The following is a 461,373-nucleotide window of genomic DNA, read 5'->3' on the forward strand; positions in this document are numbered from 1 at the left end:
AGGCTGCAAAAAAGTGGATAGTTAATAATCCTAAAAGATTCATGGAGCTTGGCTTTAAAAGATTATATAATACATACTTTTTAGGGGATGACATTGGATACAGTATCTATGGATCAAGTCTTAGCAGTGCAGCAAGCCATAAATTATTTATCATTACAAATATTATAAGGAATTTAATATTTATTCCGGGAACTATAGGAATCTTAGCATATTCGATTTATATAATTGTAATGATATTTAAAAATAAAACTCAGAATTTAAATAAATGCAGTTTATTTTTCTTAATTTTATATTACATGTTTTCTTGTGTTTATTTTATCACTGAGGGACAGTCCAGGTACTCATTTCCTATTATTTTTGTAATGATATATTTCTTTTATTTTACATTTAAAAATGTCTTTAGTTATTTTACAAATAAGGAGAATCTGCTATGAACATGCTAGGTTTAATATTAACATCTGTTTTTTTAGGAGCTATGGGCCAGGTACTGGTAAAACTTGGTGCCACAAATTTAACTTTGGATTTTTCATCTAAATATATACTTTCAAGCATTTTGTCCATACTGAAAAATGTACCTGTTATGTGCGGCATAATATCTTATGGAATAAGCTTTTTACTTTGGATAAAAGTTTTAAGTAAGGTTGAGCTTAGTTATGCATATCCTATGGTAAGCTTAGGATATGTAATTGTTATGATATTTTCGTATTTCTTATTTAAAGAAAATATTTCACTTTTAAGGGTCATAGGGGTTATATTTATTATTATTGGTGTTGTACTCATATCAAGAAGCTAATTGCATAGATTTAATAAATGAATTTATATAGTTTAAATGTTTACAAATTGAAAGATAAATGTTATATTTATATCAATTGAATAATAACTTTCATTTTTTAGAAAAGATGAAAAGTTTAAGTTGTGGGGGTAATTAATATGATATTGTCAAAAAAAGCACTTCAAATTGAACCATCATTAACACTATCAATAACTGCAGCAGCAAAAAAAATGAAACTTGAAGGAATTGATGTGGTTGGATTTGGGGCCGGGGAACCTGATTTTAATACACCTTTAAATATTCAGCAGGCTGCAATAACTGCAATAAAAAAGGGGTTTACAAAATATACAGCAGCATCGGGAATAATAGAACTAAAAGAAGCTATAATAAAGAAGCTTAGAAATGACAATAATATAAAGTATAATGCATCACAAATTATTATATCAACTGGTGCAAAACAGTGTTTGTCAAATGTATTTCAAGCTATATTGAATCCAGGTGATCAGGTTTTAATTCCAATACCATACTGGGTAAGTTATCCTGAACTGGTGAAATTGGCAGACGGTATACCCGTATTTGTAAAAACATCTGACAGTAACAATTTTAAGTACACTATTGATGAACTGGAGAAAAATGTAACAGAAAAAACAAAAGCCATTTTAATTAATAGTCCAAACAATCCTGCTGGATTTGTTTATTCAAAGGAAGAATTAATTTCACTTGCTGAGTTTGCAAAGAAACATGATATATTTATAATATCAGATGAAATATATGAAAAACTTATATATGGAGATGAAAAGCATATCAGCATAGCAAGCCTTTCTAAGGATGCTTACAACAGGACTGTAGTAATAAATGGAGTTTCAAAGACATATGCCATGACAGGATGGAGAATTGGATATGCTGCAGGCCCTGAGGAAGTAATTAAGCTTATGTCAAATATTCAAAGCCATACTACATCAAATGCAAATTCTATAGCTCAATATGCATCGGTAGAGGCATTAAATGGAGATAAGAGTGAAGTTGAAAAAATGATACAGGAATTTGCAAAAAGAAGAAATTATATGGTAGAAAGACTTGATGAGATTAAAGGATTAAGCTGTATTAAACCTAAGGGAGCTTTTTATGTAATGGTTAATCTGGATAGTGCTATAGGTAAAAAGGCAGATAATACAGTTATTGAGGATTCAATAGTATTTTCAAAGTTACTTTTAGAAAAGGAAAAAGTGGCGGTAATTCCTGGAGCAGCCTTTGGAATGAATAATTATATAAGGCTTTCATATGCAACTTCAATGGAGAATATTAAAAAAGGACTGGATAGAATTAATAGATTTATGCTGTACATTAAATAACTATTAATTTTATTTGAGATATTTTATGACTTTTTAAGTTTTTTTTAAATTAAATTGTGCAAAATGTAATTTATTCTAAACTTCAGGTTGAACTTTTGGTCAAAAATGATATAATTATGTAAGTGGTGTTTTACACAATAGTATATAATACAAATTAATAGGGGTGAAATGAATGGTATCTAAAGAAGTTATAGTAAAAAGCTCAACAGGCTTACATGCTAGACCAGCTACTTTGTTAGTAAAAAAGGCTTCTTCTTTTAAATCAGATATATCTGTAGAATTTAATGGAAAGAAAGCAAATGTTAAAAGTTTAATTGGTGTATTATCTCTTGGAGTAACTAAAGATTCCAAGATTAAAGTTATTGCATCAGGCGATGACGAAGCTTTAGCAGCTGAAGAAATCGTTAAACTTATTGAATCTATAGAAGAATAATATTGATGTATAAATAAAAGGCTCCAAGGAGCCTTTTATTTATTATGCTTTTATGGAGCTTTTCATTTTAATAAGAATTAATATCATATTAAGACCAGCAATACCTAATAAAATATAAATTATTCTTGCAATCATAGGAGCAGGCTCACCAAATATTGCTGCTATTATATTAAAATTGAACAGCCCTAATAATCCCCAATTTATGGCCCCTAAAATAACAAGTATAGAAGAAATTTTGTCCATTAAATTAAATTTATACATTAAAGTCCTCCAAACATATTATTTCCTAATAGATTATATTTAAAAATATGAAAAATAGAACATATTTTATAAATAAAAATAGAAATTGACGAACATAATATATACAATAATAAATAACATATGCTATAATATGAATGAATTGTATAAAATATATATTATTATGCGTAAGGAGAATTTAATTATGAGAAATACATATAATACTCCATTAAACTCCAGGTATGCTTCTAAGGAAATGAGCTATTTATTCTCAGAAGAAATGAAATTCAAAACCTGGAGAAAATTATGGATAGCTTTAGCTGAAGGAGAGAAGGAATTGGGATTACCCATCACTGAGGAACAAATAAATGAGCTTAAAGCTTACAAAGATAATATAAATTATGATGTTGCAGAGGAAAGAGAAAAGGTTGTCAGACACGATGTAATGAGCCATGTATATGCCTACGGAGTTCAATGCCCTAATGCAAAGGGCATAATTCATCTTGGAGCAACCAGCTGTTATGTTGGAGATAATACAGATTTAATAATAATGAGAGAAGCAATGCTTTTAATTAAGAAAAAGATTATAAATATTATAAATGCTTTATCAAAGTTTGCTGTAAAATATAAAGAAATGCCTACTTTAGGTTTTACTCATCTTCAGCCAGCGCAATTAACCACTGTTGGAAAAAGAGCAACATTATGGATTCAGGATTTGATTCTGGATATAGAAAATTTAGATTATGTTATTGAAAACTTAAGATTCAGAGGAGTTAAAGGTACAACAGGTACACAGGCAAGTTTTATGGAATTGTTTAATGGTAATGAAGAACTTGTAAAAAAACTGGATAGGATAGTTACAAATAAAATGGGATTTACTAAAGAATTTATGGTCACAGGGCAGACATATCCTAGAAAAGTTGACTCAATAATATTAAATACCATTTCTGAAATTGCACAAAGCGGGTATAAATTCAGCAACGATATCAGACTTCTTCAAAGTATGAAGGAAATTGAAGAGCCTTTTGAAAAAAATCAAATAGGATCATCTGCCATGGCATATAAGAGAAACCCAATGAGAAGTGAACGTTTGGGTGCTTTAGCAAGATATATAATCGTAAATTCATTGAATCCTGCAATAACAGCAGCTACTCAATGTTTTGAAAGGACGCTTGACGATTCTGCTAACAAGAGAATAGCAATACCAGAAGCTTTTCTTGCATTAGATGGAGTTCTTAACCTGTATTTAAACATAAGCAGCAATTTAGTTGTTTATGATAAAGTTATCAAATCCCATGTGAATAATGAGCTGCCATTTATGGCTACAGAAAATATTCTAATGGAATGCGTAAAAAGAGGAGGAGACAGACAGGATCTTCATGAAAAAATCAGAATTCATTCTATGGAAGCTGGAAAAAGAGTTAAGGAATTAGGATTAAATAACGACTTAATTGAAAGAATAATAAATGATAAAGCCTTTGGACTTTCAAAAGATGAAATATTGTCTTTAATTGATCCAAAAAAGTTTACTGGAAGAGCTGCAGGGCAGGTTGATGATTTTATAGCAGAACAGGTAAAACCTATTTTGGAATCAAATAAAGAAAGTCTTGGTGTTGAATCAGAAATAAATGTATAAATAAAAGCATGAAGCAGGTTAGCTTCATGCTTTTATTTTTACTTAAACAAATGAGGATTAAAGTTAACATAATAAGTATTATTAATGTTTTTAATGCAGGTATACCATTTGCTCTGATTTATAAATATAAATAATAATAAAATTTAAAGGTACAAAAAGCTAGTTGATACACATTCTAAAAATATAATAAACATATAAAACGGTGCTATGTCAAAAATTGTAACTATATATAAAAATGAATCAACATAATTATGCCCAGGCTGTGAACTGTTATGATTGTGGTAATAATGCCCATAATTAATAACATGTGTTAATAACTTATTATTAAATTATTTTTGTATAACTGTATCAATAATATTAAATGTAAGGTATAACAGATATTATCAGCAACCCTCTTTTACAGTTATACCATTCTCAATTGAAATTAACATATTGAAAGGTGATATATTATTATAAAATGACAAATATATACAACATATTTACTGAGCATTCAAATTGCTGACTATAGTATAGAAAAATAGATAAAATTTTAATAATTCTAAGTTATATATAAAATATTTTAAAAACATTATTGCAGTAAATAAAAAATTTATTGAAAAAAGAAGGATTTTCACTCCCCTGCGTAGAATATTATATTCGCTAAATAACCATTTAGCGAAGTTGTAACTTATTTTTATTGTAAAAAGAAGGCGGAATAATGAAATATGATTTGAAAAATGTTTTTGACCCGGATTTGCCCAAAAGCGTTAATGACTTTTTTAATTATTTAGATACCATCAAGGGAAAATCAAAAAATACTATAGATGGCTATAAAGTTGATCTAACAATGTTTTTTAGATTTTTAAAATTATATAAAGGTATTACAAGTAAGACGGATGCATTTGAGCAGATAAAGATAAATGACATTGATAATAAATTTATAAGAGATATCAGTCTCCAGGATCTATATGCTTTTATTGCCTTTGCTGAGAGCTATAGAAATAACGGAAATTATGCCAGAGCCAGAAAAGTAGCTACTTTGAAATCCTATTTTAAATATCTTCAAGGCAAAGCAAAGATAATAGATGAAAATCCTGCTATGGAGCTGGAATCTCCAAAGATAAATAAGAGAAACCCTATTTATCTTACATTGGATGAAAGCAAAAAGCTTCTAAAATCTATTGATGGCAGATATAAAGAACGGGATTACTGCATTATTACCATTTTTTTAAATTGTGGATTAAGACTTTCAGAGCTTTGCGGAATAAATATTTCTAATTTAAAGGAAGATACTCTTACTGTAATTGGCAAAGGAAATAAGGAAAGAACAGTGTATCTAAATAATGCATGCATTAAGGCCATTAATAATTATTTGCAGGTAAGGAACCTGGATTTTGATAAAATTAAGGACAAGGATGCCCTTTTTATTAGTAAGAATTATACAAGAATTAATAAAAGATCTGTTGAATTAATGTTAAAGAAGTATCTGAAACAATCTAATTTAGATGTGGAAAAATATACTCCTCATAAGCTTCGTCATACTGCTGCCACTTTGATGTACAAGTATGGTAATGTGGATATCAGAAGTCTGCAAAAGATACTTGGGCATGAGAATATTTCAACTACTCAGATATATACACATGTTGACGATGAAAAACTTAGAGAAGCTGTAAATTCCAATCCTCTAAGTGATGAGGAAGAGTAAAGCAAAAGCATGGAAGGATTCAGCCCCATGCTTTTTACCATTAATTTTTGTATTTTGATGGCTTGAGTTTTATTAAACCTGGAAATTGTTCTTCAAATAAACTATCTAATTTGGTGTTGTCTTCTAATACTTCACCTAATCCATTAACATCATCAATAAATTCCACATTCATGTCCATTACGTCAACATAATCATCATTATTGTAATTTGAATCATGTTCTTCCGTTGAGTAATCATCATCTAAATATTCATCATCGGAGCAGTCATCCTCTGAATATTCATCATCAGAACAATCCTCATCATGGTGTTCTTCTATATTAGTTTCTTCATGCTGGATTTTATCAGCATATTTTTCATCTTCAATAATTTCATCTATTTTAATTGCCTTTGTGTCTATCCACTGCTCTTCCAGGCATTTACCGCAGTTATTGCATATTTTATTTGGGTCTAAATCACAAATATCGCATTTCCCGCAATCATCACAGGATTTATTATCGTCAAATATACATTTTTTTTCTTTCATCATTTTATCCCTCTAATTTATATAATTTCGTTTATTTTCTTGTACATTATATCAAAGTAATAATATTTTATCAAATATATATATTGTGTTTTTTGGGCATAATAAGAACATAAGTTTGATGTTTCACATTTTATATGATATAATTACTTTAAAGATTGTGAGGTGTTGATGAATGACCGAACCTAAAAGTTCAAAGCAAAAAGAAATATATGATTACATAAAAAGTCAAATACATTTAAAAGGTTATCCCCCTTCTGTTAGGGAAATATGCAGCGCTGTAGGTCTGAGTTCTACATCTACTGTGCATGGCCATTTAGCAAGACTTGAGAAAAAAGGCCTGATAAGAAGGGATCCTACTAAACCAAGGGCTATTGAAGTTTTAGAAGAAACTTCTATGAGAAAAGAATTAGTGGATATTCCAATCATTGGAACTGTAACTGCCGGAAAGCCAATTTTGGCAATAGAAAATATAGAGGATTCTTTTCCTATACCTATCAGTTATATTAAAAGTAATAATCAGCATTTCATGTTGAAGGTTAAAGGCGAAAGTATGATTGATGCAGGTATATACAGTGGAGATTTAGCAATTATTGAGCAGGTTAGCACTGCAGAAAATGGCGAAATTGTTGTTGCGCTAATAGGAAATGAAGCTACTATAAAAAGGTTTTATAAGGAAGAAGGCCATATACGTCTTCAGCCTGAAAATAAAACTATGAGTCCAATTATAGTTGATGACTGTCAAATCCTTGGCAGACTTGTTGGATTATTTAGAGATTATAAATAAAAAATATAAGCTGCTTATGTTAAAGCAGCTTATATTTTTATCTATTTTGAATTTTTTAAAACCTCTGTAAGTGCAATTAATATTCCTATTTTAGCATGGTCAAAATTCAAACCGCCTTGAAGATAACCTATGTAAGGTTCCCTTATTGGTGCATCTGCAGAAAGTTCTATGGATGATCCCTGAATAAATGATCCTGCTGCCATTATTACCTTATCTTCATATCCTGGCATATCCCATGGCTCGCATTGAACAAAGGAATCAACTGGGGACCCCTTTTGAATTCCCTTACAAAAACTTATCAATTTATTTTTATCATTAAATTTAATGGATTGAATTATATCACTTCTTTTATCTGTGTACTTAGGAAGCACTTCAAAACCTGCAAGTTCCATGATCCTGGCACAGAATATTGCCCCTTTTAAAGCTTCAATAGAAACATGAGGAGCAAAGAATAAGCCTTGAAACAAAAGCCTCATTACACCAAAGGTAGAGCCGCACTCTCCCCCTATTCCAGGGACAGTCAGCCTGTATGAAGCTTGCAGCACATATTCCTCTTTGCCTGCAATATATCCTCCTGTTGGAGCTATTCCTCCACCAATATTTTTTATCAAAGAACCAGCAATTAAATCAGCTCCTACTTCAGTAGGTTCTTTTGTGTCAATAAACTCACCATAGCAATTATCTACAAAGCAGATAACATTTGGATTAATATTTTTTACAAAATCAATTATTTCCTTTATTTCAGAAATAAGTAATGATTTTCTCCATCCATAACCTGTAGAACGCTGAATATGAACTATTTTAATACTTGCATCAGTTGTTAATGCTTGTCTGATTCCATCAAAATCTACTTTTCCCTGGCTGGTTAAATCTATTTGTTTGTATTTAACGCCAAAATCTTTTAAAGAACCAATATTCTTATTACCGCTGATTCCAATAATGCTATGTAAAGTATCATATGGTTCTCCACATACAGAAAGCAGAGTATCACCGGGTCTTAAATTGCCAAAAAGTGCTGCACCTAAGGCATGTGTTCCATTGACGAAATGAGGTCTTACCAAAGCAGATTCAGTATTAAAAATCCTGGCATATACTTTATCAAGGGAGTCTCTTCCTATATCTCCATATCCGTAACCAGTAGAATTTGTAAAATGTGAATCGCTTATTCTTTCATCCTGAAAAGCCTTTAGTACTTTTATCTGATTAAATTCCCTAATCTCATCATATGCATTAAACTGAGAACTTATATCCTTCATAGTCTGTTCATATAAATCTATCACGGCATCACTTATGCCATATGTATTTTTTAAATTATCCTTTGTTGCGTCAAGCATTTACTACTTAACCTCCTTCTAAAAAAGTCACTATAAAATATAATCTAAAGTAAATATCCATAGAGTAACAAAATATATAATAGCATATAAAAAAAGAATAGGCAAACTGGAAGCCTATTCTTAAATTTCATCTTCTTCGTTACTTGTAAATAATACAGGTTTAAATGGAGTTATTGTGGATATAGCATGCTTATATATCATCATTTGTCTTCCATCACAATCTAATACTACGGTAAAGCTGTCAAAACCTTTAACAATACCTTTTAACTGAAATCCATTTGTCAAATAAACAGTTACTGTTATTTTATTTTTTCGAGTGCTATTTAAAAATATATCCTGAAGATTGTTTGTAGTTTTATTCATATATTTCACCCTCCATACATAAGTTTATCTTTGTTTAATTCTATATTAATGTAGTAAAATCCTTTATTTTTAATAAAATAATTGCTCCTTTATTCTGCCTTTTATGTACTTAACAATATCATCTTCACTGGAAAAGGAATCCTTATCCACCCACTGAACTCTGTTATCTTTTCTAAACCATGTTAACTGCCTTTTTGCATAGTTTCTGCTGCCCTTTTTAATTAAATATACGGCTTCATCAAAAGAAATTTTACCTTCTAAATAATAGAGCATTTCTTTATACCCTATTCCTTTCATGGATTGCATGTTTTCATTTAACCCCATGTGTTTCAGCATTTTTACTTCATTGACAAGACCACTTTCAATCATTTTATCTACTCTTTGATTTATTCTGTCATATAGTTTTTTTCTGTCCATAGTCAAAACGAAATAAGTAATGTTATATGGAATATCATGAACCTTTTTTTCTGAATTAAACCTACTAATTGGAGTGCCAGTTAATTTATATACCTCTAATGCTCTTATTACCCTTTTTAAATCATTTGGAAACAATTTATGGTATGATGCAGGGTCAATATCTTTAAGCATTTCATGAACATAAATTTTACCCTTTAAGCTGGCCTGCTCCTGAAGATATTTTCTATATTCCATATCGCAGTCAGCAGCTGTAAAATCATAATTGTTAATCAACGAGTTAATATATAATCCTGTGCCCCCCACCAGCATAGGAATTTTGTTATTTAAAAGAACACTGTCAATTGCCTCTTCTGCCATGCTTTTATAATCAGAAACAGTAAAATTTTCTTTTGGATCTAAAAAGTCAATTAAATGATGTACAATGCCATTCATTTCTTCTTTTGTTACCTTAGCTGAACCTATATCCATGTATTTATATATCTGCATTGAGTCTGAGGATATAATCTCTCCATTTAATTCTTTTGCAAGTTTTATGGAGATATGAGTTTTTCCTACTCCCGTTGGGCCTGCCAGGATGACTAAGTTTTTCATTATTTTCCTCCTTAGTATGTAGATATTTATTTTTCTACTGTTTATTGAATTCTTTTGAACTTTTTTTCAATATCATATAAATCCATTTTAATAATTGTAGGCCTCCCATGAGGACAGGTAAATGGATCTTCAATATAACGCAGTTCTTCAATTAAAGATTTCATTTCAATATCACTAAGAGGGTCATTTGCCTTAATTGCTGCCTTACAAGCCTGGGTTGCAATGGAATTGTATTTAACAGCATCTTTTTCCCCTGTTCCCATATTCTTTAAATTATCTAAAATATCCATAAAAAGATTTTTTAAATTAGGCTTGCCTAGTATAACAGGAACTTCTCTGATTGTTATGGTATTATCCCCAAATATCTCTATTTTAAAACCTGTGTTTTCGAATATTTCCTTAAAGTCGTTATAGTATGCAAAATCCTCTGGAGTCAGCTCTACAACTAATGGTGATAAAAGTAACTGGCTCACTACATGTTTTTCTAAAATACTTTTTTTAAATTTTTCAAATAATATCTTTTCATGAGCTGCATGCTGATCAATCATATAAAGAGTATCATTATATTCTGCAATTATATAGGTTTTATGAAATTGGCCTATTATATTTAATGAAGGAAATTTTGGAACTCCTTCAGTTTTGCTGATTTCATAATTAGCGGTTTTATTTGTTTTTTCAGTGACTAAATAGTTTTCTTTATTTAAATTAACGTTATTAGCAGTATATTCAGCTTTTGGATGTATATTTGTATTTTCCTTATTATTTTCTGAAATATAATGACTATAATTATTGTTGGAACTTATTTCATTTATATTACCATTAGATTCACTTTTCAGATCAATTGGTATCTGCACTATGGTTTTAGGCATGCTTTCAGATGAGGTATCTTCCTTATTAAATGATTTAAATAAATATTGTCTTAACGCTTCATGAACAGCATCGAATACCAATTTATAAATATATCTGTCATCTCTGAATTTTAATTCTGATTTAGTTGGATGAACATTAACATCAATAAATTCGGGGTAAATATCCAAGCAAAGTATAAAAAAAGGAAATTTATTTATAGTTAAAAATGATTTAAATGCATTTTCTACAGCTGCAGTAATGGATTTATTTTTTATATACCTTTTATTAACAAAGATACTTTGATTATTTCTGCTTCCCCTGCTTATTTCAGAATTTCCAATAAACCCATACACAGAAGCAATATCAGAAACTTTTTCAAATGGTATTATATTTTCATATATACTTCTGCCATAAATGCTTCTAATGGTTTCTTTCATGCTTCCAGTACCATAAGTTGTCATAACAGTTTTACCATTGTTTATATACTTAAAACTAATATCAGAGTTTACTAATGCCAGTCTGCTAATAATATCTGAAATAGATGCTGTTTCTCTTTGGGGAGATTTTAAAAACTTCTGCCTTGCAGGTACATTATAAAATATATCAGATACACATATAGAAGTTCCCACATTGGATGCAGCTTCAGATATTTTTTCTACTTTGCCTCCTGAAATTTTTATTTCTTTTCCAAAATTAAAATCTCTTGTTCTGCTTTTTAGAGTTAATTTTGATACTGCAGCTACACTTGCCAAAGCCTCTCCCCTAAACCCCATGGTTTTTATAGAATATATGTCTTCTATTTTTGAGATTTTACTGGTAGCATGAGGAGAAAATGCTTTCTCAATATCATCTGGGTGGATTCCGCTGCCATCATCAATGATATTTATAAATTTTTCTCCACCCTCACCTATTTCTATTATAATGTTTTTAGCCTCAGCATCTATGCTGTTTTCAACAAGTTCCTTAACTACAGAGGAAGGTCTTTCTACAACCTCACCTGCAGCAATTTTATTAGAAGTACTACTATCTAATATATTAATTCTACCCAATTAGAGCACCTTCTTATATTGTTATTGAATGTCTTTAGCTTTATTTATTAATTCATAAAGCTTATTAAATCCTTCCATTGGATTCATATCCAGAATATTAAGATCAGATAATTCCTTTATAAGGGCATTTTTCTTAAGGTCCATAAAATCAATTTGTTTTACAGCCGTATCTTTCTTTTTAGTCTTATTTTTTTTAGCTGCATTATTATCTGCAGCAATTTCATTTATATCTAAATGTCCGCTTTTTTCAAGCTCAATATTTTTTAATATTTCTTTAGCCCTGGATATAACAGCATGGGGAAGACCAGCTAATTTAGCAACCTCAATACCATAAGACTGATCAGCACCTCCGCTTACTATTTTTCTAAGGAATATTATTTCATCTCCCATCTCTTTAACTGAAACGGAATAATTTTTAACTCCAGGCACTGTATTCTCTAACTGTGTAAGTTCATGGTAGTGAGTTGCAAAAAGTGTTTTGCATTTTAGGTTTTTGTTATTGCAGATGTACTCAATAACTGCCCATGCTATACTTAAACCATCGTAAGTACTGGTTCCTCTTCCAACTTCATCAAGTAAAATCAAACTCTTTTTTGTTGCATTTTTTAGTATATTTGAAACTTCCCACATTTCCACCATAAATGTACTTTTACCAGCTGATAAATCATCTGAAGCTCCTATTCTGGTAAATATTTTATCACAAATGGATATCTTTGCATAACTTGCAGGTACGAAGCTTCCTATTTGAGCCATTAAGGTAATTAAAGCAACCTGTCTCATATAAGTGGATTTACCTGCCATGTTAGGGCCTGTAATAAGCAGCATCTGCTCTTTTTTAGTATTGATTAAAGTATCATTAGTAACAAAGTTTCCATTAGAAATTACTTTTTCAACCACAGGATGCCTGCCATCTTTTATTTCAGTTTCGTCACCTTCTGTAATAACAGGCTTACAATAGTTGTTCTCAAGTGCCGATGTGCTTAAAGAGCTTAAGCAGTCAATTTCAGATACAATTTTAGCACATAATTTCATTCTATTCAGCTGAGTTTCAATTTTCTCTCTTACCTCTGTAAAAAGATTATATTCCAAAACTGTTAACTTTTCTTCTGCACCAAGTATTTTATCTTCCATTTCCTTCAGTTCAGGAGTTATATATCTTTCAGCATTTGCAAGGGTCTGCTTTCTTATGTATCTTCCTTCAGGTACAGAGCTGAGATTAGACTTTGTAATTTCTATATAATAACCAAAAACCCTATTATATCCTACTTTTAAAGATTTAATCCCTGTAAACTCTCTTTCTTTATTTTCTAAGGAAGCAATCCATTCCTTACCATGAGATTTAGCATCTCTAAGCTCATCTACCTCCTCATTGTATCCATCCTTTATTATGTTACCCTCTTTAACTGAAATAGAAGGATTTTCAATAATGGATTTATTAAGAAGGTCATAAATATCTTCCAGGGTATCTAATTTATTATACATCTTTAAAAATAAGTTGCTTTTTAAACCAGATAAAATATTTTTTATCTGAGGAAGTTTACTTATGGAAAGCTTTAATGAAATCAGTTCCTTAGCATTAACATTTTTTGATGCAATTTTTCCTACTATACGTTCAATATCATAAATATCTTTTAAAGAATCCTTTAAATCCTCATGACATGTATAATTATTAATTAACTCTTCAACTGCATTTAGTCTATCTTCAATTAATGTTTTATTTACCAGTGGCTCCTCTATCCATTTTCTAAGAGCCCTGCCTCCCATAGCAGTATTTGTCTTATCTAAAATCCAAAGAAGAGAACCTTTTTTAGACTTTTCTCTGATGTTTTCAGTTATTTCAAGATTTCTCCTTGTATTTATATCCATACTGAGGAAGTCATCAACACTGTAGTAATCAAATAAATTTATATGACTTACATCATTTTTCTGAGTTTCATGAATATATAGAAGTAAAGACGAAGAAGCCTTTAAAGCTGATTCATTATAAAGGCTTATATCAAAATCTTTAAACTGATGTTTAAGTTTTTCTATAGAACTATTATCATAATATGAACTATTTAAAACTGTAAAATAACAGTTAACTCTTTCTTTTAGAACATTTTCATTCTTTTTATCTATATCCTGCTGAATCAAAATTTCCTTAGGTGAAAACTTGGAGATTTCATCAAGTACCAGATTTATATTTTGACTGCAGTTAGTCACATTAAATTCACCTGTAGAAACATCTGAAGTGGCAATGCCAATAGTGTCTGAGGATTTGTCTATATAAATACTCATTACATAGTTATTTCTTGTTTCATCAAGATAATCTGACTCAGTATATGTTCCTGGAGTAATTATTTTAATTAAATCTCTTTTAACTATACCTTTTGCCAGTGCAGGATCTTCCATCTGTTCACAAATTGCAATTTTATAACCTTTGTTTACAAGTCTGCCAACATATGTATTGGCTGCATGATAAGGTATACCGCACATAGGAGCTCTTTTATCCATACCGCAGTCCCTGCCTGTAAGAACCAATTCAAGTTCTTTTGATGCAATTTCTGCATCTTCAAAAAACATCTCATAAAAATCTCCAAGTCTAAAAAAAAGAATGCAGTCCTTAACACTTTCCTTAATTTCTAAATACTGCTGCATCATAGGAGTTAATGACATATTAAGTTCCCCCTTGTCTCTTGTAAAAAAAGCTCTATTAAAGAGCTTTTATATTTCTTCTCCGTTTAATGAAAATGTGGTTACTTTTGTGATTTTTACATTAACCAATTTTCCTATGCTGTCTTTATTTCCAATAAAATTCACAAGTTTGCCCGTTCTTGTTCTTCCCATGAGTTTAGTTTCATCATTTTTGCTTAATCCCTCAACTAAAACTTCAACGGTACTTTTAAGGTATGTCTTATTTATAGCTTCGCTGCAGCTATTTACAGCATCAACTAATCTATTAAATCTGGCATGTTTAATATCTTCACTTATCTGATCTTCCATAGTGTCAGCAGGTGTTCCACCCCTTCTGGAATAAAGGAAAGTGAATGCTGAATCATAACATACTTCCTTAACTAAGCTTAAAGTATCTTCAAAATCCTCTTCTGTTTCTCCTGGAAATCCAACTATTATATCAGTTGTTAATGCTGCATTTGGAATCTTATCTTTTATCTTTCTAACTAAATTCAAGTACTGCTCTCTTGTATAATGCCTGTTCATTTTCTTTAAAATATTAGTGGATCCTGACTGAACAGGTAAATGAATCTGCTCACAAACTTTTTCACATTCAGCCACTGCATTTATAACATCATCGCTTAAATCCTTTGGATGGGATGTCATAAATCTAATTCTTTCAAGGCCTGGAATCTTATTGATTCTTCTTAATAAATCTGCAAAATTTATAGATGGATTTAAACCTTTGCCATAGGAATTAACATTTTGACCAAGTAATGTTATCTCCTTATATCCCTTTGACACAAGATCAATTACTTCATTTTCTATATCTTCAGGCATTCTGCTTCTTTCTCTTCCTCTTACATAAGGAACAATGCAGTAAGTACAAAAGTTATTGCAGCCATACATTATTGTGACAAATGCCTTAACACTGCTAAGCCTGTCAATTGGAAGGCCTTCTATAATGTCTTCTTCCTTATCCTGAATATCGATAACTGATCTTCCCTCTGTCTGAACTGCCTTTATATACTGCGGCAGTCTATGGGCATTGTGTGTTCCAAAAATAATATCCACAAAAGGAAATTTCTTAATTATCTTTTCTGCCATACCCTTTTGCTGCATCATACAGCCGCATACTGCTATAATTAAGTCAGGCTTATTATTTTTTAGATGCTTTAATGCTCCTATATTTCCAAAAACCTTCTGCTCTGCATTTTCTCTTACACAGCATGTGTTAAATATTATTATGTCTGATTTGGATTTATCATCAGTTCTTTTATAACCTAATGCTTTAAGCACTCCTGAATGCTTTTCTGAATCTTCTTCATTCATCTGACATCCCCAGGTATCTATATAAAAATATTTCTGTATGCTGTTATTTAATAACTTTTCCATTAGTTTTCCACCTCATATTTGTTTTTGTTATGTTGATTTTGACTAATTAATTATACTATATTTTAATTTTTTAATCTATTTTTTTGTATCATTGCTCACTTCATTTATTTCAGAGTCAGTTAAGTCATAAATTGAGTATACAATATTATTCAAAGAGTTTACTAGGAATTTATCTGGCTTTGAATTTAAAGCTATCTGCTTAGATATTTTATTTACAACATCACATATAATTTTCATATGCCTGTCACTGCACTTTTTTATTGGTATTATATCTAAATTATATTTCTTTAATTGAGGTGTGGAATGTAAATTAGTTATTAAAAATCTTCTGTAATACCAGTTCATTAAATCTGAGTTTAAAATAGCAAGTACATAATTTACTGGGAAACTATTATCTTTTGATATAAGCCCATATAAAGACTGTTCAATGAATGTTCCATTTTTGTCATAAGCCGCAGTTAAAAAAGCTCCAGTTTTTTTTACCAGAAGTTTTGGAGAATTTAACTTTTCAATGTTGGTAGTGCCGCCTTTTAAATTATTCTTTAAATAAGGATAATAAAAATGATCATTTATTGCAAATGGGCTGATACATTTACCCTTTAGTATTTTTATATACTCCAAACCCAATTGTGATCTTGTAATTAATGATTTATCACCAATAAATCCTGTATAACTGCAGAATATATCTGATAAATGAGTGCTGTTCTGCTCTATTTTTATTTTAAGTTTTTCAGAAATGTGATTTGGATAATTGAATTCAAAATTTGCATTTTTTAAAAAAATATTCTGATTAAATTTATATTGTTCACTGTTAATTTCAAGTGAAGTCCTACAGCATAAATCAGGCATAGAATTTTTAACCTGTAATATTATAGATTCAGCTATAACACTAGAATATCTCCCATTTACAATAATTTTTTCAATAATAAAATTCTTCATTAAATAAAGCCTGAAATCTTTTAAATATTTATTATAGCACAATCTGTCTGGAATTAGGAAACACATTACTCCATTTAATTTTAATAAACCAAGTGATCTTTTTATGAAGTAAATATATAGATTAGGAAGATAGTTACTGATTTTATATATTTCTTTATAATAGTTTTTTGCATTACTGCTGATATCAATTTTATTTTTTCTTGAAAGTGAAACCCATGGAGGGTTGCCAAGAATAATATCAAATTTATTATTCCATATTGATTTATTACTGCATCTTTGCTCCCATTGTACAAGACTATCACAGTAATCTATATTAAACGTTATATTATTTATTTCTGGATTTAAAAAGAATAACGTAATAATTGTAATAGACACTGCAAAATAATCTTTATCTGCACCATAAATGCAATTGTTTATAATATGGTAATGTAAATTATCCTCTATCCAGTAATCTTTTCCACTTACCATATATTTTTTACTATCTAAAGTTACAGTATACTTTTCCATGCTGAATTTATCATTTAAATTATTTATTATGCTTTTAAATTTGGAATATAGCAATTCATAGGCTTTTACTAAAAATAATCCACTGCCGCAGCATGGGTCTATAACTTTTATGTTTGGATTTTCCTCTATATTAGCTTTATCTATTGTTAAATTCAAAATTGTGTTTATATTATAGCTGTCAGTATAAAAAACCCCCATATTCTTACGGCAGCTGTTAGATATTATTCTCTCATAAGCTTCTCCCAGTATTGATATATCAAGTGAATTATATTTATTCAATATTTTCATTATTAGATTATATGTATTAATGTTTAATTCCTTCATTGATGCAGAATAGTTTATTTTATATAATTTGAATCTATTCTTAATTCTTTCATTAATGCTGTTAAGTTTAAAACCATAAAATAAAGATAATAAATCAAAAAAGGATGAATTAATAAAGTCATCAGAATTTAATAATGCAGCAATATATTCCTTATTTACCTCTTTAAATTTAAAAATATAATAGCATAATATTAATTTTAAATATGAATTTATAATTAAATTATTTATATCTTCAAACTTAACATTATCATTTCCATTATTTAATACTATCTTATTTTTAAACTGAATAAAATATTTCAAAAGCCTTTTCATATCATATTCACTTATCATAAAACCACTCCGATAAAAATAAAATTATTATTTACCTATAACTATATTTTACCATAATACAGGCAATACATATTAAATAAATAGATAAATTATTTTAAATAATAATATGCTTTGCAATATTGTGTTAAATGACTAATATGTATACATATAATATAAATAATGAAGTATATATTTCATTATCTACTAAATTTTAGAAGGAAAAATGATTTATATGTAGAATTAACTATATTAGAAAGTAAATTAATAATTTTAAATTAGGGGGTGCTTTTGTGAATTTACGTTTTGCTGATAGAACATCTTTTCTGAAGGCTTCAGAGATAAGGGAACTTTTAAAGCTTACCGAAAAGCCGGAGGTTATTTCTTTTGCCGGAGGATTACCTGCTCCTGAACTTTTTCCTATTGAAAAAATTGAGAAAATATCTCAAAAAGTTTTAGAAGAAGATGGAAGAAGCGCTTTACAATACAGTGCTACCGAGGGATATAAACCACTTAGAGAAATAATTGCAAAACAAAGGATGATTCCAGTTGGTATAAATGTCACATACGATAATATACTGATAACCAGCGGTTCACAGCAGGCATTAGAATTTTCTGCAAAGCTTTTTGTCAATAAAGATGATATAATTATGTGTGAAAGTCCAAGTTATCTTGGTGCCATTAATGCTTTTAATGCATATCAGCCTAAATATGTAGAAATCCCAATGGATGAATTTGGCATGAAGGTTGATGTTCTTGAAGAACAGCTTAAAAAACATCCTGATGCAAAGATGATATATACTATCCCGGATTTTCAAAATCCTTCTGGCAATACCATGAGTATTGAAAGAAGAAGAAAAGTAGCTGAATTAGCTGCAAAGTATAAAATTCCCGTTATAGAAGACTGTCCTTACGGAGAATTAAACTTTGAAGGTAAGCCATATCCATCTATTAAAAGTTTTGACACTGAAGGATATGTGATATATTTGGGAACATTCTCAAAAATCTTCTGTCCTGGATATAGAATAGGCTGGGTATGTGCTGAGCCTGAAATATTGAAGAAGTATATCTTGGTTAAACAAGGTGCAGATTTGCAATGCAGCACTATTTCCCAGAGAGAAATTGCATTATTTATGGAAACATATAACCTAAATAATCATATAGAAAATATAAAAATAGTATATAAAAACAGAAGAGATTTAATGCTTAAGACTATGAAAGAAAATTTCCCTAAAGAAGTAATTTACACACATCCTAAAGGTGGTTTATTTACATGGGTTCAATTGAGAGAAGATATAGATGCAAATGAAGTTTTACAACAGGCACTTAAAGAAAATGTTGCATTTGTTCCTGGAGCATCTTTCTTCCCAAACGGCGGCCACAAAAATTACTTTAGAATGAATTACTCTAACATGTGTGAAGACAAAATTGTTGAAGGTGTAAAAAGATTAGGAAAAGTATTAGATAAGTACTATAAGTAATATATAATATTCCTCCCTTTTGGGCAAAATAAGAACAAAGGGAGGAATGTATATGTATGATGCAAAGTTAGAAAATAAAAATGATGAAAAAGATTTAAAATTTGATTGTATTGAAGACAGAAGCTATTTTATGAGAATTCAAAGTGAAGAGCTGTTTAATTGCAAATCTTCATATGTACCAATAGAAAATTTAATACAATAATATCTAATTTTATTTAAAGCTATGGGGGGACTAAAGTGAAATTATCAAATAGAATATCAAATATGCAGTTTTCTCCAATAAGAAAACTTTCACCTTACGCTGACATTGCAGCAAAAAATAACATAAAAGTTTATCATCTAAATATCGGCCAGCCTGATATTAAAACTCCGGAATGCTTCTTTAAAGCAGTTAATAATTTCGATGAAAAAGTACTTGCATATTCATCATCTCAAGGTATAAATAAATTAATTGAAAGCTTTATAGAATATTATAAGAAGTGGAATATTCATTTGGAAAAAGACGAAATAATGACTACTAATGGTGGAAGTGAAGCAGTTTTATTTGCATTAATGGCAATTTGCGATGCTGGAGAAGAAATAATAATACCAGAACCATTTTACACAAACTATAATGGTTTTGCAGAGGCTGCAGGAGTAAATGTAGTACCTTTTATTACTAAGGCTGAGGAAGGCTTCCATCTCCCTGAAAAGGAAGAAATAACATCAAAAATTACTAATAAAACAAGAGCCATATTGATTTCCAACCCTGGTAATCCAACTGGTGTTGTTTATACTGAAAAGGAAATCAGAATGCTTGCTGATATAGCAAAAGAATATAATATATATTTAATAGCTGATGAAGTATACAGAGAATTTGTATACGATAATTTGAAATATACTTCAGCCATGTATATGACTGATATTTTAGACAGAGTCATTTTAATTGACAGTATTTCAAAGCGTTATAGTGCCTGTGGTGCCAGAATAGGATTAGTGGCTTCTAAAAATAAAGAACTTATAAATCAGATTTTAAAGCTGTGTCAGTCCAGGCTTTGTGTTCCTACCATAGAACAGATGGCAGGTGCAGATTTAATAAATACACCTGAAAGCTATTTTAAGGAAGTTAAAGCAGAATACCAAAATAGAAGAAATATATTATATGATTCCCTTTGCGGTATCGAAGGTGTGGTTTGTAAAAAACCATCGGGAGCTTTTTATATTGTGGCTAAGCTTCCAGTAAAAAATGCTGAGGATTTTGCAAAATGGATGTTAACTGATTTTAATTATGATGGCAAAACAGTAATGGTGGCTCCTGCAGAAGGATTTTATGCTACCAAAGGCTTGGGACAGGATGAAGTAAGGATTTCCTACTGCATTAATAGTGAAGAATTAAAAGATGCTATGAAAATTTTAGGAATTGCAATTAAAGAATATAAAAAATTAAATAATAGAAAGTAAATATCTATTTACCTTAAAAGAGATAAGAAAAATTTTCTTATCTCTTTAATTTCCATAAATTTGTTTCCGATTCAGTAATAAATCCTACCTTACTATATAAATTAAAAGCTATCACATTGGATGAATCCACTTTTATTCTTACATGTTCAAATCCCTCATGTTTTAATAAATTAACTAAATAAAGTATTAATATCTTTCCATAATGTTTTCCTCTATATTCACTGAGTACTCCAAGGTTTACTATAAAAGGTTCCCCTCTGTCAATTATTATCTGGCCATATCCAATAAATTCATCACCTGATTTTAATAATACAGCTCCAGGGTCATAATAATAACTTTGAAGCTCATCATAGAAAATGTCCTCAACTGTCAAAGGAATTCTTGAAGAACTTTTAAAAACTTCATTTTGTATATTACATCTATATTCTTCATCATAACCTTTTCTAAAATTAACTATTTCTACTCCCTTAGGAATGGATAAAAATTCAACATCCTTATTTAAGCTGAAATACAATTGGATTGTGCCATGCTCTTTTTTAAACCCAGTACCTTCCAGAATAATATAATTGAATTCATTTTTTTTACAAGTAAAGGTATATATACAGTTCTTTTTAAGACTGTTAAGTAGAAAATCCAAAGCCTGTATAGAATCTTTAATGTCATTTTTAATTATATATTTAGTGTTTATATATAAGCATTTAATGCTGTATAAGTAATTATCATCACTGCTGGTCCATATATAACCTATAGGTATATCGTTATACAGCAGTAAGCTAATACATCTTCTTAGAAAAAATTGCTGAGTAAAATTAGAATTTTCGTATACATCAAAGAAATCTTCATTTAATTCATTAAATTCAATATTCCTATTCTGAAGATGCCTGAATTCTTCTAAAAGTTTTTTATTTAGTCTTACAATTTTAAACATAATTACCCCTAAATATAACCCTGATAATAGGAAATTTCACGACTTATACTATTAAGTATAATTGGAATAAAAACATTAGTCAATGTAAACTAATGATCAAACTTGTTCAGATATTCAAGATAATCGTCTAAAAATTTTTGCTGCAATTCATTATATCTGACTAATTTTGTCAGCTTATGTTCATATTTAGCCTCAGACCAATTTTTATGCCTTAGGTATCTTTTTTTGCCAAGCTTCCAAAACTTATGAGGAAAGATAATCAATGCAAGCATTACTTCCAGCTCTTCCTTAGATACCTTTTTAACGGAGCTGTATGCTTCTATAATCTGCCTAACCTTATCAAAGTCCCATTGATAAGTCTTTTTATACATTATCCTTCTTATAAGCTTTCCAAGGTCATTAATCTGTAAATCTATCATTATACTGTCTAAATCAATTATATAGTAATCTGAACCCTTCTTAAGGATATTTTGATAATAAAAGCTGTCATGGCAAATTGTTTTGTTTTCTTCTGCATTTTTGGACAGTTTATAATAATATGAAGAATTTAAGAAACTTAGGGATACTAATCCTCTATTGTAGAAGCTGTCTATATAATCATAATAACTAAGATCAAAATTACTTTTTAATTTTTTCTTTTGTATAATTTTTTTAAATCTATCCAAATCAGTTAGATTGCTATTAAATATTTTAGGCCAGTTTTTAAGATTATTTCTGATTTTATACTTACTTGTATCAAGATTACATGCACTTAAGTGGAATTTAGCAAGTAACTTTACACAATTTAATACTTCATCTATATCATTTAAAGTACATTCCTCACCATCAATCCATTCCATTAAATAAAAAAAGCTTTTTTTGTGTTTTACATAAAAATAGCCATCCTTTGTTTTAAAGTACTTTGCAGTAAGGTTAAAGCCATTAGCTGCCAGGTCATCTATAAGCATACTTCCGTTTCGAGGTTTATATTTGCCATGATTCAATCTTTTCAGGCAGTAATTCCCTGAGGAAGTTTCTATTTTGTATGCACTTCTCATTCTTGAAATATTTATTACTTCAAGATTATATTTACTTAAAATTCTAAGTACTAATTGTTTTTCCTTATTCTGAATCTCATCAGAATAAGCAATAAGCCTTCTATTCCCCACGATTTTCCCTCCAAAATATCTCTAATAAAGTATATTATTTTAATACTGAAATATTACCTGGAGGGTAAAATAAAAAAGACCATATTGGCCTTTTTTATTAATTATAATTAAATTTCATCAGCTTCTTTTATACTTAAGCCTATTTTCTTATTTTCTTTATTTACTTCAAGTATTTTAGCTTTAACCTGCTGGCCGATTTGTAATACATTTTCAACCTTATCCACTCTCTTATGACTTATTTGAGAAATGTGAACTAATCCATCTACTCCAGGTTCAATTTCAACGAATGCGCCAAAGCTTGCAAATCTAACTACTTTACCAAGTACTATATTACCTACAGGGTATTTTTCCTCTACATTGTTCCATGGATCCTCAATTAATTTCTTTATGCTCAATGATAATTTTTTGTTTTCCTTATCTATATCCAGTATATAAACTTTTATTTTATCACCAATTTTTAAGCAATCGCTTGGCTTATTTACTCTTCCCCAGGATATTTCAGATACATGAAGCAATCCATCAACACCATTTATGTCAACAAATGCACCAAAGTTTGTAAGTCTCTTTACTTCACCTTCTACTATCATATCCTTATCTAAGCTTTCCCATGTTTTTGCTTCTTCTTCATCTTTAAGTTTTTTTAGAATTGCCCTTCTTGAGCCAACTATTTTAGTGTTTCTTTTGCTTTCGTTAAATTCTATAATTTCAACTTCCATTTCTTTGTTCATGTATACAGATAAATCATCAATATGATATAACTCCAAATGAGATGCAGGGATAAATACTCTGATACCTTTATAACTTGCCACAACGCCTCCATTTACTATCTGTTTTACTTCAACAGTTAATAAAGTCTTATTGTTAAAAGCATCTTTTATTTCTTTAAAAGCTTCTACTCTTTCTAATTCTATTTTGGATAGAACTATATATCCATCCTCATTTCTAAGGCTTATAATTTTTACTGTTAATTCATCTCCAATTTTATAAATATCCTTTAAATTAACATTCTCATCCTTGGAGATTTCATTTATTGGGAGAATTCCATCACCTTTATAGCCTATATTTAAAAATAATTCTTTGGGGTTTACTGATATTACCTTTCCTTTAATCACATCTCCTACAGCAATGTGTAGATCATTTTGATTCATAAATTCTAATTGTTCATTTGATTCAACTGTTTTATCATCACTCATTATTAAAAGTGCCTCCTTTATTATCCAATCAGGTGTTGAAGCTCCAGCAGTAACACCAATATTTTTGATTTTTTCCTTATTTATATAATGTGGAATTTCTCCCGCATTTTCAACGTGAATTGTATTTGGGCAGTTTTTTTTACAAATTTCATATAGTTTAGTTGTATTTGAACTATTTTTGCCGCCAATGACAACCATCATATCCACTTTTGAAGACAAATCATTAGCAGCTTTCTGTCTTACCTCTGTAGCAGAACAGATTGTATTGAATGCTGCTATTTCCTTACACTTTTTTATTACTATATTCAATACCTTTTCCCAGTTTTCCTGTTTTTCTGTTGTCTGTGAAACTACACAGATCCTATTAGGCAATTTATCAAAATCGTTTCCATCCTTTGAAATTATTGCACTGTTATTACACCATCCATTAATACCAATTACCTCTGGATGGTTCTTATCACCTACTATTAAAATAGTATACCCTAATTCATGATACTTTTTTACTTTTTGCTGTATATTAGATACAAATGGACATGTGGCATCCACAATAATTAAATTCTTATTTTTTAATTTTATTAAATCTTCTTCTGATATACCGTGTGATCTTATAATTATCACATCACCGGAATTAAGAGTATCTATTTTATCCAATTCAATTGGGTAAATATTATTTTTTTTAAGATTATTAACTACATCATTATTATGTATCAATGGGCCCAAAGTATATATTTTTTTATTATATTTTTCTTTGCATTTTAATGCTACGTCAACAGCTCTTTTAACACCATAGCAAAATCCGGCTTTATCTGCCAGTTTAATATTCATTATAATCACCTGTAAAATATCTATAATTTAATATAACTTGAAATCTTATCCACAACTTGTTCAATATTCATATTTGATGTATCAATTTCAATTGCATCTTCAGCCTTAATTAATGGACTGACTTCTCTTGTTGAATCTATATTGTCTCTTCTTATTATATCACTAAGTATGTCATTATAATTAACACTTATACCCTTAGCTATTAATTCATTATATCTCCTTTCAGCTCTTTTTTCAGCTGATGCTGTTAAATAAAATTTGTAAGGAGAATCACACAGCACAACTGTACCAATATCCCTTCCATCCATAATAACATTATAATGTTCTGCCATTTCTTTTTGAAGATCAACAAGTATTTCCCTTACTTCTTTTATAAGTGAGAACATTGACACATTTTCGCTTATAACAGGCATTCTGATTTCATCCGAAATGTCTTCACCATTAACAATGAGTCTTTCACCTTCAAAATGCATATTTAGGGAATTAATCAGCTTAATTAGTTTATCAATTTCATGGATTCCAATATTATTTCTTAAAGCAAATAATGTAACAGCTCTATACATTGAGCCTGTATTAATGTACATTAAATTAAACTTTTCACCAACTAATCTGGCAATAGTACTTTTTCCTGCACCTGCCGGCCCATCAATTGCAATGCTAAAATTCATTATGTTCATCCTTTCGATTAATAATATTCTATATTAAAATAAAAATTCCTTTATTTTATGACCTAATCAGTTAACAAATCTTTTCTTAATGCTGATGCATTATTCAAATATACAAATTTTGTAGAACTTTTTATACCATCCATGAAAATTAAAAATCTAATGCAAAGATTTAAACTATTTTCTACACACATTTCATTAAAATGCATAATTGCTAAGTTTGGCAGGCTGAAATGTTCTCTTATAAATTTCCCTGGATATGCTTTTGTAATATCATTTGTGCAGGATATTATTAATGATTTCACATCGCTTCCTTGAATTTTATTCTGCTTTAGGATTTCCTGAAATAATCTTATGGATTCTTTTTCAATTTCATACTCTGTATTTTCAGCTACAGTTGTGGCTCCTCTAATGGCAATAATATTAATCATCTCCTATCATCTTACCGGCTAAAAATCCTGTGGACAGTGCTATTTGAAGGTTAAATCCCCCAGTAAATGCATCTACGTCAATAATTTCACCTGAGAAATACAGGTTATTTATTATTTTTGATTTCATAGTTGATGGATCAATCTGTTTTACATTTACACCCCCTGAAGTAATTATAGCTTCTGCTATGGGTCTCAATCCTTTAACGCTTAAAGTAAAGTTTTGAATTACATTGCAAAGTTTATGTCTTTCTTCTTTAGTTATTAAATTAACTTTTTTATTTTCATCAATTCCAGATAACATTATAATTGTTTCAATAATCTTCTTTGGTAATAGTTCATCTAATGAGTTTTTGTAATCTTTGTTTATATTTTTTTGAAAATCCCTTTGAATTCTTTTGTCTAATTCAACATCAGACAGTGCAGGCTTTAAATTTATTACTGCCTTATATTGTTCATTTCCATTAATAAAGCTGCTGCTGCTTAATGCAATTGGACCAGATATACCAAAGTGTGTAAATAGCATTTCTCCGAAATCTTTGTATACTACCTTATTTTTGGAATTTATAATTTTTAATTCTACATTTTTTAAGGATAAACCTTGCAAATCCTTTATCCAGTCCTCTTTTATTTCAATTGGCACTAAAGAAGGACGTAATTCTGTAATAGGGTGTCCTATTTTCTTCAATATTTTAAAGCTTTCACCTGTAGAACCTGTCTGCGGATATGATAAACCGCCAGTGCATATTATAAAATAATCACCTTTAATATTTTCTCCATTTGAAAGCATTACAGATTCAATTTTATTATCTTTTATGATAAAATCTTTAAATTCAGTATTTAATAAAACATCCACATTATTTTTCAATAATTTTTTCTGCAGAGCTGAAATTATATCTGAGGATTTATTAGAGTCTGGAAAAACTCTGTCACCTCTTTCTACTTTCAGAGGAACACCCTGATTTTCAAAAAAATCCATTGTATCTTTATTTGTAAATGTATAAAGAGCACTATATAAAAAGTTAGAATTAGTAGGAATATAATCAAAAAACTCACTGATATCCTTGCAGTTTGTAATGTTGCATCTTCCTTTTCCTGTAATATAAAGCTTCTTGCCAAGCTTTTCATTTTTCTCTATTAATGTAACATGAGTTTTTTCTGAAGCTGAGATTGCAGCCATCATTCCAGAAGGCCCACCACCTATTACGATGGTTTTTTTCATTTATAATCACCTCAATATATAAACAAATTTATTACCTATTTAACTTTACATTTTAAAAGCTAAACTGTCAATTATATATATTAAGATAAAAAAATGGTGAACCACTTGGGTTCACCGTAAATGATTAATACCATCCTCTTAGCTTCATTGCTTTAGCTACTCTTCTAATTGAATGCATGTACGCTGCATTTCTCATTGAAACTTTATATTCTTCTTTTATTGACCATATATCATTAAAGGCATTGACCATAGCTATTTCTTCTTTTTGTTCAACTTCTTTTTCGCCCCAATAATATCCATACAGATTTTGAACCCATTCAAAATAGGAAACAGTTACTCCTCCTGCATTTGTTAAAATATCAGGTGTAACTAAGATACCTTTTTCAAATAAAATTTTATCAGCATCAGGAGTTATTGGTCCATTGGCAGCTTCACAAACTAATTTTGCATTTATTTTTTTAGCAACATCACTTGTAACTGAATTTTCAAGTGCAGCTGGAATCACTATATCAACACCTAATCCCCAGAATTCATCTACTGATATTTCTCTGGAACCAGGGAATCCTAACAGATTTCCATTTTCATGTATATAATTGACCATGGCTGCAGCATCTAAACCGTCTTCATTATAGATTACATAGCTTCCTTTTTCTCTGCACCATTCACAAACAGCAACTATCTTAGCACCTAGTTTTTCGCAGTTTAATGCTGTAAAACTGCCAACATTACCAAATCCTTGAAGAGCTATTTTTGCTTTTTTCATATCTATACCTAATTTTGCAGAAGATTCCCTTGCAGTAACAGCTACACCATATCCAGTAGCAGCATTTCTTCCTTTTGATCCTCCAAAATCTACAGGCTTTCCTGTAAATGTTCCAATTGCACTATATCCAACTAATTTATTGTACTCATCAGCCATCCATGACATAATCTGACCATTGGTATTAACGTCTGGTGCAGGTACATCAACTTTTTCTCCAATTAACTTATAAATTCCATCTACATATCCTCTGGATAGTCTTTCTAATTCGCCCTGTGAAAGAGTTTTTGGATCAACAATTATTCCTCCTTTTCCTCCTCCATAAGGAATTCCTGTTACAGAACATTTAAATGTCATCCATATGGAAAGTGCTTTTACTTCATCTAAAGATACATTCTGATGAAATCTAACGCCGCCTTTAGTTGGACCAACTGCATCGTTATGTTGTGCTCTAAAGCCTTTGAAAACCTTTACTGAACCATCGTCCATTTTAACAGGTATATTTACCTCTAAAACTTTTAATGGCTGTTTTAGAATTTCATATACTGCTGGTTCCATACCTAATTTGTCGCAAGCTTCCTTTACCATCATTTGAGCATTTTCAAATGGATTTAAATTTTCCTTTGCCATGATAATACCTCCTAAAGTGAATATAATATTTCAAGAAACTTATATTATGCAATTTCACCATCTTATAATATATATATTCTATATAACTTTTGATATTCCTTCCTCATTATAAAAAATATTTGAAAATTTTAAAAAATATAATTTTATTAATAAAAAAAGGAAAGCAGGTGCTTAATTGCCTGCCTTTAGTATTGATTGTCCGAATTATCCTTATATTGATATACCTGATATTCCTGCCAGATGTTTTCCAATTCTGAAAATGTGTTTGAAATTTTCTCTTTTTCCCGTAATCCAACTGAAATAATTAATGCATTTATAACACTTAATGGAGCTACAAGTGAATCAACAAATGAGGCCATATTGCTTTGTGCTATTAATGTATAATCAGCTCTGGCAGCCAAAGGAGAAAGCAAACTGTCCGTAAGAGCAACTACCTTAGCGCCTCTTTTATGTGCAAAGGCTAAAGATTCTACTGTTCTTGATGCATATCTGGGGAATCCTATACCAATGACTAAATCTTCTTCATTCACATTAATCATCTGCTCAAAGGTATCACTGATGCCATAACTAACTACTTTCACATTATCTAAAATTAGGTTTAAGTAAAACCCAAGAAATTCTGCTAAAGCTGTTGAGCTTCTTAATCCTATAATATAAATTCTCTTTGCTGAAAAAATAGAATTTACTACATCTTCAAATGTTCTGTGGTTGATTTTTTCCAAGGTTGACCTGATATTTTCTATATCAGATTTTAAAACACCTTTTAGTGCTGTGCCCTCACTAACAAAATCATTTGAAAGTTCTATTCTTTGAACTGTTGTCAATTTATTTTTAATTAATTCCTGTAAAGCCTTCTGCAGTTTAGGATAACCTGAAAATCCTAATTCATTTGCAAATCTTACCACTGTGGATTCACTTACGCCAACACTTATTCCCAGCTTTGCTGCTGTCATAAAAGCAGCTTTGTCATAATGTTTTAATATGTATTCCGCAATAAGCTTCTGGCCTTTACTTAATCTTGGAAATTTCATTTGTATTGTGCGCATCAGGTCTTGTTTATTTTCTTCCATATCAATTCATTCCTTTCCCCCAAAATAAAATCTCTATGCAATATTTATTTCATTTTAACATTAATTGAACAATTTAGCAACATATCATTCATATTGCTTTTTTCAATAACAATTAGATAGGATGGATTGTTTTTACTGGATTATATGTATATTTAACTACTTCGGGCTGAAGCTTTTTAAGTTCATGATCTCATCAGTTGTGAGATATCTCCATTTTCCCTCCTGAAGGTTGTCTAATTTAATTCCTGCTACTTCTAATCTTTTTAGACTTATAACAGGATGATTTATGGAATCACACATTTTTCTGATTTGTCTGTTTCTGCCTTCATGAATAACAATTTTAACAGTGCAGATTCCCTTTTCATTTTTTAAAATGTTTATTTTGCATGGGGAAGTTTTATAATTATCAATAATAATGCCCCTTTGGAATTTAAACAATTGATCTTCAGTTGGAATTCCCATAATTTCAGCTATATAAACCTTATTTTTTTCTTCACGGGGATGTATTATCTTATTGTAGAGATCACCATCGTTAGTTAACAAAATTAATCCTGATGTATCGTAATCAAGTCTTCCTATGGGATAAATTCTTTCCTTTACCTTAACTAAATCCAATATGGTTTTTCTGTTTCTTTCATCCTTTACTGTAGACACATATCCAGTAGGTTTATTCAATGCAATATATATTTTATTTTCTTCCGGCCTTACTGTTTTATTATTAAATTGAACAATATCACTATCTTCATTTACTTTAACACCAAGCTCTGTGACTATAACACCATTTACTCTTACTTTTCCACTTAAAATATATTCTTCACATTTCCTTCTTGATGCAATGCCGCAGCTTGCCAAATACTTTTGCAGTCTTTCACTCATAATATCACCATTTTATATATATTAAATTAAATGGACTGTATTATATAATTTTAATACAGTCCAGTGCGTCTATTTAGAAAACGCTCCATCTACAATATTATTTATTAAGTCATCATTTGTCAAGTAAGGTATGGTAATCTGCTGGAATCCCTTGTTATTTTTATTAAATTCAACACTTGTTGATATGGAGTTTGCATTTCTTGCCCATGCACGCCTTGCCACTCCTCCCATTACATCCCAGCTTATAGCTGAATCTATAATATTGTCTACTCTTTCACTTCCGTCTAATACAAGACCAAATCCTCCATTTACGGCTTTACCTATGCCTACACCTCCGCCATTATGAAGAGTTACTAAACTCATCCCTCTTGCAGCATTACCTGCATAGCATTGCACTGACATGTCAGCCATTATATTACTTCCATCTTTAATATTGGCAGTTTCTCTGAAAGGAGAATCAGTTCCGCTTACATCGTGATGGTCTCTTCCAATCATTACTGGTCCAATCTCTTTGTTTCGAACCATTTCATTGAATTTTTTAGCTATTTTTATTCTCCCTCCAGCATCCTGATAAAGTATTCTGGCTTCAGTTCCAACAACAAGTTTATTTTTTTCTGCATCTCTTATCCATACATAATTATCCCTATCCTGTGGTCTTCTGTCAGGGTCTATGCAGCTCATTGCAGCATGATCAGTTTTTATCAGATCTTCATGATTCCTTGATAAACATACCCATCTAAAAGGCCCATAACCAAAATCAAATAATTCCGGACCCATTATGTCCTCTACATAAGAAGGGAAAATAAATCCATCTTTATCATCTATACCATTCTTGGAGATTTCAGTAACTCCTGCATCATATACAGCTTTCATAAATGAGTTTCCATAATCGAAGAAATAAGTTCCTCTTTCAACAAGTGTTTTAATTAATTCAAAATGACGTCTTAGACTTTTATTCACTAATTTTTTGAACTCATCTCTATTATTTCTAAGCATTTCAGTTCTTTTTTCAAAGGTAATTCCCTGAGGACAATATCCCCCCTCATAGGCTGCATGGCAGGATGTCTGGTCCGAAAGCAGTTCAATATTAATATTTTCTTTTACGGCATATTCTAATAAGTCAACTATATTACCATGATATGCAATAGATATTGGTTCTTTATTGTTTATATATTTTTTTGCAATATTGAAAACTTCATTCAAATCAGATGAAACCGTTGTCACCCAACCCTGATCTAATCTTGTTTTAATTCTTGAGTAATCAACCTCAGCAATTATTCCTACTCCTCCAGCTATTTCTATTGCCTTTGGCTGAGCACCACTCATGCCTCCAAGTCCTGAAGAAACAAATATATGTCCTCTTAAATCATCATTTCCTTTAAGGCCTAATTTTAATCTGCCTGCATTTAGCAATGTGTTAAATGTGCCATGAACAATTCCCTGTGGACCAATATACATCCAGCCTCCTGCTGTCATCTGTCCATAGTTTGCAACACCCATTTGTGTAGCATAATGCCAGTCATTAGGATTATCAAATTCACCCACCATTAAACCATTTGTGATTATTACTCTTGGGGCTGTAGGTTTAGATTTAAATAACCCAAGGGGGTGGCCGGATTCAACTACTAAAGTTTGATTTTCAGTTAATACTTCTAAATACTTTTTTATTAATCTATATTGCATCCAGTTTTGACATACCTGCCCTGTTTCACCGTATGTAACCAATTCATAAGGGTAAAGAGCTACGTCAAAATCTAAATTATTGTCTATCATCACTTGAAATGCTTTTCCTTCAATGCAATTTCCTTTATACTCATTAATAGGCTTTCCATATATTCTGCCTTCCGGTCTAAATCTGTATCCATATATTCTTCCACGTGTCATAAGCTCTTTTAAAAATTCAGGTGCTAGTGTATTATGATATTTCTCAGGAATGTATCTAAGAGCATTTTTTAAAGCAACTTTTGTCTGAGCAGCTGTAAGGCTGAATCCTCTATCAGGAGCTCTTCTAATACCAGGCTGAAAACTCGGAATTTCAGGAAGCTCTTCATCAAGCTTAATTTCCATTGCTTCTGAAGTATTTAGAACATTTATCATTTTATCATCCCCCAATACTAAGTTATTATATTTGTTTTATTTAATATCTAAGTATATTATATCATAAATATTAGAAAATTTTTAATAATTAGATATATATAAAAAAAAACACCTTGCGGCATTTTTTTTATTCAACATCCTGAATACTTATTTGTCTTATATGTTTTGTGTGACTCCATTCCTTATTATCCTTATCTATAATGCCCTGTATTGTTATTGGTATCCAGGTTAATGTATATACACCATATAACATATACCAGATAAATATCTTAAGTGAATATTTTCTATCAGCTATAGCAAGAACTACTACAAATAAACTGAAATATACTATATGTGCTAATGTAAGCTGATATAATTTCATGTTATCTCCAAATATAAACCCAAAAATTATTATATTTAAAGAATACAAGCTAAATGTAAAAAATAATTTTTTAGATAATTTATTTTCCAAAAGCATTACTAAAGGAGTAAATATGAATTGAAACACACTAAATAATTTCCATACTATTGGTGTAAATAAATAATTTATAACAAAAATACTTAAGCCATTTGCACTGTTATTCTGAACTAATGTAAGCACTGCTGATACACCTATTAAAAGAGTTACAAAGGGCTGTACTGTATATAATGCACAGTCAAAGGCTTTGAAATCTCTCTGTTTTATTGCCTTTTTCATAAGCTTTGTAAAAAACCTTGAGGAAACATCCGCAAATCCCTGCATCCATCTTTTCCTCTGACACCAGGACTGCTTTAATGTAAGAGGCTTTTCATCGTACACAACTGCATTATGTGCCCAGCCTACCTTCTCTCCATTAAGCACAAGTTTACATGTGAATTCAAGGTCTTCAGTTAAGCAGGTAGCTCCCCATCCTAATTTTTTTAATATCTCTGTATCCACACAAAATCCTGTTCCGCCAATCTGATTTGATAATCCAAGGTTTGATCTTGCAAGCTGAAATAATCTGTTAGCAGACCAGAATGAAATAGAATAAGATTCTGTTATCCATGAGTCATCAGGGTTTTTGCTGTCAATATAGCCTTGAACTACTTTATAACCATTCATCAGCTTATAATTCATTTCCTTTAAGAAGTTCTTTGAAACTAAATTATCTGCGTCAAAAATAGCTACAGAGTCATATTTTACATCCATTTCAAAAATCTTTTTAAACATCCAGTCAAGTGCAAAGCCCTTACCTCTTTTGTTCAGAACTTTCCTCTCAAATACATTTACATTATATCTTCTGGCTATTTCAGCGGTTTTATCATTACAATTATCTGCTATTACAAAAATATCGTACAATTCTTTAGGGTAATCCAGTTCAAGCAGACTTTCAATAATTTTGTCTATAACAGCTTCTTCATTATGTGCTGCAACTAATAATGCAAACTTTTTATTTGGAGCACATTTTTCTGCTCCATTATCCTTTTTTTTATAAAAACCGAAAAATGATAGAAAAAGATAATATAAAGTTATTAAAAATACTGATATTTGGAAAAGTGCAGTAATGTTAAATACAAATTTATTCATACAAATTATCCTTCCTTTGTTTCTACGTTGGTAAAGCTCAAAGTACATAATAACATAAATTTAAGGGCATGAAGCTAATTTCACAAAATTATGACAATTTATTTTATTAATAAATGCAATTTTATATGCAATTAAAACAATGTGTTGATTTAATATTATAAATGATATATACTATATGTATTAAATATATAGTATATATAACATAATTGTTATTGTTACATATATCTTTATCTACAAATTTAATATTAGTATTTGTATTTCTATGAATTTGATACTATTTAATATTTTACTATAATCTTATTAACTTAATATTAACATTACATTAAGATTTAATTATTTATTTAGCTATCTATACTTCCATAATATAATGTATCAATCCTTTAACCCCTAAAATCTGCAGTTTGTATACTGCAGATTTTATTTTTTAAATAAAATATATCATATTGATATAACTATTATTTATAATTGAACAGTCATCTATAAATTATAAATATAATTAACTCATTTTCATTATGTTATAATCAATTTGTATTAAAAGTCAGGGGTGATATCATATGAAAAATATAATAGACTGCAAGGGATTGGAATGCCCTCAGCCTGTAATAAATACCAAAAAATACTTTGATTCTATATATGAAGGATCTGCAACTGTTATAGTGGATAATGAAACTGCAAAGAATAATGTTATGAAATTTGCAGGCAGCAATGGATATCATACAGAAGTTAAAGATGAAAATAATTTGCATTATATAGAAATTACAAAAACAAAATCAGAAGTGCATGAGGACAAAAGTTCAAAAGAAAATGATTTATGCATAGTAATAAGCTCATCTTTTTTAGGCTCTGGTGATGATAAACTAGGTGCAGTATTAATGAAAAGTTATATGTATGCCCTTTCTGAAAGTGATAATCTGCCAGAGTCCTTAATTTTTATTAATGGCGGCGTAAAGTTAACTGTAAAGGACTCTGACTGCCTTAGCAGCATTAAAAAGATACAGGAAAAGGGAGTTAATATTTTAAGCTGCGGGACATGCCTGGATTTTTATAATTTAAAGGAAAAGCTGGCAGTGGGTGAAATAAGCAATATGTACACTATTGTTGAAAAAATGAATAAAGCATCAAATACAATAAAACTATAAATCTTTTTTTATGCTGCTTAATACAGGAAGCTGCTGCCTGACGGAATCTATTTCATCTAAATCCAATTGAACCATTAAAATATCCTCATCATTATTTGGAATTTGTTCTATAATGTTTCCCCATGGATTAACTGCTAAAGAATGTCCATAGGTCGTATATTTTATTAAATCTGGATTTCTGGCAGAGCAGCAGCCAATGGTAAATATCTGGTTATCAACTGCCCTGCTTCTAAATAGCAGATCCCAATGATCTTTGCCAGTTAAAGGATTAAAAACTGCAGGTACAAACACTATTTTTGCATCATGTAAGGCCAATTCTCTTATAAGTTCATTAAATCTGATATCAAAACATATAACTGTACCCATCTTTCCCCATTTAGTGTCAAAGGTAACTGCTTTATCTCCACATGCAAATGTATCAGATTCTTTAAAGCTTACCTTATTTTTTATATTAATATTAAAAAGATGAATTTTTCTGTATTTGCCAATCATGACACCAGAATCATTAAGTGCATAACTTGTATTGTATAAATTACCATTATGCATCTCAGGTATGCTTCCGCATATAATATATACTTTTAGTTCTCTGGCTAAATTAGTAAGAAGTTTTAAACTTTCTGAAGTATCTTCTATATTATTTTCATCAATTTCTTCACTGAAATCCCTAAAATATTTTTTAGAATATGGACAAACAAACATTTCAGGCAGTACTAGTATCTCACCACCTTCCTTTGCTGCTTTTTTTATCAACTCTGCTGCATGTGAAAGATTAGCCTTTTTACTGATTCCTACAGCCATCTGGATTATCCCTACTTTTATTTTATTCATATTTTTCACCTCTCTATTTTATTTTTAAATATATATGGCAATGGGCAGTATTTCTATAACTTTTTTTATTTGTGTGTCTGCAGTTGAATCTTTAAAAGCATTAGAAGTGTGTTCTTTTAAATATTTATCTTCTAATTTGGATAAGACTTTTTTATCTATATAATCAATGCTGTTACCTGTTTGAAGGATACTGCAGCTTAAATCTGGATTTTTATCTGTAATTTTTATAACTTTACCTAAAGTTGTAACTTTACAATCTGTTAAATAATCAATTTTATCTGTAAGATTTGATATATCAAGGGGCAGAATAAATTGATTTTTCTGCCATGGTGTTTTTGCAATATATTTTACACAGTTTGAACACTGATAGGTATTTAAAGTATTTTTCAGCATTTCTAAAATATACTTGGTTGAATTTTTCTCTTCTTCAATATTATTAATGTTATCCAGTAAAGGTAAAAATGCTAAGCTGTTTTCCATGGAAAATATTAAATTTCCTAGTGATTTAATTATAGGAAGAGGTTCAAGGATACTGTCAAACTCTATATAGTCATTAACTTTTATATCTTCAATTGTATTTGAAGATAATACTTTTAGCAAATTATTGTCACTTAATATTTTTTTTAAATTTAAAAAAATCAAAATTATCAACGATAGCCTCTCGTCAGAGATCTGTTTTGATGACTCATTCAATAACTGAATATTAAGATCACCTTGCATACAGCGCCCATTTTTGTCAAATAAAAGCTCATTAATTGGAGTGGTAAAGTTTAAAGTAAACTGGCTTTTTGAAGTTTCTGTTTTTGTTTGGGAATATTCCTGAACTAAAACGGTAAATAAATTATTTGTCATATTACTATTTAAATATAACGGTATAGCAGCCTTATTTGATTCCATAATAATTCTCCAAAAACACTATTTCAATATATAGTTTATTATTAAAATAGAATTTTGTCACAAATCAATAAGCATTAAATTATTTTAAAATTTTATAGCACTTTCTTAAAATAAAGTATATACTATTATTATTTTCAATACTAAGGAGGATTTAGTGGCTATGCAGGAGGAACACACTAAAATTAATGAAATTGCATGGAATCAATTGGCATATGAAGCATGGATAAATAGATTCGGTGAGCCATATGAAGCAGCATTAAAAGTAAAAGAAAATCCATTAAAAAGACTTGGATCATTAGATAAATATTTTACAAATGTAAAGGGTAAAAAAATCTGTAATTTATTAGGATCAAATGGAGTAAAGGCAGTTGCATTGTCATTACTAGGAGCACAGGTTACAGTTGTAGATTTTTCCTATGATAATTACAGATATGCTGAAAATTTGGCAAGGGAAGCTAATGTGAATGTACAGTACATTGTTTCAGATGTATTAAAATTACCCCTTGATAAATTGTCAGAACAATACGATATAGTTTTCTGCGAACTTGGAATACTTCATTACTTTACAGATCTAAATCCATTTTTTAGAATTGCATATAAGTTACTTAAATCTAATGGAATATTTTTAATTGAAGACTTTCATCCTGTTTCAACAAAATTAATAACTACAAAAGGAAAAAGGCATAAAATTAATGGTGACTACTTTAGCAGCGATATTGTAGAAACTGAAGTTGCCTATATGAAATATGTTCCAGGAATTGAAAGCCTGACAGAAGAAGAAAAAAAAGCCATTCCAAAAGCTTACCTAAGAAAATGGACATTAGGTGAAATAGTAACCTCCATTGCAGATGAAGGGTTTTGTATAAAGGTATTAGAAGAAAGTGAAAGCCCTAAACCTGAAGATAAAGGTATTCCAAAGTTATTTACCATTAAGGCAATAAAAATTTGAATAGAATGTATTTCCAGGGAAATTATAACATATCATTTTCATAGTTAAAAGCTCTCTTTAGATAAAACTAAAAAGAGCTTTTAAATTAAAGTTCTAAAATACTAACTTCCTTATTTAATTCATTAGATGTGCCTTTAACTGCTGAGGCTAAATTTGATACTTCTTCTGCTGACGATAGCATTTCTTCAGATGAAGCTGATATCTCCTGTGATGAAGCAGATACCTGCTCTGCAACTGCTGATACGTTTTGAACTTTATTTAAAACTACATTCTTTGCATCAATAGCATTTTTTAAAGAATTATGTGTATCTTCTATTACAGCAGGTATGGATTTAACAGAAGCTTTAATGTCTTCAAATGATATTGTAGTATCATTTGCTGAGTTTGCCTGATTTTCTATAAGATCATTTAAATTATTTGAATTTATCATTACTTCTTCAGTTTCTTTTGTAACTGATTTCACTAAGCCTATAATTTCAGTTGATGAATTTTTAGACTGCTCTGCTAATTTTCTTATTTCTTCAGCTACAACTGCAAAGCCCCTTCCCTGATCTCCTGCTCTTGCAGCTTCAATAGCAGCATTTAAAGCCAATAAATTAGTCTGTTCTGAAATACTGTTAATTATATCTGTGATGTGTCCTATTTTGGAAACTGATTCAGATAATCCTTTAAATTTTTCCATAACAGTATCAAAGGATCCTTTTACATCAACAATAGATTGAATTAATTCATTTATAATATTAGTGCCATTTGTGGCTATGGTTTCGGTTTCAAGGCTTTTATCCTTTACTGCATTCAGCTTATTATTCACTTCATTAATTTCATTAGATAAATTAGAAAGCAGATTCACTGCATCCATTAATTCGTTGGCCTGTTCAGTTGCCCCCTTAGCAACTTCCTGAACTGCACTAGCCACTTCATTAGCTGCGGTAACCATTTGTTTTGATGTTGAATTTAATGTTACTGATGCATCATCTATTTTTTGTGAAGTACTTTTCACAGCTGTTATGGAATTTCTAACGCTTTCCATTTTGCTGTCTGCTTTTTTTGAATCAGCCATTGTTTCAGCTTTTCCTTTTGATCTTACCTTAAAAAAAGAAATAAATTTCATTATCAATTCCTCCAATAATATAATGTCTTATTTTTATTATCGGAATGTTAATAAAAAATTTAACCTATTTTAATATATTATTAATTATTTTTAATAAAAAACTGCACAATTAATATTAATGCCATAGCCGTAAAAAAATATTAAGTTGTTTTCTCCATTGACATTTCTTTGATTACCATGTTGGTAAACTTAAGTAAATCTGAATCACTATCCTCATTTCCGTCAAATATGAGGGGTAAATCGTATTGCCTGCATATTCTGTTAACTGCTTTTACTGTATCTCTTAAATCAATATCTGATTCTTTTAATTGCTTGTCTAGTTTTTTTATATATTCCATATATCCATTAGTTTCTCTTGTGTATTTTTCAACAAGTAAAGCAGCTTCCAGAGTGATCTTTCTGCTTGCGTATTCCCCACAGCATGTAATCAGGTCTTCAATTAATTCCATGCAATCTATATCCTGAGAATTGGAAATGGTCCTTAAAAAGCAAACTGCTTTCTCTCTAATCATGCAAATGCCTCCAATTGATTATAGATATTTACTTTTTATATAATCTATTAAAATAATTATAACAATATGCTATTTTTTATATTACCTTTTTTAAAATAAAAGAGAAAAAGCAGTAAACTTAACTTTAAAAGAGTTTACTGCCGCATTAGTTATTTAAAGTATTCAACTCCTGACTGGAATATTTTCTGATCTTTATTGCCAGGTATATTCCTGCATATATCTATGCCCATTCTCTCACTGTGAGCCATTTTGCCAAATATTCTCCCATCTGGGCTTGTAATGCCTTCTACAGCAAAGTATGAGCCATTTGGATTGTAATTAATATCATAAGTAGCATGGCCCCTAAAATCCACATATTGTGTTGCAATTTGTCCATTTTCTATAAGCTTTTTCATAAAATTCTGACTTGCCACAAACCTTCCCTCTCCATGTGAAACGGGTATAGTGTGAATGTCGCCAACATTTACTTTTGAAAGCCATGGGGAAAGCACTGAAGTAACCTTTGTATTTACCATAGTTGAAACATGTCTGCCAATTTTGTTATATGTTAAAGTTGGACTATCTTCATCAATATCTGTAATTTCGCCATAAGGAACAAGACCAAGTTTTATCAATGCCTGAAACCCATTGCATATTCCAAGTATTAAACCATCCCTGTTTTTTAGCAATTCCATTACGGCCTCTTTTATTTCAGAATTTCTAAATACATTAGCTATAAACTTTCCTGAACCATCAGGCTCATCTCCAGCACTAAAACCTCCAGGGATCATAATAATCTGACTCTTTTTTATTTCTTCAGCCATAGCTTTAATTGAATCTGATACATCCTGTGATGATAAGTTTCTAAAAATAAATGTATTTACTTCTGCACCTGCATTTATAAATGCTTTTTCTGAATCATATTCACAGTTGGTGCCTGGGAAAGCTGGTATAAATACTCTTGGTTTTGCTATTTTAATATATGGAGCTTTTTTGCTTCTATATTCAAATTTTATGTCTTCAATATCCATTGTTATCTTTTCAGATTCCGTTTTGAATATATCTTCTAAAGTATGGCTCCATGCATAATATGCATCATCTATAGAAATTTTTTCTTTTCCTATTTCTATAAAGGGCTCGGATTGTGTTGATCCAATTATTTTATAATTGATTTCTTTAAGTTCTTCAGCAATGTCTGTATCACTGTTAAATTCAAGAATAAATGCACCATATTCAGCATTAAACAAATCATCTTTTTTAATATTTTCTGTAAAATTGAAACCTATTTTATTGCCAAAGCACATTAATGTTATGGCATATAAAATTCCGTTATTTTTAATACTTTGTGCTGATATGACTTTTCCATCATTAATCAACTGTGAAACTTTATCAAGATTGGTCTTTAATGTGTTAAAATCCGGTAAATAATGTTCATCTATTTCTGCAGGTATATAAACTATTTTACTGCCTAATTTTTCAAATTCAGGTGAAATAGCTTTACTGCTGTTAACAATACCTACTGAGAAGGACACTAATGATGGTGGCACATCTAAATCGTTAAAACTGCCAGACATACTGTCTTTGCCGCCAATTGCAGCAATACCAAGTTCTCTTTGAACTTTATAAGCACCTAACAGTGCAGCAAATGGCTTTCCCCATGTTTCAGGCTCAGTTCCTAATTTTTCAAAGTATTCCTGAAGGGTAAGCTTTATATTTTTATAATTGCCTCCTGCAGCTACTATTTTGCACACTGATTCAATAACTGAATATACTGCTCCATGATAAGGACTTAATTCGCAGATATAAGGGTTAAATCCATAAGCCATTGCTGTTGCCGTAGTTGTATTACCGTGCCTTACAGGAAGCTTAGCTACCATTGCTTCAGAAGGTGTTCTCTGGTACTTTCCGCCATATGGCATAATCACCGTTCCTGCTCCAATAGTGCTGTCAAATCTTTCTACCAAGCCTTTTTCACTGCATCCATTAAGCTGAGACAATCTGTTAAACAGCTCATCCTTTATAGAGTCCGTATTTGTGCTGGCTTTAAAGAATCTGCCTATATTTGAAGGAGCCTTTACAAATACATCAGTTTTCTGCCTTACTCCATTTGTATTAAGAAAATCTCTGCTTATATCAACTATGGCAGTGCCATTCCAGTACATTTTAAGCCTTTTTTCTTTTGTAACCTGTGCAACTATTGTAGCCTCTAAATTTTCCAATGATGCAAAGTGTATAAATTCCTCTGCTTTATCTTTGGAAACAACTACAGCCATTCTTTCCTGAGATTCAGAAATTGCTAATTCAGTACCATCTAAACCTTCATATTTTTTTGGCACAACATCTAAATTTATTTTAAGGCCATCACTTAGTTCACCAATTGCCACGCTTACTCCGCCTGCACCAAAGTCATTGCATCGCTTTATAAGTTTGCTTACCTTTTCATTTCTAAATAATCTTTGAATTTTTCTTTCAGTTGGAGCATTACCCTTTTGTACTTCTGCCCCACAGCTTTCAAGAGAACATTCGGTATGCTTCTTTGATGATCCCGTTGCTCCCCCGCAGCCGTCTCTGCCTGTTCTTCCGCCAACAAGAATGATTATATCTCCTTCTACAGGTTCTTCACGGATAACATTCTTTTTAGGTGCGGCTCCAATTACTGCTCCTACTTCCATTCTTTTAGCTACATACCCGGGATGATATACCTCATGTACGCATCCTGTTGCAATTCCAATTTGATTTCCATATGAACTATAGCCTTGTGCAGCTCCTAAAGTGATTTTCTTTTGAGGAAGTTTTCCAGGTAATGTTTCATCTAAACTTACAGTTGGATCACCGCTGCCTGTAACTCTCATAGCCTGATAAACGTATGATCTGCCGGATAGGGGATCTCTTATAGCTCCACCAAGGCATGTAGCTGCTCCTCCAAAAGGCTCAATTTCTGTAGGATGATTATGAGTTTCATTTTTGAACATTACAAGCCACTTTTCTTTTTTACCATCAATTTCAGCTTCAACTTCAATACTGCAGGCATTGATTTCTTCTGATTCTTCTAAATCATCCAGAAGCCCTTTTTTTCTTAATTCTTTCATGCAGATTACTGCTAAATCCATAAGGCATTTTGGTTTATTTTTATCACCATAAACATAATCCCGACTGTTAATATATTCCTTATAAGTGTTCTTAATTGGTGCAGTTAAATCATCATCACTAAATTCAACATTATCTATTTCTGTCATAAAAGTAGTGTGTCTGCAGTGATCCGACCAATAGGTATCTATAACCTTTATTTCTGTAATTGTAGGATTCCTTTTTTCTGATTTAAAGTAGCTTTGTACAAACTTTAAGTCGCTAAAACTCATGGCTAGATTTTTATCTTTGTAAAAGTCATTTAATTCATCTTCATTAAGTGAAATGAAATTTTCTATGGTTTCAACGGTTTCTGGTACATTAACTAAGTTTTCTATTTTATCAGGTTTAACTAATGAAGCTTCTCTTGAATCAACAGGATTTATGCAATATTGTCTTATTTTATTAAATTCCTCATCATTTATATTTCCTGTAATAATAAATACTTTGGCATATTTAACTAAAATATCTTCCTTCTTAGTAAGAATCTGAAGACACTGTGATGCAGAATCTGACCTTTGATCATATTGACCTGGTAAATATTCAGAGGCAAAAATTTTACTATTTTCAAAGGCTGGTAATTTTTCTTCATATATAAAATCTACATTTGGCTCAGAAAATATGGTTTTTTTAGAAATCTCATATTCCTCATCTGAAATACCTTGTATATCATATCTGTTAATAATCTTTACATCGTCTAAGTTTTCTAAATGCAGGCTTAATTTTAAATCCTGAAGTAATAAATGACTTTCCACAGCATATTCTGGCTTTTTCCTAACAAATATTCTATTTACTCTTTTTTTCATTTTTATCACTCCTTAAATACGAACAATAAGTTCAATAATCTATAATTTATTCGTTTCCTATTATAACATATTTCCCTAATTATTAATAGATACGAAATTAACTATTTTAAATATTAATGATAATGTTCGTATACAGTTGAAAGTTATAAATTTAAAGATTAAAGAACAAAGACTAAATAAGGTAGTTTTTCTTTGCAGAAAAACCAAAAACTCAATTGATTAAGTGAATCATAGGTTTTAATAACTAAAAGATGTGACTGCATGGAATGGATGTACCGTTTTAGAGGAGTAGCAACAAAGTATTTAAATAATTATTTGAGCTTATTCAAATTCTTAAAGAGTTCAAATTTTAATGATATCCCATTTGCAATAAATATATTTATAGAAGAAATAAGTAAAATTAGCATTGAAAATACATATATAAATATGAGAAATGCTGAAATATGTTTTGATTGACTTGTCCCTAACGGGAATTTGTTACTTTATCAACACTATTAAATAAAAGAGCCATATACTTATACTAAAGCAGGAAAGATTAAAGAACAAAATCTACATACTTTGTTCTTTGTTCTTTAATCTTTAGTTTTAAAAGGAGCCCTGCATCAGCAGTTTTAACTGCTGATGCAACAGCCCCAAATAAATTAGTTTTATGACGTAAGGAATAAAACCCACCTTAACTCTTAACTCATAACTTTTAACTTATAACTGAATAAGTTCTCTTACGTCTCCCAATATGGCACGGGGAATTGGCAGATCCAGCATAGTTTTTAAGCCAGGAGTAGAATTTATTACATGAGGAATCATGTTTACACATATTGCAACTGTAGCAATACCTCCAGGTATTTCAGGTTTTATCTGAACATTTAAATTTGGGCTGCCTTGGATATTAATATAATCGCCAGTGTCCACATTTTCCAAATCAGGCCTTATCTGTTGAGGATGTTTCATATCAACAAATAGTTTATCTTTCCAATAGCCATGTCCTGACTGTCTGCAGCCTGCTACCTGGCCAGGCTCCACAGATGCAATGCTGGTGGAACGCTGTGTTTTTGATATTATAGGCTCTTTCTCCTGAGTAACTTTATCAAATTTAATGTTAAATGCTTCCTCCATCATTCCAAAGGATTGAATAAATCCTACATGACCAGCTATGGTGTTATTATTGACTCCTTTTATAAAATCCTCCTTTTTTAAACCTATTCCCTGCTCCTCCATAACAGCTTTACCAAAGCATGATAAATCATTAACTCTTGATACCTTTATATTTTCTACAGAATCGCATACTCCAGTGAGCATTATAACAACATAATCCATAATGAATCCTGGATTAACCCCTGTACCTAATATAGATACATTATTTTCTTTTGCTATTTTGTCCATTTCCTCACTTAATTCTTTATCAAGGGCTTTTGGATAAGACATTTCTTCTGCTGTTGTAACCACATTCATACCAGCTTCAGCTGCTAATTTTATAAATGGAAACACAGACTTTGTAAATGAGGAGGTGGCTAATACAAAAACATCTGCAAAATTCTTTTTAAGTATTTTGTTATAATCTTTTGTTATAATAACATGATTTTCTTCATCTTCATGAATATTTAATACTTCACAAAGCTTTTTCCCGGCTTTGTTTGGATCCATATCTATGGCGCCAACAATTTGAAAGCCTTTTTTATTTAAGATCATCCTGGCAATCCCGCTTCCCATTGAACCTAAACCGCAAATTACTACTCTAACTTTATTATCCATATTTATTCCCCCAATTTCTTAATTAATTTACATAATATTTTTTAACATAAGGTGAAGTCATAGCTTTTAATAAACAACCATAATCCATTGTAAAGTCTATGATATCTCCAATTTTATAATCACAGCTGCAATCAGTGATATCAATAATAAGATGATCACTGCTTCCTCCAAAAATATTAATATTTTTATCCACTGGAAAAATCCCATCTATATTTATATCCTGCCTTCCAAGGGCTATAATTGCCCTTTTCCTAATGCCTTTATCTACATATTCAGGTGTCTCTCCAAAGGCATCCACGCCTATTTTACCTGTGGGTACAGTTGGCTTGTTTTTAATTTCTACAATTTCACCTCTTAAAAGAAAAGCATCATTAAAACAATCCGGGATAGGTTTCCCAAAGGCTGTTTCTCTTCCTAGAACTATACCTTCACCTATTCGAAGCTGATTTATTCCTTCTGGTATTGTCCCATTTAACACCATATAAAGACTGCTTGAATTACCACCTGAAATAATACTTAGTTTTTGATTAAACATCCTTTGAATTTCATTCTTTAAACTGACTAATTTCCCAAGATTGTTTTCATCAGGCAGAACTCCGCCATAACAGGTTAAATTAGTACCTATGCCCAGCAGCTTAATATTATGAAGTTTATTTATTTCTTTTACAGTACTAATAACATCTTCAACCAGTACCCCTTCTCTTAAGTCTCCAACATCTACCATAAGTATGATGCTGTGAACTTTATTCATTTTCATGGCAGCATTAGAAAGTTTTTTAATTGTATCCAGTTCAGAGTTCAAGCTTATATCACAATATTTCACAATATCATATACATCGCTTTCCATTGGAATTCTAAGCAAAATCTTTTTGCAGTGATAATCCTTTAGTCTTTTTATATTTTCAATTCTGGAATCTCCAATTGTATTTATTCCTCCTTCTATATAAGCATTTACAATTGGTCTTCTTGCGCAAAAAACTTTTGTAACACCTACAACCTGAATATTCTTAAGTTTACACAATGAAATAATAGTTTTCACATTATGCTTTATCTTCTTTAAATTTATTAATATACAAGGATATTGCACTTTAAGGATCCCCCTTTTTCTGCAATGCTATGTTTTAATACCAAATTTTTTTAAGCTAAGCTTTAGTAAATTCAGAGCTGCTGTTTTATTTTCCCTGCTAAGCACTCCTGCACAGGCCATTATATACATGGTATCTAAAAATACGGAAGCCTCTTTTCCAGGATACATAGTTATATCTTCATTTAAATATTTAATGTTTTCCAGAATTGCTTCTCCATGGGGAAGCCTGGTTAGTGCGCCTCCTGTTCCAACTATGTTCTTTACCTGTGATAAATCCTTTCCATAAGCAACAAACTCTTTTTCGCCTCCATATAGCCTTTTAATGCGGCCAACATGTCTGTTAACAGCAATATCAACGGCTTTCTTAGTTAAAATTAAACTGCTTTTGATTTCATAATTATCCCTTGGAATGGGTTTAATATTTTTTCTGATTTCTTCCTTAGTTAATCCATTTAGTTCTGAAGAATCAAGCTGGTCTATTATATTTTCACTATTAACATATATTCCTATATCACCCTCTACAGTTCTCTTGGCTTTTGGCTCAGGAGAAATGAGTATATCCAAAATTCTGCTGCTTCCTTCTGTTACTGAATGCACATCAGTGGTTGCCCCTCCTACATCAATAACCAAAATATCCCCAATAATATTGTACAAAAGCTTTGCACTTTCCATAACTGCTCCTGGAGTTGGCATAATTGGCCCATTTACCATTTTCTTTATTTTATTCATACCTGAAGCCTTAATTATATTCTTCTCAAATGCTGTCTGAATAACTTTTCTTGTTGGTTCAACATTTAATTCATCTATTTTAGGATAAACATTGTCTACTATATATAATTCTTCGTTATTAAAAATCTCCATAATTTCCTGCTGGTTTTCAACGTTGCCGCAATATACTACAGGAATGCCAAGCCTGGCATCATGAATTTTTTCTGCATTGTAAAGTGAAGTATCTCTCTCTCCGTAATCTGTGCCGCCAGCAATTATGATTAAGTTAGGATTTATTTCTTTGATTTTTTTTAAATCAGAATTTCTAATCCTTCCTGCTGTAATCATCTTAATGTTTCCGCCGGCACCTAAGGCTGCTTCTTTTGCAGCCTTAACTGTCATGTCTTCCATTAATCCATGTACAGTAATTTTCAGCCCTCCGGCAGCAGAACTGGTGGCAAGCATTTTCCCCCAGCTGATACTTTCACCAATTTGGCTTTCAATATCTGATATTGCATTTTTTAGTCCAATGGTTACATCGCCAGATGAAACAGTTGTGCAGCTTTTACCCTGTGCTATGATTCTGGTGTCATCTGCAGCATTAACGGCGGTAACTAAGGTAGTTGTGCTTCCTATTTCAGCAATAACATAATCTACATTCATAAAAATTACCTCCATGGAATTTAATATTTTACTAATCTTCAGGTTTGTCTTTTAGTTTTTTTATTATGAATGATGCCACATCACAGCCATGAGAGCCTCTGCCAAATCCTGCATCCATTCCACTTGCCTTGGCAATTTCATCAGTAACCTGAGTTCCTCCGCAAACTAAAATCAGTTTATCTCTTACACCTTTTTCTATACATAAATCATTAAGTCTTTTCATATTTTTGATATGGATATCATTATGACTAATAATAGTACTTGCCAATATTGCATCTGCTTTTGATTCTATTGCTGCATCAATGAGCTTTTCAACAGGACAGGATGTACCTAAATATATGCACTGGAATCCATATTTTTCTATTCCGCCATGCTTAATATCTATTATTTCTCTTAAACCCACAGAGTGTTCATCTTCTCCTAAAGTTGCAGCCACTACCTTAACAGGATTGCTTTTAACATATTGTCTCATTTCATCGTCATTTAATATAGATCTTCTTTTAGGAAGGACTAAACTGCTTTTGTCTATAGAGAAGTTTACTTTACCCTTTATTTCAATAAGAGTTGCTTCACTTTTCTGTAATATCTACTTATGAATAATTTCAACATCAGTTAAGTTCATCTTTTTACCTATTTCAAGAGCAGCAGCTTCACTAATCTGTTCATTTTCAGGTATGCACAGTGTTGCCTTAATATATCCATCCTTGCTCCATTGTACTTCAGGTACTATTTTTCCATCATCTTTTACCTTATCCATTCTCACATTAACATTATCTTCTTCATCTAATTCATCAATATATTTAATTTTGCTATGATCACATAGTGTACACTTATTAATAGCATCGCAGGGCTTTTTATATTCAGCTGGTACATTGTTGTATCCAAAGTGGGCACAGACAGGTGCAAAGTAGTCTTTGTCTCTTTGTACAACTGTATTTTCGCCAACTCCGCCATGTATTTTTCTTACAATTCCATCTTCATTTCTTTCAGGGTATTCACCTGAATCAACAAAGAATCCATTTTCTACAGCTTTAAAATATCCACCAACTTCAATTATTTCTTCCATAAATAAAACTGCTCTTTCTTTTAATTCCCTTACTTTTTCAGGAAGGAAGCCTTCCTTTTTTAACTCTACTAAATCTTTTAATCCATCCAGTCCTATAAGTGCCTGCTTTGCAGTATTTACTGCATTAATATTATTGTAATGCCATGGCACATTTCTTCCTTCATCAGGGGTAATAGTACTTTGGATGTCAGCACTTGTTAGTGCGGATATAAATAAATTTAAAGTATGGCTCACTGTAGCTTCCCTTTCACAGGACTCAATATATTTTGTATTCATTTGAGCTCTCATTTTATAGCCTTTAAATAGCTCTCTCAAGGCTACTGCATATGGTAAATCTATTTTCATGCAGGGTGCAGGAGATGCTGTTGGAGGAACAGTGGATAATGCAATATTTTCTTTTTTCATGCCCACCATTTCTGAAAACTTACAGTTTATTGCGTGCTGAACCATAAGTTCAGGCATTACTTTATATCCTTTCATAGCAGTTGCATTGGCATTATGAGCTCCATCTATCTGAAGCATATCAGCCCAGCACATTATTTTTTTAGCTACAGCTGCATCAACAAAAGATCTTACCATATTAATATTTCTGTAGAGAACATTATATTGAGGATCCTGGTGAGCTCCATTTACTCCTTCTTCAGCAAACATTACTGCTATGTCAGGGCCGGCAACTCCGGACACATATGAATGAAAGTTAATTGGACGGCCAACCTCCTCCTCTATAATATCCAAGGCCTTACGTGTAGCTCTTATCTGCTTTCTTGAAATAGGAACTCCTCCTACTCCCTCAGGAGTGCCTTCAATTAAGCCGTCAAAATGACTTTGCCCAGCGGTTCTTATTACCATTATGTGATCAGCACCATGCCATGCTGCCATTCTCATTCTTCTAATATCATCTTCAAATCTTCCAGATGCAATTTCTGTTGTTATAACCGGCATAGGCTGCGGGTCAATGCCGTTAAAACTCCTGGCAGCAGGTAAAGGCTGACTTTTCTTTAATGATTTGGAAATACTGCTATAAGTAAATTCACCTACAACACCACTGCTGTGTTTTTCTCTCCAGTGCCATCCACGTCTTTTAGGCTCATATTTATCTAAATCCTTTAGTATAGCTTTAATATCAAGCTTTTCATTTTCATCTATCATTTTATGCCCCCCTATCCTTTCATGATTAATTCAATCAATCTATTTTCTGAGCAAATTTTTCTGCTAACTCATTCCATCCAATACCACCTGCAAGCTGTGCTCCTGCTTTAAGATAATCAATATTTTTTATTTTAGAATAGGTTAATACCGCATTGCCCATACCTTTACCAAGCAGATTCCACTTAACACCATTTTTTACTATGTCTCCTGCCTCTAAACTGGAGAAACCCATTCTAAGTAATACTGATCTTTCTATAGAAGGAGATGTATTATTGTAGGCCAGATCCACCATAGGCTTAACAATTTGTTCAGCCAGGCACCAGAATCTATCATATAGTTCTTTATCACTTAAATCTTTTAAGTGTTCTCTTCTCTTTTCAAAATCATCTTCTCTTTTCAAATAAATCACCTACCTTACATCAAAATTATTTTCTTTTAATATTTTCATGACTTCATCTGTAGTAAGTCTTGTTTCTTTACAAAGAAAATCTAAATCAGTCTGTTCTATATAGTCACCCTTAACTTTTTTTAATGAATTATAAATATATGATTTTCTATATTCATTTAAATCTCTATTATTTACAGAAAGCTTTGATGGACTTTCTGGAAGTATTATGGTTTTACCTGGTATTTCATTAATTGGATCTCCAACTTCAATTTTAATTCCATTTTGCTTTGCAAAGTTCAGCTGAGGTATTATATGTTTACCAGCTCCTGTATACTCAGTCTCCTGAACAACTAAAATATCATCATTGTTCATTTCCTGAGCTAATGAAAAGGCTGCTGCTAAAGATATATTTCCAGCAGGTCCTCTTTCAAGGCCTTCTATTTGAGCTAATAATTCAGTCATGTAAAAAACTTCTCCCTGTTGTACTGTAACGTACCTGTCCAGATATCTTAAAGGTCTTGCTGCACTTCTAGGTACATCTGATCTGTCAGGCCATGTCATAAATGGTATTCCAAAGCCTGTATGTCCTGTAGTAAACGATTTCTTATTAAAGTCTATATCAGAGGCCATATGAAGCCCAGTTAAATCTACAGATGCTCCAATTATTTTTGTATCCAATGCGCCTGCTTTTATAAGTCCTCTTGCAGTGCCTGTAACATTTCCGCCGCCTGCATGTGTTATTACAACTGCTGATGGATCTCTCCCAAATTCTTCCCTGCATTGAACAGCAATTTCATATCCTAATGTTTCTATACCTGCAACTCCATAAGTTGAATACAGAGAAGCATTATAGTATGATGTATCTTCTAAAACCTTTAAAAATGTGTAAAAAAGTTCCGGACCCACAGTTAATCTTAGTACTTCTGCACCAAAGCCCTCGCATTTTCTTCCTTTTTCTAATATTTCAGGCTGTCCTATTTTGTTTGAATCATAGCATTCCTGAACAATTATACATTTTAAGGATCTCATAGCAGCCTGAGATGCCACTGCAGCTCCATAATTACCAGAAGTAGCAGATACAACTCCCTTATACCCTCGTTTTTTTGCATCATAAACCGATAGTGCAGCTCTTCTGTCTTTAAAACTGCCAGATGGATTACAACTTTCATCCTTTATAAATATTCGTGCTGCCTGCCCTGTCTTTGAAACTTTTCTAGCTAATTCAGTTATATTTTTAAGTTCCAGGAGAGGTGTATTCCCTACTCTGGCTTCAGTTTGAATTTCTATTACATCTTTAATACCATATCCTACATCTTTCATCATAGAATTATAATCAAAAGAAAGTTTTCCTGTTTCATATTTTGAATAGTCAATTCCAACTGATTTAAGCATTATTTCACTTTTTCTGCTCATTAATTCATCATACTTATTCATTGCTATGCCCCCTTATTTTTCTAGCATTTTTCTGGCTTGAATTCCTATATAAGCAGTTTCTTCCACGTAATCTCCAAAGCTGTGATAATATCCAGGATTAACACTTACCACTTTCCCATTTAATGTTCTGCCTGAATTAGTCTTTACATTTACAACCTGCCCCATATTGCAATCCTCCAGACAATTGCCTCTCACCCAGACTTTAAGGGGTGTTTTCTTTGTTGCCTCAGGTATATTCTGAGCCCTTTCATCAGGGGATAATACTGTTTCCTCAACTTCTACCCAGGTTTCTTTTTTAATCATATAAATCACCTACCCTCTATTTTTTAATAACTCTGTAAAATTACCATTAGTATCATAATAAGTTTCGGATAATTAAAAATATTCTATATAGTTAAATATTAGCAAATACTGTGCCAATATTTAACTTGTTGATTATTAAGGAAAACTGGGTACAAAAAATAAGGACTGCAAATGTTTTTGCAGTCCCTATTTTAAAATATTGTACATAATCCCTATTGTTATTGCTTTAAGCTAGTGCAAAGATATTTGCATATACATGCAAATATCTTTGCACTAATAAATACAGTATTTTTTAATTTTATGCTGTAAATTTTGTCTTGATAGCCCGAGTTTTTTTGCTGTAACTGTTATATTGTTTCCATTTTGTTCTAGCATGTTTATAATTATTTTTTTTTCTATTTCGTTAATGTATTCATATAATGAAGAATTATATGTGTTAAACATTTCAGCCTGAGTATTAATTCCAGATTTAAGTATATCATTTCCTTTATTTTTATTAATTCTGATATCAAAATATTCCTTGGAAAGATATATATTGCTGTCACACATATTAACTGCTGATTCAATTATGTTTTTAAGCTCTCTTATGTTGCCAGGCCAGTTGTAATCATAAAATCTCTGGAGTACCTCGGGTTCAATACCCTTTATGTTTTTACCAAGCATTTTATTGTAATATTCTATATAATGTTCAACATAATAAATTATATCTTCTTTTCTATCCCTTAGAGGAGGTATATTTATCCTAATTACGCTGAGCCTGTAATAAAGATCTTTTCTAAGTCTTCCGCTTTCTATTAATTTGTCTGGTTCCTCATTTAAAGTTGCAATTATTCTTACATCCACATCTATAGTTTTGTTACTGCCTACAGGCCTTATATATCCATCTTGTAATACCCTTAACAATTTTGACTGAAGATATGGATTCATAGAATTAATCTCATCTAATAAAATAGTTCCCCCATCTGCCTCTTCAAAAAGCCCTTTTTTATTTTCGGCACCTGTAAAACTTCCTCTACGTGTTCCAAACAGCATACTTTCAAGTAGTGCATCTGGAATAGCAGCGCAGTTTATTGGTATAAAAGGTTTATTTTTTCTAATGCCGCTGTAATGAATGCTTTGTGCAAAAACTTCTTTTCCACAACCTGTTTCAGCATATATAAGCACTGAAGAATTAGCTAAACTTGCTTTTTTAGCTTTTTCAACAGCCTTAAGCATTATTGGATTTTTACCATAGATATCATTAAATGTATAAGTTTTTTTTAATGTGCTGTCATTTACCTGAAGCTTGCATATCTTTTCTGTAAGTTCTTTTAACTGAGTCATATCTTTAGCAATTTCTATTGCTGCAATAATTTTATTTTCGTTAATTACCGGAATTGTTGTATTAATGCTGGTTATTTTCTTCTTTTTAATACTGCTGTAATGTTGAATAACATCAGTAATTTTATTGCCGTTTTTTAAAGCATTCATTAAGGTTGAGTTGTCTTCTTTAACATCACTTAAATAATCCACAACTTTTTTACCAATTGCATCTTCTTTTTTAATTCCTTCAACCTGTGCCATTGCTTCATTATAATAAATTGTAGCACCTGAACCATCAACTATATGAATCCCTATGTCCAAATTATCAATCAAATACTTTAAAATACTTTCAATATTATTCATAGTTTATTTATATATTGGGTATTTGTTACACAGCTTTTTAATTTCACTGGATATTGCTGATAGATCTTCATCCCTGTGATTAATAGTATAATCAATGAAATATGCTATTTTTTTCATTTCATCTTCCTTAAAGCCTCTTGTTGTAGCTGCCGGTGTACCTATTCTAATACCGCTTGTTACAAAAGGACTAAGTTTATCATAAGGTACTGCATTTTTATTAACAGTAATTCCTATAGATTCAAGAAGCTTTTCTGCATCTTTTCCTGTAATATTCTTATTTGTTAAATCTACTAAAATAAGATGATTATCTGTTCCACCAGATACCAGTCTAAAGCCGTATTTTACAAGTTCTTCTCCCAGAACTCTGGCATTTATAACAACCTGCTTTATATATTGTTTATATTCATCTGTAAGAGCTTCTCCAAAGCAGACTGCTTTAGCTGCAATTGTATGCATAAGAGGGCCCCCTTGAATTCCAGGGAATATTGCTTTATCAAGTGCTTTTGCATATTTTTCCTTACAGAGGATTACTCCTCCTCTTGGACCTCTAAGGGTTTTATGAGTTGTAGTTGTGACGAAATCTGCATATGGCACAGGTGATGGATGTTCTCCTGCTGCTACTAATCCAGCGATATGTGCCATATCAACCATTAGTAAAGCTCCTGCTTCATCTGCAATTTCTTTAAACAATTTAAAATCTATTATTCTTGGATATGCACTTGCTCCTGCAACTATCAACTTTGGTTTATTTTCTAAAGCCAATGTTCTAACCTGTTCATAATCTATTCTTTCAGTTTCTTTTTTTAAACCATATGGGACGAAATTATAAAGCTTACCCGAAAAACTTACAGGACTGCCATGTGTTAAGTGACCTCCATGGCTTAAATTCATGCCCAGTACTGTATCTCCAGGTTTTAATACAGCCATGTATACTGCCATATTTGCCTGTGATCCTGAATGAGGCTGTACATTAGCATGCTCTGCATTAAAAAGCTTTTTAGCTCTTTCTATTGCTATTGTTTCAACTTCATCAACAAATCTGCATCCACCATAAAATCTTTTTCCAGGATATCCTTCTGCATATTTATTTGTAAGTTGAGATCCCATTGCTTCCATTACAGCCTTACTTGTAAAATTCTCAGATGCAATTAATTCAATATTATCCTCTTGTCTCATTGATTCCTTTTCTATGATACTATAAATCTCTGCATCTTCTTTTTTTAAGTTCTCTAAACTCATGTTTATCACCCCTTCTTCTTAAGTTTATTAAAATAAACTCTCATCTTAGATTATAAATGCTTTAACATCTGCTAGCAACAATGAAATGAAATATTTTTAATATTCTATAAAATAAATTAATGTATGTATAGTGCTGATGTATATGATATAATACCATTGAATATTTTTCAGATATAGGAGTTTATTGATATGGATATGAACAGAATAATGCATATAGCTGCAACAGCTGGGAAAATAGTACTTGAAAATGGCGGAGAAACTTATAGGGTTGAAGAAACCATAAACAGAATATGTCATGCATACAATATTGATAATTCAGAAAGCTTTGTTACTCCTACAGGTATAATGATGTCTGCAACAAGTGAGTTTGGACAAACAATCTCTATTGTTAAAAGAATCAATGTAAGGACAACAAACCTGGAGAAAATATCAAGAGTTAATGATTTATCACGAAATATTCGTATAAAAGGATATACTTTAGAATATGTTGAAAATCAGCTGTCAAAAATAGATGAAGTTAAAAGATATTCAAATAAAACAAATATACTTTTCTCATGTATTGGTGCTGGCTTTTTTACTCTAATGTTTGGAGGGTCATTAAAGGACTTCATTGTATCTTTCATGATTGGAGGGATAATAACCTGTTCTACTATTTTATTAAACAGATTTGAAACCAATAGTTTTTTTATAAATATTGTGGGAGGCGTACTTGCTGCACTGCTGGCATTATTAAGTGTAAAATTCGGCTTTGGAAGCAGTGTTGATAAAATAGTTATAGGTTCCATTATGCTCCTGGTTCCCGGCCTCGCCATTACAAATGCCATAAGAGATACCATTTCAGGTGATTTAGTTGCAGGTATTTCCAGGGGCATAGAGGCTTTTTTAGTGGCAGTGGCCATTGCAGTAGGCACAGGTATAGTTTTTAAAATTTGGTTTTTAGCTAATGGAGGACTTTAAAAATGGTTTTAAATTTCATATATGCATCTATAGCCACACTGGCTTTTGGAATTATTTTTAATATCAGGGGTAAAAATTTAGTATTTGCTTCTTTAGGAGGCGGCATAAGCTGGGCAGTATATCTTTTATCATTAAAATTTTTTTCATCTATGATTTTTGCCTATTTTCTTGCAGCTGCTATAGTTACATTATATTCAGAAATAATGGCAAGGGTTTTAAAAACACCTGTAACCACCTTTGTTATATGTGCCATTATTCCAGTAGTTCCTGGAGGTGGAATGTATAACACAATGATGGAATCAGTTAAAGGAAATGTACAAACAGCCCTTTCCATGGGGGTTCAGACTATTACAATTGCTGGTGCCATTGCAGTTGGTATATTATTCATCTCAACTATAGTAAAAATTGTAATTATAAATAGAAATAAAAAATAGAAAGCTTCTGGCTTTCTATTTTTTATTTAATGAACATATTCAAAGTTGAAATTAAATCATCTACACTTTCAGGTTTTACTAAATTTCCATCATTACAGTTAAAACAACCCTTTGCATAGTTTTCAAATATCATAGAACCAACTTTATTCATAGCAGCTCGTATAGCAGCAACCTGTATTAAAATATCCCTGCAGCAAGCTTCGCCGTCTACCATTTTTTCTATCCCTTTTACCTGTCCTTCTATTCTTCTTAATCTAACTAAAACATCTTTTTTTGAAATAGTTTTATTTTCATTCATTAGTTACACCTCATAATTTATTATTTATACCTATACCCCGTATTAATTTTATCATTAAAATATAATATTTACAACAGCAGAATATCTTACATAAATATTCAGATAATTGCATACTAAAATGTACATTCAATCTCAAATAAAATAACTCATAATTAAATATAAAAAAATACACCATCTATATTGTAGATGATGTTAGTATGTATATATGAATTGGGGGACATATCCAACTTTATATTGAATATAAACTTATAATAGCAGAAACATATGCAAGTGTCAATACATGATTATTCATTGTAATAAATATTCTTTATTATTCATATGTTATTTTATAACATTTAATAAAGGTGAATATTATGAGGAGGAATATATTAATCATATCAATAACATGTATAATTACATTGCTTTTTACCAGCTGTTCAAATATTATGGATTATAAAATCTTACACCCTTCAAAGCCCAATGACTTCTATTATACCAATTTATTATGGAAGAATTTATCTGATAAAAGCAATTGTAAAACAACAATACTAGATACAAATTACTATAAAGAAATTCAGTTTAATAAAGAGTATGTGGAACAATTTAAACTTTTTTTAAAGAAACTTAATAAGTCAAATTTTATAAAAAAGCCAGATAAAGAATTAAGCAAACCATTATATAAAATATTCTTTGACTTTGGAAATGAAAAGTATATTGTCAATGTTTATAATGAAAATTTAATTTCTATATACCCCTGGGATGGAAATTATGAAATGGATTTTATTAATATGAATGACACCCCTAATTCTTTAAACATTTATTCTCTGTGTAAATATTTATATAACTGAGTACCTATGAAATATTAATTTAAAAGTATATAATTTTAGTATAAATACCAACTAAAGTTAAAGGGGGTACATCATGAATAAATTATATCAGTTTTATTATAATAGATTGGTTAGGAAGCTTACAAGTATAAGATGGATACAAAAGTTCAAACTTGATAAGAATTCTATTGATAATTTCTTAAGAAGCAGCGAATTTATAAATGGGTTTAATTCTATATTTGAAAGTAAAAACTTCAGCTGTGAAAATGCTTTGTCAATATGTAAACCATTACTTGATAAATTAAGCTATCCATATAATCAGCAGGACTGGTTATCATATATATATCAATACACTTTAAATAAAAGCTTCCCTGAAGCAGTAAGCATTATCTTATTGGAAAATTTAAACCCTGTTTGTGAAATATATCTGAAAGTTTTAAGGGTAATCTGCCAGGCCGAAAGGGATTTAGAAAATCAATCATGGCAGTATAAGTATCCTATGAATTTTCTTGATCAGGATGAAGAAAACCATTTGGAAAATAGTGATGAATATAAAAAATTCATTAAAGCCTTTAAGCATAATTATACCTATGAGATGATGAAACTCAGCAAAGAAGTTATGAATTATACAACTTTAGATCATGTTTGCGGTGTTCACTATATAGCTATGTACATTGCAAGACAATTAAAAAATATAAATATACCTGTAGACCTTGGCAGGGTTTCCGGTGCCGCAGCCGGGCATGATATTGGCAAATATGGCTGCAGAATTTCTGAAATAAAGAAAACACCAAGGCTGCATTATTTTTATACTGATGAATGGTTTAAAAGATATGGAATAAATTACATAAGAAATATTGCTTTAAATCATTCTACATGGGATCTGGAGCTTGAGAATCTGCCAATTGAGTCACTAATTTTAATTTATTCAGATTTTAGAGTTAAGAGTGACTGCATGTACAAAGATGGCAGAATGAAAATATACAGCTTAGAGGACTCATTTTATGTTATTTTAAATAAATTAGAAAATATGGATATAGAAAAGGAAAAGAGATATAGAAGAGTATATGCAAAGCTTAAGGATTTTGAAGATTTCTTAATGGATCTAAATATAGATATACTCTCAAAAAAGGCTCGGGATAATCATACTAAAATTCCTTGTAATAATTATTCATTGCTGCAGGGGGATGAAATAATAAGCAGCATAAAAAATCTGTCTATAATGCACAATATAAAATTAATGTATGAGTTAAGAGATGAATTTTCGCTAGATGCCATACTGGAAGCTGCAAGAAGTGAAAAGGACTGGAAAAACTTAAGAGAATACATTAGGATATTTCAGGAATATTCCACATATTTAACTCAAAAGCAAAAATTACAGACTATTTCTTTTTTATATGATAATTTAACTCATCCTGAAGACGATATTAGAAGACACTGTGCAGAATTAATTGGTATATTAATAGCTATTTTTGATGAAAATTACAGAAAGGAATTACCAGATAATGTTACCATACATCAGTTTTCCATAAGCAGCACTGATTTGTTTAAGCAAAGCATTGATATTATGTTAAATCACAGCCATAATCTGGTGCCCTCTCATAAGTTTTATTTGGGATATTCATTAAGTATAATGATCAATTCATTATTTACTCATTGTAATAGTAATCAATTATTAAACTACAGAAAAATACTTATGGGTTATTACAAGGACTATTTAACAAAAAACACTGACTCTCATATATTCCTTTTACAAAGTGCTAAGAGCATACCCCTTGAACCATTTGATGAAAACATTAACATATTATATGATTATATTTTAGTATGTATAAATAAAAGAAACAATATGATAAAAGAAGCTGCTTTAGATGCAGTACTAAATTTATCAAATAAATGTATACTTCCAAAGAATTTCATTGAATCCATAAAAAAATATCTGGAAGATAATTTGGATAAAGATAAAAGCATAAATACCACATTACTTTTAAAAAAAATATGTGATAAATTTTCTTTTACAGAATTATCAGATCAATACAGAAGTAAAATAAAGCTAAATGATAAAAAAATAACTGAAATATTTTTAAGTAACTTAAAAAGTGCCACTGACTGGATTAAAAAGAAAAACCAAATTGATCTTTTACTGGAGTATGCTTTAAAAAGTCATCCTAGCAGCAGTCTGCATACTTCCATACATTTTTGTAATCTTCTTAAGGTTAGTGCTGTTGAAAGTGTGAGAAATCATGCTGGATCTGCCATATTAAAAATTATGCCAAAGCTTTCAATATCCGAAAGAAATGAAGTAGCAGTTGAATTATTAAGGGCATTAGAAATTGAGGGAAATAGATTTACAGAATACATTCCAGGGTTTACAGGAAAAGCAGTGTTATGGCTGCAGCCCAAAGAATTAGATGAAATTATTGAGGATCTTTCCGAGAAAATAAAAAGCTCTAATGCAAATTTAAAATCTTTAATTTTAAAAACCATAGGCGTAACAATTTCAAATTATGACTGCTATGCAAAGCGGTTTGAAGAAAATGAAAATGATTATGAAAATAGGTTAAGAAAAATGCTTGGTATATTATTATGCGGCTTGGGTGATTATAATATTCATGTGAAGCAGGCTGCCTTTAGTGTAATAGGAAAAGATATATTTGGAACCAGCTGTTTATCATTATACAAAAAGGAGCATATATTCACATTAATAGCCAAGAAGATCCTTACATTGGTTTCAGATAATAGAATAGAAGATTTATTATTTCTAACTAATTCAGCTGGACTAAATCATATTTACAGATTTATTTCTGATTACACTTTTTTCATAGGAAAAATTAATATATCAATACCTGAGAAAGTTGCTTTTTTCCCTGGAACCTTTGATCCTTTTTCATTAAGCCATAAGCAGATTGCAACATATATCAGGGATAAAGGCTATGAAGTGTATTTAGCTGTTGATGAATTTTCCTGGTCTAAAAAGACTCTCCCAAGCTTACTGCGACGAGATATTATTAGTATGTCCATTGCAAATGAGCTAGGTATATATATTTATCCAGATGACGAGCCCACAAATATGTCAAATGAAGATGATTTAAAAAGATTATTAAGTAAATTCCCCTATTCAAAGGTATATATGGCTATAGGCAGTGATGTGCTTCTCAATGCTACATGCTATAACAAAAATTCAGCAGATGAATCTTTAATTTACAGCCTTCCCCATATTATCTTTCAAAGAAATAAAACAAAAAAGCTGCTGGACTTTGTTAAAAGGTTTAAAAGTGAAGTAATATTTTTAACTTTACCTGCAAAATATTCGGAAATAAGTTCTACTCAAATACGTAATTATATTGATGAAAGTAAGGATATATCTTCATTAGTAGATCCTTTAGCTCAGAAGTATATATACGAAAATGGATTCTATCAAAGAGAACCTCAGGATAAATCAACAATTAAAAATATCTTATTTGACACAATCCTAATAGAAGAATTCAGCATTGATGCAGCTGAAGATATGTTTAAACTTTTGGGTAAAGGCAATAAGAAAAAGTTCATTGATAAAATCAAAGAAATCTTTAAGAAGCCATCTGGAAGAGCATTTTTGTTAAAAGATTTGGAATCTGGTGAAATTTTAGGATTTTCAATTTTTCACTGGTTAAGATCAAGTATGATATATGAAGAAACTTGTAATGCCAAGGTAGCCGAATTTATAAGGACAAATAGTCTTGGAAGAGTAATTTGTATTGATGGGATTTATATAAAAAATGCAGAAAAAAACAGGAATCTGGAACAGATTATTATTACTGACACATTAGCCTTTTCAATATCCAAGGATTATGAATATGCAATATACAAACCATTTTCAAAGGAATTTATTTTACCTTCCATAGATGAACATTTAAAACTTATAGGGTTTACAGCTATTGAAGGATGCGAAGAATCTCATATATCAGTTGTAAATATGAGCTCTCCCTGTGTTATAAATTTTGATATAGAAAACATTTTAAAGGAGCCCTTTAGGAGTAATATAGATCTTCGCCAGGTTATTATATCCACAAGAAAAAAACTTATGAATTCTTTAACAAATTTATATCCTGGAGAATTAGTACTTCCCTTTGATATAAATTATCTTCATCAATGCATGATAAATAAAATATGCAAGGAAAATGGTGTATCCACAAAAATCAGTGAAACTAAAAAACTTGGTGAAGCAATGTGTGTACCTTACGGAGATATATTTGACAGATATATTATACCTAATACTGTTACCAAAGCTCTCCATACTGAAAAGTTTTTTGAACCTTCAATGGAAAATTTCAATATATGTGAGTTCCCTCATTATCTTAAGCTTAAGGATCAGGTTAAAATGCTAAAATCATTTAACAGGCCCATAATCCTGGTGGATAATATTCTTCATAAAGGATATAGAATGAGGGCATTAGATCCCCTTTTCAAAAAGGAAAATATTACTGTAAAAAAGATTATTGCTGGAATTATGTCTGGAAGAGGAAAGGATTTAATGGATATTCAAAATAGAAATGTGGAAAGTATATATTTTATACCAAGAATGAAAATGTGGTTTAATGAAAATGCATTGTATCCATTTATTGGCGGAGATTCTGTGTGGAGAGGAAGTTACCCTAAAAGAAATTTACTTCCATCAATAAATTTAATAATGCCATATACATCACCAACATTTATGAGAGGAGCTTCTACTGCATCTATATATAATCTTTCGAAAACGTGCATTGAGAACTCTTTAGAAATACTTCAAACATTAGAGGAACAGTATCATTTGTTTCATGAAAGGAATTTAACTCTTTCAAATTTAGGTCAGGTGTTTACAATTCCAAGATCTATAGATAAAGGCACTAACATTGAATATGACTTAAATAAAAGTGCATCAAGCTATCTGAAAAACGATTTGGAGTCTTTATTCAGGCTTGAAAAAATAATTAAAGGCTTTTAAAAGGAGAAAAAAATGGATAAATTATTTTATTATGTTTATAACGAAAATCTGCTTATTTCAAATAAGCCATACAATTATAAAGTTATTGATGAAAATAGTGCATGTAATTTTAAGCAGAATATATATACACTTTTTGAAAGTGATCCATATAAAAGCAGATCTATATATCCATTATGCACAAAAGATTTAATATTTCTCGAAAATGAGGACTTAAATATTCTAAAGAACAATACCTGTGAATCAAAAACTATACCTGTGTGGCTTGAAAAAAGAATTCATGATAAAAAGGTTGCAGCAATTAATACTGCATATCCTGACTATGAGCAGTATTTAAATAATAGTAAGAGTAATAATTATGATAAATTTATAAAATCAAATGGAAGCAAAAAATGCATGGTTAATGTAATTGGCCTTGGTGATGTTGGAGGAACCCTTGTTACGGGATTAAGATTATTAGGGGGAGAATGTATATCTAAAATTGGAATTTATGATAAAGATCCTAATAAAATAAAGAGATGGGAATATGAATGCAATGAAATACTATCTCCTGATACAAAATTAATTTTTCCTGAAGTAATACCATTAAATGAAGCAGAATTATTTAATTGTGATTATTTTGTGTTTTGTGTTTCTGTAGGAGTTCCACCTTTAGGATGTGAAAATACGGATGTAAGACTTATTCAATATAGCGGCAATTCCAAAATAATAGAATATTATGCTAAGCTTGCCAGGAAGAATAAATTCAAGGGCATATTTGCAGTGGTTTCCGACCCAGTTGATTTGTTATGTAATAAAGCATTTATGGAAAGCAATAAAAATGAAAATGGAATTACTGACTTTGAAGGATTAAAACCAGAGCAGATTAGGGGATATGGACTTGGAGTTATGTTTGCCAGGGCTGCTTATTATGCAAAGCAGTATGCTGAAGCTGAGAACTTTATTTATAAAGGAAGAGCTTTTGGACCTCATGGTAAGGGTTTAGTTATAGCAAATGATATTGATAATTACAATAACAAAATTAGTGAAATTTTAACCACAGCTGCTATTAAAGCAAATCTGAAAATAAGAAATTGCGGATTTAAGCCCTTTGTAGCCCCTGCTCTGTCCTCAGGAAGTTTATCTATTATAGAGACTATAAAGGGAAATTGGAACTATAGTACCACATATATAGGCGGAAACTTTTTTGGAGTGAAAAATCGTATTACAAGTAAAGGAAATATAATAGAAACATATGATTTCAATGATCAGCTGTTTAATAAAATTAAGGCATCTTATGCAGAGCAGAGTAATTTATTTAAAAAATTATAATTTTGGAGATGATATTTTGAGTAGCTTATATGTAGTTGCTCCAAATAAAAATAAAACAAATACCTTAAAAAAAATGATAGCATCTTTTACAGAAGAATTCGATACGTTGTATTATATCGATAGTTTCAGTGAACATATTAATTTAACACATAAAAAAATCCTTTTTGCTCTAGAGCTTGGAAACTACAGCTTTGATTTAGAAATGTTAACATTACTTTCATCTTTAAATATGAATAACAGCTCAATTATGTCAGGTTCTACTGCAGCCATATTAGTTCACAGTAATTCACAGCTTTATACTAAAAGATGTGCTCAAGGTCTTGTGTTTACTTTAAATCTCCTTGGCTGCAATTTCATTGGTCATCCATTGGTTGAATGTACTGAGGATTTTATTAATTTTAATACATGGAAAAAGCTATTTACTGAACTATCCTTAGAAGAAATATGTTATAATCAATGCAAAAAACTAGGTAAAAGGCTTTCAGAATATGAGTATATAAAAATAACTAATCCTAAAATAACTGTTTTATATTCATCTACTCATATGTTTTCCAATACATTGGATTACTGGCATATGGTTAAAGAAAATCTGAGTCATTGTGAAATCAATGAGATCCATATAGAGAATGGAAAAATAATGGACTGTAAGGGCTGTTCATATAAACTATGTGTTCATTATGGAAAGCAAAACTCCTGTTTTTATGGCGGTTTTATGGTGGAAAATGTGCTGCCGGCAATAGAGAGAGCAGACTCAGTTGTGTGGCTCTGCCCAAACTTCAATGATGCCATACCTGCTAATTTAACAGCTACAATTAACAGGCTTACTGTTCTTTACAACAAAATGAATTTTTATAATAAATCCATGTTTGGTATTGTAGTTTCTGGTAACTCAGGATCTGATTCCGTTGGAAAGCAGTTAATTGGTGCTTTAAATATAAATAAAGGATTTAGGTTGCCTCCAAGAGCAATGCTATATGAAACTGCCAATGATCCAAAGTCAATTTATTCTGTACAATATATTGATGAAAAAGCAAAGTCTTTTGCAGAAAATATGATAAATAATATATAATATGCTGTGTAGGGCTGTCGCATTAAGAATAAATACTACAATATATTGTATGTAAATTCATTAGTACGGCAGCCACCTGTGTTTTATTATCCTCTTTTGGCAGATTGTTTCTTGGTGGTTTTATTGTGATTTTTTGCTGTTTCCCGTGTTATGGGAGTCTGCCAATTACATTTTTCCATTCTTTGTATTTTGCCATCTGGCTGACTGTCTTTAGGCATTTCTATCACCTCATGATTTAGTATTTACCTAATTAACATAATAATTCACTTTACTTTTGCGTATTATATATATCAATGGTTTCTAAATTTTTTTCATAGATATTTTTTTTATTTGAATCAAAGCACTGTATTTTTACCATACTATAATTAGTAATTTTTTCATTCCAGTATAATAGAAGATACTTACCGTTAAAAATCTTAAAATCCAGTGATTTTAATGTATTGCCTGCAGTATCCTTTACCATAAGTTTTACTTCTTTTATATTACTGTCATTGATTATACCGAAGATACACATAAGAGCATAATTATTTTTTAAATTACTTTCAAAGTAACTATAATTTATACTTTCTTTATTATTAATTGTCAAAATATTTGGCTTATCAAGAGGAAACCACATTAGATTTCTTTTTTCAGCTATGTCAGTAGAAATATAATTTCCGAATTTGGAAAAAAACAATTTTGAATTACCTATAGCTGTGTTATTAATGTTTTCTGATGGACCATAATTAATTCCCTTTTCGTTTTTACTATGAGCTTTCTGTGGACTAAATGATCCATAAAATAAATGAGGATATAAACAAAATAAAAATATACTAATAATAATTACCCAATATATTATTACTTTTGAATTCTTTTTCAAGTGACTTGTCCCCCTATTTTAAAGGAATTTTAAAATAAAATTCTCTATTGTATAAATTATATTTTATACATATCTCTTTCAAATCAGTAATTTTTCCATAGTACCTTTGGCAGTAGTTTTCCATAAAGGAAGATTTTGAGGAAAAACTCTCCATATGTTTATATTCTGTTCCTTCACTATTTAGTACCTTAATATCTTTGAAATTAAAGTTTTTCATTAAGCTGGGATTCAAAGTCTTATAATTGATATAAAAACTATCTTTATCAATTACAATATTTTTTACATATAACAATGCAGAATCTACTTTAGTCTTTTTATTACAGTTGATTAGTTTTAAGTCCCCGCTGTATATTTTTCCTTCAATACTACTATTTCCATATACATTTGAAATTGAGCTGCTTATACATGTAATGCAGAAAAAATAAATAGCTATTAGCATTAGAAATTTTTTAAATGTGTTAATTTATATCACTTCCCAAGATGTTATTGTATAAACTTTTATGTTTATATTATATTTATGAATTGAATGTTTTATTACTTATATATTACTTTCTGATATAATGTATGTGAAGTGAATCACAGAAAGGAGTAATTATAAATGATTGCAGATCTTCATATTCATACAAAGGCCTCTGATGGGAAATATACCCCTAAAGAAATTGTGCAAATGGCCATGTGCGAAAAAATAGATGTCATTGCAATAACAGATCATGACACCACTGATGGTATAGATCAGGCTTTGGAAGAAGCCAAAAATAATAATATAACAGTAATACCTGGTATAGAATTATCAACTTTGTATAATGGAAATAGTGTTCATATTCTTGGATATTTTAATGGAATGAATTATCTAGAAAGCGATTTTCAAAGGTTTTTAAAGGATATACGTGATTATAGAATTTATAGAGCAAGGCTGATTTTAAAAAAGCTGGATACCTTGTATAATATTAAACTTGATTTTAATAAAGTTATAAGTGAAACTACAGGGGTGCTTGCAAGGCCCCATATAGCAGAAGCTATTATAAAATCTGGATACAATTACAGCTATGAATATATTTTTAATAACTTTATTGGGAATAACTGCCCTGCATATGTGCCAAACAAAGATATAAGCATATATGAAGGAATTGAAAGGCTTAGAAATGCAGGAGCACTAGTTGTACTGGCCCATCCTAAACTATTAAAAAATGGCATATTAAATGATGTGTTAAATTTCAAATTTGACGGAATGGAATCAATATATTATTTAAATTCAGAGGAAGAAACAAAGGAATTTATTAAAATGTCAAAAGAAAGGGATTTAATTGTTACAGCTGGTTCTGACTTTCATGGTTCAATAAAGGAAGAAGGCAGCCACGCACCTAAAATAGGCTCAGTATATTTGGAAAATGATTTGGTTAATATATTTTTAAAAAGACTGCATTTAATGTAAAAAAGCCTTTCAGCTATAGGAAAATTAATTTCTATTTAGCTGAAAGGCTTTTATTTCAATTTTTATGCTTCTAATAAGAATGCATAATATCCTTTTACTGCCTCATATATATCTGCTTTACTTGCTACTTCCCAAGGAGCATGCATATTTTGCAGAGCAATACCACAGTCAATAACCTGCATATCATATTGTGCAAGAATATAAGCTATTGTTCCGCCGCCTCCCTGGTCAACTTTTCCTAATTCTGAAGTCTGCCATGATACATTATGTTTATCCATAATTGATCTTATTTCTGCTATAAATTCAGGGTTAGCATCATTGCAGCCGCTTTTTCCTCTGGCACCGGTATATTTATTAAACACAAGGCCTTTGCCAAAGTAAGCTGCATTCTTTTTCTCCATAACTGAAGGATAATTTGGATCAAATGCTGCACTAACATCTGATGAAAGCATTTTGGAATTATTCAAAGCTCTTCTAACTTTTAACTCATTGTAATCTCCACATAAATTCATAACTTCAGCTACAGTATTTTCAAAGAATCTTGAATGCATTCCAGTTGCACCAACGCTGCCTATTTCTTCTTTATCTACCAATAAAGTTACACAGGTTTTATCAGCTTTATCCATTTTCATCATGGAAACAAATGAAGTATAAGCACAAATTCTGTCATCATGACCATAAGCCATAATCATACTTCTGTCAAATCCAAGGTCTCTTGCTTTTCCTGCTGGTACAACTTCTATTTCAGCAGAAACAAAGTCTTCCTCAGTTATTCCATATTTTTCATTTAAAATATTTAAAATATTTAACTTTACTTTTTCTTTTGCATCTTTATCATCTATAGGCATACTTCCAACTAAGACATTAAGATCCTCGCCTTCGATTACTTTGCCAGCTTTTTTATCCATCTGATCTGCTGCTAAGTGGATTAATAAATCAGAGACGCCTAAAACTGGATCATTTTCGTCTTCGCCTACTACAACATTAACCTTTGTTCCATCTTTTTTTATAACTACTCCATGTAAAGCTAAAGGCATTGTAACCCATTGATATTTTTTAATACCGCCATAGTAGTGAGTCTCTAATAATGCTAAGTCAGTATCTTCATATAATGGATTCTGCTTAAGATCTAATCTAGGTGAGTCTACATGAGCTCCCAATATTCTCATGCCATTTTCCATTGGTTCTTTGCCAATTAAAAATAATGCCAGAGTTTTATCCATATTGTTGGCGTAAACCTTATCACCTGGTTTTAAGCTTCCATTTTTTTTCACTAACTCTTTGATATCCTTATAACCAGCTTTTTCGGCTAAAGTTATAAATTCTTTTACGCATTCTCTTTCTGTTTTGCACTTGGACATAAAAGCCTTGTAGTCATTATTTACTTTATTGAGTTCATTTTGATCATTTTTGGAGTATTTGCTCCATGCATATTCATAATTTTTTGTAAGTTCTTTTGCCATAATTTTCGCCAAAATAAAAATAATTAGAATTAACTTTTATTTGGCTTATTCACCCCCAACGTTGAAATTTTTGTTGCAATTTGCTAACAATTATATTTTATCATAAAGAAAACTAAATTAAAATACATTGTTTACTAAATTTTCTTTTTCAGTTATTATATTGTTTATTTTAATATCATTTATATCCATTGGAACTTCATCTATAATTTGAAAAGAATATGACAATGCAACAATATTACATGTACTTGAACAATTTTTCAGATATCTGTCGTAAAACCCTCCGCCATAGCCTAATCTGCCTCCTTTTTTATCAAAAGCCAAACCAGGTACTATTATTAAGTCAAACTCATTGGCACTTGCAATGTTATTATGGATCTCAGGCTCTAATATATTATATTTTCCCAAAGATAATTCTGATAAACTTTTTATATTTACTGCTGCCATTCCCTCTGATTTTGAAATAACCTTTGGTACTGAAACACTTTTCCCTAAGGAAAATGCCTTATTAATTATTTTCTTAGTGTCCACTTCATAGTCTAAACTAACATATATAAAAATATTTTCAGCTTTTTTAAAAATAGTGCTTTTGCACACATTCATATATATACCTTCATCAAGCCTGGCCTTAATTTCATTATTAAGATTCATCCTTTTATTTATCATTTTATTTCTAATTTCTGTTTTACTGTCCATTTTTAGATTCCCTTTCAACTTCATGCATCCTATTACTTATAGTATCCACTGGTGTAATGTCTGACACTAATGAATATCTATAGTTTGCTGCAGCAGCTTCAATTATAACAGCAATATTTCTTCCAGGCCTTATAGGTAAAATAAGTCTTCTTACAGGTACATTCAATATTTCAATAGATTCTTTATCTAAACCTAATCTATCGTAATTTTGATCTTCCTTCCACTGCTCTAAATATATAACTAAATTAATTGTCTTTTGCTTAAGTATAGAGCTTAATCCATATAGTGCAGGCACATCAATTATACCCATACCTCTTACTTCCATCATCCCTGATGTAATGTATGGTGCAGTGCCATGAAGCACACCTTCCACTTCCTTTATATCTACAGCATCATCAGCTACCAGTCTGTGTCCACGTTTAATAAGTTCCAAAGCTGATTCACTTTTTCCAATACCGCTTTCACCTGTTATTAAAATACCAATTCCGTAAACATCTACTAAAACACCATGCATTCTGGTTTCAGGTGCTAATTTATTGTCTAAATAGTTCATAAGCTTACTTATGAATCTTGTTGAAAGAGCTTTTGTTCTTAATATCCATCTTTTGTTTTTAGCTGCATATTCTAAAAATTCCTTATGTGGAACGAGACCCCTTGTAACTATTACACATGGAGTTTCAAATTCAAAGAACTTTTTAAGCCTTTTTTTTCTTAATTCAGGCTGCATTGCATCCAAAAAACTCCACTCTGCCATACCTACTATCTGAACTCTTTCGTTTGCAAAATAATTATAAAATCCACAAAATTGAAGTCCAGGCCTATTTGTATCACTAACAGTTATGCTGTTATTATTGCCGCCTTCAACTAATATTTCAAGGTCTAAATCCTTTATTATATCCTTTACAGTAACACCCATTTTTTATCGCCTCCATCATTCACCCCTAAGTGCAGCTTTTTTATAAACCCACCATTGTTAAAAACAAGGTGGGCATATTTTTAAAGATTTAATTCTTCTAAAATCTTATCAAAGTCAATTTTTATATTTTTTTCATAAAAAACTGCAGTAAACTCGTTATAAGTATAATCTTCATTATCAATGTCATAAGATATAAATTGTGCTTCAATGTGAAGATCTTCCATAATATCTTCAATTATGTCTCCAACGTTATCAACTGCTATGTCACTTAAATATGGAATTATAAAATTCTCTGTGTATGACTTAACATTATTTTTATCTTTACTCATATCATTTGCATATGCCTTGGCTGCTTTAATTTCATCTTCGTCAAAGTCATAAAAGAATCTAAGTACTATAATGTTATCCCTGGTATCAATTATTTCTATATCATCAATACCATTATCCTCTAGAATTTCTATTATAGCATCATTATCCATACAAATCCTCCTAAAAATAATTTATATTTATTTTAAATTTAAAAATTCATCCACAAATTTGTCAGCTCTTTTGAAGTCTTCCTCACTTGGTACAAATTTAAATTTAAGTCCCTCTTCAAGAACTTTAAATTTTAAAGATTTTAATCTAGCAGTAATCATTGGCACACCTTCACCGCTCCAGCCATATGATCCAAAGGCTGCTGCTGTCTTTCCTCTATTGGTTATGGCACATACAGTGGATAAAACATCCCAAACAGGCTTAACTGCATCCTGGTTTATTGTAGGAGATCCAATTATAATTCCATTTGCACCTTCTATAAGGGAAGTTATTTCATCTGGTTTCATGGATGTAATTTCATGAATTTCGGCTTTTATACCTTTTTCATTTATTTTATCTGCAATGTATCTTCCCATTTCCTCTGTATTTCCATAAGCTGAAATATAAAATATCTGAATGTTCTTTTCTTTAGGAATACTTAAAAGAGACCACTTTTTATATAAATCTATGTAGGTACCTACATTACCAATGTGAATAGGGCCGTGGCTTGGGGCTGCAATATCAATTGTTAAATCATTTATTTTATTTAGTCCCATAATTACGAACTTCTTAAAAGGTCCCATTATTACATCAAAATAATGTTTCATTTCCTCAAAATAATCATCAGTGCATTTGTCAGTAATTCTTCCCTTAGGGCAGAAATGGCATCCTAAAAAGTCACAGGTAAATAAAACATTTGACTGCTGTGCATATGTAAACATTGTATCAGGCCAGTGCAGATTTGGTGCCTGTATAAATTTCAAAGTAGTTTTTCCAAGGCTTAATTCTTTTGGAACTTCTTCACCATTAAAATCACTGTTAATAATATCCTTTATATATATATTAGCTGCTCTCGATGCAATAATTTTTGCTTCAGGATACGTTTTAATAAGTTGTGCCAATGAGCCACTATGATCCAGCTCTGTATGCTGTACAATTATGTAATCAACTTTTCTTTCTCCTATTATACTTTTTATGTTTTCCTTAAATTCATCAAAATATCCATTTTTAACAGTATCTATTATGGCTACTTTGTCATCATCTATTAAATATGAATTGTATGTAGTTCCTTTTTTGGTTTCCATAATAATGTCAAATACTTTTAATTCCGGGTTCTTAACACCTACCCAGTATATGTTGTCTTTTAGTTTTTCTACTGCCATTACAAGTTCCTCCTTATGTTGTGTGTTATATTATTTATATTTTAACACAATCAATAAAAAATACACAAGTTGAGCAAATTTTCTAATATATAAATTATTTTATCAATGGAGACAAATTACCATTATAAAATATGTATTCATAATGCAGCGATCTTGTTAATACAACATAGAGAAGTTTTTTATCCAATTCATTTTCGTTATAATTATCATCATTACAGTTATATATTACTGAACAGTCAAATTCTAATCCCTTTGTCATATATGATGGAATAATAATATTATCTAAAGTAAGAGTTTTGTCAGTACCTTTAATTAAAACCCATTTGAAACTGCTATTCTTCCTTAAATAATCTCTGATTTTTTTACATTCATTAAATGTCCTTCCTATTACTGCTACACTTTTTTTACCATTGCTATGGATAAAGTCTACTATTTTGTCTACTCTACTACAAAAATCTTTATTAGTCTTAAATTCAATTATTTTAGGCATTTCACCATGCCTAAGTACAGGTACAGCTGGTTTAAGGCTGTTATTCTGCTTTTTCAGAACTTTATTTGCAAAGTTTATAATTTCTATTGTGGAACGGTAACTTTGCGTTAATATAGTATATTTACCTTTGTTGTCAAATACATTTGTTAATATTTTATCCCAGTTATCAATTCCTTTATAAAAATAAATGCCCTGACCAATATCACCTACTATTGTAAAAGAATTATTAACTGCTATATCCTTAAGTACAAAAATTTGAAAAAAACTGTAATCCTGAGCTTCATCAATTACAATGTGTTTATATTTATACTTTTCAGGTACACCCTCAATTTTTAATTTGATATACAGCATGGGAACTAAATCATCACAATCAATAATGCCATTATTCAAATCTTCATTTAATTTTTCCCTCATGTAATCATATAATTTTTTTGGTATTTCATTGTTTGTAATTTCATTAAATAGAACCTGATTATTAAAAAAGTCCTGATATAATGAGGAAGTATTAATTTGATACCATTTTTCAAAATAATCTTCAAAAGATTTTTTGGATTCTTTCAATATATGTGACTTTTTCTTATCTCTTTCATCATATACTTCAATTAATTTTTTTCTCATTTCTATTGTATCTTCATAGGTTTTCTTAACTCTGCTTATCTGGTACTCAAAAGTAAAATCTATTTTATCCAGAAGAGATGCTATTTTATCATCCAGCTTTAATTTGAGATATCTTTTTATCTCCATTTTCCTGGAGTTTAGAGGAAGATTAATTAAATCTTTTACAAATAATCTCTTTATCTCTTTGCTGTCAAATAATGTATAATCATCAACTTTAATATCTTCAATGGAATCAGCATCATTTTTTTCCATGTATCTTATAAATCTATCTATAATAACTTTAAAGGACTGAGATCCCTTAAATTTACTTGTATTTAAAATATACTTTTTTTCTTCTGAATTGGTGCCTTCAAGAATGCTTATAAGTTTAGTATCTTTTGTATAAATTTTAGGCTTTATTCCAAGTATTTCGCATGCAATATCCTCATATGTACTCTGCTTAACAGAATTAACACCCAAATCAGGCAATACCTGTGAAATGTAGTCCAAAAACAGCTTGTTTGGGGCAATTACAAGTATATCCTTTCCACTCATATTATCCTTAAATTTATAAAGCAGATAAGCCAGTCTATGCAGTGCAACTGTGGTTTTGCCAGAGCCTGCAGATCCCTGCACAATTAAGGCTCCATTTTTATCTGCTCTTATTATTTCATTTTGCTCTTTTTGGATTGTAGCAACAACATCTTTTAACTTAGTGCTTATGCTTTCCTCCAGATTTATCCGCAGGAACTCATCAACTAATGCATTTTCATTACCGTCACCAGATTTTAAGATTATTTCATTTATTCCTTCATCAAAGGCATCTTTTAGTTTAGAATCTCTAACCAGAAATTTTCTCTTTAAACTTAGTTCACCACTGACCACACCTTTTGGCGCTTTATAATAGCAGTCCCCAAAAGTTCCGCTGTAATATAAATCTGCAATTGGTGCTCTCCAGTCAATTACCTTTTCATCGCCATTTTCAATGTCTCCTAATCCAAATTTACCTATATAGAAGGTCTCTACATCTCTTCTATACTCTCTAAAGTCTATTCTGGCAAAGTATGGGCTTGACTTTGCATCTATATATTTTTCAAAGTTTTTATGTGTAATATTATATAATTTTTCCTTAGTCTCAAGTTCTTCACTATATCTGCCCTTGCTTTCCTTCCTAAGTTCTTTAACTTTATTTTGAAGTTCAAAGTCTTCCTTTTCAATTTTTTCAGCTTCATTTTCAATCCATGTTACAGTATCGTCAAATCGTTTTTTCTCAATGGCAAATTCTTTTTCATCAATAGCCATTATTTCACCTCATTTACCACATGATAAATAATATATAACAAAACTTAATTTTAGTTTTTTTATATATTAATGTCAACCATTTTATTTTATCCTATTAGTAAACAAATAAAAAGATCTCCATTTCTGAAGATCATTTAAAGGATTTTGCCAAATCCAGATTTAAACTTTTATTTAATGCCTGTACTAATACAGCTGCAATAACTCCATCTGCAATATGATGCAGCAGAGTTCCAGTTCCTACAACTACAAGAACCTTGTACATTGTAAAACCAAAAGGTATTACAGCTATTGCCTCCAATATAGCATGTATTGGTGCAGTTAAAGCAATGACAGTTTTGAAGGAGATTCCCCTTCTAAGCATTAAAGCACCTGCCAAACCAACAAAGGTATGCATAAATGCTCTTGCTGCAACTACAGCTGGTGATGATACTAAGAAGCCTAATGCGGATCCTACGCCAACCATTACAGCTGCTACAGGTCCTAAGAACATGGATAAAAATAATGGTACATGTGCTGTTAATGTTGCAGTAAATGGTCCTAATTGAATTCTTAAAAATCCAAATGCCAATGGAATAACAATTGATAAGGCCGTTAATAAAGCTGAATAAGTTAATTTTTTTATATCTTTCATTTTACACCTCCGAAACATCTGTATATACAGTAGTATACATTGTACATGGAGTTTTGTAAAGTATCTTTTATATTTAAATAAAATAAACTCCTGGAGTCCAGGAGTTTATTTACATACATTTATGAATCTTCCCTGTAAATCTTTTTTGCTTTGTCTAAAAATATTATACCATTAAGATGATCAATTTCATGACAAAAGGCTTTGCACAGCAATCCATCTGCTGAGTACTGAACTTTTTTTCCTTCCTCATTAAAGCCATTAACTCTAACTTTTTTAGGTCTTTCAACAACACCCTCAAATCCTGGATAACTAAGGCAGCCCTCTATGCTGTCTTCTTTACCATACTTTGCAATAATTTTGGGATTTATCAAAAGAACTGGCTCAGTATCATCTCTCAGGTCAATATAAATTACTCTTTTTAATACACCTATCTGGGGAGCAGCAACACCTATCCCTGTAGTTGAATATAAAGTATCTTTTAAATCTTCTGCCAGCTTTAAAGTACTATCATCAAATTTATCAACTCTTCTGCTGACTCTTTTCAGCATTTTATCTGGAACAATTAAAATATCTCTCACTGCCATGTGTTACCTCCTCTAGTGTGTTTAGTTTATATATTTTGTCTTTCCTGCATAATACTTTTAACTTTCATTAATCTTGTCAGACTGCCTCTTTCATTCTCATCAAGCTTCATTTGAATATATTTAATGGTTTCCTGCAGCTGAGGAATAGTCATGTATTCAAGAGCATTTACTCTCCTTCTGGTTTTTTCTATTTCATCTGCCATAAGCTGGCATGCTTTTTCAACTTCAGCAAGTTTTAATAATTTTGGAAGTATATTATTTAGTTTTTCAATTGCGTCATCTAATTCTGAAGAAGTGGTGGCAAATCCATATGGATAAATTGAACCATTCTCATTGTCAGATTCCCTTTTAAAATTCATAACCGGAACGTTAACGCTCATTATATTTTTCTTTGAAACTTCCACTGAAACTTTTTCCTTTGGATATACTATTGCCTCTTCCAAAAATTCAGGACTTGTTAATGATCTTGCTATTAAAAAGTCTTTTAAAGAAGCTGTTAGCTCTTTTTCAACATTTTTTCTTAAGCTGTTATTCTCTTTTATTAAATCAATGAACCTTCTCATTAATTCATCCTGCTTATCCTTTAACAGTTTATGACCCCTCACTGCAGTTGACAGTCTTTTTTTCAGCTTGGTGAGCTCCATTCTTGTTGGATTAACATTTAATCTCATGTGGTTCACTCATCCTTTTAAATTATTTATCATCTTTTGGGAGATATTTTTCTAAATATTCATCCCTTATTCTCTTTAATTCACTCTTTGGAAGCAGTTTTAGTAATTTCCATCCCAGATCTAATGTTTCTTCAATTGTCCTGTTAGTATGGAAACCCTGGGATACATATTCTTTTTCAAAAGCATCTGCAAATTTTGCAAAAGCCTTATCACTATCTGACAGTGCAGATTCACCTAAAATAACTGCTAATTCTTTAGCCTGCTTCCCTTGTGCATAAGCTGAAAAAAGCTGATTCATGGTGTCAGCATGGTCTTCTCTGGTCTTTCCTTTGCCGATACCTTTATCTTTAAGTCTTGATAATGATGGAAGCACATCTATAGGAGGCATAATACCTTTTCTGTAAAGTTCCCTGCTGAGTATTATCTGACCCTCTGTTATATATCCTGTTAAATCAGGAATAGGATGAGTTTTATCATCCTCTGGCATAGTTAAAATTGGAATTTGTGTTATGGAACCCTCTCTTCCACTTATTCTGCCAGCTCTTTCATAAATTGTAGAAAGATCAGTATATAAATATCCAGGATAACCTCTTCTTCCTGGAACTTCTTTTCTGGCAGCAGATATTTCTCTTAATGCCTCACAATAATTAGTCATATCAGTTAAAATTACAAGTACATGCATTCCTTTTTCAAAGGCTAGAAATTCAGCTGTAGTCAATGCAATTCTAGGGGTAGCTATTCTTTCAATTGCCGGGTCATTTGCCAGATTAGTAAATAAAACAGATCTGTCAATTGCTCCAGTCTTTGTGAAATCATCAATAAAAAATTGTGCTTCTTCAAATGTAGTACCTATTGCAGCAAAAACAACAGCAAATTTAGAGTCAGAATTTAAAACCTTTGCCTGCCTTGCAATTTGTGCTGCCAATTCAGCGTGAGGAAGTCCGGCTCCAGAAAAAACAGGAAGCTTCTGCCCTCTAACTAAAGTATTAAGACCATCTATGGCAGAAATACCTGTTTGTATAAATTCAGATGGATAATCTCTTGCAACTGGGTTTATAGGACTGCCATTAATGTCAAGTTTTTCTTCAGGTATTATGTTAGGGCCGCCGTCTTTAGGCCTTCCAAGTCCATCAAATACCCTTCCCAGCATATCTTCAGATACACCTAATTCCAATGGGTGCCCAAGGAATTTTGCCTTGCTGCCTTTTAAATTAATTCCAGCGGAGCCTTCAAAAAGCTGCACCATCGCCTTGTCTCCATTGATTTCAAGTACTCTTCCACGTCTTATTTCTCCTGTTTGTATTTGAATTTTAACTAATTCATCATAGGTTACACCTTCTACACCATCAACCATCATAAGCGGGCCTACAACTTCTCTTACTGTTTTATATTCTTTAAGCATTATTAAGACCTCCCTTACTAATAGCTTCATCTATAACTTTTGTTAATTCTTTATTTATATCATCAATTTTATCTATATTTTCTTCAGATATATACTTAGTTCTGGCAATCTTATCCCTGATAGGCAGGTTTAATAAATCCTTCAGGTATACTCCTGCCTTTAGAGCCCTGGCAGATTCTTCTCCAAATTTTATAATAAGAGTCAGCATCTTATACTGTTTTTTAAGTGATGAGTAAGTATCTACCTCCTGGAATGCATTCTGCTGCAGATAATCTTCACGGATTGATTTTGCAACTTCAAGTTTTAATCTATCCTCTTCTGAAAGAGAATCTATTCCAACTAACCTTACAATCTCCTGAAGATTAGACTCCTCCTGTAACAGTGTCATAGCCTTTGTTCTTACTTCTGTCCAGTCCTTTGCCACATTTTCATTTATCCAGTTTCCTATTTTATCTAAATATAAAGAATAGGATTCAAGCCAGTTTATAGCTGGGAAATGTCTTCTATAGGCAAGATTTGAATCTAATCCCCAGAATACTTTAACTATTCTTAAAGTAGCCTGAGTTACTGGTTCAGATAGATCTCCACCTGGAGGTGAAACTGCTCCAATGGCAGTTAATGAACCAATCCTTCCGTCATTTCCAAGGCATTTCACTTTACCTGCCCTTTCATAAAATTCAGCTGCTCTGGATCCAAGATATGCTGGGTATCCTTCTTCTCCAGGCATTTCCTCAAGCCTTCCGGACATTTCTCTTAAGGCTTCAGCCCATCTGGAAGTTGAATCTGCCATTAATGCAACTGAATAGCCCATATCCCTGAAATATTCTCCTATTGTAATTCCTGTATATATGGAAGCTTCTCTTGCAGCAACGGGCATATTTGAAGTATTTGCAATAAGTATAGTTCTTTTCATCAGTGGTTCTCCAGTTTCAGGGTCTTTAAGCTGTGGGAATTCATTAAGTACATCTGTCATTTCATTGCCTCTTTCACCACAGCCTATGTAAACTACAATTTGAGCATCTGCCCATTTTGCAAGCTGATGCTGGACAACAGTTTTACCACTTCCGAAGGGACCGGGAACACAGGCAGTACCACCTTTGGTAACAGGGAAAAATGTATCAATAACTCTTTGACCCGTAACCATAGGCTCCACTGGATTTAATTTCTTAGTGTAAGGTCTGCCTCTTCTTACAGGCCATTTCTGCATCATTGTTAAGTTCTTAGTGCCATTCTTGGTTTCTAACGTACAAACTATATCTTCAATAGTGAACTCACCTTGTTCAATGGATACTATTTTTCCCTCAATGCCCTTTGGCACCATTATCTTATGCAAAACAATAGGTGATTCTTCTACTGTTCCTATAACATCTCCTGGAATAACAGTATCTCCAATTGATTTACAAGCAGTGAACTGCCATTTCTTAGTCCTGTTTAATGATGGAACCTCTACTCCCTTTGTTATAAAATCACCTGTCTTGGCTCTGATTTCTGACAATGGTCTTTGAATTCCATCGAATATTGATTCTATAAGCCCTGGGCCTAGTTCTACACTTAATGGCTCACCAGTTGTTACCACTGGGTCACCAGGTCCAAGGCCTGTTGTTTCCTCATATACCTGGATTGAAGCTTTATCCCGCCTCATTTCAATTATTTCTCCAATAAGACGTTTTTCTCCAACTCTTACAACATCATATATATTAGCATCATCCATTCCCTCGGCTACTACTAAAGGTCCGGATACTTTTACTATTTTACCAGTGTTCAAGCTTACTTACCTGCCTTTCTATAGTATATTCACACCAACTGCCTTTTCAACATTATCATTTATTTTCTGCATTCCAATATTTAAGCTTCCTTGATTACTTGGAATCAGTATTATTGCAGGAAGTGTTTTTCTATTATATCTTTCAATTGTTTCATTAATTTCTTTAGCAACCTGTTCTGTGATAAATATAACGGCATATCCTTCCTTTGCCATTTTATCCACAGTATTTCTTGCTTCTTCATAATTAGTTACATTGTATACATCTACACCAATTGATTTAAAGGCCAGCACAGAATCTTTATCTCCAACTACTCCTATTCTATACATATGCCTCACGCAGCCTTTCTCTTATAATATTTGCAGGAACCTTATTTATTTTGCCTACTAAAATTATCCTAATAGATTTTATCTCATTTTCTTTTCCATAAATATATGCTAAAACAGGCTCTGGTCCGAAACTTATATATCTGGATTTTTTTAGATAATCCATTGTATAGTTATCACATAGTTTTTCAAATTTATTAAGTTTCTTATCCTTACCATAATCCTTAAGGCCCATTTTTAAAATGTTCCCATAATCAGTAAACATGAGTTTGTTTACAATATTTTCAATGCTTTCATTTAAGCAGCTTAGCAGTATATCTTTATCAACTTTTCCTCCTGATATCAAAACCATACTTAAAAAATCCCTGTTCCTATTTTGATTTTTAACTCTAAGCAAGGTCTTAATATTTGTTAAATCAATATTTAATTTTACAAAGTCTGTTATAAAAGAATCCCCTAACTTTTCTGCTTTAATAAGCATATGTTTATACATATAGCTGTCAATAATTATATCTATAACCTGAGGATCTTTAGCAGTTAAAAATTCACTATAGGATTTTTGTATAGCTTCTCCCATTATTTTGGGAATGTCTCTGTAATTATCACTTTGCATAGATGATACAATTTTATCCGTATAATCAGGTTTTACCTTAATTAATAAATAATCATAATTTTTATTTAATGCTTTAGCCTTTAATAGTGTTTTTATATTATGATAATCATACTTTAATTCCATAATGTCCACTAAATCTTTATCTGGTACTGCTTTATACAAAAAATCATATAATTTTTTTAATTCCTTTGACAATATGATTTCGTAATCCTGCACTTTCATTATATTTTGCATTTCACTGGCATACTCTGTTTCTTGAAGAAATTTTACTGCTTCTTCAGGAGATGGAATTTCAATGAGTTTATTTAACATTGATTCATCAAAAAGCTTGGTTTCCATTGCCCTTATTCTTGAAACAGCTTCAGCATATTTTTCATTTTCCATGTACAGCTATGCCTCCTTAATGAAATAAAGTTTCAACAATTTTACCTTCAAGGTCATCCCTGTAGTATTCCAGAAGAGACTCATAAGTACAGTTTATTTCAATACCATTTTTTACAAGGACAAAACCGCCTGTTATATTTCTGTTAACTGAGCCTAATTTTAGTTCACCTTTTTTATTGTTTTTTATAAGTGAACTATTAAGTTCCTTTATAAAATCTTCTGAAATAATATTTTGCCTTTTATTTTCTATGAATATTTCTTCATCGCCTTGAATATCCAGTGCAAGTATATAATTTTTCATAAATTCTTTATATTCAATATCAGACATTTTATATAAGTTATCCAAAGCAGTACTGAATACTTTAGAAATCAGATTCTGCTTTGCTTCTAATAAATCATTCCTTACTTTTAATTTGGTATTTGAAATAGCTCTTTCTGCCTTAGCTGCGGCATCAATGTGAGCCTGTTTTAATATTTTATTTTTCTCAGCCTCACCTTTTTCAGTAAAGCTTTGAGAAATTCTTTTTTCTTCTTTTTTACTTTCCTCAATTATATCATTTGCAGTATTTTCTGCATCTTCAATAATTTTTGAAGTTAAATTATTTAAATCAGACACGGAAGAATCCTCCCTTACAGTTATTAGTAAATATAAGTTAAAGTTTTATTCCAACTATCATTATTATTGATGTAACAAGAGCTATAACAGCATAGGTCTCAACCATTGCTGCAAAAAGAACTCCTTTAAACATATGCTCTGGTCTTTTAGCTAAAATTGAAATACCAGCTGCAGCTGTCTTACCCTGAGAAATAGCTGATTTCCATCCTACTAATGCTATTGGAAGTGATGCAAGGAATATAAGGAATCCGGGTGCTAAGGCAACATCTTTAGCTCCTCCGCCTAATATGCCTATCTTATTTAATATTATTAAAGTTGTAACAAATCCGTAAAATCCCTGTGTTCCTGGAATAACCTGAAGTATAAGTGATTGTCCAAACTTTTCAGGATCCTCTGTTATTAATCCTGAAGCAGCTTCACCAACTATTCCAACACCTCTGGCAGAACCTATTCCAGGAAGTGCTGTAGCCAGCGCTGCCCCCAGTAATGCAAATATCATTCCGCCATTTTGAGTTAAAAAGTCTAAAAAAGTTTTAAAAGTCATAATAATAATCCTCCCTATTCTTTTATAATGTTAATGTATCTATCTCTGCTTTTATATGGAGAAAATGCTTTTCCCCCGCCGCTATAAAATTTACCAAAGAACTCTAAATATTGTAATCTGCAGGCGTGAACATAAGCTCCAAGTGCATTTATTGCTAAGTTAAAAATATGACCGCATACAAAAATTATAATGCCAAATATCAATGCAGCCACACCACTGCCTAAAAGTCTTATCATAAGGTTAAAGGATGATCCAATTAACCCTGTGGCAAGGCCTAGTGCTAATAGCCTTGAGTATGATAATACATCTCCTAAGTATCCTGTAATACCATATAATCCAAATAAACCTCCAGCAATTTTACCAAAGAAACTTTTATTTGACCTGCCCTGGGTTGCTACTAAACCTACAGCACCAATTATGGCTAGATACTTACCAGCTGTTACTAAGCCTGCCATACCAGTTGAAGCTCCAGCTAACAGTAAAATACAGCCGACAAGCGTAAAATACCAAAAGCCAACGTCAAAAACAGCACCTAATATATCTCCGCTTTTTATAAGCATATATCCTTTTATTCCAAGGCCTGTAAATATGTGAATTATGCCCATTATACCTGCAATAAATAAAACAGACAATGGATCCGAAGCTGGGTCCAGCCATAAAGGTTTTATTCCTGCTGGTGTAATAAACTTTGTAGCATCACCAAAATAGCTTCCATAAATAATACCCCAAAACATAGTTGATATACTTATGCTTAAAAATAACTGCATAAATTTTTTTGCACCTTTTTCAAGGGGTAAAAGTTTTAAAGCTAGTAGTGAAGCTATAAATATTACCAAACCATAACCAAAATCAGACAGCATCATACCAAAAAAGATAAAGAAAAATGGTGCCATTATTGGTGTTGGATCAACCTCTGTATAAGATGGGAGACTATACATAGCTGTTATCAATTCGTATGGCTCTGCAAGTTTATTATTTTTCAATAAAATAGGTACAGTGTCATCCTCTGTTGGATCAGAGAATTCAATGTAATATGATTTTCCAAGTATCTTATCTAAAATATCCTGGAACTGATCTATATTCATTTTTGGAACCCAGCCTTCCATAGCAATTACCTTATCTGTTTTTAAAAAGTTATTGCAAATGGTGAATTTATTTAATTGGAAATCGTAATAATCATATATATATTGAAGTTTTTCAGAAGAAGAAGCTGTCTGTTTAATTTCAGATTCTAAATTCTCCTTCTTTAAAGCTAGTTTTTTAATCTTTTCATTATAACTATTCATTGAATCTGTAACATTTCCACTGCATTTTACATTTACTATGCTGAATCCTGAATTTCTCAAGTCATTTTCTACCTGAACTGATATACTATTATGATAAATTATAAATAAGTTAAATCCATCTTTATTTTCGCCTAATTCTTCCATGTACACTTTGTCATATTTATTGTTCAATGAGCTTTTAAATTCTTCATAAGAATTTTTTGATATTACTCCAAATAAATATTTACATGTTTTTATTGCTTTTAAATCATCAAAAGAAGCATTAAAGTTTTTCCAAGGTGTTAAATTGTTACGCTCCACATTTATTGCAGTAATTTGATTTTTTATATCATTAATTTGATTTTCCAGAGATTTAAGATTATTGTAAGTGTCCTTCCAATTTGAACTATCTGTTATTTTTTTAAGTTCATCAATTGTGAAGCATTTTTTCTCCTTTGTAAGTGCTTTCAATCCCTTATCTTTTTTTATATATGAATTAGTTAAGTCTATGCAGAATTTAATTTTTGACTTTTCATCTTCTAATTCAGATATGGATTTATCTTCACTGTCAGCTTTTAAATAATCGTAATTATTTTCTTTCTTTAATTGAATACTGGTAAATTGAACACCTTCAAATTTCTGCAGCTCCTCCAGTAATCCTTCTTTAAGTGATTCAAAGGTAAATAGATTAAATTTTTTCATTTTAACTATTGCCATTCATATTCACTATCCTTTCAACCACCATATTTACTGCATTGTTAAATCTTTCCTTTTGAATATTTGTTATTTCATTTACTTTATCTTTTCCATCATTTAATATTGGAGTGGATTCTTTTTCCACATCCTTCTCAGCATCCTGCATAATAATATTGTATTGATTTTCAGCAGATTCAATAACTTTTTTGTATTCTGCTTCCATTTTTACATTTGCTGATTTTATTAAATCTCTGCTTCTTGCTTTTGCCTTAGAAATGATTTCTTCACCTTGTATTTCAGCTTTTTTAATTTCTTCAATAGCCTCCAGTGCCATAATATCACCTCCTTAAATAGCTGTATACTTTACATCTAAAATAAATTATAAAATATAATACTTAATACAGTAAAATGTACTACATACATATTATACTACTACTTTATAGAAAGTAAATAATTCTATAAATAAAAATTATACTATATTTTTAAATCAATGAACTCACCATGATTTTTAAAAATATAATAGCAGTTTTTTTCTTTAATTTCTGATGTTTCCATAAAGCCTTTTACATCTATAAAAAACTTTTCAATAAAATATGTCTTTTCTAATACCATGCCTTGATTTTCAATAGTTTTTATGATTTCCTTTTCCTGATTTTTACTAAGGTTTCTGGTAAAATACTCCGGCATAAGTTTTTTCCTGTTATACAATAAGAAATCAAATTTTACTAATTCATTTACATATAAAGTATTATCATTTAAAACTTCATTATTAAATTCTAAGAAAACTTTGTAGTAATCATTAGCTGTAATACTTCTATCAAAATATCCCTTGGAATCAAAAAATACAGATAAATCATAGTAAAAATCATAGGAATTTTCATATTTTGAGCAGAAATATTTTAATATATTTTTGAATTTGCCACTATTATAGTATTTATCAACCATAGCTTCTACTTTTTTAAGTGTTATTAATTCTGAGTAGCTTAAATCATTAGTCTTTAATACCTCATAGGGAGGATATGGCGAATATACTATTCCCCATTTTGATGCATCATCTTCCATGGCAGATCCTTTAAGAACCTTTAAAAAACCTAATTGGATTTCTTCAGGATATATGCTGTAAACTTCATTAAATGAGTTTTTAAATGACTGTAAGTTTTCTCCAGGAAGCCCGGCAATCAAATCCAAATGCTGCTTAATGTTTTTAAGTTTTTCTAATTCTAAAACTTTTTCTTTTATCTGTGCAAACTTTACATATCTATTTATATTTTTTAAAATATTATCATTAGTGGTCTGAACCCCAACTTCAAATTGAAATCTGCCCTTTGGAGCTGTTTTTAATAATTCAATTTCATCATTAGTAAACAGATCTGCAGATATTTCAAAGTGAAAGCATGTGTCTGTTTTTACATTAATTAAAAACTTCCATATCTCATAGGCAAATTCATGATTACAATTAAATGTTCTATCTACAAATTTAATTAAAGATACTTTCTTGTTTATTAAGAACATCAAATCCTTTTTTATTCTATCTAATGATAAAAATCTCACTCCATGAATAGTTGAAGACAAGCAGTAAATGCAATTAAAAGGACAGCCCCTTGATGCTTCATAGTAAACAATTTTATTGCTAAGATCATCTAATGAATCATATGGGAATTTTACTTTATTAATATCCATTAATTCTCTTTTCCCGCCATAAAAGATTTTATCATTAAGCTTGGTATATAAGCCTTTTATTTTTATTAAACTATTTAATACTTCGGTATTATCTGAATTAGATGATGAAATTAAACTGTTAATAAATTCAAAGTAAGTTTCTTCACCTTCACCCTCAACAAGAAAATCAGCTGAGCTTTCCTTAAGAAATTCCTGGCAGTGATAGGATACTTCAGGGCCCCCATATAATATTTTAATATTGTTATCTATAAGCTTTATCAGCCTTGAAATGGATAAAACATATTCCTTATTCCATATGTAGCATGAAAAAGCCACAATATCAGGTTTACTTTCAATAATATGATGAAGTATTTTTTCCTTTCTATCGTTTATGGTAAATTCCTTTATTTCACATTCATATGGCAGATTGTCAGTATACTTTTTTAAATATCTAACGGCCAGATTACTATGTATAAATTTTGAGTTAATGGCTGTTAATAGTACTTTCATTGCTTTCTTCCTTCCCTTTGGTTATTTTTTCAGCTTTTATATAGTAAATATCATTTGAACTTTGAGAATCTATAATGTTAAAATTATTTTTTAATAAGATCATTACATTTTTATATGAATTATTTGAAAGAAAATTATAATTATTTAATTTAAACTTTTTTATTTCTCCTTTAGGCATTGCAATCTTAAGGTTACCCTTAAATAGTTTTCCAAAGCTCTTATTAATATCCCAGATGTAAATTTTACCGTTATTTGTTAAATACTTTGCAATATCGTTTATAAAATGTTTTTTATTAATATTTGATACAATTTTATTAATTGTAAAAAACAATATGCAGCTATCATAATAATTTTCTTCTATTCTATTTTTATCATGATGTCCATTTATATAGTCAACGTTAATATTATCATTATAACTTTTAACAATACTATATATTATACCATAATTATCAAGTCCCACATCCAATATATTACCCTTAAAGATTTCCTTTTCAAGATTAATAAATATATCATGATTTTCTAAAGGGAGAAACTGCTTTATCATAATGGCACCTCTTTTACATAATATAAATAGATACGTAAATATAACTATAGTATTCTATAAAAAAAAATAAATCCCTCCAAAAATGGATGGATTTAACTCATATTATAATAATTCTTTATTCTTTTCATAAAAGTCAATTAAGAAGCCGCTGGTAGTTATCTGAGCTTCCTTAAGAATTACTGCAGCCATTTTACCATATCTTTCATTTACATTTGGTACAGAACTGTATTTATGATAAACGCTGTTTGCCATAAGAGCGTTGTTTTTTATATAATCATCTATGCTGTTATATCGTACTGCTCCTTTTTCAGCAACAAATGAATAATCAGTTAATAATCTGCTTATTATCCATAATTCAAATTTTCTATGGCTTTTTAATAATTTATTATTAACATGCTGTGGAACAGTAACATCCTGAATTAAGTGACAGGATGCACCAAGATAAAATAAACTTTTATTTACATCTCCTGCTTTTAAATAATTTTCAGACCTATTGTAGTATTTTTTACATTCTGTCATTGCATCCGAAAAGCCGTAAAGCCCCCTACCCAAGCTAAAGTGATAAAAATGATTTGAACTTTTAAAATCCTGATCTGCCCAGGTAACTCCATTATTTAATGAATTTACATGGTTTCTGTAAAATTCATATTCTTCTTTATAACCATCATTTTTTAATATTTCTATAGATTGAATTATTATAAATTTATGAACAGTGCAGTAAGTTTTTAAAATCTTCTTTTTTAATGGATTAACGGCAAACATAATACCTTTCATTGCCTTCCCATAAGTACTCTCAATTCCCATTTTCATATGTATCTCCCCTAATTATTTTTATTTTTTTTTGGAATTACAATCAGTAGTATTCCCAAAATTGATATTATAAGTATAAAAATTATAATATTAATATTGTTATACAAGGAAGCGCTGTTTATCCTGGTTAACTTGTACATTACACCACTTGAGCTTAATACCATCATTTTATCCTTCGTAAATTTCATATTAACCAATTGAGAACCATGTAAACTAATTTTGTCATTAACAGCACCCCGCTTATTTAATGATATTATTTTATTTCCATTTTTGTCATATAAATATTTGGAATCTTTATCACCTAAAACATTAAATCTGTCAATACAAAGTCCTTTTAAAGCAGAAACACCTGCGCTTTGGTACAGGGGGGCGGGAGGATTACTGCTAGGGTGAATAGCCAGTATAAATGGTACTCCTTTCCCATTATCATCCTTGAACTTTGGGCTGGTTATGGGATCTCCCCCGCTGAAGTCAGGAAATCCATACCAGATATCTTTTTTTATTTCATATATATAATCATTATCCCCTTTAACAGGTCTAAGGCCTCTATCTTCCATACCTGTAACTACAGAAAATATTTTTCCGCTGCTGTCAATGTCAAGACCTTGAAAATTTCTTATTCCCCATGCGTATGTTTCAGCTTCTCCATTTTTTAAATTATATGATACCAGAGAGCTGTTCCCTGGAAAGTGTGAGGGTATCACCTGTCCCTGAACACTTTTTGAATTATAGGGTACAAAAGCACCTGTTTTATTATTATTAAAGTTAATTCCTTTAAGCACTAATTCTTTTGGACTAAGATCATAATAAAATGAGTAATCCCTAAGCCATCTGTTATCTTCCCCCACAACGCCAGAATTAGTAACGCTGCCTATTGAAAGAAATAAAATATCTTTATAGATCTTTATTATACTTTTATTGTAATCCCCATAATTAGGTATTGAACCTAACAGCTCTGAGTTATTTTTATTATTAAGATCATAGCAATATAATCTGGTATTACCGCAATAATACAACTTATTTTTATAATATTCAATACTTGAAATATTAATATTATGAACTTTAATAAGAGTATAACTGCTGCCATTGTTTGAAATAATATCAATTCTGTTATTATAAGCTATATAAAGATTGCCTTTTTCATCTTCTGTAAAATCAGATGCACCAGTTAATCCCTTTTGAACTATGTCCCAGTGTATATTTTTATCATGTACAATGATATCAGTATTATTAGGTATACATTTTATTTTAACAACTAAAGTTAATAGCACTATACATAAAAATATAATGCTGTATTTAACTATTTTTTTCATTTTCCCTCCAAAATAAATTTATCATATATTTAAATATATAATTACTTTTTATTTTTTATGAGGGCAATTGCATTATTTAAATAGATTTCAAAGTAAATCAGCTATTTAAGCTTCTCAAAAAACTGTAGAAGCATCAGTATTTTTGCTCGCTTAAATAGTGATTTACTAAATGAAATTATATAGTGAGTATTATATGTTCTTTCTCAACATTTAGCAGAGCTTTGAATACATATTTTATATTCACATCATTAACTTCAGAAAAATATCTGCTGTAAAATTCAACTGCATGAATTTCTCTCTTATTTGCCATTTCAAGAAGCATTTCATCTGAATTATACTTATCATAATTAAGCTGATTTAAAACAGGAGTGACTTTAAAGCCGCCAAGATTCATATGTATTCGTGAATGCATATATTCAATTCTTGATAATTGCTGAAATAATGATTTTACCTTTTGGCTCTTAGCTAATATAGAAGCCCTTTTATAAAAGTCTCCATTAAATATTTCTAATTTCACAGCTTTATCTAATATATTTATTGCTGCATTATCAATATTTAATGCTTTAACCATATTTAATTTATCATCACTTAAATATTTATTTGAAACACCACAAAATGGACAAGACAAAATAACCTCCTTAGAATTATTTTGAATCAAAGCATTTTTGTTAAAATCATAGTTATTTATGTTTATTTCCATACCGCAGATTTCACAGTATAATTTTTTCATTAAGTACTCCCCCTTCGAATATCGCTTAAATTATATCACATCTTCAAAATATAACGTAACCATGTTCAAAACTGGTTACGAATATAATGCTGAATACACTCATAATTATAATATAAGACTTTTCACTAATATAAATAAATTGAGGTTAAATTTTATGAGAAAGGACTCTTTTTTTAAGGACTCGCTTATTCTTACCACTTCAAACTTAACTACCGGAGTTTTTGGATTTATCTTTTCCATTGTACTTTCCAAAGAGCTGGGAGCTGAAGGGTTAGGCCTTTATGGATTAGTTATGCCAATATATGATCTTTTCATCTGCCTTATATGCGGCGGTATGGTAACAGCTGTATCCAAGATAGCAGCAGGTTACTTTAGTAAAAGGGACTATGGCAATCTAAATAAAACAATTGATGCAGCTTTAATATTTGATTCTATGTGGTCATTATTTATTTCAGCACTGGTGTTCTTCAATGCTTATTATATAAGTGTTTATATTATAAAAGACAGCAGGACCACGGAAGCAGTTAAAGTTATGTGCCCTGCAATGATTTTTATTGCATTGTCTTCAATTTTGAAGGGATACTTTTATGGAATATCTAAGGTCAAAATTCCTGCAATTATTGACATTTGTGAAAAAGCATGCAGGATTTTAATTATAATATTAATTATAAAAATTTTTTCTGTAAAAACACTAAATGGAACAGTAACTGCTGCATATGTAACTTTAACCATTGGTGAATTAATCAGCCTTATTTTACTATATATTTTTTATATTAAAAACAGAAACAATAAAATTTATAATCCTTCTAAGTCCAGTGATAAAATACAATTATTATTTGACGTTATAGTAATATCATTTCCACTTTGCTTAAATGGATTCTTAACTACTATTTTATCTGCCCTGTCAGCTTTAGTTGTGCCAAGAAGACTAGTAAGTGCAGGTTTTAATTATTCAACAGCCTTATCCATGATAGGAAAATTTAAAGGAATGTCCTCAACTATTATTTTTTTCCCGATAATTGTAGTTACTTCTATTGCCACAATACTGGTGCCTGATTTAGCAAAAAGTATTAGCAAAAATGATTATTTTGCTATGGAAGAAAGAATAAAAGAAGTTGTAAAAATTGCTTTTACACTTGGAATAGCATCCTTAGCAATATGCAAAAGCATTCCAAATGAATTAGGAATAATGCTATACAATCGAAATGATTTAGGACAATACATAAGCTTTATTTCCTGGTGTGCGCCTATAATATATGTTGGTTCAGTAACATATGGGATACTAAATGGCTTTGGCAAACAGAAAATTATTTTAAGAAATTCATTAATAGTTTCAATTGAAGAAGTAATATTGCTTTATATACTTACAGGAATTCCATCAATAAATATTTATGGTTATGGCATATCCATGATCATAACAGGAAGTACTATTTTAGTATTAAATTTTAATGAAATATTTAAAAAATGTAACCCTGATTTTGCACTATCAAACATAATGGTATATTTTTTAGTGGGACTTCTGGTGTATTTAATAATTAAAATATTGGTGAATACAATGCCTGAAAGCTTAGCCCAGTTAAAATATATTTTTATAATTATCTGCGGATTTACACTGACCTTTACTTTTTGTTCACTATTTAAAATAAAGGATTAATGATAGATTTGCATAAGGTTTCAATCTATTATCAATCCTTTATATTTATAACTATTAAATTTTTATTATTTAGCAGTTAAGCCCAATTTCGTTAGCACTCCAGATAGCATCCATTATATTAGCAGGTTGATATGCATCGCCAATTAAATACAAATCAGCGATTTTTCCATGAAGCCTGTTGTATAATTCCCTATCAGATTTAAAGCCAACAGCAATTGCAATAGTGTCAGCTGATATATTCTGCTTTCTAAATTTATTGTCAATTAGCACAGCACCATCATCAGTTACTTCAAGTAACGATGTATTTACAATAGCTTTTATATCATATTTCTTAAGGAGATCTAAAAGCATAATTTTATTCATATGTGGAATTGGTTTTCCAGCATTTAATATACTGTCCTTTGCTTCAACAATTGTAACTTTTTTACCTTGTTTTGCAAGATAAAGAGCTGTTTCACATCCAACAAGTCCGCCGCCTACCATAAGTATATTTTCGCCGGCTTTCTTTGTTCCATTTAAAAGTTCAACTGCTGTTGCAACTTTATCTTTTTCTATGCCTGGTAATCTTAACCTAATTTCTTTTGCACCTGTTGCAATAATAACAATATCAGGTTTTTCTCTTTCTACTAGTTCTTCTGTTACTTTTGTATTGAAAACTACGTCAATTTTATGTTCTTTAATTTCATTTTTGTACCAAGCTATTAATCTTCTATCATCTGTTTTAAAATCAGGTACTGAACCTGGAATGACTTCCCCGCCTAATTCATTTGTACTTTCATAAATTGTAACTTTATGACCTCTCTTTGTAGAAGTTATAGCAGCTTCCATTCCTGCAACCCCCCCGCCAACTACAAGTACTTTCTTTGATTCAGAAGCAGGTTTTATTTCATAATATCTTTCTCTTCCAACAGCAGGGTTTACTGCACAGCTTATTGGCTTTCCTTCAAATCCCCTTCCAAGGCATCCGGTATGGCAGCCAATGCAAGGACGAATTCTTTCAGGATGATTTGTAAGAACTTTTTTAGGCCAGTATGGATCTGTAAGAAGCGGTCTTCCAAGTCCAATCATATCAGCAGCATCTTCATCAAGAGCTCTTTCAGCATCCTCAGGTATTCCAAGTTTTCCTGCTACTATAACAGGAATATTTACAACTTTCTTCAATTCTTTAGTGTATGGAAGATATAATCCGCTTTTTTGATAAACAGGAGGATGAGACCAGTACCATGCATCATATGTTCCTACATCTGTATTAAGTTCATCATATCCTGCTTTTTCAAGAATTTTTGCAGCTTCAAGTCCTTCTTTTAAATCACGTCCTTTTTCAACGTAATCTTCATCTGGAAGTCCACCTTGTCTCCAGTCTTTTATGCAGCTTTTAACGCTATATCTTAAGCCAACAGGGAAATCTTCTCCCACTGCAGCTTTGATTCCTTGTACTATTTCTATAGGTAGTTCAAGTCTTCCTCGTAAATCTCCACCATATTTGTCTGTCCTTCTATTGAATATTGAAAGTGTAAATTGATCAAGTAGGTATCCTTCATGTACTGCATGTATTTCCACGCCATCAAATCCAGCTTTTTTTGCAATAGCAGCACTTTCAATAAACTTTTGTACTACCCATTCTACTTCTGAAGTTGTAAGTGCCCTGCAGGTAACAGTTGGGTCCCAATAATTTGGAATATCTGAAGCAGAAACAGGCTGAGCTGCTAAAAGTGTTCCAGGTGCGCCACTTCGTCCAAAGCCCATTGTTAACTGTAAAAATATTTTTGAGCCATAAGCATGAACTCGTTCTGTCATTTCTGAAGAAGTCATTAAAAACCTTCCAGGGTTTACTGAGACAGTTGGAATTATACCAGGTACAACTTTGTCCAGTTCGTTTTCAACTTTTGTAATACTGGTAATAATAAGACCTGTACCACCTTTGGCTCTTTCTACATAGTAGTCAACAGCCCTTTGATTATAGCATCCTTCATTATCAACAAGTCCAAAAGCTCCCATAGGTGCCATTGAAATCTTGTTTTTTACTTCCACCTTACCTATTTTAATAGGTTTAAACAAAGAATCATTTTTCAAACAACTTACCCCCTCATACAATTTGTTTTTGTAAAGCTTTTTACACTTTTTGAATAAATATAAGTTATTAAATGAAAATAGAAACTTTAAAGTTATAATAGTTAAAGGAAATTTCCTATTAGTTAAAGTGTACTACTAAAAACGGCACAATGTTAAATGCCATATTTTAATGAATTATACAATTTAAAGCTATATAGTTACAACTCATAAACAAATTATATAAAGTAAACGATTTTTCTGGATATTATTTAATTATGCGAGCTTTTGATGAATATAATCAAACATTTTTTGATTTACCATTTATAATATATTCCAGGTCTAAAATCACATTAAAGTCCTTTAGCAGCTCAGTTCTATGCGTTACTAATATTACTGTTTTATCACTAGTTAAATATTTTAAGTTGTTTTGAATCTGCTTTTCCAAATTCAAATCCAAGGCTGCAGTAGGCTCATCAAAAATTAAGATTTCTGAATTTTTAAGAAGTGCTCTAGCCATGCATATTCTCTGCATTTGTCCAACTGATAAATTAGAAAGTGATATTTTTTTATTAAAACTTCCTATTTCAGACACCTTCATTGCATCAGCTATTTTATTTAAGAATGTTCTTTTTATTGGTGAATTCAATACTAAATTTTCTTCAAGAGTTCCGTCAAAAATAAATGGAACTTGTTCTTGTATAGAGATCATAGAATATAAAGATGATATATTAACATCTCTTATGTCAATATCATTAATTAATATCTGGCCGCTATTTGCAGGATACATTCCAAGCAGTAATTTTAAAAATGTACTTTTACCACATCCGCTTTTACCAACAATGCCCACATGATCTCCCTTATTTATCTTAAAATTAAAGTCTTTGAAAATTAATTTATTAGGTTCATACCCAAATGACATATTTTTAAATTCTATAGATTTAAAATTACTTATGTTTATTTTACCGGTATCTTTTATTATATTTAACTCTAAAAAATCAATAATTCTGTCACTGACTGCTAAAGATGTCTGCAATCCTAAATTATAATCTGATAAATTAGATAGTGGTTCATATATATTTGACATATATGTATAGAATGCTATAAGTGCACCTAAAGAAAGCTGCCTCTTTGTTATTAATATGCTGCCATAGGTTAATATTAAAATTGGTAATAGTGAAGTAATTAATCTGGTTAATCCTGAACCTAAATTATTATAAAATAGATTCTTTTTCACATATTTAAAATGGCTGTCCAGCTTATTTTTGAAGATTTTTGTCATAAATGATTCCATCTTGAACACTTTTATTGTGTCTACAGCTTGTAATTTTTCCTCAGCATCTTTCATTACCATTCCGAAATTTTCCCGCTCACTTTTGCTGGTCTTCCTTAATTTTTTATTTAAATGATTAAACCAGACAATATAGATAGGCAATATTGATAGTGTAATTATAGTAAGCTTTACATTTAAGCTTAAAAGAACACATACTACAATTATTAAATTTACTATATTTGAAAACAGCATAGGCATTCCAATAACAATATTTTGCGCTGCTATACTTGTATCGTCCATTATCATGGCTAATATTTCGCCAATACTTTTATTATCAAAAAAAGATTTAGGCTTTACCAAAGCTGATTCAAACATTTTTAGCCGTAAATAATTTACAGATTCAAGCCTTAATTTATGCCAATAGTAGTTTTCAATCTTCAATATAATTACATGCAATATTGTAATTATAAATAACATTTCAGATATACTTATTACTTTATTGATATTATTATTATAAGTAATTGTATCTATCAAATCTTTAATTAAAAAAGGAATATAGGCTGATACTGATATTTCAACAGAAATCAAGATACATATAAATATTTGTTTCTTTTTAAACCCGGAAAATAATTCATATAATTTATTATTTTTAAACATTTTATATTACCTCACATAATAGCAATTGTTACACTTACTGACAGATAGACCTGTAGAATTAGGCGATATGCCATAGTTCATACCAGTACTCTCCTCTAATGTTTTTGTTAATATAATACACTAATTGTATTATATACATAATTATTCTACAACTTTTGGGTAAGTCCCTCTTTTTCATTAAAATAAATAGTTACTAAATATTAGAACTTAATTATATTAACTTACAGATTAATATAATATTTCATTTTGATACATAATATGGTACATTAATATGAATAATACACCGTGCATTATTTCTACGAGCATATAAAATGATATTTCTGCAGAATATCTAAAATAGTTATAGATAATGTGTATACATTGCGGTTGTAACTAAAATTCACCAAATTCCAATATAATAATATTTTTAATGCGGAGGTTTATATGAATAAAAATATAATAAAAAAAATATCATGTTCTTTAATTTTATTCTCCCTGGTATCCTCATGTCTAAAAACCAATACCTTTGTACATGCTGAAGAAGTAAAAAATTCAAAAGAACAAACTGAAACAATATCAAAACCAGAAATAAATTCTGCTAAAATTGATTATATAGCTGAAATGAAATCAAAAATTAATAAAAACAATCAAGGTACAATAACAAGTGATACAGAGAAATATGTTGAATTTACAGAATATAAGGATGATAAGAATGTTTCTGGTAAAAGGATACAAATAAAAGAATATGATAAAGCTGGATATTTAAAACAGGTAAAATCAGAAGCAGCAAAAGCATTTTCTGATAAAATATATAATATGAGTTCAGTTAATTTATTATCAAATGGCACATCTGTAACTCCTGGACCTGTAACAAGTTGGCTAAGGACCTCATTACAAGTGACAAGCTTTGGTACTGGTACTGGTTATGTTGATGTTGATGGATTTTTTGAGTGGTTAAGTGCACCACATTTTACTATGACAGATGCGGTAGCTCTCGCTCATGATTCTAATAGTGCTTTTCCTGTTGAAAATCTTTTCTGTGAAGTTGGGTTTCCACAGGAGACAGTAAATGGTACTCGTGTTTATCCAGACAAATATATAGATCAAACATATGCCTCAAGTGGTTATCAATCAAATGGAGTAACTGGTTCAGGCTTCACTTTTAGCATGGAGGGTGCTTATGCGCTTGATTATTTTCCTTATGGTTATATGCATGCTAAAGCTATAAGAACAAATTATCAGACGACAGCGAGTACAGTGTGCTTTGCCTATGGTCATTCACAATATGGAATTAGTGTTAACCCGCAAATAACATTTCCAGGAGGAGCCTCAATTGTGATAAAGCCTACATTACAAGTAGACTCTGTTAGTGTACAAACTGTAGCGACAGGCTTCTAAATACCTATATGATATTTGTAAAAATATTATAAATTTTAAACTCAATTAATAGTTGCTACGTGTAAAAGTTAATTGAGTTTGATTTTTAATACATTTCTATTTAAAATAGATATTAGGTTAATTTGCAAACATTGTTATTATACACTATAGTATATAATAACTGTTTCTTTTATTGAAAAGAACCATCTATAAAAAACATGAAGATTTATTATGTTAAGTGAGTCTAGAAAAGTCAATCGTTATATGAGGTAGGAGTGATATATTAAATGAAACTTAAGGCCAGCAAAATTGTTATAATAATCGGACTAATGATAATTTCTTTATTATTAAATGTTTTTCAGTATATTAAATTTAAAAATTATAAAAATCAATGCCAGATTAATGCTGATAATGAATTTAATATAGCTATGCAGTACATTTCTGTTGGCATTGAAAAGCTTAAAACAAAAGAAATTGACCAAACTGCAGCAATAGCTCAATTATCATCAGGTACTAGCAAATCAGTTACAATATATCCATTGACTTCTTATTATAAAAAGAATCCCCTTTTAAAAAATACTCTTTGGGAATTTAACAATAATATAACTAATAAAATGAATATTAGAGATGTAGTTGAAAAAAATGATCTATCAATTTTATTACCTACTTTAAATGCGGTAATGAATAACCCACTAAGTGAGAGTGAAACAAAAAAATTAGATTATTTAGTGAAAAAGTATACCGTTATAGGATCGACATTGCAATAAGAGCATCTTCAAGTAAATCCAATTACGAGTATTTTTACATCTCTTAACTACTGAGTTAAGAGGCTTTTTTTGTATAAAGAAGACCACCTGCTATGCAGGTGTGTTCACAAAAGCTTAAGCGGTGAGCAAAAAAAGACCTTATTTGGTATAATAGATATGGTTTTGTCGACCAATTCAAAACTAAAGGAGGGCTTTCCAAATGGACAGTAACAGTTTAACTCATACAAAGTGGAAGGTAAATAGAAACAAAAGTTGTTAACTCTGCTTCCAACCTTTGTAAGTGATCAGAATGCCTCACAAAACATCACAACTCAATTTCAAAAAGTTTTACTGCATCCTCAACTTTTATACTATCCATGTCATCCAGCCTGTCTATGTATTTAAAGATACTTTTGCTTATTTTAATTTTATAATCAACATCTTTAACTGTTTGAATCAGTTCTTTTACTTTATAGGTTTCAATCTTGCAATGGAAAATGGACAGAATTTTGAAATACAATAAATTCAACACTACGTCATGAGTTTTTCCCATTCCTTATATGTACTTATCTTTTCACATATTAAATCATTAAATCTATGAAAGAAGTTAATGCTTCATTCATTTCCTTAGTCTGGAATAAACTGTTAATTTCATAAAACCTATCCCTTATGAAATTAATGAATGTTTCAGAATCCTTGGCATTATTTTCAAGCTCTATTTCAAACAATATTCTAAAAAACAAATTCCATTAAAATTCATTGTTTATTATATGTTTAAATTTTCGATATGATAAGTTTTCAATATCAATTTTAGCAAAATTGTTAAATAATGTTTAACAAACTGTTGACATGTACTATAAGTGTTATATAATGTTATTAAAGTAATAATTTATGTGTACACATATAATTACTTCAAATTTATATATAAGGGAGATGTCTTAATGTTTAAAAAGAGAGGTTCTTTAGTCAAAAAAATAGTTGTTGCGTTAGTGATTCCTATTATGACTTTTGGTACTATCGTTTTCAGTAAGCCATCTTTAGTTAGTGCTGCTCAAATAACCCCAAAAGTGGTTGCTCCATATCCTGTTCATTGAACTCATGCTATGATTTCATCTGGGCCTGCACTATGTTATAACAATAATGAATCTCAACTGTTATATTCAGGCGGAGTATATACATGCAAATATTGCGGGGATCTTTTCTTCTGTGAAGGATATCCTCATTTAGGTGGCTCAATAGGCTATTATTATGATGAAGTAGCAACTTACAGTTACTATGCAGAAGTATACAGCGTATTCGTAAATCCTTCTGGGATAATGTATACATCATCATCTTCTTTACCTGGTTTTTCATTCTACAGTGCTTCATAAGTTAAAAAATTGTAAATATAAAAGAGAGGTAAGCTATGAAATTTAATAAGAAATTATTTCTTATAATAGCATTAATTGCAATGAGCATTGGACTTATATTTATGTTTACTGAAACAATTAGCCCTAGAAATGATATAGTGCAGGTAAGTCTTGAGAAAAGCGATTTTATTCAAATAACGAAAACTGAAAAAAATAATAACTATTATGTCTCTTTTAAAAATGACAATAAGCAAATGGAACTAACCTGTACAAAGGAACAATACGATTTTATGATAAACGGTCGGCCTCTTTATATACTTTATAGAAAGAATTTTTTTAACAGAACTAAAGGTAAAGTTTTAAAAGTTGATAATATACCAATAGATAATTCAAATAGAGGAATATAATTTCTTCAAAGTTTAGATGCCTTACAAAAACTGCTCCAGTTTTGTAAGGCATAAAATATCATATTTCAATTTCAAAAAGTTTTACTGCATCCTCAACTTTTATACTATCCATGTCATCCAGCTTGTCTATGTATTTAAAGATACTTTTGCTTATTTTTATTTTATAATCGCCATCTTTAACTGTTTGAATCAGTTCTTTTACTTTATAGGTTTCAATCTTGCAATGGAAAATGGACAGAATTTTGAAATACAATAAATTTAGCACAATGTCACGAATTTTCTCCCATTCCTTATATGTACTTATCTTTTCACACATCAAATCTATGAAAGAAGTTATTATGTCATTCATTTCCTCAATTTTATCATAATATATGAACTCTATGGAATCTACAGTTTTAAAACTATTAGCCATTGTATGCATAATGTCATTTTTTATACTTTCAGATTCTTCTTCGTTAAAAATTGACTTTAATCTGGAAAAACTGTTATTTTCATAAAACCTATCTCTTATGAAATTAATGAATGTTTCAAAATCCTCAGCATTATTTCCAAGTTCTATTTCAAATAATATTCTAAAAAACAAATTCCATTGGAATTCATTGTTTATAGAATTCAAAATAGCATGTCCGATAATATTGGAGAAATCATCATGAAAATGCACATCCCTTTCAAATTCTATTTCACTTTTGAAATCCACATCATTTTTACTGATGTGATTCAATCTATCCATTGTTTTCAGCAGTGTTTTATTATAATCCTCCAGGTTTTCAGCATTACTGCTTCTAAAAATATATTTCATTATGGTATCACAGGACTTTTTAAAGTCAACTATGAATCCAATGCTGTTTTTCATTTTTGTTGAATATATGTCATAAATGATTTTTGAAAGAAGTACTTCCAATTGAGACTTTCTCATCATTGGGTCCATGCTGTTTTGGCTGTTGAACTGATTATAAATTATAAGAAGCTGATTATCTATCATTGCAAGGTTTTTCTTTATGGATCCCATTAGTTCCTTTAAAAAACCATCTGCTATTCTGTAATTATTATTTTTGTATATTATATTGTGTTCCAGTTCCCCCCAAAATATATTGACCAGGGATTTGATTTGAAGTTCGAATCTTATTTTTCGATAATTTGTTTCATAAACTCCATCTATTCTATAAATTTCAAATCCATTTTTTTGTTCCTGGGGTTGTTTGCTTGTCAGCTCCAGTCTTATGTTTTCATTTAAAGCATTATAATAATATCCATCAGCATTTCTTTTATTAAATAGTTTTTTCAGTACTTTATATATTTTCATTTCATCTTCAATGAATCTGCATTCCACTCTGATCCCAATTAAGTCTGAAAGATTTGAAATAACTTCCTCACTTGACTCATACTTTTTATAATAATCATTCCTTATTATTTTTTCCCTCAAGCTGTCAGGAGACTTTACTCTTGAGCTCACCTTTATACCTCCATCATTGCTGCTTTCCAGCAATTGTTGAAAGTATGTCTCCAAATCCTTAGCTTCATCTTGTAATTCATCATTTACTTTTTCCAAGCTTTTTATAACTTCTTCAATAAAATCGAATATTTCCAATTCCATAATGTTACCTCCTTGTCTTAAGTGAAACGTCTTTCATGTATGATTGTATTATACTGACCGTTATAAAGTCACTTATAATGATATCATTTTAATCTGTGCTTTTCCATATTTACAATTAATCTATCAACGCTTTTTAAATTTTGATATTAAATGTTCAATAGACATTACAGGATGATATATTATCATTCTAGGACCAGAATACCGCATTACTTTAATTATTTTTTCTTTCATGTCCTTTTTGTAGCAATGTATTTTACAATCCCCGCAATTGGTTTTATTTTCACCAAACTTACATCCATCAAGACGTTTTAAGGCATATTCTTTAAGTTCAAGGCAATCAGTACATAATTGGTTTTTGGTATTATGATTTTTATTGCAATATAATTTAATCATGGCTGCCACTGTTTCTTTTTCGCGAATAATTTTATTATTATTTTCCATATTATTATCCCCCTAAGTGAAATTTAAGAATATTTTATTCAATTCTTAATTTTTACTGTACAAATCCTATTATTTTATATTTATATTTATTATAGATTCAAAATAATCATTAACTAAGCCTTTTTTATGTTCATATCTCATTATTAGCTTTTGGGTTCCTTCTTTTAAGTGTGAAAAATAAAAATTCTGCCTATCATAATTAGTACCTGTAACATCTTTTTCAATAGACTTAGTAGAAGGTGTAATCCATGATTTACTATCGAAGTTCAATATTCCGTTAGATATATCATTTTTTATATCCCATGTATATTCAATAGTTCTATTAGCAGGGAAAGACAATATGAGGTATTTATTTTTAGGAATATTTATATTTGTAATGGTTTTATTATCTATCTCATATTCATTTACTGTTGCATTTTTGCTATCATATACTATAACTGCAATATAATATTTATAAATATCTGTTGCATAGTTATATTCTTGTTTAGCAAGTATCTCGTCCATTTTTTTAAAATCATTTATTTTGAATTTATAACTTGAAAGTTTCTTAGAACCATCTTGTTCTACAGATGTCCTATTGCAACCTGTCAAGGTCAATATAAGAAAGATTAGTAAAGAAAAGAGACTAAATTTTTTGATTATTTTCAACTTTATAATCATATCTGTACCCTCTACTTCAGATAACTTTTTAAATTATCATCATTTTATTTCTGAATAGAATTGAATAAATTAAATAAATTATTCCTAATATAATTATAAATAAGCCTATTATTCGCACATGCTTTCACTCCCTATTTTTATATACAATATACGGAAATTAATAATATAGTATAATAATAATATATTCCATATGTGTAATTCAATAGGAAATAATATAAAAAACGCTGCTTTATTAGCATATTTTGTATGCTAATAAAGCAGCCATTTTTATCTAATTCTAACATACATAAACCTAGGTATGATTCTTGTGACTTTTCTAGGCAGTCCATTTATATCAGACTTTGTAATTCCGCCTGTTAATATTAAAGCATATAAGTAGGTAAATATACCTGCTATTATTGCTATTATTGTAGAAACAGCATTTGCAATATAACCTTTGTTTATAAAGCTTATTACATAAATTAAATTATTATAGATTAAATAAACAACTATACTCATGAGTAGACTGGATATAATTGGTTTATACCCATGATAAAGCAGACTAAATCTAACCCTGAGTGTTTTTTTAATCATTCTGTGGTTTAATATTACAGGAATCAGATATCCTATGATACTTCCATATACTGCACCTAAAATATTGATGCTTGGTATAGCAATTAAGAAATAATTTGCTGTAATTTTAAAAACAATACCAATAAATGAATATAAAGTAGCAGTATACAACTTTCCAAGGCTCTGCAATATTGTTATCTGAATCTGCATTACAGCCATAAGAACCAATACTACTGATCCAACCCTCATTATATTTGAGCCGCCGCTGAATTTAAGCAGTCTATATATTGGATCACTTAAAACTGCAAGTCCAAATGCAGAAGGTATAGAAATTATAAAACTCAATCTGAAAGCATAATTAACTTTTTCTCTAACCCTTTTCTTATCTCCCAAAGCTGCTGCCCCAGCAATGGCTGGTAATATTGCAGCGCATAAAGAAGTAATAAGTGCAATTGGAACATTCATTAATTGTGTATACTTTAATAAATAGCCATATAATACTGAAGCCTGAGCACTATTTATGCCTGCAGCAAGCAGCCTTGAACGTGTATTCCATACATCTACCAGATTTCCGGCATAGGTTAATCCAACACTTAATGTTATTGGTATGCCATAACCTACTATCTTTTTTATAATTTGTTTATTGGTAAGCCTTCTGATTTCAATATCATGAACTTTTCTGTGAACCTTTATCCTTTTGTTTCTTTCATAAAATAAAATTAAATAAACAACTGAAAATAAAGCACCTAAGGTTGAGCCAATAGTACCTCCCGCGCAGCCTGCTTCAACTCCGAATTTAATTAATAGAGCAGCAAATACCAATGTAAAAATAGTATTAATGGTCTGCTCAATTATTTGAGATACTGCTGTTGGAGTCATATTTCCTCTTCCCTGAAAGTAGCCCCTGTATGCAGATGCAATGGATGTAAAGAGAACACATGGAGCAAGGGCTAATATTGAATAATATGCTTTAGGATTTACTAAATTTGCAAAGCCTCTGGCAAAAATCAACATAATTACTGACATAACTATGCCAAGCAGTAGCAGCAAAAATCGAGCTATTTTAAAGCTTTTAACAGCATCCTTATAGTTACCAACTGCCGTTAATTCAGATATTAGTTTTGAAATTGCTACAGGTATACCTGAATTAGTCAAAACATAAATAAACACATAAACCTGATATGCAGAACCATATATACCATATCCTTCATCACCAATTATGGCAATTAAAAATGGAATATACAGCAGTGAAAGTATTTTTACTATAATACCAGCAGCAGATAGAACTGCAAAACCTTTTGTTGTAGATTGTTCCTTCATATTTATTTCCTCTAAATTCATTTAAAATTAAAACTTAAAAGCATCATTTTTTATTTTCTTTAAAATAGGAGGCAGTGACTCAGCTATAGTTTTATTTTCCATGTACTCTAATTTTCCTGTACAATCCTTAAAAATCAACTTATATGCATATAAAAATTGAAAGTTTAAACCAAATTTATTAACAAAAAAACTATTAAGTTCTTTGTCACCATATTTTGAATCACCTATGATTGGATTACCAAGATAACTTAAATGAGCTCTTAATTGATGGCTTCTTCCAGTTATAAGGTCAATCTCCAGCAATGAATAAAGCCCGCAGGTCTGCACAGTTTTAACATCCATAGCTATTCTTTTATAGCCTGGTTTATTATCTTCTGAAATCTGGGATATGTTACTATCCTCATCTTTTGATATGTAGGCTTCATAAATTTTATCTTTAATTTTACCCTTTACCAAAGCTAAATAATATTTTTTTATTTTTCTATCTCTTATCATTTCATTAAGCAGCTTTAAGCTTTCATAATTTTTGCCATATACAACTATGCCGGATGTATTTCTATCAAGTCTGTTACATGGAGCAGGAATAAATGTTATCTCCTTTTCAGGCTGATAATCACCCTTATCATACAAATAGGAAAGCACATAATCAGTTAATGTTGGTTCTCCATTTTTTTTATCTGAATGGACTAAAACTCCAGGCCATTTTTCCACTAATAAAATATTGTCATCTTCATATGTAACTTTAAAATTGTTGTCTACCCTTTTAAACTTTTCTTTTTTTAAATCTGTTTTTATATCCCTTGTTTCAACTATATCTCCTTCGGTAAGTGAATACTTTTCTTTTACTTTTGAACCATTAACCCTTATATCGCCTTTTCTTAACCTTTTATAAATTGCGCTTAAGGGTACATCCTTCATCCATTTTCGTATAAACTTGTCGATTCTTTGCCCACTCTCATTTGGTCCTATTGTTATTTTCATTAGCTCTCTCCTTAGTACAGTATATATTATTTATATCTTTTTTCAATGTTTAAAAAATCTATTGCAGCTTTGCATTGAATTGCTACTCCTATTGGTAAACAATCTTCATCAACATCGAATAAACTTCCATGGGCAGGATTTACAATACCCTTTTCTTCATTTCTGCATCCAAGATAATAAAAAACACTTGGCTTTTCAAGAGAAAAGTAAGCAAAACTCTCCACACCCATGCTTGGATTTTTTAAAAGCAGCACCTTATCCTTTGATAATATATCGGAAGCACTGTTTTTAAGGATTTCTACCATATTGTCATCATTATACAAACATGGATAGCTTTCCTCAATTTCAATTTCTGAGCTTCCTCTTAATGAAGAAGTAATTCCTGTTACAATTTCTTTAAGCCTTTTTTTCACATATTCCCTATTTTCTGTAGTCATTGTTCTTATAATGCCCCCAAACTTAACCTGCTCAGGAATAATGTTCTGAGCAGTACCGCCGCTTATATAACCTATAGTTACAACAGCAGGTGAAGTTGGAGGAAGTTCTCTGCTTACAAGTAATTGAATGGAATTAATTATTTCACAGCTGATTATTATAGGGTCAATTGCAGAATCAGGATGAGCACCATGACCGCCTTTTCCCTTAACAGTTATTGTAAAAGGATTTGAAGCTGCATTAACTACTCCTCTTTTTATTCCTATGTATCCTGTATTAATATTTTCATCAACATGAAGTCCTATTATTCCATCAACTTCAGGGGAATGTAATACTCCCTCTTTGATCATAATACGTGCACCGCCTGTTGTTTCTTCTGCTGGTTCAAATAATAATTTTACATTTCCATTTAATGTATCTTTAATTGAATTCAAAATTTTTGCACATCCAAGTAAAATAGTTATATGTGCATCATGACCACAGGCATGCATTTTCCCTGGGTTTTTGGAACTATACTCACATTTATTATTTTCCTGCAGGGGAAGAGCATCCATATCTGCTCTAAGTGCCACTGTTTTGGAACCATTTCCTTTAATAATAGCACATATGCCTGTCTTTGCTGTATTTGTAAATTCAATTCCTTCAGCATTTAAAAAATCTTTTATAAAAGCAGAGGTATTGTATTCATTATATCCCAGCTCAGGATTCATATGAAAATGTCTCCTCCAGCTTATTAAATCATCTTTTATATCATTTGCCATTTTATAAAAATCTAAATTTTGTTCTTGCATAAGGTATCCAGCCTTTCTAAATTATATCCATTTTATACTGATTATATCACCATCAGATAAACTATCATAATATCCTGCACTCTTTCCGTTTAATAGAAGTTCAAGTGTGCCTTTTACTGTTGTTAAATCAAAGTCATAGAAATTGAAGATATCTACAAAAACATAACTTTTCTTTCCCTTTAACAATACTTGCTTTTCATTAACCAGAACCTTTAGCTGGGTTAATGCATCATCCTTTTTTATGTCCATATTGGTAGCTGCTGCTTCTTTAGATGATAGCCGGTTATTTTCATAAACTTCACCACTCAATGTTAAATCATGCTTTTGAAATATCTTGTCTCCTTCCTTTATTAAATAGTTTAAATCTAAAATTTCATCATTTATATAGTAATTATAATCTTCACTGGTATTTTCACAAAAGTATTTAATATAATCTCCTAAACTTCTTGGATAAATTATTTTAACCACGTCATTTTCTTTGATTTCTTCATTTATCTGAACCTTGTTATTATTTATAAATGCAACGGGATCCATATTAACTAAATTATTGTTTAGGTAAAAACTTATAGAATTCAGATCTTTTACATAATCTTTAATATAAGGTTCACCAGACAAACCATCTACAGCATATTTTATTTCTATGGAATCCCCTTCCTTAATATTAGATTCAATATTAGAAGAAAATCCATTAATTTTAATTTCTGAGGGCCTTCCCATTGTTCCAAAACAAATTCTATTTACATTATTTAAAATAAATTTTATGTTTTTACCATTCTTAGGAATTAAAATTTTAGGATTAATGCCTGCCTGAATAAGTACATCTAGTACAGTATGATTTTTAGAATTGAATAAACTTATAACAGAGCCATTTAATGCTACATCAATAAAATCATGTCCTAGCTCCTTTAAAGATACCAGGGCAATTCCAAGCACAGTAATACCAGTACTTCCTAAATTTAAATCCTGATTAATGCATGCCTCCACGCTTTCTCTGCCTTTAATTGCTATTCTTTGAGGCATTATATTTAATTTCTCAGCAAGAAATTCCTTATAGTATGGAGTATATGCTCCTCCTCCAACAAGGAAAACTGCATTTGGAGACTTTCCATTGTTTAACTCCATTATTTTACTGCCAACCTGCTCAGCAATTTTTTTTACTAATGGTGAAATAAAGTTTAATATTTCACTTGATTGTACCTGATTTTCTATTCCAAGAACATCAGTATACTTTATATTTTCATTAACTAAAAGCTGTTTTTTTATTTCCTCAGCAGCATTAAAATCTATGAGATAATTTTTAGCTATAATTTCTGTTATTTCATCACCAGCCAAAGGTACCATTCCATAAGCCGCTACAGTATCATTGCTGCATATTGCAATATCTGAGGTGCCTGCACCAATATCCACCAGTGCAAGATTAAGAAGCCTTAGTTTTTGAGGAATAACTGCCTCAATTGCAGCAATTGGCTCTAATGTGAGACATGAAACATTAAGTCCCACTATTTTCATAACTGAATATAAGCTTTCAATAACAGCTCTGGGTAAAAATGTTGCAATTATTTCAACAGATGCATTTTCGCCTTTATGACTTAATAAATTACTTATCTTAAAACCATTTAAATAATAGTTTTTTACGCTATATCCAACACAATAAAGTTTTCCCTTTGTTTCATTAATAACACTGCTTTCAGCTTTTTTTACAGCTGTTAATTCAAGACTCCTTATAAAATCCCTGTGAATTTCCATGTCACTTTCTAACTCTGCATCATATCTCACTTCTACTGTTTTAAGAAATCTTCCAGCAGCTGCAATGCAGACATTTTCTAAGGATATATTAAGCTTTTTTTCCAACTGGTTTTTAACCATTTTTACAGCATTTGCTACAAGATTTATGTCATGGATCTGGCCATCTATCATAGCTCTTTCTTCATGTTCAACAAGTGCTTCAGCAAGCACTGAAAATTTTTTATCCTTAATAACACCTACAGTTCCTATAACTGTTCTGGTTCCAATGTCTAGAGCAAATAATACATTATTAATTTCTGCTTCATCTGTACTATTCATATTATTACCTCTTACATACAATTTTAAAGGCTCATATTCTAATTAGAATATGAGCCTAATAAAATTATATAACAATAACCATAAACATTCAATAAAGTTACTCAGCAATCTTTAATATACCATAGCTTTCTGCTATATATGGGAGCTGCTTTATAATATCGTATACATATTTCTCTTTAACCTTATTTTCAGCATTAATTTGATGCTCTGAAATTTCATTATAATAAAGCATTTTACACCAGACATCTATAAAATCATCTTTTGTTACAATCTCAGTATCTTCATTATTTTTAACCACAAATCCGTCATTAAAGTTCTCAACTACACTAAGATTTTTAATATTATTTTCAGATAACATAGAACACACGTCATTCCACATTTTATTAAAAGCTACCATTATTAACCTCCTGGTATTTATAATGTATATTATACTATATAGTATATCATATATGAAATATTAGTCAATAATAAGACTATTAAATAATAATAAACTTATAATTATTATATGTTATTAGCAGATAATTTGATTAAATTATTGTTAATTAATGAATTTAAATCAAATTGTCTTATTAATCCTTTTGAAAATTCAATTTTTATTGTATCTTTATCAATACTCCTGACAATACCCTTACCAAAACTGTTATGGACTACAGTTTGGTTTATTTCAAATTCATTGCATGACTCCTCACTTATATGCAGCTCGCATTCATTTATAAATCTGGATACTTTCCTCTCACTGCCCTTTAATGACTTTGGAATATATAAATATAAGTTTTCTATGGCCCTGGTTACAGCTACAAAGAAAACTCTTCTCTCCTCTTCTATATTATTTGGAATGCTTCTTTCATGTGGCAGATATCCATCAATACAATTCATTATTAATACACTGTTAAATTCCATTCCTTTAACACCATGTATAGTGCTTAAAATCACATTACTTTTATTATTGCTTTTAATTTTTTCCTTTACTTTAAGAGTATAATCAATAAAGTCATGTATATTATTATAAACACTGCAGCTTTCTAAAAATTCATTAATAATACAATCAAAATCACAAAGTTCCCTTTTGTATTTTATGCAAAACTCCTTAATATATTCATAATAATTAATTTTATATAAAATACAGTTTACAGCCTCCTGAGTATCCAGTTTACTGCACTTTTTCAAAAGTTTTTTTATTTTATCCAGGGTTTTCACCTGAAAATTTGCAATGTCTAAATTGCATATAAAATCAAAACAATCCCCTTTGTATTTATTGTTTTTAAGCTTTTGAAGATTCATTTTTGATATATATCGGTAAGGCTTATTTATAATTGATATAAAACTTTCAACATCTGTAAAATCAATAGATAATTTTAAATATGAAATAAGATCTCTGCAAATCATATTTTCATAAAAGTTATAATTGTCACCTAATAACTGAAATTCAATTTTATTTTTAATTAAAAGATCTATAAGTAGTTTATTTTCTGCACTTGTTCTATAAAGAACTGCAGTTTTATTATTACAATGAGAGGAAGATAAAATATTTATTTTATCTAATATTTTTAAGCATTGATGCTTATTATCCATGCAGTTAATTATATTTATGTCTGACTCATCTTTATTAAAGGATTTAACAGTTTTATTATTTCTAAGCTTATTGTTTTTAATAAGTTTCATGGATGCAGTTACAATGCCAGATGTACTTCTGTAATTAATACCAAGATAGGCTTTAACACCTTTTTCAAAATATTTTTCAAATTCAACCATACACTGAGGCATTGAACCCCTAAAAGAATAAATACACTGATCTTCATCTCCAACTGCAAAAATAGAACAATTTTTATTTAATAACTGAAGTATATTTATCTGCATCTCATCACAGTCCTGAAATTCGTCTACAAGAATATATTTAAAAGTAGTGCTGTATTTTTTTAATATTAAGCTGCTTTCCTTTAAAAGTTTGTATACTTTTGTTTGTAGATCATCAAAGTCAATAAGATTATTTTCATGCTTATAATTTTCATAATCTTCATAGCATTTTATGAATATTTCAAAGTCTATGCTTTCATTAAGTGATTTCCTGCCTTGAATTTTATAAATAGAAATATAATTTAAAAATTCATTAACTCTTTCTTCAGTTATATTATCTGAAAAACTATTTAATGTGTTTTTAATTACTGTGTAAGCTTCAGAATTAGTGATTATTTTAATTCTTCCAAAATGTCTTTCAAATATTTTATAAAATAAGCTGTGAAATGTACCAATAAATGGAGTATTGACATCTCCAGAAATAGCTGAATATCTATTCCTCATGTTAATTGCAGCATTCCTTGTAAAGGTAATCACTAAAATATTGTTTATATTAACTCCTTTATCTTTAACCAAGTAAACTGCCCTATTAATTATTACGCTGGTTTTACCGCTTCCGGGAGCAGCTACTACTAATAAATTCCTGCTTTTTGATGTTACTGCTTTGGTTTGAAAATAATCCAGAGAAACATTTTTATTCAATTATAACCTCCATTTTATGCAGTTGTAATTATTTAATTTAAGTATTAGAATAATGTGTATATACAACTAAATAATTATATTATTTACAAAAATAAATATTTTAAACTTAAAGAGGAGATTTTATCATGGAGTACGTAAAAAACTTTGACGTAAGAAATCAGAGAAACCTTACCATGTTAGTTGATTTTTATGAAGTTACCATGGGGAATGGATATTTAGAAAGTGGTGTAGGCGACATTATTACTTACTTTGATATGTTTTTCAGAAGAGTTCCGGATGACGGCGGATATTGTATAATGGCAGGTGTTCAGCAGCTCATTGAATATTTGTCAAGCCTGAAATTTACAAAAGATGATATTGAATATTTAAGAAGCAAAGAAACATTCTCCGAAAAATTTTTAGATTATTTAAGTAATTTTAAATTTTCCTGTGATGTTTGGGCAATTCCAGAAGGGAATCCTGTATTCCCAAATGAACCATTGGTTTCCGTAAAAGGACCTGCTATACAGGCTCAGTTTGTAGAGACAATGGTATTACTCACAATTAACCATCAGACTCTTATAGCAACTAAGGCTAATAGAATTTCAAGAGCAGCAGAAGGCAGAACAGTTATGGAATTTGGATCACGCAGGGCTCAGGGTTATGATGGAGCAATATACGGTGCCAGAGCAGCTGTACTTGGAGGATGTAATTCCACAGCATGTTCCATAGCTGAGGAAATGTTTGGCATTCCTGCTGTAGGAACCATGGCACATAGCTGGATACAGCTGTTTCCAAGTGAATATGAAGCATTTAAAGCATGGGCAGAAGTTTATCCTAATAACTGTACATTACTGGTGGATACTTATAATGTACTGAAGTCAGGACTGCCAAATGCCATAAAGGTATTTAATGAGGTTTTGAAGCCAAGGGGTTTAAGACCAGCTGGTATAAGAATAGACAGCGGTGATATAACATATCTTACAAAAAAATGCAGAGAGATTTTAGATGCTGCAGGATATGAAGATGCAAAAATTATAATATCAAATTCACTAGATGAATTTATCATAAGAGATGTTATAAGCCAGGGTGCTAAAGTAGATGGATTTGGAGTTGGAGAAAGACTTATTACAGCAAAGTCGGAGCCTGTCTTTGGCGGAGTTTATAAACTGGTAGCTGTAGAAGGAAAAGATGGAAAAATAATTCCTAAAATTAAAATAAGTGAAAATGAAGAAAAGATAACAAATCCAGGCTTTAAAAAGGTATATAGAATTTTTAGCAGACAAACTGATAAAGCCATTGCAGACTTAATTACATTAAATGATGAAGTCATTGATGAATCAAAACCTCTTGAAATTTTCGATCCTGTTTTTACATGGAAAAAGAAAAAAATAAAGGATTATTACGTTAAAGAAATGCTGGTTAAGATATTTAGTAATGGATCTGCCTGCTATGAAAGTCCTTCAGTAATGGATATTAAGAAAATTGTAAAAGAAGAGACAAATAAACTTTGGATGGAAGTTCTAAGATTTGAGAACCCACATGAATATTACGTAGACTTATCAGATAAACTCTGGAATTTAAAACAATCACTGCTCCATGAATATTCTGATGCATACGAATAAAAATAATAAAACAAAAAAGCCCTGCATTGGCAGTTAAAAACTACTGATGCAAGGCTTTTTTTAATAATTAAGCATACTCACTTTTATTTTCATAATAGGATTCTCTTATTGTTCCAAGCACGTTGTTAAATGAATCCATTGAATAATCATCTTCATATTTATGCATATTAATTTCTGAAAGGTTCTTAAATGGACATACTCCTCCGTTTTCCTTACAATTATAAAGAGCGCAATCACTAAAACACTCTATTTCATTATCATAAGTGGATAAAAATGGACACTCTGCCAACACCAACACCCTCTCCCCAAAATTATACAATATAATATTTATTAACATTATACATTACAAATGATAAAAAATGAATAGTATAATTAAAATTTTAGAAAAATTCTGGCATTATATATTGACAGTGTTGTATTTATTTATTTAATCCATCTTCTAAGTACTTCCATGTAACTTTATCCCCTGATTTCAATATATAACTTGAAGCTCCAACAGATGACTTTACTCCATTAACATAGAAACACCATCCACTTGAAGGCATTCCTGAAGCTTTTTCACTTAAGCCTGCCATGGAGGAAATATAAAATCCATCCTTAAGCCTATAGCTTATACTATTAGAATCAAGTGCTTTTTTAGTAACATTGGCAGCTGTTTCACCCTCATTAAAGCTTATATACTTAGAAAAAACTGTGGTTTTATTTACATCATTATAAATTGTAAAGTTTGGCTGTTCAGTTTTATTTACAGGAGCAGCAGCAGGTGTTGGTGTTTTTGCAGCTGTACTTACTGAAGCAGTACCAGAATTATTTGGTACAGTTTTTTTGTCAGCAGCTGTTTTATTGGCTTCACTGGCTGGAGCTGTATTAACTTGTGCTTTATCTGCTTTTTCATCTTTTTTTGTACTGGTAGAATCCTGTTTCTTATCTGCTGTATCTGGTTTAACAGTTTTAACTGCTGAAACAGTCTTATTATTATTGCTGCTTAAAGCATACTTATTTTGTAAAGCTCTTCCTCCTATTAATAACAATATTGACACTACAGCTATAGAAATTATAGTTAATATTTTTTTATTCATTGTTTACTCTCCTATTATTTTTTTTATTTAAAAATAATAATAATGATGCTCCGGAAACTATAAACAAAATCCCTAAAAGTATTAAATCTTTTTCAGATAAAAATGATCCTGTTTTTGGTAAGGTTTGTACATCATTACTTATATTGCTTTTATCTGAAGCATTATTTATGCTGCCTTTATCTGAATCATTACTTATATTGTTTTTATCAGAAGCAGTATTTTTATTATTTTCACTGCTTACATTGTATTTTTTTAATGAACTGCTGTTTATATTGCTTGAATAGTAGTTATAAATTCCCTGGCTGTTAAACTGTTTTAAGCTGATTAATGCACGCAGCGTCTCTTCTGTAGCTATTGGATCCGAACTTCCTGATAATTCATGCTTATATGTTCCATTGCCAGACTTAAATGACAGCAGGGCAGATACAGGATCTCCATTGGATTTTGCAAAATTAACAACTTTGTTATTAAGCACTGTCATATTCTCAGGGCTTATGCCAATAGAAGTTAATGCCATTATAACAAATGCATTTGTTTCACAGGAAGGTCCATATAAACCTGGAATGTATCCGGAATCTGTTGTTTTATTTGATAATGTTACAACAGCATCGTTAACAGCCTTAGTTACCTCAGAATCCTTATTATAATAATAAGAAAGAGCTGTAATTGCCGAAGCTGTAATATCAGGATCAAATGTCTTTGTTAATGACCACCCATAAGAATTATTATCATTTATTCTGCTGTTTAATATTCTATCTTTTAATTGCTCTTTTGTAATTTTGTAACTGCCATTGATATTTCCGTAATTATATAACAATAACGCATAAATTGAATCATTAATTAAATAGTCATTTATGTTTCTATTAAACAATGTGCTGATTAAATCTATACCATTAAAATCATATGGGCTATAACCGCTTGCTATAAGGCCAAATGAGAGCTTTTCCAAATCAGTGTTGCTGTAATCTTTAATGCCATATTCAGCAATATCTTTTGCAGCATTTGCTATAAAACCTTCCTTTGGTTTAATATTTAATTTTTGAAGGCTCATTGCAGCCCATGGAGTATCATAAGTTTTAACTACATTTAAAGTGCTTTGGATTTCATTGTCTACGTTCTTTGCAATTTTTGAATTATCAACAGGAACTACAGAAGATACATCACTTTCAACCATGTTTATATTACTTGTGCTGGTTCCATTTACACTTAATTTAAAGCTGTCACTAATTACTTTATTAAGTGCATTATCATCATATCCGCTTACCTTAATAGTATAATCACCTTTAGGCAGCCCATCTGCAATGGCTATTTGTCCATTATAATTTGTTTTATAATCAGTATTGTTTATTGTAACCAATGCATCTTTTACTGGTTTTTCGACTACAGTATAATCAGGCCAGTTTGTAAAATCCTTACAGGTATAAGTTAATCTGGCTATGAAACCCTGATTAGGAACAATAACAGATGGATTAAATGTTATTTTATTTACATAAGGCACATTACCATCAGAATAATAAAGAATTATTTCATCATTATCCTTTGGCACATATGAACTAATACCTGCAGAAGGTGATATTATCTGTGAACCCGATTTTACAATATAACTCCATCCTGCATACTTTGAAATGGTACCTGATTTGATATTGTCAATGGTATCTAAATAGTCGCCCATTTCACTGGATGTTACATGATAGGATACTTTATCCCCTACTGCATTCTTAAATATATCCAATGCATTGTTGCCAGTACCGCTTCCCTGGAAAATGATACCCTGCATGCCTTCTATTCTTACATTACACTTGATATTTGAGGCTTCATTGGCATGTACATAGTTTACAGGTATATTCAATAATTGCATTAAAATAAATATTGAAGCTATAATGATACTTGAAAATTTTTTAATTTTTTTCATATTAAAATCCCCCTAATTTTTTTGCTCATTTAATTTGTCAGAGCTAACATATTCTACCTTCATTCTTCTTTTAAACCTAAATAGTACTTTGTAAAAGCTTTCATAAAAAACCATAGCAAATATAAAGTTTCCCACGGCATGCATTACATCCATAGTTAATCCTGTTAAATATGCAGCAAAAATAGTTTTGACATTGAGTGGCCTGATAAATCCAATTACATGCCAGAGATTCATTATCCAGTCAAATAAAAATCCATAAAGAAAACATATTACTGCAAAAATCTCAACCTTTGGTTTAAATCCCCTTATGCCTATAATTCCGGATATCCCTCCTACAATACCCCATGCAATCATCTGCCAGGGTGTCCATGGCCCCTGACCCAGGAAAATGTTTGAAATAAAAGCAGAAGATGCGCCAATCAAAAATCCCTCATATGGTCCAAATATCAAGCCGCTTAAAGCCACTAAAAAAGTTGTTGGCTGTACATTGGGAATGGATGCAAAAGGTACCCTTGCAACTGCTGCAAAAGAACTTAAACTGGCAATTAATGCTATCTCCTTTGTGCCCATTTCATTAAATTCAAAGTTTGCATAAGCTAAAAATATTAATAATAACATTCCTAAAGTAAGCAATATGGGAAAGTTATTTTGATTTCCATATTTATATCCAGCAATAATAAGACATATTACCAGAATAAAAGTAAGCAGCTTTATGGCTTTATTTCTATTCATATAATGACACCTAAGTTAACCTTTCCAGAACATCTTCTATTGTAAAAATAGAATCATCCATGTTCCTAAATAATTTATTCATTGATGTATTATAGTAAGTGCCGCCTTTAAAGACTTCCTCCTTAGTTCCAGATTGGATTGCTTCCCCATTAAATAATAAAATAAATTTATCTGCAAACTCGGCAGCAAATTCTATATCATGAGTTATCATAATAATTGTACTGCCTTTTTTATTTAACTTTTTAAGTGTGTTCCCAAGGAGCTTCTTGGTATTAAAATCTAATCCCCTTGTAGGTTCATCTAATAATATAATTTCAGGCTTCATTACTAAAATTGATGCTATTGCTACCCTTTGTTTTTCACCACCGCTGATATCCCTTGGATTTTTGTATTTTAAATCATCAATTCCTAAATCCTTTAATACAACGTCTATTAATTCATAATCTTTTATACCATAATTATCTAAAGTAAATTTAATTTCATCATATACAGTTTCTTTTGAAATATAATCATTTGGATTCTGAGATATATATCCAATGCTTTTTATCAAATCATTTCTTTTGTATTTACTTACCTCTTTTCCAAACAGCTTTATGCTTCCTTTATATTTGGTAAATCCCATCATGCTTTTAAAAAGTGTACTCTTTCCTGCACCATTTGGGCCCATAACTTCCACAAATTCACCTTTATTAATGTTTATATTTATATTTTTAAGTGTATTTGCATTTCCATCATAGGAAAAACATAAATTGCTGATCTTAATTATGGGTTCTTCTATATGTTTTTCCTTCTCAATAGGACTGTTATGGCGGAAGTTAAAATTATTAAGCTTTTTTCTTGTTTCTCTAATGCTTAAAGGCATTTTACTAAATTTGAGAATTTTTGAAAGCTTTAAATATTGGGGCATAAATTCTATAAAGTCATCACCATTGGATTTATACAAATGATCTTTATCACCATAAAAATCTATTGCACCCTGATTAATTAAAAGTATCTTATCAGCTATTGAAAAACACTTTTCCATTCTTTGCTCAATTAGAACTATGGTGATTCCAAGTTCTTCATTTATTTTACTTATGATATTAATTATCTCTTCTGCTGAATTTGGATCTAACTGTGATGTTGGTTCATCAAATATTATGCATTCAGGCATATAAGCCAAAGCAGAAGTTACAGCTACTTTTTGTTTTTCCCCACCTGATAATGAAACAATGTCCCTTTCAGCCAGCTTTTCTATGCCACAGAATTCCATTGATTCATAGACTCTTCTTTTAATAATTTCAGATGGTATACCAATATTCTCTAATCCAAAAGCTACTTCTCTGTGTACTTTGTTCATAAGAAGCTGCCTTTCAGGATCCTGAAAAACCATGGTAACTTTTTCTGCTAATTCTTTTGGAGTAAACTCCTTTATATTTTTATTATTAATTTTTATTTCTCCTCTTACTGTTCCTCCGTAAAAATTAGGAACTGAACCTGCAATACATTTACCTAATGTTGATTTCCCTGAGCCTGAATTCCCACATACAAGTACTATATCTCCACGTTCAATATTTATATTTATATTATTAAGTGTGATTTTTTCATTTCCAGGATATTTATAAGTTAAATTGTTAATTGCTATATATGGCATATCCATAATAAAAACTCCATTTCAAATTATTACATACAAATAATTAATCCTTCTAATATAATTAATACTGCAGCTGTAATGCTAAATTTATTAATAAGGCTTAAACTTTTAAGGCCCTGATAAATATCTATGTTATATAAATTTTTAAATTTGCAGAATATTATTAAAAAAATCAGCAGAATGTTAATTAAGATTATAATAATATCCCTTTTTTTTAATGTCTGCTTTTCATATATGGATCTTTTACTGCTTAGGAAACCCCTTACATATGCAGCTTCACCAATATCAAAAGCTCCTTCCAGGGTATTTTCTAATAATACGGATAATATGGGCATATAACTTTTAATTAAATCAGTTTTTTTCTCATGATTGAAATTTACTCCCCTGACTGTATATATCAACTTTAAATTGTGAATTTTTTCTTTCATGGATGGGAACAATTTCATTGCAATCATAAAAGTTAATGTGGATTTTGGCATCTTACTTGAAAAATAAGATACAGCAGTATCTGAATCCACCAGTAAATTAATAATCATGAATAAATATATAATTAAAAGCAGCTTATAAGAAAGAATTACAGCATAAATAAGTGCTTCCAAAGTAACTGGCTTATGTAAAATATAAAACAAAACTGTTCTGCCGTCCCATACAAAAATCATATTAATTATTACTGTTATAAGCATAAAGGGAATAAAATATATTATTCCCTGTGTTATTTTTTTTACAGAATTGTATTTATAAAATACTGCAAAGAAAAGCAGAGTAATAATTAATAAAATTATTGGATTGTCATAGGAAAATAGTAAAATAATTAAGGCAAGACTCATTATAGTTATTGTTAAAACATGGATACTCTTATTTACAATCATTTTCTCTCCTTAAAAAACAGCATAAAAAAACCGGATCCCAAAGGTCCGGCAAAGATCAAAACTATTATCTAATCTTTACCTTCCCTCCGAAGGTAATAAATAATACATCATAAATAAGATATCCTGGCTCACATTTCATCTTTCACATATCCTTCCCTAATAAAAATTAAGTGGTTTTATATGTGTCATCAATGTTTACAGTAGCGGGGGCTGCTATGGTTTTTAACCACATTCCCTTATTTAAGACATTATTTAATTATACTCTTAAAATACCACTAATTAAGCATAAATTCAAGTCATATATGTTTCTTTAAAATAAGGCTTATTATTTTTTTAAAATCTGGTTACACTAATTATAAATATTTTACCAAAGCAAAGAAGGTGATTTTGTGAATTTAACAAGTATATCATTATCATATTATTTTTTAGGAATTTTTTTTATTGCAGCTGTTTTCTTTATTTACTTTAAATCATTAACAGTAAAAGTTCACTCTGATAAATATAAAGATAACATTACGGGGTCCATGAAGGATCCAGAATCATGGGAAAACAGGAATAAAAAAATGTCTTATATTTCATTGTTGTGGTCAATACTATCATTAATCATTTTTATATACTTAAAATTTTTTATGATACCTAAATTAGTTTCTGTATTCTATGTGTTAATATATATTGTTATTGCAATAGTTTCATTACTGCTATCAGGAGTGGAAAGGAAAATCAAAGATTAGCTTTTAAAATATCTACAAAACTTTTTATAATTTGTGCTGTAAAACCCCAAATAACAATATCCTTATATTTATAAAAATATTCCTTTAAAATTCCCCTGCTGAATTTATAATCTCTTCCATTATTAATCAAATCATAGGGGAAGTCATCTTCAAGTAATGGACCAATTTTTAGATCGTAAAGAATTGGTTCATTATTTATGAAAAAATTTAAAGGGATTTTTATTATTCTTTCCACCTCATCTTCACTAGCATTAATACATCCTTTAGTACTTGCAATAAATGGATACATTATAGTATTATATGGACTTACAAAGTAATCCATTTCACCAATTATTTTTATATCCTGTTTAGATAATTTTAACTCTTCGCACACCTCTCTTACAGCTGCATCAACTGGTGTTTCATTTTTTTCTATTCTTCCTCCTGGAAGGCATATATCCCCTGGCTGATGACGAAGCTTATGTGACCTTTCTTCAAATAACACAAATATATTATTATTTTCTTCAGTCATAAGAATCATCACGGAGCTTTTCTTATGGTTTCCTATAATACCAGCAGATCTATTTTTAAATATTTCTTTTATTTCATTCTCATTCATATAAGTATCACCTCAATTTTCTTTATAGTTTTAATATTATATCATAATTATGCCATGTTAGTACTGTTTGAAAATTTAATTTGACCATGCTATACTGTTGATTATCAACGTGTAAAATATTAATTTAAGATGGAGAGATAGCATTTATGAAGAAGATACTTACATTTTTATTATCATTAATTATGGTTATATCCATTCCATTACAGGCACTAGCAGATGAAAATACCAATACCAGTATCAAGCAGCCTAAAATATATGGTACATCTGCAATTACAATTGATATGAAAACAGGCGAAATTATATATGCTAAGGACATTGATAAAAGAGCATATCCAGCAAGTACAACTAAGCTAATGACTGCTCTTCTGCTTGCAGAAAACAAGAAAAAATCAGATTTATTAACTTACACTCAGGAAGCAAAAAATCAGCCTGAATATTCATTAAATCTAAATGTACATTCTATAGCAGTTGGTGAAAAAATGACAGCAGCTAACGCTATGGATGGTTTGCTCCTGTTCTCAGGCAATGATGTAGCTTATATGATTGCTTCTTCTGTAGGGGGCAATGTTAAAAGTTTTATTAATATGATGAATGACAGAGCTAAAAAATTAAATTTAAAAAATACACACTTTGTTACACCAAATGGACTTCATGACAATGAGCATTATACTACTGCTTATGATTTAAGTGTTATTGCTAGAGAAGCTTTTAAAAATCCCTGGGTTAGAGAATCCATGGGAAAAGAAAAATCCACAATAAAAACAGTAACTGGTCCTAATATGGCAGTAGAAAATAGAAACAAGCTATTAAATAAAGATGGATGTATTGGCGGGAAAACTGGTTACACCTCAGAAGCAGGCAGATGTCTTGTTGCTATTTATGAAAGAAATGGCAGACAGATAATGGGTTTAGTGATGAAATCAGTTTATGACAAAGATGATAAAACAGTATTTGAAGATATGAAAAAAATTATTGATTATAGTTATAGTGCAAAGCAAAGTACTTTAATAAGTAAAGACACTAACCTAAGGACAGAAACCATTGATTATAAATCCTTTAGATTTTTCGGCCCTGTAAAACAGCTGAAGGTTCCAGTTATTATTAAAGATAATGTAAACTATTATGAAAATCAGTTAAATACTAAGGAAAACATGTCGAAATTAGTAAGCTATAATATGAATAAATTTACACTTAATGATTTGAAAAAGGGAAACAGTATTGGTACATTAACAATAAATGAAAAAGGAGTTACTAAGAACTTCAAACTATATTCTTCCCTAACTTCAAAGGATATCAATAAAATTTTAATTCCTTCTTATATTAAGTTTGCAGCAGTATGTTTAGTGATAATAATTCTTATTTTATTTACAATAAGAACTATAAATCTAAATAAAAGAAGAAAAAGAAGAAAAAATCGTTACAGATAATTGCAAAAACCTTCACAGTAATTAAATTGTGAAGGTTTTTATTTTTCTAAAGATTATATTTTGATAGAACTTCATCAATGAAATGGCCCTTTTCATAGAACAATTCGCCATCAGCATATATTTTACCGCATTGTCTCATGTCGCAAAGCATATCCCAATGAATATTAGATTTATTAAGCCCGCCTGCTTCAGCCATTGAATCTCCAATAGCCATGTGAATAGTTCCTCCAATTTTTTCATCAAACAGCATATTTCTTGTGAATTTATTTATCCCATAATTTGTTCCTATAGCAACTTCACCAAATCTTGATGCACCTTCATCAAGTGTTAAAAGTGTATCTAATAAATCCTGGCCTTTTTCTGCAGCAGCCTGCTGTACTTTTCCATCAACAACTTTTAATCTTATGCCCTGTATTTCTTTTCCCATATATATTCCAGGGAAACTAAATGTTATAACTCCATTAATATTATTTTCTTCAGGAGATGTAAAAACTTCTCCATCAGGGAAATTAACTTTACCATCGCAGTTAATCCACTTTCTGTTATTTACACCTACCACTATATCAGTGTCCTTTGATATTATGTGAAGCTGTTTTTTTAAGTCTAAATACTTTACCCATCTTTCCTGACCAGCGCTTACTTTTTCCCATTCAGCTACAGGATCATCAGAATTCAGTAAACCTGCTCCATATACAAAGTCCTCATATTCACTTAAGCTCATTGAAGCTTCCTGAGCATCTGCATAAGTTGGAAATTGAGTCCCGCACCATCTTAGCGTTCCATCTCCCATGCCATCAGAATAAACTTTTCTCCAGCTTTTAGCACCTATGGCTGAAAGTTTTATTATTTCTGAATCAATGTTGGAGTTGGCTTTTGTATTTCTTGTGCCCCAGGCAGAAAGCCATACATCAGCTTTTTCTAATGCATACTTTAATATGAAGTTTTCTTGTTTAAGCTGCTCTTTAGAACTGTATTTTAGTTTGTTTTCTTTAACTGTATGGGAGTCTAATATAGTTTCAACATGAGCTCCTGCCTTTATTGCTTCCTTAACAACCTCAGCCATCCATGGCTCAGCCACATCTTCACAGCTAACCAGAACAAATTCCCCAGGCTTAACTTTTGCAGAATAATTAACCAGCAGTTTTGCCAGCTTGTTTAATCGTATATCTACCATAATAACCCTCCTAAATATTCATAATATGATTTAATATTAGCAAAAGTATCATAAATTGGCAAATCATTTAGACTATTGAATGTGAATTAATATTATTAATTTATTTTCAAAATTATTGTATTACTCTGAAAATGCTAAATAATGTTATAAATCTTTACTTTCAATTTTAAATAATATATATTTAACTTAAACTTTTAAATTTATTACAATAGGACGTGATTTATGATGCTGCATCTTTTTATAAAAGTTGAAGGAATTGTACAAGGAGTTGGATTCAGGCCATTCGTATACAATTTAGCTTATAAAAATTCTCTAACAGGATGGGTTAATAATAACTCTGAGGGTGTATATATCAATATACAGGGCATGGAGAAAAGTATAAATAATTTTATTGATGAATTAAAAAACAGTCCTCCCCCCCTTTCAAAAATTGAAAATATTAATATAAAAGAATTACCTTTAGAAAATTTCAAATCATTTTCAATAAAAAAAAGTGAGTTTAGAAAAAATAAGATTACATTAATTTCTCCCGATATAGCAACCTGCAGTGATTGCCTGAAAGATATTCACGATAGGCATAACAGAAGATATAAATATGCATTTACAAACTGCACTAATTGCGGGCCAAGGTTCAGCATAATTAAAAGTATTCCTTATGATAGATGTGAGACTACAATGGGTAAATTTACAATGTGCAGTAATTGTGAATCTGAGTATACTAATCCATTAAACAGAAGATTTCATGCGCAGCCAAACGCCTGCCATAATTGCGGTCCCCATCTATGGATTACAGATAATTCAGGAAATATCATAGAAATGCCTCAAGACAATATAATAGACTGGACAATACAAAAGTTAAAGGAAGGAAATATATTTGCTGTAAAGGGACTTGGAGGTTTTCTTCTGGTGTGTGACGGCCATAATGATAATGCTGTTAAAGAGCTTAGGAAAAGGAAAAGAAGGCCTGACAAACCATTTGCTGTAATGATGAGTGACATAGATACAATTAATAAATATTGTTATGTAAACGAAAAGGAATATAATGTGCTCACTGGCATAAGAAAGCCAATAGTATTATTAAATAAAAAAAACAAATACAAGTTACCTGATTCAATAGCACCTAATATGAAAACTCTTGGGGTAATGCTGCCATATACACCTTTGCATGAACTATTACTAAGCGAAGACTTAGACACTCTTATAATGACCAGCGCTAATATCTATGGATGTCCTATAGAATATGAGAATAACAGTGCTTTTGAAAATCTGAATAATATTGTTGATTATTTCATGTTTCATAATAGGGATATTTACACTCCCATAGATGATTCTGTCGTAAGATACATGTGTGGAGATATTAGAATGATCAGACGTGCAAGGGGGTATGTTCCTGACCCAGTAAACTATTCTGGTATAGAAAATATATTAGCTGCAGGCCCTGATATGAAAAATACTTTTGCAATTGGACTGGAAAATTACATTTTTCTAAGCCAGCACAATGGAGATCTTCAAAATGTTGAAACAATAAACAACTATAAAAGGAATATACGCCACATTAAAGATTTATTTTCATTTAAGCCAAAATTTATTGCCTATGATGCTCATCCTAATTATGAATCCACCTTAATTGCAAAGGATATGAATATAAAGAAAATACCTGTTTATCATCATCATGCTCATATAGTAAGCTGTATGGTAGAAAATAAGTTAAAAGATAATGTTATTGGATTGTCCTTTGATGGTACTGGATTTGGCACAGATAAATGCATTTGGGGAAGTGAATTCTTAATATGCAATAAAAAAAGATTTCAAAGGATTGGACATTTAGACTATACACTTTTAGCTGGAGGTGATAAATCCATACTGGAACCATGGAGATCAGGTGTTTCATATTTAATAAGTACAGGTGAAAATTTAAATAAAGAAAATCAGTATTTTTCATTAATAGAATCCATTTTTGGAAGCAATGGTTTAAAATTGTCAACTATGATTAATAAAAAAATAAATTGTGTAAAAACATCCAGCATGGGAAGATTTTTTGATGCAGTATCAAGTATACTTGGTATAAGAAAGTTTATTTCATATGAGGGACAGGCCTCTATTGAACTTGAGTGCTGCATACCAGACAATTATTCTTATTCAGATAAAACTGAAGACCATTATGACTTTAATATTATTTCAAGTAATGGAGAGTATATTATTATGCCATACAAAATTATACATGGCATAATAAGCGATTTAAAAGAGAATGTTAAAATAAGTGATATAAGCTGGAAATTCCATAATTCAATTATTGCATTTTCAGTAAAGCTTTGTGAAAAAATAAGAAAAGAATATTTTATTAATGATATTGTTCTTAGCGGAGGCGTTTTTCAAAATAAATACCTTATGGAAAATATAGTTGATGAATTGAGAAAGTTAAATTTTAAAGTATATACACATAAATATTTTCCTTCAAATGATGGAGGTATAAGTTTAGGTCAGATTGCCATTGCCAATGAAAAAATAATAGACGACATAAAATAAACTTACTTTCGAAGCCTGATCTCATTATACTCAGCATAATAAGTTAATAGTCTGTTATAAGAATCTAAAACTTTTTCAGGGATATCTACGTGACCTATGAATCCCTTTCCCATTGGTCCATATCCCTGTGAATCATCTCTTAACCTTGGGATTTCACCCATTATAAGATCAATAAATCTTTCCTTGCTCCAAAGACCATCTATCTTATTATTAATATGTGTATATCCATTATGTGACACTTTAACTTTAGGTATAAATGGACTATAGCTTATAATTAAGGTTTTTTCCTCACTCCATTCTTTTAGAAAGGAAGCATGAGTTCTAATTTGCATAGTTGGATCCTGAATTAGTAAAATAGATTTTGGAATATGCCCCCTTTTTTTCAAAACATTTAATGATTCGTGAGCATTGGAGCCGCAGTTTGTAGATTTATTTTCTATAATAATTTTATGATTGTCAATATTAATTCTCTTTTCTATAATCTGACTTAATATGTCGGCTTCAGACTTGTTATTTGTATTTATATCAATATATTTATTATTTTTCTGCACATTTTCGATTAAATATTTTGTTGAATGGCCTATACCGCCAACTACCATTAAATCCTCAGCAATACAATTTTTATAAGCATCAGCACCTAGCTCTGCTATGTAAGGAATGCTGTTTCCTAAAATAATCAGCATATCTACTTTGGTAATTCCAAATTTACCATGCAGAGCTTTTGGGGTTAGTTCATCTATATCTCTTTTTGATAAAAATAATATAATATTGTTTATATCATTTACTATTTGGATTTCATTTAAAGTACCCAAAGCCTATTCCCCCTATAACAGTAATTTAGCTTTTTATTTTTATTTTATCATATTTAACTTTATTGCCTTTTACTTTTTTTATAAATAATAATATATTATCTTCTTCTTCTTTTATTTTTTCTGTAGTCATGTTACCTCTGCCCAATCTGTCACATAAAGCAAATAATGCAATTTCCTCAATAGGTATATCCTTTTGCATTTTTTCCACATCTGAAAAAGGCATTCCCTTGGACACAAATAAAACCTGCATATGCCACCTGACAAATGCAGTAACTTTTTCTATAAATTTTTGTTCTAAATTGAATTCATTTAAAAATTCTACTGCCATTCTGCTTCCCACTATATCGTGATCATATGAAGTTATTTTACCATTTCTTATTTTAGTTGTAGGCGGCTTGCCAATATCGTGAAGTAATGCTGCCCACATAAAAGCATCCTTATTACTGCTTTCATCCTTTCTTTCAGCGCACTGGTCAATTACCATTAAGGTGTGATTCCACACACTTCCTTCAGGGTGATATTTTGGGGACTGGTCTGTAATTTGAAGTTTACCAAGCATTGTAAAAGGATATAAACTGGTAAAAATCTCTGATCCAGCTATTGATTTAAAGTAAACTGAGGGAGTAGTTTCATTAAGCAGTACATTGTTAAATTCATAAAAGTAGTCCATTTTATTCATTATGCTGCCACCTCTTTTGTTATATCTAATTCTGTTCTTTATTTAATAAAATATTATTGATATACCATTTATTATCATCTTTTATTAAAGTATACTCTATTATTTTATCTCCATCTGAAAAACTATCTTTTACATTTACTTTTACTGTGTTTTCATCAACTTTTACAGGGTCTTCATAGAATGAGTTAACGAATTTAACGTCATTTTCCTTTTCGGTTTTTATTACATTAAACTGACTTTTTATTAAATTTTCCATTGTGCCTACACTTATTTTAAAAGATGGTGTTGATACTTTAAAAAGATAATTTATACATTCCTTTACATCAGCCTCTTTTCCACTGTCCCAGCATTTATAAAGCAGCTCATCATAATTGCTCACTACATTTACAGGATCATTTTGTACTTCATTTAAATTATTTAAATTAATATTATATTTTACCATATCATTTCTATTAATACTGTTATTTATATTTATTATCTTCAATAAGTAATATGAAAATTTCTAAAAATAAGTATTATAATATTTAGCTTTTAAAAATGATTTTAAGATCTTTTATAGAATTATACATATAGACTAATGATAATTAAAAGGAGATAGTTTGTATGTTACAATTAAGCAAAAACGATAAAGATAAGGTGTTGGAAGCTATAAAAGAAGGTAGGATTGATGCTGCTGACGTAAGTTTCCCTAATCTTATAGATACAATAGTATTAAAAATGAAAAATATAGGACTTATAGATAAATTGGCTGAAAGTTTTAAAGATAAGAGAAAACAAAATAAACATATTCCATTTCATATACTTATTGCGTTAGCAATTACAGCAAAGATGAAGCTTAAAACCAGCTTGACAGATGTCGCCTTTGCTGTGACTGATGGTGAGTTATTATCTGAACTAGGATGGAATATGTGGGATACCAATAAAAACCTTGAAGAAGGGTTATTCGCCGAAGGCGTTATGAGAAATTTAATTCAAAAATATGATGCTGAGGAATTTATAGAGTCTTATAATAATTATGTCCAAAATGTAGTTATGCCATCTCTTAACATAGCTCCATCTATACATATTCTTGATTGCACTAAAATACATGTGAATTTAGATAATGTAAATTATGAAAATTCTGAAACTATAAAAGATGATGGAAAAGTGATTCGTGGTTATAAAATGGGAACATTAAGAGGTCTTATGGATGATTCGGGAATTATAGAAGAGATAGTTTTTGATTCTATAAAGCCTCATGATTTAGAACTTTGTAGAAATATGATTTTAAAAAGTAAATGTTTAAAAGGTGGAGATATTCTCATAAATGACAGGGGATTTATTTCTCGTGATGTTATTAATTTTTTGAAGGTTGAAAAGCAAGTGGATACATATGTACCTGCAAAAAAGAACATGACAATATACCAAGAAGCTGTAAAAATAGCAATCTCCGAAGACAAGTGGCAAAAACACCCTAACAGGAAAAGGAAAACTCAAGAAATACACCTGGTTAAGGATCTAGGTATGATGTGGCAAAGTAATACACCGGATAAAGATGTTGACTTGTGCGCCTGTGTCGTTCATGATAAAAAAGATAATGAATACTATGTATTTTTAACCACAGACACAAATAAAACTGCAAAACAAATAATAAATACTTATGAACTAAGACCAGAAATTGAAGAAGACTATAGACAAATAAAAGACTTTTGGAAATTAGAAGATTTTAAGAGTACAAAATATAATTTTATAACTTTTCATATAGTTATGACACTCATTGGCTACATGTATTTTCAACTATTCAAAAACATGGAGAAGGGAAATAAGTATTCAGGCAAGTCCCTCCCTGTAATTATTAAGAATTATAAAGAAGATAAGCAAAAGTCAGTTATAATATATTCTGGTCAATATTTTGGCGTATTTTCCTTTATTGAATTTATTCAATTGTATGCTGGCTGCTCCGCAGAGGTAAGGAAACTTCTTGATCCAACCTTGGCTTTAGTATAGCAGGGTTGGAGGGCTACGCCCAAATTACGAATTGAAGATTTATTATAATAATTGCAGAAGCAATGACAATAAAAACTGATATAAAAAAAGTAAAAATTAATTTTTTAGTTACCCTCATTTTAATCACCTTAAAAATATTTTATTATATATAACTAAATATATTCAACGTGTTAAAATTCATAACCATATAATTTTATATATCTATAAAAGCCGTAATATACGTATTACAGCTTTTAGATTATATATTTACTTTTTTGTTTCTGTTACAGACTTTGCACTGACATCCTTTTCGCTTTTCTTATATTGAACTGGTTGGTTCTCTTCCTGAGAAGGCCTTTTTGTACCTTTTTTAGCCAAAATAATCACTCCTAAAATAATTTATAAGCATATTATCTTTCATTTTAGAAACATTATTCATATAAATATTTAATTTTCTATTTTATAAATTCTCAGCTTATTAAAAAAGATTCCAATTAAACCACCCAGGCAGGAAAAAATTATAATAATTCTATATGTATTTTTTGAAAATAAACCAATAGCCACTCCGATGAGCATTCCAAGTATTAATCCAATGGATAATCCTGAAAATTCACTATTTTCTTTATTATTTTCAAACATATACCCTCCACCTTTCATCAAAAACACATTTAATCTATACCTAAATATTAACCTAAAATGCAATGCTATTTATTACATAAATGGTTAATTTGAATTACAAAACGTTTACAAAATATTCTGAATATATTTGCAGAAGAATGCTTTTGAAAAGTATTTATTTTGAATCTTCAGTTTATGTAGTATAATATATACAAAATATTGTAAGGAGGGCATACAAATGAAAATAGACTTTTGTGGTGCAGCGGGCAGTGTAACTGGATCATGCCATGCTTTAAAAATAAATGGAAAGCTTGTTCTGCTTGACTGCGGATTATACCAGGGAAAAGATGAAAAGGATTATGGCAATGAAACTTTCAGCTTCAACCCGAAAGATGTAGATTATATTCTCATATCACATGCACACATAGATCATATTGGCAGAATTCCCCTGCTTTATAAACAGGGCTTTAAGGGAAAAATATACTGTACAGAAGCTACAAGAGATTTAGCCAGGGTTATGCTCATAGACAGCGGCCACATTCAGGAACAGGAAGTGGAATGGAAAAACAGGAAAAGGCAAAGACAAGGCTTGGATCCTATCGAGCCCCTTTATACTGCAAAAATTGCTGAATTATCATCATATTTAATTAGCGGATATCCTTATGATTCTATTATAGAAATATTTGACGGACTTAAAATAAGATTTAGGGATGCAGGGCATTTATTAGGTTCTGCAATTATTGAATTATTTATTAATGAAAATGGAAATAATATTAAATTAGTTTATTCTGGAGACTTGGGTAATATAAATATTCCCCTATTAAAAGATCCTGCTTTAATAGAGGATACAGATTATCTATTAATGGAAACAACTTATGGAAACAGAGATCATGAAAAAATTCAAAGCCAGGTATTCGGCTTAGTAGATATTATTAAAAGCACCATGAAAAAAGGCGGAAATGTTATAATACCGTCATTTGCTGTTGGAAGAACGCAGGAAGTTTTGTATGAACTCAATAATTACATTGAAGATAGGGTTTTAAAGGATATAAATGTTTATGTGGATAGCCCTTTGGCTGATGAAGCAACTAAGATATTTGAGGATTATAGAAAATATTATGATGAGGATGCATTAAAAATACTGCAGCGTGGAGATGATCCATTGAAATTTGAGGGCTTGAAATTTACTAAATCTGCAGAAGACTCAATGAAGTTAAATAAAATTACAACTGGTGCTGTAATTATTTCTGCCAGCGGCATGTGTGATGCAGGCAGGATAAGACATCATTTGAAGCATAATTTATGGAGAAGGGAATGTTCCATAGTATTTGTGGGCTATCAGGCTGAAGGTACCCTTGGAAGAGCATTGATTGATGGAGCAAGAAAGGTAAAGTTATTTGGAGAAGAAATAGCTGTAAATGCTAAAATTATTAATCTGCCTGGACTTTCCGGCCACGCTGACAGAAGCGGATTATTAAGATGGCTTCATGGCTTTAAGGAAAAACCTAAGAAGGTAATCTTAATTCATGGAGACAATGAGGAAAGGGAGTCTTTTAAAGATTTAATAATGAGTGAAGGATACAATGTATTTTGTCCTAAGTTAGGTGATACATTTGATACAAATCTGCCTTTTGGAGAATCAAAAGTAAAAAATGAAATTTATAAAATTCTTGACAGCTATAATAATATTGAGGGAGAAAATAAAGAAGAAATTTTGGCAAAGATTAAGCAGGTTTTAGATAAATGCCAATAATATTATAATTTCAGGAAAGTAAGCATACATGAACTTACATTCAAAGTTTATGTATGCTTTTATGTAACAATTTACATCCACTTCTTTTTTCTAAAATATCTAATCATGATTATGGATATAATCGTAATAATTATCCAAAACATTGGATATGAATACTGCCAGGACAGCTCAGGCATATTTTTAAAATTCATGCCATAAACTCCAGCTAAAAAAGTTGCAGGAATAAATATGGTGGAGAAAATAGTTAAAAACTTCATAACTTCATTCATCTTATTGCTTATACTTGAAAGATAGGTGTCAAGCATTCCAGTAATAATATCAATAAATAATTGAGATGTATCAATAATTTCATATACATGATCATTTACATCTTTGAAGTATACTAATGTAGATTCATTTATATTGGGCAAATCACCTCTCTGCAGGGAATTAACCACTTCTCTTAATGGCCATACAGCCTTTCTGAAAATAATCATCTCCCTTTTTAACTCATATATTTCTTTTAATGTATCCCTGGAAACATTATTTATTACATTATCCTCAAATAGATCAATCTTATCTTCTATACTTTCAAGGGCTGAAAAGTAATTATCCACAACAGTATCTATTATTGTATAACACAGATAATCTGCTCCTAAACTTCTAAATGACCCCTTTGAATTTCTTAATCTTTTAATTATTGGCTGAAATACATTGCTTTTTCTTTCCTGAAAGGATATTAAATAATTTTTACCTAAAATCAGGCTTAGCTGCTCTAAATTTGTCTTTTCAGATTCTTCATTATATATGGCTATTTTCAGGGTAATAAGTACATATCCCTTATATTCATCTACTTTAGGCCTTTGATTTGTATTTAAAATATCTTCCAGTACTAAAGGGTGAATTGAAAATTTTGTTCCTATTTCCTTAATTAAGTCAATATCATTTAATCCATCAATATTTACCCAGGTTACTAAATTATTATCTATTTTTTCAGGTACGTCTTTTATTTCAGCCTGATCAAAAAAGCTGTTATTGAAACGTATTAATTGTATTTTTATATTATTATTAATATGATTTCCAATATGTATTAAAGTCCCTGGCTGATATCCTGATTTTATGGATCTGTTTTTGGTAATTCTTCTTTGTTTCATATTTATCCCCTATTTCTTAGTTTATACTTAAAAAATATACCCGCAATCTTGACATGACTGAACCCATATTATATTATTTAAGATAGTGCAGATGTTGTATTCTGCATATTTTGGGTATATCCCTTTCATCTTCAGATGAAAGGTTTTTATTTATTTAATTTTATCACAAATTAAAACATAGGAGTGAAGAAAATGGCTAACAAAGTTAGAACAAGATATGCACCAAGCCCAACTGGGTATATGCATATAGGTAACTTAAGAACTGCATTATACGCATATTTAATTGCAAAGCATAATAATGGTGACTTTATTTTAAGAATTGAAGATACTGACCAGGAAAGATTTGTAGAAGGTGCTGTTGATGTAATTTACAATACATTAAAAATCACAGGACTTAAACATGATGAAGGACCCGATATAGGAGGCCCTGTTGGTCCTTATGTTCAAAGTGAAAGAAAAGATATTTATTTAAAATATGCTAAAAAACTAATTGAAAAAGGAGAAGCTTACTACTGCTTTTGTACTAAGGAAAGGCTTGATATTTTAAGAACAAATGCTGAAGCTCTTAAAAGACCATTTAAATATGATAAGCACTGCCTTGGCCTTTCAAAAGAAGAAATAGAAAAAAACTTAGCAGCAGGTATTCCATATGTAATCCGTCAAAACAATCCTGATACAGGAACCACTACTTTTGATGATGAAATATATGGAAGAATCTCAGTTGATAATTCAGAATTAGATGATATGATATTAATTAAATCTGATGGAATGCCTACATACAATTTTGCCAACGTTGTTGATGACCACTTAATGGGAATCACTCATGTTGTAAGAGGCAGTGAATATTTATCATCTTCTCCAAAATATAACAGATTGTATGAAGCTTTTGGCTGGGAAGTTCCAATTTATGTACATTGTCCTCCAATAATGAAGGATGCACATCAGAAATTAAGTAAGAGAAATGGCGATGCATCATTTGAAGATTTGCTTGAAAAGGGATATTTAAAAGAAGCAGTTTTAAACTATATTTCTCTTTTAGGATGGAATCCTGGAAATGAGAAAGAAATATTTTCTCTTCAGGACTTAGTTGAAGTATTTGATTATCATAATATAAGCAAATCTCCTGCTATTTTTGACAGTGTCAAGTTAAAATGGATGAATGGTGAATACATAAAAAAGATGTCTCTGGAACAATTTCATGAATTAGCTGTTCCATATTATAAAAAAACTCTAAAGAAACAGTATAATTTAATTAAAATATCAGAGCTTCTCCATAGCAGATGTGAAGTCCTCAGTGAAATACCTGAAATGATAGATTTCATAGATGAACTTCCTGAATATTCAATTGATATGTATGTTCACAAAAAGATGAAGACAAATTATGAAAATTCACTTGTAAGTTTGGAAAAGGTCCTTCCAAAGCTTGAGCAGATTCAGCAGTGGAGCTTTGATGCTGTACAAGATGTATGTATGAGTACAGTAGCTGAACTGGGAGTTAAAAACGGAGTTGTACTATGGCCTGTAAGAACTGCCGTTTCCGGAAAACAATTTACTCCTGGTGGAGCTTTTGAAATAGCAGAAATTATAGGAAAAGACGAAACTATTAAAAGAATTAAAATTGGAATTGAAAAACTTAAAGCTGTACAAAAATAATAACTTCAATTAAATTCTAAAATAAAAATGGCTCTTCTGGAGCCATTTTTATTATCTATTAAAGTTATAGATTATTTTGTTTTATACATGCTTCAACTACATGCTTGCATAATACAGATGTAGTAATTGAACCAATGCCACCTGGTACAGGAGTTATCATAGATGCTTTATTTACGCAGTCCTCTGTATAAACATCACCGCATATTTTACCATTAGGATCCACATTAATTCCAACATCTATTACTACTGCATTTTCTTTTATATAATCTGAATTAATCATGTTTGCTTTGCCAATGCCCACTATTAATATATCAGCCTTTGATGTTATATCCTGTATATCTGAAGTTTTGGAGTGACATATTGTTACTGTGCAGTTTTCATTTAATAAAAGCATAGAAACAGGTTTACCAACCACCATGGATCTGCCAATTACCACAGCTCTTTTGCCCGACATCTGCACATTATAATATTTCAAAGTTTCTATTACTGCAGCAGGTGTACATGGGATAAACCCTGATTTATCACCTTCCATTAATTTTGCCACATTAAATGGACTGAAGCAGTCTACATCTTTATCCTCTGAAATTACATATTTTATTTTATCTTCCCTTAATTGTTTAGGTAAAGGCCTGAATATCAGTATGCCATTGGTGTTTTTATTTTCATTTTCTTTTTTTAATTCTTCAATAAATTCATTTTCACTTATTTCTTTATGATATTCTTTTATTTCAGTTTCAATGCCTATCATTGATGCTCTTTTCACTGCACCCTTTTCATAGGCTAAATCACTTCCGTTATTTCCAACTCTCATAATAGTAAGCTTTGGAACTATGCCTTTGGATTTTAAAACATTAACTTTATTAATTAAGTCTTTTGTTATTTTTTCAGCAACTGGCTTTCCATTAATAATATTACCCATAAAAATCTCCTCTTAAAATCATTAGAACAATCCGCTGATTACTCCATTTTCATCAACATCTATTTTTTCGGCAGCAGGGAATTTTGGAAGTCCTGGCATTTTCATGATGTTGCCTGTAATTGCAACAACAAATCCAGCTCCTGCTGATATGGTTACCTGTCTAACGGTAATATTAAACCCAGTTGGTCTTCCAAGTTTTGTTTTATCATCTGTTAAAGAATATTGTGTTTTAGCGATACATACAGGAGTATGTATAAATCCATTCTTTTCGATTTCAGCAATTTCTTTTTCAGCTTGTGCTGTATAAATTACATCATCTGCTCCGTATATTTTTTGTGCAATAGCTTTTATCTTATCTTTAATAGGAAGTTCTTCATCATAGCAGAACTTAAAATTGTTTTGTGACTTATCAATAAGTTTTAATACTTCATTGGCAACTTCTTTTCCGCCTTCTCCACCTTTTTCCCATACATCTGATATTTTTACATTAACACCTAATTCATTGCACTTTTTCTCGACAAGATTTATTTCACTTTCTGTATCTGTTGGGAATTTATTTAATGCAACTACAGCAGGTAATCCAAAAACCTTTGTTATATTTTCAACATGTTTTAAAAGATTTGGCAATCCTTTTTCTAATGCTGAAAGGTTCTCACTGCTCAATTCATTTTTTGGAACGCCGCCGTTATATTTTAAAGCTCTAACCGTTGCCACAATTATAACTGCATCAGGCTTTAAGCCAGCCATCCTGCACTTAATGTCAATAAACTTTTCTGCACCCAGGTCGGCGCCGAAGCCTGCTTCTGTAACCACATAATCCCCAAAATGAAGAGCCATTTTAGTAGCCATTAATGAATTACATCCATGGGCTATATTGGCAAACGGTCCTCCATGAATAAATGCAGGAGTTCCTTCCAAAGTCTGAACAAGATTTGGTTTTAATGCATCCTTCAGAAGTGCTGCCATAGCACCCTGTGCATTAAGCTGGCCTGCAGTTACCGGATTGCCGCTTCTTGAATAGCCTATAACTATTTTTGAAAGTCTGTCCTTTAAATCAGTAATATCTTTTGCAAGGCAGAAAATAGCCATAACTTCTGATGCAACTGTAATGTCAAATCCGTCTTCTCTAGGCATACCATTAACTTTACCGCCCAGGCCGCTTACTATGGACCTAAGCTGCCTGTCATTCATGTCTACACATCTTCTCCATGTTATTCTTCTTGGATCTATATCTAATGCATTCCCCTGATATATATGATTATCTATCATAGCAGCTAATAAATTATTGGCTGCTCCTATAGCATGAATATCACCTGTAAAATGCAGATTGATGTCTTCCATTGGCACTACCTGAGCATATCCACCGCCTGCAGCCCCTCCTTTAATTCCAAATACAGGGCCTAAAGATGGTTCTCTTAAAGCTACTATTGCTTTTTTGCCCAATTTAGAAAGTGCATCTGCTATTCCAATAGATGTGGTTGTTTTTCCCTCTCCTGCTGGTGTAGGGTTAATAGCAGTTGTAAGTATAAGTTTACCATGTCTGTTTGTTGATTCATCCTTTAATAAGTTGTAGTTAACTTTTGCTTTGTATTTTCCATAATATTCAATATCATCCTCAGATATTCCAATCTTTGCTGCAATATCCTTTATGTGCTGTAATTTAGCATTTTGTGCAATCTCAATGTCTGACATAATCTTCATTTTGTTACCCCCTGCTTAATATTAAGTAATTTAAATAATTTTATTTGTTGGTCTGCAAAATAAAATCTAATATTCTTACTATTCAAAATATTACACTTAAGTATCATTATACCCCATAAACAATAATATTCAACAAGTTCCATTTCATTTTAAATATCATTACACCTTATTTTATATAGAATTTCTATTTTATAGTTTGATTATTAAACAAGTTATAAATTTAATTAGACATTTTTCCCTCAAATACTTAAATATATGCATAATAAAGAACATACAATGATGTTACTACTGAGCCTGTTTATTTGAAGTCATGCATTCATTTGTGAAATCCAGATGCTTTCTCATGCACATGGCAGCATTTTTTGGATTATGCTCCTTCAAAGCATTGTATATATCTACATGCTGCTGAAGAAGAACATCTCTATTATCTTCAACAGACAATATTTTTTTCCTTGCATCTTTTATAAATGAATCAATTAATAAAGAAACGGCATTTAAAATGTTTAGTATCAACAAATTTTTTGTTGATTGTGCTATAAGATAATGAAATTCCTTATCTATTTTCACACCATTTGAAGAATCATCATTATTATTTTTAAACTGCATAATTAAGCTTTTCATGTGTTCTAATTCATCATCATCTATTCTTTTAGCTGCTAAAGCTGTAGTTTCAATTTCCATTACTTTTCTAAGCTCAAGAATTTCTTCAGGGGTGCTTTCCTGCAGCATAAACATTATTGATAAAGGTTCATATAAGCTGCTTTCAAAGCTTTCCTTAATAAAATTGCCCTCTCCCTGCTTGCATTCTATAAGGCCAATAATCTGCAAGGCTCTTAATGCCTCTCTTATTGATGTTCTGCTTACCTGCAGCTGCTCAACAAGTTCCCTTTCAGAAGGAAGTTTGTCCCCCTTTTTAAGATTTCCATTAACTATCATATCTTTTATTTGATCTATTACCTGTTCATAGACTTTTGTATTTTTAATTGGACTAAACATTATTTTACCTCTTTGCCTTTCATTAAAACATTATTGGAAATTCCAATAGGTTTACTTCTTATGAATCACTCAGCTGCACGTACTTCTCCCAATTAATTACCATGTAGAATAAACTTACCACATCCTGCTTATTATATTGCAGTATCTTTTCCACTTTACTCCCAGGCATTCTTTTAATATAAGTTGAGTCCTTCACCATTTTACTGAATGTTTTTGCTAAGTTCTGACCGCTTATTAATTCACTGCTTCTGTTAATATTAAATTCTTTCTCTAAGTTTTTTAGACCAATAGATTTTTTCATAGTGTTTTCGTAATATTTCTGCAGATCTATTTCTGAATAGTGATCTAATATTGTATAATTTATCTCATGCTTATTGAATAAATAATTTATAACTGAGAAATCATTATTACCTGAGAAAGTTACTATATATCTTTTATTATTCTGCTCATACATATTAATGAAATAATCTTTTGCTAATGCTAAAATATCATTAGCATCATTTTCATTTTCAATCATATATTGTGTGACCTTTAAACTGTTACCCTCTTCAATGTAATAACAGCATCCAAATACTCCTATGCAGATTGGAACCTTATACACATAATGTTCTAAGTCAAAGAACAATGTATTCTTATACAGCTTGTTATTATCTACGTCTAATGCAAAATCATCACTAAAGTTATCCAGCTTAATATTTTCTTCTCTAATTATCAATTTATATCACTCTTTCCAATCAGTGTAAATAATAAATTTTAAAAAGTATTTACACAGTCAGGATTTAAATTATATACTACATCTTTTCTTTCTACAACAATACTTATTTTATTTTTCACTTTATCATCATTTAATACCTTATCAATTAGTTCTTTTGTTGGATTAACTCCCGTAGGATACCTTACAAGCTTGAACATTGAAAAGTCACCGGAAGTATCACCATATGCATAACTGTTTTCTAAATCCAGATTATATTTATCTGCTAATTCAAGTATTGCCTTTTGCTTGCTTTTGCTGTCCCACATTGGCTTAACTTTACCAGTATAAACATTATTTTCATCCATTTCGTAAATTGATCCCCTGTAATCATCAAAGCCATACTTACAAGCCATCTCTCTTACTAATTCATAGGGGCTTCCGGAAATAGTAATTATTTTATGCCCCTGGCTTTTATGCCATTTGATTTTATCTCTTGTAAATGTATATACCCTGTCACCCTTTTGTGCTACTACCTTATTTGCAATATACTCTATTTGAGCTTTATGAAGTCCTTTTATAGCATCAATATATATATCTGCCATTTTTAATAAATAGGTGTCATAATTTCCCTGACGGTTATCCCATCTGTCATAATCCGGCTTAACATCCTTAAACCATCTTTCCGGTTCAATTATTTCATATTTAATCATTTTTTTAAAGACTTCTGTTATCAATCCTTCTCTGTATAAAGTTCCATCAATATCAAAAAACGCTCCAATTGCCAAAACTATACCCCTTTCAAATTAATATATAAATTTCAAATTAATAATAATATTATCACTTTTTATTTTACATATCAATTATGGCTGTGGCAAATTATTTGTTGACATTCCTTATAATGAGGGTGTAAAATATAACTGTAATTGAGAATGATATTCATTAGGAGGTGCTATAATGAGCGTTGTTGATTTAAAACCCGGTGAAAAAGGTCATGTGGACATTTTGAAAACTAACGATAAGCTTAAAAAAAGATTATATGCTCTTGGCTGCATTGAAGGAACAGAAATATGCTTAAAAGGTTCCGCTCCACTTGGAGATCCAGTTCTAATAAGCATTAGAGGATTTAATCTGGCACTTAGAAAGGGTGATGCTAAAGAAATATATATTAAATAAGGCTAATAAGAAATACCTAGGAGGATGATAAATGATTACTGCTGCTTTGCTTGGCAATCCCAATGTAGGAAAAACCTCTTTATTTAATCTTCTCACCGGCTCAGATCAATATGTAGGAAATTGGGCAGGTGTTACAGTTGAAAAAAAAGAGGGATTTGTAAACAGTAAAATAAAAATTGTAGATTTACCTGGTATATATGCTATGGATACCTTCTCTAATGAGGAAAAAGTTTCAAAGGACTTTTTGATCAATGGCAAGGCTGATGTGATTATAAATATTGTGGATGCATCTAATCTGGATAGGAATTTATATTTAACTACCCAGTTAAAACAATTTAATATACCAATTATACTTGTTTTAAATATGATTGATGCAGCTGAAAATAAAGGCATAAAAATTGACTATAAATTATTGTCTGAAAAATTGAAAGTTTCTGTTGTACCTATTGTAGCTTCAAAGGGAAAAGGAACTGATGAACTTGTAAAACTGCTGGAGAGCGGCGATTTTTTAACTAATAGTAATGATAATGACTATCAAATGCAAACCGAAAAGGAAGCCTACTCTTTTATTGAAACTATTTTAAGTGATTGTATAACAAATTTACCTACTAATAAACATTCTTATACTGAGAAAATAGATTCAATAGTTTTAAATAAATATGTTGCTTACCCACTATTTTTTATTATATTATTTTTAATTTTCAAGTTTACTTTTAACTGGGTGGGAAAACCTCTTTCAGATTATCTCACATTCCTTTTGAACACATATTTTATTCCCTTTATTGGCAATTTACTTGGCTCATCAAGCCATTGGTTTAAATCTTTAATAATTGATGGAATTATTGGAGGCGTTGGTTCAGTAATTGTTTTTTTACCCATTATTTTAGCTTTGTTTTTAGGTATATCATTTTTAGAGGATAGCGGGTATATGGCTCGTGCAGCTTTCATTATGGACAAGGTTATGAGAAAAATGGGACTATCCGGTAAGGCCTTTATTCCATTAATTATTGGCTTTGGATGCTCTGTTCCAGCTGTTATGTCTTCCAGGACATTGGAAAGTGAAAAGGACAGAAAGCTTACTGCATTATTAGTACCTCTTATGTCATGTAATGCAAGGCTTCCCGTATATGCATTATTTGCATCAGTGTTTTTTAAAGGTAAAGAAACTTATGTTGTTTTCTCATTATATTTGCTTGGTATAATTATGGCTTTTATAATGGGCTTAATATTTAAAAATTCCTTATTTAAGAAAAATGAGGAACCATTTATTATAGAACTTCCGGAATATAAGTTACCAGAGTTCAAAAACCTGATAATGCATACCTGGGACAAAGGAAAAGGCTTTTTAAGAAAAGCAGGTACAATAATTTTTAGCGTATCAGTTATAGTATGGCTCTTATCTAACTTTAATTTTAATGGTATGTCATCAATCGAAAATAGCTTTTTAGCTTCTATTGGAAACTTTATCAGCCCCATATTTAAGCCCTTAGGATTTTACTCCTGGCAGACATCAGTTGCCTTGATTTCCGGGATTATGGCTAAGGAAGTAATTGTTGGAACTATGGGTGTAATATTTGGGAGTAATTTACCTGCAATTTTACCAAAATATTTTACACCATTGTCTTCCTTCAGCTTTTTAGTTTTTGTTTTATTATATACACCTTGTGTATCTGTAATAGCAACGATGAAAAAGGAATATGGCGGTCGTATGGCCTCATTTTCAGTAATATATCAGCTTGTTTTAGCATGGGTTGTATCTTTTCTGGTATATAATATAGGAGCACTAATAATTAAATAAATTAGGATGGTGATTGAATGTTTTTACAAATTATAATTACTGCAGCAATTATAGCATTTGCAGTATATATACTGTTTAAAAATATTAAGAAAAGCGCTTCAGGTCAGTGTAGTGACTGTGCATCCTGCAGTGCTCACTGCAGCAGATATAAATCAGAAGTTCAAAAAAAATAGAAAGTTGCGCATTTTGCGCAACTTTTTAATAACTATTATTAATTATATTTTCTAGAAATACACTGTCATCATTACCCTTTAATATTGAATCAATTACTTTTGATGCTGATTTTTTTGATATTTTATTTATATCTGCATTAAGACTTATGTTATTTCTCTTAATTAAAGCCCTTAAATAACCTAACTGTTTATCTGAAATTAAATCGCTTCTTTTTATATCACTGTTCATAGTCAGATCATAAGCAAATTCATAAATTTTAGGCAGGTTTAAAACATCTTCGTAGTTGTGTAACATTATTTTGTCTTTTACTTTGTTATCTTTAAATTTAATATACTGCCAAAATAATTCTATACTTTCTCCTCCGTCTATTTTATCCTCCCTGGAAATTCCAATATACTTTTCAATAGTTTTTAAATTACATCTTTCCAAACCTAACTGCTTATAATATGGCCTTATCATCCTATACAGATCAATATGATTCTGGGGTTCTTTAAATGGTATCTGGTTCACCTTCATTCTCCTTTCTATAAAAGGAGCATCAAATGCTATGCCATTATAAGAACACCATGTATTAAATCCAAGAAGATCCTTTGAAAAATCAATTAAAACTTTACTTTCATCAGATATACTTTCCGAGAAATACTGTTTAATGATAAAATTATTTTTCTCATTAAAATATCCCAAAGATATAAGTATAATATAATCTTTATCTTTATTAAAACCAGTAGTTTCAATATCAAAGAAGGCTACTTTATTCATCATAAGTTTTTTGTACTTTGAGTCTTCAACCTTTACTCTATCACTAAATTGCATTAAATCCATAGTATAGCCTCCAAAATAAATACAAGTCTTTTATTATTATACTCTAAATAGATTTCAAAGTAAATCAGCTATTAATTCCAGCTTCAATAAGTAATATGAAAATTTCTAAAAATAAGTACTATAATATTTAGCTTTTAAAAATGATTTTAAGATCTTTTATAGAATTATATATATAGACTAATGATAATTAAAAGGAGATAGTTTGTATGTTACAATTAAGCAAAAACGATAAAGATAAGGTGTTGGAAGCTATAAAAGAAGGTAGGATTGATGCTGCTGACGTAAGTTTCCCTAATCTTATAGATACAATAGTATTAAAAATGAAAAATATAGGACTTATAGATAAATTGGCTGAAAGTTTTAAAGATAAAAGAAAACAAAATAAGCATATTCCATTTCATATACTTATTGCGTTAGCAATTACAGCAAAGATGAAACTTAAAACCAGCCTGACAGATGTCGCCTTTGCTGTGACTGATGGTGAGTTATTATCTGAACTAGGATGGAATATGTGGGATACCAATAAAAACCTTGAAGAAGGGTTATTCGCCGAAGGCGTTATGAGAAATTTAATTCAAAAATATGATGCTGAGGAATTTATAGAGTCTTATAACAATTATGTCCAAAATGTAGTTATGCCATCTCTTAACATAGCTCCATCTATACATATTCTTGATTGCACTAAAATACATGTGAATTTAGATAATGTAAATTATGAGAATTCTGAAACTATAAAAGATGATGGAAAGGTGCTTCGTGGTTATAAAATGGGAACATTAAGAGGTCTTATGGATGATTCCGGAATTATAGAAGAGATAGTTTTTGATTCTATAAAGCCTCATGATTTAGAACTTTGTAGAAATATGATTTTAAAAAGTAAATGTTTAAAAAGTGGAGATATTCTCATAAATGACAGGGGATTTATTTCTCGTGATGTTATTAATATTTTGAAGCTTGAAAAGCAAGTGGATACATATGTACCTGCAAAAAAGAACATGACAATATACCAAGAAGCTGTAAAAATAGCAATCTCCGAAGACAAGTGGCAAAAACACCCTAACAAGAAAAGGAAAACTCAAGAAATACACCTGGTTAAGGATCTAGGTATGATGTGGCAAAGTAATACACCAGATAAAGATGTTGACTTGTGTGCCTGTGTCGTTCATGATAAAAAAGATAATGAATACTATGTATTTTTAACCACAGACACAAATAAAACTGCAAAACAAATAATAAATACTTATGAACTAAGACCAGAAATTGAAGAAGACTATAGACAAATAAAAGACTTTTGGAAATTAGAAGATTTTAAGAGTACAAAATATAATTTTATAACTTTTCATATAGTTATGACACTCATTGGCTACATGTATTTTCAACTATTCAAAAACATGGAGGAGGGAAATAAGTATTCAGGCAAGTCCCTCCCTGTAATTATTAAGAATTATAAAGAAGATAAGCAAAAGTCAGTTATAATATATTCTGGTCAATATTTTGGCGTATTTTCCTTTATTGAATTTATTCAATTGTATGCTGGCTGCTCCGCAGAGGTAAGGAAACTTCTTGATCCAACCTTGGCTTTAGTATAGCAGGGTTGGAGGGCTACGCCCAAATTACGAATTGAAGTAATTCCAGATAATTGAATTAAAAACATTACATTTTCTCTACTACATCTATTCCAATTAAGTATAGAGCATTTTTTATAACTGTACATGCGGCTTCAACTAGTTTTAATCTTGCATCTTTGGTTGCAGTGTCTTCAGTGTTTAAAATATTACATGAATTATAAAATTTATTAAATGCCTTAGCAACTTCTATTACATATCTTGTAACAATTGAAGGTTCAAGTTTATCAATGGACAGATCTATTGAATTTTTAAAACCTGCCAAAAGTTTTACTAACTCGAATTCCTCCTTTGAATTTAATTTTGAGTAATCTGGCTGACCTTCTATATTATCTGCCTTTCTCAATATGCTTTTCCCTCTGGCATAGCTATATTGAACGTATGGTCCTGTTTCTCCTTCAAAACTTAAAATTTCATCCCAGTCAAATACAATATCTCTTTCTCTGTTATTTCTCAGATAAGCAAATATCATTGCTCCTACTCCAACTTTTTTAGCAACGGTTTCTTTGTCCTCTAAATCAGGGCTTTTCTCATTTATTATTTCACGTATCTTTTCTATAGACTGATTTAATAAATCCTCTAAGAATATAACGTCTCCTTTTCTTGTGGACAGCTTTTTATCTGTAAATCTTACTAAGCCAAAGCCAATGTGTATGCAGTCATCTGCCCAGTCATATCCCATTAATTTAAGTACCTTAAAAAATTGCTTAAAATGAAGTGATTGATCCATACCAACCACATATATGCTCTTATAAAAGTTATATGTTTTTTTTCTATATATAGCTGCTGCCAGATCTCTTGTAGCATATATTGTTGCACCATCTGCTTTTTTTATTATACATGGCGGCATATTATAATCATCAAGCATTACTACTTTAGCTCCGTTACTTTCAACTAATAAGCCCTTCTTATCAATTTCTTCTACAACTGCATCCATCTTATCATTATAAAAGCTTTCGCCAGTATAATAATCAAAATCAACACCTAATAAATCATATATCCTTTTAAATTCAACTAAGCTTAAATCCCTGAATTTTTTCCATAATGTTACTTCCTCTTCGCATCCATCTTCCAGCTTTTTAAAATAACCCCTGGCCTCATCGTTAAGGCTGGGATCTTTTTCTGCTTCTTCATGGAATTTTACATAAATTCTTAATGATTCTTTTATAGGATCCTTTTTTAAAGCTTCATCATTTGACCATCTTTTATAGGCTGAAATTAGTTTTCCAAATTGTGTTCCCCAGTCACCTAGATGATTTATTCCAATGCTGTGGTACCCCTCGAAATTTAATATTTTATATAGAGAATTTCCAATGGCAGTAGTAAATAAATGACCTACATGGAATGGCTTTGCAATGTTAGGTGATGAATAATCAATAGTAATATTTCTGCCCTGGCCGTCATTTGATGATCCATATTTATCACCCTGACTTAATACTTTTTCAATTGTATCTTTAGAGAATAAAGATTTATCCATAAAAAAATTAAGATAAGGCCCAAGATTCTCCACTTTTTCAAAGCCATCTTTATTTATTTTTTCACTTAAATCTTTAGCAATGGCATTAGGTGATTTCTTAAATACTTTTGCCAGCTGAAAACATGGAAATGCATAATCTCCCATATCTGCTCTAGGCGGTACTTCTATTAATTCCTCTATAGTCTTTAAATCTAAATCCACATTTTCTTTAATTCTTTCTGATATTATTTTTTTATAATCCATAAATACACCTCCAAATAAAATGTTGTAATTTTAACATAACTTAAATATAAAAAACCCGTCTCTTATATATTAATAAGAGACGGGAAATATCCGCGGTACCACTCTACTTGATTCATAAACTAAATACATTATATAAATCCAGCTTTAAACTTTAACGCAGTTAACGGTTCATATATGCTTTTAACAGCTTTCTTAATGAACTTCTCAAAGGCTCTTTTCCAGAATATTTATTCTACAGGCTCTCACCATCCCTGCTCGCTGAACACAGAAAATAATATAAACTGTACTGTCCTTATCAATGAATATTTCATATATTATCTGATTATATATTTTTTATTATAATATGTCAATATGCAGCTGTTAAATACTTCCTTTAACTGTATCTAGTAGACTTTAGTAATTAAATCCTAAGAAATTAGCAAATAATAATAAATTCAGTATTATTACAATTGCTGCAGTAACTATTAATAAAATCTTATCCAGCTTAGTATTTACAAATTCACCCATAACCTTTTTTGATGAAGTTAAAAATATCTGAAGTATAATTGTTATGGGCAGCTGTATACTTAATATCATTTGAGATATTACTAATCCATTAAATGGATTTGAAATAAATAATATTATTATACCTGCAGCTAATATTGTAATTAGTACACCATAACTTGTATGCTTATCATGAATATCATATGGTTCTTTATATATCCCTGCAAAAATACTTCCTCCTGCCATACCTGCTGTAATGCTAGAAGAAATTCCTGAAAATAATAGTGCAACAGCAAAAACAACTGCAGAAGAACTGCCTATAAGAGGTATCAGCATTTGCTGAGCCTGATTTAGTTCAGTTACTTTAATTCCATGGCTGTTGAATGTGGCAGCAGCTACAATTATCATTGCACTGTTAATAGCCCAGCCTATAATCATTGAAAGTAATGTATCTAAGAACTCATATTTTAATTGATGCTTTATGATTTTTTTATCTTTCAAATTCCACTGCCTGCTTTGAATAACTTCTGAATGGAGAAAGAGATTATGAGGCATTACAACTGCACCTAGAACACTCATAATAATTGGCAATGAACCTGAGGGGATGGATGGTTTAACCCAGCCAATTGCTGCTTCCTTCCATGTAACATTAACCATGGCTAATTCGAAAATGAAAGAAGCTCCTATAATTGATACGAAACCTATAATCCACTTTTCAAGTTTTTTATATGAATTAGTAAATAGCATCCATAAGATTACAACTACCATTATAATTGCACCTATTTTTATAGGTAAGTGAAATAACATATTTAATGCTATGGCACCTCCTAATAACTCTGCCAGAGCTGTTGACACGGATGCAGCTAATGCAGTGAAAAGCACAAATTTTGAAACTTTATTATTCATAAATATGCTTGCTGCTTCAGAAAGGCAATAACCAGTAGTTATTCCAAGGTGTGCTGCATTATGCTGCAGTATAATAAGCATTATTGTTGATAATGTAACCATCCATAGCAGCTTATAGCCATAATCACTTCCAGCAGAAACATTTGATGCCCAATTTCCAGGGTCAATAAATCCAACAGCAACTAAAAATCCAGGACCAATATATTTTATAAAGTCCAAAGCCATAAAATCCGGCTTTTGTTTATCGTTAAAAAATTTTTTTATGTTCACATTTCATCATTCCTTTACAATACCGTTATTCTGCAAAAAAGATGCAATATACATTGCATCTAAATATTATTGCTGATTAAAAAATTATTTGCTTTATATAAAACTTTTTTTAGATTTTCAAATTTTAATTTGTCATATGCATCATTAAAACACATCCATGCATAACCTTTCAATTCTTCAAACTGGCAGCAAATATCAAATGAGTCTGCCTTGGCTAAAAACAAAACTACAGTTTTTTTTATATCTTTGCCTATATTATAACTGACTTCTTCCCTGAAATTATCTATAAAGCTAACTTTAAGGCCGGTTTCTTCATATATTTCACGGGCAGCTGTTTCATATTCATTTTCATTTAATTCCATATGTCCTTTTGGAAATCCCCAAAAGTTGCTTCTGGTGCTTTGTATTATTAAAAATTCAGTTTTTGATTTATTTTTAATAAAAATCACTGCTCCGCAAGATTTTTCATCCTCCATAAAAATGCCTCCTTATATAAGGTAACATGAATATGCTATATAATTAGTATACTTTAAAAACAATGATTTTACAATTTTTTTAACCTAAAGCTGCTCAATTATATGGTGCTGTCTTTCCTTCCCAATGAAGAATACTGCTATTGCTCCAGATCCTCCGTAGGTACCAACAACTGGTCCTATGTCACTTATTATAAAATCTTTTACATTGATGCTGCTTTCAATTCTTTCTTTAAGTCTAATTGCTTCATCAAGGCAGTTACCATGGCTTATAAATATTGTCTGCTCCTCAGGGTTAATAATTCTTTCTACTACTATTTCATAAATTTTATCAATAGCTTTTTTTCTTCCTCTGACTTTTAAAACTGGTATTACTCTGCCTTCATGATTTAAAGTTAAAATAGGTTTTATGTGGAGAACCATTCCAAACATTGCTGCAGTGGAGGATATTCTTCCCCCTCTTTTTACATAGATCAAATCATCAACTGTCATGTATGTGTTAAGATGCTGCTTATTTCCTTCAAAATAATTAATAATTTCTTCCATGGACTTTCCTGATTCTTTAAGATCTATTGCTTTTACTACGCACAATCCTAATCCTAAGGATGCAGTTAAAACATCTAAAATATATATATTTGCTTTTTTATTTTCTTCCAGCACCATTTGTCTTGCCATGTTTGCACTGTTTATTGTGCCGCTGAGGCCTGATGAAACACATAAATAAAGAATATCTTTATTTTCATTAATAAGCCTTGTAAATAATGTGTAGAAAGCATCTGTACTAGGCTGAGATGTTTTGGGAATAATACCTCTTTCCATACCATCATAAAAATCTTTAAAGCTTAAGCTTTTCCCAAAGTCATCAATATATTCTTTCTCATGAAAAATACATGTTAAATTTACAATATTTATTTTTTTTTCATTCACATAGCTTATTGGTAAATCACAGCAGGAATCGGTTACTATTTCAAATTCTCTCATTTTAAATTCCTTTCTTAATAGAAATTTATTTTTTATATAAATCGTTGTATACTATTTCAAAAACCTGTAATGCTTCTTCAATTTTACCTTTTAGCATTTTTTTCTTATGATCTAATTCGGCTCTTCCTGCATCTGTTATGGTATAAATTTTTTGCATTTGCTTTTTTGTATCATCCCATTTTCCTGTTACAAATTTATTCTTTTCCAGCTTTTTTAAAATTGGGTATATCCCGCCTGTACTAGGAATCCATAAAGCATGAGTATGCTCTCCTATCTGGTGAGCTAAGTCATTGCCATTTGTAGCACCTAAACTTAAAATGTATAGTGCATATAATGGCAGAAGACCTTTTGTAAATACTTGTCCTACAGCCTCTTTTTCCTTTTTAACTTTTTTTAATTCAGCTAACTTTTTCTTATATTCTTCATACAGTCTTTTTTCTTCAGCTTTAGTGTCTAAATCAGAATCAAATTTTGCCATATGTTAGTCCGGCTCCTCAACCAATACCAAGCCAATGAGACCAGGACCGCTGTGAACCCCTGAAACAGGACTTATACATCCGCCCCAGGTTGATGAGATTACATTTGTTTTTTCTTTAATTTGCATGTATACCTTTTTGGCTTCTTCTTCACCATTACCATGCATTACATAAATGGAACATTTATTTTTACTTAAAATTTCCTCTCCAATGCTTACAAGTCTGTTAAGTGCTTGTTTTTTCCCTCTTACTTTGTCATATGTGAAATATTTTCCGTCTTTGCTATCTATGGAGATAATTGGTTTTATATTTAATAATTCTGCAATTGTTCCTGAAACTTTACCAATTCTTCCTCCCTTTTTTAGATATTCTAAAGTTCCAACTACAAAAAACAAATGTATTCTTTTCTTTATTGAAGGAATTGCTTCTATAATCTCATCGAAGCTTTTTCCTTTTTCAGCAAGCTTTGCACATTCAACAACTAAAGCTCCTTCGCCAACAGAAATAGACTGAGAATCACAAATAAATGTCCTTAAATTTGGGTGGTTTTCACTGACAACTTGAATACCGTTATAAATACCAGATAACCCTGTAGATAGAACAATTGCAATAACCTCTTTGCACCCTTTTTCTTCGATTTCATGAAACATTTCTTCCATATCATCCATGGAAGGCATTGATGAAGTAGGTATTTCAGTTGCTAAATTATTGTATACTTCTTCTGGTGTTATTTCGAATTTATCCCTATATTCCCTGTCCTTATATATTATCCTGAATGGTAGTACATTTATGTTGTATTGTTTTATTATTTCTTCCGGCAAATCACAGGTTGTATCAGTAATTATAGCTATATTACTCAAATTATTATCCTCCCTTAATTTATTAATTTTATTATATCACTATTGATACATATATCAATAGTGATATATAGCACTATTGATATTGTTATAATATTATATTAACCATTTTATTAATGATTATTAAAAAAGAGCCCTGCATCAGCAGTTTTAACTGCTAATGCAGGGCTCCTTATTTTACGTTCTATATTTGAATTGAAATGAGCATTTAGGACATGTGACAACTATATTTCCCTTATGCTTTGGCAACCTTAACTTTTGTGTACAATGGGGACATCTTGTTATTTTGAAGTCTTTTCTTTGCGATAAATTTGATATCAGCTGTTTAATTGAGTTATTAAATCTGTAAAAAAGCCTTTTTTGTTTAACCCTGGAGAACCAATATTGGATGTTCCTGCAAAAGTTTTCAAAATTCATTTCCTCCTGAGTTCTTTTAATAATGTTTTTAGACTGTGTTCTCCAAAATGCATATATAACAATTGGCAGACCTATAAATGCACCGTATCTATATAAACAAAATAGTAAACCTATTGCTATTAATATTTTTGATAATTTATCCCACCCATATACACTTTCTGATCTATTCATTTGACTAAAATGCTCCCTTCTTTTAATTACTACACAAAGTACATATCGCATGCTACAATTAATAATCTTATAATTATATTACCATAAAAATATTATAGGAATTATTAATGTTTTTTTAATAATTTTTTAATAATTATTGGCAGCATTTTTTATATAGGAATAAAAGGATCAGCTTATTCTTTAAATGTAAAAATTTATATTATGTAACATATTATTAATGTATGCATATATTAAAGTAGACAAGCTATTACTCTCCCAGGTAATTATATTAAAAGGAGTGATAATATAATGAGCCATAAACGTAATTGTTGTTGTTGTACTACTAATTCCCGATGCAGTCAAGGATCTAACATCTGGTGTATTTTAATTATACTTGGAATACTTTGTTGCAGGGGAAGATAGTAGTAACTCAGTCTTGTATATATAAAGGGGCTGTCGCATTAGCAGTTAAAACTGCTGATGCAAGGCTCATTTTTTATTGAAGGCTGAAACTAAAGATTAAAGATTAAAGAACAAATAATGTTGATTTTCTTACAGAAAATCTTAAAATTCAATTTGCTGAGTGAATCATGCGTTTTAAGAACCAAGGATGGCTCTAATTTCAGTTTAACTAATAGAGTTAAAAAAGGATTTGAAAAATCCAGAGCCGATAGGCTGCCCCTTAAAACCCAAAGATTAAAGTCTGTTCTTTAATCTTTCCTGCTTTAGATATATGGCTCTTTTATTAAATAGTGTTGATAAAGTAACAAATTCCCGTTAGGGACAAGTCAATTAAAACTGACTTCAGCATTCCTCATATTTATATATGTATTTTGAATATTAATTTTACTTATTGCTTCTATAAATTTACTTATTGTAGATGAAATATTATTAGAATTAGAACTCTTTAAGAATTTGAATAAGTTTAAATAATTATTTAAATATTTCGTTGCTACTCCTCTAAAACGGTATATCCATTCCATGCAGTCACATCTATATTTTACTGCTTCAGAGCTATTATCAAGGAATTTATTAATCTCCCTTATTTTCTTTCTTTTAAAGAACATGGCAAAAAAGCTTTTCGGTCTTGAGACTGCCTGCTTATTTTTATTTAATATTTTTCCAATATAATTTTCCATATCCATTGCATTCATACGTCCTGTGCCAACTGCTCTGGAATAAATATTTTTATGTGAATCCAGTGCTGTAATAACGCAGACTTTATTATTGCTGATATTAATGTAACTTACGCTTTGATCATGAACTCTCTTTTCATCATGTTCAATGCCTTTCTGTCCCTTCCGGGAGAATTTTAAGAAAAAATTTTCAATAATAGATTTCAAAGTAAATCAGCTATTTAAGCTTCTCAAAAAACTGTAGAAGCATCAGTATTTTTGCTCGCTTAAATAGCGATTTACTAAATGAAATTATAAAGCTCAAACTTTCCCTGCATTTTATTTTGTTTAACCATTTTTAAAGCAGAGAGCAGCTTGTGCCTCCAGTAAAATAGTGTTACATAAGAAACGCCAATTTCCCGGGCTGCCGCCTTAAGGGATAAGCCCTCAATGGTACACTTAATGAATGCCTCCCATTTTTCAGGGAAATGAGTCCTTGCAATTGGCGTGTTTGTAAAATCATTAAAGGTTTTTTTGCAGCTTTTGCATATATATCTTTGTTTATCATTGTATTTTCCGTATAGCACTGTATGGGTGCAGCCACAGTATGGGCATTTTCTTTCAGAATCATGTCTTAATGAAGCAAAATAAGATAATATATTTATATCAGTACATTTTTTATTCTCCATAGTAATCCAATCCCTTCAGTAATATGTAGGTATTTTAATTATTACCATTAGAGGATTGTCCTATTCACATCAACATTATTATTTAAAAGAGCCATAGGTGTCTATAGAAAGTAAATATCTAAACACCGTAGCAATCCCAAAAATCTTTGAGGATTGGATATTTTGTGACAGCCACGGTGAAGATATTTATTACTTTCTATATAGTTAACAGTATCGGAGAGGAATAGAGCTACACCAAAAAAATTAAAAATAAATACCAAAATATATTGCATGTAAATTAATTAGTGCGACAGCCCCTATTATGGTTTTATGAACATTTGAGTCCAGTAATATCCGTTTGAATATCCAACACCTATTTCAGAAAAGTCAGGATTTAATATATTACTTCTATGACCTGCTGAATTCATCCAGCTATTCATGACTTGTTCAGCAGTTGTCTGTCCCATAGCAATATTTTCACCTGCAGCAGTAAATGATATTCCAAAGTTCCTTATCATTACAAAAGGGCTGCCAAAGGTGGGAGATGTATGTGAAAAATATTTTTTATCTCTCATATCCTGAGATTTATATCTTGCCACTCTTGAAAGCTGCCAGTTAGATCTTAATGGAGCAATTCCTCTTTTCTGTCTTTCTGCATTTACAAGTTTTATTACATTGTTCTCAATATTTTTAATTTCCCTAATATCAGGTATCTTTAATACAGACCCGGTATAGATTAATGCAGGGTCAGAAATCTGCGGATTGAGCATTACTAATTCTGATATACCTGTTTCATTTGCCTGTGCAATTTTCCACAAGCTGTCGCCGCTTTTTACCACATAATTATAAGTAGGCATAGTTTCTGCACTTACATTGAAACTAAAGCCTATTAATATTAAACATAAAATTAAAAAAACATTAAATTTTTTAAACATAGCTCCTCCTTGTTTTATATAATTGTTCAAATATATTTTGCCCGAATTTAATACAAACATTTTAGGAGGTTTGTGGAAAGCAAGGAAAAACCATATATTTTAATTAATCTGTCACATGAAATTAACAATACAGTAATGATTTTGCCATATTTCTGTCACATAACTCTATTATTATTTAACTATGTAGAAACTAATAAATATATACTTTGCAAAGTATATATTATCCAACAGGAGGTATAAACATATGAATACAGAAAATAATAATTTTCTTCAACCTTCTCAGCCTGAAGAAAATCAGAACAGTGAAACAATAAACTTAGGACCAGCTGATTCTAAGTATGAACAAAATGATAATATAGATTCCTGCATGGGAAATACATCATCAAAACAAACTTCTAATAATAAAAAGCCTAAAAAACATTTTGCATCATACATTATTATTGGCTTAGTATGTAGTGTTATAGGAGGTGCAGCATCAAGTGCAGCATCATTATATTTACTGCCCAAAACAAGTATGTTTCAAAATACGCCATTATATAAATCATTACAATCAAATTACACACCTGACTCAGCAGTCAGCTCAAAAAACGGCTCTTATGCAACACCTACAAGTACAAAAACCACTGGGCTTACTGTGGCAGAAATAGCTAAGAAGGTAGGCCCTGCAGTTGTTGGTGTTTCCACTACTGAAATGCCATCAGGTGATGGATTTTTCTCAGATAATAGTCCACAGCAAGGAATGGGATCTGGAATAATATTTAATCAGGATGGCTATATATTAACAAATTACCATGTTGTTCAGGGAGCTCAGCAGATTAAAGTAATTTTAAGCGGCAGTACTAAGGAATATAATGCAAAAGTTATTAATTATGATGCAAATCTTGATGTAGCTGTAATTAAGGTAACAGATAAAGTTAAAATGCCTGCAGTTGCTGAACTTGGTAATTCTAAAGATATGCAGGTGGGTGATTCTGTTGTTGCCATCGGAAATCCTTTAGGTAAGGAACTGTTAGGCACAGTTACAACAGGAGTTATAAGTGCTGTGAACAGACAAATTACTGTGGGGAATACTAATGAAAGTTTCCTTCAGACTGACGCTGCCATTAATCCAGGCAACAGCGGAGGTGCATTAGTTAACAGCCTTGGTCAGGTTATAGGAATTAATTCTGCAAAAATTAATGGAAATGGTGTTGAAGGCATTGGATTTGCAATTCCAATTGATACAATTAAGCCTAAAATTGACAGCCTTTTAAAACCAATATTAAAAATAGGAATTGCAGCAAGGGACATAGATAACGCTACTTCAAAGCAGTATAATATCCCAAAGGGTGTTTATGTAGTTCAGGTTGAACAGTTCAGTGCTGCTGAAAAGGCAGGTATCCAGCCTGGTGATGTAATTGTAAAGTTTGATGGTAAAAATGTTTCAAGTGTAAATGAAATAAATACAATTAAATCAACTCATAAATCCGGTGATGTAGTTAAAATAGAGGCAAACAGAAACGGTAAAAATGTGAGATTATCTTTAAAACTATCGGAATAAAGTGTAATTAAAGGAGCATATTATCCAAATGATAATGTGCTCCTGTTTTATAATTATTTAGCCCTTTTAGGCTTATCTTTTCCAAGCTTTCTGGATTCTTTAGAATATCCAATTTCGTTTGAAGTTTCAACTTTCATTTTATCCATTTCTACTTTTGTCTTTTGTTTTGATTTTTTATTGCTTTTACTGTTTTTATTATCCTTATGTGCCAAGTTGTTCATCCTTTCATATTTATATTATAGCTTTGTAACATTAGATGCCTGTAGTCCTTTATCTCCCTGCACTACATCCAGCTGGACATTCTCCCCCTCTTCAAGATCCTTTCTATTTCCTTCTCCCTGTATTGCAGAATAATGTACAAAGATATCCCCTTCTCCTTCAACGGTTATAAATCCGTATCCTTTTTCTTTATTAAACCACTTTACTACACCGTTTTTCATTTTAACTCCTCCAGTTATAAAATATAATTGAATAAAAATTAATATATATTGTATTATTTTCAATTTTATATTTTTAATACCGATTTATTAGAAAAAACATTAAGATTTATTCTAAGCACACATATAATTTTTAATTGCATATTTCTTTATATTCTTTTAATGATAACAACTCATCTAATTCATCAGAATCTAAAATTTCACATTTTAATACATATGTGCTTTCACTATCTTCATTGATCAAACATGTATCCTCTTCTAAATCTTCATTGAATTTGATTACATTTACATGCAATGGGCATTTAAAATCTATTACACTATCAGCGAATTCAACTGTGAAAATTGTTTCACCTTTCAAAATTTCTTCCCCTGCTTCAGGCATTTCTACCATAACAACTTCACCAAGATCATCCCTTATATAGTTTGTAATTCCAATTTCAGCTTTACTGCCTCTTTGCTTTACCCAGAGATTCTCCTCGGTATATTTCATGTTTAATAACCTCCCAAATTAACTTTTATATTATACTTCATAATATATTGTTTATTTAGATTTTATTCATAATTTATAAAATTCAAATTGTAAATAAAAAGGAATTGCGACACCGCAATTCCTTTTTATTATCTGCACATAAAGTTTTCAATATCATCAATAGTTTTTATCATATTCTTTGTTAATACTCTGCACCCTGTATCAGTTATTAATAAATCATCTTCTATTCTTACTCCAATACTTTCTTCAGGAATGTAAAGCCCAGGTTCATCAGTAATAACCATACCTGCCTGCAGATTCATTTCCTTACCTCCAACATCATGAGTGTCACTTCCCAGATGATGACTAAAGCTGTGGAAGTAGTACTTTGAAAGCTCATTTCTTTCTTTTATTAAACCCAGTTCTATTAAGCCGTCAGTTAATATATTTCTTACTGTATCTTCCAGATAACTGAAGCTTATGCCTGGTTTAGCTTTTTCTATTACAGCCATATTTGCTTTTAAAACAACATTATATACCTGCTTCTGCCTTTCAGTGAATTTTCCTGAAACTGGGAAAGTACGTGTAATATCTGCATCATAGTATTCATATTGAGCGCCCAGATCACAAAGTACAAGATCATTTTCACCTGTTTTGCAATTATTGCTGCTGTAATGCAGTGTTGCACCATTTCTGCCACTTCCGCAAATTGTATTAAAGGCCTTATCAACTACACCGTTTTTCCTTAGACTGTAGTCAAAATATGCTTCAATTTCGTATTCCATCATACCAGGCCTGCAGTTCTTCATCATGTTCTCCACACCTTCAATTGTAATGGCAGCTGCCTTTTCCATGGTCTGGATTTCTTCTTGAGATTTAATTACTCTTAATTTGGAGATTTCAGGATAAATATTTTTTATAATTATATGGGGATATTTTGCTTTCAATTCACCTGCATACGCCTGAGCATTATTTATTGGATTTAACCATTCAGCTCTTTCTAAATCCAGGTATACAGATTGGAAATTAAATCTTCCAAGCATTCCTCCAATATAACTTTGAAATTCATCAATATATTGAATGGATGTTATGCCGCTTTTTTCAGACACTTCATCCACGGAAATTCTTTCTCCAACCCATCTTGCCATTACAGGGTCCTGTCTTTCTATGAATATAGTCTCATGAATGCTGCCATTTCTTTTATAAGCAGTAAGTATTTCATTTTCCTCTGCTATGCCAGTAAGATATAAAAAATTTCTGTTAGGTGTAAAGCTATATTTCTCATCAGCTGATTTATATGGCGCCTGTCCAGCAAACAATATAAGTATAGAGTCATCCTCTAATTTTTTATATAATTTCTCCCTGTTTTTTAAATAAAAGTTTTTATCCATGATTTTATCCTCCTTGTATAATAAATTTATTTACTTTCTCCAATAATAATGTCTTCATATTTTAAAATGCTTAATGTACTTAACCTTACCCCTAAAATACCATCCTGTGAAGTATATCCAATTTGAGGATGATATAAGAATATCCAAGGTACATCATTAACTATTAACTTTTGGATCTGTTCATACATCTTTGTCCTTTTTTCAGGGTTCACAATTTGTTTAGCTTTTTCCATAAGATTACTTACTTCAGCATTATCATATCTTGTAAAATCTGTAACATTAGTAGGATTAAATAAAGGCTGCAGGAAGTTATCCGGATCACCTGTATCTGCAATCCATCTTGCTATGTAAAGATCGCATTGTGATATTTTTTCAGGAGTAAGATATTTGTCAGATGGGACTTTATTTATTATGCATTCTACTCCTGCATCTTTCAAATCTTTAATAATTGCCTGTGAGATTTTATTGAATAAAGTATCTTCACTTTCATCCCTGTAATTTATTTTTATTTTTTTAGCATTTGGATACTTATTTATTATTTCTCTGGCCTTTTGAGGATTATATTCAAATGATTTTAATTCAGTGTTATTTATTATGGCTGGAGGAAAAGGTCCTTTACTTTCAACTGCCATACCGCCTAAAATCTCTTTTATTATATTTTGTTTATTAACTGCTAAATTAAGTGCTGTTCTTAATTCCACACTTGAGGCATATGGTGAACTGGATTTCAGATTAAAGCCAGCATAATATGTACCTAAAATGCTTCTGAACTTAATGTTATTTTTACCTGAACCCTTAAGCTTTTCAAGGTTTTCTTTGTTTTCTATGTTTATGAAGTCAAATTTCTTTTCGAGAAACCCTGTTGAACTATTATTTACATTATAATATACTTCTATTCTATCTACATAAGGGGCACCTCCAAAGAAATCACTGAAGGCCTTAAGAACATACTTTTCATTGTCCTTACTTTCAATCATATATGGTCCGCATCCGGTAAACTTACCCTTTGCAACATCTTCCTTTGCAATTATTGAAACACAAAACTGTCCTAAATTTAATAAGAATCCGCTGTAAGGTGACTTAAGCTTTAATTCTATTCTATATTTGTCTAATATTTTTATTCCCTTAATATTGTCTGCCTTTCCCTTATTAAAGTCCTCTGCTCCTTCTACCTGATCCAGATACCAGAAGTTAGCTGAATTTAAAGAAGGACTCAGCAGTCTTTCAAATGAATATTTAACGTCTTCAGCAGCTACTTCTCTTCCATTATGAAATTTTGCTCCTTTTCTTAAATTAAATACCCATGTAACTCCATCTTCTTCAACATCCCAGCTCTTTGCAATACCTGGAATAATTTCACCTGTAGGTCCAATCAAAAGTAATCCTGCATGAACATTAAATAAAATCTGTGCACTTTGCTGGTCATATGCCAAAGCAGGATCCATACTGAGGGGCACTCCACTTAAGCATGTTCTTAAAGTATACTGTTGATTTTTCACTGAGTCTACCTGACTTATAAGTTTATTAGAAATGACTTTTAAATCCTTAGCTACTTCTGACAGCATATTAATTGAAGTTTTAGTGTATTTACTGTTTAAAGAAGCCCATTCTACCAGGGACATTACTTTGCCTGATACCACATTCATTTCCTCTGTAGAGCTTACGATACCCTCAAGGCTTGAAGTCTGCTTTGAAGCAGCTGTACTGATTTCAGAAGCCACATCAGTTGTAGTATTTACAGCATCTACAATGCTTTTAAACACTTCCCTTGTGTTATTTGCAATATTTGTACCTTCTTTAACCTTTTCAGCACTTTTATCCATGGCCTTCATAGTTTTATCAATGCTTTTATTAATTTCAGAAACAGTTTTTGAGATATGCTCAGCAGATTCAGAACTTCTCTGAGCTAATTTTTTTACTTCTGCTGCAACAACTGCAAATCCCTTTCCAGCATCTCCAGCTCTTGCAGCTTCTATTGCAGCATTAAGTGAAAGTAAATTTGTCTGGTTTGAAATGTCTTTAATTATCTTTAGCATTTCATTAATCTGGATTGCTTTTGTGTTTAAATCTATAACTACATCTTTTACATTAGTAACAGATTCTTCAATTTCTTTCATTGCATCTAATGAATTTGTTACAGCCTGACTTCCTTTGTTAGCGATTTCAAGTGTCTGCGCTGCTATTGACTTTGAATTTTCTGTGCTTGCTATAACTTCTTCAGCTATTGCAGAGTAACTGCTTATTTCATCAACCACTTTTTCAATTGATTCCATTTGTATTTCCACATTATGTGAAATATTATTTGTTACATTTATTAAATTATCTGCAGCAAAATTAGTTTCATCTACTTTTAAAATTATTTTATCTACAATACAATTTTGATTATGCTTTAATAAGGCAATTCCTCTGGTATCATTATTAACAATATTATTATCCTGTTTAATATCAGGATTATCATTCTTTACAGTAAATTCTTCATTCTTTCTTTTAAAATTAAACACAAAATTTACTTCCTTTCCTTATTTAATCATCTTTCTCACAATTTAGTATCGTTTATTTATTTTAAAACATTATATGTCCATTTAATATTTCACTACTTTTATCATATATATTTTTCTCATTTAATACATTCTTAGTATGAAATAAATAAGGAGTGATGTAACTTCCCACAAATAAATAAGGAGTACAAATATGCATATAAATAAAAACGGAAGCTATGTATTAAATATATCACTGCCCATAGTGGCAGAAATGATAATAATAACTTTGATTACCAATACAGATTTGATAATGGTTGGAAATGCAGGAGGAAATATATGTGTTACAGCAGTTGGATTAAGCAGCGGGATTATGAACGTTTTTGTCAATATATTCATAACTACAGGAATATGTATATCCATTACATCTTTAGTTTCAAGAAAAGTCGGAGCTAAAAATTATGAGGAAGCTGATGAATATGCTGCACTAGGCATTATAATCGGTATAATAACAGCAATAATAATATTCATATTCTTATTTTGTTTCTGCGAAAAACTATTAACTATTGGAGGAGCAAAAGGAGAAGTATTACATATTTCTAAGGTATTTATGAAAATAAGCTCATTTTATATTTTTATATTAATGGTAAATTCTTTAATTAACTGTTTATTCAGAGCTCATGGAGATACTTATACTCCATTTTTTGTATCATGTTTAATCTTTTTAAATAAATTATTTATAAACTGGCTTCTTATTTATAGATTTAAGTTCTTTACTGTGACAAACAGTGCAGCCCTTGCATCTATTTTCAGTCAGCTATTTGGATTAATCTATTTAATAATCCTTCTCTCCATGAATAAAAATATTAATTTGAGAATAAAGTACATTTTTTACTTAAATAAAAACAAATTTATTGAAATTATCAAACTTTCAATTCCTTCTTCACTGGAAGAAGCAGCATATAGTGTCAGCAGATTATTATGCTCATTTATAATAATGCGTTCAAGTTCTATAGCCTTTGCAGCTAATGAAATTGCAAATTCAATAGAATCTATATCAGTGATGCCTGGTATTGGTTTTGGTCTGGCTTCTACAACTCTGGCAGGTATTAATATTGGAAAAGGTGATTATAAACAGACAAGGAAAAATGCAAAGCAGTGCGTATTTCTTGCTGCCTGTATTATGTCATTCTTTGGCTTAATGTTTGTTTTGATTCCCGGTTTTTTAGTTAAAATATATTTAAATAAATCAGAGTATGAGGTAATTAAATATGCCTCATTATGTCTTACTATTGGTGCTTTAGAACAGCCTTCCATAGCAATATCATCTGTATACGCAGGTGCACTTAAAGGGCTTGGTGATACAAAGACTCCTTTTTATATTTCCCTTATTTCAAGCTGGATCATCAGGCTTCCTTTAATTTATTATTTTATTTCATTAAAGCATTTATCTGTTACATATGTATGGTGGGTAACAGATATACAATGGGCTTTTGATGCCATAATGGCTGTAATATGTTTTAAAATAAAAATAAAGAGATATTCTTTTTTATTTACAAGAAAAAACTATAGAACAATGTAATGTTACATTATTCTATAGTTTTATTTACAAAATGCTGATTATAATACTCCCCAGATTTCTTTTCCATAGGCTCTTATTGTGTTATCTGATGAAAAAATTCCGCTGTGTGCTATATTTTCAATACACATCTCTTGCCATTTTGAGCTGTTCTTATAAAGATTATTTATCTTATTTTGAGCTGAAACATATGAATCAAAATCTTTAAGTACAAAATATTCATCATTTCTGGCAAGAAGTGAAATCTGAATATCCACGAATTCAGATGGTGACACTCCTAGTGAACCATCAGTTAATGCATTTATTATTCTGTTTAATCTCATATCTTTACAAAAATAATCCCTTGAATTATAGCTTCCATCAGCCGTTAATTTAAGAACCTCATCTTTGTTCATACCAAATATAACAATGTTGTCGTCTCCAACGGCATCATGTATTTCTACATTGGCACCATCTAAAGTTGCTATGGTAACAGCACCGTTCATCATGAATTTCATATTTCCTGTTCCTGAAGCTTCCTTAGTAGTTGTTGAAATCTGCTCACTAACATCTGCACATGGGATTATTTTTTCAGCAAGGGATACTGAATAGTTTGGTAAAAATACAACCTTAATTTTGTTATTTATACTCTTATCATTATTAATAACTTCTGCCACTGTATTAATAAGCTTTATTGTTTTTTTAGCTAAAAAATAGCTGGGAGCAGCCTTAGCTCCAAAGAAAAATGTTCTTGGAACTATATCTAAATTTGGATTTTCCTTAATTCTATAATACAAATCCATAATATTAAATACATTTAATATCTGTCTTTTATATCCGTGCAGCCTTTTTACCTGAACATCAAATATTGTATCAGGATCAATTTTAATTCCATATTTTGATAAAGCATAATTTGAAAATTGAATCTTATTGCTGTTCTTTATGCTGCTTACTTTTTCTTTAAATGCTGAGTCCTTTGAAAAAGCACTTAATTGTATTAATTTATCAGGAGAATATATCCATTCACTGCCTATTGTGTCAACAATTAAATCTGATAATTTAGGATTGGCTTTAATAAGCCATCTCCTATGGGTTATTCCATTTGTTTTATTATTAAATTTTGATGGATAAAATTCATTAAAGTCAGCAAGCTCTTTATGTTTTAATAATTCTGTATGAAGTTTAGCCACTCCATTTACAGAATGACTTCCTACAATAGCTAAGTGAGCCATATAAACCTGTCCATTGTTTATAATACTCATCTTATTTATTTTACTGCTGTCTTTTCCATATCTATCAGCTATTTCAAGGACAAATCTTCTGTTAATTTCCTCTATAATCATATATATCCTTGGAAGCAGTTTTTTAAACATGTCAACAGGCCACTTTTCAAGAGCTTCTGCAAGAATTGTATGATTTGTGTAAGCCATTATATTTGTTGTAATTCTCCATGCATTATCCCAGTCTATCATTTCTTCATCAACTAAAATACGCATTAGCTCTGCTATTGCTATTGATGGATGAGTGTCATTAATATGTACAGCTATGTGTTCATCCATTTCTAAAATTGGTTTCCCCATTTTTTTATATCTTCTTACAATGCTTTGAAGACCTGCACTTACAAAGAAATACTGCTGTTTTAATCTTAAGATTTTTCCTTCTTCTCTTGAGTCATCTGGATATAATACCTGAGAAATGGATTCAACAGAGAATTTATTTTCCACTGCCTTAGAATATTCACCTCTGCTGAAGCAGGCTAAATCAAAATCCTTGTCTACTGTTTCTGCTCTCCAAAGCCTAAGAGTGTTAACAGTATTATTCCTATAGCCTATTATAGGAGTATCATAGGGAACAGCAAGAACTTCATCATAGTTTTCATGAATAAAAGAAAGCCTGTTATTCTTAAATACAGCTTTTACATCTCCGCCAAATCTTACTTTTACAGCTTTATTTTCTTTTCTGACTTCCCAGATATTGCCGTCCTTAAGCCAGTAATCAGGTATTTCCACCTGATAACCATCTACGATTTTTTGTTCAAATAAGCCATAATCATATCTTATGCCGCAGCCATGACCTGGTATTCCAAGCGAAGCCATGGAATCTAAGAAACATGCTGCTAATCTTCCAAGACCCCCATTGCCGAGCCCTGCATCGTTCTCCTGATCTTCAAGATCTTCCAAGTTTATGTTTAACTCGGACAATGCTTCAGCGCACTGCTTTCTGATTCCTAAATTTAGTAAGTTACTTCCAAGCAATCTGCCTATTAAAAATTCCATAGAAAAATAATATACCTGCTTGGATTTTTCTTCCGTATATCTTTTATTTGATTTTTTCCAGTTCTCAGAACAATAATCCCTTATTAAGCTTCCTAATGCTAAATATTTATGTAAATCTGATGCTTCATTTATGTCTTCAGCGTAAAGGGTTGTAAGTTTTTTAATAAAATCGTTTTTTATAGTTTTTGCACTAATTTCAATAATAATCACCCTCATTAATATGAATTTACTACATAATTCTATATCTAATGACAAGGTCAGTCAATATGTGGTAAATGTTATCATAAAAAAAATAAGTTTTTTTGTAAAATTTAAATTATATTATTGCTTTTTAATTTTATAACTTATTATAATGTTACCTACAATAAAGGTAACTATTACTCCTAAAATAAATGTAATAAAACCAATTCTTAAGTTCCTCTTTATAATATAAACAATTATGGAAATTATAAAAAATAAGAAGTAAAACCTATCCATAATTTTATATATGTTATCCTGCACATCTTTCATCATCTACTTTTCTCCCCCTGCAATTACAAATGAGTCGCTATCTGTCATCCCCAATTTTTAAATTGTATACTTTGTAAAGTATACATAAATAATATTATAACAGTTTTATATTTATAAATAAATAATGCAATTAATGATTGCTTATAATGTCGCTATAGCTTATATAGCCATGACAGCTTTCGGCACTCTTTACAGCATTTAATATTGCCTTCTCCATTACATTAGCTGCCAGCATACCAATAACATTAACATCAGCATCTGTCTTCCCTGTTCCTAATGTAAAAATAGTGTCGCCATCAAACATAGAATGAGCCGGTCTCATGGTCCTTGCATAGCCATTATGAGCCATAGAGCTTATTTTTTTTGCCTGTGCCTTTGTCAAGACTGCATTTGTTGCTACAACTCCTATAGTAGTATTTCCTGAAAACAAATTGCTTTTCATCTGATATTGATCCATCATAATACTTTCAGTGTTAACAAATCCATTCTTTTCTTTATTTAATGCTCCTGCAATTATTTTTTCTGAACATGGATCAATAACATCGCCTAAACAGTTTACAGCCACAATTGCACCTACTTTAAGTCTGCCTATTTGTACTGCATAAGTTCCAAGCCCGCCCTTCATGGAAAATTCAGGCCCAAGTATTTTGCCAACAGTAGCTCCTGTGCCTGCGCCAATATTTCCCTGCATCTGTTCCTGTTCATTATAAGCATTTATACAAGCTGAATATCCCATTTGTTTATCAGGTCTTATCTTTGAACTTCCAATAACTAAATCAAATAATACTGCTGAACATACAATTGGTACTTTTGTTACAGAAACGTCAAACCCAATATTTCTTTCTTCTAAGAATTCCATTACTCCTGAACTGGCATCAAGGCCAAATGCACTGCCTCCCGCTAGTACAACAGCATTAATTTTTTCTACTAAGTTTACCGGGTCCAGAAGATCCGTTTCCCTTGTACCTGGAGCTCCTCCTCTCACATCAACACCTGCAACAGCTCCTTCTTCACATATGACTACGGTGCAGCCTGTAGCAGCTTCAAAATTCTGTTCATGTCCAACTTTTAATCCTTCAATATCAGTGAATTTTATTCTCTTCATAATATTCCTCCAAATTAGCTTTATTTAAAAAACTCCTAGCTTGGTATGCTAGGAGTTCCATATTACTTTCTAATTTTATTTACTGCCATAACTACAGAAATTGTAATTACAACTGATAGTATAGCTTCTGGTATACCATTGGTTACACCAACGGCTATTAATCCATCCTTAGCAACTGCTGGACTTATTCTTAATGCTTTTGCATATTTATCAACATAAAGCAGATAAATAAGGCCAAGTACACCAAAAGTATTTGTAAAAGAGCCTACAGCTGCAGCCACACCAATCTTTAAAGTTGAAATTTTACCAAACATTCCTTTAAAAGCATAATATGATGTAATACCAATTAATACCCTTGGCAAAACAGATATTATGGGATTCATAAATATGAATGATAAAGGTGTTGGAACCATTACAGCCTGAATTACGCTGAATAATCCAAAAATCAGACCAATCATAGCGCCTACAACAGGACCTTCAAGTATTGCACCTATAATTACAGGCACATGCATTATAGTTGCCTTAATTGGCGGGATAGGAATAAATCCAAGTCCTGTTACCCCAAGTAATATTGAGATGGAAGACAGCATACCAGTAATAGCCATCTGTCTGGTGTTAAATCTTGCAGTACTACGCAGTTTTCTTTCCATAAATATACCTCCGTTCTTATTCCTTTATAGGATATAATTCGGGCCACTTATTAAACTTTATTTATGTTCAGTTTCATAAGAATACCGACATAGATATTTTAGCACCTTTAAAATAAATTTTAAATAGTTTTTTTCGTGAAATATTTATCATTTTCAACGGATAATATTATTAATTAGTAATAAGTGTTGACATCTTTAAAATTTAGTATTAAAATGTAAGCATAATAAATAATAAATATTGTCAAAATAGAATTAAAAACAATATAATTTTGGGAGGTATTAGTATGAAAAAGTATGTTTGTTCAGTTTGTGGTTATATTTATGATCCAGAAACAGGTGATCCTGATAATGGAGTAGCTCCAGGAACTTCCTTTGCTAATCTGCCTGATGATTGGGTTTGCCCTGTGTGTGGAGTTGATAAAAGTCAATTTGAAGAAGAATAATAAAAGAGAAAGCTGCTGTAATAAAAATAATTATTAATTTTACAGCAGCTTATTTTTGTATAGCTTTAATTTATTTTAAGCTGAGTATATCTTTAATTACCTCGCCGCCTATGATTAATCCTGCAACTGGAGGTACAAATGAGATACTGCCTGGTATCTGTCTTTTTGCCGCGCATTTCCTGCTTCCTCCAGTACATACACAGCCTTCCTTACATGTTATAACTTCATCTGATCTTGGTTTTATTGGCTCTTCTTCAGAGTAAAGCACTTTTAAGCTGTCTATATTTCTTTTTCTAAGCTCATGGCGCATAACTTTGGCTAAAGGGCATATTTTAGTACTGTATATATCTGCTATTTTAAACTTAGTTGGATCCAGCTTATTTCCGGTACCCATGCAGCTTATAATATGTATATTATTATGCTTGCACCATTGAATAACTGATAATTTCGAAGATACTGTATCAATTGCATCCACCACATAGTCTGTATCCATAGGTATAATATCTGAAATATTCTCTTCATTTATAAAAGTCTCATATACAATTACATTGCATTTTGGATTAATGGATAAAATCCTATCCTTCATTACTTCTACTTTAGGTTTTCCTATAGTGTTAAATGTGGCATGAATTTGTCTGTTAATATTTGTTAAGCACACGGTATCATCATCCACAAGTATTATTGAACCAATGCCTGATCTTGCAAGTGCTTCTACTGTAAAGCTTCCAACCCCGCCAACGCCTAACACTACTACCTTGCTGTTATTTAATTTATTTAAGGCTTCTCTGCCAATTAATAACTCTGTTCTGGATAAAGAATGTTGTTTCATGATATGTCTCCTTAGTCTTTATATATTATATTACCTTCAGCAATAGTTTCTTTTACATTAATGTCTTTATCAAAAATTACTATATCAGCATCCTTGTTAACTTCCAGGCTTCCTTTGCATTTATCCAGCTTTATCTCTTTTGCAGCATTTAATGAAACCATATTAATAACTTCATTGATTTTTAAATTTGTATTGTTCAATATATTAAATACTGCTTTATTTAAAGTGAGTACACTACCTGCAAGAACTCCATCTTCAAGTCTGGCAGAATTGTCTTTGACAATAACCTTTTGTCCTCCCAGATCATATTGGCCGTCCTTCATACATCCAGCTCTCATAGAATCAGTTATAAGTACAATTTTATCCTTACCTTTAATATTTACTAAAAGCTGAAATAAAGAAGGATGAACATGAATTTTATCTGCTATTAACTCACATACAATACTGCTGTTAAATATAGCACCTACAATTCCAGGTCTCCTGTGATGAAGAGGTGTCATTGCATTAAATGTATGAGTTGCATGTGTAATGCCTGCATCTATAGCATCCATTGCTTCTTCATAGGTAGCATTGGAATGTCCAATTGATAAAACCACACCATTGTTTTTTGCTTCTTTAATAAATTGGAAATTATGATCCTTTTCAGGAGCAAGGGTAATTATCTTAATTACATCCATATATTTATCAATTAACTTAAATTCAGGATTTAAAATATGTTCTGCAGCTTGTGCACCTTTATATTTTTCATTTATAAATGGGCCTTCCATATGAGCTCCAACTACCTTAGCCCCCGGCATTTGTTCTTTCATTGCCTGCCTTATTGTATCTAAAGCTTTATATATTAAATTTATATCCATAGTCATTGTTGTTGGAAGAAAAGCTGTAACTCCATTTTTAGCAATGGTACTGCTTATAACTTTTAAGCCTTCAATATCTCCATCCATTGCATCCTTTCCTCCAGATCCATGAATATGCAGATCTATAAATCCTGGAGATACATAATTGCCTTTAGCATCAATAATCTGCAGCTCTGAATTATTAAGTTGATCCAAATTATCTGTTATATCAATTATTTGCTTATCGAAAATTATACTTTTACCTGAAACAACTCCATCTTTTGTGATTATTTTTCCATTTATAATAGCCTTCATTTTATCACCCCTGTAAATTTTATTTTAATGTTACTTCATATTTATATTTATCGCTTCTATAAAATGATTTAGTATATTCAATTGGAACATTGTTTTCTATATATGCCGTTCTTCTAAAAAGCAGTGCTAAAGAATCTTTTTTTTGATTTAATAATTTACATTGCTCTTCTGACAGAATTACTGGCTCAATGGTTTGTTTAGCATTAGTAATACTATACCCATAGTCATTCTTTAATACTTTGTACAATGAATTATCCTGTATCTTTTCTATAGTAAGATTCTTGCACAAATTTTCTGGAATAGTTACTTTTTCAATTACAAATGGTTCATTATCAATAATCATAAGTCTGTCTATTTCAAAAACTAAATCCTTACCATAATCCAGATTCAAAATAACACTGTTATTTTTTGTAACCTCTTTTATCCTAAAAGACAGTATCTTAGATGAAGTATTATACCCTTTTCCTCTCATTTCCTCTGTAAAGCCTTTTAATTCAGATAATTGCTGGTTTATTTTTGGTTCAGCAATAAATGTGCCCCTTCCCTGCTCCCTATATAGAAGTCCTTCATTTACCAGTGATAAAATTGCCTTATTAGCAGTCATTCTGCTTATGCCCTGTATTTCACACAGTTCCCTTTCTGTAGGAAGTAAATCACCTGGCTTTAGCTCTTCATTTTCAATCATTTCCTGAATAATTTCCTTTAGCTGATAATGAAGAGGAATAGGACTGTTCTTTAAGACTTTTCTCATTTTTATCTCTCCTGCCTTATACAATGAGTTATTTTATATCTAAAATTCAAATTTTTCAATGCATATTGTCATATTGTATATACCAATATTACTACAATTTATAAAATTCTTCAACATATATAATTTTTAACACAACCTTAACCAAAGTCATGCTTAAATTTTATATAATAAAAAAGAAGAGAAATAATTTAGGGGGAGCAAAATCATTATGAATAAGAGAATAAGCAAGAAAATAAAAAAGAAAGTTCTAAATAATTTTGAGCAGTCCATGATTAATGCCGCTCTGTTATCTAAAGATGAGTTTATTTTCAATGGAAAAACTTATTATTTAAGCACATATGGCAATTATATACAAACCCTTATTGATGATAGATTTTTATTAAGAATTACTGAAAATCAAAAATATAATAAAGATGTAAATAAAGATGTAATAAAACTTTATAGCAGCCTGAAATGCTAATGATTTTTAATGAGCAGCCTGGAATACAATTTCCGGGCTTTTTATTTTATACACTATGTTATAATTATTTATAAAGTTATAAGGAAGGTATTTTCACAATGCAGATAATTTTTACTTCACTTCAAAGTATTTTAAGTATTATTATTATGATATTAATTGGATATTTTTTAACAAAGAAAAAGTGGTTTGATAATAATGCTTCTAAACTATTTTCAAAAATAGTATTTAATATATCTTTACCAGCATTAATGATAGAAAATCTATGCACTAATTTTAACAGGCAGAAATTCAGCAGCCTTTCAAAGGGGTTAATGGTTCCCTTTTTATCAATGGGAATAAGTTATATTATTGGAATAACCTTATCAAAAATTATAAAAGTTAAAAAAGGAAGAAGAGGAACATTTGTATCCATGTTTTTTGTTTCCAATACCATATTTATCGGGCTGCCAGTTAATTTAGCACTGTTTGGCGATAAAAGTGTGCCCTATGTGCTGCTTTATTATGTTGTAAACACATCATTTTTTTGGACTTTGGGAACATATGGAATCAGTAATGATGGACATGGTGGAAATAATAAAATTTTATCTTCTAAAACATTAAAGCAGATTTTTACTCCGCCATTAATTGGCTTTTTAGTTGGCTTATCTATTATTTTTGCTAATATAAATCTTCCAAAATTCATATTAGATACTTGTAAATATCTTGGAAATCTTACCACACCCCTTTCAATGATGTTTATAGGCATAACCATTTATTCAGTTAACTTAAAAGAAGTAAAATTCTCTTTAGATATGTTTGCAATATTAATTGGAAGATTTTTAGTTTCTCCAATGCTGGTAATAATATTAACCTGGTTTTTCCCCATTCCTGATTTAATGAAACAGGTATTTGTTATGCAAGCTGCAATGCCTGTAATGACCAATACATCCATTGTTGCAGCAAAATGCGGAGGAGATTATGAATATGCTGCCATAATGACAGTCATAACTACAATAGCTTGTGTTTTTATAATTCCATTTTACATGCTGCTGCTAAATCTATAGTTTTTATTGCATTAATTTATTATTAGTATTATTATTTTAATGGAGTAATCTTTACAGTAATTATAGGCGGTGATATGATGAACAAAGTAAAATTAACAGAGTCAGGTAAGAAAAAGCTGGAAGACGAACTTGAGTATTTAAAAACCGTAAAAAGAGTTGAAATAAAGGAAGCTCTAAAATCTGCAAGAGCTCAGGGCGATTTAAGTGAAAATGCAGATTATAGTGCAGCTAAAGATGATCAGTCCATGACAGAAACAAGAATACTTGAATTAGAAGCACAGTTAAAAAATGCAATTGTAGTTGAATCAAGTGAATCAGACAATATATTTGATGTTAACAAGAAAGCACTTGTTAAATTTTATGATATTGATGAAACTGAAGAGGTTACTTTGGTTAGTTCCGTTGAAGCTGATGTTAAGAATATGAAGATAAGTATTGATTCACCACTTGGAAAAGCCCTTTACAAATTAGAGGTGGGAAAAATAACTCAGGTTGAGTCCCCTGATGGGAAATACCAGGTAGAAGTTATAAAAATACTTTAAAGCATATTACAAATAAAAACTGCTGGCATAAGCTATTGCCGGCAGTTTTTATTATTTAAAATTAGCTGCATGTATATCATTTTACATGAAGCAATAGTAAAATTATAAATATAGTTATATTTATAAGGAGGAAATTTTATGAATTCAACACTTCAGTTACTAAAAGATCGTTTTTCTTTAAGAAAATATGCCGATAAAGAAATTACAGATGAGGATTTAAATGCTATTATTGATGCAGCTATTGGTGCACCAACAGCTGGAAACATGATGATGTATTCTATTATAGTAGTAAAGGATAAAAATAAAAAATATATTCTAAGTAAAACCTGTGATAATCAGCCTTTTATAGCAAATACACCTGTTATCTTAATATTTGTCGCAGATTGCAAACGATGGTTTGATTATTATAATTTAAGTAATGTAAAGGACTTCTGCCTAAATAAGAAGATGCCCTTTACTGCTCCTGATATATCAAATTTACTTTTGGCATCAAGTGATGCATTAATAGCTGCTGAAAATGCTGTAATAGCTGCGGAGTCACTTTCTATTGGCTCATGCTATATAGGAGATATAATGGAAAAATATGAAATTCATAAAGAATTATTAAAACTTCCTGAATATACTTTTCCGGTGGCAATGCTGTGTATGGGATATTATCCGGAAAATGCAGTTAGAAAACCCAGAGTAAGATTTAAAAAAGATTATATTGTTTTTAATGAAGAATATAAAATTCTTAAAAATGAAGAAATTATAGATATGTTTAGTGAAAAAGAAAAAAGTTTCTTTAAAGAGAATAAATATGGTGCTGAAAACTATGGACAGATGCATTATAGCTTTAAAACAGGCTCAGATTTTTCTAAAGAAATGGCAAGATCAGTGAAAGAAGCAATAAAGCAATGGAATGGAGATGAACTATAACATTTTACTAAAACATGCCCCGGGAGATTAGTCTCCTAGGGCCATATTGCCGCTATTTTTCATTGCTTATAACATTGTCATATATTACTTTTGATATTTGTCCAATTAATTCATTTGCATCAGGTACATCTTTTGTAAGAATAACCAGGATATATGGATCTTTTGTATAAACAATTCCCATATCATTCACATACTCATTATAATCACCTATTTTATGTGCTACTATGTGCTGAGGAATTAATTTATCTATCCTATCATGATAAATTGTATTTTCCATTAAATTAATTAAGTTTTGATAATATGGATTATTATCAGGGTTTTCGTACAGCCTTTCTAAAATTTGTAACGAATCATAAGCTGTAGTATAGTTATCACTTCGGTCTACATTGTGTCCTAATATACTTTCCAAATAATTAAACCTGTTATCAGTCCCAATTCTATCCAGCAGCATATTTATGGCAATGTTATCAGAATATATTATGGAGTATCTGCTTAAATCACTTACAGCTATAGGCTTGGATAAATCCTGGCCCTGCAGGATTCCAGCTCCATCCTCATAATCTTCATCAGTGTATGTTAGTTTTTCATTTTTGTTTATTTTGCCTTCATATACCATATCATAAAGAAGCATATTTATAGGAACTTTTACAGTACTGGCTGCCAAAAAACTCATATTTTCATTTATCATAATGCTGTCACCAGTATTGATATCATAATATGCCACTGCAACATTATTTTTATTGCTGCCTATTGTGCTGTCAATTTTTATCTTTAGATCATTCAGCCTGGAGTTTCTATTAAGGAAATTCATCTGTCTGGCTTTCTTCTTCTTGGTTATTATCATGCTTTGTTTATCATATAAATATTCAGTATTCAATGTATTTACCTTATTAGATTGAATTATATTGTTTGTTTTTGCATTTATTTTAGAAGAGTTATATAATAACGGAGCTGATATAAGAAAAAACAATATTAAGTCAACTAAATATACCTTAATTTTATTTTTCATAGTCAAATAACCTCATTTAATTTTTATCTAAAACATCCTTTTCCCTAATTACATCTATTTCATTTTGCTTTTTCTCCTGCTCCAGCTGGTTAATTCTTTTTAATAGCTGTTTATTTTCATATTTTATTTTAAGTTCTCTTTTAACCCCAAGAAGTGCTGCTATAATAGCACCTATAGCTGCAGAAATAAATATAATCAGAGCTAAAGAAACATTAAATTTTGCAAATAATAAACTTATTGAAATTGCTGCTGCATTTTGGATGGCAAATATGGAAATGAACAATGCAAAAATTAAAGAAATTATAAATGCAAATCTCATATTATTCACCTCCCGCCTTTTATAAAATATTCACATGTAAATTATATCACTATTCTAATTCAATTAACAATTCGCCAGATGTAACCTGTTTTCCTTCATCTGAATATATTTTTTTAACAATACCACAAACAGGAGCAGTAATGTTTGTTTCCATTTTCATTGCTTCAATTACTGCTAAGCTCTGGGCAGTTTTAACTGTATCTCCTTCTTTAACTAGCAGCTTTACTAATTTCCCAGGAATGCTGGCTCCAATTTCATTTATATTTTCTTTATCTGCCATAGTAACCATTTCCTCAGAATTAGATTCCTTTGTATTAGCAGCATTATCTTTAATAGAAACTTCTCTTCTGTTTCCATTAACTTCATAAACAACAATCCTGTTCCCATATTTGTCTGCTTTTCTGATTTCAAGCATTTTTACAATTAATACTTTGCCTTCTGCAATTTTTATCTCACTTATTTCTCCTTCTCTTAATCCATGGAAGAAAACGTCACTGCCCATATTGCTTAAATCTCCATATTGGTTAATGAACCTTAAATAATCCTCAAATACCTCTGGATATAAAGCATAACTAATAATATCCTTATTACTGAATTTAATTTTATATTTTTCAGTTAAATATTTATTTATTTTCTCAAAGTCTTCAGGAGGAAGAAGTTCACCGGGTCTCCCCTGAATTGGTTTTTCGCCCTTTAATATAAGCTTTTGCAGTTTATCAGGGAACCCATCTTTAGGCTGACCCATCATTCCCTTAAAATATGATACTGCGGAGTCAGGGAATGTTAAATTAGCTGCCTTGTCATAAATATTTTCAGGTGTTAAATCATTCTTCACCATGAAAATAGCCAAATCTCCCACCACTTTGGAAGAAGGTGTAACTTTTACAATATCTCCTAACATGATATTTACTTTTCTATACATATCCTTTATTTCATCAAATCTATGACCTAATCCGAAGCTTTCAATCTGAGGTTTTAAATTAGAATATTGCCCACCGGGTATTTCAAATTTGTATATTTCTGCAGAGCCTGTTTTTAACCCACTTTCAAATTTTTTATAAACAGGTCTCACAGCACTCCAATATTCTGACAGTTTTTGTATTTCATCTAATTTCAATCCTGTTTCTCTTTCTGTATTTTCTAAAGCTGCTACTACTGAATTTAATGCTGGCTGACTTGTGAGGCCTGACATACTGTTGAAAGCTGTATCTACAATATCAACTCCTGCGTGAGCAGCCATGAGTACAGTAGCTACTCCGTTTCCGGTAGTATCATGAGTATGAAGATGTATTGGTATACCAATCTCACTCTTTAAAGCACTAACCAGTTTATAAGCTGCATAAGGTTTCAATAAAGCAGACATATCTTTTATTCCTAAGATATGAGCCCCCATTTTTTCAATTTCCTTTGCCATATCTATATAGTATTGAAGTGAATATTTATCTCTTTTCGTGTCAAGAATATCCCCTGTATAGCACATGCACACTTCTGCAATCTTTCTCTGCTTTAAAACTTCCTCTGTGGAAACTTCCATTCCCTTTAACCAGTTAAGTGAATCAAATATCCTAAATACATCAATGCCAGATTCAGATGATTCTTTTATAAACTCTTTAATAACATTGTCAGGATAGTTTTTATAGCCAACTGCATTAGCACCTCTTAATAACATTTGAAAAAGTATATTAGGAACTTTTTCTCTTAATTTTACTAATCTGTCCCATGGAGATTCCTTTAAAAATCTGTAAGCTACATCAAAGGTTGCTCCTCCCCACATTTCCATAGAAAAAAGGTCCTTTGCCAGCACACTTTCAGCTCTAGCTATTTTTGTCATATCTATAGTTCTCATTCTGGTAGCCATAAGTGATTGCTGCGCATCTCTCATTGTAGTATCTGTAAGTAAAAGCTTATTTTGCTTTTTTATCCAGCTCACCACTCCATTTGGTCCCTGTTCATCTAAAATCTGCTTTGTTCCCCTAAGAGTTGAATCTATAGATACCTTTGGGATAACTGGCACATCAAAATCCTTTTTATGTCCATGTGTTTCATTAACAACCTTTTCTCCAATAAACTTTAGTATTCTCTGCTCATCATCTAATTTAGTATAAATATCAAATAATTCAGGATTTTCGGATATAAAGCTGGTATCACATTCACCTTTTAAGAACTTTTCGTGATTTAAAACATTTATTAAAAAGTCAACATTTGTTTTTACACCTGATATTTTTATTTCTTTTATAGCTCTTGTTGCTTTTCTTACAGCGTCAGCAAATGTTCTTGACCAGGCTGTTGTTTTTACAAGAAGGCTGTCATAATATGGGCTGATAACAGCACCAGTAAATCCATTTCCTCCATCCAGTCTTATTCCAAAACCTGACCCAGTTCTGTATACATCTATTTTCCCCGTATCAGGAGCAAAGTTATTAGCTGGATCTTCTGTAGTTACCCTGCATTGAATTGCACATCCTCTTGGATTAATGTCACTTTGAGATCTTATTCCAATTTCATTTGAATCCAATGTATATCCTTCTGCAATTAAAATCTGACTTTGAACAATATCTACACCTGTAACCATTTCTGTAATTGTATGCTCTACTTGAATTCTAGGATTCATTTCAATAAAATAATGATTTCCCATTTTATCAACTAAAAATTCTAATGTTCCTGCACTGGAATATCCAACACTTTCTGCGATTTTTACTGCATCACTGCATATTTCTCTTCTTTTTTCATTGGATAGAGAAATAGCAGGAGTAAATTCAATTACCTTTTGATGTCTTCTTTGTATTGAACAATCTCTTTCGTATAAGTGAACTATATTTCCTGATTTGTCTCCTAAAACTTGAATTTCTATGTGTTTAGGATTTTTTAAATATTTTTCAATAAAAACATCATCAATACCAAAAGCTTTTTTTGCTTCATTTCTAGCACTTTTATATGCTTCAATAAGATCTTCAGCTCTGTTTACTACTCTCATTCCTCTGCCGCCGCCTCCGGCAGCTGCTTTTACCATAACTGGATATCCGCAGATTTCAGCAAACTCTCTGGCTTCTTTTTCACTTTTTATTGGCTGCTGCACACCTGGTATTGTTGGTACTCCACAAGATTTTGCTGTTATTTTGGATGCTATTTTGTCACCCATCTTCTCCATTACATTCCAGCTTGGACCAATAAATTCAATTCCTGCTTCTTCACACTTTCTGGCAAAATCAGGATTTTCAGATAAAAATCCATAACCAGGGTGTATTGCATCAACACCTTTTTTTAATGCCAGATTAATTATTTCATCTATATTTAAATATGCTTCAACAGGTCCCTTATCCTTTCCTATTAAATATGCTTCATCAGCTTTTGTTCTAAAAAGCGATAATTTATCTTCCTCTGAATAAATTGCCACTGTTCTAATTCCAAGCTCTTCACATGCTCTAAATATTCTAATTGCAATTTCTCCTCTATTTGCAACTAAAACTCTTTTAAATTTCTTTATCATTAAATATCCTCCTGGTAAAACACCAATTTTAATAATTATAGTATGATATTATCATTGTAAATGAAGTTTTATATTATTTCAACTTGCAATTTTATTATATGCTGTAATTAAAAAAGGAACAGTTGACCTGTTCCTTTTAAACTGCCTTTTCAGATTTATTGCTCCATTTACCGCATCTATCTCCAATGCAGCCAATGGCTTCACTATTTTTTAATATTTTAACTACCTCACATCTATTTACACATCCTGAGCATTCGAAGCTTTTAGATGTAAAGTTACAGTCAGATATATTAAATCCTTTAAAGCCTGTATATTTCTTGCTTTTAACTGCTTCCTTAGCTAATATGGCAGCACCTATGGCTCCCATTAATCCATGATATTTGGGGACAGTTACCTGACAGTTTAATACTTTTTCAAAAACCATTTTCATTCCTTTATTGGCAGCAACACCGCCCTGAAAAAATATTTTTTCTTTTATATCTTTACCTTTACCAACGTTATTCAGGTAGTTCCTTACTAAGGCTTCGCAGAGTCCTCTGACTATATCTTCCTGTTTGTATCCTATCTGCTGCTTATGTATCATATCTGACTCTGCAAACACAGCACATCTTCCTGCTATTCTAACTGGATTATTAGATTTCAGAGCCAAATCACCAAACTCTTCTATTGGTATTCCAAGTCTTTCTGCCTGTCTATCTAAAAATGAACCAGTACCAGCAGCACACACAGTATTCATTGCAAAATCTGTAACTATACCATCTTTAATAATTATTATTTTTGAATCCTGGCCGCCAATTTCTATAATTGTTTTTATTTCAGGATCAATATCAAGTGATGCCACAGCATGAGCAGTAATTTCATTTTTTACTGCATCTGCACCAACCAGAAAGGATGATATTTTTCTTCCGCTTCCTGTGGTACCTACTGATTGTATTTCAGAATCTTTGTATTTTTTTTTCAATATATTAAAACCTTCCTGAATTACCTTTACTGGTTTACCCATAGTTCTTAAATATAATCCATCAATTACATTATTATTGTCATCAGTAAGAACTATATCAGTACTTACTGAGCCAACATCAATTCCCATATTGTACATTTTTACTTCTCCTTTCAAGCAAATCTACAAAAGCCTCAATTCTAGTGTCATATCCTGATTCTCCAGTCATTTCATCCACAACCAGTGTCATAATTGGGAAATTCTTATCTCTTGCAATGGATGGCAGTATAGACTTAGAAACGATCTCAGGCATACAGCCCATTGGAAATATTTGAATTGCTCCGCTAAAGCCTTCTTTATGTGCCATGAGAGCTTCTCCAATACATTCACGGCCATGGCCGCCTATGTAATAAGGAAGATATTCTTTTGATGCAATTCTTAAGTTTAATGAATTTAATTTTATTGCAGACAAAACAGCATCCTTAAACCACCAGCTGGGAGTTAATGATTTCCTTGTGGATACTCCCAGATCCATAAGCTTATCTTCAATGTATAAATTTGCAAATGGTTCTAATATAGTGTATATCTCACCTATGATTTGTATTTTTATTGGATTTTTATATTTATCTAATTTTACTTCATTTATTTTTTTATTATATTTATTCATTACATTTAACATTTCATGTGAAGAATTACATTTTATCGAATCACTTTTGCAATTATTCAGCAGAGTTTTTAATTCACCTTTATTTATCTCATAACCAGCAAGTAACCTTGCCTTTTTTTCTATATTATCAATTAAATTAATAATCTTATATCCATTTAAGAGTGCAGTAAGCTTCTCTTTTGCTGTTTTACTGGATTTTTCTGATATAATATTTATTCTTCTCAAAAATTCTTTATTTCCAATTGATGATGGCTTATCTAATACAATAAATTCAACATTATATCCAAGTTTTTTCATTATATTCATTTGTAATTCGCAGTATTCACCGTATCTGCATGGGCCGCAGCTTCCTGTTAAAACAATAGTATCTGCCCCCATTTTGATACTTTCAATGTAGTTACCTAATATAATCTTAAATGGCAGACAGATTTCTTCTGGTGAAAATTTAGTGCCAATTATCAAAGCACTTTTGCTGCTCATAGGAGGAACAATACATTCTATGCCTAAATCATCTAAAATAGCTTTTGCAGCAAAATATGAATTGCCTAATAGTGGGAATGTAATCTTCATATTGCATTCACCTTCTCAACTATATTCTTCTTTCTATAAAGCATGTCTGTAAATGCTTCCAATCTTGTATCAAAACCAACTTCGCCAGTCTGCTCATCTATTTTTAACTCTAAGAAAGGAAAATCCTTTACCTGGTTTTTTATCAATTCAATTACTATAGAATCAATGCCGCATGCGAAGGAAGATATGTATATAAATCCATCCACTGAACTGTCTTTATACATATTAAGTGCAAAGCCATACATTTTTCTTTCAAAGGTCCAAAATGGTTTTTTATATAAGCTGCTCATTTCATTATTTATTTCCTTTATATCTGCAAATTCTTCTGTAATTATGCCTATACCAAGTTTATTAAGTTTTCTCATAAGATTCATATTTGCATAGTTGTCATAAACATTGTATGGATGGCCTAATAAAGCAATCTTAATGCTAAAGTTTTCCTGGTTCATACCTAATTGAAAATTTTCTTGTTTATATAAAGCAGTTTTATATGCATTTTCTATTGTGCTTAAATTCTTTGTAAACTTTTTTCCAACCCTATAACACCATACTTTTAAATGTTTTTTTGTATCTGCATATATTGGATCCTGAATAACCTGAGGTAAATCAGGTATATCATTCGTTATCATTTCACCAATTCCACAGAATTTGGGGCAGATATATTCATCTTTATGCACTTTCATTATTCTGGGGATAAAAAGATAATCACATTTCCCTATTAAACTTGCACAATGACCATGAAAAATTTTAACTGGTAAACAAGCTTCGTCAACACAATATTTAATGCCATCATTTAATATTTCTTTATTGGTTTCTTCTGATGTTACTACATCCACACCTAAATTTATAAAAAAATTTAAATAGAAGGAACTATATTGGCAAAATAAAAGCCCTCTGGGTACGCCTACTCTCACAATGATCTCTCCTTATAAAAAATAATACCTTAAAATTATTGACGACTTTATAATAAAATATACATTATACAAATTATTATAATAACTTATATTTCCATGGAAATATAAGTCACACACACGTAACTATTAAAAATTACAATTTCCATGGTAATTGTGTTATTATATACTTTGCATTATAAAAAAAGTACATATATAAAAAAATTCAAGGAAAGGTGTACATATGAATAAGAATTATAATAAAATAAACCTGAAAATTTTAAATGAACTTGTTGAGTTTAGAACATCAGCAGCAATTATACTTTCTGTAATTTTAGGATCATTGTATTCAAACTTTAATTATGGAGGTTTTAAAATTAATTTATTTATGGCTATGCTGCTGGCTTCTATTGCTTTAGACGGGGCCTCCACAGTTTTTAATAATTATTTTGATTATAAAAAAGCTAAGAATACTAATGGTTACTTATATAACATCCATAATCCAATAGTTCATTACAATTTAAATCCTCTGACAGTATTTTTAATTGGATTATCATTTATAGGCTTTTCAGCTTTGCTTGGACTGTATATATTAATTAGTACAAGCCCTATTTTGTTAATAATAGGTGGTATATCCATAATAACTGCTTATGTTTATTCTGGAGGACCTTATCCTATTTCATATACTCCATTTGGTGAATTAGTTTCTGGTATTTTTGAAGGTACTATTGTATTTTCAATTTCATTTTTTATACAAAGCCAGCAGTTCTCAGTGAGTACATTAATATTATCACTGCCTGTAGCATTTAGTATTTCAAACATAATGCTTACAAATAACATCTGTGATGTTAATGAAGATGAAAAAGATGGGAGAAAAACTCTTCCATCCCTAATAGGAGCAGACAATGCTTTTAAAGTTCTTATATGTTCTCATTTATTTGAGTTGATTTTAATTACAATTTTTATATTTAATAATCTGGTACCTAAAACATTTATAATATTATATTTTTTTGTGCCTGTAATGGTTGGAAATATAAAAAAATTCAATTCTAAGAAAAGCAAGGCTAAAGGTTTTATTTTTATTTTGAGAAATACATTGTTTTTTAATTTACTTCAGGTAATAGCATTCATAGCAAACTTAATTTTAGTATCATTGTAATTAGTTAAACTCATTTTGAATATAAATAAATATAGCAAATAAATATAGTAAGGTGAATACATTGGACAATAATGAATTCTATACTTTTAGTGAATATATGAAAAAGGAAAATAAATTATTAACTGCTTCAATGCAGGATTATATGGAAATGATTTATAGATTATATAAAAAAAACGGATTTATAAGAATTAATGAATTATCCCAGGCCCTGAATGTACACCCTCCATCTGCTACCAGCATGGTACAAAGGCTGGCTGATCTAAAGCTTTTGAATTATGAAAAATACGGTGTAATAACATTAGAGGAAAGCGGTAAAAAATTGGGGGATTATCTTCTGAAGAGACATAATACTATAGAAGCCTTTTTAAAAATAATAGGAGTTCCTAAAGATTTTGTTTTTGATGATACTGAAAAAATTGAGCACACTATAAGTAATGAAACTTTAGAGCGTTTTAGCGATTTTACTTCATTTTTTAATAAAAATCCAAATGTACTGGAAGATTTTCTAAAGTTTTGTTCAAATAAAAAAGTTAATCTATAACAGATTAACTTTTTTTCCTGTAACTTCTTATATACTGATTAAAATTCCATTCACTTAAAAAGTTTTCAGCTGAATTATAGCCTGATAAATATAATTCTTTGGATTTTTCTTTACTTATATTAAATTCAGTAGTTTTAACCCCCATAGTTGGTATGTTAATGGTTCTAACCTTGTCTTTATTTGTGATAAATGTTTCATCACTGGTGTAAATAACAGAGTCCAGTAAATCCTTTGTAAATGTAAGTATGTTATTTTTTTTAATTTTACCAGGATCTGAATCAACTAATTTAAATCCTATTGTGGGCCATCTGGGTATTCCATCCACATCAAAAAGCCACACAGGAAAATTGCTAAATATTCCCCCATCAACCATATAATCTAAATTATCTTTATAATTCAATGTAACAGGCTGAAAATAGTATGGAAGGCTTATGCTCATTCTCACAGCTCTGGCTATACTAAACTCTTTTGCATCAATATTGTATTCCTTTAAATCATCAGGAAATATTACAGCTTTTTTTCTTGTAATATCAGAGATTATTACTTTTAGTTTGCAATTATTGGAACTGCATATATTTTTAAATTTAGTTCTTCCCTTTTTTTGAAAAAGATTATTTAGAAAAATTTCTATTTTATCTCCTGAATAAAAACCGTATTTTGTTAATAAATTAAATGTATTTTTTATGAATGAAATCTGTTTTAAACTTTTTCCATCTACAAAACTTAAATAATCTATTCCAGGAATTATTTCTTTTAATTCCTTACCTGTATAACCTACAGCCAGTAATGATGCTACTATTGCTCCTGCAGATGTTCCTGCTAGTCTCTGCCACTTAAAACCAGCTTCCTCCATTTTACAAACTGCACCTACAAATCCTATTGCCTTAACTCCTCCGCCCTCAAAAACCCCATCAGCATTCATAACTACTCCTAAAAAAGTTTATATATTAAGTATATGTAAATTATTTTAAAATGTTAGTTGTCCACTGATATTAACATATTATTATTAAAAAAACTAAAGCTCCCTATATGAATCATAGAGAGCTTTATTGTTATGCACTTTTAATTATTCTGCTTAATTGTTTCATTGGAAGCACAGCCATAATTGCAATACAAATGCCGCCTTCCACTGCCATAAATGGGCCATTTATCATTAATGAATAAACTGCAGGAGACATTCCATCTGGTGCAAAGCTTCCAAAGAACACCATGCCGGAAATAAAATGACATATGAATCTTCCTGTAACAGCTACAATGGTGCCTGTTATTTTCTTATTGGGAAAATATCCTGCCAGCCCTAATGCCATAAATGGCAGTGGATAGTCAAAAAGGACCTGTACTGGATGAAGAATGTAAGGATCAAATATCAATGTCAGTATACCATATAAAAATCCAGTTAAAAATCCCACTTCTGGTCCATACAAGAAAGCCATTAACAAAATTGGAATCATACTTCCAAGTGTTATACTCCCACCCTGAGGCAGATGATATATTCTAAATACCTTTAGAACACATGCTAATGCTAAAGCAACTCCAATTTGAGTAATTGTTTTAGTATCAAGCTTTATCTTTCTAACCTTGATAGCTGCTATTATTATAAGCAGCCCTGCTATTAAAGCAAATATTGATGTTGGATGCTTTAATATTTCTGAAATGTTTTTTGAAAATGCCATAAATAATACCTCCTATTTGCACTGAGGTACCTACGCAAAAAAACCGTATTCCAACGATGAAATACGGTGTAGTCTTAAAAGATTACATTACTTTCCTACGCTGGTATTATCCAGATCAGGTATAAGGGTTAACGAATAAGTCGTCTCTCAGCCAACCGGCACCCCCAGTACTTAATTAAATTATATGAATATTATACTGCTAAAGCCCCTATTTTTCAATAAAATCATGCAAAATTAATTTTTTTTTATGATTGATTTATGATAATGTCTTAATATACCACATATGATTATGTCCCAAATGCAAAAAATATAGTATAATGATACCTCAAGAGAATTGAGGTGGACATAATGAGAAAGGTAAATTTAACTATGAAAGAAAATGATAAATATACAACTATAAAGAAATTGGTCGAAACAAATGGAAACAAGAAGAGGGCATCCCTTTATCTAAGCTGCTCTATTAGACATATTAATAGAATGATCAAAGGATATCAGGAACAGGGAAAGGCTTATTTTATTCATGGTAATCATGGGAGAAAACCAGTCCATACACTTGATGATGAGACAAGACAATTAATTATTGACCTTTATCGTACCAAATACTCTGATGCTAATCTCACCCACTATTCTGAGTTATTAGAGAAGCATGAGCATATCAAAGTATCCATTAGCACCATCCGTTCAATCCTTATGCAGGAATTCATCCTGTCTCCTAAGGCTAAGCGTGCTACAAGGAAAAAGGTTAAAGCTCAATTAGAGGAATTGAAGAATGTAGCCAAATCTCCAAAAGAGGTTTCTAACATTCAGAATGCAATTATTGCAGCTGAAGATGCACACCCGAGGCGCCCTAGATGTGCTTACATAGGTGAGATGCTCCAGATGGATGCTTCACAGCATCTTTGGTTCGGTAAGAATAAAACCCAATTACACATTGCTGTAGATGATGCTACAGGTGCTATTATGGGAGCTTATTTTGACTCACAAGAGACCCTAAACGGGTATTACCATGTGTTACACCAGGTACTCACGGAACACGGTATCCCTTATATGTTATTTACAGATAGACGTACTGTATTTGAATACAAAAAGAAAAAGTCCCCTTCAGTTGAAGAGGATACTTTCACTCAGTTTAGCTATGCCTGTAAACAGTTAGGCATAGGAATTAAGACAAGCAGTGTTGCCCAAGCTAAAGGGCGCGTAGAAAGAATGTTTCAGACGTTACAATCACGCCTCCCTTTAGAAATGAGGCTAGCTTGTATCAGCACAATTGAGCAAGCAAATGAATTCTTAAACTCATACATAAAAGAATTCAATGCCCAGTTTGCTTTACCAGTTGATAATATCAAATCTGTCTTTGAAAAACAACTAGATATTGAAAAAATAAATTTAACACTTGCCGTATTAACCAGTAGGAAGGTTGATAACGGAAGCTGCATCAAATTCAAGAAAAGTTATTACCTCCCTATGGATTGTAATGGATATGCTGTACATTACCGAAAAGGTACTTCAGGTATGGTAATTCAAGCCTTTGATGGTGGAATGTTCTTTTGTGTTGATGAAAAGGTATATGCTCTAGATCTATTACCAGAACATGAACTTACATCAAAAAGCTTTGACCTTGCAGCTCCTGCGGGGCAACCAAAAAAACGTTATATTCCTCCAATGAGTCATCCTTGGAAACAAGCTTCTTTTGAACGTTATCTTAAAAAGCAGAAACATAGGCAGGAAAATATAGCATAAAAGTAAATGCCATAATATTACTATTCCTCCTTTTAAGTATAAAACTCAGAAGGCTTATTAAGCATACCCAAAATCCAGGAAAGCCTCATTATTTATTTTAGAAGTAAAACCTAACTAAAAAGCACCAGAAAACTGGTGCTAATGTTTTAAATATTTTGGGACATTTTCAAAAATGCTTGACATAAAATCATGCAAAATTAATTTTTTTTGTATGATTTTACAAAATTAATTTTTTTGAAGGAAAAGCCAGTAATTTATAGAATATAAATAAATGTGTACTTAACAAAGGCATACTACATTCTGTCCTTAAAAAATTGTTCTGGATTCCATGTCTCACTATATAGAAAATATATAATAAATTTAGATTGGAGGGGTTTAATGCTTAAGAATTATATGGAAATAGTAATAGACCAAGCATTGCCTGCTATTTTAAAAAAATATAATAACATTTGTACATGTGATAGGTGTATTGAAGATATAAAAGCTATAGCTTTAAACAAATTTATGCCATTATATGTTGTATCAGAAAAAGGTATAGTTTATTCTAAAATTAATCAGTTAAATATTCAGTTTGATGCAGATGTAGTTTCAGAAATAACTAAAGCCATTGAAAAAATATCCAAAAATCCAAGACACAACCGATAATTAAATCTAAAGAACAAAGATTAAAGATTAAAGAACAAATAATGAGGATTTTCTGCCTTAGCAGAAAATCTCTAATTTAAGTTTTGCCCAAGGGCAAAACAACAATCTTTGTTCTCTGTTCTTTGATCTTTCCTGCTTTAGTATAAGTATAGGGCTCTTTTATTCAATAGTGTTGATACGTTAGCAAATTCCCGTTAGGGACAGGCCAATTAAAACATATTCCAGCATTTCTCATACTTATATATGTATTTGGGATATTAATTTTACTTATGTTTCTATAAATATAATTTTCCATATCCATTGCATTCATACGTCCTGTGCCCACTGCTCTGGAATAAATATTTTTATGTGAATCCAGTGCTATAATAACACAGATTTTATTATTGCTGATATTAATGTAATTTATGCTTTGATCATGTACTCTCTTTTCGTTATGTTCAATGTTTCCGGCAATCCATTTACGTTCTTTATGCTATATAATTTCATTTAGTAAATCGCTATTTAAGCAAGCAAAAATACTGATGTTTCTACAGTTTTTTGAGAAGCTTAAATAGCTGATTTACTTTGAAATCTATTTAATTGGCTGCCTGCCGGCACAGGATTTTTGCAAATCTTTTTTTATCATCTAATAAAACTATAATTGAAACCATTTTTATTTATTAAAACCTATGATTCACTTAATTATTGAGTTTTTGGTTTTTCTGCAAAGAAAAACTACCTTATTTAATCTTTGTTCTTTAATCTTTGTTATTTATTTCAGCTCTCCTTTAATTGCCAGATAATTAAATATTTCGGTGAATAAATCTTTTGCAACAGGTGCTGCAACCTCACTGGCATAATAATTTGAGGCACCTGGCTCTTCAACGCTTACAAGCATTGTTATTTTAGGATCTGTAGATGGAGCCATACCTGCGAAGGATGACATGTATTTTCCAGCAGCATATGTTCCTGTTTTAGGATCTGCAATTTGTGCAGTACCAGTTTTGCCTGCAATGTCCAGATCTTTTACAAAAGCCTTTTGTCCAACACCTTCAGTAACAACTTTTACAAGATACTGACGCAGGGTTGCAGCTTCACTTGCATTATAAACAGTTTTTTTACCAAAGCTTGAATACTCCTTGTCTACTATTGTTTTACTATTTTCGTCTGCGTGAGTAATTTGCTTCATTACATGAGGTCTTATCCATGTTCCCCCATTTGCAACAGCATTAAATGCTGCCATATATTGAACCTGAGTAACTCCTAATCCTTGTCCAAAAGCTATTGTTGCTAAGTCAACATTATTAATTTTACTTTGATCTCTTAAAATACCTGCTGCTTCACCAGGTAAATCAATTCCGGTTTTTTGGCCAAAGCCCATTCTTTGGATAAATGGTATAAGCTTGTCCTTTCCTAACTTACTTCCTAATTCCACAAAGCCAACGTTGCATGAATTTTTAATTATATCACCAAAGCTTTCTGTTCCATGACCATTCAGATCCCAACAATTTATGGGTACTTTGTTTACTTTAATACTTCCATTGCATGTATAGGCATCATTTACTCCAATATTATTTTCTATTGCACATGCAGAAGTTATAACTTTAAAAATAGAGCCTGGCTCAAATGTATTCTGAACAGATCTATTCTGCCAAAGTGCAGCTGTATCCTTTGAATTTTTTGAACCAGCATATGGATTATTAGGGTCAAAATCCGGCTTGCTGGTCATGGCCAGGACTTCTCCATTTTTTGGATTCATCACTATTACACTTACTGATTTTGCATTATTATCCTTTAAAGCTTTTTCTGCAGCTGTTTCTGCATATTCCTGAATTGTTTCATCAATTGATAAAACAACATTTTTTCCATCTACAGGTTTTACATATTGAGAATCCTCATAAGGAAGCTGATTACTTTTTACGTCCTTTTCATAACTGCTTTTTCCCGGGATACCCATCATTTCTTTATTATATGCCTGCTCAACTCCTGAAACCCCAGTACCTTCAGAATTAAGGGTTCCTAATACACTTGATAAGAAATTGCCATTTGGATAAAATCTCTTTGTATCTGGTGAGATTACTATTCCTCTCACATTTAAAGCTTTCACTTTATCAACTTCTGACTTTTCAACCTGCCTTTTTAAAGTAGCAGAACTTGCAGGGAGACCATTTTTCAGAGTTGAATTAAAAATTTTTGTTATTTCTTTAGGCTTCATATTAAGTATGGAACCTAATTTAGCTGCCAGATCGTCAGCAGATATATTTTCAGAATTTAATGTTTGTCTTAGAGTCTTAAGATCCAGATCTATCTCGTAAACACCAGCGCTAACAGCAAGTTCATTGCCATTTCTATCCAAAATACTTCCTCTTTTAGGATTTATTTTAATTTCACTTTTTTGCTGATCATCAGCAATTGCTTTATATTTTGGTCCCATGCCAATCATAATATATCCCAGTCTTATTATAATTAAAAAAAATGCCATGCTTATGGTAAAAGCTACAACTAAGAATCTGTATTTTAATTTTGGTTTTTTGACTTTTTCATTATTTTTTGTTTTATTATTATTCATTGGAACCTCTTTTTCTTAAGCTATACAATAAAATTTTTGAATTAATATTCTTTTTTATTATATTATTATTTTACCATGTTGCAAATATTAAGCAACCGAAATTATTTAATGGGATAGAAAAATATCCCTTGAAGCACATAAAATGCCTCAAGGGATATACTTACCATATTATATTATCCAAAATACCGCTACTCTAATTTTGATCCCTATCTTATGATAGGTGGATGTCCTCACAAATGTCTCTATCGCCTTCAAAGCCAATTAAAAGGTCTCATAAGAAAGTACATATCCTCATTTAAATTTTGAACTTCCGTTTCTTTACTGTAGGTTCAAAATATAGAGCCCCCGAATATTTCAGAAATCCTATAACTTATAAAATGATTATAGCACAGCTATGTAAACATTTCAAATGGTAATTTACTGTTAAAATAAGAAAATATTATTTTCTAATGTAATTTTAATATATTAGTGGTTTAATATAATATGTACATTACTTATATAATTTTGGAGGGATACAAATGAAATTAATCGACATTATAATGCACTTAGACAAATATCTCAGCGTTATAATTAGTACCTATGGGGCATGGACATATGCTTTAATATTTATGATTGTTTTTCTGGAGACAGGATTGGTGGTTACTCCATTCTTACCAGGTGACTCAATTATATTCGCAAGCGGTGCTTTTGCTGCCATTGGATCCATGAATCTATTTACATTGTATATTCTTTTTATAGCAGCAGCAATTCTTGGTGATACTGCTAATTACTCTATAGGAAGGAAAATTGGAACAAAAGCCTTTGAAAAGGATTATAAATATTTAAATAAAGATTATTTAAACAGAGCTCATTCATTTTATGAAAAGCATGGTGCAATAACAATTGTTATAGCCAGATTTATCCCTATAATAAGAACTTTTGCTCCTTTTGTTGCAGGCATTGGAGAAATGCACTATACAAAATTTATTTCATATAATATGGTTGGCGGAATAATGTGGGTATCCGTATTTCTGTTTGGAGGATATTATTTTGGAAATCGTCCATTTATCAGAGACCATTTTTCATATGTGTTAATAGCTATTATATTTATTTCTCTTATTCCTGCTGTTATTGGGTTTATTAAAGGGAAAAAGAGCACACCTGAATGCGAAGATTAATCATAAAAAGTAGTAATATATATTACTACTTTTTGCTTTACAATGTATTTAATTCATATTACACTGTCCTGACCTGCAGCATCTTCTATGATGTTTATGATGATGTCTGTGTCTGGATCCTGAATCACAGTTACTGCCATTATTGCCCATTTGATTAAATCCATTTCCGAAACCCAGTAAAAGAAAAGCTAATACTATCAATATTATTCCATTGGACCCGCCGCCTTTTAACATGCCTCCAAGTAAATTCATTCCTCCTTCGCTGTTTAAAAAACTGCCAATAACATTACCCATAGCTCCCATATTGTTCATATTTCCTAAAGGGCTGCCCCCTGATCCATTGAACATATTTCCTAAGGGATTGCCGCCAGATCCATTGAACATATTTCCAAATAAATTATTAAGCTCCAACTCATTTACACCTCCAAATCCGTATTTGTATTTTTATTAAGGTTATTGCAAAATTAATGATGAAACTGTTAATAACTGCCTTGCAATAGGTGATTTTTTATATTCCATTATATGCTGGACTTGCATAATGTGAAACATTCAATAGAATATAATAGTTTTTTACTGTAAAATATATATGTAATATTACTAAATTGGAGATAGATTTTATTATGGCAAAAATTATGGAGGAAAGTTTAAGCAAACCAGTTACAACATACTTTATGGATATTGGATACAAAGTGAGGACAGAAGTTGATTACTGCGATATCTGTGCATTAAAAGAGGATAAATTAGTAATTATTGAACTTAAAAAGAATTTATCAGTGGATTTACTTGTACAAGCAGTAGACAGGCAGAAAATAACTGATTTTGTTTATATAGCTATACCAAAGCCAAAAAAATTTACTGTAAACGCTAAGTGGAAAAGCCTGTGCCACTTAATAAAAAGATTAGAAATAGGACTTATACTGGTTTCAATTACGGATAATGGATCATACATTGAAATTCCTATAGACCCTCTTCCATGCGACAGACTAAAATATATGCAGAATAATAAAAAAAGAAGAAATGGTATAATTAAGGAACTTAATGGAAGAAATATAGATTTAAATGTTGGCGGAAGCAGAGGCAGAAAGCTGGTAACTGCATATAGGGAAAGTTCCTTATACATTGTATGCTGTTTAAAAAAGTATGGTGCAATGTCACCAAAAGAACTTCGAAACTTAGGTTCTGATTTAAAAAAAACACAGTCCATTCTTTCAAAGAATTATTACGGCTGGTTTTCCAAAGTGGACAAAGGTATATATGCCTTAAGTAAGGAGGGTCAGCAGGCATTAATTGAATATAGTAATTTAGCAAAGCTGGATTATGAAAAATTAAATACTTTTAATAAGGATTAATATAAGGTTAGGAGGCTGTGAGCCTCCATTTAATCTTCAATAATTACTTTCCCAAATTTTCTTTTACCAACCTGAATAATATCATTGTTATTTAAATTTAATGTAGTAAACTCCTTTATCTGGTTATTGTTAATCTTTACACCGCCCTGGATAATTAATCTTTTTGCTTCATTTTTTGAAGAAGCAAAGTTAAATCTAATCATTACATCTATTATGCTTTCGCCGCCCATTAGCATTAATGCTGGCATTTCCTCAGGTATTTCATTTCTTTGAAATACACTTTTAAAATTTTCCTCAGCTGATTCAGCTTCATCCTTACTGTGATACAAAGAAACAATCTCCCTTGCCAAAAGCATTTTTATGTCCCTTGGATTTTTTGTTTCATTTTCCAGATGTTTTTTAATTTCATCTATATAATCCGGGTGTAAGTCAGTTGTTAATTCAAAGTATTTTATTATTAAATTATCTGGTACCTTCATTACTTTTTCATAAATAGTATCAGGATCTTCATTTATACCAATATAATTTCCAAGGCTTTTACTCATTTTGTCTTTTCCATCAATACCCTCTAAAATAGGCATGAAAACAGCTATTTGTCTTTCCATATTATATTCTTTTTGAAGAGTTCTGCCCATGAGAATATTAAATCTCTGATCAGTGCCCCCAAGCTCAATATCAGCTTTTATATTAATAGAATCATAGGCCTGCATTAAAGGATAAAAGAACTCATGGATACCTATACTCTGTTCATTTTTAAATCTGTTTTTAAAATCGTCCCTTTCAAGCATTCTGGCAACAGTGCATTTTGATGCTAATTCAATAACATCCTTAAATGTCATTTTGCCTAGCCATTCACTATTAAACCTAACTTCTGTTTTATTTTTATCAAGTATTTTGAAAATCTGTTTTTCATAAGTTTTAGCATTTTCAATAACCTGCTCTCTTGTTAACTGCTTTCTGGTTTTTGATTTTCCTGTTGGGTCTCCTATCATACCTGTAAAATCTCCAATGATTATAACAGCTTTATGCCCTAAATCCTGAAGCTGTTTTATTTTCCTTAGTACAACAGCATGACCTAAATGAATGTCTGGAGCTGAAGGGTCTAATCCCAGCTTTATAGTGAGAGGCCTGTTTTCTTTATAGGATTTTGCAAGTTTTTCTTCAAGTTCATTTAAATTAATTATTTCATCTGCACCTTTCTTAATTATCTTAATTTGTTCTTCAATGTTTATCATTTTAATTCCTCCCTGCAATTTAATTTTAAGAAATAAAAAGCCCCCGTCCTTATATATTCATACAAGGACGAGAGCTATATACCCGTGGTACCACCTTAGTTTATTAATATTTCGCAATATTAACCTTTTCAAGTACAATGCAAAAAAACATATACTCTATCCTTTTAACGGTGGAAAGGATCCGTCAGCAGCCTACTTCCTGCAATGCAGGTTTTGGTGTGATGCTCAGAGATGTATTCAGATTACCATTACTTTTTCCCTCTCAGCTACTGGGAATTCTCTGTATAAGCTTTGATATCTTACTCTTTCTCTTCTCAGCTTTTAGTAATTCTTTTATATTATGTTAACAAAAATGTATTGCTATGTCAATAGAGTCATATTACATAATTAAAGCAAACTTTGAAAAACTTCTGGTCTTGGTGATGGGATAACCTCTTTATTTATAAACATTCCTGTATCTCCTGCCGCATTTGCCCCAGCTTCAACAGCAACCTTTACAGCACTTACGTTTCCAGTTAAAGTAACATAGGATTTTCCTCCGATACCAATTCCTAATCTTACTTCTATTAATTTTACCTGAGCAGCTTTAGCTGCCGCATCTGCAGCAATTATAGAAGCTGCAATGCTATAGAATTCAATGATTCCAACTGAATTTACAGATCCAATTTCAGTGCTGCAGTTTATAGCTTCTATAAGATCAGGATGAACATTAGGTATAAGAAGATGATCTACAATAAAGTGGCCGCCTTCACTTATTCCTGATGCTATTGAGGATTTAACTGCCCCTACTTCACCAGTAATTAAAATAATATATTTGCCAGGGCACACAGGTTTTGAAAAAATAAGCTGTACTTCTGCAGCCTTAAGCATTTTATCTGCAGTGGCAATTCCCTTTGCAATGCTGCTTAATTCAATTAAACCAATAGACCTTATCACTTTATCACCTCATTACTTTAGCTTTTAATAACAATGTTTTCGCCCACACTTATTACAGTACCGTCAATACTTGCATGAATATTAGCTCCCATATCTTCATATTTTACAGAAGCTATAAGCTGTCCCTTTGTAACAGTATCTCCAGCATTAACAACAGCATTGGCAGTCATACCAATATGCTGTTTTAATGGAATTGAAACTTCGGCTGGAATGTATTCCTCTGCTTCATTAATATTTTTCATAGTATAGCGGGATACATTAAGCCTTCCAACAAGTCTTGACACATCTATCTGTTTATAATCCATGTAATCTCTTGTGTTATATTCTTTAGATTCCGCTGAATATTTTATTCCTTTTTTCCTTAACTCTCCTTTTAAGAATACATTAATTCTTCTAGGAGATAATCCCATTGGGCATGCATACATCTCACATATGCCGCATTCAGAGCATATTAGAGCTTCCTTAAAATTCTCTCCATAATCATCTGTAGTTGATATGGCTCTCATTATTTTGTGAGGTCTTAAAGGATGTCCAAGAAGGTGTCTCGGACACATCTCTGTACATGCTGAACATTGTATGCATGCAGATTTTGCTCTGTTAATCAAATGTTCTATTGGAACTTGTCTTTGAGTTACCAGATAGTGATCTTCAGGTAAAACAATTATACCTCCATCTGTTTTTGTTATAGTCCTTTTTCCTATATCATCACCTGATATTAATCTGCCCATCATTGGGCCTCCCATTATTATGACAAAATCCTTAATAGATGCACCTCCGGCAGCTTTTATACATTCCAATACTGATGTTCCAATAGGTACCTTTACAATCTTAGGGCTGTTTACTTCTCCCAGTACGGATACATATTTTTCTGTAACAGGTAATCCATTCATTGCTTCATATATATTTAATACTGTTCCAACATTGTTTACTACTGCCCCAACATTCAGAGGTATTCCTCCAGGAGGAATTACCTTTTTTGTAACATCGTTTACCAGAACATGTTCATCACCTGCAGGATAAATACTTTTTAAATAATGAAGCTTTACTTTTGAATTTAAATCTTTTATAGCTTTATTTAAAGCCTCTATTTCGTCTATATACTTTCTCTTTAAAGCTATAACTGCTTTATCTGCCCCAACTTGTGCGGAAACAGCCTCTGCAGCTTTAATTATCTCATGGCTGAAATTTCTCATAATATATTTATCTGTCTGCAAAAGAGGTTCACATTCCGCAGCATTTATAATAAAGTATTGTACTTTACAGTTTAATTTTTTATGTGTTGGAAATCCAGCCCCGCCTGCACCTACTACACCGGCATTATAAATCTGCTCTAATAAATCCATTAATTACACCACTCTTTCAAAACTAGATAATTCTAAAGGAGTCAACCATTGTACATCTTCTTTGTCTTGTAAATGTTGATGCATTTGTAAGCCCTTCACCTGTAGGTCCTGCTATAGTGAATGTTGTCCAGCCTTCCCCTCCAAATCCTATTCCAGCATAAGATGGTGCATTTTTAACAAAAATTGTTGTTTCAATAACTTTTGCCATTTTAGTTAAATTATCAACATTTTTTGAATGCATCATTGCTGTATGTCTGTTCCCATGTTCATCAAGTAATGCAGTGTCAATAGCTTCATCCACATCCTTAACTTTAACAATTGGAAGTATGGGCATCATCATCTCCACCTGTACAAAAGGATGTTCATTAGGTACTCTTGTAATGAGACATTCAACTCCCTTTGGAGCAGCTATACCAGCAGCCTCCAGTATTACACCAGCATCTCTGCCTATATAATTTTTGTTAGGTGAAAATTTCTTTTTACCCTCTTTTTCATTTTCTATTAATACTAAAGAAGCAACTTTTGCTGTTTCTTCCTTGGATAGTTCATAAACATTGCCAAGACTATTCATTTCATTAATTAATTTCTCATAAACTGATTCAACAACAATGGCTTCTTTTTCTGCTATGCATGGTAAATTATTGTCAAAACAGCAGCCTGAAATAATATCCTTTGCAGCCTTTTTAATATCTGCAGTTTCATCTACAACTACAGGTGGATTTCCTGCACCAGCTCCAATTGCCTTTTTGCCAGATGATAAAACCTTTTTAACTATGAAAGGTCCCCCTGTAGCAACAATCATTCTTACTTTAGGATTATTTATCATTGCATCAGTACTTTCAATTGAAGGCTTTTTCACAGTGGTTATTAAATTTTTGGGGCCCCCTGCTTCATCTATTGCCTTATTCAGCAGCTTTACACACGTAAGACAGCTCTTTACTGCTCCAGGATGAGGTGAAAACACTACTGTATTGCCTGAAGCAATCATTCCTATGCTGTTACATATAACAGTAGCAGCAGGATTTGTAGAAGGTGTAATGGCACCTATAACTCCATATGGTCCCATTTCTATTAAAGTCAAGCCTTTATCCCCAGTAATTGCTGTGGTCTTCAAAATTTCTGTTCCTGGAGTTTTATTTGCTGTAAGCTTTAATTTTAAATATTTATGATCTTTCCTTCCCATTTTTGTATCTTCCACACATATATCAGCAATTTCCTTAGCATTGTCTAAAATAACTTTTCTCATAGCAGAAATAAGCTTTTCTCTTTGCTCAAGGCTTAATTTAGAAAGTTCTTTCTGGGCTTCTGCCGATGCATCTACAGCACTATTCATATCTTCGAAAATTCCATCTGATTTCACAACATTTAAATCCCTTTTACTTATTTCCTGAAGCACCCTCTCAATAATGAGATTAACCTGTTCACTATTCTGCTCCATTGCAGATCATCTCCTTAAAAATTTTATATCCATAGTAGCAGACTGACATATCCTCTTCTACAGTTCCACCGCTTACTCCAATAGCTCCTAATAATTTATCATGGAAGAAAAGAGGTACTCCTCCTCCAAAAGTAATCACATTATCTAAATTATTAATTCCATAAAGCTGTCCATCTGGTTTAGATTCATCATGGAGTTTCTCTGTCGGAGTTTTAAATGCTATAGCAGTATAGGCCTTCCTTTGAGCTATATCTACACTGGCAAGTAAAGCATTATCCATACGTTCAATAATTATTGGATTTCCTGAATTATCGCTGATGCAGATTACCACTTTAACATTTATTTCATTTGCCTTATCTATGCAGTGTTTAGTTAGTATTTCTGCTATTTCTCTGTTAAATCTGCCAGATGCGTTATTTTTAACCCTGTCTATTACAGCCTTTTTTATATTTACATAATCTTCATATCTGGCCAGAGCATAAACAGCATCTGAAAGTCTGTTTACATATTTTAAAAGATATTGATTTATAGTGTAGCTTTCTTCAAGTTCAACAATATATCTTTCTGCACATCTTATTTTTGTTCTTGCCACATCAAGTGCCCCTGATACTGTGCAGCCTCCGGGAAGAATAAATCCCTTAAATGATGGAATGCTTTCGTAAAGCTTATCAATTAAATTTTCAAGACATACAACATAATCATTATTTATTCTTTCTTTATAGCTTTCACAGCCAAGAGATGCTAGTTCAGCTGCAACTTCAAATAGGGATTTCTGTATATAATTTATTGCACTTATAACATCCTTCTCCTTTGAAAGGCTTTTTGCAAAACCTATAGAGGAATTGAATTCATCAATAGTTCCATATGCCCATACCCTTAAGTCAGCTTTTGATGTTCTTGTTCCCCCAAGCAAGGAAGTTTGTCCCTTATCCCCAGTTTTAGTGTAAATCTTCATTTTATCATCCTCCATAGGAAGTAATTTTTAATTATCAACTTCTATATAATCTACTATTCCTACAATGGAAGCATCTATAGGTGCAACTCTATTATCCTCCAGCATTCTGGCTCCGCTGCCGGTTATAATAAGCACTTTTTCTCCTATGCCTGCACCTACAGTATCAACAGCTACAAACATACTGCCGATTTCGTTTTCATGTTCATCTAATTTTTTTACTATTAATAGTTTGCACCCAACCAGTCTGTCATCCTTATGAGTTGAAACTACATTGCCAATAACTTTTCCTAAATACATATTAAAACTCCTTTAATTGTATTTTATTTTTATTTTTTCATTTTCTATATAATCCCTTGCAAGAGGAGTTATTAATGCATCTTTTGATATTATAACTTCCTTTTCTCCTTTTAGTGGTAAAAGCTCACCCATGGTAATAACACCATTTAACTTAAGGCTGCTGTCCTGCTCTTTAATTTCACATTTTTTAATACTTTCATCTTGTTTATTATTTTTTCTGGATGATAAATTAAGTTCATTATCCATTATGCCTTTTAGCTGCTTTGAGTTAATAAGTGTAACACCAAAGCTTTCAAGCCTGCTTAGATAACCCATAAGCATTTTGTTGTATTCCATATTAGCTGTGACACCCATGGACTTTAACACTTCACATTCAGGGTCACAGCTGTCTTTTACAGCTATAATTTTTTTGTTACGCATTAATGCTTCTGAAATTCCAGTGGTAAGGTAATTATCTCTAATACCGAGAGCAGTTTTTGCTAAAGTGTTTCTTGTTAAAACCGGTATTAAAATTAAATCTGAATTATTAATGGCATTTACTATGCAGCTTTTTTCATTTAGAACTTCTAAGTTTAAATCTTTTGTGTAAATTTCAGGTATTACTTTCTTTGCAGAATCAGACATTACAGCAGTGTATTTAATAAGTTTGTATTCATTTAAAACTGAAAAAGTTTCCTTTATATTTACAGCACCGCCGCTTATAAACAGTAATACCTTTTTATCCAGTCTTTTTAAAACTTCAGCAGTAATTTCCTTAATTAATTCACTGATTTCCAAATTAATTCACCTCTTTTACACTCATGGCTATACCAATTGGTGTTACTAATAATGGATTATAGGGCTTAAAGGTTTTTATGGAAGTATATTTTTCTATTACATCTTCTACGCCCTTTAAACAGCAGGTTCCTCCAACCAGATAAAGTTCATTTACATTATAAGGAGCAATGTGTTTTAAAATAATAGAAGCCATTTTTTCTATAACTGGTCTTACCATGGGAAACACCATATTGTAATTTTTCTCATTTACTTTAAATTTCTCAGCCTCATCATAATCCATATCCAATGCTCCTGCAGTGACTAAAGTCAAATGTCTTCCTCCTGTTGCCTCGTCACCAGAGTACACAACTTCACCATTTTCTATAACAGATATACCCGTTGTTCCTCCTCCAATATCAACTACAGCCCCATCTTTTGTGCCAAGAAGTAATGATGCTGCAGTAGGTTCATCTATTACGTTATTTACAATGAAACCAGCTGCTTCAACCACATTTTTTATTACTTTTACATTACCATCTATTATTCCTGGTGGAATTGCTGTAGCAGCATATTGCAATTCAGTTCCCAATTGTTTTTCAATTTTTTCCTTTAACATTCTTACAATTTGTACAGATTTTAAATATTCTACTACAATACCATCCCTTACCACGTCTGCAGCATATAGTGCTCCTGCAACAGGTTTATTTTCCTCATTTAATACTGCTATGGCTATATTTGCAGTTCCAAGATCAATGCCGACTTTTAATTTTTTATAGTCAGTACAGGCTTTGGGATTATCAATACATTCTTCCATTTCTCTAATTGTTTCATTTGCATTTTCAAACATAATTTTTACCTGCTCATCCCATAAATTCTTACAAATGTACCATTTCTCATTTCTGCTGCATTAGCTTCATCAGTGTCTATATGTAATTCCAATGCAGACTTACCATCTGATCTTACTAATACATTTTTAAATATCAAAGATTTATCACCATTTTCTGTTTCCATATCAACATAGTCACCATTTTTAACACCATATCTGTTTAAATCATCCTGTGTCATGTGAACATGCCTTAAAGCCACTATGACTTTATTTTGTAAAATCAGCATTCCTTTAGGTCCAATAACTGTTACACTGCCGGAATCCTCCGTATCTGTTGAATTTCTTGCAGGAGCTTTAATTCCTAATGTAAAGGCATCAGTTCTGGATATTTCAACCTGGGTATACTTTCTTACAGGTCCAAGTATCCTCACATTTGGAAAGCTTCCCTTTGGACCTGATATGCATACAGTTTCGTTAGCTGCATACTGCCCAGGCTGATTTACTTTGCTCTTAACAGTTAATTCATATCCCTTGCCGAATAAAGTCTCCAAATCATCTTTAGTTAAATGAATATGCCTGTTTGATATGCCAACAGGTATGGAATAGCTTTTGTCCTTAATTTTTGATTTTCTTGAAATCTCAAAGACAATATCTTCTATAAGTTTTTTATCATAATCTGTCATTTATAATCACCCTCATTATTGTTTATAATGAATACATAGTTTTCTTGGCATACCTTTTTTTCTGGGACATTTAGGATCTCCGCATAGATTGCACACTTCCTGAACCTTTTCCACTTCAGCTTTATGATCTATTCCCACTGTTTCCTTTGTGGATATTAAATTATCAGTACTCTTGGAAGGCCTTGGTATAATAAGTGTGCTGTAAATTTTACCTATAAGTGGAGCACTGACTTTAGCAGAGCTTACTGCTGCAGTCACTGCTGAAACATCACCTGATATCTTTACTGTTACAAGGCCAGACCCCCTTGTGAGTTCATATCCAACTAAAGAAACATTTGCTGACTTTAAACATGTATCTGCCGCAGTTACTGCTGCCACAAGTCCAACAGTTTCTATTAATCCCAGGGCATCTCCATTCATTGTATTTACCCCCCTTATTCATGTTTTTTTAATACTTCTATTATTTTCAGCTTAATGTTCTCAACCAGGTTGTCTAAATCCGGGGAAGTAATATCCTTAAAAGGCATTACTTTATATAGTCTTGCTGCATTATTACCGATTTTTCTAGCCTTAGTTATTTCATAATCTTTTAGGGAAGTATCTATAATTGCATTGTTTTCTTTAAGCTTAGTATAATGTACAATTACTCTGTTATTTGAAAATCCCAGGGCTACACCTAGTTTAGACTGCTGACTTGCCCTATGTGTGGTACTTGTTAAATCCTTGTTATTAAGGTTAAAAATTTCATAAGGCAGTTCTTCTTCCTCAATACCAGCAAGTATATTTTTAAGTAAAACATTATCTACATTATCAGTTATAACGTTTATGCAGGGTTTGCTGCTTAAATTCTCCATATTAATTACCTCGCAGACTATTATAGTAAGAAACTACCAGTCCAGTTGCCACTGCATTTCTTGGCCCCTCTATTCCTCTGATATTTCCCCTTCCGCATACTATACTATAATGTGAAAGTTCATCAGATATCATATCTGGTATTTCAAAGTCAAGAGATGAACCGCCAACCAATACAACGAAATCAATTGCTCTTAAGTTATGATTAGGAGCAACATCTTTTAAAGCTCTTAATATATTAGTTAAAAAAACCTTCTTTTTTGCTTCCCTTCTCACCATTCTTATTTTTTCCATGGAATGCTTTGTTGGTATAGGAATCATCTCATTTTCCTTTACAACCACATTTCTGGCAAAAAGGGAAGGATTTAATGGGGTTTGGAAGAAACATACTGATCCATCCTCATATCTTATATTGAACAGGCTTTCAACTTTAGCTAAAGGATACATTTTAATATCTTCAGCTAAATTATAATCTTCAAGACCAAGTTCAGATTTAATTAATAATGTTACCATTTCACCTGCACCTGCATGGTGTACAGAAATTACTTTTCCTTCTTTGCTGATATATGCAGAGTCTGAAGATCCGCCGCCAAGGTCTAATATTATAAGAGGCTTATCTGTTCCAGGTGTGGTTAAAGCTCCTAATACAGCCATGTCTGCTTCTACTCCGCCTATAATCACCTTAACATTAGTTTCTTTATTTAACTCTTCAGCTATTGATTCCATTGGAAGTTTACTTGTTTTAACCATAGCTGCAAGAGCTACTGCATTTTCAAGAGAAAATTCACCAGCAAGACCTCCATGTACTTTTTGAGGAACGAATGTATCCACTGCAAGAATATCCTGTATCTTTATATCAGAAATATCCTGACTTGTAAGTTCACTCATAACCTGCTTAACTCTCTCAAGCATTCCGCCCACATTAGTGCCTGATTCACCATAAACATCTTCAACAGGGTATATGGATTCCAAGGACTTCATTATTTTTTCCGAGCCCTCTTCAATGCCTACTGAAACCTTATTTTTCCCGCAAAAAACTAAGTTACCTGCAGGAATAACTCTCTCTTTTACATCCCCTTCAGGTGTCCTGATTACAACAGCAGACCTATTTCCAATTAATGCCCTTGCTATTGGGATCACATGTTTAGTTTCTTCTGGAGTGAGATTAAATATTGTGGCAAGTCCATATGGATTTGAGAGCACTTTAATAGATGTACCTTTAGCAGCAACTTCAATTGCAGCTGTCATTCCCATTGGTACTTTATCAATATAAGACACTTCATCTACAATGGGCATTTTAACAATTAACCTATTGGATATTATTACTCCATCATCAGCCTGAACTATAAGTCCTTTAATTTTAACTTTGTTTTCCAGGGCATCATTAATTCTTTTTGCTGCAGTTTCAAAATCTATAGATTCTGGTATTACACAGATAACTTGATCTTCACTATGGATTCCAGGCAGTTCATCCATATAAATAGTCTTCCCTACACCTACTCCTATTCCGCCAGGTGTATCAGGATTATGTCCAATCATGGTAGATTCAGTAATAATTGTTTCAGTTATTGTCTCCATTGCAACATCACCAATTACTGGTGTGGCCTCATTTAAACATATACAATTTAAATCTTTTATTTCTTTATTTATGTTTTTTAAAGCCTTATTCAGAGCCTTAACTATACCAACTGTATTTTCTAAAGTACCTTTTATTCCAGTGGTTTTTACCAGACTGCTGGCTAAAAAATTTAAACTTTTTTCCACATCTGCAATGGCAACCTCTGTTGTGGAATTACCTATATCAACACCTGCTATTAATCTCAAAATGACCACCTCAATATCTATAATGTTTTCTCCAGTTTAATGATTATTCATCACTAAACTGGAGAACAAACTAATCTAAACCTTCAATCTTCCTCTTTTTTCATAAACATCAGCTGCTTCTCTTACAAGTGCTGAATTTATTTTCGCATTATATTTATTCTCCAGCTCATCAGCAATAGCCAGAAGCTCTGTTTTTGTTGATCTGTAAGGTCTTAATGAATTATATATCTCAAGAACCCTGTTATCAGGGATTATTGTTAACTCTGCAGCTCTCCTTAAGTTTACAGCAAATTGCGGTCTGCCCACACTTTCTGCAATCTGTGCCTGATATTCTAAAACATCAGCAGTTATTTTTATATCATCAGCAGTTGTGCTGCCATTTAGTACGCTTTCAATTGTAATATCATCTAAGCCTTTTCCCGTTTTTGTTTTAACTAAATCTTTGCTGTTTTTTGCAAGGGGATAATCCTTTGCTGTTAATCTTTTACTGCTGCAATTTGCCTTTGGTTCTGCCTTAGCAGTATCATTAAGGTTCCCCATGGATTTTAAAACCTCTTTTACAAGTTGTTCTATATTAACATTATCAGCCATATTCTCACCTCTTATTTAAAAATAACCTTTAACTCTATAGGTTTAGCGTTAGCTACAACATGTTCAGTTTCTTTTATGTGAAGTATTGCTGCTTTAGCTTGATATTTAGGTCGTGCCATTTGGTCATTTCTTACAGGAACTGGATCAGGTGATTCTCCCTTTGCATACTTTGCAGCATTCTTTCCTATGGCTCTGAAAGTTTCTAAGTCGATAAGCGGGGCTTGGGAAAATAACTCCAGATTATTTAATGGTTCCAGGTCTTTTTGATGAATTACAGTTGTTCCTTTTGACTGAATACCTATACCTATTCCTGATCCGCTGAGTACTGCAGCATCATGGCTCATAAATGCAACGTCTGATGTACGAAGGACTCTGATAACTCTAGGAACTAAACCTTCTTCTTCAATACCTGCCATTACTTCTTTTAATACTTTATCATGAGGTATTCCAACAATAGTCTGCCTTTGATATATTCCGAAAGCAGGAGCAATAGCTATAACAACCTCATCACTTCTTGTGCCGGCTTTAGCTTCACCTGCTTCTTTTAATTCCATGCTGCCAGTAACTGAATTACCTAAACTTAAATTTGGTATATCCTTGCTCTTTTCAGAGCTTTGAAGCTGTTTTAAAACTTCACTGGTTATTGCTTTTATAAGATCCTCATTAGATACAATATTCATACAAATATCACTCTCCAAACTACATTTTATCAGGATCAAGAGCCTGATTGATGTTCTTTATTTCTTCCCATCTCTTACCTTCGACTCTGTAACCTGTACCAGGACCTGTATAATCATTTGGATAATTGACTGCTGTAATTACGTTGAAGTCTTTATCAAAAATTGATGATGTATGCAGGTAATCGCCAGCTACCCTTTGCTTTAACATATTTAAAACTCTTCCCGCAGTATCTTCATAACCGCCCTTTACTAAAGCTTTAACTATATCAAGTCCTGTAGCACTACTGCTAAATAGCTCCTGAGCTGCTTTAAGATCTTCTACAACATTCCTTGGAGGCATGTCCTTGCTTCCATGAGCATATGTTGCAGCTTCAACTTCTTCATCAGTAATTGCGGGAAGTCCTAAATTTTTAAATACAGCCTGAAGTGTCTTTGCAGCTTTATTTCTAATAGCAATTGCATCTTCTTCTTTTATTGGTCTTAAACCACCATCAACTTTTAAATCTCTTTGTAATACCAGGTAATCATCATAATCATCACAGTCAAAGTTTGAACCAGCAAACATATTATCATAATTTGGCTCTGCAGCATATCCTGAGAAGATAAAATCAGTACCAGGTAAAAACTGCATCATTGTTCTGGCAGTCTTTCTGATTTGTGAATGAGTAAATGTCTGATCATTACCAGTGCATGTCTCCAGATCAAGCATTGCACTAATCAGGTTTTCTCCAAGTACTACTCTGATACCGCCTGATACACCAGCTGGTACTCCTATGCAGCTTATTGAACCATTCTGAAGGCCTTGTACACCTGCTCCTTTTGTTATCATAATGCATCTGGCTTCAAGGTATAACATTGATTTGCCTTCTGCATAGCCCATTTGAACTTCTGAACCTGTACCAGAAGTAAATCTCATTTTTAAACCTCTTGATGCATATGCAGATGCTAAGAATGATTTTGACCAAGGAGTATCATCACCATCTACAAATACCTGTTCAGTTCCATATACTGATATAGTTTCTGCATATGATGTAAAGCCCTTCATGCCCAGCTTTAATTCTGTTGCTTCTTCAAGTGCACACTGCGTTAGGACTCCTCCTCTTGCAGTTTGTGAACCAATAAGTAAAGCCATGGCATTAAATGGAGCATATCTAACTATTCCAACTGTAGTTTCCATTTCATCAAAGCCTCTGATACCAGCTTCTGCAGCATCTGCAGCTATAAGAACAGGATTATCACGTAAATTGGTAACGTGACATTGATTTGAAGGCATTTTTCTTGCTCTCATCTTTTGCAGTGCCATCATCATTTCAACTACATTTAATTTATCAATTACATCAACCAATTTTGCTGGTGTAATTGAAGTAGCTATTTTTATAATTTCATTTCTTGGTACATTTATATCAGTTAACATTCTGGCAATTTTAAGAGAATCAATTGCCATAGATTCTTCAGCATTTTCTATGTTAATAGCATGATCTGCAAGGAATATATCAATGAAATCAAAATCTTCCCTTTTTTTGCCATCCATTTCAACTATTTTACCATTTTCAATTTTGATACTAGGTTTAGGATCATTTGGACTTCCTATGGCAATCATACCAACTTCAGGCCAGTCTTTAACAAATCCATCTTTATTTATATCTCTAGCTTCAAGAACTTCAAAACGTTTAGATCTTTTCATATAATATCCCACCCTTCATATCCTAAATATACGGCTGGGTTGTGGAGGCAGGTTCATCGCCAAGAGCTCCTAACAATTTTTTCCCAACTTCTCTTCCGGCTATTACAGCTTGTCTAACAGCACCTGAATCACCAGTAATGCACAGGATTACCTCGTTAGAATGTGATGTCCCATGTGCTGGGCTTGAATAAGAAACCACTTCAACATTTGCAGTTTTTACTGCAGTATCAGCCATCATTACACCTATAGCTGCCGGAGCGCCAATTACCAGTCCGCAGGCTTTACCAACTGGTGAGCCAAAAGCTTTATTTACTGCAAAGCTGGCTCTGGCTGTATATTGAAGTTCAAGGTGTCCTGCTTCATTTCCCCAGACATCACCAAAGGTTCTTGGCAGTTCTTTTAAAGTAACTTCTACTGCTCTTCTGGCATCAGATACATCTTCAGCTCCTAAGATAATTAAGCATCCATGTCCAGCCCCGCCTTTTGTATCTCTTGGCATCTCTATTGAAACGACTTCAGTATTGGTAGCCTTTATTGCTTCATCAACTGCAAGTATATGCGGACCTGCACCAGTTCTGGCTCCTATAACTCCTATTGAATGATATTTTGGATCTATTCCCATTTTATCATGTAACGCTGGATCGATATTGGCTATAACAATTCCAATAGTGTCTCCTATAGATGTACCTACAAATTCTGTTAGACCTGGTGATTTCATAGAATTTACCTCCCCTTTTACTTCCTCAACGGATTTTTTTTCAGTTTCACATTTAGAATTTTCATCTTCTGGATTAGAAACCTTGCTTGCTATGCTGTTAATCATTTCAGTTAATGCTTTGGGATCAATTTCATTTTCCCCCAGGGATTTTTTTACTTCCTCATAAACTTTTTCTAATATTGAATTATCCATTTACATCTACTCCTTCTTTTATTCAACCTTTGGGAGTATTTTTTCAACATCTGTATGAGGCCTTGGAATAACATGAACTGAAATAATCTCGCCAACTCTTTTAGCAGCAGCTGCGCCAGCATCTGTAGCAGCCTTAACTGCTCCTACATCACCTCTAACCATTACAGTTACAAGCCCTGCACCTATTTTCTCGTATCCTATTAATGTTACATTGGCAGCCTTTACCATTGAATCTGCTGCTTCAATTGCAGCTACTAATCCTTTAGTTTCAATCATTCCTAATGCTTCTTGTCCCATATTGACACCTCCATATAATTTATTAATTTTATTATAGTATTTAAATGTCCATAATTATCTGAATATTTTGATATGTTAACGTTTTATTTTGACTTTAATTTTAGGGAATATTTTGACTTATTCTAGTAATTTATTTACAATGTAAATATACAGATTATTTTATAATAAAAATAAATGTATAATTAGGAGGTAGATTGATCTTGGCAGATACTGAAATATTTAATCTTAATCAAGTGGTTGATTTAAGCACCTTACAGGACATTCAGGATAAATTTGCTAAAGTTGTAGGACTTTCATCAGTAATTGTGGATGAAGATGGTGTTCCTTATGGAACTCCAAGTAACTTTACAAAATTTTGTTTGTTAATCAGAAGTTCAAAAGAAGGAAGAAGGCGCTGTTTCAAAAGTGACGGGGAATCTGGTAATTTAGCCATGAAAGCCGGCAAGCCTCTTATTTATAACTGCCATTCCGGATTAATTGATTTAGCTTCACCAATAATAGTTAATAATAAATATATGGGGTGCATGCTTTGTGGACAAGTATTATCCGATGACTTTGAAAATAAAAAAAGGGTAGATTTTAAAAGGCTTTCCAAAGAGCTCAGTCTGGATGAAGATAAGCTTAGGGAAGCTTATTCTGAATTAAATACATTAAAATATGAAAAAATTAAAGATGCATCTGAATTCTTATTTTTATTTACTAACCTCATAACCAAAATGGGAATGGCAAATATAACCCAGACAGCTTTATTAGAAGAAATTCAGCAGAAGATGAAATTAACTGAGCTAATTAAAAATATGGAACTAAAATCACTGCAGTCTCAAATAAATCCTCATTTTTTATTTAATACTTTAAATGCTATTGCAAGAATAGCATTAATTGAAAACGCTCCCAATACAGAAGAACTTATTTACTCATTGTCAGATATATTAAGATATAGTGTAAAAAACATAGACAAAATGGTTACTGTAAAAGAAGAAATCGATAACATTAAAAAGTATCTTCACATACAGCAGACAAGATATGGTGATAGAATGAGTTCAAGCATTATAATAGATAACAACATTTTAAAATATAAACTGCCTGCCATGACCCTTCAGCCAATAGTTGAAAATTCAATTATTCATGGCTTAAAAGATAAGAAAGAAAATGGCCAGATTAAAATTATTGGCAGACTGTCTAAAAATAAAACTATTATATTTGAAATTTATGATAATGGAATTGGAATTGATAATGAAAAAATATACCGTCTACTGGACATATATAGTGAAGATTCTGGTTTAAAGGGACTTGGGATATATAATGTAAACAGTAGAATAAAGCATTTATTTGGCAGTGAATTTGGCATATCAATTGAAAGTGTTAAAAATCAGTACACCAGAGTCTTAATAAATATACCCTGTAGCAAATAACCAAGGAGGGTAAAATGTATAAACTTTTAATTGTTGAAGATGAAGCTCTTGAGAGAAGAGCATTAAGAATTATAATAAACAAAAATTTTAACGACATTGATATAATAGGTGACGCTAAAACAGGACTTGATGCTGTAGAGCTTGCCAGGAAATTTAAGCCTGACATCATTTTAATGGATATTGAAATGCCTGAGGCCAGCGGACTTGAAGCTCAGGAAGCCATAATAGAATTCCTTCCCAATGTTACTACCATAATTCTTTCAGCCTATGATAATTTTCAGTTTGCGCAGACAGCCATAAGGCTTAAAGTATTTGATTACATATTAAAGCCTGCTAAGCCTTCAGATTTATCTGATGTGCTTGGAAATGCAATAGACCATATTAATAAATTAAGCATGCAGTCAAATATAGCATCCTCAGGGAAAGATGAGTTTACTGGCAATGAATTCAGCCAGATAATAAATGCTGCTCTTAAATACATAAATAATAACTATAATCAAAATATAAATCTGGAGTCTGTGGCATCATATATTCACTTAAATCCGCAGTATTTCAGCAGATACTTTAAAAACTCCACTGGTATGAACTTTGTGGATTATCTATCCCTTGTAAGAGTAAGAGAAGCTAAAAAGATGCTGCTTACAACTGATTTTAGTATAGCTGAAGTAAGCCTTAAGATGGGATATATAGATCCAAGTTATTTTAGTAAAGTCTTTATGAAGTATGAGGGAGTTACTCCAAATAAGTTTAGATGCTGTCATAGAAGATAGCAAAAAGTCAAAAAACTACTTTTTTGATAAAAAAGCAGTTTTTTGACTTTATTAATATTTAGCAACCCTTATATCCGATCTTCTTATTTTAATGTTATTATCAATTTTGTATCTATTCCATACTATTTTTTTTACAAGATTATAAAACCAGTCAGGAGCAAATGGACTCACAAAAATATCCTCTATTAATAAATTTAAATTTACTTTAAATCTTTTACAATGGTCTTTTGAATAATCTACATAAATTGCTCTCACTTCATTTTCATAATCATAGGGTTTAAACTTCAATGTTTCCATTAGCCTTGTATTAATGGATAATGTGCCATCATCCCTGTAATAATATGCTGGTTCCGTTTTAGTTATCATATCCTTATAAGAGTCAATATACTTTATTTTATAAATTTTTATATCACTATTTTCCAAAGCACTTTTAAGTCTGCCTATGGTAGTTTTTATACATATACCATTTTTAGGATTTGTATATATCTTCCACAAGGCATAAGACTCATTTTCAAACTTATTCCAGCAGTTAACATAAACATTTCTAATGTCTTTAATACTGTTAATTAAATTCAAATAATTCTTTTTACTTTCATCAGACCATCCTTTAAAAAAGTTAATTGGTATTTCTCCTTCATAACCATCTTCAAAATAGTGAGAATTTGTAAAATGAAGTTCCTGTGTTTCAAGAAGATCAATTAATTCTGTGAAATTTATATATCTTGCAATATCCATGCTGTCAGGTGCAAGAAATGATTTATTAACTTGTATTATCCTTTCATGTGTATCACTCATGTTAAACCTCATATTTTTTAGATTTTAAATTTTTGCACCATAGTAGTAAGCTTTTGTGAAAGGCTGGCTTGTTCTTCAGCAGTTTTTGCAATTTGTTCCATAGCATTAGTTGTCTCATTTAAGCTTGAAGCAATGCCAGAGGAAAATTCAGTAGATTGTTCTGTATCAGATGCTAAGTTTTGTATTGCTTCTGCTACCTGATTTACTGTAGCACTGATTTCTTCAGACATTGATGCAATATTTTCAGACATGCTGCTTACAAAATTAGCGTCATTTTCGTAGCTCACTCCAGTATCTGCAAAGGCATCATAGTCAGGCTTTACACTTTCATCTATAAATTTAAGTACTTCTCTGGAATTATTGGAAAGATTAGAGAAAGCATTTTCAACTTTATTAATGGTAGACTGAATAGTTGAAACAGCCTCAGCTGATTCCTCAGCTAACTTTCTTACCTCGTCTGCAACTACAGCAAATCCTTTTCCCTGATCTCCAGCTCTTGCTGCTTCAATAGCAGCATTAAGAGCAAGTAAATTTGTCTGATCTGCTATATTTGCAATTGCATCTGCCATAACTTTTATTTCTTCCACAACTTTTCCCTGCTCAATAGCATCCACTATATTTTTATATTTAGTCTCATACATATTATTAGCTTCATTTTTTGAATTAGAACTTTTTTCACTAATTTCTGCAGCTTTATTTTTTATTTCTAATGATTTATTGCTGCCATCAGTTGCCCTTTTTGCAAGCTCATCAATACTGCTGTTAACCTCTTCAACAGAGGCAGTAATCTCTTCAGTTGCTGCAGTTGTATTTTCATCCCTTTTTATTATTTCCTCTGAAGATTTATTCATTTGTTCAACTTGGCTTGTAATTTCTTCCACAGTTGCATTTAATTCTTCTGTGCCGGCAGAAAGACTTGTTGAATCTTCTATTATAGTTTTAATAAGCTCCTTAACATTATGCTGAGCAGTCCTTAAAGATGAAATGGCTGCTCCTATTTCGTCATTGGTTGTTATCTGAATTTCATCTGAAAAATCGTACTCCGCCATTTTCTTAGCACTTGACTGTATTTTATTTAATGCTTTTGTAATTCCTTTAATTAACAATACTGAAATAATCAATAGTACTATAAAAGATAGTGCAATAAATATTAAAACCATATTTTTAGAATCACTATATACTTTGTTACTGTTATTCTGACTGTTTTTAGCATTTTCTGTATTCATATTAATCAGACCATTTAATGAAGCCATCATACCGGTGTTCAAGTCATTTAAACTTTTATATTTTGTTTCAGCTTCTGAATATTTTTTATCCCTGCAAAGCTGAATAATTTCATTAGATTGATCTGTAAATTGTTTTAAAATTCCCTGAAATTTTGTAAATTCTTCTTTTTCACCTGGAAGCCAGTTGTTAGTACCATTATCAATTTTTTTCATTGAATCAGCAATAATTTTATTAGTAACATCTATATCATTGATTTTCTGCAGCTGATTTACCTCTTCATTATCATAAATCAGATTCATTAAATCAATTCTATATGTATACAGGCTTTTACTTATTTCCTCCAAATTACTTACATAATTCAATTTCCTAACTATGTCATTTGAATTTGAATTAATAAAATTAAGTTCTAATAAAGATACCCCTCCTACAACTGCAATAAAAATAAAAGCCATAACTGCAGATATTATTAATTTAGTCCTTACTTTAACATTCTTCATACCCTTAACCATGCCGTTACCGTTGCCAAAACATTATAGGACTCTATAAAGCTTGTTTAATTCCCTGTTCATTGTGTCCGATTTTGCTAAAAGCTACTTTCGTTTGATATAACACTCCAAGGGCTTAACTTCGGATACAACGCATCCTACACCTCAAGCATAACTGTTTAGGTAGTTATGCTGAATATCTGCTTAAATTAATTGAAGCATTGAAATCTCTATCAATAACTGCTCCACATTCTTTGCAGATATAAGTTCTTTCTGATAATGATAATTTAGCTTTTACATGACCACACTCACTACAAGTTTTTGATGAAGGATACCATTTATCCGCTTCAATAAATTTAATTTCATAAAATTCACATTTGTATTGAAGCTGCCTTTTAAACTCATATAATCCTTGCTGTGCTATAGCTTTAGATAAGTGTTTATTCTTCATCATACCTTTAATGTTAAGTGTTTCCATAACAACTCTTGATGGCTTGGTTTTCACTATCTTACTCGTTGCTTGGTGTAAATGGTTATTCCGAATATTAGATAATCTTCTATAAAGTAATCTAATCTGCTTTTCAAGTTTTATAATGTTGCTTGTTTTGACAAACTTCCTCCCTTCTTTATTTAACTCATATTTTTTTGATATTTTACGTTGCAACCTACGTAATCTTTTTTCTAATTTTTTAACAAGCCTTGTTTTATTTATATTTTTAAAAGTCATTCCATTAGAACATATGGCAAGGTCTTTAATACCAACATCTATACCTATGCTCTCATCAGTTAATTCCACTTTTGAATTTTCCTTCTCAATACCTATGGATAAGTACCAGTACTTTCCGTCAAAGCTTACCCTTGGATTGGTATATTTAACATCCATTGGTATTTGCTCTGATGTTTTAATCCAACCTACTTTTTCGATTAATATCATGTTAGACTTAACCTTTAATTTCAGATTGTCATTGTAAAATGATGGTTTAGATTTTCTTCTACTTTTAAACTTTGGCTTATCTGCTAATCCTTTAAAAAAGTTTTTATAAGCATTGCAGCCATCTTTTACAGCCTGTTTTGCTACATTGTTAGATACTACACTCAGCCATTTATATTCTTCTGTTTGCTTCATTAAAGTAATTTCTTTTCTCAAATCACCATCACTAATAAACTTACCACAATTTTTATAATTTTCTTCTTGTCTTGCAAGTGTCCAATTATAGATAAATCTTGCAGTTCCAACAGATTGCCATAACTTTTGTTCCTGTTCTACATTTGGAATAATTCTAACTTTCTTCGCTAGTATCATTCTTTAACAACTCCTTAATCATTTTCCTTGCTTTATTAGCTCTTTTACCATGAAGTCTACAACTAAAAACTGTAATAATTTGAATTAAATCCTCAACTAATTTCTAAAAATGATTGAGTTGTACTTGCGAATAATATCTATAAGTTTTGAAAATTCTCCTATTGAATAACACTTCATCTATACCACCCTCTAAATTTACTATATTGCCAACATTATATAAATTCAAGAGGCTGTTATAATCTTATATAATGTTTTGTTAACTGTTATGCCCCCCCTTGTGTATAAAAGCATTTTTTAATATTATTTTACAAAAGAAAAGTTTTAATAAATATGTTATATTTTATCACAAAGAGGACTATTTTGCCAGTGTAAATGATTATAACTTCAATAAGTAATATGAAAATTTCTAAAAATAAGTATTATAATATTTAGCTTTTAAAAATGATTTTAAGATCTTTTATAGAATTATACATATAGACTAATGATAATTAAAAGGAGATAGTTTGTATGTTACAATTAAGCAAAAACGATAAAGATAAGGTGTTGGAAGCTATAAAAGAAGGTAGGATTGATGCTGCTGACGTAAGTTTCCCTAATCTTATAGATACAATAGTATTAAAAATGAAAAATATAGGACTTATAGATAAATTGGCTGAAAGTTTTAAAGATAAGAGAAAACAAAATAAACATATTCCATTTCATATACTTATTGCGTTAGCAATTACAGCAAAGATGAAGCTTAAAACCAGCTTGACAGATGTCGCCTTTGCTGTGACTGATGGTGAGTTATTATCTGAACTAGGATGGAATATGTGGGATACCAATAAAAACCTTGAAGAAGGGTTATTCGCCGAAGGCGTTATGAGAAATTTAATTCAAAAATATGATGCTGAGGAATTTATAGAGTCTTATAATAATTATGTCCAAAATGTAGTTATGCCATCTCTTAACATAGCTCCATCTATACATATTCTTGATTGCACTAAAATACATGTGAATTTAGATAATGTAAATTATGAAAATTCTGAAACTATAAAAGATGATGGAAAAGTGATTCGTGGTTATAAAATGGGAACATTAAGAGGTCTTATGGATGATTCGGGAATTATAGAAGAGATAGTTTTTGATTCTATAAAGCCTCATGATTTAGAACTTTGTAGAAATATGATTTTAAAAAGTAAATGTTTAAAAGGTGGAGATATTCTCATAAATGACAGGGGATTTATTTCTCGTGATGTTATTAATTTTTTGAAGGTTGAAAAGCAAGTGGATACATATGTACCTGCAAAAAAGAACATGACAATATACCAAGAAGCTGTAAAAATAGCAATCTCCGAAGACAAGTGGCAAAAACACCCTAACAGGAAAAGGAAAACTCAAGAAATACACCTGGTTAAGGATCTAGGTATGATGTGGCAAAGTAATACACCGGATAAAGATGTTGACTTGTGCGCCTGTGTCGTTCATGATAAAAAAGATAATGAATACTATGTATTTTTAACCACAGACACAAATAAAACTGCAAAACAAATAATAAATACTTATGAACTAAGACCAGAAATTGAAGAAGACTATAGACAAATAAAAGACTTTTGGAAATTAGAAGATTTTAAGAGTACAAAATATAATTTTATAACTTTTCATATAGTTATGACACTCATTGGCTACATGTATTTTCAACTATTCAAAAACATGGAGGAGGGAAATAAGTATTCAGGCAAGTCCCTCCCTGTAATTATTAAGAATTATAAAGAAGATAAGCAAAAGTCAGTTATAATATATTCTGGTCAATATTTTGGCGTATTTTCCTTTATTGAATTTATTCAATTGTATGCTGGCTGCTCCGCAGAGGTAAGGAAACTTCTTGATCCAACCTTGGCTTTAGTATAGCAGGGTTGGAGGGCTACGCCCAAATTACGAATTGAAGGATTATAAACCATTTTTACTATACATATCTGATATAATATTTATATAATAAAACATTGCAAGGAGTTTTTAAAATGAATGAAAAAGTTTTTACTATTAATAATAAACAAATATATTACATAATTTATAATGGAAAGAAACTGCTGGTGAAAAAAAATAATGAAATTTTAACTCTGCCTGATACAAATGATATAAATACATTAAAAATAAATATAGATAATTCCAGGCCTTTATTTACTAAAAGTAACTTATATTATGAAAAAACTGATGCAGTTAATCTTCTTTATAATTTTAAATTTGTGGATTTAAGGCCTTACATTCCACTAATGGATTACATAACAATGAAATCAGTTTTAAGAGCCCTTCACTTAATTAATTGGAATAATTCTAATATATTCTGCGGAAAATGCGGTTCAAGGCTTGAAGATAAAAAGGATGAAACAGCAAAAATATGCCCTGACTGTGGGAATATTATATATCCAACTATCTGCCCTGCAACTATTACTGCAATTACCAAAGACCATAAAATTTTATTAGCACACAATAACAATTTCAGTAATGATATTCATAGTGTTATTGCAGGATTTGTAGAACCTGGTGAAAATTTTGAAGATTGTGTTAAAAGAGAAATCTATGAAGAGGTAGGAATCCGTGTTAAAAACATAAAATATTTTGGAAGTCAGCCTTGGCCTTTTCCCTTCTCCCTTATGACAGCATTTACTGCTGAATATGAAAGCGGTGATATTAAAGTAGATGGAATTGAAATAGGACATGCTGATTGGTATAGTAAAGATAACCTGCCTCAAATTCCAAGGAAGGGTTCCATAAGCAGAGATTTAATTGACAACTGGCTTAAAAATATTTAAAAGATAAAAGTTTATGCTTTGAGCTTTTTAGCTAAGCATAAACTTTTGTATATTGATTAATGATTCAACTTTCTGTATTCCTTTCTTTCTACCCTTTTAGGCAGTATAGAAGAACCTGGCCCTCTTTTAGTAACTTCATCTTCAGCAATGCCTAATTCTCTGGCTATAAGTGCTCTTACCCTTGGCTGACAGAAGTTACCCTGACACTGCCCCATACCTGCTCTTGTTCTTCTTTTTATGGCATCAATTGATTTTACATATATTCCTCTGTGAAGTGCATCTACAATTTCTGCTTCAGTTACAGTCTCACATCTGCAGATAATATGTTTTTCAGGTATTTGAGAATTTATATCTCCTTTAAAATTTTTATCCTTTTTAACTATAATAGGCTTCCTATATGGATCAAAATTATCATTTTTTATTAATTCAAGCCCTGAATTTTTTAATATATCTACTACCATTTTTGCAATGGCTGGTGATGATGTTAAGCCTGGAGAGTCAATACCAGCTACATTTATAAATCCCTTTACCTCAGTTTCTTCTATAATGAAGTCCTTTCTGGTATTTGTTGGTCTTACCCCTGCAAATGATGTTATTGCATGGCTTAAGTTAAATCCTTTTATGGACTTTTCTGCTGCAGCTAAAATATACCTTAGTGTTTCTTCATCAGTTGTTACATCATCTTTTTCAGCAACCTGCTGAGCATCAGGACCAAGCATTAAATTGCCATGATAAGTAGTTGTAACAAGAATACCCTTTCCTTTTTTAGTTGGAACCTGAAACACAACACTATTAACTAAATAGGACTGATCCTTACTGAATAAAATATATTCTCCTCTTCTTGGTATTATCTTAAAATTTGAAACCCCAGCCATTTCAGAAACTTCATCACTTCTTACTCCTGCTGCATTTATTAAATATTTAGTTTCAAATAATCCATTATTTGTTTTAACTTTAAAAATGCTGCCTTGTTTTTCAATGCCGGTAGCCTCTGTGTTAAGCCTTAAGTCAACTCCATTTTTAACTGCATTTTCTGCAAGGGCAATTACAAATTCATAGGGAGATGTTACCCCTGCATTTTTACAGTATAAAGCATACTTAACATCTTTATTAATATATGGTTCCATTTCAATAACTTTTTCTCTGCCTATTATCTCCATGCCTTCCACTCCATTTGCCAGGCCATATTCATAAAGTTTTTTTAGATGTGCTTTATCTTCTTCTGAAAAACCAATAACCAGAGAACCAGTTTGTCTATATCCAAAGTTTAATTCCTTATCTAATTGCTCGTACATTCTATTTCCTTTGACACATAGCTTTGCCTTTAAAGTGCCTGGCTCATCGTCATATCCTCCATGTACAATCCCGCTGTTTGCTTTAGATGCGCCATTGCTCACATCATCTGACTTATCAATAATGCAGACCTTCAATTTATATTTTGACAGTTCCCTTGCGATATTAGTACCAACAACTCCAGCACCAATAATTAAAACATCATACATTATAACCCTCCCGTATTCCCTTTTATAATAGTATTTTAACTAAATTATACCATATTATATCCAAATCTTTAAAGATTTTTAAAAGAATAGTACATAATAATAGTATTATATTTTAAGGAGACTATTTATGGATTCATTTAAGTTAAAACTGTTAGCTTGTTTATTTATGTTTATAGATCATGCGGGTTTTATTTTATTTCCTAAAATGATTATTTTAAGATTAATAGGAAGAATGGCATTTCCTCTATTTGCCTGGTTTATAAGTGAAGGATATATACATACAGGGAATTTTAAAAAGTATATACTAAGGTTATCTATATTTGCTATAGCTTTAGAATCTCCATTTATACTATTTAGTTCTTACTTTCAGTCGGCAGGAATAGATACTTTGAATATTTTCTTCACACTTTCTTTAGGGCTTTTAAGTATTTATGCTTATGATAAAGCCGAAAACAATTTGTCAAAAGTACTTTTTCCTGCAATAATAGCATTATCAGCTCAACTTATTAAAGCAGATTATGGATTTTATGGTGTAATAACTATTTTATTATTTTATATATTTAATAATAATTTCTTCAAAACTGCATTATATCAAATTATATTTAATTTAATTTATGCTGGAGCATTAATTTCTTATAATCTTATAAATAACACAGCCATTGATTCATTTGTAATTTTACAGATGTATTCTCTATTTTCACTATTATTTATAAAATTATATAATAAAAAACAGGGTAAAAAGATGAAATACTTTTTCTACATCTTTTACCCTGCACATATTATACTTTTATATTTAATCAGTGAATTATAGCCTATTTCAGCTTCAGCTTAGCTAGTGCATCTGCCAGAGCTGAATTCATTGGAGCATCATTTTCTTTATTAATTTTATTTATATATCTGTTTACTTCTCTTTTGTTAAGCTTACCATCATTTTCTTTAAATCTTTTATTAAATGATGAAAGCTTTTCCCTAAAGGTACAATTTGTGCATACATATATTTGTCCTGCACCCTCACCTCTTAATTCCATTTTTTTATGGCATTCAGGACATCTTACATTAGTGAACCTGCTTAAATTTTCTCTATGTCCGCATTGTCTGTCCTGACATATCAGCATTTTACCATTTTTACTGCTGACCTCCAGCATATATTTCCCGCATACCGGGCATTTCTTTCCAGTTATATTGTCATGAACAAATTTTTCATTGCTCTTTTTTACATCATCAACTATCTTAACAGCATATGACCTCATATTATTAACAAAAGTACCTCCATTGAGTCTTCCCTTACTTATTAACTCTAGCTCTTTCTCCCATTTTGCTGTTAAAAGAGGTGATTTTAAATCCTCAGGTACTAATTCAATGAGCTGCTTTCCCTTAGAAGTTGGAAATATTTCTTTGCCTCTTTTTTCTATATAAAATGTATTATAAAGCTTTTCTATTATGTCAGCTCTTGTTGCAACTGTTCCAAGTCCCCCTGTTTCACCTAAAGTTTTTGAACTTTCTTTATCCATCGCCACAAACTTTTGTGGATTTTCCATGGCAGTAAGTAAAGTACCCTCATTAAACCTAGCAGGTGGTTTTGTTTGAGATTTATTTTTCTTTACAGAAATTAATTTTATGATATCACCTTTTTTAATTGCTGGAAGCATTTGCTCTTTAATATTATCATTTCCTTCATCACTGTCTTCCATATGCTCTCTATCATAAAGTGATCTCCAGCCATTTGATTTAACTACTTTACCCCTGGCAGTAAATACCTCACCTTCAGCCTCTGCTTTTACAGTTATCTGCATATACTCAAAAGGATCCATGAGTACACTTAAAAATCTCTTTATTACTAATTCATAAATATGTCTTTCTTCAATATTTAGATTTGAAATATTAATACTTTCCTCAGTTGGAATTATGGCATGATGATCTGATACTTTACTATCATCTACAAAATTTTTGCTTGGCTTAATTTTATTTCTTAATATTTCTGCAGTAAATCTGCTGTACTGACCAAAGGATACTGCCTTTAATCTTTCAGGTAAAGTGCTGATTACATCCCTTGATATGTATCTTGAATCTGTTCTTGGGTATGTAAGTACTTTATAGTTTTCATATAATCTCTGCATTATTGAAAGAGTCTGCTTTGCAGAATACCCATATAATCTGTTGGCATCCCTTTGTAATTCAGTTAAATCGTAAAGTGCAGGTGAATATCTTTTCTTTTCACTTTCAGTAACCTGGGATATTGTAATATTGTGATTACTTACTTTATTAACAACCTGATCTGCTGTTTCTTCATTAAAAGTACTGCTTTTGCCCTGTTTATCCTGCCACTGAAGTGAAAATTCTTTGGTATAAGCTGTAACACTATAGTAGTCTCTTGGCTTAAATCTTTTAATTTGATCTTCCCTTTCAACAATCATAGCTAATGTAGGTGTCTGCACTCTTCCTGCAGAAAGCTGAGCATTGTGCTTACATGTTAATGCCCTTGTTACATTTAATCCCACAAGCCAGTCTGCCTCAGAACGGCACTGAGCTGACAGGAAAAGATTATCATAATCCTTTGAAGGCTTAAGATTTGCAAATCCCTCATGGATAGCCCTATCCGTTTGAGAGGATATCCAAAGTCTTTTAGTAGGTTTTCTAAAGTGAGCCTTTTCAATAATCCATCTTGCAACTAATTCACCTTCACGTCCTGCATCAGTTGCAATAATAAGCTCATCAATATCCTTTCGTCCAAGCAGAGCTTTTACAGCTGCAAACTGTTTAGATGTCTGCTTAATTACAACCAGCTTCATTGATTTTGGAAGCATAGGCAGATCTTCCATTTTCCAGTTCTTATATTTTTCATCATATACATCAGGATCTGCTAATGTAACTAAGTGGCCAAGTGCCCAGGTAACTATGTATTTGCTTCCAATTAAGCACCCGTTACCCTTTTGATTACATTTTAAAACTTTTGCTAAATCTCTTCCTACAGAAGGTTTTTCGGCTAAAACTAAAATTTTTCCCATTTATTTTCTCCTTTAAATGCTATTTTTCAAGTCCGTACATGTCTTCCACTCTGTCATTCATATATGCTATGGCATCCCTTATACCCTTATTATAAAATGCAGGGCCTATATTTTCAGTAATATATTTTAATAATATAGATGCAGCTAAATCACCTATTTCTTCCTGCCTCTCCTGCATAAAATATTCCTTAATTTCTGAAATAAGGGCCTGTTTTGTTTCCTTGTCTAATTCAATTAAATTTTTATTTCTCATAATGTACCTCTATTTTTCATATAATTCTATTGGTAAATTATCAGGATCGTTAAAAAAAACAAATTTCTTACCAGTTATTTCATCAAATCTAACGGCTTCCACGGTTATATTCCTGCTTTTTAATTCGTCCACAGTGCTTTCAATATTATCAACCTCAAAAGCCAAATGTCTTAAACCACAAGCTTCAGGATAACTTAGCCTTTTCGGTGCATTGGGAAATGAAAATAATTCCACTTGATAATTATCAGCAACTGATAAATCTAATTTGTAGGAGTGCCTTTCTTTCCTATAAGTTTCCTTTATTACCTTAAGGCCTAATATATTTGTGTAAAAATCCTTAGACTTATTGTAATCAGAGCAAATGATGGCTATATGATGGATTTTATTTAATTTCACTATATACCTCCTTTAGAATACTAAATATATACTTCAATTTTTTATTTTATATCAAAAGTCAAAATAAATCCAATTTTAATCTAATGTTTCCATTTACATATTAAACTTTCCGCTGTGTCAACGGCTGCAAATAAGAGCATGCCAAGTATACTTAGTATAACTATACCACTATACATATCCAGGTAATTTACTCTCATCCATGCATCCATTATATAATACCCCATGCCATACTCCGTTCCATAGGTTTCAGTAAAGAACAGCACTGAAATTGCAGTACCCAGTGAAATTCTGATAGTTGTAAGGATTTCTGAAGCAATGTTTGGCATAATTATATTATTAAATATCTGAAATCTGCTGGCACCAAGTGAAATTAAACAATTATATGTTTCATTTGGAATTGACTTTACAGCGTCCCTTGTTGAAATAATTATCTGGAAAACCACTATGAGGAAAATCATAGTTATTTTTGATAATTCACCTAATCCCAGCAGCAGCATTACAACTGGCAGCAATGCTATTTTAGGTACTGGATATGTAAAATAAACTATTGGGCTTAAGACTTTCTCAATAGCTTTATATCTTGCCATTATTAAGCCAATGGACATTCCTATAATTAAAGCAATACATACTCCTGAAAAAACTCTGAACAAGCTGTAAGCAATATGAATAAACATTGCAGAATAAAAGTTAGTTATTATATTGGCATATACTTTTAAAGGATTCTGAATAACTGGAAGCATAACTAACTTAGCTATTATATACCATAAAATATTTACTATAATAAATCCATAAAAAAAGTTTTTAATTTTAGCTTTGATTTTCATTGTTCATTCCTCTTTTTAATGTACTTCTTATTTTGCCTGCAATTTTGTAATATTTTTCATTTTCCATTACATTTTCCATGCAGAATAATGGATTTTCAACATTTTCAATTATGGTTCCAGGTGAAGAACTCATTATAATTATATGCTTTCCAAGGTACAAGGCCTCTTCAACACTATGAGTAATAAACACCGTTGTTATCTTATATTTCTTCCATATATTTAGAAATAAATTTTGAAGGTTTTCCCTTGTTATTGCATCCAATGCAGAAAATGGTTCATCCATAAGTAATATGTCTGGCTTCAGGACTAATGCCCTGGCTATTGCAGCTCTTTGCTTCTGCCCTCCGCTTATTTCCCCTGGATACCTGTTTTTCAGATGCTGAATATTAAGTTCATTCATAATCTTTTCAGCATAGAGCTCATCTTCATGAATGTCCCTGCTTTTGTCCTGGCTGCATTTAATTTTAGCACCTAAAATAATATTATTATAAACTGTTTTCCATGGAAGCAATCCATAATTCTGCTGAACTAATCCTATAATCTGTTTCCTTACGTCTATTTCACCATTTCCTAGTAGAACACTGCCCCTATAATCCTTTATAATGCCCGAAAGCACATGAAGCAATGTGGATTTGACGCAGCCTGAAGGGCCTATAAATACATAAATGTCCCCTTTTTTAATAGAGATATTTATGTTATTAAGTGCAGTAACCTCATTGTTCCTATCATTGTATTTAACTGTTAAATTTTTAATTTCAATCATTAAATCACTCTCTTTTTTATCCCCATCTTTTAAATAAATCATTGTCTATTTCAAGTTCATCCAGTATTCTTCCTACAATAAAATTAACAATGTCTTCAATGGATTCTGGCCTATTGTAAAATCCAGGCATTGCAGGAAGTATTGTTACCCCGGCTTTGCTTAAATTTAACATATTATTTAGATGTATTGTACTTAATGGTGTTTCCCTTGGTACAATAATTAACTTTCTTTTTTCTTTAATGCACACATCTGCAGCTCTGCAAAGTAAATTATTAGAAATACCATTGGATATCTCAGCTAGTGTTGCCATTGAGCATGGTACGATTACCATTGCCGATGTTTTAAATGATCCGCTTGCAATTGGTGAAAATAAATCTTCTATATTATGAAGCTTTAAATTTATATGGTCCTTTTTTAGTTCATTAACTATAGTTTCATAGTTTTTTTCCATCTCATATTCCATGACTTTTTTCCCATTTTCAGTGCATACCATATGAACTTCAATTTGTCTTTTTAAAAGCTGTTTTACAAGTGTAATTCCATAGATGCTTCCACTGGCACCTGTAACTCCTACAATAATTTTTCTCATATATATCACCTCAGAATTAAAATATCAGATACGCTGAAAATTAGAAAAGCAACACTTACTAATTCATTAATATTATAAGATGCAATCTTTGCATTCTTTAAATTATCTGAAGAAACCATTTTGTGCTCTGCTATTAATAAAATACATATTATAACTAAGCCTATTGCATAAAGCCAGCTCATTTTTTCAATAAAGTATATAGAAATTAATAGTATTGCTGAAATAAAGTGAAATAAAGCAGATATTTTTAAAGCATTTTCTACTCCAAAATAAGCGGGGATTGAGTAAAGCCCATTTTTCCTATCAAATTCAGCATCCTGAGCCCCATAAATAATATCGAATCCAGAAACCCAAAGTGCATCAGCAGCTCCTAAGATTAAGCATGTCCAAGAAATATTACCGGCAACTGCTATCCATGCTCCTACAGGAGCTGCCGCACATGTAATTCCCAAAATAATGTGACATGCCCATGTGAATCTTTTGGTATATGAATATCCAATCAAAAGGATTAATGCTAAAGGCAGAAGCTTAAAGCATAATGGATTCAGCATATAAGCTGCAACTGATAAAAGCATGAAACATAATACTACAAAGATTATGACCTCTGCCTTATTCATAAGTCCTTGTGGAAGCTGTCTGTCAGCAGTTCTTGGATTCTTTGCATCTATATTCATATCTATTACTCTGTTTAATGCATTTGCTCCTGTTCTGGCGCCTATAAAGGCCATAATTATCCAGAATATTGTCTTTGCACCAGGCAGTCCATTTGCAGCTAATAACATAGAGAATAAAGCAAATGAAAATGAAAAAATAGTATGAGAAAACATTACAAGCTTTCCATAATCCTTAATCTTCTGTAAAACCATATTCCTGCCACCTCCTGTTAACCATTTCCTTTATATCCTCACTCATTTCAATATCATTTGGCCATGGTCTGGTATGTCCTTCAGATGCCCATTTTTTTGTTGCATCTATTCCCATTCTATAGCCATAGTATGGAAGATCAGAAGCATGATCTAATGCATCTAAGGGTCCTTCTGAAATAACCACATCTCTTTTAGCATCAATATTATTAAATACCTTCCATGCCACTGTTGACAAATCATGTACATTAATTTGCTCATCTACTACAATAATCATTTTGGTATACATCATTTGTCCAATACCCCATAAAGAGTTCATTATTTTTTTAGCATGACCAGGGTATCTTTTTTTAATGGATACAATAACACAATTGTGGAAAACACCTTCTAATGGGAAATTAATATCTATTATTTCAGGGAACTCCATTTTAATTAATGGAAGAAAAATTCTTTCTGTAGCTTTTCCCAAATAACAATCCTCCATTGGAGGTTTACCTACTACTGTAGCAGGATAAATGGCATTTTTTTTATGAGTTATGGCAGTTAAATGAAATACAGGATACATATCTGCTAATGAATAATAACCTGTATGATCTCCAAAGGGCCCTTCAAGTCTTAAATCTTCATTAACATCAACATATCCTTCTAATATAAATTCCGCATTTGCAGGTACATATATGTCATTTGTCTTACATTTTACAATTGGAAGAGGAGAGTTTCTTAGAAAGCCTGAAAAAAGCATTTCATCTATCATCTTAGGAAGAGGTGCAGTTGCAGAATAAATAGTTGCAGGATCGCTTCCAAGTGCAACAGATACAGGCATTCTTCCACCAGATTTTTTATATTTATCATATATTTCTCTTCCATCTTTATGTAAATGCCAGTGCATTCCAGTGGTTTTATTATCATATACCTGCAGCCTGTACATACCCATATTCTGCATTCCCGTTTCAGGATCTCTTGTTATTACTAATGGTAATGTTATAAATTTCCCTCCATCTTCAGGCCAGCATTTTAAAATTGGTAATGTGCTTAAGTCAGGGTCCTCTTCAATAATTTCCTGACATGGTGCTTTATCAACCTTTCTTGGAAAAATAAGAGCCAGTTTTGCAAGCTTTGGTACTGATTTTACCTTATTTATTAAGCCTATATAATGTGACATCTCCATAAAATCACTTATTTTTTCAGCTATATCATCTAAATTATTTACCTGCAGGGCTAAGTCTAATCTGTCATAGCTTCCAAAGGTATTAATGAGTACAGGGTATTTTGAATTTTTCACATTTTGAAATAACAATGCAGGTCCATTTGCCTTAGATATTCTGTCAGTTATTTCTGTAATTTCTAATTCAGCATCAACTTCAGCATCTATATATTTTATCATTTTATTTTCATCAAGTTTATTTATAAAATCTCTCAAATCTTTATATGCCATAAAAAATGCTCCTTATCTTTACATACTTTTCATTAAAAACATATAGGGGTAATTTGTATAAAATACGAAATTACCCCTATTAATATTTAATTTGTATCTATTATTTTGCAGGCTTTGGTAAATCAAGTAATGCAGTTTCTGTTTTTCCTTGTGCAGCATTATCAAGTGCGCTTGCTGCTAAACTTTTGAAATCAGCAAGTGATTCTGTTGCTCCTGTTAATGTTGCTGGAGCTTCACCAATATTCTGTTTTTCAGGTAATACTTTACTTAACATATCTGAATATTCTACAGGTCCTATTTTAGTTACCTTCTTCATGGATTCTTCGTATCCTGCATCCTGAGTTTTAAGCTTTCCATCCTTATTCACAGCATCAAATTTTGATGATGCTATTGAACCGTCTTTTATAACAACCTCAAATTGTTCTTTCCAGCCATGGCTGTCAAAATCTTTGTATTCAGCTTTATAAGTGCCATCTTTATATAGTCTTACAACAGCATCTTTTGTATCTCCCTTAGCTGAATTATCAAGAGCTGCTGTGCTTAATTTCTTAAAGTTATTTGAAGATTCTGTTGCTCCTGTAACTGCCTCAACCTTTGATATATCCTGCTTTTCTACTAATGCTTTATCAAGAGTTACTGTATATTCAGCAGGACCAACCTTATTTACTTTTTTCATAGCTGTTTCATAGCCAGTATTTTTTGATTTAAGTTTTCCATCCTTATCTACATAATCAAAATTAACAGTAGCTATTTTACCGTCTTTAACATCGATTGATACCTGAGCCTTCCATCCATGTCCATCGAATTTATCATATGCTGCTTTATATGTACCATCTTTATATTTTCCTGCTGTAGTTGATGTTTGTGTGGTTGATTTAGAGCCACAGCCGCTTAGTATTGTAAATGTTAATGTAGCAGCTGCCACCATTGCTAAAATACGCTTTCTATTCATATTTCTTCCCCCTAATATATAAATATATTGACACTAATAAAGTTAAGGTGTTATTAATTTAACTTTATTAAATGTTTACAAAACTATTATATATCATATTTATCATTATCTGCCATAACAATAAGTTATACTGCATTCTATTTTTAAATATAGATAAAGTACTATAATTCCCTGAGAAGCCACGCAACGGCTTAATTTGCCTTGAAAATTATTTTCATATTTATTCAATTAATTAATAGTATAATTTTTTAACATAGTAGACATTTTGTTAAAAAATATATAAAATCATTATGAACAATAGTAAATTTAAGGGGTGGTACTATGCCAAAAAAAACGCAAATCGTAATTTTAGGCGCTGGCTACGGTGGAGTCCATGCAGCCAAGAAATTAGCCAAAAGGTATAAGAAGGATGATAATATTGAAATCACATTGATAGATAGAAATCCTTATCATACTTTGATGACTTCGCTTCATGAAATTGCTGGAGGCAGAGTTGATACTGACGCAGTAAAGGTTGATTTAAGAAAAATATTTAATAAAACTAAGGTAGATGTAGTTACTGAAGATATAGTAAAGGTTGATGTTAAAAACAATGTTCTTAAATCAGAATATGGAGAATATCATTTTGACTATTTAATAGTTGGAACTGGTAGTGAACCAGCCTTCTTTGGCGTGCCTGGTGTAAAAGAAAATGGTTTTTCATTATGGTCACTTGAAGATGCAGTTAAAATCCATGATCATATTGAAGATATGTTTAAAAAAGCCAGTAGAGAAAGAAACGAAAAGAAAAGAAAGGCAATGCTTACATTTATAGTAGCCGGCGGTGGATTTACAGGAATCGAAACTGTTGGTGAAATTATGGAGTGGAAAACAACTTTAAGCAGAGATTATAATGTAGATGAATCTGAAGTTAGATTAATGGTTGTTGAGGCACTTCCTTCAATATTAAATATGCTAGACAAGCCTTCAGTTGAAAAAGCAGAAAATTATATGAAGAAAAAGAATATTGAATTGCATAAAAATTCGCCAATTATTCAAGTAGACCCTGATTTCATAAAGCTAAAGGATGGTACTGAAATTCCTACTAATACACTTATATGGACATGCGGAGTACAAGGTAATGAAGAAGCTGCATCAATTGGAGTGGATATGGGTAAAAGAGGCAGATTGCAGGCTAATGAATATATGCAGTCTACTTCAAATGAAAATGTATATATAGTTGGCGATATTGCCTATTATGAAGAAAAAAATTCCAAAGGTATTCCTCAGATTGTTGAAACAGCTATGCAGACAGCAGATACAATAGTTGATAACATATCTGCAGATATGGAGCATAAAGAAAAAGTTAAATTCAAGTCAAATTATCACGGCTTTATGGTATCAATTGGAGGAAGATATGGAGTTGCCCATGTTGGCGGTATGAAACTTACAGGTTTCTTTGCTATGGCAATGAAGCACCTTGTTGATATGCACTATTTATTTGGAATAGGCGGTTTTAATTTAATTTTTAAATATCTAAATCATGAATTTTTCTCAATAAAAGAAAAGCGTTCAATTATGGGGGGACATTTAGCAGCTAAGTCCTCAACTTTATGGCTTGTTGTATTAAGGCTCTTCGTAGGAATTATGTGGTTAATAGAAGGTATTGGAAAAATACAACAGGGATGGTTAAAAGCCGATCATATTTATATAGTAAAAACTGCTGCAGCTTCAGGAGCTTCAGAAGCAGCAAGCAATACTGCCCAGCAGGCAGCTGCCCAGGCAGTTCCTTTACTTAGTCAGCCGCCAGAATTCTTTAATTCATTTATGAACACCTTTGTTGCTCCATATGCTCACTTCTTCCAGGTTTGTGTTGTACTTGGTGAAGTTGCTTTAGGGCTGGCACTTATTGGAGGGTTCCTGACTTTCTTATGCTCATTGGCATCAATTTTCTTATGTATAAACTTTATATTATCGGCTATGGCTGGTAAAGAGATACTTTGGTATATATTTGCATCAATTACACTTATGGGCGGTTCAGGAAGAGCATTTGGACTTGATTATTATATCCAGCCGGCCATATCTAAATGGTGGAATAATTTAAGACGTGGAAAACAGGTTCCAATTTATAAACAAAATTCAATTGGTATGTAATAATAACCTTACAAAGATTTTCTGCTTTTGTGGAAAATCTTTGTTATAATTATTTATTTTTTATAAATATTGAAAAGCAGGTATTTATATGAAAAAGTGGGACTTAATAATAATAGTATTTTTAATAGTTATTTCTCTTATCCCTGGAGGATTTATTTTATTAAACAAGAATAAACATTATGATCAGACATACGCAGAAATAATGGTATCAGGAAAACTTTATAAAAAAGTAAGTCTTAGCAGTCATAAAGGTAATGAAACCTTTCAAATTAAAACAGATTTAGGATATAATACAATTAAAGTTGAAAACAATAGTATATCCATTATAGATGCAGATTGCAGGGACAAGACATGCATAAAGGAAGGAACTATTAGTATACCTGGGCAGACTATTGCCTGCCTGCCTCATAAATTGGTAGTTCAGATTAAAGGCAGCAATAAGTCAAATGTAGATATAATTGCAAATTAATGAGGTGATCATATGAAAAGCACAAAGAAAATGGTTTATATTTCTTTATTGGTATCCCAGGCACTAGTGCTGTATATTATTGAATCCATGCTGCCTGTTCCCTTTATTGCTCCAGGTGCAAAGCTTGGCCTGCCTAATTTAATTACTGTTATCGGACTTTATACTTTATCATATGGGGACACATTTTTAATTGTAATATTAAGAGTAATATTATCAACATTATTTGCTGGAACAATGACCAGTTTTTTATATAGCATAAGCGGTGCTGTTTTAAGCTTTATAATAATGTGTATTGTAAAAAAAATAGGATCAGACAAAGTCAGTATTATTGGAGTAAGTGCAGCTGGTGCAGTTTTTCACAATGTTGGTCAAATTATTGTAGCAGCTTTAGTAATACAAAATATTAATATTGCTCTGTATCTGCCAATACTTAATATTACAGGTATCGCTACTGGAATATTCATAGGAATAACTGCAAACTATGCTGTTACTTATGTTAAAAGGATTCCATATTTAAATAATATTAAATAAAATTTAGAAGGATGGTTAAATGGACAAGTTTTGGGATGAATATCCAACAATAAAAAATGATTTAAATTATGTAGTTAAAATTATGGAAAAAAACGTTAAATGCAGAGATAAAGTTATTGAAAATTCAATTTTGGATTTAATATATTCAGGAGGCAAATTGTTAAGGCCTGCCTTTGTTCTTATAGCTTCTCGTTTTGGCGAGGAAAACAGAGAAAAAGCCTGCTCATTAGCTGCAGTTATAGAAATGTTACATATGGCAACCCTTGTTCATGATGACATAATAGATGATTCTAAACTAAGGAGAGGAAATGAGACAATACAATCAAGATATGGTAAGGACTATGCAGTTTATATAGGTGATTTTTTATTTGGTGTGTGCTTTAAACTGCTATCAGAAAATTCATCTTTAAAACAGATTAATATTGACAGCAACTCCATGTCAAGAATATGCCTGGGGGAAGTAAATCAGCTTAACTCCAGATTTAATTTGAATTTATCTGTTAAATCATACTTAAATAGAATATCTGCAAAGACTGCTGAACTTTTCTCACTTAGCTTTTATACTGGTGCTTCTATGGCAAATTGCAGTGAAAAACTTTCAAGACAGCTTTGGCACATTGGTCACAATATTGGAATGGCATTTCAAATCATAGATGATGTCCTTGATTATTCCTCCAGCAATGCTGTTTTAGGTAAGTCCACTGCCAATGATTTAAAACAAGGTATCTTTACATTACCTATAATTTATGCAATTGCAGCTGATAAAAATGCCTTTAATGGTTTATTGGAAAAGCATTACTTCTCTGACAAGGATATAAATTCCATAATCAATATAGTTAAAAGCTCAGGAAGTATTTATGAATGTAATAAACTAGCCTCCAAATATTCAAATAAAGCTTTCAATCTAATTGAGAAACTTCCTAAAGGTGACAACAGTGAAATGTTAGACAGCATAGTTAAAAAGCTGCTTGTTAGAAAATACTAAGTTTTAAAAGGAGCCTTGCATTAGCAGTTAAAACTGCTGATGTAAGGCTCCTTTTAAAACTAAAGATTAAAGATTAAAGAACAAAGAATGTGGATTTTCTGCAAAGAAAAACTACCTTATTTAATCTTTGTTATTTAATCTTTGTTCTTTTGATAAAGAGCCATAGGTGTTTATCTAACAGTATCAAATAAGGATAGAACTACACTAAAAAATAAAGATTTAGTCCATAGCTGCTTTACAAAGCTGCTTAAAAGCTACCACAAAGTTTTTTATTTTTTTACTAGGCTGTTTTTTGTAAATAAGATAAATATTGTACTCCATATTTAAATTTTCAACAAATGTCTCTTTTAAAATATCATTTTTTATTTCTTCTTTCACAGCCATATAAGGCAGGATAGCTACACCTTGTCCCTTTTTTAATGAATATTTAATGGATTCCACTGAATCTACAGTAAAAACTACATTTAAATCTTTATAACTCCTGTTAATTTCTCTTAATTTAGCACTTACAACATGTATTATACCCGGATTACCACTTAACATAAGCATAGGATAATTAAAGATATCCTCCAATTTTATCTTTTCAGGCATGTTCATGTCAAAACTGCTTACTAAACAAAACTTATCACAGCTCAGTTTATAATGCACTATTGATTTATTTTCAGGTAATCTGTAAACAATTCCTACGTCACTGACATCCTGGAGAACATTTTCTTCAATCTTTTCACAGTCGTTAGAAGTTATCTGAAAGCTGTAATCTTTGAACTTTTTTTTCATTTCATAAACTATGGATGGCATAACATATGCTGCCATTGACCAGCAAGCATCTATTTTAACCACATTATCATTTAAAATATAACTTTGCAGAACTTCACCTAACCGGACATAATTTTTCAGAATATTTTCTGAATATTTTAATGTTATTTTTCCAGCTTCAGTAAGTTCTACGCCTCTATTGCTTCTATCCATGAGTTTAACTCCTAAGGAGTCCTCCAGCTTTTGAATCTGCTTACTTAAGGCTGATTGAGAAATATGAGATTTTAAAGCCACCTTAGAAATGCTTTTCTCATGTGCCACATCATAAAAGTATTTAAAGTATTCCAGTTGCATTTTATATCCTCTCTTCCCTTTTCCATAAATATATATACTATTATAGCATATGCTCCCTTCATTAGTACATAAGATGAGAATAACTTTCACTTACAAAACACTTATGCTGCATAATTACTTAATTTTGTAGTATAATGTTTATATAGGGGGGTTTGTTATGAATGAAAAAATTCTTATAATTACGGATAATTATAGAAAAATCAACTTTTCTTCTCTGCTAAGTCTGTACTCAACTGACTTTATTAATCCTGATCAATTAAATTCTCTTAGGATATTAAACTATGATGCTGCTATAATTGATTTTAAAGAACCAGCTAAAAATATAGAGACCTCCAATATCCTCCGCTCAATAAATTCCTGGCTTCCTATATTAGTAATTACTGACTTTGCCTTTCCTGATGAATATCTGGATTTTATGAATATTCATGGTTATGGACAGATAAAAATGCTTATCTGGAGAGAAAACTATCCAGAGGAAATTATAAAATATATTCAATGTCTTATTCATCCTGGATATGCAGATGCAAAATCTGAAATAGCTTTAGTATTACCAATATACGATGCAAAATCACAGTATAATAATTTATTATCATTAATTGAAAATGTTAATATCCTAATTGAAAAAAGTTTAAATAATATTTATATTTATTTAGTGAATATTAATTGTGAAAATAACATTGAAAATTTAATAAATAAGATTGAAAAGAATACAGCCTTAAATAATGACACAATTAAATCACAAATAAAATTAGTTTACAGAAAAGCATGCAACTATCTGGATGCCCTGCGTTCCATTGATTCTCAAATAATGATACTTATAGATACTTATAAACAATATAATATTTCTGATATATCTAAAATAGTAAACATTTTAAAACTGGGTTACTTTGATATGATTATAGGGTCAAATTCAAAATCAGATGAATATTTAAAAAATAATATTAATATTATGGAAAAGCCGCTAATCAATTCCCTGCTTCCTGAAGGAATAACATACTTAGAAAATGGCTTAATTGGTATGAGTGCCACAGCTTCAAATTATATACTGTCACTTTTAAAGCAGGATACCGGTACCCCAATTGACCTGGAGTTATTATATATATCAAAGCTTTTGAAATTCAGGGTGCTCCAGATTCAAATTGACTTTATTCAAAAGGAGAACATAGTACCTATAAAGACAAATTCTTTATCCCTTATTAAAAGTATTAGAAGACTTAAAGGATTAAAAGTAAGTAAATTTAAAAGTGCTTAAATTTATGTTTAAGGAGAAATAAAATAGTTTATAAACTTATATGCAAGTATATTCAGACATGTTATAATATAATCACCAAAAAAGGAGTGACTATATTTGATTAAGAACTATAAGCCTAAAGAATTTGCTAAATTATTAAATGTATCAGTTTTAACACTACAACCATGGGATAACGCAGGAAAATTAAAAACATTTAGAACACCAACAAATAGGCGGTTTTATACTTATGAACAGTATAAAGAGTTTATGGGTATAACATCTTCTGGAAATAAAGATAAAGGAAGATGAAGAAGTTGAAAAAAGCATACAAAACAGAGATTAAACCAACAGAAGAACAGATAACTAAAATTCATCGAACAATTGGTGTAAGCAGGTTCATATATAACTTTTATGTTTCACATAATAAGGAAGTTTACGAAAGAGAAAAGAAATTTGTAAGTGGCATGGATTTTTCGAGGTGGCTTAACAATGAGTATATTCCTAGCAATATAGATAAACTTTGGATTAAAGGAGTATCTTCCAAAGCTACTAAACAAGCTATTATGAATGGAGAAAAAGCTTTTAAAAAGTTTTTTAATGGTAAATCTGGTTTCCCAAAGTTTAAGAAAAAGAAAAACCAAGATGTTAAAGCCTACTTTCCTAAAAACAATAAAACAGATTGGACTATTGAAAGGCATAGAATTAAAATACCAACTTTAGGTTGGGTTAGACTCAAGGAATACGGCTATATACCAGCTAATGGCAGAATAACAAGTGGAACAGTAAGTCAAAAAGCTGATAGATATTATGTTTCTGTATTAGTTGATGAAGATATTCAAGTAAACAATAAGCCCCATTCAGAAGGAATAGGTATAGACCTTGGGCTAAAGGATTTTGCAATTTGCAGTAATGGAATAACTAAGAAGAATATTAATAAAACTAAAACAGTTAAAAAAGCAGAAAAGAAACTAAAACGTGAGCAAAGAAAGCTTTCAAGGAAATATGAAAGTTTAAAATTAAGAAATAAAAAAGAGAAAGGGGAAGCTGCTCGTCAAAATATCCAAAAACAAATAGTCAAGGTACAAAAACTTCATCAAAAACTTACAAATATTAGAACTGATTATATTAATAAAACAGTAAGTGAGTTAATAAAGCAAAAACCAAGCTTTATAACAATAGAGGATTTAAATACAAAAGGAATGATGAAGAACCGTCATTTAGCAAAGGCAGTTGCACAACAAAAGTTTTATGAATTTAGAATTAAACTTATTTCAAAAGCAAAACAAAATAATATAGAAATAAGAGTAGTTGATAGATTTTATCCAAGTAGTAAAACTTGCAGCTGCTGCGGAAATATTAAAAAGGATTTAAAACTATCAGATAGGGTGTATAAATGTGTTAATTGCAATACTTCTATTGATAGAGATTTAAATGCTTCAATCAATTTAGCTAATGCTAAAGAATATAAGATAGCTTAATTAAACAAGCGCTTATATGTGTACCGAAGGCTATTTCGGGAATTTACGCTTGTGGAGTGCTATACAAACTGTAGTAGCTTAGGCAAGGCAGAGTACAATGAAGTAGGAATTTTCTCAGTATGGATACATTTGACCATATTTTGAGTAGCAGGGTACATCTATGACTGAACAAAAAGATATTTTATTTGTTGATGATGACAGCTATATCCTTAATCAGTTAAATATAATGTTTAAAAATAGTGATTACAATGTGCATTTTGCCAAAGCAGCAGATGAGGCTTTGGACATTCTTATTCATGATAAGATTGATGTAATAGCATCAGATATGATATTGCCGGATAAAAGCGGTCTTGATTTAATAAAAATTGTTAAGAATAAATATCCATATATAGTCAGAATATTTCTTGTTGAAATAAATCAGATTTCTTCCACATTAGATTTCATTAATAATGGTGACATTTACAGGTTTATTGAAAAGCCATTGAAAAATGCAGATCAGATAATTTCAACTATAAAAAATGCTGTACTTTATGCTGATTTTCTTAAAAGCAAACCAGTTAATGATAGTAGTTCGGATAGTATAACCATTTCACTTGAAGCAGTAAAAGATATAATTGATTTATACAAAAGGCAATATTTTATAGTAAAAAACAATAATTTAATAGTATTAGTATCATCATGCCTTGACAGTAAAATGAAAGTTAATTCTTTCCTTGATGAATATGATATTAATTTTAATTTATATCATAAGAGAATGTTAGATCAGAATAATACTTTATATATTAGAAGATCACAATATATTTAAATTCATACATCCACATAATTCCTCCACAATTTATTTCTATAATTAAATCATAGAAATAAAACTTATTTTAACAGGAGGAATATATATGTTTTGTGGAAGATTTGGTTATGGCGGATTTGGCAATGGTTTTGGAAGAGGCTTTGGCGGATTCAACAGCAGCTTTTTCTTAATAACAATGGGCATCAGAATTATTATTTTAATAGCTATTATCTTCATTATAGTTAAGCTGTTTAAAAAATATACTAATAGCTCAAACAGTGCTCTTAAAATACTAGATGAAAAGTTTGCAAAGGGTGAGATTTCAGAAGAGGAATATTTAAAAAGAAAAAATATTATTTTTAAAAAGTAGTAAACTAGAGGTTTCACCTCTAGTTTTATTATTATATAATTAAATATAAATGGTTATTCAATAGGGGTGGTTTTCTTGAATGGTAATGTAAAAATTTTAGTTGTGGATGATGAGCAGAAAATCCTTGATGTTATAAAGGCATATTTAATTAAAGAAGGATATGAAGTTGTAACTGCATTAGATGGTGCAGGTGCTTTAAATATTATAAATTCACAAACAATACATCTTGTCATATTAGACCTGATGCTTCCTAAAATTTCAGGTGAGGAAGTATGCAAGAATATAAGAGCACATTCTCAGATTCCAATAATTATGCTTACAGCAAAAGCAGATGAAGACAATAAAATAGAGGGGCTTGCTATTGGTGCTGACGACTATATTACAAAACCTTTTAGTACCAGAGAATTAGTGGGAAGAGTTAAAGCTTTGCTTAGAAGAACATACAGAGAGGACAATACTTTAGCTGAGCATTTATCCTTTAATAATGGAGATATTGAAGTTGATATTAATAAAATGATTGTTAAAAAAAATGGGAATCCCCTATCTTTTACCGTAAATGAATTTAAGGTTCTGGTGGTTCTTCTTTCAAATCCAGGTGAAGTATTTTCTAGAGAAAAACTAGTGGAAAAAGCCTTTGGATATGACTATGGCGGAACTGATAGAAATATTGATACATATATTAAAAACATCAGACAGAAAATTGAGGATAATCCAAGAGAACCTGTTTATATTCAGACAATTTATGGGTTGGGTTACAAATTTGGGAGGAATAATCAGTGAAGGTTACATTAAAGAAAAAATTATCTTTTGGCTTTCTTGCAGCTGTACTGGGTTCATTAATAATTGCAGGTTTCATATCAAATGTTATGATAAACAAATTATTTAGCACCTATTTAAAAAATGAAAATAATTCAAAGATTGATAAAGCTGTTACTATGGTAAGCGAATTATATGATGAAAATAATAAACTTTCTGATTCTGCAAAGCAGCAGCTTCAAAGATATTCTCAAATGGAAAATATGTGTATTGAAATTCTGGATTCAGATGGCGGGCAGATTTATACTTCTGGAATACCTAATCATAATGGTATGAAAAACATGGGTGCCATGATGGGCCATGGAATGCACAGTCTAATGACTAAAAACAATGGAGACTACACTGAAGAAAAGCATGATTTAATTAAAGGCAGCAAAAAAGCAGGCACTATAGTCTGCGGTTACTTTAGCAGTTCACTTATGACCAATGGTGCAGTAACATTTATTATGACTCTTAACAAATCCTTTGTTATCTCTGCAATAATAGCTTTAATATTTGGTTTATTGCTTAGCATTATGATTTCAAATCAGCTTTCAAAACCTTTAGTTGAAATAACACATACTGCCAATGAAATGAGAAATGGAAATCTTCAATTAAGGTCTGATGTAAATAGCAGCACAAAAGAAATACAAGACTTATCTCTTTCTATAAATTATCTAGCTGAAACCCTTAATCATCAGGAAATTTACAGAAAAAGAATGACCTCAGATATGGCACATGAAATACGCACTCCATTAACTGTGTTAAAAACTCATGTGGAGGCATTAATTGACGGAATATGGGAACCAAGTACTGAGATATTTGAAAGTTTTTATGAAGAAATAGAAAGATTAAATAAATTAGTAGATAATTTAAGAGATTTATCAAAACTTGAGGAGTCCAAATTAAATTTAATTAAATGTAAATTTAATCTTTCTGATGAAATAAACAAAATAATTCTCAACTTTAAACCCCTGTTTGATAAAAGTAATTTTAATTTAATGTGTGAAATTGATGATAATATAAATGTAATTATGGATAAGGATAAGCTTAATCAAATAATGCAAAATATAATTTTTAATGCTTATAAATATCTTAATACAAATGGTACTGTATTAGTAAGTTTGAAATCAAAACATGAAAATGCCATAATTAAAGTTTCAGATACTGGTGCAGGAATCAGTGAGGAAGATCTGCCCCACATATTTGAGAGATTTTACAGAAGTGATTCCTCGAGAGACACTCATACTGGAGGTTCAGGCTTAGGGCTTACCATTACAAAAACTTTAGTAGAAGCCCATAGTGGTTCAATTTCAGTTAATAGTAAGCTAGGTCATGGTTCGGAATTTACCATTGTTATGCCTGTAGTTGTAGCTAATAAAAACAATTAAAAGTGTCAACATGATGCTTTTCTTAATATCATATTACATAAGTAATTTTTGCCGAGGTGAAAATTTGACTGCAAATGAATATTTTGAAAGCATCTATTCTCTTGATCCAAGAAAGATTGCTGAAAGATATAAATTTCTTGGAGAAGGAATAAGCAGAAAAGTATATGCTTTAAATGAAGATTTAGTCGTAAAGGTTGCAAAAGGATCTGAGGGAATTTATCAGAACTCAGTTGAACATTATGTATTTACCCATGCAGATAATAATTTCAGAAAATATTTATGCCCTATTATATGGTTTAAACCCAGATTACTGATTATGAAAAGAGCTGTCTCCTTTAAAAAAATCACAAGATCCAGATTTGTGGACTTAAGAACCATAAGACCCGAACCTAATTCATTAAATGAAATAAATTATTACACAAGTAAATTCTTCCTTTATTATAATGATATAAGATCAGCAGGTTCATGGGGGAAACTTGCTGATGAAAATGTTCTTATTGATTATGGATGTACAAATGCTTTTGGAGATTATTATTATGATTTTATTTTCAGCTTCTTAAGATATTAAAATTTATTGTTAAAGGGTGTCTATTCCGGCTAATTTCATTAAATATAAGGCATTAGTTGTAGTGGATACCCCTTTTCTCAGTTTATAATCGAAAAAAATCTTGTTATTTCTATAATATTCTTCAAAATGATAATTTTTGATTTGATTGTTTTCATTTTGTAAATCTCCTAATTCAAGGTCATGAGTTGAAACAAATCCAATAGCATCTTTTTTGCTTAATTTATTTAAAAGCATCTTTGCGCCAATATGCCTGTCATAGGAATTTGTTCCTTTGAAAATCTCATCAAGCAGAAACAGTACCTTTTTATTTTCATTTACTGCTTTAATTATTTTTTTTATCTTTAATAATTCTGCATAGAAAGATGAGATGTTTTCTTCTATATTGTCACTGGTACGCATACATGTAAAGATATCCATTTTAGAACAGCTGAAACTTTCTGCACATACTGGTGATCCTGCATATGCCAGAACTAAATTAACTCCAACAGTTCTTAACAATGTACTTTTCCCTGACATATTTGAACCTGTAACTAAAATTATTTTTTCACTGTCCCCTATTTTTAAATCATTGCATACTCTGTTTTTAGTTATAAGAGGATGGCCCATATTTTTACTATAGATAAACAATTTATTTTCTTGAAATTTCGGCATGGTCCAGTGAGCATTATCATGTTGCAATATGGAAATGCTGCATAAGGACTCCATTTCACCAATAACATTAAGCCATACATTTATATTGGGCCCTGATACCTTTTTCCATTTATCTAGTGCAAACATGTATTGATAATCCCATAAAGTTAAAATATTTAAAATAATATAAATTAAATTATTTCTATCTGAGATAAGTCTGGAAAGTTTAACTAATGCATTTATTTGGTTAGTGGAACTGCAGCCATTGCTGTCATATAATTTTGATTGTAAATCTTTTAAATAGCTGCAGTGAAATTTTGCTTTTTCTATATTCTTAAGAAGATTCATATATGTTAAAATATCTTTCTTATATAAATTTATCAGTTCCAAATATTTAACTCTTTTTGTTTTTTTATAATACACTAAAAAAACCTGAAAAATAACAAATATTGAAAGAATATATACAGGTATTAAGTGTAATGGAAAATATAAAACTGCCATAAATATTGTTAACAGGGGAGTATATCTAATTAAATTAAGCTGACTTTTATCACTATCAGTGCTGATTGTTTCCTTTGCCCATTTAATTAATTCTTCCGGATTTTTCATATCTTGAAAGTTAATCTTCCCTTCGGATTGAAATCTTTGCCTCCATCCTGTTTTTTTTGATAACTCAATTACAGCTTTTTGCCTTTCATAAATTTCTTTAGGTGTATAATCAGCATTTGTTAAAGTTTTTCTCAAAGTTTGTTTGCCGGTATAAGTAACTGTGGAATTTATATATTGAAACAAGGAACCTTTTCCGAAAATGTCCAGATCATAAGAATACTGGTGTAATTCATCTTTAAATTCTTCTCCATTATCTTTAAAATCAGTCCAGTTTCCCTGGGCCCTTTCTATTGAATCTTTATTAATGCCTATTATGTTTAAGCATAGTTTTTTGTGATATCTTATTTTATTTTGAATATTTATTAAGACTCCATATAAAATTAAAAATATCAATATTATACTTGCTTCCATAAAATACAGCTTTATTTTGTGAAAATATATTATTAATACAGCTGAAAATAAAAAAACAAATAATCTTAGTGCTGCTGTATAATTATATTGCCTTGTAAGTTTAGCCTCAAGCCTTGTATACTTTTCCTTACGCCTGTTATATGATTCAATTACATTCATTTATCACTGTCTCCTCTTTTTACTATTAACCCATACAATAACTATTATACTTTTATTTTTATAAATTATAAATGATATGTTTATAAATTCAGAGATTTCGCATCTAAATTCCAGTAAAAGATTTACTTTTACTGGAATTGTATTTTATTGTACTTTCTTACATGGCTGGTAAATCAACAGACCGATATGTCGAAAAAATAGTTATAATTACCCTTACCCTAAGAAATTTTAATAATCGATTTCCAATTTTATTTTTATATTAAGTCTTTTTAAATATTGGATTATTCCAGTTGTCATCTATAGTAAATCTTTCATCTTTTATATCTTCAATAATATCTATTTGAAGCATCCGTTTCTTTCTAAAACCTCTGATACATCTAAAAAAATATAACTGCATCAGATTAAACGCTATAATTATAAACATCAGTACTGTCTCTACGCCCGTAGGGCTATGAAGAAAGCAATGATCTAAATGCCATTCTGTTTTAAGCTGATGAAAGGCATTATTTTCTATATCCCACCTCTTGTGCATTATCTTCCACAAGGTTTCTACTGAGGCAAATTTGTCTGTTGTTATAATCCAGCCTTCTTTAATTTCTACCTTATCTCCAGTATGAATTTCTTCTATAAACCTTATAAATCTAACTTTGATAGTCGGATCTGATATTTCAAAATTATCTTCATCCCAAGCTTTAATTTTGGTATAGTCTTTACTTCCCTGCTTTACAATCCATTTCTTATCAGCCTCACGGCGCTTAAATAGAGCTAATGCATCCTTTACAATGAGAAGACGCTCATCTTTAACTCTTACTACTGCATTCATTCCTATTGAAAGGACTTCTTTTATCCAAGTAGATTTACAATATAAAGCATCAGCTACTATAATATCGGCAAAATGGTGATATTTACGATATAATTTTTTTATTAATCTTATACCTCCGGTGATTTCACCTTCATCTTTATTCGAACTATCTTTCTTAGGTTCAAGCATTTCTTGTCCTAAAATAACATGGGGATCCGAACCTACGGTAGTACAAACTACAGATCTGTGGAAATGACGAGTAGTGCCATCCTTATTCTTTCGTGAAAGACATTTGTCACAAAATTTTTTAGCACTTTCAAATAATTCTACACCATCTACAGCAACTACCTTTAAGCCATCTATGGTACCATTTCTAAATATCTTATTTTTTATCGTAGTTCTAATTATACTATCATGAATATTTTTCAAACCATTCAAATCAAAATCACTTAAGCAGCGCCTAACGGCATCAATGTGAATCATTTTAGTGTTTTTAGGTAATACTTTTTTAAATTTACCTTTTTTAAGCCAATGCTCTAACCTGTTGAAACTTCTTATTTGAAGCATAAATCCAAACAAAACTACAAAGGTGATTGTTGAAATTTTTACTAGAGATTTTATCTTTTTATCCTCTAAGGTATTGATTTTTTCACCTATATCGTATACTTTATTAATATAGGTGAGCATTTGTTTTAAATAACTTTTATTCATCTTAAGGCATCCTTTCTATTGTGTTGTGCAAAACTATTATAAAAAGGATGCTTTTATTATGCAAATTTTTTTTATAATTTCCAGTAGAAATCGGATTTTACAATGTTTTTATTAAATACTAGCAAATCAATATAAATCAGCGGGCTGCGCCCTAAAACTTTTTTAGGTGCTAAACTTCTGTTATAAATTATTAATTATGTTAAATTTGACTTATTTGATATAATATATATATCTTTAAGAAAACATTGGAGATGATACTTGTGGTAATGTGCTCGGTTTGTAAAAAAAATGTAGCAGTAATATTTACCAATAACATTGTAAATGGTAAACAGGAATTAACAGGATACTGTATCCCCTGCGCTAAAAAGCTGGGAATTTCTCCTTTATCTAATATGATGGGAAATATGAATATGAATGAAGATGATTTAGAAAATCTGAATCAGCAGATGGGTGAAGTCCTTGGAAGTATGGATCTTGATAATATGAATTCAAATAATCCATTAATGAATATGTTTGATGGTGCTCTTGCAGGCTCTCAAAATAAGAATGAAATTGAAAGTGAAAATGATGCAAATACTAGGAAATCTAATGAGGCAGCTGCATCATCTGAAGTTAAAAAGAAAAAGCCAAAGTCAAGGAAGCATTTGGATGCATATGGGATAAATCTTACTGAAAAGGCAAAGAGAAATGAAATAGACGAAGTAATAGGAAGACAAAGAGAAATTGACAGAGTTATTCAGATATTAAACAGACGTACTAAGAATAATCCTATTTTAATTGGAGAAGCAGGTGTTGGCAAAACAGCCATAGCCGAGGGTTTGGCAGTTAGAATTGTAGAAAAGAAAGTACCAGTTAGATTTTTTGATACTGAAATTTATCAGCTGGAACTTACATCTATTGTGGCAGGTACACAATTTCGAGGACAGTTTGAATCAAGAATGAAGGGAATCATTGATGAAGTCAAAGAAAACGGTAATATAATATTAATAATTGATGAAATTCAAAATATCATGGGGGCAGGAAGTGCAGAAAATGGCTCTTTAAATGCTGCTAATATTTTAAAACCTGCATTGGCAAAGGGTGAAGTTCAGATAATTGGCGCTACTACAATTGAAGAATACAGAAAATATATAGAAAAAGACTCTGCCCTTGAAAGAAGATTTCAGCCTGTTTTAGTAGAAGAGCCTTCAGTAGATGATACAATTGAAATTTTAAAAGGTATAAAAGGTTATTATGAAAATTATCATAAAATAATAATACCTGATGATATAATTGAAGCTGCTGTAAAGCTGTCAGAAAGATATATAACAGACAGATTTTTACCTGATAAAGCTATTGATGTAATTGATGAAGCAGGCTCAAGAGCTAACTTAAGGAACAAAGGCCTTGTGGAATTAGAAGCTTTAAAGGAAGAACTTTCTAAGGTTAAAGAAAATATATTATTCTCATCAAGCCATGAAGATTATGAAGCAGCTGCAGAAAATAAAGTCAAAGAAATCAGGCTGGAAGAAAAAATAAAATCTTTTGAAAATCAGGGCAGCAAAGTAGTTCTCACATTAGAAGATGTTGCTTCCGTAGTTGAGGCATGGACAAAAGTACCTGTACAAAAAATAACTGAAATTGAAGCAGAGAAGCTGTTAAATCTTGAGGAAAGGCTTCATAAGAGAATAATAGGCCAGAATGAAGCCGTATCAAGTGTATCAAGAACTATAAGAAGAAATAGATCAGGCTTTAAAAAGTTTAAAAAGCCGGCATCTTTTATATTCGTTGGCCCTACAGGAGTAGGTAAAACAGAATTAGCCAAAGCTCTGGCAGATGAGTTATTTGAAAATGAAAAGGCATTAATTAGAATTGATATGTCAGAGTATATGGAAAAACATACTGTTTCAAAGTTAATTGGGGCCCCTCCTGGATATATTGGATATGATAATGGAGGTCAGCTTACTGAAAAGGTAAGAAGAAACCCCTATTCCATAATTCTTCTGGATGAAATTGAAAAAGCCCATCCAGATGTATTTAACATTCTTCTTCAAATATTAGAAGATGGAAGATTAACCGACGGTCAGGGAAGAACAGTTCATTTTGAAAATACAATTTTAATTATGACTTCAAATGCCGGAACTAGTTTTAAATCAAATGGTATAGGCTTTTCAAGAGATAATTATGAAGCCCTGTCCGATAAGGTTTCAACAGTGTTAAAGGAGACGTTCAGACCGGAGTTTCTAAATAGAATTGACGAATGCATAATTTTTACTGAATTAAACAAAGATGAGTTAAGACAGATCCTGGATTTAATGTTAAAAGAAATATTAAATGAGGCAAGAGAAAAAAATATTCAGGTTAACGTATCTGATGAAGTAAAGGAGTTCCTGCTTTCAAAAGGATATGATAAAAAATATGGTGCCAGACCACTGCGCCGTACTCTTCAGAAATATGTAGAAGATGAATTAGCAGAATTATACCTTAAAGGTAAAATTAAAGATGGCAGTACTGTAAATTTATCATTGTCTAATGGTAAAATCATTTTTGAATAAATAATAGAAGAATTGAAAAAAGATTATGAAAGATAGTGGGAATAAGCCACTATCTTTCATTGCTTATGTACATAATTTAATAAACTGCTTATTTATTACTTTAAATTTGCAATTTTAATATCATACTGCATAATTTGTAGTTGAAATAATGCACATTTTGTCTTATTATATTTATATTAAGCTTAATTATATATTTACTATTAGGAGGAATATTATGACAAACAAAAGAAGCTTTGGTTTATGGACTCTTATAATGTTAATTTTTGTGCCTACATTTGGATTTGGTAATATAACCAACAATGCAGTGGCACTAGGACCAGCATCTATTCCATCATGGTTAGTGGTTTCATTATTGTTTTTTCTTCCATTATCAGGTATGTTTGCTGAGTTAGCATCAGTAAATAAAGGCAAAGAAGGAGGAATATACTCCTGGATAGAAAGCGGCCTTGGCTCAAAATGGGCTTATATAGGCACATGGTCATATTTCATTGCTAACTTATTTTATTTACAGCTGGTTTTTTCGAAAATACCAGTAATGGTGTCTTGGGCTATATTTGGAGAAAATAGATTTAACGATTCAAATGCTCACTTGCTGCCATATATAGCAATATTTCTTGCAATTCTATTAACTTATATTGCAACAACAGGAGTAAAAAAGTTCTCGAAACTTAGTAATTTTGGTGGTAAATTTACTATTGCCGCAACAATTATTTTTATAGTTATGGCATTTATAGGATACTTAGCTGGTACACCTTCTGCTTCAGAATTTTCTACTGCAACGGTTGTACCAAAATTTGATTTAACTTATTTTTCAACATTTTCATGGCTGCTATTTTCAGTTGCCGGGGCGGAAGTTGCAGGTACATATATAGGTGAAGTAAAAGACCCAGATAAAACATTTCCAAAGGGCGTAATACTTGCCACAATATTTGTTGCTGCTGCCTATGTAATTGGATCTTTTGCAGTATGCTTAATTGCCTCACCAGAAGTTTTAACAAAAGCTGGTCTTAAAGATGCAAACTATGTTGTGTATAAAATTTTAGCTCAGAATTTTGGCTTAAATGGTAAAATAGTAGTTCAGATATATGCAGCAATATTAACTCTCACATCAATTGCCGCATATGTAGTATGGCTTGAATCACCTATCAGAGCTATGTTCTCAGAAGTACCTGAAGGTACATTTCCAAAGTTCCTGACAAAAAAACAGGAAGACGGTACTTTAAAGAATGCATTATGGATTCAATGTATTGTTGTATTAATTTTAATAATTGCGCCGCTTGTTGGTTTGAATTCTATTGATTCATTCTTCCAACTGCTGACGAACCTTTCTGCATTATCATTGATAATTCCTTATATTATCCTTGCTGTTGCTTATTTAAAGTTTAGATTAAAAGGCAATACTCCCCCATTTGTAATGTTTAAATCAAAAAAATCTGTTGTATTTGTTTCAGCAACGGTATTTATTTTGGGTATTGTTGCTTTCTTTGGAGCAGGAATTGATTCTATATCACAGGCTAAAACTGTATCTGAAGCTGTAAAATCAATAATTATGACATATGGAGGACCTATAATATTAATTTTATTAGGATACTTAATTGTACTTATAAATAAACTTACAGCTAAGGCCGAAGAAGATATAAGTAATTCTAAATCTGCATAAAAGTATTTAAACCAAAGATTAAAGATTAAAGATCAAAGAACAAAGAATAAATTTAAGGAGCATAGCATTAGCGGTTAAAACTGGTGTGCATCCCGTCAAGTAGACAATTGAAAAAAATAAAAGTTTTCAGAATGCTGCTCGTTTGAGTAGCATTTCTTTTAGTGTGCCCAGCATGGGCGATAGCCTGGTGGTGAAAGTCCACTATGGGGGTTGATAGCACCAACCATTAGCCTACGGCAAGGGTGTCCATCGTGAGATGGAATCTGAAAGAAGCCTGCGGCAAAACTCTGGTCTGACGAACAGAAATCACATATAAGGCTTACTTAAATCGGGTGAGTTTGCTAAACAAAACGAAACCCAATGCTATCCGAGGTTTAAGGAGTAAATGTGGCAGATATATGGAGTGAAAGCAGTCGTTCTTACCTGGGGAGGTCTGATAGGTAGGTTATGGATATGAATTTAGAAATAACAATCCATGCAGTGATGCATGGTTGAACTATCAGAAGTCAGCAGAAGTCATAGTACCACGCGAAACGCATTAGCGTGGGAAGGACTGAACAATAGGAGGTTTCAGAATTTTGAAAGATACGAAGAAATAGGGTATTTCTAATAGCATATGTATGTGATCTGGACATACTTCTGCTTCTATAATATTTACCCCTTTCCACTTACAGAGTTCTCTTAATATATTTACTATCTCCAATCTCTTCTCTCCATAAAATACCTTCCTTCGGTATTTTGGTGCAAATACTATATGATACTTACAATTCCATTTTGTATGTGATAAACTGTGTATGTCGTTCACTTTTAACGACCTCCTTTTGATGTTTTCTTGCAGTTGCCAGACCGCAAGTTTATTTTACATCAAAAGGAGTTTTTATGTCATGCCCCATCGCTTAAGCTTTACCGAACCCCACGTCTAACGTGGGGTTTTCTTAAAACAAAAAGGCTTGAGGTCTTATGTGCCCCAAGCCCTTATGCACCAATGGTTTGTATTGATTTTACAAACATAACCTTTTAATCAAATTGAAATATCTTTAAAGAGCTCAAAAATTACTCTTGAAGACGTTTTTAAAAATTTAGATTTAGGTAGTTAAGTTTGATTATAGATAGAATTATCGGCGAGTATTCAATAAATTTATTAAATATGTCTACACTTATTTCCTGTTATGTTATAATTTATATAAAGGGATGGAGGTGGTATAATTGAAAAAGACTGAAAAGAGTTCAACAAAAAAGATTAATGTTAAAAAGGTTGAAAAGCAATCAGCTTTAATTTGCCATCACTGGTAAAAAACACAACAATAGGCGATAAAGTATAATGCTTTATCGCCTATTATTCAATTAGATGGGGGTGATAATAGTTGAAACCTAAAATTAAAGATACTATGAGTCCTATATATTTAAAGGACAAGATAATTTTTGGAACTCAGAGTACTAGTATAGAAATAGATGATGAAAGTGGAGAGATATTCAAATTAGTTAAACTGTTTAATGGTGAGCTCAGTATTGAGAGTATTTATGAAAAGACTTTACTAAGCAAGGATGATGTAGACGAGCTTATAAATGTACTTGATGAAAACTTATTAATTGAGGATATGGAATTAGATAGTACGTTATTATCTGAAATGGATAAAGAAAGATATAAAACTAATTTAAACTATTTTTCTAATTATGCAGATTTGAATAAATCTAAATATGTATATCAAAAAAACTTAATGAATTCAACAGTGGTGATAATAGGGGTCGGAGGAGCAAGCTTATTAGCTACTTCACTAGCTACAATGGGTATTGGAAGAATAATATTAGTGGATTATGATCGCATAGAAATTAGCAATCTAAGTAGACAAATTCCTTATTTTGAAAGTGATATAGGAAAACTTAAAGTAGATGTTGCAAAAGAGAAAATCAATTCGATAAATAGTTCTGTAAAGGTTGAAATATTCAATAAGAAGATAACATGCACAGCTGATTTAGATGAGATAGTAAAAGATGCAGATATAGTAGTAAATGGTATCGATACACCACCTGTTGAATCTGCAAGATGGGTCAATTATGCTTGCATAAAAAATAATAAAGTAATGATTCAAGGTGGAATAGGGTCAGACTGCATTGTAATAGAGAAATATTCCAACACAAAAGGATGCTATGATTGTTTTTTAATAAATTCATTAAAACAAGATAATGAATTTGAATCACAATTAAGGTTTGCTTATTCAAATGAATTTAAGAGTGTAAATACATCATATTCACCCAATATAATAATCTTAACCGGTCTATTGGCTTCTGAAATTGGGAAATACCTTGGCAAATATGGAGATGTAATTAATTCAGATTGTACTATTCAACTTAATACTAAAACATTAGAAGTAAGTTATATTAACCAAACAAGTAAGTTGAGTAATTGTCCAACCTGTGGAAGTTCTAAAGAGAAATCTAAAGAGCCATTAAATATATATGAATTAATAAAGAAAGCAAAAAGTATTACATAATGTTAAATGAATTATCTAAAGTCAAATTAGAACTATCAATTCAAAAAAAGATTAATGGTTCATATGTGATTGGAAGCAAGATTAATAATGTATTTATAGAGGTTCCAAAAGAAGCATTAGCAATATTGGAATATTGTAATGGAACAAATACAATATTCCAAATAGAAAAACTACTCTTAAAAGATAAGAATATGGATATAGACGTTCTAGATTTCATACAGACCTTATATTCAATTGATTTAATATATTCAATTGATGGAGAAAAATGTAATATTGGTGAGGAAACGAAGTACCCTAGTATTTTAATTACAATATCCAAGTTGCTATTTAATAAATATACTGCATTTGTATATGGAGGACTGTTTATTGTAAATTGTATATTAATTACCACTAATAACAGATTATTTCCAAGGCCTAAAGATGCATTCTTTATCAGAGATAAAATTGGAATTAATATGATTGTGTTTTTTTTGATATCTTGGATGATAACTTTTATACATGAACTAGGACATTTTTTATCTGTTGTTAGACTAAATATAGGTGTAAAATTTAATCTTAGTCTTAGATTAATATGGTTAGTAGTTGAAGCCGATATAAATGGATTGTGGTCTGTTCCGAATAAAAATAGATACTTTTCTTATTTTGCAGGAGTGTGTTTTGAGACAGTAATAATGTTTATTAGCTTAGTATTAAAATTAGCTAATTTAAATTCAACAACCAATAATATTACAAGCATAATAATATTAATATTAACATTAAATTTCTTGTGGCAATTTATGGTTTTTTTAAGAACTGACTTTTATCTTGTATTATTAACAGTATTTGACTTAAGTGGTTTGCATAGCTACAGTAAGATTTATATAAAAAATAAATTGACTAAAAACAAACATAGCAATGAACTTGAAGATTTATCTAGTGCAGAAATTAAGAGGGTAAAGTTATTTTGCTTAGCGTATATATTCGGATTTATATTTTGTTGCATAAGATTAGTATATGAGATACCTATAACCATAAATATTTTATACAAATCTGCATTAGAAATTTTATCATATGATATTATAAATATACTTGATGGAGTATTAATTTTAGCAGTTATAATAATAAGTGCTTTATTATGGCTGAAAGGAGCAGTAAATAAGATTAAATCATCAAAATTAGAAAGGAATGTGTGATATGAATGTGTATGTTTTAATGTATGATGAGTGTGCATTGTTTGAAATAATATTAGGATGTTATTTTTTAAAAGCCAAATATAATATTATAACTGTTGGAATAGATGCTGAAGAAATAAGATCTTTTGAAGGAATCAAAGTTAAATGCGATACTTTAATGCAAAATGTATCAAGTTCAAAAGGAGATGTAGTTGTAATTCCAGGCGGAAATATAAATTTAATAAATAATAAGTCATTACTCAGAGACTTTTTATGTAAATCAAACTTATCTGAATGTTTATTTGGAGCTATTTGTTCAGGTGTAGATATATTAAAGGAAAATTCTTTAATAACCAGCAATGATATTGATAAATATTCAATAAGCAATGTAAAGTTAGGCAATAGATTTGTTTTAGCTAAACCAAATGAATATGTTGATTTTGCTTTAAGTCTAGGCATTATTACTAACATATATGAAAGCCAAAATGACTTCGATGAAACTGTAAATTTCTTTAAATTGTTTAAGGAATGTTGATAACCCAGTTTAAAAATACATCTGAACCGAAGATTAAAAAAAATACGAAAGAATATTTCTAGTATTGAGAAGTCATGGCATTAGCACCGGAAACGTAAATATATTTATGTAAAATCGAGAGTGTCCACAGACTTGTGTATATTAGATTAAATATGATTAATTAAAATTACTACGGGAGGCAAATTCCTGTAGTAATTTTTTTGGGGGATATTACTAAATAATGAGTTTGTGTAGCTTAAATATAGTTTTATTTTTTGCAAAAATCCTATTTTTATGCATATATATCACAATAATATAAGCCCTTGAATTATCTCTATTAATCTAGCTGATTTACTTTGAAATCTACTTGGCAATTAGTGTGTTTGCAAAGTCATTATTTATCCTAATTACATCAACACTGTTATTTAAAATGGCTATAGGTGTTTAACTAAAGAAAAATTTAAGTGTCAAGCATTTTTGAAAATGTCCCAAAATATTTAAAACATTAGGGGCTGTTGCACTAAAATAATTGGTGCGGCAGCTTTTTTACATAAAAATAAATCTTCCACTCGAAAGAGTGAAAGATTTATAGTAAAATTAACATATGAGAAAATACATTAATTCACACAAAAATTATACTTTATATCGTGGAAATTATCAATTAAAACTTCCATTAAATATTGAGTACATGATTCCCAATAATGATTCAGTGCGTTTGCTAAGTCAATTTGTAGAGGAGATGGATTTAACAGATTTATATTCGACTTATTCCCGAATAAGGGAAAATCAGGCTACGCCACGTCAGATGCTGAAGATTGTACTTTACTCCTATATGAATCATAATTATTCATCAAGAGCAATGGAGCTATCCTGCAAAAGAGATGTAAATTTCATGTACCTTTTAGAAGGTTCACCAGCACCAGATCATTCTACTTTTGCAAGATTTCGTAGTATTCATTTTGCCCCGTGCTCAGAAACAATAATGGCTGAAATGTCAAATTTTCTTTATGAGATTGGAGAAATATCAGGAGATACTATATTTATTGATGGTACAAAGATAGAGGCATGTGCTAACAAGTATACTTTCGTCTGGAAAAAAGCAGTTTCAAAAAACCTGGAGAGATTACTTTCTAAATTAGCTGATTTTGTAGCCGAATGTGAGGAATTGTATGGAATAAAGCTTGTATACGAAAACAAAGTAAAAATGAAACATGTAAAAAAGCTACGCAAAAAGCTTTACGCCTTGAAAAAGGAAGAAAATATTGAATTTGTACATGGATGTGGTAAAAGGAAAACTCCTATTCAACGTTCTATTGAAAAACTTGAGGAATACCTTAGAAAGTTAAAAGAATATACACAGAAAATCCATACCTGCGGTAAACGTAATAGCTATTCCAAGACAGATAAAGATGCAACCTTTATGAGGATGAAAGAGGATGCTATGAAAAATGGTCAGTTAAAACCAGGTTACAATGTTCAGAATGGAGTAGATTCCCAATATATAGTATGGGTTACTGTTTGCGATAAGCCTGGGGACACAACAACATTGATTCCATTTATAAAAAGCATGGAGAATTCCTTGTACTTTAAGTATTTTAAAATTGATGCGGATTCAGGTTACGAGAGTGAAGAAAATTATCTTTATATCAAAGAAAATGGACAGCTATCATATATTAAACCAGCAAATTATGAAATATCAAAAACAAGAAAATATAAACATGATATAAGCAGAATAGAAAACATGGATTATACTGAATTGGGCGATTATTATACTTGCAAAAATAATAAGAAACTAACAGTAAATAAAATAGTAAAAAGGAAAAGTAAGACTGGCTATATAAGTGAAAAAACAATCTATACTTGTGAGGACTGCAGTAACTGTGTTTACAAGAGTAAATGCATAAGAGGACATAACTGTAAAACGCCATTAGAAGAAAGGGTTAAAAATCTTGAGACTTCAAAACTATTCAACATGCTTCGCAAAGAGGATCTTGAAAGAATTATAAGTGATGATGGTTGCGAGTTGAGAATGAATCGAAGTATTCAAGCCGAAGGCTCTTTTGGAGAGATAAAACAGGATATGGGATTTCGTAGATATCTATGCAAAGGTAAAAAGAATGTTTTGGCAGAAAGTATTTTGTTAGCAATGGCACATAATATAAATAAGCTACATAATAAAATTCAGTTAGATAGAACTGAAACGCATCTTTTTCCACTTAAAAAAGGTGCATAATTATCAAACTTTAAAATTTTAAAAACTCTGCAAATCAAAAAAAGCCTTAATATGAAAGGCTTATTAAAGTGCGTCTTTTTTTAATTATCAAGCTCATTGGGGACTAAAATATCATTAAATTTTCTATAAAACACAAAAAAAATGCTGCCGCGTTAGCATATTTTTTTATGCTAATGCGACAGCCCCTTTTTAGTTAGGTTTTACTTCTAAAATAAATAATGAGGCTTTCCTGGATTTTGGGTATGCTTAATAAGCCTTCTGAGTTTTATACTTAAAAGGAGGAATAGTAATATTATGGCATTTACTTTTATGCTATATTTTCCTGCCTATGTTTCTGCTTTTTAAGATAACGTTCAAAAGAAGCTTGTTTCCAAGGATGACTCATTGGAGGAATATAACGTTTTTTTGGTTGCCCCGCAGGAGCTGCAAGGTCAAAGCTTTTTGATGTAAGTTCATGTTCTGGTAATAGATCTAGAGCATATACCTTTTCATCAACACAAAAGAACATTCCACCATCAAAGGCTTGAATTACCATACCTGAAGTACCTTTTCGGTAATGTACAGCATATCCATTACAATCCATAGGGAGGTAATAACTTTTCTTGAATTTGATGCAGCTTCCGTTATCAACCTTCCTACTGGTTAATACGGCAAGTGTTAAATTTATTTTTTCAATATCTAGTTGTTTTTCAAAGACAGATTTGATATTATCAACTGGTAAAGCAAACTGGGCATTGAATTCTTTTATGTATGAGTTTAAGAATTCATTTGCTTGCTCAATTGTGCTGATACAAGCTAGCCTCATTTCTAAAGGGAGGCGTGATTGTAACGTCTGAAACATTCTTTCTACGCGCCCTTTAGCTTGGGCAACACTGCTTGTCTTAATTCCTATGCCTAACTGTTTACAGGCATAGCTAAACTGAGTGAAAGTATCCTCTTCAACTGAAGGGGACTTTTTCTTTTTGTATTCAAATACAGTACGTCTATCTGTAAATAACATATAAGGGATACCGTGTTCCGTGAGTACCTGGTGTAACACATGGTAATACCCGTTTAGGGTCTCTTGTGAGTCAAAATAAGCTCCCATAATAGCACCTGTAGCATCATCTACAGCAATGTGTAATTGGGTTTTATTCTTACCGAACCAAAGATGCTGTGAAGCATCCATCTGGAGCATCTCACCTATGTAAGCACATCTAGGGCGCCTCGGGTGTGCATCTTCAGCTGCAATAATTGCATTCTGAATGTTAGAAACCTCTTTTGGAGATTTGGCTACATTCTTCAATTCCTCTAATTGAGCTTTAACCTTTTTCCTTGTAGCACGCTTAGCCTTAGGAGACAGGATGAATTCCTGCATAAGGATTGAACGGATGGTGCTAATGGATACTTTGATATGCTCATGCTTCTCTAATAACTCAGAATAGTGGGTGAGATTAGCATCAGAGTATTTGGTACGATAAAGGTCAATAATTAATTGTCTTGTCTCATCATCAAGTGTATGGACTGGTTTTCTCCCATGATTACCATGAATAAAATAAGCCTTTCCCTGTTCCTGATATCCTTTGATCATTCTATTAATATGTCTAATAGAGCAGCTTAGATAAAGGGATGCCCTCTTCTTGTTTCCATTTGTTTCGACCAATTTCTTTATAGTTGTATATTTATCATTTTCTTTCATAGTTAAATTTACCTTTCTCATTATGTCCACCTCAATTCTCTTGAGGTATCATTATACTATATTTTTTGCATTTGGGACATAATCATATGTGGTATATTAAGACATTATCATAAATCAATCATAAGGTGTTTAACTAAAGAAAAATTTAAGTTGATTTATTCTCACAAATCTCATATAATTGAATAAAATATTAATAAAGTATTAATATTTATTAAAATATTTTAATATTTGTTAAGTATTTTTAAGAATAAATTTGTGGGAGGCGATTATTATTTTATTAAAAAATTTTATAAGTAAATTAAACTCAAAACTAAGTATAAAATCATTATTTAAAAGCCTTAGAAGTTTTCCTAAAATAAATATCGCCATGATTGTTTGCATTATTTTTTCTTTTATTTTAATTTTATCTTCTTCATCTGTTAATGAAGCACTTGCAGCGAAAAAAAGCGTTATTATAGCACATAGGGGGTACTCAAAGGCTGCTCCGGAAAATTCTGCAAGTTCCATTGAGAAGGCAATTAAGGCTAAATCAGATTATGCAGAAATTGATGTTCAGGAGACAAATGACGGTGTTGTTGTATTAATGCACGATAGAAGCATAAAGAGAACAACTGGCGTAAATGAATTAGTTTCACAGCTTAATTATGACCAAGTTTCTAAACTTGATATTGGTTCAGGTTTCTCAAAGTCCTTTAAGAATGAAAGAGTTCCAACTTTGAAACAAATTCTTAAAGAATCTAAAGGAAAAGTTAAATTAATAATAGAATTAAAAACATATAATAAGGATTATGAAAAATTAACTGAAGATGTAGTAAACTTAATAGAAAAAAATAATATGGTAAGCAGCTGCAGTATACATTCTATTAATTACAACAGCTTGTTATTAGTAAAAAAAATTAATCCGAAAATAAGAACAGGATATATAGTTTTAAGACATGTTAATGACTTACCATCATATAAAGTGGATTTCTACAGCATAGATAAGAAATTAGTTAATGAGAAAGTTATACATGATATGCACAAATTAAAGAGACAGGTTTATGTATGGACCGTAGACTCCAATTCTGAAAAAAATAAGTTTATAAATTTAGGAGCTGATGGAATTATTACTGATAATCCAGTTAGGTAAAAAATGGGGCTGTTGCACTAAAATAATTGGTGCGGCAGCTTTTTTACATAAAAATAAATCTTCCACTCGAAAGAGTGAAAGATTTATAGTAAAATTAACATATGAGAAAATACATTAATTCACACAAAAATTATACTTTATATCGTGGAAATTATCAATTAAAACTTCCATTAAATATTGAGTACATGATTCCCAATAATGATTCAGTGCGTTTGCTAAGTCAATTTGTAGAGGAGATGGATTTAACAGATTTATATTCGACTTATTCCCGAATAAGGGAAAATCAGGCTACGCCACGTCAGATGCTGAAGATTGTACTTTACTCCTATATGAATCATAATTATTCATCAAGAGCAATGGAGCTATCCTGCAAAAGAGATGTAAATTTCATGTACCTTTTAGAAGGTTCACCAGCACCAGATCATTCTACTTTTGCAAGATTTCGTAGTATTCATTTTGCCCCGTGCTCAGAAACAATAATGGCTGAAATGTCAAATTTTCTTTATGAGATTGGAGAAATATCAGGAGATACTATATTTATTGATGGTACAAAGATAGAGGCATGTGCTAACAAGTATACTTTCGTCTGGAAAAAAGCAGTTTCAAAAAACCTGGAGAGATTACTTTCTAAATTAGCTGATTTTGTAGCCGAATGTGAGGAATTGTATGGAATAAAGCTTGTATACGAAAACAAAGTAAAAATGAAACATGTAAAAAAGCTACGCAAAAAGCTTTACGCCTTGAAAAAGGAAGAAAATATTGAATTTGTACATGGATGTGGTAAAAGGAAAACTCCTATTCAACGTTCTATTGAAAAACTTGAGGAATACCTTAGAAAGTTAAAAGAATATACACAGAAAATCCATACCTGCGGTAAACGTAATAGCTATTCCAAGACAGATAAAGATGCAACCTTTATGAGGATGAAAGAGGATGCTATGAAAAATGGTCAGTTAAAACCAGGTTACAATGTTCAGAATGGAGTAGATTCCCAATATATAGTATGGGTTACTGTTTGCGATAAGCCTGGGGACACAACAACATTGATTCCATTTATAAAAAGCATGGAGAATTCCTTGTACTTTAAGTATTTTAAAATTGATGCGGATTCAGGTTACGAGAGTGAAGAAAATTATCTTTATATCAAAGAAAATGGACAGCTATCATATATTAAACCAGCAAATTATGAAATATCAAAAACAAGAAAATATAAACATGATATAAGCAGAATAGAAAACATGGATTATACTGAATTGGGCGATTATTATACTTGCAAAAATAATAAGAAACTAACAGTAAATAAAATAGTAAAAAGGAAAAGTAAGACTGGCTATATAAGTGAAAAAACAATCTATACTTGTGAGGACTGCAGTAACTGTGTTTACAAGAGTAAATGCATAAGAGGACATAACTGTAAAACGCCATTAGAAGAAAGGGTTAAAAATCTTGAGACTTCAAAACTATTCAACATGCTTCGCAAAGAGGATCTTGAAAGAATTATAAGTGATGATGGTTGCGAGTTGAGAATGAATCGAAGTATTCAAGCCGAAGGCTCTTTTGGAGAGATAAAACAGGATATGGGATTTCGTAGATATCTATGCAAAGGTAAAAAGAATGTTTTGGCAGAAAGTATTTTGTTAGCAATGGCACATAATATAAATAAGCTACATAATAAAATTCAGTTAGATAGAACTGAAACGCATCTTTTTCCACTTAAAAAAGGTGCATAATTATCAAACTTTAAAATTTTAAAAACTCTGCAAATCAAAAAAAGCCTTAATATGAAAGGCTTATTAAAGTGCGTCTTTTTTTAATTATCAAGCTCATTGGGGACTAAAATATCATTAAATTTTCTATAAAACACAAAAAAAATGCTGCCGCGTTAGCATATTTTTTTATGCTAATGCGACAGCCCCATTTTTTATTATTCTTCTGATTTTCTGTGCTGCTTTGAATTAATATCTGTATCTGTATATACAAAACTGCCGTTGGATGAAACTCTCTCCAGTTCATCCAATTTACTATTGATTTTTTTCACATCTGACTGAATATTCATTAATAAATTCTGTAAATCCTTATCCATTTCATCCCTTCCTTTCTGGAAGTAGTTTATCCAGAAAGCTTAAAATTATGCTAAAGTTCTTACAATCAACAAAGCAAAATACCCCAGAGTGTTACAAGAACATCTCCGGGGTTAAAATTAAAAATTAACCTATTAAATTAATAACTGTATCAACAACATTTTCAGTAGTTATTCCAAATTCTTTGAATAATGCTTCTCCTTTTCCAGATGCTCCAAAATGATCTATAGATATAATTTTACCATCCAAGCCTACATATTTATGCCATCCAAATGATGAAGCAGCTTCAACTGCAACTCTTGCTCTAACCTTATTTGGTAGTATTTTTTCTTTATACTCCTGACTTTGAGCATCAAATAGTTCAAAGGAAGGCATGCTTACAACTCTTGCATCAATACCTTTATCAAGTAATTGTTCTGCTGCTTTGTAAATAAATTCAACTTCTGAACCTGATGCCATTAAAATTACATCTGGTATATCCTTCTTTGAGTCCTTAAGGATATATGCACCTTTAAGAGCTTCAGCTCCAGTTTCCTTGTATAAAGGCAGCTTTTGTCTTGTAAGGATCAATGATGTTGGGCCATCCTGTTTTGTCATAGCTAAGCACCATGCTGCTGCAGTTTCTTTTGAATCTGCAGGTCTGAAAACTGTCATATTTGGAATACTTCTTAGTGATGCCAGCTGTTCAATAGGTTCATGTGTTGGTCCGTCTTCTCCTACTCCAATACTATCATGTGTAAGTACATAAGTAATTGGCAGCTTCATTAATGCAGATAATCTCATGGCACCCTTCATATAATCACTGAACACAAAGAATGTGGATACAAAAACTTTTAAACCTCCATGAAGATAAATTCCATTTGCAATGGCTGCCATGGCATGTTCTCTTACTCCAAAGTGCAGATTTCTTCCTGTTCTATTTTCTGCTGAGAAATCTCCCATATCCTTCATATAAGTTTTATTTGAAGGTGCTAAATCTGCAGAACCGCCAATTAAGTTTGGAATTAGTTTAGCTAATCTGTTAATAATTATGCCTGATGATTCACGAGTTGCCATTGGCTTGTCAAAACTCCATAATTCCTTGTTATTTAATAAATCTAAAGAGTTCTTTCCATTAAACCATAAATCCCATTCCTCTGCCAGTTCTGGATATGCTTTTTTGTAATCTGCAAATAAACTGTTCCAGCTATTCTCCTTTTCATCAGCTTCTTTTCTGAATTGAACCATAGCATCTTTCACTTGGTCAGGCACTGTGAATGGTTCATAATTCCAGTTTAAGAATTCCTTTGATGCTTTTAAGTTTTCTTCTCCTAAAGGTTCTCCATGTGCTGAAGCTTTACCTTGTTTTGCCGGGCATCCATAACCAATTGTATTCTTTACTATTATTATGCTTGGCTTTGAGCTTTCCTTTTTAGCTTTTTCAATTGCAGTGCTTATTTTATCAACATCATTACCATCATCCACTTTAATAACCTGCCAGCCATAGCCCTCATATCTCTTTCCTACATCTTCTCTAAATGCTATGTCAGTATTTCCCTCTATGGAAATATTATTTGAATCATATAAAACAATAAGTTTTCCAAGGCCAAGAGTACCTGCCAGTGAGCTGGCTTCTCCTGAAATACCCTCCATTAAACATCCATCACCAGCTATTGAATAGGTATAATGATCTACAACATTATATCCTTTTCTATTAAATTTTTCAGCAAGATAAGCTTCTGCAACAGCCATTCCAACTGCATTGCATATGCCCTGACCAAGTGGTCCTGTTGTTGTTTCAACGCCATCAGTATGACCGTACTCAGGATGACCTGGAGTTTTACTTCCTAATTGCCTAAAATTTTTAATATCATCAATGCTGACATCATATCCAAATATGTGCAGTAATGAATAAATAAGCATGGAACCATGTCCAGCTGATAGTACAAATCTATCTCTATCTAACCATTTTGAATTATTAGGATTATGTTTTAGAAATTTTGACCACAATGTATATGCCATTGGTGCACATCCCATTGGCAGTCCGGGATGACCTGATTTTGCTTTTTCAATTGCCTCGGCAGATAATATTCTAATTGTGTTTATTGCTAAATTGTCTGTATTTTTCATGATAACCCTCCTAATATATTAATAATAAAAAAATTAACTTCACTTTACTTACGCACATCTTATTATATCATAATTACAGCATTTTCCCCAAAATCAACTTTTTTTCAAAGATTATTTCTTGGATTTTTACTTTTTTATTGAGCTTTTAATTAATTTAATCCAGAAATATTCAACTTCCTCTGGTAAGTTCTCCTTTAATTCCTTAAGCTTACTATCTGGGTACTGAGCTATAGCAGCTTTAATAGGTTCTATATATTTGTCAGGTATAAATTCATTAATATCTATGTTTTCTCCTTCTTCAATGCATTTTACAAGATGAGACTCTATTGTTTGCATACTGAGTCCTCTGATTTTACAGGTTTCATCAATAGTTTTACCATCCTTATACAAATTATATGATAATTTGTGACTTGGTGTCTTTGTTTCTCTACTATCAATTAAAACAGCTGGAGCTTTATTAATTTCTTTTTCATCATTATATTGTTTAATTAAATCAATGAACTTATTCCCATATCTCTCAAATTTTATTTCTCCTACACCTTTTATATTTAAAAACTCATTTTTAGTTAATGGCTGATATTCACTAATGTCCTTTAAGGTTGTATCAGAAAAGATAATATAAGGAGGAACTTTTTCTTCAACTGCCATTGTCTTTCTGAATTTCTTAAGTAACTCAAATAATTCATTTTGATCCTGCTTCACATCTTCTATTTTAGCAACATTCATAAAAACTTTTTCATTATTTTTAAGCACATGTAATGATTTATTTGTTAATTTCAGTACTGGATATTCTCCTACAGTAAGATTTAAATACCCATCCGCAGCAAGTTTATTTATCATGTCTGATATTATCTTTGTTTTATACTCCTTCATAATGCCATAGGTAGATACCTTATTTAAGCCATGGGTAAGTAATTTTTTATTATTTGAACCTTTTAAAACTTCTGCTACTATATTGGTTCCATACCTTTCTCTTAATCTATATACACATGAAAATATCTTCTGAGACTCTATAGTTATGTCTACTTTTTCAGTTTTGTCACAGCAGTTTCCGCAATTTCCACAATTGTCTATCTGTACTGTTTCGCCAAAGTATTCAAGCATATACTTTCTAAGGCATTTAGAAGTATAACAGTAATCTATCATTGCCCTTAAGCTTTTATATTCATATTCCTTTCTATCTTCTGGCAATTGTTTTTGTTCTATAAAATATGTCTGAAGCTGTATATCCTTTGGCTGAAATAACAAAATGCAGTCACTTTTTTCTCCGTCTCTTCCCGCCCTGCCAGCTTCCTGATAGTATGCTTCTATATTTTTGGGCAGATTATTGTGTATTACAAATCTTACATTAGATTTGTCAATTCCCATTCCAAAGGCATTTGTGGCCACCATTACATCAATATCATCATATGCAAATTTATTTTGTATTTCAGTTCTTTCCTGTTCTGATAAACCAGCATGATAAACTCCTGCTTTAACTTTTTTACTGTTTAAAAGATTACTAAGTCTTTCTGCTTCTCTTCTTGTAGATGTGTATATTATTCCTGTACTGCCTTTGTGTTTTGAAAGATAAGATAATATAAAGCCATCATTATTTTCTCCTCTAAGCACTGAGAAAAATAAGTTTTTTCTATCAAATCCAGTTATATGTACATTGGGTTTCTGTAATTTTAAAAGGTTTATTATATCACATCTTACAGCTTCTGTTGCAGTTGCAGTATATGCACCAATTACGGGTCTTTTTTTAAGTGAGCTGATAAATGCAGCTATTTTACCATAACTTGGTCTGAAATCGTGAGCCCATTGAGAAACACAGTGGGCCTCATCTACTGCTACAAAAGAAATATCCATATTTTTAAGTGCACTGCAAAATACCTCTGAATCCAGTCTTTCCGGGGCAATATATACTAATTTATATATTCCATTGATTACACCCTGCATTATTCTCCTTTGTTCATCAATGCTTAGGGTACTATTAATATATGCTGCTTCAATGCCTAATTTATTTAAATTATCAACCTGATCCTTCATAAGTGATATTAATGGTGAAATTACCAGAGTAATACCTGAAAACAGCATAGCCGGTACTTGAAAGCAAATGGATTTTCCTGCTCCTGTAGGCATAATTGCTAATGTATCTACTCCATTTAACACGTCATTAATAATTTCTTCCTGTCCCTGTCTAAATTTGTCATAGCCAAAGTATTTTTTTAATATTAATCCAGCATTCTCCTCCATGAGCATCCTCCTTTGTATAGTGTATTTATATTACCTTAAATCTTCCTTAGTATAATATACTATGCCAATTGCTCCAGGCCCTACATGAAGTCCAATTACTGGTCCGATATCACATATGTTTATATTTACTTTCAGCTTTTCCATTATATATTCTGCCAGTTCCTTGGCTTCATCATAGCAATTTATATTATGAATTACTATTTCACCAAGTCCAAAATCGTTTATATCCTGAAACATCTTTTGGGCCATGGTTTTTATAGCCCTCTGCTTTGTTCTTACCTTGGTAAATACAGATGCATTGCCATTTTCCACAGTTAATATTGGAATTATCTTGAGAAGATTACCAATTAGAGCATTAGCTCCTCCTATTCTTCCGCCTTTTTTTAAATATACCAGATTTTTAGGAATAAACAAAAATCTGCTCTTTTTTAGATTACTTTCAGCAGCTTCTTTAACTTCCAATAGTGATTTGCCGTCCTTTGCGGCTTTTGCTGCAGAAATTACTGCAAATCCCAGCTGCATACTGTTTGATCTGGAATCCACAATTTCTATTTCTGCATCTTTATATTTCTCCAGAATCATTTTCCTAGCCATATGAGCTGTCTGGCAGGTTCCACTCATTTCAGAAGATATGAATACAGCTAAAAGGCTATTTCCTCTTTTAACAACCTTCTCCATTTCAACGTACATTTCTCCAGCGGATGGCTGTGATGATATGGGTATACCCTTCTCATCCATCATTTTATAAAAGCTTTCGTTGTCTATTTCAGTCTCCTTAAAACTCACATCATCAAACCTAACGCTTAATGACACTATATTAATATTTAATTTTTCAATAATATCTTTGTTTATGTAACTTGTACTATCAGTTAATACCTCTACAGCCATTTTTCATCTCTCCATTTTAATTCAATTATTTTTTACTTTACATAGCGCCTGCATAGACACCATATTTCTTATTATAACAAATACTATTTATTTTGCATTAAAAACATTAAATTGTGCTTTATAAAAAGTAATAAGCTTTTATAAATTTTATTTATCATTTTACTTGTTTTGAATTTTTTGGTATATTAAATATAAATATATTTATATTGGAGGTAACTATGATTGAACTTAATGGAATTTCAAAAAGCTATAATGGTAAATTTAAGGCAGTGGATAATTTAACATTAACCATAAACTCTGGAGAAATTTTCGGATTTTTAGGTCCAAATGGTGCTGGAAAAAGTACAACTATTAAGATGATAACTGGTATTATAAAGCCAGATAGCGGGTCAATTAATGTAAATGGAGTGGACATATTAAAGCATCCTATTGATGCAAAGCAGCAGATAGGGTATGTACCGGACAATCCAGACATGTTTTTAAGATTAAAAGGTATAGAATATTTAAATTTTATGTCTGACATTTATGATATCCCCACTGATATAAGACAGGAAAGAATAAATAAGCTAAGCCAGGAATTTGATATGGATTCTGCAATTGGAGATAAAATAGGCAGTTATTCTCATGGAATGCGTCAAAAGATTATAGTAATGGGTGTATTAGTGCACGATCCATCTGTTTGGATATTGGATGAACCCATGACAGGTCTTGATCCTAAATCCTCTTATGTTTTAAAGGAAATGATGAGAAGTCATGCTGACAGCGGTAAAACGGTGTTCTTTTCAACTCATGTTCTTGAGGTAGCCGAAAAATTATGTGACAGAGTTGCCATAATAAATAAAGGTAAAATCTTATTCTGTGGTTCAATAAAGGAAATGAAAAGTAACCTTAAAGAGGATGAATCCCTTGAAAAAATGTTTTTGGAATTGGTGGAAGATGAAAATGAATAAATTTATTATTTTAACTAAGTTCTTATTAAAAGGTTATTATGGCAGTTTTTCTTCAGGTAAAAGAAAAAACAGAGTGGGCTACATAATATTACAATTAGCTGTTTTAACTATGTTTGCATTTTTCTCCTGGATGATAAATTCTGCTCTTTTTAAAGTTTTATCTATGTATGGCATGACTAATATTCTGGCTGGTATAAATTACTCATTAGTAAGCTTCGTTATATTCTTCTTTGGAGTATTTTATGTTATGAACATTTTTTATTTCTCAAGAGATACAGATTATCTGCTTCCACTTCCTGTAGCTGGTGAAACAATAGTAATGAGTAAATTTACTGTTACCATAGTTTATGAGTATTCAATAGTAGCTGTTATACTTTTGCCTTTTACAATAATTTATGGAATTGGTTCCGGCAGTGGTTTAATATACTGGATTTACAGCATTATAGGAATGATGCTTATTCCAGTGATTCCTATAACTATTGCTTTACTTTTAAGTATTATAATAATGCCATTTGTAAATATGTCAAAAAATAAAGATATGTTCAAGACCATTGCTGGAATTGTGGGTGTTTTTTTTGCACTTGCTTTTAACTTTTTCATGCAAAGTGCAGCAAATAAATTTCAAAATTCAAAACAATTGGCAGATACAGCCTCGAAGATATCAAACACCACAAGTTCACTATTTCCCGGCAGCGGCTTAATATCTAATGCTATTATAAATTATAGTACAGTAAGTGGATTCATGGCATTTATTTTATTTATCCTGGTTACTGTAATAACTCTTGTTTTAGCCTACTATATGGGAAAACTGTTATATTTAAAAGGTGTTGCTGGACTTTCTGAATCATCATCAAAAAGAAAAAAAATTAATAAAGGGCAATTTGCCAAGACTGTGGTTAAGAGTTCTGCTATGAAAACATACTTTTTAAAGGAAGTTAAAATTTTATTTAGAACTCCTCCTTACTTTATAAACTGTATTTTACCTAATTTTTTATGGCCTATTTTTATGATTCTCCCCTTTATTGCAAATAAAAGCAATGGTGCCAGTGAAGATCAGTTAAAGCTTTTATTTGAGATGATAAGAAATAGTTCATACTCTGGAAAAACATTAGCTTTTTCTGCAGCAGCGGGAATATTCTTTGGGGCTGCTAATTGTGTAACACCTACAGCTATATCAAGAGAAGGCAATAGCTTATTTTTTATGAAATATATACCTTTAAGCTACACAAAACAACTGCTGGCTAAAGTATTTTCAGGTATTTTGGTAAGCTTCATAGGGCTTTCTATAATACTTGTTTTAAGTATAGTATTTTTTAGGCTGTCACCATTAATGATCTTATTTATGATTATAGTTATGATCTTATCAGTAATTTTTACAAATATTGCTGGGATAATTCTTGATTTATATTTTCCTAAGCTTAACTGGGATAATGAACAGAAGGCTGTAAAGCAGAATTTCAATACTTTAATATGCATTTTAGCAGGTTTTTTGCTGTCTGCATTGATTATATTTTTAAGCTTTAAGCTGAATTTATCAGTTATTGCTGCTTTTATTTCCATTACAGCTTTGTTTATTGTACTTGATTTTGCTTTATACAATCTTTTAAAAATAGTTGGAGAAAAAAGATTATCTGAATTAGAAAAATAAAATTAAAGGAGTGATATTATGTTATCAAACAAAAAAGTAGTTACATTTATTTATGATGGCTTTGAGGATCTTGAATTCTGGTATCCTGTGCTCAGATTAAGGGAAGAGGGTATTGATGTTGTCGTTGCTGGCGTAAAAGGTAAAAAGAATTATGTGGGTAAATATGGACTGCCTGCAGAATCAAACTGCAGTTTTTCCGATATCAATGCTTCTGACTATGACGGTTTATTAATTCCAGGTGGATGGGCACCTGATAAATTAAGGAGATTCCCGGAAGTCCTTAAAATTGTACAGGACATGAATTCAACAAATAAGGTTATAGGTGAAATCTGCCATGCAGGCTGGGTTACTATTTCAGCTAAAATAGTGAATGGAAGAAATGTTACAAGCACTCCTGGTATAAAAGATGATATGGAAAATGCAGGGGGAATATGGCTGGATGAACCTGTTGTTGTAGACGGAAACCTGATTTCCAGCAAACGCCCAGAAGACCTGCCTATGTATATGAAAAAATATATAGAACTGTTAAAATAAACATAAATAAGGGAATGCCTGAGCATTCCCTTGTTTATTATTTGTCAAACAGGCCCCCTGTTTTCTTGGAGCTTCTGCTTGCCTTTTTTTCATGTCCTATGTTTTTTTGAGCCCTTGAGCTTCCACTTTGCATGGAACTTTTCTTTTTCTTTTCTTCAATTATTTTTTTCATCATTTCAATATTTTTATCGTTCATCTTTTTCTCCTTTATTAACTGTTTTCTATTACAATTTTACTGCCCTCAACCGCAGATGATGATTTAACCAGTATTTTAATAGGTACTCTGTCTCTAAGCTCCTTAACATGACTAATTATTCCAACACTTAACTTTTCACTTCTAAGATTTTCAAGAGAATCCATAACTGTATCCAGTAATTCATCATCTAAAGTACCAAAGCCTTCATCAAGAAAGAAAAATTCCAAAGGAGCGGAGCCTTTTAACTGAATATGGGATGAAAGGGCTAGTGCTAATGACAAAGAAGCTAAAAATAACTCGCCGCCTGATAAAGAACTTGTAGAACGAAGCAATCCACCGCTGGAATTATCCTTAATATAAAATTCCCCATCTTCATTAAGCTTAAGCTCAAATTTATCCTTGGTGTTTCTTAAAAGCCTTCTGGACGCCTCAGCAGTTACATATTTTAATTGGCCGTGAGCAACAAATTCTACAAACTTATTTCCTTTAAATATCTTTTCCAATTCATCTAAAAGGTCTTTTTTGTGAAGGTATTTTTCTCTTTCTATTAAAATAAGCTTTAACTTTTCAACAAGTGCTTTCATTTTGGAAATTTCGCTTTTTTTTGCAGCAATAATTCCTATTTTTTCTTCTAAAAGCTTATTTAACTCTGCAGTGTTTTTTTGAATTTCATCCCATTGTTCTTTTTCTATTTTTTCTCCATTTAATTTCTTTTCTATTTCTTCAATATTATTTAATATTTTATTGCATTCATCATCATATTTTTTTATTTCCAACTGTAAAGCCTTTAAATCACCTTTATTTAAGTATGAAGCAATAACATCTTCCTTAGAACTAAATGAATTTTCTTTCAGCTTTATGTTTAGCTCTTCTTTAAATCTCCCAGTATCCTTTAAAAAATTGTCTTTTAATCTGCTAAGGGTATTTATATTTTTTTCTATTTCATTTTTTTTGACTGTATGATTTTCAAGATTATCCTTAAGCTTTTTTTCATTATTTATTATTAATAAAATCTTACTTTTTATTTCTTCAATATATGATTCAGGTTTCATGCCATCAGAAAGTGTTTTAATGTCATTTTTAAGCTTTTCTATAAATTGTGCCTTTTGTTTTCCACTTTCCAACATGGTAGATAATTCATTAACTTTAATTTGAAGATTCTCATTGTCAGTTTTAATGGTGTTTTCAATGTGTTCCTTTAAAGCTCTGGTATCCTTTAACTGTTTTTCTAAATTGGCCCTTTTCTTATCATTTTCAATAATATCAGTATATCTGCTCTGGAAGTCATCAATACCCAGCTCATCTTTTATAAATTTTATTTTTTCACTAAACTTTGATAAATCCATATTTTTATTATTAATATCACTAGTGTATTTCTCAGTAAGAATTGTACCTTTTCTTACAGCTTCTTCAAATCTTACCTTTTGAATTTCAAGTGATGATTTGTTCTTTTCCAGTTCACTTAATTTATTTGAGGATTCTTCTTTTTCTATTTTCCATTGTTCCATGCTGTATTTTAATTGAATATATTCTTTCTTTATTTTCTCAAGAACTAATTCTTCTTCTTTAACATTGAAGTCTTTTAATTTTAATTCCTTATCTTTTAGATCACAGGTTACAGAATTTAAAGTAACTTCTGTTTGTACAAATTCAGTATCTAAAGCTCTTATTTCTTTGTCTAAACTTTCATACTCATGTTCCAACTCATTTATTATAACATTTTTTTCTTCAATTACTTTAACATCAACAAGTTCAGCTAATTTCACTTTATGTACATTGCCGCATACTGGGCAGGGATCATTTTCTTTCAAATTTGAAGCAATAATCCCTGCCATATTATTAACTTTTATATGTTCAAGTTCATTTTTTTCTTTTTTAAGTTTTTCAGATATATGAAGTATATCTGCACTCTTATTTTTCTTTTTTACTTTTAATTCTTCATAACTGTTTTTTAACTGTGTATATTCTTTTTCCTTTTGAAGTTTTAAATCCAGTATTTTTTTATTTTCTTCCAGCTTTTTTTCAAAATCATTGTATTGATTTAATTTTTCAATTAATAAATCATTATCTCCAGGGCAATTACCATTTAATTCTGTCAACTTTACTTTTATAACTTCAATTTCATCTTTTACTTCATTAAACTTTTTCTCCATATCAGCTAATGCTTTTTTATCAATATTTATTTCAGCTATTTGTTTTTCATTTTCCTTTATAAGCTTTTCTATATCAATATTTATATTTTTAATGCTTTTTTCAATATCAAGAGCTTTAATGGTTTTTTCTCTTTCTTCAGGTGATAAAAATATATCAGCTATTTCACTTTCTTTTATGCTTATTGTATTTATGCAGTGTTTTAATTCTTCTTTTTTTGAATTAATGCTGCTTTCTAATGTCTTCCTTTCTTTGTCTGTAAGTGAATAGTTTTCTTTTAATGCATTAATTTCAGTATCATATTGATTTAGCTGCTGAATCATTTTTATAGCCTGAGATACATTTGCCTCTTTTTTATTTAATTCAGGCAGTTCTTTTTCTTTAATGGTATAAGCTTTTTCATACTCACCACTTATATTTTCTATTAGTGATTTTATATGTGTATATTCTTTATTTTCATTGGCTAAATTTTCTGTAACACTGTGGAGATTCTTCTCAGCCGACTCAAATCTGTCAATGTATGGCTTAACCAATAAAGCCCTTTCTCCATCCTTTGCAAGCCTTTTCTTTTCATCCATAATCGGTTTATCAGCCATGTATTTATTTTTTTCAATTAGCCTGCTGTTAAGGTCATTTTGAAGAAGCCAGATATTTTTATATTTATCAAAAGTATTATCTGCTTCCTTCTTTTTCCCTCTAAGGTTTTCAACCTGTTTTAGCAAATCATTGTATTCATTACTTATATAATTTAATTTTTCTTCATTAACATCCTTATAATATCCTAATTCTCCTTCTATCCTAATGAGCTCATTATTATTCTTTTGAGATTCTTTTTTAAGCTTTTCTGTAAGAGCACTTCCATATTTTTTTAAGCCAAATAATCTTTCCAGCATTTCGCTTCTTTCCTTAGGAGTTGTCTTTAAAAATTCACTGAATCTTCCTTGAGGAAGAACCACGGCCCTTGTAAAATCAGTGTGCTTTAATCCTATAATTTCTATTACTTTCTTGTCAACATTTGACTTTCCATCGCAAAGTATTTCAAGATTTTCACCTTTAACCTGATATAATTTTGCAATTGTACTCTTATAGCCTCCGTTTTTATCCCGTTTTGTTACTCTGTGAATATGATATGTTTTTCTTTCATCACCAGCACCTATTTCAAATGTATATTTAATAACAGCCTTATCAGAATTTAAATTTATAAACCCTCCCTGATCACGTTCTATTTTTCCATAAAGAGCGTAAATTATGGCATCAAGAATAGATGATTTGCCGCTGCCTGTTTTGCCGAAAATGCCAAAGAATCCTTTATCAGTTAACTTTTTAAAATTTATTATCTGCTTATCTCTAAAGCTGTTAAATCCTTCAATTTCAAGACGTATAGGCTTCATTACATTTCCTTCTCATCCACAATGCTCAAAAATAATTCTACAAGCTCCTGAGTGGGCTCTGTTTCATTTCTCCACAGGTAAAACTTTCTGAAGACTTCTTCCATGCTTTTTTCTGTAAGATTTTCATAAATTTCATTTTCATTTTCTGCACCTTTAAGGTTTGGCTTTATTTCTATTATATCAGGCCTGTAGTCCTTCATTTCTTTAATTTCCTGCTGAGAAATAATTCTATCACAGTCAATCTCAATATAAACCCATATATTTCTTTTACCATCATTTCTGCATCTGTCAATTGCTTCATCTATACTTTTGCATTTCCATACTTCTATGGGCTTATAATCAGTTAAATATATTCTTTCAGGAGCTGCCTTTTCACCTGGCTTTAAATCAATAAAATAAATACAGTTTTTATTGTTTTTTTCCTTTTTACTGTATTTAATAGGTGAACCGCAGTATACTACAGGTACATCATCTATATTAAAAACCTGATTTTTATGCAGATGTCCAAGGGCTATATATTGAGCTTTTTTAGGAAGGTCATTAAGCTGTACTGCATAACTTCCTCCTAACTGAATTGCTCTTTCAGAGTCTGAGGTTTCGCCCCCTGCAACATAAAGATGTGATACTGCCAGATTAATTGTGTCTTTTCTATATTTCTTTGACAGCTCATTAAAAATTTCTCCAATTCTTGCAGAATAGCTTTTTTGAACTTGTTCCTCATCACTTTCCTGAGACAATATTTCTCCTAATCTTTTCTCACTAGGATAAGGAATTGTTAAAATCACTGCACTTTCATTATTAATGCAAAGCTCTATATATCCTTCTCCTGAATCCACCACATTAAAGCTTCCAAACTTTCCTGTTTCAATAACACTTTTTGGAGTTCCCAAAATGATAATTCCCTGTTCTCTTGCAAGAGGTATAACTGCTTCCAGTCTTTCAGGACTGTCATGATTACCTGCTATTATTAGAATTGCCCGACGGCCATTATTTGAAATTCTTTTAACTCCATTATAAAAAAGACATTCAGCCTTTGCTGAAGGATTGCCCGAATCGTAAATATCACCTGCTATAATAATTAGATCTGCATCTTTTTCTTCAACCTTCTGTACAAATTCATCAATGAATTGCTCCTGTTCTTCAAGTCTGCTGTTGCCTTCAAGAAGTTTACCTAAATGCCAGTCAGATGTATGAATAATCTTCAAAATATCACTTCCAATCAATAATTATTTTTGATTTGTTTATATTCTGCTATTAATAAATCCACCATTCTTCCATAGCTTTTAACTCCGTCCTGCTGACCATTTGATTTTAGATAATTGTTATTTATACTATCAGATACATTTTCAATGACACCATCATATTTACTCCAGAATTCATTGTCACTTTTTAAATCCCTTAGTACTTTTGAGGAATATTTAGCTGTAAGTACCTTATACTGATTATAGTCTGCTTTTTTTAGAGCGTCCATAGAATAAATTAAGCCAAGCATTACTCCTGAATATTGAAAATCAGCATAGGGACTTAATGTGCAGGCAGCATAGGCAATATAATTTGCCTCGTCTTCCCTGGCAAATCCCCTTTGATGGGCCATTTCATGTGCTGATGTGCATGGCAACATAAAATCACTAATATTTACATTAACATTTGCCTCCCCTGTAAAAGGGAAATACACACCTGTTATGCCTGTATAACACATTAATTTAGACATAAGTACAGGCTTTGGACTTCCGTAGCTTCCGCTAAGTTCACTATACTTTTTTGAAAGAGCTTCATAACCTGCAGCCTCTCTGGCAAAAATATCTTTATATCCTCCAGGTATATACATTACTCCTGTGTTATCTTCTTTTAAATCATCTCTTAAATTATTTGCTCTGTTAATGAGTTCCTCACATAAACCAGCCAATTCTTTAGAGGATGTTTTATCTACTTTAAGTTTTGAAATATCAGCAAATGAAAGTCTGTTATAATTTGATCCCCAAAGAAATATAAACAAGAAGTATATAACTGAAATAATAAATAATACTTTTGCTATGAAATTAAATATTAAAGTTTTCTTATTTTTACACTTTCTTAAGTTAATAATCAATGTTACTATGAGAAATAATGCATAAATAAAAACAGCTATTACAATTAATTCGGCTAATGAAAAAGGAAAAACTCCTGAAGCTGTGCTTAAAAGCTGTCTTATTGCTTTATTAAATCCATTGGAGTAATACACTTCAACAGCTGCAGGTGCCTTTGAGAAAACCACATTAATTATTATTGTTATTAAAAACAGCCATAATCCTGACAATTTTAATAAAACCGATTTCACTTGTTTATCTCCTTAATTTTATCGTTTATTTTATATAATAATATAATTTGAACTTTTAGACAAATAACTTTAAAGCACTTATTGCAATAAACTAAGCATATTTAACAATATATACTGCATTTTATTGTAATAAAATAATATTGTAATACTTATAGATTAAATTCAAGTTATATTTAATTAATTTAGGAGGAATATTAAATGAATAATTTTTTAAAAACCTACAAGTCCTCAATTATTTTACTTAGTTCAGTAATACTTGGTGGAATAATAGGTATAGCAGCTGGTCCAAAGGCTTCTGTTTTAGAACCCTTAGGTACCCTTTTCATCAATTTGATGTTTACAATAATTGTACCCCTTGTATTTTTTAGTGTATCCTCTTCCATTGCAGGCATGAAAAGTATGAAAAGACTTGGTAAAATAATGAGCAGTATTGTGATAATATTTACAATAACTGCATTAATAGCCTCAGTTTTTGCATTTCTGGGAACCTTGATTTTCAGTCCCACAAAAGGACTTGATCAGGAGTCTATAAAGAAGATAATTGCTGTTACAGGGAAAAGTTCTACAGACAATGCTAATCAGGGAGTACTTCAGCAGATTGTTAATGTATTTACAGTTTCAGATTTTTCTGCATTACTTTCAAGAAAAAATATGCTTCAGCTCATAGTATTTTCTGTATTGTTCGGAGTTTCCACAGCTATGATTGGGGAAAAAGGCAGGCAGGTATCTCTATTTTTGGAGTCTGCAACAAATGTTATGATGAAATTAGTAAGTTTAGTTATGTACTATGCACCAATAGGTCTTGGCTGCTATTTTGCATCTATGATAGGTCAGCTGGGTTCCCAGATCCTTCAAGGATATTTAAGAGTATTTGTCCTTTATATTGTTTTAGCACTTATATACTATTTCGGATTCTTTAGTCTTTATGCTTTTACAGCTGGCGGAAAAAACGGTATAAAAATTTTCTGGAGGAATGCAGCTGAGCCTTCTATTATGGCACTGGCAACCTGCTCCAGTGCTGCATGTATTCCAACTAATATTAAATCTGTTAAAAAAATGGGTGTTCCAGATGACATTGCTGAAACAGTGATTCCCCTTGGAGCAAATATTCATAAAGATGGATCGGTTTTCGGAGGTGTAATGAAGGTAACCTTCTTACTTGGTCTTTACGGTAAAGATATGAAGAGTTTTCATGCAATTTTAGGTATTATATTTGTTTCATTTTTAGTAGGAGCAGTTATGGGTGCTATACCAAACGGCGGTATGATAGGTGAGATGTTAATTATAAGTATATATGGCTTTTCTGCAAATGTGCTGCCTATTATTGCAATAATAAGTACAATTATTGATGCTCCTGCAACTGTGTTAAACTCCACAGGTAATACTGTATCTTCAATGATGATAACAAGATTTGTAGATGGTAAGCTTACTGAAACTGCTGGCAGAGCAGAAAGCTTAGCTTAAAAATTGCAAATAAAATGCTGGCAATTGTTTTTGTCAGCATTTATTTTATATGTATTTTACAAATTCCTCTACTGGTTTTCTGTACCCTCTTAATCTCTTTTTATTTGGATCCTCTTTGCCAATGGTAATTAATATTGCAGGCTCAAACTGATCTGGAACTTCAAATAATTTTTTTGCCATATCTCCATTAAAACCAATCATTGGACATGTATCCCAGCCTCTGTCCTTTGCAATTAACATAAACATCATTGCAGATAATGATGCATTTCTTATAGCTTCGTCTCTTATAAATACTTCTCCTCTGCCCTCATAAAGATTATAGGTATCCGATACCACTTTTGAATATGCTACCTCATCCATCATACCCAGCTGTTTCATTGGTTCATATATCTTTTCAACATCCTTATAAGCCATTTTATCTCCAAACACCAGAACTGCAGCAGATGCTGTATGAACCTTATATTGAGGGCATGCTTTATCTTTAAAAAGCTCTTTCATTTCCTTATCTCTTATTACTAAATATCTTGCATGCTGAAGATTGAAACATGATGGCTGCAGCGCTAATAATTTAAATATTTCATCAAATTCCTCCTTGGGAATTTCAACGCCTTCTTTAAAATTGTTTGCAGATTTTCTAGCTTTTATTAATTCAGTAAAACTTGAATAGCCCATTAAAATTTCCTCCTATACTTCTTACTTTATACTAGTATAGTACTATCAGTAATATACATTAGTCAAGTAAGCTTATTGCTTATTTTTATTTACTTTTGTTCATTTAGTATGTAAACTATTAGTGAGGTGATTTTATGAATGATTTCCATCTATGTCCCAGATTTGAAAAAGCTTTTAAGCTGCTGGGAAAAAAATGGAATGGACTAATAATAAGAGTTCTTCTTAATGGCCCTAAAAGATTTTCTGAAATAAAAGAATTAATTCCGGAACTAAGCGACAGAGTTCTCACTGAAAGATTTAAAGAACTTGAAGCTGAAGGTATTATAGAAAGAAATGTATTCCCTGAGACCCCTGTAAGAGTAGAATATGAGATTACTCAAAAGGGAAAAGAACTGGAATACGCTATGGAAGAAATTCAAAAATGGGCAGAAAAATGGATGTAATTAATAAGTGCCCGGTGGAATTTTAATTATTTAAAACTGCCGGGCATTTATTATAATATCATATTTAATGGTACATAATACTTAATATATTTATTACCGTATTTATCTGCATAGTTCCCATTATTGTTTAATACCATTATAGTTGCTCTTTTATTTATATTGGTTATAATTCCGCTTAAATTTGAATTATTATATTTAAATACTACCTTACTGCCTATTGATACTTTGTAATTTTCTTTTGCAATCTGACTTGCTGTAGGAAGTTCATGATAGGATTTAGTATGGCCGAAAATCCTATTAGCCATTGTTTTAAATCTATTGCCGCTGCAGCTGGACTGTCTGTACATTGTTAGCTCTAAAACATGGCATATTTCATGTTCAAATACCAGCTGCAATGCCTCTACTGCATCATTTGCAATAATTCCATTAACAACCTTATGTCCCTTTGTTTCATAAAATTTAAAGAAAAAATCAACTGCCATTCTTATTTCAAATTTAATATCATTTAAAGGCAGATATTTTATATTTCCTGGATAAATTGTTTTTCCAGCACTGCTTGTCATTCTTTTTGACAGTGAAAAGTGAATATTCCCATGTGAATTTTCATTTAAATAACCCTTAAGAAAAGTTTCATCATATAACTTTAAGAGCAGATATAAATCATCTGTTGATATTTTTTTTATTACTGAACTTTTTATATTCTCTGATATATTTAAAAACTTACTATAAATATAATTTCTTTTAAATTTGATTTCGTCAGCTGAATAATATAAATTTTCTATAAAACTATTGCTACTGTTCATTATTAATTCTCCCCTGTTTTAATATGTATAAAAACTTATTAATTAATTATATCAAAAGCATACAGGTGTATCAATTTATTACACTTGAAAAAAATCATATGTAAAATTAGAATTAAAGTATATACTATTCTTATGTTAATTTTGGGAGGGTTATTATGATAAAAGATTTAATTCTAAAAAACAGGAGCTACAGAAGATTTTACGAGAATGAAACAATAGATACAAAAACTTTAGAGGAGCTTATAGATTTAGCAAGAATATCATCCTGCGCTGGCAACCTGCAGAGCCTGAAATATTATTTATCAAATTCTAAGATTACCAATGAAATTATCTTTAATAACATAAAATGGGCTGCATATTTAACTGACTTTGAAGGCCCTGAGGAAGGTGAACGACCAAGTGCATATATATTAATGCTTAATGACACTCGTATTAGCAAAAATCTGCTTTGGAACCATGGTATTGCTGCAACAAATATTCTCCTTGGAGCTGTAGAAAAAGGATTAGGAGGATGCATGTTTGCAAGTGTAAATAAGGCTGCTATTGCAAAGGAACTTAAAATAGACGAAGTATACGATATAGTAATGGTCATAGCACTTGGCAAGCCAAAAGAAATTGTAAAATTAGATCCTATGACAAATAATAATGTAAAATATTACAGAGATGAAAATCAAATTCACCATGTTCCAAAAAGAGAACTTAAAGATATAATTGTCAAATAGCAGATATAAATTACAATGGAGGGAAATATATGAACCTGAAAGATGAAATAATTGACAGGCTTACAACTATAGGGTTTAACAAATATGAAGCCAAGGTATATTTAACCCTGCTTGAAAATCAGGAAATTACAGCTTACGAAATAAGCAAAAGATCAGGTGTACCTCAGTCGAAAATTTATGAAACAGTTAGATCTCTTGTTAATAAAGGTATATCCAGCATGAACGGTTTTGAGCCAGTAAAATACTCAGCGCTTCCACTAGATGAATTTTTAAACAACTATAAAAATTCAACGGAATCAACAATAGATTACCTTAAAGAAAATATTAAAAATATAAGTGATGTTCAAACATCAGATTATATGTGGCATTTTAACGACATAGATTCAATAAAGAATAAAATTGCTTCTATGATTAATAATTCTAATAAAAGCATATATTTATCCATGTGGGATGAAGAATATGACAGTTTTTATGATGATTTATTAAAGGCCAGCAAAAGAAATGTTGATATGGTGTCAATACTTTATGGAACTGTAAAAAACGAGATAGGTAAGATATATTATCACGAAATGCACGGTATGAAGGAGGATGCTGCTGTAAATGGCAGATGGATATGTCTTGTTACAGATTATAATGAGTGTCTTTTTGCCATTATTAAAGGAAATGACAGCTCCTGTGTCTGGACCCAGAATAAGTCATTTATGCTGGTTACAGAGTGTTTCATTACCCATGATATTTTTATTGCAGAAATATATTCAAAGCACAGAGATGAACTTGATAAAGAATTTGGCTATAATTTAGAGAAAATCAGACAACATCTCCATATAGGATAAAAAGCTGCCCCCAAATTTAATAATTGGGGCCAGCTTTTATTACTGCATTATTATAGTTCCGCTTTCACCTGTTAAGGCCTGATTTGCTTTATTCAGAGAAGCTATTAAACATTTCCTTCCTGATTTTGATTTAGCAAACTTTACAGCTGCTTTTACTTTAGGAAGCATACTTCCTGGAGCAAATTGACCTTCCTCCATGTATTTTTCAGCTTCTTCAATAGACATTTTAGACAAATTCTTTTGATTTGGTTTTCCAAAATTTATAGCCACTTTATCTACTGCTGTTAAAATCATCAATGTATCTGCATCAAGATCTTCCGCAAGTTTTTCTGATGCTAAGTCCTTATCAATAACAGCAGCTACACCTGTAAGACTTTTATCCTCATTTTCTATTACTGGAACTCCGCCGCCTCCAGCTGTAATTATAACTTGTCCAGCGTTCACCAGAGTTTTAATGGTGTCAAGCTCAACTATTCTTTCAGGTATTGGTGATGCTACAACTCTTCTATATCCTCTTCCTGCATCTTCAATCATAGCATATCCTTTTTGTTCTTTAATTGTTTCTGCCTCTTCTTTAGAATAGAAAGGACCTATTGGCTTAGTTGGATTTTTAAATCCTTTATCATTTTTGTTAACTACAACCTGTGTAATAATTGAAGCTACGGCTTTGTTTATTCCTCTTTTTCTAAGCTCGTCTCTCATTGCCTGCTGAATATGGTATCCAATCATACCCTGGCTCATTGCTCCGCAAACATCAAATGGCATTGCTGGAGTCACTTTTGATGCATATTCATTTTGTATTACCAATCTGCCTACCTGTGGTCCATTTCCGTGTACTATTACAATTTCGTGTCCATTTTCAATCATGTCGCCTAAATATTTTACTGTTTCTTTTATTACTTTTAATTGGGATTCTGCAGTTGCCGGCATACCATCGGCCTGCAAAGCATTTCCACCTAATGCCACTACTAATTTCATTTTTAAGCCTCCTATTTAGCTAAGTTTTCCCATTGCAATCATGACTACAGCTATTACTGCTAATATTACATTTATAACAGCAATTACTTTTTCATAACTTAAGAAAACTTTTTCATTTCTTTCCTTTTTAGCTCTAACAAATACAAATATACCAACTGAATATAGTATAGTTACCATGAGCATATATTGCATTCCAGCTGCATATATAAGCCATGTAGCATATATACTTGATACTATGCCTAAGAATAGATCCTTACCTCTGCCAGCCGGATTAGTATCATACGTTTCACCTGTAATAGTTAGTTTCAAGCCGTATAAAGCGCTGAATAAATATGGCACCAATATTGCTGAAGTTGCCATTGTATATAAAGCCTGATATGTGCTGCTTGAAAACAAAGTTACTATTAAAGATATCTCTACCAAGCCATTTGTTATCCACAGTGAATTTACTGGTGAACCATGCACATTTTCCTTTGCAAACAATTTAGGCATTGCCCCATCTTTTGCAGCAACATATGGAATTTCTCCTGCAAGCATTGTCCAGCCAAGTAATGCTCCAAAAAGTGAAACTATTAATCCTAAATTTATAAATATTGCTCCCCATTTTCCTACTACATGCTCCATGGCATATGCCATTGATGGAGTATCTAGCTGTGATAAGCCTTCTCTGCTCATCACTCCTAATGATAGAACTGATATTAAAATATAAATTATTAATGTTCCTATTAGTCCAATAACTGTTGCTTTACCAACATCTGACCTTTTTTTTGCTCTTCCTGATATTACAACAGCGCCTTCAATTCCTATAAACACCCATAATGTAACAAGCATAGTGCTTTTAACCTGATTCATTACACTTCCAAGACTTACGCCGCCCCAAAAATCCAGGGATATAGTCTTTACATTAAAGAATATTATCATTACAGTAATAAATACAAATATAGGCACTAATTTTCCTATTGTTGTGATAACGTTTATAAAAGCTGCTTGTTTAATTCCCTTTAGTATTAAACTATGTATAGACCATAATAAGATTGAAGCACAAACTATAGAAAGCAGATTATTACCTTTTCCAAATGCAGGTATAAAATATCCTATTGCTCCGAAAAGCATTACCACATAGGATACATTCCCAATCCATGCGCTTAACCAATAGCCCCATGCAGATGTGAATCCCATATAGTCTCCGAATCCTGCCTTAGCATAACTATATATTCCGCCATTTAAATCCGGTCTTCTCATTGAAAGATTTTGGTAGACAAATGCAAGAGCTATCATTCCAACTCCAGTAATACACCATCCAATTATAATTGCCCCGGCACCGGCACCTTTTGACATATCAGCAGGTAAAGAAAAAGCACCTCCACCTATCATGGAACCAATAACCATAGCAATCAAAGACCATAGACCTAGTTTATTATTATTTTTATCTTCCATAGTCCAAATTCCCCCTTCCATTTTTAATTGTTTTATTGCAGGCCTTAAACCTGCAACAAAACAATTTATAAAACAAATCTAAAATTATAGTTAGGAACTGAGCTTATATCATTACATAGATATATGATCTATTCTCCTAGAGTAGCAACCATTACGGCTTTTATTGTATGCATTCTGTTTTCAGCTTCATCAAATACTACTGAATGTTTTCCTTCAAATACTTCATCAGTTACTTCCATAGCTGTTAAACCAAATTTTTCATGTATTTCCATGCCAACTTTTGTTTTTAAATCATGAAATGATGGTAAACAGTGTTCAAATATAACCTTTGGATTTGATGTTAATTTAATCATTTCTTCATTAACCTGATATGGCTTTAATAACTTTATCCTTGATTCCCAAACTTCAGGGGCTTCTCCCATGGATACCCATACATCAGTATAAAGAACATCAGCATTTTTTACACCTTCAGCAACATTTTCAGTTATTGTAATCTTTGCTCCTGTTTCCTTTGCAACTTTTTTGCATTTTGCAACTAATTTTTCATCAGGGAATAATTCCTTTGGTGATACTATTCTAAAGTCCATTCCCATTTTTGATGCACCAATCATAAGAGCATTAGCCATATTGTTTCTTCCATCTCCGCAATAAGCAAATACTATCTTATTTAATGGCTTATCAATATGTTCCTGAATTGTTAAAAAGTCAGCTAATATTTGTGTTGGATGATCCTGTGTTGTAAGACCATTCCACACTGGTACTCCAGAATATTTAGCAAGATCTTCAACAACTGACTGGTCAAATCCTCTATACTCAATGCCATCGTACATTCTGCCTAGAACTCTTGCAGTATCAGCTATTGACTCTTTCTTTCCCATCTGTGAACCTGTTGGTCCAAGATATGTAACATGAGCTCCCTGATCAAGTGCTCCAACTTCAAAAGAGCATCTTGTTCTTGTAGAATCCTTTTCAAATAATAAGACAATGTTTTTACCTTTTAATTTCTGTTGTTCAGTTCCAGTATATTTTGCTTTTTTTAAATTCCTAGCTAAATCAAGCATGAAGTTAATTTCCTTTGGTGTAAAATCCATCAATGTTAAAAAGCTTCTATTTCTCAAATTAAATGCCATAATTATTCTCTCCTCGTTAAATATTATCTTTATAAGTTTTCTCTATATAAAGGCATACTCATACATCTTGGGCCGCCTCTTCCTCTGGAAAGCTCGGATGAAGGAATAACATGTAATTTTATTCCATAACTTTCAAGAATCTTATTTGTTACATGATTTCTTGAATATACTACAACTTCTCCTGGAGCAATGGCTAATGTATTTGAACCATCATTCCACTGTTCTCTTGCTGCATGAATTTTATCTCCTCCGCCGCATCTTATGAGAGTTACTTTTCTTCCTAAATGTTTTTCCAATATAGTTTCTAACTCCATTGATTCTTTAACAACATTTAAGCCGCCTGGTTTAGTATTGTCTTTTGTTATTTCATAAACAGTCAATGGTCCTTCTATTTCAGGGTGAATTGTAAATTTATCGTAGTCTACCATTGTAAACACTGTATCAAGATGCATAAACGCTCTTGATGGCGGAATATGGAATGCTAATACAGTCTCAAATGATTCATTTGATGAGAAGAGTTTTCTGCATACTTTTTCAATTGATGCTGAATCAGTTCTCTGTGAAATACCAATTGCTAAAGTTTTTTCATTTAAAATTAATTCATCTCCGCCTTCAATACAGGTTGTCCCATTTCTATCAAACCATAATGGAATATCTGCATCCTTAAATCTTGGATGATTTTCAAAAATGTACTTTGCAAATATAGTCTCTCTGTTTCTGGTTTGTGTTCTCATATGATTTAGTGTGATACCATGTCCTATTGTAGCAAATGGGTCTCTTGTAAAGTATAAATTAGGCATTGGATCACATATAAAAGGATAGCTATCGTTTACCTGATCGTAAAGTGAGTTTCTAACATAATGTGATAACTCCTCTTTTCTTACACCAGCCATCATTTTATCTACCATGTCTTTATTAGAAAATCCATTAAAATATTCAGTTAAAGCTTCTTTTAAGCCCTTACTTTCTATTCCGCACTCATCAATGAACTGACTTATAAATCTGTCTTTAACTTCCTTGTTTTCAATAGCTTCTGCTGCAAGATTTTCAAGATATAATACTTCTACGCCTGCTTCTTTTAAAGTATTGGCAAAAAAGTCATGTTCCTCTCTTGCTATTTTTAAATAAGGAATATCATCGAATAACAGTCTGCCCAATAATTCAGGAGTTAAATTTTCAACTTCATATCCAGGTCTATGTAATAGAACTGTTTTTAATCTGCCTATTTCAGAAGTAACATTTAACACATTTTTTTTCAAGATTCATCCCTCCATATTTAATATTTTTGTCTGTCTTAAGGTTAGTAACTACCTTAGTAGTTACTAACTGTCTTTATTATATAGTGAACTGAAAACCTTGTCAAACATTAGATTATCCATATACTTACATAATACTTATAATTATTAATATTTATTTATATTTATTAAGATAAATTTTTGCATATATACACTATTAATGCATATATCATTATATATGCAGATAAATTAAATCTTTAAATGCATATATACATTTAATTAAAAAGGGTTTTATGTTAAAAAATTATAAATATTCATTGAGATTTTTTTAACTTAATTGCATTAAAAAAATAAAAAGGGGAATTCTGTTAAAAAATCTTTACGAATTCCCCTTTTTACTATTGCCTCTACCTTATTTCTATTAGTTTATATTCTCTGCTGCCCAGCCCAATTTTTTCTGCATATTTTAAAGTATACCTTCCTCTTAAAAAAACAGTTCTTTTTTCCTTTTTATCCAGCATATCCAGACATGCCTGATCAATTGATACTGGATCTGTTGATGCAAATACTCCAACATCTTTGGCAATACTATGCATCATATGGCCCTCACAGTCACAGTTATTTGTAATATTAAATGCAAAGGTTATGTAAATATTACTTTTATCCTTCTGTGTAGCAAAAGCATATTCTGCAAGCTTTTCATTAAATGATCTCGATATAGATGAAATCCAATTGCTTGAAATGGCTTTGCTTGGACAAATAGCCATACATGAAGCACATCCAACACACTTTTTCCTATCTATTTTAGCCTTTCTTTTTATTGTAATAGCATTTACAGGACATTTTTTTGAACATGCGCCACAGGCTTTGCACTTAAAAATATTGACTATAGGTGTTGAATTAGCATGCTGAGCAAGTTTGCCTCCTCTTGCTGCACAACCCATTCCAAGCTGTTTTATGGCACCGCCAAAACCAGCTAAAGCATGACCTTTAAAATGACTCAGTACTATTATCTGATTTGCTTTTGCAATGTCTCCTCCTATTTTACAGCTTTTAAAGTGCTTTTTATTTATTTCAATATTTTCATAGTTCTCTCCATATTCTCCATCAGCAATTACTATTGGCAGTTCAGTAAATCCATGTTCCAGTGCAAGTTTTACATGTTTATCCTTTGTATTTCTTTCACCTCTGTAAAGTGCATTTGTTTCAATAAAGGAACTTTTAATCTGCTTTTCATTTAAATATTCAATAATACCTCTGAAATTCTTAGAGCTTATAAAAGTAGTATTCCCCTTTTCTCCAAAGTGCACCTTTAATGGAATATACTTTTCTAAATTTATATGTTCCTCTTCAATGAGTTTTTTTAATATTTCTTCAGCACCTCTGCTGATTTCTTCTGTTTTAGAGTAAGAATCAACAGCCTTGAAGTATACATTTCCCATAAAATCTCCCTCTTCCTTTATATTACCACATATATATTTTACATACTTTAACAATGCATGTAAACAGTTAATCTCTTTATGTTGTGTGTTATAATTATAATTAGATAATGGGTATTTAAAAAATTTGATTATATACATATATAAGGAGATTGATTATCATGAAAAATAAACATGAAATGAAAAGAAATGATTATGAAATAAAGGACAACGTAGTGCTTTTAAAATTACCTAAAAAGGATGGTTCTACTGTAGACTGTAAAATAGATCCAACAGATTTGAGAAAAGTTATAGATAAGGGATCATGGTTTGCAGAATGGAATAAGGAATTTAATAATTATTTAGCTAAAACTGAAATAATCACAGATAATATTAAAGGAAAGCTAAGTTTGGATTCATTTATACTGGATGCACATCCTAAGGCACCAATCAGACATTTTAACGAAGATACTCTTGACAACAGAAGAAGTAATATTCAGGTATATAATTCAAAAGCAATGAATGATTACGAAGAATTAGACTCGGATACAATTTCAGTAATTCTAAGGGATAAATACGGCAGAGAAAAAGCCAGGACAAATATTGACAAGGATGATTTAGAAAAAGTTATTAATAATGAACATTCATGGGTATATTACAAGAAGGGTACAGAGCATTATGCAGTTATGAATTCTCCAGAGGGAAGAATTTTTCTTCAGGATTACATTATGGATACGCCACAGGATAAAGTTACAAAATTCAATGATTTTAATACATTAAATAATAAGAAGAGTAATCTTATCATAGAATCATCTGAAGATGAAGTACATGAAAATAATGAAGATTAAGCCATATACAAATAGAACTCAGGAAATAAATTATTTCCTGAGTTCTTTTATATTATATACCTAATAATTTTTTTGTATGCTGCTCAACCATTTCAGGAGTAATATCTTTTCTTCTTGCCACTCCTGAATCAATTGCTGCCTTTGCAACACCAGCTGCAACCTTTGGTGCTATTCTCAAATCAAAGGCTTCTGGTATAACATAATCTTCTGATAATTTGTCATCATCCACAAGTGAGGCTATTGCATAAGCTGCTGCCATTTTCATTTCATCATTTATTTCACTGGCACGTACATCTAAAGCTCCCCTGAATATTCCAGGAAAAGCCACAACATTATTAACCTGATTTGGATAATCAGATCTTCCAGTGCAGATTACTTTAGCACCAGCCTCTTTAGCATCACCAGGAAGTATTTCAGGATTTGGATTGGCCATAGCCATAATAATTGCATCTTTATTCATGGATTTAACCATTTCCTTTGAAACACAATCTGCAACAGAAACTCCTAAGAATATATCTGCTCCCTTTATAACATCAGCAAGTGAGCCTTTCTTTGAATTTTTATTAGTTATTTCAGCCATTTCATTTTTATACTTATTCATTCCCTGAGGTCTTCCTTTATAAATAGCACCCTTTGAATCACATAAAATAACATCCTTTGTTCCCATTTTTAAAAGCAGCTTTGTTATTGCAGTTCCTGCTGCTCCAGCGCCATTTACAACTATTGTAACATCCTGAAACTTTTTATTAACCACTTTCAAAGCATTAATAAGACATGCTGTTGATACCACAGCTGTACCATGCTGATCATCGTGAAAAATTGGGATATTACATACTTCTTTAAGTTTTTCTTCTATTTCAAAGCATTCTGGTGCTTTAATATCTTCAAGGTTTATACCTCCGAATGTTGGCTCCATCAATTTAACTGTTTCTACAATTTTATTAACATCCTTTGTATTCAAACATATTGGAAAGGCATCTACTCCTCCGAAGGCTTTAAATAAAACTGCTTTACCTTCCATTACTGGTAGGCCGGCACCTGCTCCAATATCTCCAAGTCCCAGAACAGCTGTTCCATTTGTAACTACAGCTACCATATTTCCCTTGGCAGTGTAATCATAAATGCTTTCAGGATTGCTGTGAATTTCCAAACATGGCTCAGCTACCCCAGGGGTATATGCCATTGTTAAATCATCCTTTGTTTTTACTGGTACTTTGCATTTAAGTTCAATTTTTCCTTCATAATCCTTATGATATTTTAAAGCTCTTTCTTTTAAGTTACTCATAGATTATTTTCCCCTTCCAATGAATTATTTTGAAATCAGGCATTTGCAGGATATACCAGGCTCAGTCATGGCTACAGTATTTAAAACTTTTTTAAGTTCTGCTTCTTTAAGTATTCCCTGTTTTAAAATTATTTTTCTAATTGGTTCACCTGTTTTAATAGCAGTCTTTGCAATCTTTGCAGCTTCTTTATATCCTACATATGGGCAGATTGCTGTTACTATTCCTACGCTGTTATCAACAAGACTTTTGCATCTCTTTTTGTTTGCAGTGATTCCCTGGATACAATTTACCACAAAGGTATTTATTCCATTAGTCAATGTTTCTATAGATTGAAATAAATTAAAGAATATAACTGGTTCAAATGCATTTAATTCCAATTGTCCAGCTTCTGCAGCCATTGTTATTGTAACATCATTTCCAATAATATTAAATGCTATCTGATTGATTACCTCTGGTATTACAGGATTAACTTTTCCAGGCATTATAGAAGAACCGTTTTGTTTTGCAGGAAGATTTATTTCTCCAAGTCCAGTTCTTGGGCCTGATGACATAAGTCTTAAATCATTTGCTATTTTTGATAAGTTAACAGCACATGTTTTAATAGCAGCAGATACCTCTACAAAGCTGTCTAAATTCTGAGTACCATCAATTAAATCTTCAGCCTGATGTAAATTAAGTCCTGTTACCTTATTTAGGTTAGGAACTATTTTGCTTTCATACAATTTATCTGCATTTATTCCTGTGCCAATGGCAGTAGCTCCTAAATTTACATATTTTAAATTGTCTTCAACTTTTTCTAATCTTTTAATATCCCTTTCTATAACAGAGCTGTAAGCCTTGAATTCCTGTCCAAGTCTTATAGGTACAGCATCCTGCAATTGTGTTCTTCCCATTTTTATAACATCATCAAATTCTTCGGATTTATCTTGAAAAGCTTTATAAAGATTTTTTAACTGTTCAACAGCCTTAGGCAGAAGTTTTAATGTGGTAACCTTTCCTGCTGTTGGAATAACATCATTAGTAGATTGTCCCATATTTACATGGTCATTTGGATGTACAATGCTGTAATCTCCTTTAGTGCCTCCCATAATCTCTATGGCCCTATTTGCTATTACTTCATTGGCATTCATATTCATAGATGTTCCTGCTCCGCCCTGGATAGAATCAGTGATAAATTCATCATGAAGTTTTCCTTTAATTATTTCATCGCAGGCTTTAGCAATTGATGCTTCTATTTTATGATCTAATAATCCTATTTCTCCATTTGTAATTGCTGCTGCCTTCTTAATCTGAGCAAGACTGTTTATAAATTCCCTGTTGATTTTAAATCCTGTTATTTTAAAATTTTCTGCAGCTCTCAGTGTCTGCACTCCATAATATGCATTTTCAGGCACTTCTCTTTCACCTATTGAATCGCTTTCAACCCTGAATTCACTATCGTCGTATAGCTTATTTTCCATAATATCTCCCCCTATAATTGAATATAATCCTGCTAAATTTTAATAATAATTGCAAAAATGAAGCATTTCCTTCATTTCTACATTGTATTACTTTACCATTGTAAAGTCAATACCATTTGCATGAATTATTTCATTTTTATGAAGGATTTTGAATATTTGCAAGTTATAAAAATGAAGATTTTCAAAATCACTGAAAATCTTCATATTATATATATATTAACTTTCACTATTTTTTAGGAATTATTTCTGTCCAGTACCCATCTGGGTCTATAATAAAGTAAAGTCCCATTTCCTTGTTTTCATAACATATGCATTTCATTTTTTTATGGTATTCATAAGCTTCACTAAAATTATCAACAGTTACAGCCATATGAAACTCATTTTCTCCTAAATCATAGGGCTCTTTTCTATCCCTTATCCAGGTTAATTCTAATTTGTGATTTGAAGAATCATCTCCTAAAAATACAAGAATAAAGCTCTTATCATCAGGTTCATATCGCCTTATTTCCTTAAATCCAAGCGCCTTTTTATAGAACTCCACACTTTCCTCTAAATCAGAAACATTAATACTGTTATGATCAAAAGTAAATTTCATTTTAAGCCCCACCTTTCAATAATAATAATTATTTACTTATATTATATCAGCATTATAAGTATTTTAAAATTATGTTATTATTTAGACATAGTATATTTTATACAAGGAGGAATTTTTATGAATAATAATAAAGCTAATATATATTTTATATATCACAGCGGATTTGCAGTAAAAACTTATAATCACCTTTTAATATTTGATTACTTTAAGAAACCTGCTGAAATGAATGAAACAGCAAGGAAACTTTTAGATATGGAAAATCTTAAAAATATGCAGAATGTATTTGTTTTTTCATCTCACAGTCATGAAGACCATTTTAATCCTGAAATATTAGAATTTGAAAAGTACAATGCTGGAATAGAGTATGTATTAAGCAGTGATATAAATGTTGAAAATAAACATAACTACAATATGATAAGTGAAGGTGAAGAGCTTCATCTTGGTGATTTATTTGTCAAAGCTTATGGTTCCACAGATTTGGGAATTTCTTTTTTGGTAAAGGTGGACGGATTAACAATATTCCATGCAGGAGATCTAAATTGGTGGCACTGGAAGGAAGATAGTGCTGAGGAGCGCAGCCTGGCAGAGTATTCCTTTAAATCAGAGATTGAAAAGCTGAAAATTGAAGATTCCATAGATATTGCCTTTTTCCCTGTTGATCCAAGATTAGAGGAATATTATTATATTGGAGGAAAATATTTTGCAGAAAATATTAAGCCTAAAATGCTTATTCCAATGCACTTTGGAGATAACTTAGATGTTACAGGAGAATTCAAGAATAAAATGAAGGGAACTTCAGTGAACATAGTTGAACTTAATTATTTTGGACAACAAATCGTATTTAATTAAATTAAATGCACATAATATTATCAGTTCTTTTGGTAAGGAGGATTAATATTATGAATAAAAAAGACCATAGGGAATATAATAAGGAAAACTCTTTAAAAAATGGTACCAAGACTCAAAATCAATGGGCAAAAAATAAATTAAACACCACTGTAGAAGAGCCTGGTACAAATGAAAGCGGCATTGAAGCAAGAAAAAAGGGCTGGTAGCTATATCATTCTTTTACATTCTGGCAATTTCATAAAAAATGTCCACTCCCTTTTCTATTATATTGTCAGGAAAGTTATATTCTGCAGTATGAAGTTGAGGATGAAGCAACCCATCACCAATACCAAGCATGGCACCTTTTGTTTTTTTAGTAAAATAGCCAAAGTCCTCAGACCATCTGAAAGGGTGCAATATTTCTTTGCAGCTTAATCCAATATTGCTGCACCCTTTCTTTATTTTTTCAACGCATTCACTATTATTTCTAGTCTCAGGAAATTCATCACAAAATGAAATATCATAATTAAATTTATTTTCCTTTGAACAGCTTTCAGTAAATTCTACTATCTTATTTTGAAGTATATTTAAATCTTTTTCTTCTTCTGCTCTTATGGTAAACATAACTTCACCATAGCCTGCAGAAGTTCCAAAGTCCTTTTCCCCTATATTTACATTTACAATAGTACAAAGTACCATTGAACTATATATGTCCAGCTTTGTAACATCCTTTAAAAACTTAATTATATCAGCAGCTGCATAGGCTGGATTAACTCCAGATTCTGGATATGCCGCATGTGACTGCTTTCCAGTAAGCCTTATCACCACACCCTTGGACGTACATGCAAATACATTGTTTTTGCATACAATACTTCCATTTTCAAAACCGGGTACATTATGAAATGCATATATTTCATCAATTTTATTTTTTTCTAAAAAATTGTCATTAACAATTCTTCTTGCTCCTGTTCCAATTTCCTCTGATGGCTGAAAAAGAATGAATATATTTTTATCTTTAATAGGATTATCTTCTATTTCCAGAGTAAGACCTGCTGCTACTGCACAGTGGCCATCGTGTCCGCATTTATGCGAAGCTTCAGAATTTAAAGAACTATATGGTATATCCATATCTTCCTTAATAGGAAGAGCATCCATATCTGCTCTAAAACATATATTTTTATATTTGTCACCATTTTTTTTAAAGGCATAAACATATCCATCTTTTATTACTGTGTTAAAAGAAGTGTGCTGCCTTATAAATTTATCAATAATTTCTATAGTTTTTTTCTCCTTTCCTGACAGCTCGGCATTTTTATGAAGTTCATGTCTGAGTTCTATACAGGATTTTAATTTTTCTTCATTCATTTAGATTTCTCCCCTTTAGCTCTTTTAAAGGAACTCTCAAGCGAGTTCCTTTAAATTTTGAATAAAATTAATTATTTGTAAGTGCTTTTAACTGGTTTTTGATCTGCAGATCGTGGTGATATATTATCATCTACTTTTGTTAATTCCTTACCGTCTTTAGAAATACCAACAATCTCAAAATCAGAACCCTTAAACTTACTCATATAAACAAGCCATATTCTTGTGCCTTTTGCATCAATAATTTTTGCCTGCTCTTCAATATTTCTCTTCTTTTCTATAATCTTTACTTGACTTATATCGATGGGATACATGCTTAATTGTATTGGTTTTGTTTACTTTTCTATAATCTTTACTTGACTTATATCTGGATTACCAATAATACCAAAATATATTGGAAGTGACGTTTTCTCTATGGCAGGAAAAAAGCAATATGTTATTCCAAATTTTTTTGATACCTTACTTACATCCTCTTGTACACCATCATATAAAACTTTATAACCCCCTATACCATTTTTTACAAAGGCAGTTGATAACTCATCATAACCTAATCGATTATAAAATACTATACTCCCTTTATCGGTTTTTTCTTCATGTATTATATTAATTTTATTTAGACCTGATGGGTTTATTACTTCTTCTACTGTTCTCGCCCCTGATCTAAATTTAATTAACATAAATATTGATATAATAATAATTATTAATACTACTGAAAGACTTACTATCTTTTTCATAAAAACCTCCACCCCGCCGCTACTACGACCTGTTAAGTATATATTAGCATATGCTGGAATACATGTTAATATATCTTTCTTACCTTTTATCTCTTAGTTCTTAGTTCTTAGTTTTTATAAATTATATTTTTATGCTATTTTTTTATTTATATTAGTGGCATAATGAATTATATGAGTATTTTTTAAGATCATTAAATAAATGGAGACTGGTATGAATTATATAGTATTTGATTTAGAATTTAACCAAGGCTTAGGCAGATGCAGCCGCATTAACAGCATTAAGCCAAGATGCCCATTTGAGATAATTCAAATAGGTGCAGTAAAACTTAGCAGTGAATTGGAATTTGTATCTTCTTTTGACAGATTAATAAAACCTGTAATATATACGGATGTTAACCCATATGTAAGGGAAATAACAAATATAACCACTGAACAGCTGCTTGATAAAAAATATTTTAATGAAGTTTATGGTGAATTTACAGAATTTATCGGGCATGACAGAAATATTTTATGCGTTTGGGGAACTGCTGATATAAAAGAATTACACAGAAATATAGCATATCATGGATTAGATGCCTCAGTAATTTCAAGGGAATACATTAATATTCAGATGTATGCATCTAAATTATTTAACTGCAGAAGTGGAATTAATATTGGACTTAAAAGTGCTGTAGAACTGTTAAATATACCTGCTGCTACAGATTTTCATAATGCTGTTAACGATGCATATTACACTGCAGAGGTGTTTAAAAAAATATACAATGATAAAATTCAGCCTAAAATATACAATCCTTTTAAATACCTTGAACCAAGCAGAAGGCAGAGAAACTCAGAGTACAAGCAGATTGATACTGAAAACCTTATAAAACAATTTGAGAAAATGTATAACAGAAAAATGTCACAAGAGGAAAAATCTATTATTAAATTATCCTATTTAATGGGCAAAACAAATCAATTTCAGCTTAATAATAAACCTAAATAAAAACCGTGCTGTAAATATTTACAACACAGTTTTTTACTATCCTAATTAGTTTTCTTTAAATAATGAACGTATTATATCATAATTTTCATCACTGCTTTTTACAAACCCGGTTATATTGGAATTTAATCCTGAAAAGTTATTAAAACTTATGAAAGCCTGCTGCAATTTTTCTGCTAACCCTTTGTTAAATCTTGGGTTTGCAGCAAGAGCATCCTTAGGAATATCCTCTGTTGTGCTTATAATATTAATTTCATCTGTATTAAATCCCTGTTCTTTTCCGCTTTCTAAAGCTTCATTATAGGTAGCGCCTGCATCTACAGCACCAGACAAAACAGATTTTATTACATTATAATGGCTTCCTAAAAAGGTCACTTCTTTAAATAATTTATCAGGATTTAAGCCTTTTGTTTTCAAAATATGTCTGGCATATAAGTATCCTGAAGCACTTTCTACATCAACATATCCAAATGTCTTATTTTTTAAGTCTTCAACGCTTTTTATTCCGCTGTCTTTTTTAGTTATTATATATCCTTTATAGGAAATCTTATTATTTATTTTAGGAGTTACCAGAGGTATTACCTTGTCCCTGTCATGAGCATTAACATAAGCAAAAGGAGAAAACCAGCCAATATCTATGGTATCATTTTCTATTCCTCTGCTGAGAGCATCATAATCCTTTACTATAACTGCCTTTGCCTTATATCCAATTGAATCACATATTTTCTCCAATATTGGTACATACATATTCTTTATATTTTCCGGAGTTGTAAATGGATTAATACCAAAAATTATTTCGTTTTGTTTTTTCAGCCTTGAAGCTATCATCTGAACATTAGAAGAAGTTTCACTTAGCTTATCACAATAATTAAATAATTCATTATTTTTAGCTTCCTGCTGCATAATCATTTTTAAGGATTCAGCAGTGATATTATTGGTTTTTTCAACTGCATCAGCTACAGTCTGAACTGCCATACTAATTTGATTTGAAGTTTCCTTTTGATCTGAAGATATATCCTTTAAACTGGATATTGAATTAAATATATCCTGTAAAATTTCTTTTATATTAGAAACCAGCTTTGAGGATTTATCTGAAATTTCCTGTACCCCTTTTATTCCTTTAATACATTTATTTGTAGAATTATCTGACTCCTCAACATCGGAAACAATTAATTTTAAAATACCTTGAATCTCGGTAACAGCTTTTTCTGTTTCTTCTGAAAGCTTTCTTATTTCCTTTGCCACCACAGAAAATCCTTTTCCTGCATCTCCGGCTCTTGCAGCTTCAATAGATGCATTTAATGCAAGTAAATTTGTCTGCTTTGAAATTTGATTTATATATGCTACAAATTCATTTATTTTATTGGATGAAACCTTAAGATTATTATTTGATACTGATAAATTATTAATGTCATCACCTACACGGAGCAGATATTCACCTATATCATTAATAATTGCCTTGTTGCTGTCCAATATTTTTAAGGATTTCTCAGAGCTTTCCTCTATATTAATGACACTGTTATTTAGCTTTTCTTCAGTACCTGCAAACTCTGAAACATTACTGTTGATTTCTTCAATGCTTGCACTGTTTTGTTCTGTATATTGCCCAACTTCCTGCGATACACTGGTAATTTTTTTAAGTACCTCCACACTATCCTTACTTAGCCATAACAACTGCTGTATATCATAGCCTATAGTCTGCCAGGCTGAAAAGAGTTCATCATATTCATTTGTTTTTTCAACATCTGATGGTTTTTCATGGCTTATATTTTTCATATTCTTTTGCTTATTTTTACTGTTATTAAATATTAATACTAAGTCTAATGCATCAATTAGTATAATAGCTAAAATTAAATAAAGGCTATTTTCTTTAATAAAAAATAATAAACTATTTATAATTATGATGGCAATGCAAAGCAATAAATTTTCATTTGTTTTCCACATTTTTAGTCCCCCAGACATTAATTTAAATTATGCTTATTATGTTTATTTTACTACTACTTGTATACGTATACAAAACTTAGTTGATAAAATTACAAATAACTTCACCTTTCCCTATTAAATTACATATATAGTACTGCTGATATCTTCATTTTTCGCAAAATATCGAAATATTTCTATATTTACTTATTTATAAATATAATCTATTATAATAATTATGATTTAATTTTATTTAGGAAATAATAAATTATAAGTGTTTTAAGCAAGGAGGCTTTTATGAGAATTTTGATTACAAACGACGATGGTATATATGCTCCTGGCATAAATAGTTTAGCAAAGGAAATATCTAAAAAGCATGAAGTCATTATGGTAGCTCCTCTTGAACAAAGAAGCGCTTTCAGCCATTCCATAACCATAAGAAAACCTATTCTGGTTAAGGAAGTAAAGCTTCCTGAGCTCAGTATTAAATCCTATGGCATTAATGGTACACCAGCAGACTGCGTAAGAGTAGCTTTAGATAAATTAATACCAGACAATGTGGATTTGGTTTTGTCTGGCATCAATTTCGGACTTAATATAGGCACAGATGTTTTATATTCCGGAACAGTATCTGCCGCCATTGAAGCTTCATTGTATAATATTCCTTCTATAGCAGTATCACAGCAGATAGTGAACACCGAAGAAGTAAATTTTAACGCTGCTGCAAAATATGCATGTCACATTTTAGAGAAAGCAAAAGATTATTTAAATGACAATATAGTATTAAATATAAATGTACCTGCTTTACCTGAAACTGATGTTAAGGGCATTAAAGTATGTAAAATTGGAGATAAGGTATTCAATAATACATTTTCTGAAACTATTGATGAAAATGGTGAAATGTCACTTTTATTAAACGGCACTATTAATGAAGAAAAAAATTTAGATTCAGACAGATTTTATTTAAAACAGGGTTATGTTACAGTAACACCACTTCATTATGATTTTACTAACTACAATGTTATAAAAGAAGTTGAGAACTGGATTTATTAGCAAAAACGGGGCTGTCGCATTTATGAATTTATATACAATATATTATAGTATTTATTCTTAATGCGGCAGCCCATTAAACTTTATGTTTTTGGGACTGTTACGATGATTAGATATTTACTTTCTATAGACACATATGGCTCTTTTAAATAATAATGTTGATGTGAATAGGACTTCATCAAAAGAACAAAGATTAAAGAACAAAGATTAAATAAGGTAGTTTTTCTTTGCAGAAAAACCAAAAACTCAATTGATTAAGTGGATTATAGGTTTTAATAACTAAAAATGGTTTCAATTATAGTTTTATTAGATGATAAAAAAAGATTTGCAAAAATCCTATGCCGGCAGGCAGCCAATTAAAATAAAGAACGTAAATGGATTGCCTAAAACATTGAAGGTTTCTTTTCCAGAAGCAACTATTCAAAACTGCATTGTACATCAAATTAGAAATTCTTTTTTAGTATTACCCATAACCATTATAAATTAGTAGATTTTCTGCCAAAGCAGAAAATCTACATTATTTGTTATTTGTTATTTGTTCTTTAATCTTTTGTTTTGCGGCAGCCATGGAAATTGGTGTTTCTTATGTAACACTATTTTACTGGAGGCACAAGCTGTTCCTTGCTTTAAAAATGGTTAAACAAAATAAAATGCAGGGAAAGTTTGAACTTTATAATTTCTTCTTAAAATTTTCCCGAAAGGGACAGAAAAGCATTGAACATGATCAAAGCGTAAGTTACATTAATATCAGCAATAATAAAGTCTGCTTTATTACGGCACTGGATTCACACAAAAATATTTATTCCAGGGCAGTGGGCACAGGACGTATGAATGCAATGGATATGGAAAATTATATTGGAAAAATATTAAATAAAAATAAACAGGCAATCTCAAGACCGAAAAGCTTTTTTGCCATGTTCTTTAAAAGAAAATTAATATTGAAAATACATATATAAATATGAGAAATGCTGAAATATGTTTTGATTGACATTTCACTAACTAGAATTTGTTACTTTATCAACACTATTGAATAAAAGAGCCATATACCTAAAGAAGAAAAGATTAAAGAACATGGCTTATCTTAAATTAAGCCATAATTAGCATCATAAATCTTTAGTTTCAGTCTTCAATAAAAAAAGGAAATCACATTAGCAGTTTTAACTGCTAATGCGACAGCCACTTTTATTATTTTTATTTATAAAGTTTTCCTAAAGCATCTGCAGCAAGTATTGCAGCATAAACATCATCAGCTGTTACCTTAAATGGCATATTGTGAATAGTTTCTCCCTCTGCGCAGGTTGCTTCAGCTACTTTTCTTATTTCATCTTCTTTAACTTCCTTTATTCCCATATCCTCCAGTGTAACAGGAAGACCTAAATCAATACATAAACCAAGTACTTCTTCCAGTTCTTCTAAAGGACTATTTTCTAAAATCAGCTGAACAATTGTACCAAATGCAACTTTTTCGCCATGATATAAATGATGGCACTGCTGAAGTACTGTAAAACCATTATGTATTGCATGAGCACCAGCAAGTCCGCCGCTCTCAAAACCAATGCCGCTTAAATAAGTATTTGCTTCAACTATATTTTCTACTGCTTCTGTACAAACCTTATTTTCAACAGCAAGTTTTGCCTTTAATCCATCCTGAAGTAATGTCTCATAGCATAGCTTTGCCAGGCTTAATGCTGCTTTTGTAATTTTTCCTCCAGTCATATTAGCTGCTCCAGATCTGGAACATGCTCTTGCTTCAAAATATGTAGCCAATGCATCTCCAATACCGGAAACAATAAGTCTTGCTGGTGCCTTAGAAACGATTGCAGTATCGACTAAAACTAATTCCGGATTTTTAGGAAGGACAAGATATTCACTGAATACTCCTTCTTCTGTATAAATTACTGAAAGTGCACTGCATGGAGCATCTGTAGAAGCTATTGTAGGCACTATTACAACAGGAAGATTTGAATAATGTGCTACAGCCTTTGCAGTATCAAATATTTTTCCTCCACCAATTCCAACTACTACATCGCTGCTGTTCTTTTCAACCAGTTTCTTTAATCTGTCTATTTCGCTCTTGCAGCATTCTCCATTGAAGCCTTCAAACACAACTTTGACATTGCTGCCTTTAAAACTTTGATCTATAACTGGCTTAGTTCTTTTTATGCCGTTGGGACTTGCAATTATAAAAAATGATTTGCCTAGATTTTTAGTATGCTCTTTAAAGTTTTTTAATTCCCCACTGCCCTGTACATATCTGCTTGGTGATATTATTATCCTTGCCATTAAAAACACTCCCTTAGATTTATTTTTACAATTATATTTTAAGTTTATAAAACATATATTGCAAAGGCTCTGATAACTAATATTCCCACTCTGTGAATAAATATAATTTAATTCCTTCATCTATCTAATTATAGCTATCACTTGCAAATTAAATTTTTAACAATCTTTTTTAATGATAAAATCTAAAGAGTGCCTTTTACTTTTATTATTATTTATCATACTTTTGCTCTAATTGTTTAAGCATGGATAAATATTTATTTTGTATGCCATTATGTTCATCGTTTTTTTCAAATGCATCGCAGTCCTGTTCCAGCTTTTGAAGAGTTGATTTTGATAAATTATTTTCTGCAAATTTATATACCACATTATCTTCTTTTTCTATATGCCTTGTCAGCAGATCAGCATAACCTATGGCATTTGCTATTACATCAACTCTGGCATCCATATTGCCATTTTCAACTTCATTAACTGCAGTTTCCAAATTTTTAATGAACAATCTTCCTAAATCATGTTCTACCAGCATACCATGAGTCACAAGCTTATCTGCAGGCCCCTTTAATTCCTCTACCATTTTAACAAAAAGAAATTTTTCTTCTTTGCCATGATGGTGCTTATCAGCATAATTCCTTATGAAATCGATAATTTTGTGAAAGTCACTATAATCAACATTATTATCATTTAATACCTTTAAACAGTATTTTCTTATAACCCGCAGCATTCTTGAAATGTTTTTATGTTCAGAAACCATGACTTCAATAAAATTCATATTTTACAACTCCTTTATCTGAATTTTATACTGTCTTCTTTACTTTTTTTATTGCCTCTTCCAGTGTATGCCATGCAAGTACTGCACATTTTGTTCTGGCAGGCATCATTGATATATTTTTCAAGGCTATAGCGTCCTCAAGCTTTTCTAACTCTTTTTCATCTGTTACTTCTTTCTTTATCATGCTAAGAAATGTTTTAACATATTCAAGAGCTTCTTCAATTGATTTACCTTTAATAAGGTCTATCATTATAGAAGTCGATGCCTGTGAAATTGCACATCCGCTCCCCTCATATGCAGCATCCTGTATAATATCCCCATTAAGTTTCAAAGACAAAGTTATATCATCGCCACAGCTTGGATTATGTCCTCTTTCACAGCAGTCTGCATGATCCAGATGTCTTTTATTGGTTTTATCCTGATTATGCTCTGTGATTATTTCTGAATAAATTAAACTAAGATCGTCCATATCCTAACCACTTCCTAACATTTTTAATACTATCTATAAATTTATCTGCTTCCTCAAATGTATTGTAAAAGTAAAAGCTTGCCCTGCAGGATGCTTGTATCCCTAAATATTTCATAAGAGGCTGAGCACAGTGATGGCCTGATCTCACAGCCACACCATAGGTATCTATTATACTTGCCACATCATGAGGATGAATGTCTTTGATATTGAAAGATATGATGCCTCCTTTATTATTTGCATCTTTTGGTCCATATAAACTTATATAAGGAATTTCCTTAAGTTTATTAAGTGTATAGGATGTAAGCTGTCTTTCATATTCTTCAATGTTATCAAGTCCAATGGATTCCAGATAATCAATAGCTGCAGCTAGTCCAACTGCCCCCTCTACATTCTGAGTTCCAGCTTCAAATTTATATGGCAGTTCTGCAAAAGTGGCTTCCTGCTCTGTTACATACTCTATCATATCTCCCCCAGTGAGAAATGGAGGCATTTTTAATAAAATTTCTTCTTTTCCATATAGTACTCCAATTCCCATTGGTCCAAGCATTTTATGACCTGAAAAAGCAAAAAAGTCTGCATCAAGATCTTTCACATCAACCTTCATATGAGGCACACTCTGAGCCCCGTCTATTACCACCACAGCTCCTTTGCTATGAGCATATTTTATGATTTCCTTAACTGGAAAAATTGTTCCAAGTACATTGGACACTTGTGCTATGGAAACTATTTTAGTTTTATCAGTTATTTTACTTTTATACTCATTTTCATCCAACATGCCATCTTTATTTAAATACATATACTTAAGTACAGCATTTTTTGCCCTTGCCACCATCTGCCAGGGCAGCATATTACTGTGGTGCTCAGAAACAGCAATTACTATTTCGTCCCCTGGATTAACATATGTCATTCCATAGGTATAGGCAATTAAATTAATGGACTCTGTGGTATTTCTTGTAAATATTATTTCATTAGATTTATCTGCTCCTATAAACTTTTGGACCTTTTCTCTAGCATTTTCATAAGCTTCGGTAGCTGCCACACTTAGATAATGGGCACCTCTGTGAGGGTTTCCATTTATCTTTTCATTATATTCTTTAATTGCATTAATAACAGATTTGGGCTTTTGCGTGGTAGCACTATTATCCAAATAAACTAAATCTCTTCCATTTACTTTTAAAGATAAAATGGGAAAATCTTCTCTGATTTTATTTACATTTAAATTAGTCATTGGAAAGTCTCCTTTTAATTTCTGCTCCTAATATTTCCCTTAAGCTTTCATCTGGCACCTTGTCAAAAATGGGACTGAATTCAGCTTCTATAATTAATTTCTTTGCATCATGGTCGCTAAAGCCTCTGCTCATGAGATAAAACATTTCTTCCTCATTTATTTTACCAACACTTGCAGCATGTGATCCATCTACATCTTCTTCATGGCAAAGCAGCATTGGAACAGAGTCTGTTTTAACATTAGGGCTTAATAAAATCACATTTTCCTCCTGTGCACCCTTAGATTTTGATGATCCCTTTTTAAAATCTATATTACCTTTGAATACTTTTTTGCTGTGATCCTTTAAAACTCCTTTTATGATCATATTGCTTTCGCTTCTTCTGCCTTTGTGATTTGCTGTATAATATAAATCTTGTCTTCGGTATCCATCCACAAAATATGCAGAATATATATCTGCTTTACTGTTTTCCTCATTTAAATCAGACATATAATTAGTTACATTTATATTAGATCCCATTTCTACTGTAACCCAGTTCACTTTGGCATTCCTGGATACAACTGCTAAATTTGAATCTAAATGAACTGCATTATTATTCATTCTTTGTATCTTAATTATATTAATTTCGGAATTTTCACCTGCAAATACCTTTGTTACTCCATTGTGAAATACTTCAGATTTTTCATCACTGCTGTAATCCACAATGATTGTAGCTTTACTTCCAGGTTCAGCTGTAATTATATTGTGATCTATAAGAGTTGGATTTTCTTTATCCAGTACATAATTCATTTTAATATATGAATTAATTATTTTATCCTTTGGAATATGAACAAAAACACCTGAATTAAATTCATTTTCTGCAATTTTTACAAACTCTTCTGATACCCCAAACTTTTCATTATAATTTAAATGCTTAGCTGCATTTTTATCAACTTTAATGGCCTGTTCAATAGGTATTACCACTACATCCTGAAAGTCCTCTTTGGAAAACTCAAGATAATTTTTTTTATAACTTTTAATAACAGGTTCTGCAAAATTATTTAAATCAAAATTATTCAATTTTAAGTGCTTCCAGGTTGGAACCACAGTGGAATTTAATTTATAATTTTCTTCAATCATTGTTAACCCTCCTTATCCAATAGCTCCATCAAGTTCTAGTTTAATCAGATTATTCATTTCAACTGCATATTCCAGCGGTAATTCCTTTGCAATGGGCTCAGCAAACCCTCTCACAATCATTGCCTTTGCTTCCTCTTCAGTTAATCCTCTGCTCATTAAGTAAAAGATAGCTTCATCGCTTATCCTTCCTATTTTTGCTTCATGTCCCACATCCACATTATCATTCGAAACACTTATAATAGGTATTGTATCTGATCTTGATTCACTATCAAGCATTAAAGATTCACAGGATACTGTTGACTTTGAATTTTTTGCATTAGGTGTTGCACTTAAAAGGCCTCTGTAAATTGCAACTCCTCCATTTTTTGAAATGGATTTCGAATTTACAACTGAAGTAGTATTAGGAGCTGCATGCACTACTTTAGAGCCAGTGTCCAGGTGCTGCCCTGCACCTGCAAATGTTATACCTGTAAATTCCGATGATGCGCCCTCTCCTCTTAAAATGCTCATAGGATAAAGCATAGATACTTTAGATCCAAATGATCCTGATACCCATTCAATTCGTGCATTTTTATCCACTAATGCCCTTTTTGTATTAAGGTTATACATATTTCTTGACCAGTTTTCAATTGTACTGTATTTAAGTGTTGCACCTTCCTTTATATATAATTCAACGCAGCCTGCATGCAAATTGTTAACATAATACTTTGGTGCTGAACATCCTTCTATATAATGTATCTTTGCACCCTTTTCCACAATAATAAGTGTATGTTCAAACTGTCCTGCCCCAGGGGCATTTAATCTGAAATAAGATTGAATAGGAATATCCACCTGTACACCTTCAGGCACATATACAAATGAACCCCCTGACCACACTGCTCCATGCAAAGCAGCAAATTTATGATCATTAGGCGGAACAAGCTTCATAAAATATGGCTCTACAAGTTCCCTGTATTCTTTTACTGCAGTTTCCATATCCATATACAAAACTCCCTGATTCTTAAGCTCCTGACTCACATTGTGATATACAACCTCAGAATCATATTGTGCGCCTACTCCTGCCAGGGATTCATGTTCAGCCTTTGGAATTCCAAGTAAATCAAAGGTATTCTTTATATCCTTTGGAATGTCATTCCAATCATGCTTCATATCAGTATTTGGCCTTATATATGTTACTATATTATCTACATCAAGATCAGTCAGATCTGGCCCCCAGGATGGCATTGGCATTTTATTATATATTTCCAGAGATTTTAATCTTTTATCTCTCATCCACTTGGGCTCATTTTTTTCATAGGATATCTGTTCAATTATATCCTTTGTCAGTCCCTTGCCTGTTTTATAGCTGTAATTTACAGGATTTTTAACATCATATATGCCTCTTTCTATATCATCTATATAAGTTTTCTTACTTTCCAAATTAAGCACCTCTTTTCATTACATTACGCTGCTTTCCATTTTGAACTCAGCATAGCCATTTTCATTAATTTCATTTGCTAAAGACATATCACCAGTCTTAACAATTTTTCCATCTATTAATACATGAACAAAATCTGGTTTTAAGTAGTCCAGTAATTTGTTTTGATGTGTAATTATCAAAATTGAATTATTTTCATTTGCAAAATCTGCAACTGCTTCAGAAACTATCCTTACTGCATCCACGTCCAAGCCTGAATCAGTTTCATCCAGTATGGCAAGCTTTGGCTGCAATACAGACATTTGAAGCATTTCGCTTTTTTTCTTTTCTCCTCCTGAAAACCCCACATTTAAATATCTTTCTGCATAGCTTTCATCCATTTCAAGGGATCTCATTTTTTCCTTTAGTTCTTTTCTAAAGGTAATAATGCCTGTTCTTTTACCAGTAACAGCTGATTTTGCTGAGCTTAAGAAATTTCTAAGAGTTATGCCCTGAATTTCCTCAGGATATTGGAAAGATAAGAAAATACCTTTTCTGGCTCTTTCATCAACCTTAAGATTGTCAATCAATTCACCTTCAAAATAAATATGTCCTCCTGATATTGAATACTTTGGATGACCCATTAAAGTATTTGCCAGTGTTGATTTTCCAGCTCCATTTGGCCCCAATATAGCATGGATTTCACCTTTACCTATTTTTAGATCTAATCCCTTTAATATTTCATTTTCATCAACCTTAACCTTTAAATCTTTAACATTAAGCAATTCTTCCCTCATTATATCTCTCCTTGTTATATCATAGTAGTTTACTCTGAATTAAACTCAAAAAAAATTAAATTTAATTCAGACTAAATCGATCAACTTTATTACATTTATATTCTAATATTTTTTTTAAAAATAATCAAGATAAAAATAAATTTATTTTATATTTATTAACAAATATTAAACATGGTGTTTATTGACATAAACCTGAACAAATACTAAAATATTCTTCGAAAGATGTTTATAGAGATAATTATAATGTTAGGGGGAATTTGTATGACAATGGAAAAAGGTAATATTTCAATTCACACAGAAAACATTTTTCCAATAATAAAAAAATGGCTTTATTCTGATAAGGACATCTTTATCAGGGAGCTTATAAGTAATGGATGCGATGCAGTAAGTAAACTTAAAAGCCTAATAGGCATTGGAGAAGCAAAGATTGAAGATTCTCCTGATTTTTTTGTTAAAGTAATATTTAATAAAACAAATAAAACCTTAAAATTTATAGATAATGGCATAGGCATGACTGAAGATGAGGTAAAGAAATATATAAACCAGGTTGCATTTTCAGGTGCTGAGGACTTTATAGCCAAGTATAAAGATAAGATGGATGAAAAAGATCAAATAATAGGCCACTTTGGATTGGGCTTTTATTCTGCATTTATGGTATCAGATAAAGTTCAAATTGATACTTTGTCTTATAAAGAAGGTTCACAAGCTGTATGCTGGACCTGTGACGGTGGTACAGAATACGAAATAACAAGTTCCAGTAAAAATGATCGCGGTACAATGATAACTCTTTATATAAATAAGGACAGTGAAGATTTTCTACAGGAATTTAAACTTAGAGAAGTAACAGAAAAGTATTGCAGCTTCCTCCCTGTTAAGATTTATATTGAAGATGAAGAAAAATCTAAAGATGATAAAGATAAAGCTGAAAGCAAACCTGTAAATGATATCCACCCGCTTTGGTGCAAATCTCCAAACAGCTGTACAGATGAGGAATATAAGGAGTTTTACAAAAAGGTATTCCATGATTATAATGAACCATTGTTCTGGATTCATTTAAATGTGGATTACCCATTTAATTTAAAAGGAATATTATATTTCCCAAAAATGGATAATCAGCTTAGAGCTGTTGAAGGTCAGATAAAACTTTATAATAATCAGGTATTTGTAGCTGATAACATAAAGGAAGTTATTCCTGAATTTTTAATGCTCTTAAAGGGAGTAATTGACTGCTCGGATCTGCCATTGAATGTTTCAAGAAGTTTCCTGCAAAAGGATAGGAATGTAATTAAAATTCAAAAACATATAACCAAAAAAGTAGCGGATAAACTTACTGAGCTTTATAAAAATGAAAGAGAAAAATATAATGACTACTGGAAGGATATAAACATATTTATTAAATATGGATGTATCCGTGAAGAAAACTTTTACGATAAAGTTAAAGACATTTTAATTTATAAAACCATAAATGGTGATTATACAACACTTAAAGAATATTTGGACAGAAACAAGGAAAAGCATGAAAATAAAGTGTTCTATGTATCTGATGAACAGCAGCAGGCACAGTATATTAAAATGTTTAAGGAAAATGACCTGGAGGCAGTTATTCTTAACACTCCTATTGATGTGCATTTTATCAGCTTCCTAGAAACCAGGGAAAATGGAGTTAAGTTTAACAGAATAGATTCTGATATATCTGAAACTATGAAGGATTCCTCTGCAGCAGATGAAGATAAAGCTTCTGCTGAAAATACTGAAAAGGAAATTCAAAGTATTTTCAAAGAAGCATTGAATAATGATAAATTAACCATTAAAGTGGAAAGCCTGAAGTCTGAAGATATTCCTGCAGTAATGCTTACTGACGAGCAGTCAAGAAGAATGAAAGATATGTCTGCAATGTACAGCGGCTTTGATGCTAATATGTTTAAGACTGAAGAAAGTATAATAATTAACAAAAATTCACCTTTAATTAGATCCGTAGTTCAGTTAAGCAAAAATGATGATAAAAAAGATGATGTAAAACTTATATGTAATCACATTTATGATTTAGCACTTATGAGCCATAAGCCCCTTGGTGCAGATAAAATGGCTGAATTTATTTCCAGAAGCAATAAAATCCTGGGAATGTTAATTAAATAGATTAATAAAAAATAAAATCTAAGAATTTTTTATCCTTAGATTTTATTTTTTATTATTAATTTTGAAATACATTAATAAAATTAATACTTTACTTTTCTAATCGATTTATTTCTTTTGATTATATGCTTTTTATATTTATCAGCCTCTCTTTTATCCAGTTTTCTTTTCATAAACTCGGCTTCTTTTTGTAATTTGACATAATTAAGATATCTTTCTAAAGTGATTTCACCTTTATCGATAGCTTCTCTAACAGCGCAGCCCGGTTCTGTTTCATGCTGACAATTGGAGAATTTACACTTTTTAGAAAGCTCATCAATATCAGAAAATGAGTTTTCAATACCAGTTTCATTGTCCAGCACATGCAGTTCTCTCATACCTGGAGTATCTATTACCACCCCTCCTTCAGGAAGTACCACCATTTCCCTGTGAGTTGTGGTATGCCTTCCTTTATCATTTTCACCTATATTGCCAGTGTCAAGCATTTCTTTTCCGCAGAGATTATTAATCAAAGTGGATTTTCCAACTCCTGATGAACCTATAAAAGCAGCTGTTATTCCAGTTTTCATATATGACTTTATTTTCTCCACTCCTAAGTTTTCAACATTACTTGTAACCACTACATCAATTCCAATGGCACTTCTTCTTACATTGCTGACATTTGTATCATAATCATGGCACAAATCAGCTTTTGTAAGAACTATTACCGGAACTGCTCCGCTGTCCCATGCCACACTGATATATCTTTCCATTCTTCTCAAATTAAAGTTATTGTTTAAGGACATGCATATAAATAATATATCTATATTGGCAGCAACTATTTGTGATTGAAAATTGTCTCCAGCCTCTTTCCTTGAAAACTTGCTTTTTCTTGTAATGATGTGCTGAATTACTGCTTCTCCATTTGCTTCATTATTTCTATCAAGAACCACCCAGTCGCCTACGGCAGGAAAATCGTCCTTTCCCTCTGCATTATAAAACATTTTCCCATTTATCTTACCATGGACAGATCCCTGTTCTGTTTCAACCACATATAAATTTTTGTATTGAATAGAAACTCTGCCTAAATAATGCTGTCCTTTATTAAAGTTATCATTAAATTCATTTATTATTTTTTCATTTAATCCTAATTCTGTTAATGTATAATTTTTATTCATTTTTTTCCTCCACAAATTAATTTTTTGTATAAAAATACCCGGAATATTTGTTTTAATCAAACTAACTACTCCAGGCAGATTAACAAATTAATTATGGAATTATCCAATTATACATTATTTCAATTTAAATTTCCTGGAGTAGTATTATTAAAATATAATCTTTCAGATGTAATTATTAAATTTCCCATAAAACACCACTCCTTTCAAAACATAGAATTATTGTATCACAATTATTTAGTATTATCCATTGTTTTTTTGATTTTGTTAATGACAAATTTCGGGTGCTACCCTTGACAAAAAATAACAAAGATTAAAGAACAAATAACAAATATTGTTGTTTTGCCTTTTGGGCAAAACTTAAATCGAGTAGGTAAACCTCGGAAATAACTTTCTGAGGTTTTTCCTCTCACAGAACTTATTCCGACTTTACTATTATCCCGACTTCTTTACAAACCTACAATTAAAATGAATTATTATGTGTAAAAAGTCGGGATAATCTTTTTACTTACTGCAATCCATAAAGGCGCTTGATTAGTTCATCATCATCTTGCCATGGCCTAATGTCATGGACTTGTCTTAATGGGCTGATGGCACTGGTTGCCTTTTCAATTGCTTCTCGTTTCATTCTTGTGTCTGCATAGGCGTAAATCATCGTAGTCTCTAGTTGTGCATGACCGAGCCATTCTGAAAGAAGCGGCAATGGCATCCCGCCGCGGTAAAGATGCATGGCCCGCGAATGTCTAAACATATGAGGATGCAAATCTTTAGGCACGTTGCTGTTTTGCTCCCTAGCTGCTTTCCCATATTTTTTCATAAATTTTGCAACAGCATCAGGAGACATTGTCTGTCGATCTCCTTTTTGTATGATATAAAACAGGAGATCATTACTGATTTGACTATCATGAAAAATTCGCAGATAATTGTTAAAATGTTTCACCGTTTTGTCCATCAGAGGTACAATCCTTGTTTTGCTGCCTTTTCCGGTAATCACTACATGCGATTCTTTTGCCGATATATGTATATCGCTTACCTTTAAGTCAAGTATCTCCTGGTTCCTTGCCGCCGTATCATACAATAATATCATGTAGAACAAGTCCCTAATTCCCTTTTTTGTTGCAGTATTAGGCTGACAGAGAATAGTCTTTAGTGCCTCCTCCTCAAAATATTTCACTATCTGACCTTTTGCCATTTTCTTGATAGGAATCTTTTCAAGCTCAAATGAACATGCTGCTACAGTCATATCCATACCAGCAGCATATTTATAAAATGCACGGATACAGGAAAGACGATGATTTCTTGTTGCTACGCTATTGTTCCTTTTAGCTTCCAACCAATCAAGGTACCCTTCTACTGTCTGACGCGTTATTGTGTCAAAACTGATTTCAGATAACCGAAGATTTTTGGTCTCCTTCAGATACCCAAGTAGAAGATTTAAGACATCACGGTATGCGTATACCGTATTGTAGCTACATGCCTTCTGTCTTGGAACGTAAACCGTAAGAAAATCCTTTATTAGCTGGAAGAAATGTCTGCTTTCCTTTTTCACTACGATTCCACCTCCGGTATCAATTCTGCAAAAGACTCCCAATCCATGGTGTGAGAGCGTAAAAGTTTTTCAGGAAGTAGATGTATATAGTAGGCAGTGTCAGAAAACTGAGCATGCCCCATATATGTACTGAGATAAGGGAGCTTAGCATATAAATCCGCACCACTATCAAGCCACTGCATCATGACTGTTGTGGCAAAACGATGGCGAAGGTCATAAACACGTACCCTCAGTGTACATTTAGTGCCTCTGACTTTTTTCCATATTCCAAGGAACTGTCTTGTCAACCATTTGGCCGAATAGGCTATGCCTTCTGTATTGGGAAAGAAGAACTCACTCTCAGGTGCGAAGAATTGTAGTTTTTCATTATAGGAAATGCACAGGTTATGCATATCTTTGGACATTGGAACGTATCGCTCCCTGTGAGATTTATTTTTTCGGATAAAAAGGACTCCTTTATTTAGGTCAACGTCCTTCTTGAGTAATTCTCGCCCTTCGTTAGGGCGAAGTCCACAGAAATAAATCATGCGTAGCAGTACCGGCACAATCATATGACTGTTTGGCGAATTTAGGCTGGGTTCCATGTTATCTGCTTCTAAAAAAATTTCTGTCAAATCTTCATCTGAAAAGATGTATGATGTAAAGGTCGATCGTCCTCCTACAAAACATGAAGGGAGAATATAGCTCTTTTCACCTATGGCTTCCATATACTTTCCGAATTCCCTGACTGCGATTATTCTCCTGCGGAATCCTGACGGACTTTCAGATTGGCGCTGCACACACCACCCAAGAACAAGTTCTTTTGTTAGTCGATCCTGCGTCGGGTAGTGCTGTACACAATACCTGCTAAAATCATTCAAGAACCCTTCGTATGTTTTTCTTTCGTATCCGAGATGAACCTTGAAATTTAGCATTTCATTGATATAGGTTGTAAAAAGACTCGTGCAATCCTTTTTCATCTTACACCTCCACCAATGGAATCGAACCCTAGCGCACACTGCCGTAGACTATCCATATTTAGTGAAATATACTGTCTTGCCGCATTACTGGTACGATGCCCAAGTACCTGTGAAACAGTTGTTAGCGGCACGCCTTGGAGTACCATTTCAGTGCCCAAAGTTCTGCGTATTCCGTGGAATGTCCGCCCATCTCCTTTAAAATGAGGTAATCCCGCCTTTTTCAGATACTTCCTAAAAACGCATGCAATAGATACCCCATCTTTAAACTTGTTGTATGGTGCAATGCTTCTAAGAAATAAATATGGTGAATTTGATTTCGGTCTTCCGTTCAGAATATATTCTATCAGTGCAGCACATGCACGCTCATCAAGTGGAATCGTAAGCTGTTCTTGTGTTTTACCCTGTATAATGCGTATCTCACTGTTTTTCCAGTCTATATCATTCAATCGTAGGTTGGCTATATCCCCTGCACGTAGTCCTGTGTGGATCCCGAGTTGCAAAATAGCGCTGTCCCGTTTACCGGAAGGTGTTTCCTGATTAACCTGCTCAGCTATATGCTGGATTTCGCCAACCGCAATACATGGAAAGATTTTTTTATCTCGGACTCTTGGTGCAAAAAGTACTGTTTCAAAATGGATGCAGGTATATCCTTTGTTTCGAAGATAGTAATGAAGCCTCTTTAGCACGACTACTACATCATCCATGCTCTTAGGGCGCGACTCGGAAATCTCAACCATGAAGTTCTTTATATCCATACATGATACGTTGATGAATTTATCATGTCCATGTGTGAATAGGTACAGGAAATACCTTTGGGAAATCGACCGGTATATGTTGATACGCTTAACGTCCCCTATACTGGCAATAAAATCAGAAAGTATACAATCATAATAAGAGGAAAGCAGATTTTCTTTTTTCTTAGTGAATACTTTCCATTCAAAGTAGCCACATCTGTGGATTTCCTGAAGTATTTCTATTCCACGCATACACCAATTTAATGTTTTGCGTGAAATGTCTCCTGAAGTATATTGTTCCTGATACAGTTTTTTCAGTTCTTCCGTTAAATTAGAACGATAGTAATGCTCACCTTTCCTTTGATAAAAATCAGAAATAGGCTTAAAGGCACGATTCTGATAGGAATCAATCGTGCTGCCACATAGATAGAATCCATGTAATTGCTGGATTGCACAATTGATTAGTTCTTGAATTGTGATTTCATTCATTGTCATAACCTCCATGAAATATTTGGCAACATGCCACATTTATTATTATGGGAACAATGAACAATTTAAATCACTACTGGAATAATTATTCCGACTTTCTTTGAGAAACAAACTAAAGACCATTGATGTTTGATAAGCCAACATAAAGTTTATAAAAAGTCAGGATAATCTTGAAGTCGGAATAAGTGGTGTTATTACGAAGTCGAAATAACACCACCGTGCATGCGGGCCTCGCACACGGCTCTTGGCAAATCTCCTTCATTATTCGTAATAATGATACAAAACCTTGGTTTCTACTTTGGACATATCGAATAGCTTGATTTCATCAAACCATTCATTAGGAAGTGCCATGCTCAGTAGTGGACTGGCTGAGTTTCTCCAACTTGCCATGGAAATCTTTTTGAAGTTTCCATAATATCCATTTCTTCTGAGTGCTTTGTGAAGTGACTTGTAACTTTTCCATTCTTTCATCTTTTTCATTCTGAGTCTTCTACGCACCCAGGATGAAATATTCTTGAATGTTGTTTGGCAATTAGCTATCCTGAAATAGTTGCTCCACCCTCGCAACACCGGATTGAGTCGCTGCACCATGGTCTCAACATTCAGTCCAGTGTTTCTGGGTGTCAGCATTCTTATCTTGTCTTTGAACCTTCTAATTCTTTTAGGGTGTATGGAAATGCTGTTTCTTTTGATTATGAATCCCAAGTACGGCACACCTTCACCTACATTGGCTATATGCGTTTTCCTTTCATTGACTGTAAGCTTCAGTTCTTCTTGCAATATTTTAGTTGCAATTGCCCTGTATCTTCCAGCTTCGCTCTTGGATTTTGCAAATATCAATATGTCATCAGCATATCTCACTATGCGGATTCCCTTCTCCATCATTTCCCTATCGAATCTGTCCAGATATATGTTCATCAGCAACGGTGAAATCACACCCCCTTGCGGGCTCCCGACAGGGGTTTCTTGAAATGCCCCATCTTCAAGTGTTCCCGATTCAAGAAAGCTTCTGATTATCTTCAGCACTTTACTGTCACTAATTCTTTCGTTCACAGTTTCGATTATGAGTTCGTGATTGAGAGTGTCAAAGCATTTTGACAAATCCATATCCACCACATATTCCAAATTCCATCTGTTAAGAAACCTTTCAGCTTTCGCCACTGCCCTCTGGCATGACCGATTAGGTCTGTAGCCATAGCTGGATGGATGAAAGTTGGGTTCAAATATTGGCTCAATAATATTCCTTACAGCCTGTTGCACCACTCTGTCCTTCACGGTTGGAATCCCCAACGGTCTTTTTGTCCCATCTTCCTTGTCAATATATGTCCTTCTTACTGGACTTGGTTCGTAGATACCTTCTTTCAGTTCACAATGAATTTCATCAATCTTGTCCTCCAACGCACTTGCAAAACGCTCAACAGTCTCCCCATCTATTCCTGGGGCTCCCTTGTTTTTCTTCACAAGTTTGAAGGCCTTCAAAATATTGTTCTTGTCATATATTTTGTCTATCAGACTATAATATTTCTTCATTGTGACCTCCTTGATTCTGCTCAGTTTCCTAAAATTAAATCCGCAATATGGACAAACCTTCATTTCACTGTCCGAAATGGTTTCTCTAGCTTGAAGCAATATGCCTATTCCTTTAGACAGCTACTGTTCACGGCACGGACGCACCTTGCAGATGAATCATTTTACTCCGCATTGGCCGTTCCTTCCAGTATTCCAACCTTCTTTATCTTTACCCTGTCCATACAAAATCTGAATCCAGTATAACTGTCTTCAACTTGCCTTCATCCCTTCGCAATTGATAATAACTTTTGGTTAGAATCAGCCTATTGTAACTTAATGCACAATATCTTCTGAGTTTTCTCCTCCAGCATGTTACCACCTTTCATTGGCTCAGAATTAATAACTACTACGGAATCATCTGCCACCTCACACCACATATCCTATTCTTGTCTTTCGACTTGTTTAGTTTTACTTATAAAGAGATGATGCAAGGCTTCCCCAGTTAAGTTTGTCTGCCTCATATGAACCCATCCATCCTAACTAATGAAATCACTCCGAATTTTGGACATTCCCACAAAATGCAAGGTTATCCATTCCATTAGCCAACTTTGGTTTACTTTCGTTATGTTCCATATGTCCCATCCAGCTTCCTTCATACCCTACTGTTACTAGTAACGCACTTGCCTTCAAGTTGTCTTCCTATCGGGTCGGCGACATAGGCTTCTTTCAGCCTGCCGGCTCAGCAAACATGCTGGGCGAACATTTCAGATTTTCTGCAAGGGCAGAAAGTCCACATTATTTAATCTTTAATCTTTAATCTTTATTTTAAGTTTTCTAAAAAAACACATATGATAACCAAAGCATAGTATAATAGTATTATATTTACATATTAATATTATAAATATGTTTATGGGGGTAAAAAGATGTGGACTAGAGCTTTCATTAAGGAGAAGGCAAGAAATGTTCTAAGGACAAACTATTGGAAATCATTCCTGGTAAGTTTCATAATTTTAATAGCACTGACAGGCTATAATAATCCAAGGACAAATTTAAATTATAATACTGCTAACAATAATCATAGCTTTATTAGTTTAAATATATTTCCACCTTTTGTTGTTACAACCTTTGATAAAATTTCTTTTTTTCTTGCTTCTGCAGCTTTTTTTATTTTAATTTTAAGGGTTATTGCTGGATATATGCTTGAGGTAGGAGGAAGAAAGTTTTTTATCAAGACTGCAGAAAATGATGGCAGTGATTTAAATTATCTTGGGTATTGCTTTAAAAAAGATAGATATCTAAATGTTCTATTCACTATGTTAATTAGGGATATATTTACCATTCTATGGACATTGTTATTGATAATACCTGGCATAATTAAGTCATATGCTTATAACATGGTACCCTATATACTGGCAGATAATCCAACCTTGGATTATAAAAGAGCAATCGATTTAAGTATTAAAATGACAGATGGTCATAAATGGAATATGTTTGTACTGGATCTTTCTTTTTTAGGATGGTATATACTTGGCTTTTTAGCTCTTATTGTAGGAACATTATTTGTACACCCATATGTTGATTCAACCTATGCGCAGCTTTACCTAATATTAAGGCAAAATGCAATAGATGAAGGTATAACTACAAAAGAAGAATTAAACCTGGAATATAGCAATATTTATGAATAAACTACTATACGCCAGGTAATATTCTGCAAATTTCGGGTGCTACCTGGTTACATTCGACACAAATCGGGTGCTACCTGGTTACATTCGACAAATATTCCACCGCACACTGGGCCAGCACTGCTGCTCCAGTGTGTATAATGTTTTCATTTACAAAGAATTTCTCACTATGAAGAGGATTAACAGCTCCTATTTCCTCATTATAGCTGCCAAACCAGAAAAATGCTCCTGGTACATTCTGCTGATAGTAGGAAAAATCCTCACCTACCATGGTTTCTCTTTCAGCTCTTTTTGCTTTATGTTCACCAACTATTTTTTTAGCAGCTGTTAATACAACCTCAGTTAAATTTTTGTCATTTACAACAGGGGGATGATAAGGAATATATTTAAAATCAAAGCTGGATCCATTGGCACTGGTTATTCCCTTAAATATATTCAGCATCATATCATATATACTATGCCTTGTTTCATTAGTTAATGTTCTTATTGTACCTTCCATTTCCACCTTAGATGGGATTACATTATGTGCTGTTCCTGCATGGAACTTGCCTACTGTTATTACTGCTGGTTCAAGTGGATTTACTCTTCTGCTTATTATGGTCTGAAGTGCCATGTATATTTCACATGCTGATGCAATTGGGTCAATACATCTTTGAGGATGACCTCCATGTCCACCTTTCCCAAATATACTTAGCTTAAAATTATCAGATGCTGCCATAAATGATCCTTCTTTAATGGCAACAGTACCCTCTTCTATATAAGGCCATACATGGGCACCAAATGCTGCATCCACATGAGGATTTTCTAGTACATTATCCTCAATCATCATTTTAGCTCCACCGGATACTTCCTCAGCTGGCTGAAATACAAATTTAATATTTCCATTAATCTTATCCTTCATTGGGGCCAAAATCATTGCTGCTCCAAGAAGCCATGTGGTATGAATATCATGACCGCAGGCATGCATTAATCCAGGCCTCCTGGATTTGTACTGAAAATTGCAGTTTTCACTTATTTTTAAGCAGTCCATATCAGCTCTAAGCATAACGGTTTTCCCGGGATTTTTACCTTTAAGCAGTCCAATTACACCTGTTTTGCCCACATTTTTTCGGACTTCCAGTCCAAGATCTGACAAATAATCTGCTACAATTTTTGATGTCCTTATTTCTTCCAGACCTATCTCTGGATAAGCATGTAAATCTCGTCTTATGGATATTAAAATATCACTTATTTCTTCAGCTTTCTTTAGTATTTCTTCAGTATACATTAATTTCTTACCTCTCTCTTTAGGACATAAATTGAATGCTCATTCGACAATAATTTCTGTTGAATTATATCACATTCAAACAGCAGCTTCAATAAATATCTTGCCTCATTTAATTTTTATTATTTTTTCCCTTAAATTTATTTTAGTCAAAGCTGTTATCCATGTCCCCACTACTTTGCCCACTACTAAGGTTATGATTATTGTAGCAATACTTATCTGCCCTAACCCCCTTTTAGAAATTATTCCAACAATAATTGCTAAGATAAGAGCAGTAAAATCTGAAAGAAATTTAGAAGTACCTATTGATACTTTGGATAATTTCTGAATTGCAAACTGGAATTCTTCAAGTGGTGATGGTAAACCGCTGTATATTAAAAGGGAAATACCTAACCCGTAAATTATTATTCCTATAATAAAGATAATTACCCGTGCTATAAATGATTGCAGGTTAAAACTGTTTGCAAATATCTTATTGAATATATCTACACAATTGCCAATTAAAAAAGACATTAGAAGTGCACTCCAATTATATCTTTTATGTGATATTACAGTATTTATCATTATTAATATTGAACCTACAAAATAACTAAAAAAACCAAATGTTAATCCTGTTGCAGCGGCGAGATTTGCGTAAAAAGCGTCCCAGGCACTTAACCCAAAACCTACTTTTATTAATAATGCTATTGCAAAGGCTAAGATTACAACACCTGCCAATGCCAATATAATTTTACTTTTTATATTTTCTTTTATCATACATAATCTCCTTGCCAAACATTTAACACAATAATGGCTACTAAACTATTTAGCAGCCATTACTTTTTTATATATGTGTATTTTTATCTTAATTCTGGGAAATATTCTTTATTTACTTCTATATAATCATCAAGTATTTTCTTTGCAACATGAACAGAAGGAATAATTGGGTTTAATGTCAATGCTTTTAATGCCTTTTGATAAGAGCCCTCTAAGGCTGCTTCAACTGTTAGTTTTTCGTATGCATTCACAACTTCCATTAATCCCTTTTGAAATGTTGGAATTTCTCCAACTGCAATTGGCTCATATCCAGAGGCATTCACTATTGCAGTGCATTCTATTATTGAATCATTGGAAAAATTAGAAATAGCACCGTGGTTTGGCACATTTATAATAAATTTTTCATTTGTATTATTGGCTATAGCCGAAGCAATATCCACAATAAAGTCCCCATGAATTGTATCTGAAAGATTATTACCTGCTGCTGTGCCTTTTTTTACTCCTTCTCTACATAAATTGAAGGTTTCTTTTTCCCTGTGGTCTATACAGTAATCAGCCCTGGTGTAATTTGGATCTTCTTCTGCAAACATTTCATCCGCATAATAATAGTATTGTAAATAGCTGGTTGGCAAAGCATCATCAAAATGTCCAACAAACTGGCTCAGCCTTTCAGCTGTCTTTTTCCAATAAGGGTCTGTATATTCCGCTGATTTTAATCCATTTTCCTTTATCATATTTATGAGCTCAGGTAATCTATCATTGCCATGATTATCATACATATGGGTAAACCATCCCAGATGGTTTAAACCAAAATAGGTATATTGAAATTCATCTGGCTTTCCGCCTAACATATAAGCCATATCTTTTTGCTGCCATGGTGGAACATCGCAAATACAAATATTTTTTACTTCAGGTACTTTCTTTCTTATGGCTTGAGCCACAATAGCCGTAGGATTGCTATAATTTATTATCCATGCATCCGGAGCATACTTGACTACATCCTTAGCAATTGAAATCATTTCAGGTATTTCCCTCATAGCAAAGGCAAATCCTCCTGGTCCACAGGTTTCCTGACCTACAACTCCATATTTCATTGGAATCTTTTCGTCAAGACTTCTCATTTTTAAACATCCCGAACGAATTTGTGCCAGGAGGAAATCCATTCCCTCAAAGGCTGTCTTTCTATCTGTTGTTTGCACAAATTCAACTTCTGGCGCTCTTTCTTTTACTAAGATATCCATAAAGTCTCCTATAATATGAAGTCTTTCTGCATTATTGTCCATAAGTGTTATTCTATTCAGTGGAAGTTTATCTCTTTTCATAAGCAGACTATTTACAACACCAGGAGTATATCCGCTTCCAGCTCCAATAATGGTTACATTATATTTCTTCATTTTATGCGCCTCCTTAAAAATTACTTTCTCTTATCCATTACTTCAAATATGTCAATTAACTCGCTGACTAATGAATGGGCAAAAGAAGCATTTGAAAAATGGTCTTCAGCATGTACCAGCAGAAAATTTGTTGGCACGTTTTGATTTTTCATTGCTTGGGATAATATTTTTAAATGAATTTCTGATGCACTTTCAAGTTTACATGATGCTTCCTTAAGAAGTGCTCTGGCGGAATCATAGTCACCTTTTTTTATTTTTTTTAGTGAATACATTACATCACTTTTAGCATCACCCGCCTGTGATATTATTTCAAATACCTGTTGTTCAAGTTCTTTATTCATTATGTCCATGTTTTCCACTTGATCACCTCAAAATTTTAAAAGTCAAAGCTTTCATCATCAAATTTTTCTGCGTTTTCTTCTTCCTTCTTTAATTCTTCCTTTTCCATAATCTTAAAGAATGGATAATAAACTATAGTCATAAAAATTATGCCCCCTATACTCAATACAACTGCTTTCCAATCTAAAGTACATAAAAATGCTCCTACTCCAGGCGGCATAAATCCTGGCGGCTCAAGTATTGGCTTGTGTATTAACCCAGATGAAAATGCCAGGAAGTCAACTATACCAACCACTACTGGTCCAAATACAAAGGGTATAAACATAAATGGATTCATAACTAATGGTGTACCAAAAATAACAGGTTCATTTATTCCAAATATAGATGGAATTATGGAAACCTTCCCCATGCTTTGTAAGCTCTTTGATTTACTACGCATCATTAGTATAACTAATCCTAAAGTAATTCCAGAACCAGTAACTTGTAAGAAGCCGTAGTAAAAGCCCATTGTGAAAATGTGTGTTGGAGCCTGACCAGCTGCTACCCTGCTTGAATTTTCTGCAATGTACTTTGCTGCTATTGGCATCCATATACTTGAAGTTATTGCAGGTCCATGAAGTCCAAAAAACCATAATAACTGAGTAATAAGTATAATAATTATTACCGCTGCAACACTGTCCAGACTATTTATTGCAGGTGCAAGAACAGTCATGATTAATTTAGGAACTGGTTGTCCTGTTGTGCTTTTAGCCAGCACTGATAATGCGGTAAATAGAATAATACATACTATCATGGGAATTAAATTGTTGAAACTCTTAATTACTATATTCGGCACTTCTTTTGGAAGCTTGAATACTAATCCCTTTTTATTCATAACCCTTGTAATTTCTACTACTAATAAAGCTGCAAATATACTTACAAACAATCCCTGTGCATCTAAATATCCTGTCTTTATACCTCCATCTGTTACTTCCGCACATAATATGAATTGTACAATTACAGATGTGACTCCTACTTCGATGGAGTTTAATTTATATTTTTTTGCCAGTGATTCAGCAATAAAAAATGCTGAATACAATGAAATTATTCCCATAGTAAAGTTAAATGGAAGCATGAATATGCCTAAGTTATTGCCTATAAAGTCTTTTGCTGCTCCATTTGGCAGCATATTTTTCAAAGCTATTGATAGAAGGCTTAAGGAACCAATTATGATTATTGGCACTATGCTCATCATTCCTTCTTTGACAGCTTGAAGATGAACCTGCTTATCTATTTTTTCAGCTATTGGCACCAAATATTTTTTTAAGGTTTCCTGGAATTTCATACTTTTATTACTCATTTTGCCCTACCCTTTCATTACTTATTTTTAAATAAATCAATTGCCATTTTTAAAACTGCTGGAGCATTCATTCGTCCATAATCTTGAGTATTTATAACTGCAGACTTTATAGAATATGATTTACATATATCAGCTACTTCCTCTTCTTTAAACCTAATCTGCGGTCCTATAAGAACCACATCTACATTATGAGATTTAAGATATTTAGGCAGGTTTTCAAAAGATGTTGCCTTTATATTTATTTCCTTTATCTTTAGTTTCTCGTGTGATTTTGTAAAATCTTTCATCTTTTCTACAAGAACTCCTGTAGATGCACCATTTGCACATATTAAAAGTATATTCATATTAGTTTTACCCCTTTCTTATTAAATAAACAGAGCTATATAGTATATGAACTTTTTGATTATTAATATTGCCATGGATCATATTTAAATGCTGACTCTACAACGTTGTCTTTATCATAAACCTCTAAAATTTTTCTATAACGTTCTTTATAATCGTTATCAACCTTTTTCTGAGGAACTACAATACTTGCTTCATTTAAAAAATGTAATGAGCCACGTCCCATAGCAGCACCTCTTACAGTATGCTTGTCTAAAGCAATATCTGGTATCTCAGGTACATGTCCCATAGCAAATCCTTTAATCACGATATTTTTCAGCAGATCACTGGAACGATCTTTTTCACATGAACATAAATAACGAATAGCATGAATAAAATATATTGGTCTGTCACCATCAGCATAAGTAAATTCTTTACGCATTTGATTTAAATTATTTACTAAAATTGCTGCATTAGGATTTCCCATTCCAATGTCTTCAACAGATATGGTAAGGAGCCTTCTCCATAGTTTTTCTTCCATTTGTGGTGATGTTATATACATTTCATAAGCAAACTCACATGCCTGCTCAGTTAAACCACGTCTTATTGATTTTTGAAGTCCTGAGATTACCTCATCTCCATTAAGTCCATTTCTTGTTTTAATTCTTGCCCATGGATCCTGTATAAATTTGTTTTTCATATTATGAACACTCCCTTATAATGATTTGATAAGTAAAAGCTAATTCCGCTTTCTGATAATATATACAGCAATTATTATGCCAAAATAATAATACTATGATAAAACAGCTTATACTGCTGATTAATTGATCAAATAAAAATCTGTTTAAACAAAACTAAATGTGTTTAACATAATCTATTTAAATTTTAAACACAAATTACTTATGAATTAAATTAAAAATCCCTTAAGTATGAATTACAATCATAACTTAAGGGATTTTGTATAAATTAGCAATATGCTCAATTTAAAAGTCATCGTATAAAATGCATAGTATGCCATAGCATTCATTGCTGTCAATGATAATGTGATATTTTTTTTCTAACAAAAGCACTTCTTTTTTAATTATATCGATTTCATTTTTATGTTTATTTATCTTTTCATTTTGAAATATTTCACTTTTTCTATTATTGCCAACCAATGAGTCAATCATAAAGGCAAGATGCATTGTAAGCCCTACTACTGTGTCATATTCCTTGTTTAAATTTAAAGCTTCATATAAAGAATCTATAGTTATCTTTACATCTTTAAATATTTTTGAGTAGTTTGTATACTTTAATGAACTTTTCAAGCCTTCAATTATATCGTAATATGCTTCATTAATCTTAATTAGATTTTTTAATTTATTTATGCTTTCTTTATTTTTTAATTCACTTCTTTTAATACATTCAATTCCACTTATCTCCAATGTTAAGTCACTAATTAAGGCAATAATATTATTATCATACATAAGTTTATTAAAATTAATTGCAAAGTCCTGTTCATTTTTATAAGGTAAAAGCAATATCTCAATATCTTTAATATATGTGCCCAGTTTTCTTTTTATAATTTTTTTACCTTCTTTATCCACCCCATCATTTATACAGTATCCTATAACTATCATACTATCTTTTTTATTATTAGAAGCATTAGTCTTATTCTCAAGGTTGTAATTTGTCATATCTATTACTGAATTATAGACCTCCATAAGAGAAAATCCTATGTTAATCTTTTGCACAGCCTCCAGAACCATAAGTGTTGTAACCATAGGAATAGTCTTTACCTGAACTTTTAAAGTTTCTTTAACAAGGCTGTCTAAAGAATTCAGGGAACCCATATCAGTGAATAATAATATACCATCTTTTGCATCTATGTTTTTTATTGTTTCTCTAAATTCATCAACAACTTCTTTATAATTTTTATTTAGTTTCATATCAAAAGAATAAATGTTACCTTCACCTAACAAATCCTTAGCTACCTTAACCATACTATTTGCTGTGCTGTCACCATGCATTGCCACAATTATGCCAACATTGCTCTTGGAGTTTCTGCCATCTTTCCTAAGATTTGAAATAAGCAATGTAATATTAGCCGCCTCTTCTATTGACAAAAATACATTATATTCATTTTCAATTTCATTTATAATTTTTAATGCAACCTTAAATTCTTTTTTATTATTTTGTCTTATTTCATTTATATCTGGTTTATTTCTACTGTTACTGCAGATTTCATTATCCACAATGGAGTAAATATATATAGCAATAGAGTAAAATTCACCTTCAGATAATATCAATGAAAATTCATTTTCTATTATTTGTCTTATACTTTCACAGAGTTTGAAAAACTTTGTATCCATAAAAAGCTTTTCAATTAATAGATTATTTCTTATTCCCTCACGTACCAGAGACAACTTAACCTTTTCTTCATTACCATCTTCATCCTTTGATGCCTTGAAAGTAAAATTTTCTTCTTTTCCTGAAGGATAAAAAATATAATAATCTAGATCTTTTGGCACTAAAATATCTATTTCATATGTTTTTCCTCTATAGTTGTCTTCCCATTCACTTAAGTTATGATTAAAATAGCTTGAATAAACATTTAAAATTTCATCATTATTTCTTACATAATTTAAATATGAATTAGCCACAGCAAGTTTAATATCACTTTGCAGCTGTCCAACATTATTTTTACATTTATAAAGTAACAATGATTTCATTATTTGTCTGTGTACTTTTATTGGTTTATTAATTTTTCCAGACTCATATCTAAAAAAATGTTTAACAAGTTCTATCCTTTCAACAAGACTTCTATCCCTAAGTGGTGGAATTTCAATAGTCATTGGGATTCTTCTGTTAAATGTATCCAAAAGGGTGGACTCAGGATTTTCAGTGGTTGCTGATATTATTAAAACCTCTGATTTAATTTCATCTGTGGATTGTCCCATTCTCCTAAATGTGCCCTTATCTATAAAAGTAAATAACATTTCCTGTCCCTCTGGAGGAAGTCTATGTATTTCGTCTAGAAATAAGATACCTCCATTGGCACTTTCTAATAATCCAATTTTAGATCTTTCTGCACCTGTATATGCACCTTTTTCTACGCCAAAAATATGCCCCATTAAAAGCTGGGGATTATTAGCATAATCAGCACAATTAAATGTAATAAATGGTGATCCCTTTTTTCTTATGCCTGCTTCTATTGAAAAATCATACATATACTTTGCAAGCATACTTTTTCCTACACCAGTTTCGCCATAGATTATGGAATGTAATCCATAGGGCGGGTATAGTATAGATGCTTTAGCTTTTTCTACAACTCCTTTTAAGCTGTGATTTTTACCAATTAGTGTGGAAAAACTACTTTCTTTTAAATTACCACTACTTTGCACAAGTTTATTTTTGTCAATGGGAATAAAATATACAGGTCTTGACTTGATTTTTTCTACTAATCCTTCCTTGCACAATTGATTTAAATAATTACTTACATTAGCCCTGTTGCTTTTAAGTTTGCCTGCAATATCTTCTGCAGTTATCCCCTTCTTGTTATTCATATAAAGCTGTTTTAATATATCAAACACTTTTTCTTTATTATTTATTTTAATCACGTCCTTATCACACAATTCGGGTGCTGCCTGGTTACATTCGACGGTTACATTCGACAGTAGATAACAAAATCATATTTGTTTCGTTAAAACTTTTTGCCAGTTCAGATATTTTACTGTGGCAGGTAAATAAGATAACCTGCTGCAAACTATTGTTTTTATCTGAATCAGAATTAACTAAGGAACTTAAGAAGCTAATGGCTTCATAGGCTCTTTCATCATCATACTGCATGAAAGCATCATCTAATAGAACGGGCATACTTTCCTTGTTTTCAGTGAGTAATCTTGTAATAGCTAACCTTAAAGAAAAATATACCTGATCAGCAGTTCCTCCGCTTAAGTATTCCCATAAATGCATTGATGAAGAAGAAGGATCAGCTATTGATACATCAAAGTTTTTTGCTACCAAAAGCTCCTTATATCTTCCTTTAGTGATTTCATTTAATATTGCAGAGGTTTCCCTGTTTAAAGCTGGTCCGAAATTTTTCTGCATTTCCGAAAAGGCTTCATTGAAAACACTTGATGCAATATCCAGGCACTGATAATAATATTCCATATCATTAATCTTTTCATTTACGCTGCTTATTAAGCCATCTATATCAGATACGCTTTTAGCATCTTTAAAGGATAGATTCAGCTCTGCTTCTTTCATTGTAATTTTATCTTTAGTATCATTCATTTCTTGTTGAAGACAATTTATGACATCTTTTATATCATTAAATTCCTCATCAGATAATTCATCTGGAAGAATATTAAAATTGCCTTCCAGTAATTTTTGTCTTGTATTACTTATTTCTATTTCTACATCTTGAATACTTCTTCCATTCAGGGCATTTTGCAGAATTTGCTCTGCTATCTGCTTTCCTGAATATTCTTCTTTTTGCATGCTTAACAAATTCTCAATTTCATTTATATAATTATTTATATCACCTATTGAGTTTGGTTCTTTGTATTTTCCAACTAATGAGAAAAGGTTATCTGACATATTAGTTTCAGATTCTTTTTCTGAACATAGAGATTGTTCTTTTAATTCTAATTCACTCTTCATATCATTTATTAATTCAGTTAAACTTCTTAATTTTGTCTGCTTTTCCACAAGTTCATCAGTGGAATTGCATCTGCACTTTATTAATGATTCATTAATACTCTGTTTTATAAAATCTATGATCTGTGAAGGACTTTGTGAATCATTAAAAATCTTTAGGCCTGCAATATAATCTTTTAATTTATCCTTAGCTGAAGCTGATTGATCTTTTATAGATAAAATTAATTCTTCTGCATTATTTATGGATTCTTTCCATTTAAGTGATATTTCCGCAAGCTTTATTTTCTCATTATCTAATTTCTTTTTTGCATTTTCTATCTGTACTTTATTTTCATTATATAAATTCTTTTTCTCATTTAATATTGCAGATTCTCTTTGTAAATTTTGTTGTGACATTTCAAGGTTTAATTTAACTTTTTCAATTTTATTATTTTCTATATTTATTTCAGCTTTAACGTTATCAAAATTTGTCTTTATATATTGGAGTTCCTGCTCAGCTTTATTAAGTTCATTGAGTATTTCAGCTTCTTCTTTACTACAGATGTGTTCTGCATCTTTTACAGAATCCATGCTGCTTAAAATAGCCTTCTTCTTTTTCTCAGCATTATTTTTAAGCTGTTCCTTAATATTATCTGATTTATTATGATTCTTATTATTTTTACCGCCAATAATAAACAATATTACTGAAATTATAATACCTAAATAAAATATCGGATTAACAAAAATTCCACTAAGCATGGAAATTGCTGCTATTACTATAGAAGCTATTATAAATACAACCTTGGTACTGCTTTTATTTCCACTTAAATTATTAATTTCTTTTTCCATTTCAGAATTTATAGCATCAAGCTTAACCTTTGCTACTGCTTCTTCAGACTTAACATTTGACCTGGCTTCAATGGTTCTTCCCATGGCAGCAGAATGTTTTTCTGAAATATTGCTTACTATTGCTTCATTATTGTTTTTTTCATTTTCATATAATTTTAATTTCTTGCTTAATTCAGTTAATCTGCTGTGTGTTTCCTGCATATTAAAGTTATTTACTCTTTTATCTGCTTCCTCCACAGCTTTTTCTGCTTTATTAATTTCAATATTGATATTTTCAGTTTCAGATAATAACCTGGATATTTCATCTTCAATTAAAGCAATGGATGATTTAACTGAAGACTCTGATTTAGTTTTATCTGAATTAAGATTAGCAAGGGATGCCTCAGCTTTAGATAAAGAAACCTGTATACCTTCAATACTCTGGCTCAGATTTGATATATTGCTTATAATACTTTTAAGCTGTCTTATATGTTCAATATTAACTTCTTTGATGCCTGTGTACTCATTTAATGTTTTTTCTAATTCTGATAATTTTAAAGCAGTATTATCATAATCTTCTTTTTTTGATTTATATACTTCTCTTTCCTTTAAAAATAATTGAAGCTGCTTCTTTATATTTTCAAGATATTCTTCATCTATGTTAAAATCCTGCCTGATTAACTTTTCACTTATAATTTTAATATTATTCTCTTCTTCATTAACAATGTTTTTCTTTTCAATAACAGCATTAAGCTCCTTAAGTTTTCTAAGATTACATTGCTGATTATACAAATCAGACTGAAATTTTATTTTATCATTTATATCTTGAATTTTATTTTTTAAATCCTCTATATACCTTTTCAACTGTGATTTTTTAATATCATTGTCTATGGCAGTATTTCTTAATTCCTGAAGTTCATTAAGGTTGTTTTTTTCATTATTAAGCTTTCCCCCAGAGCCCCTTGCAGCCACTAAATCAGTCATGGCTTCTTTAATTCTTTTCTCTGTTTCTTTAAAGGAAACATCTTCTTCTCCTGTGCTCACTAAATTTGTAAGTTTATTTATAATTTCACCACTTTTATCCTTTGAAGCATTTATAATATTTCCAAGCTGGCCTATATATGTGGTATTTTCAAAAGTATTTAAGGAAATCTCAAATAAATATTCGCCAACCTCAGTTTTATTAGGAAGTTCGACCTGCTCACCTTTATTAAGATTCCATAAATTCACTTTATCAAGGCTTTTCCTTACTCCAAATGTTCTTTGCAATGAATATGAAGCTCCATTATATTCAAAATAAATAGTTCCTCCCATCTGACTGCCATCCCATGGAGTGTACTTTTTTCTTTCATTTCCAGATATAGATTTTCCCGATGATGGAAAGCCATAGAAAACAGCTTTTATAAATGCCATTAAAGTGCTTTTACCCTGCTCATTTTTGCCATAGATAACATTTAGTCCTTGTGATAAATCCATTTGAAAATTCTTTAACTTACCAAATCCAATTATATGAAGTTTAGTTATTTTCATCGTATTTAACCTCGCCTTCAAAAGCCCTAAGTCCAATATTTAATGCCATTTTGTATTTTTCAGCACCATCATAGTTAGATTTGCTTTTACATTCATTTATTTTTTCCATGATCTTTCTGATAAAAGTACCTTTTAAGGATATTTCATTAGAAAGCTCTTCTAAATTTGTAATCACACTGGTTTTATCTACAATTTTATAGAAGAATAAATTATCAGAAAGCCATACAGACATGGCCTGACTGCTTGGTTTTAGGTTAACAGGCAGCTCACCTGTTAGTTTAATTTTATATAAATGTCTGGAATAATCTTTCCCAAATTCAGCACTTATGGTTTTTAAAATACACTGGGCAATTTCCTGCTGATTTGTGGAACCGGAAACATCAACTACAGCTTCCAGATACATTCTTTCACAAATTGGTTTGAATTCCAGCTTACAGCGGTTTTTTTCCACTGTACCAGTAATTATTCCCTTTTCTCCTAATTCATCAAAGCCTCTTCCCTCAATGCATCCGCTGTATGCATAACAGGTTTTCCCTTCTTTAAGAATTCCAGAATATTTATGTACATGTCCTAATGCAATATAATCCATATTGCTTTTTTCTATCTGCTCCTTAATTATAGGATTATAAATACTTGTTTTTCCATTGGATACTAAATCACCATGAATTACACATATATCTATATAATCATCATCTGGTGATGCATGTCCAAGCAGGCAGTTGGTTTCAGAGCTGTTGACAAATGCTGCTCCAAAGACTTTTACATGTAGATCCTCCAATTGAACAAATTCCATTTTATCTTTAAAAATATATACATTTTCAGGCCACTTTTTTGTCCTGTAATCAGAATCTACAGTATATGGGTCATGATTACCAGGTGCAATAAATACCCTTGTATAATTTATCTTTTCAAAAGATTTTATTACAAAACTGCTTATTTCAACAGGTGTATCAGTTTGTTCAAATAAATCCCCCGATATAAGTAATATATCTGCTTTTTCCCTTTGGCACATTTCAATTATTGTATTAAAGGTTCTCATTAATTCCTGCTGCCTTATTTTTGACTTTTCAGGTATAACTGAAAATGTGGAACCTATATGTAAATCCCCGCAATGAATAATTTTCACTGGTCTCATAAAATAACACCTCTGCTTAACTATGGCTTTTTACGTTAATTATACTTTATTATTTTTTTTACAACAATACCATAGTGAAAATCATGGCTAATAAAAAAGCAGTGTTTTTTATTTAACACCGCCAATTTATTGATTATATTTACTTTTTTAATATTAAATCTCTTTTTTTAATATATTCATCATCGCCTATTTCACCCTTGGCATATCTGTCCTCCAGAATCTTCAAAGCGTTATTTCCTGAACCAAAACCTCCATTTTGCATATTGCCGCTTAATGCATATATTGCAAACACAATTAAAATTATACATATAATCATCATAAATACTCACTCCCTGCATACTTTATTTATGAATTTATTATATTATTAAATTGTGGGGGAATTATGAAGACAAAAAAACAAATATTAAAAGTAATATCTATAAATTTTCCTTTGCAAATTTCAGCACAGATTTTATGTCCTTATTATTACCTGATTTATTAAGCTTGTCATCTAATTTTTTATTGTTTACAAACTCTTTCTCCTTTTGAAAATAAATGCTGCTTATACTTGTAAATGGCGATGAAGTACTTCCTGCAGTCCTGTAAGAAGCTATAATTACTATATCCTTTAATCCATCATTATTTACATCAGTAAAACATATGGCAGTTATATCATTAAACATACCCTTTCCATTACCATAAAAATCCGGAAATTTATATAAAACATTATTGTTATAATCTGTGAGATAGAAATCTGCATTATCGCTTACATCTTCTCTTTTAAGACCTGAAATAAATCTAACATCTCCATAGTTTTCTAAATTTATAGAAAAGCATTGATTGCCAATAACCTTCAGCCCTCCGCTTTTTAAATTATTTAAAGTTCTTTTGACATTAGTAGTGTTTTTAATAAGGTTAAATGTACCCTCTCCAATACCCCAAAGATTATCCTTACTGCTTTCTGAATTATATTTTATTGTTAAAGTAATTTGGTTTTCCTTAAAATCAAGTTTAATATCACCACTGTGACCCCAGTTATCCTCTGTAAAATTGTATGTAAATTTATTATTTTCAATTTTGCCTTGAATGTCAACATTTGCAATATGAGTTAAATTTTCAGTAGAGCTGCCAATCTGCCCTTTTATATTTCCGCTTTTATCTACATTTAAATCTGCCACTGTACCATATTTATAATCATTTTTTAAATTACTTTCAGTTACCCAGGTGCCGCTGTAGCTTGAATAATCCAAATTAACATTGGATTTATCTGAGCCTCTAGTTTCTGTGTTTTTAGTTCCAGTATTGCTGCTGGTGTCATGGTTTTGTGTACCTGCACTTTCCTTCAAAGGATGATCTTTGTTTTGATTATTGCTGCAGGCCGCAGCTAAAACACCTATAATAAGTATAAAAATAATTGCGGCCTTTTTTCTCCAACTTTTTTTAAACATATTTAACTACCTCTATTAATATTATTAATACCATTATTATAATACTATACTATATCAAAATAAGGAGGGCAAATCCCTCCTTATAAATTCTTTTTTTTAATTATTTATTCATTCCTGTGTATATCAAGATAGCATCTCTTAAAAATGCAGCTGTACCAGGCTGTTCTTTGTCATAATAAGCTGTAAATCTGGCATCATCAACATACATTTGAGCAAGTCCAGCATGAGCTTCTTTTGAATAACTTGGCCATGTATAGCAAAGCCATTGCTTGTGTAAGTCAGCAGCCTCTTGTGCAAGCTCACCTGCAGGGTCTCCAGTTGCAAATGCACTTTTCAAGGTTTCAAGTACCTGTTTACCTAACTTTTCGAATTCATCATATTGCTCTTTAGTCATATTCTTAAATTTGTTATTTGATTCTTCAACCTGATTGTCACCATATTTTTCTCTTATTTCTTTACCGTATTTTTTCTCGTTTTCATCTATGAGCTGCTGTTTAAAGCCTTTAAATTTTTCACTGTCAGTCATTTTAATTCCTCCTTCTGAAACCGCCAGGGTCTTATCAATATTTTCAATTAACAGATCTATCTGCTGCCTTTTTGCCAGAAGCTTTTCACGATGTTCTCTCAGTGCCTTATTGCCGTCAAAAGCTGATGATGTAATTATAAGCTTTATGCTGCTCAGACTAACACCTAATTCCCTGTAAAAAAGTATCTGCTGCAGCCTGTCAACTTCATTCTGACCATATATTCGGTACCCTGAAGAATTAATTCTTGCCGGCTTAAGAATTCCAATTTCATCATAATACCGCAGTGTCCTTGTACTGACACCAGCTATTTTACTTAGCTTTTGCACTGTATATTCCATGTTATCACCTCCTGACAGTTTTAATATACACTTTTACGCAGCGTCAATGTCAATAGGATGAATTATCTTTCTCAGTTTCACATTTTTCCAGCGCTGTCAGTGCTGCCCCAATAGCCCCTACTATTTGAGGCTCCTCAGGTATAAATATCTTTTCCCCAAGCTTTTCCTGAAGGCAGTTAACAACGCCAATATTCTTTGCAACACCGCCTGTCATCATAAAGGAATCCTTTTTACCAACTCTGTTAACAAGAGAAACAGTTTTAGCTGCAACTGATTTATCAAGGCCATGAATTATATCCGGGATTTCCTTGTTTTGTGCAATAAGTGAAACCACTTCAGATTCAGCAAACACTGTGCACATGCTTGTTATATCGATGTCTTCGGTCCAGTTTAAAGATTTTTTTCCCATTTCCTCCAGAGGGACCTCCAAAGTTCTGCTCATCATCTCAAGGAATCGTCCGGTTCCTGCAGCACATTTGTCATTCATGGCAAAATCCACTACATTTCCTTTATCATCTAATTTTATAACCTTACTGTCCTGACCCCCAATGTCAATTATAGTTCTCACTGAATTATTCAAAAAATATGCCGCCTTACCGTGACAGGTTATCTCAGTGACTTCCTCATCAGCAAATGGAATACTTATGCGTCCATATCCAGTTGAAATTACCTTGGAAAGATCATTCATTCCTATATTAATTTTATTTAATGCTTCCTTCATTGCATTTTCTGCTCCGCTTTGGCTTTTAGCACCGGTTTTCACTATAGAAAAGGACAAAACTTCTTTTTTATTATTCATTATTACTACATTTGTAGAAGTAGAACCGCTGTCAATACCTGCTACAAGTACTTCTTCTGAAGTATTACTGCTGTTATTAGTATTTGTCTTAGTTTCGTTAATTTGCTTCTTATTACTTGTTGTTTTAATAGTTTCTATAAAAGCTTCTATTCTTGTTTTCATTTGACCATTACTCTCTTCCGTATAATCAGTTTCTATTTTTAACATTGGAACTGAAATTAAATTCTTAAGTGATGCATATTCAAAGGAATATACATCGCAGAATTTTGTGGTATGATATATTATTCCATCTATATTATCTAAATTTTCATTTAAAACTTTTATTCTTTCATCAATATCCACCATTCTCAAACATGGAAATGAATTCAGCAAAAATGATGAATAGCTTAAAATATAGTCCTGATTTTTCATAAGCTTTGTTGACTTGTCAAAATCGCCTGTACATGTAAAATTATAACTTACAGATGCTCCAGCATCCTCTATTTGATTAATAGTTGAATTTCTTATTCTTGATCCCATAATTGCAATATTTATACCTGATTTGTCTACTGGCTTCGTTATTTGCGCAGAATTTACAATATTTATGAATTTATCTTCATCAAATTTTTTTGATGTAAATTCCTCCATGGCATTTATAAATTTCAGCATCTCTCTTTTCATAATTAAATCAGATGCCTTATTTTTCTTTCTGGGAACATCTATCATGTGTACAAATTTAAAATTATTATCATTTTTTAAAACATCATAAAGTCTTTTTACACTGTCACAGCAGTTTACAAGAACTATATTGTTTATACCTGCTTTATAACACTGCTCCAGTACTGCTTTTGCATATGTGCATATATTAGGATGCATCATAATCTCAGCCTTGTCAAGCCCCCTAACATGGGGATCTATCTTTATGGCTTGTTCTCCAAAAGATTCTATAATATGAATAGGAGTATATTTACAAACATATCCTATCATTTTGCCACCCCCGATTTACTTTCAAGTATTTCCATAAATGCCTCCATCCTGGTATTTATCTGTCCTTCATGGGCATTTCTCCTGTCTACACCATCACCGTCAATGGACAAGTATGGTATGTTTTTCTGCTTAAGTGCTTTTTTCAGGAGCATTGTGCCTCCGCTGCACTCTTTACAGCCAAAGGAGCATAAATTTATGACACCATCAGCTTTAAATTCTTCAGTCATTTTTATAATATTTTGTATTTTGTGTTCAAATGGACCATTAAGCTTATTTTGAAGCAGTTTTTTTGCAACAGCCTCATATGGATGGTTATAGTCCATGTCATCTAAATTATCTAAATTATAATCGCATGCCAAAAGCTGACAATTTTTATTCAAATTCAAATAGTTTTTTAATACATCGCTATAAAAAGGCATTATATGACTCCATAGAATTCTCTGACCTTTATAATCATGATATTTTTCTATATCTTCACACTGCATTTTGTAAAAATTCATAGTTTCTTTAGTTCCTAATCCCAGATGAGATGTAAATAACTTGTACATCTCCAGAGTAAGGGTATTTGGAAAATATTTATATTTGAGTTCTTCATAAAACTTACGCATATATTTTTTTGATTCATTTTCAATTTTTATTACTTCTTTAAATTTTTCATCATCAAATTTTTTATTCATTACATCTTCCATAAACTGTACTGCCTGATGAAGCTGATCTACAACATAATATTCCGTATCACTGCTGTATTCATAAGGTATATCAATGAAATAATAAGGAATATCATATTTATTAGAAACATATCTGCATGTATTTAAATTGCCATCGCATATCATAGATGAGGTTATTGCAAATCTTGGCTTTGGAACTACATTAGCCTCTACAGCTCCAATAAAAGCTTTATGGTAACTGCATAGAGTATCAGATATGCCGGATTTTTCAGCATAATCTATAAAGGCATCCTCGCACTGTGTACCTGAAAGAAATGAAGAAAATCCCTCAATTAAGAATGGCCTTATGCCCATGGCATGAAGCAGCTCTGTTGGTGAAAATATAGTCACAAAGGCTGAATTTTCAGGATACCTAAGGGGTTTAAGTATATAATCAACACATATTTTATTTAAATAATTAAGTGATGGCGGCAGGTCTTTATTTTTAAAAGAAGATACCAAAAATTTCTCAAAAGAAAATCCTAATTTTAATAAATTAGTAACTTTAGTGGGATTATCAATATTTTGTTTTATATGTTTTCCATAAGTCTTTACCATATCCATTTTTATTACCTCTTTACATTTACGAACATAAACTGTTGTTTTCCAAATATTATACACTTTTCTGCCAAAATATTCAAGCCGCATGTAGTGCTGTTACAAGCATTACATGCGGCTTATTAATTTGCATATATGTTACATTTTAAATTTGCTTAAAACCTGATTCAGCTTACTTACAATTTCCTTTAGTTTTTCTGAACTCTTTGATATATCCTCCATGGCACTTGTCTGCTCCTCAACTGATGCAGAAACCTGTTCAGTGGCTGCTGCAGATTCCTGTGATACTGCTGAAACAGATTGGATAACTTCAATTATATTTTCCTTATTTTTATCAACATTCTCCATATTTTTTATAAGGTCATCAATCTGATCTAAAGCTATGCCAATGGTAGCATCAATAGCCTCAAAAGCCTGCTTGGTATGATCAACGGCTTTATTCACGTCCTCATTTATTGCATTACCAGCAACTATACTTTCTTCAGCTTTATTTATTTCATTTTGTATATCTTCAATAACATCAGAAATCTTCTTAGTTGATTCAGAGGTTTGTTCTGAAAGCTTTCTTACTTCATCTGCAACTACTGCAAAGCCTTTCCCGGATTCTCCTGCCCTTGCAGCCTCAATTGCTGCATTTAATGCCAGCAGATTGGTTTGCTCTGCAATTGATACAACTACTTCAATTATCTGTCCTATGGAATTTGATTTTTCTAATAATAATTTAATACACTGAGATACCCTTGCATCAGCTGTATTTTCTTCTTCTAATGTATTGATTAAATGCTGCATGACTTCTATACCCTCAGTACTTACAAGTTTTACATCACTTGAATACTGTTTTACCAAATCCGAACTTTTTACAGCTACATTTATCTCTTCAGCAAGCTTATCCACTTCTTCTGCACCGTTTTGTGCTGCTGCAGCCTGATTTGTAGCACCTTTTGCTAAATCATCTACAGTTTTAGAAATTTCTCCAATGGATTTCATGGTCTCGCTTGTAGATGAATTTAATACCTGTGAGTTGTCCATTACTTCCTTTGCATTTTCTTTAATAGTATTTGCTATTGATCTTAATTCTTTTCTTAAATTAATTACAGATTTTGCTATGATTCCAGTTTCATCTTTATAATCTTCAATATACTTAAGCTTATTATCTTCAGCCAAATCAAGGTCTGATGTGGTATTTACAAGATCCGTTACGGATAATATAGGATTAGTAATTTTTTTACTTAAAATATAAGCAAAAATTGCTGCTACAAGAAGTGATCCCACAAGTAATGCTATGCTTATTTCTATGCTGTTTACTAAGCTGCTGTTGAAATCAGACTGCTTCTGAGCTATTACTTTATCAATATCATCAACGTAATTTCCTGTACCAATTACCCAGTCAAATGGTGCATACAGCCTGCTATATCCTCTTTTCAATGAAGGTTTGGTTTCCCCGGATTTTGGGAACCAGTATTCTGTATATCCTCCTTTTTCTTTTTCTCCGTTGCTGATTATTTCTTTCATGTAATATTTACCTTTTGTATCCTTAGCATTCATTCTATTAGTACCCTCAGTTTTGGATCCCAATAGCACAACATTTACGCCATCTACCGTATCTGCCCAGAAGTAACCATCCTGTCCAAACTTTATATCTCTTAATAAATCTGCGCCCTCTTTTTTAGCTTCATCAAGTGTAATCTGCTGTGCCAGATATTTTTTATTAATACTATCCAGCATTGCAATAGCAGTGTCTACCTGCGCTTTTATCTGCATGTCAAAATCATCATTTAAGGTTTGCTTTTCAATAGATAAAAGCTTATTATTTGTCTGAATATTTCTGTAAGCCATTGTTGCACTTATAATGGTCCCACATATAAGTGCAATTAGAACAGCTAATGAAATAATCTTTGTACTAATTTTTTTCATTAAAAAACCCCCTAAAATTATCAATAAATGCTTAAGTTTGTAGAAAATAAAGAATTATTAAATTTTTATAAACTTTTCAATTATTAATTGTTATTTTACAACAGGAAAATTGTGGTGTCAAACATGATTATTTGCAATTTAATCCAATTAAAAAAACAAACCTATATGATTTTTACATCATAAAGGTTTGTATTCGACGATTTTCGGGTGCTGCCTGGTTACATTCGACAATCTTCGGGTGCTGCCTGGTTACATTCGACAATATCAGCCTTCCAGCATTTTTAAAGCTTCCTCTACAATCGCAATAGGATTTTTTATAGCTTTCTGAGCTTCTGCCTTATAAATAGGTTTATTTTTAAATCGCTTCTCATCCTTTACTGCTACATCGGCTGCAAATATAACTAAATCAGCATTATCCACTTCCTTTTGAGATATTCTATTTTCAATACCTATTGATCCTTGGGTTTCTACCTTTATTTGATGTCCTAGCTTTTTAGCAGCCTTTTCTAAAGCTTCTGCAGCCATATAGGTATGTGCTATTCCAGTAGGGCATGCTGTAACTGCAACTATTTTCATATTAATCCTCCATAATATTTCTTTACATTCCTATGTTTTCATTATCCTCAATTTCCTGTGAAACAGGCTTTTTTAAAGCGTTAACCATAACTGTTGTTACGGAAATACCAATTAAAACAGCAATAATAAACATGATTTTATTATCTACCACAGGTAAAACTATCGGCCCCCCATGTGGAGCGTGGTCTGCCACCTTACCTATTGCAGCAACTGCTGCACCTGCAGCTGAGCCTACCATTATGGATGGTATAACCCTTAATGGATCAGCTGCAGCAAATGGTATTGCTCCTTCAGTTATTCCTATAAGTCCCATTGCCAGTGCACCTTTACCCGCTTCTTTTTCGGTTTCAGTATATTTTTTAGGTGCTAACAGAGTTGCTACTCCCATTCCAAGTGGTGGAATACATATTGCCACTGCAACTGGTCCCATAACAGTTGATATACCTTCTGCAATCATGGCAGATCCAAACATAAAAGCAACCTTATTAACCGGACCTCCCATATCAAAGGCAATCATTGCACCCATAATTAATGCAAGAATTACTGAACTTCCCTGGCTCATGCTTTTTAATCCATTAGTCATACTAATCATTAATGCACTTATTGGTGCTCCTAAAACATATATCATAAGTCCGCCTACAATTAATGAAGTTAATAATGGAATAACGAAAATAGGCATTATTGGTCTAAGATTTTTATTGACCTTCCATCCTTTTATCCATCTGGCAATATATCCAGCTAACAAACCTGCTATTATGCCTCCTAAAAAGCCTGCCTTAATGTTATTAGCCAAAACACCGCACACCATACCAGGTGCTATACCAGGTCTGTCTGCTATACCGTATGCTATAAATCCTGCTAATATTGGCACCATTAAAGAAAATGCAGCAGAGCCAATGTCCATCATATTTTTTAATACTGGAGCTGTAACCACAGCACCCTTACCTTCCTGTACTCCGCTTAGAGCTATAGAAAAAGCAATAAGGACACCACCTATAACTACGATAGGTATCATGTAAGAAACGCCTCTCATTAAATACTCACGAAGTCTTTTAAGCTCGTCTTTCAATTAATATACCCCCTTTATTTTTTTATTTAAAACCTTTTAAAAGCAATTTTTAAAGGATTTTGAATCTTTTTTCAGGCCTGTTCAATATGGCAGAGAAGGCTGTAAACCTCCTCTTCAGTGTGTGCATCCCTTAACAGTTTTACAAAACCTTCATCCATAAGTTTTCTTGAAAGCTGGGCAAGTATCTTTAAATGAAGATTTTCTGTGTTTTTCTCAGGCACCCCAAGAAGAAATATTAAATCAACTGATTCATTGTCTATAGAGTTCCAGTCTATTTTTTTATTAAGCTTTCCAAATGCCACGATTGCCTCATTAACCGTTTCAGATTTGCCGTGTGGAATAGCAATGCCGTTGCCTACGCCAGTGCTGAACTCATTTTCCCTCTTTAATACACACTTCAAAAAATCTTCTTCGGAATTAATTTTATTTTCATTTTTTATTAAGGTTATTAATTTATTTATTGCTTCCTTTTTGTCCTTTGCATCCATGTTTATTACTATAAGATTCTTATCAATCAACATCTATAAACTCCTCCATTATGTTATAAATTTCCTCACTGCTCTTTGCATTCTTTAAAAATACTCTGTTTTCGTCTATTTCTAAAAAATTATATAAGCCTCTCATCCACTTTTTTAATTTTCCTCTGTCCTCCATGCTGATGCAGAGAAGAAATACTGTATCAACATTTTCTCTGCCCCAATCCAGTTGATTTTCTAATATGTTTACTGCAAGACATGATTTTTTTACAAATTGGGGGTCTCCATGGGGCAGTGCAATTCCCCATGCTATCTCCGTTGAATAAATCTCTTCTCTTTTCAGCACACTGTCCACGAATCCTTTTTCAATGTAGTTTGAATTTAGCAGGTCCATGCACATATCCTTAATCAATTTTTCTTTGTTCTCTGCACAGCTTTTAATTTTAATAAAGTCTTTATTTATAAATTCATGAGTTGAATAATTATTTATATCATCTCTGTGTGATTTCTCCACAAAAAGCTCTATCCTCCTTATATCATTATGGTTCAGCAGAGGACTTATCATTAACACAGGTTTAATACATTCTACAGGAACAGTGGAAATTATTAAATCAATATCCTTAAGGTTCCTGTGTTTTAACTCAATAATTGAGATAACATCCACAATGTCTATCTGTTTAAAGCTTCTTTCAAGCCTTGCTGAAATAAACTGGGATGTACCAATGCCACTGGCACACACCACTAACGCCTTTAGAGGATTTTTGTTTCTCTCTACAGCAGCTGCCAAGTGAAGGCATATATATCCAATCTCATCCTCAGGCATTGTTAAGCCAAGGTATCTCTCAAATATAGTATTTGTCATCCATGCTGCTCCAAATATTTCAATATAATTTTCCTTTATTTCTTTAAGCATTGTATTACGGAGGGTAAGTCCATACTTTAATCTGTTTATTGTAGGCCTGAGGTGAAGTATCAATCCATTTAACAGCTGCATGTCATTGGTAAAATCTATATGAAGAGCTCTTCCGGATATATTAATTATCTCTTTTGCCATAATAACTGCTAATTTATTTTCACTTTGATTGTCAAAATTAATGGACAATTTATCATTTTTCCCTTCCAGAAGCTTAGTACCAAGGATGTGAAGTAAAATATATCCTATTTCTGATTCAGGTATTTCAACATCAAATGATTTTTCTATATCAAGTGCAATCTGCACAGCTATTTCGTACTCCTTATTTTCTTTTAGGCTTTTAAGCATTTCATCAGAAAGCTTAATATCCTTTTTCTCCTTTAATCTTTTCACAGCTATTGCAATATGTATAACCAAACTCACATATGCCTCATCTGAAAATTTAAATTTCAATTTAGCCTCTGCATCAGCTACTATTTTCTCAATAACTTTATAATCAATGTTAATGAGCTCTTTTAACTTGCATATTGATTTATAATCAATTTTCCCCTGGTAATCATCGTAAATTATCTCCTTCAGCCCGTCATAGCCCCTATTGCTTTCCAGCAGGCTGGCAATGGCTTTTCTCCAGTCCTCTTCATTCCCATTTATTTTCATTCCATAATTAGTCTTTTTTACGAGAGTAAGGTTAAACTCTGACAACCAGTGTTCTACTTTTTTTAAATCCTTTTGAAGTGTTACCCGGCTAATATATAAGCTTTTATAAAGTTCCCTCATGGTAACTGATGTCTTGCTCATAAATAAGACCTTTAAAATATAATTAAATCTGTCCTCAGGAGAATATGGCTCTATGTCATTTACATTAATTTTTATGCTATTCATGAGCTCCAGTTTTTTCTCCTCGCTGCCTTCAATAGCTATTCCAACTCCAGGCTTTTTATTGAACTTTAAATCTGCATCATTGACGATTTTTTCAATCTTAGAAAAGTCATTTCGGATAGTTTTATTAGACACCTTTAATTTTTCTGCAATAAAATCTGCTGATATAAAATTATTACTATTTAGCAAAATCTCCAGTGTCTTTGAAATTCTATCCACTAAATATCACCTCTTACATATCTTAACTTTTATGTATTTATTATAACGTTTTCATCCTTATGTATCAATACTTTCAGCGCCCCATTTACTTCCTTAATAATGTGGTAAAACTTGATTAATTCAATAATAAAAAAAGAGCAGTAACTAGATTATTTAATTTAAAATCTAATTACTGCTCTTCAACAAATGTTGCAGTCTTGCTATCTGATTACATTCGACGATTATCGGGTGCTGCCTGGTTACATTCGACAACTTTCACTATCTCATACCAAAATACTGACACAGCTGCAATTAATACTACTGTGATAAACTGTGAAAAAGACAGCGGTGCAAGTTTTAAAATACTGCTTAAAGGTGTATACAGCATTAATAATAATCCACCTACCGTTCCAATACCTGCAGCCCACATTACATTGTCTTTATAAAGCCTATGAATAGACTTAAAAGCATATTCGCGGCTTGAACTGTTTACCTGAACTAAAAATAAATTAGCAATAATAATTATGGAAAGTCCCATGGTTCTAGCTAAAGCTGCATTTTCGGGGTTCTTAAGCAAAAATGTATAGTAAGTTCCAAAAGATGCTGCAAATATTATGACTCCCTGAACAATGCTCTTAATAAGGATTGAAGAAGTAAGGATTTCCTCATGAGGATTCCTTGGACTACGTTCCATAATATCAATTTCCGCAGGCTGACGTTCAAGTACTATGGAGCATGTTGGATCAATAATGAGCTCCAGCAGTACCACATGTATAGGCAGAAGCAGCAGACTTGCAGGGTTGATTTTTAAAAATGGAGCAAGAAGAGATGCAAATGCAATGGGTATATGAATTACAAAAACATAACCTACTGCTTTTCTTATATTATCATATATTCTTCTTCCATCCTTAATGGTATCAACAATAGTTGAAAAGTTATCATCCATTAATATTAAATCAGCTGCTTCTCTTGATACCTCTGAACCCCTTTTACCCATAGCAATTCCAATATCAGCATATTTCAATGCAGGAGCATCATTTACTCCATCTCCTGTCATGGCAACAACTTCTCCATTTTCTCTGAAGGCCTTTACAATACGCATTTTATGCTCTGGTACCACACGGGAAAAAATGCTTATATATTTTACCTTTTCACGAAGTTCTTCATCATTCATGTTATTAATCTCATCACCTGTAATGATTTTATCGCTATTTGGCATTCCAATCTGCTTTGCTATTGAGCTTGCAGTTATTCCATTATCGCCTGTTATCATTACTACTCTCACACCAGCTTTTGTACAGCTTATTATATCCTGCTTTACAGATGGCCTTGGAGGATCAGCAAGGCCTATAAGCCCGCTTAGTGTTAAGCTGCAGTCTGTAATCTTATCAGGTATCTGAGTTTCAGAGTCAAGCTTCATGATTCCTACAGCAATTACTCTTAACCCCTGCATGGACATTTCTTTTATTTTATCTTCAGCTGTTTTAGCTTCATCCTTTGTTAAATTGCATATTGATAAGATTCGCTCAGGAGAACCCTTTGCTGCTATAATAATTTCTCCATCGTGTCTCCACACATGTCCCATGGCCTTAAGCTCATTGGTAAAAGGATATTCTGTAAGCAAATCCCCTCCAAATATATGATCTTTTGAAATCCCCAGCTTCTCACAGTGCACAAGCATTGCCTTTTCCATTGGATCATAAGCTTCAGTTTCACAGGCAAGGCCCATAATTTCACAAAGGGAATTAGTATCACCATCTGCTGCCCAGGTACTTTGAACAGTCATCTGATTCATGGTAATTGTACCGGTTTTATCAACACATAGTACAGAAACTGCTCCTGAAGTCTCCACTGCAGGAAGTTTTCTTATAAGAGAATTTTTTTTGGCCAGTCTCCATGCTCCCATTGAAAGAAATACAGTTAATATAACCGGGAATTCCTCTGGTATCATAGCCATGGCAAGTGTAATACCTGATAATATACTTTCAATGACTCTGTCCTTAAGTGCATGATCAGGTATATTAAAATAGGTAATAATACTTACTAATACAAATAATGCCCCTGCAATAATAGCACAGGTTTTTACAAGTTTACCTGTCTGCTTTTGCAAAGGAGTAAGTTTTTCCAGAGCAGATGCAATATTAGCAGCTATTTTTCCATATTCAGTTGAGCCCCCGATTTTGTCAACTTTAACTACTGCAGTACCCTGAATAACCAGAGTACCTGCATAACATCGGTGCTTTTTCCAATAGTCTTTGTTATCTTTTTCAGATTCATAAATTGACTGTTTCCAGATTCCTTCAGACTCACCAGTCAGCGTAGATTCATCAATGCACAAATCGCTGAATTTAATTATATCTCCATCTGCCGGAATTTTTATTCCTTCAGCAATCATCATTAAATCTCCTGGTACAAGATCAGTGCTTGCAATCTGCTGTTCTTTTCCTTCTCTGATTACAGTAATGTGCGGCGCTGACAGATCCTTTAAAGCATTTAAAGTTTTATCTGTTTTCCATTCCTGAATCACATCTATGCTTATGATACCAACCACAAAAATAAGCATAATTATTCCGTCCCGTGGTTCACCAAGTATAAAGTAAATAACTGCTGCTGCAAGTAATAAAAGAAACATTGGCTCTTTGATAATATTAAAGACCTTTTTAATGAAACTTTGTTTTTTTTCAGATGTAATTTGATTTTTTCCGAATTTCTGCTGTAACTTTTGGGCCTGTTCATTTGTAAGCCCCTGAAATAAAGATGTGCTTTCACGTTCTGTCATAATAGTTACCTCCTAATTTAATAATTAAAGAATTAATAAGATAGCTCTATGGCATTGCAAATTTCTAAGTATATGTTCCTAAAATTGTATAAAAAAACACCTGCGGAACATACTACTGTCCCACAGATGTGAATAATTCAATCTGTTGCTGTTTCAGCCCAGCCCCACGAACCCGTTGGATTCATCGCCTGCTCAGTTTGTACTGTAGATTTGTATGCAGTGCAAAGAGATATTTACATTATAATATATGTAATATTTAAAAACAAGTGTATAAAATTATATTTTTTATCAAATATGATTGATTTATGATAATGTCTTAATATACCACATATGATTATGTCCCAAATGCAAAAAATATAGTATAATGATACCTCAAGAGAATTGAGGTGGACATAATGAGAAAGGTAAATTTAACTATGAAAGAAAATGATAAATATACAACTATAAAGAAATTGGTCGAAACAAATGGAAACAAGAAGAGGGCATCCCTTTATCTAAGCTGCTCTATTAGACATATTAATAGAATGATCAAAGGATATCAGGAACAGGGAAAGGCTTATTTTATTCATGGTAATCATGGGAGAAAACCAGTCCATACACTTGATGATGAGACAAGACAATTAATTATTGACCTTTATCGTACCAAATACTCTGATGCTAATCTCACCCACTATTCTGAGTTATTAGAGAAGCATGAGCATATCAAAGTATCCATTAGCACCATCCGTTCAATCCTTATGCAGGAATTCATCCTGTCTCCTAAGGCTAAGCGTGCTACAAGGAAAAAGGTTAAAGCTCAATTAGAGGAATTGAAGAATGTAGCCAAATCTCCAAAAGAGGTTTCTAACATTCAGAATGCAATTATTGCAGCTGAAGATGCACACCCGAGGCGCCCTAGATGTGCTTACATAGGTGAGATGCTCCAGATGGATGCTTCACAGCATCTTTGGTTCGGTAAGAATAAAACCCAATTACACATTGCTGTAGATGATGCTACAGGTGCTATTATGGGAGCTTATTTTGACTCACAAGAGACCCTAAACGGGTATTACCATGTGTTACACCAGGTACTCACGGAACACGGTATCCCTTATATGTTATTTACAGATAGACGTACTGTATTTGAATACAAAAAGAAAAAGTCCCCTTCAGTTGAAGAGGATACTTTCACTCAGTTTAGCTATGCCTGTAAACAGTTAGGCATAGGAATTAAGACAAGCAGTGTTGCCCAAGCTAAAGGGCGCGTAGAAAGAATGTTTCAGACGTTACAATCACGCCTCCCTTTAGAAATGAGGCTAGCTTGTATCAGCACAATTGAGCAAGCAAATGAATTCTTAAACTCATACATAAAAGAATTCAATGCCCAGTTTGCTTTACCAGTTGATAATATCAAATCTGTCTTTGAAAAACAACTAGATATTGAAAAAATAAATTTAACACTTGCCGTATTAACCAGTAGGAAGGTTGATAACGGAAGCTGCATCAAATTCAAGAAAAGTTATTACCTCCCTATGGATTGTAATGGATATGCTGTACATTACCGAAAAGGTACTTCAGGTATGGTAATTCAAGCCTTTGATGGTGGAATGTTCTTTTGTGTTGATGAAAAGGTATATGCTCTAGATCTATTACCAGAACATGAACTTACATCAAAAAGCTTTGACCTTGCAGCTCCTGCGGGGCAACCAAAAAAACGTTATATTCCTCCAATGAGTCATCCTTGGAAACAAGCTTCTTTTGAACGTTATCTTAAAAAGCAGAAACATAGGCAGGAAAATATAGCATAAAAGTAAATGCCATAATATTACTATTCCTCCTTTTAAGTATAAAACTCAGAAGGCTTATTAAGCATACCCAAAATCCAGGAAAGCCTCATTATTTATTTTAGAAGTAAAACCTAACTAAAAAGCACCAGAAAACTGGTGCTAATGTTTTAAATATTTTGGGACATTTTCAAAAATGCTTGACATATAGTATCCAGCAGTTTGCGCTAAATATTCAATAAATACCCTTTGTGCTCTGCCATTTCCCTCTCTAAACGGATGCGAAGCGTTCAATTCCCCCAAATAAAATGCTAATCTAATTATTATTTTATCTTTAGTTAACCCCATTAGATAATTTTCTTTTTGCAATTTTAAAAAAATCTCACCAGCTGCTTCCTTGATAAAAATATAATTACAGAATTGATTCCCTTTAGAAATATTAACTGTCCTGGTTTTTCCTGCCCAAGTATAGATCTCTTTGAAAATGTGTTTATGAATATTCAATAAATGCTGAAAATCTAAATTTCCTTTTATAGGATGCATTTTCATTTCTAAAATTCTAATGGCAGTAATCTGGCGTTCTGCTTCTTCCAGTAAATCACTGTCTTTGATATTTAGTTTATTTTTTAGTATAAAGCAATTGGGATAACAATAATTGTTATCCCATTCATATTCATAATAATCGTTACCTACCATACTATAAACCTTTTTTTTGTGTATATTTTGATATCAAGTCATTAACAATGTCTTTAGATGATCTTTCTCCTGAAGCACAACGAAATAGTAAGTCAATTTCATGTTTTTTTAATTTCAAGCCTTCAATGGCCATAGTCCCTTCGACTTCTCTTACAAATTGAATTGAGCTTCTCATTCAATCATCCCTTCATATTTGATCTTTATTGTATTATACCATAAATTACGGTCTTTTACACCTGGTTTTAAATATAATTTTTATGTTTTTATTTCGAAATTACCAACATAATTTGAGTGCTTCCTGGTAGCATCCGACGTGCTAGACATGCTCGAACTTGCTATAAGTTAACTTATCTAGATTTTTAAATATTATTATATCAAAAACTTAACTTTACTGCATCGAAATTCTAACTTAGCTTAACTTAGTAAAATGCACACCCACCGAATCTTTTAAACTTCAGTAATTTTTTCTATGGCTATAGCCAAGTTTATTATTCTTTTCTCTAGTTCTTATTCTATTCTGATTTTTCAAAGTCAAATTTCTCTATATATTGATTATCTCCTTTAGAGACAAAAGTCACTTTAATAGTATCGCCATCTTCTAAGACAGAAACCTTTTTTTTAATTTTATCTAAATCCTTCATCTGCGCGTCTTTGAATGTTTTTATTATTTTGGGAATCAGAAATTCTTTTTTGAATATTAGAACTTTTACAGGTACAACAATACTTAAATCAAATGGTTTATCCTTTAAATTTTTGATATTTTCGGTAGACTTTTCTGATATTACGAAATCAGAAGTAATATCTTGCCAGGTTCCTTTTACCTCACCATATTTTAAAGCTTCTCCTAAATAATACACAGCTTCTAAATCATCTTTTTCGATTTGTCTAGGAATTTCAATGGTTGTATTGTAGTGCTCCTCAATAAGTATAGTATATTCTATAAAAGTAATTTCATTATCAATATTACCAAAGTGACTATCGCAATCAAAATTATCTAAAATCCCTTCAGCTAAAACATCATCGAATTCCAATGAAGTTATTGAAAATTTGCTCTTACTTAATGAACCTTTAGTAAATCTTAAGTACTTTAAAAGAGATTTTTTAGTTACTTTTATATCTTTGTTTAGCTTCATGCTCATAATTATTTCTTTATTTGTGAGGTCAAAGACAAAATTGAACCCAATATCAATTCCCTGTTCTTTATTTGATAAAAACACTTTATTTTTTTCAATCCGGGTAATTCTTAAAAGGATATAGTCATAACTTATTTCGCTTCCTTCAATTACTATTTTATATGGTCTTGCTTCTGGAAATTCTTTAGGCTTAATCTTCCACTCTGTAGTTTTAGACAATAAAAGCTCTATTTCGCCCTGATATGGATCAACTTCATCGCAAATCATTTTCATTAATTCTATTTTATTAATTTCAATTTCAGTTTGAGTCTTATAAGAATAATCAAGCAAATCCTTGATATTCTTAAATCCTTTATACTTATTCGCAAAACTAAATTTACCCTTTATCATGGGTGGATATTTCTCAATTGCTTCTTTGGTTAAAGGTTTACTATAAGGTACTAAATCATCTCCGATTCTTTTTATTGCAAGTGAATAATATGGATAATTCGGGTGAACAACTCCAAGCGCTTTTTCTTGCATTTTCATTACTTCCATTGCTCCATGGACATCACCTGCCATTAAACACTTTATTAATTCATCATAGGTTGTATTTTTTATCACAACACTATTTTGAATCATATCACCTTCTACATGTTTTCCCACTTGTTTATTATTTCCCATAGTTTTACCCCTTTTTCACTTTAGAGTTTTGAATCATATCTCCTCTTACATTCTTCCCTTTTTGAATATTTGTAACTTTCTTACCCGTGAAGAAACCCACAACTATGGAAGCTACTACACTAATTATGAAAGCACCCAAAGTTGTTGACGGATCCACAATAGTAATAAATTGATCAAGTATATTCATAGTAGGCCTCCTTACATTAACCGAATTAACTTAAGCCTTTGCTAAATGCTTAGCCCCATTATGTATGGCGTCCAAAATCATTTCCCCTACTCCAAAGGTTGTTGTATATAATGGGTTCCTATCTCACATTCTAACTAATTGCAGCCCGCAAGCCGATGCTGTTTCAATTACTACTGTATTTTCTTTAATTATCAGTCCATACCTGGCTTCAAAGGCATTTAAGCTTTTCTTAAATGAATCTGGTGCTATTATAAACTTAGTTTTCATCTTAAAAGGATGGGCGCAGAACTTATCACACCTAATAAGGTTACCCTGCGCCCATCCCTTCTTAAAAAATAAATTATGATAAGAGGCACTGCCAGCCGTAATTTATGACTACAAAATCGAGGGGTGGAATTTACTCTTGCAAAAAGTTAGTTTTATTTCACCCATAGGTTCATGCGCCCAAAATGGTGCTGGTTTTTGCCTCTCTCAATTATATTATACACGTTATATGGTTAAAAATCATCAGTGTTAAACCTGTTTTAAATTTGTCAAATACCGTTTTTTCAACGATTTAGAATTAGTGGATGAAAATTCTAAATAACCTTCAAATTTTATTAAAGGAAGGGAAGCAGGCCTTCCAACTTTCTCCAAGTCACAGTTACCATACCCAGAAAATCTTTCTCTTTTCTTTTATCTTTTCGCCGCTAAAGTAAAGACTCCCATTATTTAAAAAAGCTTTATAGTTGTTTAGTATGATTTCATAGCTGGCATTATTTTTCTGATTAACTATATTCAGTGCTTCAGAAATTTTAGGGACTCTTCTGTTATTGCTGTGAGCATCAGAGGCTACAAAGGAACAAATTCCATGCTGTATTAATATTTCTGCAGTTTTTTCTACTTTTTTCCCGAATAGTCCAGTAATACTTCCGCTGTTAATTTGAAAATGATACTGTTCTTCTACAAATTTATTTATAAATAGTGGATTTTCAACAATATATATATACCTTTCAGGATGAGCAATAATAGGCTCTATTCCAATAATCCTCAACTCATAAAGTATGTCCATTATACTTTCATCAAATTCAGCCATATTAAATTCCACCAGCATATATTTACTTTCATTTAAAGACCCTATAATACCTTGTTTTAAATAGTCCAAAGTGTAATTATCTATAAAAATCTCCTGTCCCGGCAGTATTTTTATATTAAGTTCATGTTCTTTAGCAAGTTTATTTAGATATTCTACATAGCCTTCAATGTACTCATAATTTTTTTCATAGCAGCCTGTACAATAATGAGGTGTTGCTATAATATTGTCTATTCCATCATCTGCTGCTATTTTTATCATCTCCATAGACATATCGATATTCTTTGAGCCATCATCTATATTTGGTATTATATGGCTGTGTATATCAAGCATTGTAATTCTCCAACCTCCGTCCAAACCAATTGATAATCATAGATTGTCTTACTATTTTTATAATTTAACAACTTTATATAAACCTTCCTCTACATTAATATTGAATACTCCATTATTACCTTCTATTATGCCGTTGTCCGGCTGTAATATGATTACATTTTTCATGTGCAGATTAATACTTATTATCTTGTTTTTTATTTCTTTTGTACCAGTATAATTTACTTTAAATTGATTTTCACTAATTTCCTCAATGTGCACATTATTTCTTAAAATATAGTACTCTGCCAGCTCAGTTGCCGTGCAGTACCACATATTTTTATCTTTTAAATAATTAAATATACACTTTAGACTGTCAGCATCATCAAATATATTTGGTGTCTGCCTTCTTCCATCATCTCTTGCAGGAGAGATGTGCTCCTGAATGCTTATAATAAGATTATTCTTTATAAGAAAATCTATTTCTTTGAGCTTTTTATTTATAAGATAGTGCTTTAAAATAATTTTAATATTGCCCTGTAGTGTTTTTTTATCAGCATTAAAAATACCTGTCAGCAGTGCTCCATTTAAAGTGGTTGGTATGTCCACCACATTATTTATGCCAAAAGTTTTAATATCAAAATTTGTAATAGGGTTAAAATCACTGCCTGCAATGCTGCAGTTTTTTTGTTCAGTTAAGGCTCTGTTATAAAATCTGCACCACCACATAAATGATGTTTTATCTATGCTTTCATCTGAAAAATCATTTGATTCATAGCCGCAGTATTTCCCCCCATTTGGATAGCAGCCAAATACATCTTTATAGATTTCCTTTCCCTTATTTATGGTTTCCACTGCCTCATTAATGTCTTTATAAAGCTGCCATTCCTGTTTAAAATCATTTCTTGTTTCACCAGGTTTTCCATGGGTTGTACCGTGATATGCAATTTCAAATTTTCCACTATCATTAATGGATTTAAAAAAAGCCTTTGTTTCACCGTCACAGTTTAGCATTTTGCTAATGGATTTAATTTCAGGTGACTGCACCATTCCAGCCCTGATACCCATGGGAACAAAAAAAGTTGTTTTAACATAGGTGAAATCCTTTAAAATGACTTCATTTAAAAATCTGAAGGAGGAATTTTCACCATTTTTCCCATAGCCCCAGTCCTCCTCCAGATCTATTTTACCATTGCCATTAACATCCACCCATACATTTGCCAGATCATCAATTAATAAAAGCACTGGACTCACAGAGTTGTTATACCATTTACATATATGAATATTCATTTACTTATAGCCCTTTCATAAGTCCTTTTTATTTTTCCAAGCTTAAGACAGCTGTATATTTTTACCCTTTTAAATGAGAATTTCATATAGGATTTCTGTGAAATTATATTATGAGGATATATACCCACATAGGCATACTTTCTGCCTAAATTGCTTGACCTTTGCAGCCTTCGGAATATGGAATATTCATGAACGCCTTTTCCTCTGTGCTTTTTAAAGGTATAATCATCAAAGAAATAAACAGAATCCTGTGGAACACTTATAACTGCACCTGTAATTGATTCAGTAACATCACTGTATGCCATATTAAAGTATCCCATTATTTCTTCATCTTTATAAACTATGAACACGCTTTCATTATTACTGCTTAGTCTTTCCTTAAGAATTTCATATTTGTTTTCATCTATTTCATCTGAATAGCTTTTCATCATTTTATTTAATCTTTCTAAATTTAATTTTCCAAAGCTTAAGCCATGACTTCGATATATATATTCATCCAGTATATCAGCTTTATAAATATATACCTTAAAGTAAAATCTTCTTATAATTTTCAATATAATATCATAGGAAAACAGTTTGAATTTAATACAAAGCGCAATATATGATATACATATAATTATATTTAGTAAAAACTCTATTGCTAAATTATTCACATTAAGCTTAAATATCATATAAATAAAATACAGTACTAAAAATATAAAGCCATATTTATATGGATCAAAAAAGCTTATTTTAAGGTCATAATATTTTTTTCCAATACGGTAATATAGAATATCTGAAATAAAATATGCTATACATGTTGCTGCTGCAGCGCCATAAATACCAAACTTGGGAATCAGCATGAAATTAAATATTACATTAAATACTGCAGATATTGTAATAATAAATGAGTTCATAAACATTTTATTTTCTATAAGAAGCCCTAATATATAAAATTCTGACAGTCCGCATAGATAGTAGGAAAATGCAATGAGAGCAACAACTTTATAGGACTCACTGTATTCCTTTGTGGACAATAATTTTATTGCTGTATCTGCAAAAACTGATAAACCCAGCACCATAAACCAGCCTATGAAGTTGAAATGATTATATATTTTTTTAATTCTTGACTTAGCATCAGATTCCTTATAGGTTGAAAATTTAAAAGGTGTAAAGGAGGATGCAAATGGAGTCAAAAGAAGAGGCTGTATTATCATTCCTATTTTGTATCCCATGGAGTATACTGCCACAGCTGTCAGGTTAAGCATTCCTTTTATGAAATATCTGTCGATAAGTGTCAAAACCCAGGATGAAATCTGGCCAGGAATAAGTCCGATGCCAAAATGAAGCATTTTTTTTAGCTGATTTTTTGATAAAATAAACTTATAATTGTGTATATCCATGATGAATAATACAATAAAATCTATAGAAAAAGAAATAAGCTGTGCCCTGTACACTCCCAAAATACCATAGTGATCCATTACCAGATAATAATAAGTAAAGCAAAGTGTTAATATTATTTGAGATAAATTAATTATGCATACCTTTTTTGCCTTAAAAAGCATTGAGTAATAGCTTGTATAAATTGTTATGAGACATGAAATTATAGAGTTTATAATTACATATTTAACATAAATTACGCCTAAATTGTCTCCCCTAAAAGCCAGGTCTGCAATGGGTTTATTTAATAAATATGCAAATACGAAGCAGCATAAAGCTCCCCACATCATGGAAAAATTCAGGGCAGTATTTTTTAATTTATTTTTATCTTCAACTTCATTAAAAAATCTGCTAAGTCCCGAGAATATGCCTAAAGTTATAAATATAGTTAAAAAGCTCTGTAGAGAGCTCACCAGATTAAACTGTCCAAACTCTGCAGATGTCATATTTCTTGTATATATCGGTATGAGTATTAAATTTATGATTTGTGTTAATATAGATGACACCAAATAAATAAAGGAGTTTGATATAAACTTTTTGTTATCCATTTTTTCTCCTAAAATACCTTTTTTTTAGTTTATACAGCTTTTTTAGAATCCTGCCTTTTAAAGTTTTCACATTCCACATATCCAGTTCATAATCCAGCATAAAATCATCAGCCCATTCAAACTTCCAGAAATATCTGCCTGCGCCAAAGTCAAAAATGTCTGCCATATTGTTTTCAAAAAGATATTCAGCTATTTTTAAGTTTATTATTTTCCCCAGGTTATATTTTTCATATGAAGGATCATAAGCCGTATTCCACATATGGAGAATCCTTTTGTATAAATAACATGTTTCATATATTAATATATTTCCATTTTTATCTTCAATTACAAAAGTTATTACATTAGAATTGTGATTAAAAATATTTTTTACGAATTCAGAGTGAAATTCATCTTCATATAAGCTGGATCTTCCCTTTCTGCCTTTTGCTTCAATTAAATAATTCTGCTCATTTATATGAAGCTTTGATATTCTATCATATACATCCTCATTTTCATTACAAATAACTCTAAAGCTGTAATCTACTTTTCTCTGCAGTTTATTTGAATACTGCTTTGCATTGGAACTTGCAAATTCTTTTTTATAGTCCTGAAATGATTTAAACCTGTTAAACCTTAAAATGGGACATTCAATTAAATATTTGAAATCCATATTGTGTTTTTTATTTTTTAGCATATAGGCAGACAGCTTTGAATCAGCTTTTATATGTGTTAATTTAATTCTTTCAAATTGTCTGCTCTCACTTTCTACAAAATTAAATATTTTTTTAATAATGGTATCTGATTTTATTTCACAGTTTCTGTCTAATAATATTCCAAGATAATCTCCTGTTCCTAAGAATTCAAGGAGTTTATATGAAAACAGCTTTTCATTTACCTTTTTTATAACAAATGGTGCTATGGCTATAACTTGACCATTTTCCTTAACTGCCACTATAAACAGCTGCCTTATATTTTCATTTTTATATACATTCCACCATATCCAGTTGTATTCAAAAGTGCTGTAATAGGTTACATCCTTATCCATCTGCTGAAGTCTTTCCCATGGTTCCTTAAGTTTATAAAATTCTTCAGTGGTTGTTATTAATTTTATATCCATTTTTCATACCCCTTTATTTTGCATGTGTAAGGATAATTTCTGCTGGTTTGATAAATTTATAAATAACATAATAATAAAGCAGAGTATTGCCATTGAATCCGTTCCCAGATTAGCTAACCCATTGTTACTATTTGCATAAATAAACAGCCCTAAATAATTAAATAAAATAAACCAATGCTTGTTTCTAAAAAAAGTTATGAAAGGATATAAAAATATTAAAGCATAAATCAAACCTGTTTCTATAATTCCATAATCATAAGCAAGCATAATGGGCGGATATTCGAAGTTTTCAGCTCCTGTCATTGCATTTACAGTTATATTCCTTGAGTTTCCTGCACCTGCGCTTGTAATCCAGTTAGGCTTAATGCCCAATCTGATAACCTCCTTTAGTACATCATTTCTGCCTGAACTTATATCATTAGTTTCAATACCTATTTGGAATCTTTCAAAAAGGTTATTCTTAAAGATACTGCTGTTAAATAATATTGAAATGGTAATCATGAAAAATATAAAATACAAAAACTTATGCTTTTTAATTCCGCTGCAAAATATGAAAAGAAAGCATCCAATTACTAATGCAGTTTTGCTGCCGCTTAAAATTAATCCAATAAGGGTTATTATAAGTAAAATATAATCATTATAATAATTTTTATGAGATCTGTTATATACCTTATTGGCAGTATAAAAAATTATATATAATTCAGCATTATGTAATGGATGCCCAAAAAAAGAATACATTCTGTATATATAGCCATGCTCAGAGTTAATAAGTAATTGCAGCTCTCCATATGCCAAATTATCTGCTATAAACAGCTGTAAAGCTCCATTGGTAAGATAATCGATAATGCCATATATAGTTAATAAAATTATGATAAAATTAAATATTTTTAAGAATATTTCAGTTATTGTATTTATTGAATCTAATTCATAGGCAATAAGCATCAGTGGAAATGCATTGGTGATAAAAAATAATAAAAATGAATTTGTATTTATATTGCCAAATAATGAATTAGCAAATAATAATCCCATTATAATAATTATTAAGAAAATTGTTTTAAGGTTTATTTTCTCTCTTTTCATATAATATATAAATAATAAAGTAACTGACATGATAAACAAAAAGTTTATATACCAGATATTTGACTGATTATTTGACAGCTTATATATAAGCAGCATCCTTGGTGTCTCATTTAACAAAAAAATTGAGAGAATTAATACTATCCATAATACTTTTTCTTTTTTTAAATTTAATGGGGCATATTCCAATTTAACACCACATTTCTATTATTATTTTCATGTACCTTTTATGAATCCAGCTCTTTATAAATATCTAAAATTTTTTCAGCATTATTTGGCAGTTCAATGTTTTTAATTTTCCCCTGGTATAAATCATAATTTTTTATTACTTCAGCTGTTTTTATATATAAATCATCTATTTGTCTTGCTTTAAAAATTATTGTACCCTCAGGCCTGCTGCATACATCACTAGCTATAGATGGGACTTTATAATATAATGCCTCAGCAATGGAAACCCCATAGCCGTCGGCGTTAGTTGGTCTTATGAATAAGCTGCTTTTTTTCAGTATTGGATAAAATTCAGTGTCATTTACTTCAAATATTAATATATTTTTTTCAAGTTCATAATTTATAATTTTATTTTTCAAGTCATTATAATATGACCTTTCCTGCTGACTTTGCATACTAGTTCCAAGTAGTGCTATAAATAAACTCACATTGTAATGTTCATATTTTAATTTCCTAATAAGTTCAATAAGCATATCTATACCGTACAAATCCTGATCTTTATAAAAGGTTATCCATCCATTTGCACTTATTAAGAATTCAGCGTTATTTATAAAATTCCATACAAAGGAAGGTATATTAACAGAATCATTTTCATCCTCTATTGGATTAATATATGATGGAATGAAGGCTAAGTTACTGGCAGCTATACCATAGGATATAAGCTCCTTAAGTGTTTTTGGGTTGATGCATATAATTTTATTTATTTTCTTAAGGCTGAATAATAATAACCTTTTTATAAAAAGGCTTGATTGTTCCAGCTGGTCATGTAAGCTTTCACCATGAATAGTTAAAATGATTTTCTTATGAAACATTGCAAGAAAGCCCATTAAAATTCTCTTTTTTTTACCTATACTGTGAAAGTGTATAATTTCGCCCTTTAAAAGGGGTGCTTTTAAAAAAGCTTTTTTATTATCCTCATATACTTCCACATCCACCCCCTTGCTTCTCAGGTATTTTTTCATTCTCTTTATATGCACTGAAATCCCACCATAGGGCGGCGGATATGGGCCAATAATATTAACCTTCATTAAAACACTACCTATCTAATGTTATTTATAATATATCTCACCTTACCTGACTTTGTTTTTGATATTCTATTATCAATTACCAATAAAATATCAAACATATTGCCCCATTCGGCCCTTTTGGATTTTAGAATTTTTTCTTTTACATCAAGGTTAAAGCTGTCCTTTGGTTTTACATGAATTTCAATTTTTCCTGGTTCATTTTGTACTATCTGAACAATATCTACATACTTCCATGTATAATCATCCATGTCAATATTTATTCCGTGTATTTTATCACCATGTTTAGTAATTAAAAATTCCTCAACTCTTCCCTGTAAATTTGATATAATTCCATTTTCTATTTTTCCTATATCATGGGTGTTATATCTTATTAAGGGCATGGCATAATTCCAGTAGGATGTGCCAACTATTTCAGGAAGGCCATCCTCATTTATAATGTTTTCACTGTAACCATATATATCATCGCATTTATAACATATTTCATTATTTTGGAATATTCCCCAGGCAAGATTGCTCCTTTCACTTAGCCCATAATGAAATATTATGGGTACATTTTTAAATACTAATTGTGATAAATTTAATACATCCTTATTTACAGCTTCTGAAGCTAAAAATATGCCTTGTACATTATCAAGATTTAGATTGTTTTCTTTCATATATTGAAGCAGATATTGAAATGATGATGGATAACAATGAAAAAATGCTGGTTTGAATTCTTTTATTTTATTAAAGATTTCATCTATGCATTTGTAGTTTAGATGATTAGGACATATTATCATCTTGTCCCCAACATATGAACATGGGTATTCATTATCTTTTTTTATTCCTTCAACTGCCATCCTCACAATTTTAGAATTATCTTTGTAGCCTAATTTGCCCCATTTGTAATCAAAAAAACTTTTTTCCAGCAATTCTTCTCTCCTGGTTCTCCATAAATCTATTCCTGGTCCTGTGGATCCGCTGGTTTTGTTGTGTATTAATTTGTCTTTATTAAATTTTATATTTACAAAGTCATCAGCATTTTCAATGACTGTTTTCTTATCTATATATGGGAATTTCTGAAGCATTTCAAATGCATTTTCTTCAGTTATATCTTCACTTAAGATTCCTAAATTTAATTTTTTATAATAGGGTACATATTCCAGAGCTTCTTTTAATAAATTACACAGCCTTTCATTTCTAAATTCATCTATATTTAAATTGTTAGAATCCAGCATCCTTTTTATTTTAAAATAATCCTTGGGATAATATAATTTCCTAGGTATTCTGTTTTTTGCTTTTACAGCTAAGCAGTATAAGTCATTGTTTTCTTTTATTGCATTTTTAATTTTATTCAACTTATCACCCCCATGAATATTAATTTTTCATAAGCTGACTTTGAACAAAATAGCTTATTTCACTGGCCTGCCTTAATTGCCATAAAGGTATGCTGTACTTATCTCCATTTTTTATGGCTTTAGCAAATTCCATTAACTCTTCGTAATGACCTTTATCTGAAGATCTGCTTTCAGCATTTAATATCCTTATGCCATAGCCATTAATTTTTTTGTAATCATCTATGGTTATAATTTTATTGTCAAAGTAAATCTGGCAGAATTCCTTTGGATATTCATTGTTTCCAAGGGAAGTGTAGGTTAATGTGCAAAGTGAACCATCACCATATTTTAAAGTTATTACTGCATTATCATTGTGTGAAATATTTTTTGTTTTTGGTGAAATACTGTCCACGGAAATACTTTGGACCTTTGCATCGGTAAAGTAGCTAAATAAATCAAATATATGGCAGCCTTCTCCTATTATTCTGCCGCCGCCTTCTTCTGAGTGCACCCAGTTGTTAAGTGGAATATAACCAGCATTCATCTGGTAATTTATTATCATTGGATTTACTCTGTTTTTAATATATTCTTTAGCTTCAGCAGCATATTTGGAAAATCTTCTGTTAAAACCAACGGTGTAAGGTACCTTTGTTTCTTCAATGGTTTTAAGCACTTCATGCATTTCTTCCATGTTTAATGCCATAGGTTTTTCCACAAACACTGCTTTTCCTTTTTTCATAGCTTGTATTGCCATGTCTGCATGAACATTATGCCTTGTACAAATCATCACCATATCCACATTATCATCATTGAGTATTTCATTATATTCAGTTGCAGCATATTTTGCTCCATATTGCTTAGCTATTGTAACTGCATTTGAACCTGTCCTGCTCATTACAGCATATATATTAAAAATATCACTTAATTTTTTAAGGTTTGGCAGATGTATTGCTTTAGCAAAGCCACCTGCTCCCACCAGTGCCACATTAATTTTCCCTTCTTTTTTGTATGGCTCAGCATTTATTGAAACTATTCTGCTTAATTGGCGCTGTTCTTCGCCGTATTTAAGCAGCACTATAAGAGGTTTATTTTCAGGATTTTTAAGTGTGCTATATGCCTCAGGTGCTTTTTCAGCTTCATATATCTTTTCAATTAATGGCTCCAGATTTATTTTTTTATCTGCTGCAAGTCTCAGATATTCCTCCATATTTCTGTTTTCTGTCCATCTCACATAACCATAGGGGTAATCAATAGATTTTTCCTCATAGTTTGCATCATATCTGCCAGGACCATAAGAGGTGGAAATTATAAAATCCAGTTCCTTCTCATACATATCCTCTCTTTTATAAACACTTCCTATTACACCTGCCAGGACAACCTTTCCTTTTCTTCTGCACATTTTAAATGCCTGTGATAAAATCTCATTAGAGCTTGAGGATGCTGTTATTATAACTGTGTCTGCTCCATAGCCCTGTGTGATTTTTTCTACTTCCGCTGCAGCATTACATTTTGCTGAATTAATAACATAGTCACAGCCTGCTTCCTTTGCAATATTTAACCTTCTTTCATCTATATCAATTCCTATAACACTGCATCCCGAAGTTTTCAACATCTGAGCAGAAAGCTGTCCTAATATTCCAAGGCCTATTATAACTGCAGTTTCTCCAAGCCTTAAATCTGCCCTTCTCACTGCCTGCATTGCTATTCCTCCCAGTGCCACTGTGGAGCCCCATTCCATACTTAAATTGTTAGGCATTTTCATTACAAGGTTTCTTGGCACATCTATATATTCTGCATGGTTTGCATGAGAGGCTCCTGCGCAGGCAGCTCTGTCTCCTATTTTTAAATCCTGAACATTTTTGCCAAGGCCCATTATTATACCCGCCGCACTGTAACCTGTGGGCTTGGGGGATTCCATTTCATATACCTTAGTAAGAATTGAGTCTATACCTTCCTTTTTAAATATATTCAAAGCCTTTTTTATCTTTTCAGGCTGTTCCATTGCCTTTTTAACCAATGATTTTCCGGATTCCTGAACTCCTGTGATTTCTGTTCCTGCGCTGATGCAGGAATATAACACCTTTACTAAAACCCCATTATCTGAAACCACAGGTGCCGGTACCTCTGATACCATTACCTGGCCTTTCTTAACTAATACCTGTTTCACAATATCACGCTCCATTTTAAATGACTTTAATTTTTATGCTGCACATATTATCTAAAGCAGCATATGCAATGTTCTTTGCAGCCAGCTTTTGACCATACCCATAGGATACAAATGAGTCCTGAATTGAATATTTACTGCTGCACTGTAATGCTATTTTTATGCCATTTCTGCTTAATACTATTTTGTCAGGCTTTTCTTCTATTTCTACTCCATAGTCAAGCTGAAAATTTACAAAAGCATTGCTTACTTTATTGCCAATAAGATTATCTGTTATAATTAATTCATTTTTTAAAAGGTTTATTTTTCTTTCATGGATAGCACCGCATTTTTCTTTATAACCATAGTGCAGGCCGTGGAAATTCTCATCATTGAATAAAGTGCATTTTCCAAAGCTTTGTTCCTTCATATAAAATAAATCATATTTACTGAAATCATTCTGTTCAAAATTATTAATATATAATGTGTTGTGCATTTTTGTGCTTCTGAATAGATTTCTCATTTTATAATCTGCAGTATAAATATATGCTCCTGCATCAATTATAAAGTCCTGTCCATCCACATTTAATTCTATGCTTAGCTGATGATTATGGATATGTCCCCCCTGCCCTCCGGCATAAATCTGGCCGCATGTTACTATGCAGTAAAATCTATTATTTCTTAAAATGTAGTAACCCCCTGTATCATAGGCTTTGGATGACAGCTTAAAATTTTCATGTACTGCTTTAAAGCTGCCCATGGTCCAAATGGCATCCTCACTGTGATATCTTCCCATGGTTTTGAAGTCATCTCTATTAAAATATTCACCTGCAACAGCTAGAACGTTACTAAAATCTCTTTTGTTCCACTGTGAATAATTGGATAAAATTAAAAATCTGCCGTCATCAGCATCACCTATAACTGGGGAAAGTCCATTGGGTTTTGTTATATTCATTAAAAATTCGCACATTTTCTCAAGTTTTGTCATATAATCCTTTGAGAAATATATATGATTTTTATTGCAGAATATTGTGGTAATTAGAAATATTTCTGTCACCAGTCTGTGATATGAAGTTGAGCCTTCGTAATCTGTGCCATCCTCATTAATCTGCCTTTGTATTTCATTTTCAAATCCTCTCAGTCCAAACCTTAGCCACTTTAGACAAATATCGGGTGCTGCCTGGTTACATTCGACATGACAAATATCGGGTGCTGCCTGGTTACATTCGACAAAATATAGTCCAAGCCATATGAGTCCTGCCAGGTCTGATAAGTAGTGATTAGTGTTGTACTGCTGTTGATTTTCTAGATTTTTATATATAAATTTTCCATGGGTATATAATAAGTTATTAAATTTATTCCAAAAGTCTTTGCCAATGCTTAGTGACCCACTGAAAAAATAATATGCACAAATTAAATTTACTGCCCTTATGGATACATCCATGGTACATGTCCAATTAACACTGCATTCCACAGGATTTTGCTCTATCCAATCCTGTACTTCTTCTTTAAATTCTTCAGCATACTTTTCATCATTGGTTATCCAGTATGCCTTGCCCAGTGTAAATAAATGCTGAAACCTTGAAAGCTCCCAGGGAACCTTCACATCAGCATTGTTATTTAAATCAACTATTTTTATATCCTTATAAAATTTACTTTCCCATTTAAATCCTGTTTTAAAATCCTCATTCCAGGGCAGTTTTTCACCTAAATATATATCACCTGAGCCTAGAAGATTAAATTCATGGCTGCATATTTTGCCAGCTGAATTAATTATTTCACTGCAAAGGTGTAGATTGTTTAATTCGGAAACAAAATAATCCTTATTGTTTGGATTATATAAAAAGCTGCAGTTAGGTTTATAACAAGTGAAAAAATAAGTTTCCATGACAATTGGATTATTCTTCATTTTTATTTTTCTGATACTGTATAAAATTTTATTATATAGCTTTCTTACTGCCTTCTTAAGGGTTAAATTTCTTAATTTTATAATCATATTTAACATTTATTACACCTATTAATTTTAAATATGCTTTTCAGTTTCTCTAAATCTTTTTTCCCAGGTATTTTCCCTTGAAAAATTAATATTTTTTTCTCTATTTATATTCTTATTTTCAATAGCCTGCTCAATGTTACTGCAGAACTCACTGTAATTTTCTGATATATAGGCAGCACTTTTAATATAATTTATTTCTTTAAAATTAGTGGATACCACATTCAGTCCTACACTCATATATTCATAAAGCTTAATTGGCGCAATGGAATCAGTTACGCTGTTTATGAGAAATGGTATAATCCCAACATCACTATACTTAAGATAATTTGGTATATCTTTGTAATGCTTTTTCCCCAATAAATGAATATTTTTAAATTCATTTAATTTACTTGTATCTATCCTGCTTGGTCCTATTAAATAAAAGCTTATTTCCTTCAGTTTGTCGGCGCAGTAAAGCACTAGATTCAAGTCAAACCAGTTGTCAATAGCACCAATATATATGCATTTTTTCCTTGTATCATTTACATATTCCTCTGGTATGCTGTATTCATCTCTTATAAAATTATTTAATTCAACTCCATTTGGCAGATAAATTAAATCCTCTCTTAAAGGCTTTTTCTTTTCCATTAAGTTATGAGATGTAACAAATACATGATCAGCCTTTTTAATTATTTTTTCTTCAAAAAAAGCCATGGATTTACAGGATTCTTTAAACTGGCTTATGTCATCTGCACATCTGTAAATCAGCTTATTAAAGCCTACTGTTTTTGTTAAATAATAATATTTAACATTTGTGAGCCAAAGAATATCAACATTATCAAAGCCATTATTTTTTAATGTTAAATTTATATTGGGTACAGTTAGATTAATGCTGATTTTATTTGCCAGTCTGGTATCCAATAAAGGGAGTTTTCCATATAGTGTTAATGAAAAAGGAGCATAGCCATATATATTATTATCTAATTTGACAAATTCAGCTTTATTAAGCTCTTTTCTCTGATAATAATTTTTTTTATTTATTACCCTGGTCATTAGATTATATACAGGGGACAGCCATAGTACTTCATAACCATTTTCTGAAAACATTTTTGCATAATGATGATTACCAACTTTAAAATCACTGTTATATTCTAAATACTCTGCCATTAATATTTTTTTCATGCCTTATCCCCTTTTCAATATATCCTCATAAACTTTTTCAAGCTGATTTACATGATTTTCAATACTGAAATCATTTTTCCAATAGCTTTCATAAGCATTTTTACCGTAATTTTCAGCTATATCATTATTCATAATGATTTTTATCTTTTCTTTTAAATCCTCAATATCATCAGTGTTAAACCAAAGACCAGTTTCATTATTTTTTACAAATTCTGCTGCTGCAGAAGTATCTGATATTATGCAGGGAACGCCCTTTGCCTGGGCTTCCAATACTGTAAGTCCAAGAGTTTCATACAATAATGATGGGAAAACCAATGCTCTGGCTTTTTTTAATTCATCAATAATGGTCTCCTTATCCGTCCAGCCTGTAATTCTTGCTTTTGGATAAATACCTTCTATTTCTGCCCTAAGTTCTCCATCCCCAACAAATACTGCATTTAAACTGAGTTCTTTGGCTGCCTTTGCAAATAATAAACAGCCCTTCTCTTTACTTAGTCTTCCTATATATATGAAACTGTTATTATCCTGCACTTCTACTTGTGTTTCTTTTTCAATATCAATGGGGTTTTTTACATAATAAAAATTTGCATCTCCCGGCAAATAAGGTTTTAAAATGTTTTTGCTTTTTTCTGATATATATATATAATTTTTTATACCTGATGGTGTTAAGCCTTTGCCGCTTTGCTTCAGCTGTCTTAGTACCCTCCAGATCTTATGCATATATTTTCTTGAATCACAATTACATAGAATACACTGAGCTGACATGGGCTTTTTAGCACATATTTCCTCAGTGTTGTAATTATAAAAACCGCCATTAGGACAAATTGTAAAATAATCATGGAGTGTTAAAACCACTTTAAAATTATTATTTATTGCTGTCCTGATTACTGATGATGATAGTGCTTTTGTCCAGGTATGAATGTGCACAATTGTATTTTCATTATTTAATTTATTTAGTAATATTTTAAATTCATTTTCAGCTCTTTTGTTCCAGATACCGGATTTAAAGGCTTCCAGTCTGTTGGGATTATTCAATATATCATATTGCCCAAGGTTCAAAACAGTGACACCGCAGCTTTGGAGCTCCTTCATAACAGGCCCAACTGCTGAAAATAAGATCACCTTATACCCCATTTTTCTAAACTCCATTGCACTGGTTAGGGCAACCTTAGAAGCTCCTCCATTTATATAACAGTAATCGCTTACGATTACAATATTTTTCAAATGCATTTTAAAACATTCCTTTTACATTGCTTACCCATTTGCATTCCTAGAAATCTGGCTGCGAAATTAGGTATTATGCTAAACAATGTTTTGTAATCTTTGTTTTTAACAGCCTGCTGAAAAACATATTTTGCTAATGAAAAACCGCTGTGGTTTGCATTATAGCTTTGTAAATAGTTGTTTTCTTTAAAAAAAATCCCTGTTTCATAATACCTTTTGTAAAGCTGCCTTAAAGTGTAATTATGTGAATGAATAACTACAGAATCAGCACAATACTGTATTCTGCAGCCATTCATAACTAATTTATAGGCCATATACATATCCTCACAAATCCTTAAATCTTTACTGTCATAGCCCTTTAGCTTTACAAATACATCCCTTTTAATGGCAGATGATGCATCAGAAAAGAAAAATGTCATTAGGCCAAGCTTTTCTGCATCCTTCTCAGTTACAATTCTTGATTTATCAGTATAATTCTTCTGCCTTATATATTTTTCAATTCCAACCCTTTCACACAGCTGCCTGCTAAAAGCTGCTTCACAGTTTCCATTAATAATGTCTTTAGTTAGATTAAACAGCCAATATTCATCTTTAATGACAATGTCCTGTGTAATAAAAACTAAAATATCACCCCTGCACATAAAAGCATATTTTTCCCTTGTTAAGCTGTGAGAAAAATCCTGTTTTTTTATTTTGTGATACTTAACATTAAGCGATTTTAAAATTTCCTCTGTATTATCATTGCTTTCAGTTAATATATAGTTTATTGATTCAATTTCTGCATTTTTCTGCATGAGTAAACTTAAGTTTAGATTCTCAACATATTGCTGTGCATTATATAAAGGACAAATTACAGAAATGTTCATTATATTCTCCAAACCTTTATACCGTAATGCTTAGCTTCTTCCTGATTTATAACTGCTTTTGTATCAATAAACACTGCGTTTTCATCTATTAACCTTATTATTTGCTGAAAGTCATTTAATTTAATTTCCTTCTGCCTTGCCAGTATCAGCACTGCATCTGCGTTTTTCAGTGCTTCATGCTGGGTATTTACTTTATGAGTATATTCAGTGGAAACCAAAGGATCAAAGGATGCTACATGAGCGCCTTTATTAATTAATAAGCTGCATATTTCCACTGCAGGGCTTGTTCTGTCGTCATTAGAGTAATCCTTCATAGCAAGACCAAGTACCGCTATTTTTGAATTTATTAATGCCTTTCCTTGGAGTTTCAATAGTTCTTCTGTTTTATTTACAATAAATTTCGGCACAGCTGCATTTTTATTTCTTGAAAGCTTTAATAAATCCATGGTTACTCCCATTTCTTCAGCCTTTGGTGCTATATAATTATAGGCATTTGGTATGCAGTAGCCTCCAACTCCTGGCCCAGGTGTTAATAGATTTACTCTTTTATGGGTGTTAGCAAGCTTTATAACTTCAAATATATCTATGCCAAGACCTTCAGTGAATCTTGCAAATTCCTGGCTCATGGCAATATTTACATCTCTTTGTACATTTTCAAAAACCTTTGAGGTTTCCACAGTTTTTATACAGCTGGCAGGTATAATTTCTGCTTTACATACTATAGAAAGCACATTTACTGCCCTTTCCATGCTTTCATTATTAACTGCTCCCACCACAGTTGGCATATGGGCAAATTCCTGGAAGGCTTTACCCTCTGCAATTCTCTCGGAAGAATAGGCCACATAGAAATCCTGCCCTGCCTTCATATCTGAATACTTTTCTAAAATTGGTATGCAGAAATCCTCAGTAGTTCCAGGAATTACAGTACTTCTAATTATTATCAGGTGGTTTTGCTTTATATTTTTTCCTATAGTTTCACATGCGGATTGTAAACAATCCATCTGGCATTTATTATTTTTTATATTAATTCCAACGGTAACTATTATTACATTGCTTTTTTTTACTGCACCAGCACCATCTGATGTTATGCAGTATCTCCCACTTTGTATTTCCTCAGCCAGTATGTGGTCAATGGGCAGATTATTAAACTTCTCAATATGATGAGTTATACCTGATTTTATACTGCTTACAAGATCTTCATCTGAATCCACACCTATAACAGAACAGCCGTTTAATGCAAAGCTTAATGATAACGGCAGCCCCACAAAGCCCTGGCCGAAAATACATATTTTATTTGTTTCACACATAGTTAAATCCCCCTATGACAGATTTCGGGTGCTGCCTGGTTACATTCGACACAACCGACAGACAAATTTCGGGTGCTACCTGGTAGCATTCGACGGTAGCATTCGACAACATTAGAATGCACCTTGTCTTTTGAATACCACCGCCACAGTTTTGAAAATAATTTTTAAATCCAAAGTAATGCTTCTGTGGTCTATATAATCCATATCAAGATTCACTCTTTCCTCATAGGTGGTACTGCTTCGGCCGTTAGCCTGCCAGTTTCCAGTAAGCCCCGGCTTAACTGATAAAAGTTTATCTCCATAAGCACCGTATTTTACAAGCTCTTTTTCAACTATAGGTCTGGGACCAACTACGCTCATGTTTCCAATTAATATATTAAAAAGCTGGGGCAGTTCATCTAAGCTTGATTTTCTTAAAAACCTGCCTGTGTTTGTTATTCTGAAATCATTTTCCAGCTTAAAATTTCTTTCAAATTCCTCTTTCTGCTCACTGGGCAGCTGCTTTAAAAGCTCCTCTGCGTCAGATACCATTGTTCTGAATTTGTATATTTTCATTACATAACCGTCCCTGCCTAATCTATTGTGTGAGAAAAAAATAGTCCCCTTGGAATCAAGTTTAATAATTATGCCAATAATTAAAAAAAGTGGTGAAAGAATTATTATGGCAATTAGAGAACTTATAAAATCAAAAAGTCTTTTTACAAAATCATAAAAATATCTCTTTGATTTCAAGTTGTTTATTTCAGCCCATTCTTCACCATTTAATTTTTTATTGTGCATATTTTATCAGAAGTTTAGCACCTAAAAAAGTTTTAGGGCGCAGCCCGCTGATTTATATTGATTTGCTAGTATTTAATAAAAACATTGTAAAATCCGATTTCTACTGGAAATTATAAAAAAAATTTGCATAATAAAAGCATCCTTTTTATAATAGTTTTGCACAACACAATAGAAAGGATGCCTTAAGATGAATAAAAGTTATTTAAAACAAATGCTCACCTATATTAATAAAGTATACGATATAGGTGAAAAAATCAATACCTTAGAGGATAAAAAGATAAAATCTCTAGTAAAAATTTCAACAATCACCTTTGTAGTTTTGTTTGGATTTATGCTTCAAATAAGAAGTTTCAACAGGTTAGAGCATTGGCTTAAAAAAGGTAAATTTAAAAAAGTATTACCTAAAAACACTAAAATGATTCACATTGATGCCGTTAGGCGCTGCTTAAGTGATTTTGATTTGAATGGTTTGAAAAATATTCATGATAGTATAATTAGAACTACGATAAAAAATAAGATATTTAGAAATGGTACCATAGATGGCTTAAAGGTAGTTGCTGTAGATGGTGTAGAATTATTTGAAAGTGCTAAAAAATTTTGTGACAAATGTCTTTCACGAAAGAATAAGGATGGCACTACTCGTCATTTCCACAGATCTGTAGTTTGTACTACCGTAGGTTCGGATCCCCATGTTATTTTAGGACAAGAAATGCTTGAACCTAAGAAAGATAGTTCGAATAAAGATGAAGGTGAAATCACCGGAGGTATAAGATTAATAAAAAAATTATATCGTAAATATCACCATTTTGCCGATATTATAGTAGCTGATGCTTTATATTGTAAATCTACTTGGATAAAAGAAGTCCTTTCAATAGGAATGAATGCAGTAGTAAGAGTTAAAGATGAGCGTCTTCTCATTGTAAAGGATGCATTAGCTCTATTTAAGCGCCGTGAGGCTGATAAGAAATGGATTGTAAAGCAGGGAAGTAAAGACTATACCAAAATTAAAGCTTGGGATGAAGATAATTTTGAAATATCAGATCCGACTATCAAAGTTAGATTTATAAGGTTTATAGAAGAAATTCATACTGGAGATAAGGTAGAAATTAAAGAAGGCTGGATTATAACAACAGACAAATTTGCCTCAGTAGAAACCTTGTGGAAGATAATGCACAAGAGGTGGGATATAGAAAATAATGCCTTTCATCAGCTTAAAACAGAATGGCATTTAGATCATTGCTTTCTTCATAGCCCTACGGGCGTAGAGACAGTACTGATGTTTATAATTATAGCGTTTAATCTGATGCAGTTATATTTTTTTAGATGTATCAGAGGTTTTAGAAAGAAACGGATGCTTCAAATAGATATTATTGAAGATATAAAAGATGAAAGATTTACTATAGATGACAACTGGAATAATCCAATATTTAAAAAGACTTAATATAAAAATAAAATTGGAAATCGATTATTAAAATTTCTTAGGGTAAGGGTAATTATAACTATTTTTTCGACATATCGGTCTGTTGATTTACCAGCCATGTAAGAAAGTACAATAAAATACAATTCCAGTAAAAGTAAATCTTTTACTGGAATTTAGATGCGAAATCTCTGATATTTTATATCCCTCCTTGAATTTAAAAATACTTAATGTTTTATTTAATCCCGTTTGATGTTTTTGCATTATGTATTTTTATCCAAGGTTTATTCCTTTTTATTTCGCCTTGTACTATCATAATAATAGTTATAATATGCATCCTTATTTTTTATTGTTACTTTAACTTTGTTTAAAACCACGCCTATAATCTTGGCATTTACCTTCAGCAGAAGCTGCTTTGCCTTTACAGCCTCATCCCTTGAGGTTTTTCCCGAACATATAACTAAAACACATCCATCTGCAAATCTGGATATTATCTGAGCATCTGTTACCACGCCCACAGGAGGTGTATCTAGTATAATGTAGTCAAAAGAATCCCTTAAGGAGTATATAAAATGATTTAATTTATCAGAGGATAAAAGTTCGGATGGGTTAGGCGGTTTTACTCCTGAGGTTAAAATATAAAGATTTTCAATTTTACTTACCTGTATGGCCTTGTAAATGTTTATTTCTTCCACAAGAGCATTGGACAACCCTCCAAAGTTTGATATCCCAAATATTCTATGAATGCTGGGCTTTCTAAAGTCGCAGTCTATAAGAAGTGTCCTTTTACCGCTTTGAGCCATTACAGAGGCCAGGTTTGATGCCACTGTGGATTTCCCTTCATCAGGCTCAGCTGAAGTTATCATAATTGTCTGCAGTTTAGAATCAATAGAATAAAACTGTAAATTTGTTCTAAGTGTTTTATACCTTTCCGCTGTAGGAGAATTGGGTTCATCTATTGTTATAATTGAACTTTTTACCATGGCTCACACCCCATTCATCTAATTTTATTCACCATCAGTGTTCCTAGGTATAGTTCCAATTACAGGAAGCTTTAAATATTTTTCCACATCATGCTCCTCTTTTATGGTGTCATCCATGTACTCAAGTATATAGGCTAAAATAATGGATATTAATAATCCAATAAAGAAGGCAATAGCTATGTTTAATCTTTTATCCGGCTTCACGGGCTTAGTAGGCAGCTTGGGTTTATTCAAAAGCTGAATATTTGCCCCTGGAGTAAATTTTATTGCTGTGGAAATAAATGAATCTGATACAGAACTTATAATGTTATAGGTTTCCTTTGCATCATTAGCTGATGCCTTAATGTTTAAGATTTGCGTGCTCTGCTGAGGTGTCACTGTGATATGTTTGCTTAAATATTCAGCAGTTACTTTTCCACCAATTTTAGATGCTGATTCCTCAGCTACAGTATTGGATCTGGCAATTTCTGCATAAGTTTTCATTAGCTGCTGGAACATATACACATCATTATCATTTAAGGTGCCATCCATCTTGCCGTGATTATCCCTTCCAATTACCACACTTACCTCTGCTTCATAGACAGGCTTTATTACATAAAAACTCAGTACTGCTGATGCTGCTGTACTAAGCAGTGTGATAACCATGATAACTAAAATTCTTTTTTTAATTATCTGCATTAAATATCTAAAATCTATTGTGACTTCTTCATTCATTGCTTTCCCCTTTGATAAAATAAAATGACTTATTTATATATGTATTATATTTGCATAACAATTAAAGTGTTCCATAAAAAAAGACCATGCAATCTTTTTTTGATTACATGGTCAGTATATGCTGTTATCTCTATTTATGTTCCTCCATTTTTATATATGCCTTTAATAGTGCTATATCTTCAATGGTAGTTATTTTAAAATTCAATTTATCCCCCTGCACTAAATGAACTGGTTTGCCTAGCCTGAAAACCAGCTGACAGTCATCAGTGGAATTTGTAAAGTTGTCAGCTGCAGCTTTGTTTATTGCATCTAAAATAACAGAGTATCTGAAGCTTTGAGGAGTCTGCACCAGAAACATTTCGCTTCTTACAGGAACATTATAGGTAGTAAAATTGTCCAAGCTTCTTATTATGGTATCATTTGCAGGTATTACTGTGTTTACAGCATAATATTTTTTTGCAAGCTCTATATTTTCGGAGATAATCCTCTGACTTACTAAAGGCCTTGCTGCATCATGAATTAATACAATATCATCATCACTACAGTATTCCTTAAGTGATTTTAATGCATGATAAGAGGATTCCTGCCTGGTCTCTCCCCCTTCAAAAATCCATCTTACTTTATTCAATTTGTATTCCCGAATCCAATTGTGGATGTCTTCTTTCCACTGTTCTTTGCATACCACGGCAATATAGTCCACATTACAATTTTTATTAAATGCTTCTAAGGTATAGACAATTAACGGCTTCCCGTAAACATCCAAGTATTGCTTTGGTTTATCAATATCTCCCATTCTCGATCCTATTCCACCAGCCAAAATTACTGCTATATTCATTAGTTATTCCTCCATAGTTAAAACTTAGGTGTTCCAGGTACAGGTTTAATATCTTCATAAATAAATTTATAAAGCTGATCCTTTGTGGCATTTAAATCTAGTTGTAAATACCATACTCCGTCTTTAGTCAATGCATTGCAATAACCATCCACAGGAAATCTTTCCTGAACAATATCATGGATGCCTGATGCAGCCACCGAAGTTGCCATTTTAATCATTTCAGTTGAAGATAAGCTTGTTTCTGTATATTGAGCTAAATTATTTACCACATTAGGAAGATTTGAAACACTTGTCTTCATTATTTCATTTAATAATGAAGTTAAAACAGTCCTCTGTCTTGTAGTCCTTTCAAAATCACCACCTGCGGTATATCTTATTCTTGTATAAGCTACCGCTTGTCTACCATTAACATGCTGAACGCCTGCTTTAGTGATTGCAGGTATATCTGACTTTTCTATTTTGGATGTTTCTGTTATATATGAATTAATATATTTAAGTTCTTCATTTGTAATATTTAAATCTATGCCCCCTACTGCATCAATTATTTTCTCCAAATCGAAGAAATCAACTGTGACGAAGTCCTTTATATTCAGGTCAAAATTTTGATTCAATGTCTTAATGGCAAGCTGAGGGCCTCCATAAGCATATGCATGAGTGATCTTTGTCATGCCGTGTCCTTCTACATTTACATATGAATCCCTCATAACAGATGACAATTTTATTTTTTTATGCTGCTTATCAATAGAAACTATAATTATTGCATCGGAGCGGGATGCTTCATCCTTTGCCCTTCTATCTAGTCCATAAAAGGCAATATTGGTAATACTGTTATCGTAAGTTTCCGCCTTTGGACTAATATTTAATTCTTTGCTGGTCTTTGGTATTTCCACCTTTTTTACTTTGTTTAATTCCATATAAATATAAGATGTTCCTACTACTAGAAATGCCAAAACCACTGTTATAATAGATATAATAACTTTAAATTTAGTACTTTTTTTCTTAAACATATATTAGCCCTCTTTTATTTAACATTTACCTTTAAATGTTATCATAAAAGAGGGTTTTTGTCTATTTTAGAGAAATGGAGAAAAGTGACAAATATCGGGTGCTGCCTGGTAGCATTCGACACATTGCGGGTGCTACCTGGTTACATTCGACAGAAAAAAATATATTGCCTGTAATTATATAATTTCATTTAGTAAATCACTATTTAAGCGAGCAAAAATACTGATGTTTCTACAGTTTTTTGGGAAACTTAAATAGCTGATTTACTTTGAAATCTATTTTGTGCATTACCAGCAATATATTTTTAAATATTATTTAATTCATGTATTAAGCTATAAGCTTATTCATTGACAGATGCTTCCTCTGGTTTTTTAGGGAAACTTAGAAATTGGAAATCATCAGCAACTACTTCAGAGATAAACTTTCTTACTCCTTCTTTGTCAGTGAAATTTCTGGTTTCCAGTCTGCCGCTTACTGTAATCATATTACCCTTTTGAGCATATTGGGCAATTATTTCAGCTTTTTTCCCCCATACAGCTACGGGAATAAAATCAGCTTCCTTATTTCCATCTTGTTTTCTGTAAGGCCTTTCTGCTGCAATGATAAATCTGGTAACAACGCTTCCTGATTCCTCGATAACCTTTTTTATGGGATCTTTAACCAATCTTCCCACCAAAACAATCTTATTCATTAAAAATATCCCTCCGTAAAATAATATAATAATTGTACATCTATAATCATTGACATTAATGCTTCAAAATAATCACTTATTATCAAAATTTTACAGCAGGGATGAAAATATTCTGCAAATAGCTTCCAAATATTTAATCCAGACAGGCTGCTTATTAAAGTATTCTTCATTAATCAGTGTGCTGTTTTTAATATCTTCATAAAAAAGAGAGTCTAATTTTTTAGTTGTTTCCTCATCATAAACTATCCCATTGATTTCATAATTCAGCTCATGGCTTCTTATGTCCATGTTAGCAGTGCCAATGGTACAGAGTTCTCCATCTATGCTCATAGATTTGGCATGCAAAAATGATTTAGCATCGTAAAGATAGATTTCAACTCCACAGGAGGCCAGGTCTTTTAGGTATGTCCTTGAAGCATAATGTACCAGAAAATGGTCATATTGCTCGGGAAATAATATGCATACCCTTGCACCCCCAAGCTTTGATATTTTTAATGCATTTATTATGCAGTCGCTGGGCACAAAATAAGGAGTGGTAATAAAAATATTTTTCTTTGCCATGGATATCATTTTTAATTCAGCCTGCATTATTGATGGGAATTCAGAATCAGGGCCGCTTTGAATAATCTGCATCCTTTTTCCATCGTAGTTTCCTGTTTCAGGAAAGAACTTATCAAATTGATTATTATATGAGAAGTCCTCTTTGTTTGCCTTCTTTATATTTGCAAAATCATCTAAAAAAACTGCCTGGAGGCCAAGCACAAAGTCCCCTTTTACCATCATATGGGTGTCTCTCCAGTATCCAAGCTTTCCACGGCCTAAATATTCATCTCCAATATTTATTCCGCCAAGAAAGCCTACTTTTCCATCTATGATGACAATTTTTCTATGATTTCTATAGTTTATCTGTGTATTAATATCTCTCAGAAAGGGAGCTAAAAAATATGAATATTGAACTACCTCCACTCCATTATCCTGAAGTTCCTTTATGTAAGACTTTTTTATTTTAATTGAACCAACTCTGTCTATTATGAATCTGACTTGTACACCTTCATTTGCTTTCCTAATTAGAATATCCTTTATTTCATTTCCTATTTCATCGCTTTTAACAATGTAATATTCCAAATGAATATGATGCTGGGCCTTCTTCAGTTCCTGTTTTAGTGCTGCAAACTTTTCCACGCCGTCTTTAAATATTTCAATGGAATTGTCCATAAAAAGAGGGGACTCACTATTTCTTGAAATTAACTTTATTATAGGATAGTATTCCGGATTTCTTATCTGCTTTAGGGATTCATACATTAGTTCATTAATATGAAGATTTGTGTTTTCATTTAATTTATGCTTCTTCCAGTTTCGCCCCAAAAATATGTAGAAAAAAAGTCCCACAGGCGGCATTATAACAAACACTAACAGCCATGCAATGGTCTTCTCGGGCTTCTTCCTTTCAAGAACAATTACAGTAACTGAAATTATTGAATTTATTATTAAGATTGCCCATATTATATCAAATAACCTCAAATAAATTTCCTCCATTGTATAACTGACAGATTGCGGGTTGCTTGCTTTAACCGACAGAATTCGGGTGCTACCTGGTTACATTCGACGTTTATCGGGTGCTACCTGGTTACATTCGATTACATTCGACACATTACTTAAATTATTTCCCCTTTTGTATTTATATATACTGTTTTGTCATGAAGTTCTGCTTCAGCAACACCATTTATGAATTCATGCGCATCATCAAACTTAGGCTTAATGACAAATTCTAAATTATTGTTTAAATAACCCCATTTGCCGTCCACTTCCACTGATATTAATCCTTCAGATATGGAATCCACATTATCATATTTTACTGGAACAATTTCCTTACCGGTTTTATCTATAAATCCATATTTTTCGTTTTTTGAAACTGCTGCATAACCATTATAAAAACTGTCCACCCAGTCATATGCAGGCTCAATTACTAATTCATCCTGTTTATTGATATAGCCATATTTGCCTCTGATTTCTACTAAAGCTAAACCTTCATTAAAGTCACCTGCATAGGAATACTTTTCTCTTATTATAAAATCACCGCTGCTGTTTATGAATCCATATCTTTTATTTTCAGCCACCACTGCTATACCTTCATTAAAGCTTCCTGCATAGCTGAATTTAGGCTCAATGATAAATTGTCCCTGTTTATTTATGTAGCCAAGCTTTCCTCCAAGCTGAACAAGAGCTATTCCTTCGCTGAAATCTTCAGCATCTAAAAACTGCGGCTGAACAACAGTTTCGCCATTTTTATTTATATATCCCCATTTATAACCTACCTGCACTGCTGCCATGCCCTCACAAAAACTGTTCACTTCATCATATTTTTCTTCAATTGCTATTTTACCAGTTTCATCAATAAATCCCTTTTTACCATTAAGCTCGACAACAGCTAATCCTTCTGAAAAATTATAAACATCGTCATATATAGGTTCAATTACTATATTCCCATTTTCATTGATAAATCCATATTTATCGCCAACAGCAATAATTGCTTTTCCATGTACAAATTCTTCTGCATAGTCAAATTGAGAATCAATTATAACCTGCCCGCTGTTATCCTTATAGCCATATTTTTTCTTATTTTCTACTGGTAATAATACTTTACTCATTTTTATCCTCTTCTTTCTGACAATTATCGGGTGCTACCTGGTTACATTCGATAAATTGCGGGTGCTGCCTGGTAGCATTCGGCAGTATTCCACACCTACATTACCTGTTCAACAAATTCTTTATAGGATCTTTCATAATTATTGTTGAAATATATTAATACTAAACTGCTATTAACAAAGCTTTGCTTTACATGATTAATATACGAATGATAGCTGCTCCAAACATACTCCTGTGGTGCTTTAACCAAATTAGCCTTCACAGGATTCAAATGTATATATCTGCTGACTTCCAGTAGATATCTATCATCTTCAATTATCTCAGAACCATACCTGGATTGAAATAAATGTCCCACAAGTTTATATTTATTATTAAAATAATCTGCATATAACTTATTTAATCTCATCATTAAGTTCTTAATATGAGTATCCTTTGTTTTTATTTGAAGATGTACATGATTTGTCATCAAACAATAGCTTAATATTTCGTATTGATTATCCAAATCCTTAATAGACTTTTTCAGGATTTTCAAATAGATCTCATAGTCTTCTTTCTCTCTAAAAATATCACTTTTCCTGTTTCCTCTGGAGGTAATGTGATACATTGCATTTGGATACCAAGTTCTTGGTTTTCGGCATCGTTTTGTTTTTTCGGTTTTTTCAGATTTTGGGTTTTCTTGTTTTAATAAAGTAAGTTGCTTTTCCTTATCCATATTATCTCCTATTTTAAATTAATTACAAATATAATGATAAGTATAGCCTTAACTTATTATTTATAATCATTAAAATAGGTGACAATTATCGGGTGCTGCCTGGTAGCGTTCGACACAACTTTACTACCTATTTTATCATATTAACCTACATTTTAACTATAAATTTCATATGAAAAACTTATTTTCACCTCAATGATATTTTTTCTACTTTATTAAAGGGCCGAAAAGCCCGCAAATCGCAGGTTGCAAAAATAAGTTTTAATCTATTTGAATTCCTATAAATAATATAGTCGGAGGCAGTGAATAAACATCTTTCTCATACATAGCCTTGTGAATAATAAAAAACTGCAACAAAATCTGCTGCAGTTAAACTCTTACTTTTCACTTAACATTTTATCATGTTCATTATTTAATGCTTCCTAACAGCATTAAACATTATTTATTCAATATCCTCATAACTTGCTTTAATTGTTTCATAGGAAATGTTCCCTTCTTTAGGGCAAGGTAACTTTTTGCTTCCAAATGTGCAAAACTTACAGTAAGCATTTTTATCATGCTCTAACAAGCATTCATTATTGCAATGGTCATAACAATTATCAGAAACATAATCAATTATTGTCCAATATAAAGTTTCAGATATTTCGTTTGCTGTTTCATTCTCTATTTCTTTACTTAATTGATCCATCAAAGCGGTGGCAAGTCCATTTGCAAATTCAATATAAAATAAGTTCATTCTTGTAGGTTCTTGTAAGTTCTCAGGAAGTTCATTTATATCAAAGCCATCATCTGTTAAGGACTTAAAATCAGCATTTTTTAATGAATTATCGATACAATTATTTTTACAATTGAGACATTCTTTATAAAAATCTTTTGAATATTTATATAAATTTTTAATTATTTCCTCTGTTTTATCGTTGCTTGTTTTGTTATATTTGTATAAAATACTTCCTGTCATGTTTAATATCTCTAATAAAAAGAAATCAAACTTTGTTATTGGATATCCAGATAATTTAATATACTCTTTAGCAGTAAAATATTTATCTGATACAGTTTCGTACTGGCTTAATAAATTTTCTATTCGCTCTTTTTCCTGATCCTTTTTCATGCAGCAATTTTTATACTTCTTGCCGCTGCCACAGTAGCATAAATCATTTCTGCCTAGTTTAGGTCTTGGTTTAATAATATTAGATTTTTCATTTCTTTCCATTTTATATTTCTCCATTTATAATTTATATATAGCTTAGGTGCTATATTCTATTTATTTAATCTTACCATATTAACATAAAATAATCATCAAAGTTTTGACAATTATCGGGGGCTGCCTGGTTACATTCGTCAAATTGCGGGTGCTGCCTGGTAGCATTCGGCAAAAAATGTTTCTTATTTTTTACTTCTTTTATTCATAATTATAGTATATTATATTAATGATGTAAATTTTAATCTTTTAAAAAGGAGTTGTAAGACATGAAGTTTAAAACAGTTTTCAGTAAATTATTATTAATATTTATGGCTGCATCTGTAGTTTTATCTGTTTCTGGAAATAAAGTATATGCAGATTCATATAAGACTGTAACATTAGGAGGAGACCTTACTGATAGTCAGAAGCAGGATATGCTTAAATATTTTGGAGTTGATAAGCAGAGTGCCAATGTAATAGAAGTAAATATAGATGAAGAAAAAAAGTATTTAGGAGATACAGTAGACAGCAGCAAAATAGGAACGAAGTCCATATCCTGTTCTTATGTTGAACCAACTTCCAGCGGCGGGATAAATGTATCAATAAATAATATTGATTGGGTGAGCAGCAATATGATAAAAAATGCTCTTATTACAGCCGGAGTTAAGAATGCAAATGTAAAAGTATCAGCCCCTTTCAGTGTGTCCGGCACGGCTGCCCTTACAGGAATTCTGAAAGGTTATGAGAATAATACAAATGGCAGTAAGATCAGCGAAGATAAAAAGAAAGCTGCAAATGAAGAACTGGCGACTACGGCTGATCTGGGAGATAAAATAGGAAAAGATAAGGCTGCTGGAGTAATGAATGATATAAAAACACAGGTAATTAAAGACAAGCCCAAAAATGAAGATGCAGTAAGGAAAATTGTAGAAAATACAGTTAATAACTATAATTTGAATCTTAGCGCAGGGGATATTAATAAAATCACTGTAGTTATGAATAAAATAAATGGATTAGGCTTAAATTTCAGCGATATAAAAAGTCAGTTAAATGGTGTAGCAAGCCAGATGAAAGATGTTTTATCCAGTGAACAGGCACAGGGATTTTTCAGTAAGCTTGCAGCTTCAATTAAAAGCTTTTTTCAGGGGTTGTTTAATTAGCAGCATCTTACTAATTCTAACAGAAGATTTTTATATTATTTGATGTTGTAATATTTTAATAAGAATCAAACTATTAAAGATCTGGATTTTCAATGGATCCAGGTCTTTTTGTGATATATGACAAATATCGGGTGCTACCTGGTAGCATTCGACAATTTTGTTAGTTCAGGCTGAATTTTGTACTTTAACACATCGCAGGCAGATATGTAATCTTCAATGATTATGTATTTTTCCGTCTGTAAAATTAACTTACTTATGTCTTCTATATATCTTTTTATTTTACAACAATCCTTTTCATTGTCATTATAATTTTTTATATAGTTGTCTGACTCTTTTATAAATTCATCATACATATTTTTTACACTCATGAGTATCTCATGATTTTCCTGAAATTCGCACTTTAGCATTGTTTCTCAAAGATTATTAACATATAATCCCATGTTATTAATAAATTTAAAATAGTTTTCTTTAGATTCCAAAATAATTTTACTCCTTTACAATATCTTGTCCTTGAAACGCTTTTTCCATTATATAACACTTATCCAAAATAAATAGATATTTATTCAATGCATTATTCAAGTAATCTTTAGGAAGTAAATATTCGATAAACTCCAGCATTCCCATAAAAACATTAGCAAACAATGGAACTCTGCTTAATTTCTTCTCATTTTCATTTATTATATTTACTATATTATCTCTATTTTCCTGTATGGACTTTACCATTTCTTCACAACAATCCATTACCATATACAGCTCTTCAGAAAGCTGGCTTTTGATTTTTTCTTCTGTCCCATCCCTCTCAATATCCTTAGAGAATATGGGGAAATCTATATTCTTATAATTAGAAATCTCTTTTTTATAATATTCATTAAAATCAATGTTTTTGGCACCATCTATAGTAATTCCGTGACTTGTGCCATTTAAATATACAATATCATGGTGATTTTTTATAATTTCTTCTGATTCATATTTAAATGACATAAATGCAGGAGTAGTGTATACTTCATCACCTTTATTATTAACAGTTTTTATATATGCCGGATCATTTTCAAGCTGTTCTGGAGTAAACTCTTTGTTGTTCTTTGAACCTTCAGCATATAATCTATTTTTACTATAGCACATATCCTGTCCAAGAATTATTATTGGATTGCATCCAAGTTCGGATAAATTATAAGTTATAACATTGGCAATGGAAGGGCCTGAATATCCGGAAATATATTCCCAACCTAATTTTTTATGTAAATACTCATCCATCTCCACCTGATTCATTAAGAATTTGGTACCATTAATGAGCTTAGGTACATTGTAATAAACCTGACTGGAATAGAACAGCATAGAATCCGCATTGTATTTTAAGCCATTAAAAATTTTCTCTTCTGCCTTGTTTCCATCCATAGCTCCTAAGATGTGAGCCCTTATCCCATTGCTTTCAAGTATACCGGCACCGCTTCCAACTGCTGCAATAATAGCTTTATCCTGCACCAGTTTTAAGGTTTCTATATTTTCTTCTAGTGAAGGCCCTGCCCCCACAATAATGGCTGGTTTATCTTTAAAGCATTTTCTTAATTTCACCAGCGGATATGTGTTATTTATGTAATCTAAATTCATAACATAATTTCTTACCCATTTCTTCTGCTGGGAATTATTAGTGTTAATAGCAACTAAATATCCATTTAGAAGTTTCCTAAGCTGGTACTCTATTTTCCCCCACAGTTCCTTATAAAGGACTTTATATGCAGGAAGTACTACAAATTGTATTTTAATAGATTTATATTTATCTATTATATAATTTAGTGCCTGAATAATCTGATTCTCATTATTGCCTACAAATAAATTTATTTCTTTCATCACAGGCTGAATATCATTAACCATCAAGTTGCATTTAAATATTTCAAAATCAGGTTCCACTACAAAATATATTTTTTTAGGATTATTTTTTTGCATTTCCCGAAGCTCATACCCCAATCCAAGACCAAACAAAAATACAATATCGCATGGTTCTCTAAAAGTATAGTCACTAATGAATTTAGCGCTTTCCCTGGGGTTAATTCTGCTGTGTATAAAAATTTCATTACCATTTTCTCTTTTTACGCAAATGGTTCTCTTACCTGTTTCTCCTCTTATTAACTTAGCTGATCCCTGATCAATACTAAGCATTTTATCCTTTAAAGGTTTATTTAAATTGCTTAAAAAGTTTATATTTCTTTCAAAAATGCCATTTTTCAATTATTACACCAACCTTAAGATTACAAATTTCGGGTGCTACCTGGTAGCATTCGACAATACTCTGCAAATCTTCTCAATTTCCTCTTCTTTCAATCCTATAGAGCTAGGTAAATTTATACCTTTTCTTGCTAATTCATCTGTTTTACTCATATCTCCATGTCTGCATTCCCTATAAGGAGGCATATGATGAATAGGCATGAAGAATGGTCTTGATTGTATACCATATTGTTTTAATTTAAATATAAGTTCATCCCTTGTAAGTGGATAATCATCCTCTATTACTGCAGAGTACAGCCAATTTACATTCTTAACATTTTCTTTTTCTACTGGCAATGTGACTCCCTTTACATCTTTTAAGAGCTTATTATACAATTTTGCATTTTTTCTTTTAATTTCTATATATTCATCTATGCATTCAAGCTGAGCACATCCCATGGCTGCTACAATGTTGGGCATCCTGAAATTATATCCTATTTCCTTATGATAAAAAGCGCCATTTTCTAAGACAGTTTTAGTTTGAGTTGATAAATATTTTGCTCTTTTCCCAAGCTCTTCATTATTAGTTACCAGCATTCCGCCAGCACCTGTAGTTATAAGCTTATTCCCATTAAAAGAATAACAGCCTATATGTGCTGTGGTTCCTACCGCCTTCCCATTATATAGTGAGCCTAAACTTTCTGTGGCATCCTCAATAACATATAGATTATGCTTATTTGCTATTTTCATAATTTTATCCATATCTGCAGGATGTCCATAAATATGTACAGGTAAAATTGCCTTAGTGCTTGGTGTTATTAATTCTTCGATTTTATCTGCATCCATAACCCATGTATCTCTGCAAACATCTACAAAAACTGGTTCAGCCCCAACATATTTTATTGTATTAACGGGAGATATGAATGTTAACGAGGAAACAATAACCTGATCCCCTTCTCCAATGCCTAATGTTCTAAGTGCCAGCTCTATAGCTGCTGTTCCATTCATGGTGACAACTGCCTTCTTTGAACCTATATAACCTGCAAAATCATTTTCAAATTTATCCACATAAGGTCCTACAGAAGATACCCAATTTGTATCCAGGCAATCTTTAATATATTTCCACTCATTACCTTTAATCTCTGGAACGCACAATGGTATCATAGTCTCAGCTCCAATCATTATTTTACTATATAATATTTATCAAAATAAATGGAAAGAATTTATAATTAATTTAATAATGATCTTAAACATTATAGATATCTGTTTTAAAATACTGCATATTATTTTTTATCCATCTAATAGTTTCCTTTAGACCATCATCCATACTATATTTAGGTCTCCAATCAGTTAATTGCTTAATTTTACTGTTATCAGCCCATAATCTGTTAACTTCACTGTTTTCAGGTCTAATTCTTTCATCGTCACAAACAATATTTACATCTTTTCCAATAAGCTGAATAATTTTTTTAGCTATATCACCAATGGATATTTCGTAATTTGAGCCTGCATTAATAACTTCACCAATAGTTTTATCACTTTCCGCTATTTTAACAAATGCCTCAGCAGTATCCTTTACATAGTTAAAATCTCTTGTGGGTGTCAGGCTTCCAAGCTTTATTTCAGTTTTACCTGATAAAACTTGAGATATTATGGTTGGTATTACTGCCCTGGCAGACTGTCTTGGGCCATAGGTATTAAACGGCCTTATAGTTGCTACCGGAAGATTAAAGCTTCTATAAAAGCTTTCAGCAATTTTATCTGCACCTATCTTTGAGGCTGAATAAGGAGATTGACCCTGCATAGGATGTTTTTCATCTATAGGCACATATAAAGCAGTCCCATATGTCTCAGAGGTAGATGTATGTATAATCTTTTCAACATTATAATCTCTGCATGCTTCAAGAACATTTGCAGTCCCTTCCACATTAGTTCTTACATATGCCATTGGAGATAAATATGAATATGGTATAGCAATTAATGCAGCCAGATGGAATACTACATCCTGGCCCTTAATAATTCTTTTCATAACATCATATTCCCTTATGTCGCCAGTTACGACCTGAATGCTATTTTTAACTTCCTTATCAAATGTATCTATCCATCCCCAGTTGTTAAAGGAATTATATTGAACCAGCGCAGTAACATTTGCTCCTAACTCCACAAGTCTTTCTGTTAAATGACTGCCAATAAATCCTTCAGAACCTGTAACTAGAACCTTTTTCCCTTTTAAGTTCATACAATTTCTCCTTTATGAATTATTTTTCGTCTTAATAACTTTAGCTGGTACACCAACAGCTAAAGAATTATCTTCTATATTGCTAATTACTACTGCACCTGCACCAATACTAACATTATTTCCAATAGTTATTCCTTGAATAATAGAACTTCCAATACCAATATGTGCATTAGATCCTATAGTAACTCCGCCTGCAACCGCTGCATTAGGTGAAATATGAGTATTATTCCCTACTTTACAATCATGCTCAATTACACTTCCTGTATTTATAATGCAGTTTTCACCAATATACGATCCTGGGTTAATAATCGCTCCAGCCATAACACAGGTACCGTCACCCATATGTGAATATGGAGAAACTACTGCTGTTTTATGAATTAATACAGGCAACGTAAATCCAATTTCTTTTAACCTGCTGAATAATAAATTTCTAATATTCATATTATTTAACGCACCTAAACCAATAAAGGCATATTCTACACCTTCTTTATAAAGCTTTGGTAATACATTATCGTCGCCTATTATGGGAATGTTTAATACACTTCCTTTAATGCTTTTATCAGTTATGCCTGCTATCTCATATTTATTTGTACTCTTTATAATATCTATGATAACCTTGCAGTGTCCGCCTGCACCTAAAATAACTATTTTCCTCATAAAGTTTTCCTCTTTAATATGTAAGTTTCTTTCTTAATAGTTTTTTATCTATATTAATGGATTTTAATACATTTGCTATACGCTTGCTTACATTTCCATCGCCATATACATTTTTTATACTGTTTAAGCTTTCCTTAAAATTTTTATCATATAATGCCTTGTTGACAGCATCTGTTATTTCCTCTTTATTATATTCTACATCTATAATATTTTTATTTCTTAATCTTCCTTTTTGCCTGTCACCTATATTAACCACTGGAATCTTAAAAATAGGTGACTCAATTATTCCGCTTGATGAGTTTCCTATCATTACACTTGCATATTTTAATAAGCTTAAGTATCTCTTCTGACCAAGGCTGTAAAATATATATGAATTTTTATTCTGCTTTACAAAATCATTAATTTTATCAATAATAATCCTGCTCCCAAAATCAGCATTAGGATATGTAAATATATACTTTGCATCAAACTCTTTTATTGCTGCAAGCAAATTGTCAATTTGATTATCTACATTATCAAAGTCTAAAGTAACTGGATGAAATGTTATTAAAAATACCGGCTTATCAAAAGAAATGTCTATTTCCTTTTCCAATTGGGGTTTTTCTAAAAGTTTTAATCTTTTTATATTCTCAATTCCTGCCTGACCAACATTATAAACTCTCCATGGTTCCTCCCCCATTTTTATTATTCTTTCTTTATAATACTCTGCTCCCGAAAAGTGTATATGTGCCATCTTGGTAATAGCATGTCTTATTTGCTCATCTACAGCACCTTCTGTTGATTCCCCGCCATTCATATGGGCAATAGGTATATTCATCATCATAGCACAGACTGCAGCAATAAATGTTTCATATCTATCACCCAGTATAAGTAAAATATCAGGCTTTAGTCTGTCAAAGCACTGAGCCATTTGAATTAATTCGATTCCCATAGATTTTGCAATAGAACTTTTTTTCTCTGAATTTATAATCATATCTATTTCTTCATCAATTAAGAATCCATCCTTTTTTATTTGCTCTACTGTATAACCATATTCTTTTACTAAATGGTTTCCCGTTACCACAAGCTGAAGCTGCAAATCTTTATCATTTTGTATTTCCTTCATTGTCCAGTACAAAAGTCCATATTCAGATCTGGTCCCAGTAACAACTGCAATTTTTCTCAAGTGTAACACCTACTTTACTTTGTCAAGACATATTAATTCATCAATACCAATGTCACAGACAGCTTTCTTACCTATAATTTTATCTGCAAATTTTGGACTTACTCCAGTTCCCGGCCTTTTAAAAGAAACATTTTCATAAGAAAGCACTTCCCCCTTAGCAATATTTCTGCCTGCTACAATGCTTTTTCTCGCAATTCTCTTTGCATCTTCTTCACTTTTATTACATTTTTTTATTCCATCTCCAAGTGCCTTCTCAATGTTTCTAATGCTGCTTACCATTTTTTTAAACTCAGGTGGATTTAATGATGCTTTATGGTCTGGTCCTTCCATATTTTTGTCTAAAGTAAAATGTTTTTCTATTATTGATGCTCCCATAGCTGCAGCTGCAATAGGTACTTCTATTCCTAATGTATGATCTGAATAACCCACTGGTAATTTAAAGTCATTTTTCATAGTAATCATGGCATTTAAATTTACATCATCATAATTAGCGGGGTAATTAGATGTACAATGAAGTAAAGTAATTTCATTATTCCCTATATTTCTTATTGCTTCCACAGCCATTTCTACCTCTCCCAGGTTTGCCATGCCTGTAGATACTATCATAGGTTTATTTAACTTGGCTATATATTTTAAAAAGGGTATATTAGTCAAGTCACCTGAACTAATTTTATAAATTGGAATTTCAAGTTTCTCAAGTAAATCCACACTCCTAAAATCAAAGGGAGTGCTTATAAACATTATTCTCTTTTCTTCACAATACTTTTTAAGAATAATATGATCATCAAATGATAATTCCAATTTTTTCAGCATTTCATACTGGCTCCCACTGCCTGTGTTTTTCTTTTGATATTGTGCTTTTGGAGCATCCTTTGTAACGAGGCTTTCAGCTTTAAAACTCTGAAACTTTATTGCATCAGCTCCTGCTTCTAATGCAGCATCTATAAGCTTCTTTGCTGTGTATATATCACCATTATGATTAACTCCAGCCTCTGCAATTATAAATATATGATTACTATTTATCATTATTTTTCTCCTTCATAAGAAACTCCGCAAACTTAAAATCCGTTAAGTCATCAATATCAATAGCTGATTTTCTATCCATTACATAAGCTAATGTTTTATCAGTATACCAGTTTTTATTTTTCACTAAAATCTCTGTTTTTGCAATATATATAGCTCCGTTAAGTCTGTAAATTACTGGAGTATCCTGTCTCCTGGCGTAAAATGGAGAACCTTTTAAGAAGTCCTTCATAAATCCTTTTTCTATTGTTTTCATCCAAAAAGGACTTACCTCACTTTCGCACACACTAACAATTGAATCTGCATCTTCATTAATCAATTTTTCAATAGCTTCATCTATTTGATGAGCCTGTCTAAATGGAGATGTACACTGAAGGCAAATTATATAATCATAATTATCACCTTGATCCTGATGCCATTTAACTGAATAAAGTATAGGACCTATTCCAGGGGTACTATCCATTGCTAATTCCTTTGGACGCATAAGAGGTATATCATTACCATATGCTCTACTTAAATCAGCGATTTCTTTATCTTCAGTTGATACTATTACTTTGTCAATATATCTGCTTTTTAAAGCTTCCTCTATAGTATAGTACAATAATGGCTTCCCATTTAAGCTTTTTATATTTTTTCTTGGAATACCCTTGGAACCGCCTCTTGCTGGTATTATAGCAAGCATTTTTTTATTGTTTATCATTGCTTTCACCTGCTTTGTCTGAACAGATTAAATCATAAATATCTTTATTTGCCTTATTATAATCCTCAATTTTCCCAATATCCATCCAGTAATCCTTTATCTCATAACTGCCAACTTTCCTGCCGTTCTTTATACAGATATTAATCAAATCTGTTATTTCAAAATACTGGTTATCTGGTATTAGATTTATTATATCCGGTTTCAAGCAATACACCCCGCCATTAATTAAATATTCTACAACTGGCTTTTCTTTTAATTGTTTAATATTGTTTTTTTCAGCATCAATAACTCCATAAGGTATTTGGAAAGCGTGTCTTATAGTTCCAACTGTAATATCATAATTATTTTCTATATGAAAGTTCATCATATTCTCAACATTTAAATTGGTAAATATATCACCATTTATAACAAAAAAAGGTGTATCTATATATTCTCTGGCAAGCTTAATTCCTCCAGCTGTACCAAGCCTTTTGGTTTCTTTTATATAATTTATTTTAACACCATATGAAAATCCGTCCTGAAAGTAATTCTCTATTATTTCAGATTTATAGTTCACAGAAAGTAAAATTTTGTTATAGCCATATTGTTTAAAGTTATTTATTATATGCTGAAGCATAGGGTCTTGTCCAACTTTAAGCATTGGTTTTGGAATTTCTTTAGTGAGATTCTTAAGTCTTGTACCTAATCCTCCAGCCATTATTATTACAGGATTTTTCTTTCCTTCAGGTAGTAAGATATCATTAATGCTTATTAAATCTATAACCCTATTGTTATCATCAACTATGGGGATATCTTTTACTGCCTTTTTAATAAATATATCCTTAATTTCTTCCCTTGTCATGCTTTGATTTACACTTACAGGATTAAAATGTGCTACTTTTTCTACTGAATCCTCCAGGGATGTTCCCTTTAAAATGGCTCTTCTGATATCCCCATCTGTAATAGTACCTACTAAAGTTTTATCCTTATTAACCAGCAGTGCTATTCCTCTGGCACCTGTATCAATGCATTGAAGTGCCTGTCTTATAGAATACTTTTCATATACAAACAATTTATTTATATTATTTTTCATTGGCCGCATCACCCTTGATTTTTATTATTGCTAATTTATATTATAAACAATATTTTTTAGCTTCTTTACATAAATCAATCAAACTATCTCATTATGAATACTATTCAATTTATCAATTACTTTTTTTGAAATATTAATACTATGATACTTTCATATGAAAATTTTATCAACAGATTCATTATACATCTATATAATCTTTTACCTGGGTTCCTTGTTACAAGAAAAAGTACAAATTAAAATAAGAAAGTGTTTTTTGAATTAATCATTTTCCATCTTATGTAATCTTAGTTTAATAACATTGACCAATTAGGTGATTATGTGGAACTTTGTAACCCATTTACTACAATTAAGGAAGAACCGTCATTTCTGACGATTCTTCCTTTATTCTTTTATCGCTTTCTATGCCCACTACCTTCTACTTTTTTCCAAGTCATAGTTACCAAAAAAAACATTTATAATCTGCCTAAAAATTCATTTAGTCTATCATGTGCTGTTTCCGGATCTACTTTTATAACTGAGATTGCTTCTCTCCTTCCATGTGCTACCCAATTTCTATAGTCATAAACTTGTTTAACACTACCAACTAATTCAGCATCCAGAACGCTTTTAAATATATCTAAAATATTTTTAAAATGCCATCTATCACTATTTTGTAACTATTCAGCTATTAAAATAATTTAAATTTACTGTTATTATTAATTTATTGAAAAAAAGCCTTCCATTTATCATTATTTTTTGGTATCATAAAGCCTGTCTTGCAAAAACTAATGATAAGGTGGTGACACATCGTGAGTGAAGGCCAAATCATCGAGATTTACAATCAAGGTGTATCTCAGGTTATAGGTGTTATTAAAGAATTATCAAATCAAATTAAAGAACTACAATCTCAAGTAGAAACACTTTCTAAAGAGAATAAGGCTCTAAACGAGCGTGTAAAATCATTAGAAAGCCAAGTCAACAAAAACAGTAGTAATAGCAGTAAACCTCCATCGTCAGATGGCTTTAAAAAGAAGACTAAAAGTTTAAGAACAAAATCAGGTAAAAAACCTGGCGGTCAAAGGGGTCATGAAGGAGCAACATTGTGTTTACATGATACTCCTGATGAAATTGAAATTCACAATGTTGAATTCTGTACTGAATGCGGAGCATCCCTAAAGGATGTACCTCCTGAAAGATATATTGTTCGTCAAATTATAGATATACCAGATGTAAAAGTTAAAATTGTAGAGCATAGAGCAGAAGTTAAAATATGTCCTCATTGTAAAAGTAAAAATACAGCTGCTTTTCCAGAAGAAATAAAGAATACAGTTCAATATGGAGAACGCCTGAAAGCGATAGCTGTTTACTTAACTCAATATCAATTGATTCCGTATAAACGTGCTGTTGAACTCATTGAGGATTTATTTAACCATCATTTAAGTCAAGGTAGTATGGTAACCTTCAATCAAGACTGTCATGATAATTTACAAGCTATAACAAATAGGATTAGAAATAGCCTTACCTCATCTACAGGAGCAGTTCATTTTGATGAAACTGGTATTTATATAGATAAAAAACGCCAGTGGCTTCATGTTGCTTCTAATGAAAATCTTACATATTATGAATGCCATGAAAAGCGTGGTAAAAAGGCTATTGATGATATTACAATACTTCCAAACTTTACTGGGACGGCAGTCCATGATGGTTTTAAAACTTATTTTAAGTATACTAACTGCAATCATGCTCTATGTAATGCTCATATATTAAGAGAATTGAATGGTATAACTGAATTACAAGGTCAAAATTGGGCAAAGCCAATGAAAAATCTATTGTTAGATATAAAAAAAGAAGTAGATTTAGCTAATAACAAACAAAATGCTTTACCTTTAGATAAAATTCAGGATTTTGAATCTAAGTATGATAAAATACTTAAAGCTGGCATTGATGAAGACTATGCTAAAAACATTGAATTATATTCTAAAAAGAAGGTAAAGAAAAGTGCCAGTCTTAATTTACTCAATAGATTAAATGGCTATAAGGAACAAATACTTGCTTTCATGTATGACTTTGATATACCTTTTGATAATAACTTAGCAGAACGTGATTTACGTATGGCTAAAGTTAAGCAAAAGATTTCAGGCACCTTTAGAAGTTCTGCTAGAGCTAACGCTTTTACTAGAATCCGTGGATATGTATCTACTGTAAGAAAACAAGGCAAAAATGCCTTGGATTGCATAAAATCAACATTTACAGTGAATCAATTTGATCCAACTTTGACGTAAAAGCTCCGTTTAAAAAGGAACGAAGTACCTTTTTTTGGTGAACCTAAAATTAATATTAACACCTTACTGTCAGATGCATAAGAATTTGAAAGTAAGGTGCTTTTTTATATACTTTTTAGGGTAACTGAATAGTTACACTATTTTTTAAAGCATATTTTAGAACTGATTTTGATAATATTTCTTCTTCTTTTTCAACAGTCTCTTTACCTAAGTTCTTTAAATAATCTAATATTAATTGTTCAAAGACAGATACTAAAGATAATACTGTTAAATCATTTAATTCATTTTCCGCTTTCAATAAAATTTCTTTAGCATCATTTAACGTATATTCAGCTAATGAACTATCTAATGGCACAATCTCTGGTGAAGAATTTAATATTTTTGAAGTAATTCTTTGACTTTCAATAGTTAACTTATACCATTGCATTATTTCTTCTAGCTTATTCATGCCATCATCACTTTCAAAATTTCAGAAAATACTTCTTCATCAAAAGCTTTATAAACTCCATCTACTTTAACTATCCAACCATTATCTATAGTTAGCAATATTGAATATTTCCCTTTTGTAGATAATATATCTATTCTTCCAACTGCACCTAAAATCATTCTTCCTATAGGTCTAATATAAATAGTGTCCCATAAACTTCTAATAATAAGGGATTTAATTTTATACTTTCCTAAAAGTTCCTCATTGATTTCAATTTCCTCATCTGTTACTTCTACTAATTTATTTTTAACTGGTTCATCCAGCCAGCTTTTTATGTTACTAACAATTTCATTAACACTATTAATCCATTTTTTCTTTTCTTCCTCAGCATTAAACTCTTTTTTAGTTTTTTCCTCAAGTTTTTTCTGTAGAAAATCATTTAAATCTGATATTAGCTTTTCCTCCACAAATTATTAACTATATTAAATTAGATATTTATAAAAATAACCATTTAGATAGGTCACAGTTACCCAAATGGGGCTACTGTCTATAAATAGTTAATATGAATTCTTCCCCTAATTCTTTAAGCATAGGCTCTTTAGCTCCATTATCTTTCATAGTCTTTATTATCATTGGAATTCCCCGTCCCAGTTGATCAATATATCTCATGTTTTCCATATACTTAACTAAAAGCAGATTTATCTTCTTCATATAAATCAAAAGTATTATATTTAAGAAAATAATCCCTTATTATATCTAAATTTAAATCTTTAATAGAGGTATTATGGACAGGAGAAATATAATAATGAATACTACCATTTTCATTCATAATTTAAAACACCCTCAACTTTTGGATACATTATTTACTATATAGCATATTTTATAATTATACACGCATGTGTTACTTGCCTGAAAGAGCAAAGTCATACGTATATTTCAAAATAATAATCTATATAATTTGCTCTCTTCCTACTTTTTTACTCTTGGATTCATAACTTTAACCGTTTCCCCCTATATTATAACCCGTTTCTTAGAGAATTACATTATGCATTAAAAACATATTTCTACTCTATCGCCCTAAAATGTCGACATTACCGACACTGTCAAAACTAATTGCGGACTCCACATATTTTTTATATAATTCCCTATTTTTACTGTTAAAATAAGATAATAATCGTCCACTACAAATTAAATTTTCTTTTTGATTACCAATATACATTGAATAACTGCTCCATTCATAAATCTCAGGCTTTTCAACCATTTTCGCTCTAACTGGGTTCAAATGTATATACCTGCTTGTTTCAAGCATCTGAGAATCTGATTCTATAAGTTCTGCAAAATATCTACCTTGGAACAAGTGCCCAATGTAATTATATTTTTTATTATAGTATGTTGCATATCTACTATTTACTCTCCCAATAAATTGTCCTGCCGGTTTATCTTCTGTTTTTATTAATATATGTACATGGTTATCCATTAAACAGTAACATATTACTTCATATTTATCATATTCATAATATTTCATTGCTTCTTTTATCAATGTTAAATAATATGAAAAATCTTGTTCATCATTAAATATATCATTCCTATGATTTCCTCTAGCTGTAATATGATAACTTGCTCCAGGATACCATTTTCTTTTTTTAGTTGGCATAATCAAGACCCCTTTTATTTTCTTATTCTTGATTATTACCCATTTTCCATTTTTTACACCCCTGGGGCGCTTATCCATCTAACAAAACCAAAAGATAATTTTGGTATAAGCTGAGGTGGAAAAAGCGACTTAGAATGTGTATCCCATTCATTACCTAGGTACATAAAAAGTTTACCACAATTAGGGCATTCTCTCCAATTAGAAGATCCATGCGGAAAATAAAACTTTCCAATTCTAACCCTTCTATCAGTTTTATGTTCATGATCATTTAACCTCTGTACTACAGTCTCATTAAGAGGATACCAAATATCCTGATCTTCAGAATCAATTTTTCTAACAGCCATAAAATTGCCCATATCATTAAATAATTTCATAGGAACTGCAGGTGAGCCTATATATGGTACATTAGAAGAATTATTCAAATCTCTATTAGCATTAAATATCATCCATAGCAGAATGGGATCCCAATTCAGTGATATAACAGAATAATCAAACATATAAAATTCTCTGGAATCAGTTTTATATCCCCTATTATAGGCATCAATTCCATCCTTTTGCATTAACTTTCCAAGACAAAGTGCAAAATCATAATATGGTTTTATTAGGTTTTTATTTTTCAACAGATTAAAATGATAATTTAAGGAATGAATAAGAGTTGTCATCATTACTAGCGTATTTCTAGATTTTATAATATTTTGCAGCGGCAAAAATTGTTCTTCACCATGGTCATTTACATAAAAGCCCTCTTTTTCTGAGATATGCATGTCTATAATGTTGAATAAATCCTGAATCTTCATCCTGCCTACCTTGTAATTAGGGCAAATCTTCATTATTTTTCTTAAAGAATTCCAGTCATAGTATTCTCTAAGTTCTTTTACCCTCTTATCACCATTAACATTAAATTCCTGCCTTATCTCTGTCTCTATATCGTTAATATCTATAGATGTATCCAAAAACTTGAACAAATTCTCAAGACTTTTATCTATAGCTTTATCATGTGTAACTTTATTGAATACTTCCCCTATACTAATTTTACTGTTTTCATCACAACTTTTACACAACTCCATAAAAAAGTTTCCAATTTGCACTGTAGTTTTAAATCCAAGTGCAGCAGTTGCTCCTGCTCCCCAAAACATAACAGTCTTGGGCCATTTAGGCTTATATGTTTCCATAATTAATCACACTTTCTTACAGCAGTTATTGTGCCATCTGTACCTTTATAATCAACTCCAAAAATACATATAGTTCCAGAATTAAAAATATTATTTATTAAATTTCTTATTCCTTCTTTTACAGAAAATTCTTTATCAGCATCTTCCAGGTAAAAAGGTTTAGCCGTTATAACGAAACTATTAACTGTAGCGGCTGCATCATTTGTATCATAACTTATAAATATATTTCTATCCTTATCCTCTTGAATTCCTTCATTTTTAAGAAGTTTAATTTCTTTTTCATAATTTTTGCATTTTAATATGAATCCTTCTACGCCTTCTAATATAACTTTCAAACCATCCTTATCAGTTACCTGTTTAATAGTTGCTTTTATGTATCTTATATTACCTATTCCTCCTCCTAAATTACATTTTATTTAATTATTCCATTATCATTATGCCATTACATCCAAATGCTGCCCTAGATTAGGATCTGCTGCAACATTATTTTTCATCATTTCTGTCATCTGTGCTGCATTTTGTTCTCCAATATCCATAGCCTTCTTCATTAAAGCTATACCAACTGATTCTTTTACCCTTGATTGACTCATTACCATTGATAATGCTGCTATGTCCATAGTTATTCCCCCTGCTTACTATTTTTCCCAAGTCACAGTCACCTTATGACTCAAATCTTTTTGCAGTTTCAATTAATTCTTTATCATATGTGTATAAATCATCTAAACTTTCCAAATTGATTTTACTTCTGCTTTTATCATCGTTAGGTAATATTAAAGATTTCCTTGAACCCAGGGAAAGCCTGCATATCCACTTTCTTGTATTATTATTGTAAAGTATTCCAAAATAAGATTCAGTGTCTTTATAAGTTATATTTTTTAAATCTACATCATGACGCAGTATGGATTTTATTATTGCGAAGGCTTCCAGCTCTTCGGCTGTGGTAACAATTTTATTAACATTCTCATCAGCTGCTATTTCACCATTAGCATTATCTACAGGTGCATCATCTGAATTTGAAGGATTTGTGCTCTTTAATGTTTCTTTAAATTTTTCACTCATTGTATCATTAATAAATTGATTAAAGGATTTCTTTACTATTGGTATAAACTTTTCTACAACTGTTGAAGTTCTTCTTCCATCGTAGACTTTACTTAATAAATAGTTTGCAAAATCTTCAGATGGAGAAAGTAATTGTGATTTTAGGTACTCCTTTACTAAACTTGTATATTTTAAATCAGATGCAGTGCTTACTATATTATTTATATCTAATACATCTTTATGAAAATTTTTCAGATATTCAATTGCAGGATCTTTTAAATCGAATAAATTCAACTCAAAGAATGGCTTTTCATCCATTTTATTAGCCTCATCTAAATCGGTATAAAATTTATAAACAATTCCATTGGTAAGAACACCAAACTTTGCAGATGTTGTTGAAAAATATCTAAATAACTGAGAACCATGTTTTTCTAAATTATCATTGCACGCTTTAGCTTCTATTAAGATTATAGGAGTATCCTCTAACAAAATAGCATAATCAACTTTTTCGCCTTTTTTAACTCCAAAGTCAGCATCAAATTCAGGGCAAAATTCTAATGGATTAAAAACATCATACCCCAACAATTGAAAAAATGGTAAGATAAGTGATTGTTTTGTGGCCTCTTCAGTTTTTATTTGGTCAACCAATTTTTCTGCTTTTTCGGCCAATGCTTCAAGCTTGTCCTTTAATTCCATATTATCTCTCCTCTCTCATTTTAACTTTTGATATTATGTTATGTTCGACACATTATCTAAATAGTCGACAAGTTATATACATTTATAGAAACAATTACCGCATAACTTTAAAAAAATACTCAAATTGCATTTTACAAATTGAGTAATAAATCTATTTAATTTATTTTACCATATAAGAAGATAATTCAACTAATTGAATTATTTAGTATAATATAAATATATCATAAAATTTTACATTTTACAACTAATACAGACATAATGTTAAAAATAATGACTTTAATGTAAGTTTCAAATATAATCTCACATAAAAAATCTTGAAAGCTTATATTGCTGCTTTTGTAGTTTCAACAATGCTGTTAATGGCTGCTTCGCCGTAACACAATATTCATGAGTATATTATTTTTATTTTGGAATCATGCTTAATTATATTATAAATTTGAAATAATAAGTAATAAGTAAAGAGTTTATAATATATGAGGTAAAAATGATTAACAATTATAGTAATAAAATATACAAAGTTACAGATATTGAGCAAAATATTATTGTAGGAAGTCTTTTAGGAGATGGAAGTCTTGCAATGTATGGCAGGAGCAAAAATGCTTATTATAGAGAACATGGATGTGATGAACAAATCCAATATAGGTTATGGAAGGCTGAAAAACTGAAAAACTTAGATTTCAGATTACTTACAAACTGTAAATATGCCAAGCTATGTTCCCATAGCAACATTTTTTTCACCAAGCTATATTCTATGTTTTATATAAATGGTATAAAAACTATTACAGAAGAAAATATAAAATTACTGAACCACCCTATAGGATTAGCTTGTTTTTATATGGATGACGGCACATTGGTTATTGACTCTTCAAAGCGAAAAAAAGGCTCTATATACATCTTTCCAAGGATTTCATTATATACATTGAGCTTTTCAGAGGATGAGAATAATATAATAATGGATCATTTATATAATTGTTTTGGAATTAAAACAAAAATAAAATATAGGAAGGACGGTAAAAAATGCATACTTGAAATAAATAAAAAGGAAGATATTATAAACTTTATTGATGTTATAAAACCACATGTTTCAGAAGTTTTGTGTATGAATTATAAAATAGATCTGGTAGGAAGATTTGAGAAAAAAAGAGCCGCATTAAAAAAACAGGGCTGGGAAAATATTAATTTTTGGAAAGAAGAAGTTACAAATAATAACTACACAAAAGAAGAGGAGTTATTTATTTTAAATTCAAAGAAAAATGGGATTTCTATTAAAGAAATTTCTGAAGCTCTCAAAAGACCATATTGGGGAGTAGTAGATAAAATAAGAAGGATGAAAAATAATAACATTTAATTTAAATTTATCATTATACCATTGCATCCAAATGCTACCTTGGATTAGGATCTGCTGCAGCGTTATTTTTCATCATTTCTGTCATCTGTGCTGCATTTTCCTATCCAATATCCATAACCTTCTTCATTAAAGCTATACCAACTGATTCTTTTGCTCTTGATTGACTCATTATTATTGAAAGTGCTACTATATCCATAGTTATCTCCCACGCTTACTATTTTTCCTAAGTCACAGTTACCCTTAGTGGGATACTTGCAGCCCACTTACTTAATGGTTCTTTTCAGTTGAAAATTTAAGTATATACTTACACAACAGCTTCCATTCATCAGGATCATCTTTTCTTGTGGAATCGAATTGTGATTGTTCTATTAAAATCCCATCGTTTTTTACAATTTTTGTTTTCCATTTTTTATTTTCATCGAATAAGTCAATGGGTGGTATTGGATCTGATGCACATCCTCTTTCAAAAAACTGCCATCTGATACAATCAGTTAGTATCACCCTTGAATTTTTAGATAAATGTGATTTTAGCTCTTTTATTGTACGTGGATTATAATTTCCCATTTCTTTATTGTATATAGAATCTAGCTTGGGCGATTTAATTTCAATAGCCGCTAAATAATCTACTGTATTATTTAAATTATCTAATTTCCAATTTCTTGCTATTAGTAAATCTGGAGGGGCGGCATTAGAGCCTTTATATTGAGAATTATTATGAATTTTTGAATTTCTATTATCATATTGTGTTGAAACATCAACAATCATTATATCAGTGCTAGTAAACAATTCCTCTAAAAATGGGATGACAATACGATTTTGAAAATTAATTTCTCTAGAATCCATTTCCATGTATTTATCAACTAATTTCTTGTAATAATCATAAGAAAACCAATTATCATCTATGATATTTAATTTTGGACTATCATGTTCAGTGTTCATTAAAATCCAACCTTCTAACATTAAAAATGTATTATATAATTTTAGAGATACATTATTATTTGTTTGTGGACTATAAAAACAGTCTTTAGTTTAAATTTTATATCTTTATTATCTTTGCGAATGATTAGCTAAATTTGCTCTTATATTACCATCATGCTTGTTTTCAGTTATTATTGCCGCTTTCCAGCTAGTTCTTACAGAAATTGGATGTGGCAACAGACTATTTCTGCTTGTCTTTATTTTGCTTCTAATTAAATTTACATTCTATATACCCTATGTTCAATTGTTAGTAAGCCTCAAATTTGCCAAGACTTTGCATACACTCTTATAGGTTTCAGGTATTAAAATAGGTTCTCCTGTTTAGCCTGTTCTACTGGTTGGTTTATTTGCATCAGTTTTTTTGCAATTATATCTAATATATTCTGCCTATAGTGACCCACTGCAGTTTTTACCCCAACTCATGTTTAGGTTCTTGTTTTTCATACATCCATTATGCCATTACATCTAAATGCTGTCCTAGATTAGGATCTGCTGCAATATTATTTTTCATCATTTCTGTCATCTGTATTGCATTTTGCTCTGCAATATCCATAACCTTCTTCATTAAAGCTATACCAACTGATTGTTTTACTCTAAATAGATTTTAAAGTAAATCAGCTATGCAGCTTCTCAAAAAACTGTAGAAACGTCAGTATTCTTGCTCGTTTAAATAGTGATTTACTAAATGAAATTATATAGATTGACTCATTACCATTGATAATGCTGCTATATCCATAGTTATCCCTCTTACTTACTATTTTTCCCAAGTCACAGTTACCCTAGTGAGATGCTTGCAGCCCACTTGCTCTTAGTAGGATGCTGACGACCCACTTGCTAATTGCGAAGGCCTGCCTCGCTTTTTACTTAAATAATTCTTTTTTCAACGAATCTATTTCTGAATAATTACGTTTAATAGCATCTGTCCATGATTTAGCATATTTACTAGCATCTTCATTACTAATTGATCCATTACAAACACGTTCCTCAAGATCACCTATTTCATCACTTAACATTTTAATCATATTTTTTGCATTTAATATTTCAGATATCGTTTCCTCTTTGTTATCCATGAAATCCTATCCCCAATCACATTATTTTAGTGTTTATTAAAGTAAGTATAATGTTTTTACCTCTATTCCATTTTTTAAAAAGAGCCAGAGTTTTCACCCTGACTCCTTAAAATTACTTTTATAAGTTTATCAATTATCTTAATAACTGAAGAACTTGTTGAGGTTGTTGATTTGCTTGCGTTTCATCAATGACCTTTTAATCACTGCCAGACTATATCTTCACCCTTGTTCAGTTGAAAGTTAATAATTAATAGTTAACAGTTAAAATTCAGCTTCGCCAAACTTAATCTATGCGTAAAATTAGTTGCATGAATTTAACTCTGCACTTCCAACCTTTAACTTTTAACTAATTTTGGGGTTGGGTACTTCGGGAAACCTCATCCCTACAGGCCTCATCATCATGACTTATGTTTTAGATGGTACGCCTTAGTCGTTGAACCTTCTCCAACCTTTCGGTACAGGAGCTCGGCTGCTGATTATCCAATCTGTTTACTTTTCAACCATTCACGTCTGTCCTTTCGAACTCCGTTGTAGAGAAACAGCTTAAGGAAGTTCCAGCAATCCACCCAATGTGTGCTTAAAGATTACTCTTTAAGAGGCCCTCAAATACCCTTATCTAAGTAACTGCAAAACCTGCTGTGGTTGAGTATTTGCTTGAGCCAACATAGCCTGAGCAGCTTGGCTAAGAATATTGTTCTTTGAGAATGTTGACATTTCTTTTGCCATGTCTACGTCTCTAATTCTTGATTCAGCTGATGTTAAGTTTTCACTTGAAGTTCCTAAGTTAGCTATTGTGTGCTCTAATCTGTTTTGCATAGCTCCAAGTTTACTTCTTTCAGTTGATACTGTCTCAATTGCCTTATTTATAGAAGTAATACTACCTTCTGCATTTACCCTTGTAGATACATCTGTGCCATTAATAGTAAATTTAGCACCAGTTGTTAACTGACCAACAGCGAATCCTAGTTCTGCCTCTGTTGCAGTAACGCCATCAACAGTTACTGATGCTTTATCAGCAACTGTTCCAACTATCTTATTATCTTTAATAAGATCTGTTCCCTTAACTTCGTAATTTCCAGGAGCTAATTTCAATGCGTTTCCAGTCATTGTATTTTTGACATCAGCTGTTCCAGCATTTACTGTTAGTATAGCTCCTTCACCAAGTTTAGATGTAACAAAAGTTGTATCTTGACCGTTTACTGTTATTTTAGTTCCATCTGTTGTACCAACTGTATTCCCTTGAACATCCAAAAGATTTGTTCCTTTTACTGTATAAACTCCATCCTTTAGATTACTATTAGCTGTAAGCTTTATACTTTCCATTGAGTTTGTTGTGGTTAATCCTAAGCTTGCAGTATCCATTTTCCCAATTTTTAAATTAACAGTCTGTGTTTCATTGGCACCTATTTGGAATGTACCATCAAATCCACCATTTAATAAGCTTTGAGTATTGAATTCAGTTGTACTTGAAATTCTATCAATTTCTGAAGTTAATTGATTCATTTCATCTTGGATAGATTTTCTGTCTGCTCCTACATTTGTATCTGTAGAAGATTGTACTGCTAATTCTCTCATTCTTTGAAGAATTGAGTGAGTTTCATTTAAAGCACCTTCAGCAGTTTGTATTAATGATATACCATCCTGAGAATTAGCTGCAGCCTGGTCAAGGCCCCTAATTTGGCCTCTCATTTTTTCTGATATAGCAAGTCCTGCTGCATCATCACCAGCCCTATTTATTCTAAGACCTGAAGATAGTTTCTCCATTGATTTACTTGCATTGCTTGAGTTAATGTTCATCATCCTGTTAGCATTTAAAGCTCCCATGTTGTGATTGATTATCATAATAAAATTCCTCCTTGATTTTTAAAGTGGACATCCTTGTTCCACTGTTTTTTGTTGGGGGCACATCTAAAGTTATGTCCCCTTTAGAATTCTTTGTGTCCCCGTTTTAACTTTGTTATTGTTTTAAGCTGGCCGGCTTATTTGATTTATGATTATATTATACTTATCGCAATAACTCAAAATTACTTTATAGCTTTTTATATTTTTTTGCTGAATATTTTGGCACCATTGTTATTCCCCTTATTATACATGTTGTTTGCAGTTTTACTTTTAGCTATTTTATTCATTTCATTTTTTATATAGGCAAGTTTCTTTGTCATTAAAATGTTTAATTCACTTTGAATTTCATCTAAATTAAGTTCTTCATATATTTGCTTTAATTGTCCTTTTTTATTGTTAATATTTGATGCTTCTTCTAATAAATTTTGCCTGCGATCAATTAATTTTTGTAATGATTCAATATTATCATTCTCAATAACCTCTATAATTTTCAAAGTACATTCTTTATATTTAACCAATATATCTCTTAAGTCTTCATTCATATGATTTACTCCTAACCAGAAATCATTGAAGACAGCATCGCTTGCTGTGCATTAAGTCGATTCATGGCAGTTTCAAGCTGTGAAAACTGCATATAATATTTTTCCTGTTTAGTACTCATTTCATCAGTTATTTTCTTTATCATAAGCTGCTGTTCATATAATTGATCTGGTAATGTGTTCTTGCTTGCACTTCCAGTTCTGCTATAATCATATTGTGTATTTGCATAAGAAGTTAAAACCGCACTATTAAAAGTTGTGTTTGTAAATCCAACATTTTTTTGAAGTATCTTATTAATTCTTGTAAAAATTCCATCTTCTTGATATTGTATTTTTGTATTATCGTATATTTTACTTTTATCAGCATCAGTATTAGAAGATATATTTGTAAATATTTTTAGTATTTGATCACCTTTAGTTGAAATAGCGTCTTTGAATTTGGATTCATCTACTATATAAATATGATTAGGATTAGTAATATTGGAATAATCTGCAGTATCTATCCCAAAACTATTACTTCCGTACCTTCCTATTGAAATCCCAGTATTATTCACTGCTGTGCTAAATGCAGTTTTTAAATCATTAAGTAAAGTCTGAAGGTTATTATCATTTCTAAGAACTCCTGCTTTAGCTTTGTTTTCCCAGGCTGTAATTTGTGATTCACTCATAGAAGATTTCTGTGCATCAGTCAAAGGTTTATAATTTGAATCAGGCTTTTCTGTAAGTTTTGTCTGAATTCCATCTACAATGGTATTATATTTATCTATAAGATTTTTGATTTTATCATATACCTTACCAGCATCATTACCCACATTTGCCACAGTAGGAGTGGTGCCATTATTAGGGCTAACGCTTGATAAAGTATATGTTATTCCATCTATGGTAAAATTATTAGAAGACTTTCCTGGCTGGTCTCCACCAGCATCAGCAAAATGAACTGTACTTCCTCCTGCTGTAATTGTTACATCGGCATTGTTTCCAACTTGAGTTGTGCCATCACCAGAAGTCAGTCCAAATACGCTAAAAAGCCCGGAAGTACTTCCTTTTGCTATTTTTAGACTTGCAGTATCGGAATTTGCTTTTAAGCTTATAACATTAGTTGCAGAATCAAATTTAGCTGTTACACTTCCACTTGCTTGTGTATTTATTGCATCAACAAGGCCCTGTATGTTTGAATTAGCTGCAATATTTACATTTATGTCTCCTGTACCTGTATTTAATATCAAAGTACTTGCATCTGTCAATGATGCATTTATATCACTAAGCTGTGTTAAAGCTATTTTCCCAGTTAAAGTATTATCTAATTCCGCACCAGCAATTAAGGATATATCACTTGTGGTAGCAGCACTGGTTTCAATATTAAATGCACTGTTCCCTGTTCCAACTATATTGGAAAGATTAGCCGTTGTCCCTGCTTTAATAGTTAATTTAGATGAAGACCCCGTAATAGTATTACTTAATTTAAATTCACCTGTAAGTTCGCTAAATTTCGCGTTCACGCTGCCACTGGATTGATTGTTAATTGCATTAATAAGATCTCCTAATGTTGCACTGCCAGTATTATTTAAGCTAACAGTAATATCACTGCTTCCTCCTGAATTTAAAACCAGTTGAATATTTCCGGTCAAGGATGAATCTATATCAGTTAATTTGGTATTAAGTGTCTTACCAGCCAATAAGCTGTTATTTACTCCTGCACCTGCAGCCAATTGCTTAACAGTTACTGAATATGTTCCTGTCTGAGCTCCAACCCCTGGAGTAAAAGTTGCTACTGATGTATCCAATGCAACTCCTCCTATTCCACTTACGGTAAATGGAGAAAAATTCATTGGAGATAAAATATTTTTATCTGGACTAGCTGAATCAAAAAAAGAGCTCTGCAAATCTTTTATGTCCTTAATAATATCCTTATATGCATCCTGCTTCCATTGAATTGTCTGCTGAGCCTGTTTTGCCTTATCAAGCTTTACCTGCTCTGCAGCCATCATTTTCTTTACCATGGCATCTACATCAAGGCCTGTAGCCATACCTGTTATTCTAAGCATATTGCCGCCGCCGGCTCCTGTCATGCCGGTTGGCGTTGTATATGAACTATCAATACTGCTCATTTTATCACCCACCTTCTTCAGTTTTAAGTTTAGAGTTTTAAGTTTTAAGTCCTCTCTAGTTAAAAGCTTCTTTAGTTTTAAGTTGTTGAGGATTTTCCGCCGTTGGCGGAAAAATTTTCAATTCATTTTTATTTCACTATCAATTCATTTTCTATCTCACTTTTCTTTTGCTATCATTTATTTGTTTTTGATATTTTATATGCTTCTGTCCAGGTATCTCTTATGTCTTCAATTAATGGAATAACCTCATCCATTATTTTGATATCCTTCTTCAAGTTAGCTTCTGTTAGTCTTCTCACAATAAACTCATATACGCTCATTAATTTTTGTGCCCATTCTCCGCCTTTTGTAACATCTAATGTGGCCATTAATTCATAATATATATTTTCGGTTTTTACTATATTTTCATGTGCTTTTGTTATATCCTTATCCGCTATTGCCTGTCTGGCTATTTTAGCAAATTTAACAGCTCCTTCTACAAGCATTAATAGAAGCTGCTCTTTTGAAGCATAATTTACACTGTTATTTTTATAGGTATTATAGGCATTTGATCCATACATTTTATAACCACCCTTTTCTACAGTCTTTTACAGTTGTAAGTTAAGAGTTGAAAGCTTCTTCAGTTGGAAGTTTAGAGTTTTAAGTTTTAAGTTTTAAGTTCTTAGCACTTAGTTATTACTTCTTAGTATCTAAAAGAAGTCCCTTCCTAATGGAACTTTTAGTGTCCTTCTCAAGATATACATCCACTTCAACTTCATCTACTTTTTCTGCTTTTACTGTTAAATTAGATTTATTCTTTTCACTATATTTTTTCAGCTGTTTGGCAAATTCCATTTGCTCTTTTTTGCCTTTTTTATTTTCCTTGTTTTGTATCTTTATATTATTTTTGTTATGGACCTTACCTTCTTTTGTGACATCATTAATCCTCTGTCTTAAATCGTTGTCTATTTTATTTAATTTAAATTCCATTAAACCACCCTCTTTCAGTTGAAAGTTGAGAGTTAACAGTTTTAAGTCTTTACTTCTTAGTTCTTAGTTATTACGCTTTTTGATCCAGGAAAAGCCCTGCCATTTCACAAAATTTTGTCACCATATCAATAATGTTTTTAGGAGGCATCTCCTTAATAACCTTTTTAGTTTTGTTATCGACAAGCTTAATTGTTATATCTTTGAATCTTCCATATATTTCGTACTCGATATGAGAATCGTCTTTTCCTAAATTTTTGTTAACTGAGTCAACTGCCTTTTTTAAGTCATTTTCTCTGATTGCTCTGTGTTCAACTCCGTTTGAGGTTATGTTAACAACAATATTATCACTTGATGTATTAGTCTTTATAGCCTGTCCATCACTACCTTGTGTTTGTGAATTAAATGGAACTGAAGTTTGTCCTCCTTGACCTATTGCTCTTACTTCCATGAATAACACCTCATCTATTTATTTTTTAAATTTTTTATTAATGATATGTCCTTAACCACAGCCTGCTGGTTTTCTTCTTCCACAGCTTTATATAGCTCTTTTCTTAAAATCACTACATTTTTGGGTGCTGATATGGCAACTTTTACATTTCCATCATCCACCTTCAATATAGTAACTTCTATGTCATCTCCTATGAGAATAGATTCTCCTTTTTTTCTTCCTATAACAAGCATTTATATCCCTCCAAAACACCTCTTTAAACTATTTTTTATTTTCAGTAAATAATGGGTGTTTAACCTGGTATTTTTCATTATCTAATATTACCTGTTCTCCTAATTTTAATTCATTATTAATAACAATAGGAGCTTTAAGGTTAACAGTAATGTTTTTTATATCAGAATTTAAAGTCACTGTATTTAGCACTAATACCTGTGAAGGGTCATTAATTTTCAAAGAACTTACTATTTCATCATCTAAATTAAATTCATAATTTTTATCCACATTAAATGGTGACACTAAAATTATTCCTATAGTCTCATCCTCAATGGAGTGTAATATACTAAAAATATTATTATCTTCTACAGTAAATAATATAAATTTCCTCAAGCCTTCAAAGCCTGGGATTCCTTTATTAAAGGTTATGATGTCCTCTTGCTGGTATTCTCTAATACCGTGGTACTTGGTACTTAACTTCATTTTAACCGCCCTTTCTCCAGTTAAAAGCTTCTTCAGTTAAAAGTTTAGAGTTTTAAGTTATAAGTGAATGATGTTTTGCCTTTAGGGCAAAACTTTAAATTTAATTTTTCAGCTTTGCTGAAAAATATCCTTTACTCTTAACTGTTAACTCATAACTCTTAACTATCTTAAGTAGTCCATTAGTGTGGGTAAAATTACCTTTGCACTGGTTTGCAGTGAGGCCAGGTAAACAGTTTGGGCTGTGGCATACTCCATAGTTTTTTGTGTTATATCTATGTCCTCTGTTTTTGACATAATCTCAGTTAAACTGGCATTCATATCTGTATTTTGAGTCTGAGCACTTTCCATTCTGTTTTGTTTGGCTCCTACCTGAGAACGTAATGTAAGTAAATTGCTTATGGCTGAATCCAAATCTTTTAAATCCTTTCCTGATAATTGTGTAGTCGGATTCGGATCTGTAGCTGTAGGATCTGTACCATCTGCATTTTTTCCATCTAAGTGGTTTGTTATTCTCTGAAATAACTGCATTACGTCATCATCAGCATTTTTATCATTTTTGAAGCTCAATACTTCATTAGCACCTACATTGTATTTCATGGTGACACCCTGTGAAACCTCTGTCTGGAGGCCTGTACCGATCATAGCGAACTGATTTTTTTCATCCTGAGTACCTGCTGGGTTCAATGAACTTCCATCCTTGTTTGCATAAACCAACTTTGTATTTCCAATATGATTTGCAACATTTACGGTAAATGTATATCCATTTCCACTAGTATTTCCATTAAGATAAATTTTCATATCATCAACTGTTGCATAATATCCTTTACCATCTGCATCTTTTGTCAAATTATATGGGGAATCATGTGTAGCTATGCTCCATGTATCGCCGCCATCTGTACTAATCTTTCTTGCTAAAGTTAATGTTGGCGGGTTGGAAGTAAAGTCAGTATCAAAAGTATAATTTGTAGTTTCAGTACCTGTAAAAACTCCTGAAACTGAAACTTCACTTGGAAGTGTACTTGTATCTATTTTAGAAGTAAAAGGATTTAGTACATCTGTTGGCTTAACAGTTCCCCTGGTTCCCCCAAAAATATATTTACCATCAAAGTTTGTGTTAAGTATCTGTGATAGCTGTGAAACTCTTTGATTTATTTCATCCTTTATTTTTTGCTTTTCTGATGGACTGTAGGTTCCATTTCCTGAACCAACCAGCAATTCTCTTACTCTTTGAAATACATCTCCAGTTTGTTTTAAAGCTGTATCCGTTGTATCCAGCCAGTTTATTGTATCCTTAATATTTGCATTGTACATTGTATTTGTATTAATATTTGTGTGCAGCTGCATTGATCTGGCTACACTGAAAGGATCATCAGAAGGCTTACTGAATAGTTTTCCTGTTGACATCTGCTTCTGTATAGTCTGCAGATTCTGCAAATTTGTATTCATATCGCTTAAAAAATTATTTGAAAGCATTTTATTTGTAACTCTCATTTAACCTACTCCCTTCTTCAATTAACAGATAGCTATGTATCTTCTTAACTAGAAATCTTCTTACATTAAAGGAATCATATTTGGATTTATTCAAATCCAAAAAATTTATAGTTTTTCTGTAAGAAAAACATCCTTCACTATTAGTTCTTAGTTCTTAGTTCTTAGTTCTTAACTTATTTCACCAGTCCGTTTACAACTACGTCAAGAAGCTGGTCTACAACAGAAATAATTTTTGCGTTTGCCTGATAAGAGTGCTGAAACTGAACAAGATTTGCTATTTCCTCATCCAGTGACACACCGGAAACAGAATCCTTGGCCTGGGTTATACCAGCTAATAATGTATGCTGGTTTGCAACCATTCTTTTTGCTTCCTGTTCCTGAATTCCCAATCTGTCTACAGTATCCTTGAAATAATTATCTAACGTCATTCCATCAGTGTTATTTACAACTGTTTTCAAACCATTTCCTAAATTTGAATCAGCAACAAACATTGCCTTTCCTGTTGTTGCATTAGTTAAGAATTTCTCTCTTGTCATGGCGGCACTATCAATATTTTGTATACCCATTAATTTATCTCGTAACTGAGCTATTGCTAATGCTCTTGAACCATCACTTTCACCGCATACGCTAGTATCTGCACTCCAACCTGCTATTACCAACATTGGATCTTTCACTATTTCAGAATTAACAGTTATATTAGCAGCTGTTATTTTGTCCTCTCCGCCTTTTTGACTTGAATTCACAAAGAAGTTATACACGCCATTAGTTTTATCGTCTGTTTCCGAGTCATTCGGAACATAAGTAGCACTTTGCGTCTCCACAGCGTTAACTGCAAATGCAAATGCTTTTGCCAGTTTATCTAATTGATCCTGATAAACATCTATATCCTGCTGTACTGACATATATCCCTTCAACTCTCCTGATGGAGGCTGGAAAAGCTTTAAATTATCCAAATCGCCAGGGTTTTTGCCTCTTTTTAAATATAATGTTCCTGTCGTGATATCCCAACCGCCGTTATCTTCCTTTTTATTTGTAATAGGATCATAAGTTAAAGCATTACCTTGTGAGTCTGTGTACAAAACTCTGCATTCACCAATTCCCTTTAATTTAGCATCTATTTTTGCATTAAATTTAGGATCCTTGTTATTATAAGTATATCTTATTGTTCTTTTATTACTTTCTGAAGACATATCGCCTTTTATATAGTAAGTCAATTTTACTGTATTTGTATCATTACTATTGTCCGTATTTGAAATGTCACTTATATAAGCAAACTGCACTGCATTATCCGGATCACTAGTTTGCATTATATTTACCGGCTTCCCGGTATCCGTGTCTATTGGTGCTGTGCCTCCTTTTGGGCTTGCAATATCTGCAGGCTCATTGGAAGTTGTCACATCTATCCCATCATAGTTCTTCTTATCTATAGTAATCCCGAATTTAGCACTTAACTGATCAAGTAATACATCTCTTTTATCTAAAAGGTCATTTGGGCTCTGTCCTGCAACCTTAACCTGTACTATTTCTTTATTTAAATTATTTATCTGACTTAATGTGCTGTTTATGTCAAATACATCGTCTTTTATATTCATTTGAGTATTTTCTTTAAGTTTAGTAAGTTCAGATGAGGTGTGATTTAATTCATTGGTTAAAGCCAGTGACTGCTGCACCACAACAGACCTTGAATTTGATGTTTCAGCCTGTTTGGAAAGCTGCTGCCAGTCATCAAAGAACTTGCCTATAAGGCTTGATATACCTGTGTCACTTGGTTCATTTAAAATATTTTCAATCTGGCTTAAGAATTTATCACGTCCTGAATATCTTCCCTGAACTCCTGTTTCAACTCTTGTCTGATAGTCTAAAAAAGTATCTCTTACTCTGTCCACAGAAGTTACTTCAACTCCTGTTCCAAACTGTCCTGGTCCTGCTGCACTGTTAAAGCTTGGTGTACAATATGGTGTGGTTGTCTGCAATGTTACCCTCTGTCTTGAATATCCTTCTGTATTGGCATTGGCCACATTATGTGATGTAACGTCTATAGCCTTCTGCTGGGCAAATAATCCTCTTTTTGCTATTCCAAAGGTATCAAATAATCCTGCCACCTAAATCAACTCCTTTACTATTTTCTTCTTCTGCCATTGGCATTATAGGTTTTTGCACTTCTATCCGGACTTAATATGCTTAGCATCTGGGTGGTAAAACCTAACCTTTGTCTAATAAGCAATTCATTATTGTCCTTTTGAAGAATAAGCTGCTGAAGTAACATCTTAAGATTTCTATAATTTCTATCTAAATCTTCATCCTTGAATTGTTGAATGATGCCGCTTATTTCTCTTCCCTGAGTAAGCTTTCTTCTTTCCATTTCAAGCTCTGCTACAGCCTTATTTTCCTTTTCAATCTTCCCTACAATGGCTTCCATGCCGAAAACATCATTCTTAACTATGCGGCTGTGCTGTTCATCAAGTACTGAAAGAAGTTTATTTAAGGATTCATACTCCTTAACTAAAATTTCGTTAAGCTTCTCTTTCATATATTCCTCCATATTAATTATTATTTTACTTCTTCATAGCCTCCAGCATTTTAGAAGCTATAAGCTTTGCATCCCTGCTATAAGTCCCATTAGAAACCTGATTTTTTAATTCTTCTATTCTCTTGTCATTTGATTCAAATTTATCATCTATGGAATAGCTGCTGAGACTTTTACCCAGTGGTGATATTTCTATGCTGTCACTGCTTTTCTTTGCTGCACTTACTTTATCCTGTTTTCTTATGTCACTGTAAAAATTAATAATTTTATTTGCCCTGACACCATTAATGTTCATTCTAACACTCCCTAAACTTTAACATTTCATTAATTAATTATCGAAACAAAAACTTAGAAGTTTAGAGCTTCTCCAGTTCTAAGTTAAAAGTTTTAAGTTTTAAGTTAATGTTGTTTTGCCCTAAGGGCAAAACTATAATTTAATTTTTCAGCTCTGCTGAAAAATATCCTTCACTCTTAACTCTTAACTCATAACTCATAACTGAAAATAGAAAAAATAAAAACCCGATGGGGTTTTTATTTTTTCTATTTTCCTAAGTTCTTGATTCTCTCTTCATTGCTGACTATACTTGTAATCCTCACTCCAAAGTTTTCATCAATTACAACTACTTCGCCATAAGCTACTTTCTTTCCATTTATTAAAATCTCTACAGGTTCTTCAGCTAATTTATCCAGCTCTATAAGTGATCCTGTACCCATATTTAATATATCCTTAATATTTTTCTTGGATCTTCCAAGTACCACTGACACTTCAAGGGGAACATCCAGTATTAAGTCAATATTATGAGGCACCACTGTGTTAGTTTTAGGGGAGTCACCCAATGGTTCAAAGGATGCCTTCTGCACCTCAATGGGCTTACTTTTAACCTGTGAAGTACTTTCATTGGAGCTAGGAGCAGCAGTGCTTCCAGAATCTGCAGATGCCTTTTCAGGTTCAGCTTTTGGAGCACTTGTATTGCTTTGAGATGCAGGAGCTTCTGGTTCCTTATCAGTTGTTTCTTCTCCCATCATTATTTCAACGATTTTCTTTGCAGTTTTTATTGGCAGGAGCTGCATTATCTCACTGTCTACTAATTCACCAATTTTAAGCTTAAATGAAACCCTTACAACAGGCTCCTCATCACTTATGCCATCTGCCAGGGGAGATGTATAATCATCCCATATCTTTGATTTTGGAGGAGATATATTTACTTCACGTACGAACATTGTAGCCATAGAAGTTGCAGCAGAACCAATCATCTGATTCATTGCCTCAGATACAGCACTTTCCTCTATTTCTGATAATTCCTTCACTTCATGATCCAGGACTCCATTTCCTCCCATCATGAGATTGGCAATTACAGCTGCATCTATTACCTTCATAACTAAGAGATTTTCTCCAACTATTCCGCTGGTATATTGGACTTCCAGGGAAATATTAGGAACCTCAAATCCCTCTTTAACTTTGTTTAATGTGGTTACAGAAACCACAGGAGTTGTTATATTCACCTGCTGATTTATAATTGTAGAAAGTGCTGTGGAAGCAGAGCCCATGGAAATATTACCTATTTCACCAAGCAAATCCTTTTCCACATCAGATAATTCACCATTCTGGTCAGCCTTAGTATTTGGGCTTTTCTTTACATCTTCAGCTGGAACAGCATTATTAGCAGGACCTCCATTTAACAGAGAGTCTATTTCTTCCTGTGAAAGAAACCCATTACTCATAATTTTCCACATCCTTATCTATAATATCTAGTATCTGCACCCCTTTATTTTTACCTATAGTACCAGGTTTAACATAATAATATGGTTCGTCCTCTATCATAAGAGTAATGGCACTATCGATTTTATTGTCCAAGGTAATAACATCACCAATAGAAAGCTTTAAAAAGTCATCTACTGTAATTTGGGTTTCTCCAAGGACAGCTGTTAATTCTACAGGTACAATATTTAACTTTTTCTTTAATTTTTCTCTTGATTCATTTAAAATGCCCTCATCATTTGCCTGGAACCAGTACTGTACCACCAATTTATCAAGTACCTTTTCAATGCTTAAATATGGTATGCATATATTTATAAAGGTACTGTTCTTTCCCATTTCAACAGAAAAGGTTATTAATGCTACAGGTTCATTTGGTGCCAATGTCTGGTTTAACGCAGGGTTGGTTTCAAGCCCTTCTATTTCAGGCTCAACTGGCAGTACATCATCCCAGGCTAATTTTAAATTGCTTATTAACCCTTCATTAACTGTCTTGATTATATTCTTATCTATGTCTGTAAATTCTCTTGGCTTATATGTTCCAACCCCCGTGCCTCCTAAAAGTACATCAATTATCCTAAAAACAAACTGAGGATTTGTTTCAAACAGAATAGATCCATTTAGAGGAGGCATTTTAAATATTGTAAGTATTGTTGGGTTTGGTACTGAATGAATAAATTCCTCATAGGTTATCTGCTGAACAGACTCTATTTTTACTTTTACATTGCTTCTTACCTGTGCAGTTAAATAATTTGAAATTATTCTGGCATAGTTATCATGTATCAGTTCAAGAGTCCTGATATGATCCTTTGAGAATTTCTGCGGACTTCTAAAATCATAAGGTTTTACTTTCTGCTTTTCCTCATCCTTTGGGACTTCATCCGGTGTTAATTCTCCAGAATTTAGGGCAGACAAAAGAGCATCTATTTCACTTTGTGACAATACTTCTGCCATTTAATTCCCTCATTTCACAACTAATTTTAAAACAGCTTGTCTATATTGATTAAAGTAACTATCCTATCCTGAAAGTTTATAACACCCTGGATATAGTCTTTACCGGAATCTTCAGGTTTTTCCAGCAAGTTTTCATCTACATCAATTACTTCATCAACCTGATCTACAGATATACCTATTAATTCTTCATCTCTTTCAACAATAATAATATTTTCTTCAGAGCTATCATTCTTTGGTATATCCAATAGTAAATTAATATCAAGTAAAGATATTACATTTCCCCTAAGATTAATCAATCCCTTAATATAAGATGGCGCCATGGGAACTTTGGTAACCTGTACGCTGTCATTTATGGTTTGTACTCTGTTTGTTTCTATTGCAAACTGTTCATTATTTATCCTAAAAACTACAACCTGCACAAAAAATCACCTCTTATCCCACAACTTTTTTTATAGCTTCTAAAACTCTGTCTGCCTGGAATGGTTTTACAATGAAATCTTTTGCACCTGCTTTTATAGCATCCATAACCATGGATTGCTGTCCCATAGCAGAGCACATTATAATCTTAGCACTTGGATCTATCTGCCTTATTGCCTTTACAGCTTCTATTCCATCCATATCAGGCATGGTTATATCCATTGTAACTACATCAGGATTTTCTTTTTTGAACAATTCTACAGCTTTAATTCCATTGTTGGCTTCTCCAACAACTTCATATCCGTTTTTCTCTAAAATATCCTTTATCATCATTCTCATAAAAGCAGCATCATCAACAATTAATACTTTAGCCATTTTCTTCCCTCCAAAAATAAATTATACGCCTAATGCATTTAGCATTTTTTCAAGCGATCCAGGCATTGGTACATAGTAAAAATGCCCACTGATTTCTAAATTGTTTTGTAAAAATGTGGTTTCAATATCCAATACCATGTCATCGAACTGTCCCGATTCAATAAATGTGGTGGACAGTATTGCACCAAGCATATCATATGTAGCTGCCGGTACAGACGGTGTAATCAATAAATTTGTAAATTTAGATATAGCATTCATATATGAACTGGATATAATATTTCCTATTTCACATATTACTGAATATCCCATATCTGTGATATATTCTTCTTTTTCTCCTGTTAACTGTTTTATAAGATTAAGAGCAACATCTTTTTCAAAAATAAATAAAATATTTCCCGGTGCGTCACCTAATACCCTTACTATTACTCCAACAACTACCTCGTCTCCGCCTATTCGTGAAAATATTTCATCAAAAGGTACTATATTTATTGAAGGTACAGTGATTTCAACTTTTTTGTTAATAAGCTGGGATAATGCTGTGGCAGCATTTCCTGTACCAATGTTTGCAACTTCCTTTATAGCATCTAACTGAAAAGGAGTAAGATTTTTATAGTCCATATACTTATTCCTCCTTAAGATTTAAATAAGCTGACTACACAAGGGATGCAACATCAAGTATTAATGTAACAAGTCCATCGCCTAATATTGTAGCTCCAATGTATTCTTTCAGGCCATGCAGTGTCTTTCCTAATGGTTTTATTACGATTTCTCTTTGTCCAAGTAATGAATCCACTAACAGTCCTATGGTTTTTTCTCCGACCTTTACAATTACAATATATTTTTTACTGCTGTCGTCACTTTCTATACCAAGTCTCTTATTAAGTCTTACAAGGGGAGTAACATTTCCATTGTATATTATAACTTCTCTGTTGTTTGTTTTTTTAATAAGATCATCACTATAATCTATAACTCTGTCAATATATCCTAGTGATATTGCCATGGTTTCCTGTCCCACTTTAACAAGCAATGCCTGAATAATCTGAAGTGTTAAAGGAAGTCTTATTATAAATGAAGATCCCTTTCCTTCTTCACTGATTAAATCAACAGTTCCACCCAGGGCACTGATCTTTGTCTTTACAACATCCATTCCAACACCACGGCCTGAAATGTCTGTTACCTCCTCGTTTGTGCTGAATCCCTGCATAAATATTAGATTTCTTATATCATTGTCATTCATGCCTACAGTGTTTATGCCCATTTTTTCAGCTTTATTCCTTACCTTGTCAACAGGAATTCCATTTCCGTCATCCTCAACTTTTATTACAGCTTTAGTTCCTTCCTGATATGCTGTAAGCTTTATCTTGCCTACAGGGTCTTTTCCTCTTGCTATTCTTTCTTCCTTGGATTCAATACCATGATCAGCTGCATTTCTTATTAAATGTATAAGAGGTTCTCCTATTTCATCTATTACTGTTCTGTCAAGTTCAGTATCAGCACCTTTTACAATAAGCTCCATATCTTTGTTAAGCTCCACAGAAAGATCTCTTACCATTCTTGGAAATCTGTTGAATACTGTATCCAGAGGAAGCATTCTGATTTTCATAACTAAATCCTGAAGATCAGAGGTTGTCCTTGCCACCTGCTCCAGAGTTTCATATAAATCATTTAGTTTATATTTGCTGCTTATCTGCTCAAGTCTTGTTCTGTGAATTACTAATTCCGAAACCATATTCATAAATTTATCAAGCCTTTCAAGGTCGACTCTTACAGACTGATGGTTTTTCTTATGGGGTGTTTCAGAACCCTTAGATTTAGCATTTGGTTTAGCAGCAGGCTTAGCTTTTGTCTGATTTACCTTGCTTGTTTCTGCTTCTTTTTCTTTTATAGCGCTATCTGCCTTTTCAATAGCTTTATTTTTCTGCTGTTTTAAATCCACATTTTCTATTAATACTTCTTCCACTTCAGATATTCTAAGAAGGGTATCTTTAACTTCCTCTATAGGTTTTGTTGTTAAAAGTACCAAATTAATTTCAAATTCGAAATTTTCATTTTCAATATCCTCAGCAGATGGAACAGATTTAATAATTTCTCCTAAATCCTCAAGATTCTTAAATATAAGAAATGCCCTTGCTGATTTCAAAAGTGTATCAGGACTTAAATTAATTTTTATTGAATAAGCATTATAATCTTTTTCCAGTGCCTGCTTAATTACATTTATGTCATATTCATTAAGTACAATGTCGATTTCATCTTTAGTCTCATCTTTATCTTTTGAAGCTGCAGCTTCAGATGAAGCTGAAGCTTTACTGGATTTGTCTTCAGGCTTTTGCCCAGTTATGGATTCAAGTTCTTTAATTATACCATCTATTGGAACCTGTTCATCATTGTCATCTGAAATGTTGTTTACCATTGTCTCTAAAGTATCAAGGCATTTAAAGAGCACAGTTACAACATCTTGTGTTACTGCAAGCTGTCCATCTCTGAATTCTGACAAAACATCTTCCATCTTATGGGTTAGTTCAGCCATAGTATTGAACCCCATAGTAGCTGCCATTCCCTTTATTGTATGTGCCGCCCTGAATATTTCATTTACTTTATCAATATCATCAGGCTGCTGTTCAAGCTGCAATAATGATTCATTCAATGTCTGGAGGTTATCCATTGATTCTTCCAAAAACATTGACATGTATTGTGATGTATCCATTAAACTCCCTGCTACTCAAAATATGGTCAAATGTATCCATACTGAGAAGATTCCTGTTTCATTGTACTCTGCCTTGCCTAAGCTACTACAGTTTGTATAGCACTCCACAGGCGTAAATTCCCGAAATAGCCTTCGGTACACATATAAGCGCTTGTTTAATTAAGCTATCTTATATTCTTTAGCATTAGCTAAATTGATTGAAGCATTTAAATCCCTATCAATAGAAGTATTGCAATTATCACATTTATACACCCTATCTGATAGTTTTAAATCTTTCTTAATCCTGCCGCAGCAACTACAGGTTTTACTACTTGGATAAAATCTATCAACTATTCTTACTTCAATACCATCTTGTTTACTTTTTGAAATAAGTTTAATTCTAAATTCATAAAACTTTTGCTGTGCAACTGCCTTTGCTAAATGTCTATTCTTCATCATTCCTCTTACATTTAAATCTTCTATGGTAATAAAGCGTGGTTTTTGCTTTATTAATTCACTTACTGTTTTATTAATATAATCAGTTCTAATATTTGTAAGTCTTTGATGAAGTTTTTGTACCTTGACTATTTGTTTTTGGATATTCTGACGAGTAGCTTCTCCTTTCTCTTTCTTATTTCTTAATTTCAAGCTTTCATATTTCCTTGAAAGTTTTCTTTGCTCACGTTTTAGTTTCTTTTCTGCTTTTTTAACTGTTTTAGTTTTATTAATATTCTTCTTAGTTATTCCATTACTGCAAATTGCAAAATCTTTGAGTCCCAAATCCACCCCTATTCCTTCAGAACAACGTTTATTATTAATCTTTATATCTTCATCAACTAATACAGAGACATAATATCTATCAGCTTTTTGACTTACTGTTCCACTTGTTATTCTGCCATTAGCTGGTATATAGCTGTATTCTTTGAGCCCAATCCAGCCTAAAGTTGGTATTTTAATTCTATGCCTTTCAATAGTCCAGTCTGTTTCATTGTTTTTAGGAAAGTAGGCTTTAATATCTTGATTTTTCTTTTTCTTGAATTTTGGGAAGCCAGCTTCACCTTTGAAGAACTTCTTAAAAGCTTTTTCTCCATTCATAATGGCCTGTTTAACTGCTTTGGAAGATACTTTTTTAATCCATACTTTATCTTGATTATTAGGTATATACTCATTATTAAGCCACCTTGAAAAATCCATGCCACTTACAAATTTCTTTTCTTTTTCATAAACTTCTTTATTATGAGCGATATAGAAGTTATATATGAACCTGCTTACACCAATTGTCCGACGAATTTTTATTATCTGTTCTTTGGTTGGTTTAATCTCTGTTTTGTATGCTTTTTTCAACTTCTTCATCTTCCTTTATCTCTTTTTTATACTTTCTTAAACCATAAATTCTGCAGTTAAAAACATGAAGTATTGAGATTACAGATGTCATTAACTCATCAATAAGTTTATCCCATTTTTGCGATTATAATTCAATCCACTCCCATAATCTTCAATCACTTCATCTACAATAATTCCTTTTACATTAGCATATTGTTTAAGAAATATAACTTGATTTTTTAAATCATCTTTTTGATTAGAAGTTGAAACTTTTGTATATATAACTACTTTTTTTCAGAAGATGTTATACCAATAAACCTATAAACTATTTTATCTCTCCTTACAATTTCCTATATAAAAAAGTTGCTGCTTTTTCAAATTTGTATTCTTTATAGTTATATATGCTTTCTGTGGCCCCTACAAACAAAAGTCCTCCTGGTTTTAAACTATCGCTGAATTTTTCATATATTTTATCTTTTACATCAGAGTTAAAGTAAATAACCACATTTCTGCATACTATAAGGTCAAAATTCTTTTCATAGCTATCTAAAATAAGATCATGCTTCTTATATGTAACCATATTTTTTATATTATTATTTATAATATACTTATCGCCGCTTTTAGTAAAATATTTATTTAAATCTGCTCCACTTACATTTTTTATTTCTGCTTCAGAATATATACCCTCTTTTGCTTTATTAAGTATTGTGGAATCTATGTCTGTGGCAATAATTTTATGCCTTCCATAGGGGTCAAGCTCATTTAGTATCATTGCTATGGAATATGGTTCAGCACCTGTAGAACAGGCTGCGCTCCATATCTTAAGAGATCTATTATTTTTCAGCAGTTCGTTTTTAATATGTGATTTTAAATCTTTAAATATTTCTGGGTTTCTATAAAATTCTGTAACATTTATTGTTATAAAGTCTAAAAATCTCTGCTTTTGTGCAGCACTGGATTTTAAAAGCTTTATGTATTCCTCCACTGAATTCACACCAACTCTTGACATTAGACTTAATATTCTTCTGTGCAGCTGGTTTGGCTTATAAGCTGATAAATCAATATTATATTCTTTTAAAACCCATTTTTCAAAATATGCCAGATCCATTGATTTTCCTCCTAAATCTTAACTGCATTGATTATTTCTCTGCTTATTTCATCTAATGGAAGGACCTTGTCAACCATACCTGTTTCAAATGCCGCCTTTGGCATACCATAAATGGTGCAGGTGCTTTCATGTTCTGAAACAGTATATCCTCCATTTTTCTTAACTTCTATAGTTCCATTTGCTCCATCCTTACCCATTCCAGTGAGAACTACACTCATTAGATTTTCTTTATATACCTTGGAACTTGAAATAAAAAGCTTGTCCACTGCTGGTCTCACGCCCCATATTGGCGGATCTATATTTAAATGTATTTTTTTATCACTGCCTACCTCCATATGATACCCGCCTGGTGCCATATAAACAACATTTTTTACTATATCATCTTTGTCTTTAGCTTCAACTACAGTTATTTCACTGTTGCTGTTAAGCCTTTCAGCAAATGCTTTGGTAAACCCAACGGGCATATGCTGTACTACAAACACAGGTACTCCCAAATCTTTTGGAAGCAGTGTGATTACTGCATACAGTGCTTTTGGGCCTCCAGTTGATGCTCCAATTACTACAGCATTTATTTTATTATGTGATGTATTCATGTCACTCAAGTGCAATCACTCCATTATAATTCTTTGATGCCAACTCCAACAGTTTTAATTTGAACAATACCATTGGAAGTGTCGAAAATCACTGTTCTTCCTTTGTTACCGCCAACATCTTCTCCAATTAATGGTATGGATAATTTAATTAATGTCTTTTTTACGGATTGGCTGTTTCTGTTTCCTATATCCATAGTCATGCTTTTATCGGTAAAGTTGAACATTGAAGCTCCTCCGGCTATTTTAGCCTTTAGATTGGATTTCATGGCACCAAGTCTGATCATTTTATCTACTAAAATCGGGATTGCCAAATCTGCAAACTTCAGGGGATTGGTAACATTATTAAATTGTGTGCTATCAGGCAGCATAATATGAGCCAACCCGCCAATAGCCTTAAATTTATCATAAATAGCTATTCCAACGCAGGAACCTAGTCCTATGGTAATAAGTTTATCAGGGGACGATACCACATTTGCATCTGCTATTCCTATTTTAAGTTCGTTTACACCCATCATTCTAACCTTCTAAATCAAGTTATTTTCATCCTCTGTTAAAATTGTTCCCAGGTTAAGGAAAATAATAATCTTTTTATCAGTTTTTATTAACCCTTTAAGGTATCTTTTTGAAATACCTGAAACAACATCTGGAGGATCTTCTATATTTTTTGTATTTACATCCTTTACTTCTGATACAACATCTACAATAATACCAAGCTTTTTATCTTCATGTTTTGCAATAATTATCTTTGTATCACTTGTAATTTTGTCTTCCCCTAAATTAAATCTTTTACTTAAAGAAATTATGGGCAGTATATTGTCCTCATAATTTATAACTCCTTCAAGAAAGTTTGGTGAATCAGGTAATTTTGTGGGTTCTTCATAGCCTAGTATTCTTTCCACTTCCATTATGTCTGTGGCATAATATTCACCGTTAATACTGAATATCAATACTTTGATTTCTTTATTATCCATATAAGTGCCTCCTACAATTTAAATTTGTCCACAATGATATCCTCATCCTTGCCCAAATAGGCATGTATTTCTTTGCTTGGTGTGTCCAGCATATACTCTCTGCTGCCTACCACAAATATTGTATTCTGATAAGCAATATCTGCCCATATATGTCCTTTACCTGAAGTACACAGCTTAGTTGTTACTCCCCCAAGACTCCCTACTATTTTACATCTTATTTCATCATTTGATTGTAATACTCCGCCTCTTGCTATGCTTCTTTCTCCTTCAAATATTATTTTCCCATTTCCTTTAATATTGGAAACATATTCACCTTTCCCAAATATATATATATCACCTGATGATTCAAGTGTTGAATCCTGACAGTATGCAATTCTTAAGTTAACAGGAATTGATAAAAAGCTCTTAAACTGATTAATTTTATCCTTAATTATTTTTATAATATCATCAACTTCCCAGTAGTGCTCCATGTTAATTGGTGCCAGGCCTATTAATTTTCCCTTCATCACTTCAAGAAGTTCATCTTTTTGATCTTTCTTTTCCATGGTAATTCCTGCAGCTATTTTCATACATAATCTTGGTATATCCTTAAATTTAGTTTCTATAAGTACCTTTACGATTTCTCCGTCTTTCCTGTCAGCTCCAAGAAGATTAAGTTTTTTAATTTCCTCAGCAACCTTTGATAAACTGGATAATTCCTGTTTTAATGCTTCAAGATTATTAATTAAATTTTGTATTATTATGTTCTCTCCACCTGCTAAAACCTGAGAAGAAATTATACTTCCTTTAATTAATGATTCTCCTTTTGATGTGATTTTTGCCCTTTCCACATTGCCATTTATGGTTATAGCATTTCCTGCATCCACTGTCATGCCATCCATTACATTTCCATAAATCATTATGTCGCCAAGGAATTTAATATTGCCGCTTTTTAAATCCACATCACTTTTAACTTCATGAACAGGATATACATAAAAAGTATTATTTTTAATGCATGGCTTTCCATTTTCATCTGCAATTATGGTATTTGAATCCTTTAATGAGCATCCCGTACCATTTCTTATGTTTATTTTCTTTCCTGCCTTGCACTTAATTATTTTTGATCTTATATCCTTTCCATTCCTGCCTTCCTTGCCCGGGGTTTTTACAGCTAGTATATCTCCTTTTACTACAGAGTCAATTGAACCAATGCTTTTAAAATCCACTTTGCCGAATTTATCCTCATCAGGCACCATGTTCTCATCATCCTGTTTAAACTTTATGTCTAATATATCATCCTGCTCATCCTCAGGTTTTTCACCTTTAGCAACAAGCAGGCTTTTATTTTCCTCACCATTTACTAAATCTTTAATATTTTCATCCAGTATTCCATATGTAATTTTTTGTTTTGCAAGTTCTTTTTTTACTTCATCTATGGTAAATTTTTCGGGAAATACACTTTGTGCTGATTCACACTTTATTTCAATTGTATTGCTTTCATCTGTATCCACTAATTTATATATATTTTGAGGCTTGTATTTAATAGATGCATAAGCTTCCATTGCATCTTTGGATACATTTATGTCCATAATCCTCTGAGCCTCATCCTCAGGCATAATAACCTGAATTTTACTTTCCTCAAATACTTCTTTTCTGGTATTTATTTCTTCTTCATCAACAATTACCTTTACATTCATGGCTGAGAAAATTGCTGCAGCATGTCCTTGTTCTTTAGGGTTTTTAACTATTATTCTGCCATCAGTTATTTTAACTTTGCCATTGTTTTCATCACTTTTATCTGGCTTTTGTTCTTCTTTTGATTTATCATTTTCATTTATGTTAACTTTTATAGAAGCACTTTTAAAAAGAAAACCCTTTTTTTCTTCAATTAATGAATAATCTAGTTGATCCTTGGGAATATTTAATACTTCACATGCCTCATTTATACATTCTTCAACAGATTTTCCCTTAAAAATCTTTTCCATGTTAATCCCCCTTAGATAATCCATACATTGGTCATTGGTTTATATGCATTTTTCTTATTTATCGTCATTTTTTTCTATAACTTTATAATAATATAAAATATGTTAAAACTCAAATCATCTGGTAATCCTTATTAAAGCTGCTTCCATAACTTATTTATTATTTTTAAATTCCTCAATATCCATTGTTACTTCCTGGTCATAAGCATTCATTAAATTTTTAACCACAGCATTTTTGCTTGAATTATAATCTATATTATCCACTTTATTAATAGGTAATACCTTTGGAGATGTTCCTGATATAAATAAAGCATCAAAATCAGCTATGTCTTTATAATTTATTTCTTTTTCAATTACTTCATAGGAAAGTTTTTTGCACAAGTGAATTATTACATCCCTTCTTGTTCCTGGAAGTACTGCTTTTAAGGGAGCTGTATACACCTTATTTCCCTTAATCAAAAATATGTTAGATCTGCTTCCCTCTGTTATAAAGCCTTGATTATCCACTAATATAGCTTCATATGCAGATGATTCCTTAATCTTTATATCCACATTATGCCTAAAATCCATATTTATAACCTTAGCATTGGGATTATTTCTTTCACCATGATATAGTATGGTTTTAACCCCTTCTTCATAACTTTTTTTATCTGGATAATTATGCTTAATATAATAGCATAAGAAATTTAGCTCACCATTATAATAATTAAAAATAAGTTTTATATTTCCAATATCTTCACCATTTACTTCAATAAGCTTAAAAATGCAGCTTTTAATCTGCTCCTCATTAAGCCATAATTTTAAATCAGTTACCCTGGCTGAATTTTTCAGTCTTTTCATATGTCTCTTTAAAAATAATGGATAGCCGTCAATTATTCTTATAACTTCATAAAGCGACTTTCCTCTTGTAATAATATTATCATCGAAATATACATCTTCTTTTACTTCACCATTTAAAATAAAATATTTTCTAAAATTTTCACTCATATTATTTCACTTTCCTTTATCTCCATTTTAAAACTTCCACATTATTATACTTCTTTTTTGAATTTATTAAATAAGGATGGCCTACTAATTTGAATAAAGGCAGATCAGACATAGAATCTGAAAACATATAGGAGTCCTTAAAATTCACTTCTATATTTTCTTTTTTAAGTACCTGATTAAGTCTTTTTACCTTTTCTTCACCTTTGCAATTCTCACCTTCCATAACAGAGCCATGAATGCCATTGGTGATTTTGAATCTGGTGCCTATTACTTTATCAACTTCTTTTATATTGTAAAGCTCGCTTAAATAAAACTCAGCAGATGCTGAAATAAGATATATTTTATATCCTTCACCTTTAAGCTTTTTCATTGTGTCAATGGCATCCTTATAAAAAATCTTACTTAATCTTTTTTCATAAAATTCTTTAACTATTGACTTCATATCATCTTCTTTAATACCATCTATAAATGAAATAAATTTCTGCTTTGCTTTTCCTGCATCGTAAATTTTTAAAAAATACAAAATACCTGCAAAAGCGCTTTTAGGCAGATATCTTATTAACTTTATATCCTTTTTGACCATAAAAGTATAGAACTCCATTAGTGTCTCTCTTTTGGTAATAGTATAGTCCACATCAAATATTGCAAGTTTCTCCATATCTTCACCTTCTCCAGTCTTCTCCAGTCTTCTCCAGTTTTGAGTTAAAAGTTTTAAGTTTTGAATTAATGTTGTTTTGCCTTTTGGGCAAAACTATAATTTAATTTTTCTAGCTTTGCTGAAAAATCTTTCTATATGGAAAAAAGCCGATGCGTTAGCAGCGGCTTTTTAATGTTATTCTTCACTTTCTAATAGTGATTCGTAGTGCTTTGATACTTCTTCAAACTCAGCATCATCAGGAACTACCAATTCTCCTGCATCGCCTTCGCCTACTACCTTAAAGAGATATACCTCTCCATTTGGGTGCTGAACTAAAGCGTATTCACTGTCTTTATATTCAAATCCGTCAACGACCTCACATTGAACTAGGTTACCATTTTCATCTTCTAATTCAACAGTTAGAGCATCACCTTCGCCGCAGTCACAGCCACAGCCGCAGTTTTCATGTTCATCATGATCATGTCCGCATCCACATTCATGTTCATCGTGATCATGTCCACAGCCGCAGTCATGTAATTTTTCATTATCCATATTATTTCCTTGGCTCATCCAATTAAGCCAAAGTTCACCTCCTTTAATTGTCATGTTATCATTGTACCCTTAAATTGCAAATAATAAAAGAGAAAGTTTAAAAAAAGTTAAAAAGACTTTTTTAACTTTTTTAAAGAATAAAGATTAAAGATTAAAGAACAAATATTGAGGATTTTCTGCTTGGGCAGAAAATCTACTAATTTAATAAGATTGTCGGTAATAAATAGTTTTTTGTTTTTAAACTGATATATGGTTTAAATATAGTGGCTGCAGCTTCTACCGAAGCTTTATAGAATAATTTTAAGTCTGTTAAAGTGCTTCTGTATTTTAGGATGCTCCGAACTTTAAATGGCTTACAATTTAATGTAAAATACAATTTTGAATATTTGCCTTTGATAAAGCAGGTATCAATGCCTCCGGCAATTTATTTGCGTCCCATTTATTCTTTAATCTTTAGTTTCAAGGTTTGTTCTTTATCTATTTATTACATTTCAAATATATGGTAATATATTATTATACAAGAAATGATTGGAGTGAAAATAATTGAAATATATATATGACGGATTTTTTAACTCTATGCTGGTAGTTTTAGTAACATTGCCTGTTATAACACTGATTATATCTGCCATATTATCTTTATTTATAAAAAAGCGAATATTTATTTTAAGTTTTATTTTTATAGTATATATTATTTTAACTTTTACTATATTTAATTCCTCTTTTTTAGTTTGGGTTCCTGTATATATAATAATTGCTTATATAGGAACATTATTTGGAGATTCAATACGTTTTTTCAAAAATAAATAAAGAAAAGTCATATTAATCTTTAGTTTCAAGTGTTCATTTTTAATAGGGTTGTTGGTAATCTATAGTTTTTTGTTTTTATACGATATATGATTTAAGTATAATGACTACATCTTCTACCGAAGCTTTATACAATAATTTTAAGTCTGTTAAAATGCTCTTGTATTTTTGGATGCTACGAAATTTAAAAGATTTCTAATTTAATGTACAATGCAATTACCAACATTTGCTTCTGGAAAGGCAAATTTCAATGCCTACGGCAACCCATTTATTCTTTAGTTTTCGGGTTCTTCGAAATTTTGGCAACCTCCGGTTTGCGAGCTTTCAGCTCTTTCTTTAGGTCCAAAAACCATGTACTCTATTACATTTATTCATTGATATTTAAGTTTTGCATTAGCAAAACCCTATTATAAGATTTTCTGCCCTAGCAGAAAATCATCCTTATTTGTTCTTTGTTCTTTAATCTTTAATCTTTATATAAATAAAAAGGAAGAGTTTTCACTCTTCCTTTTTATTTATATCTCTGCAAGCTTTTTGTAGTTTGCTAATCTTTCCATTGCATCTTTTTCTGTCTTCTCATATAAAGCATCTGCTGCTTCTGGAAATGATTTTGATAATGAAGCATATCTTACTTCGCCCATTAAGAATTCTCTGAAGCTTGTTGTTGGCTCTTTAGAATCTAATGAGAATGGGTTCTTTCCAGCTTCTTTAAGAGCAGGGTTGAATCTGTACATTGCCCAGTATCCGCAATCAACAGCTTTCTTCTCTTCTAACTGGCTGCATCCCATACCAGCTTTTAAACCATGATTAATACATGGAGCATAAGCTATGATAAGTGATGGTCCCTTGTATGCTTCAGCCTCAGCTATAGCTTTTAATGTCTGGTTCTTATCAGCACCCATAGCTATTTGTGCTACATAAACATAGCCATAGCTCATAGCCATCATTCCAAGATCCTTCTTCTTTGTTCTCTTACCTGAAGCTGCGAATTTAGCTATTGCAGCTGTAGGTGTTGATTTTGAAGATTGTCCACCAGTATTTGAGTAAACTTCTGTATCGAATACCAATACATTTACATCTTCTCCACTAGCAAGAACGTGATCTAAGCCGCCGTATCCAATATCATAAGCCCAGCCGTCTCCACCGAATATCCAGTGAGATCTTTTAACAAGGTAGTCTTTATCATTTAATATTGCAGCAACTTTTGCATTGTTTTTTTCTTTTTCAAGTAATGCTATTAACTTATCAGCTCTGTCTCTTGTTCCGTCTCCGTTTTCAATATTTTCTATCCAGTCTTCAAGAGCAGCTTTAAGTTCAGCGCTTACTCCGCTTTCAATAGCTTCTTTAGCTGCTATAGCTAATCTGTCTCTTGTCTGCTTAACTCCTAAGTACATTCCAAGACCAAACTCTGCGTTGTCTTCGAATAATGAGTTAGCCCAAGATGGACCATGTCCACGATGGTTTACTGTATAAGGCATTGAAGGTGCACTTCCGCCCCAGATTGATGAACATCCTGTTGCATTAGCTACCATCATTCTGTCGCCAAATAATTGAGTTGTAAGTTTAGCATATGGAGTTTCTCCACAGCCTGCACAAGCACCTGAGAACTCAAGAAGAGGCTGTTCAAACTGGCTTCCCTTTACGGAATTCTTCTTCATTGGGTTAGCTTTTGGTGATACATTCATAGCATAATCCCAAACTTCAGTCTGATTCATCTGTGAATCTATAGGTTTCATAATTAATGCTTTTTCTTTTGCAGGACAAACCTGAGCACAGTTACCGCATCCTGTACAATCAAGCGGGCTTATAGCTATTGTAAAGTTTAATCCCTTAGCTCCCATTGCAGGTCTATGCTTTAATTCAGCTGGTGCGTTTTTAACTTCTTCATCAGTAGTTAATATAGGTCTTATTACAGCATGAGGACATACATATGAACACTGGTTACATTGTATGCACTTATCTGTCTGCCATTCTGGAACGTTTATAGCAATTCCTCTTTTTTCATAAGCAGCTGTTCCTGCTGGGAATGTACCATCTTCCATTCCAACGAATGCACTTACCGGAAGCTTGTCTCCATCTTGTCTGTTCATTGGTTCAAGTACGTTTTTAATGAATGCTGGAACTTCTTTAGCATTAGATGCTTCATCTTTAGCATTCTTCCATGATGCTGGAACTTGTATTTTAACTATTGATTCAACACCTTTATCTATAGCAGCATTGTTCATATCAACAACTTTTTGTCCTTTTTTGCCATATGATGTTACAACTGCTTCTTTTAGATATTTTATAGCATCTTCTACTGGAATAACGTTAGAAATCTTGAAGAATGCAGATTGCATTATCATGTTGATTCTTCCGCCAAGACCAATTCCCTGAGCTATTTTAACAGCGTTTAATGTGTAAAATTCAATATCATTTTCAGCAATATATCTCTTATATGAAGCTGGTAATTTTTCTTCTACTTCTTCTGGTGACCAGATTGTATTTAATAAGAATTTACCATTCTTCTTTAATCCTTCTAATACATTGTATTTATATACATATGATTGATTATGGCAGGCAACGAAATCAGCCTTATTTATTAAATATGGGGATTTTATTGGCTTCTTACCAAACCTTAAATGAGAAACAGTTATTCCGCCTGATTTCTTTGAATCATATGCGAAATATCCCTGAGCATACATGTCTGTATGGTCTCCAATGATTTTAATAGCACTCTTGTTTGCTCCAACAGTACCATCTGATCCAAGGCCCCAGAACTTACATGCTTTTGTTCCTTCTGGTGTAGTGTCAAGATCTTCTTTTCTAACTTCAAGTGATGTATTTGTAACATCATCAACTATTCCAATTGTAAATCCATTCTTTGGATTTTCTTTAGCTAAGTTATCAAATACTGCAACAATGTGTGTTGGAATAGTATCTTTTGAACCTAGTCCATATCTTCCGCCTACTATTACTGGCTGGAACTCTTTTCCGTAGAATGCATTTTTAACATCTAAGTATAATGGTTCTCCAATGCTTCCTGGTTCCTTTGTTCTATCAAGTACAGCTATTTTCTTAACTGTCTTTGGTATATATTTGAAGAAATGCTCTAATGAGAATGGTCTATATAAATGAACTTTTAATAAACCAACTTTTTCTCCCTTTGAATTTAAATAATCAATAGTTTCTTCAGCTAAATCACAAACTGAACCCATTGCAATTATTATTCTGTCAGCATCTTCTGCTCCATAGTAATTGAATAGGTGATATTCTCTTCCAGTTATTTTTGAGATTTCTCCTAAATATCCTTCAACTATATCAGGAAGTTCATTATAGTATTTGTTTGATACTTCTCTTTCCTGGAAATAGATATCTGGGTTTTGAGCAGTACCTCTTGTTACTGGATGATCTGGATTTAATGCTGATCTTCTGAATTTATTTACAGCATCCATATCAACTAATTTAGCTAAATCAGCATAGTCAATAACTTCAACTTTTTGTATTTCATGGGATGTTCTGAAACCATCAAAGAAGTTTATAAATGGAACTTTTCCCTTTATAGCTGATAAATGTGCTACAGCTGATAAGTCCATAACTTCCTGAACACTGCTTTCTGCAAATAAAGCACAGCCTGTCTGTCTTGCAGCCATAACGTCCTGATGATCTCCAAATATATTTAATGAATTTGTTGCTAATGCTCTTGCACTAACATGGAAAACTCCAGGTAATAATTCTCCAGCAATTTTATACATGTTAGGTATCATTAATAATAAACCTTGTGATGCTGTATATGTAGTAGTTAATGCTCCAGCCTGTAATGAGCCGTGAACTGCACCAGCAGCACCTGCTTCTGACTGCATTTCCATTACCTTAACCTGCTGCCCAAAAAGATTTTTCTTTCCCTGAGCTACCCACTCATCTACATGCTCTGCCATAGGTGAAGATGGAGTTATAGGATAGATTGCTGCTACATCAGTAAATGCATAAGAAACGTAAGCTGCAGCTGTATTTCCATCCATAGTTTTCATTTTTACCATGAAAATACCTTCTTTCTTCTATAATTTAATTAGATTTGTAATATTATAACTTTTTATACACAAAGCATGCATAATAACCTTTACCGCTTTATGAGTAAAAAGTTATCTTATATGCTTGTAAACTTTTTATCATACTACTTAACTATACACTAAAAAAAGATTTTTGCAAAATAAGATTTTATTTTCAATTTCAAGTTATTTACGATTAATAGCAGATATCTTTCTACTGCATGATATTTCTTAGTTTTATGGGCAGAATCTCCTTCTTAAAATTAATAGTTATTACACAATTTTCTAATAATTTTCTTCATTATTACTTAAAAATTAACACTACTAAAATGCAGCTTTTAGCAGTGTTAATTATAAACTATTAAATTCCCTATAAATCTTTGTTAAAATTTAATTTATATTTCTGCAAGTTTCTTTCCGAGTTCTTTTGCCTTTTGAATTTCTTCATTACTTGGGCTTTCTTTAACTATGAGTTTATCTATAACCTTAAATTCATACTCAGTCATTACCTTTTCCCATTTCTTTGCAAACTCACCATTATCCCAGCCAAAGGATCCGAAAAGTACTACAGGTTTATTATTAATAGGAAGCAGTTTAAATTTATCTATAAATGGTTTCATTTCTTCCTGCTCTATTTTGTTATTATCCATTGAAGGACTTCCAAAGGCAACTGCATCAGAGTTAATAACATCTTCAGTTTTTGCTTCTGATACAAGCTTAATTGTTACATTAGCTCCAGCTTCCTCTGCTCCTTTTTTTATGCTGTCAGCCAGCACTTCAACATTTCCACCGTTACTCCAGTATATAATCGTTACTTTTTTCATATTAAATCTCCTCCCTATTTACTTAATGATAATCATTCTTATTTAATAAAATAATTATACTATATAATGGAATTTATTTCAACAGTTGCAGCTAAAAGTTAACAACTAGTCCATATAGATATTTATTTTCAATTTAAAGAATACTGCTGAATAATTTTTATGATATTTTCAACTCCACTGCCTATTTTGCTGTTTTTCATATTTTTAATGTAATCTTCCTTATCCTTATAAAGTTTGTTAAGCATTTCAACTAATATTTTCCCATTTATATGCTCTTCCTCAATAACCATGCTGTATCCGCTTTTTTCAAAAGATCTTGCATTTAATATCTGATCCCCCCTGCTGGATTTTCTGGATAGAGGAATTAACAAGTTTGGTTTATTTAAATACAATAGCTCAAATATTACATTTGCACCAGCTCTTGAAATAACTACATCTGCAGCATTCATAATATGAGGAAGTTCCTCTGAAACAAATTCAAACTGCTTATATCCCTTTACATTTAATAATTTATTATCTATATTCCCTTTTCCGCATATATGTATTATATTATAATCTTTTAATAGTATTTCAAGCTGCTCTCTTATGGTTTCATTAATGAATTTTGACCCCAGGCTTCCTCCTATTATAAGGAGTACAGGTTTATTATTCTCAAATCCGCATATTTTAAGTCCTAATAATCTGCTTCCCTGTTTTATTTCTTTTCGTATTGGTGTACCTGTTAAAACAGCTTTGCCTCCGCCAATATGATTAATGGATTCAGGAAATGTTACACAAACCTTTGTACAGTATGGTATACATATTTTATTTGCAAGCCCTGGAGTAATATCTGATTCATGTGCTATTACGGGCACCTTATTTAAATATGCTCCTATAACCACAGGTACTGATACAAATCCCCCTTTTGAAAACACAATGGAAGGTTTTTCTTTTTTTATAATTTTCTTTGCCTGCCATATTCCCTTTAGCACCTTAAATGGATCTGTAAAATTTTTTAAATCAAAGTACCTTCTCAGTTTTCCGCTGCTGATTATATGATATTTTATATTTTCGTTTTCAATTATTTTTCTTTCTATGCCATCTGAGGTTCCTATGTATTGTATATCATATCCTAATCCTTTTAGTTCTGGAACTAATGCTAAATTTGGAGTAACATGTCCAGCTGAACCTCCGCCAGTGAGAATTATTTTTTTCAAGAAAAAACACCCTTTCTTCAGTTGAAAGTCAATTCTTCAGTTGAAAGTCAATTCTTCAGTTGAAAGTTTAGAGTTTTAAGTTTTAAGTTAATGTGGTTTTGCCACGGGCAAAACTTTTAATTTAATTTTTCAGCTTTACTGAAAAATATCATTTACTTTTAACTTTTAACTCTTAACTCTTAACTGATTTAAGCTCTTAACTGATTTACTTTGAAATCTATATGATTTAATTTTACCTCTTTATTTTATAGTTGACAAACAGTTTCTTCAGTTGAAAATTTAGAGTTAAAAGTTTTAAGTCAATTCTTCAGTTGAAAGTTTTAAGTTTAAAGTTTTAAGTTAATGATGTTTTGCCACAGGCAAAACTTTTAATTTAATTTTTCAGCTTTGCTGAAAAATATCATTAACTCTTAACTTTTAACTCTTAGCTCTTAACTGATTTAAGCTCTATGGCTCTTTTAAATAATAATGTTGATGTGAATAGGACAATCTTAATCAACACTATTGAATAAAAGAGCCATATACCTAAAGCAGGAAAGATTAAAGAACAAAGAATAAATCTTGAAATTTTTTGAAAAACATGTCCATATTGCTAAAGCATGTACAAAGTTACTCATATACCTTCAATCCACTATTATATATATCTCAATAGTGGTTAAGATAATAACACAAAACCAAAAGGAGGTAAGAAATATGGCAAACAGAAGTAATAGAAAATTAGTACCAGATGCAAAGAAAGGTTTAGATCAATTTAAAATGGAGACAGCTAGATCATTAAACGTTCCATTAACTGATGGTTACAATGGAGACCTTACTTCAAGAGAAAATGGTTCAGTTGGTGGCGAAATGGTTAAGAAAATGGTTGAGCAGTATGAAAGACAAATAACTTCAAAATAGTTTATATTGCTAGATTTTAAAAATCAGGGGGCTGTCGCATTAGCATAAAAAAATATGCTAACGCGGCAGCATTTTTTTTGTGTTTTATAGAAAATTTAATGATATTTTAGTCCCCAATGAGCTTGATAATTAAAAAAAGACGCACTTTAATAAGCCTTTCATATTAAGGCTTTTTTTGATTTGCAGAGTTTTTAAAATTTTAAAGTTTGATAATTATGCACCTTTTTTAAGTGGAAAAAGATGTGTTTCAGTTCTATCTAACTGAATTTTATTATGTAGCTTATTTATATTATGTGCCATTGCTAACAAAATACTTTCTGCCAAAACATTCTTTTTACCTTTGCATAGATATCTACGAAATCCCATATCCTGTTTTATCTCTCCAAAAGAGCCTTCGGCTTGAATACTTCGATTCATTCTCAACTCGCAACCATCATCACTTATAATTCTTTCAAGATCCTCTTTGCGAAGCATGTTGAATAGTTTTGAAGTCTCAAGATTTTTAACCCTTTCTTCTAATGGCGTTTTACAGTTATGTCCTCTTATGCATTTACTCTTGTAAACACAGTTACTGCAGTCCTCACAAGTATAGATTGTTTTTTCACTTATATAGCCAGTCTTACTTTTCCTTTTTACTATTTTATTTACTGTTAGTTTCTTATTATTTTTGCAAGTATAATAATCGCCCAATTCAGTATAATCCATGTTTTCTATTCTGCTTATATCATGTTTATATTTTCTTGTTTTTGATATTTCATAATTTGCTGGTTTAATATATGATAGCTGTCCATTTTCTTTGATATAAAGATAATTTTCTTCACTCTCGTAACCTGAATCCGCATCAATTTTAAAATACTTAAAGTACAAGGAATTCTCCATGCTTTTTATAAATGGAATCAATGTTGTTGTGTCCCCAGGCTTATCGCAAACAGTAACCCATACTATATATTGGGAATCTACTCCATTCTGAACATTGTAACCTGGTTTTAACTGACCATTTTTCATAGCATCCTCTTTCATCCTCATAAAGGTTGCATCTTTATCTGTCTTGGAATAGCTATTACGTTTACCGCAGGTATGGATTTTCTGTGTATATTCTTTTAACTTTCTAAGGTATTCCTCAAGTTTTTCAATAGAACGTTGAATAGGAGTTTTCCTTTTACCACATCCATGTACAAATTCAATATTTTCTTCCTTTTTCAAGGCGTAAAGCTTTTTGCGTAGCTTTTTTACATGTTTCATTTTTACTTTGTTTTCGTATACAAGCTTTATTCCATACAATTTCTCACATTCGGCTACAAAATCAGCTAATTTAGAAAGTAATCTCTCCAGGTTTTTTGAAACTGCTTTTTTCCAGACGAAAGTATACTTGTTAGCACATGCCTCTATCTTTGTACCATCAATAAATATAGTATCTCCTGATATTTCTCCAATCTCATAAAGAAAATTTGACATTTCAGCCATTATTGTTTCTGAGCACGGGGCAAAATGAATACTACGAAATCTTGCAAAAGTAGAATGATCTGGTGCTGGTGAGCCTTCTAAAAGGTACATGAAATTTACATCTCTTTTGCAGGATAGCTCCATTGCTCTTGATGAATAATTATGATTCATATAGGAGTAAAGTACAATCTTCAGCATCTGACGTGGCGTAGCCTGATTTTCCCTTATTCGGGAATAAGTCGAATATAAATCTGTTAAATCCATCTCCTCTACAAATTGACTTAGCAAACGCACTGAATCATTATTGGGAATCATGTACTCAATATTTAATGGAAGTTTTAATTGATAATTTCCACGATATAAAGTATAATTTTTGTGTGAATTAATGTATTTTCTCATATGTTAATTTTACTATAAATCTTTCACTCTTTCGAGTGGAAGATTTATTTTTATGTAAAAAAGCTGCCGCACCAATTATTTTAGTGCAACAGCCCCCTCTTTAATTGATATCAGAGAATTCTATGTTTAATTTATCATTCATATCTTCATTTATAATAACATGGGAATTTATACTTTCAAAAGTAGAAGCTTCTTTTTTAAATTTCACAATGAATTCTGAGCCTTTCTGAGGTTCACTGTGTACCTCAATATTTCCACCCATAAGATGAACAATTTTTTTAACAAGAGCAAGTCCAAGTCCAGTTCCTTCAGCCCTTCTTGATAGTGAACTGTTTACCTGAGCAAATCTGTCAAAGATAAAGTCAATTTTGTCCTTAGGAATTCCTACTCCCTGATCTTTAACAATCAAATAAAAATATTCCTTTTTTATATTAAGTGTTACTAATATTTCCTTACCTTCAGGGGTAAATTTTATTGCATTGGATAAAAGATTTAAAAGAATTTTTTCATATTTATCCTTATCCAGTAATACACTGCATTCTTCTTCATTAGTATCAAATATAAGACTTATATTTTTATTTTCAGCATAAAGATTTGCAGAATTAACAATACTTTCACTATGATTAACTATATCAAATTCTGTGTTGTTTAAGCTTAAGAATCCTGCCTCAGCCTTAGATATATCAAGTATATTATTAATCAGCTTTAAAAGTCTGCTGCAATTCTGACTTATTCTCCCAAGGGTTTTATTAATATTTTCAGTTATTTCATCATTATATATATCATATGCCAGCTGAAGTGAAGAATAAATAATTGTAAGTGGAGTCCTTAATTCATGAGAAATTACAGTAAAAAATTCATCTTTCATTTTATTTAATTTTTCAAGTTCCATATTATGATTTATTTCTTCTGTTATATCTGATCCATGAATATGAATCCTAACCTTGTCTTCATTATACACATATGGTATAAAACTAAGCTTATAATATCTTTTATTTCCATTGCTGTCTTTAATTAAGCAAGGAGAGTAAGTAATACTTTTTTTATCATGTCCAACAGACTTAACTATATTATACAGGTAATTATTTTCGCAGCCGGGCAGAATTTCTCTAAGTCCATTGCCTAAAATATCATCTATTTTAAATTGATATGGATAGCGGTTAAATAATTCATCATACTTTTTATTTATGAGTTTAAATTTCATATCAGGATAATCTATTACAACCAGTGGTATGTCAAGGGTATTTACCACATTTTTAATAAATCCCGACTGTTCTTCAGAATTAATCTGATGCATTTTATTTTCAGTTACATCCTTTAATGTATATATAGTGTATGTTAATTTATCATTGTTGTATATTGGATTACTGTTTATTTCTATGTATTTTATCATGCTGCTGTGCCTTGATATAAATTTTAAAACCATATTTCTAACTGGTAAATTATCCTTAAAGAAATAATTGTACAGCCTTCTTACACTTATTTGGTTGTCCTCATTTGTAATTATATATTTTCTTGTTAGATTCCTGATATCAATTAAATCTATAAGCTTAATATCCAGTATTTTATTTACAGACTGATTGCATAGACTTATCTTTCCATTAGAATCTAATACAATTATTCCCTCGGAAATATTATTCATAACATCTTTGAGATGCATTAAATGTTCTTTCTCTCTATTTCTTAAAATTTCAATTATGTCGCATTTTGTCTTTAATTCTGTAGATATACTTAAAAATTTCTCTCTTTCGCCCTTTATTTTTTCAGCAAAATTATATTCATTGGTAATGTCATAAATGTATAATTGTATATCATCATCCACTGAGTTTATTACCATAGCATAAAAAGAATTATTATACAGTATGCTGTTTATGCGTACACTTTTTTTATTATTATGGCAATATCTTATTTTATTCATTAAACTTTCGGGAAAATTAAGGCATTCTACACTGGAATATAAATTATTATCATTAATATAACATAAGGCTTTGCTGTTTATATAATTTATTACAAAATTCTTCCCTTTTAACAGCACAAAGCCAAAGGGTAATGTTTCATAAAAATCAATCATTTCATAGCCTTCCTCCAAATATATTTAATTTAGATATTCTATAATGAGCAGGCATTTCCTGCTTTATTTTAGGAAAGTATTAAATTTTCGTTTGACATTTTCTGCAATTTATCTCATACTATTAATTATAATTTGAATTGTTTTATTTCCATTCCATTCATTTATACTTGGATAAAAAATCAAATCCACAGCTGCCTGAGAAGATCCATCATATAATCCATTTAGACATTCTTCGTCATATTTAGTCTTAATTAATTCCTCAAAAGTTTCCACTCCATTAAACCATATGCCATCCATGGTTCTAGGAGTATTTTTTAAATTAAGCTTTAATTTTAACACATTATTTTCCTGTCCTAAAATAATAGCTTTTCTTATTCTCACATTTTTAATTGCAAACACAGGCTTATTGTTCCCAGTTCCAAAGGGTTCTAGTATCTGTAAGCTTTCAATGAGATTGAAATCCACTTTTTCAATAGGCAGTGACATATCTATTATTATTTTTTTTAATAAATCATCTGATGTAAGACAACAGTTAGAATTCAATTGTTTCCTCAGAATATCCACATTTTCAGGTAATAGTGTTACTCCTGCTGCCATTGGATGCCCTCCAAATCTTAAAAACAGTTTTTTACACTTTGATAACTCCTCAAAAATGTTATAGCCTTCTATACTCCTTGCTGAGCCCTTAACAATGTCCTTTGCATTAGTTAAAACAATTGTGGGTTTATTATATCGTTCTTTTATCCTGCCAGCTATTATTCCTGCTAAACTTTCATGGATATTTTCTAAATATACTACAAGGACTTTGTCATTTTTTATGCCTGAATTTTCTATTATACTTACTGCTCTTTCTGTTCCTTCTAAAGTCATGGCTTTTCTGCTATTATTTAATTCAACTATTTTCACTGCCATTTTTTGTGCAGTTTTTAAATCCTTTTCCATTAACAATTTTAATCCCATTTTAGCGGTTTCAAGTCTGCCTGTGGCATTCAAACATGGTCCTATGACGAAACCCAGATGATATGCAGTTATTTTTTTACCTGAAAGACCTGAAGCTTCAATTAAACTCTTTAATCCTATATTTGTTGTTTTATTGATCATTTCAAGACCATTTTTAACAAAAACTCTGTTTTCATCAGTTAAATCCACTACATCGCATACTGTTGCAATAGCTACAAATTCCATTAATTCATAGCAGTATTTCTTATCAATATTAAATTCTTCATATAATGATTCTATTAATTTATAGGCTACCCCTGCACCACACAGCTTTTTAAATTTATAATGGCAGTCCTTCTGCTTTGGATTTAATATAGCATATGCCTTAGGCATTACAGTTTTTTTATTGCCATTTTCATCTTCAATATAAGGGATATCATGGTGATCTGTTATTATAATATTTATGCCAAGCTCATTAGCGTAGTCTACCTCATCAATAGCTGCAATTCCATTATCACAGGTTAATATTGTATCAACTCCATCATCATAAGCTTCTTTTATTATTCTTCTGTTAATGCCATATCCATCATTTATTCTATCTGGTATTTCATAATCCACATGAGCCCCTAGCTTTTTTAAACCAGTTAATAACACAAATACGCTTATTATTCCATCTACATCAAAATCTGAAGAAATCCTGATTTTTTTCCCTGATTTTATTTTTTCTTTTAAAATTGCCTTAACTTTAGTCATATCCTTCATATCATCAGCATTATGAAGCTTATCAAAAGTTGGCTCTAAGTAACTCTTTATCATTTCATCATCTTTTATATCCCTGTTTGCTATTATTTTGCAAAGCATTGGATTTATATTATATTTTTCATACATTCTTTCAAAATCGATTTTCCTATTTCTTAACAGCCATTTCTCCACTGTCCTGCCTCCTGTCCAATTTTATGGAGTAACTATCTGCACTGTTGGTTCATTAAGCACCTTGTTAATTACCTTCCATATTTGTTCCCAATCTATATCATCATTATTTTTTACCTGTGTATATACATTTTCAGCATTTCCATACATTAATTCATTGCAAACTAAATCCTTGCTTAACTGAACTCCATTTTCCAGTCTTAATGCCATTCTAAGCTGCATATTCTTATATAAATCTGAAATAATTCCATTATTAAATGTATATGCGGAACTTTTAATGGTCTCAATGGTTTCATTTATTATATTAATAGATTTATTTACATTTTCCTTTGAAGTTCCTAAATATATATTAAACATATCTATTCCCCTGTCGCTGTTAACTTTGCTGTAAACATCATATGCAAGGCCATTTTTAGTTCTTATCTCATCATATAATATGCTGTTTGTTCCCTGCCCAAAATAGTTATTAAATAGATTTAATGCTTTTATTTCTTTTTCATCTAAATCATGAATATCAAAAGTATATACTATTTTAGCTCCATTAGCTCCTTTATTTTTTTCAGTAAATATACCTGCAATATTTTTTTCATATACAACTTTATTAATTTCTTTAAAGATGTTCTGCCATGATCCAAAATAGCAGTCTGCTGCTTTTACAACTTCATTAAATGTCAGAGAAGAAACAACTCCTATTATACAATTATCAGGGGAATAAAATTTCCTATAGAAACTTGCAACATCATCTAATTTAATAGATTTTATACTTTCTTCAGTTCCTATTATTAAATTCTTAATTCTTCTTTTTGTAAAGCCATTAAAGTATGCCATATCTTCACAATGCTGTAATGGGTCGTCCTTCCATTCCTTTAACTCTTCAAGGATTATATTCATTTCCTCCCTAAATCCTTTTTCAGGAAATATGGGATTTATCAGCATATCTGAAAATAAATCTAATGCTTTTTCAAAATCTTTATACAAACAAGTTCCAAAATATACAGCATATGAATAATTTGTCATAGCGTTTTCAAATCCAAAAATTTTGTGACAGGCTTTATTTATGTCATTTTCTGTTCTGGTCTTAGTGCCCTTTGATACCATATGTTCAACTGCATGAGCAGTTCCTATTTTAAATCCATGCTCTTCCACTGCACCTGCATTAAATCCTATAGTGAAAGATGTCAGCTGTGAATCTCTATGCTCATATATTATTTTTATTCCATTTTTTAATGTGAACTTTTCCAAACTTTTTACACCTCTTATTTCCAAATAAACCAGCAAATCATTTAAGCAATATTAATTTTAACATAAAATGATTTTACTTGTAAGGTACCTGTGACTTGGTTAAAGTTGGAAGTAATAATTTGCTTTTTTTAATCAAATCAAGCAATTTAGGGAAACACAAAAAGGGGCTGTCGCACTAATGAATTTACATGTAATATATTGTGGTGTTTAGATATTTACTTTCTATAGACACCTATGGCTCTTTTAAATAATAATGTTGATGTGAATAGGACAATCCTTTAATGGTAATAATTAAGATACCTACATATTACTGAAAGGATTGGATTACCATGGAGAATAAAAAATGTACTGATATAAATATATTATCTTATTTTGCTTCATTAAGACATGATTCTGAAAGAAAATGCCCATACTGTGGCTGCACCCATACAGTGCTATACGGAAAATACAATGATAAACAAAGATATATATGCAAAAGCTGCAAAAAAACCCTTAATGATTTTACAAACACGCCAATTGCAAGGACTCATTTCCCTGAAAAGTGGGAGGCATTCATTAAGTGTACCATTGAGGGCTTATCCCTTAAGGCGGCAGCCCGGGAAATTGGCGTTTCTTATGTAACACTATTTTACTGGAGGCACAAGCTGCTCTCTGCTTTAAAAATGGTTAAACAAAATAAAATGCAGGGAAAGTTTGAACTTGAAAATTTTTTCTTAAAATTCTCCCGGAAGGGACAGAAAGGCATTGAACATGATGAAAAGAGAGTTCATGATCAAAGCGTAAGTTACATTAATATCAGCAATAATAAAGTCTGCGTTATTACAGCACTGGATTCACATAAAAATATTTATTCCAGAGCAGTTGGCACAGAACGTATGAATGCAATGGATATGGAAAATTATATTGGAAAAATATTAAATAAAAATAAGCAGGCAGTCTCAAGACCGAAAAGCTTTTTTGCCATGTTCTTTAAAAGAAAGAAAATAAGGGAGATCAATAAATATCTTGATAATAGCTCTGAAGCAGTAAAATATAGATGTGACTGCATGGAATGGATGTACCGTTTTAGAGGAGTAGCAACGAAATATTTAAATAATTATTTGAGCTTATTCAAATTCTTAAAGAACGTTAATTTTAATAATATTTTATCTGCGATAAATAAATTTATAGAAGAAATAAGTAAAATTAATATTCAAAATACATATATAAATATGAGGAATGCTGAAGTCAGTTTTAATTGACTTGTCCCTAACGGGAATTTGTTACTTTATCAACACTATTTAATAAAAGAGCCATATATCTAAAGCAGGAAAGATTAAAGAACAGACTTTAATCTTTGGGTTTTAAGGGGCAGCCTATCGGCTCTGGATTTTTCAAATCCTTTTTTAACTCTATTAGTTAAACTGAAATTAGAGCCATCCTTGGTTCTTAAAACGCATGATTCACTCAGCAAATTGAATTTTAAGATTTTCTGTAAGAAAATCAACATTATTTGTTCTTTAATCTTTAATCTTTAATCTTTAGTTTCAGCCTTCAATAAAAAATGAGCCTTGCATCAGCAGTTTTAACTGCTAATGCGACAGCCCCTAAAAATTTTACTTCTTACTTCTTACCTCTTACCTCTTACTTCTTACCTATAGATATATATGCGCCAATAGAGAAAATAGGACAAGGTAAATTATAGACATATTTCGGGTGCTGCCTGGTTACATTCGACGGTTACATTCGACGGTTACATTCGACAAGTTTTATTCATTAAATAAGTATGGTATTGTTACCATGGCTATATTTCTTCTCTTTAGCAGCATGCTTTTAATAAATATTGAGGTCTGGTTGTGAAGTATATAGTGCCACCATTTTGTTACAACGAACTGAGGCATTACTACTGTGATGATATCATTGCTGCCAGCTTCATATTCTTCAGATTCGATAAATTTAATCAGCGGTCCTAAAATGCTTCTATAAGGGGATTTTTTAATAACCATTGGAATTCCAACATTGTAGTCATTCCACTTTTTAACTAACTTTTCTGTACACTCATCGTCCACGGAAACATGAAATACTATTATATTATCTGATATTGATCTGGCATAATTTAAAGATTTTAAGAAAGCTTTATTTAATGTATCTATTGGAACAATTACATAATGCTTTTGAACACTATGGTCTACTGCCTTTGGCTTTTCATCCAAAGGAAGTCTCAGCTGATCTGCAACAATGTTGTAATGTCTCTTTATACGGAACATTATTAAAACCATTATTGGAATAAGCAGACATACAATCCATGCTCCGTGGAAGAATTTTGTATATCCAATGAGTATTACAGTGCAGAAGGTTACAATTGCTCCCATACCATTGATAAATGCTTTGTGTTTCCATCCCTTTTCTTTTTTTCTTATCCATCTTGTAAACATTCCTGTTTGAGAAAGGGTAAAGGAAATGAAAACTCCAACTGCATATAATGGCATTAATAAATGAGTGTCCCCTTTAAAAAATATAACAAGCAGGGAGGCAAATAATCCTAATAGTATAATTCCATTTGAAAAACTTAATCTCTTTCCCCTTTTAGTAAACTGTCTTGGAGCAAATCCGTCTTTGGCAATTATTGACAGTAACAAAGGAAGATCTGCGAAAGCTGTATTAGCTGCCAAAATTAATATAATTGCTGTAGTAAACTGAACTATATAGTACATTGCGCTGTTTCCATAAACCTGCATTGCTATTTGAGAAATTACTGTGGAATCTGTTTTAGGCACAGCATGGTACAAAGTTGCAAGGAATGATAATCCACCAAATACCAATAAAACTAAAGTGGCCAGCAGTCCCAAGACAATCTTTGCATTCTTTTGTGAAGGTTCCTTAAAGTTTGGAATTCCATCGCTTACTGCTTCTATTCCAGTTAAAGCTGTACATCCTGAAGCAAATGCCTTAAGGAACAGCAATAAAGTTATATCGCCTACTGCATCAGGAATCTTATAAATCGGCTTTGGAGTGTATCCAAATACATATACCTTAACAATACCTGTAATTATCATAGCCAAAATTGATATTACAAATAAATATGTGGGGATACCAAACATTTTTGATGAATCCTTTAATCCCCTTAAGTTTCCTATTGTCATGAATATAATAATTCCTACCGTAATTAAAACCTTGTATTTAAATAATTCCGGAATGGCAGAAGTTATAGCAGCAGTACCAGCCGTGGAGCTAACTGCAACGGTTAAAATATAATCTATTGATAATGAGGATGCTGCTATTAGTCCAAATACATCTCCAAGATTATCCTTTGCTACAATGTAAGAGCCTCCTCCATGAGGATAGCAGTCGATAGTCTGTCTATAAGAAAACACCAGCAAAAAAAGCAAAAAAACAATGCTTAGTGCTGCATAAAGCATGTACTTATATGACATAATTCCAATAACAGGTATAAGTACCCAAAGTATCTCTTCACCTGCATAAGCAACTGAGGAAATAGCATCACTGGACAATATGGGAAGTCCCCAGAAAACATTGAATTTTTCATGTTTTAAGTCCTCTGTTTTTAATGCTTTTCCAATAAGAATTTTTTCTAGTTTTGTTTCCATGAATTGCACCTCAAATCCCAGTTGGGAAATTTTAATTTGACATTAATATCAATGATTATATATGATTTCATAATTACACCACAACATTATAGAAATTCGACAAAGCGCTTAAATTGACTAATTTAGTCGAATTTATGTATAACAGTTCCCATTTAATTAGACTTGTTAAGTGAATCTCCCATTATATCGGATTTGAGTATATTCAAAATAAGTATAATTGCATGACATTTCTAACATTAGATTGCTGCGGATCTATAAAAATAAAAGAGAAGCTTTTTCTCAGCGAAAAAACTTCCCTTAATAACTTTATTTAAGATTATTTATTTTTTTATCCATCCTAAGCTTCTGTTAACTGCTTCATGCCATCCTTCAAGAGCTTCAGCTCTCTTCTCTTCAGCCATAGATGGTTCAAATACTCTGTCAACAGCACCGTTTTTAACTATTTCAGAAGCATCTTTCCAATATCCTACTGCAAGTCCAGCCAGGTAAGCTGCACCTAATGCTGTAGTTTCAATTACCTTTGGTCTTTCAACAGCTACATTTAGTATATCGCTTTGGAACTGCATTAAGAAATTGTTAGCACATGCTCCGCCATCAACCTTTAATACCTTAAGCTGAATGCCTGAATCCTCCTCCATAGCTTTTAATACATCATTTGTCTGATATGCTAAGGATTCAACTGTTGCTCTTATAAAGTGTTCCTTTTTAGCTCCTCTTGTTAATCCTACAATTGTTCCTCTTGCATAGGAATCCCAATATGGTGCGCCTAAGCCAACAAATGCCGGAACCATATATACTCCGTTGGTATCTTCTACTGCTGTGCAGTATTCTTCACTTTCAGGAGCTGATTTTATCATTCTTAATTCATCTCTCAGCCATTGAATAGCTGCTCCGCCAACAAATATACTTCCTTCAAGAGCATATTCAATTTTACCATTTAAGCTTGCAGCCATAGTTGTTAATAATCCATTTTTGGATTCTACAGCTTTTTCACCAGTATTCATTAAAAGGAAGCAGCCAGTACCATATGTGTTTTTAGCACTTCCTGGTTCAGTACAAAGCTGTCCAAACAATGCTGCCTGCTGATCTCCGGCAACTCCTGCAATTTTAATTGGAGCACCAAATAATGATGGATCTGTTTCTCCAAATATGCCGCTTGATGGTTTAACTTCTGGAAGCATTGAAGCAGGTATGTTCAATTTTTCTAATATTTCTTTATCCCATTTTAATTCATGTATGTTAAATAACATAGTTCTGGATGCATTTGTATAATCAGTGGCATGTACTTTACCTTTTGTCAGATTCCATATCAGCCATGTATCTATATTACCAAATAATAAATTTCCTCTGTCAGCTTCTTCTCTTGCACCTGGTACATTATCAAGAATCCATTTTACTTTTGTTCCTGAGAAGTAGGCATCCAGGATTAAACCTGTTTTTGCTTTTATTTTCTTATCGAATCCTTCACTTCTTAAAGCATCACAAGTTTCAGCAGTTCTTCTGCACTGCCAAACAATTGCATTATAAACTGGCAGTCCTGTTCTCTTATCCCAGACAACTGTAGTTTCTCTTTGGTTTGTAATGCCCAGTGCAGCTATATCTGAAGCTTCTGCTCCAACTTTTGCCAAAGCTTCTGCAGCAACACCAAACTGAGTTGCCCAGATTTCCATTGGATTATGTTCTACCCAGCCTGGCTTTGGATAAATCTGTTTGAATTCCTTTTGGGAAACGCTTACAATTGTACCCCTTTCGTCAAAAAGTATACATCTTGAACTTGTTGTTCCTTGATCTAATGCCATTACGTATTTTCCCATTGTTAAAACCCTCCTCAATATTATAAACGTTTTCACGTTAATTGTAGGTTAAATTATAATATGTGTGTTAAAGTTTCCATAAATTAGCGGCAGTTGTAGATATGGCAATTGCTCCTGCTGAAAGAGCATTAATCACATCTTTTTTACTTTTTATAAGTCCACCTGCAATAATATATGAACTTATTTCATTTTGCAGTCCTTCTATAATGTTGTATGCCACTCCTGGCATAACTTCAACTGCATTAGGACTGTTTTCATTAATATTTTTAATTCCTGTTTTTAAGGATAATGAGTCCACTGCAAATATTCTTTGTATTGTAATCATTCCTAAATGGTTACCGTACTTTATATTTGAGGATTTTGTACTTATAATCCCATCAGGTCTTCCCATCTCTTTGATATACTTTATTCCAGAACTGTCACCTCTAAGTCCTTCGATGAGATCTACATGTACAAATACTATTTTTCCTTTTTCCTTTAAGCCTCTGCAAATTTCAGATATATTCAGTATATTGCCATATAATACAAATACAACTGCCACATCACTTTCAATTGCTTCCCTTAATTCAGCATCATCCCTCACGGCAGCAATTATAGGGTTTTGTACTAGTATCTCTCGCAAATTATTCATTAAAAATGACCCCTTTTTTATTAGTATATCAAAAGAATAGTAAATCCAATTATAATATTAAATTTTACAATTTATTTTAGAAGAATGCAATGTAAAGTAATGCTGCTAATATTCCTCCAACGATTGGTCCAAATACTGGAACCCATGAATATGTCCAGTCTGAATCTCCTTTTCCAGGTATAGGTAATACTGCATGTGCAATTCTTGGTGCTAGGTCTCTTGCCGGGTTCATTGCATATCCTGTAGGTCCGCCTAAAGATAAGCCAAGGCCCATGATTAATCCGCCTACTACTAATGTGCCGATACCGTCAGCAGCTTTAACTCCGCCCATTCCAACAATAACATAAACAAGTACCCCTGTTGCCATAACTTCTGTGAGGAAGTTTGAACCATAGTTTCTGATTGCTGGTGCAGTACAGAAAATGCCAAGCTTTGCAGCTTTGTCAGGTGTTTCTTTCCAGTGCTGATAGTATGTTATATAAACTAATACTGCTCCTACGAATCCGCCAAGCATTTGTGCTATAATATATCCGGGAACTTCAGCTGCTGGGAATTTGCCAACAACTGCAAGTGCAATTGTTAATGCTGGATTAAAGTGTGCACCACTTACTCCACCGAATATATAAGCTGGTAACATTACTGCAAGTGCCCAGCCAGCAGTTATAACTATCCACCCGCTATTCTGGCCTTTACTCTTGTTAAGTGTACAGTTGGCACAAACGCCGTCTCCTAATAGAACAAGTAACATGGTTCCAAAAAACTCTGCTAATAGTTTCGCTGACATAAACAATTTCCCCCTTATTTTATTAATATTTTTTATTATGCATAAATTAAAAGTGTCAATGTTAGACTATTAATAAAGATAACGTTTAAATTAAATATAAGAAATTAGAGTTTGTACAAATTATTGAACCGCGGTTTAATAAACATAAATTTATTAATAAGCGTGAAATATAAAAAGCCGCATTTAATAAGATTCCTTCCAGAACCTATTAAAGCGACTCTCAAAGACTCCGCCACTTATTAATTTAAATAAAGTATATCATATATTGCATAAAATATCAATAATGTAATATAGTTGATATTTTTTTAACAATAATATATCACTTTTAACAAATTAATACCCCTATGGCATTTTATGAAGACACATTGCTTTAATAGCTTCCTTTATTTCCTGAATATTTTTACCAATGCTGCTTTCCACAGCAGCTGTTATTGCTCCTTCCACAAGAGCTGCATCTGCAATTTCAACTTTACCCTGCATATTATCCGGAAGAAATTCAATTGCCATTTGGGCATTCATATAAGCACTGCCCAAATCAAATATCACTAATACACCATCTTCCGAATAAACACTTTCTATTGCTTTTGTGATTTTATCAGCATCAGTTCCAAGCCTGCCGTCTGAAGTACCTCCAACTGCTGCTATTGGCGCATTTCCAGCCATCTGCCCTGCCAGATCTTTAACTCCCTCTGCAACTTTTATGCTGTGAGATACTATTACTATTCCTACCATTTAGTCATGCCCCCATTCTATGAGAAATTCTTTACTTCTTCGTATATAGTGTTTAAAATAATATAGCTGGAGGTGGCTCCTGCATCCTGGTGACCAATACTTCTTTCACCTAAATAACTGGCTCTTCCTTTTGTAGCAATGATAGTCTTTGTATATTCAACTCCCTTAAGAGCAGATTCCTGCATTTTTTCAAGTGTGTCTAAAGCACTTAATCCCTGATCCAATGCAGATCTTCCAGCATCAATTGCCGGTTCAATGGCATCTATCATGGTTTTTTCGCCCTTTACAGCTTTTCCTCTCATCTTTATTCCTGCAAGTGCAGCTTCCATGATTTTCATAAAATCAGAAATGTCTATGGAGCTTTTACCATTTACCTCCGCCCCTGCTTTCATAAATGCAGTACCATATAAGGGTCCTGAAGCACCGCCCACATTGGATACTAATGCCATTCCGGTCTTTTTTAAAGTATTACCAATGTTTTCTCCATTATCATCCTTTATTTTTTCCTTTACTGCATTAAAGCCTTTGCTCATATTAATGCCATGGTCGCCATCACCAATAGCTGCATCCAATTCACTTAAATATTGTTTATTTTCATCAAGTGCATCTCCTATTTTGTTCAATATTTGAATAACCTGTGTGCCTGTCAAACTCATTATTTCTAGTCCTCCTTAAACTATATTCAAACATTTATAAAAATATTATAAATTTTAATTACAATACTTTTAATGCTGGTGTGTCTGCAGGAGAGTCTAATAATTTCTTGAGTTCATCATCAAGTTTTAAAATTGTCACTGAAAATCCTGCCATTTCAAGTGATGTCATATATTCTCCAACCATGCTCTTATAAATCTTTATTCCTTTTTCATTTAGAATCTGATGTAATCTTCTATTTGCTATATATAATTCCATTAAAGGAGTTGAAGCTAATCCATTTACTATTACAGCTGCTTCACTGCCAGCTTCCAAAGGCATATCTTTAAGTATCTTTTCAACAAGTTCATCAACTATCCCATCTGCTGACTTAATTTTTTCCCTATGGGTGCCTGGCTCACCATGAATTCCTATGCCTATTTCCATTTCATCCTCTGCCAGTGTGAAATTAGGTTTTCCAGCTGCAGGTACTATACATGAGCTTAATGCCATTCCCATACTTCTTACATTTTTTATTACCTTTTCTGCTACAGCCTTTACTTCTTGTAAGCTTGCACCAGTTTCAGCTTTAGCTCCTGCAATTTTGTGTACTAAAATTGTGCCTGCTATTCCCCTTCTTCCTGCTGTAAATGTACTGTTCTCAACGGCAACATCATCATTGACAACTACAGATTCAACCTTTATTCCATCCATTTCAGCCATTTCTTTTGCCATATCAAAGTTCATTACATCGCCTGTATAGTTTTTAACTACCAAAAGAACTCCAGCTCCACCGTCTACAGCTTTAATTGCTTCATAAATCTGATCTGGTGTTGGTGATGTAAATACGGCTCCTGCCACAGCTCCATCCAGCATACCTTTTCCAACATATCCTCCATGTGCAGGTTCATGTCCGCTTCCTCCTCCGCTGACAAGGGCAACCTTTCCTTTTACAGGAGAACTTTTACGAACTAAAACATCTGCATTGTCTAATTTTCTTACATAATCAGGATGTGCCATTACGATCCCTTCAAGCATTTCAGAAACAACATTTTCCGCATTGTTAATTACTTTTTTCATTCTATCCCTCCTATTTATTATTAATGAATAATTCCCATATAAATTATAAAGCAAATTTTGTGCCAATACTTCCTTTCTAATGAAGAACTGTGTAAAGTGTACAATTTTCAATAGTTTTACCAATGTGTTAATATGGATTTTTGTAAACGTTTGTTTATGAAAATAAAACATGGTAAAAAGGAACAGCTTTTTACCATTAAAGTTGTTCCTTTTTACCATGTTGTTCTTTTTTACCAACTATACATACAAATTATTCTTTTATTCCAAACTCTCTGGCTTTTGCTGCCACTGTTTTATGATTAATTCCTAATGCTTTGCCAGCTGCATTATAGCTTCCATACTGCTTTAAAGCCTTATCTATGATAATTTTTTCATATTCCTTTAATGGAAGTATTTTTTCTTTATCAATAAATTCAGTAATTGAATTAGAGCTGTGGTTTTTATTTTTACCATTGTTCTCAAGATATTCCTCTCTTATGTACAAAGGAAGATCCTTAATATCAATGTTTTCACCATCACACAATGTTATAATTCTTTCTGCCACATTTTCAAGTTCTCTTACATTTCCTGGCCAGCTGTAATTTATCAGCACATTTGTAGCTCTTGGAGTAATACTCATAATATTTTTATTATTTTCTTCTCCAATTTTCTTTAAAAAATATTCAAGTAATACTGTTATATCTTCTTTTCTTTCTCTTAAAGAAGGCAGAAATATTGGTATTACATTTAATCTATAGTACAAATCTTCCCTGAATTCTCCTTTTGTCAGCATTTCTTCCAAGTTTCTATTGGTTGCAGCAATTATTCTCACATTTACCTTTATGGTTTCTTCTCCTCCAACCCTTTGAAATTCTTTATCCTGAAGAACTCTTAATATTTTGGCCTGCATGCTTTTTTCCATTTCCCCTATTTCATCTAAGAAGATTGTTCCATTATTGGCCAGTTCAAATTTTCCAAGTTTTTTCTTAATTGCTCCTGTAAAAGCACCTTTTTCATGTCCAAATAATTCACTTTCAAGTAACTGCTGAGGTATTGCAGCACAATTCACTCTTACAAAAGGTCCATTTGCATTCTGGCTGTTATAATGTATACCCTCTGCAATAAGCTCTTTGCCTGTACCGCTTTCTCCTCTTATAAGAACAGTAGCATTTGACTTTGCAGCCTTATATGCTATAGCAAGGGCATCCTTTACTTTTCCGCTCTTTCCCTTAAATTTTGCAAAGGCTTTCTCAGGTCTTTTTGCTCTGTATAATTCCTCTTCAAGATATTCAGCTTTAGCAGACATCTTATTTAATTTTTCAGAAAGCATTTTAACTTCAGATAAGTTTTTAACAGTGGAAACTACACCTGTAATTTCGCCATCAACAATTATTGGATTTACATTTGCCACTATACTAACCCCATTTTGCTTATGACTTATAACTCCAATAAGCTTTTCGCCTGTTTTTAACACTTTTATCCTTGATCCATTGGGTGACACCGTCTGTATATTTTTCCCTAATATATCACTTTTATTGATATTTAAGATTTCACAATAAGAATTATTTACATAAGTTATTTCACCTAAATTGTCCAGAACACATATACCATCTTCAACTGATTCCAAAATAAGCTGAAGCTTTTCTTTAAGTTCTTTTACTCCTTTTAATTCTCCAAGGAGGTTCTCAAGCCTTGAAATGTCCTGAAAAACTGCTACAGCCCCCAGACATTTTCCTTCCACCATTATGGGAGTTTTATTTACTATAACAGTAGATTTATCTATAATAAGTTTGTCAAATTGAGACTGTTTTTTTTCTGTTATGGCATCAAGATTTAGTGCAGGCATTGTATTCTTAATTTTTTTCCCAATTATTTCACATGGATCTAATCCTATTATTTTAGAAGCAGATATGTTTATCATTGTAACAAAATTATGTTCATCTGTTACTATTATCCCATTTTCAGTACTGTTAAATATAGTTTCCCAGGTAACAGCATTGCTGTTTATCATGCTGTCTACCTGATCAATAGCTCTTATGTCAATGTTATTTAAATCCTTCTCAATATAATCACACATTTGCTGTAATGGTTCATGTTCATTTTGTCCAACCGATTCAATGGTAACTTCCTCATTATTTTTTACTTTTAATAGAATTAATGGCATTATGCTGGTTAGCAGTATTTTCTTATGTTTATAAATCATAAATAACTCAACGTCATATTTCTTTTGCAGCTCTGCAGCTTTATGTACCACCATTGCAATAACTGTGGCATGCAGACCATTTTTGTTTTCCACCATTACATTTTTTTTCAAAATGTTCACCTCATCATTTTGATTTTTACAATGTAGTCATCCATAACAATGAGCATTGCACTATTTCCCCTTCCAGCTCTGTTTTGAATTTTTATTTCTGATATTGAAATTGTTTTTTCATTGTTATGTCTTGATTTTAACACAATTTTATTTTCTTTAGCAGTATCATTAATTAATTCTGCAAATATTACTTCATCATCTTCCTTAAGACTTATTCCAGTTACTCCTGAAGCAATTTTGCCCATTGGGTTTACATTGTCCTCATTAAATCTTATTACCATAGCTTTTTTAGTTATTAAAAGTATACTGCTGTGATCCTTCTCTAACGCAGGCTGTACATTTATCAATGAATCATTTTCATATTTATTCTTATATGCTGATGTATTTAAATTAATATTTTTGAATTCAGCTAAGTTTGTCTTCTTCACCATACCTCTTTTTGTAAAAAAGTATACATAAGCTTTTTCTTCCCAATCTTCCACAGTAAAAATGCTGATAATTTTGTTTTTAGGGTTATTGTTTATAAGCAGATTTATGTCAATGCCCTGGCTTCCAATATCTTGAAATATAAATCCATTTATGGCAGATACTGTTCCATTTTCAGTAAAAATCATAATCTTAGTACAATAATCTATTTGAAGAGATATTCCTCTTGTAGTTTTATTTTGCAGATTTTTTACAATACCATTTTTGTCTACATTAATAATGAATCTTTTAAATTCACCTTCATTTCTGAATTCAGCATTTACAATAGAATCCATATTAGAAACTGTAAACATTTCAGTTCCCATAATGTTTCTATCAAGGCTTTCTAAACATGGCTCTTCTATGGTAAAGCTCAGCCCTAATTTAGTTTCAATATATATAAATTCCTCTTGTCTTTCTTTTGGCACCAGGTTTACGCTAATAAGCTTTTCATTGTCTTTTAGCTTTAAAGCCATAATTTTAGTATAATTAGTGCTGTATTTATCTAAGCCTGTCTTTTTAATATATCCTTTGTCAGTTATAAAAATAAAGTCCAGCTGATGAATAAAACTTGGTATAGTGTATACTGCAACTATCTTTTCTTTATTTAAGTCAAGTCCTTTTATGAATGTATCTACTTTTTCTCCTTTATCCTTCCATTTATATTCAGGAATATTCAAAGCCCTTATCTGATACATATTTCCTATATCAGTAAATATAATCATGGTATCTTTAGTATTAGACTGCAGAAGGAATCTGTTAAAATCTCCTTCCCTGTAATCAATATCTGATATATCCGTATTTGAGCGGTTGTATGATTTTAAAGGCACCCTTTTAGTAAAGCCATCATTAGACATGGTTATCATTATATCTTCTTCCACAATTAATTCCTCAACATCTATTTTTGCCTCTTCATCATTTTCAACTATTTTTGTTCTTCTTTCATCTCCATACTTTTCACTTACTTCAAGCATTTCCTTTTTAATTACCTTAAGAAGCTCCTTTTCGCTTTCAAGTATTTTACTGAGCCTTTTTATTTCCTTTTCCAGATCTTTGTATTCTTTTTCAAAAGCTTTTATTTCAAGGCCTGTAAGCCTGTAAAGCATAAGCTCCAATATAGCTTCTGCCTGAATATCACTAAATAAATACTTTTCCATTAAATTATTCTGAGCATCTTTTTTCGATTTGGAAGCTCTTATTAATGCTATTATTTCATCCATTATACCTATAGCTTTTATAAATCCCTGAACAATTTCAAATCTTTTTTTACAAATATCCAGTTCTCTTTTAGTTCTTCTATAGACTACATCCTTTTGATGTTCCAGATAGCACTTTAAAATTGTCTTAAGTCCCATAGTTTCCGGTTTGCCATGTGAAAGAGCTACCATATTAAAGGATAAATTACATTGCAAATCTGTTTTTTTGTATAAATATTTTAATACCCTTTCCGCTCCGCTGAAGTCTACTGATTTCTTAAATTCAATTACTGCTCTTATTCCAGTTCTGTCTGATTCATCTCTTATATCACTTATGGGCTCTAATATTTTTGCATGTTTTTTATCCACAGTCATTTCAGATATGGTTTGAAGCAGCCTTGCCTTATTTCTCCTATATGGAAATTCGGTAATTACTATACCCAGTTTCCCATTTTCTAATTTTTCAATGGAAGCCTTTGCCCTTAAAGTAACTTTGCCTTCTCCTGTTTCATATGCAGAAAGAAGAGAGTTTTTACCTATAATAATTCCACCTGTAGGCAGATCAGGCCCCTTAATATACTTCATTAGTTCAGAAGTTGATATATCTTTATTATCTATTAAGGCAACTTCAGCATCAACAACCTCTTTTAAGTTATGGGGAGGTATATTTGTGGCAAGCCCTACTGCAATTCCAAATGCACCATTTACTAAAATGTTTGGATATCTGCATGGAAGTACCTCAGGTTCCTTTTCAGAACCAGAATAGTTATCCACCATATTGACTACATCTTTTTCTATATCCTTAATTAATTCCAGGGCTATAGGAGTTAATCTGGCCTCAGTATAACGCATGGCAGCTGCACTGTCTCCATCTATGCTTCCCCAGTTACCATGCCCATCTATAAGAGGCATTCTGGTTGTAAAATTCTGAGCCAATATTACCATGGCATCATATACTGAAGCATCGCCGTGAGGATGATATTTACCTAAAATATCTCCTACAATTCTGGCTGATTTGTAATATGGCTTATCTGGAAGAGCCTTTAGCATATATGCTCCATATATAATTCTTCTATGTACTGGTTTAAGTCCATCTCTTACATCAGGCAGCGCCCTCTCTTTAGCTACCTCAACTGCATATGGAAGGTAGTTGTCAGGCATTGCTTCTTCCAGTGGTACTTGTATTATATTTTTATCAATAGGAATGTTATTTTTTTTAGTAGCCATGTAAAGTCCTCCAATTAAAATTCAGCGTATTTGTACATATAATTCTTCCTTGGTTCAACCACATCTCCCATAAGCAGTGAAATCATTTTTTCTGACTTTGCCGCATCCTCAATAGTAATTTGCTGCAGTGTCCTTGTTTCCGGGTTCAATGTAGTTTCCCAAAGCTGGTCTGGATTCATTTCACCAAGTCCTTTGTATCTTTGTATTAAAGCACCTTTTCCAATCTGCTTTTTTACAGAATCCAAGTCATCATCACTATATGCATATTTTACTACTTCGCCCTGTTTAGTTTGTTTATAAACCTTATATAATGGCGGTAATGCTATATATAAATGGCCATTAGCAATTAAAGGCCTCATGTATCTATAAATGTATGTCATCCATAAAGTTCTTATATGGTACCCATCTACCTGTAACTACCCTATCTTTCGATATACTTGCATAAGTCTAGGTATTTTTCATATTATATTCAAATAACTCTAAACTTATAGGGCATAGATCATATCATCATCTCCAATAAAAATTGGAGAGCCTTGCGCTCCGGATTTCTCCTACTCCCGTGCCCGGGATGATCGTTGAACGTTCTTCTTTGTTTAAGAAGCTTCGCTGCGTGGTTACCCAATCTTTAACCTTATTACTATTCCTCGGTAATTACTCCTTGCCGCCAATATGTTACCATATTAGTTTAGTAGTTAAAGCTATAAGGGATTTCCCGCAGTTCACAAGGTTATCACTATGCAATCACTTGCATATGGGACAATAGTTTATCCGCATCCGACATAATAATTATCTTATCATATTTAAGATCATTTTCATTATAATTTTCACCAATACCAGTACCAATAGCTGTATTAAATATCTTTAGTTCTTCGCTGCCCAGCACATTTTCCAGCTTCTGTTTTTCAGTATTCATTATTTTTCCCTTAGAAGGCATTATGGTTTGGAATCTTCTGTCCCTTGCCTGCTTTGCAGAGCCTCCCGCAGAGTCTCCTTCCACTACAATGAATTCTGTAACATCAGGATCTTTAAGTGTGCACACTGCTATTTTACCTGCTAAAGGTGCAGCGCCTTTTCCTATTTTCTTTTTTTCTGCATCATTTATTTTTTTAATCTTTTCTCTTCTTGAGGCTGCATCTATGGCATTATTTATTATTATAGCTGCAGTATCCTTGTTATCCTCAATCCATTCTGAAAATCTTGTATATGCCAGATCATTCATCATGGTATATGCCTCATTATTGCCAAGCTTTGTCTTTGTCTGACCTTCAAATATAGGATTGCTTATTTTTATTCTAATTATAGCTGTCATCCCTTCTCTAAGGTCATCCCCTTCAAATTCCTTATCCTTTTCTTTTAACAGATTCAATTTTTTTGCCCATTCTTTAAAAGCTCTGGTCATTCCTGTTTTGAATCCGCTTTCATGGGTTCCGGCTTCAGTTGTTGGAATGTTATTTACATAGCTTGCAATGTATTCTGTGGTGGAATCAGTAAACTGAATGCATGCTTCTCCATACATGTTTATTCCTGCCACTTCTCTTTCACCAGCAAATAAAATAGGAGGATTGTGAAGAGGTGTCTTACTCTCATTAAGATAATCAATAAAATCCAGTAAGCCTCTTTCCGAATGATAAACCTTTTCTACAGTTTCTTCTTTCCTATTGTCTATAAGCTTAAGGGTAATACCTTTGTTTTGGAATGCCAGCTCCTGAAGTCTTTCATCTATAATATCAAACTTAAAATCTATGCTTGAGAATACGCTTTTATCAGGCATAAAAGTAACTTTTGTACCTGTTTTATCTGTATCTCCAATAATGTCCAAATGAGTGACTGGTGTTCCAGGCATCATTCTTTTTAATGATTTATCATAGGCATATTCATATCTTTGCTTATAGATATGATTATTTTGGTATACTTCAACTTCCATCCATTCTGACAATGCATTTACAACAGATGCTCCAACACCATGAAGTCCCCCTGAAGTCTTATACACATCATTATTGAATTTTCCTCCAGTATGAAGTTCAGTATATACCATTTCTACACCAGATTTTTTCTTGGTAGGGTGTATTCCTGTGGGAACGCCTCTTCCGTTATCCATTATAGTAGCACTTTTATCCCTATTTAATACTATTACAGCCATATCTCCAAATCCATTAGATATTTCGTCTATGGCATTATCTAAAATTTCCCAAATGCAGTGATGCAGCCCTTTTGTACCGGTGGAACCAATATACATTCCAGGCCTTACTCTGACGGGTTCGAGCTTCTCAAGTGAGGTTAAAGCTGTTACGTCATATACCGGCACATTGTTTTCATCTTTATGCTCCATTAAAAACTGCCCCTTTCAATTAATTTTCTTATGTGATTATAACAAAAAAAACATATAAAAACAAATGTTCTCATATAACCATTATACATTTAATTATTATATCAAACTTTTAGTTTAATGTTTATATTTAAATTCCTTTAATGGAATCAGAAGGTAAATACAGCTTTATTTTAGTCTGTAAAAGGCTTTCTTTCCACCCTTCTCTTCCCCCAAACATTTCATTTATTTCTTTTGAAATAAAATTATTCCCATTTAATCTGGTCTTTCTGTAATATTGAACCTCTTCAAATTTCGGTTTTTCGCTGTAATCTATATTTATTATCTGAACCTTATTAAAATCAAAGTTTTCAACTAAATTATTTCCTGCTGTCTTAACAGCATACTGCTTTGTCTTATTTCCTCCTATAAGCTCAGCATAACACTTCTCATCATAAAAATAATATATGTCATTGCTCCTGTTAATTTTATTTTCGTACAAAACTTCTTTTTTTCCAACAGTCCATATCAGCATTGGCAGAATTAATGAAATAAAAACAGATACAATAAGAGAAATTAATATTTTAATTCCTATTTTTTTCTGTCTTTTTTTGATTAACAAAGCAAATAAAACTATAGAACACAAGCCCCCTAAATAAAGAAAAAACAGCATATAAAAACCCCCATTCAATATTTACTCTTAAAACTTATTATATATTTCTACACAAAATATCCATTTCCTTTATTTTACATTACTATTTAATCCAAAAAATAAAAAAGAACCGCCACTCCCGACGATTCCTCCGTTATTACCTCTTACTTCTTACCTCTTACTTCCTCCCAAAGGTCTGGCCCTGGGAGCAAAGCTGTACTCAATCTTATTATATAAATTATACTTTCATCAGGTATTTCTGTACTGAGATTCAATTCTAAAATAGAATTTCTGGCCATCTCCAATGCCTTCTCCTGCTTTATCTCATTATCTTCATTTTTAAAATTTAATTCTACAAAACTTACTGCCTTGGAAACTTCCCTAAGTATACTTTTAACATTCACCTGTGAGGCTTCTTTATCCTCCAGCATGCTTAAAATGGATCCTGTAATTCCATAGTAATCCTCTTTAATTATGGTGCCTCTGTCTTTTAACAAGTATATCAAGTAGCCTACTCCCAAAACCAGGAGAACTATAAGCACGTATTCTAATATTAATGTACTCATTTAAATACCACACCCCTAATATTGAATCCTACTATCTTTATATGCAGGAACATGCAATAGTGAAACTATAAAAAAGGCATAATGATTAAATCTGACTTTTTAACTTATCTTTGCTGACTTTGGAAATTAACTCTACCAAAAATGCTGATACTAAAATTAATATTCCTCCAATACACTGAATAAATGATAACCTTTCGCTGAAAAATATCATTCCAAAGATAACTGCTGAAATAGGATCAATGTAACTTAATATAGATACTCTCTGTGCAGAAATCTGCGGTATACTGGAAAAATATAAGAAGTATGCCAATGCAGTATGAACAAGCGCTATTATTATTATAATTATCCAATTATAGCTGCCATGAATACCCGCAATATCCTTTAAAGATATAAAGGGCAGTAATATTATTGCTGCCGAAATCATCTGTATTACTGTTTTGTCCAGGCCGTCAATTTTAGTATTAAATTTATTCATTAATACAACAGATGCATATAAGGCCGCTGCCATTAAAGCAAAAATAACTCCCTTTATTTCACTATTACCCATAGTGCTTTTTAGTGTTTCTGGATTTATTATCAGCACCAGTCCTGCCATTGCCATAATAACTGATAGTATTGATGAAATAGTGATTTTTTCTTTAAGTACAAATGGCGACAGCAGAATTACAAATACAGGAGCCATATAATAACTAAGCGTAGCCACTGAAATTGATGTATATTTATAGGATTGGAAAAGAAAAAGCCAGTTAAATGACATAACCATTCCTGAAATAATGGAAATGACAATTGACTTTTTAGCTGTGGTGTGATGTTTATTTCCTTTCAATTTATCATATATTAATTTTCCTAATAGTAAAAAAATACTGCTTATTGCTGCCCTTAAAAATGCAATCTGAACAGAAGGTAGATTTAAGTTTTTAACAAAGATTCCTATACTGCCCCATATTACCATTGATATGATTACCTTTATATTCCCACTCATGTATAATTCTCCCCATTACTATATATTTTGCATTATATTATTTCAGTATAATTTATATATTTGCATAGTTCAATATAATTGGATATGCTATAATACTATTAAAATTTAAAAATAAGAGGTATAGAACTATGAAATGGGAAGAAGTAAGGAAATTATATCCTAACCAATTTGTAAAATTTCAAATTATCGAATCACACATTATTGATGATAAAAAATATGTTGATGAAATCGCATTTATCAAAGCTATGCCAGATGGAAAAGAGGCTATGGAGGAATTTAGAAAATGCAAGGGCGAGCAATTTGTATATAGCACAGTAAATGAAGAGCTTATTATAAATTTGGTTAGACATGTTGGAATTAGAAGAGGTGTGTAATATGGAGAAACTATCAGTAAAGCATGGATTATTATGCACATCAATAGAAATAGTACATGAAGGAAAACGTATAAAAATATATGATGTTATTGTTGATACCGGAGCTTTTCATACAATTTTGCCACCAGACATAATAGATGAGATGGAAATTAGCTTCGCAGATGATGATGAATTAATACAATCCTATGGTTTAGGTGGTGGAATATGCTCTTCTGTTAGAAAACGAATAGACGAATTTAGCTGTGGTGATATGACAATAAAAGATATGAAAATTGATTTTGGTGAGATTGATCCTGAGGAACGAATAAATGGGCTTTTAGGATTAGATTTTCTACAACAGGCAGGGATAATTATAGATTTAAAAAAGTTGGTCATGTATAGAAAATAGAGGGTGATTTAAAATGTTTAAAGAATTTAAGGAATTTGCTTTAAAAGGAAATGTAATTGACTTGGCAGTTGGTATTATCATAGGGGGTGCTTTTAACAATATAGTATCCTCATTAGTTAAAGATATTATCATGCCTATAGTAAGCGTATTTTTAGGAGTGGTAAATTTCACCGATTTAAGTGTATCCATTCCATCAATATCCGGTGAGAAGTCATCTATTCTTACATATGGTTCATTTATTCAGTCTGTGGTAAACTTTGTGATTATTTCATTTTCAGTATTTATAATGGTTAAATTTATTAATAAATTAAAAAGACTAAAATCAACACAGGAAGAAGAAATTATGGAAGAAAAATTATCAAGGGAACAGCAGCTTTTAACAGAAATAAGAGACCTGCTTAAAGCAAAGATTAAAGATTAAAGAACAAATAACAAATACTGATGTTTTGCCCTTGGGGGGCAAAACTTACAACTTATTTTTTTTGTTAACGATATTTGTTAGTTTGCGTTTTTTATGCAGATGGACAGCCCAGGTACTGTTTTACTAACCGTGGATCTTGCCCCTTTTGATAAATAAATATAAAACTAACTGAACTATAAATAGTACAAAAGAAATTACAGCTATTATAATCATTTTACTTATCCACATTTGACTATACTCGCTTGAAATATCAGAAAGTGCTCCTTGAAACAAAAAGCCGCTTCCTAATCCCAGCATAATCAAAACACTTATAATTAAATCAAAATAACCTGCTTTAAAACTTTGAATTTTATCCGTCTTATTTTTTTTGATACTAATATAGTCTTTACCAAATTTAATAGTATTTATAAGCATAATTGCACCAAGTAGATAATAAACATTAAATTCAAGGTAATAATAAGACATAAGTTCTTTCAAGGCATTATAGGTCATTTTAATCACTATCCTTTCTCTCCTTAATTGTACTAAAACCAAGATAAGTATGAAACAAAAATATTAATACAAAAACTGACATACCGATACTGTTTTACCCTAGGGGGTAAAACAAAGAACAAAGATTAAATAACAATATTGATGTTTTGCCCTTAATGGCAAAACTTGCAAATTATTTTTTGCTATCGATATTTGCTGGTTTACTTTTCTTATTCTAATTGACAGCCTGTTGGCTCAGGATTTTTCAAGTCCCTTTTATCACCAATAAAACTGTAATTGAAATCATCTTTAATTATTAAAGCGTATGATTCACTTAATCAATTGAATTTTTGGTTTTTCTGTAAAGAAAAACTACATTGTTTGTTCTTTAATCTTTAAATTTTAAATTTAAATGAGAATAATGACTTAAAACCCTATTGACTAAATAGGTCAATTGAAAAACTAATTTTCGCATTGAACATTACATGGATGGAATTTACTTTTTCAATTAAATTATTGACTAAATATTCCATGTACGTTATTATATGTATATAACTCATTATTTGTACATCCATATAATGAACTATACCCTATTTATATTATAGAAGGAGGTGAATTAATGAAAAGGATTAAGTCGCTTACCATTATGCTGATGGTAACAATGTTTTTTTCAATTTTGCCTACTAATTGTACTGGCAAAAGGCATTTCAAAAAATGTAAAAAGTAGTACTTCTACTACTCGTACATTTGCTCCTATTATACCTAAAACGTCTGAGCCACCAGTTCCTGGTTCAGGAGATATTGTTGCTTTTGACACAAGGACAACATACGTAACTCAAAGCACACCTGTTAGTCTAATATTTAATATCGTATTTTCCGTGTTAGTAGCAGAAGGTTTTGCTAAAATCGGATTGGCCCCTTTATTTTGGACAAAATCTTACCAAAGCTACGAATATCTTAATATTTTAAAATTATTTATCAAAACTTCCATCCGACTATAAATGAATTGCCATACTTTCAATTTCTTTCCCCATATTCTGTATATAAAACTCATTTGGAGTTTTGTATTTAAGGCTTGAGTGAAGCCTCCTAGTGTTGTATCTTTTCATAAACCTTGCTACTTCTGCATATGCATCCTTGTAACTATCAAATTCATATATACCTATGCATTCATCTTCAAAGATCCTGTGGAAAGACTCAATATGAGCATTTTTATTGGGAGTTCTGCTCGGAATCCTTTCATGATAAATGTTTATATCTTTACAGCTTTCTTCAAATATATTACTGATAAACTGTGGGCCATTATCAGTCCTAATGACTGGCTTGCCTTCACTGTCAAGCAGATCTCTCCTAATCAGGCAGCGTCTTATTAAGCTTGCTGCATCTGAGCCTGTACATCTATAGCCCATGTAATAATCGATTATGGATCTATCAAAAACATCTATTACTGACAATACAAAGAAAAACTTATCTTCACCAATAATATAACCATATTTGATGTCTGCCTCCCAGAGTTCGTTTGACTTTTTAACTATCCTATTGACTGATATTGAGCTTTTAACATGAGGCTTGATAACTCTTTGTTTCTTGAGTATATTGAGTTCTTTACACAGCCTGTACACCTTCTTGTGATTAATAATCAGGTTGTATTCTTTCATCAAATCGTGGGTAATTTTATGATAGCCATAGAAGAAAGCATCACCTTGGATTAGCTCCATAATGTTGTCTTTAATCTCTTCATCACATATCTTTTTACCACTTGTTGTAATAGAATATCCTACAATAGGTCTTCCAACATTCTCTGGCTTCACCTTAACTTTATTTTCACTTGAGACATGATAGTAATATGTAGATCGGCTTAAACCAGCGTATTTCAGCACTAACGTTATTTTATAACCTTGCCTTATATAATGCCTGGCTACCTGAAATCTATCATCTATAGAAAGCTCTTTTTTTTTAATAAGTCCTTTAAAATTGCTATTTCAAGGTCTTTTTCACCAAGCGTTTTTTTCAATAAATCATTTTCTTTTTCCATTTCTTTATTAGAATTAATTGAATTAAAGTTACTTGATTTTGGGCCCCTGGCAAAGCCAGCTTTAGCAGCATCCTTTTTCTTTTTTACCCATGTATTAATGGTTGTAGATGGTATATTATGATTTCTTGCAACCAACGTCATGTTACCCGTTTCGCCTACTTCTTTTAACACCTGCTCCTTAATCTCTTTTGAATAACAGCTACCTTTCATTAATTCTTCCTCCTTAAGCTTCTAATATTATTTTAGCTAAAGGTTCGTAGATTGTCCAAATCAATTAAGGGGCTTAAGAGAAATAAAAGATAGTAAAGTTGCAACTGCTATAGCAAGTATGTTAGTAACCTCTACTTCATCACTTGTAAAGTCTGTATTTACCTATACTGTAAAAATAGTAATGAATCGTTATTATGTAAGAGGAGCCGATGGCGTAGTAAGATATCAAGTTTATGCTACTTATTACGATAATTCATATGGTGGCTTATTAGGATCACAAATAGTTCAACAAGGTGTTGTATAAGGATATTAATAAAGCTACGCTTATATTTGAGGAATACTAATATGAAAAAAAGTAAAAGTTCATTCATAAAATATTTTCTGTGGATTATTTTATCAATGTTAATTACTAATTTTTTTGAAGATATATTTCAGATCTCTGGATATATAAATAGGACAATATTATTCGGAGTAATATACTTCATTCTTTATATTGTTTTATTTGTAATATTTTCAGACATTTGAACCATCCCCCGCCTTTTTAAGAGGCGAGGGCTTTTTTTATGGTTATCGTTTAATTGACAAAACAATACCCTAAGTATAGAATGATATAAGTTTTTAACTATATGGAAAATAATAAATATTAAAATCAGGTTATAAGGAGACATTATGGCAACATCATTTGAAGAAATAGGATTAAAAGAAAATTTAATTAATGGTTTGAAAAAAGCCGGTATTACTGAAGCTACTGAAATTCAATTTAAATCTATACCTTTTGCACTGGAAAACAGGGATATAATTGGTGAATCTGAAACAGGCAGCGGCAAGACATTGGCATATCTGCTGCCCATATTTGAAAAAATAGATTATTCAAAAAGGGAGATGCAGGCTATTATATTAGCCCCAACCCATGAACTGGTTATGCAGATAGAAAATGAAATAAAAACCTTGGCTGAAAATTCAGAGCTTCCTGTAACTTCTTCTGCTATAATAGGCAATGTTAATATAAAAAGGCAGATAGAAAAGCTTAGGGAAAAGCCCCATATAATTACGGGCTCGGCGGGAAGAATATTAGAATTAATAAAAATGAAAAAAATAAGTGCACATACAATTAAAACAATTGTAATTGATGAAGGAGATAAACTTCTTGATGAGGATAATCTGCCTCTTATAAAGAGCGTAATTAAAACTACCATGAGAGACAGACAATTAATGGTTTTCTCAGCTACCATTAGTGAAAAAGCTATTAATACTGCTAAGGATTTAATGAAGGATCCATGCATTATTAAAATTCAGCGGGATACTAAAGTAAACAGCAATATTACACACTTATATATTAAAGCTGAACAGAGGGATAAAATTGAAGTTTTAAGAAAACTTATTGCTTCAATTAACCCTGAAAGGGCAATTATTTTTATCAATAAAAGTGAAGAAATACAATTGACTACGGCAAAACTGCAATATCATCATTTAAAGGCTTCTGGAATTTATGGTAAAGCTTTAAAAGAGGAAAGAAAAAAAGCTCTTGAACAATTCAGAAGCGGAAAAATTAATTTACTTGTTGCCTCTGATTTAGCTGCAAGAGGCTTGGATATAAAAGAAGTAACTCATATAATAAATCTGGATTTACCTGAGGATCCTAAGGAATATATTCATAGAACAGGAAGAACAGCACGATCAGGTAATACAGGAGCAGCTATTTCTATTGTTACTGAAAAGGAACTCACATTAATAAAAAAATATAAGCAGCTCTTTAATATTGAAATTGAAGAAAGAGAAATGTATAAAGGTGCATTAGTAAAACCCGGAAGCTTCAAAAGAGTTCATTCTGTTAAAAAAAGCAGGAATAAGTAAAATTTATTCCTGCTTTTTTCTTATGTATGTAAATCCACACTAGATTTTAAATTTCTGAATCATTTCATTTAGCTGCATTGCAAGATTTGCCTGATTTTGAGCTGTTGCAGCAATTTGCTCAATTCCCTTAACAGCCTCGCCAAGCCCTGATTGAATATTGCTTGTGTGATCTGCAGATGTCTGAGCCACATTAGACATATTAACCACTGCATCACTAACCTGATTTACAGTTGCAGATAATTCTTCTGACATGGAAGCCAGATCCTCAGACATATTACTAACGAAATCTGCATCCTCATAAAACTTATCTCCAGTTTTCACAAAACCTTCAAACTGAGGGGTAATTTCACTGGATATAAACTGTAAAACTCCATGGCTGTTTTCAGAAAGATTGTCAAATGCTAAGTGAACTTTTTCTATTATAGGCATTATACTTGTCACAGCTTCTGAAGACTGCTCTGCAAGTTTTCTTACTTCTTCTGCAACAACAGAGAAGCCCTTCCCCTGCTCTCCAGCTCTTGCGGCCTCAATGGCAGCATTAAGAGCTAACAAATTAGTCTGCTCTGAAATTGCTGAAATTGTATCAGCCATAATTTTTATCTGCTCAACGACTTTTCCCTGTTCAATGGCATTTAATATGTTTTCCTCTTTTTCTGAATATAATTCTTTGATTTTTAAAGCTTCTTCATTTCCATTATCCTTTACTTTAACAGATTTTTCTTTAATACTTTGAGCATTATTGCTTCCATCTGATGCCTTTTGAGACATTTCATTTATGCTGGCATTCACTTCTTCTACTGAAGCAGTGACTTCCTCCGAGGTTGCACTTAATTCCTGAGAGCCTTCAGCAATTTTCTGTGTTGAACTGTCTATATTCTCCATTTTAGCTGTAAGCTCTTCTACTGTTGCAGAAAGCTCTTCTGAAGAAGCACTTAGGTTTTGGGAATTTTCAATAATACGCTTTATCAATTCCTTAATATTTTGCTGTGCAGTATTTAATGCCCTGGCAGTTTCTCCAAATTCATCCTTTCTGGTTATATCAATAGATTCTTCTAAATTGTAATCTGATAACCTTTTTGACAGATCTCTGATCTTTTTTAATGGAGCATTAATATCTCTGGAAATGACAGATCCTAATAATATTGATATGAAAAATCCAATAATAGATAAAACCAGCATCTTATTCTTTGCATTATTAGAAATAAGATTATTATTTGTGTTTGCATTTTTTGCAGATTCAAGATTTAATTTTATAAGGCTATTTAAAGATTTGGCAATATTGTCTTCATCTTTAGATATACTGGAATATTGTGCTGCAGCTTCATCCATTTTATCATTGTTTATTAGCTGAATTAATTCACTTTTTTTGTTTTTATACTGTTGAACTTCACTCTTTAACTGAGTCCATGACTTTACTTCTTCTGATGTCATTTTAAACTTTTCATATTGCTGCATATTTTTATCGTTATTAATTGTCAAAATATCTATATCACTTAATAATTTCTGCTTATCAGCATTTTTATCCTTCAGCAGAACAAGTGTATCAGCTTTAATTTGTGCAAAGCCTTTACTGGTTTGTTCAACCAGATTTATTGATATTAAATTATTATTGTACATTTCATTTGAATTACTGCTTACCTTTTCTAAGTTAACAGTGCCTATGTACCCCACAATTCCTACATTTACTGCCACAATAATAAAGGCAGTAAGTAATTTCGTCTTCACCTTAAAATTTTCTAAAAAATTCATTTGTATCCTCCTCCTAATGTCTAAATAATTTACAAGACAGATTTATTAAATTGCTTTAACATCTCCTCTGATTCCATGGGCCTTCCATATAAATATCCCTGAATAATATCACACTTATTGTTCTTTAAAAATTCAAGCTGGTTTTGTTTTTCTACTCCTTCTGCAATTACACTTAAATTCATTTTATGAGTTACATTAATAATGCCTTCTGTTATTGCAGTTTCATAAGAATTCGAACAAACATTATCTATAAAACTCTTGTCAATTTTTATAATGTCAGCTGGAACAATTCTAAAATAATTCAGTGATGAATATCCAGTTCCAAAATCATCTATGGCAATTTTAATGCCGATTTTTTTAAGCCTTTTAATAATATTGATGTTATCTTTTATAGATTGCATCAATGTGGTTTCTGTTATTTCAAAAATCAAATATTTTGGATCTAGTTTTGTGTCACAAAGCACCTTTTTAATCATTTCAATAAAATTAGTCTGGTTAAGCTGAATGGCAGATATATTTATAGATATGTAAATAGGTGTATATCCTTTTTCCTGCCAAAGCTTATTTTGTTTACAGGCAGTTCTTATAATCCATTCCCCTAAAGATACGATAAATCCAGTTTTCTCAGCTATTGGAACAAATTCAGAAGGTTTAATGAATCCTTTCTCAGGATGTTTCCATCTAATTAAAGCTTCCGTACCAATAATCTGCTCTGATTTTAAATCAATAAGAGGCTGATAATGAAGAATAAACTGATTTTCATCATATGCCTTTCTCATTTCTATTTCCATGGTAACCTTTTTGAATATTTCATCATTCATTTCCTTATTAAAAAAGGAATAATTATCTTTTTTTACCTTTTTACATTTATACATAGCCATTTCCGCCTGTCTCAGCATTTGATCATAATTAGAACAGCTGGAAGAATAATAGGAAATTCCAATACTGATTGTGGTATAAATTTTTCTTCCTTTTATTATAATTTTGTCGTTTATTTCATCAATTAATTGTTCAGCCTTTTGCTTTAAGTCATCAATATTGGTATAACTGCTTTTTACAAGTGCAAATTTATCTCCTCCACATCTAAATAGCACTTCATTAGAGTTATTCAAATTAAAAATCCTTACACTTATTTCAATCAATAGCTTGTCCCCAAATTCAAAGCCAAAGGTATCGTTTAATTCTGAAAAATTATCTATGTCTATAAAAAACAAGGCAACATTAAAACTATTATTAACTGCGCTTTTTATTTCTTCATGCAAAACATACGAAAAGGCCTCCCTGCTTGGCAATTTAGTCAAAGAATCAATATTCCTGTAATATTTAATTATGCTCCTAAATATTGCATGTTTCTTAATAAGATATTTCATAACAATTCTTTTCCCCCTTAATACATAATTTAGAATGGAATTATTATAGTTATACTGTCTTCAATATAATTTTCTTTTATAGATAAAAAAGTACAATTTACATTCAAAACTTCATTTATTTTTTCTAATAGTTCTCTTTTTAAAATTAACATTGCTCCTTTAAACACTTCTCTTAACTTTTCCTCATCTGCATTTTCATATAAAAGTTTATCCAGATTGGTAAAAACTCCTTTAATATATATAGTAATATTGCTGTAATTAAGTCTTACATTTACATATTGAGGGCCTTTGCCTCTGTAGTACTTTACAAATTTAAAAGTTATCTTTTTTATTTCATCAGCAGCTTTTGCTTCACCTCTTCGCATACTGTGCCTCGTCAATATCTCCCATTATTTCTTATTTTTTACATAAAATAAACCAGCACATAACAGTTTTTAAACTTACGCGCTGGTTTATTAATAGCTAAAATATTAATTTATATTTTTCTATATAATCTAACCAAGTAAAATCAAATCATTGACTATAAAATTTTTAATATTTTATGCCTATCCAAAATACCTGTCAAAAGTTAGAATATTTCCCTTAGCTGGAGAATAATATGCTCGTAAATAGTATAATATTTTATTAAGAATTTTTCAAATATCCAAAGTATCAAACTTTAGAATTTTCGGGCATTATCACCAATATGGTCATTAAAGTGGCATTTTTCATATTTAAGCTTAATTTATGTAAATAAAAGGCTTATTTAGTATTATCTAAATAAGCCTTTGTACAAATCTAAATTTATTTATTATTTATCTTTAAATTTGATTTTGCTATAATTTTCCCCATTGGAACTGCCAGAACTATACCTACTAAAACTTCAACTATATTTGCAGGTACTTCCTTAAGAGAAACAATTAGTGCTTGTGTAAGTGTAGCATTTTCAGCTAAGATATATCTTGTAATAACCGCTCCAAATATATAGTAAGCCGCAACCATCCAGATTCCCGCTATTATAAAAGCAAAAATATTATTTACTGTATTATCCCCGTTGTATTTGCCTCTATATGCAATAAGTCCTGCAATTAATGCCATTACACCTTTTATTATAAGTGTAAATGGAGCCCAAACCAGATACCCCCCTAAAATGTCTGCAAGAACCATACCTAAGGCTGATGATGCTACTGCTTTCCTTTTACCTAGTACAATTACTGCCAGAAAAATCATACTATCCCCAAGATGAGTATATCCAGTGTAAGTTGGTATCCTTATAGTCATAGTTACCAGGGTAGTCATTGCAGCCATCAATGCTACCTGAACCAAGGTCAGAGTTTTTGTATTAACAATTTGTAAGTTCTTCTTCTCCATATATTTCCCTCCCGCCTATTTTAATGTTTAAATAAATTATATCTGAATTTTATCCTTATTCAAAATGTACCCATACAATATAAAATTACAGTTTATCTTTAAACACTATTGTACTGATATCATATTAATATATAATAAAATTGTATATAATTCGGGTGCTGCCTGGTACCATTCGATTTAATTCGGGTGCTGCCTGGTAGCATTCGACATATATCGTATTAATATTGTATGATTTACAAAAATAAAGGGGGATTTCCGTAAATGTTCAGCTTCAATTTCTTTAATAAAAAAACAAAGCATGATAATAAAACTTTATTTAAAAAAGAATTTTACTGTCTAGGTACCATAAACCGTTTAACAGCATATGGTGAAAATTGTGAAAATGCCGTTATGGAGGCAGAACAGCGCCTTGCAGAAATAGA

At 31.5% G+C, this 461,373-nt stretch carries 416 protein-coding genes, 10 pseudogenes, 3 riboswitches and 2 other annotated features (2 of these 431 only partly in view); of the genes and pseudogenes, 104 read left to right on the forward strand and 322 right to left on the reverse strand.

Going from position 1 to position 461,373, the window contains the following annotated elements:
• The 4 genes from EQM05_RS08095 to EQM05_RS08110 form a co-directional block, all read left to right on the forward strand.
• Nucleotides 1–434: the end of a glycosyltransferase family 39 protein gene (locus tag EQM05_RS08095; protein ID WP_128749567.1), read on the forward strand. Its footprint begins 835 nt before the window's first position; 434 of the gene's 1,269 nt are visible here — the last part of the coding sequence; its start codon lies beyond the left edge, outside the window; it ends in the stop codon at nt 432–434.
• Nucleotides 435–436: 2 nt separating this feature from the next.
• The gene (locus EQM05_RS08100; protein WP_128751069.1) at nt 437–793 is read left to right on the forward strand and encodes an SMR family transporter; all 357 of its coding nucleotides are present in this window, start codon (nt 437–439) and stop codon (nt 791–793) included.
• 137 nt (nt 794–930) lie between these two features.
• Nucleotides 931–2,124 (forward strand): pyridoxal phosphate-dependent aminotransferase, encoded by a 1,194-nt coding sequence (locus tag EQM05_RS08105; protein ID WP_128749568.1) that lies wholly within the window; start codon nt 931–933, stop codon nt 2,122–2,124.
• 172 nt (nt 2,125–2,296) lie between these two features.
• Nucleotides 2,297–2,557, forward strand: coding sequence for an HPr family phosphocarrier protein (locus tag EQM05_RS08110; protein WP_128749569.1), 261 nt, complete (start codon nt 2,297–2,299; stop codon nt 2,555–2,557).
• Nucleotides 2,558–2,599: 42 nt separating this feature from the next.
• Here EQM05_RS08110 and EQM05_RS08115 read toward each other — a convergent pair whose 3' ends face one another.
• Complete coding sequence (locus EQM05_RS08115; RefSeq protein WP_128749570.1) at nt 2,600–2,818, reverse strand: DUF378 domain-containing protein; 219 nt, start codon at nt 2,816–2,818, stop codon at nt 2,600–2,602.
• A gap of 181 nt (nt 2,819–2,999) precedes the next feature.
• Between EQM05_RS08115 and purB the strand changes: the two genes are divergently transcribed.
• Both purB and EQM05_RS08125 read left to right on the forward strand, forming a co-directional pair.
• Nucleotides 3,000–4,430, forward strand: coding sequence for an adenylosuccinate lyase (purB, locus tag EQM05_RS08120; RefSeq protein ID WP_128749571.1), 1,431 nt, complete (start codon nt 3,000–3,002; stop codon nt 4,428–4,430).
• A 697-nt stretch (nt 4,431–5,127) separates the two neighbouring features.
• Nucleotides 5,128–6,114 carry a tyrosine recombinase XerC gene (locus EQM05_RS08125; RefSeq protein ID WP_128749572.1) on the forward strand — a complete coding sequence of 329 codons (987 nt, stop codon included), beginning with the start codon at nt 5,128–5,130 and terminating at the stop codon, nt 6,112–6,114.
• A 40-nt stretch (nt 6,115–6,154) separates the two neighbouring features.
• On the opposite strand, the gene EQM05_RS08130 is transcribed toward EQM05_RS08125, so the two are convergent.
• Nucleotides 6,155–6,640 carry a hypothetical protein gene (locus EQM05_RS08130; RefSeq protein WP_243108027.1) on the reverse strand — a complete coding sequence of 162 codons (486 nt, stop codon included), beginning with the start codon at nt 6,638–6,640 and terminating at the stop codon, nt 6,155–6,157.
• A gap of 169 nt (nt 6,641–6,809) precedes the next feature.
• On the opposite strand from EQM05_RS08130, the gene lexA reads away from it, so the two are divergent.
• Nucleotides 6,810–7,421: a transcriptional repressor LexA gene (lexA, locus tag EQM05_RS08135; protein ID WP_128749573.1), complete on the forward strand. Its 612-nt coding sequence runs from the start codon at nt 6,810–6,812 to the stop codon at nt 7,419–7,421.
• A gap of 41 nt (nt 7,422–7,462) precedes the next feature.
• Here lexA and EQM05_RS08140 read toward each other — a convergent pair whose 3' ends face one another.
• From EQM05_RS08140 to EQM05_RS08170, 7 genes are all read right to left on the reverse strand, one after another.
• Entirely contained in the window at nt 7,463–8,755 is a 1,293-nt protein-coding gene (locus EQM05_RS08140; protein ID WP_128749574.1) for a methionine gamma-lyase family protein, read from the reverse strand.
• Nucleotides 8,756–8,875: 120 nt separating this feature from the next.
• Complete coding sequence (hfq, locus tag EQM05_RS08145) at nt 8,876–9,118, reverse strand: RNA chaperone Hfq (protein WP_128749575.1); 243 nt, start codon at nt 9,116–9,118, stop codon at nt 8,876–8,878.
• 69 nt (nt 9,119–9,187) lie between these two features.
• Nucleotides 9,188–10,126, reverse strand: coding sequence for a tRNA (adenosine(37)-N6)-dimethylallyltransferase MiaA (gene miaA, locus EQM05_RS08150; protein WP_128749576.1), 939 nt, complete (start codon nt 10,124–10,126; stop codon nt 9,188–9,190).
• Nucleotides 10,127–10,167: 41 nt separating this feature from the next.
• Complete coding sequence (mutL, locus tag EQM05_RS08155) at nt 10,168–12,024, reverse strand: DNA mismatch repair endonuclease MutL (RefSeq protein ID WP_128749577.1); 1,857 nt, start codon at nt 12,022–12,024, stop codon at nt 10,168–10,170.
• A 21-nt stretch (nt 12,025–12,045) separates the two neighbouring features.
• Complete coding sequence (mutS, locus tag EQM05_RS08160; protein WP_128749578.1) at nt 12,046–14,679, reverse strand: DNA mismatch repair protein MutS; 2,634 nt, start codon at nt 14,677–14,679, stop codon at nt 12,046–12,048.
• Between the two features lie 48 nt (nt 14,680–14,727).
• Nucleotides 14,728–16,071: a tRNA (N6-isopentenyl adenosine(37)-C2)-methylthiotransferase MiaB gene (gene miaB / locus EQM05_RS08165; RefSeq protein WP_128749579.1), complete on the reverse strand. Its 1,344-nt coding sequence runs from the start codon at nt 16,069–16,071 to the stop codon at nt 14,728–14,730.
• A gap of 75 nt (nt 16,072–16,146) precedes the next feature.
• Nucleotides 16,147–18,171, reverse strand: a complete 2,025-nt coding sequence (locus EQM05_RS08170) for a TaqI-like C-terminal specificity domain-containing protein (RefSeq protein WP_128749580.1) — start codon at nt 18,169–18,171, stop codon at nt 16,147–16,149.
• Between the two features lie 269 nt (nt 18,172–18,440).
• On the opposite strand from EQM05_RS08170, the gene EQM05_RS08175 reads away from it, so the two are divergent.
• Genes EQM05_RS08175 through EQM05_RS08180 form a run of 3 tightly spaced genes read left to right on the forward strand, consistent with a single transcriptional unit; the run spans nt 18,441 to nt 21,068 of the window.
• The gene (locus EQM05_RS08175; RefSeq protein WP_128749581.1) at nt 18,441–19,628 is read left to right on the forward strand and encodes a PLP-dependent aminotransferase family protein; all 1,188 of its coding nucleotides are present in this window, start codon (nt 18,441–18,443) and stop codon (nt 19,626–19,628) included.
• Nucleotides 19,629–19,680: 52 nt separating this feature from the next.
• The gene (locus tag EQM05_RS15745) at nt 19,681–19,830 is read left to right on the forward strand and encodes a hypothetical protein (RefSeq protein WP_164917239.1); all 150 of its coding nucleotides are present in this window, start codon (nt 19,681–19,683) and stop codon (nt 19,828–19,830) included.
• Between the two features lie 35 nt (nt 19,831–19,865).
• Entirely contained in the window at nt 19,866–21,068 is a 1,203-nt protein-coding gene (locus tag EQM05_RS08180; protein WP_128749582.1) for a pyridoxal phosphate-dependent aminotransferase, read from the forward strand.
• A gap of 37 nt (nt 21,069–21,105) precedes the next feature.
• Here EQM05_RS08180 and EQM05_RS08185 read toward each other — a convergent pair whose 3' ends face one another.
• The 11 genes from EQM05_RS08185 to EQM05_RS08235 form a co-directional block, all read right to left on the reverse strand.
• Nucleotides 21,106–21,996: a GNAT family N-acetyltransferase gene (locus tag EQM05_RS08185; RefSeq protein WP_128749583.1), complete on the reverse strand. Its 891-nt coding sequence runs from the start codon at nt 21,994–21,996 to the stop codon at nt 21,106–21,108.
• An 89-nt stretch (nt 21,997–22,085) separates the two neighbouring features.
• Nucleotides 22,086–23,144: a CotS family spore coat protein gene (locus EQM05_RS08190; RefSeq protein ID WP_128749584.1), complete on the reverse strand. Its 1,059-nt coding sequence runs from the start codon at nt 23,142–23,144 to the stop codon at nt 22,086–22,088.
• A gap of 107 nt (nt 23,145–23,251) precedes the next feature.
• Nucleotides 23,252–25,162, reverse strand: coding sequence for a bifunctional 4-hydroxy-3-methylbut-2-enyl diphosphate reductase/30S ribosomal protein S1 (locus EQM05_RS08195; RefSeq protein ID WP_128749585.1), 1,911 nt, complete (start codon nt 25,160–25,162; stop codon nt 23,252–23,254).
• Between the two features lie 20 nt (nt 25,163–25,182).
• Nucleotides 25,183–25,830: a (d)CMP kinase gene (cmk, locus tag EQM05_RS08200; RefSeq protein WP_128749586.1), complete on the reverse strand. Its 648-nt coding sequence runs from the start codon at nt 25,828–25,830 to the stop codon at nt 25,183–25,185.
• Nucleotides 25,831–25,892: 62 nt separating this feature from the next.
• Nucleotides 25,893–26,249, reverse strand: a complete 357-nt coding sequence (gene aroH / locus EQM05_RS08205; RefSeq protein ID WP_128751071.1) for a chorismate mutase — start codon at nt 26,247–26,249, stop codon at nt 25,893–25,895.
• 1 nt (nt 26,250) lies between these two features.
• Nucleotides 26,251–27,477, reverse strand: a complete 1,227-nt coding sequence (locus tag EQM05_RS08210; protein ID WP_128749587.1) for an NAD(P)/FAD-dependent oxidoreductase — start codon at nt 27,475–27,477, stop codon at nt 26,251–26,253.
• A 124-nt stretch (nt 27,478–27,601) separates the two neighbouring features.
• Complete coding sequence (locus EQM05_RS08215; RefSeq protein ID WP_128749588.1) at nt 27,602–28,867, reverse strand: Glu/Leu/Phe/Val dehydrogenase; 1,266 nt, start codon at nt 28,865–28,867, stop codon at nt 27,602–27,604.
• A gap of 185 nt (nt 28,868–29,052) precedes the next feature.
• The gene (locus tag EQM05_RS08220) at nt 29,053–29,937 is read right to left on the reverse strand and encodes a MurR/RpiR family transcriptional regulator (protein ID WP_128749589.1); all 885 of its coding nucleotides are present in this window, start codon (nt 29,935–29,937) and stop codon (nt 29,053–29,055) included.
• Nucleotides 29,938–30,093: 156 nt separating this feature from the next.
• Nucleotides 30,094–30,813 (reverse strand): pseudouridine synthase, encoded by a 720-nt coding sequence (locus EQM05_RS08225; protein ID WP_128749590.1) that lies wholly within the window; start codon nt 30,811–30,813, stop codon nt 30,094–30,096.
• Between the two features lie 69 nt (nt 30,814–30,882).
• The gene (locus EQM05_RS08230; RefSeq protein ID WP_128749591.1) at nt 30,883–32,910 is read right to left on the reverse strand and encodes a urocanate hydratase; all 2,028 of its coding nucleotides are present in this window, start codon (nt 32,908–32,910) and stop codon (nt 30,883–30,885) included.
• Between the two features lie 127 nt (nt 32,911–33,037).
• Nucleotides 33,038–34,438 (reverse strand): glycosyltransferase family 2 protein, encoded by a 1,401-nt coding sequence (locus EQM05_RS08235; protein WP_128749592.1) that lies wholly within the window; start codon nt 34,436–34,438, stop codon nt 33,038–33,040.
• A 554-nt stretch (nt 34,439–34,992) separates the two neighbouring features.
• Here EQM05_RS08235 and yedF point away from each other — a divergent pair.
• Entirely contained in the window at nt 34,993–35,577 is a 585-nt protein-coding gene (gene yedF, locus EQM05_RS08240; protein WP_128749593.1) for a sulfurtransferase-like selenium metabolism protein YedF, read from the forward strand.
• On the opposite strand, the gene EQM05_RS08245 is transcribed toward yedF, so the two are convergent.
• Nucleotides 35,572–36,405, reverse strand: a complete 834-nt coding sequence (locus tag EQM05_RS08245; RefSeq protein ID WP_128749594.1) for a carbon-nitrogen hydrolase family protein — start codon at nt 36,403–36,405, stop codon at nt 35,572–35,574. The genes yedF and EQM05_RS08245 overlap by 6 nt on opposite strands.
• A 24-nt stretch (nt 36,406–36,429) precedes the next feature.
• Nucleotides 36,430–37,302, reverse strand: coding sequence for a hypothetical protein (locus tag EQM05_RS08250; protein ID WP_128749595.1), 873 nt, complete (start codon nt 37,300–37,302; stop codon nt 36,430–36,432).
• A gap of 160 nt (nt 37,303–37,462) precedes the next feature.
• Between EQM05_RS08250 and EQM05_RS08255 the strand changes: the two genes are divergently transcribed.
• A complete protein-coding gene (locus tag EQM05_RS08255) occupies nt 37,463–38,251 on the forward strand; it encodes a class I SAM-dependent methyltransferase (RefSeq protein WP_128749596.1) in 789 nt (262 codons plus the stop codon).
• Between the two features lie 85 nt (nt 38,252–38,336).
• On the opposite strand, the gene EQM05_RS08260 is transcribed toward EQM05_RS08255, so the two are convergent.
• From EQM05_RS08260 to EQM05_RS08270, 3 genes are all read right to left on the reverse strand, one after another.
• Nucleotides 38,337–39,362: a methyl-accepting chemotaxis protein gene (locus EQM05_RS08260; RefSeq protein ID WP_128749597.1), complete on the reverse strand. Its 1,026-nt coding sequence runs from the start codon at nt 39,360–39,362 to the stop codon at nt 38,337–38,339.
• Between the two features lie 140 nt (nt 39,363–39,502).
• Entirely contained in the window at nt 39,503–39,874 is a 372-nt protein-coding gene (locus tag EQM05_RS08265; protein WP_128749598.1) for a DUF3232 domain-containing protein, read from the reverse strand.
• 149 nt (nt 39,875–40,023) lie between these two features.
• A complete protein-coding gene (locus EQM05_RS08270; RefSeq protein ID WP_128749599.1) occupies nt 40,024–43,785 on the reverse strand; it encodes a phosphoribosylformylglycinamidine synthase in 3,762 nt (1,253 codons plus the stop codon).
• 315 nt (nt 43,786–44,100) lie between these two features.
• Between EQM05_RS08270 and EQM05_RS08275 the strand changes: the two genes are divergently transcribed.
• Entirely contained in the window at nt 44,101–44,241 is a 141-nt protein-coding gene (locus EQM05_RS08275) for a hypothetical protein (protein ID WP_164917240.1), read from the forward strand.
• Between the two features lie 243 nt (nt 44,242–44,484).
• Here the strand turns inward: EQM05_RS08275 and ord are convergent, their stop codons facing one another.
• The 10 genes from ord to glyA form a co-directional block, all read right to left on the reverse strand.
• Entirely contained in the window at nt 44,485–45,534 is a 1,050-nt protein-coding gene (gene ord, locus EQM05_RS08280) for a 2,4-diaminopentanoate dehydrogenase (RefSeq protein WP_128749601.1), read from the reverse strand.
• A gap of 22 nt (nt 45,535–45,556) precedes the next feature.
• Nucleotides 45,557–46,621, reverse strand: a complete 1,065-nt coding sequence (gene orr / locus EQM05_RS08285; RefSeq protein WP_128749602.1) for an ornithine racemase Orr — start codon at nt 46,619–46,621, stop codon at nt 45,557–45,559.
• A 27-nt stretch (nt 46,622–46,648) separates the two neighbouring features.
• Nucleotides 46,649–47,992, reverse strand: a complete 1,344-nt coding sequence (locus EQM05_RS08290; protein WP_128749603.1) for a GlmL-related ornithine degradation protein — start codon at nt 47,990–47,992, stop codon at nt 46,649–46,651.
• Nucleotides 47,993–48,023: 31 nt separating this feature from the next.
• Nucleotides 48,024–48,464, reverse strand: a complete 441-nt coding sequence (locus tag EQM05_RS16380) for a cobalamin-dependent protein (protein WP_347560218.1) — start codon at nt 48,462–48,464, stop codon at nt 48,024–48,026.
• A gap of 114 nt (nt 48,465–48,578) precedes the next feature.
• Nucleotides 48,579–50,207 carry a D-ornithine 4,5-aminomutase subunit OraE gene (oraE, locus tag EQM05_RS08295; RefSeq protein WP_347560219.1) on the reverse strand — a complete coding sequence of 543 codons (1,629 nt, stop codon included), beginning with the start codon at nt 50,205–50,207 and terminating at the stop codon, nt 48,579–48,581.
• Between the two features lie 34 nt (nt 50,208–50,241).
• The gene (locus EQM05_RS08300; RefSeq protein WP_128749604.1) at nt 50,242–50,607 is read right to left on the reverse strand and encodes an ornithine aminomutase subunit alpha; all 366 of its coding nucleotides are present in this window, start codon (nt 50,605–50,607) and stop codon (nt 50,242–50,244) included.
• A 9-nt stretch (nt 50,608–50,616) separates the two neighbouring features.
• A complete protein-coding gene (ortB, locus tag EQM05_RS08305) occupies nt 50,617–52,029 on the reverse strand; it encodes a 2-amino-4-oxopentanoate thiolase subunit OrtB (protein ID WP_128749605.1) in 1,413 nt (470 codons plus the stop codon).
• Nucleotides 52,030–52,041: 12 nt separating this feature from the next.
• A complete protein-coding gene (gene ortA, locus EQM05_RS08310; RefSeq protein ID WP_128749606.1) occupies nt 52,042–52,332 on the reverse strand; it encodes a 2-amino-4-oxopentanoate thiolase subunit OrtA in 291 nt (96 codons plus the stop codon).
• Nucleotides 52,333–52,605: 273 nt separating this feature from the next.
• A complete protein-coding gene (locus tag EQM05_RS08315) occupies nt 52,606–53,997 on the reverse strand; it encodes a sigma 54-interacting transcriptional regulator (RefSeq protein WP_128749607.1) in 1,392 nt (463 codons plus the stop codon).
• A 3-nt stretch (nt 53,998–54,000) separates the two neighbouring features.
• On the reverse strand, nt 54,001–55,236 hold the full coding sequence (gene glyA, locus EQM05_RS08320) for a serine hydroxymethyltransferase (RefSeq protein WP_128749608.1): 1,236 nt from the start codon (nt 55,234–55,236) through the stop codon (nt 54,001–54,003).
• A 189-nt stretch (nt 55,237–55,425) separates the two neighbouring features.
• Here glyA and EQM05_RS08325 point away from each other — a divergent pair, with 189 nt between their 5' ends.
• Entirely contained in the window at nt 55,426–56,193 is a 768-nt protein-coding gene (locus EQM05_RS08325; RefSeq protein ID WP_128749609.1) for a threonine/serine exporter family protein, read from the forward strand.
• Between the two features lie 2 nt (nt 56,194–56,195).
• Complete coding sequence (locus tag EQM05_RS08330; protein ID WP_128749610.1) at nt 56,196–56,627, forward strand: threonine/serine exporter family protein; 432 nt, start codon at nt 56,196–56,198, stop codon at nt 56,625–56,627.
• Between the two features lie 22 nt (nt 56,628–56,649).
• Here EQM05_RS08330 and EQM05_RS08335 read toward each other — a convergent pair whose 3' ends face one another.
• A complete protein-coding gene (locus EQM05_RS08335; RefSeq protein WP_128749611.1) occupies nt 56,650–56,925 on the reverse strand; it encodes a metal-sensitive transcriptional regulator in 276 nt (91 codons plus the stop codon).
• A 353-nt stretch (nt 56,926–57,278) separates the two neighbouring features.
• Here EQM05_RS08335 and EQM05_RS08340 point away from each other — a divergent pair, with 353 nt between their 5' ends.
• From EQM05_RS08340 to EQM05_RS08355, 4 genes are all read left to right on the forward strand, one after another.
• Complete coding sequence (locus EQM05_RS08340; protein ID WP_128749612.1) at nt 57,279–57,752, forward strand: DUF4883 family protein; 474 nt, start codon at nt 57,279–57,281, stop codon at nt 57,750–57,752.
• 73 nt (nt 57,753–57,825) lie between these two features.
• On the forward strand, nt 57,826–62,691 hold the full coding sequence (locus EQM05_RS08345) for a cytidyltransferase (protein ID WP_128749613.1): 4,866 nt from the start codon (nt 57,826–57,828) through the stop codon (nt 62,689–62,691).
• Between the two features lie 12 nt (nt 62,692–62,703).
• Nucleotides 62,704–63,999 (forward strand): lactate dehydrogenase, encoded by a 1,296-nt coding sequence (locus tag EQM05_RS08350; RefSeq protein WP_128749614.1) that lies wholly within the window; start codon nt 62,704–62,706, stop codon nt 63,997–63,999.
• A 16-nt stretch (nt 64,000–64,015) separates the two neighbouring features.
• Nucleotides 64,016–65,068 (forward strand): NAD(P)H-dependent oxidoreductase, encoded by a 1,053-nt coding sequence (locus EQM05_RS08355; protein WP_164917242.1) that lies wholly within the window; start codon nt 64,016–64,018, stop codon nt 65,066–65,068.
• 86 nt (nt 65,069–65,154) lie between these two features.
• Here EQM05_RS08355 and EQM05_RS16345 read toward each other — a convergent pair whose 3' ends face one another.
• Genes EQM05_RS16345 through EQM05_RS08365 form a run of 3 tightly spaced genes read right to left on the reverse strand, consistent with a single transcriptional unit; the run spans nt 65,155 to nt 66,366 of the window.
• Nucleotides 65,155–65,286 carry a hypothetical protein gene (locus EQM05_RS16345; RefSeq protein WP_279222103.1) on the reverse strand — a complete coding sequence of 44 codons (132 nt, stop codon included), beginning with the start codon at nt 65,284–65,286 and terminating at the stop codon, nt 65,155–65,157.
• A 50-nt stretch (nt 65,287–65,336) separates the two neighbouring features.
• A complete protein-coding gene (locus tag EQM05_RS08360) occupies nt 65,337–65,927 on the reverse strand; it encodes a hypothetical protein (protein WP_128749615.1) in 591 nt (196 codons plus the stop codon).
• Nucleotides 65,928–65,940: 13 nt separating this feature from the next.
• A complete protein-coding gene (locus EQM05_RS08365; RefSeq protein ID WP_128749616.1) occupies nt 65,941–66,366 on the reverse strand; it encodes a hypothetical protein in 426 nt (141 codons plus the stop codon).
• A 159-nt stretch (nt 66,367–66,525) separates the two neighbouring features.
• Here EQM05_RS08365 and EQM05_RS08370 point away from each other — a divergent pair, with 159 nt between their 5' ends.
• Entirely contained in the window at nt 66,526–67,359 is an 834-nt protein-coding gene (locus EQM05_RS08370) for a PHP domain-containing protein (protein ID WP_128749617.1), read from the forward strand.
• Nucleotides 67,360–67,421: 62 nt separating this feature from the next.
• Here EQM05_RS08370 and EQM05_RS08375 read toward each other — a convergent pair whose 3' ends face one another.
• From EQM05_RS08375 to EQM05_RS08480, 22 genes are all read right to left on the reverse strand, one after another.
• On the reverse strand, nt 67,422–68,822 hold the full coding sequence (locus tag EQM05_RS08375) for an aminopeptidase (RefSeq protein WP_128749618.1): 1,401 nt from the start codon (nt 68,820–68,822) through the stop codon (nt 67,422–67,424).
• Between the two features lie 117 nt (nt 68,823–68,939).
• The gene (locus EQM05_RS08380; RefSeq protein WP_164917243.1) at nt 68,940–69,515 is read right to left on the reverse strand and encodes a 5-formyltetrahydrofolate cyclo-ligase; all 576 of its coding nucleotides are present in this window, start codon (nt 69,513–69,515) and stop codon (nt 68,940–68,942) included.
• Nucleotides 69,505–70,431, reverse strand: a complete 927-nt coding sequence (gene hprK / locus EQM05_RS08385; protein ID WP_128749620.1) for an HPr(Ser) kinase/phosphatase — start codon at nt 70,429–70,431, stop codon at nt 69,505–69,507. Before hprK ends, EQM05_RS08380 begins: the two co-directional genes overlap by 11 nt.
• A gap of 80 nt (nt 70,432–70,511) precedes the next feature.
• Nucleotides 70,512–70,910: a hypothetical protein gene (locus EQM05_RS08390; protein WP_128749621.1), complete on the reverse strand. Its 399-nt coding sequence runs from the start codon at nt 70,908–70,910 to the stop codon at nt 70,512–70,514.
• Between the two features lie 27 nt (nt 70,911–70,937).
• A complete protein-coding gene (locus tag EQM05_RS08395; protein WP_128749622.1) occupies nt 70,938–72,110 on the reverse strand; it encodes an FprA family A-type flavoprotein in 1,173 nt (390 codons plus the stop codon).
• A 94-nt stretch (nt 72,111–72,204) separates the two neighbouring features.
• Entirely contained in the window at nt 72,205–74,499 is a 2,295-nt protein-coding gene (gene helD, locus EQM05_RS08400) for an RNA polymerase recycling motor HelD (protein WP_128749623.1), read from the reverse strand.
• A gap of 130 nt (nt 74,500–74,629) precedes the next feature.
• Complete coding sequence (locus EQM05_RS08405) at nt 74,630–75,130, reverse strand: ECF transporter S component (RefSeq protein WP_128749624.1); 501 nt, start codon at nt 75,128–75,130, stop codon at nt 74,630–74,632.
• A gap of 119 nt (nt 75,131–75,249) precedes the next feature.
• Nucleotides 75,250–75,714 carry a peptide deformylase gene (gene def / locus EQM05_RS08410; RefSeq protein WP_128749625.1) on the reverse strand — a complete coding sequence of 155 codons (465 nt, stop codon included), beginning with the start codon at nt 75,712–75,714 and terminating at the stop codon, nt 75,250–75,252.
• Nucleotides 75,715–75,740: 26 nt separating this feature from the next.
• Nucleotides 75,741–76,385, reverse strand: coding sequence for a V-type ATP synthase subunit D (locus tag EQM05_RS08415; RefSeq protein WP_128749626.1), 645 nt, complete (start codon nt 76,383–76,385; stop codon nt 75,741–75,743).
• Between the two features lie 22 nt (nt 76,386–76,407).
• Complete coding sequence (locus EQM05_RS08420; protein WP_128749627.1) at nt 76,408–77,787, reverse strand: V-type ATP synthase subunit B; 1,380 nt, start codon at nt 77,785–77,787, stop codon at nt 76,408–76,410.
• A complete protein-coding gene (locus EQM05_RS08425) occupies nt 77,780–79,552 on the reverse strand; it encodes a V-type ATP synthase subunit A (protein WP_128749628.1) in 1,773 nt (590 codons plus the stop codon). Before EQM05_RS08425 ends, EQM05_RS08420 begins: the two co-directional genes overlap by 8 nt.
• An 18-nt stretch (nt 79,553–79,570) precedes the next feature.
• On the reverse strand, nt 79,571–79,879 hold the full coding sequence (locus tag EQM05_RS08430; protein WP_128749629.1) for a V-type ATP synthase subunit F: 309 nt from the start codon (nt 79,877–79,879) through the stop codon (nt 79,571–79,573).
• Nucleotides 79,872–80,873 carry a V-type ATP synthase subunit C gene (locus EQM05_RS08435; RefSeq protein WP_128749630.1) on the reverse strand — a complete coding sequence of 334 codons (1,002 nt, stop codon included), beginning with the start codon at nt 80,871–80,873 and terminating at the stop codon, nt 79,872–79,874. Before EQM05_RS08435 ends, EQM05_RS08430 begins: the two co-directional genes overlap by 8 nt.
• Before the next feature lie 16 nt (nt 80,874–80,889).
• Nucleotides 80,890–81,489 carry a V-type ATP synthase subunit E family protein gene (locus EQM05_RS08440; RefSeq protein WP_128749631.1) on the reverse strand — a complete coding sequence of 200 codons (600 nt, stop codon included), beginning with the start codon at nt 81,487–81,489 and terminating at the stop codon, nt 80,890–80,892.
• Between the two features lie 37 nt (nt 81,490–81,526).
• Nucleotides 81,527–82,033, reverse strand: coding sequence for a V-type ATP synthase subunit K (locus tag EQM05_RS08445; protein ID WP_128749632.1), 507 nt, complete (start codon nt 82,031–82,033; stop codon nt 81,527–81,529).
• Nucleotides 82,034–82,047: 14 nt separating this feature from the next.
• Complete coding sequence (locus tag EQM05_RS08450; RefSeq protein ID WP_128749633.1) at nt 82,048–84,015, reverse strand: V-type ATP synthase subunit I; 1,968 nt, start codon at nt 84,013–84,015, stop codon at nt 82,048–82,050.
• Nucleotides 84,002–84,328, reverse strand: a complete 327-nt coding sequence (locus EQM05_RS08455) for an ATPase (protein ID WP_128749634.1) — start codon at nt 84,326–84,328, stop codon at nt 84,002–84,004. Before EQM05_RS08455 ends, EQM05_RS08450 begins: the two co-directional genes overlap by 14 nt.
• Before the next feature lie 140 nt (nt 84,329–84,468).
• On the reverse strand, nt 84,469–86,163 hold the full coding sequence (locus EQM05_RS08460; protein ID WP_128749635.1) for a B12-binding domain-containing radical SAM protein: 1,695 nt from the start codon (nt 86,161–86,163) through the stop codon (nt 84,469–84,471).
• Nucleotides 86,138–86,707 carry a class I SAM-dependent methyltransferase gene (locus EQM05_RS08465; RefSeq protein WP_128749636.1) on the reverse strand — a complete coding sequence of 190 codons (570 nt, stop codon included), beginning with the start codon at nt 86,705–86,707 and terminating at the stop codon, nt 86,138–86,140. Before EQM05_RS08465 ends, EQM05_RS08460 begins: the two co-directional genes overlap by 26 nt.
• Before the next feature lie 102 nt (nt 86,708–86,809).
• Nucleotides 86,810–87,517 carry a zinc dependent phospholipase C family protein gene (locus EQM05_RS08470; protein ID WP_128749637.1) on the reverse strand — a complete coding sequence of 236 codons (708 nt, stop codon included), beginning with the start codon at nt 87,515–87,517 and terminating at the stop codon, nt 86,810–86,812.
• An 11-nt stretch (nt 87,518–87,528) separates the two neighbouring features.
• A complete protein-coding gene (locus tag EQM05_RS08475; RefSeq protein WP_128749638.1) occupies nt 87,529–88,830 on the reverse strand; it encodes a hypothetical protein in 1,302 nt (433 codons plus the stop codon).
• Nucleotides 88,831–89,005: 175 nt separating this feature from the next.
• Nucleotides 89,006–89,560 (reverse strand): ferritin family protein, encoded by a 555-nt coding sequence (locus EQM05_RS08480; RefSeq protein ID WP_128749639.1) that lies wholly within the window; start codon nt 89,558–89,560, stop codon nt 89,006–89,008.
• Between the two features lie 154 nt (nt 89,561–89,714).
• Here EQM05_RS08480 and spoVB point away from each other — a divergent pair, with 154 nt between their 5' ends.
• Entirely contained in the window at nt 89,715–91,214 is a 1,500-nt protein-coding gene (gene spoVB, locus EQM05_RS08485; protein WP_128749640.1) for a stage V sporulation protein B, read from the forward strand.
• A gap of 69 nt (nt 91,215–91,283) precedes the next feature.
• Here the strand turns inward: spoVB and EQM05_RS08490 are convergent, their stop codons facing one another.
• Both EQM05_RS08490 and EQM05_RS08495 read right to left on the reverse strand, forming a co-directional pair.
• Nucleotides 91,284–93,287 carry an FAD-dependent oxidoreductase gene (locus EQM05_RS08490; RefSeq protein ID WP_128749641.1) on the reverse strand — a complete coding sequence of 668 codons (2,004 nt, stop codon included), beginning with the start codon at nt 93,285–93,287 and terminating at the stop codon, nt 91,284–91,286.
• Between the two features lie 277 nt (nt 93,288–93,564).
• Nucleotides 93,565–95,193, reverse strand: a complete 1,629-nt coding sequence (locus EQM05_RS08495) for an ABC transporter ATP-binding protein (RefSeq protein ID WP_128749642.1) — start codon at nt 95,191–95,193, stop codon at nt 93,565–93,567.
• A 423-nt stretch (nt 95,194–95,616) separates the two neighbouring features.
• On the opposite strand from EQM05_RS08495, the gene EQM05_RS08500 reads away from it, so the two are divergent.
• Both EQM05_RS08500 and EQM05_RS08505 read left to right on the forward strand, forming a co-directional pair.
• Nucleotides 95,617–96,570, forward strand: a complete 954-nt coding sequence (locus EQM05_RS08500; RefSeq protein WP_128749643.1) for a hypothetical protein — start codon at nt 95,617–95,619, stop codon at nt 96,568–96,570.
• A 266-nt stretch (nt 96,571–96,836) separates the two neighbouring features.
• Nucleotides 96,837–97,316, forward strand: coding sequence for a hypothetical protein (locus EQM05_RS08505; RefSeq protein ID WP_128749644.1), 480 nt, complete (start codon nt 96,837–96,839; stop codon nt 97,314–97,316).
• 304 nt (nt 97,317–97,620) lie between these two features.
• On the opposite strand, the gene EQM05_RS08510 is transcribed toward EQM05_RS08505, so the two are convergent.
• Both EQM05_RS08510 and EQM05_RS15750 read right to left on the reverse strand, forming a co-directional pair.
• A complete protein-coding gene (locus EQM05_RS08510) occupies nt 97,621–97,815 on the reverse strand; it encodes a hypothetical protein (RefSeq protein ID WP_128749645.1) in 195 nt (64 codons plus the stop codon).
• Between the two features lie 61 nt (nt 97,816–97,876).
• Complete coding sequence (locus EQM05_RS15750) at nt 97,877–98,023, reverse strand: hypothetical protein (RefSeq protein ID WP_164917244.1); 147 nt, start codon at nt 98,021–98,023, stop codon at nt 97,877–97,879.
• A gap of 213 nt (nt 98,024–98,236) precedes the next feature.
• Between EQM05_RS15750 and EQM05_RS15755 the strand changes: the two genes are divergently transcribed.
• The 3 genes from EQM05_RS15755 to EQM05_RS08520 are packed head-to-tail and all read left to right on the forward strand — an operon-like array spanning nt 98,237 to nt 99,051.
• Nucleotides 98,237–98,389, forward strand: a complete 153-nt coding sequence (locus EQM05_RS15755) for a hypothetical protein (protein WP_164917245.1) — start codon at nt 98,237–98,239, stop codon at nt 98,387–98,389.
• A gap of 9 nt (nt 98,390–98,398) precedes the next feature.
• Complete coding sequence (locus EQM05_RS08515; RefSeq protein ID WP_128749646.1) at nt 98,399–98,665, forward strand: hypothetical protein; 267 nt, start codon at nt 98,399–98,401, stop codon at nt 98,663–98,665.
• 35 nt (nt 98,666–98,700) lie between these two features.
• Nucleotides 98,701–99,051, forward strand: a complete 351-nt coding sequence (locus EQM05_RS08520; RefSeq protein WP_128749647.1) for a hypothetical protein — start codon at nt 98,701–98,703, stop codon at nt 99,049–99,051.
• A gap of 58 nt (nt 99,052–99,109) precedes the next feature.
• On the opposite strand, the gene EQM05_RS08525 is transcribed toward EQM05_RS08520, so the two are convergent.
• From EQM05_RS08525 to EQM05_RS08565, 9 genes are all read right to left on the reverse strand, one after another.
• Nucleotides 99,110–100,645 (reverse strand): hypothetical protein, encoded by a 1,536-nt coding sequence (locus tag EQM05_RS08525; RefSeq protein WP_128749648.1) that lies wholly within the window; start codon nt 100,643–100,645, stop codon nt 99,110–99,112.
• 123 nt (nt 100,646–100,768) lie between these two features.
• Nucleotides 100,769–101,086, reverse strand: a complete 318-nt coding sequence (locus EQM05_RS08530; RefSeq protein ID WP_128749649.1) for a nitrous oxide-stimulated promoter family protein — start codon at nt 101,084–101,086, stop codon at nt 100,769–100,771.
• Nucleotides 101,087–101,155: 69 nt separating this feature from the next.
• Nucleotides 101,156–101,746, reverse strand: a complete 591-nt coding sequence (locus tag EQM05_RS08535; protein ID WP_128749650.1) for a protease inhibitor I42 family protein — start codon at nt 101,744–101,746, stop codon at nt 101,156–101,158.
• Between the two features lie 267 nt (nt 101,747–102,013).
• Complete coding sequence (locus tag EQM05_RS08540; RefSeq protein ID WP_128749651.1) at nt 102,014–103,618, reverse strand: polysaccharide biosynthesis protein; 1,605 nt, start codon at nt 103,616–103,618, stop codon at nt 102,014–102,016.
• Between the two features lie 27 nt (nt 103,619–103,645).
• On the reverse strand, nt 103,646–104,599 hold the full coding sequence (locus tag EQM05_RS08545) for an RluA family pseudouridine synthase (RefSeq protein WP_128749652.1): 954 nt from the start codon (nt 104,597–104,599) through the stop codon (nt 103,646–103,648).
• Nucleotides 104,600–104,625: 26 nt separating this feature from the next.
• A complete protein-coding gene (locus EQM05_RS08550) occupies nt 104,626–105,825 on the reverse strand; it encodes an amidohydrolase (protein ID WP_128749653.1) in 1,200 nt (399 codons plus the stop codon).
• A gap of 21 nt (nt 105,826–105,846) precedes the next feature.
• On the reverse strand, nt 105,847–107,889 hold the full coding sequence (locus EQM05_RS08555; protein WP_128749654.1) for a cell division FtsA domain-containing protein: 2,043 nt from the start codon (nt 107,887–107,889) through the stop codon (nt 105,847–105,849).
• Between the two features lie 97 nt (nt 107,890–107,986).
• Nucleotides 107,987–108,286 carry a hypothetical protein gene (locus tag EQM05_RS08560; RefSeq protein WP_128749655.1) on the reverse strand — a complete coding sequence of 100 codons (300 nt, stop codon included), beginning with the start codon at nt 108,284–108,286 and terminating at the stop codon, nt 107,987–107,989.
• 104 nt (nt 108,287–108,390) lie between these two features.
• Entirely contained in the window at nt 108,391–110,385 is a 1,995-nt protein-coding gene (locus EQM05_RS08565) for an ATP-dependent helicase (RefSeq protein WP_128749656.1), read from the reverse strand.
• 125 nt (nt 110,386–110,510) lie between these two features.
• On the opposite strand from EQM05_RS08565, the gene EQM05_RS08570 reads away from it, so the two are divergent.
• Entirely contained in the window at nt 110,511–111,989 is a 1,479-nt protein-coding gene (locus tag EQM05_RS08570; protein WP_128749657.1) for a nicotinate phosphoribosyltransferase, read from the forward strand.
• A 67-nt stretch (nt 111,990–112,056) separates the two neighbouring features.
• Here EQM05_RS08570 and EQM05_RS08575 read toward each other — a convergent pair whose 3' ends face one another.
• The 6 genes from EQM05_RS08575 to EQM05_RS08600 form a co-directional block, all read right to left on the reverse strand.
• Nucleotides 112,057–112,281, reverse strand: a complete 225-nt coding sequence (locus EQM05_RS08575; RefSeq protein ID WP_205694127.1) for a hypothetical protein — start codon at nt 112,279–112,281, stop codon at nt 112,057–112,059.
• Between the two features lie 127 nt (nt 112,282–112,408).
• The gene (locus tag EQM05_RS08580) at nt 112,409–113,068 is read right to left on the reverse strand and encodes a DUF4430 domain-containing protein (protein ID WP_128749659.1); all 660 of its coding nucleotides are present in this window, start codon (nt 113,066–113,068) and stop codon (nt 112,409–112,411) included.
• A complete protein-coding gene (locus EQM05_RS08585; protein ID WP_128749660.1) occupies nt 113,061–114,980 on the reverse strand; it encodes a hypothetical protein in 1,920 nt (639 codons plus the stop codon). Before EQM05_RS08585 ends, EQM05_RS08580 begins: the two co-directional genes overlap by 8 nt.
• Before the next feature lie 12 nt (nt 114,981–114,992).
• Entirely contained in the window at nt 114,993–115,712 is a 720-nt protein-coding gene (locus EQM05_RS08590) for an ECF transporter S component (protein ID WP_128749661.1), read from the reverse strand.
• Nucleotides 115,713–115,722: 10 nt separating this feature from the next.
• Nucleotides 115,723–117,351 (reverse strand): ABC transporter ATP-binding protein, encoded by a 1,629-nt coding sequence (locus EQM05_RS08595; RefSeq protein ID WP_243108028.1) that lies wholly within the window; start codon nt 117,349–117,351, stop codon nt 115,723–115,725.
• A 23-nt stretch (nt 117,352–117,374) separates the two neighbouring features.
• Nucleotides 117,375–118,214: an energy-coupling factor transporter transmembrane component T gene (locus EQM05_RS08600; protein ID WP_128749662.1), complete on the reverse strand. Its 840-nt coding sequence runs from the start codon at nt 118,212–118,214 to the stop codon at nt 117,375–117,377.
• A 95-nt stretch (nt 118,215–118,309) separates the two neighbouring features.
• Nucleotides 118,310–118,484: riboswitch (cobalamin riboswitch) on the reverse strand.
• A gap of 119 nt (nt 118,485–118,603) precedes the next feature.
• On the opposite strand from EQM05_RS08600, the gene EQM05_RS08605 reads away from it, so the two are divergent.
• Nucleotides 118,604–118,945, forward strand: a complete 342-nt coding sequence (locus EQM05_RS08605; protein WP_128749663.1) for a hypothetical protein — start codon at nt 118,604–118,606, stop codon at nt 118,943–118,945.
• On the opposite strand, the gene EQM05_RS08610 is transcribed toward EQM05_RS08605, so the two are convergent.
• Complete coding sequence (locus tag EQM05_RS08610) at nt 118,935–119,543, reverse strand: CoA pyrophosphatase (RefSeq protein ID WP_128749664.1); 609 nt, start codon at nt 119,541–119,543, stop codon at nt 118,935–118,937. The two genes, EQM05_RS08605 and EQM05_RS08610, sit on opposite strands and share 11 nt — an antisense overlap.
• Nucleotides 119,544–119,689: 146 nt before the next feature.
• Here EQM05_RS08610 and EQM05_RS08615 point away from each other — a divergent pair, with 146 nt between their 5' ends.
• Nucleotides 119,690–120,970 (forward strand): D-alanyl-D-alanine carboxypeptidase family protein, encoded by a 1,281-nt coding sequence (locus EQM05_RS08615; protein ID WP_128749665.1) that lies wholly within the window; start codon nt 119,690–119,692, stop codon nt 120,968–120,970.
• Nucleotides 120,971–121,016: 46 nt separating this feature from the next.
• Here the strand turns inward: EQM05_RS08615 and EQM05_RS08620 are convergent, their stop codons facing one another.
• On the reverse strand, nt 121,017–122,144 hold the full coding sequence (locus EQM05_RS08620) for an aminopeptidase (protein WP_128749666.1): 1,128 nt from the start codon (nt 122,142–122,144) through the stop codon (nt 121,017–121,019).
• A 222-nt stretch (nt 122,145–122,366) separates the two neighbouring features.
• Here EQM05_RS08620 and hypF point away from each other — a divergent pair, with 222 nt between their 5' ends.
• A complete protein-coding gene (gene hypF, locus EQM05_RS08625; RefSeq protein WP_347560220.1) occupies nt 122,367–124,670 on the forward strand; it encodes a carbamoyltransferase HypF in 2,304 nt (767 codons plus the stop codon).
• A gap of 2 nt (nt 124,671–124,672) precedes the next feature.
• On the opposite strand, the gene EQM05_RS08630 is transcribed toward hypF, so the two are convergent.
• The 3 genes from EQM05_RS08630 to EQM05_RS08640 are packed head-to-tail and all read right to left on the reverse strand — an operon-like array spanning nt 124,673 to nt 126,645.
• Entirely contained in the window at nt 124,673–125,482 is an 810-nt protein-coding gene (locus EQM05_RS08630; protein WP_243108029.1) for an ElyC/SanA/YdcF family protein, read from the reverse strand.
• 25 nt (nt 125,483–125,507) lie between these two features.
• Entirely contained in the window at nt 125,508–126,161 is a 654-nt protein-coding gene (locus tag EQM05_RS08635; RefSeq protein WP_347560221.1) for an HDIG domain-containing metalloprotein, read from the reverse strand.
• Nucleotides 126,162–126,186: 25 nt separating this feature from the next.
• Entirely contained in the window at nt 126,187–126,645 is a 459-nt protein-coding gene (locus EQM05_RS08640; RefSeq protein ID WP_128749667.1) for a DUF4878 domain-containing protein, read from the reverse strand.
• A 119-nt stretch (nt 126,646–126,764) separates the two neighbouring features.
• On the opposite strand from EQM05_RS08640, the gene EQM05_RS15760 reads away from it, so the two are divergent.
• A complete protein-coding gene (locus EQM05_RS15760; RefSeq protein WP_164917246.1) occupies nt 126,765–128,147 on the forward strand; it encodes a transposase in 1,383 nt (460 codons plus the stop codon).
• A gap of 426 nt (nt 128,148–128,573) precedes the next feature.
• On the opposite strand, the gene EQM05_RS08650 is transcribed toward EQM05_RS15760, so the two are convergent.
• Nucleotides 128,574–128,765, reverse strand: a complete 192-nt coding sequence (locus EQM05_RS08650; RefSeq protein ID WP_128749668.1) for a hypothetical protein — start codon at nt 128,763–128,765, stop codon at nt 128,574–128,576.
• Nucleotides 128,766–128,982: 217 nt separating this feature from the next.
• Here EQM05_RS08650 and EQM05_RS08655 point away from each other — a divergent pair, with 217 nt between their 5' ends.
• Nucleotides 128,983–130,497, forward strand: coding sequence for an MBL fold metallo-hydrolase (locus tag EQM05_RS08655; protein WP_128749669.1), 1,515 nt, complete (start codon nt 128,983–128,985; stop codon nt 130,495–130,497).
• A gap of 71 nt (nt 130,498–130,568) precedes the next feature.
• Here EQM05_RS08655 and corA read toward each other — a convergent pair whose 3' ends face one another.
• On the reverse strand, nt 130,569–131,630 hold the full coding sequence (corA, locus tag EQM05_RS08660; RefSeq protein WP_128749670.1) for a magnesium/cobalt transporter CorA: 1,062 nt from the start codon (nt 131,628–131,630) through the stop codon (nt 130,569–130,571).
• A 192-nt stretch (nt 131,631–131,822) separates the two neighbouring features.
• On the opposite strand from corA, the gene gltX reads away from it, so the two are divergent.
• Nucleotides 131,823–133,283, forward strand: coding sequence for a glutamate--tRNA ligase (gene gltX, locus EQM05_RS08665; protein ID WP_128749671.1), 1,461 nt, complete (start codon nt 131,823–131,825; stop codon nt 133,281–133,283).
• 64 nt (nt 133,284–133,347) lie between these two features.
• Here gltX and EQM05_RS08670 read toward each other — a convergent pair whose 3' ends face one another.
• The 5 genes from EQM05_RS08670 to EQM05_RS08690 form a co-directional block, all read right to left on the reverse strand.
• Nucleotides 133,348–134,202 carry a tetrahydrofolate dehydrogenase/cyclohydrolase catalytic domain-containing protein gene (locus EQM05_RS08670; protein WP_128749672.1) on the reverse strand — a complete coding sequence of 285 codons (855 nt, stop codon included), beginning with the start codon at nt 134,200–134,202 and terminating at the stop codon, nt 133,348–133,350.
• 21 nt (nt 134,203–134,223) lie between these two features.
• Complete coding sequence (locus EQM05_RS08675; protein WP_128749673.1) at nt 134,224–135,903, reverse strand: formate--tetrahydrofolate ligase; 1,680 nt, start codon at nt 135,901–135,903, stop codon at nt 134,224–134,226.
• Nucleotides 135,904–136,188: 285 nt separating this feature from the next.
• Entirely contained in the window at nt 136,189–136,899 is a 711-nt protein-coding gene (locus EQM05_RS08680) for a FadR/GntR family transcriptional regulator (RefSeq protein ID WP_128749674.1), read from the reverse strand.
• Between the two features lie 58 nt (nt 136,900–136,957).
• Nucleotides 136,958–137,593 (reverse strand): ribonuclease H-like domain-containing protein, encoded by a 636-nt coding sequence (locus EQM05_RS08685; RefSeq protein WP_164917327.1) that lies wholly within the window; start codon nt 137,591–137,593, stop codon nt 136,958–136,960.
• A gap of 59 nt (nt 137,594–137,652) precedes the next feature.
• Nucleotides 137,653–138,378, reverse strand: coding sequence for an HAD-IB family hydrolase (locus EQM05_RS08690; RefSeq protein WP_128749676.1), 726 nt, complete (start codon nt 138,376–138,378; stop codon nt 137,653–137,655).
• A 169-nt stretch (nt 138,379–138,547) separates the two neighbouring features.
• Here EQM05_RS08690 and EQM05_RS08695 point away from each other — a divergent pair, with 169 nt between their 5' ends.
• From EQM05_RS08695 to EQM05_RS08705, 3 genes are read left to right on the forward strand one after another with little or no spacing between them, the layout of a single operon-like run.
• Nucleotides 138,548–138,766, forward strand: a complete 219-nt coding sequence (locus EQM05_RS08695) for a ferrous iron transport protein A (RefSeq protein ID WP_128749677.1) — start codon at nt 138,548–138,550, stop codon at nt 138,764–138,766.
• Nucleotides 138,767–138,797: 31 nt separating this feature from the next.
• Complete coding sequence (feoB, locus tag EQM05_RS08700) at nt 138,798–140,564, forward strand: ferrous iron transport protein B (protein ID WP_128749678.1); 1,767 nt, start codon at nt 138,798–138,800, stop codon at nt 140,562–140,564.
• A 17-nt stretch (nt 140,565–140,581) separates the two neighbouring features.
• Nucleotides 140,582–140,737 carry a FeoB-associated Cys-rich membrane protein gene (locus EQM05_RS08705; protein WP_128749679.1) on the forward strand — a complete coding sequence of 52 codons (156 nt, stop codon included), beginning with the start codon at nt 140,582–140,584 and terminating at the stop codon, nt 140,735–140,737.
• A 25-nt stretch (nt 140,738–140,762) separates the two neighbouring features.
• On the opposite strand, the gene EQM05_RS08710 is transcribed toward EQM05_RS08705, so the two are convergent.
• Entirely contained in the window at nt 140,763–141,560 is a 798-nt protein-coding gene (locus tag EQM05_RS08710; protein WP_128749680.1) for a ribonuclease H-like domain-containing protein, read from the reverse strand.
• A 206-nt stretch (nt 141,561–141,766) separates the two neighbouring features.
• Here EQM05_RS08710 and EQM05_RS08715 point away from each other — a divergent pair, with 206 nt between their 5' ends.
• Nucleotides 141,767–143,149, forward strand: a complete 1,383-nt coding sequence (locus EQM05_RS08715) for a transposase (protein ID WP_128749681.1) — start codon at nt 141,767–141,769, stop codon at nt 143,147–143,149.
• Nucleotides 143,150–143,213: 64 nt separating this feature from the next.
• On the opposite strand, the gene argS is transcribed toward EQM05_RS08715, so the two are convergent.
• The 10 genes and pseudogenes from argS to EQM05_RS08765 form a co-directional block, all read right to left on the reverse strand.
• On the reverse strand, nt 143,214–144,905 hold the full coding sequence (gene argS, locus EQM05_RS08720; protein ID WP_128749682.1) for an arginine--tRNA ligase: 1,692 nt from the start codon (nt 144,903–144,905) through the stop codon (nt 143,214–143,216).
• A 72-nt stretch (nt 144,906–144,977) separates the two neighbouring features.
• Nucleotides 144,978–145,213: a binding site (T-box leader), on the reverse strand.
• An 85-nt stretch (nt 145,214–145,298) separates the two neighbouring features.
• Nucleotides 145,299–146,519 carry an Nramp family divalent metal transporter gene (locus EQM05_RS08725; protein WP_128751078.1) on the reverse strand — a complete coding sequence of 407 codons (1,221 nt, stop codon included), beginning with the start codon at nt 146,517–146,519 and terminating at the stop codon, nt 145,299–145,301.
• A 104-nt stretch (nt 146,520–146,623) separates the two neighbouring features.
• On the reverse strand, nt 146,624–147,040 hold the full coding sequence (locus EQM05_RS08730; RefSeq protein WP_128749683.1) for an NUDIX domain-containing protein: 417 nt from the start codon (nt 147,038–147,040) through the stop codon (nt 146,624–146,626).
• Between the two features lie 84 nt (nt 147,041–147,124).
• Complete coding sequence (locus tag EQM05_RS08735) at nt 147,125–148,018, reverse strand: DegV family protein (RefSeq protein WP_128749684.1); 894 nt, start codon at nt 148,016–148,018, stop codon at nt 147,125–147,127.
• Between the two features lie 25 nt (nt 148,019–148,043).
• Nucleotides 148,044–148,496, reverse strand: a complete 453-nt coding sequence (locus EQM05_RS08740) for a PadR family transcriptional regulator (RefSeq protein ID WP_128749685.1) — start codon at nt 148,494–148,496, stop codon at nt 148,044–148,046.
• A gap of 3 nt (nt 148,497–148,499) precedes the next feature.
• Nucleotides 148,500–149,354, reverse strand: a complete 855-nt coding sequence (locus EQM05_RS08745; protein WP_128749686.1) for a DegV family protein — start codon at nt 149,352–149,354, stop codon at nt 148,500–148,502.
• A gap of 174 nt (nt 149,355–149,528) precedes the next feature.
• Nucleotides 149,529–149,939 carry a hypothetical protein gene (locus tag EQM05_RS08750; protein ID WP_128749687.1) on the reverse strand — a complete coding sequence of 137 codons (411 nt, stop codon included), beginning with the start codon at nt 149,937–149,939 and terminating at the stop codon, nt 149,529–149,531.
• A 767-nt stretch (nt 149,940–150,706) separates the two neighbouring features.
• A complete protein-coding gene (locus EQM05_RS08755) occupies nt 150,707–151,261 on the reverse strand; it encodes a hypothetical protein (protein ID WP_128749688.1) in 555 nt (184 codons plus the stop codon).
• A 122-nt stretch (nt 151,262–151,383) separates the two neighbouring features.
• A pseudogene (locus EQM05_RS16170) lies at nt 151,384–151,599 on the reverse strand (IS1595 family transposase); the annotation flags it as partial.
• A gap of 422 nt (nt 151,600–152,021) precedes the next feature.
• Complete coding sequence (locus tag EQM05_RS08765) at nt 152,022–152,558, reverse strand: CAP domain-containing protein (protein ID WP_243108170.1); 537 nt, start codon at nt 152,556–152,558, stop codon at nt 152,022–152,024.
• 322 nt (nt 152,559–152,880) lie between these two features.
• Here EQM05_RS08765 and EQM05_RS08770 point away from each other — a divergent pair, with 322 nt between their 5' ends.
• Nucleotides 152,881–154,176, forward strand: a complete 1,296-nt coding sequence (locus EQM05_RS08770; RefSeq protein WP_347560222.1) for a trypsin-like peptidase domain-containing protein — start codon at nt 152,881–152,883, stop codon at nt 154,174–154,176.
• Nucleotides 154,177–154,229: 53 nt separating this feature from the next.
• Here the strand turns inward: EQM05_RS08770 and EQM05_RS08775 are convergent, their stop codons facing one another.
• The 5 genes from EQM05_RS08775 to EQM05_RS08795 all read right to left on the reverse strand — a co-directional run bounded on the left by EQM05_RS08775 (nt 154,230) and on the right by EQM05_RS08795 (nt 158,974).
• Complete coding sequence (locus EQM05_RS08775) at nt 154,230–154,388, reverse strand: small, acid-soluble spore protein, alpha/beta type (RefSeq protein ID WP_128751080.1); 159 nt, start codon at nt 154,386–154,388, stop codon at nt 154,230–154,232.
• Nucleotides 154,389–154,412: 24 nt separating this feature from the next.
• Nucleotides 154,413–154,616, reverse strand: a complete 204-nt coding sequence (locus EQM05_RS08780) for a cold-shock protein (RefSeq protein WP_128749691.1) — start codon at nt 154,614–154,616, stop codon at nt 154,413–154,415.
• 130 nt (nt 154,617–154,746) lie between these two features.
• Entirely contained in the window at nt 154,747–155,103 is a 357-nt protein-coding gene (locus EQM05_RS08785; RefSeq protein WP_128749692.1) for a glycine cleavage system protein H, read from the reverse strand.
• A gap of 128 nt (nt 155,104–155,231) precedes the next feature.
• Nucleotides 155,232–156,473, reverse strand: coding sequence for an aminopeptidase P N-terminal domain-containing protein (locus EQM05_RS08790; protein ID WP_128749693.1), 1,242 nt, complete (start codon nt 156,471–156,473; stop codon nt 155,232–155,234).
• Nucleotides 156,474–156,499: 26 nt separating this feature from the next.
• Nucleotides 156,500–158,974 (reverse strand): ABC transporter substrate-binding protein, encoded by a 2,475-nt coding sequence (locus tag EQM05_RS08795; protein WP_243108030.1) that lies wholly within the window; start codon nt 158,972–158,974, stop codon nt 156,500–156,502.
• 190 nt (nt 158,975–159,164) lie between these two features.
• Between EQM05_RS08795 and EQM05_RS08800 the strand changes: the two genes are divergently transcribed.
• Complete coding sequence (locus tag EQM05_RS08800) at nt 159,165–160,532, forward strand: MATE family efflux transporter (protein WP_128749694.1); 1,368 nt, start codon at nt 159,165–159,167, stop codon at nt 160,530–160,532.
• A gap of 38 nt (nt 160,533–160,570) precedes the next feature.
• Here the strand turns inward: EQM05_RS08800 and EQM05_RS08805 are convergent, their stop codons facing one another.
• The 3 genes from EQM05_RS08805 to EQM05_RS08815 all read right to left on the reverse strand — a co-directional run bounded on the left by EQM05_RS08805 (nt 160,571) and on the right by EQM05_RS08815 (nt 165,049).
• Nucleotides 160,571–163,000 (reverse strand): glycogen/starch/alpha-glucan phosphorylase, encoded by a 2,430-nt coding sequence (locus EQM05_RS08805; protein WP_128749695.1) that lies wholly within the window; start codon nt 162,998–163,000, stop codon nt 160,571–160,573.
• Nucleotides 163,001–163,424: 424 nt separating this feature from the next.
• The gene (locus EQM05_RS08810; protein ID WP_128749696.1) at nt 163,425–164,399 is read right to left on the reverse strand and encodes a P1 family peptidase; all 975 of its coding nucleotides are present in this window, start codon (nt 164,397–164,399) and stop codon (nt 163,425–163,427) included.
• Between the two features lie 62 nt (nt 164,400–164,461).
• Nucleotides 164,462–165,049 (reverse strand): ECF transporter S component, encoded by a 588-nt coding sequence (locus EQM05_RS08815; RefSeq protein ID WP_128749697.1) that lies wholly within the window; start codon nt 165,047–165,049, stop codon nt 164,462–164,464.
• A gap of 284 nt (nt 165,050–165,333) precedes the next feature.
• Here EQM05_RS08815 and rd point away from each other — a divergent pair, with 284 nt between their 5' ends.
• On the forward strand, nt 165,334–165,492 hold the full coding sequence (gene rd, locus EQM05_RS08820) for a rubredoxin (RefSeq protein ID WP_128749698.1): 159 nt from the start codon (nt 165,334–165,336) through the stop codon (nt 165,490–165,492).
• Nucleotides 165,493–165,562: 70 nt separating this feature from the next.
• Here rd and EQM05_RS08825 read toward each other — a convergent pair whose 3' ends face one another.
• The 3 genes from EQM05_RS08825 to EQM05_RS08835 are packed head-to-tail and all read right to left on the reverse strand — an operon-like array spanning nt 165,563 to nt 168,223.
• Entirely contained in the window at nt 165,563–166,321 is a 759-nt protein-coding gene (locus tag EQM05_RS08825) for a tRNA threonylcarbamoyladenosine dehydratase (protein WP_128749699.1), read from the reverse strand.
• A gap of 11 nt (nt 166,322–166,332) precedes the next feature.
• Nucleotides 166,333–167,472, reverse strand: coding sequence for an N-acetylglucosamine-6-phosphate deacetylase (gene nagA, locus EQM05_RS08830; RefSeq protein WP_128749700.1), 1,140 nt, complete (start codon nt 167,470–167,472; stop codon nt 166,333–166,335).
• A gap of 19 nt (nt 167,473–167,491) precedes the next feature.
• On the reverse strand, nt 167,492–168,223 hold the full coding sequence (locus EQM05_RS08835; RefSeq protein ID WP_128749701.1) for a GntR family transcriptional regulator: 732 nt from the start codon (nt 168,221–168,223) through the stop codon (nt 167,492–167,494).
• 208 nt (nt 168,224–168,431) lie between these two features.
• Here EQM05_RS08835 and EQM05_RS08840 point away from each other — a divergent pair, with 208 nt between their 5' ends.
• From EQM05_RS08840 to EQM05_RS08855, 4 genes are all read left to right on the forward strand, one after another.
• The gene (locus EQM05_RS08840; RefSeq protein ID WP_128749702.1) at nt 168,432–168,683 is read left to right on the forward strand and encodes a hypothetical protein; all 252 of its coding nucleotides are present in this window, start codon (nt 168,432–168,434) and stop codon (nt 168,681–168,683) included.
• 98 nt (nt 168,684–168,781) lie between these two features.
• Nucleotides 168,782–169,726: an AEC family transporter gene (locus EQM05_RS08845; RefSeq protein WP_128749703.1), complete on the forward strand. Its 945-nt coding sequence runs from the start codon at nt 168,782–168,784 to the stop codon at nt 169,724–169,726.
• A 77-nt stretch (nt 169,727–169,803) separates the two neighbouring features.
• The gene (gene greA / locus EQM05_RS08850) at nt 169,804–170,268 is read left to right on the forward strand and encodes a transcription elongation factor GreA (RefSeq protein WP_164917247.1); all 465 of its coding nucleotides are present in this window, start codon (nt 169,804–169,806) and stop codon (nt 170,266–170,268) included.
• 138 nt (nt 170,269–170,406) lie between these two features.
• Complete coding sequence (locus EQM05_RS08855; RefSeq protein ID WP_128749705.1) at nt 170,407–171,186, forward strand: nitroreductase family protein; 780 nt, start codon at nt 170,407–170,409, stop codon at nt 171,184–171,186.
• 52 nt (nt 171,187–171,238) lie between these two features.
• Here the strand turns inward: EQM05_RS08855 and EQM05_RS08860 are convergent, their stop codons facing one another.
• The 6 genes from EQM05_RS08860 to EQM05_RS08885 form a co-directional block, all read right to left on the reverse strand.
• Nucleotides 171,239–172,195, reverse strand: a complete 957-nt coding sequence (locus tag EQM05_RS08860) for a serine hydrolase (protein ID WP_128749706.1) — start codon at nt 172,193–172,195, stop codon at nt 171,239–171,241.
• A 16-nt stretch (nt 172,196–172,211) separates the two neighbouring features.
• The gene (locus EQM05_RS08865) at nt 172,212–172,514 is read right to left on the reverse strand and encodes a LapA family protein (protein WP_128749707.1); all 303 of its coding nucleotides are present in this window, start codon (nt 172,512–172,514) and stop codon (nt 172,212–172,214) included.
• Between the two features lie 49 nt (nt 172,515–172,563).
• Complete coding sequence (locus EQM05_RS08870; RefSeq protein ID WP_128749708.1) at nt 172,564–176,001, reverse strand: pyruvate carboxylase; 3,438 nt, start codon at nt 175,999–176,001, stop codon at nt 172,564–172,566.
• 136 nt (nt 176,002–176,137) lie between these two features.
• On the reverse strand, nt 176,138–177,100 hold the full coding sequence (locus EQM05_RS08875) for an acyl-CoA dehydratase activase (RefSeq protein ID WP_128749709.1): 963 nt from the start codon (nt 177,098–177,100) through the stop codon (nt 176,138–176,140).
• Entirely contained in the window at nt 177,081–178,178 is a 1,098-nt protein-coding gene (locus tag EQM05_RS08880; protein WP_128749710.1) for a 2-hydroxyglutaryl-CoA dehydratase, read from the reverse strand. Before EQM05_RS08880 ends, EQM05_RS08875 begins: the two co-directional genes overlap by 20 nt.
• The gene (locus EQM05_RS08885) at nt 178,175–179,092 is read right to left on the reverse strand and encodes an acyl-CoA dehydratase activase-related protein (RefSeq protein WP_128749711.1); all 918 of its coding nucleotides are present in this window, start codon (nt 179,090–179,092) and stop codon (nt 178,175–178,177) included. The genes EQM05_RS08880 and EQM05_RS08885 overlap by 4 nt, the downstream gene beginning before the upstream one ends.
• 220 nt (nt 179,093–179,312) lie before the next feature.
• On the opposite strand from EQM05_RS08885, the gene EQM05_RS08890 reads away from it, so the two are divergent.
• Together EQM05_RS08890 and EQM05_RS08895 are read left to right on the forward strand one after the other, a co-directional pair.
• Nucleotides 179,313–180,227 carry a UbiA family prenyltransferase gene (locus EQM05_RS08890; RefSeq protein ID WP_128749712.1) on the forward strand — a complete coding sequence of 305 codons (915 nt, stop codon included), beginning with the start codon at nt 179,313–179,315 and terminating at the stop codon, nt 180,225–180,227.
• Between the two features lie 61 nt (nt 180,228–180,288).
• Nucleotides 180,289–180,768: an iron dependent repressor, metal binding and dimerization domain protein gene (locus EQM05_RS08895; RefSeq protein ID WP_128749713.1), complete on the forward strand. Its 480-nt coding sequence runs from the start codon at nt 180,289–180,291 to the stop codon at nt 180,766–180,768.
• Between the two features lie 4 nt (nt 180,769–180,772).
• On the opposite strand, the gene EQM05_RS08900 is transcribed toward EQM05_RS08895, so the two are convergent.
• Nucleotides 180,773–181,690, reverse strand: coding sequence for a patatin-like phospholipase family protein (locus EQM05_RS08900; RefSeq protein ID WP_128749714.1), 918 nt, complete (start codon nt 181,688–181,690; stop codon nt 180,773–180,775).
• A gap of 130 nt (nt 181,691–181,820) precedes the next feature.
• Nucleotides 181,821–182,441 (reverse strand): energy-coupled thiamine transporter ThiT, encoded by a 621-nt coding sequence (thiT, locus tag EQM05_RS08905; protein WP_128749715.1) that lies wholly within the window; start codon nt 182,439–182,441, stop codon nt 181,821–181,823.
• Nucleotides 182,442–182,516: 75 nt separating this feature from the next.
• Nucleotides 182,517–182,617: riboswitch (TPP riboswitch) on the reverse strand.
• Between the two features lie 172 nt (nt 182,618–182,789).
• Between thiT and EQM05_RS08910 the strand changes: the two genes are divergently transcribed.
• The gene (locus EQM05_RS08910; protein ID WP_243108031.1) at nt 182,790–184,181 is read left to right on the forward strand and encodes an ISNCY family transposase; all 1,392 of its coding nucleotides are present in this window, start codon (nt 182,790–182,792) and stop codon (nt 184,179–184,181) included.
• A 378-nt stretch (nt 184,182–184,559) separates the two neighbouring features.
• Complete coding sequence (locus tag EQM05_RS08915) at nt 184,560–184,826, forward strand: late competence development ComFB family protein (protein WP_128749716.1); 267 nt, start codon at nt 184,560–184,562, stop codon at nt 184,824–184,826.
• Between the two features lie 751 nt (nt 184,827–185,577).
• Here the strand turns inward: EQM05_RS08915 and EQM05_RS08920 are convergent.
• Nucleotides 185,578–187,374: a stage V sporulation protein D gene (locus tag EQM05_RS08920; protein ID WP_128749717.1), complete on the reverse strand. Its 1,797-nt coding sequence runs from the start codon at nt 187,372–187,374 to the stop codon at nt 185,578–185,580.
• 518 nt (nt 187,375–187,892) lie between these two features.
• Between EQM05_RS08920 and EQM05_RS08925 the strand changes: the two genes are divergently transcribed.
• The gene (locus EQM05_RS08925) at nt 187,893–188,531 is read left to right on the forward strand and encodes a DedA family protein (protein WP_128749718.1); all 639 of its coding nucleotides are present in this window, start codon (nt 187,893–187,895) and stop codon (nt 188,529–188,531) included.
• 48 nt (nt 188,532–188,579) lie between these two features.
• Here EQM05_RS08925 and EQM05_RS08930 read toward each other — a convergent pair whose 3' ends face one another.
• On the reverse strand, nt 188,580–188,942 hold the full coding sequence (locus tag EQM05_RS08930) for a hypothetical protein (RefSeq protein WP_128749719.1): 363 nt from the start codon (nt 188,940–188,942) through the stop codon (nt 188,580–188,582).
• Between the two features lie 209 nt (nt 188,943–189,151).
• On the opposite strand from EQM05_RS08930, the gene EQM05_RS08935 reads away from it, so the two are divergent.
• On the forward strand, nt 189,152–189,880 hold the full coding sequence (locus EQM05_RS08935; protein WP_128749720.1) for a DUF2161 family putative PD-(D/E)XK-type phosphodiesterase: 729 nt from the start codon (nt 189,152–189,154) through the stop codon (nt 189,878–189,880).
• A gap of 29 nt (nt 189,881–189,909) precedes the next feature.
• Here the strand turns inward: EQM05_RS08935 and tyrS are convergent, their stop codons facing one another.
• From tyrS to eutM, 17 genes are all read right to left on the reverse strand, one after another.
• Complete coding sequence (gene tyrS, locus EQM05_RS08940; RefSeq protein WP_128749721.1) at nt 189,910–191,115, reverse strand: tyrosine--tRNA ligase; 1,206 nt, start codon at nt 191,113–191,115, stop codon at nt 189,910–189,912.
• 60 nt (nt 191,116–191,175) lie between these two features.
• Nucleotides 191,176–191,440: a binding site (T-box leader), on the reverse strand.
• A gap of 62 nt (nt 191,441–191,502) precedes the next feature.
• Complete coding sequence (locus tag EQM05_RS08945) at nt 191,503–192,051, reverse strand: BMC domain-containing protein (protein WP_128749722.1); 549 nt, start codon at nt 192,049–192,051, stop codon at nt 191,503–191,505.
• Between the two features lie 17 nt (nt 192,052–192,068).
• Nucleotides 192,069–193,394 carry a 4Fe-4S dicluster domain-containing protein gene (locus EQM05_RS08950; protein ID WP_128749723.1) on the reverse strand — a complete coding sequence of 442 codons (1,326 nt, stop codon included), beginning with the start codon at nt 193,392–193,394 and terminating at the stop codon, nt 192,069–192,071.
• Nucleotides 193,395–193,416: 22 nt separating this feature from the next.
• Nucleotides 193,417–194,832 carry an aldehyde dehydrogenase family protein gene (locus tag EQM05_RS08955; RefSeq protein ID WP_128749724.1) on the reverse strand — a complete coding sequence of 472 codons (1,416 nt, stop codon included), beginning with the start codon at nt 194,830–194,832 and terminating at the stop codon, nt 193,417–193,419.
• The gene (locus tag EQM05_RS08960) at nt 194,819–195,787 is read right to left on the reverse strand and encodes a cob(I)yrinic acid a,c-diamide adenosyltransferase (protein WP_128749725.1); all 969 of its coding nucleotides are present in this window, start codon (nt 195,785–195,787) and stop codon (nt 194,819–194,821) included. Before EQM05_RS08960 ends, EQM05_RS08955 begins: the two co-directional genes overlap by 14 nt.
• A 27-nt stretch (nt 195,788–195,814) precedes the next feature.
• Nucleotides 195,815–196,084: a EutN/CcmL family microcompartment protein gene (locus EQM05_RS08965; protein WP_128749726.1), complete on the reverse strand. Its 270-nt coding sequence runs from the start codon at nt 196,082–196,084 to the stop codon at nt 195,815–195,817.
• Between the two features lie 12 nt (nt 196,085–196,096).
• On the reverse strand, nt 196,097–196,861 hold the full coding sequence (locus EQM05_RS08970) for a flavoprotein (RefSeq protein ID WP_164917248.1): 765 nt from the start codon (nt 196,859–196,861) through the stop codon (nt 196,097–196,099).
• 1 nt (nt 196,862) lies between these two features.
• Complete coding sequence (gene eutJ, locus EQM05_RS08975; protein ID WP_128749728.1) at nt 196,863–197,687, reverse strand: ethanolamine utilization protein EutJ; 825 nt, start codon at nt 197,685–197,687, stop codon at nt 196,863–196,865.
• Nucleotides 197,688–197,692: 5 nt separating this feature from the next.
• A complete protein-coding gene (locus EQM05_RS08980; RefSeq protein ID WP_128749729.1) occupies nt 197,693–198,349 on the reverse strand; it encodes a phosphate propanoyltransferase in 657 nt (218 codons plus the stop codon).
• 15 nt (nt 198,350–198,364) lie between these two features.
• Nucleotides 198,365–198,769, reverse strand: coding sequence for a BMC domain-containing protein (locus EQM05_RS16350; protein ID WP_128749730.1), 405 nt, complete (start codon nt 198,767–198,769; stop codon nt 198,365–198,367).
• Between the two features lie 14 nt (nt 198,770–198,783).
• The gene (locus EQM05_RS08990) at nt 198,784–199,203 is read right to left on the reverse strand and encodes a glycerol dehydratase reactivase beta/small subunit family protein (protein WP_128749731.1); all 420 of its coding nucleotides are present in this window, start codon (nt 199,201–199,203) and stop codon (nt 198,784–198,786) included.
• Nucleotide 199,204: 1 nt separating this feature from the next.
• Complete coding sequence (locus EQM05_RS08995) at nt 199,205–201,025, reverse strand: diol dehydratase reactivase subunit alpha (protein WP_128749732.1); 1,821 nt, start codon at nt 201,023–201,025, stop codon at nt 199,205–199,207.
• A 75-nt stretch (nt 201,026–201,100) separates the two neighbouring features.
• Nucleotides 201,101–201,616 (reverse strand): diol dehydratase small subunit, encoded by a 516-nt coding sequence (locus EQM05_RS09000; RefSeq protein ID WP_128749733.1) that lies wholly within the window; start codon nt 201,614–201,616, stop codon nt 201,101–201,103.
• Between the two features lie 11 nt (nt 201,617–201,627).
• Nucleotides 201,628–202,296 (reverse strand): propanediol/glycerol family dehydratase medium subunit, encoded by a 669-nt coding sequence (locus tag EQM05_RS09005; RefSeq protein ID WP_279222108.1) that lies wholly within the window; start codon nt 202,294–202,296, stop codon nt 201,628–201,630.
• A gap of 19 nt (nt 202,297–202,315) precedes the next feature.
• A complete protein-coding gene (locus EQM05_RS09010) occupies nt 202,316–203,980 on the reverse strand; it encodes a propanediol/glycerol family dehydratase large subunit (RefSeq protein ID WP_128749734.1) in 1,665 nt (554 codons plus the stop codon).
• A 22-nt stretch (nt 203,981–204,002) separates the two neighbouring features.
• On the reverse strand, nt 204,003–204,890 hold the full coding sequence (gene pduB, locus EQM05_RS09015) for a propanediol utilization microcompartment protein PduB (RefSeq protein WP_128749735.1): 888 nt from the start codon (nt 204,888–204,890) through the stop codon (nt 204,003–204,005).
• Nucleotides 204,891–204,908: 18 nt separating this feature from the next.
• A complete protein-coding gene (eutM, locus tag EQM05_RS09020) occupies nt 204,909–205,187 on the reverse strand; it encodes an ethanolamine utilization microcompartment protein EutM (protein WP_128749736.1) in 279 nt (92 codons plus the stop codon).
• Nucleotides 205,188–205,387: 200 nt separating this feature from the next.
• On the opposite strand from eutM, the gene EQM05_RS09025 reads away from it, so the two are divergent.
• Entirely contained in the window at nt 205,388–206,599 is a 1,212-nt protein-coding gene (locus EQM05_RS09025; RefSeq protein ID WP_128749737.1) for a PocR ligand-binding domain-containing protein, read from the forward strand.
• A 14-nt stretch (nt 206,600–206,613) separates the two neighbouring features.
• A complete protein-coding gene (locus EQM05_RS09030; protein WP_128749738.1) occupies nt 206,614–207,369 on the forward strand; it encodes a response regulator in 756 nt (251 codons plus the stop codon).
• A 51-nt stretch (nt 207,370–207,420) separates the two neighbouring features.
• On the opposite strand, the gene EQM05_RS09035 is transcribed toward EQM05_RS09030, so the two are convergent.
• The 4 genes and pseudogenes from EQM05_RS09035 to EQM05_RS09050 all read right to left on the reverse strand — a co-directional run.
• Nucleotides 207,421–208,164 carry a DUF2971 domain-containing protein gene (locus EQM05_RS09035; protein WP_164917249.1) on the reverse strand — a complete coding sequence of 248 codons (744 nt, stop codon included), beginning with the start codon at nt 208,162–208,164 and terminating at the stop codon, nt 207,421–207,423.
• A gap of 17 nt (nt 208,165–208,181) precedes the next feature.
• On the reverse strand, nt 208,182–209,888 hold the full coding sequence (locus EQM05_RS09040; protein WP_164917250.1) for a methyl-accepting chemotaxis protein: 1,707 nt from the start codon (nt 209,886–209,888) through the stop codon (nt 208,182–208,184).
• A gap of 175 nt (nt 209,889–210,063) precedes the next feature.
• Nucleotides 210,064–211,179 (reverse strand): RNA-guided endonuclease TnpB family protein, encoded by a 1,116-nt coding sequence (locus tag EQM05_RS09045; RefSeq protein ID WP_128749741.1) that lies wholly within the window; start codon nt 211,177–211,179, stop codon nt 210,064–210,066.
• Nucleotides 211,157–211,282 (reverse strand): annotated as a pseudogene (locus EQM05_RS09050) (IS607 family transposase); the annotation flags it as partial. The gene EQM05_RS09045 and the pseudogene EQM05_RS09050, both read right to left, overlap by 23 nt.
• Before the next feature lie 404 nt (nt 211,283–211,686).
• On the opposite strand from EQM05_RS09050, the gene EQM05_RS15765 reads away from it, so the two are divergent.
• Together EQM05_RS15765 and nudC are read left to right on the forward strand one after the other, a co-directional pair.
• Entirely contained in the window at nt 211,687–213,069 is a 1,383-nt protein-coding gene (locus EQM05_RS15765; protein ID WP_164917153.1) for a transposase, read from the forward strand.
• 110 nt (nt 213,070–213,179) lie between these two features.
• Nucleotides 213,180–213,971 (forward strand): NAD(+) diphosphatase, encoded by a 792-nt coding sequence (gene nudC / locus EQM05_RS09060; protein ID WP_128749742.1) that lies wholly within the window; start codon nt 213,180–213,182, stop codon nt 213,969–213,971.
• Between the two features lie 56 nt (nt 213,972–214,027).
• Here the strand turns inward: nudC and EQM05_RS09065 are convergent, their stop codons facing one another.
• Nucleotides 214,028–215,473, reverse strand: a complete 1,446-nt coding sequence (locus tag EQM05_RS09065; protein ID WP_128749743.1) for an NAD(P)/FAD-dependent oxidoreductase — start codon at nt 215,471–215,473, stop codon at nt 214,028–214,030.
• Nucleotides 215,474–215,600: 127 nt separating this feature from the next.
• Here EQM05_RS09065 and EQM05_RS09070 point away from each other — a divergent pair, with 127 nt between their 5' ends.
• A complete protein-coding gene (locus tag EQM05_RS09070) occupies nt 215,601–216,284 on the forward strand; it encodes a TraX family protein (RefSeq protein WP_128749744.1) in 684 nt (227 codons plus the stop codon).
• 1 nt (nt 216,285) lies between these two features.
• On the opposite strand, the gene EQM05_RS09075 is transcribed toward EQM05_RS09070, so the two are convergent.
• From EQM05_RS09075 to EQM05_RS09115, 9 genes are all read right to left on the reverse strand, one after another.
• Nucleotides 216,286–218,478 (reverse strand): DNA topoisomerase III, encoded by a 2,193-nt coding sequence (locus tag EQM05_RS09075; protein WP_128749745.1) that lies wholly within the window; start codon nt 218,476–218,478, stop codon nt 216,286–216,288.
• A 19-nt stretch (nt 218,479–218,497) separates the two neighbouring features.
• A complete protein-coding gene (locus tag EQM05_RS09080; protein WP_128749746.1) occupies nt 218,498–218,731 on the reverse strand; it encodes a DUF2164 domain-containing protein in 234 nt (77 codons plus the stop codon).
• Between the two features lie 9 nt (nt 218,732–218,740).
• On the reverse strand, nt 218,741–219,127 hold the full coding sequence (locus tag EQM05_RS09085) for a VOC family protein (RefSeq protein WP_128749747.1): 387 nt from the start codon (nt 219,125–219,127) through the stop codon (nt 218,741–218,743).
• A gap of 80 nt (nt 219,128–219,207) precedes the next feature.
• Nucleotides 219,208–219,951, reverse strand: coding sequence for an ABC transporter permease (locus EQM05_RS09090; RefSeq protein WP_128749748.1), 744 nt, complete (start codon nt 219,949–219,951; stop codon nt 219,208–219,210).
• Complete coding sequence (locus EQM05_RS09095) at nt 219,935–220,714, reverse strand: ABC transporter ATP-binding protein (RefSeq protein WP_128749749.1); 780 nt, start codon at nt 220,712–220,714, stop codon at nt 219,935–219,937. Before EQM05_RS09095 ends, EQM05_RS09090 begins: the two co-directional genes overlap by 17 nt.
• A 16-nt stretch (nt 220,715–220,730) precedes the next feature.
• Entirely contained in the window at nt 220,731–221,303 is a 573-nt protein-coding gene (locus EQM05_RS09100) for a flavin prenyltransferase UbiX (RefSeq protein WP_128749750.1), read from the reverse strand.
• A 5-nt stretch (nt 221,304–221,308) separates the two neighbouring features.
• Nucleotides 221,309–222,169, reverse strand: a complete 861-nt coding sequence (locus EQM05_RS09105) for a UbiA-like polyprenyltransferase (RefSeq protein ID WP_128749751.1) — start codon at nt 222,167–222,169, stop codon at nt 221,309–221,311.
• Nucleotides 222,150–223,601 (reverse strand): menaquinone biosynthesis decarboxylase, encoded by a 1,452-nt coding sequence (locus EQM05_RS09110; protein ID WP_128749752.1) that lies wholly within the window; start codon nt 223,599–223,601, stop codon nt 222,150–222,152. Before EQM05_RS09110 ends, EQM05_RS09105 begins: the two co-directional genes overlap by 20 nt.
• 100 nt (nt 223,602–223,701) lie before the next feature.
• On the reverse strand, nt 223,702–224,553 hold the full coding sequence (locus tag EQM05_RS09115; RefSeq protein WP_128749753.1) for an FMN-binding protein: 852 nt from the start codon (nt 224,551–224,553) through the stop codon (nt 223,702–223,704).
• Nucleotides 224,554–224,874: 321 nt separating this feature from the next.
• Here EQM05_RS09115 and EQM05_RS09120 point away from each other — a divergent pair, with 321 nt between their 5' ends.
• The 4 genes from EQM05_RS09120 to EQM05_RS09135 all read left to right on the forward strand — a co-directional run bounded on the left by EQM05_RS09120 (nt 224,875) and on the right by EQM05_RS09135 (nt 228,671).
• Entirely contained in the window at nt 224,875–226,686 is a 1,812-nt protein-coding gene (locus EQM05_RS09120) for an FAD-dependent oxidoreductase (protein ID WP_128749754.1), read from the forward strand.
• Between the two features lie 88 nt (nt 226,687–226,774).
• Nucleotides 226,775–227,155 carry a NusG domain II-containing protein gene (locus tag EQM05_RS09125; RefSeq protein WP_128749755.1) on the forward strand — a complete coding sequence of 127 codons (381 nt, stop codon included), beginning with the start codon at nt 226,775–226,777 and terminating at the stop codon, nt 227,153–227,155.
• Between the two features lie 12 nt (nt 227,156–227,167).
• Nucleotides 227,168–227,686 carry a Gx transporter family protein gene (locus EQM05_RS09130; RefSeq protein WP_128749756.1) on the forward strand — a complete coding sequence of 173 codons (519 nt, stop codon included), beginning with the start codon at nt 227,168–227,170 and terminating at the stop codon, nt 227,684–227,686.
• A gap of 19 nt (nt 227,687–227,705) precedes the next feature.
• The gene (locus EQM05_RS09135; RefSeq protein ID WP_128749757.1) at nt 227,706–228,671 is read left to right on the forward strand and encodes a polyprenyl synthetase family protein; all 966 of its coding nucleotides are present in this window, start codon (nt 227,706–227,708) and stop codon (nt 228,669–228,671) included.
• 219 nt (nt 228,672–228,890) lie between these two features.
• Here EQM05_RS09135 and EQM05_RS09140 read toward each other — a convergent pair whose 3' ends face one another.
• Nucleotides 228,891–229,781 carry a LysR family transcriptional regulator gene (locus EQM05_RS09140; RefSeq protein ID WP_128749758.1) on the reverse strand — a complete coding sequence of 297 codons (891 nt, stop codon included), beginning with the start codon at nt 229,779–229,781 and terminating at the stop codon, nt 228,891–228,893.
• A gap of 157 nt (nt 229,782–229,938) precedes the next feature.
• On the opposite strand from EQM05_RS09140, the gene EQM05_RS09145 reads away from it, so the two are divergent.
• From EQM05_RS09145 to EQM05_RS09180, 8 genes and pseudogenes are all read left to right on the forward strand, one after another.
• The gene (locus EQM05_RS09145; protein WP_128749759.1) at nt 229,939–231,033 is read left to right on the forward strand and encodes a hypothetical protein; all 1,095 of its coding nucleotides are present in this window, start codon (nt 229,939–229,941) and stop codon (nt 231,031–231,033) included.
• A 99-nt stretch (nt 231,034–231,132) separates the two neighbouring features.
• A pseudogene (locus EQM05_RS09150) lies at nt 231,133–231,285 on the forward strand (helix-turn-helix domain-containing protein); the annotation flags it as partial.
• 32 nt (nt 231,286–231,317) lie between these two features.
• Nucleotides 231,318–232,490 (forward strand): RNA-guided endonuclease TnpB family protein, encoded by a 1,173-nt coding sequence (locus EQM05_RS09155; RefSeq protein ID WP_205694128.1) that lies wholly within the window; start codon nt 231,318–231,320, stop codon nt 232,488–232,490.
• A gap of 160 nt (nt 232,491–232,650) precedes the next feature.
• Nucleotides 232,651–233,295, forward strand: coding sequence for a response regulator (locus tag EQM05_RS09160; RefSeq protein ID WP_128749760.1), 645 nt, complete (start codon nt 232,651–232,653; stop codon nt 233,293–233,295).
• An 85-nt stretch (nt 233,296–233,380) separates the two neighbouring features.
• Complete coding sequence (locus EQM05_RS09165; protein ID WP_128749761.1) at nt 233,381–233,644, forward strand: SHOCT domain-containing protein; 264 nt, start codon at nt 233,381–233,383, stop codon at nt 233,642–233,644.
• Nucleotides 233,645–233,719: 75 nt separating this feature from the next.
• Entirely contained in the window at nt 233,720–234,424 is a 705-nt protein-coding gene (locus tag EQM05_RS09170; RefSeq protein WP_128749762.1) for a response regulator transcription factor, read from the forward strand.
• Complete coding sequence (locus tag EQM05_RS09175; protein ID WP_128749763.1) at nt 234,421–235,830, forward strand: HAMP domain-containing sensor histidine kinase; 1,410 nt, start codon at nt 234,421–234,423, stop codon at nt 235,828–235,830. Before EQM05_RS09170 ends, EQM05_RS09175 begins: the two co-directional genes overlap by 4 nt.
• Before the next feature lie 64 nt (nt 235,831–235,894).
• Nucleotides 235,895–236,398: a hypothetical protein gene (locus EQM05_RS09180; protein WP_128749764.1), complete on the forward strand. Its 504-nt coding sequence runs from the start codon at nt 235,895–235,897 to the stop codon at nt 236,396–236,398.
• 9 nt (nt 236,399–236,407) lie between these two features.
• Here EQM05_RS09180 and EQM05_RS09185 read toward each other — a convergent pair whose 3' ends face one another.
• Together EQM05_RS09185 and EQM05_RS16180 are read right to left on the reverse strand one after the other, a co-directional pair.
• Complete coding sequence (locus EQM05_RS09185; protein ID WP_128749765.1) at nt 236,408–238,207, reverse strand: MutS family DNA mismatch repair protein; 1,800 nt, start codon at nt 238,205–238,207, stop codon at nt 236,408–236,410.
• Nucleotides 238,208–238,466: 259 nt separating this feature from the next.
• Complete coding sequence (locus EQM05_RS16180) at nt 238,467–239,720, reverse strand: transposase (RefSeq protein ID WP_128748581.1); 1,254 nt, start codon at nt 239,718–239,720, stop codon at nt 238,467–238,469.
• Nucleotides 239,721–239,980: 260 nt separating this feature from the next.
• On the opposite strand from EQM05_RS16180, the gene EQM05_RS09195 reads away from it, so the two are divergent.
• Complete coding sequence (locus EQM05_RS09195; RefSeq protein WP_128749766.1) at nt 239,981–242,254, forward strand: ATP-dependent Clp protease ATP-binding subunit; 2,274 nt, start codon at nt 239,981–239,983, stop codon at nt 242,252–242,254.
• Between the two features lie 214 nt (nt 242,255–242,468).
• A complete protein-coding gene (locus EQM05_RS09200; RefSeq protein ID WP_128749767.1) occupies nt 242,469–243,914 on the forward strand; it encodes an amino acid permease in 1,446 nt (481 codons plus the stop codon).
• Between the two features lie 598 nt (nt 243,915–244,512).
• On the opposite strand, the pseudogene tnpA reads toward EQM05_RS09200, so the two are convergent.
• Nucleotides 244,513–244,719 (reverse strand): annotated as a pseudogene (tnpA, locus tag EQM05_RS09205) (IS200/IS605 family transposase); the annotation flags it as partial.
• 559 nt (nt 244,720–245,278) lie between these two features.
• Between tnpA and EQM05_RS09210 the strand changes: the two are divergent.
• The 4 genes from EQM05_RS09210 (at nt 245,279) to EQM05_RS09225 (ending at nt 250,304) form a co-directional block, all read left to right on the forward strand.
• Nucleotides 245,279–246,406 carry a ThiF family adenylyltransferase gene (locus EQM05_RS09210; RefSeq protein ID WP_128749768.1) on the forward strand — a complete coding sequence of 376 codons (1,128 nt, stop codon included), beginning with the start codon at nt 245,279–245,281 and terminating at the stop codon, nt 246,404–246,406.
• Entirely contained in the window at nt 246,406–247,578 is a 1,173-nt protein-coding gene (locus tag EQM05_RS09215; RefSeq protein ID WP_128749769.1) for a hypothetical protein, read from the forward strand. Before EQM05_RS09210 ends, EQM05_RS09215 begins: the two co-directional genes overlap by 1 nt.
• A 1-nt stretch (nt 247,579) precedes the next feature.
• On the forward strand, nt 247,580–248,092 hold the full coding sequence (locus EQM05_RS09220) for a DJ-1/PfpI family protein (protein WP_164917251.1): 513 nt from the start codon (nt 247,580–247,582) through the stop codon (nt 248,090–248,092).
• A 583-nt stretch (nt 248,093–248,675) separates the two neighbouring features.
• Entirely contained in the window at nt 248,676–250,304 is a 1,629-nt protein-coding gene (locus EQM05_RS09225; RefSeq protein WP_128748411.1) for an IS1182 family transposase, read from the forward strand.
• A 307-nt stretch (nt 250,305–250,611) separates the two neighbouring features.
• Here the strand turns inward: EQM05_RS09225 and EQM05_RS09230 are convergent, their stop codons facing one another.
• Nucleotides 250,612–252,003 carry an ISNCY family transposase gene (locus EQM05_RS09230; protein WP_243108031.1) on the reverse strand — a complete coding sequence of 464 codons (1,392 nt, stop codon included), beginning with the start codon at nt 252,001–252,003 and terminating at the stop codon, nt 250,612–250,614.
• Between the two features lie 346 nt (nt 252,004–252,349).
• Between EQM05_RS09230 and EQM05_RS09235 the strand changes: the two genes are divergently transcribed.
• Together EQM05_RS09235 and EQM05_RS09240 are read left to right on the forward strand one after the other, a co-directional pair.
• Entirely contained in the window at nt 252,350–253,111 is a 762-nt protein-coding gene (locus tag EQM05_RS09235) for a glycerophosphodiester phosphodiesterase (RefSeq protein ID WP_128749771.1), read from the forward strand.
• Between the two features lie 101 nt (nt 253,112–253,212).
• Entirely contained in the window at nt 253,213–254,841 is a 1,629-nt protein-coding gene (locus EQM05_RS09240; protein ID WP_128748411.1) for an IS1182 family transposase, read from the forward strand.
• Nucleotides 254,842–255,035: 194 nt separating this feature from the next.
• Here EQM05_RS09240 and EQM05_RS15770 read toward each other — a convergent pair whose 3' ends face one another.
• The 4 genes from EQM05_RS15770 to EQM05_RS09255 form a co-directional block, all read right to left on the reverse strand.
• Entirely contained in the window at nt 255,036–255,194 is a 159-nt protein-coding gene (locus tag EQM05_RS15770; protein ID WP_164917252.1) for a hypothetical protein, read from the reverse strand.
• Between the two features lie 124 nt (nt 255,195–255,318).
• Entirely contained in the window at nt 255,319–257,304 is a 1,986-nt protein-coding gene (gene tkt, locus EQM05_RS09245; RefSeq protein WP_164917329.1) for a transketolase, read from the reverse strand.
• A 123-nt stretch (nt 257,305–257,427) separates the two neighbouring features.
• Nucleotides 257,428–259,539: a DNA helicase RecQ gene (gene recQ / locus EQM05_RS09250; protein WP_128749773.1), complete on the reverse strand. Its 2,112-nt coding sequence runs from the start codon at nt 259,537–259,539 to the stop codon at nt 257,428–257,430.
• 30 nt (nt 259,540–259,569) lie between these two features.
• On the reverse strand, nt 259,570–260,427 hold the full coding sequence (locus EQM05_RS09255) for a DegV family protein (protein ID WP_128749774.1): 858 nt from the start codon (nt 260,425–260,427) through the stop codon (nt 259,570–259,572).
• 218 nt (nt 260,428–260,645) lie between these two features.
• On the opposite strand from EQM05_RS09255, the gene EQM05_RS09260 reads away from it, so the two are divergent.
• The 3 genes from EQM05_RS09260 to EQM05_RS09270 are packed head-to-tail and all read left to right on the forward strand — an operon-like array spanning nt 260,646 to nt 263,559.
• Nucleotides 260,646–261,377 (forward strand): ABC transporter ATP-binding protein, encoded by a 732-nt coding sequence (locus tag EQM05_RS09260; protein ID WP_128749775.1) that lies wholly within the window; start codon nt 260,646–260,648, stop codon nt 261,375–261,377.
• Nucleotides 261,370–263,025: a hypothetical protein gene (locus EQM05_RS09265; protein WP_164917253.1), complete on the forward strand. Its 1,656-nt coding sequence runs from the start codon at nt 261,370–261,372 to the stop codon at nt 263,023–263,025. The genes EQM05_RS09260 and EQM05_RS09265 overlap by 8 nt, the downstream gene beginning before the upstream one ends.
• 18 nt (nt 263,026–263,043) lie before the next feature.
• The gene (locus EQM05_RS09270; RefSeq protein ID WP_128749777.1) at nt 263,044–263,559 is read left to right on the forward strand and encodes a type 1 glutamine amidotransferase domain-containing protein; all 516 of its coding nucleotides are present in this window, start codon (nt 263,044–263,046) and stop codon (nt 263,557–263,559) included.
• Nucleotides 263,560–263,596: 37 nt separating this feature from the next.
• Here EQM05_RS09270 and EQM05_RS15775 read toward each other — a convergent pair whose 3' ends face one another.
• From EQM05_RS15775 to EQM05_RS09285, 4 genes are read right to left on the reverse strand one after another with little or no spacing between them, the layout of a single operon-like run.
• Nucleotides 263,597–263,755 (reverse strand): hypothetical protein, encoded by a 159-nt coding sequence (locus EQM05_RS15775; protein WP_164917254.1) that lies wholly within the window; start codon nt 263,753–263,755, stop codon nt 263,597–263,599.
• Between the two features lie 14 nt (nt 263,756–263,769).
• Complete coding sequence (locus tag EQM05_RS09275) at nt 263,770–267,297, reverse strand: AAA family ATPase (RefSeq protein ID WP_128749778.1); 3,528 nt, start codon at nt 267,295–267,297, stop codon at nt 263,770–263,772.
• Nucleotides 267,297–268,502 carry an exonuclease SbcCD subunit D gene (locus EQM05_RS09280; RefSeq protein ID WP_128749779.1) on the reverse strand — a complete coding sequence of 402 codons (1,206 nt, stop codon included), beginning with the start codon at nt 268,500–268,502 and terminating at the stop codon, nt 267,297–267,299. Before EQM05_RS09280 ends, EQM05_RS09275 begins: the two co-directional genes overlap by 1 nt.
• Before the next feature lie 14 nt (nt 268,503–268,516).
• Nucleotides 268,517–269,614, reverse strand: a complete 1,098-nt coding sequence (locus EQM05_RS09285) for a DUF3810 domain-containing protein (protein WP_128749780.1) — start codon at nt 269,612–269,614, stop codon at nt 268,517–268,519.
• Nucleotides 269,615–269,812: 198 nt separating this feature from the next.
• Here EQM05_RS09285 and EQM05_RS09290 point away from each other — a divergent pair, with 198 nt between their 5' ends.
• The gene (locus tag EQM05_RS09290; RefSeq protein WP_128749781.1) at nt 269,813–271,078 is read left to right on the forward strand and encodes a dicarboxylate/amino acid:cation symporter; all 1,266 of its coding nucleotides are present in this window, start codon (nt 269,813–269,815) and stop codon (nt 271,076–271,078) included.
• Nucleotides 271,079–271,123: 45 nt separating this feature from the next.
• Here the strand turns inward: EQM05_RS09290 and EQM05_RS09295 are convergent, their stop codons facing one another.
• A complete protein-coding gene (locus EQM05_RS09295; protein WP_128749782.1) occupies nt 271,124–271,750 on the reverse strand; it encodes a nitroreductase family protein in 627 nt (208 codons plus the stop codon).
• A 134-nt stretch (nt 271,751–271,884) separates the two neighbouring features.
• On the opposite strand from EQM05_RS09295, the gene EQM05_RS09300 reads away from it, so the two are divergent.
• Nucleotides 271,885–272,193, forward strand: a complete 309-nt coding sequence (locus EQM05_RS09300; protein ID WP_128749783.1) for a helix-turn-helix domain-containing protein — start codon at nt 271,885–271,887, stop codon at nt 272,191–272,193.
• 50 nt (nt 272,194–272,243) lie between these two features.
• On the opposite strand, the gene EQM05_RS09305 is transcribed toward EQM05_RS09300, so the two are convergent.
• Complete coding sequence (locus EQM05_RS09305; RefSeq protein ID WP_128749784.1) at nt 272,244–272,996, reverse strand: SprT-like domain-containing protein; 753 nt, start codon at nt 272,994–272,996, stop codon at nt 272,244–272,246.
• A gap of 155 nt (nt 272,997–273,151) precedes the next feature.
• On the opposite strand from EQM05_RS09305, the gene EQM05_RS09310 reads away from it, so the two are divergent.
• Nucleotides 273,152–273,718 carry a nitroreductase family protein gene (locus EQM05_RS09310; protein ID WP_128749785.1) on the forward strand — a complete coding sequence of 189 codons (567 nt, stop codon included), beginning with the start codon at nt 273,152–273,154 and terminating at the stop codon, nt 273,716–273,718.
• A 29-nt stretch (nt 273,719–273,747) separates the two neighbouring features.
• On the forward strand, nt 273,748–274,551 hold the full coding sequence (locus EQM05_RS09315) for a helix-turn-helix domain-containing protein (protein ID WP_128749786.1): 804 nt from the start codon (nt 273,748–273,750) through the stop codon (nt 274,549–274,551).
• 39 nt (nt 274,552–274,590) lie between these two features.
• On the opposite strand, the gene arcC is transcribed toward EQM05_RS09315, so the two are convergent.
• From arcC to EQM05_RS09340, 5 genes are all read right to left on the reverse strand, one after another.
• The gene (gene arcC / locus EQM05_RS09320) at nt 274,591–275,529 is read right to left on the reverse strand and encodes a carbamate kinase (RefSeq protein ID WP_128749787.1); all 939 of its coding nucleotides are present in this window, start codon (nt 275,527–275,529) and stop codon (nt 274,591–274,593) included.
• Between the two features lie 15 nt (nt 275,530–275,544).
• A complete protein-coding gene (gene arcD, locus EQM05_RS09325) occupies nt 275,545–276,966 on the reverse strand; it encodes an arginine-ornithine antiporter (protein ID WP_128749788.1) in 1,422 nt (473 codons plus the stop codon).
• 128 nt (nt 276,967–277,094) lie between these two features.
• Nucleotides 277,095–278,096, reverse strand: coding sequence for an ornithine carbamoyltransferase (gene argF, locus EQM05_RS09330; RefSeq protein ID WP_128749789.1), 1,002 nt, complete (start codon nt 278,094–278,096; stop codon nt 277,095–277,097).
• A gap of 29 nt (nt 278,097–278,125) precedes the next feature.
• Nucleotides 278,126–279,355 (reverse strand): arginine deiminase, encoded by a 1,230-nt coding sequence (gene arcA / locus EQM05_RS09335; protein ID WP_347560223.1) that lies wholly within the window; start codon nt 279,353–279,355, stop codon nt 278,126–278,128.
• A gap of 383 nt (nt 279,356–279,738) precedes the next feature.
• Nucleotides 279,739–280,773, reverse strand: coding sequence for a DUF362 domain-containing protein (locus EQM05_RS09340; RefSeq protein ID WP_128749791.1), 1,035 nt, complete (start codon nt 280,771–280,773; stop codon nt 279,739–279,741).
• Between the two features lie 158 nt (nt 280,774–280,931).
• Here EQM05_RS09340 and EQM05_RS09345 point away from each other — a divergent pair, with 158 nt between their 5' ends.
• Nucleotides 280,932–281,597 carry a hypothetical protein gene (locus EQM05_RS09345; RefSeq protein ID WP_128749792.1) on the forward strand — a complete coding sequence of 222 codons (666 nt, stop codon included), beginning with the start codon at nt 280,932–280,934 and terminating at the stop codon, nt 281,595–281,597.
• A 52-nt stretch (nt 281,598–281,649) separates the two neighbouring features.
• Here the strand turns inward: EQM05_RS09345 and EQM05_RS09350 are convergent, their stop codons facing one another.
• From EQM05_RS09350 to EQM05_RS09360, 3 genes are all read right to left on the reverse strand, one after another.
• Nucleotides 281,650–282,882 (reverse strand): malic enzyme-like NAD(P)-binding protein, encoded by a 1,233-nt coding sequence (locus tag EQM05_RS09350; protein WP_128749793.1) that lies wholly within the window; start codon nt 282,880–282,882, stop codon nt 281,650–281,652.
• Nucleotides 282,883–282,906: 24 nt separating this feature from the next.
• The gene (aspA, locus tag EQM05_RS09355; protein WP_128749794.1) at nt 282,907–284,343 is read right to left on the reverse strand and encodes an aspartate ammonia-lyase; all 1,437 of its coding nucleotides are present in this window, start codon (nt 284,341–284,343) and stop codon (nt 282,907–282,909) included.
• 226 nt (nt 284,344–284,569) lie between these two features.
• Nucleotides 284,570–284,938, reverse strand: a complete 369-nt coding sequence (locus tag EQM05_RS09360) for a VOC family protein (RefSeq protein ID WP_128749795.1) — start codon at nt 284,936–284,938, stop codon at nt 284,570–284,572.
• Between the two features lie 117 nt (nt 284,939–285,055).
• On the opposite strand from EQM05_RS09360, the gene EQM05_RS09365 reads away from it, so the two are divergent.
• Complete coding sequence (locus tag EQM05_RS09365) at nt 285,056–285,787, forward strand: MBL fold metallo-hydrolase (protein WP_128749796.1); 732 nt, start codon at nt 285,056–285,058, stop codon at nt 285,785–285,787.
• A gap of 50 nt (nt 285,788–285,837) precedes the next feature.
• On the forward strand, nt 285,838–285,993 hold the full coding sequence (locus EQM05_RS15780) for a hypothetical protein (protein ID WP_164917255.1): 156 nt from the start codon (nt 285,838–285,840) through the stop codon (nt 285,991–285,993).
• A 13-nt stretch (nt 285,994–286,006) separates the two neighbouring features.
• Here EQM05_RS15780 and EQM05_RS09370 read toward each other — a convergent pair whose 3' ends face one another.
• The 3 genes from EQM05_RS09370 to EQM05_RS09380 all read right to left on the reverse strand — a co-directional run bounded on the left by EQM05_RS09370 (nt 286,007) and on the right by EQM05_RS09380 (nt 287,862).
• Nucleotides 286,007–287,131: an amidohydrolase gene (locus EQM05_RS09370; RefSeq protein ID WP_128749797.1), complete on the reverse strand. Its 1,125-nt coding sequence runs from the start codon at nt 287,129–287,131 to the stop codon at nt 286,007–286,009.
• Nucleotides 287,132–287,202: 71 nt separating this feature from the next.
• Nucleotides 287,203–287,442: a hypothetical protein gene (locus EQM05_RS09375; RefSeq protein WP_128749798.1), complete on the reverse strand. Its 240-nt coding sequence runs from the start codon at nt 287,440–287,442 to the stop codon at nt 287,203–287,205.
• Nucleotides 287,443–287,463: 21 nt separating this feature from the next.
• Entirely contained in the window at nt 287,464–287,862 is a 399-nt protein-coding gene (locus EQM05_RS09380; RefSeq protein ID WP_128749799.1) for a hypothetical protein, read from the reverse strand.
• Nucleotides 287,863–288,073: 211 nt separating this feature from the next.
• Between EQM05_RS09380 and EQM05_RS09385 the strand changes: the two genes are divergently transcribed.
• Nucleotides 288,074–288,844, forward strand: coding sequence for a 3'-5' exonuclease (locus tag EQM05_RS09385; RefSeq protein ID WP_128749800.1), 771 nt, complete (start codon nt 288,074–288,076; stop codon nt 288,842–288,844).
• 45 nt (nt 288,845–288,889) lie between these two features.
• Here the strand turns inward: EQM05_RS09385 and phnD are convergent, their stop codons facing one another.
• Entirely contained in the window at nt 288,890–290,785 is a 1,896-nt protein-coding gene (gene phnD, locus EQM05_RS09390; protein WP_164917256.1) for a phosphate/phosphite/phosphonate ABC transporter substrate-binding protein, read from the reverse strand.
• A gap of 273 nt (nt 290,786–291,058) precedes the next feature.
• Between phnD and surE the strand changes: the two genes are divergently transcribed.
• The 3 genes from surE (at nt 291,059) to EQM05_RS09405 (ending at nt 292,767) form a co-directional block, all read left to right on the forward strand.
• Entirely contained in the window at nt 291,059–291,814 is a 756-nt protein-coding gene (surE, locus tag EQM05_RS09395) for a 5'/3'-nucleotidase SurE (protein ID WP_128749802.1), read from the forward strand.
• A 307-nt stretch (nt 291,815–292,121) separates the two neighbouring features.
• Entirely contained in the window at nt 292,122–292,298 is a 177-nt protein-coding gene (locus EQM05_RS09400; protein ID WP_128749376.1) for a transposase, read from the forward strand.
• A 34-nt stretch (nt 292,299–292,332) separates the two neighbouring features.
• Nucleotides 292,333–292,767, forward strand: coding sequence for a hypothetical protein (locus tag EQM05_RS09405; RefSeq protein ID WP_128749803.1), 435 nt, complete (start codon nt 292,333–292,335; stop codon nt 292,765–292,767).
• 235 nt (nt 292,768–293,002) lie between these two features.
• Here the strand turns inward: EQM05_RS09405 and EQM05_RS09410 are convergent, their stop codons facing one another.
• The 7 genes from EQM05_RS09410 to sufC all read right to left on the reverse strand — a co-directional run bounded on the left by EQM05_RS09410 (nt 293,003) and on the right by sufC (nt 299,867).
• Nucleotides 293,003–294,094: a glycerol dehydrogenase gene (locus tag EQM05_RS09410; protein ID WP_128749804.1), complete on the reverse strand. Its 1,092-nt coding sequence runs from the start codon at nt 294,092–294,094 to the stop codon at nt 293,003–293,005.
• A gap of 208 nt (nt 294,095–294,302) precedes the next feature.
• Entirely contained in the window at nt 294,303–294,860 is a 558-nt protein-coding gene (locus tag EQM05_RS09415; protein WP_128749805.1) for a hemerythrin domain-containing protein, read from the reverse strand.
• Between the two features lie 25 nt (nt 294,861–294,885).
• Nucleotides 294,886–295,329, reverse strand: a complete 444-nt coding sequence (gene sufU / locus EQM05_RS09420; protein ID WP_128749806.1) for a Fe-S cluster assembly sulfur transfer protein SufU — start codon at nt 295,327–295,329, stop codon at nt 294,886–294,888.
• Nucleotides 295,316–296,557: a cysteine desulfurase gene (locus EQM05_RS09425; RefSeq protein WP_128749807.1), complete on the reverse strand. Its 1,242-nt coding sequence runs from the start codon at nt 296,555–296,557 to the stop codon at nt 295,316–295,318. The genes sufU and EQM05_RS09425 overlap by 14 nt, the downstream gene beginning before the upstream one ends.
• Entirely contained in the window at nt 296,550–297,674 is a 1,125-nt protein-coding gene (sufD, locus tag EQM05_RS09430) for a Fe-S cluster assembly protein SufD (protein WP_128749808.1), read from the reverse strand. Before sufD ends, EQM05_RS09425 begins: the two co-directional genes overlap by 8 nt.
• A gap of 12 nt (nt 297,675–297,686) precedes the next feature.
• Nucleotides 297,687–299,093 carry a Fe-S cluster assembly protein SufB gene (sufB, locus tag EQM05_RS09435; RefSeq protein WP_128749809.1) on the reverse strand — a complete coding sequence of 469 codons (1,407 nt, stop codon included), beginning with the start codon at nt 299,091–299,093 and terminating at the stop codon, nt 297,687–297,689.
• 18 nt (nt 299,094–299,111) lie between these two features.
• A complete protein-coding gene (sufC, locus tag EQM05_RS09440; protein WP_128749810.1) occupies nt 299,112–299,867 on the reverse strand; it encodes a Fe-S cluster assembly ATPase SufC in 756 nt (251 codons plus the stop codon).
• Nucleotides 299,868–300,128: 261 nt separating this feature from the next.
• On the opposite strand from sufC, the gene htpG reads away from it, so the two are divergent.
• Nucleotides 300,129–302,003, forward strand: coding sequence for a molecular chaperone HtpG (gene htpG / locus EQM05_RS09445; RefSeq protein ID WP_128749811.1), 1,875 nt, complete (start codon nt 300,129–300,131; stop codon nt 302,001–302,003).
• Between the two features lie 80 nt (nt 302,004–302,083).
• On the opposite strand, the gene rsgA is transcribed toward htpG, so the two are convergent.
• The 5 genes from rsgA to ltrA form a co-directional block, all read right to left on the reverse strand.
• A complete protein-coding gene (rsgA, locus tag EQM05_RS09450; RefSeq protein ID WP_128749812.1) occupies nt 302,084–303,157 on the reverse strand; it encodes a ribosome small subunit-dependent GTPase A in 1,074 nt (357 codons plus the stop codon).
• 505 nt (nt 303,158–303,662) lie between these two features.
• Nucleotides 303,663–304,703, reverse strand: a complete 1,041-nt coding sequence (locus EQM05_RS09455) for a site-specific integrase (protein WP_164917257.1) — start codon at nt 304,701–304,703, stop codon at nt 303,663–303,665.
• Nucleotides 304,703–305,662 (reverse strand): tyrosine-type recombinase/integrase, encoded by a 960-nt coding sequence (locus EQM05_RS09460; protein WP_128749814.1) that lies wholly within the window; start codon nt 305,660–305,662, stop codon nt 304,703–304,705. The genes EQM05_RS09455 and EQM05_RS09460 overlap by 1 nt, the downstream gene beginning before the upstream one ends.
• On the reverse strand, nt 305,659–306,885 hold the full coding sequence (locus EQM05_RS09465; RefSeq protein WP_164917258.1) for a site-specific integrase: 1,227 nt from the start codon (nt 306,883–306,885) through the stop codon (nt 305,659–305,661). The genes EQM05_RS09460 and EQM05_RS09465 overlap by 4 nt, the downstream gene beginning before the upstream one ends.
• A 261-nt stretch (nt 306,886–307,146) precedes the next feature.
• Nucleotides 307,147–308,415, reverse strand: a complete 1,269-nt coding sequence (ltrA, locus tag EQM05_RS09470; protein ID WP_128749816.1) for a group II intron reverse transcriptase/maturase — start codon at nt 308,413–308,415, stop codon at nt 307,147–307,149.
• Between the two features lie 902 nt (nt 308,416–309,317).
• On the opposite strand from ltrA, the gene EQM05_RS09475 reads away from it, so the two are divergent.
• Nucleotides 309,318–310,079 (forward strand): DUF975 family protein, encoded by a 762-nt coding sequence (locus tag EQM05_RS09475; RefSeq protein WP_128749817.1) that lies wholly within the window; start codon nt 309,318–309,320, stop codon nt 310,077–310,079.
• A 70-nt stretch (nt 310,080–310,149) separates the two neighbouring features.
• Here EQM05_RS09475 and EQM05_RS09480 read toward each other — a convergent pair whose 3' ends face one another.
• The 21 genes from EQM05_RS09480 to EQM05_RS09580 form a co-directional block, all read right to left on the reverse strand.
• Nucleotides 310,150–311,343: a M20 family metallopeptidase gene (locus EQM05_RS09480; protein ID WP_128749818.1), complete on the reverse strand. Its 1,194-nt coding sequence runs from the start codon at nt 311,341–311,343 to the stop codon at nt 310,150–310,152.
• Nucleotides 311,344–311,448: 105 nt separating this feature from the next.
• Entirely contained in the window at nt 311,449–312,096 is a 648-nt protein-coding gene (locus EQM05_RS09485) for a hypothetical protein (RefSeq protein ID WP_128749819.1), read from the reverse strand.
• Nucleotides 312,097–312,179: 83 nt separating this feature from the next.
• Nucleotides 312,180–313,490, reverse strand: a complete 1,311-nt coding sequence (locus EQM05_RS09490; protein ID WP_128749820.1) for a 6-phospho-alpha-glucosidase — start codon at nt 313,488–313,490, stop codon at nt 312,180–312,182.
• A gap of 20 nt (nt 313,491–313,510) precedes the next feature.
• The gene (locus EQM05_RS09495; RefSeq protein WP_243108172.1) at nt 313,511–313,840 is read right to left on the reverse strand and encodes a PTS lactose/cellobiose transporter subunit IIA; all 330 of its coding nucleotides are present in this window, start codon (nt 313,838–313,840) and stop codon (nt 313,511–313,513) included.
• Between the two features lie 26 nt (nt 313,841–313,866).
• Nucleotides 313,867–315,168 (reverse strand): PTS transporter subunit EIIC, encoded by a 1,302-nt coding sequence (locus EQM05_RS09500; protein WP_243108032.1) that lies wholly within the window; start codon nt 315,166–315,168, stop codon nt 313,867–313,869.
• 17 nt (nt 315,169–315,185) lie between these two features.
• A complete protein-coding gene (locus EQM05_RS09505; RefSeq protein ID WP_128749821.1) occupies nt 315,186–315,512 on the reverse strand; it encodes a PTS sugar transporter subunit IIB in 327 nt (108 codons plus the stop codon).
• A 62-nt stretch (nt 315,513–315,574) separates the two neighbouring features.
• A complete protein-coding gene (locus EQM05_RS09510; protein WP_128749822.1) occupies nt 315,575–316,189 on the reverse strand; it encodes a hypothetical protein in 615 nt (204 codons plus the stop codon).
• Between the two features lie 283 nt (nt 316,190–316,472).
• Nucleotides 316,473–319,034, reverse strand: a complete 2,562-nt coding sequence (locus EQM05_RS09515; protein WP_128749823.1) for a sigma-54-dependent transcriptional regulator — start codon at nt 319,032–319,034, stop codon at nt 316,473–316,475.
• Nucleotides 319,035–319,119: 85 nt separating this feature from the next.
• Nucleotides 319,120–322,467 (reverse strand): AAA family ATPase, encoded by a 3,348-nt coding sequence (locus EQM05_RS09520; protein WP_128749824.1) that lies wholly within the window; start codon nt 322,465–322,467, stop codon nt 319,120–319,122.
• Nucleotides 322,454–323,602: a DNA repair exonuclease gene (locus EQM05_RS09525; RefSeq protein WP_128749825.1), complete on the reverse strand. Its 1,149-nt coding sequence runs from the start codon at nt 323,600–323,602 to the stop codon at nt 322,454–322,456. The genes EQM05_RS09520 and EQM05_RS09525 overlap by 14 nt, the downstream gene beginning before the upstream one ends.
• A gap of 139 nt (nt 323,603–323,741) precedes the next feature.
• The gene (locus EQM05_RS09530) at nt 323,742–323,921 is read right to left on the reverse strand and encodes an SHOCT domain-containing protein (RefSeq protein WP_128749826.1); all 180 of its coding nucleotides are present in this window, start codon (nt 323,919–323,921) and stop codon (nt 323,742–323,744) included.
• A 97-nt stretch (nt 323,922–324,018) separates the two neighbouring features.
• On the reverse strand, nt 324,019–325,029 hold the full coding sequence (locus tag EQM05_RS09535; protein WP_128749827.1) for a hypothetical protein: 1,011 nt from the start codon (nt 325,027–325,029) through the stop codon (nt 324,019–324,021).
• A 100-nt stretch (nt 325,030–325,129) separates the two neighbouring features.
• A complete protein-coding gene (locus EQM05_RS09540; RefSeq protein ID WP_128749828.1) occupies nt 325,130–325,894 on the reverse strand; it encodes a MerR family transcriptional regulator in 765 nt (254 codons plus the stop codon).
• Nucleotides 325,895–325,943: 49 nt separating this feature from the next.
• Nucleotides 325,944–327,659 carry an acyl-CoA dehydratase activase gene (locus EQM05_RS09545; RefSeq protein WP_128749829.1) on the reverse strand — a complete coding sequence of 572 codons (1,716 nt, stop codon included), beginning with the start codon at nt 327,657–327,659 and terminating at the stop codon, nt 325,944–325,946.
• The gene (locus EQM05_RS09550; RefSeq protein ID WP_128749830.1) at nt 327,656–328,930 is read right to left on the reverse strand and encodes a 2-hydroxyacyl-CoA dehydratase family protein; all 1,275 of its coding nucleotides are present in this window, start codon (nt 328,928–328,930) and stop codon (nt 327,656–327,658) included. Before EQM05_RS09550 ends, EQM05_RS09545 begins: the two co-directional genes overlap by 4 nt.
• A gap of 132 nt (nt 328,931–329,062) precedes the next feature.
• Complete coding sequence (locus tag EQM05_RS09555; protein ID WP_128749831.1) at nt 329,063–330,838, reverse strand: methyl-accepting chemotaxis protein; 1,776 nt, start codon at nt 330,836–330,838, stop codon at nt 329,063–329,065.
• Nucleotides 330,839–331,102: 264 nt separating this feature from the next.
• Entirely contained in the window at nt 331,103–331,414 is a 312-nt protein-coding gene (locus EQM05_RS09560) for a fructose PTS transporter subunit IIB (RefSeq protein WP_128749832.1), read from the reverse strand.
• Nucleotides 331,415–331,436: 22 nt separating this feature from the next.
• A complete protein-coding gene (locus EQM05_RS09565) occupies nt 331,437–332,483 on the reverse strand; it encodes a fructose-specific PTS transporter subunit EIIC (RefSeq protein WP_128749833.1) in 1,047 nt (348 codons plus the stop codon).
• Between the two features lie 71 nt (nt 332,484–332,554).
• Nucleotides 332,555–333,004, reverse strand: a complete 450-nt coding sequence (locus EQM05_RS09570; protein ID WP_128749834.1) for a PTS sugar transporter subunit IIA — start codon at nt 333,002–333,004, stop codon at nt 332,555–332,557.
• A complete protein-coding gene (locus EQM05_RS09575) occupies nt 332,994–334,970 on the reverse strand; it encodes a BglG family transcription antiterminator (RefSeq protein ID WP_128749835.1) in 1,977 nt (658 codons plus the stop codon). Before EQM05_RS09575 ends, EQM05_RS09570 begins: the two co-directional genes overlap by 11 nt.
• Before the next feature lie 208 nt (nt 334,971–335,178).
• Nucleotides 335,179–337,728, reverse strand: a complete 2,550-nt coding sequence (locus EQM05_RS09580) for a cation-translocating P-type ATPase (RefSeq protein ID WP_128749836.1) — start codon at nt 337,726–337,728, stop codon at nt 335,179–335,181.
• A gap of 113 nt (nt 337,729–337,841) precedes the next feature.
• A riboswitch (NiCo riboswitch) is annotated at nt 337,842–337,934 on the reverse strand.
• Between the two features lie 189 nt (nt 337,935–338,123).
• On the opposite strand from EQM05_RS09580, the gene EQM05_RS09585 reads away from it, so the two are divergent.
• A complete protein-coding gene (locus tag EQM05_RS09585) occupies nt 338,124–339,515 on the forward strand; it encodes an ISNCY family transposase (RefSeq protein WP_243108031.1) in 1,392 nt (463 codons plus the stop codon).
• A gap of 138 nt (nt 339,516–339,653) precedes the next feature.
• Here EQM05_RS09585 and EQM05_RS09590 read toward each other — a convergent pair whose 3' ends face one another.
• The 20 genes and pseudogenes from EQM05_RS09590 to EQM05_RS09675 all read right to left on the reverse strand — a co-directional run bounded on the left by EQM05_RS09590 (nt 339,654) and on the right by EQM05_RS09675 (nt 361,030).
• Nucleotides 339,654–340,187: a Fic family protein gene (locus EQM05_RS09590; RefSeq protein ID WP_128749837.1), complete on the reverse strand. Its 534-nt coding sequence runs from the start codon at nt 340,185–340,187 to the stop codon at nt 339,654–339,656.
• Between the two features lies 1 nt (nt 340,188).
• Nucleotides 340,189–340,362 carry a hypothetical protein gene (locus EQM05_RS15785; RefSeq protein ID WP_164917259.1) on the reverse strand — a complete coding sequence of 58 codons (174 nt, stop codon included), beginning with the start codon at nt 340,360–340,362 and terminating at the stop codon, nt 340,189–340,191.
• A 337-nt stretch (nt 340,363–340,699) separates the two neighbouring features.
• Nucleotides 340,700–341,983, reverse strand: a complete 1,284-nt coding sequence (locus EQM05_RS09595; protein ID WP_128749838.1) for an abortive infection system toxin AbiGii family protein — start codon at nt 341,981–341,983, stop codon at nt 340,700–340,702.
• 4 nt (nt 341,984–341,987) lie between these two features.
• Entirely contained in the window at nt 341,988–342,170 is a 183-nt protein-coding gene (locus tag EQM05_RS09600) for a hypothetical protein (RefSeq protein ID WP_128749839.1), read from the reverse strand.
• A 30-nt stretch (nt 342,171–342,200) separates the two neighbouring features.
• Nucleotides 342,201–342,278, reverse strand: a pseudogene (locus EQM05_RS16185) (hypothetical protein); the annotation flags it as partial.
• Between the two features lie 15 nt (nt 342,279–342,293).
• A complete protein-coding gene (locus EQM05_RS16190; protein WP_243108033.1) occupies nt 342,294–342,437 on the reverse strand; it encodes a glycerate kinase in 144 nt (47 codons plus the stop codon).
• 376 nt (nt 342,438–342,813) lie between these two features.
• Nucleotides 342,814–343,575 carry a CpsB/CapC family capsule biosynthesis tyrosine phosphatase gene (locus tag EQM05_RS09610; RefSeq protein ID WP_128749840.1) on the reverse strand — a complete coding sequence of 254 codons (762 nt, stop codon included), beginning with the start codon at nt 343,573–343,575 and terminating at the stop codon, nt 342,814–342,816.
• A 57-nt stretch (nt 343,576–343,632) separates the two neighbouring features.
• Entirely contained in the window at nt 343,633–344,841 is a 1,209-nt protein-coding gene (locus EQM05_RS09615; protein ID WP_243108034.1) for a hypothetical protein, read from the reverse strand.
• A complete protein-coding gene (locus EQM05_RS09620) occupies nt 344,838–346,808 on the reverse strand; it encodes a flippase (RefSeq protein WP_128749841.1) in 1,971 nt (656 codons plus the stop codon). The genes EQM05_RS09615 and EQM05_RS09620 overlap by 4 nt, the downstream gene beginning before the upstream one ends.
• Complete coding sequence (locus EQM05_RS09625; RefSeq protein ID WP_128749842.1) at nt 346,801–347,904, reverse strand: GNAT family N-acetyltransferase; 1,104 nt, start codon at nt 347,902–347,904, stop codon at nt 346,801–346,803. The genes EQM05_RS09620 and EQM05_RS09625 overlap by 8 nt, the downstream gene beginning before the upstream one ends.
• Nucleotides 347,905–347,907: 3 nt before the next feature.
• On the reverse strand, nt 347,908–349,101 hold the full coding sequence (locus EQM05_RS09630; protein ID WP_128749843.1) for a hypothetical protein: 1,194 nt from the start codon (nt 349,099–349,101) through the stop codon (nt 347,908–347,910).
• A gap of 107 nt (nt 349,102–349,208) precedes the next feature.
• The gene (locus EQM05_RS09635; RefSeq protein WP_128749844.1) at nt 349,209–350,237 is read right to left on the reverse strand and encodes a glycosyltransferase family 4 protein; all 1,029 of its coding nucleotides are present in this window, start codon (nt 350,235–350,237) and stop codon (nt 349,209–349,211) included.
• Nucleotides 350,238–350,248: 11 nt separating this feature from the next.
• Nucleotides 350,249–351,574, reverse strand: coding sequence for a phenylacetate--CoA ligase family protein (locus EQM05_RS09640; RefSeq protein ID WP_205694129.1), 1,326 nt, complete (start codon nt 351,572–351,574; stop codon nt 350,249–350,251).
• 19 nt (nt 351,575–351,593) lie between these two features.
• Nucleotides 351,594–353,720 (reverse strand): bi-domain-containing oxidoreductase, encoded by a 2,127-nt coding sequence (locus EQM05_RS09645; protein ID WP_128749845.1) that lies wholly within the window; start codon nt 353,718–353,720, stop codon nt 351,594–351,596.
• Nucleotides 353,721–353,736: 16 nt separating this feature from the next.
• Complete coding sequence (locus tag EQM05_RS09650; RefSeq protein ID WP_128749846.1) at nt 353,737–355,701, reverse strand: alginate lyase family protein; 1,965 nt, start codon at nt 355,699–355,701, stop codon at nt 353,737–353,739.
• An 18-nt stretch (nt 355,702–355,719) separates the two neighbouring features.
• The gene (locus tag EQM05_RS09655; protein ID WP_128749847.1) at nt 355,720–356,853 is read right to left on the reverse strand and encodes a glycosyltransferase; all 1,134 of its coding nucleotides are present in this window, start codon (nt 356,851–356,853) and stop codon (nt 355,720–355,722) included.
• A 3-nt stretch (nt 356,854–356,856) separates the two neighbouring features.
• Nucleotides 356,857–358,083 carry a glycosyltransferase family 4 protein gene (locus EQM05_RS09660; protein WP_128749848.1) on the reverse strand — a complete coding sequence of 409 codons (1,227 nt, stop codon included), beginning with the start codon at nt 358,081–358,083 and terminating at the stop codon, nt 356,857–356,859.
• Entirely contained in the window at nt 358,074–358,943 is an 870-nt protein-coding gene (locus EQM05_RS09665; protein WP_128749849.1) for a glycosyltransferase, read from the reverse strand. The genes EQM05_RS09660 and EQM05_RS09665 overlap by 10 nt, the downstream gene beginning before the upstream one ends.
• Entirely contained in the window at nt 358,943–360,250 is a 1,308-nt protein-coding gene (locus tag EQM05_RS09670) for a nucleotide sugar dehydrogenase (protein WP_128749850.1), read from the reverse strand. The genes EQM05_RS09665 and EQM05_RS09670 overlap by 1 nt, the downstream gene beginning before the upstream one ends.
• A gap of 111 nt (nt 360,251–360,361) precedes the next feature.
• Nucleotides 360,362–361,030 carry a sugar transferase gene (locus EQM05_RS09675; protein WP_128749851.1) on the reverse strand — a complete coding sequence of 223 codons (669 nt, stop codon included), beginning with the start codon at nt 361,028–361,030 and terminating at the stop codon, nt 360,362–360,364.
• 187 nt (nt 361,031–361,217) lie between these two features.
• Here EQM05_RS09675 and EQM05_RS16195 point away from each other — a divergent pair, with 187 nt between their 5' ends.
• Complete coding sequence (locus EQM05_RS16195; RefSeq protein ID WP_128748581.1) at nt 361,218–362,471, forward strand: transposase; 1,254 nt, start codon at nt 361,218–361,220, stop codon at nt 362,469–362,471.
• A 260-nt stretch (nt 362,472–362,731) separates the two neighbouring features.
• Here EQM05_RS16195 and EQM05_RS09685 read toward each other — a convergent pair whose 3' ends face one another.
• The 9 genes from EQM05_RS09685 to EQM05_RS16200 form a co-directional block, all read right to left on the reverse strand.
• Entirely contained in the window at nt 362,732–363,430 is a 699-nt protein-coding gene (locus EQM05_RS09685) for a CpsD/CapB family tyrosine-protein kinase (protein WP_128749852.1), read from the reverse strand.
• Nucleotides 363,431–363,454: 24 nt separating this feature from the next.
• On the reverse strand, nt 363,455–364,144 hold the full coding sequence (locus tag EQM05_RS09690) for a Wzz/FepE/Etk N-terminal domain-containing protein (RefSeq protein ID WP_128749853.1): 690 nt from the start codon (nt 364,142–364,144) through the stop codon (nt 363,455–363,457).
• Nucleotides 364,145–364,274: 130 nt separating this feature from the next.
• A complete protein-coding gene (gene ispD, locus EQM05_RS09695) occupies nt 364,275–364,979 on the reverse strand; it encodes a 2-C-methyl-D-erythritol 4-phosphate cytidylyltransferase (protein ID WP_128749854.1) in 705 nt (234 codons plus the stop codon).
• A 17-nt stretch (nt 364,980–364,996) separates the two neighbouring features.
• Entirely contained in the window at nt 364,997–365,986 is a 990-nt protein-coding gene (locus EQM05_RS09700) for an LCP family protein (RefSeq protein ID WP_128749855.1), read from the reverse strand.
• A gap of 338 nt (nt 365,987–366,324) precedes the next feature.
• Nucleotides 366,325–366,675, reverse strand: coding sequence for a single-stranded DNA-binding protein (locus EQM05_RS09705; protein WP_128749856.1), 351 nt, complete (start codon nt 366,673–366,675; stop codon nt 366,325–366,327).
• Between the two features lie 90 nt (nt 366,676–366,765).
• Complete coding sequence (cls, locus tag EQM05_RS09710) at nt 366,766–368,196, reverse strand: cardiolipin synthase (protein WP_243108035.1); 1,431 nt, start codon at nt 368,194–368,196, stop codon at nt 366,766–366,768.
• A gap of 134 nt (nt 368,197–368,330) precedes the next feature.
• Nucleotides 368,331–369,323, reverse strand: a complete 993-nt coding sequence (locus tag EQM05_RS09715) for a WG repeat-containing protein (RefSeq protein WP_128749858.1) — start codon at nt 369,321–369,323, stop codon at nt 368,331–368,333.
• Nucleotides 369,324–369,418: 95 nt separating this feature from the next.
• Nucleotides 369,419–370,033, reverse strand: a complete 615-nt coding sequence (locus tag EQM05_RS09720; protein WP_243108036.1) for a transposase — start codon at nt 370,031–370,033, stop codon at nt 369,419–369,421.
• Nucleotides 370,034–370,472: 439 nt separating this feature from the next.
• The gene (locus EQM05_RS16200; protein WP_243108037.1) at nt 370,473–371,240 is read right to left on the reverse strand and encodes an SEC-C metal-binding domain-containing protein; all 768 of its coding nucleotides are present in this window, start codon (nt 371,238–371,240) and stop codon (nt 370,473–370,475) included.
• A gap of 257 nt (nt 371,241–371,497) precedes the next feature.
• Between EQM05_RS16200 and EQM05_RS09730 the strand changes: the two genes are divergently transcribed.
• Nucleotides 371,498–372,370 (forward strand): DUF1002 domain-containing protein, encoded by an 873-nt coding sequence (locus tag EQM05_RS09730; RefSeq protein WP_128749860.1) that lies wholly within the window; start codon nt 371,498–371,500, stop codon nt 372,368–372,370.
• A gap of 134 nt (nt 372,371–372,504) precedes the next feature.
• On the opposite strand, the gene EQM05_RS09735 is transcribed toward EQM05_RS09730, so the two are convergent.
• The 9 genes from EQM05_RS09735 to EQM05_RS09775 form a co-directional block, all read right to left on the reverse strand.
• Nucleotides 372,505–372,738, reverse strand: a complete 234-nt coding sequence (locus EQM05_RS09735) for a hypothetical protein (RefSeq protein WP_205694130.1) — start codon at nt 372,736–372,738, stop codon at nt 372,505–372,507.
• Between the two features lie 118 nt (nt 372,739–372,856).
• Entirely contained in the window at nt 372,857–374,596 is a 1,740-nt protein-coding gene (locus EQM05_RS09740; protein ID WP_128749862.1) for a 6-hydroxymethylpterin diphosphokinase MptE-like protein, read from the reverse strand.
• Between the two features lie 36 nt (nt 374,597–374,632).
• A complete protein-coding gene (locus tag EQM05_RS09745; RefSeq protein WP_128749863.1) occupies nt 374,633–375,736 on the reverse strand; it encodes a LegC family aminotransferase in 1,104 nt (367 codons plus the stop codon).
• An 82-nt stretch (nt 375,737–375,818) separates the two neighbouring features.
• Nucleotides 375,819–376,811 (reverse strand): NAD-dependent 4,6-dehydratase LegB, encoded by a 993-nt coding sequence (locus EQM05_RS09750; RefSeq protein WP_128749864.1) that lies wholly within the window; start codon nt 376,809–376,811, stop codon nt 375,819–375,821.
• Between the two features lie 12 nt (nt 376,812–376,823).
• Nucleotides 376,824–377,468: an acetyltransferase gene (locus tag EQM05_RS09755; protein ID WP_128749865.1), complete on the reverse strand. Its 645-nt coding sequence runs from the start codon at nt 377,466–377,468 to the stop codon at nt 376,824–376,826.
• A gap of 13 nt (nt 377,469–377,481) precedes the next feature.
• A complete protein-coding gene (gene neuC, locus EQM05_RS09760; protein ID WP_128749866.1) occupies nt 377,482–378,633 on the reverse strand; it encodes a UDP-N-acetylglucosamine 2-epimerase in 1,152 nt (383 codons plus the stop codon).
• A 9-nt stretch (nt 378,634–378,642) separates the two neighbouring features.
• On the reverse strand, nt 378,643–379,659 hold the full coding sequence (gene neuB, locus EQM05_RS09765; protein ID WP_128749867.1) for an N-acetylneuraminate synthase: 1,017 nt from the start codon (nt 379,657–379,659) through the stop codon (nt 378,643–378,645).
• Complete coding sequence (locus tag EQM05_RS09770; protein WP_128749868.1) at nt 379,649–380,356, reverse strand: acylneuraminate cytidylyltransferase family protein; 708 nt, start codon at nt 380,354–380,356, stop codon at nt 379,649–379,651. Before EQM05_RS09770 ends, neuB begins: the two co-directional genes overlap by 11 nt.
• Entirely contained in the window at nt 380,343–381,428 is a 1,086-nt protein-coding gene (locus tag EQM05_RS09775; RefSeq protein ID WP_128749869.1) for a nucleotidyltransferase family protein, read from the reverse strand. Before EQM05_RS09775 ends, EQM05_RS09770 begins: the two co-directional genes overlap by 14 nt.
• Nucleotides 381,429–382,216: 788 nt before the next feature.
• Between EQM05_RS09775 and EQM05_RS09780 the strand changes: the two genes are divergently transcribed.
• Nucleotides 382,217–383,689, forward strand: coding sequence for an IS66 family transposase (locus EQM05_RS09780; protein ID WP_128749870.1), 1,473 nt, complete (start codon nt 382,217–382,219; stop codon nt 383,687–383,689).
• Between the two features lie 115 nt (nt 383,690–383,804).
• On the opposite strand, the gene EQM05_RS09785 is transcribed toward EQM05_RS09780, so the two are convergent.
• The 9 genes from EQM05_RS09785 to EQM05_RS09820 all read right to left on the reverse strand — a co-directional run bounded on the left by EQM05_RS09785 (nt 383,805) and on the right by EQM05_RS09820 (nt 388,676).
• Nucleotides 383,805–384,137, reverse strand: coding sequence for a hypothetical protein (locus EQM05_RS09785; protein WP_128749871.1), 333 nt, complete (start codon nt 384,135–384,137; stop codon nt 383,805–383,807).
• Nucleotides 384,134–384,583 carry a hypothetical protein gene (locus tag EQM05_RS09790; protein ID WP_128749872.1) on the reverse strand — a complete coding sequence of 150 codons (450 nt, stop codon included), beginning with the start codon at nt 384,581–384,583 and terminating at the stop codon, nt 384,134–384,136. The genes EQM05_RS09785 and EQM05_RS09790 overlap by 4 nt, the downstream gene beginning before the upstream one ends.
• Nucleotides 384,584–384,656: 73 nt before the next feature.
• The gene (locus EQM05_RS16205) at nt 384,657–384,827 is read right to left on the reverse strand and encodes an ATP-binding protein (RefSeq protein WP_243108038.1); all 171 of its coding nucleotides are present in this window, start codon (nt 384,825–384,827) and stop codon (nt 384,657–384,659) included.
• A complete protein-coding gene (locus tag EQM05_RS16210) occupies nt 384,799–384,945 on the reverse strand; it encodes a hypothetical protein (protein WP_243108039.1) in 147 nt (48 codons plus the stop codon). The genes EQM05_RS16205 and EQM05_RS16210 overlap by 29 nt, the downstream gene beginning before the upstream one ends.
• A gap of 240 nt (nt 384,946–385,185) precedes the next feature.
• On the reverse strand, nt 385,186–385,770 hold the full coding sequence (locus EQM05_RS09800; RefSeq protein WP_128749873.1) for a transposase: 585 nt from the start codon (nt 385,768–385,770) through the stop codon (nt 385,186–385,188).
• A gap of 53 nt (nt 385,771–385,823) precedes the next feature.
• Nucleotides 385,824–386,942, reverse strand: coding sequence for a hypothetical protein (locus EQM05_RS09805; RefSeq protein WP_128749874.1), 1,119 nt, complete (start codon nt 386,940–386,942; stop codon nt 385,824–385,826).
• A 2-nt stretch (nt 386,943–386,944) separates the two neighbouring features.
• The gene (locus EQM05_RS09810) at nt 386,945–387,277 is read right to left on the reverse strand and encodes a hypothetical protein (protein ID WP_128749875.1); all 333 of its coding nucleotides are present in this window, start codon (nt 387,275–387,277) and stop codon (nt 386,945–386,947) included.
• A 99-nt stretch (nt 387,278–387,376) separates the two neighbouring features.
• Nucleotides 387,377–387,559 carry a YjfB family protein gene (locus EQM05_RS09815; RefSeq protein ID WP_128749876.1) on the reverse strand — a complete coding sequence of 61 codons (183 nt, stop codon included), beginning with the start codon at nt 387,557–387,559 and terminating at the stop codon, nt 387,377–387,379.
• Nucleotides 387,560–387,602: 43 nt separating this feature from the next.
• Nucleotides 387,603–388,676, reverse strand: a complete 1,074-nt coding sequence (locus EQM05_RS09820; RefSeq protein ID WP_128749877.1) for a type I restriction endonuclease — start codon at nt 388,674–388,676, stop codon at nt 387,603–387,605.
• Nucleotides 388,677–389,160: 484 nt separating this feature from the next.
• On the opposite strand from EQM05_RS09820, the gene EQM05_RS09825 reads away from it, so the two are divergent.
• Nucleotides 389,161–390,024, forward strand: coding sequence for an endonuclease (locus EQM05_RS09825; protein WP_128749878.1), 864 nt, complete (start codon nt 389,161–389,163; stop codon nt 390,022–390,024).
• A gap of 100 nt (nt 390,025–390,124) precedes the next feature.
• Here EQM05_RS09825 and EQM05_RS09830 read toward each other — a convergent pair whose 3' ends face one another.
• The 35 genes and pseudogenes from EQM05_RS09830 to EQM05_RS10005 all read right to left on the reverse strand — a co-directional run bounded on the left by EQM05_RS09830 (nt 390,125) and on the right by EQM05_RS10005 (nt 423,861).
• Entirely contained in the window at nt 390,125–390,220 is a 96-nt protein-coding gene (locus EQM05_RS09830) for a YjfB family protein (RefSeq protein ID WP_128749879.1), read from the reverse strand.
• Between the two features lie 71 nt (nt 390,221–390,291).
• On the reverse strand, nt 390,292–390,963 hold the full coding sequence (locus EQM05_RS09835) for a hypothetical protein (protein WP_128749880.1): 672 nt from the start codon (nt 390,961–390,963) through the stop codon (nt 390,292–390,294).
• Between the two features lie 490 nt (nt 390,964–391,453).
• A pseudogene (locus tag EQM05_RS09840) lies at nt 391,454–391,585 on the reverse strand (YjfB family protein); the annotation flags it as partial.
• Between the two features lie 277 nt (nt 391,586–391,862).
• On the reverse strand, nt 391,863–392,072 hold the full coding sequence (locus EQM05_RS09845) for a hypothetical protein (protein ID WP_128749882.1): 210 nt from the start codon (nt 392,070–392,072) through the stop codon (nt 391,863–391,865).
• 612 nt (nt 392,073–392,684) lie between these two features.
• Nucleotides 392,685–393,914, reverse strand: coding sequence for a flagellin (locus tag EQM05_RS09850; RefSeq protein ID WP_128749883.1), 1,230 nt, complete (start codon nt 393,912–393,914; stop codon nt 392,685–392,687).
• A gap of 197 nt (nt 393,915–394,111) precedes the next feature.
• Nucleotides 394,112–394,456, reverse strand: a complete 345-nt coding sequence (locus EQM05_RS09855) for a flagellar protein FliT (protein ID WP_128749884.1) — start codon at nt 394,454–394,456, stop codon at nt 394,112–394,114.
• An 11-nt stretch (nt 394,457–394,467) separates the two neighbouring features.
• Entirely contained in the window at nt 394,468–396,561 is a 2,094-nt protein-coding gene (gene fliD / locus EQM05_RS09860; protein ID WP_128749885.1) for a flagellar filament capping protein FliD, read from the reverse strand.
• A gap of 173 nt (nt 396,562–396,734) precedes the next feature.
• Nucleotides 396,735–397,121: a flagellar export chaperone FliS gene (fliS, locus tag EQM05_RS09865; RefSeq protein ID WP_128749886.1), complete on the reverse strand. Its 387-nt coding sequence runs from the start codon at nt 397,119–397,121 to the stop codon at nt 396,735–396,737.
• Between the two features lie 115 nt (nt 397,122–397,236).
• The gene (locus EQM05_RS09870; RefSeq protein WP_128749887.1) at nt 397,237–397,530 is read right to left on the reverse strand and encodes a hypothetical protein; all 294 of its coding nucleotides are present in this window, start codon (nt 397,528–397,530) and stop codon (nt 397,237–397,239) included.
• A gap of 70 nt (nt 397,531–397,600) precedes the next feature.
• Nucleotides 397,601–397,978 (reverse strand): flagellar protein FlaG, encoded by a 378-nt coding sequence (locus tag EQM05_RS09875; protein WP_128749888.1) that lies wholly within the window; start codon nt 397,976–397,978, stop codon nt 397,601–397,603.
• A 14-nt stretch (nt 397,979–397,992) separates the two neighbouring features.
• Complete coding sequence (csrA, locus tag EQM05_RS09880) at nt 397,993–398,211, reverse strand: carbon storage regulator CsrA (RefSeq protein WP_128749889.1); 219 nt, start codon at nt 398,209–398,211, stop codon at nt 397,993–397,995.
• Between the two features lie 28 nt (nt 398,212–398,239).
• Nucleotides 398,240–398,674 carry a flagellar assembly protein FliW gene (fliW, locus tag EQM05_RS09885; protein ID WP_128749890.1) on the reverse strand — a complete coding sequence of 145 codons (435 nt, stop codon included), beginning with the start codon at nt 398,672–398,674 and terminating at the stop codon, nt 398,240–398,242.
• Between the two features lie 162 nt (nt 398,675–398,836).
• Nucleotides 398,837–400,165: a flagellar hook-associated protein FlgL gene (gene flgL / locus EQM05_RS09890; RefSeq protein ID WP_128749891.1), complete on the reverse strand. Its 1,329-nt coding sequence runs from the start codon at nt 400,163–400,165 to the stop codon at nt 398,837–398,839.
• A gap of 173 nt (nt 400,166–400,338) precedes the next feature.
• Entirely contained in the window at nt 400,339–402,267 is a 1,929-nt protein-coding gene (gene flgK / locus EQM05_RS09895) for a flagellar hook-associated protein FlgK (RefSeq protein ID WP_128749892.1), read from the reverse strand.
• 17 nt (nt 402,268–402,284) lie between these two features.
• Complete coding sequence (locus EQM05_RS09900) at nt 402,285–402,695, reverse strand: flagellar protein FlgN (protein WP_128749893.1); 411 nt, start codon at nt 402,693–402,695, stop codon at nt 402,285–402,287.
• Between the two features lie 25 nt (nt 402,696–402,720).
• Nucleotides 402,721–402,987 carry a flagellar biosynthesis anti-sigma factor FlgM gene (gene flgM, locus EQM05_RS09905; RefSeq protein ID WP_128749894.1) on the reverse strand — a complete coding sequence of 89 codons (267 nt, stop codon included), beginning with the start codon at nt 402,985–402,987 and terminating at the stop codon, nt 402,721–402,723.
• A 245-nt stretch (nt 402,988–403,232) separates the two neighbouring features.
• Entirely contained in the window at nt 403,233–404,414 is a 1,182-nt protein-coding gene (gene fliY, locus EQM05_RS09910; RefSeq protein WP_128749895.1) for a flagellar motor switch phosphatase FliY, read from the reverse strand.
• Nucleotides 404,407–405,402, reverse strand: coding sequence for a flagellar motor switch protein FliM (fliM, locus tag EQM05_RS09915; RefSeq protein ID WP_128749896.1), 996 nt, complete (start codon nt 405,400–405,402; stop codon nt 404,407–404,409). Before fliM ends, fliY begins: the two co-directional genes overlap by 8 nt.
• Before the next feature lie 26 nt (nt 405,403–405,428).
• A complete protein-coding gene (locus EQM05_RS09920; RefSeq protein ID WP_128749897.1) occupies nt 405,429–405,821 on the reverse strand; it encodes a chemotaxis protein CheW in 393 nt (130 codons plus the stop codon).
• 13 nt (nt 405,822–405,834) lie between these two features.
• The gene (locus EQM05_RS09925) at nt 405,835–406,194 is read right to left on the reverse strand and encodes a response regulator (protein ID WP_128749898.1); all 360 of its coding nucleotides are present in this window, start codon (nt 406,192–406,194) and stop codon (nt 405,835–405,837) included.
• A gap of 21 nt (nt 406,195–406,215) precedes the next feature.
• On the reverse strand, nt 406,216–406,812 hold the full coding sequence (locus EQM05_RS09930) for a chemotaxis protein CheC (RefSeq protein WP_128749899.1): 597 nt from the start codon (nt 406,810–406,812) through the stop codon (nt 406,216–406,218).
• Nucleotides 406,813–406,846: 34 nt separating this feature from the next.
• Complete coding sequence (locus tag EQM05_RS09935) at nt 406,847–408,898, reverse strand: chemotaxis protein CheA (RefSeq protein WP_128749900.1); 2,052 nt, start codon at nt 408,896–408,898, stop codon at nt 406,847–406,849.
• A gap of 159 nt (nt 408,899–409,057) precedes the next feature.
• A complete protein-coding gene (locus EQM05_RS09940) occupies nt 409,058–410,230 on the reverse strand; it encodes an RNA-guided endonuclease TnpB family protein (protein ID WP_205694131.1) in 1,173 nt (390 codons plus the stop codon).
• Nucleotides 410,193–410,494: pseudogene (locus tag EQM05_RS09945) on the reverse strand (recombinase family protein); the annotation flags it as partial. The gene EQM05_RS09940 and the pseudogene EQM05_RS09945, both read right to left, overlap by 38 nt.
• Nucleotides 410,495–410,540: 46 nt before the next feature.
• Nucleotides 410,541–411,308, reverse strand: coding sequence for a protein-glutamate O-methyltransferase CheR (locus EQM05_RS09950; RefSeq protein WP_128749902.1), 768 nt, complete (start codon nt 411,306–411,308; stop codon nt 410,541–410,543).
• Between the two features lie 11 nt (nt 411,309–411,319).
• A pseudogene (locus EQM05_RS09955) lies at nt 411,320–411,874 on the reverse strand (CheB methylesterase domain-containing protein); the annotation flags it as partial.
• Nucleotides 411,875–411,924: 50 nt separating this feature from the next.
• Complete coding sequence (locus tag EQM05_RS09960; protein WP_128751089.1) at nt 411,925–412,413, reverse strand: chemotaxis protein CheD; 489 nt, start codon at nt 412,411–412,413, stop codon at nt 411,925–411,927.
• Between the two features lie 12 nt (nt 412,414–412,425).
• Nucleotides 412,426–412,872 carry a chemotaxis protein CheW gene (locus EQM05_RS09965; RefSeq protein WP_128749903.1) on the reverse strand — a complete coding sequence of 149 codons (447 nt, stop codon included), beginning with the start codon at nt 412,870–412,872 and terminating at the stop codon, nt 412,426–412,428.
• 11 nt (nt 412,873–412,883) lie between these two features.
• Nucleotides 412,884–414,836: a flagellar assembly protein A gene (locus EQM05_RS09970; RefSeq protein ID WP_164917261.1), complete on the reverse strand. Its 1,953-nt coding sequence runs from the start codon at nt 414,834–414,836 to the stop codon at nt 412,884–412,886.
• A 150-nt stretch (nt 414,837–414,986) separates the two neighbouring features.
• Nucleotides 414,987–415,820 (reverse strand): aminotransferase class IV, encoded by an 834-nt coding sequence (locus tag EQM05_RS09975; RefSeq protein WP_128749905.1) that lies wholly within the window; start codon nt 415,818–415,820, stop codon nt 414,987–414,989.
• Between the two features lie 16 nt (nt 415,821–415,836).
• Nucleotides 415,837–416,478 (reverse strand): HAD-IB family hydrolase, encoded by a 642-nt coding sequence (locus EQM05_RS09980; protein ID WP_128749906.1) that lies wholly within the window; start codon nt 416,476–416,478, stop codon nt 415,837–415,839.
• A 174-nt stretch (nt 416,479–416,652) separates the two neighbouring features.
• Nucleotides 416,653–417,009, reverse strand: coding sequence for a DUF1292 domain-containing protein (locus EQM05_RS09985; RefSeq protein WP_128751091.1), 357 nt, complete (start codon nt 417,007–417,009; stop codon nt 416,653–416,655).
• 1,319 nt (nt 417,010–418,328) lie between these two features.
• Nucleotides 418,329–421,832: a pyruvate:ferredoxin (flavodoxin) oxidoreductase gene (nifJ, locus tag EQM05_RS09995; RefSeq protein ID WP_128749908.1), complete on the reverse strand. Its 3,504-nt coding sequence runs from the start codon at nt 421,830–421,832 to the stop codon at nt 418,329–418,331.
• A 404-nt stretch (nt 421,833–422,236) separates the two neighbouring features.
• Nucleotides 422,237–422,665 carry a flavodoxin gene (locus EQM05_RS10000; protein ID WP_128749909.1) on the reverse strand — a complete coding sequence of 143 codons (429 nt, stop codon included), beginning with the start codon at nt 422,663–422,665 and terminating at the stop codon, nt 422,237–422,239.
• A gap of 128 nt (nt 422,666–422,793) precedes the next feature.
• On the reverse strand, nt 422,794–423,861 hold the full coding sequence (locus EQM05_RS10005) for an undecaprenyldiphospho-muramoylpentapeptide beta-N-acetylglucosaminyltransferase (RefSeq protein ID WP_128749910.1): 1,068 nt from the start codon (nt 423,859–423,861) through the stop codon (nt 422,794–422,796).
• Between the two features lie 693 nt (nt 423,862–424,554).
• Between EQM05_RS10005 and EQM05_RS10010 the strand changes: the two genes are divergently transcribed.
• Nucleotides 424,555–424,758 (forward strand): alpha/beta-type small acid-soluble spore protein, encoded by a 204-nt coding sequence (locus EQM05_RS10010; protein WP_128749911.1) that lies wholly within the window; start codon nt 424,555–424,557, stop codon nt 424,756–424,758.
• A gap of 213 nt (nt 424,759–424,971) precedes the next feature.
• Here EQM05_RS10010 and EQM05_RS10015 read toward each other — a convergent pair whose 3' ends face one another.
• From EQM05_RS10015 to EQM05_RS10030, 4 genes are all read right to left on the reverse strand, one after another.
• Nucleotides 424,972–426,600 carry an IS1182 family transposase gene (locus EQM05_RS10015; protein ID WP_128749912.1) on the reverse strand — a complete coding sequence of 543 codons (1,629 nt, stop codon included), beginning with the start codon at nt 426,598–426,600 and terminating at the stop codon, nt 424,972–424,974.
• Between the two features lie 100 nt (nt 426,601–426,700).
• Nucleotides 426,701–428,689 (reverse strand): PAS domain-containing sensor histidine kinase, encoded by a 1,989-nt coding sequence (locus EQM05_RS10020; protein ID WP_243108040.1) that lies wholly within the window; start codon nt 428,687–428,689, stop codon nt 426,701–426,703.
• 90 nt (nt 428,690–428,779) lie between these two features.
• Entirely contained in the window at nt 428,780–430,498 is a 1,719-nt protein-coding gene (gene recJ / locus EQM05_RS10025) for a single-stranded-DNA-specific exonuclease RecJ (RefSeq protein WP_128751093.1), read from the reverse strand.
• 66 nt (nt 430,499–430,564) lie between these two features.
• The gene (locus tag EQM05_RS10030; protein ID WP_243108041.1) at nt 430,565–431,806 is read right to left on the reverse strand and encodes a pitrilysin family protein; all 1,242 of its coding nucleotides are present in this window, start codon (nt 431,804–431,806) and stop codon (nt 430,565–430,567) included.
• Nucleotides 431,807–432,111: 305 nt separating this feature from the next.
• Here EQM05_RS10030 and EQM05_RS10035 point away from each other — a divergent pair, with 305 nt between their 5' ends.
• On the forward strand, nt 432,112–433,023 hold the full coding sequence (locus EQM05_RS10035) for a transposase (RefSeq protein ID WP_128749914.1): 912 nt from the start codon (nt 432,112–432,114) through the stop codon (nt 433,021–433,023).
• Nucleotides 433,024–433,530: 507 nt separating this feature from the next.
• On the opposite strand, the gene EQM05_RS10040 is transcribed toward EQM05_RS10035, so the two are convergent.
• The 14 genes and pseudogenes from EQM05_RS10040 to EQM05_RS10105 form a co-directional block, all read right to left on the reverse strand.
• Nucleotides 433,531–435,369 carry an APC family permease gene (locus EQM05_RS10040; RefSeq protein ID WP_128749915.1) on the reverse strand — a complete coding sequence of 613 codons (1,839 nt, stop codon included), beginning with the start codon at nt 435,367–435,369 and terminating at the stop codon, nt 433,531–433,533.
• A 320-nt stretch (nt 435,370–435,689) separates the two neighbouring features.
• Complete coding sequence (gene glpK / locus EQM05_RS10045) at nt 435,690–437,183, reverse strand: glycerol kinase GlpK (RefSeq protein WP_128749916.1); 1,494 nt, start codon at nt 437,181–437,183, stop codon at nt 435,690–435,692.
• 67 nt (nt 437,184–437,250) lie between these two features.
• Nucleotides 437,251–437,814: a glycerol-3-phosphate responsive antiterminator gene (locus EQM05_RS10050; protein WP_128749917.1), complete on the reverse strand. Its 564-nt coding sequence runs from the start codon at nt 437,812–437,814 to the stop codon at nt 437,251–437,253.
• A gap of 76 nt (nt 437,815–437,890) precedes the next feature.
• Complete coding sequence (locus EQM05_RS10055; protein ID WP_128749918.1) at nt 437,891–438,598, reverse strand: MIP/aquaporin family protein; 708 nt, start codon at nt 438,596–438,598, stop codon at nt 437,891–437,893.
• A gap of 342 nt (nt 438,599–438,940) precedes the next feature.
• Nucleotides 438,941–439,330, reverse strand: a complete 390-nt coding sequence (gene dhaM / locus EQM05_RS10060; protein ID WP_128749919.1) for a dihydroxyacetone kinase phosphoryl donor subunit DhaM — start codon at nt 439,328–439,330, stop codon at nt 438,941–438,943.
• 17 nt (nt 439,331–439,347) lie between these two features.
• Complete coding sequence (gene dhaL / locus EQM05_RS10065; RefSeq protein ID WP_128749920.1) at nt 439,348–439,986, reverse strand: dihydroxyacetone kinase subunit DhaL; 639 nt, start codon at nt 439,984–439,986, stop codon at nt 439,348–439,350.
• Nucleotides 439,987–440,044: 58 nt separating this feature from the next.
• Nucleotides 440,045–441,043 carry a dihydroxyacetone kinase subunit DhaK gene (gene dhaK, locus EQM05_RS10070; protein WP_128749921.1) on the reverse strand — a complete coding sequence of 333 codons (999 nt, stop codon included), beginning with the start codon at nt 441,041–441,043 and terminating at the stop codon, nt 440,045–440,047.
• A gap of 250 nt (nt 441,044–441,293) precedes the next feature.
• Nucleotides 441,294–443,345 (reverse strand): sigma 54-interacting transcriptional regulator, encoded by a 2,052-nt coding sequence (locus EQM05_RS10075; protein ID WP_243108042.1) that lies wholly within the window; start codon nt 443,343–443,345, stop codon nt 441,294–441,296.
• Nucleotides 443,342–446,224 (reverse strand): DNA topoisomerase IV subunit A, encoded by a 2,883-nt coding sequence (locus EQM05_RS10080; RefSeq protein WP_128749922.1) that lies wholly within the window; start codon nt 446,222–446,224, stop codon nt 443,342–443,344. The genes EQM05_RS10075 and EQM05_RS10080 overlap by 4 nt, the downstream gene beginning before the upstream one ends.
• 14 nt (nt 446,225–446,238) lie before the next feature.
• A pseudogene (locus tag EQM05_RS10085) lies at nt 446,239–446,634 on the reverse strand (DNA topoisomerase IV subunit B); the annotation flags it as partial.
• A gap of 356 nt (nt 446,635–446,990) precedes the next feature.
• Nucleotides 446,991–448,553: pseudogene (locus EQM05_RS10090) on the reverse strand (ATP-binding protein); the annotation flags it as partial.
• A gap of 127 nt (nt 448,554–448,680) precedes the next feature.
• Nucleotides 448,681–449,202 carry a hypothetical protein gene (locus EQM05_RS10095; RefSeq protein ID WP_128749923.1) on the reverse strand — a complete coding sequence of 174 codons (522 nt, stop codon included), beginning with the start codon at nt 449,200–449,202 and terminating at the stop codon, nt 448,681–448,683.
• Nucleotides 449,203–449,345: 143 nt separating this feature from the next.
• The gene (locus EQM05_RS10100; RefSeq protein WP_243108043.1) at nt 449,346–449,687 is read right to left on the reverse strand and encodes a hypothetical protein; all 342 of its coding nucleotides are present in this window, start codon (nt 449,685–449,687) and stop codon (nt 449,346–449,348) included.
• 145 nt (nt 449,688–449,832) lie between these two features.
• Nucleotides 449,833–450,729 (reverse strand): EamA family transporter, encoded by an 897-nt coding sequence (locus EQM05_RS10105; RefSeq protein WP_128749925.1) that lies wholly within the window; start codon nt 450,727–450,729, stop codon nt 449,833–449,835.
• 128 nt (nt 450,730–450,857) lie between these two features.
• On the opposite strand from EQM05_RS10105, the gene EQM05_RS10110 reads away from it, so the two are divergent.
• Genes EQM05_RS10110 through mscL form a run of 3 tightly spaced genes read left to right on the forward strand, consistent with a single transcriptional unit; the run spans nt 450,858 to nt 451,912 of the window.
• A complete protein-coding gene (locus EQM05_RS10110; protein ID WP_128749926.1) occupies nt 450,858–451,103 on the forward strand; it encodes a hypothetical protein in 246 nt (81 codons plus the stop codon).
• A 1-nt stretch (nt 451,104) separates the two neighbouring features.
• Nucleotides 451,105–451,491 carry a retropepsin-like aspartic protease gene (locus EQM05_RS10115; RefSeq protein ID WP_128749927.1) on the forward strand — a complete coding sequence of 129 codons (387 nt, stop codon included), beginning with the start codon at nt 451,105–451,107 and terminating at the stop codon, nt 451,489–451,491.
• Between the two features lie 13 nt (nt 451,492–451,504).
• The gene (gene mscL / locus EQM05_RS10120; RefSeq protein ID WP_128749928.1) at nt 451,505–451,912 is read left to right on the forward strand and encodes a large-conductance mechanosensitive channel protein MscL; all 408 of its coding nucleotides are present in this window, start codon (nt 451,505–451,507) and stop codon (nt 451,910–451,912) included.
• A 123-nt stretch (nt 451,913–452,035) separates the two neighbouring features.
• Here the strand turns inward: mscL and EQM05_RS10125 are convergent, their stop codons facing one another.
• The 3 genes from EQM05_RS10125 to EQM05_RS10135 form a co-directional block, all read right to left on the reverse strand.
• On the reverse strand, nt 452,036–452,413 hold the full coding sequence (locus EQM05_RS10125; RefSeq protein ID WP_128749929.1) for a hypothetical protein: 378 nt from the start codon (nt 452,411–452,413) through the stop codon (nt 452,036–452,038).
• Nucleotides 452,414–453,378: 965 nt separating this feature from the next.
• Nucleotides 453,379–454,344, reverse strand: a complete 966-nt coding sequence (locus tag EQM05_RS10130) for an IS3 family transposase (protein ID WP_128749199.1) — start codon at nt 454,342–454,344, stop codon at nt 453,379–453,381.
• The gene (locus EQM05_RS10135) at nt 454,320–454,628 is read right to left on the reverse strand and encodes a transposase (protein ID WP_128749200.1); all 309 of its coding nucleotides are present in this window, start codon (nt 454,626–454,628) and stop codon (nt 454,320–454,322) included. Before EQM05_RS10135 ends, EQM05_RS10130 begins: the two co-directional genes overlap by 25 nt.
• 118 nt (nt 454,629–454,746) lie before the next feature.
• Between EQM05_RS10135 and EQM05_RS10140 the strand changes: the two genes are divergently transcribed.
• The gene (locus tag EQM05_RS10140; protein ID WP_128749930.1) at nt 454,747–454,932 is read left to right on the forward strand and encodes a hypothetical protein; all 186 of its coding nucleotides are present in this window, start codon (nt 454,747–454,749) and stop codon (nt 454,930–454,932) included.
• 365 nt (nt 454,933–455,297) lie between these two features.
• Nucleotides 455,298–456,482 (forward strand): DEAD/DEAH box helicase, encoded by a 1,185-nt coding sequence (locus EQM05_RS10145; RefSeq protein WP_128749931.1) that lies wholly within the window; start codon nt 455,298–455,300, stop codon nt 456,480–456,482.
• A 39-nt stretch (nt 456,483–456,521) separates the two neighbouring features.
• On the opposite strand, the gene EQM05_RS10150 is transcribed toward EQM05_RS10145, so the two are convergent.
• The 4 genes from EQM05_RS10150 to EQM05_RS10165 form a co-directional block, all read right to left on the reverse strand.
• The gene (locus EQM05_RS10150) at nt 456,522–458,231 is read right to left on the reverse strand and encodes a methyl-accepting chemotaxis protein (RefSeq protein ID WP_128749932.1); all 1,710 of its coding nucleotides are present in this window, start codon (nt 458,229–458,231) and stop codon (nt 456,522–456,524) included.
• Nucleotides 458,232–458,260: 29 nt separating this feature from the next.
• Nucleotides 458,261–459,601 (reverse strand): bifunctional diguanylate cyclase/phosphodiesterase, encoded by a 1,341-nt coding sequence (locus tag EQM05_RS10155; RefSeq protein ID WP_128749933.1) that lies wholly within the window; start codon nt 459,599–459,601, stop codon nt 458,261–458,263.
• Nucleotides 459,602–459,630: 29 nt separating this feature from the next.
• Entirely contained in the window at nt 459,631–459,966 is a 336-nt protein-coding gene (locus tag EQM05_RS10160) for a Na-translocating system protein MpsC family protein (RefSeq protein WP_128749934.1), read from the reverse strand.
• 418 nt (nt 459,967–460,384) lie between these two features.
• Nucleotides 460,385–460,951 carry an ECF transporter S component gene (locus EQM05_RS10165; protein ID WP_128749935.1) on the reverse strand — a complete coding sequence of 189 codons (567 nt, stop codon included), beginning with the start codon at nt 460,949–460,951 and terminating at the stop codon, nt 460,385–460,387.
• Nucleotides 460,952–461,212: 261 nt separating this feature from the next.
• Between EQM05_RS10165 and EQM05_RS10170 the strand changes: the two genes are divergently transcribed.
• On the forward strand, nt 461,213–461,373 hold the 5' portion of the coding sequence (locus EQM05_RS10170) for an FAD:protein FMN transferase (protein ID WP_128749936.1). Its footprint extends 838 nt past the window's final position; 161 of the gene's 999 nt are visible here — the first part of the coding sequence; it begins with the start codon at nt 461,213–461,215; its stop codon lies off the right edge, out of view.

Source organism: Clostridium sp. JN-9 (assembly GCF_004103695.1).
GTDB lineage: Bacteria > Bacillota > Clostridia > Clostridiales > Clostridiaceae > JN-9.

Bases quoted from the DNA above. Each gene is read 5' to 3' on its own strand.
- EQM05_RS15760 (WP_164917246.1), top strand. From the start codon at position 126,765: ATGTTACAATTAAGCAAAAACGATAAAGATAAGGTGTTGGAAGCTATA.
- EQM05_RS09160 (WP_128749760.1), top strand. From the start codon at position 232,651: ATGACTGAACAAAAAGATATTTTATTTGTTGATGATGACAGCTATATC.
- EQM05_RS09870 (WP_128749887.1), bottom strand. From the start codon at position 397,530: ATGGAATTTAAATTAAATAAAATAGACAACGATTTAAGACAGAGGATT.
- EQM05_RS09670 (WP_128749850.1), bottom strand. From the start codon at position 360,250: ATGTGTGAAACAAATAAAATATGTATTTTCGGCCAGGGCTTTGTGGGG.
- EQM05_RS10115 (WP_128749927.1), top strand. From the start codon at position 451,105: ATGGAGAAACTATCAGTAAAGCATGGATTATTATGCACATCAATAGAA.
- EQM05_RS15785 (WP_164917259.1), bottom strand. From the start codon at position 340,362: ATGAGAAGCTCAATTCAATTTGTAAGAGAAGTCGAAGGGACTATGGCC.
- nifJ (WP_128749908.1), bottom strand. From the start codon at position 421,832: ATGGTAAAAATGAAAACTATGGATGGAAATACAGCTGCAGCTTACGTT.
- EQM05_RS09925 (WP_128749898.1), bottom strand. From the start codon at position 406,194: ATGGCTAAAGTATTAATTGTTGATGATGCTGCTTTTATGAGAATGATG.
- EQM05_RS09265 (WP_164917253.1), top strand. From the start codon at position 261,370: ATGAATAAATTTATTATTTTAACTAAGTTCTTATTAAAAGGTTATTAT.
- fliW (WP_128749890.1), bottom strand. From the start codon at position 398,674: ATGAAGTTAAGTACCAAGTACCACGGTATTAGAGAATACCAGCAAGAG.
- EQM05_RS09660 (WP_128749848.1), bottom strand. From the start codon at position 358,083: ATGCATTTGAAAAATATTGTAATCGTAAGCGATTACTGTTATATAAAT.
- EQM05_RS09425 (WP_128749807.1), bottom strand. From the start codon at position 296,557: ATGACTAATTTAAATGTAAATAAAATCAGAGAAGATTTTCCCATTTTA.
- EQM05_RS08430 (WP_128749629.1), bottom strand. From the start codon at position 79,879: ATGTATAGAATAGGAGTAGTTGGAGATAAAGATTCTGTGCTGGCCTTT.
- ispD (WP_128749854.1), bottom strand. From the start codon at position 364,979: ATGAATATAGCAGTAATTTTGGCTGGTGGAATAGGATCGAGAATGGGA.
- EQM05_RS10010 (WP_128749911.1), top strand. From the start codon at position 424,555: ATGGCAAACAGAAGTAATAGAAAATTAGTACCAGATGCAAAGAAAGGT.
- EQM05_RS08365 (WP_128749616.1), bottom strand. From the start codon at position 66,366: ATGCTAATAGCTATTTATTTTTTCTGCATTACATGTATAAGCAGCTCA.
- EQM05_RS08100 (WP_128751069.1), top strand. From the start codon at position 437: ATGCTAGGTTTAATATTAACATCTGTTTTTTTAGGAGCTATGGGCCAG.
- EQM05_RS09850 (WP_128749883.1), bottom strand. From the start codon at position 393,914: ATGATAATCAATCACAACATGGGAGCTTTAAATGCTAACAGGATGATG.
- EQM05_RS08735 (WP_128749684.1), bottom strand. From the start codon at position 148,018: ATGAGAGAATTTGAAATAGTAACCGATTCCTGCTGTGATTTACCAATA.
- EQM05_RS10040 (WP_128749915.1), bottom strand. From the start codon at position 435,369: ATGGAAACAAAACTAGAAAAAATTCTTATTGGAAAAGCATTAAAAACA.
- EQM05_RS16205 (WP_243108038.1), bottom strand. From the start codon at position 384,827: ATGAAGAAGATAAATCTGCTTTTAGTTAAGTATATGGAAAACATGAGA.
- EQM05_RS09010 (WP_128749734.1), bottom strand. From the start codon at position 203,980: ATGAAAAGATCTAAACGTTTTGAAGTTCTTGAAGCTAGAGATATAAAT.
- EQM05_RS09730 (WP_128749860.1), top strand. From the start codon at position 371,498: ATGAAGTTTAAAACAGTTTTCAGTAAATTATTATTAATATTTATGGCT.
- EQM05_RS09340 (WP_128749791.1), bottom strand. From the start codon at position 280,773: ATGGGAAATGTATACTTCAAGGCTGTTGATTCTTACTCTAAAACAGAA.
- EQM05_RS09755 (WP_128749865.1), bottom strand. From the start codon at position 377,468: ATGAGGAAAATAGTTATTTTAGGTGCAGGCGGACACTGCAAGGTTATC.
- EQM05_RS08110 (WP_128749569.1), top strand. From the start codon at position 2,297: ATGGTATCTAAAGAAGTTATAGTAAAAAGCTCAACAGGCTTACATGCT.
- EQM05_RS10095 (WP_128749923.1), bottom strand. From the start codon at position 449,202: ATGCTGTTTTTTCTTTATTTAGGGGGCTTGTGTTCTATAGTTTTATTT.
- ortA (WP_128749606.1), bottom strand. From the start codon at position 52,332: ATGATTAAAAAAGAAACCTGGGTAGAAGTTGAGGAAACAGTATTATCC.
- EQM05_RS09940 (WP_205694131.1), bottom strand. From the start codon at position 410,230: ATGAAGAAGTTGAAAAAAGCATACAAAACAGAGATTAAACCAACCAAA.
- glyA (WP_128749608.1), bottom strand. From the start codon at position 55,236: ATGAGTTTAGAGAACTTAAAAAAAGAAGATGCAGAGATTTATAGTATC.
- EQM05_RS09665 (WP_128749849.1), bottom strand. From the start codon at position 358,943: ATGAACATTTCTGTAATTTGTCCTTTATATAATGCACAGCAATATGTT.
- EQM05_RS16380 (WP_347560218.1), bottom strand. From the start codon at position 48,464: ATGAGACAATATGTTAAAAGCAATCCTGTTAAGGTAGTGGCTGCAACT.
- EQM05_RS09515 (WP_128749823.1), bottom strand. From the start codon at position 319,034: ATGAATAACAAGAAGGGGATAACTGCAGAAGATATTGCAGGCAAACTT.
- EQM05_RS08140 (WP_128749574.1), bottom strand. From the start codon at position 8,755: ATGCTTGACGCAACAAAGGATAATTTAAAAAATACATATGGCATAAGT.
- EQM05_RS09675 (WP_128749851.1), bottom strand. From the start codon at position 361,030: ATGCACAATAAAAAATTAAATGGTGAAGAATGGGCTGAAATAAACAAC.
- EQM05_RS09035 (WP_164917249.1), bottom strand. From the start codon at position 208,164: ATGAGTGATACACATGAAAGGATAATACAAGTTAATAAATCATTTCTT.
- mutS (WP_128749578.1), bottom strand. From the start codon at position 14,679: ATGTCATTAACTCCTATGATGCAGCAGTATTTAGAAATTAAGGAAAGT.
- EQM05_RS09095 (WP_128749749.1), bottom strand. From the start codon at position 220,714: ATGATTGAAATTAAAAATTTAACAGTTAAATACAATGATAGGAACAAT.
- aspA (WP_128749794.1), bottom strand. From the start codon at position 284,343: ATGGAAAATAAGCTATACGACGATAGTGAATTCAGGGTTGAAAGCGAT.
- EQM05_RS09030 (WP_128749738.1), top strand. From the start codon at position 206,614: ATGTATAAACTTTTAATTGTTGAAGATGAAGCTCTTGAGAGAAGAGCA.
- EQM05_RS09130 (WP_128749756.1), top strand. From the start codon at position 227,168: ATGAAAAGCACAAAGAAAATGGTTTATATTTCTTTATTGGTATCCCAG.
- EQM05_RS08740 (WP_128749685.1), bottom strand. From the start codon at position 148,496: ATGGCAAAATTTGATTCTGATTTAGACACTAAAGCTGAAGAAAAAAGA.
- EQM05_RS09855 (WP_128749884.1), bottom strand. From the start codon at position 394,456: ATGAATGAAGACTTAAGAGATATATTGGTTAAATATAAAGAATGTACT.
- nudC (WP_128749742.1), top strand. From the start codon at position 213,180: ATGAATGAAAAAGTTTTTACTATTAATAATAAACAAATATATTACATA.
- EQM05_RS09985 (WP_128751091.1), bottom strand. From the start codon at position 417,009: ATGGATAATGAAAAATTACATGACTGCGGCTGTGGACATGATCACGAT.
- EQM05_RS08290 (WP_128749603.1), bottom strand. From the start codon at position 47,992: ATGAATGTAGATTATGTTATTGCTGAAATAGGAAGCACAACTACCTTA.
- EQM05_RS09065 (WP_128749743.1), bottom strand. From the start codon at position 215,473: ATGTATGATGTTTTAATTATTGGTGCTGGAGTTGTTGGTACTAATATC.
- EQM05_RS08965 (WP_128749726.1), bottom strand. From the start codon at position 196,084: ATGTATTTAGGAAAAGTTATTGGCAATGTAGTTTCAACTCATAAGGAT.
- EQM05_RS09465 (WP_164917258.1), bottom strand. From the start codon at position 306,885: ATGAATGAAATCACAATTCAAGAACTAATCAATTGTGCAATCCAGCAA.
- EQM05_RS08910 (WP_243108031.1), top strand. From the start codon at position 182,790: ATGAGAAAGGTAAATTTAACTATGAAAGAAAATGATAAATATACAACT.
- EQM05_RS08380 (WP_164917243.1), bottom strand. From the start codon at position 69,515: ATGGACAGTAAAACAGAAATTAGAAATAAAATGATAAATAAAAGGATG.
- EQM05_RS09580 (WP_128749836.1), bottom strand. From the start codon at position 337,728: ATGACAGAACGTGAAAGCACATCTTTATTTCAGGGGCTTACAAATGAA.
- eutJ (WP_128749728.1), bottom strand. From the start codon at position 197,687: ATGTTTGAAAATGCAAATGAAACAATTAGAGAAATGGAAGAATGTATT.
- EQM05_RS10055 (WP_128749918.1), bottom strand. From the start codon at position 438,598: ATGTCAGCGAAACTATTAGCAGAGTTTTTTGGAACCATGTTACTTGTT.
- EQM05_RS08220 (WP_128749589.1), bottom strand. From the start codon at position 29,937: ATGGAAGAAAATAAACAAGACCTGATGCGCACAATACAAATGAAATTT.
- EQM05_RS08650 (WP_128749668.1), bottom strand. From the start codon at position 128,765: ATGTTTGAAAATAATAAAGAAAATAGTGAATTTTCAGGATTATCCATT.
- EQM05_RS15765 (WP_164917153.1), top strand. From the start codon at position 211,687: ATGTTACAATTAAGCAAAAACGATAAAGATAAGGTGTTGGAAGCTATA.
- argF (WP_128749789.1), bottom strand. From the start codon at position 278,096: ATGGCATTTAATTTGAGAAATAGAAGCTTTTTAACATTGATGGATTTT.
- flgL (WP_128749891.1), bottom strand. From the start codon at position 400,165: ATGAGAGTTACAAATAAAATGCTTTCAAATAATTTTTTAAGCGATATG.
- eutM (WP_128749736.1), bottom strand. From the start codon at position 205,187: ATGGGACAAGAAGCATTAGGAATGATTGAAACTAAAGGATTAGTAGCT.
- EQM05_RS09815 (WP_128749876.1), bottom strand. From the start codon at position 387,559: ATGGACATAGCAGCATTATCAATGGTAATGAGTCAATCAAGGGTAAAA.
- EQM05_RS09560 (WP_128749832.1), bottom strand. From the start codon at position 331,414: ATGAAAATAGTTGCAGTTACAGCATGCCCTACTGGAATAGCACATACC.
- EQM05_RS10000 (WP_128749909.1), bottom strand. From the start codon at position 422,665: ATGAAAAAAGTAACGATTATATACTGGAGTAACGGTGGAAATGTTGAA.
- rd (WP_128749698.1), top strand. From the start codon at position 165,334: ATGAAAAAGTATGTTTGTTCAGTTTGTGGTTATATTTATGATCCAGAA.
- EQM05_RS08325 (WP_128749609.1), top strand. From the start codon at position 55,426: ATGGATATGAACAGAATAATGCATATAGCTGCAACAGCTGGGAAAATA.
- nagA (WP_128749700.1), bottom strand. From the start codon at position 167,472: ATGAAGGCTATTATAAATGGAAAAATAATCACAAAAGATGGAGTTGTT.
- EQM05_RS09540 (WP_128749828.1), bottom strand. From the start codon at position 325,894: ATGGAATATACAGTGCAAAAGCTAAGTAAAATAGCTGGTGTCAGTACA.
- EQM05_RS09295 (WP_128749782.1), bottom strand. From the start codon at position 271,750: ATGGGCTATTCAAGTTTTACTGAATTAATAAAAGCTAGAAAATCTGCA.
- EQM05_RS08210 (WP_128749587.1), bottom strand. From the start codon at position 27,477: ATGAAAAAAACCATCGTAATAGGTGGTGGGCCTTCTGGAATGATGGCT.
- EQM05_RS09965 (WP_128749903.1), bottom strand. From the start codon at position 412,872: ATGGATAATAAAGAAATCAAAGTATTGATATTCAGTATTAACGGTGAA.
- EQM05_RS09555 (WP_128749831.1), bottom strand. From the start codon at position 330,838: ATGAAAAAAATTAGTACAAAGATTATTTCATTAGCTGTTCTAATTGCA.
- EQM05_RS09380 (WP_128749799.1), bottom strand. From the start codon at position 287,862: ATGAAAAAGATAGTAAGTCTTTCAGTAGTATTAATAATTATTATTATA.
- EQM05_RS08725 (WP_128751078.1), bottom strand. From the start codon at position 146,519: ATGGCTTTGGACTTTATAAAATATATTGGTCCTGGATTTTTAGTTGCT.
- EQM05_RS09270 (WP_128749777.1), top strand. From the start codon at position 263,044: ATGTTATCAAACAAAAAAGTAGTTACATTTATTTATGATGGCTTTGAG.
- arcD (WP_128749788.1), bottom strand. From the start codon at position 276,966: ATGGAAGATAAAAATAATAATAAACTAGGTCTATGGTCTTTGATTGCT.
- EQM05_RS08750 (WP_128749687.1), bottom strand. From the start codon at position 149,939: ATGAATAGATCAGAAAGTGTATATGGGTGGGATAAATTATCAAAAATA.
- EQM05_RS08540 (WP_128749651.1), bottom strand. From the start codon at position 103,618: ATGAAGGAACAATCTACAACAAAAGGTTTTGCAGTTCTATCTGCTGCT.
- EQM05_RS08875 (WP_128749709.1), bottom strand. From the start codon at position 177,100: ATGTACAATATGGGAATTGATGTTGGCTCAGTAAGTACTGATATAGTT.
- oraE (WP_347560219.1), bottom strand. From the start codon at position 50,207: ATGATAGATGAAAATGAAAAGCTTGATATTAAAGCTATACTAAAGGAT.
- EQM05_RS08715 (WP_128749681.1), top strand. From the start codon at position 141,767: ATGTTACAATTAAGCAAAAACGATAAAGATAAGGTGTTGGAAGCTATA.
- EQM05_RS09000 (WP_128749733.1), bottom strand. From the start codon at position 201,616: ATGGCTGATAATGTTAATATAGAACAACTTGTAAAAGAGGTTTTAAAA.
- EQM05_RS09230 (WP_243108031.1), bottom strand. From the start codon at position 252,003: ATGAGAAAGGTAAATTTAACTATGAAAGAAAATGATAAATATACAACT.
- EQM05_RS08635 (WP_347560221.1), bottom strand. From the start codon at position 126,161: ATGAATAAAATGGACTACTTTTATGAATTTAACAATGTACTGCTTAAT.
- EQM05_RS08465 (WP_128749636.1), bottom strand. From the start codon at position 86,707: ATGATAAAGCAGTTTCTCCCTTTAGAAAATCATGATATATTTATTAAT.
- EQM05_RS08615 (WP_128749665.1), top strand. From the start codon at position 119,690: ATGAAGAAGATACTTACATTTTTATTATCATTAATTATGGTTATATCC.
- EQM05_RS09805 (WP_128749874.1), bottom strand. From the start codon at position 386,942: ATGGAAACATATAAGCCTAAATGGCCCAAGACTGTTATGTTTTGGGGA.
- EQM05_RS09090 (WP_128749748.1), bottom strand. From the start codon at position 219,951: ATGAAAATCAAAGCTAAAATTAAAAACTTTTTTTATGGATTTATTATA.
- EQM05_RS08395 (WP_128749622.1), bottom strand. From the start codon at position 72,110: ATGGCAGTAGAAAAACTAAAAGACAACATATACTGGGTAGGTGTTAAG.
- EQM05_RS08925 (WP_128749718.1), top strand. From the start codon at position 187,893: ATGAAATTAATCGACATTATAATGCACTTAGACAAATATCTCAGCGTT.
- spoVB (WP_128749640.1), top strand. From the start codon at position 89,715: ATGAGAAAGGACTCTTTTTTTAAGGACTCGCTTATTCTTACCACTTCA.
- EQM05_RS09310 (WP_128749785.1), top strand. From the start codon at position 273,152: ATGATAAAAGATTTAATTCTAAAAAACAGGAGCTACAGAAGATTTTAC.
- EQM05_RS09400 (WP_128749376.1), top strand. From the start codon at position 292,122: ATGATAAAAAAAGATTTGCAAAAATCCTATGCCGGCAGGCAGCCAATT.
- EQM05_RS10150 (WP_128749932.1), bottom strand. From the start codon at position 458,231: ATGAATTTTTTAGAAAATTTTAAGGTGAAGACGAAATTACTTACTGCC.
- miaA (WP_128749576.1), bottom strand. From the start codon at position 10,126: ATGAAAAACTTAGTCATCCTGGCAGGCCCAACGGGAGTAGGAAAAACT.
- sufD (WP_128749808.1), bottom strand. From the start codon at position 297,674: ATGATTGAAGAAAATTATAAATTAAATTCCACTGTGGTTCCAACCTGG.
- EQM05_RS08980 (WP_128749729.1), bottom strand. From the start codon at position 198,349: ATGACAGATTATGATAAAAAACTTATAGAAGATATTGTCTTTGAGATT.
- EQM05_RS09625 (WP_128749842.1), bottom strand. From the start codon at position 347,904: ATGGATATAAAATTAATAACAACCACTGAAGAATTTTATAAACTTAAG.
- EQM05_RS09690 (WP_128749853.1), bottom strand. From the start codon at position 364,144: ATGAATGAAGAAGTCACAATAGATTTTAGATATTTAATGCAGATAATT.
- EQM05_RS09845 (WP_128749882.1), bottom strand. From the start codon at position 392,072: ATGGATAACAAAGAGGAAACGATATCTGAAATATTAAATGCAAAAAAT.
- EQM05_RS08435 (WP_128749630.1), bottom strand. From the start codon at position 80,873: ATGGAAAATGAAAAATATGCTGAAGCTGTTTCAAGAATAAGGGCAATG.
- EQM05_RS08585 (WP_128749660.1), bottom strand. From the start codon at position 114,980: ATGAAAAAAATTAAAAAATTTTCAAGTATCATTATAGCTTCAATATTT.
- EQM05_RS08455 (WP_128749634.1), bottom strand. From the start codon at position 84,328: ATGGCACTGGAGGCTATTGAAGAAATTAAAAAAGCTGAAATACAAGGT.
- EQM05_RS09375 (WP_128749798.1), bottom strand. From the start codon at position 287,442: ATGTATCCCATCGATATAAGTCAAGTAAAGATTATAGAAAAGAAGAGA.
- EQM05_RS09950 (WP_128749902.1), bottom strand. From the start codon at position 411,308: ATGGATCTGGCATATTTTGAAAAATGGGTTTTAAAAGAATATAATATT.
- EQM05_RS08810 (WP_128749696.1), bottom strand. From the start codon at position 164,399: ATGAAGAGAATAAAATTCACTGATATTGAAGGATTAAAAGTTGGACAT.
- EQM05_RS08920 (WP_128749717.1), bottom strand. From the start codon at position 187,374: ATGAATAATAATAAAACAAAAAATAATGAAAAAGTCAAAAAACCAAAA.
- hypF (WP_347560220.1), top strand. From the start codon at position 122,367: ATGATGCTGCATCTTTTTATAAAAGTTGAAGGAATTGTACAAGGAGTT.
- EQM05_RS08655 (WP_128749669.1), top strand. From the start codon at position 128,983: ATGAAAATAGACTTTTGTGGTGCAGCGGGCAGTGTAACTGGATCATGC.
- ord (WP_128749601.1), bottom strand. From the start codon at position 45,534: ATGGATAATAAAGTTAGAGTAGTAATTTGCGGTTTAGGTTCAATGGGA.
- EQM05_RS08530 (WP_128749649.1), bottom strand. From the start codon at position 101,086: ATGGAAAATAATAATAAAATTATTCGCGAAAAAGAAACAGTGGCAGCC.
- EQM05_RS09300 (WP_128749783.1), top strand. From the start codon at position 271,885: ATGAATGATTTCCATCTATGTCCCAGATTTGAAAAAGCTTTTAAGCTG.
- glpK (WP_128749916.1), bottom strand. From the start codon at position 437,183: ATGGGAAAATACGTAATGGCATTAGATCAAGGAACAACAAGTTCAAGA.
- purB (WP_128749571.1), top strand. From the start codon at position 3,000: ATGAGAAATACATATAATACTCCATTAAACTCCAGGTATGCTTCTAAG.
- EQM05_RS09140 (WP_128749758.1), bottom strand. From the start codon at position 229,781: ATGCAACTGGAATACTTTAAATACTTTTATGATGTGGCACATGAGAAA.
- EQM05_RS09745 (WP_128749863.1), bottom strand. From the start codon at position 375,736: ATGATACCATTGTGCGTTCCAGAGATTAAAGGTAATGAGTGGAAATAT.
- EQM05_RS08730 (WP_128749683.1), bottom strand. From the start codon at position 147,040: ATGGAGGATGAAAAATCTTGCGGAGCAGTGATTTTTATTAAAAATAAA.
- EQM05_RS08345 (WP_128749613.1), top strand. From the start codon at position 57,826: ATGAATAAATTATATCAGTTTTATTATAATAGATTGGTTAGGAAGCTT.
- EQM05_RS10135 (WP_128749200.1), bottom strand. From the start codon at position 454,628: ATGAAAGGTAGCTGTTATTCAAAAGAGATTAAGGAGCAGGTGTTAAAA.
- EQM05_RS09600 (WP_128749839.1), bottom strand. From the start codon at position 342,170: ATGAATATACTTGATCAATTTATTACTATTGTGGATCCGTCAACAACT.
- EQM05_RS16195 (WP_128748581.1), top strand. From the start codon at position 361,218: ATGAATAAAAGTTATTTAAAACAAATGCTCACCTATATTAATAAAGTA.
- EQM05_RS08450 (WP_128749633.1), bottom strand. From the start codon at position 84,015: ATGGCAATAGTTAAAATGAAAAAATTTAATCTATTTACCTTTGAATCA.
- EQM05_RS09505 (WP_128749821.1), bottom strand. From the start codon at position 315,512: ATGAATATACTTTTAATATGTGCAAATGGTGCATCTACAGGAGTTCTT.
- EQM05_RS09545 (WP_128749829.1), bottom strand. From the start codon at position 327,659: ATGATAGGATATGTTTGTAAATATACTCCTATTCATATTATAGAATCT.
- fliY (WP_128749895.1), bottom strand. From the start codon at position 404,414: ATGAGTAATGGGTTTCTTTCACAGGAAGAAATAGACTCTCTGTTAAAT.
- EQM05_RS08230 (WP_128749591.1), bottom strand. From the start codon at position 32,910: ATGATAAATGTTCTAAATACTTCAGAAGCAATGGAAATTAAGCTTGAT.
- EQM05_RS08570 (WP_128749657.1), top strand. From the start codon at position 110,511: ATGGAGTACGTAAAAAACTTTGACGTAAGAAATCAGAGAAACCTTACC.
- EQM05_RS08495 (WP_128749642.1), bottom strand. From the start codon at position 95,193: ATGTTTAAAAATAATAAATTATATGAATTATTTTCCGGGTTTAAAAAG.
- EQM05_RS08705 (WP_128749679.1), top strand. From the start codon at position 140,582: ATGTTTTTACAAATTATAATTACTGCAGCAATTATAGCATTTGCAGTA.
- cmk (WP_128749586.1), bottom strand. From the start codon at position 25,830: ATGAATTTTAGCATTGCAATTGATGGGCCGGCAGGTGCAGGAAAAAGT.
- EQM05_RS08105 (WP_128749568.1), top strand. From the start codon at position 931: ATGATATTGTCAAAAAAAGCACTTCAAATTGAACCATCATTAACACTA.
- EQM05_RS09590 (WP_128749837.1), bottom strand. From the start codon at position 340,187: ATGGTAGGTAACGATTATTATGAATATGAATGGGATAACAATTATTGT.
- EQM05_RS09900 (WP_128749893.1), bottom strand. From the start codon at position 402,695: ATGAAAGAGAAGCTTAACGAAATTTTAGTTAAGGAGTATGAATCCTTA.
- EQM05_RS09550 (WP_128749830.1), bottom strand. From the start codon at position 328,930: ATGGATATGGTAAAGACTTATGGAAAACATATAAAACAAAATATTGAT.
- EQM05_RS16345 (WP_279222103.1), bottom strand. From the start codon at position 65,286: ATGCCTAAAGACAGTCAGCCAGATGGCAAAATACAAAGAATGGAAAAA.
- ortB (WP_128749605.1), bottom strand. From the start codon at position 52,029: ATGAATAAGTATGATGAATTAATGAGCAGAAAAAGTGAAATAATGCTT.
- sufC (WP_128749810.1), bottom strand. From the start codon at position 299,867: ATGAGGGAAGAATTGCTTAATGTTAAAGATTTAAAGGTTAAGGTTGAT.
- corA (WP_128749670.1), bottom strand. From the start codon at position 131,630: ATGAAACAAAGAAGAATTACCAAAAACAGATCCATAAAATCAGGATAT.
- EQM05_RS09610 (WP_128749840.1), bottom strand. From the start codon at position 343,575: ATGCTTGATATACACAGCCATATAATACCAAATATAGATGATGGCTCA.
- miaB (WP_128749579.1), bottom strand. From the start codon at position 16,071: ATGGAAAAGTTATTAAATAACAGCATACAGAAATATTTTTATATAGAT.
- EQM05_RS08955 (WP_128749724.1), bottom strand. From the start codon at position 194,832: ATGGAGCAGAATAGTGAACAGGTTAATCTCATTATTGAGAGGGTGCTT.
- EQM05_RS09490 (WP_128749820.1), bottom strand. From the start codon at position 313,490: ATGAAGAAATATAATGTAACCATTATTGGAGCTGGAAGCGGATATACT.
- EQM05_RS09460 (WP_128749814.1), bottom strand. From the start codon at position 305,662: ATGAAAAAGGATTGCACGAGTCTTTTTACAACCTATATCAATGAAATG.
- EQM05_RS15780 (WP_164917255.1), top strand. From the start codon at position 285,838: ATGAATAAAAAAGACCATAGGGAATATAATAAGGAAAACTCTTTAAAA.
- EQM05_RS09825 (WP_128749878.1), top strand. From the start codon at position 389,161: ATGATTAACAATTATAGTAATAAAATATACAAAGTTACAGATATTGAG.
- EQM05_RS08255 (WP_128749596.1), top strand. From the start codon at position 37,463: ATGCAGGAGGAACACACTAAAATTAATGAAATTGCATGGAATCAATTG.
- EQM05_RS08115 (WP_128749570.1), bottom strand. From the start codon at position 2,818: ATGTATAAATTTAATTTAATGGACAAAATTTCTTCTATACTTGTTATT.
- yedF (WP_128749593.1), top strand. From the start codon at position 34,993: ATGAAAAATATAATAGACTGCAAGGGATTGGAATGCCCTCAGCCTGTA.
- EQM05_RS16180 (WP_128748581.1), bottom strand. From the start codon at position 239,720: ATGAATAAAAGTTATTTAAAACAAATGCTCACCTATATTAATAAAGTA.
- EQM05_RS09365 (WP_128749796.1), top strand. From the start codon at position 285,056: ATGAATAATAATAAAGCTAATATATATTTTATATATCACAGCGGATTT.
- EQM05_RS09500 (WP_243108032.1), bottom strand. From the start codon at position 315,168: ATGAGTAATAAAAGTATGAAATTCCAGGAAACCTTAAAAAAATATTTG.
- EQM05_RS08390 (WP_128749621.1), bottom strand. From the start codon at position 70,910: ATGGATAATGATGCTATAATAGAAATTCTAGAGGATAATGGTATTGAT.
- hfq (WP_128749575.1), bottom strand. From the start codon at position 9,118: ATGAATAAAACTACAAACAATCTTCAGGATATATTTTTAAATAGCACT.
- EQM05_RS08370 (WP_128749617.1), top strand. From the start codon at position 66,526: ATGATTGCAGATCTTCATATTCATACAAAGGCCTCTGATGGGAAATAT.
- EQM05_RS09570 (WP_128749834.1), bottom strand. From the start codon at position 333,004: ATGTTGATTGATAAGAATCTTATAGTAATAAACATGGATGCAAAGGAC.
- EQM05_RS08710 (WP_128749680.1), bottom strand. From the start codon at position 141,560: ATGGATTTAATGCAATTTAGTGATAGAGTAAAGGTTGAAGACTCAAAG.
- EQM05_RS08990 (WP_128749731.1), bottom strand. From the start codon at position 199,203: ATGGAGAATTTAAGCAGCAAACCCTGCATAAACGTTATAACTGATAAT.
- EQM05_RS10050 (WP_128749917.1), bottom strand. From the start codon at position 437,814: ATGAATAATTTGCGAGAGATACTAGTACAAAACCCTATAATTGCTGCC.
- EQM05_RS09830 (WP_128749879.1), bottom strand. From the start codon at position 390,220: ATGGATATAGTAGCACTTTCAATAATAATGAGTCAATCAAGAGCAAAA.
- arcC (WP_128749787.1), bottom strand. From the start codon at position 275,529: ATGAAATTAGTAGTGGCATTAGGTGGAAATGCTTTGCAGGCCGATGGT.
- EQM05_RS09800 (WP_128749873.1), bottom strand. From the start codon at position 385,770: ATGCCAACTAAAAAAAGAAAATGGTATCCTGGAGCAAGTTATCATATT.
- EQM05_RS08815 (WP_128749697.1), bottom strand. From the start codon at position 165,049: ATGGAAAGAAAACTGCGTAGTACTGCAAGATTTAACACCAGACAGATG.
- pduB (WP_128749735.1), bottom strand. From the start codon at position 204,890: ATGGATAATTCAATATTAGAAAAAGTTTATGAGGAAGTAAAAAAATCC.
- EQM05_RS09650 (WP_128749846.1), bottom strand. From the start codon at position 355,701: ATGTTAAATATGATTATAAAATTAAGAAATTTAACCCTTAAGAAGGCA.
- EQM05_RS09520 (WP_128749824.1), bottom strand. From the start codon at position 322,467: ATGAAAATAACTAAACTTCATATAATTGGATTTGGTAAGTTAAAGAAT.
- EQM05_RS09705 (WP_128749856.1), bottom strand. From the start codon at position 366,675: ATGAATAAGATTGTTTTGGTGGGAAGATTGGTTAAAGATCCCATAAAA.
- EQM05_RS08250 (WP_128749595.1), bottom strand. From the start codon at position 37,302: ATGGAATCAAATAAGGCTGCTATACCGTTATATTTAAATAGTAATATG.
- EQM05_RS09750 (WP_128749864.1), bottom strand. From the start codon at position 376,811: ATGAACTTAAAAGGGAAAAAGGTTCTAGTTACAGGTTCTGAAGGATTT.
- EQM05_RS08865 (WP_128749707.1), bottom strand. From the start codon at position 172,514: ATGAGATTTGCATTTATAATTTCTTTAATTTTTGCATTGTTCATTTCC.
- EQM05_RS08870 (WP_128749708.1), bottom strand. From the start codon at position 176,001: ATGATAAAGAAATTTAAAAGAGTTTTAGTTGCAAATAGAGGAGAAATT.
- EQM05_RS08800 (WP_128749694.1), top strand. From the start codon at position 159,165: ATGCATATAAATAAAAACGGAAGCTATGTATTAAATATATCACTGCCC.
- EQM05_RS08860 (WP_128749706.1), bottom strand. From the start codon at position 172,195: ATGAAAAATAAAATTAAGGTATATTTAGTTGACTTAATATTGTTTTTT.
- EQM05_RS09835 (WP_128749880.1), bottom strand. From the start codon at position 390,963: ATGAACACTGAACATGATAGTCCAAAATTAAATATCATAGATGATAAT.
- EQM05_RS08785 (WP_128749692.1), bottom strand. From the start codon at position 155,103: ATGAAATATACCGAGGAGAATCTCTGGGTAAAGCAAAGAGGCAGTAAA.
- EQM05_RS08260 (WP_128749597.1), bottom strand. From the start codon at position 39,362: ATGAAATTTATTTCTTTTTTTAAGGTAAGATCAAAAGGAAAAGCTGAA.
- EQM05_RS09110 (WP_128749752.1), bottom strand. From the start codon at position 223,601: ATGGCATATAAAGATTTGAGAGATTTTATAAATAAACTTGATGAAAAT.
- EQM05_RS08375 (WP_128749618.1), bottom strand. From the start codon at position 68,822: ATGGCAAAAGAACTTACAAAAAATTATGAATATGCATGGAGCAAATAC.
- EQM05_RS09485 (WP_128749819.1), bottom strand. From the start codon at position 312,096: ATGATAAAAGAAAATATAAAAAGTAAAATTATATTGGCATTGGCAGGT.
- EQM05_RS15770 (WP_164917252.1), bottom strand. From the start codon at position 255,194: ATGGATAAGGATTTACAGAATTTATTAATGAATATTCAGTCAGATGTG.
- EQM05_RS09080 (WP_128749746.1), bottom strand. From the start codon at position 218,731: ATGAGAAATAAAAATTTAATTGAATTAGACAAGGAAACAAAACAGGCC.
- EQM05_RS09980 (WP_128749906.1), bottom strand. From the start codon at position 416,478: ATGGAGAAACTTGCAATATTTGATGTGGACTATACTATTACCAAAAGA.
- EQM05_RS08185 (WP_128749583.1), bottom strand. From the start codon at position 21,996: ATGTTTAAAATTGTAAGACTAAATAAAAAACTTTTAGAAGAATTCAGG.
- EQM05_RS08600 (WP_128749662.1), bottom strand. From the start codon at position 118,214: ATGATTGTAAATAAGAGTATCCATGTTTTAACAATAACTATAATGAGT.
- EQM05_RS10035 (WP_128749914.1), top strand. From the start codon at position 432,112: ATGGAGAATAAAAAATGTACTGATATAAATATATTATCTTATTTTGCT.
- surE (WP_128749802.1), top strand. From the start codon at position 291,059: ATGAGAATTTTGATTACAAACGACGATGGTATATATGCTCCTGGCATA.
- hprK (WP_128749620.1), bottom strand. From the start codon at position 70,431: ATGGGTGTTACTGTAAAGGATATAATAAAGGATTTAGACCTTGAAATA.
- EQM05_RS09235 (WP_128749771.1), top strand. From the start codon at position 252,350: ATGATTGTTTGCATTATTTTTTCTTTTATTTTAATTTTATCTTCTTCA.
- EQM05_RS09370 (WP_128749797.1), bottom strand. From the start codon at position 287,131: ATGAATGAAGAAAAATTAAAATCCTGTATAGAACTCAGACATGAACTT.
- EQM05_RS09495 (WP_243108172.1), bottom strand. From the start codon at position 313,840: ATGGACATAATGAATAAAGAACTTGAACAACAGGTATTTGAAATAATA.
- csrA (WP_128749889.1), bottom strand. From the start codon at position 398,211: ATGCTTGTTATAGGAAGAAAAAAAGGAGAATCTATTCTCATAGGAGAT.
- EQM05_RS08415 (WP_128749626.1), bottom strand. From the start codon at position 76,385: ATGAGATTAAATGTTAATCCAACAAGAATGGAGCTCACCAAGCTGAAA.
- EQM05_RS09615 (WP_243108034.1), bottom strand. From the start codon at position 344,841: ATGAATATTCATATATGTAAATGGTATAACAACTCTGTGAGTCCAGTG.
- EQM05_RS08595 (WP_243108028.1), bottom strand. From the start codon at position 117,351: ATGGATATGCCATATATAGCAATTAACAATTTAACTTATAAATATCCT.
- EQM05_RS08960 (WP_128749725.1), bottom strand. From the start codon at position 195,787: ATGAAGATTTACACTAAAACTGGGGATAAGGGACAAACTTCCTTGCTT.
- EQM05_RS08460 (WP_128749635.1), bottom strand. From the start codon at position 86,163: ATGAAAGTACTATTAACAGCCATTAACTCAAAATTTATACATAGTAAT.
- fliD (WP_128749885.1), bottom strand. From the start codon at position 396,561: ATGAGCAGTATTGATAGTTCATATACAACGCCAACCGGCATGACAGGA.
- EQM05_RS16350 (WP_128749730.1), bottom strand. From the start codon at position 198,769: ATGAATGGAGATGCCCTGGGATTAATAGAAACTGTTGGACTTGTGGCA.
- EQM05_RS08170 (WP_128749580.1), bottom strand. From the start codon at position 18,171: ATGATAAGTGAATATGATATGAAAAGGCTTTTGAAATATTTTATTCAG.
- EQM05_RS08890 (WP_128749712.1), top strand. From the start codon at position 179,313: ATGAATAAGAATTATAATAAAATAAACCTGAAAATTTTAAATGAACTT.
- EQM05_RS08270 (WP_128749599.1), bottom strand. From the start codon at position 43,785: ATGAAAAAAAGAGTAAATAGAATATTTGTTAGGAAAAAGCCAGAATAT.
- fliM (WP_128749896.1), bottom strand. From the start codon at position 405,402: ATGGCAGAAGTATTGTCACAAAGTGAAATAGATGCTCTTTTGTCTGCC.
- EQM05_RS09105 (WP_128749751.1), bottom strand. From the start codon at position 222,169: ATGGTTTTACAGAAGATTAAGGATTATGGAAAGCTTGTAATGTTTTCT.
- EQM05_RS08265 (WP_128749598.1), bottom strand. From the start codon at position 39,874: ATGATTAGAGAGAAAGCAGTTTGCTTTTTAAGGACCATTTCCAATTCT.
- ltrA (WP_128749816.1), bottom strand. From the start codon at position 308,415: ATGAAGAAATATTATAGTCTGATAGACAAAATATATGACAAGAACAAT.
- EQM05_RS08610 (WP_128749664.1), bottom strand. From the start codon at position 119,543: ATGAATGAGAATGAAATAAAAGAAATATTTAAAAATAGATCTGCTGGT.
- EQM05_RS09970 (WP_164917261.1), bottom strand. From the start codon at position 414,836: ATGGAAAAGATTTTTAAGGGAAAATCTGTTGAAGAATGTATAAATGAG.
- EQM05_RS09125 (WP_128749755.1), top strand. From the start codon at position 226,775: ATGAAAAAGTGGGACTTAATAATAATAGTATTTTTAATAGTTATTTCT.
- EQM05_RS09510 (WP_128749822.1), bottom strand. From the start codon at position 316,189: ATGAAAAACAAATTTATACAGGATCCATGGGCAAGAATTAAAACAAGA.
- EQM05_RS15745 (WP_164917239.1), top strand. From the start codon at position 19,681: ATGTATGATGCAAAGTTAGAAAATAAAAATGATGAAAAAGATTTAAAA.
- EQM05_RS08590 (WP_128749661.1), bottom strand. From the start codon at position 115,712: ATGAATAGAAATAAAGCCATAAAGCTGCTTACTTTTATTCTGGTAATA.
- EQM05_RS08130 (WP_243108027.1), bottom strand. From the start codon at position 6,640: ATGATGAAAGAAAAAAAATGTATATTTGACGATAATAAATCCTGTGAT.
- EQM05_RS08950 (WP_128749723.1), bottom strand. From the start codon at position 193,394: ATGGATTTATTAGAGCAGATTTATAATGCCGGTGTAGTAGGTGCAGGC.
- greA (WP_164917247.1), top strand. From the start codon at position 169,804: ATGAACAAAGTAAAATTAACAGAGTCAGGTAAGAAAAAGCTGGAAGAC.
- EQM05_RS09040 (WP_164917250.1), bottom strand. From the start codon at position 209,888: ATGAAGAATGTTAAAGTAAGGACTAAATTAATAATATCTGCAGTTATG.
- EQM05_RS08900 (WP_128749714.1), bottom strand. From the start codon at position 181,690: ATGAATGCTGATGGGGTTTTTGAGGGCGGAGGAGTTAAGGCAATAGGA.
- EQM05_RS09145 (WP_128749759.1), top strand. From the start codon at position 229,939: ATGAATGAAAAAATTCTTATAATTACGGATAATTATAGAAAAATCAAC.
- EQM05_RS09595 (WP_128749838.1), bottom strand. From the start codon at position 341,983: ATGGGAAATAATAAACAAGTGGGAAAACATGTAGAAGGTGATATGATT.
- EQM05_RS09385 (WP_128749800.1), top strand. From the start codon at position 288,074: ATGAATTATATAGTATTTGATTTAGAATTTAACCAAGGCTTAGGCAGA.
- EQM05_RS08840 (WP_128749702.1), top strand. From the start codon at position 168,432: ATGAATAAGAGAATAAGCAAGAAAATAAAAAAGAAAGTTCTAAATAAT.
- EQM05_RS08525 (WP_128749648.1), bottom strand. From the start codon at position 100,645: ATGGAATTGGAAATATTCGATTTTATTGAAGAAGTTATAAAAAGCTTG.
- EQM05_RS09360 (WP_128749795.1), bottom strand. From the start codon at position 284,938: ATGAAATTTACTTTTGATCATAACAGTATTAATGTTTCTGATTTAGAG.
- EQM05_RS08505 (WP_128749644.1), top strand. From the start codon at position 96,837: ATGAAACTTAAGGCCAGCAAAATTGTTATAATAATCGGACTAATGATA.
- htpG (WP_128749811.1), top strand. From the start codon at position 300,129: ATGACAATGGAAAAAGGTAATATTTCAATTCACACAGAAAACATTTTT.
- EQM05_RS09655 (WP_128749847.1), bottom strand. From the start codon at position 356,853: ATGAAAAAAATATTAATGGCAGAGTATTTAGAATATAACAGTGATTTT.
- EQM05_RS09480 (WP_128749818.1), bottom strand. From the start codon at position 311,343: ATGTATACTGAAGAAATACTAAAGAAAGCTGAAGAAATAAGTGATATT.
- mscL (WP_128749928.1), top strand. From the start codon at position 451,505: ATGTTTAAAGAATTTAAGGAATTTGCTTTAAAAGGAAATGTAATTGAC.
- EQM05_RS09075 (WP_128749745.1), bottom strand. From the start codon at position 218,478: ATGGGAAAAATTTTAGTTTTAGCCGAAAAACCTTCTGTAGGAAGAGAT.
- EQM05_RS09685 (WP_128749852.1), bottom strand. From the start codon at position 363,430: ATGGTAAAAAGTTCAATTATAACAATAGATGAACCCAATTCTCCTACA.
- EQM05_RS08335 (WP_128749611.1), bottom strand. From the start codon at position 56,925: ATGAATGAAAATAAAACTATTTCAAAAAAAGATGTTTTAGTTAGATTA.
- EQM05_RS09220 (WP_164917251.1), top strand. From the start codon at position 247,580: ATGAATGTGTATGTTTTAATGTATGATGAGTGTGCATTGTTTGAAATA.
- def (WP_128749625.1), bottom strand. From the start codon at position 75,714: ATGGCAGTGAGAGATATTTTAATTGTTCCAGATAAAATGCTGAAAAGA.
- flgM (WP_128749894.1), bottom strand. From the start codon at position 402,987: ATGAACATTAATGGTGTCAGGGCAAATAAAATTATTAATTTTTACAGT.
- EQM05_RS09290 (WP_128749781.1), top strand. From the start codon at position 269,813: ATGAATAATTTTTTAAAAACCTACAAGTCCTCAATTATTTTACTTAGT.
- EQM05_RS08235 (WP_128749592.1), bottom strand. From the start codon at position 34,438: ATGAATAAATTTGTATTTAACATTACTGCACTTTTCCAAATATCAGTA.
- EQM05_RS10080 (WP_128749922.1), bottom strand. From the start codon at position 446,224: ATGGCTACTAAAAAAAATAACATTCCTATTGATAAAAATATAATACAA.
- helD (WP_128749623.1), bottom strand. From the start codon at position 74,499: ATGGCTATTGATGAAAAAGAATTTGCCATTGAGAAAAAACGATTTGAC.
- EQM05_RS08315 (WP_128749607.1), bottom strand. From the start codon at position 53,997: ATGAATAATATTGAAAGTATTTTAAAGTATTTGATTGATAATTTGGAC.
- EQM05_RS08480 (WP_128749639.1), bottom strand. From the start codon at position 89,560: ATGAAAAAATTATACTGTGAAATCTGCGGTATGGAAATAAACATAAAT.
- EQM05_RS08855 (WP_128749705.1), top strand. From the start codon at position 170,407: ATGAATTCAACACTTCAGTTACTAAAAGATCGTTTTTCTTTAAGAAAA.
- EQM05_RS15775 (WP_164917254.1), bottom strand. From the start codon at position 263,755: ATGAACGATAAAAATATTGAAATGATGAAAAAAATAATTGAAGAAAAG.
- EQM05_RS10015 (WP_128749912.1), bottom strand. From the start codon at position 426,600: ATGAGAAAATACATTAATTCACACAAAAATTATACTTTATATCGTGGA.
- EQM05_RS10165 (WP_128749935.1), bottom strand. From the start codon at position 460,951: ATGGAGAAGAAGAACTTACAAATTGTTAATACAAAAACTCTGACCTTG.
- argS (WP_128749682.1), bottom strand. From the start codon at position 144,905: ATGGATTATAAAAAAATAATATCAGAAAGAATTAAAGAAAATGTGGAT.
- EQM05_RS09120 (WP_128749754.1), top strand. From the start codon at position 224,875: ATGCCAAAAAAAACGCAAATCGTAATTTTAGGCGCTGGCTACGGTGGA.
- EQM05_RS10110 (WP_128749926.1), top strand. From the start codon at position 450,858: ATGAAATGGGAAGAAGTAAGGAAATTATATCCTAACCAATTTGTAAAA.
- phnD (WP_164917256.1), bottom strand. From the start codon at position 290,785: ATGTGGAAAACAAATGAAAATTTATTGCTTTGCATTGCCATCATAATT.
- rsgA (WP_128749812.1), bottom strand. From the start codon at position 303,157: ATGAATAAAAATTATACATTAACAGAATTAGGATTAAATGAAAAAATA.
- EQM05_RS08125 (WP_128749572.1), top strand. From the start codon at position 5,128: ATGAAATATGATTTGAAAAATGTTTTTGACCCGGATTTGCCCAAAAGC.
- EQM05_RS09350 (WP_128749793.1), bottom strand. From the start codon at position 282,882: ATGAGTAACTTAAAAGAAAGAGCTTTAAAATATCATAAGGATTATGAA.
- EQM05_RS09735 (WP_205694130.1), bottom strand. From the start codon at position 372,738: ATGAGTGTAAAAAATATGTATGATGAATTTATAAAAGAGTCAGACAAC.
- EQM05_RS16200 (WP_243108037.1), bottom strand. From the start codon at position 371,240: ATGGAAAGAAATGAAAAATCTAATATTATTAAACCAAGACCTAAACTA.
- EQM05_RS08340 (WP_128749612.1), top strand. From the start codon at position 57,279: ATGAGGAGGAATATATTAATCATATCAATAACATGTATAATTACATTG.
- fliS (WP_128749886.1), bottom strand. From the start codon at position 397,121: ATGTATGGATCAAATGCCTATAATACCTATAAAAATAACAGTGTAAAT.
- EQM05_RS08535 (WP_128749650.1), bottom strand. From the start codon at position 101,746: ATGATTATAAAGTTGAAAATAATCAAAAAATTTAGTCTCTTTTCTTTA.
- EQM05_RS09165 (WP_128749761.1), top strand. From the start codon at position 233,381: ATGTTTTGTGGAAGATTTGGTTATGGCGGATTTGGCAATGGTTTTGGA.
- dhaK (WP_128749921.1), bottom strand. From the start codon at position 441,043: ATGAAAAAAGTAATTAACAATGCGGAAAATGTTGTTTCTGAAATGCTT.
- EQM05_RS09475 (WP_128749817.1), top strand. From the start codon at position 309,318: ATGTGGACTAGAGCTTTCATTAAGGAGAAGGCAAGAAATGTTCTAAGG.
- EQM05_RS08420 (WP_128749627.1), bottom strand. From the start codon at position 77,787: ATGCTTAAAGAATATAAAACAGTAAGAGAAGTTGTAGGCCCGCTTATG.
- EQM05_RS09005 (WP_279222108.1), bottom strand. From the start codon at position 202,296: ATGAATATTGTATCTAATGAGGATCTTATAAAAGCAATAACCAGTGAA.
- EQM05_RS08470 (WP_128749637.1), bottom strand. From the start codon at position 87,517: ATGAAAATGGGAATTGAGAGTACTTATGGGAAGGCAATGAAAGGTATT.
- EQM05_RS09315 (WP_128749786.1), top strand. From the start codon at position 273,748: ATGAACCTGAAAGATGAAATAATTGACAGGCTTACAACTATAGGGTTT.
- EQM05_RS09415 (WP_128749805.1), bottom strand. From the start codon at position 294,860: ATGAATTTTATTGAAGTCATGGTTTCTGAACATAAAAACATTTCAAGA.
- gltX (WP_128749671.1), top strand. From the start codon at position 131,823: ATGGCTAACAAAGTTAGAACAAGATATGCACCAAGCCCAACTGGGTAT.
- EQM05_RS09875 (WP_128749888.1), bottom strand. From the start codon at position 397,978: ATGGAAGTAAGAGCAATAGGTCAAGGAGGACAAACTTCAGTTCCATTT.
- EQM05_RS09585 (WP_243108031.1), top strand. From the start codon at position 338,124: ATGAGAAAGGTAAATTTAACTATGAAAGAAAATGATAAATATACAACT.
- EQM05_RS08680 (WP_128749674.1), bottom strand. From the start codon at position 136,899: ATGTTTAGTCCAATTAAAAATACAAAAGTCTATGAACAGGTAATAGAT.
- EQM05_RS09240 (WP_128748411.1), top strand. From the start codon at position 253,213: ATGAGAAAATACATTAATTCACACAAAAATTATACTTTATATCGTGGA.
- EQM05_RS08780 (WP_128749691.1), bottom strand. From the start codon at position 154,616: ATGAAAAACGGTGTAGTAAAGTGGTTTAATAAAGAAAAAGGATACGGA.
- EQM05_RS08765 (WP_243108170.1), bottom strand. From the start codon at position 152,558: ATGCCTACTTATAATTATGTGGTAAAAAGCGGCGACAGCTTGTGGAAA.
- EQM05_RS08695 (WP_128749677.1), top strand. From the start codon at position 138,548: ATGAGCGTTGTTGATTTAAAACCCGGTGAAAAAGGTCATGTGGACATT.
- EQM05_RS09275 (WP_128749778.1), bottom strand. From the start codon at position 267,297: ATGAAGCCTATACGTCTTGAAATTGAAGGATTTAACAGCTTTAGAGAT.
- EQM05_RS08550 (WP_128749653.1), bottom strand. From the start codon at position 105,825: ATGCAAGAACAAAATTTAGATTTTTATAAAATGGCAAATGATATAAAA.
- EQM05_RS08515 (WP_128749646.1), top strand. From the start codon at position 98,399: ATGATTTCATCTGGGCCTGCACTATGTTATAACAATAATGAATCTCAA.
- EQM05_RS09345 (WP_128749792.1), top strand. From the start codon at position 280,932: ATGAAAAATAAACATGAAATGAAAAGAAATGATTATGAAATAAAGGAC.
- EQM05_RS08580 (WP_128749659.1), bottom strand. From the start codon at position 113,068: ATGAATAAAAAAATATTAACTATAATTTCTATAGCTGTAGTGTCAATA.
- EQM05_RS08560 (WP_128749655.1), bottom strand. From the start codon at position 108,286: ATGGTAGCTTTTAATAAAATGTGGAATGACGTGTGTTCTATGTTATCT.
- EQM05_RS08215 (WP_128749588.1), bottom strand. From the start codon at position 28,867: ATGGCAAAGGAAAATTTAAATCCATTTGAAAATGCTCAAATGATGGTA.
- thiT (WP_128749715.1), bottom strand. From the start codon at position 182,441: ATGGCATTTTCAAAAAACATTTCAGAAATATTAAAGCATCCAACATCA.
- EQM05_RS08195 (WP_128749585.1), bottom strand. From the start codon at position 25,162: ATGAATATTAAACTGGCAGATAAAGCCGGATTTTGCTATGGTGTTAAA.
- EQM05_RS08880 (WP_128749710.1), bottom strand. From the start codon at position 178,178: ATGAAGATTACATTCCCACTATTAGGCAATTCATATTTTGCTGCAAAA.
- EQM05_RS09410 (WP_128749804.1), bottom strand. From the start codon at position 294,094: ATGGCAAGGATAATAATATCACCAAGCAGATATGTACAGGGCAGTGGG.
- EQM05_RS08845 (WP_128749703.1), top strand. From the start codon at position 168,782: ATGCAGATAATTTTTACTTCACTTCAAAGTATTTTAAGTATTATTATT.
- dhaL (WP_128749920.1), bottom strand. From the start codon at position 439,986: ATGAGTTTGACAGGCACACAGGTTATTCAAATATTGAACAAAATAGGA.
- EQM05_RS09960 (WP_128751089.1), bottom strand. From the start codon at position 412,413: ATGGGTGTAAACGAACTTAAAATAGGAATAGCAGATGCAAATGTGGTA.
- EQM05_RS08500 (WP_128749643.1), top strand. From the start codon at position 95,617: ATGAATAAAAATATAATAAAAAAAATATCATGTTCTTTAATTTTATTC.
- EQM05_RS10155 (WP_128749933.1), bottom strand. From the start codon at position 459,601: ATGAAATATCTTATTAAGAAACATGCAATATTTAGGAGCATAATTAAA.
- EQM05_RS09525 (WP_128749825.1), bottom strand. From the start codon at position 323,602: ATGAGACCAGTGAAAATTATTCATTGCGGGGATTTACATATAGGTTCC.
- EQM05_RS08915 (WP_128749716.1), top strand. From the start codon at position 184,560: ATGCTTAAGAATTATATGGAAATAGTAATAGACCAAGCATTGCCTGCT.
- EQM05_RS10105 (WP_128749925.1), bottom strand. From the start codon at position 450,729: ATGAGTGGGAATATAAAGGTAATCATATCAATGGTAATATGGGGCAGT.
- recQ (WP_128749773.1), bottom strand. From the start codon at position 259,539: ATGGAGGAGAATGCTGGATTAATATTAAAAAAATACTTTGGCTATGAC.
- EQM05_RS09070 (WP_128749744.1), top strand. From the start codon at position 215,601: ATGGATTCATTTAAGTTAAAACTGTTAGCTTGTTTATTTATGTTTATA.
- EQM05_RS09930 (WP_128749899.1), bottom strand. From the start codon at position 406,812: ATGGACTATAAAAATCTTACTCCTTTTCAGTTAGATGCTATAAAGGAA.
- EQM05_RS09620 (WP_128749841.1), bottom strand. From the start codon at position 346,808: ATGGATAACAAAAAGTTTATATCAAACTCCTTTATTTATTTGGTGTCA.
- EQM05_RS08445 (WP_128749632.1), bottom strand. From the start codon at position 82,033: ATGACTTTTAAAACTTTTTTAGACTTTTTAACTCAAAATGGCGGAATG.
- EQM05_RS08935 (WP_128749720.1), top strand. From the start codon at position 189,152: ATGGCAAAAATTATGGAGGAAAGTTTAAGCAAACCAGTTACAACATAC.
- EQM05_RS08825 (WP_128749699.1), bottom strand. From the start codon at position 166,321: ATGAAACAACATTCTTTATCCAGAACAGAGTTATTAATTGGCAGAGAA.
- feoB (WP_128749678.1), top strand. From the start codon at position 138,798: ATGATTACTGCTGCTTTGCTTGGCAATCCCAATGTAGGAAAAACCTCT.
- EQM05_RS09225 (WP_128748411.1), top strand. From the start codon at position 248,676: ATGAGAAAATACATTAATTCACACAAAAATTATACTTTATATCGTGGA.
- EQM05_RS08790 (WP_128749693.1), bottom strand. From the start codon at position 156,473: ATGGATAAAAACTTTTATTTAAAAAACAGGGAGAAATTATATAAAAAA.
- EQM05_RS09260 (WP_128749775.1), top strand. From the start codon at position 260,646: ATGATTGAACTTAATGGAATTTCAAAAAGCTATAATGGTAAATTTAAG.
- EQM05_RS09700 (WP_128749855.1), bottom strand. From the start codon at position 365,986: ATGTTTAAGAAAAAAAGTACTAAATTTAAAGTTATTATATCTATTATA.
- EQM05_RS08520 (WP_128749647.1), top strand. From the start codon at position 98,701: ATGAAATTTAATAAGAAATTATTTCTTATAATAGCATTAATTGCAATG.
- EQM05_RS08245 (WP_128749594.1), bottom strand. From the start codon at position 36,405: ATGAATAAAATAAAAGTAGGGATAATCCAGATGGCTGTAGGAATCAGT.
- EQM05_RS15755 (WP_164917245.1), top strand. From the start codon at position 98,237: ATGTTTAAAAAGAGAGGTTCTTTAGTCAAAAAAATAGTTGTTGCGTTA.
- EQM05_RS09535 (WP_128749827.1), bottom strand. From the start codon at position 325,029: ATGTTTAAAAAAAGTTGGAGAAAAAAGGCCGCAATTATTTTTATACTT.
- EQM05_RS09635 (WP_128749844.1), bottom strand. From the start codon at position 350,237: ATGAAGGTTAATATTATTGGCCCATATCCGCCGCCCTATGGTGGGATT.
- EQM05_RS08670 (WP_128749672.1), bottom strand. From the start codon at position 134,202: ATGGGTAATATTATTAATGGAAAGCCAGTTGCTGAAAAAATAACAAAA.
- EQM05_RS08350 (WP_128749614.1), top strand. From the start codon at position 62,704: ATGGATAAATTATTTTATTATGTTTATAACGAAAATCTGCTTATTTCA.
- EQM05_RS08675 (WP_128749673.1), bottom strand. From the start codon at position 135,903: ATGAAGATTATGTCAGACATTGAGATTGCACAAAATGCTAAATTACAG.
- neuB (WP_128749867.1), bottom strand. From the start codon at position 379,659: ATGATAAATAGTAATCATATATTTATAATTGCAGAGGCTGGAGTTAAT.
- EQM05_RS09100 (WP_128749750.1), bottom strand. From the start codon at position 221,303: ATGAGAAAAATTATTGTAGGAGTTACAGGTGCCAGTGGAAGCATCTAT.
- EQM05_RS09770 (WP_128749868.1), bottom strand. From the start codon at position 380,356: ATGATAAACAATAAAAAAATGCTTGCTATAATACCAGCAAGAGGCGGT.
- EQM05_RS10145 (WP_128749931.1), top strand. From the start codon at position 455,298: ATGGCAACATCATTTGAAGAAATAGGATTAAAAGAAAATTTAATTAAT.
- EQM05_RS09135 (WP_128749757.1), top strand. From the start codon at position 227,706: ATGGACAAGTTTTGGGATGAATATCCAACAATAAAAAATGATTTAAAT.
- EQM05_RS08225 (WP_128749590.1), bottom strand. From the start codon at position 30,813: ATGAGTGAAAGACTGCAAAAGTATTTGGCAAGCTGCGGCATTGCATCA.
- EQM05_RS08805 (WP_128749695.1), bottom strand. From the start codon at position 163,000: ATGAGGGTGATTATTATTGAAATTAGTGCAAAAACTATAAAAAACGAT.
- EQM05_RS09785 (WP_128749871.1), bottom strand. From the start codon at position 384,137: ATGAATAAGCTAGAAGAAATAATGCAATGGTATAAGTTAACTATTGAA.
- EQM05_RS08405 (WP_128749624.1), bottom strand. From the start codon at position 75,130: ATGAAAGATATAAAAAAATTAACTTATTCAGCTTTATTAACGGCCTTA.
- EQM05_RS09935 (WP_128749900.1), bottom strand. From the start codon at position 408,898: ATGGATACATCACAATACATGTCAATGTTTTTGGAAGAATCAATGGAT.
- EQM05_RS09215 (WP_128749769.1), top strand. From the start codon at position 246,406: ATGTTAAATGAATTATCTAAAGTCAAATTAGAACTATCAATTCAAAAA.
- EQM05_RS08545 (WP_128749652.1), bottom strand. From the start codon at position 104,599: ATGAAAATAACAATAGGACCAAATGAGAGTGGGCAAAGAATCGACAAG.
- EQM05_RS08475 (WP_128749638.1), bottom strand. From the start codon at position 88,830: ATGAAAAAAATAGTTAAATACAGCATTATATTTTTATGTATAGTGCTA.
- sufU (WP_128749806.1), bottom strand. From the start codon at position 295,329: ATGGACGATCTTAGTTTAATTTATTCAGAAATAATCACAGAGCATAAT.
- EQM05_RS08835 (WP_128749701.1), bottom strand. From the start codon at position 168,223: ATGAGAAAAGTCTTAAAGAACAGTCCTATTCCTCTTCATTATCAGCTA.
- EQM05_RS08555 (WP_128749654.1), bottom strand. From the start codon at position 107,889: ATGAATAGTACAGATGAAGCAGAAATTAATAATGTATTATTTGCTCTA.
- EQM05_RS09530 (WP_128749826.1), bottom strand. From the start codon at position 323,921: ATGATGATTATATGTATAATTTTAATTGTGTTTGCAATATATGCATTA.
- EQM05_RS09200 (WP_128749767.1), top strand. From the start codon at position 242,469: ATGACAAACAAAAGAAGCTTTGGTTTATGGACTCTTATAATGTTAATT.
- tyrS (WP_128749721.1), bottom strand. From the start codon at position 191,115: ATGATAAACATTGAAGAACAAATTAAGATAATTAAGAAAGGTGCAGAT.
- EQM05_RS09820 (WP_128749877.1), bottom strand. From the start codon at position 388,676: ATGGAATTAAAGGACAAGCTTGAAGCATTGGCCGAAAAAGCAGAAAAA.
- EQM05_RS10160 (WP_128749934.1), bottom strand. From the start codon at position 459,966: ATGCGAAGAGGTGAAGCAAAAGCTGCTGATGAAATAAAAAAGATAACT.
- EQM05_RS08330 (WP_128749610.1), top strand. From the start codon at position 56,196: ATGGTTTTAAATTTCATATATGCATCTATAGCCACACTGGCTTTTGGA.
- EQM05_RS09255 (WP_128749774.1), bottom strand. From the start codon at position 260,427: ATGGCTGTAGAGGTATTAACTGATAGTACAAGTTACATAAACAAAGAT.
- EQM05_RS09715 (WP_128749858.1), bottom strand. From the start codon at position 369,323: ATGAGTAAAGTATTATTACCAGTAGAAAATAAGAAAAAATATGGCTAT.
- EQM05_RS16190 (WP_243108033.1), bottom strand. From the start codon at position 342,437: ATGAAAACTAAGTTTATAATAGCACCAGATTCATTTAAGAAAAGCTTA.
- EQM05_RS09775 (WP_128749869.1), bottom strand. From the start codon at position 381,428: ATGAAAAATAATATAAATAAATTGTTTGTATATGAAAAGTATTCTATA.
- EQM05_RS10140 (WP_128749930.1), top strand. From the start codon at position 454,747: ATGTTAGTAACCTCTACTTCATCACTTGTAAAGTCTGTATTTACCTAT.
- recJ (WP_128751093.1), bottom strand. From the start codon at position 430,498: ATGTATGAAAAATATAATATAAATCCAATGCTTTGCAAAATAATAGCA.
- EQM05_RS08620 (WP_128749666.1), bottom strand. From the start codon at position 122,144: ATGGTAGATATACGATTAAACAAGCTGGCAAAACTGCTGGTTAATTAT.
- EQM05_RS09305 (WP_128749784.1), bottom strand. From the start codon at position 272,996: ATGAACAGTAGCAATAGTTTTATAGAAAATTTATATTATTCAGCTGAC.
- EQM05_RS09155 (WP_205694128.1), top strand. From the start codon at position 231,318: ATGAAGAAGTTGAAAAAAGCATACAAAACAGAGATTAAACCAACAGAA.
- EQM05_RS09045 (WP_128749741.1), bottom strand. From the start codon at position 211,179: ATGATACTAGCGAAGAAAGTTAGAATTATTCCAAATGTAGAACAGGAA.
- EQM05_RS16210 (WP_243108039.1), bottom strand. From the start codon at position 384,945: ATGAATGAAAATGGTAGTATTCATTATTATATTTCTCCTGTCCATAAT.
- EQM05_RS08770 (WP_347560222.1), top strand. From the start codon at position 152,881: ATGAATACAGAAAATAATAATTTTCTTCAACCTTCTCAGCCTGAAGAA.
- EQM05_RS09975 (WP_128749905.1), bottom strand. From the start codon at position 415,820: ATGAGTGAAAATTTTAGAAAATATTTTATTTTAAATGGTGAAGTAAAA.
- EQM05_RS09115 (WP_128749753.1), bottom strand. From the start codon at position 224,553: ATGAATAGAAAGCGTATTTTAGCAATGGTGGCAGCTGCTACATTAACA.
- EQM05_RS09185 (WP_128749765.1), bottom strand. From the start codon at position 238,207: ATGAATGTAATTGAATCATATAACAGGCGTAAGGAAAAGTATACAAGG.
- dhaM (WP_128749919.1), bottom strand. From the start codon at position 439,330: ATGGTAGGAATAGTAATAGTATCTCACAGCATAAAAGTTGCAGAGGGA.
- EQM05_RS09720 (WP_243108036.1), bottom strand. From the start codon at position 370,033: ATGGATAAGGAAAAGCAACTTACTTTATTAAAACAAGAAAACCCAAAA.
- lexA (WP_128749573.1), top strand. From the start codon at position 6,810: ATGACCGAACCTAAAAGTTCAAAGCAAAAAGAAATATATGATTACATA.